Source organism: Microvirga sp. TS319 (assembly GCF_041276405.1).
In the GTDB taxonomy this organism is placed as follows: Bacteria; Pseudomonadota; Alphaproteobacteria; order Rhizobiales; family Beijerinckiaceae; genus Microvirga.
Window position 1 is genome coordinate 1674252 of the sequence record NZ_JBGGGT010000002.1, and the last position, 456624, is coordinate 2130875.

Consider the following 456624-nt stretch of genomic DNA (forward strand, 5'->3'; position numbering starts at 1 on the left):
CCTCCGGGCTGAAGGATTTCGATGTCCTCCTGTCCGAGGCCACCGAGCGGGCGCCCATCGGCGAACTGGTCGATATCGACGATGTCGGCCTCACGGCCGCGTATCTGACGACACCGTTCGCCAGGCGGCTGACGGGGACGACCACCTATGTCGACGGAGGACTGAGCATCATGGCGTGAGGCGAGCCTCGCACGTGGGTGCCCGATCGAAGGGAGGTCACAATGACTTTCGGTTTCGTCCCTCTAGCCAAGCGTATCGGCATCGCTGCATTCGCGGCCGTTTTGGCAGGTACCGCATGGGCCCAAGTGCCAAGTCGCGCGCCAAGTCAGGCGCCAAGTCGGGCGCCAAGTCAGGACGCTGCACTGTCTGCTCCGGTCAAGCAACGTCAGCCGTCACAGTCCTCCATTCAGGAGCAGAACGACCGGCAGCAGACGAAAACCGACAAAGGCGGATCGGAAGCCGACAGGAAGGTACGCGAGACGGATCGCCGGCTGAACCGCACCCTGCGCAGTGTCTGCATCGGCTGCTAGCAGCCGTCACATCGGGAGAGAGTCTTGCGTTCAGTGGATTCGCGCGACGCGATGAACAGCCGGGAAAGGTCCCCCTCTCTCGAAGCGAGCTATGTGGAGAAGGCGCTCGGGCTCGTGCTGCTCCTGGTGCTGGCCGTCGGCTGCATCTACATCCTGACGCCGTTCCTCAACGCCATCTTGCTCGCCGTCACGCTGTGCGTGTCCACCTGGTCGCCGTTCCGGAAGATGGAGGCATGGCTGGGCGGACGTCCGACCGCCGCTGCCCTTGTCATGACTCTGATGACCGCCGGTCTGCTCGTGCTCCCGCTGCTCGCTCTGGGCGCGAACCTCGCGGACGACGTCACCCGGCTCGCCGTAGCTGTCCGATCCGCCATAGACCAGGGGCTGCCGCCGCCCGGCTGGCTCGGCCGCATCCCGCTGGTCGGGCAGGAGGCGGAGCAGGTGTGGCTTCAGGCGGTCCGGCAGGGCAAAGGGCTTGCGCCGGTCGTCGCGCCCTATCTGGCGCCGTTGCGGGAATGGGCCCTGCGCCAGGGAGCCTCGCTTCTCTCCGGCACGCTCCAGGTGGGGTTCGGCATCGTGCTGGCCTTCTTCCTCTATCGGGACGGTGTCTATGTGGAGCGCCGTCTCGAATGGGCGATGGCGCGGCTGGGCGGCTGGCGCGCTCGCCGTGTGCTGACGGCGGCGGGCGCCACCATCAAGAGCGTGGTCAACGGGGTTCTCGGCACCGCGCTGGTGCAGGGCATCCTGCTCGGTTTCAGCTTCTGGCTCGCGGGCGTCCCCGGCGCGATCGTACTCGGCGCCGTGGGCATTGTGCTGACTCTGCTGCCGATGGGGCTCGTGCTGCTCTGGCTGCCCGCTGCCCTGTGGCTGATGTCCGACGGCCATACCGGAGGGGCCGTGTTCGTGATGGCTTGGAACGGCCTTTTCGTCGGCAGTCTCGACAACGTCCTGCGTCCATACCTGATCAGCCGAGGCATCCGGATGCCGATGGTGCTGATCTTTCTCGGCGTGCTCGGCGGTCTGCTGACCTTCGGGATCATCGGCGTCTTCGTCGGCCCCGTACTGCTCGCGGTCGCGCACACGCTGTTCCAGGACTGGGGGCGTGCCAGCGAGACCGCGCCCGGTTCAGCCTGATCGTCCAAAGGGGAGGGAGCCTCGATGAAAACGATCACTCTTCAGGACGGCGTCGCGATGGTCCCTGCCGGAGCCGCGGCCCGGGCCAAGCTCGTAACCTCTCCTGAACCGTCGAAACCAACAATCGCGAGGGCCGCGTCCGACGCCACGCCCTTCGTGGGAGACGCCCTATGACCCCATCGATAAACCCTGCGGCACCTCATCATCTGCCCATCTTCCTCGCCGGACCCGACGGGACCGACGTCTTCATGACGGTCATGGCGGTGTTCATGGTGCTCGCCGTGCTGGCCGTTGGTCTCCTCTTCCTGCGGCTGCATACCCTGCCTGAGCGCATGGCCCACAAATCCAAGAAGATCCAGTTCGAGGTCGTGGCCGTGCTGGGCCTGCTGGCCCTGTTCACCCACATGCACATCTTCTGGGTTGCCGGCTTGCTGCTCGCATTGATCGACGTTCCTGACTTCGGATGGCCGCTGCGCAGGATGGCGGGTTCGCTCGAGAAGATCGCCGGCATCCCGCCGGGCGAGGGCGCGAACGACGTGCCGGAGGACGGTACTCCTGCCGTGCCGCCGGGCGAGGGCACGGTGGAGGCGCCGACGACCGTCACTCCTTATCGCCTGCCGAAGGAGCAGTCCCATGCTTGAACTCCTTCTCTGCTCGCTGCTGACGATCCTGCCGGACTATCTCTACCGCCGCTATGCCCAGGGCAGGCGGCTCGGCAAGGAGATCACGCTCTACTCGGTGTGGTTCGAGTTGCGCTGGGGCATCATCACGTGCCTGATGCTCACGGTCGGGCTGATCACGGTGATCTTCTATTTTCATCCCTCGACGAGCAACGTCACGGCGTACTTCCGGACCGTCCCGATCCTGCCGGAGACCAACGGGCGCGTGGCCGAGGTCAATCTCGGCGTCAGCGGAGAGGTCAAGCAGGGACAGCCGATCTTCCGGCTCGACAGTGCCAAGCAGGATGCGGCGGTGGAGACCGCCCGCCGCAAGATCGCTCAGGTGGACGCGGAGCTGGTCGCTGCGCGGACCGATGTCGCGGCGGCCGAAGGCAGGATCCAGGAGGCCAGGAGTGCCTACCAGCAGGCGGTGGACGAGCTGGCGATCAAGCAGGAGATCTATCGCCGCAATCCGGGCGCCGTCGCCACGCGGGAGATCGACAAGCTGCAGGTCGCCGTGCAAGGGCGCCAAGGCGGCATCGACGCCGCCGTCGCCGCGAAGGAACAGGCTGAGACGCGGATCTCCACCCTGCTGCCGGCCGAGAGGGCCAGCGCCGAAGCCGAACTGGCCCAGGCACAGGTGGAGTTGGACAAGACCGTCATTCGGGCCGGTGTGGACGGACGCGTGGAGCAGTTCACGCTGCGGGTGGGCGACATCGTCAACCCATTCATGCGCCCGGCCGGCGTCCTGATTCCGGAAGGGGCCGGGCGGCAGGCCGTGGTAGCCGGTTTCGGGCAGATCGAGGCGCAGGTGATGAAGCCCGGGATGATCGCCGAGATCACGTGCGTCTCGAAGCCCTGGACGGTGATCCCGATGGTGGTGACGAGCGTGCAGGACTACATTGCCGCCGGCCAGATCCGCAGCGGCGAGCAACTGCTCGACCCGCAGCAGGTGGTCCGGCCGGGAACCATCCTGGCGTTCCTCGAGCCCTTGTACGCGGGTGGGCTCGACGGCGTCACGCCCGGCAGTTCCTGCGTCGCCAATGCCTATACCAGCAACCACGACCTGATCGCCTCGGGAGAGGTCGGTTCCTTCCAAGGGCTGGTGCTGCATGGCGTGGATGCGGTCGGGCTCGTGCACGCCATGATCCTGCGGATCCAGGCGCTCGTTCTGCCGATTCAGACCCTCGTGTTCAGCGGACACTGACGTTTGCAGCAAGGAGAGGTTTCCGTGGCCAGCATGCATTTTGAGCTGATCTCGCCAGAGCGGGTCGTATTCGCGGGCGAGGTGCGGGCGGTCATGTTGCCGGCCACTGAAGGCGACATGACCATCATGCCGGGCCACGAGTCGGTCATGGTGATGCTCAATCCGGGTGTGGTCGCGGTGACCGACTCCCAAGGTCATGGCCGCAGCGCATTCGTGCGGGGCGGGTTCGTCGAGATCACCGGCTCCCGCGTGTCGGTCCTCGCCGAGCAGGCGCTGCCGCCGGAGGAGCTGACGCGCGAACGCCTCGACGAGGAGATCGTGCGCTTGGAAACCATGCGCGAGGCCATGCGGGATGATCGCTCCCGCTGGGAGGCGGATTTTGCCATCGGCCGCCTGGAGCAGGTGAAGACGACCCTTTCATTCTGAAGCGCAAAAAGGAGGACGATCCATGACCATCATGTCAAAGACATCGGGAGCATCGGAGAGGTTGCGCAGCGGTATCGGGACAGCTTTGCCCGATGGCGACGGTCGGGCTCTGACGAATGCTTCGGAAGCCTGGTTCGCCGCCACCGCCGAATGCCAGCGCGAGATGTTCGGCTTCATGTCCATGAGGCTTGAAAAGGACGGCGAGGCGGTTCGGGAGATGATGGGCTGCAAGACCATGGCGGATGCCGCGGCCGTCCACTCGCACTGGGCGGAGGAAACCCTTCGCGACTACAACGCTGAGATCACCAAGCTGATGACGATCTACACCAATTCCGTCAACGGCGGAGCGAGCCTGAAGAGATGACGGCCAGCTTGGCTGAAGCCGCCGGCTGACGGATCCTGCCCGCACCATCGCACTCTCCCTGCAGGCCGCCGCCCGCACTTTGGCCGCGTCGCGAGCGCATCGTGCGAAAAAGTGGCTCCGGTTTTTCGCACGAACGATGCGCTCATCTCAGAAGGGAGCATCGGATCGAGCTCAAAAGTGCAAGTCCACTTCCCGCGTCCGATGCTCTCGTCGTGCTTCACCTCAGGCTGAGAAGGACAACCATGGAGGTTCATTCCGGTGTTAACCTGTGTTAACTTTTCGGTGAACTCCGCCGGCGAAGCGGGCACACGTCATGTGGGGCATCCTTGTGGAATGCGGTGCCATGCATGACGCGAACTCCATTGGGCTGCGCGGGCGTGGATTCGCGCGCTCGCCCGGCATCCGGGGCTGGGTGATCCTGACCGCGTCGGCGACGGCGGCGCTGTCGTTTCTCGCCGTTGCCGGCGTCCTGCTCTGGCACGCCCTCCACGAACGTCACGACATGATTCACCGTGGTCTGGCGGCCTCCGTGGCGACCGCCAGCGCGCTCGACCGCGAGACGGAAGCGCTCGGCAATCTCCTGCGCGGGCTTTCGCGCTCGCCCCTGCTCGACGTGGATGACCTCGAACCCTTCTATCGCCAGCTCGTGGCCACGCCCCACCCTCCGGGCTCCCGATTCATTCTCTGGACGGCCCAGCGGCAATTTCTCAACACCAGCATTCCGTTCGGCGAAACCCTGCCTGCCATTCCGGGGGCACCGAACCGCGCCGAACGCCTCGCACTGCTGCGGCAGGACGGGTTGATCCTGTCGGAGCGGCTTCGCAGCCCGCTCGATGGCCGATGGATCGTGGCCGTGAGCCTGCGGCTCGACGGCCGGGCGAACGAACCGGAGAGGATTCTCACGCTCGCCGTGCCGGAAGACCATCTCTACGGGACCCTGCGGGCTGTCGGAAGGGCGGAGGGCTGGAGGACGATCATCCTGGACCTCGGGTTCCAGGAGCTGACCGACCTTGACAGCGATACGCCGCACGGGCCCGTGAGCCTGTCGCGGGACATGCTGGACCGGTTGTCGGGGCCGGAGCGCAGCGGCCACTTCAACGCCGAAGACCCATCCGGCGAATGGGTCATCGCCTTCAGCCGATCTTCGCGGTCCGGATACACGGTCGTCTCGCTCGCGCCGGACGCTCTCGTGGACGCGCCGGTGCGCCGGTCCGCCTACCGCATCGGCCTTGCCGGGGGCGTCCTGCTTCTCGTCGGTGGCGCCTCGGCCTCGCTGCTGATGCGCACAGGCGGTCCGGTCGACAGCCTCCGGCGCGACGCGGCGGCGAGCCGGCGCCAGCTCGCGGCGGCCAACGCCCGCATGAGCGACCTTCTCGAGAGCATCAGCGACTGCTACTTCACCCTGGACCGGGACTACCGCATCATGGCTATCAACACCGCCGCGAGACGGTGGTGGGGGCTGGGGGCTGGGACCATCGCCGGGCGCTCCTATTTCGACACCGTCGGGCGCGATCCGTCCATCGATGCCGTTCTGGCGCAGGCGATCGGGGAACGGCGCGAGTTCCGGGGCGCGTTGGCCTCGATCGACCATCCCGGGCGCTTCATCGGATATCGCGTCTATCCCTCGCCGGAAGGCGCTACCGTGTTCTTCAGCGATGTCACCGAGCGCTATCAGGCGCACCGCGCGGTGGTGCAGGAGCGCGAGTTCCTCCAGGCGTCGCTCGATGCGCTCTCGGCCCATATCGCCATCCTCGACAAGGCCGGGACCGTGATCGCCGTCAATGAGGCCTGGCATCGCTTTGCCCGGACCAACGGCTATCGCGGGCCTTCGCACGGGATTGGCCGCAATTACCTCGACGTCTGTGCCGCAGCCCGGCACGAGGGCAGGGTGGAGGAGCGGATTTTTCGCGGCATGAACGCTCTCGTCGACGGCGACCTTTGCGACTTCCAGATCCTCTGTCCGTGCCCGTCACCCGACCGGCCGCGCTGGTTCCGGATGCACGCCACCCGGTTCCTGGCGGGAGCGGAGGTTCGCATCGTGGTGGCGCACGAGGACCTCACCGACATCATCGCCGCACGGGAGGAGGTCGGAGAGCTTTCGGAGCGGCTTCTGGCCCTGCAGGATGAGGAGCGGCAGCGCATCGCGGCGGAGCTGCACGATTCCACCGCGCAGCATCTGGTCGCCATGGGCTTGAGCCTGATGCAGGTCGAGGCGATGGGGTTGCCGCCCGCCGGACGGCATATCCTTAACGAGATCGACCGCTCGCTCGAGGAGGCCCTGAAGGAACTGCGCCTCTTCACCTATCTGCTTCATCCGCCCGGGCTCGAGGCGGACGGATTGACCGAGACCATCCGGGGCTTTGCCGAAGGGTTCGCCGAACGGTCGGGCCTGTCCGTCACGACCCGGGTCGTCGAGAGCACGGGCCTGCTGCCTTCCGGTCTCCAGCGCGCCCTGTTCCGCATCGTCCAGGAGGGGCTTGCCAACGTGCATCGCCATGCCGGCGCCTCAAGGGCGAGGATCGTCCTGCGCCTGACGCCGGGTGCGGTGATCCTGTGCATCGGGGACGACGGGCGCGGCATGCGGCCCCGGCGCGGGGCGGCATCCGCTCAGCGCACATCCCTGGGTGTCGGCATCCCGGGGATGCGCATCCGACTCGGCCAGTTCGGCGGAAGCCTCAGGATCCGCAGCGGGCGGCGCGGGACCGTCGTCCGAGCGGCGGTTCCGCGGGAAACCGATGGCGCGCCGTCGGCGGCAGGCGAGGCGGTCAGGGTTTCTTGAGGCGGTTCTCAGGGTTTGCCCCAGCTTCTGAGGCCGAGCTTTTGGGCTATAAGGAAGGATCGCGGCGGAGGGACCTGGGAGCATGATACGCATCCTGATCGCCGATGACCACGACGTCGTCCGCTCAGGTCTCCACACGATCCTGAGCGGTCAGCCGGGATGGGACGTCGTCGCGGAGGCCGAGGATGGTCGCCGGGCGGTGCAGCTCGCGGCTGAGATCCAGCCCGACGTCGCCATTCTCGATTACCAGCTTCCATCCCTGAACGGCGTCGACGCCACCCGCGAGATCCGGGCCGTTGCCCCGCAGACCGAGGTGCTGATCTTCACCATGCACGAGAGCGAGCCGCTCCTGCGGGAATTGCTGGAGGCTGGGGCGCGCGGCTACCTGCTCAAGTCGGATGCCCGCAAGTTCCTGATCGCCGCGGTGGAATCGCTCTCGCACCACAAGCCCTTCTTCACCGGTCGGGTCTCCGAGACGCTGTTGAACGCTTACCTGGCGAAGGGACATGTTCCCGACGGTGCCCTGACGGCGCGGGAGCGCAGCGTGGTCCAGCTCATCGCGGAGGGCCGCAGCAACAAGGAGGTGGCCCAGATCCTCGGGCTCAATCCCAAGACGGTGGAAAGCCATCGGGCCTCGGCTATGCGCAAGGTCAACGCCACTTCCACCGCGACCCTGGTGCGCTACGCCATCCGCAACAGGCTCGTCGAGCCGTAACGGACTGACCCTTCGAAACCGCCGAGGGTTTATTCCCACCGATTTCAGGGTTTATCCCAATTGTCCGAGGGCGTCGGCCAAGGGAAGCTTCAGGGGAACGACACGGTGCGGACGGCATCGGCAGGGCAATGATCCCTTCGATCGCCTCACTCGCGCGTCGTGCGAAAAAGTGGACCCGGTTTTTCGCGAGAACGATGCGCTGTTCTATCGTCGGAGCATCGAAATTGATCCCAAAAGTGGATTCCACTTTTTGGATCCGATGCTCCAGCCGGGCGCTGGAGAGAGCTTTGATGACGACAGCCCACCGGACACCTGGATCGTATCTGTTCGCGACGACCCTGCTTTGTCTCGCCGCAGGAGCGCCGGTCCGGGCGGCATCCATCTCCGAACTTCAGGGCGCGTGGGTCATTACCTCGGCGCAGTGCTCCGACATCTTTGCGCAGAGGAGCGGGCGCTTTTCCTTCAAGCCGAACCATCGGAACGCCGATACCAGCTTCATCATCAGCGGCAACCGCATCCGGGGGGCGCGGGCGAACTGTACGCTGGGTTCGGAGCGGCCGACCGCCGACGGCTTGCGCGCGGTCCTCGACTGTTCGAGCCGGATGATGGTCGGTGCGCTCCCGGTCACGTTTCGCGTTCCCGACCCGAATACGATCGTCAAGGTCGATCCGGACTTCCCTGAGATCGAGACCACCTTCACCCGCTGCAGGTGATCGTCGCGAGGGGAGGCCGCAAGGCTCGCCAACCGATAGCGCATTCCCGGGCGGTAACGGGCGTCCTGGAGCAGCATTTCCGGAGTGACGCGACATGAGGTTCTTGAAAGGAATTCGCATTCTCGCGGTGGCGGCGATCGCCACGGGATCGGCGGCACTTCAGGCCGTGGCCCAGACCGATGCCCTGCCGTCCTGGAACGAGGGGCCGGCGAAGGCCGCGATCACGGATTTCATCCAGCGGGTGACGCTGCAGGGAGGTCCCGACTTCGTCCCGGTCTCGGAGAGGATCGCAACCTTCGACAACGACGGCACACTCTGGACGGAGCAGCCCATGTACGTCGAGGCTGAATTCGTTCTCGCCCGCGCGGAGGAGATGGCGCGATCCAACCCGGACCTGGCCGACCGTCAGCCGTTCAAGGCGATCCTGGGCAAAGGCAGAGCCGACTTGGTCACGCTCCCGGAGCAGGACATCGCCGATCTCGCGATCGCCACCCATAGCGGGATGACGACGTCGGCATTCGAGAGGACCGTCCTGGACTGGCTCGCGACGGCCCGGCATTCCCGCTTCGACAGGCCCTACACATCACTGGTCTACCAGCCGATGGTCGAACTGCTGGCCTATCTGAGGACCAACGGGTTCAAGACCTTCATCGTCTCCGGCGGCGGGGTCGAGTTCATGCGGCCCTGGACCGAAAAGGCCTACGGCATCCCGCCCGAGCAGGTGGTCGGGTCGAGCGGCAAGACCGTCTATCGCCTGGAAGGCGACACCCCCGTCATCGACAAGCTGCCGACGGTGGAGTTCGTGGATGACGGCCCGGGAAAACCCGTGGGGATCAACCGCTTCATCGGCCGCCGCCCGGTCTTCGCCGCCGGGAACTCCGACGGCGATCTTCAGATGCTGCAATGGACGACCCTGAACTCGGGGCCGCGCTTTGCCCTGATCGTTCACCACACGGATGGCGAGCGCGAATACGCCTACGACCGCCAATCGCGCGTGGGCCGGCTCGACAAGGCGCTCGACGATGCGCCCCGGCGCGGCTGGCTCGTCGTCGACATGAAGAACGACTGGAAGACGATCTTCAAACCATGACCGAGGAGGAGCGGACCATGAGCGGCCATCATCGCGAACCGGACGACAGGAGGGATGCCGGCGGGTCCGGCGTCAATCGGCGCGACCTGCTGCTGTCGGGCACGGCGACCGTGCTCGCCACCATCGCCAGCTCCTCCGCGCAGGCGCAGGCCCAGCAGCCGCAAGCGACGCCCGCTCCCGCGGCCGGACAGAAGCCCAACATCCTCATGATCATGGGCGACGATATCGGCTGGTTCAATCCGAGCATCTATCACCGCGGCATCATGGGATATCGGACGCCCAGCATCGACCGCATCGGCAGTGAGGGCGCGCTGTTCACCGACTGGTACGGCGAGCAGAGCTGCACGGCAGGGCGCGCGGCCTTCATCACCGGGCAGTCGCCGATCCGCACCGGACTGACCAAGGTCGGGCTGCCGGGAGCGGATGTCGGTCTTCAGGCGCAGGATCCGAGCGTGGCCGAACTGCTCAAGCCCATGGGATACATGTGCGGGCAGTTCGGCAAGAATCATCTCGGCGACAAGGATGAGTTTCTGCCGACCAATCACGGCTTTGACGAGTTCTTCGGCAATCTCTATCATCTCAATGCCGAGGAGGAGCCGGAAAATCCCGATTATCCCAAGGATCCCAATTTCCGCAGACGGTTCGGCCCGCGCGGCGTCATCCGGTCATCCGCCGACGGCCGGATCGAGGATACCGGGCCGCTCACCCGCAAGCGGATGGAGACCATCGACGACGAGACCTGCGCTGCCGCTCTGGATTTCATCGACCGCCAGCAACGCGCCGGGAAGCCGTGGTTCTGCTACTTCAATTCGACGCGCATGCACGTCAACACCCATCTCAAGCCTGAATCCGACGGCAAAACCGGCACGGGCCTGTACCCTGACGGCATGGTCGAGCACGACAACCATGTCGGCCAATTGCTGAAGAAACTCGACGATCTCGGCGTCGTACAGAACACCATCGTGGTCTATACCACCGACAACGGCGCCGAGGTGATGACCTGGCCGGATGGCGGCTCGACGCCCTTCCGGGGCGAGAAGGCGACCAACTGGGAGGGCGGCTTCCGCGTGCCGATGCTGATCCGCTGGCCCGGCGTGATCAGGCCCGGCACCGTCTACAACGAGATGTTCTCGCACTACGACCTGATCCCGACTTTCTGCGCGGCCGGCGGCGAGCCGGACGTCGTGGCCAAATGCCTGACGGGCCATCAGGCGGGCACCAAGACCTTCAAGGTCCATCTCGACGGCTACAACCTGATGCCGTTCTTCACCGGGAGCGTGAAGGATTCCCCACGCCGGGAGTTCCTCTATTGGAACGACGACGGCGAACTGGTCTCGATCCGCGTCGGGGACTGGAAAGTCGTCTTCAAACCACAGGAGAACAAGGGAATTGGCGTGTGGCGGCGCGAATTCACGAATCTGCGGACCCCGATGCTCTACAATCTGCGGGCCGATCCCTTCGAGCGCGGCGACGAGTCATTCGAATACGACAAATGGTTCTTCGATCGCGCCTTTGTGGTCGTGCCGGCTCAGGCCGTGGTGGCGCAGTGGCTTTCGAGCTTCAAGGACTTCCCGATCCGGCAGAAGCCCGCGAGCTTCAACCTCGACGAGGTGATGCAGAAGATGAGCCCGAAGAACTGACCGCACTTCTGACGGGGCGGCCGATGCCCTTGCCGCCGCCCCGCCCTCCGATACGGATGAGGGTTTCATGTTTCAAGGACGCTCGTGAGTACGTGAATCAAGGCCTGCGCGAGGGGGATGTCGACTGTTGTCCGCAGGGCACGGTCGACCCGTTCACGATCGCGAGGGATCGCCTCCTTCTCGGCGGACGCAGCGGAAGCCGATATGGCTCGTCGAGGTGTCGATGGGGTGCGGATGCCGGGCGGCCGGGCGATAGCGGCGGCAGTAATTCGGGGCGCACAGGTGCGAGCCTCCCTTCACGACCTTGCGGGGAATCTTGATCGCGGGCTCGCCCGGATCGTAGCTGCTCTCCGCCCTTCCGCTACGAGGGTTCTCCGGGATGCAGCAGGCCTTCTGCGCATCCTCGGGATGCCTCGGGCTGTACCAGTCGCCCGTCCACTCCCAGACGTTGCCGATCATGTCGTACAGGCCGTAGCCGTTGGGCGGGAACGATCCGACCGGCGAGGTGCGCTCGTAGCCGTCGAGCATCGTGTTCTGGAACGGGAACTGCCCCTGCCAGGTATTGGCCATCTGCTCCCCGCCGGGTGTGAGCTCGTCGCCCCAGGCGAACTCCTTGGCCTCGAGGCCGCCCCGGGCGGCGAATTCCCATTCGGCCTCTGTCGCCAAGTCCTTGCCGGCCCAGCGGGCGTAGGCGAGGGCGTCGGTATAGCTGACATGGACCACGGGATGGTCCTCCAGTCCCTTGAGGTTGCTGGTAGGGCCGTAAGGCCGCTTCCAGTTGACCCCGAAGGCGAAGGTCCACCACTGGCTCCAGTCCCGCAGGTCGACGGGGTGACCGGGCGGGGTGAACAGCAGGGATCCGGCCCGCAACATTTCCTTTTTCGCGCCTGGATAGTCCCTGGCATCGGGCACCATCTCGGCCGTCGTGACGTGGCCCGTTGCCTGGACAAAGGCCTTGAACTGGCGGTTGGTGACGGGGGTCGCATCCATCCAGAACCCGTCCACGCTCACGCGGTGGACGGGCGCCTCCTCGGGGTAGTGGTCGTTCGATCCCATGGCGAACGTGCCGCCCGGAATGCGGACCATGTCGTCGTCAGTCGATGGCTTCGTGGAATTGGCTGCATGTTTCATGGGATCGATATGGGGTTGAGGGGTGGTAAGGCAGAAGGCTTGCGGGGCGCTGGCGTGCGCCGCCGCAGATCGGCTCTGAGCCTTTTGAAATCGGCGGCAAGGGCCCTGCCTTCGATCTTAGACCAATGTGCGGCAGGAGGGCGCCGGCGAAACAGGAAGGCTTCGAGGTTCTCGACGGCGGTTTTCGTATCGGTCCATTCCATGGCGGGGAGGCGTGATCGCCAGGTGAGATAGGCCTGGTAGGTGCGGTCAGCCTCACCCGATCTCGCCGCCTTGAGCAATGCCCTGAAGGCGGCGCCCTCGGACCTGGAGGCACAGTCTCGCTCCGCACGCCACCGGCTGAGCGCGCCGGGGCCGAGGCGCCATGCGAGCCACCCCAGGAGGCAGGCCGGAACGAGCACGGCGAGCGCTTCTCCGAGATCCCTCCAGGTGAACCGCCACGGGCCGAACGGGCGGGCCGGTGACGCGGGCGTCGGGACCGCTGAAACCGTGACGGCGCGACCGGCTGCGCTCTCCTCCCTCGGCACGGAGTTGCGAAGATCCCACCACGGCTGCGTCACGGCGGGTAGCGCATACGAGCCGGGACGCTCGAACACGTAGGTCAGCGTGTCCGCCCGTCGCCCCGTCAGGTTCCCGCGAGCGATCCTGTCCTCGGACAGGGGAGGCTCCGCATACACCCTCACGCCGTCCGGCGCCGACAGCGGGACCGCCTGCATCGCCAGGGCCGGGACGTCGGCCGCTTCCCGGCGGATGATCCGCGTCATCGCATCGCCGGCCTTGAGGGCCGTCCCGTCCGGCCCGGACCAGGTCTCGCTCAGTGACACGGATGTCGAGGCGATCACGGGCGTCGATGGATCGACGCCCTGCGGCACCCGGACGCTGACCGGAGTCGGGGTGCCCTCGGCCGTTCCGACGGGAGCGCCACGCGGGTCGAGAAATGTGACCCGGGCGGGCGGGAGGGTGAAGACGCCGCCCCGTCGGGGATAAACGGCGAACTCGAAGCGCTGTCCGACGTAATCGCGACCGTCGATGCGCTCGCGCATGGTGGTCCCCTGACTCTCGAACCGGAATGTCTGGAATCCCGGTGCATCGGGAACGTAAACCCGCGGCGGCCGTGGCATCGTGCCTGGAAAGAGCACGTCGACAGAGAGGGCGATCCTCTCGCCGATCACGGCACCCTCGGTGGGGTTCGCGGTTTGCCGGATGACGGCGTCCTGCTCAGGCTGAGGCTGGGCCGAGGACGCAGCCGGCGCGAGAAGCAGGAGCGGGATGAGAAGCGCAAGGGGGCTCTTGGCGTTCCTGCTCATGGCGCTCCTGCTCATGGCGCTCCTCTTGCCGATGATGAGTCCTGGTTCTGAAGCTGGTAGGCGAATTTCGCCCGCAGGAAATCTGCGGGTCTCGTCTGGACTCCGCGCAGCCAGAGCGCCCGCACCGCTTCATCGGACATGGGAGCCCCTCCTGTCACCGGTGCGTCCTTGCCGTCTCCGCCTTTCGGCTTGTTCGGGTCGAAGACGACCTCGTCGGGCTTGGAATCGGTGTTGCCCGTATCGCCTCCCGTCGTCTTCATCCGTTCGGCGCGAAGCCTCGCCAGAGTCCGGTTGGCTTGTGCCTCCGCCCAGCCGGGCTCGCGTTCGAGCGCACGATCGTAACGCTTCACCGCGCTGTCGTATTGTCCGAGCATCACGAGGGCATTGCCGTGATCATAGGCGGCCTCGGCGGTATCGAGGCCGGACAGGGTCTGAGCCGCTTCCTTGAACGCGCCCGCCCGGAACAGGGCCACGCCACGCCGCATGGGGTCGGCGAACGCATCGGCGGCCTCCTGATATCGGCCCTCGTGCATGGCCCAGGCGCCGCGCTGGTCCGGCGTGAGCAGGAGGTTGCGCCAGCCGGAGAGGGGCCCGAGAATCCCGAGGCCGATCACGACCGCGCCTGCGATGCTCGCGTATGTGTGCCGGGCTAGCGCATCGTGCGAAAAAGTGGACCCGGTTTTTGGCCAGAACGATGCGCTCTTTCCAAGAAGGGAGCATCGAATCGATCCCAAAAGTGGATTCCAGTTTTGGGTCCGATGCTCTAGGAGCCAGGACATCCATTCGACCACGTTGCGGATCGTGCGCGCCATGGCCTCAGCTCCCCAGGACCCAGCCGCGCCGGAACCAGGCGAGGGCGAGGAAAGCGAGCAGGGGCGTCATCCAGTAGCCCGCCTCGTGCCATCGCTCGCCCTCGCCGGCGACGTCGCCGTTGGCGGTCGCTCGGTCGAGGCGGCGGGCGATGGCGTCGGCGTCGGAGCGGTCGGGCGTCATTCCCTGGAGCAAGGCATCGAGAGTGGATGCGGCCGAAGCGAGATCGTCCGCGGCATCGAGGCGGGCGGGAGGCAGCGCTGCCCAGAGCGTTGCCTCGACCGGCAGCTTGCCGGAGCTCTTCATGAGGGCCGCCTGATCGGGCGATACGGCATCCGCCATGACGAGAACCGATCCTCCCTTGCCGCCGTCCCGGAGAACGGCGGAAGCCAGACGAGCCGCCTCGGCGAGGCTGTCACCCTCCCGGGGCATGATCTCGGGCGAAAGGGCCTGGGCCATCGCGATCACCACGTCCTTGTCCGGTGTCGGCGGCAGGACAAGGTGAACCGATCCGGCATAGGCGACAAGCCCCGTCGAGGCGCCTTCGCGCGCCGTCACGAGGTCCGAGAGCTTCTGCACGGCCCGCGCAAGGCGGCTCGGTGGCAGATCCTCGGTCTTCATCGAGGGCGTCACCTTGAGGACGATCATCACGGGCGGGCGAGCGTCGGCGAAGGGTGAGGGCTCCCGTTTCCAGGTCGGCCCCGCAAGCGCCAGCGCGCCGAGGATCCACGCCGCGAGCAGGAGGTCGTGGGGAGAGAGGCGAGACTTCCTGTCCGCGCCGACGGTCAGGGCCCGCAGGATGGCAGGATCGATCACCGTCGCCCATCGTGAGGTGGCGGCGGCCCCCTTGCGAAGATGCCACCAGAGGAAGGCGGCAGGAACGAGCAGCCCCAGCCACCACGGCCGCAGGAAATGGAACGAGGCCAGCGCGGAACTCACGGGGCCGCCTCCCGCCGTCCGGCGAGGGGAGCCGGACGGCGGTTCCGGATCAGGATGGCGAGGGCCGCTCCCATGCTCACCAGCAGGGCGGCGGCGAGCGGAATCCAATAGAGATCGGTCTTCGGCCGGAAGGAGACGGTCTCGATGCGCCGGGTCTCGACCTCGTCCAGGCGCCGGTAGATCCCGGCAAGCTGCTGCCGGTCGAGGGCGCGGTAGAAGCCCCCGCCCGTCTTCTCCGCCACCTCCTTGAGCGCGGCCTCGTCGAGTTTGTCCTCGCCTGCGGCGGTGGGGTCTCCGATGGCGATGGTGTGGATGACGATGCCGCGATCCCTGGCGACGCCCGCCGCTTCGCCGGGCGGTACCTTGCTGGCCGTATCGTTGCCGTCGGTCAGGGCAATGATCGTCTTCGTCTTCACGGTCGACTTGTCGAAGAGCGAGATGCCAAGGCCGATTGCGTCCCCGAAGGCCGTGCGGGGACCGGCCATGCCGACGGCCGTCTCCTGTACGAGCCGGCGGGCAAGAGTGAGGTCGGTGGTGAACGGCACGAGGGTGAACGGCGCATCGCCGAAGACCACCAAGCCGATCCGGTCACCCCGGCGCCGCGAGACGAAGTCGTCGAGCACCTGCTTGAGGGCCGTGATCCGATCCACCCTTCGTCCCTGCGCATCCACGAAATCCTTCGTGTCCATGGAGGCCGAGAGATCCACGAGCAGGAGCATGTCGCGGGTCGGGACATCGCGGTGCAGGGGCGGCTCGATCCATTGCGGACGCATGGTGCTCGCGAGCATGAGGATCCAGCAGACGATGAGAACCGCCATACGTCCGGCGCCTCGCCGGGCAGGGGCGGTGCCGCCTCCCGACACCTGTCCGGTGAGTGCCGCCAGGGTGCCGAAGAAGGGGACCCTCACGGCCGCTCGGCGCTCCGTATAGGGAGGAGCGAACCTGAAGACGAGCCAGGGCAGGGGAAGCAGCAGAGCCGGCCAGAGATAGGCGAAGGTCAGCACGTCAGCCCTCCCGCGCCCGATGGTTCCGGAGCCATCGCCGCGCATCCGCACTGGCGGTCGCTACGTCTTCCGCCGTCATGGTCGCCCCTTGCGCGTAGACGAGGTTGGGAAGAAGGCGGGCGGGGCCCGACGTGAAGGCCGTCGTGCCGCCCGTCCGGTCCAGGAGGGCCAGGAAGGCTGCTCCGCTGAGGGAGGCGACCTGCTCGCGGCCATAGGCGACGATGGCGGCTCGCTTGAGGAGCGGCAGGATCGCGGCGGCGTCCGGTGCGGCATCGAGTTCCCGGAGAGCTTCGCGGCGATAGGCATTGGCGCGATGGCGGCGCCAAGCCCGAACCGACGCCACGGGAACGGCCAGGAGTATCCCTGCGAGGATGATCCAGACGCCCGGGGCAAAGGGCCACAAGGATACAGGGGGTGGGAGAACGATGTCGCGAAGATTGGCGAGGTCGGCCGGATCGCTGCTCATGACCGTGCTTCTCTTCTGGCTTCTCTTCGTGCTTCTCTTGGCGCATGCTCGCGAACGGAAGCGGTCATCCGCCGCCCCAGCAGGTCACGGAGCTGGTCGACCGGATCAAGATCCGCCCGGATCGGCAGGACCGGGATCGACCGTTGACGGGAGAAGCGCTCGATCGTCCGCCGGCGCTTCTCGAATGCCTGGGTGAACCGGCCTCGGAGGGCGCTGGACAACGTGTCGACCTCGATTTTCCGATCTCCCTCGGTGACGAAAGCGGAGCCGACCGGCGGAAGATCGGCTTCGAGAGGATCATAGACGAAGACGCCTAGGACATCGTTGTGGGCCGTGAGCGCCGTCACACGCTCCACGGTCTCCTCGTCGCTTCCGGCGGCATCCGTGATCAGGCACAAGAGGCCGTCATGCTTTAAAAGCGGCTGCGCCCGGCGGAGTGCCTCGTTGAGAGCCTCCGGTCGGGTCCTTTCCCCGATCCTGCCGGGCAGATCCTGACTGGCCTTGGCGACGGCATCGATGACGTTCATGGCTCCTGCGTCCCGGGCTCGCGGCTTGATCGTCGCCGTTTCGGTATCGCCGAACACGATGGCGCCGATGCGATCGCCTAGCGACGTCACGCGCCAGGCCGAAGCGGCGGCGACTTCGGCGGCGGCCACCGATTTCGTGGCCCGACGACTGCCGAAGAACATCGACAGACGCTGATCGACCAGCAGGAGAACGGTCCTGTCTCGTTCCTCCGTGTAGACGCGCACGAATGGATCGCGCAGGCGGGCGGTGGCGTTCCAGTCGATCGTGCGGGTGTCGTCGCCGGGATAGTATGGACGCAGCTCCTCGAAGTTCAGCCCGCGGCCGCGAAGCCGCGATGCATGGCGCCCCGCAAGAACGCTGTGGACGGGCTGGCGGGGCAGGAAGCTGAAGCCTCGCGCCTTGTTCCGCAGCCGGATCAGTTCATCGACCGTTACGGAAATTCGGCCCTGGAGAGCCGGGGGATGGTGGAGTGATCCGCCTGATGCCATCCGCACCTCCATCCTTTCGGGGTCAGGCGGCAACCGCCACCTGCCGGACGATCTCGTCGATCACGTCGTCGGGCTTCACCCCGTCGGCCGTCGCTTCGTAGCTCAGGGACACCCGGTGGCGGAGGCAGTCGTGCGCGACGGCCTGCACGTCCTCAGGCACGACGTAGTCCCGTCCCTGAAGCCACGCGTAGGCCCTCGACGCCCGATCGAGCGCCAGCGAGCCACGCGGGCTGGCGCCGATGGCGATCCACTGCTTGAGGTTGTCGCCGTACTCGGCCGGGCGCCGGGTGGCCGCAATCAGTCCCACCATGTAGGTCTCGATCGCCGCGGCGGAGGTGATGCGGTCGATCTCGCGCCTTGCATCGAAGATCGCCTGCTGCGGAATCTTGGGAGAGGTGGCAGGGGATGCAGGTTCCGCGCTTTCCTCACGAACGAGGCGGAGCACCTTCACCTCGTCGGCATCGCTCGGATAATCGATGCGGACATGCATGAGGAAGCGGTCCATCTGGGCCTCGGGGAGGGGATAGGTCCCCTCCTGCTCGATGGGGTTTTCGGTCGCCAGCACCATGAACAGATCGGGCAGCCTGTAGCGCTTGCCCGCGACCGTCACCTGCCGCTCCTCCATGGCCTCGAGCAGGGCGGACTGGACCTTGGCCGGGGCGCGGTTGATCTCGTCGGCCAGGACGAGGTTGCCGAAGACGGGGCCTTGGCGGAACTCGAATGTGCCGTTGCCCTGGCCGTCGCTGCGGTAGATCTCGCCGCCGGTCACGTCGGAGGGCAGGAGATCGGGCGTGAACTGGATCCGGCTGAAATCCGCCTCGAGGTTGCGTGCGAGGCTCTTGATGGCGCGTGTCTTGGCCAAGCCCGGCAAGCCTTCGATCAGGACGTTGCCGTTCGCGAGGAGCGCGATGACCAGCCGCTCGACGACTCGCGCCTGACCGATGATCGCCTGGTTCACGCGCGATTGCAGGTCGAGGATGGCGTCGCGGGCAGACGCAGCCCGGTCTCCCGCTTCGTCTATGTCCAGGATTCGCGTTGCATCACCCACGTTCCATCATCCATGTTCCATCATCCACTTGGCCCACCTTGCTCGCCATTGCGATTCCGCTCGGTCATCGGCTCAGTTCGCCGCCTCGATACCGCTCGGTTTTCAGCTTCCGTCGAGGCCTCCGTTCCCGGGCCGTAGATGAGAGCGCCTCGGAAGCCTCGGGGAATGTGCGTCAGGAAAGAGCGACGGCTGCGGTCGGTATCACCAGCTTCGTCACCAATTTCTTGGCGGTCTTTTTCCCTCGGTGATTGAACCGTTGTCCGGCACGAGCCCGATCGACCTCTTTCAGAGCTTAGGAAGGCTGCCGAGGAGGGGTATTGGGGAAACACATGAGAGGCGGGCAGAAAAATACCGAGCGCCTGGGAACGGCTTGACCGTATCCTGGCGCACCGTGCGAATAGGTGGACCCGGCTTTTCGCAGCAAGCGATGCGCCGCTCTATCGTGGGCGCGTCGCATTGATTCCAAGGGGCGCATTGATCCCAAGAGTGGAATCCACTTTTACGTCCGAGGCTCTGGAGGGTTCGGTCGAGGCGACGATGCGAATGCGTGGGAGAGGGGCGGGGCCGCATGCGCGCCGCTGACCGCGCCCCCAGGACACGCCGCCAGTTTTTCTCAGCGGCCGTCTCGAACTGTCAGCCCGATGGCTCAATCGGTCAAGCACGTTGGGAAGGAGCGATCATACTGCTTTCGTTGCGTCGGTTGGGCCTTTCCGACGTCGGTGGAGTTTGCCTGGCAGAACACTGTCCACGGGCAATGGATGCCGCGGCTCTTAGAGCATCGAACGCAAATGTGGGCGCCGGCTTTGCGTGAGAAGATGCTCGAGATCATCGACTGACTGCATCGGATTAGGGTTCGATGTCACGTCCGAGGCTATAAGCCCGGCGGTTGCAGTTTTCGATCCGGACATCACCAAAACGAAGGATAACTTCGATGATCTCCGTTCCTCTCGCACGCATCCGACACGCCGGCATCGCGGCACCGGCCATTCTCCTGGCGGGAGCGATCCTGGCACAGACGTCGGAAAGGTCCTTGGGAGGATCGAAGCCTGATCAATCCACGATCCAGGATGGTCGAAATCAGGCGGGGACGCGAGCGGGCGGAGACAAGAGCGCGGGGGATGCCGACAAGAAGTTCCGAGAACTCGACCGCCGGATGAGCCGCACGATGCGCAGCGTTTGCGGCAGATGCTAGAGCATCGTGCGGAACAGTGGATCCGGGTTTCGTGACACGGATTCGGATTTGGGCTCGATGCCACGTCCGATGCCGTAGAGCTTGAGGCTTTGCAGGCAACCGGATCCTCTTTTCGCCGGGGCCTCGGCTCTTAACGGTACGTGAGTGGCGCAAACTATCGGAAGGCCGCGCGATCGACGTGCGGACTGGGGATCGCGCAAGAGTGCCGTTTCGCCGTTCGTCTCCTTGAAGGGAGCGAGGACAAAGCATTCAACTTGAGCATGTTCGAGGAGGATAGCGAATGACAACCGCATCAAAGAGGTCGTCGATGTCGGACACGATGCGCAGCGCCGCCGAGCTGGCTATGCCGATGGGTGACGGTCAGGCTGTAGCGAGGGCGGTGCAAACGTGGCTTTCCGCTACGAGCCAGTACCATCGCGAGATGATGGAATTCATGTCCAGGCGTCTTGAGAAGGACGGCGTAGCCATGCGGGATATTCTTGGTTGCCGGAACTTCGCGGATGCAGTGACGCTTCATTCACACTGGATGGAGGAAACGCTACGCGACTACAACGCCGAGATGTCCAAATTGATGACCATCTACAGCCATTCCGTGAACGGTGGAGAGCAGGGCAGTGGGCGATAGCGATCGGTCATGAATCGGGCACTCCTTCGACTACTCCCATGATTGACGCCGTGCCGCCTGCACGGTCAAAAGGGCTGCGCTGCCGCCCTGCGCGGGAGTATCAATTGAGGCGACGGTCGGAAATCGCTTCCTTGAAATGGACCAGTTTGTGGAGCTTGTGGCGATCCACCCCAAGTTCTCCGGCCCATTCGCTCAAGGCGGAGCTGTAAAGCTGGGCGAGAAACCGCGTCGGGTTTTCTGCTCCGCCCCTCAGCCTTACGAGTTCATTCAGGGCTTGTTTCAGCATTGCACGATCAACGGGCATTGTCGCAACTCCCTAGAGCATAGGACCCAAAAGTGGACCCACTTTTGGAATCCAATCCGATGCTCCCTTCTTGGATCGACGCAGCGTGCGGTCTCGATGGGCACGTCCATGAAAAACGGTTCTACCTTTTCGCACGATGCGCCAGAACATGGACAATCTGCGGACCGACGCTCGAGCTGTCAAAAGCGCAAAAGGCTTAAACGGCGTTCATCGGCCCGTGGTCGCAGCGGCTCGTCTCACGTTGCCGTGAGCCGTTCGGCAGGGCTGTGGAGTCCGGAGCGTCCGCCTAAAATATCCACATGCCTGTCCCAAGTGATCAAGCAAAGGAGGCTCAGGCCGATCATAATGTCCCGTTCACTGCGGCTTGTTCGGCTGGTGTCGTGTGCCTGCCGATACGGGAGGGTAAGATGAATCGATTTCTCGTAGCTCTCGGTGCCATTGTTGCGGGAGCCTTGCTCGTGCCAGGAGAAGCTGCGGCGCAGCGAGGCGGCGGCTCTCACGGAGGCGGCGGCTTTGGCGGAGGCGGCGGCGGCGGACGCATCGGCGGCGGCGGCTTTGGTGGAGGCGGCGGCGGCGGACGCATCGGCGGCGTCTTCGGAGGTGGATTCGGCGCAAGCCGCGTGGGCGGTTTCGGCGACTCGAGTTTTTTCTTTCCTCAGGGCGGGGGACGCTCCTTCGGCGGAAATTCGCTTCGCACGGGCAGTATCGGCTACGGGCCGCGCGTCGGCGTGGAAGGCGGCGGCGTGATTCGGCAGGGCTTCGTCCCTGGAACATTCCGCTCTCAGGCCGGGTTCGCACCGGGAGCCATTGAGGGGCCGAGGGGAAACTTCCGGCCCGGCATCGGCACCTATCCGGGCCGCCCCGGCTATTATCCGCGTTATGGCTGGAACTATCCGCGATATGGATGGCGCTACCGGAACGGCTATGGCTACTATGGCTGGGGCTATCCCTATTACGGCCTGGCGGTCGGGGCCTTGGGCTATCCGTATGACGCCGATTACGACTACTACGACTATAACGACAATCCGTATTACAATGTAACCTACGGCAACGATTGCCGCTGGGTGCTTCGTCGCGTCGTCGGTCCCAATGGCGGTATCGTAACCGGGCGCGTCTGGGCCTGCGATGTCTATTGAAACGTCGCGATGTCGGCGGGATGATTGAGAGACGTGCGCCAGCGCGGGCGAGGATTCAATTCTCGCCTGCGCTGGATTTCCCTGCCAATCATCGCGCGTGCGGATCCGTTGTTCGGCGGGTCGCCTAGCGCATCGTGCGGAAAACCGGGTCCGGTTTTCCGCTCAAACGATGCGCTCCTCCAGGAGGAAGTATCGGATTCAATCCCAAAAGTGGCCTCCACTTTTGAGTCCGATGCTCTAGCGGAAGCGACGGTAGGCTACACGTGTGCCGCCAACGAAGCGCGCGCCGCCAACGCGCGGGCCAACGAAGCGTGCGCCGCCAAAGCGCGGGCCATAAAAGCCGCGATAGGCACCATAGTAGCGAGGTCCCCAGAAGGCGCGCCGTGGATAGAAGCGCGGGCCGAAATAGGCCCTGCGCGGGAAGACGTAGCCGGGCGAATAATAGACAGGCGGCCGGTAATAGTACGCGGGGGCGTAATAATTGTACCCCGGCCAGGGCCCATAATAGCCGTAGCCGTAACCCGGATAGCCCCATCCGTAAGCAGGAGTCGTCGCAGCGGCTGTGAGCAGACCCCCGAGGATCGCTCCGCCGACCAGACCTGCGGCCACACCGCCTCCGCCCCAGCCCCAGCCGCCGCGCCAGCCTCCCCAACCGCCGCGCCAGCCTCCGCCCCAGCCTCCGTGCCAGCCTCCGCCCCAACCACCACCTCTCCAGCGTTGTGCATTCGCCGTTTCGATGCTGCCGGTCACCATGAGGATGGCGACGGCGACCGTTGCAAGTTTGCGCATGTCAGCCTCCCTGACGCATCGTGCGGTACCGGAGGTCCGCGTCAGCGGAACATGGCTCCGGCGCATCGCACCAGGTTACCTCACTCAGGCACTCACGCTTGATGAAATGGGACAGGTCCTTGACAATTTGGGCCACTCTCCCGGCTCTGCAGCCATTCCTGACACGGGAGCCGAAGCAGCCTAGAGCATCAGGCGAAAAGTGGACCCGGTTCTCTGCTCAAACGATGCGCTCTTTCTAGGAAGGGGGCATCGATCCCAAAAGTGGATTCCACTTTTCGCGTCCGATGCTCTAGGCATTCACGCTGGCGCGGCGTGCCCGCAGAGCGACGGTCTCCATCTGAACCATGGTGCGGTCGGGCTGGATGGACAGGGTCATCGACGCTTCATCGGCCATCCTGATCGCGACATCGGCAAGCCGCTGAAAACTTTTCAGGCTCTGATCGAGATTGTCGAAGGCAAGGGAACTCTGGATGGCGAGAAACTCGTCCGTCGAGCGGCAGCAGACGAGTGCGTTGAAACTGTCGAGGTTTCGCGTCAATCGTCTCTGATGGAAGCGGAGCCATTCGCGGGAGAGCTCTTCGAAGGCCCCGGCGAGAACAGTGCCGGTTTCGGCGACCGCCCGTAGCCCCCGAACCGATTCTTCCATCTTCCGCTGGGCTTCTCCGTCGCTACCGGAGCCGCCGTTCGTGAGCTGGCGGGATGAGTGCCGGGCCAGTTCCGGCATCGCGCGGGCACTGGTCTCCACCGTCTCCTGCAGAGTGCGTGCAATGGTTTGCAGGCTTTCGATGCTGGCGCGGAGCGCACCGGCGATGTCGTTCGTCATCCGTTGCGCGGTCTCGTTCGGCTCAAGAGTCAGCTTCGCCTCTTCCCTCATCGGCTTCCATCCTCTCTCAACGAATTCGTGATTGCTGTCCTGGAGGTCCCTCGTCGGCCGTCATCCAAAGTCGCTTGCAAGGTCGCTTGCAAAGGTCGCTTGGGCAAGCGGGATGAAGCTGGAAGTGCTCGTGCCTTAGGCTCACCGGCCCAGCCTGGGTCAGAATTGTCCTGACAGGGCGAACGAGCCCGCCGCACGTGCGCGACGGGGTCCCGGCATGTGAAACATGAACGAACTATTCCGCCACCTTAGATCTGCAGAGGATGCGTCGCTTGACCGATACGGACAATCTCTTGACAGTTCGGGCCGCCGAGACGGGCAATAGGTCACAATGGCCTGGATGGGCGGGAGTTGGCGCATGACCTCTTAGAGAAGGGCGCTTTCCTTCCGGCCTGACAGATGGAAGGCTGCGTAGACGGCAACGACCGTCATCGTCAGAAGGATCGTCGAAAGGGCCGATGCGGTGCCGTATTCGCCGTCCATGACCGAGAGATAAATTCGCACCGGCATGGTGATGGTGCTGCCCACATAGAGCACCAGCGAGGACGACAGCTCGTTCATGGCCGTGACGAAGCTCATGAGAGCCCCGGCCATGATGCCTGGCAGGATCAGCGGTACCGTCACCTTCAGGAAGGCCTTGCCCGGGGAATAGCCGAGGCTCACGGCCGCATCCTCGAGGTTGGGACCGACCTGCTTCAAGGCGGCCGCGACCGAGCGCGCCGAGTAGGGAAGGCGCCGGACGAAGACCGCCATGATGATGATGAGACCCGTTCCGGTCAAAGCGAGCGGTGGCTCGTTGAAGCGGGTGATGAAGGCGATGCCCATGACGATGCCGGGCACCACGTAAGGCACCATCAGAAGGGCGTCGAGCGCGCCCGTCGCGATTCCGGGACGTCGGGAAATGAGGTAGCCGATCAGGGTTCCCGTAATGACGATGGCCACCACGGCGACGGAGGAGAAGATCAGGGTATTCCAGATCGGATCCGAGACCGTCGAGATGACGCGCTCGTAGCTCTGCAGGCTCACGCCGGGCTGAAACACCGGCCCGCTCGTGCGGCGGAACGAGAACAGCACCACGATGATGGCCGGGAGCGCGCCGATGATCACGATGGCGTAGGCGAGGGCATGAAGGCCCGCCGCCTTGAGGCCCCGGATATGCTTGCGTTCCGGCTTCTTGATCAGATTGCTGTGATAGACGTTCTTGCGAAGAACCCAGCGTTGCCCGAAGACGACGATCATCGAGAGAACGATCAGCGCGATGCTCAGCGCCGAGGCCATTCCCGGATTGCCGCCCACTTCGCTGCCGTAGAGATTGAAGGCCTCCGTGGCCAGCACGTTGAAATCGCGCCCGATTATGCGCGGGGTGCCGAAATCGGCGATGGAAAGAACGAAGGTGAGAAGCGCGCTCGCCGAGATCGCCGGCAGAATCAGCGGAAGCGTGATCGTGAAGAGGCGCTTGAACGGGGACACGCCGAGGCTCTCCGCCGCTTCTTCGACGGAGCGGTTGATCGATGCGAGCGCGCCTGAAGTGATCAGGAAGACATGCGGGAAGAACTTGAAGGCGAAGACGAGGATCACTCCCGCCGCGCCGTAGAGAGGCGGAATGGAAATGCCGATTTCCGCGAGCCCCTTGCGCACCACGCCGCTTGCGCCGAACAGCACGATCCATGCATAGGCGCCGATGAAGGGAGGCGAGACCAGGGCCACCACGGCAAGCGTTTGAATGAGGGCGCGGCCGTAGATGTGAAAGCGCGTCGTCACGAAGGCGAGGGTGACGCCGAGAACGAGGGCGCCCGCCATGCCGCCGAAGCCGGCGAGCAGGGTGTTTCCGATGGCGCGCTGATAGGCTTTGACGGTCGCGATCTCGACATAATGGACGAACGAGAAGGCCCCCGTATCGTTGTCGATCAGGCTGGCGCGAAGGACCGACGACAAGGGCCAGATCAGCAGCGCGATGAGGATCACCCAGGCTGCGATCAGCACGAAGGTCCAGATGTCGAAGCGAACGCGCCGTTTCATCATGGCCGTCCCGCCTCGATCACGTCGCCATTGGGGCGGAAGAGGGCGATCTTCGAAAACGGAAGCCGGATCTCGACGGAACGCCCTTCCATCGCGATGAAGTCGTGTGCCGGATCGGCCACCTGGGCCACGATCTCGCCGGCCTCGGTCTTGAGGGTATAATGAGCCTCGCGGCCGAGGAAGGTGACCTTCATCACCTCGCCCTTCAGGGTGATCGTCTCGCCCGGCGCTGCCTCGAGAGACAACAGCACGTTCTCCGGCCGGATGGCGACTTCGACCGTGCCCGCCTCCCCGGAAGGATAGGCGATCGACTGGCCGCCGACGGTCAGGCGTCCGTCCTCGAGGCGCCCCGGAAGGAAATTCATGGTGCCGACGAAGGAGGCCGCGAACCGGCGCAGGGGCTTGCGGTAGATCTCGAACGGGGTTCCGATCTGCTCGACATGACCCTTGTTCATCACGCAGATGCGGTCGGAGACGGCAAGAGCCTCCTCCTGGTCGTGCGTGACGTAGATCGTCGTGATGCCCAGGCGCCGCTGGATGTCGCGGATATCTTCCCGCAGCTCGATACGCAGTTTCGCATCGAGGTTCGAGAGCGGCTCGTCCATGAGCAGAAGGGTCGGGCGGATCGCCATCGCACGGGCGAGGCCGATGCGCTGCTGCTGCCCGCCCGACATCTCCGCCGGAAGGCGGTTCTGATAGCCGTCGAGGCGCACCATCTTGAGGCTTTCGGCCACCCGCGCCTCGATCTCGCTTTTGGGAAGCGAGCGGGCCTTGAGACCGAAGGCGACGTTGTCCGCAACCGAAAGGTGTGGAAAGACCGCGTAATCCTGGAACACCATGCCGATGTCGCGCTTGTGCGCGGGCTTGTGGTCGATCCGCTCTCCGTTGACGACGATGTCGCCCCGATCCTGATGCTGAAAGCCCGCAATGGTGCGCAGAAGTGTGGTCTTGCCGCAGCCGCTGGGACCCAGAAGCGTGAAGAATTCCCCCGATGCGATGTCGAGATCGATGCTTTCCAGGACCCGAACGTCCTTGTAGCTCTTGGCCAGCCCCTGGATCTTCAAATCGGCCACACCCGGCTCCCTTGTTGGTTTATCCACGCCCCGGAAAGCTCTGACTTTACAAAAGTTACCGCCTTCAGCAACATGCCTTTACCTGGCTAACGAATTCCCCGGGAGGATTTTATGTTGAAAGTCGGACTGACCGCGGGCGTGCTGCTCGCGTCTCTCACAGCTGCGGCCATGGCCCAGGACAAGACCGTCGTGGTCTATACCGCTCATAAGGCATCCATCGTCGATGCACTAGTGCCGAAGTTCGAGAAGGAAACCGGCATCAAGGTCGATGTGGTGAAGGCCGGATCAGGCGACATCATCAAGCGCGTCAAGGCCGAATCCACATCCGCGAAGGCGGACGTGATCTGGAGCATCGGCGGCGAGCAGCTGGAGGACAACAAGGACCTGCTGGCGGTCTACAAGCCGAAGGAGGACGATGCCATTCTGACGACCTACAAGGTCAGCCCTGAATGGATTCCCTATACGGGTATTCTGCTCGTCATGGCGGTCAACAACAAGGAGTTGAAGCCTGCCGACTATCCCAAGACCTGGGCGGAACTCGGCGATCCCAAGTGGAAGGGCAAGATTTCCTCCGCCCGCGCCGACACGTCCGGCTCCAGCTTCCAGCAGCTCGCGACCGTGCTGATCGGTCATGGCGACAAGGGCTGGGACGTCTACAACAAGATTCTCGCCAACACGAATCTGTCGGATTCCTCTGGCGCCGTTCCGCGCTACGTCAACGACGGCGAGGCGCTCGTGGGCCTGACCCTCGAGGACAACGCCCTCGATTACGTGAAGGGCGGCGGCAATGTCGCGATCGTCTATCCTGAAGACGGATCGTCGACGGTGGCCGACGGCGTCGCTCTGGTGAAGGGCGCGCCGCACGCGGATAACGGCAAGGTGTTCATCGATTGGCTTCTCTCGAAGCCCGTGCAGGAGCAGCTCGTCTCCGAAATCGGGCGTCGCTCGGTCCGCAAGGACGTGACCGGCTCCGGTCTCAAGCCCATCGGCGAAATCAAGCTCGTTGACTACGACATCAAGAAGGTGGCACAGAGCCGCAACGATTGGGTCGCCAAGTGGAAGTCGGCTCTTCAGAATCGTTGAGCCGCCACCGCTTGAGGTCATGAAGCCGACATGCTGATCGAAGCATTTTCCGAGGCGAAGAATCCTGCTGCGCCTCATGCCAACGAGGACCAGATCGTCATCCTGCCGGGTCGCGCCTATGCGGTCATCGACGGGGTCACGGATCGCCTCGGCACCCGCTACCAGGGAATGCTCTCCGGTCAGTATGCGGCCGTGACCGTCAAGCGCGCGCTCGAACACATGCTGAGCGCGCCCGAAGCGCGCATGGACGGCATTGCCGTCGTCCATGCGCTGACGGCGGAAATCGCCGCCGCCTACAAGGCGTTCGGGACGGCCGAAAAGGTCCTTACGGACTGGAACCTGCGTCTCTCGGCGGCACTGGCCCTCGTGCTCGTTCAGGCCGAGACGGTGGATGTGATCCTCGTCGGCGACAGCGGCGTGCGCATCAACGGCGAACACATTCTGCGGATGGAGAAGGATCTCGACCTGATCACGTCCATCCTGCGGCGGCAGGCCTGGCCCGTGATCGGACAGAAGACCTCCGATCCCGAAAAGCAGGAACTGGTCTCCCGCCGCGTCACCTGGCACGGCACGCGCCAGCCTCTCGACGCCGTCGCCGATACCCTCGATGCCGACGATATGGCTCTCATCGAGAGCCGCGCCATCGCGGCCAACCGCGAGGCGCTCCCGCATGTGGCCCTGGCCGATATCGAGAACCTGGTGCGGGGCGGTATCGTCAACGCGCAAGGCGGCTATCAGAACAACGGCTCCCTGCAGCTCGGCTACCCCTGCATCGATGGATTCGAAGTGCCGCAGCACATGATCAGGATCGAGCGGTTTCCGCGCTCTGAGGTCAGGACGGTCGAGATCTATTCGGACGGCTACTTCAAGCCTGGCGACGGGTTCGGTGTGGCGGCATGGGAAAAGGCGTTCGACGAGGCCGAGCGGGAGGATCCCGCGAAGGTGCTCCTCTACTCTTCGCCGAAGGGATCCACGTCATCCCATTGGGCCGACGACAGGACTTATCTCGCAGTCAAATTCTGAAATCCGGCGGACCTTTCGCTGGTGAAAAAAGCCGGAATTCGCGCCAGACGTTGTCATTTCGGATCGCGGCAGGCTTGTTCACACCCATCGGCGGGCCGGTATCTTCCGCCATCATATTGAAATAGTTTGTTGATCTTGATGTCTTCTCGAAGTGTGGCAAACTTTGGGTTGGCTCGTCCTGGATTTCGCCTTATTTCGACGCGAAGTCTCGGCATCGTCGAAAAGTTCATTTCTGTCATTTGTCATTAGGGTGATCGTGGCTCAATCGGTATGGTCGGGAACCAGAAAACTCTCTTCTCTGGCGATCCTCGCAGGACTTTTGTCCGCAGCGGTATCGATCCCGCCCGCCATCGCGTTCGATTTCTTCGGCCTTTTCGGCGGGAGCGATGAGCCGCCGCCGCCGAACGCGGAAACGCTGCCCTACAATCTCGATTTTTCGGTTGTCGGCGGCGACAAGGACCTGGTCCAGATCCTCAAGGATGCATCCACCCTTCAGAGCCTGCGGAGCGATCCTCCTCCGGATGCCGAGGCGCTGGTGCGTCGGGCGGAGGCCGATCTTCCCCGGCTGAACGATGCGCTCTGGGGCGCGGGTTATTACAATGCCCGCATCACGGTGAGCGTTGCAGGCGCGCCTCTTTCACTCCGGGCCACCCGTCCCGAGGCCGCCATCCGGTCAGCCATGGCCTATCGGTCGCGGGCGCTCGTGCCGGTTCAGGTCACGGTAGACCCGGGGCCGCAATTCGTTCTCCGGAATGTCGCCGTTCTCGATGCAAGGACGGGCCGGCCGTTCCCGCCGGGCGAGTTGCCGCCCCGCATCGTCAGGATCCATTCAGGCGATCCGGCGCGCGCGGCGGACATCGTGGCGACCCAGGCGCGGATCGTCGATTTCTTCCGAGCGCAGTCGCGGCCCTTCGCCAAGGTGACGGGGCAGAATCCCGTCGTCTATCACCCGGCGCAGGTCATGGATGTCAGCCTGACGGTCGATCCCGGGCCGCGCGCTGGCATCGGCGAAGTCGCCGTGAGGGGTGCGGAAAACGTGGACCCCGCGGTGGTGCGCTCGTTCATCTATACCGAGCCGGGCGACCCCTATTCGCCGGCCGCCATCGCCTCGATGCGCAAGTCGATCCTCAACATCGAGGCGCTGTCGTCGGTGCGGGTGCGCGAGGGGCAGGCGCTCGATGCCTACGGCAATCTGCCCCTCTTCGTCGACATCACGGAACGCCCGCCCCGCGTCGTCGGCGCGTCGGTGCAGTATTCGACGACGGATGGCCCCGCGGTTCGCGCCTATTGGGCGCATCGCAATCTCTTCGGGGGAGCCGAACGCTTGCGGCTGGAGGGCAGCCTCTTCTACCTCACGGAGAACGGCGGCCGTCCGGATAACGACGATGACGGTTTCGATTGGAGCGATCTCGGAGGGCGGTTCAAGGCGAGCTTCCTGAAGCCCGGCCTGTGGGGAACGCGCAACGATTTTCTGGCCGAAGCGCTTGCGGAGCGTGATCGAACGGAGGGCTACACGAGCCGCCTCGTGAACGGAACGGCGGGGATCCGCCATCGCTTCAGCGAAACCTTCTCCATCCAGGGCGGCATCGAATACGAGAAGGGGCAGGCCTCCGACATTCTCGGCGAGGTGGACTACACCCTCGTGGGCCTGCCGCTGTCCGTCTCCTACGATTCCACGGACAATACCCTCGATCCAACCCGGGGCATGAGGCTCATCGCGTCGGTGACGCCCTATCCGGGTTTCCTCGGTTCGTCGGTTCCCATGACGATCGCGAAGGGAACGGCCTCGGCCTATTGGTCTCTCGATGAGGAATCCCGCTACGTGCTCGCGGGCCGTCTCGGCCTCGGCACGATCATCGGCGCGAATCTCGAGGACATTCCGGCGAACAGGCGCTTCTACGCAGGCGGCGGCGGCTCCGTGCGCGGCTTCGCCTATCGCAGTCTCAGCCCGATCGTCCTGGGCGACCCCATCGGCGGGCGCAGCCTGCTCGAAGGGTCCCTGGAAGCGCGCATCAAGGTCACCGATACGATCGGGATCGTGCCCTTCGTCGATGCCGGGACCGCCTTCGCATCGAGCTACCCGGATTTCGACGACACGATCCGCGTCTCCGCCGGCCTGGGGCTGCGCTATTATACCGGCATCGGACCGATCCGCCTCGATGTCGCGATGCCCATTCGCCGCGAAAAATGGGACGACAGCTCCCTTGCCATCTATGTCGGGATTGGACAGGCGTTCTGATGATCAAGCTGCGACGCCATCTCACCCTCTTCGCCGCCGCCGTGGTCATCGCGCTCGCCGCCGTGTGGTTCGCCGTCGACTCCCCGAGCCGGGCCCAGACAGATCAGAGCGTTCTGGCGAACCTGATTTCGCGCGTTCTCTCGACGCCGACCACGCGGGTCACGATCGGCCAGATCGAAGGGGCGCTGTCATCGAATGCCGTGATCCGGGATGTGAGGATCGCGGATCGCGACGGCGTCTGGCTTTCGCTCGATCGCGCGCGCCTGGTCTGGACCCGGACCGCGCTGCTGCGCGGGCGTCTGGAGGTGAACGAGCTCGAGATCGATCACCTGCAAGTCCTGCGCAAGCCCGAGACGACGGAGGAGGAGAAGGTCGCCGTCTCCGACGAGCCGATCCTCCCCGAATTGCCCGTAAAGGTGATCGTCGAAGGATTCACTCTGCAGGAGCTTACGCTCGGCGAGCCGGTGCTCGGCACCGCCGCGCGGCTCTCCGCCAAAGGTTCGGCCAATCTCGGCGATCCGAGCGAAGGACTGAAGCTCGATTTCGCGGCGCAGCGTCTGGATGCCGCGGGCAGCCTTTCGATCGCGCTCAATTATGTCCCGCAAACCAACCGGCTTGCCTTGGACCTGAAGCACCAGGAGCCGGAGGGCGGCATCGCAGCCCGCCTGCTCGATCTGCCGGGCCTTCCGCCGGTCGATCTCAAGCTCGCGGGCGACGGCCCCTTGAGCAATTTCGCGGCGCGGCTCGATTTTTCAGCCGGTCCGACCATCGGTGCCGCAGGCACGACGACGGTCCGGCGCGCCGGGACAGCCTACGACGTCGATGCCGATCTTGCCGCGCAGGTCGCGGGGCTGCTCCCCGCGCCGGTCGCTCCCGTCTTCTCGGGAACGACGCAGCTCGTCGGCAACGTGACGATCGGGGACGACGGCAGCCTGAAGCTCCAGCCGTTGCGCGTCACCTCGAACGTGGCGAGCTTCGACATGGCAGGAACCGTCAGCGGGGCGCGGGCTCTCGACCTGACCCTGCAGGCCCGGGCCGTGCCCAATGACGGATCGGCCACCCGTGCGGGCGATGCGGAGATCCGCCGTCTCGTCTTCGACGGACGTGTGCAGGGAACGATGACGGCGCCGCGCATCAACGGTTCGCTCGATGCCGCGGGAATCCGCCTGCCGCAGGGCGCGCTCGATACCCTCGCGGCGCGCATCGCCATGAACCCGGTGAACGATGCGGCCATTCCCGATCGGTTCACGTTCTCCGTCGATGCCAGAGCCGACGGCATCCAACCGGCCGACCGTGCGGTCGCCCGCGCCCTCGGGCGGACCCTGTCGCTGAACGCCAACGGCACGCTCGACCGGGACGGAATCGCCATCGTCGACACGGCGCGCCTCGAAACCGCCACCGCGCAAGCCGATTTCAGCGGCCGGGTCGGCCCGACGGTTCTGGATGGAAACCTGAACGCCACGATTCCCGCGCTCGCATCCTTCTCGGGTGTCGCCGGCCGGACTCTTCGTGGCTCGGCGGCCCTCGACGCGAAGCTCTCAGGAAACCCGAGGCGGTCCGACATCGCCGCAACGATCGACGCCAGCCTGCGGGAGCTCTCCACGGGAACACCGCCCCTGGATGGCCTTCTCGGCCGGTCGGTAGGGGCGAAAGGCGTCATGCGCCGGGTGCCCGGTGGGTTTGCGTTCGAGAATTTCCGGATCGACGGAGCGCATCTTGATGCGCGCGTGGACGGGCGGGCCACGCAGAGCACGGCCGATCTGGGCCTCGACATTTCCATCGACCAGCTCCGGCATCTCGATCCGCGCGTGAGCGCCGGGCGAGCCAATCTTACGGCTCGTCTTTCGGGCTCCCTGGAAAAGCCCGACGTCACGGCGGATGCGACGCTCTCCGACGTGCGTGCGCTCGACCGGCCCGTCCCACGCCTCGCGCTCCGGCTCGACGCCAAGGACGTGACGGGCGCGCTCGATGCCGCTCTCACATTCGACGGGCAGGTCGGCGCCAAGGCTGCGACGGGAAGCGCGCATGTGGCGCGACCAGGTGAGGGCGGCTGGCTTCTCGACCGGCTCGACGCACGGATCGGCTCCGTCGCTCTGAACGGAAATCTCCGGATAGGCCCCGACGAGCTGGCCGAGGGCCGGGTGTCGGTTTCGGGCGGCGATCTCGACGATCTCAGCCCGCTCGTCCTGACGAAGCTCGACGGATCGCTGAACGCCGATATCGCGCTCAGCGCCGTAAACGGACGCCAGGATGTTTCGATCACGGCGAAGGGATCGCGCGTCGCGGTTTCGAACGTGGCGGTGCAGGGCTTCGATGCCCGGCTGTCCGTTGCCGATCTCTATGCACGCCCCGTCATCGACGGCATCGTCCAGGCCGACGCGCTGACGGCCGCCGGCCAAACTTTCCGGACGATCCGCATTTCGGCCGTGGGATCGCCAGCCGCATCGAACATCACGGCATCGGCCGTGGGACAGGGCTTCGACCTGAACGCGCAGGCCCGCGTGGTGCCGGGCGACGCGACGCGGATCGAACTGGCGAGCTTCGCGGCCAGGCGCGGCGGCAGACGTCTTGCTCTCGCGCAGCCCGCCGTCATTGAGCTTCGGGGCGGCGATGCCACCATCGCCGGGCTCGTGATCGCCACCGACCAGGGCCGCGTCGGCGTCTCGGGCAAGGTCGGGAGCCGGCTCGATCTCTCGGTCGATATCCGCAACCTTCCGCTCCAGGTCGCGGAGATCGCCGTACCCGGTCTCGGCCTCGCAGGCACCGTGAACGGGAGTGCGGCGGTCACGGGCGATCCCGGCAATCCGTCCGGCTCCTACGACGTGCGGGTCGCCGGGCTCGCAACGCCCGATACGCGCCAGGCGGGCCTCCCCCCGCTGGCTGTGACGGCGCGGGGCCGGATCGCGGATCAACGGGCGACGATCGACGCGACTGTGGCCGCAGGACGTTTCGGAACGCTGCAGGTCTCGGGAAGCGCGCCGCTCGACACCACGGACGAGCTCGCCCTGAAAATTGCGGGCCGAACGGATCTCGCGCTGGCGAACAGCTTCCTGTCGGCCCGCGGCCAGCGCCTGACCGGCGGCGCCGCACTCGATCTTTCCGTCGCGGGCGCCATGACCGAGCCACGCATTCAAGGGGCGGTGACCCTGGCAGGCGGAACCTTCGTCGATTCGCTTCAGGGGATCCAGCTGAACGACATCAACGGGCGGCTTGCCGCGCGTGGCGATGTTCTTGCCATCGAGAGCCTGAACGCCCGCACGCGAAACGACGGATCGCTGAGCGCCAGCGGACGGGTGACCCTCGATCCGGCGGCAGGTCTGCCAGCCGATATCCGCATCACCGGCAGCCGCGCCCAGCTCGTATCGAACCCGCTTGTGGATGCCACAGCCGATCTCGCTCTCACTGTTTCGGGGCCCCTCATGAGCGCCCCGCGTCTCGGCGGACGGGTCGACATCATCTCGATGAACGTCTCCGTTCCCGACCGCCTCCCCACCACCTTGAGACCGCTGCCGGGCACCCGGCACGTTCAGCCGACGCCCACGGCCGCCGCGCGGCTTGCCCTCGAGCGCAGGCGGCAGAGCGCCGCCCGGGGAAGCCCGTTCACTGCGGAACTCGATCTCGTCGTCACGGCACAGAACCGCATCTTCGTGCGGGGCCGGGGGATCAATGCTGAACTCGGCGGCGATCTGCGGCTCGAGGGAACATCCCGCGATCCGGTCGCCATCGGGGCCTTCGATCTCCGGCGCGGGCGCCTCGATCTCATCGGCCGGCGTCTCGATTTCGTGCACGGAAGGCTGGACTTCACCGGCGATCTCACGCCCTCGCTCGACTTCGTGGCGGAAACGCAGGCGGGCGATGTAACGGCACGCATCGCCGTGACGGGACCGGCCTCACAGCCCGCATTCGGATTCAGCTCGAGCCCGGATCTGCCGCAGGACGAGGTTCTGTCCCGGATCCTGTTCCAGCGCCCCTCCGGCGGCCTTTCGGCCGGGCAGGCGCTGCAGCTCGCACAGACCGTGGCACAGCTCTCCGGCGGTACGGGAACGGATGCGTTCGAGAGCCTGCGGCGTTCTCTCGGCGTCGACAGCCTCGATATCTCCGTTGATGCGAGCGGCGGCCCGGCGGTCGGCGTCTCCCGCTACATCAGCGACAATGTCCGCGTCGGCGTCAAGGCAGGGGCCCGGCCCGAGGAGAGCGGCGTCACCGTCGATGTGGATCTGACGCGGCGTCTGAAGGCGCAAGGCGCGGTTGACGCCGACGGGGGAACCTCCGTCGGCCTCGGCTTCGAGCTCGAATATTGAGGCGTCAGCGCTGGGGCATCGGACATGAAAAGTGGGGACCGGTTTCGCGCGAATGGGCGGGCCATCGTCCCGATACGCGCGTGGTCATTCCCGTTGTCCTTTGCCCGGTCTTGAGCCGGGCATCCACGTCCTTCTCGTGTAATGGTGCGTGAAGACGCGGATTCCTGCACCGCGTGCGGCCATGACGACGAAGGCCTTGGCGGGCCGCGGACGGTCCCTCCGGGCCGCAGGAACGATGCGCTCCTTCCAAGAAGGGAGCATCGGATTCAAGCCCAAAAGTGGATTCCACTTTTCGCCTCCGATGCCCGAGCGAAGCGGGAGGCCCGCTGACGGGCCTCTCGACCGGCTGCCTCATGGACCGGCGCGGTTCAGGTGTCGCGCGGCAGAGCGATATAGACCCGCTCGATGAAGTGGTAGAACTCGGTCATATAGGTTCTCAGGAACTCGGCGGTCGACTCGTTCGTGATGTTTCCGTCGTCGTCGATCAGCCCGGGCTTGAACTGGATATAGGCTTCCGGCGCATTCATCTGAGGCGAGTTGCAGAAGCCGAGTACGCTGCGCAGGTGCTGCTGCGCTATGGCCGTTCCGATCGATCCCGGGGATGTGCCGATCACGGCCGAGGGTTTGCGGGTAAAGGCGTTCTGGCCATAGGGGCGGCTCGCCCAATCAATGGCGTTCTTCAGACCTCCCGGGATCGAGCGGTTATATTCCGGCGTCACGAAGAGTACGGCATCGACGGCCGCAATGGATTCCTTGAAGGCGCGTGCGACCGGAGGGTAGTCGGAATCGTAGTCGTAACTGTAGAGCGGCAGGTCTCTGATGGCGATTTCGGTAAAGGTGAGCTGCTCGGGCGCGATGCGTGTCAGGGCGTGTGCGAGCTTCCGGTTGATCGATTCCTTCGCCAGGCTGCCGATCAGGTAGCCGACCTTGAACGTCGTCATGGAATCCTCCTCGAATGACCGGCGGCAGCCGGAGTTCCTGTAACCGAAAAGGCTAGTGCGCCCGGACATAAAATGAAGGTGGGAACAAGGGCGTCGGATCGTCCGTTTTCCGCTGTATGAAGCCCCGGCGCGAGATTTTGAACCGACCTGTCGTGCTCCTCGTGGAGGACGAGCTGCTCGTGCGCCTGACGCAGGTGGAGATTTTGCGGGAGGCCGAGTTCTGGGTCGTTGAGGCCCAGGATGCGGACGAGGCTTTCGATCTCTTGAAAAAGCGCCCGGATATCAACGTGGTGCTCACCGACGTGAACATGCCAGGCTCCATCGACGGGTTCGAATTCGCTCGTCTCGTCCGCCAGGGATGGCCGGATGTGGGCATTCTCGTCATCTCCGGCAAAGTTGCGCCCAAGCCCGGCGATCTGCCGGAGGGCACACATTTCCTGCAAAAACCGATGCGTTCCGATGCATTCGTCGAGGCCGTGAAGCAAACGATGCTGTGGCGGACCCAGGAGGCGTGACGGCGGAGCCTGGCCGGTCCGGGCTCGCCCTTCCTGCCGGCGCGAGAAGGAAGGTCCGTCCATGACCAGGCACCGCGTTGCTTTCGGAAGCCGTCAGGTCCCTCTCCCGCGCTCGAAAGGCCTCAGGATCGCCCTCGGCACCGCGCTGCTCCTCGGAGGTCTCGTCGGATTTCTGCCTGTGCTCGGGTTCTGGATGATCCCACTGGGACTTATCATTTTGTCGATCGATATCGCCGTGGCGCGCAGGCTGCGCCGCCGCTCCGTCGTATGGTGGGGGCGGCGGCGCGGTGTGCGGCGGGAGCGGTCTTAAGCACGTTGCGCGCAACGGAGCCGGGGGCGTGTCGAGCCTCGCGCCATGGCATGGGCTATGCGCTATTCGGGAAGGCGTCCTTCCGGCGTGTACTGATCGACGGCGTGCGGCAGATCCCGCGACAGACGTGCGAGAAGCTCCTCACGGGAGAGTCCGGTCTGCTGGGTCAGCGTGTTCAGGACGTCGGGCCCAATGACCTGTTCGAGGCTCTGTGGGGCGATTTCCTTGTTCGGGCCCGGTCCGACCCAGGAATCGGCTGCTTCGCCATGGCCGCTCTCGCGGAATCGGTCGACGAGCTCGCCGAGTCCGCCCTTCAGGAGGCCGCCTGCATCTGCGTCGGTCGCACCACCGAGGCTGCCGAGCAAGCCGCCGAGACCGCCGAGGCCACCGAGGCCGCCAGTCTGCTGATCCGGACCTTGGCCCGGCGCGCCGGGCTGCTGCCCTCCGCGCAGCATCTCGGCGATTTTGTCCCGGTTCTGGTAGCCGGCGATCGCGAGAAGCCCCAGAAGGGCTGTCATGGAAGGGAAACCGCGGCTGTTCATGTCATTCCTCCTCAATGGTCGAGTCGACAGGAACATGCGAGGAGCCAAAGGGTTCCGGTTCTGATACGAAAGGGCACCGCCTGCAGGGATCCTTCCGCCATTAGGCGTGCGATGCAGGACATCAAGCTCGCCTTTTGTCGCAGACATTCACGCGGTCGAAATGCGGCAAGCATATTTAAATGCGCGAAGGCTGCCCCAAATATTCCGGCATGCCAGACACGATCAAAACCCTTTCTGAGAATCCATCTTCGCCGATCTCGGGTGCGGCCCTGAGCGCGGCTGTCCGTCTCCATCTCGGTAAGCAGCTTCGCGCGCTCTACGGCGATCCCGCCGAGGACAAGCTGCCGCGCGATTTGGCCAAGCTCGCCGAGCGCGTTGCGCAGGTCATCCGCGCGCATACCGAGCCCGTCGATCAGGCATTCATCGACGGCGTCATGGAGGCGCTGCCGAACCTGCGCGCCTTCGCCCTTTCACTCACGGGCAAGCTCGATCAGGCCGAGGATCTGGTGCAGGATACGGTCCTGAAAGCGCTCACGAAGCAGGAAACCTTCGAGAGCGGCACGAACCTTCAGGCCTGGCTCTTCACCATTCTCCGCAACGGCTTCTACTCGACCCATCGGAAGACCAGCCGCGAGGTCGAGGACGGTGACGGCGCCCATGCCGCGAGCATGGTGGCCATTCCCGACCAGGAGGACAAACTCGCGCTCCAGGATCTCACGACCGCTTTGGGCAAGCTTCCGCAGGAACAGCGCGAGGCGATCATTCTGATCGGCGCAGAGGGCATGTCCTACGAGGATGCGGCGGAAGCCCTCGGCGTGAAGGTCGGTACCATCAAGAGCCGCGTGAACCGCGCCCGTAATCGCCTTGCCGAGCTGATGGGCGTGGCCGGTGACCGGCTGCAGCATCACAATCACGCCGCCGAGGCCTGATCATCGCACCATGATGAAAGGCCCCGCGCTGCCCTGAAGGGCAGCGCGGGGCCTTTTGTTTTGTGTGCCTAAAATATCAGCGAGCCGGTTTCCGAACTTTTCCTCGGGCTTCATGGTTGAGCTGACAGCTGGTGGGTGCTCGCGAACGCTTCTCTGCCAAGGAGGGGAGCATGGAACACAGGCCTCTGTCTGAAATCGGCCACGTGGCCGATCTGAAGCCCTCGCAAACGCCTGTTCTCTCCAAAAGGGAGCGGCTGGACCGCTGGGCCGAACTGCTCGAACGGGACCCCGACCGCGTCCTCAGGACGCTCGACGAGATCGAGTGGAAGCCGAGAGCGGTCCGCCGGGCCATGCGCGCCGACAATTCCGCCCTGGCGGTGGCCTTCGATGATCCGGTGCTGCGCACGGCGGGTCTCCTGAGCGACAGGTTCGGCGATGCCGTGAACTTCTTCCAGATCTCTGAGCATGATGCACATATCGTGCTCTGCTCATGCCATGGAGGCGAGTCCATGCGGGCTGAAGAAGCGGCCCGGCGGGTGCGCGGCATCCGGTCGCCGAGCCTCTGGTCGCTTTATTTCGGCTGGCTTCGATAATCGGTCGGGCCCCGGCGCGGCTTCAATCCTTGTATGGATCGAACTCGCCGGGGCCTGCCATGGCCACGGCGAACGGGCGCAGGGTGTGCTCGATGGCGATGGTCTCGCCGTGATAGGCGAGCACCTCTTCGAGCCTGCGATAGACCATCGGACTTTCATCCACGTCGCCGCCTCTGAGAAGCACGCCCTTGTCGCGCAGCCAGGCATCCATCTCCTCTCGGGTGAAGCGGGGAGGGCGGATCCACTGGCCTTGCCGGTTCTTCCTGCCCTTTGCATCCATGCGCCCGAAAAGGCGGCCGGCACCATGGACGGTGGAATAGAGGCTGTCTGCACTCTGCTCGTTCTCGACGCCGTGCAGGATGACGGCATTGTCGCCCATGGACCCTCCCACGAAACCGCGCTGTCCCGGAAAAGCAGGCGTCGCCCCTTTTCTCACGACCCAGTAGTCGCGCCCGCCGTGGTTCTCGCGCCAGACGAAGTTGTGGTGATTGTGGACCCTGTCGGTCACGCTGCCGCCGACGATCCGGCGGACGCGCTCCACCACCCATTCGCGGCCCGCATAGGCGTAGAGCCCGCCGAGGGTGACGCCGGCGAGATAGCTGCGTCCGATGTCGCTGTCCTGATGAACGAGAGCGGGATCCACCTCCATGCCGTCCTTCGCGCCCGCGAGGGCGAGATGCTTCGTCGTGATCTTGTGCCCTAGGCCCCGCGAGCCGAAATGCACGCCGATCCAGACGAAGCCCGCCTCGTCCTCGAACAGGTCCACGTAATGATTGCCGGAGCCGACGGTGCCGAGTTGCAGAGACGCCATCGTCTTGAGGTCGCGAACGCCCGCTTCGTCCCAGAGGGGGGACTCGAACAGCTCGTGATCGACCGCGACGGCGTTCTTCTGGCCCAGTCCGAAGCTGATCGTTTTGCCGATGTCGCGCAGGATCGTCCCGGCCCGTCCCGCGATGTCCCGATAGCGGGTGTCGAGGCGCACCGCCATGTTGCCGCAGGCGATGTCGAAGCCGACGCCGCTGATGGAGATGTGCTCCTCATAGGCCACGACGCCGCCGATCGGATGGGCATAGCCGAGGTGCCCGTCCGCGCAGAGCACGCCCTTGGCCGCGCTTCCTGCCGCCATGCAGCGGTGCAACTGCTTGATCGTTCTCTCGTCGTGTTCGCCGTAGATGCGGGTTTCCATGAAGCGCCTCAGGTGGTCTCGTGATCAAACCCCATGAAGGAGAGCCTGTTCCTCGGGGGAAGGGCGGCCGGCGCGCGGAGGTTCGAAGTTGCCAGCGCATCGTGCGGTAACGTGGATCCGGTTTTCGGCAAGAACGATGCGTTGATCTAAGAAGGGAGCATCGGATGCAATCCCAAAAGTGGACTCCGCTTTTCGCGTCCGAGCTCTGTGAAGCTTAAATATTGGCTTCGTTATAAGAATGCAAATTCGGTGTAAATTTCACATTGAAAGTTATTAAGCTGAATTGCTGCGTAAATTTGCATAAAGATAAGAATATAAAGCTATATAAAATTCAAATCTAACCCCTATGGATTATAATATTTGCGCGCTCCCTATGCTCTAAAAACTCCCCCATTTACGTGAGGACGGGCATGGCAGATACGATTACGGTTGCACGGACAGGCAATCAGGATATCGATGGTATTCTTTCGGGGTCGGGGTGGAGCAGCCCGAACCTCACATACAGTTTCCCGCAAAAGGCATTATATTACGGCACCCATTACGGATCGGGCGAGCCCCAGGGGAACTTCGGGCCCCTGAATGCAAGCCAGAGTCAGGCGGCGCGCGACGTCTTCGCGATGATCGCCTCGTTCACCAACCTGAGCTTTGCCGAGGTCGCAGAGACCTCCAAGAGCCACGCGACGGTGCGGCTCGCCAACTCGGACCTGCCGTCCACGGCCTGGTCCTACTTCCCGGATCAGGATGACGAGGGAGGGGATGTATGGTTCGGTCGAACCGACGGATGGTTCGGCGATCCCGTCCCGGGAGGATACGGCTATTACGGCTTCATCCACGAGATCATGCATTCCATCGGCTTGAAGCACGGGAACGAGGCCAGCGGCTTCGGAGCCATGACGCCTGCACAGGACTCCATGGAATTCTCGGCCATGACTTACAGGTCCTACGTGGGCGCGACCGGGCAATACGTGGAGAACGAGGAGTGGGGCTACGCTCAGACGCCGATGATGTACGACATCGCCGCCCTGCAATACATGTACGGCGCCAACTTCACCACGCGGGCCGGCAACACGGTCTATCGCTGGGATCCGTCGACCGGGCGGGAATTCGTCAACGGTGTCGGCCAGGAGGTTCCAGGCGGCAATCGTATCTTCATGACGCTCTGGGACGGAGGCGGACAGGACACTTACGACTTCTCGAACTATGCCACGAATCTTGACGTCGACCTGCGCCCGGGGCAGTGGACGCGCCTCTCAACGGAGCAGATCGCCGAGCTCGGCGTTGGGCACGAGGCACGCGGCAACATCGCCAATGCGTTGATGTATCAAGGCGATCTCCGTTCCCTGATCGAGAATGCCATCGGCGGTTCAGGCAACGACACGATCACGGGCAACAGCATCGCGAATATCCTGAAAGGTGGCGCGGGAGCCGACCGCCTCGACGGGCGCGAGGGCAACGATGTCCTCTACGGCGGATCGGGCAAGGATGTCTTCGTCTTCGACACGAAGCCGAGCGGCACTTCCAACCTCGACCGGATCGCCGACTTCTCCGTCACGGACGATACGGTCTCCCTTGAGAATGCCGTGTTCACGAAGCTGAAGGCCGGCAAGCTGCCATCGACCGCCTTCTGGATCGGGAGCAAGGCTCACGATTCCTCCGACCGCATCGTCTATGATTCCACGAAGGGCGACCTCTATTACGATCCGGACGGGACGGGAAAGACCGCCTCCATCGAGTTCGCCCAAGTCTCCAAGGGCCTGAAGATGACGGCAAACGACTTCCTCGTCGCCTAGACCATCGGACGTGAAAAGTGGATTTGCACTTTTGGGATTGAATCCGATGCTCCCTCCTAAGGGAGCGCATCGTTCTGGCGCAAAACCGGCTCCCGGTTTTGCGTTCGATGCTCGAGAGGCGGATCACCGTCGGTTCCCAGCGAGGCGATGATCCGCGTTCTATCCCGCCAGGCGATCCGAGAAATTCTTCGCCAGGTTTTCGAGGCGGGGAAACGGCATCCGGCCGATCACCATGTAATCGTGGCCCGCCTGGGTCCAGAAAACGATGTTGAACCCTTCTCTCTGCTCCGTGCGCGGCGGGGCGTCTTCGTCATCGCTTCTGACCATGCACAGAGCGACCGGCCCGGTCGCGGGATCGAGATAGGCGAGCTGGCCGAGGGGTTTTCCGTCATATTCGAACAGCTGGGCGCGTTTGAAGGACAGGCCGGGCACATCGGCTCGGCGCGCGGACAGATTGAGCGCGAGTTTGGCTCTCAAGCTGTCGATCTCGCGCTGTCTCATCGCATCGTCATCGGGGATGTTGGCGAGGGTGTCGGACGAGTAGAGCGTGAGGTACTCGGCGACCGCCTGGCGCCAGTCGTCATCATCCTGTGTGCGGGATGAGCCTGCGACGAGATCCCGCAAGGAGGCACCTGGGCCGAGGAGGCTGTTCGTTGCGAAACCCGCGAGAAAAAGCAGGATCGCTGCGGCTACGGCGGCAACCGCCCTCCAGCTCCGGGACCGGCCCTGCGGGGCGGCCGCGGGGACCACGGCGGGGAGCAAGGAACTCAGGCGCTCTTCGGGGGCCTGGGCGAGGAGGCTTTCGAATGCTTGCCTGAATGGGCGGTTTCCTCCCGAAAGCACGAGGAGGCGGCGCTGGAGCTCGGGATCGGCCGCGATTCTCTTGGCAAGGGCCGATTGCTCGTCGGAGGCGAGTTCGCCATCGAGATAGGCGACGAGCTGCTCATCCGTCACAAGATCCTGGGGCGCCGTCATGATGTCCGAGCCTCCGTGCCGAGTCTGCCGAGGGTCAGGCGCGCCGCCGCGAGGCGGCTCATGATCGTCCCGATGGGAACGGCGAGAACTTCCGCCGCCTCCCGATAGGCCATGCCTTCGCCGTAAACGAGAAAGACCGCCTCGCGCTGGCCGTCCGGAAGGGAGAGCACCTCGCGCAGGACCTGATGGGCGAGCACGCTGGCTTCGACCTGTTCCGAACCGTCGAAGGCGAGGGCTGCTTCCGCATCGACGGTGCCCGAGCCCTCGCGGATGCGCCGCGAGCGGACCTCGTTCAGCCAGATGGAATGCATGATGGAAAACAGCCAGCGTTGAAGATTCGTCCCGGCCGAAAACTGCTCCGCCCGCTCGAGGGCCCGCAGACAGGTCGACTGAACCAAGTCTTCGGCGGTGTCGCGGCGGCCGCTCAGAACCAGTCCATAGCGCCACAGCCGCGTCAAATATCGGGGCAAGTCCGCTCTGATCTCATCCTGCCCGGTCCTGAACATCACCTGCGCAAATGCTCTGTATCGCGGCTTCGATGGCGATATCAGAGATAGGGTTCCCCCGCAGTCGAAGGCAAGGTGCCGCGCCTGAAACAGCTCGCTCATCCCCTCTGTTCCCGCGCTTCGCCGGTAGGCATGTCCGAAAGCTCGGCGGAGCGGGCGAGGCCGTCGACGGACCAGTCTCCAGCGCCGAACGCGACGAGAGCAAGAAAGCCTCCGGCCATGGCGACGTCCTTGTAGAACTGGATGAGCTCGCCCGGGTCCGACAAACGCCCATGGAAGAGGAGGGCGGTCAGAACGCAGAAACCCGCGAGGGCGAAGGCTGCGACCCTGGTGAGAAAGCCGAAGGCGACGAGCAGCCCGCCTCCCAGCTCCGTCAGGATCACGAGCGGGAGCAGGATTCCGGGCACTCCGTGGTGATCCATGTACTGGAGGGTACCGGAATAGTTGAACAGCTTGCCCCAGCCCTCGACGACGAAGATGAGGGCCAGGAGAAGCCGCGCCAGGAGCGCGACAGGAGCTTGGAGCGCGAAGGGAGCTTGGAGCGTCATGAGCATCGCCTCCTCAATGAGGACAGAGCAGAGGGCGGGTGAGGCAGGGCAGGCCCGCCGCACACAGGCGCTTCACAGCTTCGGGGTGGCCCCGATGGCTTTGGCGAGATCCCGGTATTCCTCGCATCCGGTGCCGCAGAGCGTCTTGATAGTCTGCAGTTGCTCCTTGGCGAGATCGATCTTGCCCTGGGTCACATAGGCCTCGCCGAGATATTCCCTAACCTGCGCGTAGTGGGGATCGAGGGCCACCGATTGCAGATAGTAGCGGATGCCTTCGTCCGTCCGCCCGAGTTTGCGCGTCGCATAGCCCCGGTAGTTGAGGGCCCGTGGCGTATTGGGATTGTCCAGGAGATCGAGCATGTCGATCGCCTCGCCGTAGCGCTTCGCCTTGGCCAGGGCGTAGGCGTATTCGGTCAGGTTGCCGTCAGGCACGACCCCGCTTTGGGCCCGCACGCACCTGTTCGTCTTCTGAACCCAAACCTGTCCCCGGGGGCAGACGGGCATGGGAGGATTGCTCGTGTTGCGCTCGCTCCCTCCGCGGTTGGCGCTCCCGCCAGTTCCTCCGCTGGAGCCGCCGCTTCCGCTCCCGACGCCTCCGCCGCCTCCGCCGCCGAGGGCGACGGCCGGGCCGGTCGCGAGGGCTGCACCCAGACACAGGGCAGCTGCCGTTGCGGCAAGTCTTGCGAGGGACAGTGGCGTGCTCGGGCCGAACATGGCGTCCTCCTTGGTTGCTGCCCGGAGAACACACGGTTCGAGGGTTTTATTCGGGGGACCCTTCGATGGGGGGCAGCCCGCCCGGTGTCGCTCGATTTGACTTCACGCCGGGTTTGGAGGACACCAGCGCCTTTGCGGGGCTATTCCCACCCGTGTTTGTCCGCAAAGGCATGCCATCGATGGACGGTTCCGTCGCCCAGCAGAGTGTATCCATGCGTCGCCTCTCGCCCGCGCAGCTCGCCAGCTTCGTGGAGCGCAGCCATGCCCGGCTCTGCGCTGTCCTCGTCCTGCTGTCGCTGGCCTGTTTCCTGCCGGGCTTCACGACCCTCCAGCCGATGGACCGGGACGAGCCCCGCTATGCTCAGGCATCGAAGCAGATGCTGGAATCCCATGACTTCGTCGATGTCCGCTTCCAGGACGAGGCGCGGTACAAGAAGCCGGTGGGCATCTACTGGATGCAGAGCGCCAGCGTCGCCATCGGCGATGCGCTCGGCATCCCCGAGGCGCACACCACGATTGCGCTCTATCGCGTGCCGTCCCTGTTCGGGGCCATCGCGACCGTTCTCCTGACCTATTGGGCGGCTCTGGCCTTCTTCGGGAGGCGAGGGGCGTTCCTGACGGCTGCCCTGATGGCGACCTGCGTCATCCTCATGGTCGAGGCGCGGCTCGCCAAGACCGATGCCATGCTGACCGCCTGTTCGGTGGCGGTCATGGGCGGCCTCGCGCGGGCCTATCTGAGTCGGGGGGCCGGGGTCCTTCCGCGCCGCGCCCTGCTCATCTTCTGGACCGGATTTGCTCTCGGCATCCTCGTCAAGGGGCCTTTGGTCCTGATGTTCGCCGGCCTTACGGGCGCCGTCCTCTCCTACCGGGAGCGCTCGACACGCTGGCTGCTCACCTTACGGCCCTGGCTGGGTCTGGCCTTCACCCTGGCCGTGGTTCTGCCCTGGTTCGTCGCAATCGCGGTCAAGAGCGGCGGCGCCTTCTATTCGGAAGCCGTGGGCCACGACATGCTGGGCAAGGTCGGCACGGCCCAGAAATACCACTGGGCTCCTCCGGGCTTCTATCTGGTGGCATTCTTCGCCACCTTCTGGCCGGGAGCGATCCTGGCGGCCATCGCCGCGCCGTTCGCCTGGATTCATCGTCGTGAAGAGCCGGTCGCTTTCGCCCTGGCCTGGATCGTCCCCTCGTGGCTGGTCTTCGAGGCGGTTCCCACCAAGCTGCCGCATTATACGATGCCGCTTCTTCCGGCCGTGGCCATCCTCATCGTGATGGCGATCGCCCGCCATTTCGTGGGGCCGCACCGGCCTTTCGCCAAGCTCGCGACGGTGCTCATTCCCTTCATCCCCGTGGGCCTGACCATCGGCCTGTCGGCGGCGAACTGGTCCTTCGACGGCACGCTGCCGTATCGGGCGCTCCCGGCCATGGCGGCGGCCTCCGCCATCGCGATCTGCGCCTGGTGGCTCTTCATCAGGAACCGTATGGTGGACAGCCTCTGGGCCGGCTTCCTCTCGTCCGTGTGCCTCGCGATCGGCGTGTTCGGGTTCGCCCAGCTCGATCTGCGATCCCTGAAGGTCTCGGACAAGCTCGCGCAGACCATGCGGGACTTTCCGTCCGCCAAGGCCAGCGTCGGCACTCTCGGCTATCGCGAGCCGAGCCTTGTTTTCCTGGTCGGAACCGATCTCGATATGCTCGACAGTGCCCCCGAAGCCTCCGCCTTCCTGAAGAAGAGCGGCTGCGCGATGGTGTTCGTCGATCAGCGCTTCGAGGCCGATTTCCAGGCCGCGAACGAGCGGAACGGGCTGGTGCCTGCGCTCTCGACCCGCGTCTCAGGTTTTAATATCAACAGTGGGAAGCGCGTCGATATCGGCGTCTATTCCGTCGACGCCGGCTGTCCCTGACGTCCTATCCCAAGAGGGGGCTCACAAGCCCTTGATCGATGAGTGATTTAAACCCGGCTCCGCGCCTCAGCGTCGTGGTGCCCGTCAAGAACGAGGCCTTGAACATCCTCCCCCTCGTGGAGGAGATCGAGCGCGCCTGCTCGGCCCTTGCACCCTTCGAGGTGATCTATGTGGATGACGGCTCGACGGACGGTACCGTCGAGCAGATGCGCTCGGCCCGCGCCACCAGGCCCTGGCTGCGCCTGGTCCGCCATGAGGCGAGCTGCGGGCAGAGTGCTGCCGTCAGAACGGGCGTCCATGCGGCGCGCGCGCCCATCATCGCCACCCTCGACGGCGATGGACAGAACGATCCGGCCTTCATTCCGCAACTCGTCGCTGCTCTGGACGACCCGACCGTCGGCCTCGTCGCGGGGCAGCGGCTCGGGCGGAAAGGAGCCGCCAAGCGCTGGCAGTCGCGCATCGCGAACGGCGTGCGCGGGCGCGTCCTGAAGGACGGAACGCGTGATACCGGCTGCGGTCTCAAGGCCTTCCGCCGCGAGGTCTATCTGCATCTTCCCTATTTCGACGCCCTGCACCGCTTCATGCCGGCCCTGGTCAAGCGGGAGGGCTACCGGATCGCGCATGTGGACGTGGTCGACCGGCCCCGGCATGCGGGGCAGTCCAATTATGGCCTCTTCGACCGGCTCTGGGTCGGAATCCTCGATCTCGCGGGCGTGTGGTGGCTAATCCGCCGCCGCCGCCGCGTGCCCGTTTCCCAGGAAATCCACTGATGCTGATGCGCCTGTCCCACGATATCGGATTGTATTTCTACGATATCGTCATCACCCGGTTCGATCTCTGGGCCGCCTTCGGCGTGCTGGCGCAGTTCGTGTTCGGCGCCCGCTTCATCGTCCAATGGATCGCCAGCGAGAAGGCGGAAAAGAGCGTCATTCCCATGGCCTTCTGGTTCCTGTCCATCGGGGGCGGGCTGATGACGCTCGTCTACGGGTTCGCCCGGCGTGACATCGTCATCATCTCCGGGCAGGCCCTGTCGATCCTCATTTATGTCCGCAACCTCATGCTGATCGCCAAGGAGGCGCGCAGGAAGGCCAAGACGTCGGAGCTCGCGGCATAGAGCTGGTTCCGCTTGCGCGGAACCAGCTCTCAATCTTGCTCGGCCGGATTCATTGACGGCGAACCGGATCCACTTCGCCGAAAGCGGCTCTAATCCGTTTCCCGCAGGCGCGCGAAGCCCGCATCCAGATCGCGCTTCAGATCGTCGAGATCCTCGAGGCCGATATGGAAGCGCAGGGCATGACCGCCCGGCTCCCATTTCGTCGCGGTGCGATAGGTCGCGCAGTTGAACGGGATCACCAGGCTCTCGAACCCGCCCCAGGAATACCCCATCCCGAAGAGCGCCAGCCCGTCGAGCATGGCGGCGAGCGCCTTGTCGGAGCAGGGCTTGAGGATAACGGAGAACAGTCCGGACGAACCCTTGAAGTCCCGCTTCCAGATCTCGTGACCCTTGTAGGTTTCGAGTGCCGGATGAAGCACCCGGTCCACCTCGGGGCGCTGGGCGAGCCATCGGGCCATCTCCAGCGCCTGCTTCTCGTGCTCGCGCAGGCGCAGCGCCATGGTGCGAAGACCGCGAAGCCCGAGGAAGACGTCCTCCGGGCCCGGGCACATGGCAAAGGCGTCATAGGCCGCGCGCAGATCCTTGAAGCAGCGCTCGTTGGCGGAAACCAGGCCGAGCAGGAGGTCCGATCCGCCGCTGAGATATTTGGTGCCCGCCTCGACGGCGATGTCGACGCCCCGCTCATGGGGCGGAAAGAGCAGGGGAGTCGCCCAGGTGTTGTCCATGACCACCACGGCTCCGTGCCGGTGCGCGACTTCGGCGATCGCGGGAATGTCCTGCATCTCGAGGGACTGGGACCCAGGCGCTTCCGTAAAGACAGCCGCCGTGTTCGGACGCATGAGGGAAGCGATCCCGGCTCCGATCGAGGGGTCGTAATAGGTGGTTTCCACACCAAATTTCTCGAGCATCCCATGGCAGAACTGCCGCGTGGGAAGGTAGACCGAATCCGTGACCAGCAGATGGTCGCCGGCCTTGAGGCAGGACATGAGGGCGACCGTGACCGCCGCGAGGCCCGAGGGGGCCAGGACGGTGCCCGCCGCTCCCGTGAGCTCCGTCCAGGCGGTTTCGAGCGCTTCCGTGGTTGGTGTCCCCTTCGTTCCATAGGAATAGCGCCCCCGGCGATGCAGGAGATCGTCCGTCGTGGGGTAGAGGACGGTCGAGCCGCGATAGATCGGCGTGTTCACGAAGCCATGCTGCTCGAACGGCTCTCGACCTGCATGAACGAGGAGGGTGCGTTCCGCGAGATGGGCGGGTTTGGGGGGAAGTTTTGTCATCGGCTCAAGGACTTGCTGAAGGGGACCTGATCAGAAGCCGAGGGCGCTCCTACGTCAACCCTCCGACTAAAAACCATTCCATCAAGACTTGACCGGTGATCAATCATGGAATGTGATGGATCCGATGCCGCAATCGACCGATGCGGCGTGGAACGGTCTGACCGTGGCTCGGCTGGGGGAACAAGAACAGGCGAGCCGAATGGAACTAGTGGGAGAATAAACCAACATGAAAAAGGCTCTCGTATCGATTGCCTTCGGCCTTACGGCAAGCCTGATCGCGACCGGCGCTTCCGCGCAGGCGACCCTGAACAGCGTGAAGCAGAAGGGTTTCCTGACCTGCGGCTCGAACACCGGTCTCGCCGGCTTCGGCCTGCCGGACGCCCAGGGCAACTGGACCGGTCTCGACGTCGACCTCTGCCGCGCCATGGCCGCCGCGATCTTCGACGATCCGACCAAGGTTCGCTACATCCCGCTCGCCGCCAAGGACCGCTTCACCGCGCTCCAGTCGGGCGAAGTGGACGTGCTGTCCCGCAACTCGACGATGACCATGTCGCGCGACACGCAGCTCGGCCTCGACTTCCCGGCCATCAACTACTTCGACGGCCAGGGCTTCATGGTCCGCAAGAAGCTCGGCGTTTCCTCCGCGAAGGAACTCAACGGCGCCTCCATCTGCACGCAGCAGGGCACCACGACCGAACTCAACCTCGCCGACTACTTCCGGGCCAACAACATGAAGTACGAAGTCGTGGCCTTCGCGACCTCGGACGAGACCTTCAAGGCCTATGACGCCGGCCGCTGCGACGCGTTCACCACGGACGCCTCGGGCCTCTATGCCGAGCGTCTGCGCGCATCCGCTCCGGACGATCACATCGTTCTGCCCGAGATCATTTCCAAGGAGCCCCTCGGCCCGGCCGTCCGCCACGGCGACAACCAGTGGGGCGACCTCGTCCGCTGGACCCATAACGCCATGCTGGACGCCGAGGAACTCGGCGTGACCAAGGCCAATGTCGACCAGATGAAGGGCTCCGACAACCCGGAGATCAAGCGTCTGCTCGGCACCGAAGGCAAGTACGGCGAGGGCATCGGCCTGACCAACGACTGGGCCTACCGGATCATCAAGCACGTGGGCAACTACGGCGAGATCTTCGAGAAGAACGTGGGTGAAGGCTCCAAGCTGAAGATCAAGCGCGGCCAGAACGCCCTCTGGACGAAGGGCGGCCTGCAATACGGCATGCCGATCCGCTAACCGGATCTCTCAAGGTCGGAGTGCCCGGATTCCCCGGGCACTCCTCAATAACAATAAACTGCCGGTCGTTCATGGCAGCGACAATTGCATGAACACGGGGGAGGACGGCCTAACAAAGTCAGCCGTCAGAGGATTGAGTTCAGTGCAGACCGTTGTCAGCCAGACATCGCCACCCAAAAAATCGTTTCTTTACGATCCGAAGGTCCGTGGGGTTTTCTACCAGGTCCTCCTGGTCGCCGTCGTCGGCTACCTGTTCTATGTGGCCGCCACCAACGCTATCGAGAACCTGCAGCGGGCCAAGATCGCGTCCGGCTTCGGCTTCCTCGAAAATACGGCCGGATTCGACATCAGCCAGTCGCTGATCCCGTTCAGCGCGGCCGGCTCGACCTATGGCGACGCATTCCTCGTAGGCCTGCTCAACACGCTGATCGTTTCCGCCATCGGAATCTTCTTCACGACCATTCTCGGCTTCCTCATCGGAATTGCCCGCCTGTCCACGAACTGGATGGTCGCGAAGGTCGCCATGGTCTATGTCGAAGCGCTGCGCAACGTCCCACTCCTGGTGCAGCTGCTGTTCTGGTACATCGCGGTTCTCGGGCCGCTGCCACAGCCGCGTAATTCGCTGGAAATGGGCGCCGGCTTCTTCCTCAACTCGCGCGGTTTCTTCATGCCCCGGCCCGTCTATGCGGCGGACGCATGGGCCATTCCGGCCGTGCTGGCGATCGGCCTCGTGGGCGCCTTCGTCTATCGCCGCTGGGCGAAGACCCAGCAGGAAAAGACGGGGCGGCAGTCTCCCGTCGGTCTCGTGACGCTCGGCCTCGTTGTCGGCCTGCCCGTCGTGACCTGGATCGTTCTGACCCTCGCAGGCGCCAACCCGATCGGCTTCGATCTGCCGAAGAAGGGCACCTTCAACCTGACCGGCGGCATGCAGATCCTGCCGGAATTCGTCGCCCTGCTGCTCGGCCTCACCACCTATACGGCGGCCTTCATCGCCGAGGTCGTGCGCGCGGGAATTCTCGCCGTGTCGAAGGGGCAGACCGAGGCGGCAAGCTCGCTCGGCCTCAAGTCGGGCCAGACTCTTCGTCTCGTGGTCATTCCACAGGCGATGCGCGTCATTATCCCGCCGCTGACGAGCCAGTACCTCAACCTGACGAAGAACTCGTCGCTGGCCGTCGCAATCGGATATCCCGATCTCGTGCAGGTGTTCATGGGCACCGTTCTCAATCAGACGGGTCAGGCCATCGAAGTCGTCGTTATCACCATGGGCGTGTATCTCACGATCAGTCTCGTGACCTCGGCCGTGATGAACATCTACAACCGCCGTGTGGCAATCGTCGAACGATAGGAATTCCGATGAGCACCACCGTCGATATGCCTCGTTTCGTCCGCGCCAAGCAGGAGGAGGCTCTGCCTCCGCCGAATCTGACGCGCGGCCCCATCGCCTGGGCCCGGGAGAACCTCTTCTCGGGCCCCTTCAACACCGTGCTGACCCTGGTGGTCCTTTATCTGCTCTATGTCAGCATCCCGCCCCTCGTGCGCTTCCTGTTCGTGGATGCCGTGTGGAGCGGGACCGACCGCGCTGCCTGCCGGGCCGACATGGGTGGAAACGAAGCCGGCGCCTGCTGGGCCTTCATCCGCGAGAAGCTCGGCTACTTCACCTATGGCTCTTATCCGATTTCGCAGCGCTGGAGGGTCGATATCTTCTTCGCCCTCCTGGGATTGGGCGTGGGCTGGCTTTTGTGGCTGAGAGCGCCGCGCCGGGACCTGGGAGCCATTTATTTCTTCTGGCTGTTCCCGATCTTCTCCTACATCCTGCTGACGGGCGGCAACGCCAACTTCAGCAGCCGCTTCTGGATCGGGTTCCTGATTTTCGGCGCCCTGCTGATCGCGCTCTTCGCGTTCGTCGCCGCGATTCTCAAGACGTCCTTGCGTCCGGCCCTGATCATCGGAGGCGGCATCGTCGCCGTCGTCGGCATCACCCTTGGTCTGATGTCGATCGATTTCGGCCTGTCTCCCGTGCCGACCGCCCTCTGGGGCGGCATCCTCGTGACGCTCTTGGTGGCCACGGTGGGCATCGTCTGCTCGCTGCCTTTCGGCATTCTCCTGGCTCTCGGGCGCCGCTCGAAGCTGCCGATCGTGCGGATGGCTTCGGTCGTTTTCATCGAGTTCGTCCGCGGCGTGCCGTTGATCACGGTGCTCATCATGGCCAACACGATGCTGCCGCTCTTCCTGCCAGGTGACATCACGGTCGACCGTCTGCTGCGTCCCCTCATCGGTACGGCGCTCTTCTCCTCCGCCTACATGGCCGAGGTCGTGCGCGGCGGCCTCCAGGCCATGCCGAAGGGGCAATATGAAGGTGCGATGTCGCTCGGCCTGAACTACCCGCAGATGATGGTCCTCATCATCCTGCCGCAGGCCCTGCGCATCGTGATCCCGGGGATCGTGAACACCTTCATCGGATTGTTCAAGGACACCTCCCTGGTGTCGATCGTGGGCATCTTCGACGTGGTCAAGACGATCGAGGCCTCGCGCATCGATCCAAACTGGGCAGCGCCCAATATCGGCCTGACGGGCTATGCCTTCGCGGCTCTGTTCTATTTCATCTTCTGCTTCGGCATGTCGCGCTACTCGCTTGGAGTCGAGCGGCGCCTCGCGGCAGGTCAGAAACGGTAATCATTCATGGCAACGACAGTGACATCCCAAACAGCTCAGACCGCCGCTCTCGACCCGCAGGCCGAATCCGCCGTGCAGATGATCGACGTGCACAAGTGGTATGGTGAATTCCACGTGCTGCGCGACATCAACCTCGACGTGCGCCGGCGCGAGCGCATCGTGATCTGCGGTCCGTCGGGGTCCGGCAAGTCCACGATGATCCGCTGCATCAATCGCCTGGAGGAGCACCAGAAGGGCCGCATCATCGTCGACGGAACCGAGTTGACGAACGACCTCAAGCGCATCGACGAGGTGCGGCGCGACGTCGGCATGGTGTTCCAGCACTTCAACCTCTTCCCGCATCTCACGATCCTCGAGAACTGCACGCTCGCGCCGATCTGGGTGAAGAAGATGCCCAAGAAGGAGGCGGAAGAGGTCGCGATGCACTACCTGAAGCGGGTGAAGATCCCGGAACAGGCGAACAAGTATCCCGGACAGCTGTCGGGCGGTCAGCAGCAGCGCGTGGCGATTGCGCGCTCGCTCTGCATGAGCCCGAAGATCATGCTGTTCGACGAGCCGACCTCCGCTCTGGATCCCGAAATGGTGAAGGAGGTGCTCGACACCATGGTGGGGCTCGCCGAGGAGGGCATGACCATGCTCTGCGTCACCCACGAGATGGGCTTTGCCCGGCAGGTGGCCGACCGGGTGATCTTCATGGATTACGGACAGATCGTGGAAATGAACACGCCCGACGAGTTCTTCAAGAATCCGCAGCACGAGCGCACCAAGCTCTTCCTGTCCCAGATCCTGCACTGAGCCATTCTGCTAGAGCAGCGGACGCGGGAAGTGGAATCCACTTTTGGGTCCGATGCTCCCTTCTTAGAGCAGCGCATTGTTCATTGCGGAATACCGGGTCCACCTTTCCGCACGATGCTCTAGGTGCAAAAGAGATAGGCCCCGGAACCACCCGGGGCCTTTTTGTTGAGATGCGGCTTTGAAGATCGCCTTGGAAGAGAGGGGAATGCCCGGGCCGCTCACCCTCTCTTCGCAGGCCCCGTTTCGACCGGCAGGTCCTCCCGCGATCCCCATTCGGACCAGGATCCGTCATAGATCGCCTTTGCGGGATGCCCCAGGGTCTCGAAGGCGACCGAAAGAACGGCCGCCGAAACGCCCGAGCCGCAGCTTGCGATGATGGGGCGGTCGAGATCGAGGCCCGCCTCCCGGATCGCCCGCATGAGACTGGCCTTGTCCTTGAGGCGTCCGTTCTCCACGATATCGCCCCACGGAAGATTGAGGCTGCCGGGAATGTGTCCCGACCGGAGGCCGGCCCTCGGCTCCGGTGCCTCACCCCTGAACCGGTCGGCAGCGCGTGCATCGATCACCTGCGCGGAGTTCGAACGAACCGCATCGTGAACGACGGCGGCGTTCGCGACGGCGGCCGCATTGAAGGAGGGCGTGAAGGTTCGATGGGCGCGGGGCTGCTCCGGCCCGGTTTCGATCGGCCGGCCCTCCGCCTTCCAGGCGGGAAATCCTCCTTCGAGAATAAAGACCCGGGGAGCGCCGAAGATCTGGAACATCCATCGCACGCGCGGAGCGGAGTAGAGGCCGATGCCATCGTAGACGACGATGGTCATGTCCTGACTGATGCCCAGCTTTCCCACGGCTTTCGCAAAATCCTGGGGCGAGGGGAGCATATGCGGCAGGGACGAGGCGGTGTCCTTGACCGTGTCGATGTCGAAGCGCACCGCGCCTGGAATGTGGCCCGCCAGGAATTCTGCCTGCGGATCGCGATTCTGCGCCGGCAGATACCAGGAACCGTCGACGATCACGACATTCGGATCGTCGAGATGCTCCTGCAGGCGCTCGGGTGAAACGAAGGGAGGGGACATGGGAATGCTCCTGGCGGTGTCCTGTCGATGAAATAGCGCTTCAGTCCACAAGGGACAGGCGAACGCGGCGGTTCTGCTTGCCCTTCTTCTCGATGTCGGTGACGAGGGCCCGGCCGATCTCGCCGGTGCGGCGCACATGCGTGCCGCCGCAGGGCTGAAGATCGATTCCCTCGATCTCCACGAGGCGCACCCGGCCCGATCCGCGCGGGGGTTTCACCGACATGGTCTTCACGAGACCGGGATTCGCATCGAGCTCCTCGTCCGTGATCCAGCGCTCCGTGACGGGCGCATCACGCGCGATCAATGCGTTCAGACGGTCGGTCAGCTCGGCCTTGTCGAGACCCGCATCGGGAATGTCGAAATCGAGGCGTCCGTCGCCGTCGCCGACCGCGCCGCCGGTGACCGGATAAGGCAGAACGACGCTCAGGACGTGCAGCGCGGTATGGACGCGCATGCGCTTGAAGCGACGCTCCCAATCGAGTTCGATCTCGACGTTCTCTCCCTGGGAAAAGCTCGAGGCGGCCTCCGGGCCCACCAGATGAACGACCTGCGAGCGGTCGGAGCCGTAAACCGTGTTGGTCACGGTGACCGAATCGCCGTTCCGACGCCGGATGAAGCCGACATCGCCCGGCTGGCCGCCGCCTTGAGCATAGAACACGGTCCGGTCGAGGATGACGCCACCCTCGGGCGTCACATCGAGAACGGTCGCCGTGCAGGAACGGGCATAGGCATCGTCGCGAAACAGGAGAGTGGTGGCGGTCATGGTCAATCCGGGAGACGAGGATGCGGGAGCGTTCCCGCGCAGGGATCCCGATGCTGCTGGAAACCAGAGGGTCGGGTCAAGCCGTCGACGGATCGGGCTTTCGGTGTTGCGCGGACATTTGAGCACCTGAGCGTTTCCGTCCCTGAGCCCGCAAACGATGGTGCGGGTGCATGATTCCAGCGCGGGTGTGGATAAGTCTGCGAAGTCGTTTCATCGTCGAGGACAAAAAAATCCGGACGAACGACCGCTCCCACCGGATCACGGACGAAAATTGCGCCGTCTTTCGTGAGGACCATCGGAATTTCGCTCCGCAATTTGTGAATCGGGGCTGTCATTCCATCGAGCGATGGCCTTGGGTTCGAACCTGCGGGCCCTTTCGAACCTGCGAGGTGCCGTGGATGTGCGATGAGACTTGCGATGAGACTTGGTCGCATCCGGGAAATGGAATCGTCACGGTCCCATTGAGGGCAGGGGCACGATGCGACGGGATCGGTGGCTCGGCAACGGAATGTGCGGACAAGGGCAATCGCCACGCTTGCCGGCATGCGTGCCTGCAGAGGCCAAAGGCCAGCTTACAGGGAGAAAACCGAGTTCTTCGTGATTGGGGAGAGAAATTGGCTCCGGCGGTAGGATTCGAACCTACGACCAACGGATTAACAGTCCGCTGCGCTACCGCTGCGCCACGCCGGAATAAGCCATACCTTCGAGAGGCGGTGCCTCTCTATCGCCAGGGCTGCCGGAGCAGCTCTCGTCGGCGACGGTGCGTGGCATATAACACGGGTTTGGCGCGTTGCAAGCCCCTTTCGTCGGCGATCTCGCAAAACGGGCTGTTGCTCTTTGGGAGGGCACTTGCTATGAGGCTTCCGCCGCAGTCGCGGTACGCCCCGGATGGCCTCGTGGCGGAGTGGTTACGCAGAGGACTGCAAATCCTTGCACCCCGGTTCGATTCCGGGCGAGGCCTCCAAGTCGAATTTCTGAAGGCAATCCCTATGGTCGATTTCTCGCAAGCGCGCCGAATGATGGTTGATAGCCAGCTGCGCACTTTCGATGTGAACGACATCTCGCTGCTCGATGCCATGGGCAGCGTTCCGCGTGAGACGTTCGTTCTCCCCGGCCGTGAGGGGCTTGCCTATATCGACCAGGACATCCTGATCGATGAAGGTGCCGCCCGCCGGTACATGCTCTCCCCGATGAACTTGGGCCGCATGATTCAGGCTCTGAGCGTCGTGGCCGGAGACAAGGCCTTGGATGTGGCCTGTGGTCGCGGTTATGCCTCCGCCGTCCTCGCCGAGCTCGGCGCCCAGGTGACGGCGCTGGAATCGGATGAGGCTCTCGTCGTCGAGGCGAGGAACAGCCTTGCGGCTGCCGGCTTCGATGGCGTCGAGGTGGTGATGGGCGCTCTCGATCGGGGGCACCCGAAGAATGCTCCCTATAACGTTATTCTGATCAATGGTGCGGTCGATCTGCGTCCGGACGGGCTTCTGGAGCAGTTGGCTGATGGCGGCCGCCTGGTTTGCGTGAAGGGCCGCGGCCGCGCGGCGCGCGTGACGCTTTATGTGCGCACGGGCAATGTGTTCGGTGAGCGGACCCTGTTCGACGCGGCGGCTCCCGTGCTCGCGCCCTTCGTGCAAGAGCCCGGTTTCACGTTCTAGCGCATCGTGTGGCCCTTCGGGCCCGCTCAGGCGAAGCGCTCCTCAAGTCTATATTCTTGAGTATCTTTTCAGGCAAAACCGGTTCCCACTTTCGTGCTCGATGCTCTCGGAGGGAGTATCGGGGTCAGCCCCCCAAAGTGGATGCCACTTTTGGGTCCGTTGCCCTGGTCCCGGTCTCTAAATCCTTAATATCCTTTAAATCCTTCGAGAAAGGTGTCGCTTTTTTGCGCCACCTCGCTGCTAAAATGCCGTTGCGAGCTGTGCGTTATTGCCGACTCGGCCGTGATGGGTATTGTTGCGCTTTAAATCGTGCGAGGCTTGTGAATCGGTTTCGCTCGTGAGTTTTTTGGTATCTTGGGTCGTTAGGCAGGTCAGCGTGAACGGGAAGCAATCCAGCAGGCAGAATCGCATCCTCCTCGGGGCCATGACCTCCGTGTTCGTTTTGGCGGCTGCGAGCAACGTTTCGGCCGAGACGCTGGAAAGCGCTCTGGCCAAGTCCTATGGCAACAACCCCAACTTGAACGCTCAGCGCGCCAGCGTGCGTGCGACGGATGAAAACGTCGCCCAGGCGAAGTCCGGCTATCGCCCGACGATCACCGGCACGGCCGATATCGCGCGCACTTATTCCAACTATGACAGCCGCACCCCGTCGACGATCTTGGGCGGCGGGGAGCAAACCACGATCCTCACCCCTCGCGGCTTCGGGATCGAGGTCAACCAGACGGTCTTCGACGGCTTCCGGACGGACAATTCCGTGCGCCGGGCCGAATCCGGCGTCCTCGCGGCCCGCGAAGACCTGACCACGACGGAGCAATCCACTCTGGTCAATGCCGCTACGGCCTACATGGACGTGCTGCGGGACACGGCGATTCTCGACCTTCAGCGCAACAACGTCGAGGTCATCGACGAACAGCTCCGCCAGACCCGGGACCGGTTCAATGTCGGCGAGGTGACCCGGACCGACGTGGCCCAGGCGGAATCACGTCTGGCGGCCGCCCGCTCGCAGGAAGCCCAGGCCGAGGCCAATCTGCGGGCGAGCATCGCGCGCTATCGGCAGTTCGTGGGCGTCGAGCCGCGGCAGCTGGCGCCCGGGCGGCCCCTCGACAAGCTCACTCCCGGTTCGCTGGATAGGGCGCTCAAGGTCGCTTTCGGCGAGCATCCGGCCATCAAGGCGGCCCAGCACCAGGTCGACGCGGCCGAACTCCAGGTCAAGATCGCGGAAGGCGCCCTGGCTCCGCAGCTCGGCGTCACGGCCTCCGTCTCCCAGCGCTACGACACCCGGATCGGCAACGACGAGAACCTCATCGCCTCCGCCGGGGCTCGCCTGACGGTTCCCATCTATGAAGGCGGTCAGGCCTATTCCGCCACGCGGCAGGCCAAGGAGCAGGCCGGTCAGGCTCAGCTCCAGGCCGACTGGGTCCGCGATCAGGTGCGCGCCGCCGTCGTCTCGAACTGGGGCGCTCTCGAAGCGGCTCGCGCGCAGATCCAGGCGGCCCAGGCTCAGATCGATGCCGCCGAAACCGCTCTGAGCGGTGTCCGCGAGGAAGCCCGGGTCGGCCAGCGCACCACCCTCGACGTGCTGAACGCCCAGCAGGAGCTTCTCACGGCGCGCGTGAACCTGATTCAGGCGCAGCGCGATCGCGTCGTGGCCTCCTATCAGCTCGTCAGCGCGATGGGTCGCCTCAATTCCCGCGCCCTGGGCCTCGCCGTGAATCACTACAGCCCCAAGGTTCACTACGATCAGGTCAAAGATCTCTGGATCGGTACGACGACGCCTGACGGTCGTTGATAAGTATCGGGGCTGGAACGGTTTGGTTCCGGCCCCGCTTGTTTTCTGCGGGTTTGCGTAAAATACTCATAATATTCTCGATAAAGAGATTCTAAGAACTCTATTTTACTGGGTGGGGCGATGGGTTCGATGAACCTGAAGGCTAACGAGCCGTCGATGGATGATATTTTAGCATCCATCCGCCGGATTATTTCAGAGGATCCCGAGCCTAGCGCAAGCGAGTCCGACCCGACGCCGTTGCAAACCGTTCTCGACATCGCCGAACGCCACGTATCATCCGGCTTTTATTCCGGCACCTTACCTGAGCCTGCCGGGGAAGAATGGCCTCTTGCCCAGGAGGGGCCGTTCCGGAGCGAGCCCTCCTACGCCCGCGCAAGGGACAGTGAAGAGGCCGCGAAGCCCGTTCGATCCGTGCCCTCCGAAAGGGCGGCTGCTCAGGCCTTCTCGCAGCCTTGCGAGCGGAATCCGGGCGAGGCCCTGATGTCCCGCGCGGCCGAAACATCGGTCTCCGAGGCTTTCGCCCAACTGGCGGCGGCGCGTGCGGCAAGCCGGTCGCCGACGATCGAGGAGCTGATGAAGGAAATGCTCCGCCCCATGCTCAGGGCGTGGCTCGATGAAAACCTTCCTGACCTCGTCGAACGCCTCGTCCAGGCCGAAATCAAGCGCCTGACGCGAGGCTAAGCTTGAAGTTTTCGTCCATCGGTTGACTTCCCTCGATCCGTCCGGTTTGTAGCCGTCTTGCTTGCGCGTTTGGCGCGCCAACAGGCCGGTACCACATCATGATGGACAAGACGTTCGACCCCGCTTCCGTCGAAGCACGCATCGCCACCCGTTGGGAGGAGGCCGAGGCCTTCAAGGCCGGACGGCCCGATCGTAAGGGCGCCGACCCTTATTCCATCGTCATTCCGCCGCCGAACGTAACCGGCTCGCTCCATATGGGGCATGCCCTCAACAACACGATTCAGGACATCCTCTGCCGCTTCGAGCGCATGCGCGGGCGCGACGTGCTCTGGCAGCCGGGCACCGACCATGCGGGCATTGCCACCCAGATGGTGGTCGAGCGCCGGCTGATGGAAAAGCAGATCCACCGCCGCGAACTCGGCCGTGAGGAATTCATCAAGCGCGTGTGGGAGTGGAAAGAGGAGTCCGGCGGTACCATCGTGCGCCAGCTCAAGCGCCTGGGCGCCTCCTGCGACTGGTCCCGCGAGCGCTTCACCATGGACGAGGGCCTGTCAAAGGCCGTCCTCAAGGTGTTCGTGGATCTCTACGGCCAGGGGCTGATCTACAAGGACAAGCGCCTCGTGAACTGGGACCCCAAGTTCCAGACCGCGATCTCCGACCTGGAGGTGATGCAGGTCGAGGTGAAGGGCAATCTCTGGCATATCCGCTACGCCATCGAGGGAATGCCCGACCGCTCGATCACCGTCGCGACCACGCGGCCCGAGACGATGCTCGGCGACGTCGCGGTCGCCGTGCACCCGGAGGACGAGCGCTACAAGGACCTGATCGGCAAGTTCGCCGTCCTGCCCCTGGTCGGCCGCCGCATTCCGATCGTCGCGGACGAGTATTCGGATCCCGAGAAGGGCACGGGCGCGGTGAAGATCACGCCCGCGCACGACTTCAACGATTTCGAGGTCGGCAAGCGCCACAAGCTGCCGCTGATCAACATCTTCGGCACGGAGGCGCAGCTCGCGCTCTCCGGCAACGAGAGCTTCCTTGAGGGCCTCACCGAGACGGACGACCTGAAGGCGGTTCTCGCCCTCGACGGCCTCGACCGCTTCGAGGCTCGCAAGCGCATCGTCGCCATGCTCGAGGAGCGCGAGATCCTCGTGCAGATCGAGCCGCACACCCATACGGTGCCGCATGGCGACCGCTCGAACGTGGTCATCGAGCCCTATCTGACCGACCAGTGGTACGTGAACGTGAAGCCGCTGGCCGACCGCGCGCTCGACGCCGTGCGCAAGGGCAAGACCAAGTTCGTGCCCGAGAACTGGGAGAAGACCTACTTCCAGTGGCTGGAGAACATCGAGCCGTGGTGCATCTCGCGCCAGCTCTGGTGGGGCCATCAGATCCCGGCCTGGTATGACGACGAGGGCAACGTCTTCGTGGCGCATTCGGAAGAGGACGCGAAGGCTCAAGCCCGCGCCAAGCATGGCCACGACGTGGCGCTCAAGCGCGACGAGGACGTGCTCGACACCTGGTTCTCCTCCGCGCTCTGGCCGTTCTCGACGCTCGGCTGGCCGGACGAGACGCCGGAGCTGAAGCGCTACTACCCGACCAATACCCTGGTCACGGGCTTCGACATCATCTTCTTCTGGGTCGCCCGGATGATGATGATGGGTCTGCACTTCATGGAGGAAGTGCCGTTCGACACGGTCTATATCCACGCCCTCGTCCGCGACGAGAAGGGCGCGAAGATGTCGAAGTCGAAGGGCAACGTCATCGACCCGCTCGACGTGATCGAGCAATACGGCGCGGATGCACTGCGCATGACCCTGTCGGCCATGGCGGCGCAGGGACGCGACATCAAGCTGTCCGTGCAGCGTGTCGAAGGCTACCGCAACTTCGCGACCAAGATCTGGAACGCGGCGCGCTTTGCCGAGATGAACGAGTGCAAGCGGGTCGACGGTTTCGATCCCAAGGCGGTCGGGGAGACGCTCAACAAATGGGCGCTCAGCGAATGCGCGAAGGCCATCAACGAGGTCGCCGCCGGCATCCAGGCCTACCGCTTCAACGAGGCGGCGCTCGCGGCCTATCGCTTCGTGTGGAACGTGTTCTGCGACTGGACGCTGGAACTCGCCAAGCCCGTGCTGCAGGGTGCCGATTCTCCGGCCAAGACGGAGACCCGCGCCACGATCGCGTTCATTCTCGATGAGATCTGCAAGCTGCTTCATCCCTTCATGCCCTTCCTCACGGAAGAGCTGTGGGACGTGAAGGGGCAGGAGGGGCCGAAGCGTGAGACGGTCCTGGCGCTGGCGCCGTGGTCGAACCTCGATCATCTCATCGACGGCCAGGCCGAGGCCGAGATCGGCTGGGTGGTTGACCTCGTCAACGAGATCCGCTCCGCCCGTTCCGAGACGAACGTGCCCGCCGGCGCGCAGATCCCGCTTGCGCTCGTCGCGTCCTCCGCCGACGTGAAGGCCCGGGCGGACCGCTGGGGCGATATCGTGAAGCGTCTCGCGCGCCTCTCCGAGATCTCCTTCGTCGACGCGGCGCCGAAGAGCTCGATCCAGCTCCTCATCCGCGGTGAAGTGGCGGCGCTTCCGCTGGAGGGCGTGATCGACCTCGATGCCGAGCGCGCGCGTCTCGCCAAGGAGATCCAGAAGCTCGACGTCGATATCGGCAAGATCGACGCGAAGCTCGGGAATGCCGACTTCATCAAGCGCGCCCCCGAAGAGGTGGTCGACGAGCAGCGCGAGCGCCGCGAGGACGCTCTCGCCCGCAAGACCAAGATGGAAGAGGCGCTCGGGCGTCTGAAGGACGCCTAGAGCATCGGACGCAAAAGTGGGAACCGGTTTTGCGTGAAAAGATGCTCAAAACATAGACTTAATGCATCGGACGTGAGTTCGACTTCGCGTCCGATGCTGTAGAGCATCGTGCGGACCCGGCGGGCCGCGCTAGAGCATCGTGCGGAAAAGTGGATCCGGTATTCGCTGACGCGGCCCCTTGGGTCCGCTCAAACAATGCGGTGCTCCGTCGGAGGAGCATCGTCCCCGTCATGCCCGGCCTTGAGCCGGGCATCCACGTCTTGATGGCTCATCGGCTCCGAAGACGTGGATGGCCGTAAACCAAGTGCGGGCATGACGTGAGAGCCGACACGACGGGAGCGGCATCGGACGTCGAATCGAACTCACGTCCGATGCTTTGACATTTTGATTGTGAGCATCTTTTCACGCAAAACCGGTTCCCACCTCCCGCGTTCAATGCTCTGATGGACGAGGCCTCCCAGTGCCTCGTCACACCACGAAATCCGCCAGCAGCTTTATGTTGAGCACGACGATCACGGCCGCGACCAGGCCGGCGACGGCCGTGAGCCAGCGGGGCGTCACGAGGTCGCCCATCTTGGAGCGCGAGGCCGTCAGGGTGACCAGCGGGATGACCGCGAAGGGGAGCTGAAGGCTGAGGATCACCTGGCTCAGGATCAGGAGTTTCGCCGTTCCGCCCTCGCCATACGCGATGGTGACGGCGGCGGCCGGAATGATGGCGATGCCGCGCGTGATGAGGCGGCGCATCCATGGCGCGATCCTGAAGTTGATGAAACCCTCCATGACGATCTGACCGGCCATCGTGGCCGTGACGGTGGAGTTCAGACCGCAGCAAAGCAGCGACAGGCCGAACAGCATGGGGGCAATGGCGGTCCCGAGAATGCCGTAGAGCAGGGTATGGGCCTCGCCGATTTCGGCGATTTCGGTGCGGCCCGTGTGGTGGAAGGCGGCCGCCGCGAGGATCAGGAGAGACGCGTTGATCGTGAGCGCGAACATGAGCGCCACGGTCGAATCGAGCGTCGCGAAGCGCAGCGCCTCGCGCTTCTCGGGCAGAGACTCGCCATAGGCGCGCGTCTGCACGATGCCCGAATGGAGATAGAGGTTGTGCGGCATCACCGTCGCGCCGAGGATTCCGAGTGCGAGGTAGAGCATGTCCGGATCGGTGACGATCTGGGTCGTGGGAGCGAAACCGGCGACGACTGCGCCCCAATGAGGATCGGCCATGACGATCTGGATGCCGAAGCACACGGCGATCACTCCGAGCAGGGTGATGATGAAGGCTTCGACCCAGCGGAAGCCGAGGTTCTGCAGATAGAGAATGAGAAATACGTCGAGCGCCGTGATGACGACGCCGATCTCCAAAGGAATCCCGAACAGGAGGTTGAGGCCGATGGCCGTACCGATCACCTCTGCGAGATCGGTGGCGCAGATGGCGAGCTCCGCCAGAACCCACAATCCCCAGGCGACGGGCTTCGAATAGGCGTCGCGGCAGGCCTGGGCGAGGTCGCGTCCCGTGGCGACCGCCAGCCGGGCGCACAGCGACTGCAGGATGATCGCCATGACGTTCGAGATCAGGGCCACCGACAGCAGAGCATAGCCGTATTTCGAGCCGCCCGCGATGGAGGTGGCCCAGTTGCCAGGGTCCATGTAGCCCACGGCCACGAGGTAGCCCGGCCCGAAGAACGCCATGGCTCGCCGCCAGGGGGACCCTGAGCGGACCTTAATCGAACGGTTCACTTCAGGCATCGACGGCAGGTTGCCTTCCTGACGCCAGGCTGCCTTGCGGACGAGGGAGATGGGGGGAGATTGATCCATGGCCTATTCTGCAGTTGCAAGTCATTTGCAAGTAAAGGGTAGACCGGGCTCTCCCACCGCGCAAGAGGGCATTCACAGGGGAATTCGAGGGTGGGCAAGAGCTCATTGGAATGAGACCGAACCTGCGCCAGACCGACGACACACGGAAGCGCCGGTTCCGGGCCGCGGGATGACGCAGCGGCAGCTGTTCGAAGATGACAAGCCGCCTAGGTTTTGCTCCAGTGCATCATGTGGATAAAGGGGCCGGTTTTTCGCCCAAACGATGGGCCCTTAAGTCTATGATCTTGAGCGTCTTTTCGCGCAAAACGGGTTCCCGCTTCCCGCGTTCGACGCTTGAGGAAGGCGGCATCGGACCCAATCCCAAAAGTGGATTCCCCTTTTGGGTCCGATGCTCTAGCTGTTGATCGACCGAACCTGAATTCGGACCGGAAAGGATGACCATGCTCGAGAGTGTCCTCATTGCCAATCGCGGCGAGATCGCCTGCCGGATCATCCGCACGGCGCAGCGCTTGGGGATGCGCACCATCGCGGTCTATTCGGAGGCGGACGCGAACGCCCTGTTCGTGCAGATGGCGGACGAGGCCTACCCGATCGGCCCCGCGCCCGCCCGCGAGAGCTATCTGCGGATCGACAGGATCATCGAAGTCGCCAAGCAGGCCGGGGCGGCCTCCATTCATCCCGGCTACGGTTTTCTGTCCGAGCGCGCCGAATTCGCCGAGGCCTGCGCGGCCAACGGCATCGTCTTCGTCGGGCCGCCTGCTTCGGCCATCAGGGCGATGGGCCTGAAGGATGCCGCCAAGGCGCTCGTGCAGCAGGCGGGCGTGCCGGTCGTGCCGGGCTATCACGGTTCGAAGCAGGATCCCGATTTCCTGCGCCAGAAAGCCTACGAGATCGGTTATCCGGTTCTCATCAAGGCCGTCGCGGGCGGTGGCGGCAAGGGCATGAGGCGCGTCGACAAGGCCGCCGATTTCGATGCCGCCTTGGAGAGCGCGCAGCGCGAAGCCGCGAGCGCCTTCGGCGACCCGCGCGTGCTGGTCGAAAAATATATCCTGTCGCCGCGCCATATCGAGATGCAGGTGTTCGCCGATGCGCACAGCAACGTGGTGCATCTCTTCGAGCGCGATTGCTCGCTCCAGCGTCGGCATCAGAAGGTGATCGAGGAAGCGCCCGCTCCCGGCATGACGCCTCAGATGCGCCACGCCATGGGCCAGGCGGCGGTCGAGGCCGCGCGCGCCGTGGGCTATGTGGGCGCAGGCACGGTGGAATTCATCGCCGACGGACGCGAGGGCCTTCGCCCCGACCGCTTTTATTTCATGGAAATGAACACGCGCCTGCAGGTGGAGCATCCGGTGACGGAGGCGATCACCGGGCTCGATCTCGTCGAGCTGCAGTTCCGCGTGGCGTCCGGCGAGCCGCTGCCCTTCGCGCAAGGTGACCTTTCCGTCGACGGTCATGCCGTGGAGGCCCGCCTTTACGCGGAGGATCCGGAAAAGGAGTTCCTGCCGTCGACGGGCAAACTCTGGGCTCTGGAATTTCCAGACGGCGAGGGCATTCGTATCGACACGGGTGTCGAGGCGGGTGCCGAGGTGACGCCCTATTACGATCCGATGATCGCGAAGGTGATCGCCCATGGCGCCACGCGCGATGAGGCACTGTCGAAGCTCGCTGACGCGCTCGGGCAGACGATCGTCGCCGGACCGAAGACCAACACGGCGTTTCTGAAGAAGCTCTGCGAGGCTCAACAATTCAGGGCAGGGCACTTCGACACCGGATTCATCGAACGGAATCTGGAAGAACTCGGCGCGCAACCGCGACCCGTTGACGAGGTCGCCGCTTCTTTCGGCGCCGCGGCCTTGATTTCACGAGAGATAGACCGATTGCGGATGTCCGAGCATCTGACGAACGATGAGCCGTCGTCGCCCTGGTCGCAGCCCGACGGATTCCAGCTTCTCGGAACGCGCAGCGTCGGCATGGTGCTGCGCGTGGACGGCGAGCGCGTGGAGGCGCGCGAAGTGTTCAGCGCCGACCATTCGGGCGTCAGCACGGTCGCCGTGGGTCAGAGCGATCCCTGGGCCGACGAGCAGATCGACCGTGAGGTCGATACGCCTCACGGTGTCTACATTTTCCGAGACGGACGCCAGACGCTCGTGCAGCCTTACGATCCCTTCGACGTCGACCTCGATCACATGGACGAGGGCGGCTCCGTGAAGGCGCCGATGCACGGGAAGCTCGTGGCCGTGTTCGTGCAGCCGGGCGAGAAGGTCGAGAAGGGGCAGCGCCTTGCGGTCGTCGAGGCGATGAAGATGGAGCACGTGCTCGTGGCGCCCTCCGACGGCGAGGTGGCGGAGATCGCCGCCGAGCCCGGCGCGCAGGTTGCCGAAGGTGCCCGTCTCATCGTGCTGAAGGCAGAGGAGAAATAGGCAGAAGGGGCTCGTCTCATTGTCCTGAAGGCAGAAGAGGAATAGGAGTGCGGCGGAACGCCTGATAGGCGTATCCCCATCCGCATGGTTCAACGCTGACATGGCTCTTCACCTCATCAAACTCTGCGTAGGCTGCGAGTCCATCACCGATCTCGAGGAATGGATCGAGGAGAACCGCGCCCATCATCGGCGGCTCGGACGCGACTACGAACAGACGCACACCACCCGCATGATGCCCAAGCGCGTGGAAGAGCTTCTCGACGGCGGTTCCCTCTACTGGGTCATCAAGGGCCAGGTCGCTGCGCGCCAGACGCTCCTGGATGTGCGCGCTTTCACCGACGCCGATGGCATCGGCCGCTGCCGGCTCGTCCTGGATTCCAAGGTCGTCGCCGTGGAGCCGCGTCCCTATAGGCCGTTCCAGGGATGGCGTTATCTGGCCGCGAAGGATGCGCCGCGCGATATCGACGTCAAGGCGGGCGATCTTGCCAAGATGCCGGAGGACATGCGACGGGAATTGGCCGAACTCGGTCTGCTTTAACCTATGTGAATCCGGAGAGTGTCATGAGGCTGCCGACTCTTCTCGCATCGTCACTGCTCATGACGGCGGGACCCGCACTCGCCAAGGAGTGCCGCATCCCGGATCCGAAGCCGGGACAGGTCCTTCAGATTCCGCCCGAATGCAAGAATGTGGTGGAACCCAGGCCGAAGGCGGAAGCGCTGCGGAGCGAGCCGGGCGCCATCGATTTCGGGAACGGAACGACGGTGCGCATCGGAGGCAGCGTGCGCGTGGAAACAGGCTGGCGCCGTTAGACTTTTTTGCTGAGGAACATCTTGGAACTCCGCTGGCTGGATTCGCATTGGCCTTACAGTTCAGTAGAGTGGAGGTTCCGATGCTCCTGTCCGCATCCGAAGGCCGGCACTGGCGTTATGAAGTCTGTGAGCACGAGGACGGATATCTCGTCCAGATGCGCGATCTGACAACGGGGGAGCTGGACGACGATTTCTCCACGATCTTCCGCACTCTCCCGGTTGCATTCGCCTATGCCGAGATGTCGGCCGCGTACGAACGCTACGCTGCCTGCGAGCTCGAGCAGGTCGAGGACAAGGAGATCGAAATCGACGTGGAGATCACGGAGCGCCATTTCATCGACCTGAGCGACCGTCTGCACGATTCGGGCATCAACGGTGTCGTTATTCAGGCCTGGGAGCGGGAGAGCCAGCGCGGATCGGTCCGCCTCCTCCACTGAATCGTCATACGGACATTCCGGTTCTGTCGAGGCCGGTTCCACGAAAGTGGGGCCGGCTTTGTCGTGAAAGAAGCCCTCGACGATTTACAAGTGCCTCGTCCCAGCCCACATCATGAGGTGGGAATGGACACATGATGCTGCTTTTTGGAATTGCGGCGGCCGCCCTCGTGTGGTGGCTGCTCAAGGTTTTCGCCCGCTCGGAGACGGTTGCCGTGGCCAAGGCCGTGAAGGTCGTCGGAGGGATCGCGGCCCTCGGCGCGGCGGTGGCCATCGGGGCCAAGGGACAGATCGCCACAGCCCTCCTGGTGGGTGGCCTCGGCGCCTGGATGCTTGGCTGGAGCGGATTGCCGCTCCCCGGTCCCTTGGGCCGTTTTCAGAAGGCCGCCGGCCGGTATTCGCGGATCCGGTCCGCCATGATCGAGATGGAGATCGACCATGCGACGGGGGGAGTAGAGGGCAGCGTCCTGGCCGGCGCCTTCGCCGGGCGGCGGCTGTCGAGCCTGGGACCTGAGAACCTGCGCCGCCTCTACGACGAGTGCGGCGCTCTGGATCCCGACGGGATTTCGCTCCTAGAGGCTTATCTTGATCGCCGGTTTGCCGGCTGGCGTGAAGACGCTCAGGGAGATCGAGACACGCGGACGCGCACCCATGCGCATTCGGGCGTAATGACGGAAGATGAGGCCTATCAGATCCTGGGGCTTAAGCCGGGAGCGAGCCTCGACGAGATCAGACATGCGCATCGCACGCTGATTAAGAAGCTCCATCCTGACCAGGGAGGGACGGCGTATCTCGCCGCTCGCGTGAATCAGGCGAGAGAAGTCCTGTTGAGCCGACATCGCTGATACTCCACGCGCGATCCGGATTTTGATGAGTGCGACGGAGCAGACACAACGCACCGTCGCCTATTGATTAAAACGGCGAGAGATTAAAACTTTGTCAGCCGCGGGAGGCGAAGCAGTTCAGGCCGCCTTTCTTGAGCGCCTTGCAGGCCTTCTCGGCATCGCCCGATTCCTTGAAGCCGGAGAAGCGGGCGCGGTAGAGCGTGCCGCCGTTCGAGACTACTTTCTCGGTGTAGGGAGAGACCCTGCCGAGGACATTGCCGAACCGGCCGCGGGCGGAGTCCAGGATGTCCTTAGCCTTGCCCTCGTCGTCGGTCGCGCCGAGCTGGATCACCCAGCCGCTGACGGTCTTCTTGGGCTCGGGAAGCTCGACCTTCAGGGAGGCGACCTTCGTCAGCTCGGGCTGGGCCGAAGGCGCGGGCTTGGTCGCGATCTTGGCCTGAAGGGCTGCCTTCTGGGCATCCGAGATCTTCGGGGGCTGCGCCGGAAGCGCCGCATAGGCCTGGGCGTTCAGCGGCAACGGCTCGGAGCCCTTCTGCCAGCGGATGGACGATGGGGTGGTGGTGGAACTCGCGCCGGTCGCGGAGGCCACCACCGGACGCAGGGTGTTCAGGTCGAGCGGCTTGCGCTCCGGAACGGGGACCGGCGCGGGAGCCTCGGGGGCGACCATGGCCTGCGGCGCTGCCGAGGCGACCTGGACGGGAGCAGGGACGGGTGCCGCCTCGGCCACCTGGGTCTGAGCGCCGCGCTCGACCACGGGCGGCGCCACGCGGCTGCCGGCATAGGCGCGGGGCAGGTAACTCTCGATGAGGCCCGCCATCTTCTGGTCGCGCGAGCCGGCCGAGCGGCCGCCGAGAACCACGGCCACGAGGCTGCGGCTGTCCGTGTTGACCGATGTCAGCAGGTTGAAGCCGGAGAGGCGGGTATAGCCGGTCTTGATGCCGTCGACGCCGTTGAACTGGCCCAGAAGCCTGTTGTGGCCCCGGATCGTGCGCTTGCCGAACTGGAATGATCGGGTGTCGAAATAGGCGAAATATTTCGGAAAGCGGTCCTGAATCGCGCGGCCGAGGATCGAGAGGTCGCGCGCCGTCGTGATGTTCGGCGGCGTGTTCGGCAGGCCATGCGGATTGTAGAATTCCGACGAGTTCATGCCGAGTTCCTTGGCCTTGCGCGTCATCATGCGTGCGAAGGCCTCTTCGGAGCCGGCGATGTTCTCGGCCACCACGACGGAGACGTCGTTGGCGGACAGGGTCACCATGGCCTTGATCGCGTCGTCCACCTCGATCGTCGAGCCCGGGCGCAGGCCGAGCTTGGTCGGGGGCTGGCTCGCCGCGTATTCCGAGACGGTGAGGGGGGTATTCAGGGCCATGCGGCCGCGTTCGAGCTGCTCGAACAGCAGGTACAGGCTCATCACCTTGGTGATGGAGGCGGGGATGCGGGGCGCGTCGATGTTCTCGCCCTGGAGGATCTTGCCGGTCTTTGCATCCACGACGATGGACGCGGAAGGAGGAGCGTAGCCGCCTCCCGAGGAAACCTTGCGGCGCGCGGCTTCAGCAGGAGTGGACAGGGCTATGGCGACCGAGGTGACAATACCAATAAACGTCCATGCAGTTCGGCGTCGTACCCAAACCGAAGTCATACTGAAAATCCCTGTTGAGTTGGGTTTTTTGCCTCCGCGACCGGTTCTCCAAACGGAGAATGTTGCCGGCGCAACACATTGTCCGACCGTACGAGAGTGAGGTTACGAGGCCGTTAACAGGGATTGCTCCGGTTGAATAGTTTTTGTGCGATGCACAAAAAACTTGACGAATTTTGTGCGGTGCACATAATGGGGCCCGCTACTGTTCGTCGGCATGTGCCGGCACCAAACGCCTTACAGTCGAGGTTAACTATGATTCAGCCTTTCGCAAACTTGCAGAAGTTTGGCCAGGAGAACCTGGAAGCTGCCTACAAGGCCGCAGGTGCCTTCTCCAGCAATGCCCAGGCGATCGTCAACGAAACCGCCGAGTTCGCCCGCAAATCCTTCGAATACAATTCCGAGACATTCGAGAAGCTGACTGGCGTCCAGAACGTCGAGAAGGCCATCGAGGTGCAGGCCGCCTATGTGAAGGATGCCTGCGATAGCCTTATCGGCCAGTCGACCCGGATGGGCGCCCTCTATACGGCGCTGGCGACCGAGACCTTCAAGCCCTTCGAGGGCCTTCTGTCCAAGGCCGTCAAGGCTTGAGACCAGGTCCGATCCGTCTCATCGGTCCCGAACGGAGCGCCCGGCCACCATGCCGGGCGCTTTGCGTTTGAGGGTCGCGGAACGAGGGACTCCGGGCGGCTTCACGGGAGAGCGGGAAGATGTCGCGCTTTCAAAAGCCGGTTCACGTCTCCATCTGGTTGATCTAGCGAACCGAATGGAGCGACTATACATTTGGCTCGAGGCGCTGCGGCCCGGCGGAGACGCGGGGTGCGCGGGAGCCGAGGGCGATAACAAGGGGTCGGTCGAAATATCATGCTGCGGTTAGCTCAGGACAGTCTGATCCGGACGAAGCGGTTGCCACTCTCCGCTGCCGGCGGGTCACAGCCCCCTGGCGGCGACGATGATGGTCGCTCGAACACGGCCATCATCACAAAAGCTAAACCGCGGACGAAACGGCCGAACCTTTACCGCGTTCTTCTTTTGAACGACGATTACACCCCGATGGAGTTCGTGGTGCATGTGCTGGAGCGTTTCTTCAATAAGAACCGCGAAGATGCGACCCGGATCATGCTGCACGTGCATCAGAACGGCGTCGGGGAGTGTGGAGTTTTTACCTACGAGGTTGCGGAGACGAAGGTGACCCAGGTGATGGATTTCGCCCGTAAGCACCAGCACCCTCTGCAATGCGTCATGGAAAAGAATTAGCCGAGACCCGTCTCATAAAGGACAAGCCGTTGCCGAGCTTTTCTCGCAGTCTGGAACAAGCCCTTCACCGAGCTCTCGCTCTCGCGGGTGAGCGCCGACACGAATATGCAACTCTCGAACATCTTCTCCTTGCACTGATCGACGACCAGGATGCGGCCGCCGTCATGCGGGCCTGCAATGTCGATCTCGAAGTCCTCCGCCGGAACCTGGTCGATTACGTCGACAGCGAACTCGCCAATCTGGTGGCCGACGGCCGCCAGGACTCCAAGCCAACGGCCGGTTTCCAACGTGTGATCCAGCGGGCGGTGATCCATGTCCAGTCCTCGGGCCGTGACGAGGTGACCGGCGCGAACGTGCTCGTCGCGATCTTCGCCGAGCGCGAGAGCCACGCTGCCTATTTCCTGCAAGAGCAGGACATGACCCGTTACGATGCCGTGAACTACATCAGCCACGGCATCGCCAAGCGCCCTGGCCTCGCGGAAAGCCGCTCGCCGCGCGGCGCGGAGGAGGAATCCTCCAGCGAGCGCCCCACCCAGGACGAATCCGATGCGCGCGGGAAGAAGAAGGGCGACGCCCTCGATTCTTACTGCGTCAACCTGAACAAGAAAGCGAAGGAAGGAAAGATCGACCCGCTCATCGGCCGCGAGGCCGAGGTGCAGCGCACGATCCAGGTTCTCTGCCGCCGCCAGAAGAACAACCCGCTCCTCGTCGGTGATCCCGGCGTCGGCAAGACCGCCATCGCGGAGGGCCTTGCCCGCAAGATCGTGCAGGGCGAGGTGCCCGAGGTTCTCAAGGGCGCGACGGTCTTTGCCCTCGACATGGGCACACTGCTGGCCGGCACCCGCTATCGGGGCGATTTTGAAGAGCGCCTGAAGCAGGTGATGAAGGAGATCGAGCAGCACCCGAACGCGATCATGTTCATCGACGAGATCCATACTGTGATCGGCGCGGGGGCCACCTCCGGCGGCGCGATGGACGCCTCGAACCTGCTCAAGCCCGCGCTTGCCCAAGGGACCCTGCGGTGCATCGGCTCGACGACCTACAAGGAATACCGCCAGTATTTCGAGAAGGACCGCGCCCTCGTCCGGCGCTTCCAGAAGATCGACGTGAACGAGCCGTCGCTGCCGGATGCCATCGAGATCGTGAAGGGCCTGAAGCCGTATTTCGAGGACTTCCACAAGCTCAAATACACCAACGAAGCCATCAAGGCGGCGGTGGAACTGTCGGCCCGCTACATCAACGACCGCAAGCTGCCGGACAAAGCGATCGACGTGATCGACGAGACCGGCGCGTCCCAGATGCTCCTGCCCGAAGGCCGCCGCAAGAAGACCATCGGCATCAAGGAGATCGAGGCCACCATCGCCACCATGGCCCGCATCCCGCCCAAGACCGTGTCGAAGGACGACGCGGAGGTGCTGGAGCACCTCCAGGAGACCCTGAAGCGCGTGGTCTACGGCCAGGACAAGGCCATCGAGGCGCTGTCCTCCGCCATCAAGCTGGCCCGTGCGGGCCTGCGCGACGCGGAGAAGCCCATCGGCTCCTATCTCTTCGCCGGCCCTACGGGCGTCGGCAAGACGGAGGTGGCCAAGCAGCTCGCGGCCTCGCTCGGCGTCGAGCTCCTGCGTTTCGACATGTCGGAATACATGGAGCGGCACACGGTCAGCCGCCTGATCGGCGCGCCTCCCGGCTATGTGGGCTTCGACCAGGGCGGTCTCCTGACCGACGGCGTCGACCAGCATCCGCACTGCGTGCTCCTCCTCGACGAGATCGAGAAGGCGCATCCCGATCTGTTCAACATCCTGCTCCAGGTCATGGACCACGGAAAGCTGACGGATCACAACGGCAAGCAGGTCGATTTCCGCAACGTGATCATCATCATGACCACGAATGCGGGCGCCGCCGACATGGCCCGCCCGGCCTATGGCTTCACCCGCACCAAGCGCGAGGGTGAGGACACGGAGGCGATCAACAAGCTCTTCACGCCGGAATTCCGCAACCGTCTCGACGCGGTCATATCCTTCGGGCATTTGCCGAAGGAGGTGGTGCAGAAGGTGGTCGAGAAGTTCGTCATGCAGCTCGATGCCCAGCTTGCCGAACGCAACGTGTCCATCGAACTCACGGACGAGGCTCGCGACTGGCTGGTCGAGCACGGCTACGACGAGGCCATGGGCGCCCGCCCGATGGGGCGTCTGATCCAGTCCACCATCAAGACCCCCCTCGCCGACGAGGTGCTGTTCGGGCGCCTGAAGAGCGGCGGCGCGGTCAAGGTCGTGGTCAGGACGGACGAGATCGGCCTGCAGAGCCTCGGCTTCGAGTATGTCGAAGGCCCGGTCAAGCCGAAGCCAGAAAAGGATGTGACGAATGCCGGGAAAAAGAAGCCCCGCGCCAAGTCGTCCTCCAAGACGAAAAAGTCCGTGAAGCCAAAAGGATCCGGTGGTAATGGGGGCGGAGGTATCCGCACCGTTCCCAAGGTTCCGTTGGTTAGAGCATGACGAATGAGCTGAATGAGGCCCCGATCGAGGCCACCCGGATCATCGAGCCGCCGCCGAAGCCGTCCTGGCGCGAAAAGCGCGAGCGGCGCCGGCGCCGGCGGGTGTGGTTCGAGGAAATCCTCGGATGGGTCCTGGTCCCGGCGATCATCGTCGGCTGCTACTGGTCCCTGAAGGCGGGACTGGCCGCGATGGGGTCCTCTCCCGAGGCCCTCATGGAGGGTTTTAGGACGCTCACGGACGCTCTCTGACAAGAGGGTTGGGACGACGCTTTTGATGAAGCCGCATCGACGCCCTCGGGTGCCGGTGCGGCTTTCGTCTTTCAGGTGCGGAGTCCGGCCTTGGAAGCCGGGTCCACTTTTTCGCACGAGCGATGCGCTCGTTCCGAGGAGGAAGCATCGACTTGATCCTAAAAGTGCAAATTCACTTTTGGGTCCGATACTCTGGCAAGACACTTACCTAAGGTAATGGCAACGTGACGAAGCTGATCGGTCTCTCGGGAAGTCTGCGCCAGGCCTCATACAACGCGGCATTGCTGCGAAGCGCATCGGGATTGATGCCGGAAGGAGCCGACCTGGTTGTCGAAACCATCCGGGGGATCCCGCTTTACGACGGGGACGTGGAGGCTGCCGAAGGAATACCTGAGCGTGTGGCCGTCTTGAAGGACGCCATCGCGGCTGCGGACGGGTTGCTCCTGGTCACGCCGGAATACAACAATTCCATTCCCGGCGTTTTCAAGAACGCCATCGATTGGCTTTCGCGGCCGGCCGCCGACATCCCGCGTGTGTTCGGCGGCAAGCCGGTTGCCGTCATCGGGGCTTCTCCCGGTGGCTTCGGCACGGTGCTGTCCCAGAATGCATGGCTCCCCGTCCTACGGACCTTGGGTGCGGACCTTTGGTCGGGCGGCCGCCTGATGGTGTCCAGGGCCCAGAGCGTCTTCAACCAGGATGGAACCCTTGCAGACCAGAGGATCGAGGAGCAGCTTCGGACATACCTCCAGGGGTTCGTTGCCTATGCCGATACCATGCGCAAGAGGTCGTCCGCCCCCTGATCCTACAGCATCGGACGTGTAATCGAACCCGGATCCGATGGACTCTTTCCGGGAAGGAAGCATCGGATCGATCCCGAAAGTGCAAATCCGCTTTTCACGTCCGAGCCTCTAATCTTCGTCGCGATGCCTGAAGGGCATGGCTTCCGCCAATTCGCCGGCCGCCTCGGACACGTAAACACGCTCTTGATCGAGATACGCCTGAACCGCCCTGCGCAGGGATGGCTCGGCAATGTCGTGGGCCGAGGATGTGATCACCGGCCGGTAGCCGCGCGCGAGTTTGTGCTCCCCCTGCGCTCCCGCCTCCACACGGTCGAGCTTCCGCGCGATGGCGAACTCGATGGCCTGGTAATAGCAGACCTCGAAATGCAGAAAGGGGTGGTCCTCGATGCAACCCCAGTTGCGCCCATAGAGACGCCTGTCGCCGATGAAGTTGATGGCGCCCGCAATATGGCGGCCGTTACGTCTGGCCATGACGAGCAGCACGCGGTCGGCCATGCGCTCGCCGATGAGAGAGAAAAAGCGTCGGTTGAGATAGGGGCGGCCCCATTTGCGCGAGCCGGTATCCATGTAGAAAGCGAAGAACGCGTCCCAGTGCGCCTGCGTGATCTCACGCCCGGTCAGCCACTCGATGGAGATGCCGCCCGCCAGGGCGTCGCGCCTCTCGCGCCTGATCGCCTTGCGCTTGCGGGAAGCGAGCGCCGCCAGGAAATCCTCGAAGCTGCCGTAGCCTTCATTGAACCAGTGGAACTGCTGGTCGTCCCGGCGCAGGAAGCCCTGCGCCGTCAGGGCGTCGAGATCCGCCTGCTGAAGAAATGTCGCGTGGATCGAGGAGGCTCCGATCTGTTCCCTCAGGGCTCGCAGCCCTGCAACGAGATGGGCGCGGACGGAATCGGCCTGCACGCCATCCGGAACGAGCAGGCGGGGTCCAGTCACCGGGGTAAAGGGCACGGCCACCTGGAGCTTTGGGTAGTAATGCCCGCCGGCGCGCTCATAGGCGTCTGCCCAGGAGTGATCGAACACGTATTCGCCCATAGAATGGGACTTCACGTAGCAGGGGGCCGCTCCCAGGAGCTCACCATCCTGAGCCTCGACCAGCACATGCACGGGCGCCCAGCCGGTCTTGGGCCCGACGCAACCGGACTCCTCGAGAGCCGACAGGAAGGCGTGGGAAACGAAGGGATTGAACGGATCATCGTCGCCCGAACCTGTCCGAAGCGCGCAGGCATCCCAAGCGGCGGGGGAAACCGCTTTCAGTCCTTGGGCGATTTTGACCTGGAACGTCACTGAATGGAAGGATCCCGCCGCTCGGACCTAGAGCAAGCATTCTGACGGGATCAGAATGCTTGCTCTATCTCTTGATGAAGCATCGTTCTTCGCGAAGAACCGGTTCCCACTTCTTCGCACGCTGCTCTAGAGCTAATCACTCGACGGGTTCCTTGCAATATCGGTCCACCCGTCCTTCTTCCTTCGAAGATCGCGGCGATGGATCCCTGCCTGCGCCGGAAAGCCACGCGAGGCGGGAAGGCCGGTCAGGGAATGAAACCCTCGAACACCATCTGGTCCGCATGCTTCTCGGCTTTCGCGCGATCCTCGGGATTGCGTACGGTCCAGGTCATGACGGGGATATGGCCCAGGAGCCTGCTGAGGTAGGCGGAGGCGCAGGGCAGGTCCCTCACCCTCCAGGACAGGAAGTGCGGCTGGGTCTCCTCGAAATGCAGCAGGTTCGCCATCCGGTGCTTCTTCTCCGGGGGGAGGAAACTGTCTGCCTCCGACGCGTATTCCAGCTCGCCGATGAAGCCTCGCGTGATGTGCGGGGCGTTCTGGCGAAGATAGGCCAGGATGTCCGGATCGAAGGACTTCACGACGAACGGGCCGCTGTAATCGGCCAGGATCTCGATCACGCGCTTCGTCAGGCGCATATCGCCGTTGAACTTGCTCTTCACCTCGATCACGAGCGGAGTGCGCCCGGCGATCCTGGCAAGGTAGTCCTTGAAGGAGGGAATCTTGTCTCCGCCGAGAGTGCCGGAAATTTCGATCCCGGCGAGGGCGGAGAGATTGCGTTCGGCGACAAGCCCCGTCTCGCCGGTGACGCGGTCGAGGTCGAAGTCGTGAAAGACGATGACGTCGTTGTCGGCGGTCAGCTGAACGTCGAGCTCGATCGGAAAACCGCGCGCGATGGCCGCTTCCGCGGCCGAGATCGTATTTTCGACGATGCCGTTCGCTTTGTCATGGAGGCCGCGATGGGCGATGGGCTTCGCGACAAGCCACTCAGGCGTATTCATTTGACTTCAAACATTCCTTCGACTTCGACGCAGGCATCGAGCGGCAGTTCTGCGACCCCGATGGTGGAGCGGGCATGACGACCCGCATCGCCGAGCACCTCGACCATGAGGTCGGAGGCGCCGTTCATGACCGGCGCGAGGGCGGCAAAGGTGGGAACGGCGTTGATGAAGCCGCCGAGGCGAACGCAGCGCACCACGTTGTCGAGGTCGCCGACCGCGGCCTTCAGCTGCGCGAGCAGGTTGATGGCGCAAAGGCGCGCCGCCTGCTGACCGACCTCCGGAGAAATCTCCGCGCCGAGTTTGCCCTTGTGGGCGTCGGCAAGCTTGCCGTCCTGCCCGAGGCAGAGCTGCCCGGAGATGATGACCAGGTTGCCCGTGCGGACGAACGGCACGTAATTCGCTACCGGAGCGGCAGGAGTCGGCAGGGTGATGCCGAGGTCCTGAAGTTTCTTGTCGACTGCGCTCATGAGAGCCCTCTGCTGTAACAGTGTGGGGATTAGTGGCGGATGGCGCTAAAGGACGCAAGCCGGAACATTGCCCTGTCCTCAAGGTGCTCCTATTTTCGCGTAGCGTACCCTGCGAAAAAGGTGAGGCCGGTTTTTTCGGCACCCGACGATGCGCTGCTGGACAAGGCGAGCGTCGGACGGATTCCAAAAGGCGGAATCGACTTTCGGGGCCGATTTTTTGGCGAATTTTGGAGATGACATGCGTTCCCTTATGATGGCTGCCGGCCTTTCCTTCGCCATGGTTACTGTCGCCATGGCGGATGTTGAGAAACCACCTGTTCATCTCATACCGCACAGAGCCGTATACGACCTGTCTCTCCTGCGCTCCGAAGGATCCAAGGGAGTCGAGACGGCGAGGGGCCGGATCGCCATGGAGTTCGGCGGCGATGCCTGCGAGGGCTATACCCTGAAGTACCGCCAGGTCACCGTGCTCGACAGCGGCGAGGCGGGCTCGCGCACGCTCGACACCCAAACTGCGACCTACGAGTCCGGAGACGGCCTGTCGATGCGCTTCAAGAGTACCTCGACGGCGCAGGGGCTCGTTCGCGACGGCGTCGACGGCGACGCTCAGCTGCGGCCCGACGGCTCGCTCAACGTCCGGTTCAAGCAGCCGCGCCACGATACCTTCGCGGCCACGGGACAACCGATCTTTCCGACCGATCACATGAAGCGCCTGATCGAGACGGCGCGAAAGGGAGAGCATACCTATTCCGCGCGGGTCTATGACGGTTCGGACGACGGGAAGAAAGTTTATGAGACCCTGAGCGTCATCGGCAGCAAGATCGAGCCGGGAGCCGGGCAGAATGTGGAAGAGCCCGCCCGTCAGGAGGCCCTGGCCAAGGTGCCGCGCTGGCCGATGACGATCAGTTACTTCGAGGAGGGCAAGGGGGACCGGGAGCCGGCCTATACGATCTCGTTCGAGCTCTATGATAACGGGATCGCCCGCGCCCTGAAGATCAACTATGGCGAATTCGCCCTGAAGGGCGATCTCAAGAGCCTTGAGATCCCCCCCGTGACGAGCACCTGTCAGCGCTGAGGCTTGTTACGCAGGGCGATGCCCTTCTGAAGGGCAGCCGCCCCGAACTTGTCGCGGATCCGGTCGATGGCGGATTCCATCCGGGCCTGCCTGATCACGCTCTGATCCGCGAGATCGCCGCGATCCGCCTCGGCCGCGTCGCACAGATCGGCCGCGCCGATCCCGATGAGACGATAGGCGGTGCCGTCGCAGGCCGCCTTGAGGAGCTGCCGCGCGGGCTCGAAGAGACGCGCGGCGAGCTGCGTCGGAGCCATGCCCGAGCGCGTGCGGGTGATAAGGCGGAAATCCTTGTCCTTCAGCTTCAGGGTGACGCTGCGTCCGGCAAGACCCGCCGCTTTCAGGCGCCGTGACACCTTTTCCGACAGACGCCAGAGAACGGGCTCCAGGTCGTCGAAGGACCGGAGGTCGGTTTCGAACGTGGTCTCCGCCGAGATGCTCTTGGTCTCCCGGTCCGGAGTCACGCGCCGCGCATCCTCGCCCCAGGCCAGCCGCGACAGGCGCTGCGCATCCCGGCCCAGAGCCTCGAACAGGGCTTTCAGGGACACATCGCGCAGATGGCCGATCTGCGTGACGCCGACCTTCGCGAGCCGGGCCTGGGCCGAGGCTCCGATGCCGGGAATCATGCCGACGGGCTTGTCCGCGAGAAAGGCCGGAGCCTCCTCCCGCCCGATGATCGAGAAACCGCGGGGCTTCTGGAAGTCGGAGGCGATCTTGGCGAGGAACTTGTTGTAGGACAGTCCCACGGAGATCGTGATCCCAATCTCCTTCTCGACCTTGTGAGCGAAGCGGGCCAGAGTCAGGGCAGGGCTCCCGTGGTGAAGACGCTCCGTCCCCGTCAGGTCGAGAAAGGCTTCGTCGATGGAAACCGGCTCGACGAGGGGCGTCAGCTCGAGCATCAGCGCCCGGACCTCATGCCCCGCCTTCCGGTATTTCTCGCCGTTGGGCGAGATCACCGCTGCGTGCGGGCAGAGCTTGAGGGCCTGGAACATGGGCATGGCCGAGCGCACCCCGTAGGTGCGCGCCACATAGCAGGCGGTCGACACGACCCCGCGCTTGCCGCCCCCGATGATCACCGGCTTGTCGGCGAGGCTCGGGTCGTCGCGTTTCTCCACCGCCGCGAAGAACGCGTCGCAATCCACGTGGGCGATGGAGAGCAGGTCGCGTTCCCGATGGCGGAGCAGGCGCGGAGACCCGCAGGCGGAGCACCGCTCCGCCAGGGGCGAGGCTGCGAGGCTGAGGCAATCGCGGCAGAGCGGAACGCTGGTCATGGGTCAGGGACGGTCAGGGCAAAGGCACCTGGGGAAGGGCGGTTACTCGAACTCGGAAGGAGAGAGGGTCCAATGCGCCGCCATGATGTGCTCGGGCTTCGTATTCAATTCCTTGGCTAGGGCAACCAGCAGGGGCTCGTCGGAGGCCACGTAGTCCAGAATTCCGGTGAAAAAGCCGGGCTCCGAGGCCGCGGAGCGAATCGTGTCGGGCCTCAGCCCCGAAACGGCCAGAAAGCGGCTCATACGTTCCTCGTCGCTCGTGATGAACGCGAAAGCGCTCAAGGCGAGGTTCTCGGCTTCGTCTCTATTCATCCTTTTTAAGGGAGTGTTCATGCTGTCGGTTTGCACTTCATCAATAGGTGATGCTCTAACTATACCATCTCTCGAAGAAATGAGCCGGTGAAATGCTGCATCCGGCCTCAGGGACTGTGCCAATGAAGAAGACCGTGCTCATCGTTGAGGACAACGAACTCAACATGAAGCTCTTCAACGATCTCCTCGAGGCCCATGGCTATGCCACGCTGAAGACCAGCCATGGCATCGAAGCCATGGAACTGGCGCGTGCCCACAAGCCGGACCTGATCCTCATGGATATCCAGCTTCCCGAGGTATCGGGCCTCGAAGTCACGCGCTGGCTCAAGGCCGACGAGGAATTGAAGTCCATTCCAGTGATCGCGATCACAGCCTTTGCCATGAAGGGCGACGAGGAACGAATCCGCGAGGGGGGCTGCGAAGCCTATATGTCCAAACCGATTTCCGTCGCCAAGTTCATTGCGACTGTGAAAACATACCTAGAGGCCGAAGGAGCTTCTTCCTAACTGTCAAGCTGGTAGCCGGGCATTTTCGAGGAAAGCCGCCGATCCCGTTAACTTTTCTTGTAAAATGTAGCTTTTCAGGCACATAGACGCTTGCATCGGCTCTTGTTTCTAATATGTTCGAGCCAGTTTCCCGCTCAGGCGGAAGAAATGCCCTACGGATGCTCAGGTCCGCCGCATCTCCTGGGACTTCGTGGGCTCGGCCAGGCTGGAAGAGGATCGTTGCCTCCTCAACACCACTTCCAGCCGGCCACCCTCCATCCCTGGTCCTTACATAAGATCCATGCTGCGCCTCAGGGCGCTTTTTTATTGCCGGAATCGCCTGGCCCCGACCTGTCCCGGCTCCCCTCAAGGTCAGAGCATCGGACGTGAAAAGCGGACTCCACTTCTGGAATTGAATCCGATGCTCCCTCCTGGAGGAGCGCATCGTTCGAGTGGACCCGAAGGGCCGCGTCAGCGGAGACCGGATCCACTTTTCCGCACGATGCGCTAACTGTCTCCCGCAGCTATCCGCGTCCCGGCCGGACAGGGAGCGAATCAGCAGACTACAGCCTTCAGCTTGCAAGTTAAGCTTGGCCGTGACTATTCAGACGAATAGCGGATGCCCTACGGGAATATCCTGGAGCGCATCGTTTGAGAAAAAGGGGATCGATCATGGACCAGCGCCCACCTTCAATGCCTCCGAAATCGGCCCTCACGCGGTTTTCCGTGGAGCCCCTGTCGACCATGACCCGGCGGCTCGCGGACGTCGCCTCCGGACGTGCTCCGGCGGATCTGGTCATCACCGGCGCGCGGGTGCTGTCGACCTACAGCGAGCGCATTGCGCCTGACCGGGAGGTTTGGATTTCAGGCGGGCGCATCGCCGCGGTGAAGCCTGCCGGGGCTCATGCCCGGGTGAACGGCACGCCCGGACGGATCTACGACGCCCGTGGCGGCATCATCGCGCCAGGCCTCGTCGATCCGCACATCCATATCGAGAGCAGCATGGTCACGGCCTGCGCCTATGCGGAGGCGGCACTGCTCAACGGGACCACGACGATCTTCTGCGACAGCCACGAGATCGGCAACGTCATGGATGTCGCCGGCGTCGAGATGATGCTGGAGGACGCCCGTCACGCACCGCTCTCCATCTTCCTTACCGTGCCGAGCACGGTGCCCGCCACCTCGCCGGAACTCGAAACGGCGGGCGGAGACCTGACGCCTGAAAAGATCGCCGCGCTCTTCGACCGCTGGCCCGAAGCCGCGGCCCTGGGCGAGAAGATGGATTTCGTCCCCGTCACCATGGGGGACGAGCGGAGCCACGCGATCCTCGCGGCGGCGCTCGAGCGCGGGAAGCCGGTTTCCGGCCACATCTACGGGCGCGAGTTCGTGGCGGCCTATGCGGCGAGCGGCGTGACCGACACGCACGAGGCGATCGACCGCGACATCGCCGACGATCTGCTCGATGCGGGCATCTGGATCTTTTTGCGCGGCGGGCCCCCGACCACGCCGTGGCATTCCCTGCCGGAAGCGATCAAGACGATCACGGAACTCGGTGCCTCGCACAAGCGCATCTGCGTCTGCACGGACGACCGGGATGCGGACGATCTCATGCTGTTCGGCATGGATTGGGTGACGCGGGAGGCACGCCGGGCGGGCATGAGCCGCGAGCAGGCCTGGAGCATGGGGTCGCTTCATCCGGCCACCCGCTTCGGCATGGACGGCGAGATCGGCGGTCTCGGCGGCGGACGGCGGGCCGACCTGGTGCTGCTCGACGACGACCTGAACGTGCGCAATACCTGGTATGGGGGCGAACTCGTCGTCGAGGACAAGACGATCACTCCCGTGCTGGATCAGGCATTGTCCCATCGCTACCGCTATCCCGACGCGGCCTATCGGACGGTGCATATCCCGAGCGTTCCCAAGCTCGTCCCTGAGCTGCCGGAGCGGGACCGCACCGCGAACGTCATTCGCGTGGCACTGCCCGGCATCGTGCTCTTCCACGACAAGGTGAAGCTGAACAGGGCGGAGAGCTGGGATGACCTTCTCTCCAAGAACGATCTCACCTTCGTGACGGTCATCGAGCGGCACGGGCGGTCCGGCGGCAAGGGCGTTGCGCACGGGCTCTTGAAGGATTTCGGCCTGAAGAGCGGTGCGGTTGCGAGCAGCGTCGGGCACGATTCCCACAACATCATCGTGGCCGGCACCAACGAAGCCGACATGAGGGTGGCGCTCGATACGCTGATTGGGTCGCAGGGCGGCGTCTGCGTGGTCGACCGGGGCGAGGTCTCCGCGATGGTGCCGCTGCCGATCGCCGGGCTTCTGTCCGACAAGCGCGTTACCGAGGTGGCCGAGGAGACGCGCACCCTGAAGGCAGCCTGGGAAAAGGCGGGCTGCAAGATCCCGTATATGGGCTTCAACCTGATCCCGCTCTCGGTCATCCCCGAGATCCGCATCACCGACAAGGGCTTGGTGCTCGTGCCCCAGATGGAGCTGGTGCCGCTCTTCGACGAATAGCGCATCGTGCGAAAACGTGGCCCCGGTTTTTCGCAAGAACGATGCGCTCGCTCCAACAAGGGAGCATCGGATTGGATCCCAAAAGTGGATTCCACTTTTGGGTCCGATGCTCCGGCGCATCGTGCGAAAAAGTGGTCCCAGTTTTTCGCCAGAACGATGCGCTCTTTCCAAGACGGGAGCATCGGATTGGATCCCAAAAGTGCAAATCCACTTTTCACGTCCGATGCTGTAAGCCTATGGTCTTGAGCATCTTTTCACGCAAAACCGGTTCCCACTTTTGCGTCCGATGCTCTAGGCAGGCGATCGCTCTTCCGCCCGGGCGGCCGTTCGGGCGGAGGCCAGCTCCTGCGTCCGGGCGAGCAGATCCTCGACGTTCTTCCGGAACTGCTCGAAGGCGAAGCCCAGGGCGAAGACCTGCCCGAAGCTTCCATAGGGCAGGTCGTGCGAAAGCGCCTGAGTGCGCAGCGCCTCCGTCTCGCTGACGAAGGCGTGCAACGCCGTCTCGAAGCGGGATGCGTCGGGAGGCGCCGTGCGGGCCCGCAGGGCTTTGGCGATGCCGAGGAGGAGGGCGCAGGTTTCATCCCGAAGAGCCTTCAGCGACGGGCCGAGTGTCTGGAGAAGTGGCTCCGGCAAGGGGTTGGTCGAGGCGCGCCCGATCATCACGAAGTCGTGGCGAACGCGATAGAGCGTTCGGATCAGCGGTTCCGGATCGGCCGCGTCGGTGAGATGGCTCCTGCGCTCGCGCGCCGCCTCGTCGGCCGCCGCCTCAGCCTTTTTCAGGGCTGCGCGGATCTGCGGATGGATCGTCTGCAGGGCGGTTCGTCCTGTCGGTTCGGCCGTGAGTTCGCCGATATGGAGATCGATCAGATCGGCATTGAGGGAAACGACCTTCGCGGCCGCGTCCGTCATCAGCGTATGGGCTCGAGCAGGCAGGACGAACAGGGACACGACCACGCCCACGATGTTGCCGAGGGTGATCTCCGCCACACGGTCGATAGCCGCGGCAAGCGGGCCGATGGCTTGGCCAGAGGGCGGCAGGAGCATGATCAGCCCCGTCACGGGTGCCACGCGGAAGCTTGGTTTGACGGCTGCGAGCAGTGCCAGCGGAAACAGGCCCGCGATCATCGCGAGGCCCATGCCCGTCGACGAGCCGTGCGGAACCACGGCCGCGACGAGGCCGCCATAGACGGCGCCCGCAAGCGTTCCCATGAAGCGCTCGATGGCGGCCTTGAGCGAGCCGCCGACGCTGGCCTGCGTGATGACGACGGCGGTGATGGCCGCCCAATAGCCCTGCGGGAGGTTGAAGGCTTTCGTGATCGCGAAGGCGAGCGTACCGGCAATGGTCACGCGCAAGGCGAGTTTCATCTCCGCCTGACGGGCCCCAATTCTTCCGGCTGCCTTTTTGATCCACCCTGACGATGCCATGCCATTGTCCGAACGCAGAGCATCGAGAGTGGTTCACCGGGCGTGCTACGCCTCTGTCTCCAGAACCTGGAGAGGTGTGCCGCAATCCGCGCATGTGCCCAGTTCCGGGGATGCGATCATGTGCGTGGCTCCGCATCGCGGGCAGCCCTTCATGGCCATCCGGAGACTTCCCTGCATCTGGCTCGCGCTCTGCCGAAGGGCCTCGCTGACCTGAACCGCTTCTTCGAACATGGTCGCCTCCTTGAGGTGACACGATGTTACGCTTTCGCGGGCCCGCCAGCAAGGGGGCTGGCGCATCGTTGCGAGCGGAAAACCAGGTCCACTTTTCCGCACGAGGCGCTAGAGCATCGGACCCCAAAGTGGAATCCACTTTTGGGATTGAATCCGATGCTCCCTTCTTAGAGCAGCGCATCGTTCTTGCGAAAAACCGGGTCCACTTTTTCGCACGAGGCGCTAGATCGGCTCTATGAACCGAATTCGATGGGAACAGGACAGTGTCGCGGGCGTGCCTCTCAGCCGGCACATGGGCTTCGTGGGGGCCATCGAGGTCGGCAGCGTCGCCTATGACGGCAGCAACAGGCTCTGGGTCTGGTCGACGCCCCTCCAGGAAGATGTCTGGGGCTATGGGCCGAACGAGGATGCGGCAAAGACGGCGCTCGAGCTTTGGCTCGTCGCGTGGCTCAGGAATTTCCGAGCGTTCTTTCAACCGGAGGCATGACGGCGCTTTCGAGGGACGTCATGCCTCCGGACAGAAGCTAGATCCGCGTCGCGCGGCCCCGCCCAAGGAAATAATAAAGCAGCCCGGCGATGATTACGACGGCCAGGACAACCCACAGCCAAGTGCTCATGTCGCCATCGGCGACCGCACCCGTGGCGGCCGGCGATGGCGTCGCCGTTCCGGGGGAGCCCGAAGTTCCGTCGGGTGCATTCTGCGCCATGGCAACGATACTCGACGCGGCCAGCATCATTGTCGACAGCGACGTCCTGATGGTTCCGATCATCCGTCGTTCTCCGGATCAACAAGCAGACCCGCAGATCAACGTGGCCTGGAGCGGCCCGTTCCGAAAGGCAGTGCGAGCGGGGATCTGGAGCCGCCTTGCTGCGCTCTTCGCCACTATACTTTATTGCCTCTCTTGAGAGGTCGTGCCTGTGATACGTTATCATATCAATGACAGACGGGGGCGGCGCGATGAACCACGTGGTTCTTCTCGGTGACAGCGTGTTCGACAACGGTGGTTACCTGAAGCCTGGAGAACCAGACGTTCTGGCTCAGCTCCAGGCGAAACTTCCGGAGGGCTGGCGGACCACGATGAACGCGGTCGACGGCGCCATCACGACGAACGTGAAGCGCCAGCTCGCCCGTTTGCCCGAGGATGCCAGCCATCTGATCCTGAGCATCGGAAGCAGCGATGCGCTCGGCTGCAGCGCGATCCTCCGGGAGGGCGCCCGGTCCGTAGCGGAGGTCCTGACCCGGCTCGCGGATATGAGGGATGCGTTCGCCCAGGGCTACCGCAGAATGCTGGATCTGGTGATGAGCTATCGTCTGCCGACGGCGCTCTGCACGATCCACGACGGACGCTTTCCCGAGCAGGAGAGCCGACGCCACGTGGTGGCTTCCCTGTCGGTCTTCAACGATATCATCACGCGCGAAGCCTTCAGCCGAGGGCTCTCCCTGATCGACCTGCGCCTGATCTGCAATCAGCATGACGACTATGCCGATCCGATCGAGCTGTCCGCCAAGGGAGGCGACAAGATCGCGCGAGCGATCGCGCGGGTCGTCGCGGGAGGCGCTGCCTCCCGCCGCTCGCAGGTCTATTCCGACTAACGGGCCGAAGACCGCCCGGAATCGACTATTCGCTTTTGATATCAGGCATAAAGCTGCAATCGGTATTCGCCTGCGATGCTTGGCAGTATTGTGGCGGAATTTCTGTTAAATGAACGCTGCATGAACGGGCGTAAGCTTAATTCGTGCGAGTATAGACGACCATGAAACCTTTTGTGGTGTTCGCGATTAGTAACGCACGAATGGTGCCAACCATTTTGTTATGAGGTTTGTCATGAAGAAGGTGATCCTGTTATCGAGCGCTGCTTTGCTGACCTTTGCCAGTATCGGCGCTGCGCAAGCCCAGAGGTTTTATCGCGGCGACGGCTGGCACGGCGGCTATTACCACCGTGGCGGCTGGGGCAACGGCGGCGCCGTTGCGGCCGGTCTGGTCGGAGGCGCGGTGCTCGGCGGCCTGATCGGTGCCGCGGCGAGCCCCGCTTACGGCTATCCCTATGGCTACGGCTATCCGGCCTATGGATACAACTATCCCGCTGCCTATGGTTACGGCTACAACTATCCGGCCTACGGCTATGGTTATGGCTATCCTACCACCTATGGCTACTACGGTGCTCCGGTCACCTCGCGGGTCGTATATGCGGCGCCGGCGTACCGGACTCGGGTCGTTTATCGTGAGCCCGCCTACCGCACGCGGGTCGTCTATGGCGCTCCGCGCTATCAGACGCGGTCCGCTTACTACGCGCCCCGTTATGGCACTCGCACGGTGTATCGGGCGAGCGCCCAGCCGACCCGCGTCGTGCGGTCCGTGCGCCGCGACGTCGTCTCCACCGGCTCCGTCGCTCCCCGCCAGCACGTGCGCCGCGTTCATTACCGCTAGCGCATAGAGCGAAAAAGCGGACTGAAAACCGCCTCCCTAGGGAGGCGGTTTTTTGGTTTGGCGCAAACCGGCGAACGGCTTCGCGCAAGAGTCGCTCCGATCCGTCCGTGACACGGGCGAGGGCGTCGGGCCGCGCCTGGATATCCGGCCGCAATTCGAAGCCGGGGCCGGGCCTCATGGTCATTGTGACTTCGCCCTTCTTCACCATCGGGAGTTGCGTCACCGGCTCCGTATATCGGCCGGTATGGAAGGCCCGCACGGTGCCCTGGATCAATGCGTTGTGGGCGTGATGGGAGACGCGGCGGAGGGGATCCTCGTGCCGAAAGGTGTCGAATTCGGCAAGCTCTCCAGCGACCTTCCTGGCCATCGGCAGTTCTGCGAGGTGCAGGAATACCCCTCCGTCACGCGCCATGCCCATGTGCCGTTTCTGGTTCTCTCTTCGTAGTAAGCTATGGGACGGGTTGTCGAAGGATGAGCCGGGGCGCTTCGCGAGTACGCCGCGCTGCCGTCCCGCGACGAGCAGCGCACGGTCTCCTGCAAGCTCGCGCAAGCCTCTCTCGACAAGATCAAGGGCTCGGGTATCATCGTCGACGAGCTGAACGGGCAGGAGACCAACCGCATGCGCGACGAGGCGAATTCCGTGTGGGAGAAGCACTCCTCCACCATCGGGTCCGGAGCGGTGATGATGATGCTGGGCGAGTTGGAGAGGTTGCCCAAGCCGTAGCCCATCTGGCCCACCATGTCGTCCGGGTCGCGACCGCGCAAGACGGCATGAACCGCCGAGATCTCTCCCGCAAGATCTCTTTCGTAAAATCTCTTCCGCTTGAGGCATTCCTCACGAACGAAGGTCCCGATCCATGCAGATTCTCATTCTCGGAGCGGCCGGCATGGTCGGCCGGAAACTCACCGAGCGGCTTGTCGAAGAAGGGCAGCTCAACGGCCAGGCGATTTCACGCCTCGTCCTGCACGATGTGGTGCCGGCCGACCGTCCACAGGCTCCGTTCGAGATCACCGTGGCGACCTCCGATGTCTCAGAGCCCGGCGAAGCCGACAGGCTCGTGGAGAGGCGTCCGGACGTCATCTTTCATCTCGCGGCCATCGTGTCCGGCGAGGCCGAGGCCGATCTGGAGAAGGGCTACCGGATCAATCTCGATGGAACGCGGTTCCTCTTCGATGCGATCCGCAAGATCGGGGACGGGTATCGTCCGCGCCTTGTCTTCACATCCTCCATCGCGGTGTTCGGCGCCCCGTTCCCGCAGGCGATCGGCGACGAGTTCTTTCTCACGCCCCTAACGAGCTATGGCACCCAGAAGGCGATCGGCGAATTACTGCTGTCCGATTATACGCGGCGCGGCTTCTTCGATGGCGTCGGCATCCGTCTCCCCACGATCTGCGTGCGGCCGGGCAAGCCCAACAAGGCCGCCTCGGGCTTCTTTTCGAGCATCATCCGCGAGCCACTCAGTGGGCAGGAGGCCGTTCTGCCCGTGCCTGACGATGTGCGCCACGCCCATGCCTCGCCACGGTCCGCAGTGGGGTTCCTCATGCATGCGGCCACCATCGACACGGCGAGGATCGGGCCCCGCCGCAATCTGACGATGCCGAGCGTTTCGGTGAGCGTCGCGGAGCAGATCGAGGCCTTGCGGCGCATCGCTGGTGACAGGGTCGCCACGCGAATCCGTCGCGAGCCCGATCCGGACGTCATGCGCATGGTAGCCGGATGGCCACGCCGCTTTGACGCCAGCAGGGCCGAGAGTCTTGGCTTCAAGGCCGAGGCCAGTTTCGACGACATCATCCGTCTGCATATCGAGGATGAGCTCGGCGGAAATTTCGTGAGATGACATGCGCGGCGCGTCGCCGGGATTCTGGAGCATCGGACGAGAAATGTGGAATCCGCTTTTGGGATCGGATCCGACGCTCCCGTCTTGGAAAGAGCGCATCGTTCCGGCGAAAAACCGGGGCCGCTTTTTCGCACGATGCGCTGGAGTTTTTCAGTGAAGCGGCACCGGTTCGCCGTCAAACCATGCGGCACGCAAAGCATTTCAACTTGGTCGATCCGATGCGAAAGGTGATTCTGACCCTCCGGGAGACGACGCGGGCAGCGCGAAGCAGCTGATTCCTGGAGTGACAACGCAAGACGTGCCGGTAGGTTAGGCGGACCTTTCACCGTATTGAGCAAGGTTATCGACGGCTTTTTGTGGCATTTGCCTTGTGGAAACGCGTTTCCGGCAACTTGGAACTTTGTCTCCAAGCACTATGCAGATAATGCTATTCCATATGCACATGGCCTCGAAAGGAGTTTCCAGTGGCAAAAGCAGCAACGAAGAAAGCCCCGGCCCGCAAGGCCGCAGGAACCAAGACCGCTAAGACCGCAGCCAAGACGACAGCCAAGAGCGTGGCGAAGGCTCCCGCCAAAGCTTCCGCCAAGGCGGCTGCGACCAAGGCAGCGGTGAAGAAGTCCGCCAAGACCGCAGCCCCGAAGGCGCCCGCGAAGGCTGCGGCCAAGACGGCCAAGAAGTCCGTGAAGGCGGCATCGTCGAATGGCATCCTCACGCTGCGCAACATCGCCGAGACCCTCTCCGAGATGCATGAGCTGCCGAAGCGTCAGGCGAACGAGATGCTCACCCAGGTGGTCGAGCTGATCGCCAAGAGCCTGAAGAAGGGCGACAAGATCCGCCTGACCGGCCTCGGCATTCTCCAGGTCCGCAAGCGCGCCGCCCGCATGGGCCGCAACCCGCAGACCGGCGAGCCCGTGAAGATCAAGGCTTCGAAGAAGATCGCCTTCCGCGCCGCCAAGGATCTGAAGGAATCGATCTGAGGCCATCCGTGCATCGGACGCAGAAACGGGCGCCGTTTTTGCGTGATGCGATGCTCAGGCTCGGGCACGAGAGCTGTTTCCATGCCAGTGGAAACAGCTCTTTTCTATGGCCCGGCCGCATTTTTGACAGCGAACCGGATCCATTTCGCCGAAAGATTTTCTGAGACCATTGGACGTGGGAATGATCTCACGTCCGCTTTTGGCCCCACGGCTCCGTTCTCCACATCGCTGCTCCTTGAGGACGCCGGACGTCGGCGTGCGTTGTCGCATGAGGAGCCATGTATGACGGGGCGCGTGCCCCAGCGGCGGCTCGGGCCGAATCGTCCTAAAGCCACCGCATTCCCGCGCATCGGACCATGACCTGCACCATAAGGCGGCGCGGTACCATGCTTGTCGCTCCCCGCGCGCTGCGGGCGACCACATCGTTCATCGCGGAAAACCGGGTCCACTTTTCGCTAGCGCGGCCCGCTGGGTTCGACGATGCGCTAGCGCGGAACTCAGGGACGCACAATGCGCCATGCCTCATTCGGGGCAGGGATTGCGCCCCACGGCTTCCCTTGCCTTGCCCTTGGCCGGAAACGAAAAAGACCGCTCCGGTGTGGAGCGGCCTTTTTGATTCTGCGCTTGTCCGCAGGAAGCTTATTTAATCTTGGCTTCCTTGAACTCCACGTGCTTCTTCGCGACCGGGTCGTACTTCTTGAACGACATCTTGTCGGTCATGGTGCGGGAGTTCTTCTTCGTGACGTAGAAATAGCCCGTGTCGGCGGTGGAGACGAGCTTCACTTTAATCGTAGCGGCTTTGGCCATGGGTTGGACCTTTCGTTCGGTATCAACGCGCTCGGTTGGCCCCGCGGCGTGGCCGAAACGCAAAGGCCGGGCGAACCCGGCCGGAAAATCGTGATGTTCCCATGCCCGATTATGCCGCTTCCGTCAAGGGTTACAGGGGTGGGAGGCGAGATTTCCCTCGGGAGAACGGACGTCTTTTCATCATGCTCTCGTCACGGCCGGACTTGCCTCTGCCATCCCGTTTGACGCGCTCCTGTCACGCCACACGGCCAGCGCATCGTGCGGACCCGGCGGGCCGCGCTCGCGCATCGTGCGAAAAAGAGGCCCGGTTTTTCGCCAGAACGATGCGCGATTTCCAAGACGGGAACATCGAATTGATCCCTAAAGTGGATTCCACTTTTGGGATCGATGCTCCTGGGCCCGGAAGGGCGGAGCGGGAGGTCTACAGCTCTTCCCGCACGAAATGGCCGCGCTTCTGAAAGAAGAAGGGCACGGGCAGCATGGGGCTGAAGCCGGCGGCGATGCGGCTTTCCAGCTCGCTCAGGAGCATGCCCGTCACGGCGTGAAGGTCGAGCTTCCGGGCCTCGGCCATCGTTACCCAGGCCAGCTCGACGAGTTCGGAATCGGGCCCGACCACGCCCTCGACCTCATGGGCGATGGCATCGCGGTCGACCGCGAAGAAGCGGGTATCGAAACGCTTCACGCGTTTGGGCGGCGTGATGGCGCGACCGATGAAATGCAGCGATTCCAGGTCTGGAAACACCCCGTGCTCCTGGAAGGCCTCCCAGGGCGTGCCGGCCGGGACCGAATCGGGGCTTCCGTAATCCCGGGTGCCGAGCAGCAGGCCGGTCTCCTCGAAGGTCTCGCGGATGGCGGCGAGCGCCAGGGCGCGGCTGCGCTGGAGGGACGGGCGGGTCACCCGGGTCATGAGGGCCTGCTCGGCGCGTGGATGCAGGGCGCCCGTCACCGTCATGGAGCGGTCGCCGGCCTCGATTCGCCCGCCGGGGAACACGAACTTGCCCGGCATGAAGGTGTGGCCCTCGTGGCGCTTGCCCATGAGCAGCTTGGGGCGCTTGCCTCTGCGGTCGATGATGATGAGGGTCGCGGCGTCGACAGGCCGAAGGACGGGGGCGTGCGCCCTACGCTCCCCGGCGACCTGCGTATCCATCCGGGTCAGTGCCTGCGCGTCCGTCACTCGCGTCCTCCCTGTCTGCTCGTCTTGCCTGGCGCGCCGCGCCGAAGCCGTGCATCCCTAACGCGTATTGCAGCCCCACGACAGCCCCTTTGACGGGCTGGAGCAGCAGCAGGGACAGGACGAGAGTCAGGGCGGGCCAGATCGCCAGATGGGCCCAAAGGGGCATCTCCATCTTGGTTTCCGTCATGAAGATTCCGTAGCCGACCAGGTGGCCCACGATGGTGATCACCACATAGGGCGGCAGATCGTCGGCCCGGTGATGATGGAACTCCGTGCCGCACGCGTCGCAGCGATCCACGACCTTCAGGAAGCGGCCGAAGAGACGGCCTCCGGCGCAGGCCGGGCAACGGCCGCGAAACCCGCGCCTCATGGCGGGCGTGAGGGTCACATCCTCGGCAGGCGCCGGGGCGGTGTGGATCGTCAGGGACATGTCTTCCATTTCCTGTCAGCCGCGGCCGCGGCGTTTCACTTTCACCTTTGTCGGAGAGCGGCGGCTCGAAGCGGCCGCCTTCGCGGTCTTCTTCGGCCCGCGCGGCGGGCGCTTGGCCCCCTTCCTGCCGCCCCCGACCTTGCCCGTGAAACGGCCTTTCGTGAGCAGCTCGAAGCGCAGGGCGCCGGCGACGGGAGCGGCCTCCACGAGCTTTACCTCGACCTTGTCGCCGAGGCGATAGGTCTCGCCCGTGTGCTCGCCCCGCATGGAATGGGTCTTCTCGTCGAAGCGATAGTAATCGTCGCCGATGGTCGCCGCCGGAACGAAACCGTCTGCGCCGGTCTCGCTCAGCTTGATGAAGAGCCCCGCCTTCGTCACTCCCGATATCTGTCCGTCGAATGTGGCCCCGATCCTGTCGGCAAGGAAGTGCGCGATCAGGCGGTCGATTGTCTCACGCTCCGCCGCCATGGCGCGCCGCTCCGCCGCCGAGATCTTGGCGCTGATCTCGATCAGCTCCGCGCGGGTCGCATCGGACGGCAGCCCGTCCTTGCCGAACTTGTGGCCGGTGATCAGCGCCCGGTGGACGATGAGATCGGCATAGCGGCGGATGGGGGAGGTGAAATGGGCGTAGCGCCTCAGGTTCAGGCCGAAATGCCCATAGTTTTCCGCCGAATACTCGGCCTGGGACTGCGAGCGCAGCACCACCTCGTTGATGAAGAGCTGGTGTTCGGAGCCCTCGACGCTGCGAAGGACGCGGTTGAAGAGTTCGGGCTTGAGCGCACCTTGCGTCGGCAGCTTCAGGCCGATGGACGCGAGCACTTCGCTCAAAGCGCGCATCTTCTCCAGCGAGGGCTCGTCGTGGACGCGGTAGATCAGGTCGGATTGCACCTTCTCCAGCGCCTCCGCGGCCGCCACGTTGGCGAGGATCATGAACTCCTCGATGAGCTTGTGGGCCTCCAGCCGCTCGGGCACGAACACGCGGTCGACGGTGCCGTCGGGCTTGAGCACGATCTTGCGCTCGGGCAGGTCGAGATAGAGCGGCTCGCGGATGTCGCGCGCCTTCTTGACCAGAGCATAGCCCGCCCAGAGAGGCCTGAGGATCGTATCGAGGATCGGCTTCGTCACCTCGTCGGGCCTGCCGTCGATGGCGGCCTGGGCCTGTTGGTAGGAGAGCTTTTCCGCCGAGCGCATCATGATGCGGTGGAAGGAATGACGGATCGTGCGCCCGTCGGGGCCTACGACCATGCGCACCGCGAGGGCGGGGCGGTCCTCGCGCGGGCGGAGCGAGCAGAGGTCGTTGGAGATCCTCTCCGGCAGCATGGGCACGACCCGGTCGGGGAAATAGACCGAGTTGCCGCGCTCCTGGGCTTCCCGGTCCATGGCGGAGCCCGGCCTCACATAGGCCGCCACGTCGGCGATGGCGACGGTGAGGACGTAGCCGCCCGCGTTGTTCGGGTCGGAGTCGGGAACCGCATGGACCGCATCGTCGTGGTCCTTGGCGTCCGGTGGATCGATCGTGACGAGCGGCAGGTCGCGCCAGTCTTCGCGGCCCGCGAGCGTGGCGGGCTTGGCCGCTTCCGCCTCGTCGAGGACCGCTTTCGGGAACTCGTTGGGGATGCCGTGGGCGTAGATCGCGATCAGGCTCACGGCCTTCTCGGATTTGACGGAGCCCAGCCGCTCCTTGACCTTCGCGTGGGGCAGGCCGAAGCGGCCGTGCTTCACGATGGAGGCCGCGATGAGGTCGCCGTCCTGCGCGCCGGCCTCGTCGCCGGGATTGACCTGCAATTCCTGCTCGCGCGATTTCTTCTCGACCGGAATCAGTCGGCCGCCGCCCTCGGGAAGAGAGCGGAAGATGCCGAGCACCTGCGCCTGCTTCTTGGCCAGGATCTTGGTGACGCGCCCCGCATAGCGGTGGATGTCGCCGGGCTTCAGCGGATCGACCCGCAGCAGCGCCCGGTCGCCGACTCCCGCCACCGGCATGCCGGGTTTCTGCTTGCGCGGGGGCATGATGAGGATGGTCGGAACAGCGCCGTGCTCCTCCTCGTCCCATTCGGTCGGCACGGCGATCAGCTCGCCGTCGCGGTCGCGCTTGACGATGTCGGCCATCACCATCGGCGGCAGCTGGCCCGCCTTGTGGACGCGCTTGCCCCGACGGTCGACGACGCCCTCGACCTCGAGGTCCTTGAGCATCTGCTTGAGCCAGATGCGGTCGCCGCCCTTGATGTTGAAGGCTTGCGCGATCTCGCGCTTGCCGACTTTGCCAGGAGTTTTGGCGATGAAGGCGACGAGATCCTCCCGGGATGGGAGAGCGGAGGAGGAAGAGATTTTTGAACGTTTGGCCAAGGGAAAACTCGTTGAGTTCGTCAGGTCTTGTCGCATGCGAGCTTGGCCGCCGCTAGAGCATCGGACCCGAAAGTGGATTTGCACTTTCGGGATCGATCCGATGCCCCCACCACAGAACAGCGCATCGTGCGAAAAACCGGGTCCATCTTTTCGCACGATGCGCCAGTCCGGGAAGCCCGCCTGTGAATGACGCGCGAGGGGCCTGATGGATCCAGCAGGGGCCCGGAGGCCCTACAAGCCAAAAAAAAGGCTCCGGAGTGGAGCCTGTGAGGGACCGGCCCGTGGGGGCAGAATGGGCCGGTGATGCCTATCAACGGCCGGCTTCAACGTTGGTTCCCAGTTTTTTCGAAAAATTTTCAAAAAAATTCCATAGAGGGACCGCTGGCGGATTAAGTATCTGAATTGGAATAAGAAATTCCTGTCTGTCATGACCATCCGCGTCCTGAGATCCGCCACGGGTCGGGACTGGAACGAGGGGGGGCCGTTCGGCATCGGCCCTATCGCTGCAAACGGATGAGCGGAGTGAGCGGTCGGGCCTTTCCAGGCCGGAGCCAGAGGGCCGGAAAGCCCTGGTAACGGAGAGGGCCATCCTCAACTTCGCTCACGGCGCGCTCCGTCTCGAAGGAATAGAGGTAACGGCGTAAGCGTGGCCGCCTCGACGGGGGGCGCACGATATCGGTGAGCCCTGACCAGTACGACTCACCTACGAAGTAGAGGCCGCCGCCGCGCTTGGGCTCGCTCCCTTCGACCCAATTCGGGATGAGAATATCGCATCCTTTCTGCCGTCGGCTTCGGGGGCGAGCGAAGCTGCCGGTACCATAATCAGAGGCAGACCAGGAGATCGGTGCAGTGGCGGGACGGGCCGGATCGAGAACGTGCAGGCTCCAGAAATTGACTCTCGTGCTCTGAGAGGGAGTTCGCGATCGGCTCCAACCGCTCGCGTGCAGTTGCAGGGACGCTGAGCAGCCACAGTCCCAAAAAGCAAAAACCCGGCGCATCCCCATGCCTCATGCGGGTGGTTCTGCGCCGGGAACGTATCGTTATAAAGTTTAGATATCCAGATCCGCCTCATCGGCGAAGGCCGCGCGTTCCTGGATGAAGGTGAAGCGGGCTTCGGGCTTGTTGCCCATCAGGCGCTCCACCGTGTCGCTGGCCTCCGGCCGGTCCTCGGCTTCCACAACGACCTTCAGAAGCAGGCGCTTCTTCGGGTCCATGGTGGTTTCCTTCAACTGGCCCGGCAGCATTTCGCCGAGGCCTTTGAAGCGGCTGATCTCGACCTTGCCCGAGCCCTTGAACACCGTCTTCATCAGCCGGTCGCGATCCGCCTCGTCCCGGGCATAGGCCGATTTTGCGCCATGGCTGAGACGATAGAGCGGCGGCACCGCCAGATAGAGGTGGCCGCCGTCGATGAGCTTGGGCATCTGCCGGTAGAAGAACGTGATGAGGAGCGTCGCGATATGCGCGCCGTCCACGTCCGCGTCGGTCATGATGATGACCTTCTCGTAGCGAAGGTCGGATTCGCGGTACTGCGAGCCGGTTCCGCAGCCGAGCGCCTGGACGAGGTCGGAGATCTGCTGGTTCTGATGCAGCTTGTCCCGGCCGGCCGAGGCCACGTTGAGGATTTTTCCGCGCAACGGGAGAATTGCCTGGGAAGCGCGGTCGCGGGCCTGCTTGGCGGAGCCGCCGGCCGAATCGCCCTCGACGAGGAAGAGTTCGGACCCTTTGGCGCCAGCATTGGAGCAATCCGCCAGTTTGCCGGGGAGGCGCAGCTTGCGGGTGGCGGTCTTGCGGGCGACCTCCTTCTCCTGGCGTCGGCGCAGGCGCTCCTCGGCCCGGTCGATCACCCAGTCGAGCAGCTTGTTGGCCTGCTGCGGGGAAGCGGCGAGCCAGTGGTCGAAGGTGTCACGGATCGCGTTCTCGACGATCCGGCCCGCCTCCACGGTCGCGAGCTTGTCCTTGGTCTGGCCCTGGAATTCGGGCTCGCGGATGAACACCGAGAGCATGGACGCGCAGGTCGCCATCACGTCGTCGGTGGTCACGGCCGCCATGCGCTTCTGCTGGCCCACGCGCTCCGCATGGTCGCGCAGGGCGCGCAGGAGGGCGATACGCAGGCCGTTCTCGTGCGTGCCGCCTTCGGGCGTGGGCACCGTGTTGCAGTAGGAGATCGAGAACCCGTCCTCGTTCGACATCCAGGCGACCGCCCATTCCAGGGAGCCATGGCTGCCTGGCCTGGTGATCTTGCCGGAGAAGATCTGGTCGGTGACGAGCTCCTTCCCGTCGATGTCGTGGAGCAGGTAGTCCTTCAGGCCGTTCGGGAACTTGAAGGTCGCCTCGGCGGGAACGTTCTCGCTGCCCTCGAGCAGGGACGGGGCGCATTTCCAGCGGATCTCGACGCCGCCGAAGAGATAGGCCTTCGAGCGGGCCATCTTGAACAGCCGCCGGGGCAGGAAATGAGCCTCCTTGCCGAAGATCTGCCAGTCGGGCTTGAAGCGAACCTTCGTGCCGCGCCGGTTGAGCACGCGGCCCACGGTCTCGAGCTTGCCCTGCGGCAGGCCTCGGGAAAAGACCTGCCGGTAGAGCTGCTGGCCGCGCGCGACCTCGACTTCGAGCGTCTCGGAGAGCGCGTTCACCACCGACACGCCGACGCCGTGCAGGCCTCCGGACGTCTCATAGACCTTCGAGTCGAACTTGCCGCCCGCGTGGAGGGTGGTCATGATGACTTCGAGAGCTGATTTCTTGGGGAATTTGGGGTGCGGGTCGACCGGAATGCCGCGCCCGTTATCGGTCACGGACAGCCAGCCGCCTTCCTCCACCTCGACCTCGATGAAGGTCGCGTGGCCCGCGACGGCCTCGTCCATCGAGTTGTCGATTACTTCGGCGAAGAGATGGTGAAGCGCCTTCTCGTCCGTGCCGCCGATATACATGCCCGGGCGGCGGCGGACGGGCTCCAGCCCCTCCAGAACCTCGATCGCGGATGCGTCGTAGCCGGCCTCGCCGGGAGTGCCTTGCGCGGGGATGCCCTGCGACGGCGGCGCGGCGCGGGAGGTTTTCACGGTAGCCGTTCTGGCTGCGGCTGGCGTCGCGCGCTTGGCGGCGGCGCCCCCGAAGAGATCGTCATTGTCCATTGGGACCTTGGTCCGTTTCGATGATTCGCGCTTGTTTACACTATTTCTCATTCCGTTTTTATACGAGAACAAAACGGAAACGAGAAGGCGGTATAGGGTCACAAGCCACAAAAACTGCGTCTTGGGAACCCGGGTTCGGGGACAGTATCGCGGCTGCCCCTAAAGGATGTCTTTCACCTGTCATCAGGAACTGTTTAGTTACCATTCACGTTGGCTGGATAAGCATGGGCTTAACGGAGAACGAGGGCGGCGATGCGCACGACGATCGGATCGGCACAGCAACTTCACCTGGACCGCGCGGCGCGCACTGCCGGAGAAGCCTTCGCCTTCGACGAGCCCGACGCCACGCCTGCCGCGAAGAGCGGTTCTCTCGGCCCGAGCCTGCTGTGGCTGTCGATCGCGGCGTTCGCCGTTCTGGGGCTGGGCTACGCCTTTAATTAGAGCATCGGACCCAAAAGTAGACTTGCACTTTTGGCATTGAATCCAATGTTGCCCTCTTGGAAAGAGCGCATCGTTCTCGCGAAAAACCGGTTCCCACTTTTTCGCACGATGCGCTAACCGTCGTCCCGCACGGTTTCCTCTCCGCCCCTGAACAGGCGCGTGAGCCAGCTCTCGAGAGGTTTGCCGAGAATCAGGACGAGCAGGGTCATCACCGTTCCGGCAAAGGTAATGAACCAGGCGCCGAGGCCCGCGGTCACGCCGAGGGCCGCCGCGATCCAGACCGTGGAGGCGGTGGTGAGGCCCTGAACGTCCGTGCCGTCCCGGGCCTTGATGATCGCTCCGGCGCCGAGGAAGCCGAGGCCCGTCAGGATCCCCTGAACGACACGGCTCACGGCGTCCTGCCCATAGTTCAGTCCCTCATAGACGGATCCTGAGAGAATCACGGTTGCGGAGCCCAGCGCCACGAGGCCGAGCGTCCGCATGCCGATGGGCTTGTTGCGGATGTCCCGGTTGATCCCCACGGCCATTCCCGCGATCGCCGCCACGCACAGGCGCAGCAGAATCTCGACCTTGTCGGAATGACCTACGAGGAGCCAGGACACCCACTCGTTCATCGCGTTCAACCGCCTTCTGCAACCTTCTTCGCCGGTGCTTTCTTGGCTGCGGGTTTTTTCGCCGCCGTCTTTACGGCCGTCTTCTTTACCGCCGTCTTCTTCACCGCGGTCTTGGCCGCTGCCTTCTTGGCGGGAGCCTTCTTCGCGACGGCGGCCTTCTTGGCAGGAGCCTTGCGGCCGCGGGCGGATTTCTTGGACGGGCCTGCCGCCCGGCGGACCTTCAGCAGCTCGATGGCCTCGTCCAGCGTCACCGCTTCCGCGGCCATCGTCCGCGGCAGGGTGGCGTTGGTCTCGCCGTCGGTGACGTAGGGACCGAAGCGCCCGGCCTTCACCACGATGGGCTTGCCCGATTCGGGGTCGTCACCCAGCGGACGGCCCGGATCGGCGGCGCGGCGGGCGTTGCCGCCACCGCTTTCCTTCGCGACGATCAGGTCGATGGCACGATTGGCGCCGATCTCCAGCACGTCGTCGCCGGGGCCCAGATTGGCATAGGTCTTCCCGTGCTGCACGTAAGGCCCGTAGCGGCCGATGCTCGCCAGGATCGGCTCGCCCGATTCCGGGTGCGTCGCCACGTGACGGGGCAGCGAGAGAAGCTTGAGCGCCTTTTCCAGATCCACCTGCGAGGGCGCAAGGCCCTTCGGTAGGGAGGATCGCTTGGGCTTCTCGCCCTCGCTCTCGCTCTCGCCGAGCTGCACGAAGGGGCCGAAGCGGCCGTCGCGCAGGGTCACCTGCTGTCCGGTCTCCGGATCCTCGCCCAGGACCTTCACGCCGGGCTGACCGCCGTTTTCGGACGAGCCTTCCCCGTCGCCGTCGATGCCGGAGGCGGCGAGCTGGCGGGTGTATTTGCATTCGGGGTAGTTCGAGCAGCCGATGAAGGCGCCGAACTTGCCGAGCTTGAGGGAGAGCTGGCCCGTGCCGCATGTCGGGCAGGTGCGCGGGTTCGATCCGTCGCCCTTGTCCGGGAAGATGTGGGGGCCGAGCAGCTCGTTGAGCGCGTCCAGCACCTCCGCGGTGCGCAGCTCCTTCGTCTCGCCGATGGCGGCCGAGAAGTCGCCCCAGAAGTCGCGCATCACCTGCTTCCAGTCGATCTCGTTGTTCGAGACTCGGTCGAGCTGCTCCTCCAGGTCCGCCGTGAAATCGTATTCCACGTAGCGGCGGAAGAAGCTCTCCAGGAAGGCGGTGACGATGCGGCCCTTGTCCTCGGGAACGAGGCGCTTCTTCTCGATCTTCACATATTCGCGGTCGCGCAGGGTCTGGAGCACGGCGGCATAGGTGGAGGGACGGCCGATGCCGAGTTCCTCCATGCGCTTCACGAGCGAGGCCTCCGAATAGCGCGGCGGCGGCTCGGTGAAGTGCTGGGTCGCGTTGATCCGGCGGCGCTCCAGCGGGTCGCTCGCCTTCATGGGCGGCAGGCGGCCCTCATCCTCGTCCGCCTCGTCGTCCTTGCTCTCGTTGTAGAGCGTGAGGAAGCCGTCGAACTTCACGACCTGACCCGTCGCGCGAAGGTCGAGCTTGCGCGGACCCACCTGCGCGGCGATGTCGGCGGTGGTGCGCTCGAGCTCGGCCGATTCCATCTGGCTCGCCACGGTGCGGGTCCAGATGAGGTCGTAGAGGCGGGCCTGTTCGGGCTCCAGGTACTTCGCCACGGCCTTCGGCAGGCGGCTCATGTCCGTCGGACGGATGGCCTCGTGCGCTTCCTGCGCGTTCTTGGCCTTGGTGGAGTATTTGCGCGGAGCGGCCGGCACGTAGCGGTCGCCGTATTCTTTGCCGATCACCTGCCGGGCGGCCTGCACGGCTTCGGGCGCCATGTCGACGCCGTCCGTACGCATATAGGTGATCAGGCCCACCGTCTCGCCCCCGATATCGACGCCCTCGTAGAGGCGCTGCGCGATGCGCATGGTCTGCGCCGGCGCGAGGCCGAGCTTGCGCGAGGCCTCCTGCTGCAGGGTCGAGGTGGTGAACGGCGGATAGGGATGGCGCTTGGCGGGCTTGGCCTCGACATTCGCGACCGAGAAGGTCGCCAGCTCCAGGTCCTTCCTGAAGGCCTCGGCGTCCTCGCCGTTGCCGATGTCGAGACGCTGGATCTTCTTGCCGTCGGCCCCGACGAGGCGCGCGTCGAACACCGCGCCGTCCTTCGTGGCGAGCGTCGCGATCAGCGACCAGTATTCGCGCGCCTTGAAGGTCTCGATCTCCAGTTCGCGGTCGCAGACGAGGCGGAGCGCCACCGACTGCACGCGTCCGGCCGAGCGCGCTCCGGGCAGCTTGCGCCAGAGGACGGGCGACAGGGTGAAGCCCACGAGATAGTCGAGGGCGCGGCGGGCCATGTAGGCGTCCACCAGCGCCTGATCGATCTCGCGCGGCTGACGGAGCGCCGTCTGCACGGCGTCCTTGGTGATGGCGTTGAAGGTCACGCGCTCGACCGGCAGGTCCTTGAGGGCGCGCTTCTCGCGCAGAGCTTCGACCACGTGCCAGGAAATCGCCTCGCCCTCGCGGTCCGGGTCGGTGGCGAGAATGAGCTTCTCGGCGCCCTTGATCGCCTTGGCGATTTCGGAGACCCGCTTCGAGCCCTTGTCCTCGAGCGTCCAGATCATGCGGAAATCGGCATCCGGGTCGACCGAACCGTCCTTGGCGGGCAGATCGCGGATATGCCCGAAGGAGGCCAGGACCTCGTAATCCTTGCCGAGATATTTGTTGATCGTCTTGGCCTTTGCAGGCGACTCGACGACGACGACTTTCATGGGCGACTTCCCGTAGATGGCCGCGAGCGGATGCTCAAACTTTTGGTGACCGGAGGCTGCGGTCGGTTCTGACCGTCAGAGGCGCGATAAGTGGTTGATGATTGAGGACAAGTCAAATCGGCCCTTTCCCCTCCACCGTTATTTGGTGAGGAAAGCCCGCTCCAGCAAGGGTTCGACCGCTTCCCCCAGCTCGTTGGCGCCGATGATCCGGGCCGGCCGCGCCAGCCGGGTGAGGGCAAAGGATTCCGCGATGGAGCGTGGAGCCGAGCGGGCGAGGGCCCCGGCGGCGGCGAGGGAAAAGAGACGGTCGGCGACGAATCTGGCCTTGGCCTCCGCGTCCGGCGATTGCAGGGCCAGGACGATGTCCCGGGCCGCCTCGGAGGCTCCCGGGAGGCCTCCGGCATCGGCCATGAGCCGCTCCAGAACGGAGGCTGCGAGTTCCGGGTCGCGCCCCTCGGCCCGCAGGAGGTCGAGGGCGATCACGTTGCCGGAGCCCTCCCAGATGGCGTTGACCGGGGCCTCCCGGTAGAGGCGGGGCAGGGGGCTTTCCTCTACGTAACCGTTGCCGCCCAGGCTCTCCATGGCCTCGTAGATGAGGCGTGGCGCGGCCTTGCAGATGCCGAACTTGGCGGCGGGCGTCACGAGGCGGGCATAGGCCGCCTCATGCCCGTCCCGGGCGGCGAGATCGAAGCTGTGGGCCGCGCGCAAGGCGAGCGCCGTCATGGCCTCGTTCTCCAGGGCAAGATCGGCGAGCACCATCCGCATGGCGGGCTGGTCGATGAGCTTCTTCTGGAAAACGGTGCGATGCCGGGCGTGGTGCATGGCAAGGGTCAGGCCCATGCGCACGAGCCCGGCGGACGCGACCGCGCAATCGAGGCGCGTGAGCTGCACCATGGAGATGATGGTGCGCACGCCCGCTCCCTCCTCGCCGATGCGCCAGCCGAACGCGTTCACGAACTCGACCTCGGAGGAGGCGTTGGAGCGGTTGCCGAGCTTGTCCTTCAGACGCTGAAGGCGAAGCCCGTTCAAGGACCCGTCGGGCCGGAAGCGGGGCAGGAGAAAGCAGGTGAGACCGCCCGGCGCCTGGGCCAGCACCAGAAAGGCGTCGCACATGGGCGCGGACATGAACCATTTGTGCCCGGTGATCGCGTATTCGTCGCCGGCGGTCGGAACGGCGCGGGTGGTGTTGGCGCGCACGTCCGTTCCGCCCTGCTTCTCGGTCATGCCCATTCCGAGGGTGACGGAACTCTTCTCCCAGAAGGGGATGAAGCGCGAATCGTAGTCCCGGGACCGGATCCGCGGCAGCCATTCCTTCAGCCGGGCCGGGGAGGCGGCGAGCGCCGCCGCCGCGGCATGGGTCATGGTGATCGGGCAGACATGGCCGCTTTCGACCCCCGCCACGGTGTAGATCCTGGCCGCACGGGCTGCATACGCGTGATCCGATCGCGGCTCGTCCCAGGTCGAGGAATGAAGCCCATCCGCCATGCTCGCCCGCATGAGCGCGTGATAGGCCGGGTGAAACTCCACCGCGTCGATCCGGTAGCCGCGCGCATCGTGCGTGCGCAGCTTCGGCGGGTTCTCGTTGGCGAGCCGTCCGAGGTCGAGCCGCTCGGCGCTGCCCCAGGCCTCGCCGAAGGCGATCAGCCCTTCGGCCTCGGGATCTACCCCGTTGCTCCCGAGAGCGTCCAGCAGAGGACGGTCGCCCGCGATCAGATTCACGTCGCCGAAGGGGGGAGTCTGGTTGAAGATCTCATGAGTGTCGGGAAGGTGCGGCACGGCAGCGGCCTCCGAATGCGCCCTTCTATTCTAGGGCGGCAGGGAAGGGCCGGTACCCGCCGCCCGAGCGCGAAGGGTCCATGCTTCGAATAATCGGGCCGCGCATAGGACTCCTTTCCGAAGCGTGCATTCCCACACAGACACCGATGAAACGTAATGCTATATCTTTGAAGAGTAGACCGGGAAGGCTCCATGCCTTAGGCGAACCAAGAGTTTCCCTTGTCTCGTGAGTGAATCCGGGAAGGAGTTGACAATGGCGGACCCTATCATTCTGACGATCGCCGAAGCCCTCGTGCGTATTGACCATGAGGCCCCGATCATCGTGTCGGATCAGGGCATCAATTTCCAGAAGATGACGCCGAACGACATCAGCACATTGGCCGCGAACGGAGCCATCGGCTTTTCGGCGTTGTCCCCTTTCAGCTGGGATTGGGAGATGGTCACTGCCCTCCTCAAGACGAGTATTTCCTTCAATCCGAATGGCGGTGGCGGCACGCTGAGCGAAACGGCCGCCTTCATCTCCGCCCTGACCCCGGGACAGATCATGACGCTGGGGGCAAGGGGCTTTAGGCTCCTCGATGCGGGATCGACCGGCACGATCGTCTTCTCCGTGGAGCAGCTCAGGGCATCGGCAAATCTCAATGTGATGAATGATGGGATCATGGATGGCGTTGCCGTGACCCTCCTGGACACGAGCGCCAATATCAACTCGCTTTCCCCGACTGAACTCGGCCGATTGAAGTCCCAGGGTGTGACCCTCATCGATGTCACCGACGGTACCTCGGGCGGCGAGATCAGCCTGACCTGGGAGAAGGTCCGGGAACTTGGCCAGGGCGTGCTTGACCCGTCCGTCAAGTTCGCGACGGCGGACAAGGTGTCGGTGACCGGCGCCGCCAGTCAACTCGCCCGTCTTTCAGACACCCAGCTCGATTACCTTTCCAAGATCGGCGTCGATTTTCTCCATGCCGACGACGGCCCGGTGACCCTTAACTTCTTTCAAGCCTCGGATCTGGCTCTTGCCGGTCCGCGTTATGCGCCGGAAGACAGCGTCACCGTTTCCGGTTCGATCGGGGACTTCTCGGCGGGTCAGCTTGCGGCGCTCGGTACCAAGGGCGTGGACAAGCTCGATGCTCCGGAGGAGGCCCCCAACGTCGTTCTCACCTTCGCGAAAGCCGCGGCCGTTGCAGGCTCGCGCATGATCTTCGCGGCCGACGACACCGTGACCGTCGCCGATAGCGGCGCGAATCTCGCCAAGCTCACGGCGACTCAGCTCGCAAGGCTCGCCACAAGCGGAGTCGACGTCCTGGACTCGACGACGAATGCGATCGCTCTCACCTCCGCTCAACTTGCTGCCCTCGGGTCCATCCGGATCGCGGCAGGAGATCATGTCACGGTCGGCTGGACGGGAACCGCCGGGAGCAACTCCGTCACCGGCAGCCGGTACGACGACACCATCAAGGGGCTTGCCGGCAACGACACCCTGAAAGGCGGGTCCGGCAACGACAAAATTTTTGGTGGGGCCGGTCGCGACGTCTTCGTGTTCGACAAAGCCGCGAGCACCCAATCCAACAAGGACCAGATCATGGATTGGAACAGGACCGACGACACGATCCAGCTGGAGAACGCCGTGTTCACGGCGCTCAAGACGACCGGCACGCTCGGCTCTGGCTTCTTCAGGCTCGGCGCTGTGGCCAAGGATGGCAATGACCATATCGGCTACAACAAGGCGACCGGCGACCTCTGGTACGACTCGAACGGCAACAAGGCCGGCGGCCAGGTGGTGTTTGCCAATATCGGCAAGGACAAGGTCATCACCTCCAGCGACTTCATCGTCAGCTGAGGCCGCGCCCGACTCCCGGCCTGAGCCCTGGCAGGGTGCTGCCGGGGCTTTGCCGTTCGACCGTGTCGGAAGCCTGCGCGGGCCATCGGCGCTGAAGCGCTGAGCCTGGGAAACGTCCTGCCGATGGTACCCTGCCGATGGTACGGAGAGTGGCTAGCGGATGCCGCTGTGCGCTTTCTGGGGCGTCGCGGATAGGATCCTCGCCTGCGCAGGGATGACACGAGAGGCGGTGAGACGGCGGAGGGTTCTGGCGCATGCCTCCGGGGTCCTTTGCGCTCGCGCCGTGGGCGGGACAATCGCGCGCAGGGGCCTGGGCAAAGACCCCTGAGGTCCAATGCCGGCTTGTCGCCTCCGCCGACTTCCCCTATAGCCCATCGCTTAACATGAGCGACACCCCCCGAACCGTTTTTCCTCACCGGCATCTCCTCGGAATCGAGGGGCTGTCTCCTTTGGACATACAGGCGCTTCTCGATTTGGCCGACGATCAGGTCGAGGTGAGCCGGCAGATCGAGAAGCGAAAAACGTCCCTTCGCGGGCGGACGCAGATCAATCTCTTCTTCGAGCCCTCGACCCGCACGCAATCGTCCTTCGAGATCGCTGGCAAGCGCCTGGGCGCCGACGTGCTCAACATGGCGGTGGCCTCTTCCTCGGTGAAGAAGGGCGAGACGCTGATCGACACCGCCGCGACCCTCAACGCCATGCGCCCCGACATCATCGTCGTGCGCCATCATGCGGCCGGCGCGGTCCATCTCCTGGCCCGGAAGGTCGATTGCGCGGTCGTGAACGCGGGCGACGGCGCGCACGAGCATCCGACCCAGGCGCTTCTCGATGCCCTGACCATCCGCCGCAACAAGGGACGGATCGAGGGCCTGACGGTTGCGATCTGCGGCGACATCCTGCATTCCCGCGTGGCGCGCTCCAACATGATCCTGCTCGCCGCCATGGGAGCGCAGGTGCGCCTCGTCGCGCCCACGAATCTCCTTCCGCCCGGCATCGAGCGACTCGGCTTCCCGACCTACACCGACATGTGCAAGGGTCTGGAAGGCGCCGATATCGTGATGATGCTGCGCCTTCAGCGGGAGCGCATGAACGGCTCCTTCGTGCCCTCCGTTAAGGAGTACTTCCGCTTCTACGGCCTCGACCAGGAAAAGCTCTCCTACGCCAAGCCGGACGCGCTCGTGATGCATCCCGGCCCCATGAACAGGGGCGTTGAGATTTCCTCCGACGTGGCGGACGGCACGCAGTCGCTGATCCGCGAACAGGTCGAGATGGGCGTGGCCGTCCGCATGGCGGTGCTCGAGGCTCTCGCGAGCCATTTGCCGAACGGGTGAGACGCGCGATGAGCCTGAAACCACTTCTCTTCAAGAACGCACGCCTCGTCGATCCCGATACCGGGCGCGAGGAGGCGGGCGGCCTCCTGGTCCGCGACGGCGTCATCCGGGATCTCGGGCCGCAACTCGCCCAGGCCGCCGATGCAGATGTGATCGATTGCGGCGGTCAGGTGCTGAGCCCCGGGCTCATCGACATGCGAGCCTTCATTGGCGAGCCGGGCGGGCCCTATCGGGAAACGCTGAAAAGCGCCGGCGAGGCGGCCGCCGCCGGCGGCGTGACGACCGTCGTGTCCATGCCGGATACGAGCCCCGTGCTCGACGACCCGGCGGTGATCGACTTCATCGTGCGCCGGGCGCGCGATACGTCCGTCGTGAACATCCTGCCGGCCGCGGCCCTCACCAAGGGCCTCATGGGCGAGGAGATGGCTGAGATCGGGCGGCTCAAGGAGGCGGGGGCGATCGCCTTCACCGATGGCGCGCGCTCCGTCACCAACGCGCAGGTGATGCGCCGTGCGCTCACCTATGCCCGCGATTTCGACGCGCTGATCGTTCACCACGTGGAGGATCCGGATCTCGTCGGGCAGGGGGTGATGAACGAGGGTGAGTTCTCGTCCCGCCTCGGCCTGCCGGGCATTCCCCGCGAGGCAGAGACCATCATGCTGGAGCGCGACATGCGCCTCGTGCGCCTCACCGGGGCGCGCTACCATGCCGCCATGATCTCGACCGCCGATTCGGCGGAGATCGTCCGGGCCGCGAAGGCGAGGGGCTTGCCGGTGACCTGCGGCGTCTCCATCAATCATCTCTCGCTCAACGAGAACGACATCGGGGATTACCGCACCTTCCTGAAGCTCTCGCCGCCCCTGAGGCACGAGGACGACCGGCAGGCGATGATCGAGGCCTTGGCCGACGGGACTGTCGACGTGATCGTCTCGGACCACAATCCACAGGATGTGGAGAACAAGCGCCTGCCCTTCGCCGAGGCCGCCAACGGGGCCGTCGGGCTCGAAACGCTGCTCTCCGCGGCGCTCCGTCTCGTTCATTCGGACCGCATTTCACTCCCAAAGCTCTTGCGCGCGATGACCACGAAACCCGCGGAAATCCTAGGGTTGCCGGCCGGACGGCTGAAGATCGGCGCTCCCGCCGACCTCATCCTGTTCGATCCGGAGGCGCCCTACGTGCTCGACAAGCGCGATCTGAAATCCCTGTCTAAGAACTCGCCTTTTGACGAGGCCCGTCTGGAAGGGCAGGTGACGATCACGATGGTTGCGGGCAGGATCGCGTTCGACCGCCGCCCAACGTGACGAGACGCGAATGTCCGACGAAGTGAACATGCTGTACCTGCTCGGAGCCCTGGTCTTCGGCTATCTCCTGGGCTCCATCCCGTTCGGGGTGATTTTTACCCGCATGGCGGGACTGGGCGACATCCGCAAGGTCGGGTCGGGCAATATCGGCGCGACCAACGTCCTGCGCACCGGCCGGAAGGGTCTTGCCGTCGCGACCCTTTTGGGCGACGCCCTGAAGGGTACCGCCGCCGTGCTGATCGCAGCCCGATGGGGCGAGCACGCGGCCAGCGTGGCCGCGCTCGGTGCCTTTCTGGGCCATCTCTTTCCGGTCTGGCTCGGCTTCAAGGGTGGCAAAGGCGTCGCCACGTTCATCGGCGTGTTGATCGGCCTGAACTGGATCGCCGCGCTGATCTTCGCGGCGATCTGGCTGGGCGTGGCCTTCGCGTCGCGCTATTCGTCCCTCTCGGCCCTCGTCGCGAGTGCCGCGACCCCGGTCGCCCTGTGGCTTCTGGGCCAGCCCGCGCTCGCCGGCATGGTGGTGATCCTCGTGGCGCTTCTGTGGTGGAAGCACAGCGAGAACATCACCCGGCTCGTTGCCGGGACGGAAGGCAAGATCGGCCAGAAGGGCTGAAAACCGTGGAGCTGACGGACGAACAGCGCCTCGACTGGCTCCGGCTGATCCGGTCGGAGAATGTGGGGCCGCGAACGTTCCGCGCCCTGATCAACAAATTCGGCGGCGCATCCGCAGCGCTCGAGGCCCTGCCCGATCTCGCGCGGCGCGGCGGGCGGCCTTCCCTGAAGGTGACGAGCCGGGCGGAGGCCGAGAAGGAAATGGCCGCCGCCGCACGCCTTGGCGTGCGCTTCGTCGCCATGGGCGAGCCGAACTTCCCGAAGACCCTGCAGGCCATCGATACCGCGCCGCCGCTGATCGGCGTGCGCGGCTCCATGGACGTGCTCGCGCGGCCATCCGTCGGCATGGTCGGGTCCCGCAATGCCTCCGCCTCGGGGCTCACCTTCACCGAGCGCCTGTCCCGACAGCTGGGCGAGGCCGGTTACGTGGTCGTCTCGGGCCTTGCGCGTGGCGTCGATACGCGGGCGCATCGGGCCACGCTTCAGACCGGCACGGTGGCGGTGCTCGCCGGCGGGCAGGACAAGGTCTATCCGTCCGAGAACGAGCCGCTCCTGCGCGCCATCGTCGAGCAGGGCGGGGCTGTGGTTTCCGAAATGCCGATGGGGTGGGAGCCGCGCGGGCGCGATTTTCCGCGCCGCAACCGAATCATCTCCGGCCTCTCCTACGGGGTCGTAGTCGTCGAGGCGGCGCGCCGCTCCGGCTCTCTGATCACCGCCCGTTTCGCCCTGGAGCAGGGACGGGAGGTCTTCGCCGTGCCGGGATCTCCCCTTGACCCTCGCGCCGAGGGAACGAACGACCTCATCCGGGACGGGGCTACCCTCTGCGCCTCCGTCGAGCACGTCACGAGCGTGCTCGAACCGCTGATCGCCTCAGGGCCCCGCACGGAGCCCGGCGCGGAAGAGCCGCATCACGCCCTGGATACCGAGGAATTGTGGGACGAGCTCGATCTGCCGGACATTCCCCGGGCGCCGAAAGGCTCCGTCTCGCCTGCCCCCGGCATCGACGAGAGCGGGATGGATGCCGCCCTCGGTCTCATCGCGCTCCTCGGCCCTTCGCCGATCGCCGTCGACGATCTGGTGCGTCAGTCCGGGCTTCCGATACGGACCGTTCAGATGACCCTGCTCGAACTCGAAATCGCGGGACGGCTGGAGCGCCATGGCGGCAACGCAGTCTCGCTGACCCCATGACGGTTGCCCCTGGTCCCTGAGCTACCGTTTCCGGGCATCGGCCTGGATGGCCCGCGCCGCTTCGAGCCTTGCCATGTCCAGGAGGTAGGCCAGCAGATCGAGACGTTCCCTCCGCGCGAGATAGGACAGCTCCGCGGTGAATTCCGCGATATACCGCGCCGTCTCGGCTGCGCCTTTGGCATCCCGGCCGGCGACTGAGATGCCGCCCGCGAACTCATCGTCCTGGGGCAAGGGGGCGGGAAGGCCGGAGATTGGAGGTTTGGTCATCTGGATGCGACTGTGCTTCTGTTTTACAGGAGCCCATTATCAATGCAACTGTAAATGAAACAAGTGATCATTATGTAATCATAAGTTGTATTTCTCGCTGTGAGGACCAACCGAGACGAGAAATCAACAGGGCAAGACCTACAGTGGCAACAGTGCTTGCGAAAGTCCGAGGAGCCGTCCGCTCCGCCCTGGGCGCCGGCCTTGCCCAACAAGGTCCGAAACCAGGGCATCGAACGCACAAGGATGGGGCGTTACCACCCCATCCTGCGGGCCCGGCTTTCACGAGCGTGGCCCTTCGGCCCTCCTCGCAACGATGCGCTCGTCGAGAAGGGAGCATGGCATCGATCCCGAAAGCGCACATCCATGTCCCGCGTCCGATGCTCCCTTCTTAGAGCAGCGCATCGTTCATTGCGGACCCGAAGGGCCGCGTCAGCGAATACCGGGTCCACTTTTCCGCACGATGCGCTAGACCGTACGGTCTAAGCCATAGGGCATAAGGAAATAAACGTTGCGATAGGAGTTTAATACTCGAAGAGGCACTTCGGAGGAGCCGTGATGGGTCTGGACCAGCAAATTGAACATGTTGCTCGCGCATTTTTTAGCGTCGAGAATGATGAGCAAACCTGGGATAGGGCGCCGGAAGACATCAAGGAGGGGTTCCGCAGCCTTGCAACCGACGCGATCGTGATGGTCTCCGTCAGCCGTGAGAGCAGCATCAATCCGTCATCTATGGAATGCACGTGTGCCCGCGAGATGGTCTCTGCCTGACATCAACCCGTGCATAGATTAAAGCCCTGCTGGCTCCGGCCGGCGGGGTGTTTCTGGTTCTCGGAACGATCGGGAAACGACGCGGGAGCGTTTGTTGGGACGACCGGTCTCAACAGTGGCATGCACGTTACGAAGCGTTCTCTTCCGGAAAAATCAGAGGTCACGAAAGGCCCCGTCCTCAACCCAGGATCCCGATCAAAATCGGCATGGAAATCATGGCGATGAGGGTCTGCAGGGTCAGGATCTCGGCCATGAGCGGCGCGTTCCCGCCCATCTGGCGCGCCAGCACGTAACCGGCCGCGGCGGTCGGAACGGAGGCCGCGATGATCGTGACGAGCAGGTCGTTGCCGCCGATCCCCGCATAATGGGCGAAGAGCACCGCGATGAGCGGCATGAGAAGCAGTTTGCAGGCCGATGCTAGGGCATGCGGAAGGCCAGGCTTGGCAAGGCGGCGAAGGTCGAGCCCGGCTCCGACGATCAGCAGGCCCGCCGCCAGCGAGGCCCGCCCCATCAGGTCGATATAGGAGACGATGGGCTTCGGCAGCGGCGGAGCGAGGAGGTTGAGCGAAAGGCCAAGGGCGCAGGACCAGATGAAAGGGTTCGTGGCGAACGAGCGAAGGATGGCCTTGGGACTCTGCCGCGGCCGGCCGGCGAAGCGGATGAACACGTAGAAGGCGAGAAGATTCAAGAGCGGCACCATGGCCGCGATGGCGACCGCGATCAGGGCGATCCCGCGCTCTCCGAACAGGCTTCCCGCAACGGCGATCGCCACGAACGTGTTCCACCGCGTCGCCCCTTGGAACACCGAGGTGAAGCTCGGACCGTCGAGGGACGCATAGCGCTCGAGTACGGGCCTCAGGGCCAGCATGAGGCCCGCCATGAACAGGATGGCGCCGACGAGGGCTCCCCCGACGCCGAGCACCGGGACGGATGCCAGATCCGCCCGGGCAAGCGTATCGACGATGAGGGCGGGAAAAAAGATCACGTAGGTCGCGCGCTCCAGGCCGGACCATTGCTGGTCGTTCACGAAACCCGTGATGCGGCAGAGCCAGCCGGTTGCGATGATCAGGAAGGTCGGGATAAGGCTGGCGAAAACGGCGGACATGGGAGCGCTTGGGAGGCCGGGCCGGACTGGCTCGACAGCTGGACGGTATCAGGCGCTTAAAGCGAATTCCCAAGCTCGACAAGTGCGGGATCTGCCCTCATTGGTCAGGACCGACCCACGCCCCATTTCCTTTTCTTCCTGTCCCTCGCGAGGCCCGCATGATCCAGGTGACGAACAGCATCGCGCTCGATGAAGCCGAGATTCAGGAGAGCTTCATCCGCGCCTCGGGCCCGGGCGGGCAGAACGTCAACAAGGTGGAAACCGCCGTCCAGCTGCGCTTCGACGTGCGCGGCTCGCCGTCCTTGCCGGAGGATGTGAAGGCGCGCCTGGAGCGGATCGCCGGAAAAAGGCTGACGAATGAGGGCGTGTTGATCATCACGGCGCAGCGCTTCCGCATGCAGGAGCGCAACCGCGAGGACGCGGTGAACCGTCTGGTCGAGCTGATCCGCCAGGCGACGGAGCGTCCGAAGCCGAGACGGCCCACGCGTCCAACCCTTGCGTCCAAGAAACGCAGGCTCGAGGCCAAGGGGCGGCGCTCCGAAATCAAGAAGGGGCGCACGTCCAAGCCCGGCTACGACTAGGGCATCGGACGTGAAAAGTGGAATCCACTTTTGGGATTGGATCCGATGCTCCCGTCTTGGAAAGAGCGCATCGTTGTGAGCGGACCCGAAGGGCCGCGTCAGCGAATACCGGGTCCACTTTTCGCTAGCGCGGCCCGCTGGGTCCGCACGATGCGCTTAGATCAGGATTCGGCCGGCGGATAGACGTGCCGGCGGCCCCGGAAATCCGCCACCGTCTGGCATCCGTCCCTCTCGGCGACGGTGTCGGGGGCGATCGCGGCCTTCCCGTAGCCTCCCGGAATGTCGAGGACGTAGGTCGGCTGGCACAGCCCCGAGATGCGCCCGCGCAGACCGGCCACGAGCGCGCGCCCCTCGTCGAGAGACAGGCGGAAATGGCCCGTTCCGGGAGCGAGGTCGGGATGGTGCAGGTAATAGGGCTTGATGCGCGTCTCCACGAAGGCGCGCATGAGTGCGGCGAGCGTGTCCGGATCGTCGTTGACGCCCTTGAGCAGCACCGACTGGCTGAGCATGACGATGCCCGCTTCCACGAGCCGCCCGCAGGCGGCGCGCGCAGCGGGCGCGAGTTCGCGCGGATGATTGGCATGAACCGCCACGTACACGGTCTTGCCGCACGCCTTCAGGGCCGCGATCAGTGCCTCGTCGATCCGCTCCGGCTCGACCACCGGGACGCGGGTGTGCAGGCGGACGATCTTCACGTGCTCGATCGCGGAAAGGCGCTGCATCAGCTCGGCCAGGCGCCGGGCCGAGAGCACCATCGGGTCGCCTCCGGTGAGGATCACCTCCCAGATCTCCGGATGCCCGGCAATATAGGCGAAGGCTTTGTCCAAGGCCTCCGGGGCGAGGGTGCCGAGGCCCTGCGGCCCCACCATCTCGCGCCGGAAGCAGAAGCGGCAGTACACCGGGCACACATGCACGGCCTTCAGGAGCACGCGGTCGGGATAACGGTGCACGATGCCCTCGACCGGGGAGTGAGCGAGATCGCCGATGGGGTCCTCGCGCTCCTCCGGTGCCGTCGCGAGCTCGGCGGTATCGGGAACGAACTGACGCGCGATCGGGTCGTTCGGATCGGCCTTGTCGATCAGGTCGGCCATGGCGGAACTGATCGCGACGGCGTAGCGATCCGCCACGCGGGCGATCCCGGGCACCTGCTCGGGGGCGATCAATCCGGCCTTTGCCAGTTCGGCCGGGGTGCGAAGGGTGCTCAATGGTCTGTCTCCGGCACGGGAACCCACATCACCTGATCGATTCGCGAAGCCCCGGTGGCGAGCATGACGAGGCGGTCGAAGCCGAGCGCGATCCCGCTGGCTTCCGGCATCCCGCTCAGGGCCGCTAGGAAATCGTCGTCCAGGGGGTAGCTTTCTCCATAGACCCGCATCTTCTCCCGCATCTCCGCCTCGAACCGGCGCCGCTGCTCGTCCGGGTCGGTCAATTCACCGAAGGCGTTCGCCAGCTCGACGCCGCAGGCGTAAAGCTCGAACCGCTCGGCCACCCGCGGGTCGCGGGCCGTCGGCCGGGCGAGCGCCGCCTCGGCCACCGGGTATTCGTCGAGGATCGTGGCGCGGCCGAGGCCGAGATGCGGCTCGATCCGCTCCACGATGACGCGGCTGAAGAGGTCGGACCAGGTGTCGTCCTCCGCCACGCGTATGCCGGCTTCGCGGAGGCGCGCGGCCAGATGGTCCCGGTCCGTCGCGCCGCTCCGGTCGATGGTGGCGAGGAGGTCGATTCCGGCAAAGCGCCGGAAGGCCTCGGCTACGCTCAAGCGCTCCGGCTCCTGGAAGGGATCGGTCTGTCTGCCCCTGTAGGCGAGGGTGCGGGTGCCCGCCGTTTCGGCGGCGAGCGCCAGCAGGGCCGCGCAATCCGCCATGAGGGTCTCGTAGCCTTCCCCCGCCCGGTACCATTCGAGCATGGTGAATTCCGGATGGTGGAGGGGGCCCCGCTCCCGGTTGCGGTAGACATGAGCGAAGCACGAAATCCGCGTCTCGCCCGCGGCCAGCAGCTTTTTGCAGGCGAATTCCGGAGAGGTGTGGAGGTAGAGGGGCGTTCTCGTCCCGCCATGCCCGACGGCCTGCGTGGCGAAGGCGTGGAGATGCGCCTCGTTGCCGGGGGAAACCTGAAGCGCGGCCGTGTCCACCTCCACGAAGTCGCGGGCTCCGAAGAAGCCGCGGAACGCCGCCTGAATCCGGTTCCGCCCCAGGAGGAAAGGGCGGCGATCCGCATGGACATGGGGTGTCCACCAGGGGGAGGGGGCAGGCGTGGCGTTGTCCATCGGGAAAGACTTCCTCACACGTCAGGCTGGCGATTTTCGCCGAGATAGGCTAGTTGCGGCAGCGAAACCGAATTTCGGCGTCGCCGGGACTGGGCTGCTGGCCTCGCGACGCGCCTCCTATCTGTCACAAGGAACGCTTCCCGTGAAGGTCATCGCCTCTACGCTCCGCAAAGGCAATGTCGTCGACATCGACGGCAGGCTCTATGTCGTGCTCACCGCCCAGAACATCCACCCCGGCAAGGGCACGCCCGTCACCCAGCTCGACATGCGCCGCATCTCCGACGGCGTGAAGGTCTCCGAGCGCTACCGCACCACCGAGCAGGTCGAGCGCGCCTTCGTGGAGGATCGCGAGCACACCTATCTCTACGAGGACGGCGAAGGCTTCCACTTCATGAACCCGGAGACCTTCGAGCAGGTCGCGGTTCCTGATGACATCATCGGCGATCTGAAGCCTTACCTTCAGGAAGGCATGGCCGTGATGCTCTCGACCCACAACGGCGTGCCGATCGCCATCGAGCTGCCCGCCCGCATCACCCTCGAGATCGTCGAGACCGAGCCGGTGGTGAAGGGCCAGACGGCCTCCTCGTCCTACAAGCCCGCCATCCTGTCCAACGGCGTGCGCACCCTGGTGCCGCCGCACATCACGGCCGGCACCCGCGTCGTGATCATGACGGAAGACGGCTCCTACGTGGAGCGCGCGAAGGACTAAGGTTCCTTCCGCCATCCCCGTCATGCCCGCCTTGGGCGGGGCATGACGGGGACGCCGCCAATACACCTTGCGGGGCAGGGCATTTCGGTCGAGTTTCACCGGAGTCCCTGCCTTTTCCTTGTTCGGAGCCTGAATCCCATGGCCGGCGGTCTCTTCGCACCCATCAATTCCCTCGTGGCCGATGTCGGCAGCCCCCCGATTCCGGAGGCGCAGAGCTGGACGCGTCGCTACGACGGGTCCTACGGGCCTCTGATCAATCTCTCCCAGGCGGTTCCCGGAAATGCGCCGCACGCGAGCTTCCTGGAGCGTCTCGCCTCGGTCGCGGGCGAGCCCGCGACCTCGCAATATGGACCGATCAACGGGGATCCGGGCCTGAGGCAGGCCTATGCGGAGGAGCTGTCGCGCCTCTACGAGGGGCGCATCGAGGCAGCCGACACGGCCATCACGGCAGGCTGCAACATGGCCTTCTTCGTCGCCATGATGCTGCTCGCCCGGCGGGGCGACGCGGTGCTTCTGCCGACGCCCTGGTACTTCAATCACCAGATGAGCCTGGACATGCTCGGGGTCGAGCCGCGCCCGCTGCCGTGCCGGCCGGAGAACGGCTTCGTTCCGCTCCTGGAGGATGCCGAGGCGCTCATCGACGAGAAGGTCCGCGCCGTCGTTCTCGTCACGCCGAACAACCCGACCGGGGCCGTTTATCCGGCTCACGTCGTCGAGAGCTTTGCGGAGCTGTGCGCCAGACGCGGCATTTATCTCGTGATCGACGAGACTTACCGTGACTTCCTGCCTCAGGGCATGAACCGCGCGCATGGGCTCTTCACCGGCGAGGCTTGGCGCCGGAACGTGATCCAGCTCTATTCCTTCTCGAAATCCTATGCGATTCCGGGGCACCGCATGGGGGCGATCACGGCGGATGCCGCACTCGTCGAGCAGATCGCCAAGATTCTCGACTGCATCCAGATCTGCGCGCCTCGGGCGGCTCAGGCCGTCTTGCCCTGGGCGATCGACGGATTGCGCGCCTGGCGCGAGGAAAACCGGGCCGAGATCAACCGGCGTGCACAGGTTTTTCGGGAGGCGCTGGCGCCGCTTCCGGAGTGGCGCATCGAATCGGTGGGCGCCTATTTCGCCTATCTGCGGCATCCTTTCGAGGGCGCGAAGGCCCAGGCCGTGGCGGAGAAACTGGCGACCGAGCGGGGCGTTTTATGCCTTCCCGGCAGCTATTTCGGTCCCGGTCAGGACGGACATCTGCGCATCGCGGTCGCCAATGTGGGCGCCCATGTTCTGGCCACTCTCACGGACCGCCTGAAGGGCCTGGCTCTCTGACGCTCCGGGAAGGGGCGGCCACAATCTGCGTCGCAACCCTTGGCAGATCCAGTCGCCGGTTGTTACTCTAAACGGAACACCGGCGTTCCGCTGGAATGCCCAGGGATTTGATGTTGACCGTGAAAGCCGATGCGACGACCGAGGAGAGAGATCGACGCGCGGCCCCATCTGCCGGGGCCGGAAGCGCCTCGGCATGGACATCCGGGCATTCGGCGACATGGATCCGGCGGGATGTGAGAAGGCGTCCGCCCCGAAGCTATGCTGCGCTCGATCTCGGCACCAACAATTGCCGCCTCCTCATTGCGGAGCCCGCGCATTTCGGGTTCCGCGTCACGGACGCTTTCTCGCGAATCGTCCGGCTCGGCGAGGGGCTCGGCCTCGGCAACGCCCTGAGCCAGGATGCCATCGAGCGGACCATCGAGGCGCTTCGCGTGTGCCGCGACAAGATGGTCGCCAAGGAGGTGATCCGCGCGCGGCTGGTGGCCACGGAGGCCTGCCGCTTCGCCGAGAACGGTCTCTCGTTCATCGAGCGCGTCCGCAAAGACCTGGAGCTCGATCTCGAGATCGTCGACCGCAAGACGGAGGCCTATCTGGCCGTGACGGGCTGCGCGGCGCTGGTCGATCCGAAGGCGCAATCGGCGATCATCTTCGATATCGGCGGCGGATCGACGGAAATCGCGTGGCTCGACGGCCAGGCGCCGCATGCCTTCGCCGATCCCTGCAAGCGCATCCGCGCGTGGGATTCCCTGCCGGTCGGCGTCGTGACCCTCGCCGAGCGTCATGGCGGGGTTGACGTGACGCCCGAGAGCTTCGAGGGAATGGTCGAGGAGGTCTCCGAGCTCCTCATGGATTTCGCCCTCGTGGCGGCCGAGGCGGGACGGGCCAGGAACTTCCATCTCCTCGGCACGTCGGGAACCGTGACCACCGTAGGGGGGATTCACCTGGGTCTCGCCCGTTATGACCGGCGCAAGGTCGATGGGATGTGGATGCGCAACCGCGAGATCTCGACAGTGATGAACCGCCTGCTGCATTCCAATTTTCAGCAGCGGGCCGACAATCCATGCATCGGCCGGGAGAGGGCCGATCTGGTCCTGGCCGGCTGCGCCATTCTCGAGGCGATCCGCCGGGCCTTCCCTTCGGATCGCCTGCGCATCGCGGACCGGGGCTTACGCGAAGGAATTCTGATGAAGATGATGAGAGAGGACAGCGTATGGCGGGAGGGAGGCCGACGGTGAGCACCAAGTCCGGCTCGGGTGTCCGCAACCTGAAGCAGCGCGTGAAGACGGCGAACAAGCGCTCCCTCTCCTCGCAGAAATGGCTCGAGCGCCAGCTCAACGATCCCTATGTCGCCCGCGCGAAGCGCGAGGGCTACCGCTCGCGCGCGGCCTTCAAGCTTTTGGAGATCGACGAGAAATATCACATTCTCAAGCCTGGCCAGCGCGTCGTGGATCTTGGCGCTGCGCCCGGCGGCTGGTCCCAGATCGCGGCCAAGACGGCGGGGCCGAAAGGCAAGGTCGTCGGCATCGACCTTCTGCCCATCGACCCCATGGCGGGGGTGGAGTTCATCCAGCTCGACTTCCTGGACGAGAGCGCCCCGGGCAAGCTCATCGAGCTGCTGGGCGGCCCCGCCGACGTCGTGATGTCCGACATGGCCGCCAACACCACCGGCCACAAGAAGACCGACCATCTGCGCATCATCGGGCTCGCGGAGGCCGCGATCTACTTCGCCCGTGAGATTCTGGCTCCCGGGGGCGCGTTTCTCGCCAAGGTGTTCCAGGGCGGCACGGAAAACCAGCTCCTGACGGATCTCAAGCGCGACTTCGCCGTGGTTCGCCACGTGAAGCCTGCGGCCAGCCGGGCGGATTCGGCGGAACTCTATGTGCTGGCGACCGGTTTTCGGGGTGCGACGGAACGGACCTCATAAGGGCCACGCGCAGGGCGTGGCCGTTGCTCCATGGAAAGACCACGCCCATGACCACGCACAAGATCGGCATCATCGGCCTCGGCAAGATCGCGCAGGACCAGCACCTGCCGGCCATCCGGGCCAATCCGAATTTCGAGCTTCTGGCGGTTTCGAGCACGCGTGGGCTGACCGATCATGACGCCCAATATACCTTCCGGGACTACCGCGACCTTCTGGGCCTCAAGGACGTGGAGGCGGTTTCGATCTGCACCCCGCCGCAGGTGCGCCACCAGATCGCTCGCGAGGCGCTCCTGGCCGGCAAGAGCGTGCTCCTGGAAAAGCCGCCCGCCGCCACTCTGAGCGAGCTGGAGGACCTGCGGCATCTGGGCGAGAAGCAGGGCAAGACCGTCTTCACCACCTGGCACGCCCAATACAACAAGGCGGTTGGGGAGGCCAAGAAGGCGCTCGCCGGCTGGTCCATCAAGCGCCTCCAGGTCACCTGGAAGGAAGACGTGCGCCATTGGCATCCGGGCCAGCAATGGATCTGGGAGGCTGGCGGCTTCGGCGTGTTCGATCCCGGCATCAACGCCCTCTCCATCGTGACCCGCATCATGCCCGAGCCGGTCTTCATCAAAACGGCCGATCTGGAATTCCCGGCCAACAAGGACGCGCCGATCGCCGCCACGCTGCAGCTTCAGACGGGCCACGCGGACGGCGACCTCCAGGCGGTCTTCGATTGGCGTCAGACCGGTCCGCAGACCTGGGACATCGAAGTCGAAACGGAAGCGGGCTTTGCCCTCAAGCTCTCGCATGGCGGCAGCTGCCTGGAAATCGACGGCCGGCTCGTGGTGCAGGAGGAGCCTGCCGAGTACCAGGGCATCTATCGGCGCTTCGATGCGCTTCTCACCCTCGGCCGCTCCGAGGTCGACGACGCCCCATTCCGCCTGGTGGCGGACGCTTTCATGATCGGCAGACGCGTGCAGGTCGAAGCGTTCGAGGATTAATGAGGCCTGCCGCGGAACCGATTCAGCTGTTCAGGCATGATTGTAACGAGCGCAGCCCGATCGGGCAGGAAGCGTCCGCTTGATCGCGACGCGATGGGCTCCTGCCGGATCGGGCGCGCACGAGCGTGCGGGAGGTTTGATCATGCAACGGCACTTGATTTTCTCTGCGATTCTGGCCGGTACCGCCGGATGTGTCATGGCTTATTCGGCCCCGGCTTCTGCCCTGACGATGAAGGAGTGCAGCGCCAAGTATAAGGCCGCCCAGACGGCCGGAACCCTCGGAGCGATGAAGTGGAACGATTTCCGCAAGGCGCAGTGCGGAGAGACGGCGGCGCCGGCGACAACCGGGGCTGTTACCCCTCCGCCCCAGGCAAAGCCGTCCACGGCGCAACCCACCGCTCCGGCAGTGCGCGGCAATGTGGTCTTCCCGACGTCGGTTTCATCAAAATACTCGACTGAATCGGCCGGGAAAGCCCGGATGCATACCTGCCTCGATCAATATAAGGCCAATCAGGCCTCCGGTGGGACAAGCAATGGCGGCTTGAAGTGGATCGAGAAGGGCGGCGGCTACTATTCGCAATGCAACACCCATCTGAAAGGCTAGAGCATCGGACGTGAAAAGTGGATCCCACTCTTGGGATCGATCCGATGCTCCCTTCTTAGATCAGCGCATCATTTGAGCGGACCCGAAGGGCCACTTTTTGCTGGCGCGGCCCGCTGGGTCCGCACGATGCGCTGAGGGGCGTTGTTCGATCGCTCGTCATTCCGGACGCCGCTGCGCAGCTCCGGAACGACGAGCGAGGTCTCAAGCCAGATGCTTCTTCAGGAACTCAACCGTCCGGCTCCAGGCGAGACCGGCGGCTTCCTTGTCGTAGCGGGCCGCGTTGGTGTCGTTGTTGAAGGCGTGGTTGGCGCCCTCGTAGACATAGATCTCGTAGGTCTTGCCCGCCTGCTTGAGCGCCGCTTCGTAGGCCGGGATGCCTGCGTTGATGCGCTCGTCGAGGCCGCCGTAGTGGAGCATGAGGGCGGCCCGGATCTTCGGCACGTCCTCGGCCTTCGGCTGCCCGCCATAATAGGCGACGCCCGCGTTCAGATCGGGTTCGTTGACGGCGAGCGTGTTGACCGCCCCGCCGCCCCAGCAGAAGCCGACGGCCCCGACCTTGCCGTTCCCGTCGGGAAGGCCCTTCAGATAGGCGACGGCCGCCTTGCCGCAGGCGATCACGTCCGGCGCCTTGAGCTGGCCGATCATCTCCCGGCCCTTGTCCTCGTCCTCGGGCGTGCCGCCCATCGGGGAGAGATAGTCGAGGCCGAGCGCGATGAAGCCCTCGGCCGCGATGCGGCGGGTCACGTCCTTGATATGCGGGTTGAGGCCGCGGTTCTCATGGATGACGAGGACCGTCGGTAGCTTCCCGCTGTCGTCCTTCGGCTTCACGAGATAGCCCTTGAGCCCCTGAGGGCCGGGAATGTCGACCATGGCGGCCGCGATCCGCGGATCGTTTTCCTGGGCCGTCTGCGCCATGGCGTAGTCGTTCTGCAGGAACGGCAGCAGGGCCGTTGCCGCGGCGGAGCTGCCGGCGAGCGCCGCCAGCCTGTCGAGGAAGGAGCGGCGGTTCATGCCGCCATGGGTGAAGTCGTCGTAAAGGTCGATGATGCGCTGATCCATGAAGGCCTCCTGGAGAGGCCCTCTGGTCTCCCCGGGAAGGATGGTAGCGTTGAACCCTAGCGGCGTTCCACCTCCTCACCGAGATTTGTAGTGCCGTCGCCGAGGCCCGTGGCCGCGGGCTTCCGTTCGACGGCGCGGTGACCCGACATTTCCGCGCCCGCCGTGGGTTCGAGGCGGGCGAAGGCGAAGCCCGCGACGGCGGAGACCGCCGCCACGGCCCAGAAGGCTGGGCCGAAATCCTCCGCCGCGATGGCCGCCCTGCCGTGCATGTGGGCCACGGCCTCGACCACGAAGGCGCCGAAGGCGACGCCCATGCTCAGCGCCACCTGCTGGGCCGCGCTCGACAGGCTCGTCGCATAGCTCATGTCGCGCTTCGACACTTCCGCGAAGGCGATGGCGTTCAGGCTCGTGAACTGGAGCGAGCGGAAACAGCCGCCGACCAGCAGGATGATCATGATCAGCCAATGGGGCGTCGAGGGCGTGAAGAACCCGTTGAAAGCCACGAAGGCCGCCCCGATGAACGCGTTGATCGTCAGGACGCGGTGGAAGCCGAAACGCTCGAGGATGCGCTTGGCCATGGTCTTCATGAACAATGCGCCCACGGCCGCCACGAAGGTGAGCGATCCCGACGCGACGGGGCTCAGGCCGAACCCGACCTGGAGCATCAGCGGAAGAAGGAAGGGAATCGCCCCGATGCCGACCCGGAACAGCGATCCGCCCACGATGCTGATGCGGAAGGTCGGCACTTTGAGAAGATCGAGCCGCAGAACCGGATGCGGCGTCCGCTTCGCGTGCCGGACGTAGAGCGCGACACACAGGATACCGCCGACCACGCAGCCGAGCGACACCTCCTCGGGGATGAGATGGCGTCCGCCGGAAGCCAGCCCCAGCATCAGAAGGGCAAGGCCGCTGCCGGAGAGCAGGAAGCCCACGACGTCGAGGGGCGGCGTGTCCTCCTCGCGGATGTTCGGCACGAACATCGTGCCGAGGATGATGCCGATGATGCCGATCGGGATGTTGATGAAGAAGATCCACCGCCAGTGGAAATAGGTGGTGATGAAGCCCCCGAGAGGCGGGCCGACCACCGGGCCGATGAGGGCCGGGATGGTCAGAAGCGCCATGGCCTGCACCACCTCGTTGCGGGGTACGCTGCGCAGGATCACGAGGCGCCCGACCGGCACCATCATCGCCCCGCCCATGCCCTGCACGAAGCGGGCGATGACGAAGCCTTCGAGCGAGTGGGCGCCGGCGCTGGCGAGCGAGCCTGCCATGAACACGCCGATGGCGGCTGTGAAAATGGTCCGCGCGCCGTACTTGTCGGCCATCCAGCCGGAAATCGGGATGAAGATGGCAAGGCTCACCAGGTAGGAGGTGAGGGCGAGCTTCAGGGCGATCGGATCGGTGCCCAGGTCCAGGGCGATCATCGGGAGTGAGGTGGAAATCACCGTGGAGTCCATGTTTTCCATGAACAGGGCGGTGGCGATGATCAGGGGGAGAAGACGGACCTTGCGCAGCATGACCGGAGGGACTTAGCGCCCTTAGGAAATCTTGGAAAGCCGTTTCCTGCACGGCAGATCTTCTGAGAATGCGTCCCTCGCCCCTTTGCGAAAGCGAAACACCGTGCTACGGACCCTTGCCAACTCGTCAAAGCGTTTTCGCTTCATCCGCCCTGCATTTTTTAGGAGTTGGCCATGGCCTCAATCGTCACGGATAAGATCATCGAAGGACTGACCTTCGACGACGTGTTGCTGCGGCCCGGTCGCTCCGAGGTGCTCCCCGGCGACGTGAACGTCGCGACGAGACTCACCCGCACGATCCATCTCAATATGCCGATCATCGCGTCCGCCATGGACACGGTGACGGAAGCCCGCATGGCCATCGCCATGGCCCAGAACGGCGGTCTCGGCGTGATCCACCGGAACCTCGAGCCCGAGATCCAGGCCGAGCAGGTGCGGCTCGTGAAACGTTACGAATCCGGCATGGTGATGAACCCCATCACCATTCACCCCGACGAGACCCTGGCCGAGGCGCTGGCCATGATGAAGCATCACGGCATTTCCGGCATTCCCGTGGTCGAGCGCGGCCCCAACGGCACGAAGGGCAAGCTCGTCGGCATCCTGACGAACCGCGACGTGCGCTTTGCCAACAATCCCGGCCAGCCCGTTTCCGAGCTGATGACCAAGGACCGGCTCATCACCGTCCGCGAAGGCGTCAGCCAGGACGAGGCGCGCCGCCTCCTGCACCAGTTCCGCATCGAGAAGCTGCTGGTGGTGGACGACCATTACCGCTGCATCGGCCTCATCACCGTGAAGGACATCGAGAAGCAGGTAGCCTATCCGAACGCCGCCAAGGACGAGCAGGGCCGTCTTCTGGTCGCCGCCGCCACCACCACGGGCGAGCAGGGCTTCGAGCGCGCCGAGCGCCTGATCGACGCGGGCTGCGACGTGGTCGTGGTCGATACCGCCCACGGCCATTCCGTGAAGGTCCTCGAAAGCGTCACCCGCGTGAAGAAGCTCTCCAATGCGGTTCAGGTCGTGGCCGGCAATGTGGCGACCCGGGAAGGCGCCCAGGCGCTGATCGACGCGGGCGCCGATGCGATCAAGGTCGGCATCGGCCCGGGATCCATCTGCACCACCCGTATCGTGGCGGGCGTCGGCGTGCCGCAGCTCACGGCGATCATGGAGGCGGTCGAGGCCGCTCACGGGGCAGATATTCCGGTCATCGCCGACGGCGGTATCAAGTTCTCGGGCGATCTCGCCAAGGCCCTGGCAGCGGGTGCCTCCTGCGCCATGGTCGGCTCGCTGCTCGCGGGCACGGACGAGACGCCCGGGGAGGTGTTCCTCTATCAGGGGCGCTCCTACAAGTCCTATCGCGGCATGGGCTCGGTCGGCGCCATGGCGCGCGGCTCGGCGGACCGCTACTTCCAGGCGGAGGTGCGTGACACCCTCAAGCTCGTGCCTGAAGGCGTCGAGGGGCAGGTGGCCTATAAGGGGCCGGTCTCGGGCGTGCTCCATCAGCTCACCGGCGGCCTTCGCGCCTCCATGGGCTATGTGGGCGCGGCGACCCTGCCCGAATTCCGCGAGAAGGCGCAGTTCATCCGCATCTCCAGCGCCGGCCTGCGCGAAAGCCACGTCCATGACGTGACGATCACCCGGGAGAGCCCTAACTACCCGACTCGCAGTTAAGGGTCACCCGAGTCCTCGCCCATGAGCATCACCGCCGTCCTCCTGCCCGTCTTCGTCCAGGTCGGGCTCACCTTCGTGCTGCTTCTCCGGTTGGGGAGTTCACGCGTCGCGTCTCTCCGGACAGGAGCTGTGAAGACGGCGGACATCGCCCTGGGCGAGCGGAACTGGCCCAAGCGCGTCCTGCAGATCCAGAATGCATATCACAACCAGTTCGAGCTGCCGGTGCTGTTCTACGCCCTGGTGATCCTCGGGCTGGTCACCCGCAAGGCGGACATGCTCTTCGTGGTCATGTCCTGGATGTTCGTGGCGAGCCGCCTCGTCCACGCCTTCATCCACACGACGTCCAACACGGTACTGTGGCGCTTTCAGGCCTTTGTGGTCGGCGTAATGATCCTGGCCGCCATGTGGATCGTCTTCGGCCTCAGGGTCTTCTTCGCGGAGGCGGGCCTTTGAAAAAGGCGGGACAGGCGATTACGTCCGTCCCGCACTTGCTGTCTCAGTAGCGCTTGCCGCTTTCAAGCTGGGTCTTCGCATCCGTCAGCTTGCGCGGCGGCGGGATCAGATCGACGGCCGGAGCCGTGGCACAGGCGGCGATCGCCAGCGTCAGGCCGAGGGCCACGAGGCGAGGAAGAAACGACATTTCGGAATGCTCAAGGCGAATCGTGCGGAATGCACGCAGCCCTTGAATCCATTTCTGAGCGTGTTGGAATATAGGAAATAACATGTCGCTTTCGCGGCCAAGCTTAAGTGTGCTTTTTCGATGACACCTGCAGCCCGCATCTCCGCCGCCGTCGAGGTCCTCGACGATATCGAGTCCCGCCGGCGTCCTGCGGCGGAGGCCCTCAAGGATTGGGGCCTCTCCCATCGTTTCGCCGGGTCGAAGGACCGGGCCGCAATCGCGAGCCTCGTCTACGACGCCCTGCGCCGCAAAGCGTCGGCTGCCTGGATCATGGGCGAGAACGCGCCGCGCGCGGTGATGCTCGGCATGCTCCGCCTCCAGCGTGGCATGGATGCCGAGGCCATAGCGGCCCTTTGCTCGGGCGAGCGCTTCGCCCCCGAGCCGCTGTCGGACGGCGAGCGCGCGAAGCTCGCGGCCGCGAGCCTCGAAGGCGCGAGCCTCAAAGGTGCTCCTGCCCATGTGGCGGGCGACTTTCCCGAATGGATCGCCCCCTCGCTCGAAGGTCTCCTCGGGAACGATCTGGTTCCGGAGATGCAGGCGCTGGCCACCCGCGCGCCCCTGGACCTGCGCGCCAACACCCTCAAGGTTTCCTCCCGCGAGGAGGCGCACGACGCCCTGCCGCATCTCGGCGCGGTCGAGACCCCGCTCTCGCCCTTGGGCCTGCGGATCGCGCCAAGCGAGGACGGACGCGGCCCCGCCGTGCAGGCGGAGCCCGAATTCATCAAGGGGTGGTACGAGATCCAGGACGAGGGGTCGCAGCTGGCGGCCCTGTTGTCGGCCGTGAAGCCTGGCGAGCAGGTGGTCGATCTGTGCGCCGGGGGCGGCGGCAAGACGCTGGCCCTCGCCGCCATGATGGAGAACCACGGGCAGATCTACGCCACGGACGGCGATACGCGCCGTCTGGCTCCCATCCACGACCGGCTGAGCCGGGCAGGAGTGCGCAATGTCCAGGTGCGCACGCCGAGGGGCGGCGCGGACCCCGTATCCGATCTCGACGGTCGGATCGATTGCGTGCTGGTGGACGCGCCCTGCACGGGCGTGGGCACGTGGCGGCGCAATCCGGACGCCAAATGGCGCCTGCGCCCGGGCAGCCTGGATGTGAGGCGCAAAGAGCAGGCGACCGTTCTCGACCGCGCGGCCGCCCTGGTGAAGCCGGGAGGACGGATCGTCTACATCACCTGCTCGATCCTGCCCGAGGAGAACGACGAGGCACTCGAAGGCCTGCTGCAGCGCGATCCCGGTTTCGAGACGGTGAAGGCCGAGGCTCTCCTCGCCGCGGCGGGCTTGTCGAACCTCTCCCCCCATGTCCGCCTCACGAAGCACGGGATTCAGCTGACGCCCAGGACGACCGGAACCGACGGTTTCTTCGTGGCTGCGCTGAAGCGCCGCCCATAGTGGGAATGGGCCTGGTCGATGGCCGACAGAATTGAGCCCTTTCCTCGATATCCGACTGTCGGAGACATCGGCCTCGAGCCCGGGGCGGGTTCTACAGCGTCGGGCGTGAAGTCGAACTCACGTCCGACGCTGTCAGTCTATGGTCTTGAGCATCTTTTCGCGCAAAACCGGTGCCCACTTCTGCGTTCGAGGCTCTAAAATCCCATTGCCGGAGCGGAGCGCCGCGCTGGGGCCGCCGCGCCGGGGCCGGAACCTTGGTTTCCCTGGGCGGCATCGAGGGCGTTGATCGAGGCCGCGTGGCCGGCATAGGTCTTTCGCAGGAAGGCCTCGTCCCCGCTCAGATCGCTGCATCTCAGATGCCGCAGGGCCCGCTTGACCTCGGCGGTCTTGAGCAGGCGCCGCTTGTCGGCCTCTTCCCAATGGGAGCATCCGAGCTTGCGGGTAATGAATTCGCGCACCTCCGGGAGCGCGCCCTGACTGAGCGTCTCGATCGTCTGGATGGACAATCCCTCGGGCATTCCGGGGCCCGGAAGGAAAAGCCCAAGCGATGAGAAAAGCGTTATAAACGTGAAACGCCCCATGGCGGCCCCGTTAAAGGGCATGACACCGCGGCAGGGATGAGGGTAAAGCACCAGCACGATCCTCTGCCGAGATGTGCCCTCCTACCCGAAGTGAAGCAAATGGCTCAGACCCACGACAAGATTCTGATCATCGATTTTGGCTCTCAGGTAACCCAGCTCATAGCCCGCCGGGTTCGCGAGGACGGTGTCTATTCAGAGGTAGTTCCTTTTCAGAAAGCCGCCGAAGCGATCCGGACCATGAAGCCGAAAGGCGTGATCCTGTCCGGCGGTCCCGAATCCGTCACGACCGATGCTTCCCCGCGGGCTCCAGGCGAGCTGTTCGATACGGGGCTTCCCGTGTTCGGCATCTGCTACGGTCAGCAGACGATGGCGGCGCAGCTCGGCGGCGAGGTCGAGGGCGGACATCATTCGGAATTCGGCCGGGCCGAGATCGAGATCCTGTCCGAGAGCCCGCTCTTCCAGGGGGTGTGGCAGGTCGGCAAGAAATATCCCGTGTGGATGAGCCACGGCGACCGGGTCACCAAGCTGCCGGAAGGCTTCGAGGTTCTGGCGGCCTCCGAGAACGCGCCCTTCGCGGTCGTAGCCGATGAGGAGCACAAGTTCTATGGCGTCCAGTTCCACCCGGAGGTCGTGCACACGCCGCAGGGCGCGCAGCTGATCCGGAACTTCGTCCGCGACATCGCGGGCTGCAAGGGCGACTGGACCATGAAGGCCTTCCGGGAGGAGGCGATCGAGCGCATCCGCGCCCAGGTCGGCACCGGCCGGGTGATCTGCGGCCTGTCAGGCGGCGTCGATTCGGCCGTGGCGGCAGTGCTCATCCACGAGGCCATCGGGGACCAGCTCACCTGCGTCTTCGTCGATCACGGGTTGCTGCGCGCATCGGAAGCCGAGCAGGTGGTGAGCCTCTTCCGCGACCATTACAACATCCCGCTCGTGCACGTTCAGGCGCAGAACCTCTTCATCGACGCGCTCGAGGGCGTGTCGGACCCGGAAGTCAAGCGCAAGACCATCGGCAAGCTCTTCATCGACGTGTTCGACGAGGAGGCGAAGAAGATCGGCGGCGCCGATTTCCTGGCGCAGGGAACCCTCTATCCCGACGTAATCGAGAGCGTGTCCTTCACGGGCGGCCCCTCGGTCACCATCAAGAGCCACCACAATGTGGGCGGGCTGCCCGAGCGCATGAAAATGAAGCTCGTGGAGCCCCTGCGCGAGCTATTCAAGGACGAGGTGCGCGTGCTCGGCCGCGAGCTCGGCCTTCCCGACGCCTTCGTGGGCCGCCATCCGTTCCCGGGTCCGGGTCTCGCCATCCGCGTCCCCGGCGAGATCACCCGCGAGAAGCTCGACATCCTGCGCAAGGCCGATGCGATCTATCTGGAGGAGATCCGCAATGCGGGCCTCTACGACGAGATCTGGCAGGCCTTTGCCGTGCTGCTCCCGGTCAAGACCGTGGGCGTGATGGGCGATGCGCGCACCTACGACCATGTCTGCGCGCTGCGCGCCGTCACCTCGATCGACGGCATGACGGCCGATTTCTACCCCTTCAACATGGCGTTCCTGGGCCGCGTCGCCACCCGCATCATCAACGAGGTGAAGGGCATCAACCGCGTGACCTACGACATCACGTCGAAGCCGCCCGGCACGATCGAGTGGGAGTAACCCCATGGCGACAGGCGAGGCCGTCACGATCTACGGCATCAAGAACTGCGACACGATGAAGAAGGCGCGGGCCTGGCTCGACGCGAACGGCGTTGCCTACGCCTTCCATGACTACAAGGCGGAGGGCATCGACCGGGCGCGTCTCGAGGGCTGGGTCAGCCAGGTCGGCTGGGAGACGCTTCTCAATAGGGCCGGCACGACCTTCCGCAAGCTCCCCGATGCCGCCAAGGCCGATATGGACGGGCGCAAGGCGCTCGCGCTCATGCTCGACCAGCCCTCGATGATCAAGCGCCCCGTTCTCGAACGGGGCGGCCGCCTTCTCGTCGGGTTCAAGCCGGAGCTATACGAGACGGCGGTCGGGTAGGGCGGAAGTTCCGTCTCCGTCCTGACGCTCACGCCGTCATCCCGGGTTCCGCTGGAGCATCGGACGCAAAAGTGGGAACTGGTTTTGCGTGAAAAGATGCTCAAAAACAAAATGTTACAGCGCCGGACGTGAGTTCGATTTCGCGTCCGGCGCTGTATGTGAGGACGACCGCGGAGAGGAGGATGAGGGTGACGGAACGTTCCTCCCCGCCTCTGCAGGAATAACAATCGGTTGCTCCGTTACGAAAGAAAAAAGGCGGGCCGTTGGGCCCGCCTTTTTCGTTGCGTGAGGCGTCCTATTGGATCTTCGGCGGTTCGTCGAAGTTCAGGCTGGGCAGGCCGCCGTCGCCGCCTGGGGCACCGAGGCCCGGCACCAGGAGCTCGTCGAGCTTCTTCTGCACCGCGGCAGGATCGACGGCTGGGCCGGCGGACTTGTAGTGGGTGACTATCTGGGGGAAGGTCACCACCAGCGCCACCATGATGAGCTGGATGATCACGAAGGGCACGGCGCCCCAGTAGATCTGGCCCGTGGTCACCGGCTCCATGCGCTTGCCCGTCACGCGGTCGATATAGGGCACCTTCGGGGCTACCGAGCGCAGGAAGAACAGGGCGAAGCCGAAGGGCGGGTGCATGAACGAGGTCTGCATGTTCACCGCGAGGATCACACCGAACCAGATCAGGTCGATTCCCATCTTGTCCGCGGCTGGGCCGAGGAGCGGAATGATGATGAAGGCCAGCTCGAAATAATCGAGGAAGAACGCCAGGAAGAAGACCAGGACGTTGACCACGAGCAGGAAGCCGATCTGCCCGCCCGGGAGGGAGGTCAGCAGGTGCTCCACCCACAGGTGCCCGTTCACGCCGTAGAAGGTGAGCGAGAACACGCGCGCGCCGATCAGGATAAACAGCACGAAGGCGGAGAGCTTCGCCGTCGCTTCCGTCGCCTGGCGGACCAGGTTCCAGTTGAAGCGGTTCGGGTTGTTGTCGAGCTTGCGCTTGATCGCGGCCAGGATAACCGATCCGAGCGCGCCCATGGCGCCGCCTTCCGTCGGCGTCGCGAGGCCGATGAAGATCGTGCCGAGCACGAGGAAGATGAGCAGCAGCGGGGGCACCATGACGAAGGTGACCTGCTGCGCCATGTTGGACATCAGGCGAAGGCCCGTGAAGCGCTCGATCAGGCCCACGATCAGGGCGTAGATCGCGCCGGCCAGCACCATCTCCATGGCGAGCGCGAGATTCTCGTGGTTTTGGGTGTGGAGCACGTAGTAGACGCCCACGAGAAGGGCGACCAGAACCGCCGAGACGGCGATGCGCTTCGCGCCGAGCATCTTGTTCATGAGGGCGCAGATCAGCGCCACCACGGTCGCCACGCAGATCGTGAGGATCACGAAATCCGCGCCCGCCTTGGTGCCGGTTTGAGACAGCACGTAATAACCCACGAAGCCCGAGAAGACGACCAGGATGCCAAGCTGCCAGACGCCACGCGAGCCGTTCGGCTCCCGGTAGCCGATCGCCTCCGGCGGCAGGCCGGGAGCCGCTTTCGGGAAAAGGACCGACACCAACATGACGTAGCCGGCATAGAGCGCGGTCAGGATCAGGCCCGGAAGGAAGGCGCCCTCGTACATGTCGCCCACCGAGCGGCCGAGCTGGTCGGCCATGACGATGAGAACGAGGGAGGGCGGGATGATCTGGGCGAGCGTGCCCGAGGCCGCGATCACGCCCGACGCCAACCGTCGGTCGTAGCCGTAGCGCAGCATGATCGGCAGCGAGATCAGGCCCATCGAGATCACGGAAGCGGCCACGACGCCTGTCGTCGCCGCCAGCAGCGCGCCCACGAAGATGACCGCGTAGGCGAGGCCGCCGCGCACCGGGCCGAAGAGCTGGCCGATGGTGTCGAGAAGGTCTTCCGCCATGCCGGACCGTTCGAGGATGTAGCCCATGAACGTGAAGAACGGCACGGCGAGCAGCACCTCGTTCGACATGGTGCCGAAGACGCGGTCGGGCAGGGCCTGGAGGAGGGGCCAGGAGAGATTGATGGTTTCCGGGGCGAGGGGCGCAAGCTCCACCGCGATGAAGAAGAAGAGAAGGCCGTTCGCAGCGAGCGCGAAGGCGACCGGGTAGCCGAGCAGGAGGAACACCACCAGCGCCGCGAACATGATCGGCGCAAGGTTCTGGGCAATCAAAGCAGCCATGGACGAAAAACTCCGAAAATCAGTTCAGGGCGGGGTCAGCGGCTGCTGGTTCCCGGAGGTTCGTTCTCGGCCGCGATGCCGGAAAGCAGGCGCGCGGCCTCTGCTTCGGCGGACGCGCCGTGTCCGCCCGTATCGTGCACGTCCTCGAGCTTGCCCTGCATGATTGCGACCCGCTTGATGAGTTCGCTCATCCACTGGAAGAACATGGAAAGGAAGCCCAGCAGGATGAGGCCCTTGGCCGGCCATATCAGCAGACCGCCCGCGTTGGAGGAGACCTCGCCGGACGCGTAGGACTTTGCGAAATAGGGGATCGAGAGCCACAGCATCAGGCCGACGAAGGGCAGCAGGAAGAAGACATGGCCGATGATGTCGATCCAGTCGCGGCCGCGCTTCGACAGACGGCTGGAGAGGATGTCGATCCGGATGTGCTCGTTCGCGATCAGCGTCCAGGCGGCGCAGAGCATGAACACGGCGCCGAACAGGTACCATTGCAACTCCAGCCAGGCATTGGAGGAGACGCCGAAGACCCGGCGGATGATGGCATTGATGGCCGAAACCAGGATCGCAACGACGATGGCCCAGGCGGCGATTTTGCCAACGCGTACGTTGATCGCATCGATGACGCGAGAAAGCTGGATGAGCGCGGTCATCTTCTGCCTCCCCCTTCGATAAAACGGTTATGGTTGGAATCTTAAGGCGTAGCTAGCGGTTTTCGGGCCGCTACACTATTCCGCCTTAGTCTATGCTGAAGATTAAAGGGGTCAGTAACCGGGAAATTTTCGTGCTGCAAGATGCACGATATTAAAAGTTTAGGCGGCGCAGGCCCTTATCGACAGGTCGAAACTTGCCGTATAGGAATCTGAGCGTCCCGATACGACTATCTTCACCTTCGGACACGCCGGTCGCACGCCGGGGCAGGCCGGGGCGAGCTGGAGCATCGAACGCGGGAAGTGGGTACCGGTTTCGCGTGAAAAGATGCTTGAAACCATCGACCGACAGCCTCGGATGTGGGTTCGATTTCACATCCGATACCGTAGAGTTTCTTGATCCCTTGGAGGGCCACCGTGACGCTGCTTGTTCTGGGTCTGATCCTGTTCCTCGGCACCCATTCCTTCAGCATGGCGCGCCACCGTCGCGCCGCACTCATCGGGCGGATCGGCGAGGGGCCCTTCAAGGGGCTCTATTCGCTGCTGTCGCTTGCCGGAATCGTGCTCATCGCCATCGGCTACGGACATTATCGGGCCAACGGCTACATTCCGGTCTGGGACCCGCCGGTCTGGACGCGGCATCTGGCCCTTCCGCTCGTCCTGATTGCCTTCATCTGCGTGGCGGCGGCCTATCTTCCCGGGCACATCAAGCACCGTCTCAAGCATCCCATGCTGGCGGGCGTGAAGATCTGGGCCTTCGCGCATCTTCTCGCCAACGGCGATCTGGGCTCGATCCTGCTCTTCGGCTCCGTTCTGGCCTGGGCGGTGATGGCCCGCATCAGCGCCAAGCGCCGGGATGTTGCGGCCGAGCACGGCGGCACGGCCGCACCCGCTGGCTGGCGCAACGACATCCTGGCGGTCGTGATCGGCGCGGCGGTGTATGCGGCCTTCGTCCTCTGGCTCCATCAGCTCTTGATCGGCGTGCCCGTGCTGCCCCCCACGGGAGCGTGAAACCTCTCGCTCAGGAAACCTCTCGCCTTGCGCGGGGGTGTATGCTAGGCGACCCACTTCGATCGAAGGAGGCGGCCGTTCAGGCTGCATGGGGACAATGGCCACGAACCGGAACGACGAGTTCATTCGCGAAGTCGACGAGGAATACCGCCGCGACCAGATGGCGAAGATCTGGCAGCGCTACAGCGGTCTCATCATCGCCGCGGTCATCCTCATCGTGGGCGGCGTCGGAGGCTGGCGCTACTGGGAGCATGTGCAGGAGACTCGTGCGCAGGCCGCGTCCGCACGCTACGAGGACGCCGTGAAGCTCTCCGGCGAGAACAAGCCCCAGGAGGCCGAGGCTGCGCTGGAGGCGCTCGCGAAGGAAGGCGACACCGGCTACGGCCTGCTCGCCCAGTTCCGTCTGGCGGCCGAGCGCGGCCAGCAGAACGCCGAGCAGGGCGCCGCGGCCTACGACGCCCTGGCGAACGATTCCGCCGTTCCGGCCCTCTGGCGGGATCTGGCCCGTCTGCGCGCCGCATGGCTGCGCCTCGACACCGCCGATCCGGCCCAGCTCCGCAAGACCGTCGAACCCATGGCCGCGCCCGCGAGCGCGTGGCGCCATTCGGCCAGGGAACTCTTGGGTCTGTCCGGCCTTAAGGCAGGCGACATGGATTACGCCGGGCGCTGGTTCGACCAGATCGCCGCCGACCGCGAGACGCCTCCGGCCCTCCGGCAGCGGCTTGCCGTCTACACCGCTCTCGTGGCGGGCGGCCCCGTTCAAGTTACTCAGTAAAGGCGGAGCATCAGGGACATGACGCCTACCGTCGCCATAGTCGGGCGGCCGAATGTCGGCAAGTCGACTCTCTTCAACCGCCTCGTGGGCAAGAAGCTGGCCCTCGTCGACGACCGTCCGGGGGTGACCCGCGACAGGCGCGAAGGCGAGGCGCGGCTCGGCGACCTGGAATTCCGGGTCATCGATACCGCAGGCCTGGAGGAGGCGACGGAGGAGTCGCTCCTCGGCCGCATGCGCGCCCAGACCGAAGCCGCCATCGCGGATGCGGATGTCATCCTCTTCGTGGTCGACGCCCGCGCCGGCATCCTGCCCGCGGACGGTCCCTTCGCCGAGATGGTGCGCCGGTCGGGCAAGCCCGTGATCCTGATCGCCAACAAGGCGGAGGGCGGGTCCGGCATGGCGGGCGCCTACGATGCCTTCTCGCTCGGACTCGGCGAGCCGGTGCCGCTCTCCGCTGAGCATGGCGAGGGCATGGCCGATCTTTTCGAGGCCCTGATGCCTCACTTCCCGGTGCCCGGCGAAGACGAGGACGAGGAAGATCCCAACAAGCCGCTGCAGGTCGCCATCGTTGGTCGCCCCAACGCGGGCAAGTCGACGTTGATCAACCGCATGGTGGGCGAGGATCGCCTGCTCACGGGGCCCGAGGCCGGCATCACCCGCGATTCCATTTCCCTCGATTGGGAGTGGCGCGGAAAGTCCGTGAAGCTCTTCGACACGGCGGGCCTGCGCAAGCGCGCCCGCGTCGAGGACAAGCTCGAAAAACTCTCGGTCGCCGACGCCCTGCGGGCCGTACGCTTCGCCGAGGTTGTCGTGGTGCTGCTCGATGCCACGATCCCGTTCGAGAAGCAGGATCTCTCCATCGTCGATCTGGTGGAACAGGAGGGTCGTGCCCTCGTGATCGGCCTCAACAAATGGGACCTCGTGGCCGACAAGCCGGGTCTCCTCGCCGAGCTGAAGGAAAAGGCCGCCCGTCTGCTGCCGCAGGTGAAGGGTGCGCCCGTGGTGCCACTCTCCGGGCTCGCCGGCAGCGGCATCGATCCGCTCATGAAGGCGGTTTTCCAGGTCTACGAAACCTGGAACCGGCGCATCTCGACCGCGAAGCTCAACCAATGGCTTCAGGAGGCCATCGACGCCAACCCGCCGCCCGCCGTATCGGGGCGGCGCATCAAGATCCGCTACATGACGCAGGTGAAGGCGCGCCCGCCGCATTTCGCCATCTTCGGCAACCAGCTCGACGCCTTGCCGAAGAGCTACACGCGCTACCTCGTCAACAACATCCGCGAGGCCTTCGACCTGCCGGGTGTCCCGATCCGCGTATCGCTGCGTATGGGCCAGAACCCTTACGACAAGGACAAGCGGGGGTAAGGCTTCCGGGTGATGCCGCCTCCCGGATCGTCCCGCATCTCGTGTCATCCCCCGCGCGAGCGGGGATCCATTTCCACGACGGCCTCGGAAAGAGCACGGCGACTTCCGCTCGCTCCGGGATGACGGTGGAGAGGAACGTACCAGCGTGCCGTTCCCGCTCGGGCGGCGACCTCTCGAAGGAGGTGCCGCGCCTGGGCGACTTGTCTCTCCCGCGACCCATCGGAATACTGCCTGTCCTTTGTCTCGAATGTGAGTCGCGCACTCGTCTCGTCAGGGCTGCCAGGAGCGATGACCGATGGAGGAGGGGCTCTCGCATCGCGGGTTGTCGGAACTGATCGGAGCGATCTATGACTGCGCTCTCGATCCCGGCGGCTGGGAGACGACCCTCTCGGCGATCGCCGACACATTCGACTGCGCCGTCGTCTCGCTGACCCTCAACGATCTCCATCACAACCGATTCCTCCTCAACAAGGCAGTAGGGTGGAAGCCGGAGCTGCTGCGGCTCAAATCGGAGCGGCACGTGGGCGAGATCAACGCGCGCCTCACTGAGTGGCTGGCCCTGCAGCCATCCATCGACGAGCTGTTCGTGACCTCGGTTCACTTGAGTTCGGAATACATTCGGCAGTCGCTCTACGTGGAGGAATGCCTCAAGCCGCAGGGCATCGTGGACATCATGCACATGTTCCTGATGTACACGCACCGGCAGTTTTCGGAGATCGGTTTGGGCCGGCATGCGCGGCAGGGCATCATCACGGAGCGGGAGATCGAGCTCGGACGGCTGCTCTTGCCTCATCTGCGCAAGGCGGTGACGATCAGCGGCATTCTGGACATGCAGGTCATCGTGCGGGATCGCATGGCCGAAGCGCTCGATGCTCTGTTGTGCGGTGTCGTGCTGACCGATGAGCGCGGGAGAATTCTGCACGCCAACCGCTCGGCCGAACGGATGATGAGCGACGGCCACCCGATCAGAAGCGTGAGGAATGTCCTCTCGGCGAGTGCACCTGCGGCCAGCCGGGAATTGCGGAAAGCGATCATGCTCGCGGCGCGGGACAAGGCGCAGATCGGGCCAGCGAGCGCGATCCGCCTTCCTGATGCCAGCCTGTCGCCGCTCTACGCCTATGTGCTGCCTCTGACAGCAGGCAAAATCCGCACGCGACTGCATCCTCGGGCCGCGGCCGCCGTTTTCGTCGGCGGACCCGACGATCGGAGCCGGACCGACCTGTTGGCCAGGGCCTTCGATCTCACATCGGCGGAGATGCGGGTCCTGGAAAGCCTCGTGGCCGGGCACACGCTTGCCGAGACGGCCCGCCACCTCGGCGTCGCGCCGTCCACGGCAAAGACGCATCTGGACCATATTTTTGCGAAGACCGGCGTCTCCCGCCAGACGGAGCTGATCCGGCTCGCGATGCAAATGGCGTTGCCGGTGCAGGCGGGCGGGTCCGAAGCGGCGCCCCCGCGAGACATCAACCCCTCGGATTAAAGCATCCGAATGCCGCCGAACTCACCTCCGCTGCTTCAACAGTTCGATGCGCTTTTCTAGCGTAGGAGTATCATTCCCGTCATGCCCGGCGTGAGCCGGGCATCCACGTCGTTGTGGCGCAGTTGTTCCCGGGCGTGGATGGCCAGGACAAGCCCGGCCATGACGATGAATGGTTGCAGCATCGGACGTGCAATCGGACTCACATCCGATGCTGTCAGCCGATGGTCTCGCGTATCTCTTCACGCAAAACCGGTGCCCACTTTTCACGTCCGATGCTCTAGAAACCCAGATTGAAAGCGTTTGCGGCCATCAGGAGTCCCAGCGCAGCCAGCATCAGGCCGGATGCCTTGTTGATGACGTTCAGAACCGTGATGCTCAGCCGCGAACGCAGGACCGCGACGCCGCCGCTCACGATCAGCCACCATGTCACCGAGGCGGCGAACACGCCCGCGATCACGCTCGAAGCCGCCGTCGGCTCCGGTGCGGCGAGGGTCGGCAGCATGGTCATCAGAAGGGCCGGCATGAGAGGATTGAACAGGGCGCAGGCGACGGCGCTGCAATAGGAGGACAGAGCTCCGCACCCTTCGGCGATGGATCCCGCCAGCGATATGGTTCGCCGCAGGATGCGGGCGCTGAGCCACAGGAGAAGGCAGGCCGAAAGGGCCGAGAGCACCGTATGGCTGTGGTCCATCGCCTTCACGATGAGTGGCCCGAAACCCATCACCGCGCAAGTCGTGTAGACGACCAGAACGGTGGCTGCGCCGAGCCCGGTGGTGAAACCGGCCAGGGCGCCGAACTTGAGCGCCCGTTGAATGCACAGCAGGCTCATGGGCCCGACCGGGATGGTGATCGCCAACCCGATGATTGCTCCGGACAGGAAAGCCGACATGCCGCTCATGAGCGTGCCTCGCGCCGCCGTTCGTATCGGACGGCTCCGGCCTCAAGCGGCCTGGGCCCGTCTCAACAGGGAGGACAAGCGTAGCGAATCGCGCCGTGAGACGCGTCCCCCGTTTGGTGGAGACGCGTTTCCAGCCCGGTCGCGGCGTCTCTCAGGCGGCGGCCTTCATCTCGAACGTGGTGTCGTGGAACTGCGTGAGGGTCGAGCGGTGGCCGATGCTGAGGATGGTGGGCTTCCATGCAGCCTCCCGGAGCAGCGTATAGACCTGCCGCTCCGTGTCCTCGTCGAGGGCCGAGGTCGCCTCGTCGAGAAAGACCGTGCGGGGCTTCGCCAGCAGCACGCGGGCGAAGCCGAGGCGCTGCTGCTCGCCGCCGGAGAGACGCTGGCTCCATTGGTCGACCGTGTCGAGATGCGCCACGAGATGGCCGAGGCGCACCGCTTCGAGAACCCGCGCGATCTCCGCGTCGTCGGTCGAGGGCGCGGCCGGATAGAAGGCGGCCTGCCTCAGGGTTCCGAGCGGGATGTAGGGCTTCTGCGGCACGAAGAAGACGTCGCCCTCGGGGAAGGAGACCTGCCCGCTGGCATGGGGCCAGATGCCCGCCACGGCGCGCAGCAGCGTGCTCTTGCCCGCGCCCGACGGCCCTTTGATCAGCACGGCCTCGCCGGAGGCGGCCTCCATGGTCACGCCCGTGGTGATGACGCGCCGGTCGGGCAACGCGAGCGCGAGGTCGCGCACCACGAAGGTCTCGCCCTTGCGCTCCGTCGCGATGGCAGAGGGAACCGCCGCCTTCAGGACGTCGAGTTCGGCGCGGAAGCCCTTGAGGCGCTCGGTCGTCGCGCGCCATTGGGCGATCTGGCCGTAGCTCGTGATGAAGAAATTGAGGCAGGCCTGCACGGAGCCGCAGGCGGCCGCGATCTGCATCACCTGGGCGAAGCCGATCTGACCGTAGAAATAGCGCGGCGCCGCGAGCAGGAAGGGCAGGATGGTGCTGAACTGTCCGTGGGCATGGGCGAAGAGACCGATGGAGCGCTCGCGCCGCATGATGCCCCAAAAGTTCTGCACCACCTTGCTCCATCGGGCCCCGATGACGGCCGCCTCGCGCTCCTCGCCGCGATAGAACGCGATGGTCTCCGCATTCTCGCGCAGGCGCGCGAGGCTGTAGCGGAAGTCGCTTTCGAAGTTCTGGTTGGCGGTGTGGAGCTTGGCGAGCGGCTGGCCGATGAGATGCGTGAACCAGCTCGCCAGGAACGTGTAGCCGAACACCGCGAAGACCATGTATCCGGCGATGGAATAGCCCGCGATGGTGACGGTGCCGCTGAGCGACCAGAGAATGGCCGTGAAGGCCACGAGGCTGACCGCAACGTCCAGGAAGCCGACCACGAGATTGATCGTCTGCCCGGCGAAGAGGCCGAGATCCTCCACGATCCGCTGATCGGGGTTGACGCCATGCGCATCGCCGATCTGCAGGCGGTAATAGGCACGGTTGGCGAGCCAATCCTGCGTGTAGCGGCGCACCAGCCAGTCGCGCCAGCGCAGCTTCAGGCTCTCGGACACCCAATGGGAATAGACGAGGGTCGCGATGAAGCTGCCGGCGATCAGCGCGAAGACGCCGATCTGCTTAGCGAATTCCGCGATGTCGCGGTGCTCGATGGCCGCGTAGAAGCTCGCATACCAGTTGTTCTGCTGCACGCAGATCCAGACGGCCGTAAACTTGATGGCGAGGAGGAGCGCGAGCATGCGCCGCGCATAGGACTTCTCCTCCGAATGCCAGTAGGGCCGGGCGAGGATCCAGACGTCCCGAAGAAATGCGTTGCGAAGAGGGAAGGAGGCGAGGACAGCGGACAGCCGTCCCCGTTGCGCCGAAGGTGCCGGCGCGGCCGTTTGAATGAACATGGATAGGCCCCGCGCAACCCGCCACGCCGGAACTCTGACGGTCCTGTGCGCGACGCGTTACCCTTGAGATCCCGCCGGGGCGCCGCATTCCGCGTGTCGCCTCAAGCAGAAAAATGTGATGTGCTTTGAGTATTCGGTGTGAGAAGAAGGCGCTTCTCAAGCATTCGCCGGCGAGGCGAAGTCCTGATGGGGCGATGATTAGCGCTTCCAAAATGAACTTCTGCTGAAGAATCCAGTGCCGGCGCGCCGCACATGTGCGGCGGACAAGCAAAAAGGCAGCCCGAGGGGGCCGCCTTCAGTAAACGGCCAATATGTCGCAGGGGGCGCCAGCGCATCGTGCGAAAAAGTGGCTCCGGTTTTCCGCAAGAACGATGCGCTCATCCAAGACAGGAGCATCGTGCGAAAAAGTAGCCCCGGTTTTTCGCAAGAACGATGGGCTCACCCAAGACGGGAGCATAGGATCGATCCCGAAAGTGGATTCCTCTTCCCGCGTCCGATGCTCTAGGCGGGCAATTGCGGCGCGACGACCTTCCCGTCCTGCTTGAAGTCGTAGATCTTGCCCGTCTCGGTCCAGGAGGGTAGGGCGAGCTTCACGATGTGGGGCGCAAGGTCCTCGGGGGTCTTGAGGGTCAGCGGATCCTCGCCCGGCATGGCGGCGCGGCGCATCGAAGTGCGAAGCGCGCCCGGGCTCAGGAGCATGACCTTGACCGGGGTCGTCGCCGTTTCGGCGGCATAGGTGCGTACGAGGGCCTCAAGGGCGGCCTTGGACACCGAATAGACGCCCCAATAGGCCTTGCACGAATGGGCGGCGCCCGAGGTCAGGAAGATCGCGCGTCCGGCGTCGGACGCGCGCAGAAGCGGATCGAAGGAGCGGATCAGGCGGTAATTGGCCGTGACGTTGACGGTCATCACCTCGTCCCAGACCGGCTGGTCGACATGGGTGATCGGTGCCAGCTCGCCGAGCTGACCGGCATTGCCGAGGAGAATGTCGAGCTTGCCCCAGCGCTCGTAGATCGCGGCCCCGAGGCGGTCGAGGGCGTCGAGATCCTTCAGGTTCACCGGAACGAGGGTCGCGGACGACCCTCTCGCGCGGATCTCGTCGTCGAGGCTCTCGAGCGCGCCCTGCGTGCGGGCCAGGGCGATGATGTGCGCACCGGCCTCGGCCAGGGCCAGGGCGGCCGCACGGCCGATGCCGCGCGATGCGCCGGTGACGACCGCCACGCGATTGAGAAGGGGTTTGTCCATGAGACGTCCTCAGAGCATGTTTCGGCGAAGGAGATCCGGTTTGCCATCGGCACTATGGGTCGAACCAGGGCACGACGTGATTCCACGCAAGTGGGACAGGTCTAGCGCATCGTGCGGAAAAGTGGACCCGGTTTTCGCGAACGCGGCTCTCCGGGTCCGCTCGAACGATGCTCCGTTCTCGAGTGGGAGCATCGGATTCGAGCCCAAAAGTGCAAATCCACTTCCTGCGTCCGATGTCTAGTCGGCTTCGGCCAGCAGGGCGAGGCGGCGCGGCGTGGCGACGGAGAGGTCCGTCAGGGCCGTCGGATAATCGCCCGTGAAGCAATGGTCGGTGAATTGCGGCTGCGCCGGGTTGCGGCCCTTCTCGCCCATGGCCCGGTAGATGCCCTCGATGGACAGGAAGGCCAGCGAATCCGCCCCGATATATTCCCGCATCTGCTCGAGGTCGTGAGTCGCTGCGAGCAGCTTCTCCTTCTCCGGCGTGTCGATGCCGTAGAAATCGGGATGGGTGATCGGCGGGCTCGCGATGCGGAAATGCACTTCCTTCGCGCCCGCCTCGCGCATCATGCGCACGATCTTCACCGAGGTCGTGCCGCGCACGAGGCTGTCGTCGACCAGTACGATGCGCCGGCCTTCGATGGCGGCGCGGTTGGCGGAGTGCTTCATGCGAACGCCGAGCTCGCGCACCGACTGGGTCGGCTGAATGAAGGTGCGGCCCACGTAATGGTTGCGGATGATGCCGAGCTCATAGGGCAGGCCGCAGCTCTGGGCGAAGCCCAAAGCCGCCGGAACGCCGGAATCCGGCACCGGGATGACCACGTCCGCGTCGGCCGGGGATTCCGTGGCGAGTTCCCGGCCCATGCCCTTGCGAACCTCATAGACGCTGCGGCCGTTCACGATGGAATCGGGGCGGGCGAAATAGATGTATTCGAAGATGCAGGGGCGCGGCGGCACCTTCTCGGCGAACCGGAAGGATTCGATGCCCTCGTCCGAGATCACGACGCATTCGCCGTTCTCGACGTCGCGGATGAAGCGGGCTCCGATGATGTCGAGCGCGCAGGTCTCGGAGGCGAGGATGTAGCGGCCGTCGAGCTCACCGAGCACCAGCGGGCGGATGCCCATCGGATCGCGGGCGCCGATCAGCTTCTTGTTGGTGAGGGCCACGAGAGCATAGGCGCCTTCGATCTTCTGGATCGCCTCGACGAAGCGGTCCACGACCCGGTCCTTGCGGCTGCGGGCCACGAGGTGGACGATCACCTCCGTATCCGTGGTGGACTGGCAGATCGCGCCATCGCGGATCAGGTTGCGGCGAAGGGTCAGGCCGTTGGTGAGATTGCCGTTATGGGCGACGGCGAAGCCGCCCCCGTCGAGCTCGGCAAAGAGGGGCTGAACGTTGCGCAGGACCGTCTCGCCGGTGGTCGAGTAGCGCACGTGACCGATTGCGGAAACGCCCGCGAGCCGCTCGATGGTTCCCCGGTCGGAGAAGCTGTCACCGACGAGGCCGAGCTTGCGTTCGGAGTGGAAAACGTCGCCGTCGAAGGAGACGATGCCGGCCGCCTCCTGTCCGCGATGCTGGAGGGCGTGAAGCCCAAGAGCGGTGATCGCCGCCGCATCCGGATGGCCGTAGATGCCGAACACGCCGCATTCTTCACGCAGGGTATCGCCGTCGAGGTCGAGGTCCACCTTCTTAGGGGTGACCTGCCACGTCTCAGACCTGGAAGACATCATGCTTTCCTTGGGATCCGCGCCCTTAGCCGACGCGGCCTCTATCTAATCGTCCTGAGGCCAAAGGCCAATGGGTTTTCCTGTCGCTCTTCAAAGAGTGAACAGGAGGGGCTCACCCCCGGCGCTGTGGCGTCTGCGGGGCGGGCGAGGCCGGGGCGGGCGCCGCGCCGCGCTGCGGATCGGGCTCGGCCGGCTCCACGGGCTCGTTCTCCGGCGCGGCCGGCTTCTTGAGCTTCTGGATGAGGGCTTCCGCGTTCTCGGGCAGCATGGCGATGATGCTGTCGCGGGTATTTTCCATGGCTGGGCGGGTCTTCGAGGCGGTCGCCCATTCGGGCTCCTTGCCCTGGAGCAGCCAGCTCAGGAAAGCCCAGCCGATCACGCAGATCAGGAAGCCGCGAGCGGCTCCGAAGACGAGGCCGAGCGTGCGGTCGATGGCTCCGATGCGGGAATCGAGGATCATGTCCGAAATCTGGACCGTGATGATCGAGACGATGATCAGGGTGATCACGAAGATGCCGCCGATGGCCGCCACGAGGGCGACCGTATGGCTGCTGATATATTGCTGCGCGATGGGAAGGGCGGTGGGGTGCAGGTACCAGGCCGCGGCGGCGGCCACGACCCAGGCCACGATGGCCAGAACCTCGCGGGTGAAGCCGCGGACGGCCGCCAGGAGAGCCGAGATCAGGACAATTCCGATGACGACGAGGTCCAGAACAGAAAAGGGCATGAGCCGAGCCTACGCAGAAACAGGGACAAGGGCCGCATTCGCGGAACGAGGCCAGGCTGTATAGCCTTAAGAGATGCTTTCGTCACCCCTATGCTGCCCGTGTGCCCCCCGAAAGAGCCCGGACACAAAAAGACCCCGGCGAACGTCGCCGGGGCCAGGGGGAGAGGAGTGACTGTCAACTCTTGCGACACGCATATGTGCCCAAAAAGTTCTCGATCCAGACGTATAAGATTGCCGTGTGAGGTCAATTAGACCGGATGGCCTAATGCCCAGCTTGGGAGGTATCGTCACCTTGGTCGAAAGCCGCGCCGTGGGATCTCGGGCCGACAGCATCGAACGCAAAAGTGGGAACCGGTTTTGCGGGAAAAGATGCTCAAGATGGTAGAGTGACAGCATCGGATGTGGGTTCGATGTCACGTCCGATGCGCTGGAGGTCCCAGCGACGTACCTGGTTTCCCGTCACGGAGGCGAATATGACGGATGATGAGAAGGCGATCAGGGAGCTTGTCGCGGCATGGATGGCGGCGAGCCTGGAGGGCAATGTCGCCAAGGTCCTGTCCCTGATGACCGAGGACGTGATCTTCATGGTGCCGGGCCGGGACCCGTTCGGCAGGGAGGCCTTCGCCGCCGCCTCGCGGAGCATGGAAGGAATGCGCCTGGAGGGAACGAGCGACATTCTGGAATTGCAGGTGATGGGCGACTGGGCGTTCATGCGATGCCACATCGACATGACGATCACGCCTCCGAACGCCCGAGAGCCGGTGCGCCGGTCGGGGCACACGCTGACGCTTCTGCGCAAGGGGGCCGATGGCCGGTGGCGGCTCGCCCGCGACGCGAATCTCCTGGCGGCGCGCGGCTGACGGCGGCTGCTTCTCCCGCGCCGGAAGAGGTTTCAGGAGGCCCTGCGCCGACGCGCGGCGATTCCCGCGACCAGATCGGTGATGTGGCCGATCGACGAGGTGGCGAGCGGGAGCTTCTCCCGCTTGTTCTTGTCGAGGCGGGGCGCCGGGGAGACGGCGCCGGAAAAGCCGAGCTTGGCCGCTTCCTTCAGCCGGGCCTGCTCCTGGGCCACGGGCCGGATTGCGCCGGAGAGGCCCAGCTCGCCGAAATACACCGTGTCGGGCGGCAGCGGATTGCCGGACAGGGACGACACGAGGGCGGCGGCGGCCGCGAGATCCGCCGCCGGCTCGGTGATCCGCAGGCCACCCGCAACGTTCAGGTAGACGTCGTGCATGCCGAGCTTCAGGCCGCCGTGGGCCTCGAGCACCGCGAGCACCATGGACAGGCGGCTCTGGTCCCAGCCGACCACGGCCCGGCGCGGCGTCCCGAGGGAGGAGGGGGCGACGAGCGCCTGGATCTCGACGAGAAGCGGGCGCGTGCCTTCCATGCCGGCGAAGACGGCGGTACCGGCAGTCGCCATGTCGCGCCCGGCGAGAAAGAGTTCGGAGGGGTTGGGGACCTCGCGCAGGCCCTGATCGGACATTTCGAAGACGCCGATCTCGTCGGTGGGGCCGAAGCGGTTCTTCACCGCGCGCAGGATGCGGAAATGATGGCCCGTATCGCCCTCGAACGACACCACGGCGTCGACCATGTGCTCGACGACGCGGGGACCGGCGATCTGTCCGTCCTTGGTGACGTGGCCCACGAGAATGACGGAGGTGCCGGTCGTCTTCGCGAATCGGATGAGCGCCTGGGCCGAGCCCCGCACCTGGGTGACCGTGCCGGGGGCCGATTCGACCGTCTCGGTCCACATGGTCTGGATCGAGTCGATGATCGCGAGCGCGGGCGGGCGGCCCTGGCTCAAGGTGGCCACGATGTCCTCGACATTGGTCTCCGAGGCGAGTTCCACCGGCGACAGGCCGAGGCCGAGCCGTTCCGCGCGCAGGCGCACCTGCCCGACCGCTTCCTCGCCCGAGATATAGGCTACACGCTCGCCGCGGTTGGCGAGGGCGGCGGAAGCCTGCATGAGCAGCGTCGACTTGCCGATTCCCGGATCGCCGCCGAGCAGGATGATCGAGCCGTGCACGAAGCCGCCGCCGGTCACCCGGTCGAGCTCCGCGATTCCGGACGGCGTACGGGGAGCTTCCTTGGTTTCCCCGGAGAGACCTTCGAGCGGGAAGATGCGGCCCTTGGCGCGCGAGGGGCGCGTCGCGACGGGGCCCGACATGGGGCTCGCGGAGCCCGCTTCCTCGACGATGGTGTTCCATCCGCCGCAGGCTTCGCACTTGCCCTTCCAGCGGTTGTAGACCGCACCGCATTCCTGGCAGACGAAAGACGGGTGACGCTTGGCCATCAGCCCTGCGTCCCGCGATAGGTGCGAGCGTAGCGGCGGCCCAGATTGGTGAGGATCTCGTAGCCGATGGTGCCGGCGCGGCGGCCGACCTCGTCGATCGCGAGAGCCCCGCCGATCATGGTCACGGTGTCGCCGCGCCTGAGGTTGCTTTCCGGAATGTCGGTCACGTCCACTGTGATCAGATCCATGGAGACGTTGCCCGCGAAGGGGCATTGGCGCCCGGCTGCCAGAACCCGGCCCGCCAGCAGCTCCTCGCCGCTCGTCCCACGCGCGCTTGCCGAGCGTGGATAGCCGTCCGCATAACCGACCGAGAGCGTGGCGATTCGCCGCCGACCGAGCGCCAGCCACCGCGCGTTGTAGCCGACCGTGTCGTCGGCCTCGACCCAGCGCAGCTGCACGATGCGCGCCTGAAGCTCCACGACGGCGCTCATGGGATTGTGGAGATCGGGCGTCGGATTGCCGCCGTAGAGCGCATAGCCCGGACGCACGAGGTCGAAATGCGGCTTCTCCTTCAGGAAGATGCCGGACGAATTGGCGAGCGAGGCGCGCACCCCTGGCAGCGTCTCGCGCACGGCCCTGAAGGCGTCGATCTGGCGATTGTTGATCGGGTTGTCGCTCTCCTCCGCGCTGACGAAATGGCTCATGAGAAGCGCGGTCTCGAAATCCTTCAGTTCGGCGCGATCCTTCAGGGTCAGGCCCTGGGGGACCGTGAGGCCGAGGCGGTTCATGCCCGTGTCGACATGGATCGCGGCGGCGTATCGGCGCCCCTGCGACCGGCAGAAGGCGGCCCATTCCCCGATCTCCTCGAACGAGCCGAGAACCGGGCGCAGATCATGCTGCGCATAGGCCTGCGACGTGTCGGGAAACAGGCCGTTCAGCACGTAGACGGTCGAACCGGGCGCCGCGGCGCGGGCGCGGATCGCCTCGCTCACGTGCGCCACGAAGAATGTGCGGCAGCCTGCCTGCGCCAAGGCCGGCACGGCCTGCTCGATGCCGGTCCCGTACGCGTCGGCCTTGACCACGGCCGAAGCCTCCGCGCCGCCCGCCCGGTCGCGCAGGCTGCGCCAGTTCCGGCCGAGCGCCGCGAGGTCGATGTGAAGGAGGCCGCCGGCCCTGTCGTCGGGAATGCCCCCGGCGGTGGTCGTCTGTTCTGTCCTGGTCAATCGCCGATCCGATCGGGAAGTTTGTCTTCGTCTGCGAGGTTGGTGAAGCGGGTGATGTCGGCCTGGAAGGCCAGCTGCACGGTGCCCGTGGGGCCGTGACGCTGCTTGCCGATGATGACTTCGGCCTTGCCGTGGATCTGATCCATCTCCGCCTGCCACTTGAAATATTCTTCGGTGCCGGGTTTCGGCTCCTTGTTCTTTAGATAGTACTCTTCGCGGTAAACGAACATGACCACGTCGGCGTCCTGCTCGATCGAGCCCGATTCACGAAGGTCGGAGAGCTGCGGCCTCTTGTCGTCGCGCGATTCCACCTGGCGCGAGAGCTGGGACAGAGCGATGAGCGGAACGGCGAGTTCCTTGGCGAGCGCCTTCAGGCCGGTGGTGATCTCCGTCAGTTCCTGCACGCGGTTCTCGCCTTTCTTGGACGAGCCGGAGAGGAGCTGCAGGTAGTCCACGATGAGAAGGTCGAGACCGCGCTGGCGCTTGAGGCGCCGGGCGCGGGCGGTGAGCTGCGCGATGGAGATGCCGCCGGTCTGGTCGATATAGAAGGGGATCGACTGCATCTCGCGGGCGGCTTCGGTGATCTTGTAGAAATCGTCCTCGCGCATGTCGCCGCGGCGGATCTTGTAGGAGGGCACGCCCGCCTGCTCGGCGATGACGCGGGTGGCGAGCTGCTCCGCCGACATTTCGAGGGAGAAGAAGCCCACGATTCCGCCGTTCACGGTTTTCAGGGTTCCGTCCTGCTGCTTCTCCGCCTTGTAGGCCTTGGCGATGTTGAACGCGATGTTCGTCACCAGCGAGGTCTTACCCATGGCCGGGCGGCCCGCCAGGATGATGAGGTCGGAGGGCTGGAGGCCGCCGAGGGATTTGTCGAGATCGATGAGCCCGGTCGAGATGCCCGACAGGGCTCCCTCGCGCTTGTAGGCGGCCGCCGCCATGTCGATGGCGGCGGTCAGCGCGTCCGAGAAACGCTGGAAGCCACCGTCGGTGCGGCCCGTTTCGGCGATGGAGTAAAGGCGCCGCTCGGCCTCCTCGATCTGGTCTCGGGGCGAACTTTCGACGGGAGCGTCGAAAGCTGTGTTCACCAGGTCCTCGCCGATGTTGATGAGAGAGCGGCGGATCGCGAGGTCGTAGATCGTGCGGCCGTAATCCTCGGCGTTGATGACCGTGGTGGCCTCCGCCGCCAGGCGGGCGAGATATTGCGAGACGGTGACGCCGCCCAGATCCTGGTCGCCCAGGAAGGTCTTCATCGTGATTGGGGTCGCAACCTTGCCGGCCTTGATCAGGCTCGTGGCGACTTCGTAGATGCGCCGGTGCAGATCCTCGATGAAGTGCTCGGCCTCGAGAAAGTCCGAAACGCGATAATAGGCGTCGTTGTTGACCAGAATGGCGCCCAGCAGGGCCTGCTCGGCCTCGAGGTTGCTGGGAGGCGTGCGAAATTGCGGCTCGGCATTTTCTAAGCGGGCGATGAGGGCATTGGCGGTGGCCATCTGGCGCTCCGAAAACGGGGAAGGGGATTATTGGTCTTAGACCCGAATTCGTGTCTGAAAGGTTGCTCTTCGAACACATAGACGGGACTCGGGGCACCTGTCCTCACTGTCCTCAATACTCACATGGCTATTGTCTCGCGACTCATTCGGCTTGACTCTCCGGTGCAGGAAGAACCCGACGAAAAAGCGCTCCCCATCGAATCGATGGAAAGCGCCATTTTGGAACAAAACGAGAACTGGAGCAAGGCTTCCGCCAAGCTCCCGCCTTGCCTGTGGCCATGGACCGTTCCGGCGGATCGTCGCACCCTGACCCTCCTCCCGCGGGGGGAGGAGGCAAAAAAGGGGCCGCCGGTCGAACTCCTTAGAGCTCGACGTCGCCGGCTTCGGCGAGAGCCGCGCCGACCTCGAGGCCGAGGTCGTCGAGGTTGGTCTCTTCGCGGGTGGTGACCGCCTCGCCGCGAGCCTGGCGCTCGGCTTCCTCAGGGCTGCGGGCCACGTTGATCGTGACCGAAACCTCGACCTCCGGGTGCAGGGAGACCGGCACGTTGTGCAGGCCAAGGGTCTTGATCGGCGTGTTGAGGACGATCTGGTTGCGGTCGACCGTGAAGCCGTTCTCCGACATCACCTCGGCGAGGTCGCGGGTGGAGACCGAACCGTAGAGCACGCCCGTCTCGCCGGACTGGCGCAGGATGATGAAGCTCTGGCCGTTCAGCTTCTCGGCCACGACCTCGGCTTCCTTGCGGCGCTCGAGGTTGCGGGCCTCGAGCTGGGCGCGCTGCTGCTCGAAATGCTTCTTGTTGTTCTCCGTGGCGCGCAGAGCCTTGCCGCGCGGCAGGAGGAAGTTGCGGGCATAGCCCGAGCGAACCTTGACGGTCTCGCCCATCTGGCCAAGCTTTGCGACGCGCTCGAGAAGGATCACTTCCATCGGTTTTCTCCTTTAATGTTCGTGATCAGGTTGAAAGGGTCGGCGGTTGTTTCGGCCTGTTTCCGCCGAAGCGGCGCCGAAAGCCGAAGATCGTATCGGCGAGGCCGAAGAGAGACAGGGCCGTGACCATGACGCCCTGCGTGAGGAACAGCAGCGCATAGAGGCCTGCCAGAATGAAGCCGCGTCCCGGCTTACCCTGCGTCCGCTCGTGGATGACGGCGAGGCCCTGGAGGGTGAAGGCCATCAGGAGCGCGCCGAACAGCGCATAGCCGAGGGCGCCGACGAAGCCTTCGAACTGAATCAGGACGAAGGCCAGGACGGGGGCCCAGAGAATGGCGCGCGGCATCGACAGCCCGGGGACGGGCGACCAGGGGCGCGGCAGGCGTCCCGAGGCGGAGACCACCTTCGCGGCGAGCCAGAGATAGAGGCCCATGAAGAAGGTGAAGCCGAAGGCCGACAGGGCCGGCGTCATCGTCGCCAGCGCGTCCGTGAGAGCCTCGCGCCCGTCCTCGGTCCCCGGATCTGGGGCCTCGAAGAACATGCTGACGAAGGCTGAGGAGATCTGCCGCGACCGGGACTGGAAGGCCGTGTAATCGGCCCCCGAGGAGATGATTCCGGTCGCCACGATGGTGAGGGCCGCCGTGGCCGCCACCCAGCCGAGGAGCCGCCCGATCGGATACCATTCCATCGTCCCGTCGGCGGCGGGGCGTCCGAGCAGGGCCAGATAGGCGAGCCACCACGCCGGCAGGCCCGTGATGGCGATGAAGCCGAAGGCGCTGATGGGGGATGCGGTGAAAATCGCGATCGCCAGGCCGCCCACGAGGGTGGCGACGAGACCGGAGCGATGGTTCCAGCCGAGCGCGACGATCAGGATGGGAAGCGGCGCAAGCATGGCGAGCAGGACAGCCAGCATGGTCTCCTTGACCACCACCACTGTCAGAAGGGCCGAGACGAGGCCCGCGCCGATGCCTGTTGCGATAAAGTTCATGGTTCTCGCTGTCCCGCTGCTCACGGCAGGGTTAGGGGCTCATTGCCCCAACTGACCCGGCGGAATTCCACCGCTGGGTGAAACGTCGAAAAGGCGGGCCGTTCGGGAGAACGGCCCGCCGAAGGCGTAATTAGCGGATCACGTAGGGCAGCAGGCCCAGGAAGCGGGCGCGCTTGATCGCCTGGGCGAGCTCACGCTGCTTCTTGGCCGAGACGGCCGTGATGCGCGAAGGAACGATCTTGCCGCGCTCCGAGATGTAGCGGGACAGGAGCTTCGTGTCCTTGTAGTCGATCTTCGGCGCGTTCGGGCCCGAGAACGGGCAGGTCTTGCGACGACGGAAGAACGGACGACGGCCACCGCCGCCACCAGCACCAAATGCCATGATTAAGCCTCCTCGCCTTCGTTGCTTTCGAAGCCGCCGCCGTCGCGCTCACGACGCTCGCGGTCCTTGCGCTCGTCACGGTCGCGCTTCTGCATCATCACGGACGGCTCGGTCTCGAGCTCTTCGACCTTGATGGTCATGAAGCGAAGGATGTCTTCGTTGATGCGCATCTGACGTTCCATCTCGGCAACCGCGGCAGCGGGAGCGTTGAGGTTGAACATCGTGAAGTGCGCCTTGCGGTTCTTCTTGATGCGGTAGGCGAGGGACTTAACGCCCCACATCTCGGTCTTGTCGATGCTGCCGCCATTCTGCTCGATGACGCCCTTGTACTGGTCGACCATTGCTTCGACCTGCTGGGGTGTCACGTCCTGGCGAGCCATGAAAATATGCTCGTAGAGAGGCATAGTGGGCCTTTCTCAGGTTTGAGGATCTGGCCTTCGCACCACGTTTGGCGAAGTGTTCAGGCCGGTTTCGCGCGTCCGATCGGCGCCAAGCCCTTCGAGCCTGCAAGGCCCGAGCGGTTGTCGAAGGCGGAGACACGGGACGACGAGTCCGAAGGACCCTGTGCGGCAGGCCGCACCGTCCGTTCAGCCCCCGGCCGGAGCGAACGCGAAGCGCGGGCTATAGTCGATCTGCATGGGAAAGGCAATGGGGCGGCCGACTCGGCGATCCTGGCGGTCCAAATGGCTCTGGCCTCAGAGAGGGCTTGAACGCGGGCTCGGCGTTTGCCTAAAGGAATATCAACAGCGAGATCAATGGCACGATGGCCAATACCAGAGCGGTCCATAACGCCCTGTTCTTCAGGGCGAGAATCAGGGCCGGAAGGGTAAAGACGAGAAACAACAGGGTCGATAGGGCTCCGAACACATAGGCAATTCCTTCTCCCATCTGATACGCGTCGATAATGAGTGCTGTCCCGGCGACCCATAGCCAGAGCATGGTGCCGATCCCCGCCAGGATCATCACGGAAATACGCAGCATAAAGCACTTACTCGGCTATAAATGAAACAATGATACATTCGCATTGTGGCAATAGAGAAACAAGCGTTTTCTTGTAAGATGTAGTCAACGCGAAGTTCTCAGTTAAAAACAGGCCCATGAAAGCTCCTCCTCTTCGCCTCGGCGTCAATATCGATCATGTCGCAACCGTCCGGAATGCCCGCGGGGGCATCGATCCCGACCCGATCAGGGCCGCCCATATGGCCGTGCTGGCAGGCGCCGACGGCATTACGGCGCACCTGCGCGAGGACCGGCGGCATATCCGCGATCAGGACATGGAGCGCCTGAAGCGTCAGCTTTTCGTGCCGCTCAACTTCGAGATGGCGGCGACGCCCGAGATGATCGGGATCGCCACGCGCCTTCATCCCCATGCCTGCTGCCTCGTGCCCGAGAAACGAGAGGAGAGAACCACGGAAGGGGGGCTCGACATCATCGGCGGCGCTTCCCATCTGCGCCCGATGATCCAGGAATTGAAAGCTCAGGGCATCCGCGTCTCGCTCTTCGTCGAGCCGGAGACGGACGTGATGGACGCCGCCTGCGATCTGGGCGCTCCCGTGGTCGAACTCCATACCGGCACCTATTGCGAGGCCGTTGCCGAAGGGAACGAGGCGAAGGTCGCCCATGAGCTGGAGCGCCTGCGCCGGGCCGCCGCCCACGGGGCCGGCCTCGGGCTCGAAATCCACGCGGGCCACGGATTGGCCCTCGATTCGGTGCGCCCGGTCGCGGCGATCCCGCAGATCGTGGAGCTGAACATCGGTCATTCCCTCATCGGGGAGGCGATCTTCATGGGTCTCGACGAGGCTGTCCGCGCCATGCGCGCCGCCATGGACGAGGGCCGGGCACAGGTGCCCGCATGATTCTCGGAATCGGATCGGACCTCTGCGACATTCGCCGGATCGAACGCTCCATCGAACGTTTCGGGGACCGATTCACGCATCGTATCTACACGGAAGGCGAACGGGCGCGCAGCGACCGCCGCGCCGCACGCGGGCCGTCCTATGCCCGGCGCTTCGCCGCCAAGGAGGCCTGTGCCAAGGCCCTAGGGACCGGCCTCAGCCATGGCGTGTTCTGGCGCGACATGGAGGTCGTGAATCTGCCAGGCGGTCGCCCGACCCTGCGCCTGTCCGGCGGAGCCCTCGATCGCCTCAGGGCCATGACCCCGCAGGGCTACGAGCCGGTGATCCACGTCTCCTTGACGGACGATCCCCCTCTGGCTCAAGCCTTCGTGGTGATCGAAGCACGGCCTGTTGCCGGGACGGGCGCGTTGCGGCAGCACCCGCCATAGGCTAGAGCATGGGGGCGCGGGACGGGCAGCCATGCCGGCTCCGAAGCCATGCGGCTCCAAAACCCTCGAGAGCGGTTTGCACTTCCGGTTGAAGTGCAAACCGCTCTCGACTGCCGCAGCAGACAACGAAGGGCGGCTTTTTTGGCCGCGACATCCCTCGAGCATAGGTCGATTCAAGTGAGCGACAACGCCAAGCACAACCCGAGTAGAAGCGTGAAGAAAAAGGAAGAAGAGGGCCTCTGGGAGACGATCAAGGTCATCATCCAGGCTCTTCTGATCGCCGTGGTGGTCCGCACCGTCCTGTTCCAGCCCTTCAACATCCCGTCAGGCTCCCTGATCCCGACTTTGCTGATCGGCGATTATCTCTTCGTGTCCAAATACGCCTACGGCTATTCGAAGCACTCGATGCCCTTCAGCCCGCCCCTGTTCTCCGGCCGGATCTTCGGCTCGGATCCGAAGCGCGGCGATATCGTGGTGTTCAAGCTGCCCAAGGACAACTCGACCGACTACATCAAGCGCGTGGTCGGCCTTCCCGGCGACCGGATCCAGATGATCGGCGGCGTTCTGAACATCAACGGGCAGCCGGTGCATCGCGAGCGCGTGGAGGATTATCAGACGGTGGACGAGTACGGCCGACCCACCGCCGTCCCGCGCTACAAGGAAACCTTCCCGGAAGGCACCAGCCATTACATTATCGAATTGAAGGGCGACCGGGCCTATTGGGACAACACCGACATCTATACGGTGCAACCGGGCCATTACTTCATGATGGGCGACAACCGGGATAACTCGACCGACTCGCGCGACGAGGCGAATGTGGGCCAGGTTCCGGCCGAGAATCTCGTCGGCCGCGCGGAGATCATCTTCTTCTCCATCGACGAGGGCGCATCCCTGTGGCGGCCCTGGGAGTGGCCGCAGCACATCCGCTGGAATCGCCTTTTCGAGCGGATTCACTAAGCCGTGACCCGTCGCAAACCGAATCACGACGAGTTGCTGAAGAAGCTGGATTACCAGTTTCTGAAGCCTGAACTTCTCGACGAGGCGCTCACGCATGTGAGCGCCCCGAAGGCCGGCGGAAAGAGCTATCAGCGCCTCGAATTCCTCGGCGACCGCGTGCTCGGCCTCGCCGTCGCCGAGATGCTCTACGACATTTTCCCAACGGCTCCCGAAGGCGAGCTCTCGCGCCGTCTAGCGGAGCTGGTGCGCCGCGAAAGCTGTGCCGAGATCGCCATTGCCTGGGACGTGGGGCCCTACCTCAAGCTCGGCGCGGGCGAAGCGCATTCGGGCGAGCGGCGCAATCCGACCATCCTGGCGGATGTGTGCGAAGCGATCATCGGCGCCGTCTTCCTCGACAGCGGCTACGATGCCGCGAAGGGGCTCGTGGAGCGCAGCTTCAAGGGCCTGCTGGAAGCGCCCCGGCGCTCCCTCCGGGATCCCAAGAGCGCATTGCAGGAATGGGCGCAGGGACGGGGCCTGCCGCCGCCGACCTACACGGTGGCAGAGCAGACGGGCCCCGATCACGCGCCGAAGTTTCGTGTGATGGTCAGGGTCAAGGGCACCGACACCGAGTTCGGGCACGGTACATCGAAGCGCATCGCGGAACAGGCGGCGGCGCGGAGCCTTCTCCTCCGAGAGGGCGTCTGGACGGAGGAAGAGCATGGAACATCCTGAGCCAGTCACGACGAAAGCAGGTTTCGTCGCGCTTATCGGCGCCCCGAATGCGGGCAAGTCGACGCTTCTCAACGCGCTCGTGGGCTCCAAGGTCTCCATCGTGTCGCGCAAGGTGCAGACGACGCGCGCTCTGGTGCGGGGCATCGCCATGGAAGGCGACACGCAGATCGTCTTCGTGGACACGCCCGGCATCTTCAAGCCCAAGCGCCGCCTCGACCGGGCGATGGTCACTTCGGCCTGGGGCGGGGCAGGGGATGCGGACGTGGTCGCGCTCCTGCTCGACGTGCGCAGGGGGATCGACGAGGAGGCGGAAGCCATTCTCGCCAGGCTGCCCGAGCTGAAGCGTCCGAAGGTGCTGATCCTCAACAAGATCGACCTGATCGAGCGCTCGAAGCTGCTGGAGCTCGCCTCCCGGCTCAACGAGATGGTGCCGTTCGCCCATACCTTCATGATCTCGGCGCTGAACGGCGACGGCATCGACAGGCTCAGGAGCCAGCTTGCGGCCATGATGCCGGAAGGACCGTGGCTCTATCCGGAAGATCAGATCTCCGATGCGCCTCTGCGCATGCTCGCCGCCGAGATCACCCGCGAGAAGATCTACGAGCGTCTGCACGAGGAGCTGCCCTACCAGTCCACCGTGGAGACGGATCAGTGGCAGCAGCGGCCGGACGGCTCCGTGCGGATCGAGCAGACGGTGTTCGTGGAGCGCGACAGCCAGCGCAAGATCGTTCTCGGCAAGGGCGGCCAGACCATCAAGGCCATCGGACAGGCGGCGCGCAAGGAAATCGCCGAAATCGCGGAAGCCCCCGTGCACCTCTTCATCTTCGTCAAGGTGCGCGAGAACTGGAGCGACGATCCCGAGCGCTATCGCGAGATGGGACTGGAGTTCCCGAAAGGGTAAGCCGCAAAGGCATTCCGTTTTAGAAACAAGCCGCGAGGAGAATTCCCCTCGCGGCTTTCTGTTTTTACTGCTGGTTCTGGCCCTGCAGCAGCGGGGTGATGCGGCGCAGGGTGACGCGGCGGTTTTCCCGCTCGGGGCCCTGGGAGTTCACCTTCAGATACTGCTCGCCATAGCCCTGCGTGGTCAGATTCTCGGCCGGGATCTGGAAGCGCTGAGACAGGATCGTCGCGACCGTTTCCGCGCGGCGGTCCGAGAGGGTCAGGTTGTCCTCGTCCGACCCGACCGCATCCGTGTGGCCTTCGATCAGGAAGATTTCGTTCGGGTTGCGGGAGATGGCCTGGCGCAGGCCGTCGGCGATCACGCCGAGGGCGTCGATCTGATCCGGCGGCAGCTCCCAGGAGCCGAACTCGAAGTTGATCGTGTCGAGGTCGACGCGGCGCATGCGCTCGCGCAGCGGCTGGCTGCGACGGACTTCGTCGAGGGTATAGGCGCGATCGATGCGCTGGACCGGCGGAGCCGTGAAGGCTTCCACGATCTGGGACGGGGAGGCGCGTTCCGTCTCGACGATGTACTCGTCGCGCGGAATGCTGACCCGAGGCGGCGGAAGGCGAAGGACGTCCTCCTCGACGTAGCCGTAGCCCGGGCGCGCGCCGATGCCGCTGCGGCGGTTGTCGATCAGGATCACCTCGCGGCCTGCGGGCTCGCGCCTGATGCGGCGGACAAGGTTGCCGTATTCGTCGCGCACCGTGACGATTTCGGAACCGTCCGGGCGGCGAACGATCGTGGTTTCCTCTCCGGGACCGCGGCGCTCCACCCGCACTTCGTCCGCTCCGTAGATACGGCGGAAGCGCTCCGTCTCGTCGTGGCGGATGATGACGCTGTTGCCCTCGCGGATGATCGTGCGGTCGCCGGGCTCCTCGATGATGACCCGATCACCCTCCCGGCGCTCGCGGCGCTGGCGGCGCAGATCGTCGATGCGCACCCGCGACGGATCGAGGGGCTGAGCCTGCTGGGGAGACGCCTGCTGCGGCGCATTCGGTGCGGGCGGCAGCGTAGGTTGGGCTCGTGGTGCGGGGGCCGGTTGGGCCGGCGCCGTCGGGGCAGGCTGCGTGCGGGGCGCAGGTGCGGGTGCGGTCGGAGCCGGGGCAGTTTGAGCCGGCGTCGGTGCGGTGCGCGGCGGGGTCGTCGAAGGAGCGGGCTTGGTCCTGGACCGATCCTGATCCCTCCGCTGATCCGGGTTTCTGCGCTGATCCTGCTCCTGACGCTGCTCGTCCGCAGGGCGGGGAGCCGGAGTCGCGTCCCGGCGCTGCGGGGCTGGCGCCGTGGTCGAGGGTGACGCGGGGCGCTCGGAAGAATCGGGAGCCTGCGGGCGCTGGCGATCGCCGGGGCGCTGATCACGCTCCTGCGCGTCCGGGCGCTTCTGGCGTGCGGGTGCCTCGTTCCGCTCCTGGCTCTGGGTCTGGCTGCGCTCGGCCGGAGCCTGGCTCGGCTGGGCCGGTGCCGGCTTCTCGGCAGGCTGGCGCTGTTCCTGTTGCCGCGGCTGTTGCGAACGCTGTTCTTGGGGGCGCTGTTCTTGGGGGCGCTGTTCTTGGGGACGCTGTTCCTGGCTCCGGCGGGGCGTTGCGGGCGCCTCCTGATCAGGATTGGCGGCGCGGGGAGCTCGCGGGGTGTCGGGGGACTCGCTTCCCTGGGCGCCGCGCTGGGGACGCTGCGGGCGGCCGCCTTCCTCGTCCGCGCCCTGGCGCCTCTCGCGGCGCTGCTGGCCTGGAGGAGCCTGCTCGTCCTGTCCCTGCGGTTTCTGTCTTGCCCTGGGCGGCTGCTGCGGTTGGTCACCCGTATCGGCCTGGGCTACCGTGATGGGAGCGGAGTTTTGCGGCTGGAGCGCAGACGCGTTCGCCGACAGCATCATCAGCGGGATGGCAGTGCTCGCAAGGAACAGGTTGGTAAGCTTCATGATCCTCAATTCACTTTCGGGGTATGAGAGGCGTGAATGCTAAGCTGTCCATTTTGTTCCAATTTAGGCGTCGTGCAATCTTGCAAGGTATCTTAACATTTTAGTTCGATGCTCTTGGAAAATATGGAAAAAAGCTCCTTCGATGCTTACATCAGGGCTTCGTTCCGAGATCGTTCAGAAAGCAGCCGAATCCAATGCGATGGGCCGACGAAGGCGTCGTTCTCGGCGTCCGCAAACATGGCGAGACGAGCGTCATTCTCGAAGTGATGACGCGCGAGCACGGCCGTCATTCGGGCCTCGTCCATGGCGGGCGTTCCAAGGCGCTGCGGCCGGTGCTCCAGCCCGGCAATACCGTTCAGGCGACGTGGCGGGCGCGCCTCGACGAGCATCTCGGAAATTTCCAGGTCGAAGGCATCAAGCTCCGCGCGTCCCGCCTCATGGGCTCGTCTATGGCGCTCTACGGCCTCGCCGCCCTGGCCAATCTGCTGCGCTGCGTCCCGGAGCGCGATCCGCATTTTGCCCTCTACGAAACCCTGACCGTTCTCGTGGACCATCTGGACGATCCGGACCTTGCGCCCGCGCTCTTCGTGCGGTTCGAACTCGCCATGCTGGCGGAACTCGGCTTCGGGCTCGATCTCACGTCCTGCGCTGCTACGGGCACCGAACGGGATCTCGTCTATGTTTCGCCCAGGAGCGGCCGTGCCGTCAGCGCGGCGGCAGGGGAGCCCTACAAGGATCGTCTCCTGGCGCTCCCGGGCTTCCTGATCGGCCAGAGCAGGGCCAACCGGCCGAGCGAGAGCGAGATCAAGGCCGGATTTGCGCTGACGGACTTCTTCCTGCATCAGAACGTCTTCGATCCGCAGGGGCAGCGGGCCCCCGAGGAGCGGGCGCGTTTCGTCGCACTCGCGACAGCTGGGGACGAATAAGGTTTGTTTCTGTTATGTTCTCATTTCAGGTGATAAAAAAGCGATTCGCAGTTGAGGAATTCGAGTAATGGGTAAGCCGGTCAATCCACCCTCTGGCGGCGAGATCGAGAACATCAATCTCAAGGACGCCCTGGAAGAGCGCTACCTCGCCTATGCGCTGTCCACCATCATGCACCGGGCGCTGCCGGATGCGCGGGACGGGCTGAAGCCCGTTCATCGCCGCATCCTGCACGCCATGCGGCTCCTGAAGCTCGACCCAAAATCCGCGCCGAAGAAATGCGCCCGCATCGTCGGCGACGTGATGGGTCAGTACCACCCGCACGGCGACCAGTCGATCTACGACGCCCTCGTGCGCATGGCGCAGGATTTCGCCCAGCGCTATCCGCTGGCGGACGGGCAGGGCAATTTCGGCAATATCGACGGCGATGGCGCCGCCGCTATGCGCTATACCGAGGCCAAGCTGACGGAGGTGGCGCGCCTCCTCCTCGAAGGCATCGACGAGGATTCGGTCGATTTCCGCGAGACCTACGATCAGGCCAATGAAGAGCCTGTCGTGCTGCCCGCCGCCTTCCCGAACCTGCTCGCCAACGGCTCGCAGGGCATCGCGGTCGGCATGGCGACATCCATCCCGCCGCACAACGCGGCCGAGTTGTGCGATGCGGCCCTGCATCTCATCACGAAGCCCAACGCCACGTCCGAGCAGTTGATGCAGTTCGTGCAGGGACCGGACCTTCCGACCGGAGGCATCATCGTCGACAGCCCGGCCTCGATGGCCGAGACCTACAGCACGGGCCGCGGCTCGTTCCGCGTTCGCGCCCGCTGGCAGAAGGAGGATCTCGGCCGCGGCAACTGGCAGATCGTCGTCACCGAAATTCCCTATGCGGTGCCGAAATCCCGCCTGATCGAGAAGATCGCGGAGCTGCTCCAGGAGAAGAAGCTGCCGCTGCTCGCCGATATCCGAGACGAATCGGCGGAGGATATCCGTGTGGTGCTGGAGCCGCGGGCCAAGACCGTGGATCCGATCATCCTCATGGAATCGCTCTTCAAGCTGACCGAGCTCGAGAGCCGCGTTCCGATGAACGTGAACGTTCTCGCGGGCGGCAAGGTGCCGAAGGTGCTGAGCCTCGCCGAGTGCCTGCGCGAATGGCTCGACCATCGCCGCGAAGTGCTGATCCGCCGTTCGAAGTTCCGCCTCTCCGCCATCGACAGGCGCTTGGAGATCCTGGGCGGCCTGCTCATCGTCTACCTCGATCTCGACCGGGTGATCAAAATCATCCGCGAGGAGGACGAGCCGAAGGCGGAGCTGATGCGCGTCTTCAAGCTGACCGAGGTCCAGGCGAACGCCATCCTCGACACGCGCCTGCGCTCGCTCCGCAAGCTCGAGGAGATGGAGCTCAAGCGCGAGCAGAAGAACCTGCAGGACGAGAAGGCCAAGATCGAGGAGCTGCTCGACTCCGATAAGGTGCAGTGGAAGACCGTCGCCGGCGAGATCAAGGAGGTTCGCAAGACCTTCGGGCCCGACACGGCTCTCGGCAAGCGCCGCACGACTTTCGCCGACGCGCCCGACACATCGGATATCGATTTCGCCGAGGCCATGATCGAGCGCGAGCCGATCACCGTGATCGTCTCCGAGAAGGGCTGGGTCCGGGCTATGAAGGGTCACCAGGACGACGTCTCCTCGGTGCAGTTCAAGGGCGATGACAAACTCAAGACGGCCTTCTTCGCCGAGACTACGTCCAAGATCATCGTGGTTGCGAACAACGGACGCTTCTTCACGCTCGATGCGTCGAAGCTGCCCGGCGGCCGCGGCTTCGGCGATCCGATCCGCCTCATGGTAGATCTGGAGGAGGGCGCCGATTTCATCGCGGCCTTCCCCTACAAGGCGGGCTCGAAACTGCTCGTGGCGGGGTCCGACGGGCGCGGCTTCATCGTACCGGCCGACGACGTCACGGCGAATACGCGCAAGGGCAAGCAGGTTCTCAATCTCGATGCACCGGCCGTCATGGTGGTCTGCACCGAGGCCGAGGGCGATCACATCGCCATCATCGGCGAGAACCGGAAGCTCCTGATCTTCCCCGCGAAGCAGCTGCCGGAAATGAGCCGCGGCAAGGGCGTGCGCCTCCAGCGCTACAAGGACGGCGGCGTGTCCGACGCCAAGGTGTTCACCCTGAAGGAAGGCCTCACCTGGAAGGATACTTCAGGCCGCACCTGGACGGTGGCGAAGGAGGATCTGCGCGACTGGCTGGGCGATCGCACCGAGGCCGGACGCCTTCCGCCGAAAGGCTTCCCGAAATCCAACAAGTTCGGGGAATGACATGAAGGAAAGGCCCGCCGGAAGGCGGGCCTTTCCTTATGGGCCTGTCGCTTCCGGTGCGGCATGCTCCTTGCGGGGTACGATGCGATAAGTGCAGCGGCGGCCACCGTGGAGAAGATGCTCTTCCCGGCGAACGACCGCGCCGGGCCCGAGAACGGCCGAGAAGATGGCGAGTTCGGATCGGCAGAAGCCCTGGCAGGCCGCCGCCGCGATGCAGATCGGGCAATGGTTTTCGATCAGGAGGAAGCTGCCGTCCGCCTCCCGCGACCAGGACGCCATGTAGCCTTCCTGGCTGCGAAGGTCCGCCAAGGCCGCGACCCTTGCCAGCAGGCTGGCCCTGTCGGCCATCCGGGCACCATAGACCTCGAGGACGTCCCGCTCCCGTCGGGCGATCAGCCGGTCGAGGCCCTCCGGCCCAAAGACATCGGCGACGCCGCGAAGGATCTCGACCGTCAGGCCCGCGTGATTGTCGGGAAAGCGCCCGTGTCCCTTGTCCGTGAGCGACCAACGGCGCTTGGGTCTGCCGACCCCGAGCCTCTCGTCGTCATAGGCCACGAGCCCGGCGGCATGGAGGCGGTCGAGCTGCTGGCGCATGGCGACGGGGGTCGTTCCCAGTGTCTGAGCCAGCGCGGCAGCCGTCTGAGGCCCGTGGGCCTTCAGCGCATGGAGCAGGCGATCGGAAGGGCGATTGTCCATGCTCGTAGCTTAATGCGATCGTCGAATAAAACAAGCAATGACTTTCTAAATAGACTTGGCTAAAGAAAGTCTTCCCTTTTCGAATCGCCGGATGCCCGCGCCATGGACGAAGTCAGAGACGGTCGGCCGCCCGCCGCTCTTTTCCCGAACGCCCTGGTGCTCATGCTGACGCTCTGCCTGGGGGAAGGGATTTACGCGCTCAACAGCTTCCTCGTCTCCACGTCCCTGCCTTCGGCCGTGATCGAACTCGGCGGCGCCGCCCTCATCGGCTGGGCCTTCACGGTCTATCTGGTGGCCGCCATCGTCGGGGGCGCCTCGGCCGGTTTCCTCAAGGCCCGGCTGGGTGCCCGTCGACTGCTCATCTGGCCGGCCATCGTCTTTCTGGCAGGCACGCTCCTGGCGAGCGAAGCATCCTCCATGATCACGGTCCTCGTCGGCAGAACGCTGCAAGGGCTCGGAGAGGGGATCATCGCGGCAGCCTGCTACGTTCTCGTGGCGGAGTTCCTGCCGCCGCGGCTGGTGCCGCGGTTCTTCGGCCTGATCGCGGTGACATGGGCGGGATGCGCCTTCGGCGGCCCGCTCCTGGCCGGCTTCGTCACGGAGACCTGGTCGTGGCGTGCCGCTTTTCTCATGAACGTCCCTCTCATTCTGATCTTCATGGGGCTCGTCCTCGCGATCATTCCGCCAGGTCGGGGCGGTGCCGCAAAGGGAATGCCGCCGCTCGGACGTCTTGCCGCAATCGCGGCCGGCATCATGCTGATCGCCGTCGCGGGGCTACAGTCGCAATGGTGGCTGACGGCGGGACTCGTGGGCTTGGCCATCGCCATGCTGGCCGGCATCGTCCTTCTCGACAAGCGCAGCCGCTACCGTCTGTTTCCAAGCGACGCCTTCTCGCTGGCCTCGACGGTAGGGGCTGGGTTGTGGGTCGCGCTGCTGATGCCGGTAGCGCAGGCATCCACCTCTGTGTACCTGCCTTTGTCCCTTCAGCGGCTCTGGGACTATAGTCCGACCGAGGCGGGCTTCGTGTCCGCTCTCATGGCGCTGTCCTGGTCGGCGGCGGCATTCGCCGTGTCATTCGTGAGCCGCGCGCCTTGGCCCCGGCGGCTCGTCCGGTCGGGGCCGCTGCTTCTGGTTCTGGGGCTTGCGGGCGCGGCCCTCGCCCTTCTGTCCGAGCTGCCATGGGTTCTGATCGGAGCCCAGATCGCCATCGGTTGCGGATTCGGCATCAGCTGGGCGTTTCTCAGCCAAGCGATCATGACGTCCGCCCGTCCGGGAGAACAGGATCTCGCCTCCGGTCTGGTGCCTACGACGCAATCCGCCGGATACGCCATCGGGGCCGCGACAGCCGGGATCATCGCCCAGGCAGCCGGGTTCGACGGCGACCTCGCGCCGGAGATCCTTGCTCCCGCGATGGTTGCGGTCTTCTCGGCGAGCGCCGTCATGGCCGTCGGCGCATGGCTGGTGAGCCTCCGGGTCGCGGCCACTTCGACGGAAGGCACAGCCTGATCGGGCACGTGACGACGGTAAGCTCAACCCGCCGTTCCGCCCGTCGTCTCGGTCGGGTTCTGCATCTCGGGTGGCACCGGACCGCGCTCGCCCGCGCCGTTCTCCAACTTGGCGGCGATCTCCGCTACGTGGCGTCCCTGGAAGCGTGCGCCGCCCAGTTCGTTCTCGCTCGGCTGGCGTGATCCGTCGCCGCCCGCGAGCGTCGTCGCCCCGTAGGGAGTGCCGCCGGAGATTTCGTCCATCTTCGTTTGCCCGGGATAGGAATAGGGCAGGCCGACGATGATCATGCCGTGATGGAGCAGGGTGGTGTGAAACGACGTGATGGTCGTCTCCTGGCCGCCATGCTGGGTCGCCGTCGATGCGAACACGCTGCCGACCTTGCCGATCAGCGCGCCTTTCACCCACAGGCCGCCGGTCTGATCGAGGAAGTTGCGCATCTGCGCCGCCATGTTGCCGTAGCGGGTCGGTGTGCCGAAGATGATCGCGTCGTAATCGGCGAGTTCGTTCGGGTCCGCGATGGGGGCGTCCTGGTCGGTCTTCATGCCGGATGCGCGCGCGATCTCGCCCGGCACGAGTTCGGGAACGCGCTTGACGGTGACCTCGGTCCCAGCGACCGAGCGCGCGCCTTCCGCAATGGCCCGGGCCATCGTTTCGATATGCCCATAGGATGAGTAGTAGAGAACGAGAATCTTGGCCATCGCGTATCCCTTCGCATCCGAAAGTCACGCAGGAACGAGTGGCCGACGCGCGTTGTTCCGGACCGGGGGGCTAGGGATTCGATCGGAACACGGTCATCCCACCCGCACCCAGCCGTGGGCGCCGAGGCGCTCCTGGGGGGTGAAGCGGGCCTTGTAGCCCATCTTCTTCGAACCCTCGACCCAGTAGCCGAGATAGAGATACGGCAATCCCTTCGCCCTGGCGCGCCGGATGTGGTCGAGGATCATGAAGGTGCCGAGGCTGCGGTCCTGACGGTCCGGATCGTAGAAGGAATAGACCATCGACAGGCCGTCGCTCATCACGTCGGTGAGGGCGACCGCGATGAGGTCGCCCTCACCGCGCCCGGTGATGCCACTGTCGATTCCGCGGCGGCGGTATTCGATCAGCAGCGTGTCCACGTGGCTGTCCTCGACCATCATGGAATAGTCGAGCACCGACATGTCGGCCATGCCGCCATCGGCATGACGGGCATCGACGTAGCGGCGGAAGAGCGCATATTGCTCCGAACTCGGCCGGTTCGGGATCTCGTTGCCGATCAGGTCGGCGTTGTTCCTGAGCACGCGTTTCAGATTGCCCGAGGGCTCGAATTCGCCCGTGAGGACGCGGACGGACACGCAGGCTCTGCAGGTGTCGCAGGCCGGACGGTAGGCGATCGTCTGCGAGCGGCGGAAGCCTCCCTGAGTGAGGATCTCGTTCAGCTCGCGACCGCGCCGGCCCACGATATGCGTGAAGACTTTCCGTTCCTCCTTGCCCGGCAGGTAAGGGCAGACGGACGGGGAGGTCAGATAGAATTGCGGGGCGTCGCGGGAGTGACTCGTCAAGCCGGAAAGCCTTGTGGAGAAACCTTGAGCGCTCAATCAACGCTCCAAGGATAACATTGGTGCCCGCCCCGTCCAGGAAAAGAGAGCAGGTGTCGCAGCCCGCTATTCGCTGCGGACGATCATCATGCCCGTGAGCAGGTCGCGGATGAAGCGTCCGTCGTTGCGGATGAAGCCGACCAGCACGTCGCAGGCCCAGAGCAGGAAGGTCGAGATGGCGACGTAGAAGAAGAGCGCATGCACGGCGGCCGCGAGCATCGAGACCCGGCGGCCCGTGGACGGGTCGATCACGCGCAGGCCCATGCTGCGCATGCCGACGGTCGCCTGATTGGGGCCGCCGATGGTCACCGCGTTGTAGACGATGAAGATAAGCGCCGTGAGGGGCAGGGCGAAGAACAGGCCCCAGCCGAGCCCCAGGGTGATGAGGCCGAGAAAGAAGATGCCGATGGAAATCAGCACAACCCAGAGCGCGATGACGAGCAGGTCGATGAGATAGGCCCAGAACCGGCGCGCGATCACGCCGTCCGTCAGGCGGCTATCCGCCGGGAACGTGTTGTAGTCGATGGTCGGCGGGTAGGGCCGATTGACCATGTTGCTTCCTCAATAGGCGGTCTCGGACAGGCCGCGCGAGTCGATCCGTCGCGGTGCGAGGCCCTCCGCCTTGAGGGCCTCGAATACCTCCAATGTATGTTGTCTGTCGCGAGTTTCGATAGTGATGTCGATGGAAACGCCTTTGGCGGGCACGTCGAGGAAGAGGCGGCCGTGGGAGACTTCGAGGATGTTGGCGCCCAGGTTCCCGAGAAGGCTCGCCACACGTCCCAGGAGTCCGGGCCTGTCGTGGGACGTGATCCGGAAGGAGGCGATCCTGTCGTCCCGCTCCAGTTCGCGCACCATGACCGAGGCGAGGATACGGGCATCGATATTACCGCCGCAGAGCACCAGGCCGACCCGCTTGCCTTCGAAGCGCTCGGGCTCGGCCAGCATGGCGGCGAGCCCCGCCGCGCCCGCGCCCTCGGCCATGGTCCGCTGCAGGGTGGCATAGGCGTTCACTGCGCGCTCGATCAGCGGTTCCTCGACAAGGATGATGTCCGGGACGAGATCCCGCACGATCGGCAGCGGCAATTGGCCCACGGTCTTGACCGCGATGCCTTCCGCCAGCGTCGCGCCGCCGATGGGACGCTCCTCGCCGCGGATCGCATTCGTGAAGGACGGGTAGAGGGCCGCCTCGACGCCGATGATCTCGATGGAGGGCTTCAGGGCCTTCGCGGCGACGGCGATTCCCGAGATCAGGCCGCCGCCCCCGATGGGCACGACGATCTGGTCGAGATCGGGCGCATCGGCCAGCATTTCCATCGCGATGGTGCCCTGACCCGCCATGACCTTCGGATCGTCGTAGGGATGGACGAAGACGAGCCCCTCGGCCTCGGCGATCTCGCGCGCCTTGGCGGCGGACTCGTAGAGCGTCTCGCCGAACAGCACCACGCGCGCGCCGTAGGAGCGGGTATTCTCTGCCTTCACCAGGGGAGCGCTCTCCGGCATGACGATGACGGCCGGGATGCCGAAGCGCCGGGCGTGGTAGGCCACGGCCTGGGCATGGTTGCCCGCCGACATGGCGATGACGCCGCGGCGGCGCTCCTCGGGCGCCAGGCTCTCCAGCTTGTTGACCGCGCCGCGCTCCTTGAAGGAGCCGGTGGGCTGCATGTTCTCGTGCTTGACGCAGACATTCGCGCCCGTGATCTGGGAAAGGCGGGGCGCAGGCACCAGAGGCGTGCGCAGAACCTGGCCCCGAACGGTGTCGGCTGCGCGCTCCACGTCCTGCAGGGTGATGGCATAATCGGCCACGGCTTCCTCCGGTTTTCCCATGATATCATCCTTAGGCGGAATCTTCCTTAGACAGTTCTCGGCGTCGTGTCCTGAAAGCCCAGCAATCCGCCGGGCCGGAAGATCAGAAAGACGACGAGCGCCGCATAGAGAGCGATATCCCGTCCCTCGATCGGCAGATAAGCCGACCAGACGGTTTCGAACAATCCGATGACGAAACCGCCGAGCAGCGCCCCCGGCACCGAGCCGATGCCGCCGATCACCGCGCCGATCAGGGCCTTCAGGCCATACTGAAACCCGCCCGCAAAGCCCAGGCCCCCGTACTGCACGACGATCAGCATGCCCGAGAGGCCCGCCATGGCTCCCGCAAGGGCGAGCGTCTGCGTCAGGAGGCGCGAGCCGTCGACGCCCATGATCGCCGCCGCGCGGGCGTCGTCCGCGACGGCCCGCCACGCCCGTCCGAAGGCCGTCGCCTTCATCAGCCACAAGAGCCCGAGCGCGGCGATCAGCCCGGTCCCGGCCGTCATGACGCTGATGGGCGTGAGGCTGACCAGGAAGCTCCCCGCCCGGGCCAGGGGCCACGCATCGGCCCAGATGGGGGGCAGCCAGATCGTTACCGGGCTCTGGACGAGGCGCAGATATTCCATCAGGGCGAGCGAGAGGCCGACCGTCGCGATGAGGCTCGGTTGGGAGCTGGCCGTGGTGATGCGGCCGATTGTGAAATATCCGCCGACGGCGCTGTGCATCGCGCCCGCGAAGACGGCGCCCGCGAGACCCGCCGCGAGTCCCAGAAGCGGGGAGTTCAAGCCCGACACGATGACCAGGGCCGCTCCCGTGACGGTGGCGGCCGATCCCACGGCCGCGAGTTCCCCGAAGGCCAGGTTGACGCGCCCGCTCAGACCGAAGACCAGCGCGAAGGCCACGGACAGAAGGGCGTAGATCGCCGTACGCGGGAGGCTCACCAGAATCTGCTGCAGCCAATAGGCTAATCCGGCCGGAAGCTCGATCAACGCCGCGTCCGGCGGGCTGCCCGGATCCGCCGCGATGCCCTCGGGCGTTTCGAGATAATAGTGCTTGAGCATGTAGAGGCTCGCGCCCGAGATCGGGCCTTCCTCGGTGGCGAGCCCGGTCAGCTCGGACTTGTCGAGGGACAGGCCCTCGGCCGCGAAGGTGCAGACGACATAGCGGTCGAGCGGGGGATGGTCCGGCGATTCGGCCGAGTAGAGCACCGTCAGGCTTCGCGGTGCCGGGCCTTCCTGGATGCGCTGGACTGTGATCGACGCGCCTGGATTAAGGGCCGGCAGGGTGGACCGGCATATGCGCGCCTGATCCGCGTCGATGGACAGGCCGCAGGCACTCAGCAGGGCAAAGGGGACGATAAGGACCAGATTTCGGAACATGCCCTTGGTCCTGTGCAGCTCTGAATATTGCGTGGACACCAAAGGTTTCAGCTTCTTGCTTTGCTCAGATGCGCCAGTTTAGCTATGTTGTATCGAAGCCGCGAGCCGCACAGAGAGGGCCGATGAATCCGAAATGTGTAGCTTTCGTGCGGCTGATTGCAATCTCTTTTACGTTCTGGGTTTTTTCCGCTGAAGCCCGATCCCAGGAGGCATGGGTGGACCCCTGGCTTGAAAACTCCCAGGTTCCAGCGATCGCCGCCAAGGCACCTGGATTCAACCATGGGACGAGCCTCTGCTCAATTCACGCATACTTGCGGAAGCTGAATCCCAGAGGGGCCAACCTCAGAGCAGGCCCGGGACGGAATTTTCTCATCGTGGCGCGAATAGCCGGAGCCAACCCGGAAGATGACATGCAGCCAGAGTTTCAGGTGATCGGCGCGCGAAACGGCTGGCTAATGATCCACGATCCCCACTGGGCGGAGTATGGTGCCGACAATCCGCAGGTGCTTTACAAGGGATCCGCCTGGGTTGCCCCGGGTCTAATCGCATTCGACATGGAGGGCTACACGCTCTTTTCCAAGCCAAGGATCGGGGCAGCCGTCCTTCTCGCGCTCAAAGGTCCCGAGGAGGAATGGACCGGCGCCAACGTCAGAGTCGAGCAGGTGCATGGCTGCAGCGGAGGCTTCCTCGACATCACCGTCAGGAAGAAGGATGGAACGAGGAGCCGTGGGTGGTTCGCCGCCATCTGTGGCAATCAGGGGACTACATGCTCGTTCGGCAATGAGCCGCTTATGATCGAGGAACGCAGGGGAAAACTCATCAGCGCGACAGACCCGGAGTGACAGGTCTGTCGTACCGATTGTGAGAGCGCGGTCAGGCTTGAGCCTTCTTCAGCTTCTCGGCGACGCGGGGCGCGAAATAGGTGAGGACGCCGTCGGCGCCCGCGCGTTTGAAGGCCAGCAGGCTCTCCATCATGGCGCGCTCGCCGTCGATCCAGCCGTTTTTGGCTGCGCCCTGGATCATCGCATATTCGCCAGACACCTGGTACGCGAAGGTCGGGACGGCGAAGGTTTCCTTCACCCGGTGGACGATGTCGAGATAGGGCATGCCGGGCTTGACCATGATCATGTCGGCGCCTTCCTCGAGATCGAGGGCGACCTCGCGCATGGCTTCGTGCGTGTTGGCCGGATCCATCTGATAGGTGCGTTTGTCACCGATGAGCGTGGCGCTGGTCCCGATGGCGTCGCGGAACGGGCCGTAGAAGGCCGAGGCGTATTTCGCCGCATAGGCCATGATCTGCACGTCCTGGAACCCGGCCGCGTCGAGAGCCGCGCGGATCGCGCCCACGCGTCCGTCCATCATGTCGGAGGGCGCGATGACGTCGGAGCCCGCCTCGGCCTGGAGCACGGCCTGCCGGGCGAGCAGCGCCACCGACTCGTCGTTGAGAATGCGGTCACCGTCCATCACGCCGTCATGGCCGTGGCTGGTATAGGGGTCGAGGGCGACGTCCGTGATCACGCCGATCTCGGGCACGGCCCGCTTGATCTCGCGCACGGCGCGATTCACGAGGTTGCGGCTGTTCAGGGATTCCGAGCCCGTCGGATCGCGAAGCGCCGGGTCGGTATAGGGAAAGAGCGCGAGGGCCGGGATGTCGAGGGCGGCGGCGCGCTCCGCCTCCTTCACCACTTCACCGATGGTCAGGCGCTCGACGCCCGGCATGGACTCGACCGGTTGCCGACCGCTCTCGCCTTCGACGACGAAAAGGGGCCAGATCAGGTCGTTCGTCGTCAGTACGTTCTCGCGCACCAGCCGCCTGGACCACTCGGCCTTGCGATTGCGTCGCAGGCGGTGGGACAAATTCAAGGAGGAAGCAGCTTCCGGTGCGGCAGGGCGGGGGAACGGCGACAGTTTCGACATAATCCTCATCCAGAGCCGGCATCGCTGCGCCGGCGCATGCCGAGAGGGGTAGCACATTTAAATCGCTCTAAAAAAGGGCTCGGCGTCGCATTCGGAACATTCCTGAGGGAAAACAGACAGGGCTGCCATGCATTGACGGTAACCTTGGGCGCTGTTTAATCGCCAGGATGGGCATTCGGGCCGAAGCAGGGAAAGGCGCTCCATGGACGAGAACGCGGAAGTGACATGCGAAAAGCACGGTGCCGCCGGCATCATCACGCTCAATCGTCCCCGCGCCCTCAACGCCCTGACCCTGACCATGGTGCGCGAGATGCGCCGGGCCCTCGATGCCTGGGCCGCGGACCCGGAGGTCTCCCGCATCGTCGTCCAGGGCGCCGGCGAGAAGGCGTTCTGCGCGGGTGGCGACATCCGCCGCCTCACCGATCTTCTGCAGGCGGGCGAGCGCGACGAAGCGCTCGCGTTCTGGCGCGAGGAGTATCAGCTCAACATTCGGATCAAGCATTACCCGAAGCCATATGTCTCCCTCATCGACGGCATCGTCATGGGCGGCGGTGTCGGCGTGTCTCTGCACGGATCCCACCGCGTCGCGGGCGAGCGCTATCTCTTCGCGATGCCGGAAGTCGGCATCGGCTTCTTTCCCGACGTGGGCGCGACCTATGCCCTGCCGCGCCTTCCCGGCCGCACCGGCATGTATCTGGCGCTGACCGGCGAGCGGGTGAAGCAGGCCGACGCGGTGATGCTCGGCCTCGCCACCCATGCGGTCCCGAGCGCCGCGATGGAGTCCCTGCGCCAGGCCCTGATCGCAGGCGAGCCGGTGGACGAGGCGCTGGCAAAGGCCTCCTTCGATCCCGGACCCGCGCCGTTGAGTCCGGAGCGCGCGGTCATCGATTCCTGTTTCTCGGCCGGGAGCGTCGCCGGCGTGCTGGAGTGCCTCGACGAGGCAGTGGATCAGGGCAGCGAATTCGCGGCCAGGACGGCGGCGGGCATGCGCGCCAAGTCGCCGACCAGCATGAGCATCGCCTTCGAGCAGGTGCGCCGAGGCGCCTCCCTGTCCTTCGAGGACGCCATGAGGACCGAGTTCCGCATCGTCTCCCGAATCGGCGACGGCAGGGACTTCTTCGAGGGTGTCCGGGCGGTTCTGGTCGACAAGGACAATCAGCCCCGCTGGGATCCGGCCACCCTCGAGGGCGTGACGCGGGAAGCGGTCGAGCGCTACTTCGCGGGCCTGGGCGCCCACGAACTGGAGACCCGCTGATGCCCCGGAACGGCAACCACGGCGCAGCGCAGGAAGCCGCGCGGGACTATCTCTCGGACCGGATCGAGGAGCGTCCGGCAGCACCCGCCTCCATGCGCTGGGGCTTCGTCCTGACCTGGTTCATGCGGGTGCTCGCGATCATCTGGATCATGAAGGGGCTCAGCTCCTGGTCGGTGATCCTGGGGATCTGGACGCCCGCCGGTCAGTTCGAGGCCCGGTCGACGGGTTACCAGGCGATGATCATCTATTTCGCCCTGATCGACCTGATCGCGGCGGTCGGACTGTGGATGGCCGGCACCTGGGGCGGGATCATGTGGCTCCTGGCGGTCATGAGCCATCTGATCCTCGCGGCCTTCTTCCCGAGCATCGTCTCCAGCGGCATTCTCACGATCGTGTTCTTCCTCACGCTCGTGGCGGTCTATGTGGCGGTGTCCTGGCTCGCGGCCCAGGAGGAATAGGCGAGCTCCCGCGCGGCCGGGTTTCCCGGAGGCGCGCCTCACACAGAAGTGTATCCTCAAGAACACAGTTCGGAGATACATCGCAGGAGAGGCCGGTCGCGAGGGCTGAAGTCGGAGCCGAGGACAATTTTGCCATAAAACGGCCCCGAAGTTCTTCGTTTTCGATACCGTTCCTTAATTCTATCCCGGCAGTTTTTGCTGGGAGCGGGGTGCTCCGGACGATGGTCCTGACGCTTCCCGTCGCCGAGCCACACCTAACCGAGAAGAGCCTGCGCTCATGTTGTCCCGCCGTACCCTCCTGACAGGATCGCTTGCCCTTGTCCTTACGCCGGCCACTGTCGCCATGGCGCAGACCCAGGCCGAGTGGTCGCAGAATTACGAAGCCGTCTCGCGCACCCGCGTGCAGCGGACCTCGACTCCGATGCTCTCCCAGGAATCCCTGGCCGCAACCGAGCAGATGATCGAGTATTACCGGAACATCGCCGCCCGCGGCGGATGGCAGCCCGTCCAGGGCGTGCAGGGCCTGCGCGTCGGTTCCAAGAGCCCGGCCGTGGCCGCTCTGCGCCAGCGCCTCATCATCACGGGCGATCTCGATCAGTCGGCGGGCGAATCGCCGATCTACGATTCCTATGTGGAGGCCGGCGTGCGCCGCTTCCAGGCTCGGCACGGCATCAGCTCCACCGGCACCGTGACGGCCGCGACCGTGGCCGCGATGAACGTGCCTGTCGACATCCGCATCCGCCAGCTCGAGATCAACGTGGCGCGCCTGCGCAGCCTCGTGGCCGGTGGCCTGCCGAACCGCTACGTGGTCGCCAACATCCCGGCCGCGCTCGTCGAGACCGTGGAGGGAGGCATGGTCCATACCCGCCACGCCGCCGGCGTCGGCAAGAGCGACCGCCAGTCTCCGCTCCTGAACACCAAGGTGGTCGAGGTCAACTTCAACCCCTACTGGACCGTGCCCGCTTCGATCATCAAGAAGGATCTGATCCCGAAGATGCAGAAGGAGCCGAACTACCTGACGGACAACAAGATCCGCATCTTCAGCGGGGACCGGGAGATTCTCCCGTCCCAGGTCAACTGGTTCTCGGACGAGGCGACCCGCTACCGCTTCCGTCAGGACCCGGGCGGCGAACTCAACTCCATGGGCTTCGTGCGCATCAACATTCCGAACCAGCACGGCGTGTACATGCACGACACGCCCTCGAAGGGCATCTTCGGCGACGATTTCCGCTTCGTCTCCTCGGGCTGCATTCGTGTGCAGAACGTGCGCGACTATATCGAGTGGCTCCTGAAGGACACCCCCGGCTGGAGCCGCGAGCAGATCGACGCCACGTTCAAGTCGGGCGACCGGGTCGACGCGCGGCTGGCCCAGCCGGTGCCGATCCACTGGATCTACATGACGGCCTGGGCGACTCCGGACGGGCTCGTGCAGTTCCGCGACGACATCTACAACAAGGACGGTCTCGGCGCCTCCATCCCGGTGGCGAGCCGCACCCCGACCGAGCCGGACGAGGAAATGTTCCTCCAGAACTAAGGTCCGCGAATCCCGGAAAGACGACAGCCCGCCTCCCAGGCGGGCTGTTGCTTTTCATGAGCCGGGTCCACAAGTCCCTGGAGCGGCTTGGCGCGCTCGGGCTCCCCATGATAAAGGCCTGGGCCATCGGGAACTGAGCACCTTCAGGCGGGGCTCACAGCAAGGCGAGAACGACCATGAGCGCGAGCGAAGCAGCAAGAAATCACCTGTCCAACAGCTTTTTCTCGGCCAGCCTCGCCGACAGCGATCCCGAGATTGCCCGCGCCATCGGGCTCGAACTCGGCCGCCAGCGCGACGAGATCGAGCTGATCGCCTCGGAAAACATCGTCTCCCGCGCCGTCCTGGAGGCCCAGGGCTCGGTGATGACCAACAAATACGCGGAGGGCTATCCGGGCCGCCGCTATTACGGCGGCTGCCAGTTCGTCGACATGGCCGAGGAGCTCGCCATCGAGCGCGCCAAGCGCCTCTTCGACTGCAGGTTCGCCAACGTCCAGCCCAATTCCGGCTCCCAGGCCAACCAGGCCGTGTTCATGGCGCTCATGAAGCCGGGCGACACCTTCATGGGCCTGGACCTCGCCTGCGGCGGCCACCTGACCCACGGCTCGCCCGTGAACATGTCGGGCAAGTGGTTCAACGTGGTGAGCTACAAGGTCCGCGAGAGCGATCAGATCATCGACATGGACGAGGTCGCCCGCCTCGCCCGCGAGCACAAGCCGAAGGTGATCGTGGCCGGCGGCTCGGCCTATTCCCGGTTCTGGGACTTCGCCCGCTTCCGCGAGATCGCCGACGAGGTCGGGGCGTTCTTCATGGTGGACATCGCCCACTTCGCCGGTCTCGTGGCGGGCGGCGCGCATCCGTCGCCGTTCCCCCATGCCCATGTGGTCACGACCACCACGCACAAGACCCTGCGCGGTCCGCGCGGCGGCATGATCCTCACCAATGACGAGGACATCGCCAAGAAGGTGAATTCGGCGATCTTCCCCGGCCTCCAGGGCGGCCCGCTCATGCACGTGATCGCCGCCAAGGCCGTGGCCTTCGGCGAGGCCCTCCGCCCCGAGTTCAAGCTCTACGCCCACGCGGTGGTGGAGAACGCCAAGGTGCTCGCCGATGCCATGCTGGCCGGCGGCTACGCCATTGTGGCGGGCGGCACGGACAACCATTTGATGCTGGTGGACCTGCGCCCGAAGAAGCTCACCGGCAAGGCGGCCGAGGCGGCTCTGGGCCGCGCCCACATCACCTGCAACAAGAACGGCGTGCCCTTCGATCCCGAGAAGCCGATGGTGACCTCCGGCATCCGTCTCGGCACCCCCGCCGCGACCTCGCGTGGCTTCGGCGTGGCCGAGTTCCGGACGGTCGGCGAGCTGATCGTCGAGGCGCTCGACGGTCTTGCCAAGCACGGTGAGGAAGGCAACGCCCCGGTCGAAGAATCGGTGAAGGTCCGCGTGCACGAGCTGACCCGCCGCTTCCCGATCTACGCATAAAACCGGATCGACCATGCGCTGTCCCTATTGCGGGAGTCTCGACACCCAGGTGAAGGATTCCCGGCCGACGGACGACTCCTCCTCCATCCGCCGCCGCCGCGTCTGTCCGGATTGCGGCGGCCGGTTCACGACCTTCGAGCGCGTGCAGCTGCGCGAGCTGACGGTGGTGAAGCGCTCGGGGAGGCGCGTGCCCTTCGACCGGGACAAGCTCCAGCAATCGGTGGATGTGGCCCTGCGCAAGCGCTCCGTCGATCCCGAGCGCGTCGAGCGCATGATCAACGGCATCGTGCGCCAGCTCGAGAGCATGGGCGACGGCGAGGTGCCGAGCGAAACCGTGGGCGAGCTCGTCATGGAAGGCCTCAAGGCGCTCGATGACGTGGCCTATGTGCGCTTCGCCTCCGTCTACAAGAACTTCCGCGAGGCCAAGGATTTCGAAGAGATTCTCGGGAAACTGGCGGAAGAGCCGGAGGACGCTCCGCCTCTCCAGAAGAAGCCCGCGCAGTCCGAGTGATGAGTTCGTCCGGCGCACAGGATCGGGTTTTGGAACGACACCCATGGGACGAGCGCTTCATGCGCCTCGCCATCGCGCTCGGCGAGCGCAATCTCGGCCTCACCTGGCCCAACCCTTCCGTGGGCTCCGTCGTGGTGGACGAGAGCGGGGATGCCCCTGTCATCGTCGCTCAAGGAGCGACCCAGGCGGGCGGGCGTCCGCATGCGGAGCGGGTCGCGCTCGCGGCGGCCGGTGAGCGGGCGAGGGGGGCGACCCTCTACGTCTCCCTGGAGCCATGCTCCCACCACGGCAGGACGCCTCCCTGCGCCGATGCGGTCGTGGAGGCGGGCGTCACCCGCGTGATCTCGGCCGTCGAGGACCCGGATACCCGCGTCGCCGGGCTGGGCCACGCCCGGCTGCGCGCCGCCGGAATCGAGGTGGTGGCCGGCTGCCTGGAGCCTCTGGCGCGCCGCGCCCATCGCGGGCACATCGCCCGTGTCACGAGGGGACGGCCCGTCGTCACCGTGAAGCTCGCCCGCACGACCGAAGGCCTGGCGGGGTCGCGCAACGGACCGCGCCTGATGATCACGGGGGACATCGCGAACGCGAAGGTGCACCTGATGCGCGCCCATGCGGATGCCGTCATGGTCGGCGTCGGCACGATCCTGGCCGACGATCCGCTGCTCAACGTGCGCCTGCCCGGCCTCGAGAGCCGCGCGCCCGTCCGCATCGTGCTCGACTCGCATCTGCGCACGCCCCTGACGGCCCGCATCGTCGCGGGCGCCCGCGAGATCCCGACCTGGATCGTCACCACGCTTGCCGCGCCCGTTGGGGCGGAGCGCGCCCTCGTCGCGGGGGGCGTCGAGGTGCTGCGGGTCGCGGACGAGGGTGGGCAGGTGTCGCTTTCCGAGGCCCTGACCCTGCTCGGGACCCGCGGGCTGACCCGGCTGTTCTGCGAAGGCGGGCCGGGGCTTGCCGATGCGCTGGCCCGGGCCGATCTCATCGACGAGCTGATCCTGGTCACCGGCCGTTCCGCGCGCGGCGAGGGCGATGTCCCGGCCCTCGGGCTGGCACTGCAGGACCGCATGGACGCCCTCGACCTCTACGCCGACGAACAGGTCGGCTCCGATCTTTTCATGTTCTGGGAGAAGCCCTGATGTTTACGGGAATCGTGACCGATATCGGCGAGGTCGTGTCCGAGGAAGGGGCGCAGGGCACCCTGAAGCGCCTGCGGATCGATGCGTCCTACGACCCTGAGACCATTGTGCTCGGCGCCTCCATCGCCTGCGGAGGCCCCTGCCTGACGGTCGTGGCCGTCGGCGCGCGCGAGGGCGGCTGCTGGTTCGACGTGGATGCGGCGGCGGAGACGCTGGACCGCACCACCGTGGGCGAGTGGAAGGCGGGAACGCGGATCAACCTGGAGCGCTCTCTCAAGATCGGCGACGAACTCGGCGGTCATATCGTCACCGGCCACGTGGACGGCTTGGCCACCATCGTGGCCCGGGAGGCGATCACCGCCGGCGACGATCCCTGGGGGCCGACCGCGCGCTTCGTCATCCGGGCGCCGTCCGCTCTTGCGCCCTTCATCGCTGAGAAGGGCTCCGTATGCCTCGACGGCACGTCTCTGACCGTCAACTCGGTCGAAGGCGATCTCTTCTCGGTGCTCATCATCCCTCACACGCTCGCCGTGACCACCTGGGGCGAGCGCCAGGAGGGCGACAGGCTCAACCTGGAGGTCGACCTCATGGCCCGCTATGCGGCACGGCTTGCGGAGGCACGCCGGGCGGAGTAGGGGAACGTCCATCTCATTCGTGTTCACCCAAATCGATCGCCGCTGCCCGTTCGGCGCCGAACCTCTCCGACAAGGGGAGGATGAAGGACTCTCCCATGGTCTCGCATTCCGAAAAGCCGCAAGGCTCCCGTCCGCCGGTCCCCGGCGCCCGCATCCTGATCGTCGAAGCGCGGTTCTATGACGATATCGCCGACGAGCTGCTGCGCGGCGCGCAAGGCGCGGCCGAGGCGGCCCAGGCGAAAACGGAGGTGCTGACCCTCGACGGCGCGCTCGAGATCCCGGCGACGGTCGCCATCGCTCTCGATGCCGCCGAGAAGGCGGGCAAGCCCTACGATGCCGTCGTGGCGCTCGGCTGCGTGATCCGCGGCGAGACGGGGCATTACGACATCGTGGCGGGCGAGAGCGCCCGGGCCCTGATGGATCTGTCGGTCGCCCGCAAGATCCCGCTCGCCAACGGCATCCTGACCGTGGAGAATGACGACCAAGCCTGGACCCGGGCGAGCGTGAGCGAATTGAATAAGGGTGCGGGTGCCGTGGAAGCGGCGCTCGCCGTTCTGCGCATCAAGCAACAACTGGAGGCCTGATCATGACGAAGCCTGCAGAGCGCTCGGCCGCTCGCCTCGCTGCCGTCCAGGCCCTCTACCAGATGGATCTCTCCGGCAAGACCGTCACGGACGCGCTGGCCGAGTTCGAGGCTTTCTGGATCGGGCGCGAGGTGGAAGGCATCGAGTTCAAGCCGTCCGACATCGAATTCTTCCGCAACGTCATCTCCGGCGTGGTCCAGAACCAGCGCCCCATCGACGTGAAGATCGACAAGGCTCTTTCCGAGGGCTGGCCCCTGCGCCGCGTCGAAGCCGTGCTGCGCGCCATCCTGCGTGCCGGCGGCTACGAGCTCATGTTCCGCAAGGATGTTCCGGCCCGCGTCGTGATCACCGAATACGTGGACGTCACGCATGGCTTCTATGGCGAGGATGAGCCCGGCCTCGTGAACGCGGTGCTCGATACGCTCACCCGCGAAGTTCGCCCCGGCGAACTGGAAAAGAAGGCGGCCGGGCAGGGGAAACGCTGAGGCTCCGGATGGCGGCACCGTCAGGCCATGGCTCCCACGGGCGTCCCGGCGAGGACAGCCTGATCGCCCGTTTCTTCGCGCCGCTGGCGGGCGAGGGAGGCCTCGGGCTGAAGGACGACGCCGCATGCCTGTCCCCACGGCCGGGCCACGATCTCGTGCTGACGACGGACGCCCTGGTCGAGTCGGTCCATTTCCTGCCCGAGGATGCTCCCGCTTCCATCGCCCGGAAGGCGCTCGGCGTGAATGTGTCGGATCTTGCCGCCAAGGGGGCGGAACCAGTGGGGTTTCTCCTGAGCTTCGCCCTTCCCGGGGCCTGGACCGAGGAATGGCTTGCCGCTTTCGCCTCGGGTCTCGGGCAGGCATCGCGCGATTTCTCCTGCCCGCTCCTCGGCGGAGATACGGTCAAGGCGAATGGAGCGCTCACCCTCTCGGTCACGGCTCTCGGAGAGGTCCCCGCCGGAACGATGGTCCGTCGTACGAATGCCAGGGCCGGCGACCTGATCTGCGTCACCGGCACGATCGGCGATGCGGCGCTGGGACTAAAGCTCCGACGGGCTCCCGCCTGGGCCGGGAATCTATCGCCTGAGGAGAGGGCGCATCTGGCCGACCGCTACCTCCATCCGCAGCCGCGCCACCGGCTCGCGCGGGCGGTGCGGGACCATGCCCATGCCGCCATGGACGTGTCGGACGGACTTGCGGGCGATCTCGCCAAGATGATGCGGGCAAGCGGCGTTTCGGCGGTCGTCGAGGCGGAAAAGGTGCCGCTCTCGCCCGGTGTCCGGAAGGCCGTCGCGACCGATCCTGGGCTCTTCGACCTGGCCGTCACGGGCGGGGACGATTACGAGATTCTCTGCACGCTCCCGGAAAAGAATCTCGACAGTTTCGTGAAAGAGGCTGATAGCGTGGGCGTCATGGTGTCCGCCATAGGCCGAGTCGTCGATGGGCATGAAGCCGCGGTCTTTCGGATACAGGGTGCTGAAAGACGCTACGATGCAGGCTCATTCTCCCACTTCTGACGCGCTTGCGAAGCGCAATGCCGTCGTTCTCGCCATGGCGACGGCTCTGGGCGGTTCGAGCCCCGCGATCGTCGTCTCCCTCGGCGGCCTCGTCGGGCAGACGCTCGCCGACAACAAGGAACTCGCCACCCTTCCCGTGAGCCTGCTCAATCTGGGCCTGGCGCTCGGCACGATTCCCGCCGCCATGCTCATGCGGCGAGTCGGGCGGCGCATCGGCTACATCGTCGGAGCGGGCATCGGTCTCTTCGGCGGGTGCCTTGCGGCCTTCGGCATCGTCTCCACCAGCTTCCTGCTGTTCTGCCTGGGCACGACCGTCATCGGCATGTACGGCTCCTTCAACCAGAGCTATCGCTTCGCCGCGACCGATGCTGCCTCCGAATCCTTCAAGGCTCGGGCGATTTCCTGGGTCATGATGGGCGGCATCGCGGCCGGGTTCATCGGGCCTCAAACGGTCATCTGGCTCCAGGATGCCGCGCCGTCCGCGCCGTTCTCGGGGGCGTTCCTGGGGCAGGCGGCGCTCGCCCTCATGTCCATGGTGGTCGTCTCGTTCCTCAAGCCCGTGCCAGTGAGCGCGGCCCCGAAGGTGGGCGGCCGGCCGTTGAGCGAGATCGTGACGCAGCCCCGGTTCGTCGTCGCGGTCGTGGCGGGCCTCGTCTCCTATGCGCTCATGAGTTTCGTCATGACCGCCGCGCCCATGGCCATGGTGGGATGCGGGCATAGCGTCGGCGATGCGGCCTCCGGCATCCGCTGGCATATCCTGGCCATGTTCGGCCCGAGTTTCTTCACCGGGCGTCTCATCGCACGCTTCGGCAAGGGGCCGGTGACCGCGGCGGGGCTGTGCCTCATCGCCGTATCGGCCGTCATCGGCCTGTCCGGTATCGACCTGGCCCATTTCTGGGCCACGCTCATCCTCCTGGGTCTCGGCTGGAACTTCGGCTTCATCGGCGCGACCGCCATGGTGACCGATTGCTACCGGCCGGAGGAGCGCACGAAGGTCCAGGCGGCCAACGATTTCCTGGTCTTCGGCTCGGTCGCCGTCGCGTCCTTCTCGTCGGGGAAGCTCCTGAACGCGGGCGGCTGGGAGACCGTGAACTGGATGGTCTTCCCGCCCGTCGCCGTCGCGCTACTTCTGCTAGCTTGGCAGCAGAAGGCGTGGCGGGCCGTACCCGCATAAAGTCTAAACGGCTTCCTGTGGGTTGGACGGGAAGTATCGTTGCGAACGGCCTAGTTTTTTGCGACCAAATATGAAGTTCGCTGGGGGTGGAGGCCGTTCAAGGCCTGAAGTCAGGCCTTGAAGAGCGGCTTTCTGCTTTCCCATAACAAGGATGGCACGATGGCACTCACCCTTATTATTCTGGGCGGGCTTCTCTCGATTGCGTATGGCCTCTGGGCCATCAGCGACGTGATGAAGCGCGACGCCGGTTCTCAGCGCATGCAGGAAATCGCAGGCGCGGTTGCCGAAGGCGCAAAAGCCTATCTCCGCAGGCAATATTCGACGATCGCAATCGTGGGGGTGGTGCTGTTCGCCATCATCGCCTACTTCCTCGGCATCCGTGTCGCCATCGGCTTCGCCATCGGGGCGATCCTGTCCGGGGCGGCGGGCTTCATCGGCATGAACGTCGCCGTTCGCGCCAATGTCCGCACCGCACAGGCTGCAACGCACTCCCTTGGCGGCGGACTGGACGTGGCCTTCAAGGCGGGCGCGGTCACCGGCATGCTCGTGGCCGGACTCGCACTGCTGGGCGTGGCGCTTTACTTCGGCTATCTCACCCGGATCGACGGGCTGGCCCCCGACAGCCGCACCGTCATCGACAGCCTCGTGGCGCTGGGCTTCGGCGCTTCGCTGATCTCCATCTTCGCCCGTCTCGGCGGCGGCATCTTCACCAAGGGCGCGGATGTCGGCGGCGACCTCGTGGGCAAGGTGGAAGCGGGCATTCCCGAGGACGACCCGCGCAACCCGGCCACCATCGCCGACAACGTGGGCGACAATGTCGGCGACTGCGCCGGCATGGCCGCGGACCTGTTCGAGACCTACGCGGTGACCGTGGTCGCCACCATGGTGCTGGCGGCGATCTTCTTCGGCGGGCAGAGCATTCTCGACTCGATGCTCCTGTATCCGCTCGCCATCGGCGCGGCCTGCATCGTCACATCGATCATCGGCACATTCTTCGTGAAGCTCGGTCAGAACGAGTCGATCATGGGGGCCCTCTACAAGGGCCTTACCGCGACCGGCATCCTGTCCGCGATCGCGATCGCGCTCGTGACCTGGCAGATGATCGGCTTCGGCCCGATCGAGGGCACCGAGTTTACCGGCCAAGCCCTGTTCTGGTGCGCGATCATCGGTCTGTTGGTGACCGCCTTCATCGTCGTCATCACCGAATATTACACCGGCGTTGGCTTCCGTCCGGTGCGCTCGATCGCTCAGTCTTCGGTGACGGGGCACGGCACGAACGTGATCCAGGGCCTTGCGGTTTCTCTGGAATCCACCGCATTGCCGACCATCGTGATCATCGCGGGCATCATCGTGGCGTTCAAGCTCGCGGGCCTCTTCGGCATCGCGATCGCGGTCACGGCCATGCTGGCCCTCGCGGGCATGATCGTCGCCCTCGACGCCTTCGGGCCGGTGACGGACAATGCGGGCGGCATCGCGGAAATGGCGGGCCTGCCCAAGGAGGTGCGCAGGTCCACGGACGCTCTGGACGCCGTGGGCAACACCACCAAGGCCGTCACGAAGGGCTACGCGATCGGCTCGGCGGGCCTGGGCGCGCTCGTGCTCTTCGCGGCCTATACCTCGGACCTGACCTATTTCACGAAGAACGCGGAGCAGTATCCCTACTTCCAGGGCGTGGCACCGGACTTCTCGCTCACCAATCCCTATGTGGTGGTGGGCCTGTTGTTCGGCGGCCTCATTCCGTTCCTGTTCGGCGGCATCGCCATGACGGCGGTGGGCCGGGCGGCGGGTGCGGTGGTGGAGGAAGTGCGCCGTCAGTTCCGTGAGAGGCCGGGTATCATGGCGGGAACCGACCGGCCGGATTACGGCCGCGCGGTCGACATGCTCACCCGCGCCGCGATCAAGGAAATGATCGTGCCCTCGCTCCTGCCGGTGCTGGCGCCGATCGTGACCTATTTCGTGATCTACTGGGTGGCCGGGAAATCCCAGGCCTTCTCGGCGCTCGGGGCGATGCTGCTCGGCGTGATCGTGACGGGTCTCTTCGTCGCGATCTCCATGACGTCGGGCGGCGGCGCCTGGGACAACGCCAAGAAATCCTTCGAGGACGGCTTCACCGATGCCTCCGGCTCGACCCATCACAAGGGCTCGGAGGCTCACAAGGCCTCCGTGACCGGGGATACGGTCGGCGACCCCTACAAGGACACGGCGGGACCTGCCGTGAACCCGGCGATCAAGATCACCAACATCATCGCTCTCCTGCTGTTGGCGATCCTGGCGCACTCGTAAGGCCCGAAGGTCGGACTTTCATCAGACCCGCGGCGCAGGCCGCGGGTTTTTCGTCGGTGCCGACAAAGAAAAAGGCCGGGCGCTCGACCCGGCCTTCTGTTGGATAGGATTTCCCGTCTCAGCGCATCGTGCGAAAAAATGGCCACGGTTTTTCGCCAGAACGATGCGCTCATCTAAGGAAGGAGCATCGGATGCAATCCCAAAAGTGCAAATCCACTTTTCACGTCCGATGCTCTAGGTTCCGAACGGGTTGAAGCTGTTCGTGCCCTTGAGGATCTGGCCGAGGAAGCTCGTTTCTGCGCCGCCGGACGGGGTGGTGCGGCTGATGAAATCGAAGACCTTGCCGTCCTGAATGCCGTAGAGGCCAACACGCTCCACGCGCAGATTCCCGTCGAAATAGACGGCGGTGACCCGCTGGTCCACGACCGTCTCGCTCATGAACTGGAACGTACGGCGCGACTTCTGGCTGATATAGTACCAGCTCTTGTTGCCGACGGTGGACACGGTCGAGGGGGTGCCGAGGGTCTGGAGCACCTGGTCGGCGCTCATGCCCTTCTTCACCTGGTTCACGGCGTTCTCGTCGAGCTGATATCCGCGGGCAAATTCCTCACCCATCGTGCAGGCCGCAACCGAGGTGGCCAGGAAAGTCGCAGTAGCCAAGCGTACCAAAAGAGGATGATATCGACGCATTGTACGGTTCTTCCAGGAATGCGGCGCGGATGAGCTTGCGCCTATGGATCGTGATGGCGTAACCCGAGGTTTCGATTTTGACAAGCTTGGAAGGGAAAAGGCTGTGATCTTCAGTCTCTTCCGCAAGGATCCCCGGCGCACGGCCATCGCGGCTCTCTATGCGAGAATCGCCGATGCCTCCCGCGTTCCGGGGCTCTATGCGGCACTCGGCATCCCGGACAGTCTCGAGGGGCGCTTCGAATCCCTCTCGCTGCACATGATCCTCGCCCTGCGGGCCTTGAGGGGGCTTCCGCCTCCTGCCGACGACGTGGCGAAGGACCTCACGGATGCCTTTTTCCGGGACATGGACGCCTCCCTGCGAGAGATGGGTGTCGGCGACACGGTCGTGCCCAAACGCATGAAGAAGGTGGCCGCCGCCTTCTACGGCAGGGCTCAGGCCTATGATCCGGCCCTCAACGCCGGCAACGCGGCCGAGCTGGCCGAGGCCCTGGGACGGAATGCCCTCGGTGGCGATGCACCTGCCGCGGGGCTCGCGCGTTATGCCTTGGCAGCGGACGCGAGCCTTAAAGCCGTCACGCTGGAGATGTTACTCGAATCCGGTCCCGCCTTCCCGGCGCCCGAGGCCTTCTCAGAGGAGGGAAGCCGATGACCCCTGAAACCGTTGGTCCCTTGTCGCGCCTTGTGGACGTCATGAACATCCCGCCGCGCGGGCAGGAGATCCACGTGGAGGCGAGCGCCGAGGAGAGGGACGCCCTCGCCAAGGATTTCGGGATGCCGGGCATCCGGGCGCTCTCCGGCGACTTCAAGCTCGACAACACCGCCAAGGGCATCCACGTCACCGGGGTCGTCAAAGCGTCCATCACGCAGGTCTGCGTCGTCACCCTCGACCCTTTCGATTCGGATATCGAGGAGGAGGTCGAGGTGGATTTCGCGGAACCCTCCGGGATGCCGGCCGAGCCGCCGACCGATATCAACGAATACGAACCGCCGGATGAGATCATCAACGGCCAGATCGATCTGGGGGCGCTGACCGCCGAGTTCCTGGCGCTCGGCCTCGATCCCTACCCGCGTAAGCCCGGAGTGGATTTCGATTATCGCGACCCGGGCGACGCCAAGGATTCGCCCTTCGCGGCCCTTGGCAAGCTCAAGGCTGACGAGTAAGCGGAAGCGTTCCGGATCAATGACTTGCGGGGGCGTGGCTCCCGTGGCCACCTCTGTCGAGGCTCTACAGTATCGGACGTGACATCGAACCCGCATCCGATGCCCTAGTCGATAGTGTGAGCATCGAATTAATCCCAAAAGTGGAATCCCCTTTTGGATCCGATGCTCTAAGCCTCTGTTTTTGAGCATCTTTTCACGTAAGACCGGTTCCCACTTTTGCGTTCGATGATCTAGAATTCGGTTGCGATGCTGTCGCAAAAAGGTATTTTCCGCCCCCTGTCCAAGCCGAAAGAAAGAATAAGCGGTTATGTCGAAGCCAGTGCGTATTTCGCTCGATGCGATGGGGGGGGACCACGGCCCGTCGATCGTCATCCCTGGTGCGGCCCTGGCCCTCGAGCGTCATCCCGATATCCGCTTTCTCATGTTCGGCAACGAGGCACTGATCGCGCCGCTTCTGAATGCCCATCCCAGGCTCAAGGCTGCGACCGAGCTTCGCCATACCGAGATCTCCATCGGAATGGACGACAAGCCGAGCCAGGCGATCCGCATGGGGCGCGGCAAGTCCTCCATGTGGAAGGCCGTCCAGGCGGTTCGGGACGGAGAGGCGGACGCCGCCGTCTCCGCCGGCAACACCGGCGCCCTGATGGCCACGGCCAAGATCTGCCTGAAGACCATGGCCCATATCGAGCGTCCGGCGATCGCCGCCATGTGGCCGACCATGCGCGGCGAGAGCATCGTGCTTGACGTCGGCGCTACCATTGGGGCGGATGCGGGGCACCTGGTGGACATGGCCATCATGGGCGCCGCCATGGCGCGGATCGTGTTCGACCTGGAGCGGCCGACCGTGGGCCTGCTCAATGTCGGCACAGAGGAAATCAAGGGGATCGAGGCCGTCAAGGAAGCCGGCCGGATTCTCAGGGAGATGGACGCTCCCTATCTCGAGTATCGCGGCTTCGTGGAAGGCGACGATATCGGGAGGGGGACGGTGGACGTGGTCGTCACCGAGGGGTTTACGGGCAATATCGCCTTGAAGACCGCCGAGGGAACGGCCAAGCAGATCGGCCAGTATCTCCGCTCGGCCATGAGCCGCACTCTGATGGCCAAGATCGGTTATCTGTTTGCGAAACAGGCCTTTAACGCTCTCAGGGACAAGATGGACCCGCGCAAGGTCAATGGCGGTCTCTTTCTGGGCCTCGAGGGGGTGGTCGTGAAGAGTCACGGCGGCACGGACGATCTGGGCTTCGCCAGTGCCATCGACGTGGCCTACGACATGGCGCATTTTGAATTGATGAAGACCATCCGGGGCATGCTTGAGCATGGTCCGGTCGGGCACGAGGCCTGAGGAAAGTAGTATCTTGAAACGCATCCGTTCCGTTGTGCGCGGGGTCGGCTCCTACCTGCCCAAACGTAAGCTGACCAATCAGGACCTCGAGAAGATCGTGGACACCACGCACGACTGGATCGTGCAGCGCACGGGCATCGAGCAGCGCTATATCGCCGATGACAGCGAAACCACGTCGGTTCTCGGCATCAAGGCCGCCGAGGCGGCGCTCGCCGATGCAGGGCTCGACGCGCAGGATATCGACCTGATCGTCTGTGCAACCTCGACACCGGATCATACCTTCCCGTCCACGGCGACGATGATCCAGAACGGCCTTGGAATCACCCACGGCGCAGCTTTCGACCTGCAGGCGGTCTGCACCGGATTCGTTTACGCCGTCGCCACCGCCGACAAGTTCCTGCAATCGGGCTCGCACAAGCGCGCCCTCGTGATCGGCGCCGAGACCTTCTCGCGGATCCTCGACTGGACCGACAGGACCACCTGCGTGCTCTTCGGGGACGGCGCCGGCGCGCTTGTGCTGGAAGCGCAGGAGGGGGAGGGAGCGCCCGCCGACCGCGGGGTCCTGACCTCGCATCTGCGCTCGGACGGCCGCTACCGCGAGAAGCTCTATGTCGACGGAGGGCCGGGTTCCACCAAGACTACCGGAGTCCTGAAAATGGAAGGCCGCGAGGTGTTCAAGTTCGCCGTAGGCATGGTCGCCGACGTGGTGCAGGACGCCTTCAAGGCCAGCGGCACGACCCCCGAGGAACTGAAATGGTTCGTGCCGCATCAGGCGAACAGGCGCATCATCAGCGCGAGCGCCGAGAAGCTCGGGATCGCACCCGACAAAGTGGTGATCACCGTCGATCGGCACGGCAATACCTCGGCCGCCTCGATCCCGCTGGCCCTCGACGTGGCCCGCAAGGACGGACGGATCAAGGATGGCGACCTCGTCATGATCGAGGCGATCGGCGGCGGCTTCACATGGGGCAGCGCGCTCATACGGTGGTAGGAATATAGGCCACTCAGTCTATATGGGAATCCCTTGACGGCAAGTCTAAGGTTGACCATACGAAGCCATCTGCATAGCGTCTTAACTGATTGAAAGACCAAAGAACTCATTCTGGCCCGGGGAGCTCAATGGCTGGCAAAACTGTGACGAGAGCGGATCTGAGCGAGGCCGTCTACCAGAAGGTAGGCCTTTCGAGGACCGAATCGGCCGAACTGGTCGAGCGGGTCCTGGCAGAGATCTGTGACAGCCTGGCCGCCGGCGAAACCGTCAAGCTGTCCTCGTTCGGCTCGTTCGTCGTGCGCAGCAAGGGCGAACGCGTCGGCCGCAATCCAAAGACCGGCGTCGAAGTTCCCATCGATCCGCGCCGTGTCATGGTGTTCAAGCCTTCCAACGTCCTGAAAGCCTATATCAACGGCGAGACCGTCGAGGGCGAGGACTGAGGCCCAGATGGCCGGTGGTGCCATGGACAAGAGCCCGGACGCGTTCCGCACCATCAGCGAGGTGGCAGAGGATCTCGACGTTCCGCAGCATGTGCTGCGCTTCTGGGAAACCCGCTTCAGCCACATCAAACCCCTGAAGCGCGGCGGCGGCCGCCGCTACTACCGCCCCGACGACGTGGATCTCCTCAAGGGGATCCGACATCTCCTCTACGGCGAAGGCTATACGATCAGGGGCGTGCAGCGCATCCTCAAGGCGGAGGGCGTACGGTTCGTCCAGGCCATCGGCCGGGGCGAGGAGAGCGTGTCCCCGTCCGGCTCCGACCCAGGCGAGCCTGTCGGGAGCGACGACGAGGTCCTCGCCGAACCGTCCTACGGCGAATCCGAAGCCGTTCTGGCCGAAGCGGGCCTGCCTGAAGAATCGCTGCGCAGGCTACAGGCGGCCCTGGAAGAGCTGATCGAGTGCGATCGGGTGCTCCGTTCCCTCAAAACACCTGCTGAAACGATTGCATCCGAATAGGATCTCGCATCTCTCCAGGTTGAATTTTATCCTAGAGCATCGGACGTGAAAAGTGGACCCGCTTTTGGGATCCAATCCGATGCTCCACTCCTTGAATGGCGCATCGTGCGGACCCGAAGGGCCACGGTCGTGAAAACCGGGGCCACTTTTCACTGGCGCGACCCGCTGGGTCCGCACGATGCGCTAGAGGATCGGACGTGACGAATGAACTCCACCTTTGGGTCCGATGCACCCTTCCTGGAAAGAGCGCATCGTTCTTGCGAAAACCGGGGCCCCTCTTTCGCACGATGCGCTACGGGAAGACCGCGCAGCTGCGCCGCGAAGGTTTTTGAGGTCGATCTGAAAACACCTGCAGGGAACCGCTTGACAGGGAACAGGGCGGCCCTTAAAGCACCCACACACCGCTTCGGCGGTCCAATGCGCGGGCGTAGCTCAGTCGGTTAGAGTGCCGGCCTGTCACGCCGGAGGTCGCGGGTTCGAGCCCCGTCGCCCGCGCCACTTTCTCTCTCCCTACATCGATTTAGCTGCTTGAGGCAGCCGTCCACCCGGGGCGAGTGTCGGCGGTTCGATTGCCGCATGCGCGCGAAGCGTGGCACTTTTTTAGATCTTGTGCATTTCCCACAGAGTTCCCGGCTCTTCTGCCGCCTGCACGAGAGCCCGACGGGCGTGCTGTAGGGTTGTGTCGATGGTCTCGAGGATTTTTACCAGCTTCTCCAACTGGGTGGCGCAGGTCTCCGGGCGACCCGTGACCTTCGCGCTCAGTCTCTTGGTCATTTTCGTCTGGGCTGTGTCCGGCCCGCTCTTCGGCTTCTCGGATACGTGGCAGCTGGTGGTGAATACCGGCACCACGATCGTGACCTTCCTGATGGTGTTCCTGATCCAGAACACCCAGAACCGGGACGGAGCCGCGATCCAGGCCAAGCTCGACGAGTTGATCCGGGCCAGCGCGGCTCAGAACGTCTTCATCGGCATCGAGCACCTGACGCAAGAGGAGCTGGACGAGATTCGGGCCAAATGCGAGGCCAAAGCCAAGGCGGACAGCGCCGCAAATCGAGCGGAGGAGAAGGCCAACCGCAGGGCTGCCCATGCGGCCGAGCAGGCAACATCATAGTTTGGAATGGTTCTTTTTCGGGCAGCCCAAACACTTGTCAGGGCAGGGGAACTCGGTTAAGCCTCCGGCCACAAACCGCCGTTTGTCGCAGGACCTTCCTTCGGGCCTTTCTGTGGCTTAAATGCGTGGCATGCCGCCGGCCGACCCGGCCGTGCTTCGTTTCTTCTGGGTGTCGTATGACGAATCTCCTCGCCGACTACCTGCCTCTCGTGATCTTCATCGGCGTGTCGCTCCTGATCGGAGTGGCGCTGCTCGTGGCGCCGTTCATCGTCGCCTACAGTAAGCCCGATTCGGAGAAGCTTTCCGCTTACGAGTGCGGGTTCAATGCCTTCGATGACGCACGCATGAAATTCGACGTGCGCTTCTATCTGGTCGCTATTCTCTTCATCATTTTCGACCTGGAGGTAGCCTTCCTGTTCCCCTGGGCCATCGTGTTCGGGAACCTTGGCTGGTTCGGCTTTCTCTCGATGATGCTCTTCCTCGGCGTCCTGACCATCGGCTTCGTCTATGAGTGGAAGAAAGGGGCCCTGGAATGGGATTGATCTCCGACAACCAGTCCACCCTGGTGGCTCCCGCCCCCCGGGGTATCCTCGACCCGAACACCGGCAAGCCGGTGGGCTCGACAGATCCCTACTTCGTCTCCATCAACGACGAGCTGTCCGACAAGGGGTTTCTCGTCGCTTCGTCCGAGGAGCTCGTCAAGTGGGCGCGCACCGGTTCGCTCATGTGGATGACCTTCGGGTTGGCGTGCTGCGCCGTCGAGATGATGCAGATGTCCATGCCGCGCTACGACGTCGAGCGCTTCGGCTTCGCGCCGCGCGCCTCGCCGCGCCAGTCGGACGTGATGATCGTCGCCGGCACGCTCACCAACAAGATGGCGCCCGCGCTCCGCAAGGTCTATGACCAGATGCCCGAGCCGCGTTACGTCATCTCCATGGGCTCCTGCGCCAATGGCGGCGGCTACTATCACTATTCCTATTCGGTGGTTCGCGGCTGCGACCGCATCGTTCCGGTCGACATCTACGTGCCTGGCTGTCCTCCGACCGCGGAGGCGCTCCTCTATGGCGTGCTTCTTCTCCAGAAGAAGATCCGCCGCACCGGCACCATCGAGCGCTGAGCAAAGGTCATCTTCATGAGTGCTGAGCTCCAAGCCCTGAGCGATCACATCGCCTCGTCCCTCGGCGAGGCGATCGAGGATCGCGCGATCGCTTTCAACGAGTTGACGCTCGTTGCCCGTCTCGAGGAGATCGGGCGGGTCGTGACGTTCCTGCGGGACGACCCGCAGTGCCGTTTCGTCTGCTTCATCGATATCTGCGGCGCGGATTATCCGGCCCGCGAGAAGCGCTTCGACGTGGTCTATCATTTCCTGGCGCCCCACCATAACCGCCGCATCCGGGTGAAGGTGGAGACGGACGAGGTGACCCCGGTCCCCTCGATCATCGGGCTCTTCCCGGCCGCCAACTGGTTCGAGCGCGAGACCTACGATCTCTACGGCGTCCTGTTCTCGGGCCATCCGGACCTGCGCCGGCTTCTCACCGATTACGGCTTCGAGGGACATCCGCTCCGCAAGGACTTCCCGCTCACCGGCTATGTCGAGGTTCGCTACGACGACGGCCAGGGGCGCGTGGTCTATGAGCCGGTGAAGCTTAGCCAGGAATTCCGCAACTTCGACTTCCTCTCTCCCTGGGAGGGCACGGACTACGTGCTGCCCGGCGATGAGAAGGCCAAGGCTTAAAGGCGGAAAGGGCGACCCATGGGCGAGCATAATATCCGCAACTTCACGATCAACTTCGGTCCCCAGCACCCGGCCGCGCACGGCGTGCTCCGTCTCGTTCTGGAGCTCGACGGCGAGCTGGTCGAGCGCGTGGACCCGCATATCGGCCTGCTCCATCGCGGCACCGAGAAGCTGATCGAGTACAAGACCTACGTTCAGGCCAATCCCTATTTCGACCGGCTCGACTACGTCGCGCCGATGAACCAGGAACACGCCTTCTGCCTCGCGACGGAAAAACTCCTCGGGATCGAGGTTCCGCGTCGCGCGCAGCTGATCCGCGTCCTGTTCTCAGAGATCGGCCGTCTGCTGTCGCACCTCCTCAACGTGACCACGCAGGCGATGGACGTCGGCGCGCTCACGCCGCCTCTCTGGGGCTTCGAGGAGCGCGAGAAGCTCATGATCTTCTACGAGCGCATCTCCGGGTCGCGCATGCACGCCAACTACTTCCGGCCGGGCGGCGTGAACATGGACATCCAGCCCGAGCTGATCGACGATATCGAGGCCTTCTGCGATCCGTTCCTGAAGGTGCTGGACGACCTCGACATCCTCGTCATGGGCAGCCGGATCTTCAAGCAGCGCAACGTGGATATCGGCACGCTCACCCTCGACGATTGCTGGAAGTGGGGCTTCTCCGGTGTGCTTGTGCGCAGCTGCGGCGTGGCCTGGGACCTGCGCAAGTCGCAACCCTACGAGTGCTACGAGGAGATGGAGTTCGATATCCCCGTGGGTCTCAACGGCGACAATTACGACCGCCAGGTGATCCGCATGGAGGAGATGCGCCAGAGCGTGCGCATCATGCGTCAGTGCCTGGACAAGCTGCGCGCTCCGGACGGGCAGGGGCCGGTCAATACGCTCGACGGCAAGGTCGCCCCGCCCGCGCGCAAGGACATGAAGCGCTCCATGGAAGCGCTGATCCACCACTTCAAGCTCTACACGGAAGGCTTCCACGTCCCCGCCGGCGAGGTCTATGCGGCCGTGGAGGCTCCGAAGGGAGAGTTCGGCGTGTACCTGGTTTCGGACGGCACCAACAAGCCGTATCGCTGCCACGTGCGCGCTCCGGGCTTCGCCCACCTTCAGGGCATGGATTTCATGTGCCGCGGCCACATGCTGGCCGACGTCGCAGGCATTCTCGGTTCGATCGACATCGTGTTCGGTGAAGTGGACCGGTAAGAAACGATCCGGGCTCGCTGCCGGGCCCGGAACACGCTGTTTGAAGGCGTGATCGAAGAGTTCAAGTCGTGAATGGCCGGGCTCGCGCTCGGCCATGACGATGAGGAGAAGAGTCAAAATGGCCGTTCGTAAGCTCGCGCCTGAAGAAATGCAGCCTGAGAGCTTCGTGCTCTCGTCCGAGACGGAAGCTTTCGCCCAGCAGCAGATCGCCAAGTATCCGCCCGGTCGTGAGGCCTCGGCGGTGATCGCGCTTCTCGGGAAGGCGCAGGAGCAGGCCGGTGGCTGGCTGCCCCGGAAAGCCATCGAGGCCGTTGCCGCGCGCCTCGACATGCCGATCATCCGTGTGATGGAGGTGGTGACCTTCTACACGATGTTCAACCTTGAGCCGGTCGGAAAATACTTCATCCAGTTCTGCGGCACCACGCCCTGCGTGCTGCGCGGCGCGGGCGACATCAAGAAGGTGCTCGAGAAGCGCATCGGCGACCAGAACCATGTCACCGCCGACGGCAAATTCTCCTGGCTCGAGGTCGAGTGCCTGGGCGCCTGCTGCAACGCCCCGATGGTGCAGATCAACGACGATTATTACGAGGACCTGACGACGGAGAACTTCGAGAAGCTGCTCGACGACCTCGCCGCCGGCCGGCCCGTCAAGACGGGCTCCCAGATCGGGCGCGTGACCTCCGAGCCGTTCGAGGCCGTCAACACGTTGCAGGATCCTTCGCTGTACGACGGATCCCAGGTCGGCGCCTGGCGCAAGCGCTTCGAGGAGCAGGCCCAGCCCGCAGCGACCGGCGAGGCTGCTGCCGCGACCGCATCGATACCCCAGGACGCCAAGGCCGCGAAGCCTCCTGCGGGCCGCCCGATCGAGAGCGATGCGGCCGATACGCCGGCCAAGCGCGCGAAGGACGGCGAGGTTCCCGTGAAGCCGGTCGACCGGAAGGAGGCCGCCGATCCGTCGAAGGCCACAATGGGCGGCGCGCAAACGCAAAAGGGGGCGGAGCCCGCTCCTCAGAGCAGCAAGTCCTATGTGGCCTCGCCCGGCAAGGGCGCCGTGCCGACAAGCCCCACGACACCGAATGCCGGTACGCCTCCGGCCCAGTCCGAGGCGCGCCGCGACGGCAGCGAGAGCAAGCCGGGCGTGGTCGTCGACAAAGACAACAAGACGTCCTGAGGGGAGTGAGCTTAAGATGCTTCAGGATAAGGATCGCATTTTCACCAACCTCTACGGCTTCCATTCGCCGGGCCTCCAGGCTGCGAAGATGCGCGGCGCATGGGACGGAACGAAGTTCCTTCTGGAGAAGGGCCGCGACTGGATCATCGACGAGATGAAGGCATCGGGGCTGCGGGGCCGCGGCGGCGCGGGCTTCCCCACGGGCCTGAAATGGTCGTTCATGCCCAAGCAGTCGGACGGGCGTCCGCACTACCTCGTCGTCAATGCCGACGAGTCGGAGCCCGGGACCTGCAAGGACCGCGAGATCATGCGGAACGACCCGCATCTTCTCGTCGAGGGCTGCCTCATCGCTTCCTTCGCGATGGGCGCGCACGCGGCCTACATCTATATCCGCGGCGAGTACGTCGCTGAGCGTCACGCGCTCCAGCGCGCGGTGGACGAGGCCTATGAGGCCGGTCTCATCGGCAAGGACAACGTCCACGGCTACCCCTTCGACCTCTACGTCCACCACGGCGCAGGCGCCTACATCTGCGGCGAGGAGACGGCTCTCATCGAAAGCCTGGAAGGCAAGAAGGGCATGCCCCGCCTGAAGCCGCCGTTCCCGGCTAATATGGGCCTCTACGGCTGCCCGACGACGGTGAACAACGTGGAGTCGATCGCGGTCGCGGGCACGATCCTGCGGCGCGGCGCATCCTGGTTCTCGAGCATCGGCCGGCCGAACAACGTCGGCACCAAGCTCTTCTGCGTGTCGGGCCACGTGAACAAGCCCTGCAACGTGGAAGAGGCCATGGGCCTCACGTTCCGGGAGCTGATCGACCGCCATTGCGGCGGCATCCGCGGCGGCTGGGACAACCTGCTCGGCGTGATTCCGGGCGGTTCGTCCGTTCCGGTCGTTCCGGCCGAGCAGATCATCGACGCGCCGATGGATTTCGACACGCTGCGCAACCTGAAGTCCGGTCTCGGCACCGCGGCCGTGATCGTCATGGACAAGTCCACCGACATCGTTCGCGCCATCGCCCGGATCTCGTATTTCTACAAGCACGAGAGCTGCGGCCAGTGCACCCCGTGCCGCGAGGGCACCGGCTGGATGTGGCGCGTGCTCAACCGTATGGCCGAGGGCCGCGCCCAGAAGCGCGAAATCGACATGCTGCTCGAAGTCTCGACCCAGATCGAGGGCCATACCATCTGCGCGCTCGGCGACGCGGCTGCCTGGCCGGTCCAGGGTCTGATCCGGCACTTCCGTCACGAGATCGAGAAGCGGATCGACGACTACGCGGCGAACCCGCATTCAGAATCCGTCATGATCGCGGCGGAGTGAGAGTGAAGATGGCTAAAATCATCGTTGATGGCGTCGAGGTCGACGTCCCCGCCGAGTACACGCTGCTTCAGGCTGCCGAGGCTGCGGGAGCCGAGGTTCCGCGCTTCTGCTACCACGAACGGCTCTCGATCGCCGGCAATTGCCGCATGTGCCTCGTCGAGGTGAAGGGCGCGCCGAAGCCGGTGGCGTCCTGCGCCTGGGGCGTGCGCGACTGCCGCCCGGGCCCGAACGGCGAGCCGCCGGAAATCTCGACCAAGTCGCCGACCGTGAAGAAGGCGCGCGAGGGGGTGATGGAGTTCCTCCTGATCAACCACCCGCTCGACTGCCCGATCTGCGACCAGGGTGGACAGTGCGACCTGCAGGACCAGGCCATGGCCTACGGCGTCGACACCAGCCGCTTCCATGAGAACAAGCGCGCGGTGGCCGACAAGTATCTCGGCCCGCTCGTGCGGACCTCCATGAACCGCTGCATTCACTGCACCCGTTGCGTGCGCTTCACCGCCGAGGTGGCGGGCGTGCCCGACATGGGCGCCCTGTGGCGCGGCGAGGACATGGAGATCACGAGCTATCTCGAAAAGGCGCTCGGCTCCGAACTCCAGGCCAACATCGCGGATCTCTGTCCGGTGGGGGCTCTCACCCACAAGCCGGAATCCTTCCACTACCGTCCGTGGGAACTCACCAAGACCGATTCCATCGATGTGATGGATGCGGTTGGCTCGTCGATTCGCGTGGATTCCCGCGGCCGTGAGGTCATGCGCATCCTGCCCCGCGTGAACGAGGCGGTGAACGAGGAGTGGATCTCCGACAAGACCCGTCAGGTCGTCGACGGCCTGCGGCTGCAGCGCCTCGACCGTCCGTTCGTGCGCGAGAACGGCCGCCTTCGCCCGGCTTCCTGGCAGGAGGCCTTCGCGACCATCGCGGCCCGGGTGAAGGGCACGCACGCCAAGAAGATCGGCGCCATCGTCGGTGATCTGGCCGCCGTCGAGGAGATGTTCGCCCTGAAGCTGCTCATGGAGAGCCTCGGCGTGACGAACGTCGATGCCCGTCAGGACGGCACGGTGCTGTCGCCGGCCCATGGCCGGGGCTCCTACCTGTTCAACACGACGATTCCCGGCATCGAGAATGCCGACGCGATCCTGATCGTGGGCTCCAACCCGCGTTTCGAGGCTTCGCTCGTCAACGTGCGCATCCGCAAGCGCTGGCGCGCCGGACCTCCGCCGATCGCCCTGATCGGCGAGCATGCCGACCTGACCTATCCTTACGAGTACCTCGGCGCGGGTCCCGAGACCCTGGCCGAGCTGGCCTCCGGCCGCCACAGCTTCATCGAGAAGCTACGCGGGGCCGAGCGTCCGCTGATCATCGTGGGGCAGGGGGCGCTGGCGCGTCCGGACGGCCTTTCCGTCCTCTCCGCCGTCGCGAAGCTCGCCCAGGACGTGGGCGCCGTGAAGGATGGCTGGAACGGCTTCTCGGTTCTGCACACCGCAGCCTCGCGCGTCGGTGCGCTCGATCTCGGCCTCGTGCCGGGCGAGGGCGGCCTGACCGCCCGGCAGATGGCCGAAGGCGGCGTGGACGTGCTGTTCAACCTCGGCGCCGACGAGATCGAGATCGCTCCCGGCGCTTTCGTGATCTATCAGGGCACCCACGGCGACCGTGGCGCTCACCGCGCCGACGTCATCCTGCCGGCAGCGACCTACACGGAAAAATCCGGCACCTACGTCAACACCGAGGGCCGGGTGCAGATGGCCAATCGCGCGGCCTTCGCGCCGGGCGAGGCCCGCGAGGACTGGGCGATCCTGCGCGCCCTGTCGGACGTGCTGGGCCATCGCCTCCCATTCGACTCGCTGAATGTGCTGCGGGCCAAGCTCTATGTCGCTCATCCGCATTTCGCGGCCATCGATACCGTTCGTCCGGCCGACGGCGCTGCCGCCGTCCAGGCGCTTGCCGGCCTCGGCGGCACCCCCGCCCGAGAGGCTTTCGCGAGCGCGGTGACGGACTTCTATTTGACGAACCCGATCGCCCGCGCGTCCGGCGTCATGGCCGAGTGCTCGGCGCTCGCCCGCGAGCTGAAGCTCGAAGCGGCCGAGTAAGAGAGGAGAGAAAGAACCATGGAATTTGGAGATATCCTCCTCGCCGTCGCGATCATGCTGGGCAAGAGCGTGCTCATGCTGGTGGCGCTTCTCGTCTTCATCGCCTATGCGCTCTATGCCGACCGCAAGGTCTGGGCTGCGGTTCAGCTGCGGCGCGGTCCGAACGTGGTCGGCCCATGGGGCCTGCTCCAATCCTTCGCGGACCTTCTCAAGTTCGTGCTGAAGGAGCCGGTGATCCCGGCGCCCGCCAACAAGGGCATGTTCCTCCTGGCTCCGCTGGTGATGTGCACCCTCTCGCTCGCGGCCTGGGCGGTCATTCCGCTCAACGCGGGTTGGGCGATCGCCGACATCAACGTGGGCATTCTCTACATCTTCGCGATCTCGTCGCTTGGCGTCTACGGCGTCATCATGGGCGGGTGGGCCTCGAACTCGAAATACCCGTTCCTGGGCGCGCTCCGCTCGGCCGCCCAGATGGTGTCCTACGAGGTCTCCATCGGCTTCGTCATCGTGACCGTGCTGATGTGCGCCGGCACCCTGAACCTGTCGCAGATCGTCGAGTCGCAGAACACGCGGGCAGGCATCCTCGGCTGGTACTGGCTGCCGCTCTTCCCGATGTTCGTGGTGTTCTTCATCTCGGCCATGGCCGAGACCAACCGCCCGCCCTTCGACCTGCCCGAGGCCGAATCCGAGCTGGTGGCCGGCTACATGGTGGAATATTCCTCCACCCCGTACCTGCTGTTCATGCTCGGCGAATACGTGGCCATCATGACCATGTGCGCGCTCGGCACCATCCTGTTCCTCGGCGGCTGGCTGTCCCCGATCCCCTTCGCGCCCTTTACCTGGGTGCCGGGCGTGATCTGGTTCGTGCTCAAGGCGAGCTTCCTCTTCTTCCTCATCGCCATGGTGAAGGCCCTGGTGCCCCGCTACCGCTACGATCAGCTCATGCGCCTGGGCTGGAAGGTCTTCCTTCCGCTCTCGCTCGCCATGGTGGTCATCGTGGCGGCCGTGCTGATGATCACCGGCACTGCGCCGGGCATGCGCTAAGGAGATCGACATGAAGATCGGTCAGTTCTTCAACGCCCTTCTTCTGAAGGAGTTCGTGGCGGGCTTCATCCTGACGGCGAAGTACTTCGTCAAGCCGAAGGCCACGCTCAACTATCCCTTCGAGATGGGCCATCGCGGGCCGCGTTTCCGTGGCGAGCACGCGCTGCGCCGCTACCCCAACGGGGAAGAGCGTTGCATCGCCTGCAAGCTCTGCGAGGCGATCTGCCCCGCCCAGGCCATCACCATCGAGGCCGGCCCCCGCCGCAACGATGGCACCCGCCGGACGACGCGCTACGACATCGACATGGTGAAGTGCATCTATTGCGGCATGTGCCAGGAGGCCTGCCCGGTGGACGCCATCGTTGAGGGGCCCAATTTCGAGTTCTCCGTGGAAACCCGCGAGGAGCTTCTCTACGACAAGGCCAAGCTTCTCGCGAACGGGGAGCGTTGGGAGCGTGAAATCGCGAAGAACATCGCGAAGACCGCGCCCTATCGGTAAGTGGAGCATCGTCCGCGGCGTGGATCCCGGTCCACGGCGGACTATGCCTCGCAAAAATCACGAGCTGGTCCCGCGAAGCGGGCCGGCTCCGGAATTCCTGCCCGGCAAAGGGCAGGGGGCATGCATGTCCGGCGGGTTGTTCCCTCCGGATTCGGAATTTATAGACAGGCCATCGGATTCCCGTCGGGAGTTCCTGGCTACGTCGGAAGGGGCCGCACTCGAGGCGGCTTGTGTTTGAGCATGACGGTTACCGCCGCCTTCTTCTATCTGTTCGCGACCATTACGATCGCTTCCGGTTTCATGGTGATCGCCTCCCGCAATCCCGTGCAGTCGGTGCTCTTCCTCATCCTGGCCTTCGTCAATGCGGCGGGGCTGTTCGTGATGATGGGGGCCGAGTTCCTCGCGATGATCCTGGTGATCGTCTATGTGGGAGCGGTCGCGGTGCTCTTCCTCTTCGTCGTCATGATGCTCGACGTGGATTTTGCTGCGCTGCGCCAGGGCTTCCTGCAATACCTGCCCTTCGGAGCGCTGATCGGCATCGTGCTGCTGATCGAGCTCATCTTTGTCGTGAGCGCCTACGTGATCGATCCGGGCCTGATCCGCGCGCCCGCGGTTCCGATCCCGGCCGCCGACGTGATGACCAACACCGAGGCGCTGGGGCATGTGCTCTACACCCGCTACTTCTATTTCTTCCAGACCGCCGGTCTGATCCTGCTCGTGGCCATGATCGGCGCCATCGTGCTCACGCTTCGCGAGCGTGTCGGGGTGCGCCGCCAGAACATCTCGATGCAGAACGCCCGGACTCAGGAAACGGCCGTCCAGGTGCGGAAGGTCCCCTTCCGCCAGGGTATCTAAGGAGACACGCGATGGTTATCGGATTGGGCCATTATCTCACCGTCGCCGCCGTGCTCTTCACGCTCGGTGTGTTCGGAATCTTCATCAACCGGAAGAACGTCATCGTCATCCTGATGTCCATCGAGCTGATCCTGCTCTCGGTGAACATCAACATGGTGGCCTTCTCGACTCACCTGAACGACATCGTCGGCCAGGTCTTCGCCCTGCTGATCCTGACGGTCGCGGCGGCCGAGGCAGCCATCGGCCTTGCCATTCTGGTGGTCTTCTTCCGCAACCGCGGCTCGATCGCGGTTGAAGACGTCAATATGATGAAGGGCTAAGCCCGCACGGCAAAGTAGACGAACATGTATCACGCAATCGTTTTCCTGCCGCTCGTCGGCTTCCTCATCGCAGGCCTCCTCGGCCGCGTCATCGGCGCCCGGCCGTCCGAGATCATCACCACGGCGCTCCTCGCCGTGGCGGCGGTCCTCTCCTGGGTGTCCTTCATCCATGTGGGATTCGGCGACGAGCCGATGATCCGCGTCCAGATCGGCCAGTGGATGTCGGTCGGCGACCTCCAGGTCGACTGGGCATTCCGTATCGATACGCTCACCGCCATGATGCTGGTGGTGGTCAACACCGTGTCGGCGCTCGTGCACCTTTATTCCATCGGCTACATGCACGAGGATCCGCACCGTTCGCGCTTCTTCGCCTATCTGTCGCTCTTCACCTTCGCCATGCTCATGCTGGTGACGGCGGACAACCTGGTGCAGATGTTCTTCGGCTGGGAAGGCGTCGGCCTGGCGAGCTACCTGCTCATCGGCTTCTGGTACAAGAAGGACTCCGCCAACGCCGCCGCCATGAAGGCCTTCATCGTCAACCGTGTCGGCGATTTCGGCTTCCTGCTCGGCATCTTCACGGTCTTCGTGCTGTTCAACGGCGTCACCTTCGACTCCATCTTCCCGCGCGTGGCCGAGTTCGCCGAGGCCCGGTTCCACTTCCTCGGCATCGAGTGGCATGCCCTGACGATCGCCTGCCTGCTTCTCTTCATGGGCGCCATGGGCAAGTCGGCGCAGTTCCTGCTGCACACCTGGCTGCCGGACGCGATGGAAGGCCCGACCCCGGTCTCCGCGCTGATCCACGCCGCCACCATGGTGACCGCGGGCGTGTTCATGGTCGCGCGTCTGTCGCCGCTCTTCGAGTATGCCCCCAATGCCCTGACCGTCGTCACGGTTGTCGGCGGCATCACGGCCTTCTTCGCCGCGACGGTCGGCCTGGTGCAGAATGACATCAAGCGCGTGATCGCGTATTCGACCTGCTCGCAGCTCGGCTATATGTTCGTGGCGCTCGGCGTCGGCGCCTACGGCGCGGGTGTCTTCCACCTGTTCACGCATGCCTTCTTCAAGGCGCTCCTGTTCTTGGGCGCGGGCTCGGTCATTCATGCCATGCACCATGAGCAGGACATGCGGAACATGGGCGCGCTGCGCCGCTACATCCCGCTCACCACGGCCATGATGGCGATCGGCACGCTGGCGCTCACCGGCTTCCCGTTCACCGCCGGCTACTACTCCAAGGACGCGATCATCGAGGCTGCCTACGCCTCCCACAGCTCGGCAGGCTCCTTCGCCTTCCTGGCGACCGTCGTCGCTGCCCTGATGACCTCGTTCTACTCCTGGCGCCTGTTCTTCATGACCTTCGAGGGCAATGCGCGCTGGGCCGACCCGCACCATCATCATGCGCCTTCCGACCACGAGGGGGCCGAGCACGACGAGCGCGGCCGCGACGTGGAGGCCGCCACCCAGGCCGATCACGGGCACGGCCACCACGGGGTTCACATGCCCCATGAGAGCCCGCTCGTAATGCTGCTGCCGCTCATCGTGCTCGCCATCGGGGCGGTCGTTGCCGGCTTCGTGTTCCGCGACGCCTTCCTCGGCCACGGCTATCAGGAGTTCTGGAAGGGCGCTCTGTTCACCCGCCCCGACAACAACATCCTGGAAGAGATGCATCACATCCCGGGCTGGGTTCCGCTCCTGCCCACCGTGATGATGATCGTCGGTTTCCTGCTCGCCGTGTACATGTACATCGTCGACACCAAGAAGCCCGTGCAGATCGCAACGGATCATCCGATCCTGTACCGCTTCCTGCTCAACAAGTGGTATTTCGACGAGCTGTACGACGCCATCTTCGTGCGTCCCGCCATGGCCATCGGCCGCTTCTTCTGGCGGACGGGCGATCAGCGGATCATCGACGGGCTCGGGCCTGACGGCATCTCGGCCCGCGTGCTCGACGTGACGCGCGGCGCCGTGCGCCTCCAGTCCGGCTACGTCTATCACTACGCCTTCGCAATGCTGATCGGCGTTGCGGCTCTCGTGACCTTCTATCTCTTCAGGGGAGCCCACTAATGCTCGGCTTCGGCATCCTCTCCGGCCTTCTCATCCTGCCGCTGGTCGGTGCGGCGTTCATCCTCACGCTCCGCGGCGACAGCGAAGCGGCGCGCTCCAACGCCCGTTGGGCCGCTCTCGCCACGACGCTGGCAACCTTCATCCTGTCGCTCGTCGCGTGGGGCCGGTTCGACACGGCGACGGCCAGCTTCCAGCTGGTCGAGAGCCACGTCTGGCTGACGGACACGATCCGCTTCAAGCTCGGCGTGGACGGCTTCTCCATCCCGCTCATCCTGCTCACCACGTTCCTGATGCCGTTCTGCATCCTGGCTTCGTGGGACTCCATCGGGCATCGCGTGAAGGAATATTACGTCGCGTTCCTCGTCCTCGAGACGACGATGATCGGCGTGTTCTGCGCGCTCGACCTCGTGCTCTTCTACCTGTTCTTCGAGGCTGGCCTCATTCCGATGTTCCTCATCATCGGCATCTGGGGCGGCAAGCGCCGCATCTACGCGAGCTTCAAGTTCTTCCTCTATACGCTGCTCGGCTCGGTGCTGATGCTGCTCGCCATCATGGCCATGTACTGGCAGGCGGGTACCACGGACATCCCGACGCTGCTCGCGTTCAAGTTCCCCTACAACCTCCAGATCTGGCTGTGGCTCGCCTTCTTCGCGTCCTTCGCCGTGAAGATGCCGATGTGGCCGGTCCATACCTGGTTGCCCGACGCGCACGTGGAAGCGCCGACGGCGGGCTCGGTGATCCTGGCGGGCGTGCTCCTGAAGATGGGCGGATACGGCTTCATCCGTGTCTCGCTGCCCATGTTCCCGGATGCCTCCGTGTACTTCGCGCCGCTCGTCTTCGCCCTCTCGGTCATCGCCATCATCTACACCTCGCTCGTCGCCCTGATGCAGGAGGACATCAAGAAGCTCATCGCCTATTCCTCGGTGGCGCATATGGGCTTCGTGACCATGGGCCTGTTCAGCATGAACGAGCAGGGCATCCAGGGCGCGATGTTCACCATGATCTCCCACGGCCTGGTCTCCGGCGCGCTCTTCCTCTGCGTCGGCGTGATCTACGACCGGATGCATACCCGCGAGATCAAGGCCTATGGCGGCCTCGTGAACCGGATGCCCATGTATGCGGTGGTGTTCCTGATCCTCACCATGGCGAACGTGGCGCTTCCCGGCACCTCGGGCTTCATCGGCGAGTTCCTGACCCTCATGGGCACGTTCCGGTCCAACACCTGGGTGGCTTTCTTCGCCACGACGGGCGTGATCCTCTCGGCGGCCTACGCGCTCTGGCTCTATCGCCGCGTGGTCTACGGAGAGCTCGACAAGCCCGCGCTCCAGACCATCACGGATCTGAACCGCCGCGAGATCATCACCTTCGTGCCGCTGGTGCTGCTGATCATCTATTACGGTGTGCAGCCCGGCCCGATCCTCGACACCTTCGCCGTGCCGACGGATGCGCTCATGCAGAGCGTCCAGGCAGCGCTCTCCACCGTTAAAACGGCGGCTCTCTCCGCACACTGAGGTCATGATGAACCCCGTCCTCACCCTTCCCGCTTTCGGCCCCGTGCTGCCGGAGATCATCCTGGCAGCGGGCGCTCTCGTCCTGGTCCTGTTCGGCGCCATTCGCGGCGAGCGCTCCGGCGAGGGCATGAACCTCATCGCCCTCGCGCTACTGGCGGTCACGTTCGTGGCCGTCCTGATGCTGCCCGGCGAGCGCGTCGAAACCATGTACGGTTCCTTCGTGATCGACAGCTTCGCCAAGTTCATGAAGGCCCTGACGCTCATCGCCTCCGCAGGCGGCGTGATCCTTTCGATGGATTACATGCGCCGCGAGGGCATCAGCCGGTTCGAGTACCCGATCCTGATCGTGCTCTCGACGCTCGGCATGCTGATGGTGATCTCGGCCAACGACTTGATCGCGCTCTATCTCGGCCTTGAGCTGCTGAGCCTTTCGTCCTACGTGATCGCGGCCTTCGATCGCGACAACGTCCGCTCGACGGAAGCCGGCCTGAAGTATTTCGTGCTGGGCTCCCTGTCCTCCGGCATGCTGCTCTATGGCGCATCGCTGGTTTACGGCTTCACCGGAAACGTGTCCTTCCCGGCCATCGCGGGGATCCTCCAGGGTCAGGTGGGCATCGGCGCCATCGTGGGCATCGTGTTCATCGCGGCCGGTATCGCTTTCAAGATCTCGGCCGTGCCGTTCCACATGTGGACCCCCGACGTATACGAGGGCTCGCCGACGCCGGTGACCGCCTTCTTCTCCGCCGCCCCCAAGATGGCCGGCATGGCCATGGCCATTCGCGTCTTCATCGATGCGTTCCCGAACATCGTCGGCCAGTGGCAGCAGATCATCGTGTTCATTGCCATCGCGTCCATGGCGCTGGGCTCCTTCGCGGCGATCGGCCAGCGGAACCTCAAGCGCCTGATGGCCTATTCCTCCATCGGCAACGTCGGCTACGCGTTGATCGGCCTGGCGGCCGGTACGGTCGAGGGCGTCCAGGGCGTCGCCGTCTATATGGCGATCTATCTCGCCATGACGCTCGGCGCCTTCGCGGTCATCCTGGGGATGCGTCGCGGCAACGTGATGTACGAGAACGTCGAAGACCTGTCGGGCCTCGCCCGCACCCATCCGGTCCTCGCCTTCTGTCTCGCGATGATCATGTTCTCTCTCGCGGGCATTCCGCCGCTGGCCGGGTTCTTCGCCAAGTTCGCGGTGTTCACCGCCGCGATCAACGCCAACCTCGTCGCGCTCGCCATCATCGGCGTCGTGACCAGCGTGGTGGGCGCGTACTATTACCTGCGCATCGTGAAGGTGATGTATTTCGACGAGCCGGGGGCAGCGTACGATTCCATGCCGGCGGGCGTAAGGCTGGTCCTCGGCCTGTCCAGCGTCTTCGTCGTGCTCTTCGGCATCGTTCCGGCTCCGCTGGTCGCGGCAGCCGGCACGGCCGCGCGCTCCCTGTTCTGATGGTGGATCTGTCGCACGCAGCCGAGGCCGCCGGTTACCGGCTCATCTCGATCGAGGCGACGGACTCGACCAATGACGATGCGCTCCAGGCGGCGCGCTCCGGCGATCCGGGGCCGCTCTGGATCGTTTCGGCGGAGCAGCGCGCGGGCAGGGGGCGGCACGGCCGCCAATGGTCATCCCCCCAGGGCAATCTCTACGCCAGCCTCCTGCTGATCGATCCTTGCGAGCCGCAGCACGCCCCACAGCTCGGCTTCGTCGCGGGCCTTGCCCTGCACGAGGCCGTCGAGGCGGTCACGGGGGTCGGCGCTCCGCGCCTCTCCCTCAAGTGGCCGAACGATCTTCTGCTCGACGGGGCCAAGGTGTCGGGCCTTCTCCTCGAGGGGCACAGGCTTGCGGGCAATGGCCCGCTTGCGATCGTTATCGGCTTCGGCGTGAACGTGGCTTTCGCCCCGACCGGCACGCCGTACCCGGCCCTGGCCCTGCAGACCGCGAGGCTTGGCCTGACGCGTGCCGACATGTTCCGGGCACTCTCCGCTTCCTTCGCGCAAACCTTCGCCGCATGGCGCAATGCAGCGCGCCTGAACGCCGCCGATCCCTTCGGGCCGATCCGTCGGCTGTGGCTGGAGCGGGCGGCCGGGATCGGGCGGGAGGTGACGCTTCGCCTTCCCGCCGGAGAGAAGCGCGGTGTCTTCGAAGGGCTCGACCGGTTCGGACGCCTGCAGCTGAAAACCGTCTCAGGCGCAGAGCTCATCGATGCCGGCGATCTTTATTTTCCTCATTTGCTGCACGATATAGCCAGACCTTAGCGCTGGCATGACAAGGTCTTGATCAAGAATGGCATCCTCCCAGGACGAATTGGTTTTTCTGCCTCTCGGCGGACTCGGCGAAATCGGCATGAATGCCGCCCTTTACGGCTTCGGCTCCGAGGCGAACCGGCAATGGATCCTCGTCGATTGCGGCATGGGATTCGGCGGCGAGGAACAGCTGCCGGGGATCGACCTCGTCTATCCGGACCTGCGCTTCATCGAAGAGGAGCGGCACAACCTTCTCGGGATCTTCATCACCCATGCGCATGAAGACCATATCGGTGCCCTCGTGGAGATGTGGCCGCGCCTGCGCGCGCCCGTCTATGCCACGAAATTCGCCATCGGGCTTCTCGAGACCCGCCGGCTGTCCGAGGCCGATGCGCCGAAGGTCGACCTCAATGAGATCGCTCCCGGGCAGCGCCTGAATCTCGGTCCCTTCGACATCGAGTACGTGCCGGTGGCGCATTCGATTCCCGAATCCAATGCTCTCGCGATCCGTACTCCTCAGGGGTTGGTGGTCCATACGGGCGACTGGAAGCTCGATCCGACTCCCTATCTCGGGAGCCTCACGTCCGAGGAAGCCTTCCGCAAGCTGGGCGAGGAGGGCGTTCTCGCCCTCGTGTGCGATTCCACCAATGTGGTGCGGGAGGGCGAGAGCCCGAGCGAGGCGGATGTGGCGAGAAATCTCGCCACGCTCATCAAGGATGCGCCGCATCGTGTCGCCGTCACCACCTTCGCGTCGAACGTCGCCCGAATCCGCTCGGTAGCGGAAGCGGCAAGGGAGTGCGATCGCGAGGTCGTCGTGGTCGGCCGGGCCATGGACCGCGTGGTGGAGGTCGCGAAGGAGTGCGGCTATCTCGACAACCTGCCTGAATTCCGCTCCGCCGAGAATTTCGGCTACATGCCGCGGGACAAGGTCGTCGCCATCCTCACGGGTTCGCAGGGCGAACCCCGTGCGGCTCTTGCCCGCATCGCATCCGGCGAGCATCCCGACATTTCGCTCACGGCCGGGGACAGGGTGATCTTCTCGTCCCGCGCCATTCCCGGCAACGAGAAGGGTATCGGCTCCATCATCAACAGCCTCATTGAGCAGGGCGTCGAGGTCGTGACGGACCGCACGGAGCTGGTGCACGTCTCCGGCCATCCCCGCAGGGGCGAGCTGGCGAAGATGTACGAGTGGACGAAGCCGCGCATCGCGGTTCCGGCCCATGGCGAGCCGCTTCATCTTGCCGAACATGCCAAATTCGCGCGCCAGCAGGGCGTGCCGGAGGTAGTGCGGGCGAAGAACGGCACTCTCGTGCGCCTCGCGCCCGGCAAGGCCGAGATCATCGATACCGTACCCGCCGGACGCGTCTACAAGGATGGCAACATTGTCATCCCGGCAGGCGAGCGGGCGATCCCGGAGCGCCGGAAGCTCGCGTTCGCGGGCATCGTGACGGTCGCCATCGCGCTCGACGACCGCGGCGAAATCGCCGGCGATCCGGTGGTGGACGTGATGGGGCTGCCCGAGAAGAACCGGCAGGGCCGCGATCTGACCGACATCGTCGCCGATGCGGTGGCGGATCTCCTCGATAGCCTGTCCAAGGCCAAGCGCCGCGATCCCGAAGCCGTCGAGAACGCCGTCCATCGGGCCGTGCGCGCCGCGGTCAATCAGGAATGGGGCAAGAAGCCCGCCTGCCATGTGCTCGTCATCGAAGTATAAGAGGGCACGTTCTTATCCTTGAGGGAGACATCATGCTGGGCCGGTTGAACCACGTCGCCATTGCCGTCCGCGATATCGCGGCGGCATCGCGGCTCTACCGCGACACGCTGGGGGCGCAGGTGTCGGAGCCCGACGCCCTGGAGGAGCATGGCGTCACGGTTGTCTTCGTGTCTCTGCCGAACACCAAGATCGAGCTTCTGGAGCCCCTTGGTGGTGACTCCCCCATTGGCCGATTCCTGGAGAGAAATCCGGATGGCGGTATCCACCACATCTGCTACGAGGTGGAGGATATCCTAGCCGCGAGGGACCAGCTTGTGAATTCCGGGGCCAGGGTGCTGGGTTCAGGCGAGCCGAAGATCGGAGCTCACGGAAAGCCGGTGCTTTTCCTGCATCCCAAGGATTTCAACGGAACCCTCATCGAACTCGAACAAGCCTGAGGACAAGCTGTTGACAAGATTGATCAAGGCCCTTGCCTCCACCCTCTGGTCCACCCTGGCCGTCGTGCTCGTCGTCACGGGCGTCGCCGTTGCCATCGTGGTCGCCGGTTTCGATCTGCGCCTGAGCGGGGGCATCGCGCTCTACTTCGTGATCTGGTGGATCCTGCTCTTCGCGATCCTCCCCTTCGGCGTGCGCAGCCAGGCCGAGAGCGGGGATATCGTGGCCGGTACGGAGCCGGGTGCCCCGACCGCCCATGGGCTCCAGGAGAAGGCAATCTGGACGAGCCTGGTGTCGGCCGTCGTCCTGATCTTTGCAGCGGCGGTCTTTCCGCTCGCGGGGCTCTGAGGGTTTCCTTCGAAGTTCGTCCTACGGATTCGTTGCCATGGCCGCAGGAGGCCATGGCCGTTTCCCATCGTGGCTGCAGCCCCACGGTCCGGCATCCTGTGCAGGCGAGTACCCATATCCGTGATCGGGTGGGGAGAGGCACCCCGCGCCTTGCAGCCTCTTCCGGCCTCGTTGGCGGAGATGGATCCCGGGTTCTCGCTCCGCTCGCCCCGCGAGCATCGGCCCCGGGGCCGGCATGAGACAGGGCACGGCCGGGAGAACGTGCGAGAACGGGGCGATAAAAGAAAAAAGCAAGGCTTTCGCCTTGCTCAACTGCCTTTTGGCGTTGTTCTGACCCCTGGCTTTTTAGCACCAGCGCCTGAACCGGCGCTTGGGGATCGCGTTCCTCCCGAAACTCGGACCGCAGCCTCTGCCTATTTGAAGGTCTGAGACGTTGCGATTGTTTTATAGTTGGCTTCCCTAACGGTGTCACTATTTTTGGGCATGCCCTGATGCATTTTACGGCACTTATTGTATTGATCTTTGGTCTAATCCATTGCGTCGCAGGCCACTGGGATGGATGGCACCTTGTCTTTTCGCCGTAGCCTGTGTTGTGTGCTGAAACCGAGTCGTGACTCACCGTTCCATTCTTGATCGAGACTGAAGGCGTCCTATGCGTTTGAGCCGCTATTTCCTCCCCATTCTCCGCGAGACGCCGAAAGAGGCGGAGATCGTCTCCCACCGCCTGATGCTGCGCGCCGGCATGATCCGCCAGGAGGCCGCGGGCATCTATGCCTGGCTGCCGCTCGGCCTGAAAGTGCTCAACAAGATCAATGCCATCGTCCGCGAGGAGCAGAACCGCTCCGGCGCCATCGAGCTGCTGATGCCGACCATCCAGTCGGCCGATCTCTGGCGGGAATCGGGCCGCTACGATGCCTATGGCAAGGAGATGCTGCGCATCCAGGACCGGCACGAGCGCGACATGCTCTTCGGACCCACCAACGAGGAGATGATCACGGAGATTTTCCGGGGCTATGTGCGCTCCTACAAGGACCTGCCCCTGAACCTCTACCATATCCAGTGGAAGTTCCGTGACGAGGTGCGCCCGCGCTTCGGCGTGATGCGGTCCCGCGAGTTCCTGATGAAGGACGCCTATTCCTTCGACCTGGACCAGCAGGGCGCGGTCCATTCCTACAACAAGATGTTCGTGGCCTATCTTCGCACCTTCGCCCGCATGGGCCTCAAGGCGATCCCGATGCGCGCCGACACCGGTCCCATCGGCGGCAACCTGAGCCACGAGTTCATCATTCTCGCCGCCACCGGCGAGAGCGAGGTGTTCTGCCACGCCGATTACCTGGATTACGAGACCCCGTCGGCGGACACGAATTTCGACGACGTCGCCGGTCTGCAGAGCACCGTCGACAAGTGGACGTCGCTCTATGCGGCGACGTCGGAAATGCACGACGCCACGGCCTTCGACGCCGTTCCGGCCGACAGGAAGATGTCGGCCCGCGGTATCGAGGTCGGCCATATCTTCTATTTCGGAACCAAGTATTCCGAGCCGATGGGCGCGAAGGTCATGGGACCCGACGGGCAGGAGAAGCCGGTCCATATGGGCTCCTATGGCATCGGCCCGAGCCGTCTGATCGCCGCCATCATCGAGGCGAGCCACGACGAAAACGGCATCATCTGGCCCGAGGCCGTGGCTCCGTTCGACGTGGCGATCCTCAACCTGAAAGTAGGGGATTCCGGCACCGACGCGGCGAGCGAGCGCCTTTACCGCGAGCTTTCCGCAGCCGGCCGCGACGTGCTCTATGACGATCGCGACGAGCGTCCCGGCGGCAAATTCGCCACCGCCGATCTCATCGGCGTTCCGTGGCAGGTGCTGATCGGGCCGAAGAGCCTCGCCGAAGGCAAGGTGGAGCTGAAGAATCGTGCGACCGGCGAGCGTGCGCTTTTGTCGGTCGACGAGGTGGTCACCCGGCTGACGGCGCATAAATAAGCCCACATGGCCAAGGAAGCACCGACCGGAACCAAGCCTTTCTCGCTCTTCGAGTGGATGCTCGCCGGGCGCTACCTGCGCACGCGACGGCGGGAAGGGTTCGTTTCGGTCATCGCCGGCTTCTCGTTCCTAGGGATCATGCTGGGCGTCGCGACGCTCATCGTGGTGCTCTCGGTCATGAACGGTTTTCGCAAGGAGCTGCTCGACAAGATCGTGGGCATCAACGGCCATATCTTCGTGGCGCCCATCGAGAGACCGCTCACCGATTACCCGGAGGTCGCCGCCCGCATCGCCGCCGTGCCGGGTGTGAAGCGGGCGATCCCGCTGGTCGAGGGCCAGGCCTTTGGCTCCTCGCAATACAACGGCAGCGGCGTCCTGGTGCGCGGCATTCGCGGCAACGATCTGCGCCAGATCGAGCACATCGCGGACAATATCCGCCAGGGGTCGCTGGACAAGTTTGACGAGGGCGAGGGCGTCGTCATCGGTCGCCGCCTGGCCGAAGCCCTGTCGATTCAGGCCGGAGATACGCTCACCCTGATCACGCCGCGGGGCGCCGCGACGCCATTCGGCACGGCGCCGCGGGTGAAGGGATATCCGGTCAAGGCCGTGTTCGAGATTGGCATGTCGGAGTTCGATTCCACCTTCGTCTTCATGCCGCTCACCGAGGCGCAGAACTATTTCAACCGCCAGGGCGACGTGCAGCTGATCGAAGTCTATCTCAACGACGCCGACAAGGTGGATCAGGCTCGCGTCGCCATCGAGGAGGCGGCGGGCAGGCCGATTCTGATGACCGATTGGCGGCAGCGCAACCGCACCTTCTTCGGGGCCCTGGAGGTGGAGCGGAACGTGATGTTCCTCATCCTCACGCTCATCGTTCTGGTGGCTGCGCTCAACATCATCTCCGGTCTCATCATGCTCGTGAAGGACAAGTCCAGCGACATCGCGATCCTGCGCACCATGGGGGCGACGCGCGGAGCGGTGATGCGCATCTTCCTGATCACGGGCGCGTCCATCGGTATCGTCGGCACCCTCGCGGGGTTCGGGCTCGGGCTGCTCCTCGCGCTCAATGTCGAGCACATCCGCGATTTCATCTCCCGGCTGACGAACACCAACCTGTTTCCGGCGGAGCTCTATTTCCTCAGCCGATTGCCGGCTGACGTGAATCCTACCGAGGTCGCGACCATTCTCATCATGGCGATGGTCCTGTCGCTGCTGGCGACCCTCTATCCCTCCTGGCGGGCTGCGAAGCTCGATCCCGTCGAAGCGTTGCGTTACGGTTAGATATGGCGTCCGGACAAACCCAGCCAGCTCTCCACCTTTCACATGTCGAGCGCCGCTATCCGCAAGGGGACACGTTCCTCGAGGTGCTGCGCGGCACCGAACTCGCGATCTGGCCGGGCGAAATCGTGGCCCTCATCGCGCCTTCCGGGACGGGAAAATCGACGCTGCTCCACGTCGCGGGCCTTCTCGAAAAGCCCGACGGGGGCGAGGTCTTCGTCGGCGGCAAGCCGACATCGCATATGAGCGACAAGGAGCGCACCCGCGTGCGCCGGGAGGAGCTGGGCTTCGTCTACCAGTTCCACCACCTGCTGCCGGAATTGTCGGCGATCGAGAACGTGGTCATCCCGCAGCTCATCCGTGGCCTGCCGAAGGCTGAAGCCGAGGATCGCGCGACCCAGCTCCTGACCTTCCTGGGGCTAGGCAAGCGCCTCAAGCACCGCCCCGGCGAACTCTCCGGCGGCGAGCAGCAGCGGGTCGCCATCGCCCGCGCGGTCGCCAATGCACCGCGCCTGCTGCTGGCGGACGAGCCGACCGGCAATCTCGACCCGCACACCGCGGACCGCGTCTTCCAGACGCTGGTCGCCATCGTGCGCGCCTCGCGCCTCGCGGCGCTGATCGCTACGCACAACTTGGAGCTCGCGGCCCGCATGGACCGCCGCGTGACGATCCGTGACGGGCTGATCGTGCAATTGCCGTAGAAGACGGCTCGGGCGCATCCGTGGAGACCTGCAGGGCGGGGAAATACGGCCCTTCTGTCAGCCTACCGGCGCAAGGATGACCGGAGAAGGGCTATCGTGTTGTCTCGTCGCCGGTGCAGGACGGAAGCCGGCTTTCGGACGTGAGAACCCCGACTTTAGCGGCCGGTATCGGCCGTGGACGATCCCCGCTCATAGTCGGGGAGTTGCGGCGATGGGATGATCTTATACCGCATAGGCCGACTGGCTCGACACGTTTCATCGGTCGTCCGAGTTCATCGAGGCCCTCCGGCTTCTGCTCGCTCCGCTGATGCCTCCCGCATGACCTAGAGCATCGTGCGAAGAAGTGGGAACCGGTTCTTCGCGAAAAACGATGCTTCGCCAAAGAGAAAGAGCAAGCATTCTGATCCCGTCAGAATGCAATTTGCTCTAGAGCATCGGACGTGAAAAGTGGAATCCACATTTGGGATCCAATCCGATGCTCCACTCCTTAGATGAGCGCATCGTTTGAGCGGACCCGAAGGGCCGCGCCAGCGAATACCGGATCCACTTTTCGCTAGAGCATCGAACGTGAAAAGTGGGAACCGGTTTTGCGTGGAAAGATGCTCAAGACCATAGACTTACAGCGTCGGACATGAGTTCGATTTCACGCCCGACGCTGTAGCGCGGCCCGCTGGGTCCGCACGATGCGCTAGCTCGTGATGCGCGGCATCCGCGACCTGGTCCGCCCTGTGCGTTCGACGAGGGCCTTCTGGTCCTTCGGGCTCCCGGGACGCGCAGGGCCGGTGGATGATCGACCGTCACGACCCCAAGCCGCAGATCGTCGATCGAGACAATTCGTCGGAGCCGATCGAACGCTGCGGGATGGTCCAGGGGCTGTTCGGACAGCCCGGGGAGTGAGCGATCCTCACTCTGTCAACACGGGTCCCGTGAGGGCCGTCGCAAGTGGCAACTCCTGATCGTGTCCGCCGATCCGGCCCCGTCGCCCCGCGAAGGCCCTTCTTCCGCCGCTTTAAAGCTCCGTTGACTCTAATCGCAGCGCCGTGTCCTCGCTGACTTTACAGGGAACATTCAACGAACATAAATGAACACATAGAGAACAGGAGATCGGACATGCTTCGCATCATCATCGAAACCGCCGCTGAAATCACCTCTCTCATCGTGTTCGGATCCGCCGTGGCAATCTGGGCCCTGGTCCTGGCACCGATCGCCTGATACCCGGAATTAACACTCATACACAGGGTTTAACAGGAGCGCCTCCCGTTGAGCGTTCGCGAGAAACACTAGTGGATCTTCCACTGTCAAGCCTCGCGGACGCTACGAGAATCGGGCAGTGTGAAGTCCATATTCTCGTAATAAAATTCCGGTTAGGCGTTCAAAGTGGCACGCATTCTCCAGGACGTGGGGTTCGTCCATCTGCACGTGCACTCCTCGTATTCGCTGCTCGAGGGGGCCCTGAAAGTCGCGCAGCTGCAGAAGCTCGCGGCTGCCGACAAGCAACCGGCCCTGGCGCTTACCGACACCAACAATCTGTTCGGCGCGCTCGAATTCTCGGAGAAGATGGCCGGGTCGGGTATTCAGCCCATCGCCGGCGTTCAGCTTTCCGTCTGCTTCGAGGAGCCCGATCCGGTCGCCCGGGTCATGCCTCAACCCGCCAATATCGTGGTGCTCGCGCAGATGGAGGAGGGCTACCGCAACCTCATGCGGCTCGTGAGCCATGCCTATTTCGGCGTGCCGCTCGGCGAGACGCCGCGTGTCGCGGCTCCTGTTCTCACGACCCACAGCGAAGGCCTCATCGCCCTGACCGGCGGCTTTTCCGGGCCGCTCGACTGCGCTTTGCGCAACGGCGGCCGCCAGGAGCTGGCGCAGGCGCGCCTCGACATGCTCAAGAGCGCCTTCGGCCATCAGCTTTACGTGGAGATCCAGCGCCACGGCCTCGACGAGGAGCGGATGGTGGAGGGCGAGCTGATCGCGCTCGCCGATCGCAACGGCCTTCCCATCGTGGCCACCAACGAGCCGTTCTTCTCCTCGCCGAAGGATTACGAGGCGCACGACGCGCTGCTGGCCATCGCCGAGGGCCAGATCGTTTCCAACGGCAATCGCCGACGCCTTTCGCCCGAGCATTGCTTCAGGACGCGTCAGCAGATGATGGAGCTGTTCTCCGATCTGCCCGATGCGCTCGGCGCGACCGTCGAGATCGCCATGCGCTGTTCGACGCGCGTGCGGACCCGCAAGCCCATCCTGCCGAATTTCGGCACCGGCGCCGACGCGGCGACGCTCGACGAGGGCGAGGAGCTTCAGCGCCAGGCGGAGGAAGGGCTCGCCAGGAGGCTTGCCGCGCATGGTCCCGCGCCGGGCCTGACCGAGCAGGATTACCAGGACCGGCTCGCGTTCGAGATCGGCATCATCCGCAAGATGAAGTTCCCCGGCTACTTCCTCATCGTGGCGGACTTCATCAAATGGGCGAAGCAGCACGACATTCCCGTCGGTCCGGGCCGCGGCTCGGGTGCGGGATCTCTCGTCGCATACGCACTCACGATCACCGATCTCGATCCATTGCGGTTCACGTTGCTCTTCGAGCGCTTCCTCAATCCGGAACGCGTGTCGATGCCCGACTTCGACATCGACTTCTGCGTGGAAGGCCGCGAGCGCGTGATCGAATACGTGCAGAAGCGCTATGGCGAGGAGCAGGTCGCCCAGATCATCACGTTCGGTACGCTGCTGGCGCGCGGCGTGATGCGCGACGTGGGCCGCGTGCTCGAAATGCCTTACGGCCAGGTCGACAAGCTCACCAAGCTGGTTCCGCAGAACCCGGCCAATCCGGTGACCCTGGCGCAGGCGATCGAAGGCGAGCCGAAACTGCAGGCCGCCATCGACGAGGAGCCGGTCGTCAAGCGCATGCTCGACATTGCGCAGAAACTCGAGGGACTGCACCGTCACGCATCGACCCACGCCGCAGGCGTCGTGATCGGCGACCGTCCGCTGCAGGAACTGGTGCCGCTCTACCGAGACCCGAAGACCGGCATGCGCGTGACCCAATTCAACATGAAATGGGTCGAGCAGGCGGGTCTGGTGAAGTTCGACTTCCTCGGCCTGAAGACGCTCACCGTGCTGCGCACGGCGGTCGACCTCATCAAGCGGAAGGACATTCACATCGATCTGTCCGCGCTGCCGCTCGACGACCGCAAGACCTACGAGATGCTCCGGCGCGGCGAAACGGTCGGCGTGTTCCAGGTGGAATCGGTCGGCATGCGCAAGGCGCTCGTCGAAATGGAGACCGACCGTTTCGAGGATATCATCGCGCTCGTGGCGCTCTACCGCCCGGGTCCGATGGCGAACATCCCGGTCTATTGCGCGCGCAAGCTCGGAAAGGACGAGCACAACAAGAAGGATTGGTACCCCCACGACAAGCTGGAGCCGATCCTGCGCGAGACCTTCGGCATCATCGTCTACCAGGAGCAGGTGATGGAGGTCGCGAAGGTCCTCGCCGGCTACTCGCTCGGCGACGCCGACCTTCTGCGCCGCGCCATGGGCAAGAAGATCAAGGCGGAAATGGATGCGCAGCGCGAGCGCTTCGTCGCCGGCTCCGCCAAGGACGGCCTCGACAAGGCGAAAGCCAACGAGATCTTCGATCTGCTCGCGAAATTCGCCGATTACGGCTTCAACAAGAGCCACGCGGCGGCCTATGCCCTCGTGGCATTCCAGACCGCCTATCTCAAGGCGAATTTCCCGGTCGAATTCCTGGCGGCGTCGATGACGCTCGATCTCGACAACACGGACAAGCTCTCGGAATTCCGCCGCGAGGCCCAGCGCCTCGGCTTCAAGGTGATCCCGCCCACCATCAACCGCTCGGGCGTGGTGTTCGACGTGGTCTATGATGCGGAGGGTCAGGGCTCCATCCTCTACGCGCTGGCTGCCGTGAAGGGCGTGGGTCGCCAGGCCATCGAGGCGGTGGTGGAGGCGAGAGGCGACGAGTCCTTCAAGGATCTCGCGGATTTCGCGCGCCGCATCAATCCCAAGGCGCTCAACAAGCGCACGCTCGAAAACCTCATCGCGGCCGGCGCTTTCGACGAGCTGGAGCCGGACCGGGCGAAAGCCTGCGCCTCCATCGACGCCATGATGAGCCTCGCCCAGCAATCCTATGAGGCGGCCAATGGCGGCATGATCGACATGTTCGGCGGCATGGCCTCGGCGGACGTGCAGCTTCGTATCCCTCCTTATGAGCCCTGGCCCTCCGCCGAGCGGCTGCAGCGCGAATACGATGCCGTCGGCTTCTTCCTCTCGGGCCATCCGCTCGATGAATACGGCGATCTGCTCCAGAAGCTGCGGGTGCAGAGCTGGGCCGATTTCTGCCGCTCCGTGAAGGCGGGCAACTCCGTCGGCAAGGTCGCGGCGACCATTCTCGACCGGCAGGAGCGGCGCACGAAAACCGGCAACAAGATGGGCATCCTGACCCTCTCGGATCAGACCGGGCAATTCGAGGCCATCATCTTCTCGGAAGGGCTCATGCGTCTGCGGGATGTGCTGGAGCCCGGGACCGCCGTCGTCCTGATGCTCCAGGCGGGCGTCGAGGGCGAGGAGGTGAGGGCGCGGATCGGCATGGCCGAACCTCTGGAGGAGGCCATCGCCAAGCACCAGAAGGGCATGCGGATCTTCCTGCGCGACGAGCGCCCCATTTCCAGCGTCTACGAACGCCTGAAGGTGAGAGGCGAGGGGGAGGTGTCCCTCGTGCTGATCCTCGACGACGGCGACCGGGAGGTCGAAGTGAAGCTCCCCGGCAAGTACATGGCCACGCCCCAGATCGCCGGTGCTCTCCGGGCCGTGCCCGGGGTGGTCGAGGTGCAGATGAGCTAGAGCATCGGACGCAAAAGTGGGAACCGGTTTTGCGTGAAAAGATGCTCAACATCATAGGCTTAGAGCATCGTGCGGACCCAGCGGGCCGCGCTAGCGAAAAGTGGACCCGGTTTTGCGTGAACGGGCAGGTCATCGTCCCGACACGCTCCTGTCATTTCCGTCGCTCTTGTCGTCATGCGCGGCCCTGAGCCGGGCATCCACGTCTTCATGACGCGGCGTTTCCCAGACGTGAATAGCCGGGGCACGCCGAGCCATGACGAAGGCGGTGCGCGCTCTGCGACGGCTCCGCCAGACAGGGCCTCAAGACGTTAAACTGGGGGCCCCGACGACAGCATCGGACGTGGGTTCGAACTCACGTCCGATTCTCTTGAACGGGGATATCCGGCGGAGCCGAGTGTCGGGCGCTCCGCCGCTCGATCCCTCGCAGACGCAGCGCGGTGACGAGCGCGACGGCGAGCATGATCGCGACGAGGCCCGCGACGGCGTTCCAGCCACCGCCTGCCCAGAACCAGCCTCCCACCGTGCCCATCACGCTGGAACCGACATAATACGCGAGCAGGTAGAGGGACGAGGCGTGGCCCTTGGACCCGACGGCGAGGCGCCCGACCCAGCCGCTCGCGACCGAGTGGGTGATGAAGAAGCCGATCGTGCTGGCGATCACCCCGGCGATCACGCCCACGAGCGACGACGTAAGCGTCAGGGCGGTTCCAACCGCCATGGTGGCGATGCCGGCGAGCAGGATGGGGGAGCGCCCGAGGCGGTCCGCCAGATTGCCGGCGAGCGTCGAGGCGATCGCCCCGAGGAGATAAACCAGGAAGATCGCGCCGATCTGCGCGGGCGTGAGGTCGAAGGGCGCGGAACTCAGGCGGAACGTCAGGTAGTTGAACATGGTGACGTTGATTCCGAGCGCGAGAAAGCCCGTCAGGAAGAGCAGCGGCAGGCCGGGCGTCCGCAGGTGCTTCAACCATGCCTCCCGGTGGTGAGCCATCATTCCTCCGGTGGTGCGCGGGAAGAAATTCCGCGATGGCGGCAGGAGCGCAAAGAAGCCCAGGGAGGCCAAGAGCCCCAGTACCCCGATCCCGCCGGATGCGACGCGCCAGGAGAAATACTCTGTGACCACTCCGGCGCTGATCCGGCCGAGCATGGCGCCGAAGGCGGTTCCTCCCACATAGAGACCCATCGCGGTGCCGAGAGCCTTTGGGTGGATCTCCTCGGCGAGATAGGCCATCGCGACCGCCGGCACTCCTCCGAGCACGAGGCCTTCGAGAGCACGGAGAATCAGCAGCATGTGCCAGTCAGGGGCGATAGCGCTTCCGACATGGAGGATCGCCGCGCCGCACATCGATCCGAACATCAGCGCACGGCGGCTCACGGTTTCCGAAATGGCTCCGGCGCACAGGATCGCGAAGGCGAGGCAGCCGGTCGTGAGCGAAAGCGCGAGGGAGCCCGCCGAGGGACTGACACGGAATTCCTCCACCAGGTGGGGCAGGAGCGGCTGCACGGCATAGATCAGCGAGAAGGTCGCGAAGCCCGCCAGGAAGAGAGCCAGGCTGATCCGCCGGTAGGCCGGCGTCCCACGCTCGGTCCATCGCGGGGCGCGAGGGGCGGCGATGTCGGTGTGATCATCCAGCCGTGCGCGCGGATTTCGGTTCGATCGGGGCAGAGGCATGCGGGACAGAAGCTTGGCGGTGATCATCCGGGTGCTCAAAGAGGCTGACGTCAGGCTTCAGCGCGCCTGTTCCGACTCCTAGCCCTTCCCAAGCCATGCCACATCAGCAATTTACTTCGATCAGCTATAGCGAAATTATATAGGCGCCATGGATATCGCACAGCTTCGGACTTTCATCCACGTGGCCGCACTCGGCAGCCTCAGCAAGGCGGCGGGGCGGCTTCGGATCGCTCAGCCGGCTCTCAGCCGCCAGATCCGGATGCTGGAACAGGAGCTTGGCGTCCGCCTGTTCGACCGGCACGGGAGGGGCATGGTCATCACCGAGCGGGGGCGGGAGGCTCTCAAGCATGCGACCCGGGTGATGGCAGAGCTGGACGGGCTCAGGGCCAGTGTCGCCGGTTCGGAGGCTTCGCTGGCCGGCCACGTGGCCATCGGCATGTCGCCGACGGTCGCCGACGTGATTTCGGTGCCGTTCGTCACGGCCTTTCGCGCCCGGTATCCGGGCGTCATGGTGCAGCTGGTCAGCGCCTATTCGGGATATCTCCTGGATTGGCTGTACCGGGGCGAAATCGATCTGGCGGTTCTCTACGATCCCAAAGTGACCCGCTCTCTCCGGTCGGAGACGCTGATGCAGGAGAGCCTCTTCCTGATCGGGCCTCCCGATATCGCCACCCCGAGCGGGCGCGCTCTGGCTTTCGCGGAGGCTGCGCGCATGCCTCTGCTGCTGCCGAGCGCTCGGCATGGCTTGCGCAACATCCTGGAACGCTTCGCTCAGGAAGCCGGCGTCTCCCTCAACGTGACGGTGGAAATGGACAGCTATGCGGGGCTCAAGGATCTCGTGCGGCTGGGATACGGCTGTACGGTCCTGCCTCTCGCCCCGATCTACGAGGATGTGACGGCGGGCCGTCTCGTCGCCCTGCCGATCCGCGATCCGTCGCCGACCCGGCAGCTGGTGCTCTCCTATCCGTCGGACAGATCCGCATCGCGGGCGGCTGGACTCGCCGGCGAATCGCTCAAGGCCATCATGGCGGATCATGTCAGCCGCGGGATCTGGAGAGGAGAAATGCCGGAAAGCGGTCGATAGAGCCTCGGACGCGGGAAGTGGATTCGCATTTTTGGAGTCCGATGCTCGAGGCGGCCGGAATCGCGGGGAGGGCCCTCCATGGCCCCTCTCCCAGGCGCCGGGCCGCATTGCGCGGGGCCTTTCCGTCCGTCACGCTACCCATCGGGCGGACGACTCTTTCAACTTGCATTTCGAGCCGGTTGCCCCTATATGCGCCCGCATCCCACACGCGGAAATCGCCTCGTGAGCCCATGAGGTATCCCGGTGGCCGGAAGGTCCGGCCCACTGTTCCGCGGAGGCTTAACCGGAGAATAACTATGGCGCTTCCCGATTTCTCGATGCGTCAGCTGCTGGAAGCTGGCGCTCACTTTGGCCACCAGGCCCACCGCTGGAACCCGAAGATGGGTCAATACATCTTCGGCACCCGCAACAACATCCACATCATCGACCTCGCTCAGTCGGTCCCGATGATGCACCGCGCTCTCCAGGCCGTCAGCGACACGGTCGCCAAGGGCGGTCGCGTGCTCTTCGTCGGCACGAAGCGTCAGGCTGCCGACGCGGTCGCCGATGCTGCCAAGCGTTCTGCTCAGTACTACGTGAACTCCCGCTGGCTCGGCGGCATGCTCACCAACTGGAAGACGATTTCCGGCTCGATCCAGCGCCTGCGCAAGGTCGACGAGATCCTCGCCGGCGGCGGCCAGGGCCTCACGAAGAAAGAGCGCCTCATGCTCGCTCGTGAGAAGGAAAAGCTCGAGCGCGCTCTCGGCGGCATCAAGGACATGGGCGGCACGCCCGACCTGATCTTCGTCATCGACACCAACAAGGAGCAGCTGGCGATCAAGGAGGCGAACCGCCTCGGCATCCCGGTGGCCGCCATCGTCGACACGAACTGCGATCCTGACGGCATCGCTTTCCCGGTCCCGGCTAACGACGATGCCGGTCGCGCGATCTCGCTGTACTGCGATCTCGTCGCCCGCGCGGCTCTCGACGGCATCTCCCGCGGCGCCGGCGCCATGGGCATCGATATCGGCGAGTCCGAGAACCCGATGGCCGAAGAGCTCCCGGCGAACGACACCGCCGCCTACGAAGGCGAGCAGTTCGAGCGTCTGGCCGCTCCCCGCGGCGCTCCGGACGATCTGACCAAGCTCAACGGCGTTGGCCCGCAGCTCGAGAAGAAGCTGAACGAAGCCGGCATCTTCCACTACTGGCAGTTCGCCGCCATGCAGGCCGGCGACATCGCTCAGCTCGACAAGGACCTGAAGCTGAACGGCCGTCTCGAGCGCGATGGCTGGATCGACCAGGCCCGCTCGATGATCGAAGCCGCTGCGGCGTAAGTCTCTCGGCGCCGCCTTGCCATCGGCGGCGCTTGAACGAATGCTCGAGCCCGGCGTTCCATGAGCGCCGGGCTCCCTCTATGCAAGAACCCGTGAAAGGATAAGCCATGGCGAATATCACCGCTGCGATGGTGAAGGAGCTGCGCGAGACGACCAGCGCCGGCATGATGGACTGCAAGGCTGCTCTCGCCGAGACCAACGGCGACATGGAAGCCGCCATCGATTGGCTCCGCAAGAAGGGTCTCTCCAAGGCCGCCAAGAAGGCCGGCCGCGTCGCCGCCGAAGGCCTCGTCGCCGTCGAGTCGTCCGGCCACACCGCGACCATTCTCGAGGTCAACTCGGAGACGGACTTCGTCGCCCGCAACGACCAGTTCCAGGCCTTCGTCCGCGAAGCCGCCAAGATCGGCCTGAACGGCAACGGCACCATCGAGACCCTCGAGGCCGCGACCTTCCCGGGCTCCAGCGTCACGGTGAAGGACCGCCTGCAGGAGCTCATCGCCACCATCGGCGAGAACATGACCCTGCGTCGGACCGCCAAGCTCGAAGTCTCGAAGGGCGTGATCGCGTCCTACGTGCACAATGCCGTGTCCGAAGGTCTCGGCAAGATCGGCGTGCTGGTTGCGCTCGAATCCGAGGGCGACGTCGAGGCTCTGAGCACGCTCGGCCGTCAGATCGCCATGCACGTGGCGGCGACCAACCCGGTCGCGCTTGACGCTTCGGGTGTCGACCAGACCACCATCGACCGCGAGACCGCGATCCTGCGCGACAAGAATGCCGGCAAGCCCGACAACGTCATGCAGAAGATCGTCGAGAGCGGCCTGAAGAGCTACTTCAAGGAAGTGACGCTTCTCGAGCAGCCTTTCGTGCACGATCCGTCGAAGACCGTGACCCAGGTTCTCAAGGAAGCCGAGTCCAAGGCCGGCAAGCCGGTCGCCCTGAAGGCCTTCGTCCGCTACGCTCTCGGCGAGGGCATCGAGAAGGAAGAGGCCCCGGATTTCGCGGCGGAAGTCGCGGCCCAGGCCGGTCTCAAGGCCTAAGGTTACGAAACTCAAAAACGGCGGCTTCTCAGCCGCCGTTTTCATGAGAGGATCTGTCAACCGATAGGAGAGTCCGACAGTGGCACAATTCCGGCGCATTCTGGTGAAGCTTTCGGGAGAGGCTTTGATGGCTCCCGACGGATATTGGCTCGATACGCAAGTCCTTTCGAGCCTTGCCCAGGATCTCGCCAACGCCACCAGGGCGGGCTTCGAGATCGCCGTCGTGATCGGCGGCGGCAACATCATCCGGGGCGCCCGCATGAGCGCCGCCGGCTGGATTGATCGCCCCACGGCCGATTCCATGGGCATGCTCGGAACGGTCATGAACTCGCTGGCCGTCGAGACGGCCCTGAACGCCGCCGGGGTGCCGGCCCGCACGATGTCGGCGGTGTCCATGCCCACGATCTGCGAGACCTACGCGCGCCAGCCCGCGCTGCATCACCTGGACAAAGGCCAGGTGATCGTTCTCGCGGGCGGCACCGGCAACCCGTTCTTCACGACCGACACGGCGGCCGTGCTCCGCGCAGCCGAGCTGAAATGCGATGCGGTGCTCAAGGCGACCCAAGTGGACGGCGTTTACTCCGCCGACCCCAAGAAGGATCCCGAGGCGGTCCGGTTCGATCGGCTTACCCATGACGAGGCTATCGCCAAGGACCTGAAGGTGATGGACACTGCGGCCTTCGCGCTCGCTCGGGAAAGCAGGCTCTCGATCATCGTCGGCTCGGTCCATGCTCCGAGCTCCGTGACCGACCTTCTCCTCGGAAAGGTGCCCTCGACCGCCGTCGTCCCCTGAGCCGGGCGCATGCTGGACGCGTTCCGTGCAGAGGCGGCGCTGGCTTTCACCGGCGCCGTCCCCCGGTCCGCAGACGCGGACCTCCGAATTACCCGCCGAAACGATGCGGGGCTTGAAGTGAGGGCAACGGGCCGGTCCCAAAGTGGCATCCACTTTCCCCGCCCGATGCTCCAGGGGGCCTTGATGCGGGACCCCGGGCAGCGTAAGCCCGTTCATAGACAGTTCGCGTAAGGAAAAGATCTCATGGCTACGACCTTTGACCTCGCCGATGTGAAGCGCCGCATGCAGGGCGCCATCAACGCTTTCAAGAATGACCTGGGCAGCCTTCGCACGGGCCGCGCCTCGCCCAGCCTTCTCGATCCGATTCAGATCGATGCCTACGGCGCGATGATGCCGATCTCGCAGGTCGCCACGGTGAACGTGCCGGAGCCGCGCCTGCTGAGCGTGCAGGTATGGGACCGCGGCATGGTCTCGGCCGTGGAGAAGGCGATTCGTGAATCGGACCTCGGACTTAACCCTCAGACCGAGGGCCAGGTGATCCGCCTGCGGATCCCCGAGATGAACGAGCAGCGCCGCAAGGAAATGGTGAAGGTTGCGCATAAATACGCCGAAGAGGCGCGCATCGCGGTTCGCCACGTCCGCCGCGACGGCCTCGATCTGCTCAAGAAGCTCGAGAAGGACTCGGCCATCAGCGAGGACGACGCCAAGCGGGACGGCGAGCAGGTGCAGAAGGCCACCGACCAGTTCGTGGCCGAAATCGAGCAGGTCCTGGTGGCAAAGGAAAAGGAAATCATGCAAGTCTAAGCCATTGACTTGCATTGGAACCTTATCATGAGCGGCGAAGCCAAGCGGTCGGCTCCCATCCTTGCCCCCGACAGGGAAGGCGAGGGGCTGCCGGCCCATGTTGCCATCATCATGGATGGAAACGGCCGCTGGGCCGCTCAGAGAGGCCTGCCTCGTTTCGAGGGGCATAGGAAAGGCATCGAGGCGATCCGCCGGGCTGTCCGCACGGCGACCGATCTCGGTATCCGCCACCTCACCGTCTACAGCTTTTCAGCCGAGAACTGGCGCCGACCCCAGGAGGAGGTCTCCTTCCTCATGGGGCTGCTCAAACGCTTCGTGCGCCATGACCTCGCGGAACTCCACTCCAACAATGTGCGGGTCCGCATCATCGGCGAGCGGGAGGGGCTCACCTCCGATATCAGCCTGCTGCTGGACGAGGCCGAGCAGCTGACCCGGGGCAATACGGGCCTGAATCTCGTGATCGCGTTCAATTACGGTGGCCGCCAGGAGATCGTCAGCGCCGTCCGAGCTCTGGCCCGGAAGGTGCAGGAGGGCGTACTCGATCCCGATGCCATCGATATGCGCATGCTCGGAGCATTCCTCGATACCCGCGACATCCCGGATCCGGATCTCGTCATCCGCACCTCGGGCGAGCAACGGGTGTCGAACTTCCTGACGTGGCAGACGGCCTATTCCGAGTTCGTTTTTCTTCCGGTCTTCTGGCCCGATTTCGACGAGGCCGCGTTCAGGGCCGCACTCGACGAATATCGCCGGCGCGACCGGCGGTTCGGCGGACTGAGCGCCAAGGCCTTCTGACGATGGCCAGCATAGAAGGTCCAGCCTTGGCTCCGAAGGCCCCATCCAGCGAACTCAGAACCCGAGTGCTCTCCGCGATTGTCATGGTCGCGCTGGCCCTCGGCGCCGCCTATTGGGGCGGATGGCCCTTCGCCCTGTTCTGGCTCGCCGCCGGCATCGCGATCATGATCGAATGGACCGACATGACCAAGGTGGAGCCGCGGCGGAGCGTGCAGGCGGTTCTCGGCTTGGGGTTGGTGGCTCTGACGCTGCTGCTCCTCTCCGGCGGGAGCGTCGCGGCCGGAGGCGCGGTGGCGCTGGTCACGCTCGTCATCGGGGTTCTTCTCGCGAAGGGCCGGGAGGGCAGGCTCTGGGCTGCGTCCGGTTTCGTCTATGCGGCGGTCATCGTGCTCGTACCCCCGCTGGTGCGGGCCTATCCGGAGATCGGTCTGCTCGGACTGGTCTGGATGTTCGGGGTGGTGTGGGCGACCGATATTGCGGCCTATTTCACGGGGCGTACCCTGGGAGGGCCCAAGCTCTGCCCAGCCATCAGCCCGAAGAAAACCTGGTCGGGGTTCCTGGGCGGACTTTTTGCCGCAATCCTGGTCGGCTTCCTGGTCGTGTCCGTGGGCAAGCGCTTCGGCCTGGAGCACACCTTCGGCGCCTGGAGCACGATCGCGTTGTCGTCGGTCGCATCCGTCGCCAGCCAGATCGGGGACCTGGGAGAATCCGCACTCAAGCGCCATTGCGACATCAAAGATTCGAGCCATCTTATTCCTGGGCATGGCGGTGTGATGGACCGCCTCGACGGCTTCTGGGCCGTGTGCCTCATCGTCGGACTCGTCCTTCTCGCCGCGCACGGAGCTGCTTAGTCCTTTTATGGCACGTTCTCTTACGATCCTCGGAGCCACCGGCTCGATCGGCCGTTCCACGGCGGAAGTGGTTCTGGCGCATCGGGACGAGTTCCATGTCGAGGCTGTCGTCGGCGGATCCAATGTGCAGGCGCTCGCCGACAAAGCGAAGAGCCTCGGGGCCAGATTTGCGGCCCTGGCCGACGAAGGTGCCAATGCGGAGCTCAAGGACGCCCTTGCCGGAACGGGGATCGGGTGCGGTGCGGGCCGTTCCGCCGTGCTCGAAGCGGTCGACCGGCCTAGCGACATCGTGCTCGCGGCCATCAGCGGCACGGCCGGCCTGGAGCCCACCCATGCGGCTCTCAAGCCGGGACGGCGGATCGCGCTCGCCAACAAGGAAAGCCTTGTCTGCGCAGGTACCGCCTTCATGGCCGACGCGCGGCGCCGCGGCGTCGAGGTCGTGCCTGTGGATTCCGAGCACAACGCCCTCGACCATGCCCTGACGGCAGGCCACAACCGGAATGTGGAAAAGGCTGTGATCACCGCGAGCGGCGGCCCGTTCCGCACCTGGCCGCGGGAGCGGATCGCAGCGGCCGGCGCCCGGGAGGCTTCGGCCCATCCGATCTGGTCCATGGGCTCCAAGATCAATATCGACTCGGCCACCCTCATGAACAAAGGGCTGGAGCTGATCGAGGCTCACCACCTGTTCGGCCTCGAAGCCGAGCGGCTCGACGTGCTCGTTCATCCGGAGGCCATCATTCACGGCCTCGTGCAATGGACCGACGGGGCATTGACAGCCGGTCTGGCGCTTCCCGACATGAAGGTGCCCATCGCGAACGCCATGCGCGGGGCGGAGCGGATTCCCATGAACCTGCCCCGTCTCGATCTCGCCGCGATTGGCCGCTTAACCTTCGAGCGGGCGGACGAGCTGCGGTTCCCGTGCCTCGCTCTGGCCAGGGCCGCGCTCAAGGCCGGCGGGGCGGCCCCCACGATCCTGAACGCGGCCAACGAGATCGCGGTCGAGGCGTATATGGCGGGCCATATAGGATTTTACGCAATATCGGAGATCGTTGAGGAGGTTTGCTCAAGCTTCTCCGGAACCGGGAATGCTCCTGCGACGGTCGCGGAGGCTCTCGCCGTCGACGGCGAGGCCCGCGACAGGGCGAGGCGGCTCGTCCCCGGTAAGCGGCTATGAGGCGCCCTGCCCGGGCGCGGAAGGAACGAAAATGGAATGGCTTTCGACAATTGGCGGAGCGACCGGGTCTCTGGCTCTGACGCTGTTCGCCTTCCTGGTGGTGCTGACGGTCGTCGTCTTCATCCATGAATATGGCCACTACTGGGTCGGGCGCCGGTGCGGAATCGGCGTGACGGCCTTCTCCATCGGGTTCGGGCGCGAGCTCATCGGGTGGACCGACCGGAACGGCACTCGTTGGAAGATCTCGGCGATTCCCTTAGGGGGCTACGTGAAATTCGTCGGCGACATGAACGCCGCGAGCGTGCCGGACACGGATGCGGCCCGGCAGATGTCGCCCGAGCAGCGGGCGATCAGTTTTCCCCATCAGAATGTCGCCAAGCGGGCCGCGACCGTCGCGGCCGGGCCGATCGCCAACTTCATCCTGGCGATCGCCATTTTCGCAGGCTTCAACTACTTCAGCGGGCGCATGGTCCTGGAGCCGGTGATCGAGCGGGTGATCCCCGGGAGCGCTGCCGAGGCGGCGGGCTTCGAGCCCCATGACGTGATCCGCTCCATCGACGGGACGCGGATCGAGACCTTCGCCGACATGCAGATGATCGTCAGCTCGAGTTCCGGAGAGGCCCTGACATTCCAGGTCGATCGCGGCGGCCGGACGGTCGAACTCACGGCCGTTCCCAAGGTCGAGGAGAGGGATACGCCTTTCGGCAAGCAGCGGATCGGCCTTCTCGGGGTCCAGGCTCCGCAGGACCGCTCGGCGATCAAGCGAATCTCCTATTCCCCTTGGGGAGCCCTGAAGGCGGGCGCCCTCGACACCTGGAATCAGGTCGATCGGACGGTCAATTTCCTGCGCCGCCTCGTGATCGGGCGGGAATCGCTCGATCAGCTCTCCGGACCGGTTGGGATCGCTCGAATCGCCGGGACCGCCTATGAAATTGGCGGGCTCTACAGCCTGGTGAACCTGATCGGATTCATGTCGGTTTCGATCGGGCTCATCAACCTTTTCCCCATTCCGTTGCTGGATGGTGGCCACCTGCTGTTCTACGCCATCGAAGCCGTCCGTGGCCGGCCCTTAAGCGAAAGGGCCCAGGAAATCGGCTTCAGGATCGGATTCGCCTTCGTGGCGATGATGATGCTCCTGGCCACCTGGAGCGACCTGACGCGCTCGTTCGGGTGAGGGCTTGTTCACCTTGCCACAAGTTTTGTGGGGAGGAGAACGTGACAAGGACGCCACGCCGGTTAAAAATCGCCGCTCTGTTTGTATGGGCCGTTTGCAATGACGGCGAAAGTTTGTACAAGCGGGGCAGCACCAATAGGGTTGGGACACCTGTCTCAAGCCAGCGGGCCAGTCTCGCGATGGACAAACTATAAAAGAAACGGGCCAGTTGATGATGTCGACGACCACGCCACGCCGGAAGAAGCCGGCCGCCACCGCAGTGATCGCCATGAGCGCACTGATGGCTGGCCTCACCGTTGCGGACAGCGCGCTCGCTCAGCGGGCGCAGCCGACGAGCCGCCGGGCTTCCGCCGCCCAGGGGCCGCTGATCAACCGCGTCGCCGTCGAAGGTAACAGCAAAGTCGACAAGGCTCTGCTCGAAGGGGTGTTGCAGACCCGCGCGCGCACGGCCGTGAACCAGGCCACGATCGACGCCGACGTCCAGAGCATTCTCGAGGTCTATCGCCGCCAGGGCCGTGGTCTCGCCCAGGTGACGCCCCGCATCGTGGATCTGCCGAATGGCCGGGTCGACGTGGTGTACACCATCGTCGAGGGCGACAAGACGGGCGTGAAGGACATTCGCTTCGTCGGCAACAACCAGATCTCGTCGAGCCGCCTGCGCGGCATCATGCAGACCTCCGAGACGAACATCCTGAGCTTCCTCAAGAGCTCCGACGTCTATGATCCGGATCGCCTCGCCAACGACCTGGAGTTGATCCGCCGCTATTATCTGAAGAACGGCTATGCGGATTTCCGTATCCTCTCCAGCGACGTGACGTTCGACCCCAATGCAGGGGGCTACGTCATCACCATCGCGGTCGAGGAGGGCGAGCAGTACCGGGTCGGCAACGTCAGCATCGATTCCCGCATTCCCGGCGTGAATTCCGAGGCTTTGCGCAGCGATCTCTCGATGTCCGCCGGCGATGTGTACAGTGCCGATGCGGTCGAGAAGTCGGTTCAGGCCATGACCCGCGCCGTCGGGCGCGAGGGCAACCCCTTCGTGCTGGTCCGCCCGGTCGGCACCCGCGATCCCGGAACGCGCACGGTCAATGTCGGCTATGTGGTCGAAGAAGGCCCGCATATCTACATCGAGCGCATCAATGTCCGCGGCAACACCCGTACCCGCGACTACGTGATCCGTCGCGAGTTCGACCTGGGCGAGGGCGATGCCTACAACCAGGTCATGATCGATCGCGCCGAGCGCCGCCTGAACAGCCTGGGCTACTTCAAGCAGGTGCGCATCTCCAACGAGCCGGGCTCCTCCGCCGACCGCGTCGTCGTGAACGTGGACGTGGAAGATCAGTCCACCGGCGCGTTCTCGATCTCGGGCGGTTATTCGACGTCCGACGGCTTCATCGGTGAAGTCTCGGTCAGCGAGTCGAACTTCCTCGGTCGCGGCCAGTTCGTCCGCGTCGCGGGCCAGCTCGGACAGCGCACGAACGGCATCGACTTCTCCTTCACGGAGCCGTATTTCCTCGGCTACCGGATGGCCGCCGGCATCGACCTGTTCTCGAAGTTCAGCGATCAGACCCGGTATTCCCGTTACGAGAACCGCATGACCGGCGGTCAGCTCCGCCTGACCCTCCCGTTCACGGAGGCCTTCTCGGTCACGGCCCGCTACTCGCTGTATCAACAGGAAGTGACGATCCCGAACGACGAGGACAAGCCGTATAACGACTGCTCGTTCCCGATCCCCGGCTTCACGCGCCCCGGCCTCGACTGCCAGTTCAACGGAGAGGCTTCGCTCGCGATCAAGGAATCGCAGGGTTCGACGATCACGTCGCTGGCCGGCCTGACCTTCAACTACAACACCCTCGATAACCCCCGCGATCCGCGCAACGGCTTCTACGGCGAGGTGAAGACGGACTTCGCCGGCCTCGGTGGCGACTCGCGCTACTTCCGTGTCACCGGCGATGCCCGCTACTATCGCGAGCTGTTCGAGGACGTCGTCGGTATCGCCCGCCTCCAGGGTGGTAACATCACGGGCTTCGGCGACAACAACACCAGCAGCATCGGCGCGAACGGCAGTCTTCGCATCGTCGACCAGTTCTTCATGGGACCGTCCCTGGTTCGCGGCTTCGCCACGAACGGCATCGGCCCGCGCGACATCTCGACCATCGATTCCGGTGCGAACGCCGTCGGCGGCACGACCTATTTCGGCGGCTCGCTCGAAGTTCAGTTCCCGATCTTCGGCCTGCCGAGGGAGCTGGGCCTGAAGGGCGCCGTGTTCGCGGATGCCGGTACGCTCTTCGGCTACGAAGGCCCCACGCAGTTCAATATCGGCGGCGTCTTCGCCCCCGATGGCGGCTTCACCTGCAACGGTCCGACCGAGCCGCAGAACTGCATCGTGGTTCTCGACAGCCACAAGATCCGCTCGTCGGTCGGCGCGTCGATCCTGTGGTCCTCGCCGCTCGGCCCGATCCGCTTCGATTACGCGTTCGCGCTCAGCAAGGAAGAGGGCATCGAGGGCGCCAACGGTGTCCGGCTCGGCGCCGACCGCACCCAGGCCTTCCGCTTCTCCGGCGGTACGCGCTTCTAACCGGGGAGGGCGCCTGATGGCGCCCTCACGTTTTCATGACAGAATCCAATTTTTTTCCGAGAAGCCAGACGCTTACCTTGCGTCAGGTTGCGGAGATGGCGCAGACGACGCTCCCCGACGGTGCCGACGGGGAGTTTTTGCTTAAGGGCGTCGCGCCGCTCGAGAGCGCCGGCCCGAACGATCTGGCTTATATGGACAACCCCGCCTATGGGGGAGCCTTGAGCGCGACCCAGGCTGCGGCCTGCCTCGTGACGCCCCGTTTCGCCGGGAAGGTCCCGCCGCGGACCGTCGCGCTCGTGACGCCGATGGCGTACCGGGTCTTTGCAGCGGTCATGGGCAGGATGTTCCCTTCGGCCATGCGGCCGGAAACGTCCTTCGCGGCGACGGGTGTCTCGCCGGGCTCGTTCGTGCATCCCTCGGCGCGTCTCGAATATGGCGTCACTGTCGATCCGGGAGCCGTCATCGGTCCCCACGCGGAAATCGGCGCGGGAACCATCGTCGGCGCGCACGCGGTGATCGGTCCGCATGTGAAGATCGGCCGCGACTGCTCCTTGGGCCCCCATGTCAGCGTCTCCAACGCCTTCCTCGGAAACCGGGTCATCCTCCATCCCGGCGTCCGGGTCGGCCAGGACGGCTTCGGTTTCGCCATGGGACCGCAGGGGCACCTCAAGGTGCCGCAGATCGGCCGCGTCATCATCCAGGACGACGTGGAGATCGGCGCCAACAGCACCGTCGACCGCGGCGCGAGCCGCGATACCGTGATCGGCGAGGGCACCAAGATCGACAATCTCGTCCAGATCGGCCATAACGTGGTGATCGGCCGCCATTGCGTCATCGTCGCCCAGGTCGGTATTGCCGGCTCCACGACGCTGGAGGATTATGTCGTTCTTGGCGGTCAGGTCGCCGTGAAAGGGCATGTGAGACTCGGCATGGGTGCGCAGATCGCCGCCACCTCCGCAGTCAATGGCGACGTACCTGCCGGCGCGCGTTGGGGCGGTATTCCCGCCCGGCCGGTTCGCGAGTGGTTTCGCGAGATGACAGCCCTGAAAAGACTTGCATCCAAGGGCGATTCCGACAAAGACGACGGCGCATCGTCCTAACATATCGATACGGCCAGGCCTATCCGGAGTATTCAGTCATGTCCGAAGCGCCCACCACGCTTCAAACCGCCGATATTCTCGAGATCCTCGAGCTGCTGCCGCACCGCTATCCGTTCCTGCTGGTCGACAAGATCATCGATATCGACGGCGACAATTCCTGCATCGGCATCAAGAACGTCACCTTCAATGAGCCACAATTCACGGGCCATTTCCCGTCGCGTCCGATTTTCCCGGGCGTGTTCCTCATCGAGGCAATGGCTCAGACAGCGGGCGCGATCTGCGTGAAGGCCAAGATGGCCGAGCAGGCGAAGCCGAAGCAGGTGTTCTTCATGACGATCGACAAGGTGAAATTCCGCAGGCCCGTGGAGCCCGGCGACCGGGTTGAGTTTCACATGAGAAAGCTCAACAACCGCCGCAACATGTGGTGGTACAAGGGCGAGGCTAAGGTTGACGGGGTGCTCGTCTGCGAGGCCGAGGTCAGCGCCATGCTGGTGAGCGAGTAATGGAGACTGAGATCCATCCCACCGCCGTCGTCGAGGACGGCGCGACGATCGGGGCTGGCGTGAAGATCGGCCCCCTCTGCACCGTGGGGCCGGAAGTCGAGCTGGGCGACGGCTGCCAGCTGATGAGCCATGTGGCGCTCGCGGGCAAAACCAAGGTCGGCCCCCGCACACGCATCTTTCCGTTCGCGTCCATCGGCCACATTCCTCAGGATCTGAAGTATCGGGGCGAGTCATCGACGCTCGAGATCGGCGCCGATTGCATGATCCGCGAAGGCGTGACCATGAATCCGGGCACCGAAGGCGGCGGGCTGCGCACGATCATCGGCGACCGCTGCGCTTTTCTGGCCAACTCGCATGTGGGGCATGACACGAAGGTCGGCAACGACTGCATTCTCTCCAACAACGTGATGCTGGCGGGCCATGTCACGGTCGGCGACTTCGTGATCTTCGGCGGCGGTTCCGCCGTGATCCAGTTCACCCGCGTCGGATCCCACGCTTTCGTGGGCGGCATGTCGGGCCTGGAGAACGACCTCATTCCCTATGGAATGGCCATGGGCAACCGGGCGCATCTGGCCGGTCTCAACATCATCGGCCTTCGCCGCCGCGGCTTCACCCGCGAGCAGATCCATGACATTCGCCGCGCCTATCGGCTGCTGTTCGCCGATGAAGGCACATTGGCCGAGCGGGTCGAGGATGTGGCCGGCGAGTTCGACAACCATCCCTTCGTGCACGAGATCCTCGACTTCATCCGAGACCGTGGGGATCGGGCGATCTGCACGCCGCGGGATCCGGTCGGATCCGCCGGTTGAGGCTGCGCATGCAGCCCGAGAGCACGACAATCGCAACGGCGAGGCCGGGAGGAACCGGCTCTCACGAACCGGCTCGCGCATCGAGCGGGCCGGTTGCGGTTCTGGCGGGAGGCGGACGCCTTCCGCTTCAGCTCGTCGACCATCTGGAGAAGACCGGCCAGGATTATCGCGTTCTCGCCTTCCGGGGCTTCGCGGCGGCCGAGCTGCGCGGCAAGGCGCATGCGAATGTGGACCTTCTCGATCTCAAGACCATCCTGAAAACCCTCGATGGGTGGAAGCCCCGCGCCGTCTCCCTCGCCGGAGCGGTACGCCGTCCCGGCTTCTCCGCCTTGCTCGGCGCCTATTCGGCCATGCGCAACATGCAGGAGGTCAAGGAGGTCATCACCCGGGGCGACGACCAGGTGCTGCGCGGAGCCGTGATGCTCATCGAGGAGCGCGGTCATCGGGTGATCGGCGCCCATGAACTTGCTCCCGATCTCGTCGCGTCCCGCTCTCTCAGGGGGGGGCAGGAGCCGAACGAGGACGACCGGCGGGCCATCGCTGTGGGTCTCGATCTCCTGGCCTCGCTGTCGGCCTTCGACATCGGGCAGGGAGCCGTGATCGCCCGCAATCACGTGCTCGCCATCGAAGGCCCGGAGGGCACGGACCGGATGCTCACCCGGGTTGCGCATCTGCGGCAGTCGTGGTTCGGGCTGCGCCGCCGCAAGGAGGGCGGAGTGCTCATCAAGGCCGCCAAGCGCGGTCAGGATCTGCGTGTCGACATGCCCACCATCGGCCCCCGGACCGTTGCCGAAGCCGCGAAGGCGGGCCTCTCCGGCATCGCGATCGGCGCCGGCTCCACATTCGTGCTGGAACAGGATGAAACGCTGCGTCTCGCGGACCGTCTCGGCCTCTTCCTCGTCACGGTCGCGCTGCCCTGGATGGAGGCCGGACATGAGTGAGCCGCCCGTCCCAGCGCATCGTGCGGACCCAGCGGACGGGGCTCGCGAAAAGTGGACCCGGTTTTCACGAAACTGGCCCTTCGGGTCCGCTCGAACGACGCGCTCGTCTAAGAAGAGAGCGTCGGATTCAATCCCACAAGTGGATTCCACTTTTGGGGCCGATGCTCCAACGATCTGGATCGTCGCCGGCGAGGAATCCGGCGACCAGCTCGGCGCGAAACTGATGCGCGCCCTGAAGGCGAGGCTAGGAGCGGAGGCCCTGCGCTTCGGCGGCGTCGGCGGGCATGCCATGGCGGCGGAGGGCCTGAAAAGCCTGTTTCCGCTCCAGGACATCGCTGTCATGGGCATCGTTGCCGTCATCGGGCGATTGCCGACGGTGCTCAACCGCATCCGCATGACGGCGGACGCGGCCGTGGCCGCGGATCCCGATCTCCTCGTGATCATCGACAGTCCCGATTTCACCCATCGCGTGGCCCGGGCCGTACGCAGGCGCGCGCCGCATATCCCGGTCGTCGATTACGTGAGCCCCTCCGTCTGGGCCTGGCGTCCGGGCCGGGCGGCGAAGATGCGCGCCTATGTCGATCACGTCCTGGCGCTGCTGCCCTTCGAGCCCGAGGCGCACAAGCGTCTCGGCGGACCTCCGACCACCTATGTGGGACACCCGCTCATCGAGCGCCTCGCGGAGGTCAGGCCGGCTTCCGGCGAGCGCGGCTCGGATCCGGATGCTCCTCTGAAGCTCCTGGTGCTCCCCGGCAGCCGGCGCTCGGAGGTCAGCCGTCTGATGGAGCCCTTCGGCGAAGCGCTGGCGCTCCTGAAGGCCCAGGCGCCTCGGACCTTCGAGATCACGATTCCCGCAGTCTCGCACCTTGCCGACGAGATCAAGGCGCGCGCGGAAACATGGGGCGTGAAGCCCAGGATCGTGCTCGGCGAAGCCGCGAAGTGGGAGGCCTTCCGTCAAGCCGATCTGGCGCTCGCCGCCTCGGGCACCGTGACCCTGGAACTCGGGCTCTCGGGCGTGCCGATGGTCGTGGCCTATCGCGTCTCGAAGATCGAGGAAGTGCTGAAATACCTCATCAAGGCGCCATCCATCGTGCTGACCAATCTGGTGCTCGGCGAGAACGTCATTCCCGAACTCATCCAGTGGGATTGCACGCCCGAGAAGCTCAGGGACGCCGTGCTGCCTCTCATGAGCGACAGCGTCGAACGGCGGCGGCAGGTCGCGGCCTTCGAAAAGCTCGACGAGCTGATGCAGATCGGCGTTGAAGCGCCGAGCGAGCGAGCGGCACGGATCGTGGGTGAGGTGCTCGCAGCGCGTCGCTGATCGATTGCGCGCGTCATGCCCGGCCTTGTACCGGGCATGACGGCTTCTATGGAGCGTTAGAGCATCGAACGCAAAAGTGGGGACCGGTTTTGCGTCCGATGCTCTAGCCGTTCATCGTCCCGGCGACATGAACCCGGAGTTTCAAGCCTGCCGGACGATGGTGCCGATTACATTGACGATGAGGCGCGCGGCGGTCAGGGCCGACACGCCGTCGATATCAGCGGGAGGATAGAGCTCGACAATGTCGAATCCCGCGATCCTGGCCCGCCTGCCGAGACCTGCGATCATGTCGATCACCTGCGTGTAGGTGAGCCCGCCGGGTGCGCGTGCCGCTACGCCCGGCATGATGCTGGGATCGAGCCCGTCGCAGTCGAGGGTGACGACGACTCGCGCTCCTTCCGGAATGTGCCGGAGAGCGGCATCGATGCCCTGTGCGTGTACCTCGCGGGCGGTCACGATGCAGCTGCCATAGCGCTGCGCCGCTTCGATTTCCGTGAGGCGCGCGCTCCCGACGCTCCGGATGCCGACCTGCACGATGCCGGCGACGTGCGGCATCTCGCTCGCCCGGCGCATGGGGTTGGAATAGCCGTAGCGTTCGCCATGCAGCTCGTCGCGCCAGTCGATATGGGCGTCAATCTGGAGGATCCAGATCGGCCCATGATCCGCAAAGCCGGCGAAGAACGGGATGGGCACGGAATCGTCGCCACCGAGGAGGATCGGTACGGCCGGCACTGCAAGGACCTCGCGTGTCTTCGCCTCGATCCGGGCCCGGTTGCCGACATTGTCGTGCATGACGGTTGGGATATCGCCAGCGTCGATACAGCAGATGGGCTTTCCGTTGAAGAGCGGGCCGCCGAGATCGAAATCCCAGTGATCGAGGAGCGCGGCATCGTCCTGGCTCGCGGCGCGGATAGCGTCCGCAGCCAAGGCATGGCCGCTACTGTCACTTTCGGGATAGGTGCTGCCGTGACCGGCCCCGAAAATCACCGCACGAGGCACGTGGCCATCGGCGAGGCGCTTGGGAAGGCCGAGAAACGGAGGTGAGGCGGTCATCTCTTGACGGTCCTGATGATGTTTCGCCGAGGGTCCAGGTTCGGGACGCAGGATGAGGCCTCATGCGGCGGAGGTGAATCCTACTCCCGACCGAGCGCTGCCGCAAAAAAGGGGCCTTTCGGCCCCTTTTTCTTGTTCCGCTATCCGTGTTCTTAGCCGCGCTGGGCGACGGTGACGTACTGGCGCTCGGTCGGGCCGGTATAGAGCTGGCGCGGGCGGCCGATGCGCTGGGACGGGTCCTCGATCATCTCGCTCCACTGGGCGATCCAGCCGACCGTGCGGGCGACCGCGAAGAGCACCGTGAACATGGAGGTGGGGAAGCCCATCGCCTTCAGGGTGATGCCGGAATAGAAGTCGATGTTCGGGTAGAGCTTCTTCTCGATGAAGTACTCGTCCTTGAGCGCGATCTGCTCCAGCTCCATGGCGACGTCGAGGAGCGGGTCGTCCTTGATGCCGAGCTCGCTGAGCACCTCGTGGGTGGTCTTCTGCATGATCTTGGCGCGCGGGTCGTAGTTCTTGTAGACCCGGTGGCCGAAGCCCATGAGGCGGAAGGGATCGTTCTTGTCCTTCGCGCGGGCGATGAACTCGGGGATGCGGTCCGGCGTGCCGATCTCCTCCAGCATCTTCAGGGCGGCTTCGTTGGCGCCGCCATGGGCGGGGCCCCACAGGCAGGCGATGCCGGCCGCGATGCACGCGAAGGGGTTCGCGCCCGACGAACCGGCCAGACGCACCGTCGAGGTCGAGGCGTTCTGCTCGTGATCGGCGTGCAGGATGAAGATGCGGTCGAGCGCGCGCGCCAGAACCGGGTTCACCTTGTACTCCTCGGCCGGGACCGCAAAGCACATGCGCAGGAAGTTGGACGTGTAGTCCAGGTCGTTCTGCGGATACACGAAGGGCTGGCCGATGGAGTACTTGTAGGCCATGGCGGCCAGCGTCGGCATCTTGGCGATCATGCGCATGGACGCGATCATGCGCTGCTGCGGATCGGAGATGTCGGTCGAGTCGTGATAGAAGGCCGACAGGGCGCCGACGCTGGCCACCATGATGGCCATCGGGTGGGCGTCGCGGCGGAAGCCGGTGAAGAACCGGTTCATCTGGTCATGCACCATGGTGTGGCGCGTGACGCGGTAATCGAAATCGGCCTTCTGAGCGGCGGTCGGCAGCTCTCCGTAAAGGAGCAGGTAGCAGGTCTCGAGGAAGTCGCCGTGCTCGGCCAGCTGATCGATGGGGTAGCCGCGGTACAGGAGAACGCCCTTGTCTCCATCGATATAGGTGATCTTCGACTCGGTAGCCGCGGTCGACGTGAAGCCGGGATCGTAGGTGAACATCCCCGTCTGCGCGTAAAGCTTCGCGATATCGATGACGCTCGGGCCGATCGTGCCCTCTTTCACCGCTAGTTCCACGGCCTTGTTGTCGACATTGAGTGTTGTGTTGGAACTCATGGGTCTTCGACCTTTCAGCAGGAGGCCGGGCATAACCTAGAGCAACCAAGTGTTCCGGGGAGGCCCCGGATTCGGGCTGCCGCACCGAGGTCAGCCGGTCGGTGGGAGAATGGTCCCCTCGGTAGCTTATCCGTTGGTGAGGGGCAAGCACGTCTATTGGTGGTATGCGCCTGCTATGCAGCAGGCGCACCGCTCATTTGGTCCTGAAGGCGCAACAGGGTTTCCTCGCGGCCGAGAACCGCCATGACGTCGAAGAGGCCGGGCGAAGTGGCGCGGCCGGTGAGCGCTGCGCGCAGGGGTTGCGCCACCTGGCCGAGCTTCGCGCCGATGGATTCCGCATGCTCGCGCACGACGGCTTCCACGCTCTGGGCGTTCCAGTCCGACACGGCCTGCAGCTTCTCGACGATTCCGGCAAGGCGCGCACGGCCGTCCGCGAGCAGGGTTGCTGCCTTCTCGTCCGCCTTCAGGGGACGCTGGGCATAGAGATAATAGGCGCTGTCCAGGAGCTCGACGAGGGTCTTGGCGCGTTCCTTCAGGCCCGGCATGGCGGCCAGGAGCTTCTGCCGCAGATCCGGGTCGAAGGTGGGGCCGAGGCCGCGCTCGGGACCGATCTCGGGCAGGATGGCTTCGATGGCCTGGACGAGGTCCTCGTCCGGCGACAGGCGCATGTAATGGCCGTTGAGATTCTCGAGCTTCACGAAGTCGAAGCGCGCGGGCGAGCGACCGATATTCTTGAGATCGAAAGCCTGGACCATCTCGTCGGTGGAGAAGATCTCCTGGTCGCCGTGGCTCCAGCCGAGGCGCACGAGGTAGTTGCGCAGCGCCGCCGGCAGGTAGCCGAGGCTCCGGTAGGCCTCGACGCCGAGCGCGCCGTGGCGCTTCGACAGCTTGGCGCCGTCTGGCCCGTGAATGAGCGGGACATGCGCCATCTTCGGCACATCCCAGCCCATCGCCTGATAGATCTGCGTCTGGCGGGCCGCATTCGTGAGATGGTCGTCGCCGCGGATCACATGGGTCACGCCCATGTCGTGATCGTCCACCACCACGGCGAGCATATAGGTCGGCGTTCCGTCCGAGCGCAGCAGCACCAGGTCGTCGAGGTCCTTGTTCTGCCAGACCACGCGGCCCTGCACCTCGTCCTCGACCACGGTCTCGCCCTCGGCGGGAGCCTTGAGGCGGATGACGGGCTTCACACCTTCGGGAGCCTCGGACGGGTCGCGGTCGCGCCAACGCCCATCGTAGCGGGAGGGGCGGCCTTCCCGGCGGGCGGTCTCGCGCATCTCCTCGAGTTCTTGCTGGGTGGCGTAGCAGTAATAGGCGCGGCCCTGAGCGAGCAGCGTCTCGGCGACCTCGCGATGCCGGGCCGCGCGGGAAAACTGATAGACCACGTCGCCGTCCCAATCGAGGCCGAGCCATTTCAGGCCGTCCAGGATCGCCTCGATGGCCGCCTCCGTCGAGCGTTCCCGGTCCGTGTCCTCGATCCGCAGCAGCATCTTGCCCCCGTTACGCTTGGCATAGAGCCAATTGAACAGGGCCGTGCGTCCCCCGCCGATATGCAGGAAGCCGGTGGGCGAGGGAGCGAAGCGGGTGACAACGGTCATCGCGGGGAACCTTCGTTGAAACTCTAAAATGATTGCGCGGCTTTAGCGGCAAGCTCGCCTTCGTTCGGCTCATCCACAGGGCGGCTTGGGCCGTAGCGTGGGCTCGTCTACCATGCAACCGAGCTCGCGTTAAGCCATAGCCATGACGGTAGACAACAAAGGAGAGCCCGGCCGGATCCCGCGCAGCCCAGCGCGGGCCATGGCGCTGCCGCGCCCGTCCGGCCTCGTCCTGGATTGGAGCGCTCTCGACGGAAGGGAATGGCTCCGGCGGTGCCTCGCGGACGAGGTCGCGCAGCGCCGGCTCTTTCCCTGGCTCGCGGTGTGCTTCGGCCTGGGGGTGCTCCTGTTCTTCCAGGCGGAGGCGCCTTCGCTCTGGGCCCCGCTCGGCGCTTTCGCCCTGAGCGCGGCCGCGGCCGTGCGGCTGCGCGAGAAGCTGCCGGCCCTCGTTCTCAGCATCGGTCTCGCGGCCGCATTCGCGGGATTTTCGGCCGGGATCGTCCGCACGCGCAGCGTTGCGGCGCCGGTTCTGACGCGCATGACGATTGCGCCGGTCTCGGGTTTCGTCGAGGCCGTCGAGGATCGTGACCACGGTCAGCGCGTCCTCCTGCGGGTGGTCTCGCTGCAAGGCGTGCCCGATACTGAGCGGCCGCAGCGCGTGCGCGTTTCCGTCCGCAGGAGCGTTGCGCTGTCCGCCGGCCAGTTCGTCACGGGCAATGCGCGTCTGCTCCCGCCGCCGCAGCCCGCCCGGCCCGGCGGATACGACTTCGCGCGCGACGCCTATTACAAGGGGATCGGCGCGGTCGGCTCGTTTACGGGCCGCGTGGGGCAGGCCGAACCGCCGACCGCGCCCGACTGGTCCCTGTGGCTTGCCGCCCATGTGGACGCGGCGCGCAACACGCTCACCCATCGCATCGCGTCGGTTATCGGCGGCCCTGCGGGCGGCGTCGGCGCGGCGCTCGTCACCGGAAAGCGCGGCCTCATCGGCACGCCCACGAACGACGTGCTGCGCGCAGCCGGCATCTACCACATCGTCTCCATCTCTGGTCTTCACATGGTGCTTGCGGCGGGAACGTTCTTCTGGATCGTGCGCGCGCTTCTCGCGCTCGGTCCTGGGCTCGCTCTGCTCTGGCCGGTGAAGAAGATCGCCGCCGTCGCGGCGATGATCGGGGCCACGGCCTATTGCGTCTTTTCGGGTTCGGACGTGGCCACTGAGCGCTCGCTCATCATGACGCTCGTGATGTTCGGGGCCGTGCTGGCGGATCGCCCCGCGTTGAGCATGCGCAACCTCTCGATCGCGGCACTCATCGTGCTCGCACGCGAGCCCGAGGCGCTGCTGGGACCGAGCTTTCAAATGTCCTTCGGTGCGGTGGCCGCGATGATGACGCTCGTGCCGCTGCTGCAACGGGAAAAAGCAGAGAGCAGGCCCGCGACGCTCATCGACAGAGGATTGTCCTGGGCCGGGCGCTCGGCCCTCTCTCTCGTCACGACGACCCTCGTCGCGACCTTCGCGACGGCGCCGTTCTCGGCCTACCATTTCCAGAGCCTCAATCCCTACGGCCTGATCGGCAATGCGCTCGCCCTGCCGCTCGTGTCCCTCGTTGTCATGCCGGCCGCCGTTCTCGGCGTCCTGGCCTATCCCTTCGGTCTCGACGGACCGGTCTGGGCCGTGATGGGATTCGCCGTCGCGCAGGTGCTCGACGTCTCGGCCTGGGTCGGCGCTTTCAGCGGATCGACGCTCGTCGTGCCCGCGCTTGGCATTGGCGGATTGGCGCTGTTGAGCGCGGGCCTCCTCGCGCTGACGATTCCGGCCTCGAACCTGAGATGGCTTGCGCTCGTTCCCGTCGGCGCGGGATTGGCTTTCGCCGCGACGCCGCCGCGCTACGACATCTATGTCGACCGCGATGGGTCGGGGGCTGCGATCCGCGATCCGGGCGGGCGGCTCGCGCTGGTCGGCAAGCCGTCCGGTTTCGTCGCCGAGCAATGGCTGCGCGCCGATGGCGACGGACGGAATGCCGAGGACGTCTCGCTCAAGGAGGCCGCGCGGTGCGACAGGCTGGGCTGCGTCGTGGAAACCTCGGCGCATCGCAGCGTCGCCTTCGTGCAGGAGGCGGCTGCGTTCGAGGAAGATTGCCGCCGCGCCGCCATCGTCCTCACGCGCCTCGATGCGCCGGACCATTGCGGGGCGGCCGTCGTGATCGATCGCAGGGTTCTCGCAGAGCGCGGCGCGACGGCGATCAGGCTCGGCACCGACGCCGTGGAAATTCACTCGGTGAGGAAGGGCAGGGAGGTCCGGCCTTGGGCGGCCGCGGCGGAGGCCCGTTCCTCCGCTGCTCGGGAGGCGCCGCGCACGGCGCGACCGGCCCCCGAGCAGGAGTGGGCGGACGAGGATATCAGTAGCGCCGGACCAGACTGACGAGCTTGCCCTGGATCTTCACCCGGTCTGGACCGAGCACCCGGGTCTCATAGGCCTGATTGGCGGCCTCGAGCGCGATGGAGGAGCCGCGGCGGCGGAAGCGCTTGAGGGTCGCCTCCTCGTCGTCGATGAGCGCCACGATGATGTCGCCCGTATTGGCCGTGTCCTGCCTGCGGATCACCACGAGGTCCCCATCGAGAATGCCGGCTTCCACCATCGAGTCGCCGCGCACCTCCAGGGCGAAGTGATCGCCCTGGGAGAGGAAGTCGCCCGAGAGGGTGATGGAGTGGCTGCGGTTCTGGATCGCGGAGATCGGCGTACCGGCCGCGATCCGGCCCATGACGGGGATCGACGCGGTGTCGCGAAACCGCTCTTCGGCCACGGGCTGGGGCGCGGGCTTCTTCTCCGCGAGGCCGCCCTCGACCACGCTTGGGGTGAAGCGGCGCTGACCGGCGGCGGCGCCGACGGATTCGGGCAGGCGGATCACCTCGAGGGCGCGGGCGCGGTTCGGCAGGCGGCGGATGAAGCCGCGCTCCTCCAGCGCCGTGATGAGGCGGTGAATGCCGGATTTCGACTTGAGGTCGAGGGCATCCTTCATCTCGTCGAAGGACGGCGGAACCCCGGTTTCACGCAGCCGCTCATGGATGAAGCGGAGCAATTCGTGCTGCTTGCGCGTGAGCATGACAGACCCTTACTGCTCCCGAGTGGAGCGATTCTGGAAAACAAAGCGAGAACAAGGTAGCTGTTCCCGCTGTGTTCCGCAAGCCCGTGTCCGAAGTGCCGTTTCGCCGAGGCGGAGTACCGGGTTCGACGCGGCAACCAGGCCGGCGCGGTTCGACTGCCTGAGGCACGTGTGTCGAGCATGATGTTCGTCGAAATGGACGGGCCGCCTAGGCTCGAAGGTCGGCCGCCGAAAACGTGCAATCAAACAGAATATTGCATCGATGCAAAGACAGTCTGCGGATTGTGCATCGTTGCCAGCACGGGTTGATCATCAGGCTACGGCGAGTGTGAGGCCAGGGGAGCCGTGACGGACTCCGTGGATGTGACAAATCCCAGGCGTTTTAGCCCATTCCTGAGTCTGTCCAATTGATCGGATCAGCGGAAACCGGATCCGGCGCGTAGGTGAGCGAGAATAGCGTTGTCCGCGTATGTCAACGTGATCGATGCAACCTATGGTTCCAACCGCGCTCCGAGTTGGGCCCAACGGCAACGTCAGCTTGTGCCACAAATGTGATACATCGTTGCAAGATCCCTTCCCTCTGCTATATTACGATATGTTAATACATGTCTCTGGCGCGTACGTAGGGGAAAGCCATGACGAAGCCGATTGCCGGTCGCAAACTCGAGCCGCTCATCCAGGGAGCATCATCATCCGTTTCGGACCTGTTGGCGTTGAGCGACGGTTCCTTCTTCGCGGTCCAGGTGCAATCCGGCAAGAGCGCGTCCGGACAGTCCGTCAAGCAGATCCTCGGGCAGATCGTCGACGCCGACGGCACTGCGCGGCCTGGCCACAAACCCTTCATCATCGCCGAGGAGAAAGCCCGTTCCGCAGCCTTCGCGGGGGCCGCTCAGCACGCCGACGGACGCATCGTGGCCACGTGGACCACGAGCGAGAAAGGGCATGTGCCGACTTTGAAGGCGCGCGCTTTGGATACTCACGGGATGGACTTCAGCCCGGTCATCCAGTTGGGTGAGGTTGATATTTCATCGCAGCCCACGGTCGAGCGCGCCTCTGCGGCCTTCGCGGATATCTATGCCGCTGCAAATTCCATCAGTTGGGTTGAAGAGGCTCCCATTGCGGGAAAGGTCTCGTCCGGATCACATCACGAGGACAGTGTGCGGGTCAGCCACGGCGAACCTAAGCTCGACCATGAAGGTCGCCTCCAAGCGCACATGGCGGCTTCGGATAAGGCGCAGGCCAGTGTTCCCTCGGAATTTGCAACGAGCGATGCCTCCGGCTCTGAGGGTGTCTTCAACCCCCAGTCGATCAGCAGCATCAGACTGAACGGCACCAATACTCAGGACAGAGGGTTCATTAACGAGATCGTCTACAACAATCAGCAAAATGTGAAGCTGGGCGACCTGAGCGTCTCGGGCCGGCTCGCGGGTCCAGCATCCTTTGCGGTTACGGGCACGCAGGCGCAGAATTTCGAGATCCGCTACGACCAAGCCGCAGACAAATGGTCTCTCTGGACCAAGACTGCAGCGTTCTTCGACTACGAGGCGCGGGTGGGCCAGCCGATCAATGTCACCATCGCCGCGGACGATGGAGATGGGCCTGTCCAGACGACGTTCACGTTCCGTCTGAGCAATGTCAGAGAGAATCCGCACACCCTGTCGATCAATAATAAGCAGGTTACAGAAAACCCACAACAAAATCAGATCATTGGTCGCTTGTCCGCAACCAATCCTGAGGGAACGACTTTATGGTGGTCGTTGGATCCCTCGTCAGCCAACGAAGGAGTCGAGCTGGGCCAGGATAGCCTCGGCTGGTTCCTGTTTGTCGCTAACCCGGGCAAGTTCGACTATGAAGCCCAGGTTCGCCATCCCGTGACGGTCTGGGCGAATGCGGCGTCGAGCGATAACAGCGGTGACGTGCATACCCCGCTCACGTTCGACATCGATGTGTTGAACGCGAACGAAGCTCCGCACATCGTCGGTCAAAACCAGAGCATCTCCGCCGAGACCGCAGTTCCCGTAAGGCCCTTCTCAACGTTCGTCTTGTCGGATCCAGATGTCGGCTCGCCCGGGTTCGACAGTTTCACGGTCAGTGTCAAGCTAGATACATGGAGCAAGGGTGTCCTCATCCCTGCGGCGGGAACGAAGGGGACCTATGACGCGTCACGCGGTGAATTCACCGTGACCGGGACACTCGCCGAGGTCACGGCAAGCATCCAACAACTGACTTTCGATCCTCGGGAGCGCTTGCTCGACGGAGTCAACGTAACGGAGACGACGACGTTCACCATCACCATGGTGGACGGTGGAGGTCTTCGCGCTCCTGAGACACCCGATGTTCAAGTGACGGCATCCCAATCGAACTATGCGCCCCAGGATATCGTGCTGACGAGCAGAGTACCGGGTCAGGATCCCTCGATTCCCGAGAACACGCAGAACAATGGTACGAACTACTTCGGGACTTTGAGCGCGACGGACCCGAACGCACCGGACAACGGTTCTCTGACATTTGCCATTACCGGAAATCCTCACAACTATTTTACGCTTGACGGCAACAAGCTCCGGCTGGCGGATAACACCGCACTGAACTACGAGGCGGATGATCTGCTGCTCCATAGGGACGGAGCGCTGCGCTGGTACGAAGTCACCGTCACCGCAACGGATCAGCATGGCAAGCCCTCCGCGCCGCAGATCGTGAACGTCTATGTCAGCAATGTGAACGAAGCCCCGACCACTCCGGCAGTCGCGAACCCACCTGGTGTCCTACTGGAGAATTCTCCCGGCGAAACCCCTGTCGTCAGGGTGTCCTCCGAGGATGTCGATCAAGGGGATACTGTCAGATACCGCTTTGTAGGAGGAGGACTAACAGATCCGAGCGGAAAATTCAAAATCGACCAAGTCACTGGTGAGATCAAGCTGGCACCAAATCCCAATATCAATTTCGAGGCGACTGCAGCAGAGGATCCATGGCTTCAACCTGCCGATGCTGCTCATGGCGGAAATCGGTATTATATTCTGCGGGTCGAAGCGTATGACAGGGCTGGGGCTTCCTCTCAAAGCACTGTTGAAATTCAGATCGGCAACGTCAACGAGGCGCCGAACGCACCAACGTGGAGCAATGGCTCGACGACTCTGCCGGCAGTTCAGGAAAACACGACTTTCTCAGCCCGGATTGGAGCCACCGATCCCGATGGCACGACGAACTTCACATACGAGTTCGACCAAGGCAGCGCCGCCAGTGCCAACGGCCGCTTCGCGATCGATCAGGGCACAGGCGTCGTCACCCTGGCACCGGGGCAAACTCTCGACTACGAATCCGCCACCAATGGCCAGTACAAGATTTACGTCCGGGTCAAGGATGGCAGTCTTTACAGTACTGTTCGGGAACTGACCATCAACGTCTCGGACGTGAACGAGGCTCCGACCGGAGTGGTCTTCAACGTCAACGTCATGAACGAGAATGCCGCGCCCAACTCGATCGTGGCTTCCGTCGACAGGGTTCTCGATCCCGACATCACGCCTGCGAACAGGGACTTCCGCTTCGCCCTGGTCACCGATGCGACCGGCAACACCGTCTATACCGGCACCGCCTTCCGCATCGATCCATTGACAGGGCAGATCAAAGTCGGCCCCGGCGGTCTTCCGGATGTTTCCACACCGCAGGACGTCAGGGTCTATGTGAAGATCACGGATCACGGAGGCAATGGCTTCTCCGTGGTGAGGGTCATGGATGTCACGGTCAATCCGTCGAATGTGAACTCGCCTCCCGGAACTCCGGCCGTCGTCAACGATTTCGTCGCTCCGCTGACCGAGAACAGTGGTGCGGTCGATACGGTCGCCACCGTGTTTTCGGGCGACGACAATGTCGGCGGCTCCCATGTGGAGTATGAGATCGCCACCAATCCAGGTGGCCTGTTCTCGATCAATCAACTGACCGGTGTCATCTCGTTCCGGGGTGGCGCTAACTACGAGGCGACCAATATCGGTCTTCTCACCGAGTTCCCCGGCACCGCGCAGGAGCGGAAATATTTCGAGGTGGTGGTCCAGGCCAGGGAGGTCGGGAACACGAACGGTCAGGTATCCGGTCAGAAGACGATCCAGGTCTATCTCAACGACGTGAACGAGGCGCCGACCGGCGTTTCGTTCGGCCCGGCGAATGTCGTCCGCGTCAACGGCAGGGCTGGCGACGATGTCACGACCGCGACGGCGCAGGATCCGGATACCGTCCATCCCGAATTCCAGGTCAACAAGTTCCGATTCAGCGATGCTCAGGACGGGTCGGACGGCTTGATCAGTGCGGATGGTCTGTTCAAGATCAACGCCAATTCGGGCCTGATCGAACTGAACCGCGATGCGACGGTTACCGACGCAGGCAATCATACTCTGAAGGTCGAGGCCTATGACGGGAACCTGGTGAGCCCGGTCGTCGATTACGTTGTTCGTGTCATTGGTGCGGACGAAAACCCACCGCCGGCGAACATTGCCTTCACGGACAACACCGTTCGCGAGAATTTGGCGCGAGGCAACATCATCGGCCGGTTCATTGCAACAGACACGGATGCGCTGACCTGGACCCTGGTCGACGATGCGGGAGGGCGCGTCGAGTTGGGCAGCAATGGCACGCTGCTTGTCAAGAACCAGACGAAGATCGACAGCGAACTCGCCCCCACTTTCGATGTCGTGGTCGATGTTTCCGACGGTACCAACACCGTGCGGTTTACGAAGACGCTTACGATTTTGAATCTGCAGAAGGAGACGGTGAACGGGCTGTCGACCAGTATCCCGGGGATCGGCATCGACGATTATCTCAGGGGAGGAGCCGGCGACGACACGCTGAACGGCAGTATCGGTAACGACACCCTGAGTGGAGGCGGTGGATCCGACCGCCTGAACGGAGGCGCAGGTGACGATGCATTCCGATTTGATGCGGCTATCACGAATCTGAACACGGACAAGATTGTCCAGTTCGACCTGAAGGATCCAGGAAATCCGGCCGTGAATGGTGACCGCATTGAATTGGCCCAGAGCCGTTTCACAGGGATCACGGCGGCTGACGTGGATAGTGGCATCTTGAAGGCCAGCGTCTTCCATGCAGGGACGCTCGCAACGGCGCAGGCGAACCACCGCATCGTCTACAATCAGGCGACAGGGGAGATCTGGTACGACCGGGATGGTTTCGGGGTAGGAGTGGCGGCCAACCTGATCGCCACGATCATCAGCACGACCAAGCCGGCTCTCACAAACGAGTACTTCCATCTCATCTAGCGCACGATGTGTCGAGGGCGGGCTTTACGGTTCGCTTTCATATGATATATAACATCGTATCATATGCCTGAGCCAAGTGCGGGGGCATTCAAGAATCAGATCCGAAAGGAATTCGTCATGGGCATCAATCTCGTTCTCGTCGCTGTGGCTAACAGCCCGTACCATAATTCAATTATCGATGCTGGTACGACCGCTCTCATCGATGAAAACATCCCAAACCAAACAAAAATCGCTGAAATCCAAGGTTTCGACGCGTTGCCGCCATCGGGAAGCTATCGCGTTTCGATCGTTGAGGATTATCTCGGACGCTTTACCGTCATTCAGGAGAATGACCGCTGGTATCTCGTTGGCGTCTCCCCTCAAGGTGTAAATAACTTCGACTTCGAAGATCCTGACTACGCGGGCGAATTTCCGGGCATTACATTCCAATTCCGCGATTCGACCGATACGAACGACACGGGAACTGTCTATCAACAGCTGGCCGTCGGTGTCCGGCTGAACGATATCGCTAACGAAACGCCGGCCAACCAGGCGCCGCCGAACCCGGCGACGGCCGTGAACGTCAACGAGGGCACGGCTGACGATCAGCTCGTGGCGACGCTGGCGCTCAAGGACGCTGACGACCAGACCATCGGCTACACCTTCCAGAACGCGCTCGCCGGCTCGAACGGGCTGATCAGCGCCGACGGCAAGTTCAAGATCGTCGGCAACCTGATCAAGACCAACGCCGAGGTGGCGGACGTGCAGGATGACACGCCGCTGACCTACGTGGTGGTGGCCAACGACGGCACGGGCGGCGCCAACGCGACCGCGACCGGTGACGTGGTGATCACCATCAAGAACGTTGCTCAGCCGCCGGCCAACCAGGCGCCGCCGAACCCGGCGACGGCCGTGAACGTCAACGAGGGCACGGCTGACGATCAGCTCGTGGCGACGCTGGCGCTCAAGGACGCTGACGACCAGACCATCGGCTACACCTTCCAGAACGCGCTCGCCGGCTCGAACGGGCTGATCAGCGCCGACGGCAAGTTCAAGATCGTCGGCAACCTGATCAAGACCAACGCCGAGGTGGCGGACGTGCAGGATGACACGCCGCTGACCTACGTGGTGGTGGCCAACGACGGCACGGGCGGCGCCAACGCGACCGCGACCGGTGACGTGGTGATCACCATCAAGAACGTTGCCCAGCCGCCGACCGGCCAGACGCTCGGTCTTGACGTGGTAGGGGACACCACCTTCCACGGCACGGATTCGGGTCCGAGCGTGTCTGCCTTCGGCGGTCTCGCGATCACCGGAAACGGCACGCTCACCCTCAAGATCGAGTTCAACAAGCTCGAAGGCGTTCTCGAAGGGATCGGCAACGCGCAGGTCGAGATCCAGGCCGGGCGCATCATCTACACCTTCACCGGCACGAAGGAGGCCCTCGAGGCCATTCTCGACAACGTGAAGTTCAACCCGTTCAACCGGGCGATGGCTTCCGACACGCCGGTGCCCACCGACTTCCTGATCACCCTGGACGACGGCGATCCGGACACCAACAATGCGGTCACCAACAACCAGATCGTCGTGGAGACCGAAATCCTCGGCAACCACGCGCCGGACGTGAGCGTTTCGGATGGCACCGGCGTGACCAGGATCGTCGATACCGGGCCGGATGTGCGTCCGCTGACGGGACTCAACCTTTTCGACGACGAGCATGATGCCCTGACGCTGAAGGTGAAGTTCCTCAAGGATCACGGCGACCTCGTGGTCCCTGAGGGGATCCAATGGACGAAGGCCGACGTCACAGACAACAACGGCAAGCATTACTGGGTCTACACCTTCACCGGTCTGGCTGCCGCCCTCGAAGTGATGATGGACGTGATCAAGTTCGACTCGGCCCCGGTACCGGCGGAAACCGCCCCCGGCACGGTACGGGTGACCGATTTCGAGATCACGGTCGATGACGGGGCCTTGGGCCGCGTGCAGCCGATCCAGCATGTCGAGGTCCACTCGGTGGCCAGCAAGGTGGGCCTCGCCAACGTCGTGGCGCCGCGCGAACTGGCGGCCGTGGGCGCCAAGGTCGGCGATCTCACGCCGAAGGATGCCCATGACAACGCCTTCTCGTACCAGATCGTGCTTGCCAACGGCACGCTCGCGGGTACCGACGGCCGGTTCAAGATCGGCGCCGACGGCAAGTCCATCGAGGTCGCCAACGGCTACCTCCTGGATTACGAGCAGGCGCGGAGCCATAAGCTCAAGCTCAAGGTTACGGTCGCCGACGGGGACAACGACCCGACCAACAACCTCTCGTTCCTGCAGGATGTCACCATCAACGTGGCGAATTGGGCTGCCGAGAGAACGAACGGTTCCGGCGCCAACGACTATTTCGTCGGCGGCACGGGCAAGGACACGCTCTATGGCGGCGCCGGCAACGACAAGCTCAACGGCGGCGCGGGCAATGACATCCTGAAGGGCGGAGCCGGCAAGGATATCTTCATCTTCAACACCAAGCCGACCACGAGCAATATCGACAAGATCGTGGACTTCTCGGCTCCCAACGACTCGTTCTGGCTCGAGAACAAGATCTTCTCCAAACTCGGCAGCGGGACCATGGCGAAGCCCGGCAAGCTGAAGAAGGACTTCTTCGTCAAGGGGGACCATGCCCTGGATCGTAACGATTACATCATCTACGACAGCAAGAAGGGTGTTCTCTACTACGACAAGGACGGCTCCGGCTCCGCCAAGGCGGTCGCATTCGCCACGGTCGGCAAGAACCTCAACATCACGGAAAAGGACTTCTTCGTGATCTAAAAGCCCTTTTCCGGCGAAGCGGCCCCGGTTCACCGTCGAACGCGGTGCGCACAGGGAAAAGAGCCGACGCCGCAATAGGTGAAACACAGCTCTATAGCGTCGGACGTGACATCGAACTCACGTCCGGCGCTTTACCATTTTGATCGTGAGCATCGTTCATGCGGCCCGAAGGGATCGTCCGTGGGCTGCCAAGGCCCTCGCCGTCATGGCCGGACTCGGTGCGGCCATCCACGCCTTCGGAACGTCGCGTCATAAAGACGTGTATGCCCGGCTGATACTACTCACAAACTGACTGCTGTTCCGACAAGAGGACAATGATGTCTTCGCGCTCTGAGATGACTGCTGCTTTGAAGGCAATCTTATTGCCCCAGCTAAAACAAATTGGATTTACAGCATCGGACGTGAAATCGAACGCACATCCGATGCTGTAAGTCACCGTTTTCGAGCATCTTTTCACGCAAAACCGGTCCCCACTTTTGCGTCCGATGCTCTAGTGGAGCATTCCCTAATTTGCGCCGAGAGCACAATGGGGTGGTCGAATTGATCACATTCCAGTCTGACCGACATGGTAGCGCGCTAATGGCAGAATTAGCGAAGTGCCACATGGCAGGGATCAATCACCCCACCCTGGGCCATATCCCAGCATCACAAGTTACAGCTCAGACCCGGCATCCCCTTTATCGCAAGCGTATAGGAGCTCCAGCATCTGGTCAGGAAGGCCTATGGTTTGATGTCTGTGATCAAGGAACGGAAGCAGCGGCTCAAGCAATATGGAGCTATCTCGCTGACGGCAATATCTGGAGCGATCTCTCACCAGACGGCAGTGAAGCGCCTTATCGATAATCGCATCAAATCAGTCTCATCTGACTTTTGAGACTTCGGTGCAGGTCCTGTGAGCAACCGGACCAGCCATCAGGAACTCCGAAGCCACTGCGGATCCAGTGTAAACTTTCGCCCATCACCAACTTCTTACCCATCTGCGGCCTTGGCCGTGTGCTGACGGCTCAGGGCCGGGCATGACGAGAATGATGCTTCCATTGTCGTACCGGATTGGACCTAACGGGCCCGGAGACGCTACCGGCTCTTTCAGCAGAACCGCTCGAGCCGGATGACCCGGCACGGCTCTCCCGCCTGGGCGGGCGGCGCGTGGGGCGGGCGGACGAGCAGGGCCTGCGAGCGCTCCAGGATGCTCAGCACGGACGAATCCTGGATCATGTGCGGCGTCGCCACCGGCAGCAGCATGCGTCCCGGGCCCTGGGACAGGGCGATCTCGAATTCCTCGCCGGCCAGGGAGGCGCGCATGTAGTCCTGCCTCGGGCCGTTGGCGGGCAGGTCCGCGCCGAGAACGGCGTCTTCCGCCGGATCCGCGTCCGGCTGGGCATCGCCGAGCAGGGCGCGAATGGCCGGAATGAGGAAGAGGACCGTGCAGACGAGGGTGGAAACCGGGTTGCCGGGAAGTCCCAGCAGAAGCATCTCCCCGAGCTTGCCGTGCATCAGAGGCTTGCCCGGGCGAAGGGCCACGCGCCAGAAGCCGAGCTCCATTCCCTGGCGCTGCAGCGCCTTCTGGACGAGATCGTGCTCGCCCACGGATGCGCCTCCGAGCGTCACGAGAATGTCGGCGCCCGCGTCGCGCGCCGCCTGGATCCGCTCTTCCAGGGATTCGAGCGTGTCGCGCGCGATGCCGAGATCGATGGCCTCCGCGCCCGCCTTCTCGGCCATCAGAGCCGTGGCGGGCAGGCTCGACGCGGTGATCTGGTCGGGACCGGCCGTCTCGCCGGCGCGCACCAGTTCGTCGCCGGTGGCCAGGATGGCGACGCGGGGCTTACGCCGCACGGGAAGGCTGGCGTGTCCCATGGCGGCCGCCAGGGCGATATGGCGGGAATCGAGGCGAAGCCCTGCCTGAAGGAGCACGTCGCCCGCCGCGAAATCGAGGCCGGCTCTGCGGATATGCTGGCCCGGACGTGGGGCTTCCTTCACAATCACCCGGTTGCCCGCCGTTTCAGTGTCCTCCTGGATCACGACGGTGTCCGCGCCGTCGGGGAGGGGCGCGCCGGTGAAGATGCGCACGGCTTGCTGCGGCGCGAGCGTGCCGGAAAAGCGCCGCCCTGCGGCACTCGTGCCGATCACCTGAAGGGGCGCGGGAACCTGCGCCGCGTCGGCGCTGCGCACGGCGTAACCGTCCATGGCGGAGGCCGGGAAGGGCGGCTGGTCGCGACGGGCGCTCACATCCTCCGCCAATGCGCGGCCCGCGCAGGCGGACAGCGGCACATGCTCGATGGAAACCGGCCGCTCGACGCTTGCCAGCACGCGGGACAGGGCATCCTCGACCGAGATCAGGCTCATGGCGCCTCGAACACTCCCGAGCGTCCGCCGCTCTTCATGCGAAGCCGCACGTTGTCGATGCGCATGCCTTTGTCGGCGGCTTTGACCATGTCGTAGATCGTAAGGCATGCAACCGAGACGGCGGTGAGCGCCTCCATCTCGACGCCCGTCTGACCCGAGACCTTCACCTCCGCCGTCACGCGCACGCCGGGAAGCGCATCGTCCAAGGCGCATTCCACCTTCACCTTGGAGATGAGGAGCGGATGGCAGAGCGGGATCAGTTCGTGGGTGCGCTTCGAGGCCATGATGCCGGCAAGCCGCGCGGTCCCGAGCACGTCACCCTTCTTGGCGTCGCCCTGGCGGATCAGCGCGAGGGTGTCGGGCCGCATTACCACGCATCCTTCCGCGATCGCGGTGCGGCTGGTGACGTCCTTTTCGGACACGTCCACCATGTTGGCCTCGCCGCTCGCGTCGAGGTGCGTGAGCGTCGTCATGCGGCCTCTCCGAACAGCAGGCGCTTCGTGGCCGCCGCCACGTCCGCCTGACGCATCAGGCTCTCGCCCACGAGGAAGGTACGGATCTTCACCCTCGTGAGGCGCTCGATGTCCTGAAGCGTGAAGATTCCGCTCTCGCCGACGACGATGCGGTCCTCCGGGATGAGCGGGGCCAGTTCCTCGCTCACGGCGAGCGAGACCTCGAAGGTGCGAAGATTGCGATTGTTGATGCCGATCAGCTTCGTGCCGAGCGGGATCGCGCGTTCGAGCTCCGCCCGGTCATGCACTTCGACGAGCACGTCCATGCCGAGCGCGTGCGCGGTGTCGATCAGCGCGCGGGCCTCCTCGTCCGAGACGCTCGCCATGATGACCAGAATGCAATCCGCCCCCCAGGCGCGGGCTTCGTAGACCTGATAGGGCTCGAAGAGAAAGTCCTTGCGCAGCGCCGGCAGCCCCGAGGCCTCGCGGGCCTGGTTCAGGTATTCGGGCCTGCCCTGGAAGGAGGGCTCGTCGGTCAGGACCGAAAGGCAGGTCGCGCCGCCTTCCGCATAAGCCCTGGCGAGGCTCGGCGGGTCGAAATCCGGGCGGATCAGCCCCTTCGACGGGCTCGCCTTCTTCACTTCGGCGATCAGGGCGGGGCGGCCTTCCGAAAGATGCCGCTCGATGGCCTTCGCGAAACCTCGCGCGGGAGCGGCATCCAACGCGAGCCGCTTCATCTCCTCCAGGGAAACGGCGGCTTTTGCCGCCGAGATTTCCTGGCGCTTATAGGCTTCGATCCTGCTCAGAACATCGGTCATCGCAGCACCTCACGCATTCGAGACTTTGACAAGGCGTTCCAGCGTGCCCTTGGCGGCGCCGCTGTCAACGGCCTGCGTGGCGCGCTCCAGGCCCTCCCGGAGGTTCGCCGCGGCATCCGCGATCACGAGGGCGGCGGCGGCATTGAGCAGCGCCACGTCGCGATAGGCGTTGCGCGCACCGTCGAGCACGGCGCGCAGGGCCTTCGCGTTGTGCTCGGGATCACCGCCCTTCAGGTCTTCCAGTTTCGACGTCGGCAATCCGACCTCGTCGGGAGTCACCGTGAAGCGGCGGATGGCGCCGTTTTCGAGCGCGGTCACGAAGGTCGGGCCGGTGGTGGTCATCTCGTCGAGGCCGTCGGAGCCGTGCACCGTCCAGACGCGCCGGGAGCCGAGCTCCTTGAGAACCTGGGTGAGCGGCTCGAGCCATACTTCCGAGAACACGCCGAGAAGCTGGTTCCTGGCGCCGGCCGGATTCGCGAGCGGCCCGAGCAGGTTGAAGATCGTGCGGGTGCCGAGTTCCACGCGCACGGGCGCCACATGGCGCATCGCGGCATGATGGGTCTGGGCGAACATGAAGCACAGGCCGGCCTCGTTCACGCAGCGCTCCAGACCCTTCGGGTCGAGTCCGAGCTTCACCCCGAGCGAGGACAGCACGTCCGCAGTGCCGGATTTGGACGACGCCGCGCGGTTTCCGTGCTTGGCGACCGGGACGCCGCAGGCGGCGACGATGATCGACGCGAGGGTCGAGATGTTGTAGCTGCCGGAATGGTCGCCGCCCGTGCCGACGATGTCGACGGCGTTGTCCGGCGCCTTCACCGGCAGCATGCGGCCGCGCATGGCGGTCACCGCGCCGACGATCTCGTCGAGGGACTCGCCGCGAACCCGCAGCGCCATGAGGAATGCCCCGCCTTGCGCCGGCGTCACTTCGCCGGAGAGCAGGTCGTCAAACGCCCATCGCGCCTCGTCCCGGGTCAGAGCGGCGCCGGTTGCGACTTTAGCGAGATAGGATTTGAAGGATTCCATCGGTTCATTGCCTTGGGGTTAAGCGGCGGGTTCGAGCAGGACTTTCGCGTTCAAGCAGGACTTTCGGGCTCAAGCAGGGCTTGCGTCGGTCCGGCGCTGCTTGTCGTTCCAGGCTGCCGCCAGGTCGAAGAAATTGCGCATGATCGTCACCCCGTGCTCGGACAGGATGCTCTCGGGGTGGAACTGCACGCCGTGGATCGGGAGCGAGCGGTGCGACAGTCCCATGACGAGGCCGTCCGCCGTCTCGGCCGTGACGGCCAGCGCCTCCGGGCAGGTCTCCCGGTCCACGATCAGCGAGTGATAGCGGGTCGCCCTGAAGGGGCCGTTGATGCCGCGGAACACCGTTTCTCCCCGGTGCTCCACCTCGGAGACCTTGCCGTGCATGGGCAGGGGGGCGCGGCTCACCGTGCCGCCGAACCCCTGGCCGATGGTCTGCAGGCCGAGGCAGACGCCGAAGGTGGGGATCTCGGGAGAGGCGCGCTTCACGAGATCGAGGCAGATGCCGGCTTCGTTCGGCGTGCACGGCCCTGGGGAGAGCACGATGGCGTCCGGCCGCGAGGCCAGCACCGCGTCGGTCGTGATGGCATCGTTGCGCACGACCTCGACGGAGGTCGCGAGAGGGCCGAGCAGATGCACCAGGTTCCAGGTGAAGCTGTCGTAATTGTCGATGACGAGAACGCGGGTCATGGCGCACCGACGTTCGCGTATGCGGCGGGCCCGGTCAAGGGAAGCATTGGGGCTGTGGCGGTCACTGGCCGATCCTCGCCTGACTCGCGAAGCGCACGGCCTCTTCGGCGGCCCGGAACAGGGCCTTGGCCTTGTTGATGCATTCCTGCTGTTCGGAGGCCGGATCGGAATCGTAGACGATGCCGGCCCCGGCCTGGACGGCCATGCGCCCGTCCTTCACCACGGCGGTGCGCAGCACGATGCAGGTATCCATCTCGCCGTTGGCGCCGAAATAGCCGATGCATCCGGCGTAGGGGCCGCGCTTGTCCTTCTCCAGCTCGTCGATGATCTGCATGGCGCGCACCTTCGGGGCGCCGGAGACCGTGCCGGCCGGAAAGCCCGCCACGAGGGCGTCGAGGGCGTCGAACGAGGGGTCGAGGCGGCCCTCGACGTTCGACACGATGTGCATCACCTGGCTGTAATATTCGAGGAAGAAGGAATCCGTGACCTGCACGGTGCCCATCTCGGCCACCCGGCCCACGTCGTTGCGGCCGAGATCGAGGAGCATGAGGTGCTCGGCCCGCTCCTTCTGGTCGGCGAGCAGGCTTTCCGCGTGGGCGCGGTCCTCGGCGGCGGTCTTGCCGCGCGGGCGCGTGCCGGCGATCGGCCGGATCGTCACTTTGCCGTCGCGCATGCGAACCAGGATCTCCGGCGAGGAGCAGACGATCTGGAAATCCTCGAAGTCGAGATAGCACAGGAACGGGGCCGGATTGACCCGGCGCAGCGAACGATAGAGCGCGAAGGCGGGGAGGGGGAACGCCGCCTCGAAGCGCTGCGACAGCACCACCTGGAAGATGTCGCCCGCGCGGATATAGTCCTTTGCCCGGGCGACCATGCCCTCGAACTCGCCCGACGTCGTATTCGAGACCGGAGGGTCGAAGTGGATGGCGGTCGGGTCGCTGCGGTCCTCGATGGGAAGCGGCTGTTCGAGGGCGTGCGTCACCGCATCGAGCCGCGCGAGGGCCGCCTCGTAGGCGGCTTTCGCCGGGATGCCGGTTTGCGGGCGCACGGGCGTGATGAGCGAGATCTCGTCCTTCACCGCATCGAACACCACCATCACGGTGGGACGGATGAGGATCGCGTCCGGCACTTCGAGCACGTCCGCATTCGCTTCTGGCAGGCGCTCCATCTGGCGCACCATGTCGTAGCCCAGATAGCCGAAGAGGCCCGCCGCCATGGGCGGGAGGTCGTCGGAAAGCGGCAGGGCGCTTTCCCTGATGAGCGCCCGCAGGCTGTCCAGGGCAGGGCGCTCGTCGGTCACGAACCGCCTGTCACGGGCGAGCGCATTGCGGTCGATGGCGGCGACGCCGTTCTGGCATCGCCACACGAGATCCGGATCGAGACCGATCATCGAGAAGCGGCCCCGGGTGGCGCCGCCCTCCACGGATTCCAGCAGAAAGGCGGAGCCTTGCCGGTGGTGCCGCAGCTTGATGAAGGCGGCGACGGGAGTGAGAAGGTCGCCGACGAGGGTGGCGCGCAGGATGCCCGCTTCGCCCTCCCCGTAGGCCTCCGCAAACGTCTCGAAATCGGGCGCGATGCTCATGGCTCAGAATTCGCCGCTTCCGGTCGCCTGCTGCAGGGCGCGCTGGTTGACGGTGACGCCGAGATCCTGGCGGGCCTGGGCGATGTACTGGTTGATCAGGTCGTCGCTCATGCCGTTGCGCAGCTGGGTTTCGACATTCTGCGCTTCCTGGGTCGTGGTGATCATGGGCGGCACGGTGGCTGCCGTGACCTTGTAGACGACGCGTGAATCGGCCCCGTTCGCCGCGTTGCCGGCCTTGCCGACGGGGGTCGCGAAGATGCGGTTCACGGCATCGGCCGAGAGATCGTCCTTCGCGGCGTTACGGGCGAGATCGGTCGCGGTCTTCGCGTCCGCGCCCACGTCCTGGGCCACGGTCTCGATGGCCTCACCCTTGTCGAGACGCTCGGTGAGCTGAGTGGCCTTCTCGGCCAGGCGCTGGCTCACCTGGTCCTCGCGCCATTGCGCGGCGACCTGATCGCGCACCTCGTCGAGGGTCTTCTCGCGGGACGGGTCAATTCCCGTCACGTCGTACCAGACATAGCCGGAGGCGACGCGCAGGGGCTCGTTGTCGACGCCGATATCCGACGCGAAGGCCGCCTTGGCGAGGGCGTCGCGGTCAGGCGCGTTCACCGGGTTCCCGGCCTTGTCGAGGCCCTGCGCGTCCATGGCGGGCACCTGGACGAGGGTCAGGCCCTTTTCCTTGGCGATGTCGGCGAGCGGCTTGGCGCCGGCGCGCAGATCCTCGATCTCGTCATGGATCCGCTCGATCTGGTCCTGGGCGCGCTCGCGGGCGATCTCTCCGCGGATTTCAGCCGCGACCTCCTCGAAGGGACGGACGGATTCGGGCTGGATCTGGGTCACGCGGAGGATCACCGGACCGAAGCGGCCCTGGACCGGGTCGCTCACGCCGCCCTCGGGCAGGCTGAAGGCGGCATCGGCCACCGCGGGGTCGAGCATCTCGGCCTTCGAGAAGGTGCCGAGGTCGAGGCCGGAGGCGGAAACCCCGCGCTCCGCGGCGACGGCGGCGAAATCCGTCCCTTCCTTGATCTTGGCGGACGCCGCCTGCGCGTCGTCCATGGACGTGAAGGGGATCTGCTGGATCGTGCGGCGTTCCGGCTGGCCGTATTTCGCCTTCTGCTGGTCGTAGAACTGGCGGGCATCGGCGTCCGAAACGTCATTGGGCTTGGCGATCGCGGCGGCGTCGAGCGCCATGGCGTTGACGGCGCGGTATTCCGGGGCGCGGTAGCCGGCCTTGTGCTCCTCGTAGAAGCTCTTGAGCTGCTCGTCGGTAGGAGCCGGGATGTCCCCCGCCATCCCGGCATTCAGCACGAGATAGGCAGCGGTCCGCCGCTCGGCGGCGAAACGGTGCAGGGCTTCCTTCGCGGCGGCCGGAACGGTCACGTCGCCGGCCAGCGCGTCCGCAAGCTGAGCGCGGGCCATGGCGGACCGCTGCTCCTGAACGAATCCGGGCTCCGAGAGGCCGGCATTGCGCAGCGCCTGATCGAACAGGGCGCGGTTGAACTGGCCGTCGGGTCCCTTGAAGGCGGGATTGTCGACGATGGAGCGGGCCACGAGCTCGTCCGAGACGGACAGGCCCAGGCGCTTGGCTTCCTCGGCCATGACGGCTTCGGTGACGAGGGAGTTGAGCACCTGCTGGTCGAGGCCGAACAGGCGCGCCTGCTCGGGGCTGATCACGGTGCGGAACTGCCGGCTCAGTTGCTGAAGCTGGTTCGTGTAGGCGTTGCGCACCTGGTTCACCGTGATGGGCGTCTTGCCCACCTCGGCGACCGTCGATTCCGGCCTCGTACGGAAGATGTCGCCGATTCCCCAGATCGCGAAGCTGATGATCAGCCCCACGAAGAAGACGGTGGCGATGGTTTTGCCGACCAGGGTCTGCCCAGCCTTGCGCATGTTCCGAAGCATCGTGAACCCGTTCTCAAAAAACTTAATTAAGAGGCCGATAGCCCATCAAAGGCCCGGGGAAAAGGGCAAGTCCAGTTGAAAGAGGCCTTAAGGCTCTGCTACTGCCAACTTATCAAGCGTGACAGGAGTTCTGGAATGAGCGTCGATAGGCCGCGCCCGCTGGTGGCGGGCAACTGGAAGATGAACGGTCTCATGAGGTCCTCGGCCAAGGTCCTGGGCGAGGTCCATGCCGGATACACACCCGGCCTGAGGGCCAAGGTCGATCTCGTCGTCTGCCCGCCCGCAACGCTCGTGTCGGCCTTCGCCCACATGTCGGTCGGGACCCGGGTCGCGATCGGCGGCCAGGACTGCCACGCCAAGGAATCCGGAGCCTTCACGGGCGATCTTTCGGCCGAGATGCTGGCCGATGCCGGGGCCGCCTTCGTGATCGTCGGGCATTCGGAGCGCCGGCAGTACCACCGCGAAAAGGATGCCGATGTCTGCGCCAAGGCCGCCGCGGCCCACCGGGCAGGACTGACAGCCATCGTGTGCGTCGGCGAGACCCGCGAAGAGCGCGAGGCGGGCAAGGCCCTCTCGGTCGTCTGCGAGCAGCTGCGCGGCTCGATCCCTGCCGATTCCAACAGTCACAATCTCGTGGTGGCCTATGAACCCGTCTGGGCCATCGGCACGGGCCTGACCCCGACCGCCGCCGACGTGGCCGAAGTCCACGCCGCGATCCGCGAGGAGCTCAAGCGCCTCGTGGGCAAGGCGGATTACGGCCGGGTGCGGATTCTCTACGGCGGCTCCGTGAAGCCTTCGAACGCGGCCGAGCTCATGGGGGTCGAGAACGTCGACGGCGCTCTCGTGGGCGGCGCGAGCCTCGTGGCGGCCGATTTCCTCGGGATTGCCGCCGCCTATCTGGGCTGACGTCACGCCCGACACCATCCCGGGGTCGCGAAGCGGAGCCCGGGATCCATAACCGCTCGCGATATAAGGGGAGGTGAGGGGGGTGCCCCTCCTCTGCTTAGTCGCGGCGATGGGTCCCGGCCCGCACGGGAAGACGTCGGGGCCTTGGTTTTCCCGGGCGCTTCAACAACAAAAGCGCCCTTGCGGGTCTTTGATCCTGCGCCCACCTATGCTACAGGCCGCCGCAACGAACGGATTGCGAGCGGCTGACGCATTTCAAGCGCAGCCGCTTGAGGTTTTTGGAACGATGCAAACAGTTCTCATTATTATCCACCTGGTCATTGTGCTCGCCCTGATCGGCGTGGTTCTCCTGCAGCGCTCCGAAGGCGGCGGCATGGGGCTCGGCGGTGGCGGAGGCGGCGGCGTGTCCGGTTTCATGACCGGCCGCGGCCAGGCCAACGCCCTGACCCGCGCGACCGCGATTCTCGCCGCTCTGTTCTTCGTGACGAGCATTGCGTTGACCGTCATGGCGACGACCAGTCGGGGACCGCGTTCGATTCTCGACGGGGCCGCTCCGGCTCCCGCCGGCCAGACGGCGCCCGCGGCGCCGCAGGGAGGCAGCGTGCTCGAGCAGCTGCAACGTCTCCAGGGCGAGCAGCAGCCGGCAAATCCGGCTCCTGCGCCCAATGCTCCGGCGCCGGCGCCCGCAGCGCCTCAGCAGTAAGCCAAGCAGCAGGGCCGGAACTCCGGCCCTCTTCTTTTGTGGATGGTTTCGGGGCGGCAGGATTCGCGCATTGCGAATCGGCGCTCCTTATTGATGGATAGGGGTCCATGACGCGGTACGTATTTATCACCGGCGGCGTGGTGTCTTCGCTCGGCAAGGGTCTGGCTTCGGCTGCCCTGGGAGCGCTTCTCCAAGCACGCGGCTACAAGGTCAGGCTTCGCAAGCTCGACCCATATCTCAACGTCGATCCGGGGACGATGAGTCCCTATCAGCACGGCGAGGTCTTCGTGACCGACGACGGCGCCGAGACGGATCTCGATCTGGGCCATTACGAGCGCTTCACGGGCGTTCCGGCATCCAAGGCCGACAACATCACCACGGGCCGGATCTATCTCGACATCATCACCAAGGAGCGGCGCGGCGACTATCTCGGCGCCACGATCCAGGTGATTCCGCACGTCACTAACGCTATCAAGGACTTCGTGCTCACCGGCAACGAGGGCTTCGACTTCGTGCTGGTGGAGATCGGCGGAACGGTCGGCGACATCGAGGGCCTGCCGTTCTTCGAGGCGATCCGCCAGCTCGGCAACGACCTGGAGCGCGGTCAGGCGATCTACGTCCACCTGACCCTGCTGCCGTTCATTCCTTCGGCCGGAGAGCTGAAGACGAAGCCGACGCAGCACTCGGTCGCGGAGCTCCGCTCCATCGGCATCCAGCCCGACATCCTGCTCTGCCGCACGGATCGCGAGATTCCCAAGGACGAGCGCCGCAAGCTCGCTCTCTTCTGCAACGTGCGCGAGACGGCGGTGATCGAGGCGCGCGACGCCCGTTCCATCTACGACGTGCCGCTCGCGTATCACGAGGCGGGGCTCGACAGCGAAGTGCTGGCCGCTTTCGGCCTGGACAGCTCCAAGAGCCCGGACCTGGGCCGCTGGACGAAGATCTCCGAGCGCGTTCACAATCCCGAGGGGGAGGTGAACATCGCCGTCGTCGGCAAGTATACGGGCCTCAAGGACGCCTATAAATCGCTCATCGAGTCCCTGCATCACGGCGGCATCGCCAATCAGGTGAAGGTGAACCTGCACTGGATCGAGAGCGAGATCTTCGAGAACGAGGATCCGGCTCCGTTCCTCGAAGGCATTCACGGCATCATGGTGCCGGGCGGCTTCGGCCAGCGCGGCGCGGAGGGCAAGATCCGGGCGGCCCGGTTCGCCCGCGAGCGCAAGGTGCCGTATTTCGGCATCTGCTTCGGCATGCAGATGGCGGTGATCGAGGCGGCTCGCTCGCTCGCCGGAATCAAGGAGGCCAATTCCACCGAATTCGGCCCGACGCCGGAGCCCGTGGTCGGCATTCTCACCGAGTGGCTGCGCGGCAACGAACTCGAAAAGCGCGTGGCGGGCGGCGATCTCGGCGGCACCATGCGGCTGGGCGCCTTCCAGGCTAAGCTTGCTCCCGGCAGCAAGGTGGCCGAGATCTACGGCGGCACGGAGATCTCCGAGCGCCATCGCCACCGCTACGAGGTCAACATGTCCTATCGCGAGCGGCTGGAAGCCAAGGGCCTGCGCTTCTCCGGCGTGTCGCCCGACGGCGTCCTGCCCGAGATTGTGGAATATGAGGATCATCCCTGGTTCATCGGTGTCCAGTACCACCCGGAGCTGAAGTCGCGCCCCTTCGAGCCGCATCCGCTCTTCAAGAGCTTCATTCACGCGGCCGTGGAGCAGAGCCGACTCGTCTGATCATCGAGACGAGGATCCCGCCCCATTGAGGGACAATCGGTCCTGGCTGAACACTGGTTTCAGCCAAGACACGCCTGTCAAAGCTGCTCCCGTGAGGGGAGGCGGGTCCGTACGATGCTTTCCCGCACCGTGCGAAAAAGTGGCCCCGGTTTTTCGCCCGAACGATGCGCTCTTTCCAAGGAGGGAGCATCGGATTCGATCCCGAAAGTGCAAATCCACTTTTCACGTCCGATGCTCTAGATCACGATGAAGTCGTGATGGAAGACCGACGCCTTGTTGGCGAGGGTTGCAATCTTAATCGCGGCGATCTTGCCCGTGCCGTCGGCGTCGTAATACACGCTACCAGTCGACTTGTCGTAGATGATGCGGTCGTTCGCATCCTTGGCCGTCTTGCCCAGGACGAAGGCCGTGCTCGACAGGGGCCCCATGGGCAACGCCTTGAAGATCGCCTTCTTGAGCTGGAACGTATCGTAACGCGACGAGAAGTCGGTGATCGCGTCGGGATACAGCTTGTTCGGCGCGCTTTCGAAGAGGAAAACGTCGGCGCCGCTGCCGCCGGTCAGAGTGTCCTTGCCTGCGCCTCCGGAGAGAGTGTCGTTCCCGCCGCCGCCGACGAGAACGTCGTTTCCTCCTCCGCCCCCGAGACGGTCTTTGCCGCTGCCGCCGACGAACGTGTTGGCGGCAGACGAGCCTCCTGTTACTTCCGTCGAGCGGTTGCCGATCGTGACGGTCAGCTCCTTGTCATGGCTCAGGCCGCCCGCATCCGTGGCGCGGACCTTGATCCGAAAGGAACCCTGCTGTTCGAAATCGAGGAGCAAGCCATTCTTCACGACGATGGTGCCGTCGCCTCTCAGGGCAAAACGGCCGCCGGCATCATCGAGCAGGGAATAGGTGATTTCATCCCAGGCGTTCGGATCCTCCACCTGCAACGTTCCCACGGCGGTGCCCGTGCCCGACAGCTCGAGAACGGTTCCTCCCGACAGGGCGATATCGGTCGGACCGCTATTCGTGTAGGTGCCGCTGCTGTCGGTCACCGTCTCGATACCGTGCCGGAAGAGCAGGCCGCGTTCACGAACCGTGAAGGCACCTCCCATGAGGATCACCCTGTCGGCCCCACCGGCCGCTCCATCCAACAGGGACGCGATGGATTTCTCGTTGAGAGTGACGGCTGTTCCGGCCGCATCCGTCAGCTCGATGCCGACATTCATGAACGTCTTGTTGCTCAGGTCGAAGGCATTGCCTGAGAGCCGAAGCACATTCGTGCCGGCGCCTCCGTCGATCACGGCGAATTCCGCCAGCCGCCCCGCATTCGCGACAAGAGTGTCATTCCCCGCCGAACCGCGAACGACCTCGAAGCCCGCCAGGGCGGACGGGATCGTGAGATCGAGCACTCCCGCCGCAATCATCGCGAGGGTGTCGATTCCGCGGCCGCCATCGAGCCGGTCGGCCGCATTGAATGTACCCTGGGCGATAGAGAGCGTCTCGCTCGAATCCGTTCCCGTGGCCATGTCGTCCCCGGGGGTCAGCGCCTGCCCGTCCGCAGGCATGAAACGGCGGACGTACACGTCCGGCGGGGTGCTGTTCTCCGTCGGGTGGTACGATTGGTACGCAACGAGCCAGCTCCCATCGGGAAGGCTCGTCACATGCGGCTGGGCCTGATCGGCAATCGTTCCGATCGTCACCAATGTCTCACCGCCGAGGGGCGCACCATCCGCCCCGAAGCGCTGCTGATAGATGCCGTAGCCCGATCCGTCCTGTGTTTCGGATTCCCAGGAGACGACCCAGCCCCCGTCGGCAAGTGCGGCGACGCTTGAATTCCTCTGGTCTCCCGCGATCGTCGCATTGACCTTGGTCATTGCGCCGACCGGATCCCCGTCCGCGTCATAGCGCTGCTGATAGATCCCGCGCCCCCAGCCGTCCTTGCCGTTCGAGACATCCCAGGTGACGACCCATCCGCCGTCGATAAGGGCGGCGACGCTGGGGATCGCCGCAAATCGGTTGGTGCCGACGGCGGAATAAACCACGGCTTCGTCCCCATCGGGGTTCCCGTTCTTGTCGAATCGCTGCTGCCGGACATCGCCATTTTCCCAAGTGACCACCCAGCCTCCGTCCGCGAGCGTCGTCACGCTCGGCGCCTCATCGAAATTGACCGCGAGTGTATTGACTTGTGTCTCCGGACCGGTCGGTGTGCCATCCTGGGCATAGCGTTGCTGATAGATCTCCCCATTCGTGCCGTCGGCCCGGGGGCCCTGCCAGGTGACGACCCATCCGCCGCCGGAACCGTCCGGATCGAGCGGCAGCGCGGTGACGCTCGCAGCCCTCTGGTCGCCTGTCACCGTCGTATTGATCAATCGATCCTGCGGATGGTTCGCATCGTCCAGAAACTGCGGCTGCCCCTCGGCATCAAAACGCTGCTGATAGATTCCCCAGCCCGAACCGTCCTGGGCTCGGGATTCCCAGGTCACGACCCAGCCGCCATCGGGTAGAGCCGTCACAACGGCTACTCTTTGAGTATCAACGGTGATCACGTTGACCCTGCTCTCACCCCCGGCCGGTGCGCCTTGCGGGTCGTAGCGCTGTTGGTAGATGTCGACGTTACTCTCCCAGGTGACGACCCAGCCGCCGTTGGCGAGCACGGTCACGTCGGGGTCGGTCTGTGTCCCGGGCGTCGTCGTGTTGATCCGGACTTCGGGGCCGGCATTGATCACGGAGATCGTCATGGCATACTCTACATCTCGTCGAGAATGACGATAACTGTATATCATTCACTCTCGCCTGCAAGCGATTGCGCTCTAGATACGTTGCTCATGACCCGCCGGATCGACCATCTCGTCATCGCCGTTCACGATCTCGACAAAGCCGCCGAGTTCTACCGGCGTCTCGGCTTCCAGGTCGGCTCCCGCAATCGGCATTCGTGGGGCACGGAGAACCGGATCGTCCAGTTCCCCGGAACCTTCCTCGAGCTGATCACGGTCGGCGAGGGGGCTCGGATCCCGCCTCACGAGCAGGACCGCTTCAGCTTCGGGGCCTTCGTCCGGGATTATCTGAACGACCGCGAAGGCCTGGCCATGCTGGTGCTGGACAGCCCGGACGCCAAGGCGGACGCCGAGGCCTTCGCGAAAAAGGGCATCGGCGCCTTCGAGCCCTTCCATTTCGAGCGCAAGGGCAGGCGGCCCGACGGAACGGAGACGGTCGTGGCCTTTTCCCTGGCTTTCGCGGCCGACAAGGCAGCCCCGAAGGCAGGCTTCTTCGTTTGCCAGCAGCATTTCCCGGAGAACTTCTGGAACCCGGCCTTTCAAGCCCACGAGAACGGAGCCACAGGACTCGCGACGGTCGCCCTGGCGGCGCCGGATCCCGATCGCTGCAAGAGGTTCCTGACGGATTTCACAGGCGCTGTTCCCACGAGCCCGGCCCTGCACGATCTGTCGTTCCGTCTCGCGGATTCTCACCTGGACGTGATGACGCCTGACGACGCCGCGGAAAGTTACGTGTCCGTCGAAGCGGAAATGCACCAGCCCTGCTTCGTGGCCTTCACGGTGCGGGTGGAGAACCTCGCAGCCCTCTCCAAGCGCCTGGAGGCCGCGGAAGTGCCTTATCAGCACGTCGGCAGCAGGCTCGTCGTGCCGGCGAGCGCCGCCTTCGGGGTCGCCATCGCGTTCGAGGCAACACAATAAATTAACCATGGTCCCATTACGATCGTGTCAATGAATCGTAGGGGCTATCCGTGACGTCCACTCTGGCGGGTTTATTCGACTTCCTGGTCTTCTTCCTCATCGCCGTCGCGCTCGTCGTTCTGTATCTGGGCGTCTATACCCTGGCGACGATGCACAACGAGTTCGCGCTGATCCGCCAGAACGTAATCTCGGCCTCGACCGCCCTCGGCTTCAGCCTCGTCGGCTTCGCCCTGCCGCTGGGCAGCGCCATCGTCCACGCGCAGGGTATCGTCGATCTGCTGGTCTGGGGCCTGGTCGCCCTGGCGGTTCAGATCGTCGTGTACTGGCTGGTGCGCATCCTGATGCCGAATCTCTCCCAGCGCATCGCCGGAGGCGAGATGGCCGCGGCCCTGTTCCTCGGCGCATCCTCCCTGTCGGCGGGCATCATCAACGCGGCGTCGATGACCTTCTGAGACCTCCATCGTCATCACCGCTTCCCGTCCGGCCCGAAACGGAGTAGGGGGACGGGATCATGACCGATACCCAACAGACTCCCGCCGTCGTCGAGGCCGGTTCAGTCCGCTTCGGCAATCACCTGCCGCTCAGCATCATCGCCGGGCCCTGCGCCATGGAGAGCCGCGACCACGCGCTCGAGATGGCGGCGGCGCTCAAGGAGATCACGGGCAAGCTCGGCTTAGGCCTCGTCTACAAGTCGTCCTTCGACAAGGCGAACCGCACCTCGATTGCGAGTGCGCGCGGCATCGGGCTCGACAAGGCGCTTTCCATCTTCGCCGAGGTGAAGGAGCGGTTCGGCCTTCCGGTCATCACCGACGTGCACGAGAACGAGCAATGCGCTCTTGTCGGCGAAGTGGTCGATATCCTCCAGATTCCCGCCTTCCTGTGCCGGCAGACCGATCTTCTGGTCGCCGCCGCCCGGACGGGCCGGGTCGTGAACGTGAAGAAGGGCCAGTTCCTGGCGCCCTGGGACATGGCGAATGTCGCCGCGAAGGTGAGGGCGGCCGGAAACCCGAACGTCATGCTCACCGAGCGCGGCGCCTCCTTCGGCTACAACACCCTCGTGTCAGACATGCGCTCGTTGCCGATCATGGCCGAGACCGGCGCGCCGGTGATCTTCGATGCCACCCATTCGGTGCAGCAGCCCGGCGGCAAGGGCGCGACCTCGGGCGGGCAGCGCGAGTTCGTGCCGGTGCTGGCCCGCGCCGCGGTCGCCGTGGGCGTGGCGGGCGTCTTCATCGAGACGCACCAGGACCCGGACAAGGCGCCCTCCGACGGGCCCAACATGGTCCCTCTGAAGGAGCTGGAGGGCCTGCTCGCCGGCCTGAAGGCCTTCGACGCGCTGGCTAAGGGCAGGGTGGCCTGAAGAACACTTTCGCTCCAGACCGTCCTCGTCATCCCCGCGAAGACTGGCAGGACGGCGGTGGTGCCGGGACCGTGACGACGCGCGCATGACGTCCGGGGAGGGCAGGTCTGCATTCCTGCATCTCCCCGTATGGCGAAGCCGTGATATGGAGCGAAGCTCTCCTCTCGCGGCCTTCTCCTTCAGAGCGTCATGTCCTCGCGTAATCTCATCCTGATCCTGGCCGTCAGCGGCTTTGCCAGCACCTTCTCGTCCCGTGCGGTCGAGCCCATGGTCGGGGTGATCGCTCGCGACCTGAACTCGCCGGCGCAGACCATCGCGCTTCTCTCCGCCGCCTTCGCGCTGCCCTATGCCTTCATTCAGCCCGTCCTGGGGCCGATCGGGGATGCGCTCGGCAAGGAGCGCGTGATGAAGGTGGCCCTGTCGCTTCTCTTCTTGGCGCTAGCCGGGTCGTTCTTCGCGCCCAATGCCCCGACGCTCTTCGGCTTGCGGATCCTGGCCGGCGCGGCGGCGGGAGGGGCGGTGCCGCTCTCCATCGCGCTCATCGGCGACCGGGTGGAGATGGCGCAACGTCAGGTGGCGCTCAGCCGCTATCTCGTGGCGATCATCATCGGCCAGCTCGCAGGGTCGTCGCTTGCGGGATTGCTGGCCGAGTGGATTGGCTGGCGCGGGGTGTTCGGCCTGTCCACCGTCATGATGGCCTGCGCCCTGACCGCGACGATCGTGGGCTTTCGCGGCGCCGCGGCAGGCGGCAAATTCGATCCGCGCGCGGCGGTGCTGCGCTACCGGGACATCCTGTCCAATCCGCGCGCGCTGTTTCTCTTCGGCTCCGTCTTCGTCGAAGCCATCGCGCTCTTCGGCATCTTCCCCTACATCGCCCCTTTGCTCGAGGAGCGGGGCGGGGGCGGCGCGGCGCAGGCGGGTTTCGCCATCGGGGGCTTCGCCATCGGCGGCCTCGTCTATTCCGCGCTCGTGACCTGGATGCTGAACAATCTCGGCATCGGCCGGATTCTCCTGGGCGGAGGTCTGTGTGCGGCGGCGGCTCTCGTGGCCCTGGGCTTTGGCGGGGACTGGACGTTCGACTTCGCCGCCCTGCTGCTCATGGGTCTCGGCTTCTACATGCTCCACAACACGTTTCAGGCCCAGGTCACGGAGGTCGCGCCCCAGGCCCGCGCTTCCGCGGTCGCGCTCCATGCCTTCTCGTTCTTCTGCGGGCAGGCGCTCGGGGTCGTGGTGATGGGATTCGGCCTGCGCCATGTCGGCCTCGCCGCCTCCACCACCACGGCCGCTCTGGTCATCCTGGGCGTTGGCCTGACAGCCTCCATGGTGTTGAGGCGGCCGGCTCCTTAGAGCATCGAACGCAAAAGTGGGAACCGGTTTTGCGTGAAAAGATGCTCAAGACCATAGACTTGAGCATCGCATCATTGTTGCGAAAAACCGGGTCCACCCGTTCGCACGATGCGCTAGCGGGCCCTGTAGGGCGCGACGCCCTGGTCGGGCAGCCAGAGGTTCTTCGGCAGTTCGCCCGTCTGCCAGAACACGTCGATCGGAATGCCGCCGCGGGGATACCAATAGCCGCCGATCCTCAGGAATCGGGGCTCAAGGAGCCCGGCGAGGCGCTTGCCGATAGCCACCGTGCAATCCTCGTGAAAGGCGCCGTGGTTGCGGAAGCTGTGCATGTAGAGCTTCAGGGACTTCGACTCGACGAGCCATGGGCCCGGCACGTAGTCGATCACGAGAATTGCGAAATCGGGCTGGCCCGTCACCGGGCACAGGGACGTGAATTCCGGCACCGTGAACCGGGCGAGATAATCCGTGTCCGGGTGCGGGTTGGGCACCCGGTCGAGCGTGGCGGCCTCGGGGGACAGGGGCGTCGCGGTCGTCTGACCGAGCTGGAGGTGGGTCTCCGTCATCGTATTTCACCTTGGATCAGGAGGTCATGGGCTGCTCTCGTCCTTGCCCGCTTCGGCGTTTCGGTCAATAAGCCATTCCATGACGTGAGGCCGCATCGGCCGCTCTTCAGCCTCAGGAGTCTGCTTCATGACCGCGATCATCGACGTTTTCGCCCGCCAGATCCTCGACAGCCGTGGCAATCCCACCGTCGAAGTGGATGTCACCCTCGAAGACGGCTCCATGGGCCGTGCGGCCGTTCCCTCCGGCGCGTCGACGGGCGCTCACGAGGCGGTCGAGCTTCGTGACGGCGACAAGTCCAAGTATCTCGGCAAGGGCGTGCTGAAGGCCGTCGATGCCGTGAACAACGAGATTCTCGACGCCATCGGCGGCATGGACGCCGAGGAGCAGGTGGCCATCGACGAGACCATGATCGAGCTCGACGGCACTCCGAACAAGAGCCGCCTGGGCGCCAACGCGATTCTCGGCGTCTCGCTCGCCGTGGCGAAGGCCGCGGCCGAGGCCTCGACGCTGCCGCTCTACCGCTATGTCGGCGGCACCCAGGCCCGTGTGCTGCCGGTGCCGATGATGAACATCATCAATGGCGGCGCGCATGCGGACAACCCCATCGACTTCCAGGAGTTCATGATCCTGCCGGTCGGCGCTCCGACCCTGTCGGAAGCGGTGCGCATGGGCGCCGAGGTGTTCCACACCCTCAAGAAGGCCCTGAAGGACGCCGGTCACAACACCAATGTGGGCGACGAGGGCGGCTTCGCCCCGAACCTGCCCTCCGCCGAGGCCGCGCTCGACTTCATCATGAAGTCCATCGAGCAGGCGGGCTACAAGCCCGGCCAGGACATGGTGATCGGCCTCGACTGCGCCGCCACCGAATTCTTCAAGGACGGCGCCTATCGCTACGAGGGCACGGGCCAGACCCTCTCGCCGCAGCAGCAGGCCGAGTACCTGGCGAAGCTCGTCGCGGCCTATCCCATCGCCACCATCGAGGACGGCATGTCCGAGGACGATTGGGAGGGCTGGAAGGCCGTGACCGATCTCATCGGCTCCAAGTGCCAGCTCGTCGGCGACGATCTCTTCGTCACCAACGTGAACCGCCTCTCGCAGGGCATCAAGCAGGGCGTCGCCAACTCGCTTCTCGTGAAGGTGAACCAGATCGGCTCGCTCACCGAGACCCTCGACGCGGTCGACATGGCCCAGCGCGCCGGCTACACCGCCGTCATGTCCCACCGCTCCGGCGAGACGGAAGACTCCACCATCGCGGATCTCGCGGTCGCGACCAATTGCGGGCAGATCAAGACCGGCTCGCTCGCCCGCTCCGACCGGCTGGCCAAGTACAACCAGCTCATCCGCATCGAGGAGGAGCTGGGCTCCCAGGCCAGGTATGCAGGCCGCGCCGCGCTGAAGGCGTTTTCGTAACAAGATCGCTGTTCATGTGTTGAGGAAGGGCTGCCGAAAGGCGGCCCTTTTTCGTTGTCCGGGCCGCTGATGGACCCGGTTCCGTGATGGAGATTTCGGCTCCTACAGCATCCAACATTTTGGTTTGAGCATCTTTCACGCTCTACCGGTTCCCGCTTTTGCGCTCGATGCTCTAAACGGCTCCTTAACCATGTGCGGGTACAAACCATCACCATGGTGATCCGCAGACGATTGAGACGGTTTTTGATTCCGCTGGTGCTCTACAGCATCTCGGCGGCGGTCGCGGCTTACTTCGTTCACCACGCTCACAGCGGCGCGCGCGGCATCGAGGCTCAGCAGAAATACGAAGCCCAGATGGCGGAGCTGAACAAGGAGCTCGACGACCTCAAGGACGAGCGGACTCACTGGGAGCGTCGCATCGCATTGCTCCGGAGCGATCAGATCGATCGTGACCTTCTCGAGGAGCGGGCACGCGTAATGTTAGGACGTGTCCATAAGAACGATCTCGTCATCATCACCGGGCCTTAACCGCGACTAGCCCCAAAGAATGAATTAACTGAATTTCTGTTAATCGAAAATTCACTTTGGTAATCAGCGAGTTGCGCGATTCATTGTGCAGCGCAAAACGTCATTTGGGCCTCTCGATTTCCGGTTTCCGCTGCGCTACAACTTTCGTCGAGGAAACCCTTCGGAGGAACCGATGGCTGTTGCTGCCCGCAAGGCGGGCCGTGCCGGTGCAGGCGCGGCTAACAAGTCCACTTCCAGCAAAGGCTCCGTGCGCGGAGCTGCCCCCAATACCCCACAATTCGACAAGGATCAGGATCTCGCAGCCTATAACGATATGCTGCTGATCCGCCGCTTCGAAGAGAAGTCCGGCCAGATGTACGGCATGGGCCTCATCGGCGGTTTCTGTCACCTCTATATCGGCCAGGAGGCCGTGGTCGTCGGCATGCAGATGGCGACGAAAAAGGGTGACCAGGTGATCACCGGTTACCGTGACCACGGTCACATGCTTGCCTGCGGCATGGACGCGAAGGGCGTCATGGCCGAACTGACCGGACGCCGCGGCGGCCTGTCGAAGGGCAAGGGCGGCTCCATGCACATGTTCTCCAAGGAGGAGAACTTCTACGGCGGGCATGGCATCGTCGGCGCGCAGGTGTCGCTGGGCACCGGCATCGCCTTCGCCAATCGCTATCGCGAGAACGGCAATGTCTGCCTGACCTATTTCGGCGACGGCGCGGCGAACCAGGGCCAGGTCTACGAGAGCTTCAACATGGCGCAGCTCTGGAAGCTGCCCGTGGTCTACGTGATCGAGAACAATCGCTACGCGATGGGCACCGCCGTGAACCGCGCTTCGGCCCAGACGGATTTCTCGAAGCGCGGCGTGTCCTTCGGCATTCCGGGCGAGCAGGTGGACGGCATGGACGTCCGGGCGGTCTACGCCGCCGGCCAGCGCGCGGTCGAATATGCCCGCTCCGGCAAGGGGCCGTATATTCTCGAGATGCAGACCTACCGCTACCGCGGTCACTCGATGTCCGACCCGGCGAAGTACCGCACGAAGGACGAGGTGACCCGCATGCGCGAGGAGCACGATCCCATCGAGCAGGTGCGCCGCCGTCTGCTGGAGAGCTGGAAGCTGTCGGAAGACGAGCTGAAGGCCTTCGACAGCAAGGTGCGCGAGATCGTCAACGAGGCCGCCGAGTTCGCCACGCACGATCCCGAGCCCGATCCGGCCGAACTCTACACGGATATCCTCCTCTGAGCATGGTCCTGAAGGCTACGCTCCACTGACTCATGGCGGCGCGCCTCAGCGCCGCTCCGAAACTTTCGCCGCAGCGACAATCAACACGAGTCTTTCATGGCGACCGATATTCTCATGCCTGCCCTCTCGCCCACCATGGAGCAGGGCAAACTGGCCAAGTGGCTGAAAAAAGAAGGCGACAAGGTCAAGCCCGGCGACGTACTGGCCGAGATCGAGACCGACAAGGCAACCATGGAGGTCGAGGCGATCGACGAGGGCGTCCTCGCCAAGATCCTGGTTTCCGACGGCACCGACAACGTCGCCGTGAACACCCCCATCGCGATCCTGGCAGGCGAGGGCGAGGACGTGTCCTCGGTTTCGCCGAAGGGTCCGTCGGCTCCTCAGCCGGCCGCGCAGCCTGCTCCGGTTCCGGACATGCAGGCGGAAGGCCTGGCGGACCGTCCGGCCCCCACCGAGCGTCCGCAGCAGACGGATCTCTCGACGCCGGCCGCTCCCTCGGTGATCACGAACCGCACCGGTTACGACGCCATGGCCGAGATTCCGGAAGGCACCGAGATGGTCTCCATGACCGTCCGCGAAGCGCTTCGCGACGCCATGGCCGAAGAGATGCGCAGGGACGAGAACGTCTTCGTCATGGGCGAAGAGGTGGCCGAGTACCAGGGCGCCTACAAGGTCACGCAAGGCCTGCTCCAGGAGTTCAGCGCAAGGCGGGTGATCGACACGCCCATCACCGAGCACGGCTTTGCCGGCGTCGGCGTCGGCGCGGCCTTCACGGGCCTGCGCCCCATCGTCGAATTCATGACTTTCAACTTCGCCATGCAGGCGATCGACCAGATCATCAACTCGGCGGCCAAGACCCTCTACATGTCCGGCGGCCAGCTCGGCGCGCCCATCGTATTCCGCGGTCCGAACGGCGCGGCCGCCCGCGTGGCGGCGCAGCACAGCCAGGACTTCTCGGCGTGGTATTCCGCCATTCCGGGCCTCAAGGTCGTCGCGCCCTATACGGCCTCCGACGCGAAAGGCCTGCTCAAGAGCGCCATCCGCGATCCGAACCCGGTGATCTTCCTGGAGAACGAGATTCTCTACGGACAATCGTTCCCGGTTCCGAAACTCGACGACTTCACGATTCCCATCGGCAAGGCGCGGATCCATCGCGAGGGCAAGGACGTCACGATCGTCTCCTTCTCGATGGGCATGACCTATGCGCTCAAGGCCGCGCAGGAGCTGGAGAAGGAAGGCATCGAGGCCGAGGTGATCGACCTGCGGACGATCCGTCCCATGGATACCGACACCATCGTGGCTTCCGTCATGAAGACCGGGCGTTGCGTCACGGTGGAGGAAGGCTACCCGCAATCCGGCGTCGGCGCGGAGATCGCCGCACGCATCATGGAGAACGCGTTCGATTATCTCGACGCGCCCGTGATCCGCGTGACGGGCAAGGACGTGCCCATGCCTTATGCAGCGAACCTCGAGAAGCTGGCGCTCCCGTCCGTCGCCGAGGTGGTCCAGGCGGTGAAGGCCGTCTGCTACAGGTGAGACCATGAAAGAGCGGAAATTCGAAGCTCTCAACGTGCCGCCTGATGCGCTCGAGAAGGGCGGCGTCGAAATCCTGAGGGCTTCGGTGGTCGACGGGGCGGTCAGCATCGCGCTGCGCCGCGCCTTCGACGATCCGTTCACCTGGGGCGTGCTCCTGGTGGATCTCGCCCGCCACGCCGCGCGCGTCTACGCCATGGAAACCGACTTCTCGGAAGAGGAGGCCCTGGCGGAGATCGTTTCAGGCATTCAAGCCGAGCTGGACAACCCGACCGATCCCGGCTCGTCGCAAGCCGTCAACTGATTCAAGATCAGGATCCAAACGCCATGCCCATCAATATCCTGATGCCCGCTCTCTCTCCCACCATGGAAAAGGGCAACCTTGCCAAGTGGCTGAAGAAAGAGGGCGACACGGTGAAATCCGGCGACGTGATCGCCGAGATCGAAACCGACAAGGCCACCATGGAAGTGGAGGCGGTGGACGAAGGCGTCCTCGCCAAGATCGTCGTGCCGGAAGGAACGGCCGACGTCCCGGTCAATCAGGTGATCGCCCTGATCGCCAGCGAGGGTGAGGACCCGAAAAGCGTCACGGCTCCTGCCGGTGGCGGCGCTCCGGCGCCCGCGAAGGCCGAGGCTCCGCCGGCGCCGGCTCCGACTGCTCCCGCCACGGCTCCTGCGCCGCAGGCCAACACGGTTCCGGGCGATCAGGCCGCTCACAGGGAATACGCCCGCGTCGATCAGGCTCCCGCCGGACCCGCGCAGGGCGCGAAGCCGAACGGGGCAGGGCAGCAGGCCGGCGGCGGCCGCGTCTTCGCCTCGCCGCTCGCCAAGCGGATCGCCCGCGAAGGCGGCATCGACATCGCCGCGATCCAGGGCTCCGGCCCGCATGGCCGCATCGTCGAGAAGGACGTGCGCGCGGCCCTTCAGGGCGGTGGTGCGAAGCCTGCTGCCGCTCCTGCGGCAGCCGCCGCTCCGGCCGCCGCGAAGCCCGCGCAGGCTCCGGTTCTGGCGCCGAGCATGGGGGCCGATCAGGTCAAGGCGATGTTCGAGGCCGGCACCTACGAGGAAGTGCCCCTCGACGGCATGCGCAAGACCATCGCCAAGCGTCTCGTCGAATCGAAGCAGACCGTTCCGCATTTCTACCTTTCGCTCGATTGCGAGCTCGACGCGCTCATGGCTCTGCGCGAGCAGATCAATGCCGCGGCGGGCAAGGACAAGGACGGCAAGCCCGCCTACAAGCTCTCGGTGAACGACTTCGTCATCAAGGCGCTCGCCATCGCGCTCCAGCGCGTGCCTGCCGCGAATTCGGTCTGGGCCGAGGACCGCATTCTGAAGATGAAGCATTCGGACGTGGGCGTCGCCGTCGCCATCGAGGGTGGCCTGTTCACGCCCGTGGTGCGCAAAGCCGAGCAGAAGACGCTCACCGCCATCTCTGCCGAGGTGAAGGACATGGCGGGCCGCGCCCGCAACCGTCGCCTGAAGCCGGAGGAATATACCGGCGGCTCGACGGCGGTGTCGAACCTCGGCATGTACGGCATCAAGGACTTCCAGGCCGTCATCAACCCGCCGCATGGCACGATCCTCGCCGTCGGCGCGGGCGAGCAGCGGGTCGTGGTGAAGAACGGCGCTCCCGCCGTCGTGCAGGCCATGACTGTGACGCTGTCCTGCGATCACCGCGTGGTCGATGGCGCACTCGGCGCGGAACTCCTCGCGGCCTTCAAGCAACTCATCGAGAACCCGATGGGGATGCTGGTCTAGCACCGAACGGCATGGCCGGCCCCGTGCCGGCCATCCACGCCTTCCTTCAATGAGACCCGGCGCGAATAGACGTCGATGCCCCGGGGCAAGCCCGGGCATGACGGGGGAATTCCATGGCAAACCAATACGACATCATCGTCATCGGCGGCGGGCCGGGGGGCTACGTGGCGGCGATCCGCGCCGCGCAGCTCGGGTTCAAGACCGCCGTCGTGGAACGCGAGCACCTGGGCGGCATCTGCCTCAACTGGGGCTGCATTCCCACCAAGGCGCTCCTGCGTTCGGCGGAAATCTATCACTACATGGAGCACGCCAAGGATTACGGGCTCTCCGCGCAGGGCATCGGCTTCGATCCGGCCGCGATCGTGCAGCGCTCGCGCGGCGTGTCGGGGCGCCTCAATGGCGGCGTGGGCATGCTGCTCAAGAAGAACAAGGTCGACGTGATCTGGGGTGAGGCCTCGATCTCGAAGCCCGGCGAAGTTGTGGTGACCGCTTCCAAGAAGCCGGCCATGCAGCCGCAGCATCCGACCCCGAAGGGCGTGCTGGAACCCGGCACCTATTCGGCCAAGCACATCATCATCGCCACCGGCGCCCGTCCGCGCGCGCTGCCGGGCATCGAGCCGGACGGCAAGCTGATCTGGACCTATTTCGAGGCGATGGTTCCGCCCTCCATGCCGAAGTCGCTGCTGGTCATGGGTTCGGGCGCCATCGGCATCGAGTTCGCCTCGTTCTACCGCACCATGGGGGTCGAGGTGACGGTGGTCGAGGTGCTGCCGCAGATCATGCCCGTCGAGGACGCGGAGATCGCAGCGCTGGCCCGCAAGCGCTTCGAGAAGCAGGGCATGAAGATCTTCACCGGCGCGAAGGTCGCGAAGGTGGAGAAAGGCGCGAATTCGGTGACCGCCACCATCGACGACGGCAAGGGCGGTACGCAGACGATCACCGCCGAGCGGATGATCTCGGCGGTCGGCGTCGTCGGCAACATCGAGAATCTCGGCCTCGAGAAGATCGGCGTTACGATCGAACGCGGCGTCATCGTGACCGACGGCCTCGGCCGGACGAACGTGCCCGGCATCTATGCCATCGGCGACGTGGCGGGCGCGCCCATGCTGGCGCACAAGGCCGAGCACGAAGGCGTGATCTGCGTCGAAACCATCAAGGGCCTGCATACGCACCCGATGGACAAGGGCAAGATCCCCGGCTGCACCTATTGCAATCCGCAGGTAGCGTCCGTGGGCCTCACCGAGGCCAAGGCGAAGGAGCAGGGCTACGACATCCGCGTCGGCCGCTTCCCGTTCGTGGGTAACGGCAAGGCCATCGCGCTCGGCGAGCCGGACGGCATGGTGAAGACGATCTTCGACAAGAAGACCGGCCAACTGCTCGGCGCCCACATGGTGGGCGCGGAGGTGACCGAAATGATCCAGGGATTCGTGATCGCCATGAATCTGGAAACGACGGAAGAGGAGCTGATCCACGCGGTCTTCCCGCATCCGACGATTTCGGAGACCATGCACGAGGCCGTCCTCGACGCCTACGGGCGAGCCATCCACATCTGACCGAGAGGGCGGAGCAGGGCTCCGCCCTTCTTCTTTCGACGCGGACAGCCTGCCGCAACCAGCCTTCATGGTAGATGCGATCTGTCGGCACGTAGCGGCAGCTCCGATCGGCGGTCACCCGGCGCGACAAGGCCGGATTATGACTTGGGCCCGATGCAATGGCGGTCCTGAGCGAGCGACGCAGGCGGACGGCGCGCAAAAGCGGTTTCCACTTTTGCTTTCGACGATCTAGTGATCTCCAAGTCTCCAGATCCCGTCAACCTTGGGATCCACGAACGATACCATCTGCTCAAACAGAATCCTGAATATCGCCTCGGTCTAGTTCGAGAGCCCCATGAGCCTGCGCGCCTCGATGCTCTCGGCAATCCGTTGCCCAAGGTATCGGGCGCCATCCTGGGTCAAATGCCCACCGTCGAACGAGATCAACTTTCCGTCCTTCGTAAACGGATGACATTTGGTGCGATGTCCACAAAGGAGCTCTGAAACGTCAACGAAGTCCTGCCCCAGCGTTTTCAACATCGACGCGTTGACCTTGATATGACTGGATCGCATGGTCGTCTGAAGCTCGATGCGCTGCTTCTCTGACAGTAACATCAACTGTCTCAAGTTGATCATGCCCAAGTCCTTGCGCCCAAAGACGAGCACCTTCTTGCCGAAATCTCTTTCGAGATTTCGCTTGCTTTCCGGCAGCAGGCTCGTTTGCCAAGCCTGCCAGCTCGAAACCAGCCAAATCGCATCGGCTTGCTGCATCAAGGTATGGAGCTTGTCGTTGGCATACCAGTTCTGCTTTGCGCAGAATGCGCGATCCTTGGGATGGACTTTGGCAAGGAGATCCATCTCCAAGTAAAGATTGCCGCAACTTCCGCTCACTCCGTAGGTCGAGATCTGAATCCCGTTACCGAGACCGGATTCATAGAGGGCGTTGATGAGATCCGCGGAAAAACTGTCCCCGATCACGAGAATCTTGCGCCCGCCTTGCGGATCGAAGTCTTTCAGGGCGCGTTCGTTGAACCGCTGCCAGACGTAGTCGGCATGGCGGTCCGTAGGCATTGTCAGCGATTGGTCCTCAAGGGAATAGCGCGCCGGAAATCCGTCGGATGCGTGGCCGGCCCAGCCGAACAGGGCCAGGAGAACGCTGCCGGTGACCGAGAAGGCGAGGATCTGCCGTCTGCCCACTCTCGTCCTGTCCCGGAACGGACGCTCCACATAGCGCCAGCTCAGGCAGGCCAGGACGCCGGCAAGGCCGGCCAACAGCAGCAGCACACCCTTCTCGATATCCGGCCTCCAGTAACGCGCCAGCGCCAACAGGGGCTGGTGCCACAGATAGAAGCTGTAACTGACGAGACCTATTCCGACCGGCAGTTTCCAGCCGAGCGCCCGACCGATGAATGTCTCGGGAGACGCGCACAGGATGATCAGCCCCGCGCCGACGGTCGGCAAAAGCGCGTATATACCCGGAAAAGGGGTTCTTTCATCGAAGGCGAAGACCGCCCATGCGATCATGCCGAGGCCAATCAGGCTTGCAGTCTCGTTGATCGATCTCGTCACCGTGGCGGATGACGCCCAGGCGATCTCGCGGTTGAAGCCATACAATGCGATCAGGGCTCCGATCAGCATCTCCCAGCCACGCGTCGGAAGCAGATAGAAGGTCTTGACGGGATTGCTCGTCGAGCCGGACTGCGCGGCCACGAAGCTCGCGAGGCAGAGCGAGGCGAGGGCGATCCCGACCCACTTTTTGCCCCTTCTCAGAAAAGCGAGCAGGATCAGCGGAAAGAGCAGGTAATATTGCTCCTCGACTGCCAGGCTCCAGGTATGCAGCAGCGGTTTCAACTCCGCGTTCGTGTCGAAATACCCGCTTTCCTTCCAGAACAGGATGTTGGACGAGAAGAAGGACACGAAAGCGACGCTCTGGGCGAAGTCCTTCATCGGGTCCGGGAGCAGCAATTGCCACGCGACCGGGATCGTCGCGACGATCACGAGGAACAGCGCGGGCAGGATCCTTCTGGCTCGCCGCTCGTAGAACCGCAGGAAGCTGAAGTGACCGGCGGCCTTCTCACTCAGGATCAGAGATGTAATAAGATAACCGCTGATGACGAAGAAGACGTCGACGCCGACGAAGCCGCCGGCGAAACTCTCGACACCGGCGTGAAACAAGACAACAGAGAGAACCGCGACGGCCCGCAGGCCATCGATCTCACGCCTGTACTGCACCGTTGGCATTCGGGAAATCCTGGCTGTCAGCGCATAAGGAACCGGGGAATTGATGTCCGAGGCCCCATGGCAACAGCCGCGCTTCCTCAGCGCAAGCAGATCTATCGTATGCTATACCATGGGGTGATGGGTTCGCGGCGAGGGCTTCGTGTTCGACACGCCTCTGGGACGCGACAACGTGGATGTCATGACCGACTTCACCCCCGGGACCGATTGGATTCGTCCGAGCCGTACCGTCTTCGGGGATATCGGCAAAAACGGAATCCTGAGCGCCGACAATTTCTGGTCGGGCACCAAGGCTCGTGCCGAAGGCGACAGGATCATCTTCAACAAGAGCGCCGGGACGCCGTATTACGACCCCGATGGTGACGGACCTCAGCAGCAGATCAAGTTCGCCACCGTCGGCGAGATCGACTTGAGCGCGGCCGCGTTCCTCATCATATGACGGCCGCTCCCAGAGGAGCCAGAATCGCGCTTTGCGGTGCAGGGCTTCGCCGCGGCCTCCTTATCCGTTCAGAAAGACGCGAGCGCATCGTTTGGGCGGACCCGGAGGGCCGCGTCTGCGAAAACCGGGTCCACTTTTCCGCACGATGCGCTAGTGTCCAAGGACGAGGGAGAGCGACCATGGAGATCAAGCGCAGCGGTTCACAGCCTTCCGGTCGAGGGCCTGTGGAATGGTTCACCGGCATGGTCCGCATCGACCCGCTGTTTCCCGCAAGCGCTCCGGCGCGGGCCGCGGGCAACGCGGTCACGTTCGAGCCCGGCGCCCGGACCGCCTGGCATACCCATCCGCTCGGCCAGGTGCTGATCGTCACCGCCGGCTGCGGCCGGGTTCAGCGCGAGGGCGGCCCGGTCGAGGAAATCCGTCCCGGCGATGTGGTCTGGTTCGAACCCGGCGAGAAGCATTGGCACGGCGCGGCTCCGACAACGGCCATGACCCACATCGCCATTCAGGAAATGCTCGATGGCAAGGCGGTCGATTGGATGGAGCACGTCACCGACGAGCAATACGGATCCTGACCGCCTGCCCGTTTGGGCGGACTTCGGGCCCGGATGCCAAGTCTGGATGCATTGCGGCCTCAGAGGCAGATCGCCGGGACTAACCCGGGAGTGGCGGGAGTGAAAGGAGCCGCCTGCCCAACGGCGCCGCTCCCATGCGACCCGGGGCGGTTTGCTGCGTTATCGGGCTGGAGGTCGCAATGCCTGCAGCTTGGCGAATCCGCCCGACACGGGCCGGTCGAGGCGGTCCGCCGAAGTCCAGGCGGGCCTGCGATCCGTTCCAGGTTCGGGGTCAAACGCCATGAGGACCATTCCTGCCACTGCCGAACGCGCGGCTCTTCCGGCCCGCAGCCGCAAGCCCTGGTACAAGGTGCTCTACATCCAGGTTCTGATTGCCATCTTCCTCGGCATCCTCCTTGGCTGGCTCGCGCCGGACATCGCCAAGAGCGACTGGATCAAGGCGCTCGGCGACGGCTTCATCAAGCTCATCAAGATGGTCATCACGCCCATCATCTTCTGCACCGTCGTGTCGGGCATCTCCCATATCCAGGACGCCAGGAAGGTGGGGCGCGTCGGCATCAAGGCGCTGGTCTATTTCGAGGTGGTATCCACCTTTGCGCTCATCATCGGCCTGCTCATTGGCAATCTCGTGCGGCCCGGGGCAGGCTTTTCGGGAACGCCGGACCCGAACGCCGTCGCGACCTACACCAAACAGGCCGCCGAGCAGCATCCCGTGGACTTCCTCCTGCACATCATCCCCGACAGCGTGGTGGGTGCCTTCGCGCAGGGCGAGATCCTGCAGGTCCTGCTGTTTGCCATACTCCTCGGCTTTGCGCTGCTCGCCCTGGGCGAGCGGGCCGACAAGCTTCGCAGCTTCATCGACGACACGGCCCACGCCGTGTTCGGGGTCATCGCCATCATCATGAAGGCTGCTCCGATCGGTGCGTTCGGCGCCATGGCCTATACGATCGGCCGCTACGGTCCCACGGCGCTGGGAAATCTCTTCGGGCTGATCCTCACCTTTTACGCGACGGCCGCCCTGTTCGTCTTCGTCGTGCTCGGCATCATCGCGCGGGTCGTGGGCTTCTCGATCTTCAAATTCGTCGGATATATCAAGGACGAGCTTCTGATCGTGCTCGGCACCAGTTCGTCCGAAAGCGCGCTGCCGCAGCTCATGGAGAAGCTGGAGCGGCTCGGCTGCTCCAAATCCGTCGTCGGTCTCGTCGTGCCCACCGGGTATTCCTTCAACCTCGACGGCACGAACATCTACATGACGCTCGCGACCCTGTTCATCGCACAGGCGCTCAAATTCGACCTCACCCTCGGACAGCAACTCACCATTCTCGTGGTGGCGCTTCTGACGTCGAAGGGAGCGAGCGGCGTCACGGGTGCGGGTTTCATCACGCTCGCAGCCACGCTTACCGTCGTGAACCCGGCCCTCGTGCCCGGCATGGCGGTTCTGCTCGGCATCGACAAGTTCATGAGCGAGGTGAGGGCACTCACCAACATCACCGGCAACGGCGTCGCCACGATCGTCGTGGCCTGGTGGGAAGGCGAGCTCGACCGCGAGAAGCTCAGGGCCGGTCTCGACCGCCAGATCGATCCGTCCGACATCGAGACGGCGGTGCGGACCGATTAGAGCATCGAACGCAAAGGTGGGAACCGGTTTTGCGGGAAAAGATGCTCAAACACAGAGACTGACTGCATCGGATCCGGGTTCGATTCCACACCCGATGCTCGGGTGCCGGGAGCGCCAGCGGATATCGATCCCCGCCTAAGCGGGGATGACGCGAGAGGCGGGATGGCCTGAGCTTAAACGGCCGTCCCGTGCAGGTCGTACTCGTCCGAGCTCTCGATCTTCACGTTGACGATCTCGCCCGGCTTCAGCGGGGTCTTGGACGCCACGTAGACGACGCCGTCGATCTCGGGCGCGTCGTACTTGGTGCGACCGGTGGCGACGGTGGCGCCCTGTTCGTCGATGATGACCGGCAGGGTCTTGCCGACGCGTCCCTTCAGAAGCTCGGCGCTGACCGTCTGCTGAGTCTGCATGAACCGGTGCCAGCGCTCTTCCTTGACCTCGTCGGGCACTGCGCCCGCGATGTCGTTGGCAGGGGCGCCCTGGACGGGTTCGTACTGGAAGCATCCGGCGCGATCGATCTTGGCCTCCTGAAGCCACTGCATCAGGAAATTCACGTCTTCTTCGGTCTCGCCCGGGAAGCCGACGATGAAGGTCGACCGGATGGCGAGATCCGGGCAGATCTCACGCCACTTCCTGATGCGATCCAGGGTCTTTTCCTGGTTGCCGGGACGGCGCATGGCCTTGAGCACGCTCGGCGAGGCGTGCTGGAAGGGAATGTCGAGATAGGGAAGGATCTTGCCCTCCGCCATGAGCGGGATGATCTCGTCCACATGCGGGTAGGGATAGACGTAGTGCATGCGCACCCACATGCCGAGCTCGCCCAGCTCCTTGCCGAGTTCGTAGAAGCGCGTGCGGACCTCGCGATCCTTCCAGAGGCTCGGTTGGTACTTGATGTCGAGGCCGTAGGCGCTGGTGTCCTGCGAGATGACCAGCAGCTCCTTCACGCCGGCCCTGGCGAGCTTTTCGGCCTCGCGCAGCACGTCCCCGATGGGGCGGCTGACCAGATCGCCGCGCAGCTTCGGGATGATGCAGAAGGTGCAGCGGTTGTTGCAGCCCTCGGAAATCTTCAAATAGGCATAGTGGCGCGGCGTGAGCTTCACCCCCTGAGGGGGTACCAGGTCGACGAAGGGGTCGTGCGCGGGAGGGGCGGCCTCGTGAACGGCGGAAACGACCGATTCGTAGGCCTGCGGACCCGTGATCGCGAGCACGTTCGGAAAATGCTCGCGGATCTGCTCGGGCTCGGCGCCCATGCAGCCGGTCACGATGACCTTGCCGTTCTCGGCCATGGCCTCGCCGATCGCCTCGAGGGACTCGGCCTTGGCGCTGTCGAGGAAGCCGCAGGTATTGACGATGACCACGTCCGCCCCGTCATGCTCCTTGGTCAGCTGATAACCTTGAGCGCGAAGCTGGGTGATGATGCGCTCGGAATCGACCAGGGCCTTCGGGCAGCCCAGGGACACGAACGAGACTTTGGGTGCGGGAGCATTCATCCGCGAAATTCCACTCTTAGAGACTGTAAGGACATCGGGAAGGCGGCCGTAGCGGGGCTTTCCGTGCGAAATCATGGCGAGGGAGCCCTGAGCGGGCGCACGGCGCAGGCCGTCCGGCGCGCAGCGAGCCCGGTATCTCGGCGCTCCGAGGGAACCTTCTCAAGTTGACGTCACGCTCCGCGCAGGCGCTCCGGGCGAGGGAGCGCGCGACTGAGGCGCGGGAATGCCTTACAACAGAGGGCCCGCCTTTACAACACCGGACAGACTTGCTGTTCTCAGGGCCGAAGAGGCGTAAGCTCTTGAACGGCCTAGGTTGTTCTGCGGCCGGCGCCGTGCCGGGGCGGATCCGTCCTTGATGCGGGTCAACGCTTCCGCCGCCTGATCGTTTAAGATCCGAAGCCGGGGAGCATATTGCCCCGGGCCCGCCGGACCCCGACACGAGGAGGAGCCATTGCGGATCGCAGTCTTCAGCACGAAGCGTTACGACCAGCGCTTTCTGGAGGCGGCCTGTGCGGGCACCGGACACGGCCTGACCTTTTTCGAGGCGCGGCTCTCCGTTCAGACCTGCGAACTCGTGGCGGACGCGGATGCGGTCTGCGCCTTCGTCAACGACGACGTGGGCGCCGACGTGCTGGCGGCTCTCGGTGCCAGGGGCATTCGCCTCGTCGTCTTGCGCTCGGCAGGCTTCAATAACGTGGATCTCGAGGCGGCCAAGCGTCTGGGAATCGCGATCGCCCGGGTGCCGGCCTATTCGCCCCACGCGGTCGCCGAGTACACGCTCGCCCTGATCCTCGCGCTCAACCGCATGACCCACCGCGCCTATAATCGGGTGCGGGAGGGCAACTTTGCCCTGGAAGGGCTCCTCGGCTTCGATCTCGCGGGCAAGACGGTCGGGGTCGTGGGAACCGGCAAGATCGGCGAGGTGATGTGCCGCATCCTGATCGGGCTCGGATGCCGCGTGATCGCCTTCGATCCCCAGCCGAACCCGACCTGTCTCGGCATGGGCGTGACCTATGTGCCGGTCGAGGACCTGTTCTCGGCGTCCGACATCATCACCCTGCATTGCCCGCTCACGCCCGCGACGCGCCATCTGGTCAATGAAGAGGCGCTGCGGCGCATGAAGCCGGGCGTGATGCTGATCAACACGAGCCGCGGGGCCGTCGTCGATACGCAGGCCGTCCTGCAAGGGCTGAAGGACGGGGTGATCGGCTATCTCGGTCTCGACGTCTACGAGGAGGAGGCCGACCTGTTCTTCGAGGACCTCTCGGCGCGCTTCATCGACGACGACGTGTTCGCCAGGCTGCTCACCTTCCCGAACGTGCTCATGACAGGGCACCAAGCCTTCTTCACCAAGGAGGCGCTGACGAACATCGCTGAAACGACCATCGCCAATGTCACGGCGTTCGAGCGGACCGGCAGGGCCGCCTATGAGGTCTCCACCGAAAGGATCGCGCGGTAGGGCATCGAGCGCAAAAGTGGGACCCGGTTTTGCGTGAAAAGATGCTCAGGCAAGGACAGCATCGAGCGCAAAAGTGGGACCCGGTTTTGCGTGAAAAGATGCTCAGGCAAGGACAGCATCGAGCGCAAAAGTGGGACCCGGTTCTACGTGAAATGGTGCCCAAAACCAAACTGTTGAAGCCGTCGGACGTGAGTTCGATTTCACGTCCGATGCTTTAAGGAGCCTTCGATACGGCTCCCAGCAGCGTCATGACATGGCCTTCGCCCCATGTCGGCAGCACGAGGCGGGCATAGCCGGCCGCCGGGGAGCGAAAATATGTCGGGCTCTTCTGCGAGACCGCCATGAGGCACTGCTCCGTGAACTCCTCCAGGGGAGGCTTCTGCGGCATCTCGTCGGAGAACCGTCCTGCGAGTGCGGTGCCGTAATCCCCGACAATCGCCTCGCCCGCCGTCTCGAACCGGAACCTGTCGGGGTTCTCGAAAGCGGTCAGGAGAAGGAGGTTGGGCGAAAGGTCCGGCAGGCGGGACAGGTCCACATCGTCCGAGAACGGCATGGAATTCTCGCCCCGGATGAGATCCTTCCAATAATCCAGCACCTTCGCGAGGTCGGATTCGAGAGTTCCGGGCAGCGCGGAAGACAGAGCCGATGACATGTCCGATCTCACCTTGACGTTCGAGGATCCCACGAGAGGCAAAGCGCCGACCCAGGATGTAGCGCCTCGTTCGCAAAAGTGGACCCGGTTTCTCGCAGGAACGATGCGCGCTCTCGAAGGGGCATCCGATTCACTCCCAAAAGTGGAGGCCACTCCCTGCGTCCGATGCTAGGTTTCCCGCCTCATGCGGGTAGGGCTCCCGTCGCGCGCCCTATAACAATGCGGCGGGGACGAGCACATGGAGGTTGCGGGCGTGCCGGATATCGTAACGATCACCCTGAATCCGGCGCTCGATGTATCGACGAGCGCGGACGCGGTGGCGCCGACGGACAAGGTCCGCTGCGGCGCCGTCCGGCACGATCCTGGCGGGGGCGGGATCAACGTGGCGCGGGTCGTTCAGACCCTCGGCGGGCGCGCCCTGGCCGTGTTCCCGGCCGGAGGCCCGACCGGTGCGATGATCGAAGACCTCCTCGATGGAATGGACATCCCGGCGCGGAAAATTCCCATCGGCGGCGTCACGCGGGAGAGCTTCACGATCGACGAGCGCAAAAGCGGCCTCCAATATCGTTTCGTCATGCCGGGACCGGAGCTAAGCCCGAAGGAACGTCGGGCCTGCCTCGACGAGATCGCCCGTGCCGCCGAGGGCGCCCGGATGGCTGTCCTGAGCGGGAGCCTTCCTCCCGGGGTGTCGCCGGATTTCGTGCAGGAGACTGCCGATCTCGCCACGCGGGTCGGCGCGCGCTTCGTGCTCGACACCTCCGGAGAGGCCCTGCGTCATGTGAGATCCGGCGCATATCTGATCAAGCCCAGCCTTCGCGAGCTGCGGGAGTGGCTCGGGCGGGAGCTGAGAAGCGAGGCGGAGCAGGTCGACGGAGCCTACGGGCTGATCGCCCGAGGCGTTTCCGAGGTCATGCTCGTCTCGCTGGGCGCAGAGGGGGCGCTTCTGGTGACCTCGCAGGGATACGAGAGGTTGCCCGCCATCGACGTTCCCGTGTGTTCGGCGGTGGGGGCCGGGGACAGCATGGTGGCTGCCGTCTGCTTCGGGCTCGTCCAGGGTCTCGACCTGCGCAGCGCCGTGCGCCTCGGCATGGCGGCGGGGGCCGCGACGCTCATGACTCCCGGAACGGGACTGTGCCGACGGGAGGACGTCGAGCGCCTCTACGCGCAGCAAACCGCGTCGGCTACCATCGCTCCACTGAAGGCCATCCCTCGTTCCTGACCACCGCCACAGGCGTCTCACGCTTCGAGAAGCCATGGAGAAGCATCAGTGTCCGCCATCGAACCCTATCTGCCTCACACGCGGATTGCCTATCTTTCCATGGAGATCGCCCTCCGGAGCGAGATGCATACCTATTCCGGCGGGCTCGGCGTTCTCGCGGGCGACGCCGTCCGGTCGGCCGCCGATCTCAGCCTCCCGATGGTTTTCGTCACGCTTGCCAGCCGCCAGGGTTATCTGGGGCAAGAGATCGACGCGAAGGGCTGGCAGATCGACCATGCCGACGCCTGGGAACCCGAGGATTGGGCGACGCCTCTCCCGGACGTCATGGCCGCCACCATCGAGGGCCGCGATGTCTGGGTCCGTCCGTGGCTCTATGAATGGACATCGTCGCGCGGGCACAAGGTGCCCGTGATCCTGCTCGACACTCATAGCGACCGGAACGATCTGCCGGATCGCGGGATCACGCACAGGCTCTATGGCGGCGATGAGACGTACCGGCTCAAGCAGGAAATCATTCTCGGTATCGGGGGCGAGCAGGCCCTGAGGTCACTGGGTTTCGCAATCGATATCTATCATCTCAACGAAGGTCATGCCGCCCTTCTGCCGCTCGCGCTGCTGAAACGAGAAGCCCAGACCGCCACCACGGGGGATCATGACGTCGAAGCGGTGAGGAGACGCTGCGTCTTCACCACGCACACACCCGTCGAGGTGGGGCACGATCGCTTCGATTACGAGAACGTCACCCGCATTCTCGGAGACTTCATCGATGCGGATCCGTTGAAGGCACTCGCCGGAGAGGACCGGCTCAACATGACACGGCTCGCTTTGAATCTGAGCGACTACGTGAACGGCGTCTCGGCTCGTCATGCGGAGACGACACGGAGCATGTTTCCCGGATATCGCATTCATGCGGTCACGAACGGCGTTCATCCGGGGCAATGGACGCATCCGGCCTTCGCGCGCCTGTTTTGCCGGATCTCCCCGGACTGGGACGTGCAGCCGGAAACGCTCGCGGGCGCGGTTCACCTGTCCGACGATGACGTCTGGAGCGCTCATCTGGACGCCAAGGACGAGCTGATCGCCCTGGTTCGGGAGCGGACGGGACGTCACTTCGGTCACGATCTCCCGATCATCGGTTTCGCGCGCCGCATGACGGGATACAAGCGGGCCGGCATGCTGTTCAGCCAGTGGGACCGGCTAACGGACATCTTTCGGCGCCATCCGTTCCAGATCGTCATGTCCGGCAAGGCCCATCCCCATGATGAGGGAGGCAGGGAGCTGATCCACGATATCGTGCGCCGGGCGCATCACGCCGAAATTCCGGTCGCCTTCATACCCGGCTACGATCTGGACATTGCAAAACGCATCGTGGCGGGCAGCGATATCTGGCTGAACACGCCCCAGCCTCCGCTCGAGGCTTCGGGGACAAGCGGCATGAAGGCGGCGTTCAACGGCGTGCTCAATGTCAGCACGCTCGACGGGTGGTGGCCGGAAGGCTGCGACGAGGGCGTGACCGGATGGGGAATCGGGCCGGAAGGGGATTACGCCGAACATGCGCAGGTCCTGTACGAGAAGCTCGAGAGATCCATCCTGCCGCTCTACGCGGAGGATCGCCCTGGCTGGATCCGCATGATGAGACAGGCGATTGCCGGGATCGGGCCGGTGTTCAACACGCAACGCATGATGGAGACCTATGCCCGGGAGGCCTATCGGCTGCGTTAGAGCATCGGACGCGGGAAGTGGAATCCACTTTTGGGTTCGGATCCGATGCTCCCTTCTTGGAAAGAGCGCATCGTGCGGGCCCGGTTCATCGACGACGATCCCGAGCGTGCAATCGACGCCGAGGCAGGGTATCGTCTCAACCAGCATCGCTTCGCCGAAGGGAAATACGTTTCCATCCGGGACGAGGATAGGGAACTTCACGCCTTCAACAGAGTCGAAGCGCGGACTTTGAACGCGACCGAGAAAGTTGGAGGAGCACTGGTCATGTGGCGCTCGTGCATTGCTGTCGTCGCTGTCGTCCTGAGTGTCCAGTTCGCATCGGCCCAAGAGGGGCGCATTCAGCGCGGGCGCACATTCGTGCAGGCGAATTGCGCCATGTGCCATGCGGTCGGGCGCGCCGGCGAAAGCCCCCTCCAGGAGGCGCCGACGTTTCGCTCTCTCGGTCAGCGCTACCCGATCGAGGATCTGGCCGAAGCCCTGGCCGAGGGCATCATCACGGGCCATCCCTCCATGCCAGAATTTCAGCTCGATGCGGCTCAGGTCAACGATGTTATGGCCTATCTGGAATCGATTCAGGAGTAGTGGGCACGCTCCTGTTCGGAGTCCTGCACACGATGGTGATGCTTTTGCTGATCGTTACCGCGGTCGCGGCGCTCGCCTTCTGGCCGGAGAGGCGGCCGTTCAGGGGACGGCGGGGCCGCTGACGTGCGCAACGCGAAAAGGCGCAGCCGGATGCGACCGCGCCCTCGTCGAACCGGGAAGGGAAGCCTCCCTGCTACAGCCCCCAGCGCAGCACGAGCGGATCGAGGCGGCGGGCGATCTCGATGAGGCCCTTGCGGGTTTCGGGATGAAGCGGCTGGAGCGGATGGCGCACGAAGTCCGACCGGATCACGCCGCCTTCCTTCATCAGCGCCTTGGCGGCGGAGAGGCCGCACTGGCGGTTCTCGTAGTTGATCAGAGGCAGCCAGCGCTCATAGGCCACGAGGGCTCCCTCGCGGTTGCCGGCAAAGTAAGGATCGATGATCTGGCGGATGCCGTCGGGAAAGCCCCCGCCCGTCATCGCGCCGGTCGCGCCCGCATCGAGGTCGGCCATCAGGGTGATCGCCTCCTCGCCGTCCCAGGGGCCTTCGATGGCGTCGCCGCCGAGCGCGATGAGCTCGCGCAGCTTGCCGGCGGTGCCGGCGACCTCGATCTTGAAATAGGACACCTGGGCGATCTCGCGCGCCATCCGGGCCAGGAAGGCCGGCGACAGGGCGGTTCCGGCCATGGGTGCGTCCTGGATCATGATCGGAATGCTGATCGCATCCGACACCCGGCGGAAGAACTCGTAGATGCCGGCTTCCGCGACGCGCAGCGTCGCCCCGAAGAAGGGCGGCATGATCATCACCATCGCGGCGCCAGCCTCCTGCGCCCGCTTCGAGCGCTCGGCGCAGATATCGGTCGAAAAATGGCTCGTCGTGACGATGACGGGCACACGGCCCGCCACATGGTCGAGCACCGTGCGCATGACGGTCTCGCGCTCGGAATCGGTAAGCAGGAACTGCTCCGAGAAATTGGCCAGGATGCAGAGACCATCCGAGCCCGCATCGATCATGAAATCGATGGCCCGTTTCTGCCCCTCGAGATCGACCTGGCCGTTATCGGCGAAGATGGTCGGGACGACCGGATACACGCCACGATAGGGACGGATTGAAGACCTGCCGAGCGAAGACATTTTCTCTCCCTGCTGAACTGCTTGATTAAGTTAGCGATTAATGGTTGTCGCGCGGAACGGGCGCTCCGGTTTTTCCGACCAGGAAATCGAGGTCGGCCCCTTGGTCCGCCTGCATGACGTGATCGACATACATCTTCACATAGCCGCGGGAAGCATGGGCCGCCGGGGGCGTCCAGGCCGCGCGCCGGCGCTCCAGTTCCGCCGCCTCCACATGAAGATGCAGGCTGCGCGCCGCGACGTCGAGCGTGATCAGATCCCCGTTCTGCACCAGCGCCAGCGGACCGCCGGCGGCCGCTTCCGGGGCCACGTGCAGAACCACCGTGCCGTACGCCGTGCCCGACATGCGCGCATCCGAGATCCGGATCATGTCGCGCACGCCCTTCCTGAGCAGCTTCTGCGGCAGCGGCATGTTGCCGACCTCGGCCATCCCGGGATAGCCCTTCGGGCCGCAGTTCTTCAGCACCATGACGCAGCTCTCGTCGATGTCGAGGCTGTCGTCGTCGATCCGCTCGTGCAGCTCCTCGATGGTCTCGAAGACCACGGCCCGGCCGGTATGCTGCATCAGCCCGGGCGAGGCCGCGGACGGCTTGATGACGGCGCCATCGGGCGCAAGATTGCCGCGCAGGATCGCGATGCCGGCATCCGGCTTGAACGGCTGCTCGAACGGGGTGATCACCTCCCGGTTCCAGCAGGGCGCGTCCTTGACGTTGTCCCAGAGCGGCTTGCCGTTGACGGTCGGCGCCTCCTTGTGCAGCAGACCGCGCTCGCCGAGGCTCCGCAGCACCACCGGCAGGCCGCCCGCGTAGTAGAAATCCTCCATCAGGAAGCGGCCCGACGGCATCAGGTCGACGAGGCAGTGGATGTCGCGGCCGAGCCGGTCGAAATCGTCCAGCGTCAGGTCGATCCCGGCCCGTCCGGCGATCGCCAGCAGATGCACGACGGCGTTGGTCGAGCCGCCGATGGCGGCCAGGGTGCGGATGGCGTTCTCGAAGGCCGGGCGGGTCAGGATCTGCGAGAGAACCAGATCCTCCTGCACCATTTCGACGATGCGCCGGCCCGCCCGGCGGGCGAGGTGGTTGCGGCGGGCATCGGCGGCCGGAATGGCGGCATTCTCCGGCAGGCCGACCCCGAGCGCCTCGACCATCGCGGCCATGGTCGAGCCGGTGCCCATGGTCATGCAATGCCCGGCCGAGCGGTTCATGCCGCCTTCGGCCTCGTGGAACTCCTGGAGGCTGACTTCGCCGGCGCGCAGCTGCTCGCTCATCGAGATGATGTTGGTGCCCGAGCCGATATAGGTGCCGCGATAGACGCCGCGCAGCTGCGGCCCGCCCGAGACGCCGATGGTCGGCAGGTCGGCGGAGGCCGCGCCCATCAGCAGGGCCGGGGTGGTCTTGTCGCAGCCCATGAGCAGGACCACGCCGTCGAGCGGGTGGGCCCGCAGGGCCTCTTCCACGTCCATCGCGGCGAGGTTGCGAAACAGCATGGCGGTCGGCCGCATGGTGACCTCGCCGAGCGACGAGACCGGAAACTCGAGCGGGAAGCCGCCGGCATCCAGCACCCCGTATCGCACGTGCTCGGCCAGCGTGCGGAAATGGGCGTTGCACGGCGTCAGTTCGGACCAGGTGTTGCAGATCCCGATCACCGGGCGGCCTTCGAACTGATCCTGCGGGAACCCGCTGTTCTTCAGGAACGAGCGATAATAGAAGCCCATCTTGTCCTGGCGGCCGAACCAGGCCTGGCTGCGCAGCTGGCGTTTTTCGTCGTCGTTCATGTCGTGTCGCCTTAACAAATCGCGGCAGCGGCCCAGGGAAAATGATGAAATACGACTATCGTCGGATGGCTGGCACTGTCACTGCATATAATATGATAAATACGCGGCTGTTAAGGCTGCTAAAGTCTAAAATCATACAAAGCAGTGGGAGAAACGCATGAAGGCTCGTCATCTTCTGACGACAATCGGCATGGCTACGCTGATGTTGTCGTCGGGTGTCGCTTACGCCCAGAGCAAAATGACCGTGGGCTTTTCTCAGGTTGGATCGGAATCCGGCTGGCGGGCCGCGGAGACGAAGGTCTCCAAGTCCGAGGCCGACAAGCGCGGCGTCGACCTGCGCATTTCCGATGCCCAGCAGAAGCAAGAAAATCAGATCCGCGCCGTCCGTTCCTTTATCGCTCAAGGAGTCGATGCCATCCTTCTGGCTCCGGTCGTCGCCACCGGCTGGGACGCCGTTCTCAAGGAGGCCAAGGAGGCGAAGATCCCGGTAGTTCTGCTCGACCGCTCCATCGAGACCAAGGACGATTCCCTCTATCTCACGGCCGTGACCTCCGACACCGTCTATGAGGGAAAAGTAGCCGGCGAGTGGCTCGCCAAGGAAACCGGCGGAAAGTGCAACGTCGTCGAACTGCAGGGCACCGTCGGTTCCAGCCCGGCGATCAACCGCAAGAAGGGCTTCGACGAGGTCGTGGCCGCCAATCCCGGCATGAAGATCATCCGCACCCAGTCCGGCGACTTCACCCGCACGAAGGGCAAGGAAGTCATGGAAAGCTTCATCAAGGCCGAAGGCGGCGGGAAGAACATCTGCGCCGTCTATGCTCATAACGACGACATGGCCATCGGGGCGATCCAGGCCATCAAGGAGGCTGGCCTGAAGCCGGGCAAGGACATCAAGGTCGTCTCTATCGATGGCGTGCCGGACATCTTCAAGGCGATGGGCGACGGCGAGGCGAACGTGACGGTTGAGCTCACCCCCAACATGGCGGGCCCGGCGCTCGATGCTCTGATCGCGTACAAGAAGGATGGCACCGCGCCGAAGAAATGGATTCAGACCGAATCCAAGGTCTTCACGCCCGAGACGGCCAAGGCCGAGTACGAGAAGCGCAAGGATCTGTACTGAGCTTTCGACCACGGTGGCGGCAGGCGCGACGGCGCCTGTTGCCTCACAGGTTTCGCCGGAGACGGCGACGTCGCGGTGAGCGGGCAAGGCGGCATGCAGGCAATGAACGATCGGCCCGGTCTCCTTGAGATCAGCGGCCTCACAAAGGGATTTCCCGGGGTTCAGGCTCTCGATCGCGTGGATTTCACGCTGCGTGCGGGCGAGATCCACGGCCTTCTAGGCGAGAACGGCGCCGGCAAGTCGACCCTGATCAAGGTACTGACCGGGGTCTTCAGGCGCGATGCGGGAAGCATCCGCCTCGATGGCCGCGACATCGACGCGAGGGACCCCGCGGATGCCCTCTCGCTCGGGATCGGAACCGTCTACCAGGAGGTCAATCTCCTCCCTAATCTCTCCGTGGCGGAAAACCTCTTCATCGGTCGGCAGCCGCATCGTTTCGGCCTCGTCAGGACCGGCGAGATGCGCCGGCGCTCGGCCGAACTCCTCTCGACCTACGGCCTCGACATCAACGTGGCCGACCCGTTGGGCAGCTTTTCCGTCGCCGTTCAGCAGATCGTCGCGATCGCCCGTGCCGTCGATCTCTCCGCCAAGGTGCTGATCCTGGACGAGCCGACCGCCAGCCTCGACGCCCAGGAGGTCGGAACGCTCTTCGGTATTCTCCGCGACCTGAAGGCGCGCGGCATCGGGATCGTCTTCGTGACCCACTTTCTCGACCAGGTCTATGCTGTGTGCGACCGGATCACCGTTCTCCGCAACGGGCGGCTTGTCGGCTCCCGTCACATGGCGGAACTGCCGCGCATCGAGCTCGTCTCGATGATGCTGGGCCGCGAACTCGCGGCGGAAGCCCTCCACCGCAACCAGCGGTCCTCCGTCACCGGCGCTCCCCTCGTGGCGTTCGAGAATTACGGCCGACGCCGCCTCCTCGAACCGTTCGATCTGGCCGTTCGCTCGGGCGAGGTCGTCGGGCTCGCGGGCCTCCTCGGATCGGGCCGTACCGAAACGGCGAAGCTCGTTTTCGGAATCGAGAGGGCGGACAGCGGACAGGCTTATGTCGACGGCAAGCCCGTGCGAATCGCATCGGCCCGGGATGCGTCCCGGCTACGCTTCGGCTTCACCCCAGAGGACCGCAAGACGGAGGGCATCGTCGCGGAACTGTCGATCCGGGAGAACATCATCCTGGCCCTTCAGGCACAGCGTGGCTGGTTGCATAAGCTTCCCAGGCGCAAGCAGGATGAGATCGCAAACCGCTTCATCAGGCTGCTCGACATCCGCACTTCCGATGCGGAGAAGCCGATCGGCCTTCTCTCGGGCGGCAACCAGCAGAAGGCGCTGCTGGCGCGCTGGCTTGCGACCGAGCCGCGCTTTCTCATCCTCGACGAGCCGACCCGCGGCATCGATGTGGGCGCCCATGCCGAGATCATCCGCCTGATCGAACGCCTTTGCGAGGATGGCCTTGCCCTGCTCGTCATCTCGTCCGAGCTGGAGGAGATCGCGTCCTACAGTGACCGCGTCGTCGTGCTCCGCGACCGGAAACACGTGCGCGAGCTTTCGGGCGGCGATGTGAATGCCGATACCATCATGACGACGATCGCGAGCCACCAATGAGCAGCGTCATGCAGGCCGTCGCCCCTCGATCGCTTCCCAAGGGCTTGCCGCAGATCGCGGCGCTCGCGGTCGTTCTTCTCGTCAATTGGCTGGTGTTCCGCGACTTCTTCGCCCTTCGCCTCCAGGACGGGCGCCTCTTCGGCAGCCTGATCGACGTGCTCAACCGCGGTGCCCCGGTCGCGATCTTGGCGCTCGGGATGACCCTCGTCATTGCGACCCGCGGCATCGATCTCTCGGTCGGCGCGGTGATGGCCATTGCCGGAGCCATGGCCGCCACCCTGACGGCGCAGGGCTACCCGCTTCCCATGGCGCTGGCGGCGGCCGTCGGCATCGGGTTGGCTTGCGGCCTCTGGAACGGAATCCTCGTGGCGGTTCTCGAAATCCAGCCCTTCGTCGCGACCCTCATTCTCATGGTGGCGGGGCGCGGCTTCGCGCAGCTCATCACCGAAGGGAAGATCATCACCTTCGTCAGTGAAGGCTTCGCCGCGATCGGCAGCGGCTCCTTCCTGATGCTGCCGATGCCTGTCGTCATCGCGCTCGCGATGCTGCTCGTCACCCATCTCGTCGTCCGCTGGACTGCTTTGGGCCTGTTCATCGAAGCCATCGGCGCGAATCTGCGCTCGAGCGCCTATGCGGGCATCGGCACGAAGGCCGTCATCATCGCGGTCTATATGTGGTGCGGCCTGTGCGCGGCCATCGCGGGCCTCATCGTCACGGCGGACATCCGCGGCGCGGATGCCAACAATGCGGGTCTCTGGCTGGAGCTCGACGCCATCCTGGCGGTGGTCATCGGCGGAACGTCGCTCTTCGGCGGTCGGTTCAGCCTGGGCCTGTCGGTCGTGGGGGCGCTCATCATTCAGGCCATGAACACGGGCATTCTACTCAGCGGCTATCCGCCGGAATACAACCTGATCGTGAAGGCCTTCGTCGTGCTGGCGGTTCTGCTGGCGCAGTCGCCCGTCCTTGCGGCCTTCCGGGCAATCTGGAGAAGGGGTAAGGCATGATGCGCCGTCACCTGCCGGTTCTGATCACTTTGGCGGTGTTCGTCGCAGGCTACCTGATCTGCCTCGCGCAGTTCCCGAGCTTCGCCTCGACCCGCGTCATCGGCAATCTGCTCACCGACAACGCCTTCCTGGGCATCGTCGCGGTCGGAATGACCTTCGTCATTCTCTCGGGCGGGATCGACCTCTCGGTCGGCTCCGTCATCGCGTTCACGGGCGTCTTCCTCGCTGTGGCGATCGAGCGTTACGGCATCAACCCCTATCTGGCCTTCGGTCTGATCCTCGGGATCGCGGCTCTGTTCGGCGCCGGCATGGGCGTGCTGATCCATGCTTTCCAGCTTCCGGCCTTCATCGTCACGCTGGCCGGGATGTTCCTGGCGCGCGGCATGTGCTTCGTGCTTACGACGGATTCCATTCCGATCGATGCCCCGGCCTATGGCCAGATCACGGATATCGCGTTTCATCTTCCGGGAGGAGGGCGCCTGACCTTCATCCCGATGGCCATGCTCCTGGTCTTCGCAGCCGGCATCGTGCTGGCGCATTTCACGCGCTTCGGGGCGAATGTCTACGCTCTCGGCGGCAACCGGACGTCGGCACAGCTGATGGGTGTTCCGGTGGGGAAGACCACGGTCAGGATCTATATGCTGTCGAGTTTTCTGGCGGCCTTGGCGGGAATTGTCTTTTCTTTCTACACCTCTGCGGGCTATTCCCTCGCAGCAACCGGGGTCGAGCTCGACACGATCGCGGCCGTCGTCATCGGCGGCACGCTTCTGACGGGAGGCTCCGGGACAATCATCGGCACGCTGGTCGGGGTGCTCATCCAGGGATTGATCCAAACCTACATCACCTTCGAGGGAACCTTGAGTTCCTGGTGGACGAAGATCGCGATCGGGGCCCTCCTGTTCGCCTTCATCGTCCTTCAGCGGGGGCTGTCGGCGGCATCCATCCGGGCAAGGTAGGGGTAAGGCAGCTCATGGTTTTGGCAAACGATCTGCAGAAGCCCGCGAGAACGCGATCCGCCCACGATCTCGTGGCGCACGGCATCGGCCAGAACATCATGAGAGGGCGTTTTCCCGTCGGCAGCATCCTGCCGGGCGACGCCGAGCTGATGGAGCTGTTCGGCGTCTCGCGGACGGCCCTCCGCGAGGCCCTGAAGACCCTTGCGGCGAAAGGGCTCATCGAGTCCAAGACCAAGGTCGGCACGAAGGTCCTGGACCGGAACAACTGGAACATGTTCGATGCCGATATCCTCGAATGGCACCTCGAACTCGGGGTCGACGCGAAGTTTCTCGGGTGGCTTTTCGAGATCCGCCAGACGCTCGAGCCCTTCGCCTGCGCCACCGCGGCGCTGCGACGGAGCCTCAAGCAACTCGAGCACATGCGCAGCGCCCTTCAGGCGATGTATGGCTGCGCGACCAACCGGCAGGGCTTCACCAAGGCCGATCTCGCCTTTCATCAGGCCATCCTGGAGGCCTCCGGCAACCCGTTCCTGCAATCCATCGGCTCCGTCATCGGCGCGGCGCTTGCGACGTCCTTCACGATCAGCTCGCCCGTATCGAGCGATGACAGCTTCCGGAAGGTCATGGAGCAGCATCAGTCCGTCTTCGATGCGATCGAGCGGCAGGCCCCCCTGGCAGCCAGCCAGGCCATGTCCGCCCTGATCATGCAGGCTGCCGAGCGCATCCGGATCAAGCACGGACAAGACGCTCTCACGTGCATCGAAACCCACGCCTTTTCAAGCGATTAGACGAACTCCATCCCCCAGGGCCGGGCCGGACGCGATCAGCTCCAGGCCCTTCTCTATGGAAAATTGTATTATAGTATTATTGGGCGATTGAGCGCGTGACTTTCACGGGCAAATCGCCTGATATGCGATCCTCAAGGGCTCCTGCAGAAGAGCCCGCTCAGGATGCCGGCGCTTGGACGATCCTCTCCGGATGAGGGCGGCCCAGGCCGCCTAGGCCCGCCGTATCGGAACTCTAGATATGAGCCGGCACAACCATGGACCGCCCGGCTCGGCCATAGGATCATAAGGGAGAACGACCTTGAGGACTTTCACGACTGCAATCGCAGCGTTGGCGATCGGAGCTGCGGGCCTTCTCAACCCGGCTCTGGCGCAGGATAAGGGCACCGTGGGCGTGGCCATGCCGACGAAATCGTCCGCGCGCTGGATTGACGACGGCAACAACATGGTCAAGGCGCTGAAGGAGAAGGGCTACAATGTCGACCTTCAATACGCCGAAGACGACATTCCGAACCAGCTCGCCCAGATCGAGAACATGATCACCAAAGGCGCCAAGGCGCTGGTGATCGCCTCCATCGACGGCACCACCCTGTCGGACGCTCTGCAGCAGGCCGCCGACAAGGGGATCAAGGTCATCGCCTATGATCGCCTCATCCGCAATTCGAAGAATGTCGACTACTATACGACGTTCGACAACTTCCAGGTCGGCGTTCTGCAGGGCGGCTACATCGAGAAGGCTCTGGGCCTCAAGGACGGGAAAGGTCCGTTCAACATCGAGCTCTTCGGCGGCTCGCCCGACGACAACAACGCCTACTTCTTCTACAACGGCGCTATGTCGGTGCTCGAGCCCTACATCAAGAGCGGCAAGCTCAAGGTGCAGAGCGGTCAGATGGGCATGGACAAGGTCTCGACCCTGCGCTGGGACGGCGCCGTCGCCCAGGCGCGCATGGATAACCTGCTCTCCGCCTACTACACCGACAAGCGCGTGGATGCGGTGCTCTCACCTTATGACGGCCTGAGCATCGGCATCATCTCCTCGCTGAAGGGCGTCGGCTACGGTTCCGCCCAGCAACCCATGCCGATCATCACCGGCCAGGATGCCGAAGTGCCTTCGGTGAAGTCGATCCTCGCGAAGGAGCAGACCCAGACGGTCTTCAAGGATACCCGCGAGCTCGCCAAGGTCACGGCCAACATGGTCGATGCCGTTCTGTCGGGCAAGCAGCCGGACGTGAACGACACCAAGACCTACGAGAACGGCGTGAAGGTCGTTCCGGCCTACCTGCTGAAGCCGGTCAGCGTCGATGCCTCGAACTGGAAGGAAGTTCTGGTCGGCAGCGGTTACTACAAGGAAGACCAGTTCAAGTAAGGCTTGAACGGGTGAGGGACCCTGCGCCGTTGCGCAGGGTCCTTGCTCATTTCTGAAAGGCTCCGCGCCTTGTCCTCGAGTTGCCTGAGGTGTGAGCGATGAACGCGATCCTTGAGATGCGGGGGATCACCAAGACGTTTCCGGGCGTGAAGGCGCTGGACGACGTCAACATCACGGTGAAATCCGGCGAGATCCATGCGCTGGTCGGCGAGAACGGTGCCGGAAAGTCGACGCTGATGAAGGTCCTGAGCGGCGTCTATCCGCACGGCTCCTATTCCGGGCAGATCGTCTACGAGGGGCAGGAGCGTCGTTTCAAAGGCATCGCCGACAGCGAAGAGCTCGGCATCATCATCATCCACCAGGAGCTGGCCCTCGTGCCGCTTCTGTCGATTGCGGAAAACATCTTTCTCGGCAACGAGCAGGCGACATACGGGGTCATCGACTGGTCGGCGGTTTTCGCCCGCACGAAGGAGCTGCTCAAGGTCGTGGGCCTCGACGAGGCGCCCGATACCCTGGTGACCAATATCGGCGTCGGCAAGCAGCAGCTCGTGGAAATCGCCAAGGCCCTTTCCAAAAGGGTCAAGCTGCTCATCCTGGACGAGCCTACGGCGAGCTTGAACGAGAAGGACAGCGACGCGCTCTTGAACCTGCTCCTGCAGTTCAAGGCGCAGGGCATTTCCTCGATCCTGATCTCGCACAAACTCAACGAGATATCGAAGGTCGCCGATTCCATCACCGTGCTCCGTGACGGCGGCACGGTCGAAACCCTGGATTGCAAGGCGGAGGCGATCAGCGAGGACCGGATCATCCGCGGCATGGTCGGGCGGACCATGGCCGACCGCTACCCGAAGCGGCAGGCGGATGTCGGAGAGACGATCTTCCAGGTCGAGAACTGGTCGGCCTACCATCCCCTTCATTCGAACGTGCAGGTGGTCAAGAACGTCAACCTGAGCATCCGGCGCGGCGAGATCGTCGGCATCGCAGGCCTGATGGGCGCGGGCCGGACGGAATTCGCCATGAGCCTCTTCGGCCGCAGCTACGGTCAGAACGTGTCCGGCCGGGTTCTCTTACGCGGCAAGGAGATCGATGTCGGCACGGTCGAGAAAGCCGTTGCGAACGGGATCGCCTACGCCACGGAGGACCGGAAAACCTACGGCCTCGTTCTCGAAGAGGATATCCGCAAGAACATCACATTGGCGAATCTCGAAGGGGTATCGAGCAGGCTCGTCATCGACGACATCAGGGAGCTTGCCGTCGCCAACGACTACCGGGCGAGGATGCGGATCCGCTCCGCCAACGTCTTCCAGGAAGCGGTGAACCTGTCGGGCGGCAACCAGCAGAAGGTCGTCCTGAGCAAGTGGCTCTTCTCCGACCCGGAGATCCTCATCCTGGACGAACCGACCCGTGGAATCGACGTGGGCGCCAAGTATGAGATCTATACGATCATCAACGGGCTGGCCGAGGCCGGCAAGGGCGTCCTGCTGATCTCGTCCGAGATGCCGGAGCTGCTCGGCATGTGCGATCGGATCTACGTGATGAACGAGGGGGCGATCATCGCGGAGCTCGATGTCGCCGAGGCCTCACAGGAAAAAATCATGCATGCTATCGTCAAGTCGGGGAGGCGCTGAGATGGATACGAGAACCGCCGACGAGCTTCACGTGTCCCAGCCGACGTCTTGGCTGGACTTCGTCAAATCCCACTTCCGAGACTACGGAATGCTGCTGTCGCTCCTGGCGATCATGCTGTTCTTCCAGGTCGTGACCGATGGCACCCTGTTGCGCCCGCTCAATCTCACGAACCTGGTTCTGCAGAACAGCTACATCGTCATCATGGCGCTCGGCATGCTGCTCGTCATCGTGGCAGGCCATATCGACCTCTCGGTCGGCTCCATCGTCGGATTCGTCGGCGGCCTGGCCGCGATCATGATGGTCCGGTGGGGCATCGATCCCGTCACGACGACGATCGCATGCCTTGCCGTCGGCGGCCTGATCGGCGCGGCCCAGGGCTACTGGGTGGCCTATTTCAAGGTACCGTCCTTCATCGTGACCCTTGCGGGCATGCTCGTTTTCAAAGGGCTGACGCTGGCCCTTCTCGGCGGCATGTCGGTCGGACCGTTTCCGGTCGTGTTCCAGCGTCTCAGTTCCGGCTTCATTCCCGACGTCTTCGGCGGGGAGGGGTTCAACTACACCGCCCTGTTCCTCGGCGTGGCAAGCGTCGCGGCCTTGGTTTACTTCAGCGCCCGCAGCCGTGCGAACCAGCTCAAACACAATGTGGGGACTGCGCCCTTCGGCCTTTTCGTCTTCAAGAACGCTCTCCTGGCGGTCCTCGTCGTCGCGTTTTGCTATCTGCTGGCGACCTACCGGGGCCTGCCCAACGTTCTCGTCATCATGGCGGTGCTGATCGCGCTCTATGCCTTCGTGACCAACCGCACGACGATCGGCCGGCGCATCTACGCTCTGGGCGGCAACGAGAAGGCGGCTAAACTCTCGGGCATCAAGACCGAGCGGCTGACGTTTCTCACTTTCGTGAACATGGGGGTGCTCGCGGGGCTCGCGGGCCTCATCTTCGCCGCGCGTCTCAACACGGCGACCCCGAAGGCCGGTCTCGGCTTCGAGCTCGATGTCATCGCGGCCGTTTTCATCGGCGGCGCATCGGCGACGGGCGGCGTCGGAAAGGTCACCGGGGCCGTCATCGGCGCCTTCGTCATGGGCGTCATGAACAACGGCATGTCGATTCTCGGAATCGGGATCGACTATCAGCAGGTCATCAAGGGCCTGGTGCTGCTCGCAGCCGTGTCCCTCGACGTCTACAATCGGAAGAAGTAACACAAGGCCACGCTCCATAGCGGGACATATTAGGCTTAGACCGGGCGGCCTTGCCGTCTTGCCTTTCAGGAGGGAAGGGCGCATCTGGGCCTGCACAGGGAACGGAGAATGCAAATGACGAAGAATTACATTGCGGGCGAATGGGTTGGGGCGTCCGAGGCCTCCCCGAACCTCAACCCGTCCAACACCCAGGACGTGATCGGCGAGTTCGCCCGCGCCTCGGCCGCCGAGGCGCAGGCCGCCATCGATGCCGCCTACGAGGCGTTCCCGGCCTGGGCGCATTCCTCCATCCAGACCCGCCACGACCTCCTCAAGGCGGTCGGCGACGAGATCCTGGCCCGCAAGGACGAGCTCGGCCGCCTGCTCTCGCGCGAGGAGGGCAAGACCCTGCCCGAGGGCATCGGCGAGGTCGCCCGCGCCGGCCAGATCTTCCAGTTCTTCGCCGGCGAAACCTTGCGCATGGCCGGCGACAAGCTGGCCTCCGTGCGCCCGGCCGTCGACGTCGAGATCACCCGCGAGCCGGTCGGCGTGGTCGGCCTGATCACGCCCTGGAACTTCCCGATCGCGATCCCGGCCTGGAAGATCGCGCCGGCGCTCGCCTACGGCAACACCGTGGTGTTCAAGCCGGCCGAGCTGGTGCCGGCCTCCGCCCATGCGCTCGCCGAGATCATCATCCGGGCCGGCGTGCCGGCGGGCGTGTTCAACCTGGTGATGGGCAAGGGCTCGGTGGTCGGCGAGGCCATGCTGCAGAGCCCGAAGGTGGCCGCGATCTCGTTCACCGGCTCGGTGCCGACCGGCCGCCGGGTCGCCCAGACCTGCATCACGGCCGACCCGATGAAGAAGGTCCAGCTCGAGATGGGCGGCAAGAACCCGATGGTGGTGCTCGACGATGCCGACCTGACGGTGGCGGTCGAGTGCGCCGTCAACTCGGCCTTCTTCTCGACCGGGCAGCGCTGCACCGCGTCCTCGCGCCTGATCGTGACGGAGGGCATTCACGACCGCTTCGTGGCCGCGATGCAGGCGCGCATGCAGGGGCTGGTGATCGACGATGCCCTGAAAAGCGGCACCCAGATCGGCCCGGTGGTCGACCAGAGCCAGCTCGACCAGGACCTGAAATACATCAGGATCGGCCAGGACGAAGGCGCCCGGCTGGTGGCCGGCGGCGAGCTGTTGAAGCGCGAGGCGCCCGGGTTCTATCTTTCGCCGGCGCTGTTCACGGAGGTGGACAACCGCATGCGGGTGGCGCGCGAGGAGATCTTCGGGCCGGTCGCGACGGTGATCCGGGCCAAAGACTATGACGAGGCGCTGGCGATTGCCAACGACACGCCGTTCGGGCTGTCGTCGGGCATCTGCACCACGAGCCTGAAGCATGCCGGCCACTTCAAGCGCCATGCCGAGGCCGGCATGGTGATGGTCAACCTGCCGACCGCGGGCGTCGACTATCACGTGCCGTTCGGCGGCCGCAAAGGTTCGTCCTATGGGCCGCGCGAGCAGGGCCGCTACGCGCAGGAGTTCTACACCACGGTCAAGACCGCTTACACCTTCGACGGCAACGGACCTTACGTGCCCAAGACCAAGGGCAGCGAATAAACCCGACTCAGGGCGTTGCAGCATCCGTGTACTGCAACGCCCTGGCCGATGCACATCCAGACGAGAGTTCCATGACCCAGACGATTTACGGCTCCCTGAAGGACAAGACGATCCTGATCACCGGGGGCGCCAGCGGTATCGGCGAGAGCATTGCGCGGTCCTTTCATGCGCAGGGCAGCAAGGTCGCCATCCTCGATTACAATGCGCAAGCCGGTGAGGGATTGGCGAGGGAACTCGGCGAGCGGGTGCATTTCGAGCACAACGACGTCCGCGATGTCCCGGCCCTGCAGGCCGCCATCCGCCGCGCGAGCGAGGCACTCGGCGCCATCACGATTCTGGTCAACAACGCGGCGAGGGACGATCGGCACACGGTCGATCAGGTCACCCCGGACTACTGGCGGGAGCGGTTCGCCACGAACCTCGACCATCAGTTCTTCGCGGCCCAGGCGGTGCTTCCGGACATGGAAAAGGCCGGTGAGGGATCGATCATCAATATGGGCTCGACGAGCTACATGGTAAGCGATGATTCCTTCGTGGCCTACAAGACGGCGAAGTCCGCCGTGGTCGGCCTGACCCGCGCCCTGGCCCGGGAGTTGGGGCCCAAGAACATCCGCGTGAACTGCATCGTGCCCGGTTGGATCATGACCCAGCGTCAGATCGACCTCTGGCTCACTCCGGAAGGAGAAAAGGAGTTGCTGAAGCGGCAATGCGTCAAGCGTAAGCTGGTGCCTCAGGACATCGCGAATTTCGCCCTTTTCCTCGGCTCCGACGATTCGAGCGCAATGTCGGCCCAGACCTATCTCGTGGACGGCGGCTGGGTCTGAGAACGCTGTCGCGCCATTCTCCAGTGACCGAAAGCCGGCCTTCAGGCCGGCTTTTCGTTTGGGACAGCGCGCGACATCCTTGGGAACTGAGGATACGGCCGTTGGCTCGGGAGCCGAGGCAGTGTCGCAAGTTTCCCGCAAGCATGGAATCCCATGCTGGTTCCCGGCAGAGCAGATTCGGCTCGCGGGGGGACTTCAGATGGCGACCTTGTTGACCTGTGCGGTGATTGCATCGATGGCGGGGCTCATCGTTCCCCCGACCTTCAAGATCATGAGCATGGATCGCAATGGAAGGATGGAACTGCGCGGCGGTAGGACCGCCTTTGCGCCAGAATAACCGGACCCGGTCCGGACATCTTTCTGTCCGTCCTGCTCGCGCAGGCGAGGTCGCGGATTGCTGCAGCATCGGACCAAAAAGTGGATTTGCACTTTTGGGATCCATCCGATGCGTTCTCCTCGGATGAGAGCATCGCTTGCTGCGAAAAACCGGGCCCACTTTTTCGCACGATGCGCTAGTGCGGTCCGCTGGGTCCGCACGATGCTCTAGGCAGCGCTTCAGTCGGAATCGAGGCTGATGCCGTCTCTGGTCCAATTCCAGACCGTGTAAAGCGCGCCGTTGCGATCGAGAACATAGACGTTGTGGTGCGCCGACGCACCGGCGCGATAGGCCGAGGTCACGGCGAACCTGAGCGCAGTGGTCCGAAAATGGAAGGCACCGAGGTCGCGGCCCTGGTGCAGGACAGACCAACGTCGGTCGCGGTATGCAACGCAATACGCTTCGTGGGGCATTCAGGCTCCTCCGAAGTGGTTTAGTCGTCGAACGATGTGGGTTTGCTAAACGCCGTGAACGATCGGCGCAACCCTAGGATCGCGTTTATTTAGCCGCAGGAGGTTAAGGAACTGTGGATCTACGGCAGGTCCGACCCTGCACGTATATCGAGTTCAAACACGAACGACGTTGAGCGCGAGGCTCAGGAGGCCGAGGCCTACTGCCAGCACGAAAAGATCGCAAATCTTTGCGAGAGCATCGGTGCCGGGATGTGAATTTCTATCGTTCATGGCAAAATATTAACCAAATTTCGATGCGCCGAGCAATAGTGCTTAAGGTCAACGATCTCTTTCCGGGAGGCGGGCGGCCTTATGCCGCCGGGTCCTGGCAGACATCGACCCATTCGGCTCCGACGAGGGCCGCCATGCGTTCGGGTCCGATTCGGACCGCCGTATGGATGGATCCGGCAGCGGGAACCACTTCGTCAAAAGCCTTGAGGGAAATATCGCAATAGATCTGCAATGACGTTGCGAGGCCGAACGGGCATACGCCTCCGACCGGGTGGCCCGTCAGCGACTGCACCTGTTCGGCATCCAGCATCGTTGCCTTGCCTCCGAACGCCGCCTTCACTTTCCTGTTGTCGAGACGGGTATCGCCGCGGGTCACCACCAGGAAGTTGCGGTCACCCACACGGAGAGACAGGGTTTTCGCAATCCGCCCCGGCACCACCCCATGGGCCTCCGCTGCCTGCGTCACAGTGGCCGTGCTCGTTTCCATCTCAATAATCTCGATGTCCGGTGCTTTTGCCGAGAAAAATGCGCGGACGGATTCAAGACTCATTGCTCGCGACTCCCGAGAGGATGAAGGGACACGGCAGGGATACACAACGTGTCGCGGCAAAGAAAGGCGCTTGACGTCGCAAGCGACACAATATTACGATTGTGTCGGTTTCGGCGTGTCTGATCATCCCGGCTACTGGAAGACGAGCCAGGTGATCAGCATGAGAGGCGCGATGATACCGAGCACGAACGGCACGATGTGGTGGGCCATGGCGATCATCCTTCGATGATCGAATCTTGCATGACGGAAGCTTCCGGTCGGTGAGCTGCCGCACATGGACATGCGGACGCACTTGCTGCCGTATCGGCTTGCCCGAACTCGCACTCCCGGTGCCATGTCTTGCGCTCACGGATGGAGCGCACCAGCGCATCGTGTGAAAAAGTGGATCCGGTTTTTCGCGAGAACGATGCGCTCCTCTAGAAGAGAGCATCGGATTCGATTCCAAAAGTGGATTCCACTTTTGGGTCCGATGCTCTACTTTCACCCGGGTCGGTCAGCGTGCCGTCTCAGCAAGAACCCTTGGAATGCCGCTTCTGTCTCCTGAACAATGCCGGGCTGCGCGTGGTCTCCTCGACTGGACCCAGGAAGAGCTGGCGGAACGTGCCAATGTCTCGCGCAGCACGATCCGCGATTTCGAGAATGGGCGTCATTGCCTGCATCCCGTGACCGCAGCCCAGGTCGCCGCTGCCTTCGAAGACGGCGGAGCCCAATTGATCCCGTCCGGGGAAGCCGGTCCAGGCGTGAGGCTCCGGAAACCGACGGGTTAACGCCGGGCGTGCTGGCAACTTCGCCTCATCGCGTCAGTTCTCCTCTGGAGAGACCAGATTTCCCGTATCGTCCGCAGGTGGAATGTCGGCGCTGCCTTCCGTGCGGTCGCGGTAGAGCGCGGCACGGACGAGGAGCATCAAGGTCACCGGGGTGGTCAGGGTGACGAACACGGCAATGAGGATTTCATGAAGAACGGGGCGGGCCTCAAGCACACTGAAGAAGAGGGCCGATCCAGCCAGGATGCTGGCCATGCCGACGGTGGTGCCGAGCGTCGGTGCGTGAACGCGCGCATAGAAGCTGCCGAGCCGAAGGAGACCGATCGACCCGATGAGGGTGACGCCTGCCCCCAGCAGCACAAAAAATGCCGTCAACAGCGCGGCCCAGGCCGGCAGTTCGCCCGCTCCGCTCATTCGATGACCTCGCCGCGCATGAGGAACTTCGCGAGCGCGACGGTCGCCACGAAGCCGAGGAGCCCCATGATGAGGGCCGCCTCGAAGTAGAACGTGTTGCCGACCCTGATGCCGAAGGTCAGAACCAGCAGAAGCGCGTTCACATAGAGCGTATCGAGCCCCAGGATGCGATCCTGCGCCCGCGGACCTACGAGGAGGCGATAGGTTGCGCAGCACATGGCGAGACCGAGCATCACCTGTGCCGCGAGGATGGACCATGAGAAAATGAGATTGCTCATTCGAAGATCTCCATCAGCAGGCGCTCGTAGCGGTACTTGATCGTTTCGATCCATACGGTCTCATCGATCAGATCCAGCACATGAAGCAACAGGGTGCCTTTGGCGGCGTCGTAACTCACCCAGATCGTACCGGGCGTCGATGTGATGATGATGGACAGAACCGCGAGCCCGTGGCGGCTGCGCATGTCGAGCGGGATCGTCATGAAGCCGGCATTCGCTCCGGGCTCCCGAGACCGGACGATGATCCGTCCGACGGCGATGTTCGAACGCAGAATGTCGAACAACACCAAGCCCAGGAGCCGCAGGGCTGCAAAGGGGCGGCGGACCCGAGGCTTGTCCGGCCTCAGCGCCGCCATGGCCCACGAGCCTAAAACGGCGAGCACGCTGCCAAGGATCACATGCCCGGCCGACAGGGATTGGTTCAGGAGAAGCCACAGGGCAAGGAGCGCCGCTGAGAGTAGCGGGAAGGGCAGGAACCAGCTCATGGAGTGTTCGCCTCGCGGGCATGTTCCGTCTTCGGCCGGGACAGCACGCCGCTGACGTAGCTCTGTGGCTCGCGCAGCGCCTGAGTGGTCGCGTCAAGGTAGCGCATGACCGGGCCACCCGCGATCGTGAGGCCGAGGCAGAGGGCCAGAAGGCAAAGCACCGGTGCGATCTCGATGACCCGAACTCTGGGGACGCTGTCGTCCAGACGTGCCCAGAAGGTGCTGATGCCGGTTCGCGTCATCGCGATCAGCGTCGCAAGCCCTGAGACGATCAGCAACCCGATCAGCACCCAGGTCTGCGTGCCGATGGCGCCCTCGGTTCCCAACATCGCAGCCATGATGGCGAATTTCGCAATGAATCCGGACAGGGGCGGGAGACCCGCCAGGAGCAGGGCGCAGGCGATGAAGCTGCCGCCGAGGAGAGCGATGGTCGCCGGAATGGCGACGCCTACTTCCTCTTCGAAGAGGTCGTCTTCGCCGTAGGCCTCCATCGTCACGGCCAGCACGTCGGCGCCGGGATCGCGCATGCGCTCGACAAGCTCCACGAGCAGGAAGAAGGCGGCGATCGCCAGCGTGGAGCTGACAAGGTAGAACAGCGCCGGACCGACGACCGCGCTGTTTCCCGTGCCGATGGCTGCGACGAGGGTGCCGGACGAGATGAGGACGCTGTACCCGGCAAGCCGCGACATGGATTGCGAGGCCAGGACGCCCACCGTACCGAACACGATCGTCAGCATGCCGGCCAGGAGCAGCCACATGCCGCCGAAGCCCGCCAGCGACCCGGCATCAGCCCCGAACATCAGCATCCAAAGGCGCAGAACCACATAGATCCCGAGCTTGCTCATGATCGCGAAGACTGCCGCCGCGGGCGCGGAGGCGGCCGCATAGGTGGTCGGAAGCCAGAAACACAGCGGCCACACGCCGGCCTTCATCAGGAAGGCCGTGCCGAGGATTGCGGCGGCAGTCGCCATGAGCGCGGCGTCCCCGGGGGAGAGGTGGGGAATGCGTGAAGCCAGATCCGCCATGTTGAGGGTGCCGGTCACGCCGTATGCGAGGCTCGCCCCGATCAGGAACAGGAACGAAGCGGTCAGATTAATGGCGACATAGGCCAGGCCGGCCCTGACGCGAAGCAAACCGGCTCCGTGGAGGACAAGCCCGTAGGAGGCGGCCAGCAGCACCTCGAAGAACACGAAGAGATTGAACAGGTCGCCGGTCAGGAAGGCCCCGTTGAGACCCATGAGCTGGATCTGAAAAATCGTGTGGAATCTCGGTCCCGCACGATGCCACCGCGCGAGCGAGTAGAGCAGGGATGCGAAACCGAGCACGCTCGTCAGAACGAGCATCAGCGCGGACAGGCGGTCCAGCACGAGCACGATTCCGAAGGGCGCGGGCCAGTTGCCGAGCCGGTACACCATGACGGACGAGGCGTCCGCGGCAGCCGGCGCGGTATCGGCCATCCGCAGCAGGGCGATCGAGATGGTCAGCAGCCCGAGTGTCGTCGCGATTCCGAGCGTGCCCTTGAGGAGACGGTGGCGCTCGTCGAGAAGGAGCATCACGGCGCCGGATACGAGCGGCAGCAGGATCGGCAGGATGATGAGATGATCGAGCCAGGTCATCCTTGCGCGTCCTCCCGGCCGTCGACGTGATCGGTTCCCGTGAGGCCGCGCGATGCCAGCAGGACGACCAGGAAGAGGGCGGTCATCGCGAAGCCGATGACGATGGCCGTAAGGACCAGCGCCTGCGGAAGCGGGTCCGCGTAGAGCGCCGGGTCGGTCGCCTGCGCATTCTCGAGGACCGGCGCCGCGCCGGTCTTGAGCCGTCCCATGGCGAAGATGAACAGATTGACCGCATAGGAGAGCAGGGACAGTCCGATAATGACTTGGAACGTGCGCGGGCGCAGCAGGAGCCAGACGCCCGAAGCGGTCAGGATGCCGACTGCCGCCGCGAAGATGAGTTCCATCATGCTTCGTCCCTCACGGTCGAAGGTTGCGGGGACGGCAGCGGCGCACGGGCCGTGCGGGGGCTGCGGACGGATTGGTGAGCCAGCGCGATCAGAATGAGCACGGTGGCGCCGACCACGACGGCGAAGACGCCGAGGTCGAACAGGAGCGCGGTCGCTGCAGGCACCTTTCCGAGGAGGGGAAGCTCCAGGTATTCGAAATGGGAGGTGAGGAAGGGACGTCCGAAAATCCACGCCCCTGCGCCGGTGAATACGGTGCAGAGGAGCCCCAGCCCCATCCAGCTGATCGGCAGAATGCGCAGCCTTGCCTCGACCCAGCGGGTTCCGCCCGCCATGTACTGAAGCACGAGGGCAATCGAGAGCGCGACGCCCGCCGCGAAGCCGCCGCCCGGGAGGTCGTGGCCGCGCAGGAACAGATAGATCGCGAACACGCCGATCACCGGGAAGAGCCACTGCATGATCACGGACGGGATCGCAAGATAATCCGAGAGCGTATCGCCGACGGTCCGGTCCGGGCTCGCGTCGTCATAGGCGTCCTGCATCTGCTGTTGCTCGGGTGCATCGACACTCTCCGGGGCCGGGCGGAACCTCCGAAGCAGTGAGAAGACCGTGATCGCCACCACGGCCAGAACCACGATCTCGCCGAAGGTATCGAAGCCGCGGAAATCGACCAGGATGACATTGACCACGTTGCGGCCGCCGCCCTCTGCGTAGGCGTTCTCGATGAAGTAGCGTGAAATGGTGTCGGGCAGAGGCTGCGTGAGCAGCGCATATACGATCAGCGACATGCCGGTGCCCGCCGCGATGGCCAGGGCCAGATCGCGTCCCCGTCGCAGTCTCGCGCGAAAGCCGACGAAGAGGCCCTCATCGGCCATCTCGAAGCGTTTCGGCATCCAGCGCAGGCCCAGCAGCAGCAGCACGGTGGTCACGATCTCGACCAGGAGCTGGGTGATGGCAAGGTCGGGCGCCGAAAACCACACGAAGGTGATGCAGGTGACCAGCCCGGCGGCTCCCATGAGAACCATGGCGGCGAGCCGGTGGTATTTGGCCTGATGGGCCGCACCGACGGCACAGAGGCAGCCGACGATCCACAGCAGAAGAAAGGCGGGATCGAACTCCGTGCTGACCCGGGAGCCCGCTCGCAGACCATGCTGATAGAGCGGCCAGAGCGCTGCCAGAACCGCGAAGGCCACCAGCAGGCGCAATTGCGGCTGGAGGCGGTTCGTGCCCATCAGCCGCTCCAGAGCGCGCGCCCAGCGCCAGGAAAGCGCGACGAGAATGCGCTCGAAGATGCGCTGGCCCTTGAGGCGCCGCATGAGCGGAGGTCCGTCGATGCCTTTCGCGAGATAGCCCTGCAAAAGCCAGTAGAGAAGAATGCCCACGGCGAGAGCGATGACGCTCATGAGGAGAGGCTCGTTGAAGCCGTGCCACACCGCGAGGCTGTAATACGGCATGTCCGGCCCCAGGACCGCGCGGACCGCCGCGGTGAGGAAGGGCTTGATGGTCAGCGCCGGCAGGATTCCCACGAGCAGGCAAAGCAGGACGAGAAGCTCGATGGGAAACCGCATCCAGTGCGGAGGCTCGTGCGGCGTGCGTGGCAGATCGGTCGCCGGCTTGCCGAAGAACACGCCATGGATGAATCGGAGGGAATAGGCCACGCTGAAGGCGCTGGCGAGCATGGCGAAGTAGGGCAGGGAGTGGTCGAGAAGCGAATCGACGTGATAGGCCGCGGCCTCGGCGAAGAACATCTCCTTCGAGAGAAAGCCGTTGAGCAGGGGCACACCGGCCATGGCGGCCGCCGCGACCATCGCCAGGGTGGCAGTGATCGGCATGAAGCGGAACAATCCGTTCAACTGCCGGATATCGCGGGTGCCGGCCTCGTGATCGATGATGCCGGCGGCCATGAAGAGCGACGCCTTGAAGGTCGCGTGGTTGATGGTGTGAAAGATCGCCGCGACCGCCGCCAGCGGACTGCCGAGCCCGAGCAGAAGCGTGATCAGGCCGAGATGGCTGATGGTGGAATAGGCAAGAAGGCCTTTCAGGTCCTGCTGGAAGATCGCCGCGTAAGCCCCGAGCAGAAGCGTGGAGAGGCCCGCCGTGACCACGATGTAGAACCAGGCGTCCGTCCCCGAAAGAACAGGCCAGAGCAGGGTGAGGAGGAACACGCCCGCCTTCACCATGGTGGCGGAATGCAGATAGGCCGAAACAGGAGTCGGCGCGGCCATGGCATGCGGCAGCCAGAAATGGAACGGGAACTGCGCGCTCTTGGTGAGAGCCCCCAGCAGGATCAGAATCAAAGCGGGCAGATAGAGGTCGCTGCCGCGAATTCGGGCGCCGGACGCAAGGACCCGATCCAGATCGTAGCTGCCGACGATATGGCCGATCAGGAGGACGCCGACGAGAAGGCACAGGCCGCCTGTGGCCGTGACCGTCAGAGCCATGCGCGCCCCTTCGCGTGCGCTTGCGTTATGATGCCAGTAGCCGATGAGCAGGAAGGAGAAGAGGCTGGTCATCTCCCAGAAAAAGACCAGCTGGATCAGATTCCCGGAGAGCACGATGCCCAGCATCGCGCCCATGAAGGCGAGAAGGAAGGCGAAAAAGCGCGGCACCGGATCGGCCGGAGACATATAGTAGCGCGCATAGAGCACGACCAGAAAGCCGATCCCCGTCACCAGCATGGCGAAGAGCCAGGTGAAGCCGGTCATCCTCAACGTAAAATCCAGCCCCAGCGTCGGCAGCCACTCCACGCTCAGGCGCAGCACGCCGCCATGGCTGACGGCGGGATACTGGGCGGCTGTGAGGACCGTTCCGCAGAATGCAATGGTTCCGGCCAGGAAGGCCGCGCCATTCCTGGCGTCCTGACGCAGGAACGCAGCGACGAGACTCCCGATGAACGGAAGGATGACGACGGCCAGGAGGGGCGTGTCAATGGGCATAAGGTGAGCGATCTCCTTCCGGGTGGGGAGCGCGGGCGGAACTCCGAGATGGGGTGTTATGTCGCCCAATATGGTTGACGTCCCAGGCCGGAAGCAAGGCCATTACCAGATAAATTTGGCGTTATGGCAGAGCGGGAGAGCTTTTGGGGCCTTCATCTGCCAGATGTGATGTGAACGGCGTCCGGTGTATCGTTGCGTGCGGCTTTCCGTATCGATCAGGGGGATCGGCGGTGCGTTGCAGCGACTCACGGTTCCGGCCGTCGGCCGCCCGTTCCAAAGAAGGCCCGGGGGAGGAGTGCCGTCACTCCGCCGCCGCCACGCTGTTCAAGCCGCCCAGCCGCTGCAATGTCGCCGCATCCAGTTCCCGGGTCACGGGTATGCCGTTCTTGTATTGAAACGCTTCGATGGCTTGCCGTGTGCTCGGCCCAATGATGCCGTCTGCAGCGAGCAGACCGTATCCGAGCTTGGTGAGGGCCTTCTGGGCCGTCGAGACCAAGGCCTGATCCGGCTGATGAGACGTCGTCGATCCGGTCTCTGCAATGCTCGTCTGCTCGACCGTGGGCGACGTATTGCCGGCCGCACTCTGCCCAGCGGCGCCCGCCTGAACGCTGTCGCGGCGCTGCGTCAACTCCTCGATCTCCTTTCGCAATGCCGCGGTCTGCGATTGGAGAGACGCCAGGTCGGACTTCGCGGCCTCGGCCGTCTCGCGCTCGTGGAGCATCTGCATCTGGCTCCGGGCGAGTGTCGAGACCTGCTGCCTCAACTCGCGTTCGATACGGTCGGAGCGCTGACCGGAGAGGAACCACATGCCCCAGCCCGTCGCGGCTCCGATCGCGAGCGCCAGGATGAGGACATGGCTGAATATCCGCTGATCGGCCATGTGTCTTGCCGTCATCATTTCTCCTCGTGCTTGGTCGCGACAACACAAGGCCTTTGCTAAACCCCGCCAATGTGGCCCGAACGTGGCTGGGCAAACATTCCCGGCAAGCTGCCGACACACATTTCCGCAGACAGGATACGAGCGCCGGATCGCCGGAAGAGCACTGCGAATGCCCAAGGTTTCAGAGAGTACGGTCATGCTTTGACCATGATTTCAGCTAGGTTATTTCCAAACCGCTCGAGCCAATCTGAAACGGAATGTTGAAGGAACGATCGTGCCGCTGAAGCAGAAAGGACATAGAATCTATCTGAATCGCTCAGTTGTCGCTCTGCTGATCCTTGCAGGGATTACGGGTTGGAGCGTGTCTCTCTACTCCACGTGGAATCTTGCAGGGCTGGATGAGCAGCTCCGCATGCAGACGGCTGCATTGCAGGACTACCAAGCTCAATATTCGGCGCAACGCCAGAAGACCGAAGAGAGTGTCAAGGAACTCGCAAATCTCCGGCAGGAGCTTTCGAATGCCCAGTCGCAGATCCAGACGCTCACCACGCAATCCGAGCAAGCCGCCGCTGACATGGCGAAGGCACGGGAGCAGCTGGCCGCTGCGCAGCAGGGGGGAGCTTTTCCAGGCGTCGGAATGTCGCCGGAAATTCTGAGCATCAAGCCGCGCCCCACGAAAGAAGATGTCGTCGCCGCTCAGCAAGCCTTGTCACAGCTCCGTTTCGGAACGATCAAGGCCGACGGTGCGATGGGTCCCTCGACACGTGAAGCCATCGAGAAGTTTCAGCGCGCGGCTGGGCTTCCCGTTACGGGCGAACTCCATGCCCAGACGCTCGTGACGCTCATGAGATCGGCGAAGGTCATGGCGGCAGCACAAAGCGACGTTCCTTGAACGATCTCTTCGGGAGGCTGCGGCGTTGAGACCGGGTTCGTCCGGTGGGTCTAGGCGAATCGCGGATTTCACATCGTGTTCACAACCTGTTGAACGGGCGGCAAGCCGCTATGGAACTTGCCGGAATCGGACTGCACGTCGTCTTCCGGAATTTCATCACGTAAAAATTTACCAATGAGTAACCTCGCCTTGGAAGTTTGCGGGCTCCTGCAACACCAAGGCGAGTATCTCGTAGATGAAAATCACAAGCACGGCCCTTGCTATCGTCGTCCTTTCAAGCTCCTGCGCATTCGCGCAGAGCCCCCGCATGCTCGGATCGAACGAACGCTGGAGTGCTTGGAAGACGCGAGAAGGCAATATTTCCTCGTGTTACGCCTTTTCCGACGCGGCATCGAAGAAACCAGAGCAGCTCGATCATGGGCGAGTGACGTTGTTCGTTCGCTGGCTCGATCGCGGTGCGGTTCGGACGGAAGCCAGTCTGCAGACAGGCTACGATTTCGCGCCGACGGCGATCCATGTCGACGTGGATGGCAAGAGGTTCACGATGATCCCCCGCGGCAAGTACGCCTGGATGCGTCGCACGGAACGCGAATCCGAATTCGTCCGCGCGCTAGAGAAGGGGCGCATGGCCATCATCGAAGCCACATCGAGGCGCGGCAACAAGACTGTGTACAGTTTTCCGCTGAAGGGTTTTACCGCCATGATGCGTAAGGCCCGGCAGGGTTGCCGCTAGAGCATCGGACCCAAAAGTGGAATCCACTTTTGGGGTTCCATCCGATGCTCTAGAGCCTTTTCCATGAACTTCGGTTCACGGAAAAGGCATTTGTTGTTTGAGAAAGACGCCTTTTCTTCGCAAAACCGGCATCCACTTTTGCGGAAAAGGCTCTAGCGCATCGAACCCATTGCCGATGATCAGGAGACGCGCAGCCATTGGCGCGGACCAGCGCCCTCGTTCGCCTGCCCGGACAGGGCCCGGCAGAGATCGTTCATCGAAGCGAGGTTGTGAATAGGCCTGAATTCGTCGACATGCGGCAGCATCGCGCGGATGCCGGAGGCTCGCGCCTCGAAACCGTCGAAACGAAGGAGCGGATTGAGCCAGATCAGCCGGCGGCTGGAGCGCATCAACCGGTCCATCTCGAAGGTCAGCTCTCGCGTCACGTTCCTCTCGAGGCCGTCCGTGAAGAGGAGAACGATTGCCCCTTGCCCGAGTACCCGGCGAGACCAGTGACGGTTGAAGTCGTGCAGGGCGTGAGCGATCCGCGTGCCGCCCTCCCAGTCCCGCGCGCGCTTCGCCGCGCGCGCGAGGGCTTCGTCGGGATCGCGGCTCGCCAGCTCCCGGCTGATATTGGTCAGGCGCGTTGCGAAGACGAAGGAGTGAACCCGCCGCCGCTTCTCTGCGATGGCATGCAGGAAATGCAAGAAAAGCCGGGAATACTCCGCCATCGAGCCTGATATGTCCACGAGCGCGACCACCGGCGCGTAGCGCACGGCGGGGGAGCGGTAAGCGAGATCGATCCCCGCGCCTGCACCCCGCAGCGACCGCCGGAACGTTTTGCGCGGATCGATCCGCCGTCCCCTGGAATCCGGCAGGAAACGGCGCGTCACCATCTCCTCCTCCGGCAGGGACATCTCGGCAATGAGACGCTTGGCGGCCGCGACCTCGGCGGCCGACATCTGCGCGAAGTCTTTCGTCTTGAGAATTTCGCGTTCCGAGACGGTGAGACGGGCCGTGAACTCGGCCTTCTCGACCGGCTCAGGCTGTTCGTGCCGTGGTGTCGCCAGGGCTTCGGCGACCCGCAATGCGCCGGCCTGCGGCTTCTTCTCCTCCGGTCCCCCGGGAGAGATCGGCGACATCTGGGCGATGAGTTTCTCGATCAGCGCACGCCGCCGCCAGAAGATCCTGAAAGCCTGGTCGAAGAGGATGCTGTGTTCGTGCCGCTTCACGAAGACGGCGTGAAGGGTCCAGTAGAAATCCTCGCGGGTTCCGATCCGTGCCGCCTCGACGGCGGCGATCGCATCGAGAACCGTGCCGGGACCGACCGGCAGACCTGCGCTCCGCAGAGCGCGTGCGAAATAGGCGATGTTATCCCCAAGACGACCATCGCCCCGCTCGGGGGTGTCGGTCACTCCGGTTCCTCCAGCGCATTCCTGACGCGGTCGAGCATCTCCTTCGCCCGGCTGCCCTGCATTTTCTGAATGTCGTCCTGATATTTGAGCAGAACCCCGAGCGTGTCCGACACGAGGGTCGGGTCGAGCGCCACCGCATCGAGCTCCACGAGCGCAGAGGCCCAGTCGAGCGTTTCGGCGACGCCCGGCGCCTTGAACAGCTCCTCGTTTCGGATCGCCTGCACGAAGGCCACGATCTCCCGAGAGAGCCGCCCGGGAGAATGCGGCACGCGGCTCCTGACGATGGCGAGCTCGCGTTCGGCATTCGGGTAATCGACCCAGTGATACAGGCAGCGCCGCTTCAGCGCATCGTGGACCTCACGGGTACGGTTCGAGGTGATGATGACGATCGGCGGATGTTCCGCCTTGATGGTGCCGAGTTCCGGGATGGTCACCTGGAAGTCGGACAGCACTTCGAGGAGGAAGGCCTCGAAGGCTTCGTCGGTGCGGTCGAGCTCGTCGATCAGGAGAACCGGCGCGCCGGCCGTATCGGGTTCGAGGGCCTGCAGGAGGGGCCGCTTCACGAGGTATCGTTCCGAGAACAGATCGCTTTCGAGTGTGTCGCGGTCGACGTTTCCGCCGGCTTCGGCGAGCCGGATGGCCATCATCTGACCCGCATAATTCCATTCGTAAACCGCCGAAGCGACGTCGAGCCCTTCGTAGCATTGCAGGCGAATGAGGCTTCGCCCGAGCGCAGAGGAGAGCACCTTCGCGATCTCCGTCTTGCCGACGCCGGCTTCTCCTTCCAGGAAGAGAGGGCGCCCGAGCTTCAGCGCGAGGAAGAGAACCGTCGCGAGCGGACGGTCGGCGACATAGCCGGTGCGTTCGAGAAGGGCCAGCGTCTCGTCGATGGAACCGGGTCGATCAGCCAAGGCGTCGATGCTCCTTTAGAAGGCATGCCCGGAAAGCCCAGGCATGCATGCCTGTTTGCCGTCCTCGCAGTCTTGCAGTTGGGGGAGTCCAGGGCAAGGGCGGCGGTTCGACTGGAGCATCGGACCTGAAAAGTGGAATCCACTTTTGGGATTGAATCCGATGCTCCTTCTATAGGGCATCGCATCGTTTGAGCGGACCCGAAGGGCCACGGTCGTGAAAACCGGGTCCACTTCTTCGCACGATGCTCTAGCCGCGGGTGGTCGCAATCCCTACAGCTTGGCGGGCCATGACGCCGACGAGATGAGCGCGATAGGCGGCATCCGCATGAATGTCGCTGTTCATCTCGCCCTCCGGCACGGAGATGCGGTCAAGGGTTTCGACCGCGAAATTCCGGTTCAGGGCCTCCTCCATGTCCGGCACCCTGAAGACGCCGTTGGAGCCCGCTCCCGTCACGGCGACCCTGACTCCATCCTCGTGCTGGGCCACGAAGACGCCGACAAGGGCGTAGCGTGAAGCCGGATTGCGGAATTTCGCATAGCCGGCCCGTGACGGAATGGGGAACGAGATCGACGTGATGATCTCGCCTTCATTGAGAGCCGTGGTGAAGATGCCCTGGAAGTAGTCGTCCGCCGGAATGGTCCGTTTTCCCGTGACGATCGTGGCATTCAGGGCGAGGCACGCGGCTGGATAATCGGCGGACGGGTCATTGTTGGCGACCGAGCCGCCGATGGTGCCGCGGTTGCGCACATGCGGATCGCCGATCAGCTCCGCCAGCTCGGCGAGGGCCGGGATGGCTGCGCGGACATCGGTGGCGTTCGCGACTTCCGCGTGCTTCATCATGGCGCCGATCTTGATCGCGTCACCGGCCCGCTCGATCCCGCGCAGCTCGGCGATCTGGCCGAGATCGATCAGATCGGCCGGAGCCGCGAGGCGCAGCTTCATGGTCGGCAACAGCGTATGCCCGCCGGCGAGGAACTTGGCTTCCTCGAATTGGCTCGCGAGGTCCGTGGCCTCTCGGACGCTCGTCGGGCGGTGGTATTCGAAAGCGTACATCCCTGTCCTCCCTTATTCCGCCGCCATGGGCATGCGAGCCTTCCGGGCCGCCCGCCAGACGGCCTGAGGCGTGGCAGGCATGGCGATGTCCTCATGCCCGAGAGCATCCGTGATCGCGTTGATGACGGCGGGCGGAGCCGCGATTGCGCCCGCCTCGCCGCAGCCCTTGAGTCCGAGCGGATTCGAAGGGCAGGGCGTCACCGTCATGCCGACCTGGAACGACGGCAGGTCGATGGCGCGCGGCATGCAATAGTCGTTGAAGCTGGCGGTCACGAGTTGTCCGCTCGGATCGTAGACGGCCCCTTCCAGCAGCGCCTGTCCGACGCCCTGAGCAATGCCGCCGTGAACCTGGCCCTCGACGATCATCGGATTGATGATCACGCCGAAATCATCCACCGCGGTCCAGCGTTCGATTTTTGTGACGCCCGTGTCGGGGTCGATCTCGACCTCGCAGATGTGAACGCCGGCCGGGAAGGTGAAGTTGGTGGGATCGTAGAAGGCTCCCTCCTTCAGGCCGGGCTCGAGATCCTGGCCGGAGAACTTGTGGGCGATATAGGCCTGAAGGGCCACCTCGCCGAAACCGAGCGCCCGGTCCGTGCCGGCGACGCCGAACTTGCCGTCCTTGAACTCGATGTCTCCCTCGGAGGCTTCGAGAACATGCGCTGCCACCTTCTTGCCCTTGGCGATGACCTTGTCGAGAGCCTTCGCGATGGCCGACATGCCGACCGCGCCGGAACGCGAGCCGTAGGTTCCCATGCCGAACTGCACCTTGTCGGTATCGCCATGGACGATGCTGACCTGGTCGATGGGAACGCCGAGCCGGTCCGAAACGAGCTGAGCGAAGGTGGTCTCATGGCCCTGGCCGTGGCTGTGCGAACCCGTGAGGACCTCGACGGAACCGGTCGGATTGACCCGCACCTCGGCGGATTCCCACAGGCCCACGCCTGCGCCGAGGGATCCCACCGCCTGGGAGGGCGCGATGCCGCAGGCTTCGATATAGCTCGAGAATCCGATCCCCCGCAGCTTGCCGCGCCGGGCGCTCTCCTGCTTCCTCGCCTGGAAGTTCGCGTAATCGGCGAGCTCGAGCGCCTTGTCGAGCGAGGCGGCGTAATCGCCGGTGTCGTAGTTCATGATGACCGGAGTCTGGTGCGGAAACTGCGTGATGTAGTTCCTGCGCCGGAACTCCGCCGGATCCTGGCCGAGTTCGCGTGCGGTCTTCTCGATGAGCCGCTCGACCACGAAGGTCGCTTCGGGCCGTCCGGCTCCGCGATAGGCGTCGACGGGGGCCGTGTTCGTGTAGACCGCGTCCACCTCGCAATAGATCGCCGGAATGTCGTACTGGCCCGACAGGAGAGGGGCGTAGAGGTAAGTCGGCACGGAGGAGGAGAAGGTGGACAGATAGGCGCCGAGATTGGCGGTGGTATGGACCCGAAGGCCCAGGATCCTGCCGTTCTCGTCGGTTGCCATCTCCGCATGGGTGACATGGTCGCGACCGTGGGCGTCGGCGAGAAATGCCTCACTCCGGTCGGACGTCCATTTGACCGGGCGCTTGACCTTCTTGGCCGCCCAGACGCACACCGTCTCCTCGGCGTAGATGAAGATCTTGGAGCCGAATCCTCCGCCGACATCGGGCGCGATGACGCGCAGCTTGTGCTCGGGCGCGACGCCGATGAAGGCCGACAGCACGAGGCGCGCCACATGGGGGTTCTGGCTCGTCGTATAGAGCGTGTAACTGTCCGTGCCGGGATCGTATTCGCCGAGGGCCGCCCGGGGCTCCATGGCGTTCGGCACCAGCCGGTTGTTGACGAGATCGATCTTCGTCACGTGCCTGGCCCGCGCGAACGCGGCCTCGGTCTCGTCCCGGTTGCCGAGATGCCAGTTGAACACGGTGTTGTCGGGCGAGACCTCATGCACCTGGACCGGCGCTTTGACGGCACCGGCGGTGTCGACCACGGCCGGGAGAACCTCGTAATCGACCACGATGGCTTCGGCGGCGTCCTTGGCCTGGGCAAGGGTCTCGGCGATTACCACCGCCACGTGATCGCCCACGTAGCGCACCTTCCCTTGTGCGAGCGCCGGATGCGGCCCCGCCTTCATCGGGGACCCATCCTTGGAATGGATCATCCAGCCGCAGATGAGGCCGCCGATCTTGTCGGCGGCGAGATCCTCGCCGGTGAACACGGCCACGACGCCCGGCATGATCTTGGCCGGGCCGGTATCGATCGAGCGGATGGCCGCATGGGCATGCGGCGAGCGCAGGAAGTAGGCGTAGGTCTGGCCGGGGCGGTTGAAGTCATCGACATATCGCCCCTGGCCCGTGACGAAACGCTGATCCTCTTTCCGGCGGACGGGGGCGCCGATCCCTGTTGCGGTCATGAAATCCTCCCTTGTCTTCCTTAAGCTCTCAGCGGGGGCGAGAGCAAAGCGGCACCTCGGAGATGGTCCCGGGAAAGGCTTCTGCTCCGAGAGCCGCCTGTACATTGCCCTGTTCGCGAGAGCATCGTGCCTTGAACAGGCGTATCGCGTCGCCTTACTCCGCCGCCTGCGCGAGCGGAGCCTGGGCCATGGCCTGCGCGCCGGCGGCGACGGCCTTGACGATGTTGTGATAGCCCGTGCACCGGCACAGATTACCTTCGAGCTCGGCCCGGATGGTCTGCTCGTCGAGAGCGTTCCCCTTGCGGTTCACGATATCGATGGCCGACATGATCATGCCCGGCGTGCAGTAGCCGCACTGGAGGCCGTGATGTTCGCGGAAGGCCGCCTGCATGGGGTGCAGCTCGCCGCCCTGGGCGATGCCCTCGATGGTGGTCACGACGCTTGCGTCCGCCTGGAGAGCAAGGACCGTGCAGGCCTTCACGGCCTGGCCGTTCAAATGAACGACGCAGGCGCCGCACTGACTGGTATCGCAACCCACATGGGTTCCGGTCAGGCGGAGATTGTCGCGGAGAAACTGAACGAGCAGGGTACGGGGATCGACATCTGCGGTGACGGATTGTCCGTTCACCGTCAGCGAGACGGTGGTCATGCGTGAAATCCTCCTCAGGCGCCGGCGACCCGGCCAACCTTAAGGCGGTCTCAGGTACCGACAGGTTTTCTTGTTGGACGACCGCGCGGACGCGATCCATCAGGCGCGAGTGTGAACCTCCCCCGTGGAGCGGTCAAGTACTGGAATATCGTGCCGAACGACGCCCATGATCGCTTACGCAGCGGACTCCGTGGGAGACAGGATCCTGGCGAAATTTCCGAAGAACTCGTCGGCGTATTTCTTGGCGACGCCGTTGATCAGGCGTCCGCCGAGCTGGGCGATCTTGCCGCCCACATTGGCCTCCACGTCGTAGATCAGCTTCGTGCCTTCCTCGACGTCCTCGAGGCGCACCTTCGCGCCGCCCTTGGCCCATCCGGCGACGCCGCCCTGTCCCTCGCCGCCGATCGTATAGCCGTTGGGCGGGTCGAGATCGGAGAGGGTGACGCCGCCCTTGAACGTCGCCTTCACGGGTCCCACCGAGACTTTGGCGGTCGCCTGGAATTCGGTGTCGCTGATCTTCTCCAGGTCCTGGCAACCGGGTATCGAGGCCTTCAGGATCTCCGGGTCGTTGAGAGCGGCCCAGACCGTCGCCCGATCGGCGGGAAGCGTCACTTCCCCTTGCATTATCATCGCCATATCGTTTCCTCCCCTATCAAGCGGCCTTGATGCTCTCTTCTAAGATGAGCGCATCGTTTGAGCGGAAAACCGGATCCACTTTTCCGCACGATGCGCCAGAGTATGGGCAATCCCGGCAGGCTCGTCACCTGCCAACCGCTGCCGTCATGCGCACTCTATGGGGCAGTGCCGGGACCCTCAGGGGTTGGGTTCTCCTCGGAAGCCTTGGCCTTTGTCAGCGCCTCGACAACGGCATCGAAGGTAAGGAGGATGGAGGCATGCCGGGCTTTCAGGGTCCGCGCCGGCTCGAGCAGAGCCAGATCCGCCCATTTTCCGCCAGGGGCCGGCCCGCCCGTCTTCAGCATCCGGTGCATCTCCTCCCGAACGATCCGGAGTTCCTCGGCCGTCGAGCCGATCACGTAACGTCCCATGATCGACGAGGAGGCCTGACCGAGAGCGCAGGCCTTGACCTCGTGCGCGAAGGCCGTGACGACATCTCCTTCGAGTTTCAGATGAACGGTCACCGTCGAGCCGCACAATTTCGAGTGGGCCTTCGCACTGGCATCCGCGTCCGGCAGCGTGCCGAGCAGCGGAATGTCGGCCGCGAATTCCAGGATTCTCCGACTGTAGATATCGTCCAGCATCCTGCCCGCGAGCCATCCGACGATGCGTCTTCGAAACGGATCAGACGCCGCATCACGGTGCCTGTCAATGCCCCGGTCCGTCGCCCGCGGGAACGGGCCTCGCATACCGGTTGCGGTCGAGGCCGCCATAGTGGCAGTATTGGTCACCGAGCGTTGCTCGGAAATGCTCGTTTCGCCGGGAAACCATCATGCTCTCGACCGATACGGATATCCTCAAGGCAGCGGAGGCGTGGAAACGCGAGGGCAGGGGCGTCGCCGTCGCGACCGTCGTCGAGACGTGGGGCTCGGCGCCGCGCCCTGTCGGCAGTCATCTGGTGATCGATGCCGACACGAATTTTCTCGGATCCGTGTCCGGAGGCTGCGTGGAGGGCGCGGTCATCACCGAGGCGCTCGACGTCATCGCCGACGGGAAGCCGCGCATGCTCGAATTCGGAGTGGCCGACGAGACCGCCTGGCACGTCGGGCTCTCGTGCGGGGGGCGGATCAGGGTCTATGTGGAGCGCGTGGATTAGGATGCCCGACCTCTCTTCGTTCGCTCCTTTCGCCATCGCCTGTCCGAGGAGATGAAGGAAACCGCATGCGGCTGAGCCTCCTGGCTGATCTCAATACGGAGCGCGCGGCGCGGCGTGCCGCCATCCTCGTGACCGATGTCGCTTCCGGCGAGCAACGGCTCGTGCGTGAGGCGCAGGTCGCAGGCGACCCGCTCGCACAGGAGTTGCGGGAGAGGATTCGCGCAGGAAAGAGCGGTCTTGTCGAACAGGGAGACCGGCAGTTCTTCCTGACCGTGCAGACGCCGCCGGTGCGGATGGTCGTGATCGGCGCCGTCCATATCAGCCAGGCGCTGGCTCCCATGGCCAGGGGCGTCGATTTCGACGTCACCATCATCGACCCGCGCACGGCCTTCGCGACGCCCGAGCGATTTCCGGATGTGCCGGTCCGGGCCGAGTGGCCCGACACCATTCTGCCGGAGATCGGCATCGACCGGTACACGGCGGTCGTGGCGCTCACCCACGATCCGAAGATCGACGATCCCGCGCTCGCGGCGGCCCTGCGGTCGGAGTGCTTCTATATCGGCGCCCTCGGCTCGCGCAAAACCCACGAGCGCCGCGTTCAGCGCCTGACCGCTTCCGGCTTCACCGAGACGGACCTTGCCCGCATCCATGCGCCGATCGGCCTCGATATCGGGGCCGTATCGCCCGCCGAGATCGCCGTCTCGGTTCTGGCGGAGATCGTCGCGACCTTGCGTAAAGAGCGGAGGCGCTCGGCGTGAAATTCGGTCCTGTTTCCGTCGATGAGGCCATCGGGGCACTTGCCGCCCATAGCGTGCGGACAGGCACGATGGTCGTGAGAAAAGGAACCGTCATCTCGGAAAACATCGCGCTGCAGCTCAAGCAGGCAGGCGTCGAGACGATCATCGCCGCCCGGTTCGAGCCGGACGACATTGCAGAGGACCAGGCGGCGCTACGGCTCGCCCACGCCCTCGCGGGCGACAACATCGTCATCGAAGCCCCCTTCACGGGGCGCTCCAATCTCTATGCCGGCATTTCGGGGCTTCTCCTCGTTGATGCCAAGGCCATCGATGGCCTCAATGCGGTCGACGAGGCCATGACAGCCGCCACCCTGCCTGCCTACAAACCCGTCGTCGCAGGCGAGATGGTCGGCACGGTCAAGATCATTCCCTATGCGATACCGGAGCTTCTGCTGCGGGACGGGATCGCGCGGGCAGGCGAGGGTGCTCTGCGCGTCGCGCCTTACGCCCGTCGCTCGATCGGGGTGGTATCCACGCTCCTGCCCGGACTCAAGCCGAGCGTCGTCGACAAGACCCTTGCGGCGCTGTCAAGGCGACTGGAACCCGCCGAAGCGAGGATCGTGTCAGATCGCCGCGTTCGTCACGAGGCGGCTCCCTTGGCGGAAGAGCTGGCGGATCAGGCCCGAGGCGACGCGCAACTGATCGTCGTCTTCGGCGCTTCCGCCATAGCCGACCGCCGGGACGTCATTCCATCCGCTATCGAGAGGGCCGGCGGACGGGTCGAGCATTTCGGCATGCCAGTCGATCCAGGCAACCTGCTTCTCGTCGGATCAATCGCGGGCAAGCCTGTGATCGGAGCCCCAGGTTGCGCCCGATCTCCGAAGGAGAACGGGTTCGACTGGATCCTGCAGCGCCTTCTGGCGAACGTGCCCGTGACACGGGCCGACATCATGTCTCTCGGGGTCGGCGGACTTCTCATGGAGATCGTGTCCCGGCCGCAGCCGCGCCAAGGCGGCGAAAGCGAGGGAGAGGAATGAGCCGGGGACCGGGCGAGACCGCGGCCATCCTCCTGGCGGCCGGGCGCGGCACGCGTTTCGGCGCCGAGCCGAAGCTGCTGGCGCAGCTCGGCGGCAAGGCCCTGGTCCGCCATGCGGCCGAGGCCGCCGTCAGGTCCGCGGCCCATCCGGTCGTCGTGGTGACGGGACACCGAGCCGCAGAGGTTCAATCGGCACTCTCGGGGCTTCCCGTTCACATCGTTCACAATGCCCTGTTCGCTCAAGGCCTCTCGACATCGTTGAAGGCCGGTTTCTCCGCGCTTCCGCCATCGGCCTGCGCCGCGATCGTCCTCCTCGGCGACATGCCGTTCGTGACCGCCTGCCTCATCGATGCGCTCGTGACCGGCTGGCGCGACAAGGGGGAGCCGGCGGCTCTGGTTCCGACATGGAACGGGCAGCGTGGAAATCCGGTCGTGATTTCACGAAAGCTCCAGGCTGCGATCGAGGGACTTTCGGGAGATGTCGGGGCGGGCCTCATCCTTCGCGGAAGACGCGACGTGCTGGAATGGCCGACCCAGGATCCCGCCGTCATGCAGGACATCGACACGCAGGAGGAATTCGCCGGACACCGGTCGGGGGCCGGGTAAGGCGCGACAGCTATTCCCGCTCGGGACTCTCAGCCTTGGGCGCTCGGATTCGGACGCGGCCGTGGACGACCTCGTCCAGCTCGCCAGTGACGGGAGTCTCAGTTCCCGCCGTGGACCTCGCCGTCAGTTCTCCCTGCCACCCTTCCGTACGCCACGAGGCCTGCTGCTCGTCGAGATCCAGCACGCCTTCCTGATCCAGTATGCTGACGACCCGGTCGACGTCGTCGCTTTTCACGATGACCAGCGAGCCGCCCCGCAGCACACCCTCGGCATAGGCATGGGCATCGGCTCGGGAAAGGCCCTCGTCCTCGAGGAACGAAGCGAGATTGTGCGGGGTCGACCAGATGGCGATGGCATCCCGGGAGATACCGGCCTGCTCCAGATGGTTCGCGGCGGCCGTCGCATGCGGCTCGCTATGGAAGAGGGCGGTGACGGTCTTCGTCATTCGGATCTCCTGCAAGGCTGCGCGGTATCGATCTCGCTTGTGAAAAGGCAAGCCGGTCACACCCGACCGCGCGCTTTCGTGCGCCCGGCGCGTCGACCGGAGATTCAAAGGAACGATCGAAACCTTCGCAAGGTATCATCCGGGGTCACGATTGACCATTAGGTCGCACGACACGGGAGCCCGAAAGGCAATGGCCGGCGGAACCTCGCATGACCTGCTTTCAGAGGGACCGCCCAGCCGGGGGGCCGGCCTAAAACGCCGTTTTCGTCAGGATGAGAATGGCTCCGACAAGGACCAGGGCAAAAGCGGGCCAATGGGTCTTAAAGCTGAACGGTCGTGCGCTCTGCCGAGGTTCCAGGCTCGCCTTCGGTGAGCTTCCAAGCCTCGCATCGCTCAGGCGTCCTCCCCAGAGAGCCAGAGCCGCTCCGTAGACCACGCCGCAGATGATGAGCAGGGCGCCGATCCAGATAAGGAGAATGCGGGAATCCATGAAGCTCTCCCTGACTGCAGGACGGTCGACCTTATCATAAATCTCGCGGTTCTGGGAGCAACGACGGGCAGGCGATAGCTTGGCAGGACGGCGATTTCATCAACGACAGCCGCTCCGTTTGCGAGTATGATCACGCGACAGGTTGCGGTTGCGTGTGACCCGTCTCGATGAAGCATCATGACCGTAATCTGGGCTGCCAAGGTTCAGCTTCGGAGGTGCGCCATGGCTCAGTTTCACATCGTCGCCGGCGCAAGCGAGACCCCGGCCCATCCGGTCATACGAAAGATCACGCCTGCAGACCTGAAGGATGCGTTGTCGAGAGGTTTCGACGACTTCCTGGCCATGCCGTCCCATCTGGTGTTTCTCGGGCTGATCTATCCGATCTTCGGCGCGTGCCTCGCGGCGCTCACCTTTACGTCCAATGCTCTGCCGCTGCTCTATCCGCTGGCGACGGGCTTCGCCCTCGTGGGGCCGTTCGCGGGCATCGGCCTTTACGAAATCAGCCGGCGGCGTGAGCTGGGCCTTGCCACGTCATGGAGGGATGCATTCGCGGTCCTGAACTCCCCCGCCATCCCGTCGATCATCGGAATGGGCGTCATTCTGCTGGTGATCTTCCTTGTGTGGTTGACCAGTGCGCGAATGCTGTACCAGTCCCTGTTCGGCTACGCGGCACCCACGTCATATCCGGATTTCATCCATCAGGTCCTCACGACCCCCGAAGGCATGAGCCTGATCGTCTGGGGCAACCTTCTGGGCTTCGTCTTCGCCATCGTGGTGCTGAGCATCAGCGTCATTTCCTTTCCGCTGCTGGTCGACCGAGACGTCGGCGTGGCTGTGGCGATCTACACCTCCGTCAAGGCGGTCGTCGAGAATCCCCTCACGATGGCGCTCTGGGGCCTGATCATCGCGACGGCGCTGCTCGTCGGCTCCATTCCACTGTTCGTCGGGCTCGCCATCGTGATGCCGGTGCTCGGACATGCGACTTGGCATCTTTACAGGCACGTGGTGGAGCCGCTTCCGGCCGAGAAGACCTATCCGGCGGACAGGGCGGTCCTGCGGTCTTTCGACGGAACCTGACCCAGGCTCAGCCGGAAAGCGTTCAACGTCAGTGTCCGACGGTAAAGAACGTGAGCCGTGACAGGAGCGTGTGGTCCGACTCGAACACCATGATGGCCACGAACACCAGGAGCGCGCTCATTGGCACCAGGATGACGTAGACCAGCGCCAGGCGTTCCCAGGCCATGTGCATGAACACGGCGACGATGAGCCCTGCCTTCAGCAGCATGAACAGGATGATGAGCGAATATCGGAGACCGCCTTCGAGCTGGAAGTAGTCGACCAGATACGAGCCGGTGCTCAAGATGAACAGCCAAGCCCACACGACGAGGTAGAGCTTGATCGGATGCTGCTGCCCCTGCGCGTGAGCAGATGCCGCTGCCGTTGCCTGTGCCATGGAACACCCCTCACCAAAGATAGAAGAATGCGAAGATGAAGACCCAGACCAGGTCCACGAAGTGCCAGTAGAGCCCCATGATCTCGACGGCCTCGTAATTGCCCTTGCGGCTGGTGAAGAATCCGCGCCGGCGCTCGTCGAAATCGCCGCGCCAGACTTTTCGGGCGATGGCGAGCAGGAAGATGACGCCGAAGGTCACATGGGTGCCGTGGAATCCGGTGATCATGAAGAAGGTCGAGCCGAACTGAGCCGCCCCCCAGGGATTGCCCCATGGGCGCACGCCTTCGTGGATCAGCTTGGTCCACTCGAAGGCCTGCATGCTGACGAAAGTGGCGCCGAGCAGCGCCGTCACCAGCATCAGGGCGGCGGTTTTCCTGCGGTCGCGCCGATAGCCGAAATTGACCGCCATCGCCATGGTTCCGCTGCTGCTGATCAGGACGAAGGTCATGATGGCGATCAGGAGGAGCGGGAGGGACCTGCCTCCGATGGTCAGGGCAAACACTTCGCTCGGGTTCGGCCACGGGACGGCAGTCGACATCCGCGCGGTCATGTAGGCGATCAGAAAGCTGCTGAAGATGAAGGTGTCGCTGAGCAGGAAGATCCACATCATCGCCTTGCCCCACGGCACATTCTTGAAGGCCTGCCGGTCGGAGGCGAAATCGTCGGCGATGCTGCGCAACCCGGAATTATCGTCGCGGGCGGCCTGAAGGTTTGAAAAGGCTTGCTCGGTCATGCCAGGAAATCCCTTCAGCTCAGTACCTGTCGGCAAATCACGAGGAATGTCCCCGCCCAACCGGTCAGGATGCTCAACAGGACGAGCCAGACCGCAAGCAGGAAGTGCCAGTAGGTGGCGCAAAGTTCCACGCTGAGCCGCAGATGGTTGCCGGGCGTGCCCCGCCATGCCTTCGAAGCGGTCCCTCCCAGGGCGACAAGACCGCCGAGAACGTGCAGCCCGTGAAGCCCCGTCAGCACGTAGAAAAACGCATTGGCTGAATTGGACGCCAGGAAGTACCCGTCCGCCGTCAGCTGGCGCCAGGCCAGTATCTGCCCGGACACGAAAGCCAGCGCGGTCACGCCCGCCGCGAGAAGGCCGATCTTGAGCCTGTCCTCATCACCGTCACGAGCCGCGTTGCGCGCGCCCTGCAATGCGATGCTGCTGAGAACGAGCATCGCCGTGTTCAACCAGAGCACCTTCGGAAGCGGGACGTCGCGCCAGTCCGGGAATTGCATCCGCATCGCGTAGGCGCTGATGAAGAGCGCGAACAGTGAGCCGACGACCGCCAGGAAGACACCGAGCCCGACCTTCTCAGCCGACTGCGAGGGCTCCGACACAGCCACTTCGAGGACGCCCTGTTCCAGCCACGGCTTCGACATCACCCCCTGGCGCAGAAGCCACCATGTTCCAATCGTGAAGAGCGCCGTCAGAAAAAGCAGGATGCTACCCATGCGCGACTCCCGACGGGACCTGAGCGTTGGGCTGATTTTGCGGGATGAAGTCCTCGGCCGCGCCCGGAACGCTGTAATCGTAGGCCCAACGATAGACCACCGGCAGCGTCTTGCCCCAATTGCCGTGCGGAGGGGGCGTTTCCGGGGTCTGCCATTCAAGGGTGGTCGCCCGCCAGGGATTGCCGCCGGACGGCCGTCCGTGCCGGAGGCTCCAGAACAGGTTGAAGACGAAGAGCAGCTGGGTCGCGCCCACGATCAGCGCCGCGATGGTGATGAAGGCATTGAGCGTGTGGGCGGAGGGGGGAACGAAGCTCATCTCGCCGATCTCGTAATAGCGGCGCGGCACCCCCATGAGGCCCAGATAATGCATGGGAAAGAAGATCGCGTAGGCGCCCAGGAACGTGACCCAGAAATGAATTTTGCCGAGTGTGTCGTTCAACATCCGGCCGGTCACCTTCGGGTACCAGTGATAGATCGCGCCGAAGATCACCAGGATCGGAGCGACGCCCATCACCATGTGGAAATGCGCCACCACGAACATCGTGTCGGAGAGGGGAACGTCCACCACCACGTTGCCGAGGAAAAGCCCCGTGAGACCCCCGTTCAGGAAGGTGACGATGAAGGCGAGCGCGAACAGCATCGGGACGGTGAGGTGGATGTTGCCGCGCCAGAGGGTCAGGATCCAGTTATAGACCTTGATGGCCGTCGGGATCGCGATGATGAGCGTCGTCGTGGCGAAGAAGAACCCGAAATACGGGTTCATCCCGCTCACATACATGTGGTGCGCCCAGACCACGAAGCTCAGCGCGCCGATAGCGAGTAGCGCCCAGACCATCATGCGGTAGCCGAAGATGTTGCGTCGCGCATGGGTGCTGATCAGATCGGACACGATGCCGAAGGCCGGCAGGGCGACGATGTAGACTTCGGGATGGCCGAAGAACCAGAAGAGATGCTGGAACAGCAGGGGGCTTCCGCCGCTGCGATCCAGAGGCTGGCCCATCTCGACGATCGACGGCATGAAGAAGCTCGTGCCGAGCGCCCTGTCGAACAGCATCATCACGGAGCCGACGAACAGGGCCGGAAAGGCGAGCAGCGCCATGAAGCTCGCGGTGAAGATGGCCCAGACGGTCAGGGGCATCCGCATCAGGGTCATGCCGCGCGCCCGCGCCTGCAGCACCGTCACCACATAGTTCAAGCCGCCCATCGTGAAGCCGATGATGAAGACCATCAGGGAAACCAGCATCAGAATGATGCCCCAGTCCTGCCCCCCGGGCGTGCCCGACAGGATCGCCTGCGGGGGATACAGGGTCCATCCGGCGCCGGTCGGGCCGCCCGGCGCGAAGAAGCTCGCGATCAGGATCAGCACGGCCAGGAGATAGACCCAGAAGCTCAGCATGTTGACATAGGGAAAGACCATGTCGCGCGCGCCGACCATCAGAGGGATCAGGTAGTTGCCGAAACCGCCGAGGAAGAGCGCCGTCAGCACATAGACCACCATCATCATCCCGTGCATGGTGATGAACTGGTAATAGGCGTTGGCATCGATGAACGAAAAGACGCCGGGAAACCCGAGCTGCAGGCGCATCAGCCACGACAGCACGAGGGCGATCAGGCCCACCGAGAGGGCCGTGAAGGAATATTGGATGGCAATGACCTTCGCGTCCTGGCTGAAGACGTATTTCGTCACCCAGCTATGGGGGTGATAGAGCTCGACATCTTCGACATCTGGAGCGGGGACCGCTCCGATGGAACCTAGCGGGACATCAACCATCAGGACGCACTCCCTGGCCGTTTCCTTCGCCCCCTTATCAGCCGGCAGCCGGTACCCTGTTCATTGGGCTTCCGGTGCGACCCGCGCAAAATCGCGCGGCTCCTGACCTTGCAGCCATGCCTGGTAGTCACTCTGCTCCTGCACGACGACGGTTCCGCGCATCTGCGGATGCCCGACGCCGCAGAGTTCCGCGCACAGGATCTCGAAAGTACCGGTCCGGGTCGGCGTGAACCAGATATAGGAGACCTGGCCCGGCACCAGGTCCATCTTCGCCCGCATCTCGGGCACGTAGAAATCGTGAATCACGTCGACGGAGCGCAGCAGCGCCTTGACGGGCTTGCCCACCGGCAGATGCAGCTCGCCGCCCTCGATCACGACATCGTCCTGTCCCACTGGATCATCGCGGCTGATCCCGAGAGGGTTGTCGGGGCTGATCAGGCGCGCGTCGGATGCGCCGAGCTTGCCGTCGGGCCCGGGCAGCCTGAAGCTCCATTGCCATTGCTGCCCGACGACCTCCACGTCCGTCGCATCCTGCGGGACCGTGATGAACTGTCTCCAGACGAACAGGCCCGGCGTCAGCATGGCTGCGACGCCCACTGCCGTGACGATGGTCAGCCACAGCTCCAGCCGTCTGCTCTCCGGCTCATAATGAGCCTGTCTTCCCGGCTGATAGCGAAACCGGTAGACGCAATAGGCCATGAACAGGACGACGGCGACGAAGACAGCCCCGGCGATCCAGAAGGTCATGATGATCGTGGTATCGATATAGGCCCAGTTCGACGCAATGGGCGTCCACCACCAGGGGCTCAGGAGATGGAACACCACCGAGCCGACGGCGACCAGAACCAGTATGAGCGCTACAGCCATCCCCGTTCATCCTTACCTGTAAGAGGCTGTCGGTATGAAACAGAAGGCGACACGTTCTTCGCTAAAGCACTCGCTCCAACGAAGCTGAAAACTGCTCTAGACGAACCAGGGGAGAGCGCACATAACGCCGCGTTCTCCGAAAGAACCTTCACCTTTTTTAGGCCGTGAAGGTTTCCTGTTAAGTTCGTTCGAAAATTATACCCAACGCCTGCTTTGGTCAATGATCGGACAGGAGGTGCGTCTTGAAGGCCGCGGCGGCCTATCCCGGTCGAGCGATCTCGATCCTCGCGGGTTCATCGTGAGCGGTCGGGAAGCCGTCTGATCCGGAGGCGAGCGCCCGCAGGCTTGGAATCGCCTCGCTCCTCATCCCGGGAGGTGGCTTTTGCCTTCGGAGGAGGCCTTCCGATGGAGCATCACCTCGGCGGCCGCGCGATCAGAAGCCGTCGTCGGGCCCATCCGCGCAGCGGTAGCCGACGAAGCACTGAGCCGTGTCGTCGCTCGGCACATAGGCAGGCTGCGGATATTGATCGACCTGGCAGTAGCGGGCATCCCGGACGAAGCGGCCATAAGTGTATTGGCCCGTGCTCAGGACGACGGCGCCACGGGAGTCCACCAATGCGCGGTCGGCCTCGCACGGTCGGCCCGTGGTCAACGGGCCGGCCTGCGCCAACGCCCCTGTCGCCGCGAAGGTCAACGCAAGAACAACGGTCGATCTGATCATAACGGCCTCTCCATTGCTACTCGTTGCTGGCCCGCACGAACCGGGGCATGGCTTCGAGCGACTGCTTGGTCGCGTTCGACAGCACGATCTGGCCATCCTTAAGCGTGAACTGGCTGACGGGCACCGCCGTCAGGTGCTCCCCGAGATCGATGAAGCCGCCGGTGCCGACGATGGCGTAGGTGGCCACCTTATCGGGCGCGACGATCAGATCCGCGATATGGCCGACCCGCTCTCCCTTGTCGTTGTAGATCTCGTGCCCGAGGATCTGATCCTTCACGCTGAAGCCGCTGTAGAGCGTCCGGACGTCCACGACGGCGATGCCTACGGTCGACGAGCCGGCGACAGGGCCTGGTCCGGCGCTGCCGGTCGTTGCCGGAATGCCGGCGCTCGTCGGCGTCGACACGAGCCCGTTCTGATCCGCCGCCGTGAGCCGCTCCTCGACCCGCTCCACCTTCGGCGGCTTCCAGGTGCCGTTCAGAATCGAGGGTGAACTCTCTTTGGGCCAGTAAAGCCGCAGCATCAGGTTCATGTCGCCTGCCGGAGCCGGCAGCCAGTTGGCCTCCTTCGCGGCTCCAGGCGACTCGTTCTGGAGATAAAGATCGACGGATCCGTCCGGGTTCGTCGTGAGCCGGTCGCGCTGGCTCAGGGTGTAGCGATTGAGGGGATTGGCGACGAAGAAGTAATTGCCGTCATACATCGTCAGCGACCAGAAGCCGTCGACCGGAGGCAATTGTCCCTTGTCGAAATGGATGACGTATTTCCCGGTACCGCTCAGTTTCCGGCCCGCCGAGTCCACGCCGGTCGTGGGATAGACCGCATCCTGGGGCAGGTTGGCGCCAAGCCCGACGGCCGTGACGGTCGCGCGCTTGAGATAGTCCGTTCCATAGCGCCCGAGCGTCGTGGCGACGACCCAGCCGTTTTCGAGCGTGCCGACGGCGGGTATGCCCGCGGTGATCTGCTCCCAGCCGGCCCGGTGGGCGCGCTCGACACCCTTGGCCATCTCGGGATCGAGCTGGCCGATATCGAACGGGTGCCCGGGCACGATGCCGAGCTTCGCCATGCGGGCGAGCATCGGGGCGTCCCCCGGCGAGGGCGGGTTGTCCTTCATCAGCTGGGCCAGCAGGTTGAAATAGGGGCCGGGCTCCAATCGGTTGACTTGCTTGCGCACGGCCGTCTTCATGTCGATCCCGGGATCCACCTTGCCGACCGGCGGCGTGTAGGGCTTGCCGTAGGCGCTGAGCGGCACGAGCCCGATCTGGTCCTGGATGGCCCAGACTGCCTTGTAGTCCTCCGGCGTGCCTGATGAGTAGATCCGGCCGATGAACCAGACCATGTCGGTCGGGGACCTGATCTCCTGGACCCCGTCCGGCAATGCGCCCTTCCAGCCTGGGCCGGTGATGGCATAGGTCTGGGGTCCGGTGCCGGTGGTGCGCTTGCCCGGGCTGGCAATGATGTTGGTCCAGGCCGAGAGCATGGGAAACAGGTAATAGCGCCCGTTCATCTCGGGCAGAGAGAGCACATAGGGCTCCTGGGCGACATCGATGAACCCGGAGGTATAGAGCGTGTCGGCGTTGGGCGCGGTCACGTCACGAAAAGCCGAGGTCGGATATTCGCGCAGGCTGACCAGCTGGCCCATCGGAGCGTGGCTCCCGCTGGGCTGGGCGACATTGGTGATGATGCGCCGGGTCATCTCCATGGTGATCAGCGGATAGCCGTAGACGTAGGCGTCCTTAGCGATGGCGAAGGCTTCCTGCTCCTTGAGGCTCATGGCCGAGAGGGCTCGACCTGCCTCGACGGGCTGCGCTCGGCCAAGCGTTGCGCCGAGGGAGGTGAGGGCGGTTGCCATCAGGGCCACCATGGCGATCCGCGGGAGACGTGAGTTGGTCATGGGGCAGATTCTCCTGTGCCGTCCGTGACAGCGGTGGGCCCCATTTTGCGCCTCCGGAGCGGTCGTCGCTTGATTAAACTGGACAATCGCTTGGCATCTCCGGACAGGGGAGTTCGGGAACATCCCGTGACCTTCCCGGTTGAGAGAGCCTCTGGATCTGTTGTGTCTGCGTCGGTCCTCAGTTCCGGATACGGAAAGTGAGGAAATGCATGGGCGCCCCCCTGCAGGTCCGGACGGCGCTTTGCGCCGTTGCCCTGGCGCTGCTTGCGATCACCGTCGGGCCTGACGGTGCCGTCTCGCGAGCTAGCGCCCAGGAGAGCAGCGCCAAGGGGAGCCGCGCATCCTGTGTGGATCCTTCGGCCTATACCCGCTCCGTCGTGAGCATCAGTCGGTATTTCGACAAGGCGAGGCGGGACGGATCCGCGGAGATCATCGGAGAGAGGGCCACGGCCTGGTTCTATACCTCACCCCGTATCCTCGTCACCGCCGCTCACTTTGCAAACACTCTGCCTGTACAAGGCTGGCAAGATGTCGAGTTGCGGCAGACGGCCCGCGAAGGAGAACCCGGGGTGATGGTCCTCACGCCATTGCGCGTGGTGGCCCGGGGGAGACTTGCCGGGGGAATGGCGGAGGACGTGGCGATCCTGGAGCTGCGCGACCCATTCCCGCATGCACAGGTGCTCGAAGTCGAGACGGAGGTGCCCCCGAAGAACGCGATGGTCCTGGTGCTGGGCTATCCCGGCGGGAGAATGCAGACCGCGCACGGTTTCCTGCGCGACGCGGCCACCCCGGCCAGCCGATATGCCGGCCTGGCCATGATCGAAATCCAGGGGTCCGATCGGCTCCTGCTCAACGTCGGCACCTCGGGATCGCCGGTGCTCGATTGCGTCGGGGGCAGGGTGATCGGAGTGCTCAACGCTCTGCTGACACTGTCGCCGCTCCCAGTCCCGCCCTCGGACAACCCGGCAATTCCAACCCCGAAGGGCAGTCCGACCAACACGGCCGTTCCCGCCGCGACGCTGACGGCGGTCTGGAACCGCACCCTCTAGCGCATTGGATGCGGGACGTGGGAACCGGTTTTGCGTGAAAAGATGGCATCAACACGCAGCGATATTGGCCCCACCCGGCTCAGACGTGATCGCTCGAAGGTGGCGTTGGACGCTTGGACTCGGCTGCGTTCAGAACCGCGCGCTGATGCCGATCAGCGGACCGTGCTGAAGCATGTCAAACTCGTAGCGCTGCCGTCCCTCACCCTGAGTATAGTCCACGGAGAGGGCCCTGTACCCGATCACGCCCGAGAACGTGATGCCTTGGTACGTGCCGAGATCGACCCCGTAGGCGCCAATGACCTGCCACGAGAACTGGCTCCCGACCCCGAACCCGCCGACGTCGCCTCGCAGGAGGAGTTCGTGTCCGGGCGCCATCGTATAACGCAGCCGCGCCCCGATGAACGGATCGACCCAGTCGACGGACCCGGAGCGGGCGAATGCCCGCGTCCCCTCGATTTGAAGCCCTCCGATATCGAGCCCAGGCGTGACGGCCAGGGAGAGGTCGGCCTCCTGATGCCAGTACCGGGCCCCTCCGAGCAGGTCGAAGGCCAGCGGACCGGAGCGAGCGACCTCGTAGGCCGCCCCGGCTTCGGCGATCGCCATCTCGATGTCGAGGCCGAGGGACGTGCCGAGAGACCCGGTCACTCCTGGTGCCAGGGCGCGGGTGCGGACATTGCCGCGCTCTGCGCCGATCTTGGTCCACACCACGTTGGTGAAGAGGGCGATCGGGCCGTTGCGGGCCTCGAAGTCGCCCATCAGGGCCACGAGCGTGTCGCTCTTCTCAAGGATGTCGATGAAACTTGCATTCACCTTGACCGAGCGCCCGCGCACGGTCTGAGTGCCGTTCAGCGAAGTCAGCCAGCCATAGGGCGTGAAACGGAAGCTCCACGAGGGCGGCATCGGCAGCGCCTCAACCACGGGTTGGGGCGCCGGAATATCGGCCGCACCTGCGACCCCTCCCGTTCCGGCGATGACACAGAGCGACAGGGTGAAGTGGCGGAACAAGCGCGCTAGAGCATCGGACCCAAAAGTGGAATCCACTTTTGGGATCACTTCGATACTCCCACTAAAGACCAGCGCATCGCTTGCCGCGAAAAACCGGGTCCACTTTTTCGCATGATGCGCTAGAGGCATGCCCGCCGTCAGGGGGTGAATGATCGGTCTCACCTGGACCTCCTCGCAATCCCTTTTCGGGCAATCAGATCATACGCAGCTCCGGGCTGCCAGAGCATCGGACGGACCCAAAAGGGCAAATCCACTTTTGGGTCCGTCCGATGCTCCCTTTGAGAGGGTGCATCGTTTCCGGCGAACAGCGAGGTCCGCACGATGCTCCCTTCTTGGAGAGAGCGCATCGTTCTTGCGAAAGACCGGGTCCACTTTTTCGTACAATGCGCCAGGAGGGCATTTCCAGATCGCCATCGGACGTGCCGCCCGCGTGAAGCCCTATCGGTCACCCTGGAACAGCCCCAAGTGGTCCTGAGTTGAGGGGGACCTCCTGAATCCGTCGCGTCAGCGTCGCCTCGTCGTTCCGCAGTAGGACGTCGGCTTGACAGATTGCGGCCGCCGGGAGGCTGTCGGCTCTTGAAAGCACCCGGCGGCGATGTCCTCGTGGCGGGCTCGCACGAGGACAGCAATCAGGACCGATGAACGATGGTCATTCGCGCGCGATGGCGTGGAAGAAGCTGCCTGTGACACATCCGCTGCGGTGGCCGGCAGGTCCCAGATGATTTCCCTCGGCATCGGTGATGGTGGCAAAGGCCGCATCGGAAGAGGTGTCGCCGTACGTGACCGAGGCATAATGAAACTCGTGCCCGACAAGGCGGCTTCCTGCGGGGCCGAGCACTCCGTCGTGGATCAGATGCGCGACCCGATAGCCGAGATGCATCTTGCGCTTGGCATAGCTCGTCTCGACGGGCAGAAGCCCCGCCATGGAATGAACGTGGCCGCTCCCGTCCTCGAGCGTCCTGCCCAGGACCATATATCCTCCGCATTCGCCATGAACGGGACGATCCGTGGAGAAGCAGCGCAGACCTTGAAGGAACCGGCCCGCCCCAGCGATGCGGCCCGCGTGAAGCTCCGGGTAGCCTCCCGGCAGCCAGCATATGTCGCAATCCGGCGGCGGAGGTTCGTCCGCGAGGGGCGAGAAGGTGACGATCTCCGCTCCCGCCGCTCGCCAGCCTGCGAGCACATGGGGGTAGATGAACGAGAATGCCTGATCGGACGCGAGGGCGATGCGCTGCCCCGGTGGCGGCAGAGCTAGCGCTAGAGCATCGGACCCAAAAGTGGACCCACTTTTGGGATCCAATCCGATGCTCCACTCCTTAAAGGGCGCATCGTTCGAAGCGAAAAACCGGGGCCACTTTTTCGCACGATGCGCCAGGGCGTCCGCGCCGATGCGGGTCGGGCCGCTCAGGGCGAGGAGACGGTCGATGTCGACGGCGTTTTCCACCGCATCGGCAAGGCGCTCCAACCGCGGGCCGAGTTCTGCGGTCTCTCCGGCCTGAACGAGACCGAGATGGCGCTCGGGCAGGGTCAGCGTGTCGGTCCTCATGAGCGCGCCGAGCACCGGCAGGCCGATGCGCGCCATGCCGTCCTCCACGAGCCTGCGGTGGCGGTCGCTCGCGACCCTGTTCAGCACCACGCCGGCGACCGTGATCCTCGGATCGAAACGGGCGCAGCCGAGGGCGACGGCGGCGGCCGATTGCGCATGCCCCGAAACGTCGAGCACGAGAACCACCGGCCAGCCGAACAGAGCGGCGATGTCGGCGCTGGCTCCGGTGCGGCCGATGTCCTGGCGCACGCCGTCGAAAAGGCCCATCGATCCTTCAGCCACGATGAGATCCGCGGCCTCTGCGGACGCGGCGGCAAGCGCCGTCAGCAGGCGCGTGCTCATGGCGAAGCTGTCGAGGTTGTAGCTCGGTGCGCCGGTGGCTTCCGCATGGAATGCCGGATCGATGTAGTCCGGCCCGCATTTCACACCGCGAACCCGCATGCCACGGCGTGCAAGCGCCCTTTGCAGTCCGAGCGTGATCGTCGTCTTGCCCGATCCTGAGCGGGGCGCCGCGATGAGAATGCCGGGAGCGGAGGTCACCGAGCCGCCTCGTTGCCGAATTCCAGGAGATGATCGGCAATGGCGGCGCGGAAGGCCGCAATTGCCCCGATGGCGATGATCGCGGGAGAGCGGATCATGCCTTTCTCGGCGAGATCGGGCAGGTTTTCGAGTCTTGCCTCGACCACGCTTTCCCGGGCCGTCGTCGCGTCGTGGACGGTGAGCGTCGGCGTGTCGCCGGAAAGCCCTCCTTCCATCAGGGCGCCGACGATCGACGAAATGCTCGAAACCGCCATGTAGAGAACGATAGGAACGCCCGTGCGGGCCAGGGAGGCCCAGTCGATGTCCTCGCCGGGGGCCGGATGGCCCGTCGCGAGAATGACCGCATGGTTGGATTGGCGGAACGTTGCCGGCACTCCATGGACCGCCAGCGATGCGAGGCCGCTCGACACTCCTGGAACGATGCGGAACGAGATACCGGCCTCGGCAAGCGCCAGCGCCTCCTCACCGCCTCGTCCGAAGATGAAGGGATCGCCACCCTTCAGCCGCAGCACCCGGCGGCCCTCGCGGGCAAGCTGGATCAGCCGTTCGCAGATGTCCCGCTGAACCGCCGAGGGCCTGCCTCCACGCTTGCCCGCGAATTCGAGCACGGCGTCTGCGCGGGCGAACGACAGGATGTCCGGTCCGACCAGCGCGTCGTAGACGATCACATCCGCCGTCGCCAGGGCGTTGAGGGCATGGATCGTCAGCAGCCCCGGATCGCCCGGACCCGCCCCGACGAGCCAGACGGTGCCCGGGGTCAACGAGGGTGTGACGCGGCTCAGGCGTGCCAGGCGCGTTTCCGCGTTCTCGCCTGATCCAGGATCGAAGGGCGGAATGTGCTTCATCAAGTATCCTTGCGCAGGCTGGGACGGAAGCGTCGGTCGTAATCCGTCGAATAGAGTGCGCTGTCGCGGAAATCCGTCGCTTCGAGTGTACGGCCTACCAGGATCAGGGCCGTTCGCTCCAGCTTTTCCGCCCGGACCATGGGAGCGATGGTTCCCAGGGTGCCTTTCAGGACCCGCTCGTCGGGCCAGGACGCGCGCCAGACCACCGCGGCGGGACAATCGGAGCCGTATGCCGGGAGCAGATCCTCGACCACCTTCTCGATCACGTGGATCGAGAGGTGAATCGCGAGCGTCGCCCTCGTCTGGGCGAATAGCGTGAGACTCTCCGTCTCCGGCATGGAGGACGCCCGGCCCGAGGTGCGAGTGAGAACCACCGATTGGCCGATTTCAGGCACGGTCAGCTCTCGTCCGAGCACGGCCGCCGCCGCCGCGAAGGCCGGGACGCCGGGTGTAATCGTGTAGGGAATGCCGAGCCCGTCGAGACGGCGGATCTGCTCGCCCATGGCGCTCCAGATGGACAGGTCGCCCGAATGCAGGCGCGCGACGTCCTCGCCGCGCTCGTGCGCTCGCGCATATTCCGCTGCGATGGCTTCGAGATCCAGGGGCGCCGTGTCGACGAGGCGTGCACCGGGCGGGCACCAGGACAGGATCTCCGGCGGCACGATGGAGCCGGCATAGAGGCAGACGGGGCAGCTTTCGACGAGAGTGCGCCCGCGGACGGTGATCAGGTCGGCGGCTCCCGGACCTGCTCCGATGAAGTGAACGGTCATGAACGTATCTCCCCTCGTGCGAGGGCGCAGGTGACGGAGGCCGAGGCGATGCGCTCCAGGATGAGTTCCGATCGCGGTCCTCCCGCCGCGAGCGCGGCGGCCTCCGCGACCGATCCGACCCCGTGGGCCGCCATGGAGCGCGCCGAGTGTGTGCTCCCGCGGGGCGCCGCGGCGACCAGGGCCTGTTCTGCAACACAGATAGGCGTGACGGCAAGACGGCGGGCCGCCTCCGTGAACGCCGAAAGGGCAGCGAGCGGCTCGACCGTCGCGATCCGATCCAGCGCCTCCCGGGCCATCGCGGCGCGGGCGAGCGCCTGTTCCACCAGCGCGACGATCTCCTCGGCGGCGGCGCCCCGCCTGAAACCCACACCGGCCACGATCATGGCTTCGTCCCCACCCATTGCGTGACGGGCATGGCCGCTCGCCAGCCATGCATGCCGCCGATGCGGTCCAGGCGCGAGAGCGCCAGACGCCGCATGAGACCTCCGTGACGGGCATGAAGGGTGCCGAGCAATGTTTCGGTCTCAAGGGTCACCGCGTTGACGACCAGGCGCCCGCCGGGCCTGAGCGCCGTCCAGGCCATATCGAAGATTCCGGGTTCGGATGCGCCGCCGCCGATGAAGACCGCGTCAGGAGAGGGCAGGCCGGAGAGCGCCTCGGGAGCGCGGCCGAGCCTGATCTCCAGGGTTGTGGCGCCAAGTTCCGCCGCGTTGCGACGCGCCCGTTCGGCTCGGTCCTCACGCTCCTCGATTCCGATGCAGCGGTTTCGCGGATGGCGCAGGCACCATTCGATGCCGACAGAACCCGCACCCGCGCCGATATCCCACAGCAATTCGCCCGCTTTCGGTGCGAGCGCCGCAAGCGTCAGCGCGCGGATTTCCGCCTTCGTGAGCTGACCGTCATTCTCGAACCACGTGTCGGGAAGGCCCGGCGCCAGGGGAACGATGCGGGCATCGTCCGCGGCTACGACCTCGATGGCGACGGAATTGAGCGGGGCGATGTCCGCGATGGAGAAGTCGGCTGCGGTCGCGGATCGGATGCGCTCGCGCGCGCCCCCCATGGCTTCGAGCACGGTGACCTTCGAGGAGCCTAATCCTCTTGCCTGCAGAAGGTCCGCGAGTTTGCCCGGCGTGGCGCCGTCCCACGACAGGGCGATGATGCGAGCGCCCGGCTGAAGAGCGGGCACGATCCGTTCGAGGGCCCTTCCGTGAAGACTCACGCAGTCGCACTCGGGCAGGGACCACCCCAGGCGTGCGGCCGCGAGGCTGAAGGCGGAGGGCTGCGGAAAGCTGATGATCTCCTCGGCCGGGACCTGGCGGGCAAGCTCGGCGCCGATGCCGTAGTGGAAGGGGTCACCCGTCGCGAGCACGCATGTGGGCTCGCCCCGTCTTTCCAGAACCAACCTGTATCCGTCAGAAAAGGGGCTCGGCCACGCGAGCGTACGCGCGGAAAGAGGGGCGGCCAAGTCGAGGTGGCGCGCGCCACCGATCACGAGCTTTGCCCCGTCGAGAGCCGCGAGGGCCGCCGCCGACAGGCCCGCGCGCCCATCTTCGCCGATGCCGATGATGGTCAGCCAGGGGCGGCACGGTGGAGCGCTCGACTGACGGACGGTCGACTCGGGCGCGGAATTCGGAGAAAAGGGGCTCATGCGCATTCTCGTTCTAGGCGGCACCACGGAAGCCTCCGCGCTCGCGGCGCGGCTCGCGAACCGGGCCGGCTTCAACCCTCTCCTGTCTCTCGCAGGCCGTACCCGCGACCCGCATCCCCTGCCGATCCCGACACGCATCGGCGGCTTCGGCGGTGTGGAGGGGCTGACCCGCTTCCTGCGGGACGAGCCTGTCGAAGCAGTGGTCGATGCGACGCATCCTTTCGCCGCCATCATCTCCCGCAATGCCGCTGAAGCCTGCGCGAGGGCCGGGGTGCCGCTTCTCGCCCTTCGCCGTCCGCCCTGGACACGGCAGGAGGGCGACCGCTGGATCGGCGTGCCGTCCATGGAAGCGGCGGTCGCGGCGCTCGGAGAGACACCGCGCCGTGTCTTTCTCACGATCGGCCGGATGGAGCTTCCTCACTTTGCGGCTGCACCCCTGCACACTTACCTGGTCCGGACCATCGAGCCCGTCGGCGATGCGCTTCCGGTTCCGAATGTCGTCGCCATTCGCGACCGCGCGCCCTTCGACGAGGCTGCCGAGCATGCGCTCATGGAGCGCGAGCGGGTCGACGTGCTGGTGACGAAGAATTCGGGCGGCGCCGCGACCTATCCGAAGATCGCGGCTGCGCGGACTCTGGGCTTGCCGGTCATCGTCGTGGCGCGGCCCCGAGTGCCTGCGGGCGTCGAGGAGGTTGCGACGGCAAACGCGGCTCTCGACTGGCTCGAACGGCGTCACGCGCGCACTCCGTAATAGCGCGGTGTGTACACGTAGGGCGTATCGCCGTCGCTCTTCTCGATCCGCCGTGTCGTGCTGGCGCCGATGATCACCACGGTGGACATGTCGGCAAGCGAGGCCTCCACCTCGCTAAGCGCCAGGATTCTGATGCGTTCGTCGGGACGCGCGACCGCGCGGGCGAGTATGATCGGCGTGTCGGGGGCTCGCGCTTCGGCAACGATCTTCAGCGCCGCGCCGAGCTGCCAGGGCCGTGCGGACGAAATCGGGTTGTAGAGCGCCACGACGAAATCGGCTTCGACGGCCGCTCTCAAACGCTTTTCGACGACCTCCCAGGGCTTGAGATTGTCGGAGAGCGACATGGCGCAGAAATCGCCGCCCAGCGGTGCGCCTACCCGGGCAGCGGCGGCGAGCATGGCCGTGATGCCGGGCTCGACGTGGATATCGAGGCCGCGCCACGCGGGATCGCCCGTCTCGATCGCTTCGAACACCGCCGCCGCCATCGCGAACACGCCGGGATCTCCGCCGGACACCACGGCGACCCGGGCACCATTGGCGGCAAGATCGAGGGCGAAGCGCGCACGGTCGAGTTCGACGCGGTTGTCCGAGACATGGCGGCGCTGACCGGGCTGTTCCGGCACGCGGCCGACATAGGGGCCATAGCCAACGAGATCCGTCGCCGAGGCGAGGGCCTCGCTGGCTGCCGGCGTCAGCCAGCGCGGATCGCCCGGGCCGAGGCCGACGATGGTAATCCGGCCCGTCATACGCGCCTCCCTTGTCCGGGCACGAGGACGAGCGAGAAATAGGGAGCTTCGACCGTCTCCGGCAGATCGGCGAGTTGAACGATCCGTTCCTCGGCCATCGTGGCGCGCTCCACATAGATCGCGCGGTCCAGAAGTCCCGCGGCGGCAAGCGCCCGGCGGACCTTCGGCAGGTTGCGTCCCAGCTTCATCACCACGGCGGCGTCCGTACCGGAGAGGCGTCGCGTCAACTCGGCTTCCGACAGTGTTCCGGGCGCCACGGTGAGCACATCGTCGCCCCAGGTGATCGGCGTGCCGGCCCGGGTCCAGGCACCCGACATGCCGGAGATAGCGGGCACGACTTCGGTCGGCACCTTGTCCTTGAGACGCCACCAGAGATGCATGAAGGAGCCGTAGAAGAAGGGGTCGCCCTCGCACAACAGGGCGACCGTGCGGCCTGCCTCGATCTCCGCGAGGAGCATTTCCGCCGAGGCCTCGTAGAAGGGTTTGAGTGCGGCGGCATAATCGGGATGATCGGCCGGGATCTCCGTCGTCACCGGATACACGAGAGCGATCTCCCGCTCCGGGTCCGCACCGACGACGGCGTCCGCGATGGTGCGCGCATTGCCCCGTTTTCCGCGCTTGCAGAAATGGGCGAGCCGGTCGGCCGTCTCGAGCACCTTGCGGGCGCGCACCGTCATATAGTCCGGATGGCCGGGACCGAGCCCGAGGCCGAAGAAGCGAATGGCGGTCTGGTTCATGCCTGCCTCACTCGACGGGATGGGCAAGGGCATTGACCGCCGCGGCCGCCATCGCGCTGCCGCCGCGCCGCCCATGGACGACGAGGTACGGGACCCGGCCATCGCGGGCCAGGGCGTCCTTGGACTCCGCCGCCCCAATGAAGCCGACCGGAATGCCGATCACCGCAGCGGGCTTCGGCGTACCCGCATCGAGCATTTCGAGGAGGCGGAACAGGGCGGTGGGCGCGTTGCCGACGACCACGACGGAGCCCTCGATGTGCTCTCGCCACAACTCCATGGCGGCCGCCGAGCGGGTGTTGCCGAGGTCTGTTGCCATCGCGGGCACGCGGGGATCGTCGAGAGTGCAGATGACCACGTTGCCCGCGGGCAACCGGGAACGGGTGATGCCGTTCGCCACCATCTTGGCATCGCACAGGATCGGCGCACCGCGCTTGAGGGCCTCCTCCGCTTTCTCGGCAAAGTCGGACGAAAGACCGACATCGGCAGGCAGGTCCGTCATGCCGCAGGCGTGGATCATGCGCACGACGACGCGCTCGGCCGTGCCGGAAAAACGGGACAGGTCCGCCTCGCTGCGGATGATCGCGAAGGAGCGGCGATAGATCTCCGCTCCCTCGCGGATATAGTCGCGGGCGTTGCTCATCGCGCATTCTCGGCGAGAGCGTGGCGCAGGTCGTCCAGGGTTCTGAAGGGCAATAAGCGCGTCATGAGATCGTCGATGGAAAGGTGGAGGCAGGCGGCATCCTGCGTGGAGCCGTTCGGAATGACGTCATAGCGGCCATCGCTGCGGCCCGCCAGCGTGAGGTCGGCCCGGCCCGGATGGGCGCAGCCCTTTCGGCAGCCCGAGACGTGAAGGGACGCCCCTTGCGCCAGAAGGTGACCGCAGGCGCTTGCGATCCGCAAGGCGTCGGCTGGGGCAGGCGTCGAGGCGCTGGCGCAGTCGGGCTTGCCCGGGCAGGCGAGCAGGGAGAGGCGAGGATCTCCCGCGTCGGTGACGAAGCCCGAGCGGCGGGCCTCATCGAGGATGGCATCGAGGCAGGTGACCGCGACGCCAGGAAGCAGAATTCCGCGCGTGAACGACAGGCGGATTTCCCCCGTGCCGAAACGCTCGCTCCATGCGGCGGCCTGCTCGAGCTGCGCGCTTCCACAACGCCCGAAGGGAAGGGCGAGAAGAACGGCCTTGCCGCCATGGGCATGGAGGATGCCGGCCCGTGGTGACGAAGGACGGGCGCGAGGAGGAGACGCGGGTCCGAGCGCTGCGGCACCGGCGAGCTCGCGCGCAAGGCTCCGCTCGAGATGGCGCAGCCGCCGGGCTTTGGTCCGCCCTGCCTTTATCATCCCGGCATATCCGGACAGGATCGCCGCGACCGCCTCCGGCACCCGCGACACGTCCGTCGTGCCGATCCACTCGGGACCCTCGGGCGACGCGACGCCGACGGCGGCATCGCCATCATCCTGAGCCAGCAGGTGGAGATCGGCCCCGATGGCATCGAGCGGCATGGATCCGCCGCCATCGACGGCGATGAAGACCTTGGCGGGAAGACCGTCGATGCCGCGGACCGTGTCCTCGACGACTTGGGCCAGGGCCAGGGTGTCGAAGCAATCGTCCGGATCGATGCCCGCAAGCGGAGAGGTCGCGGTGGGGTGGCTCGGGCCGTTTCCCTCGGGTTCGACGAGGCCTTCCCGATCGAGGCGCGCGCGCAGCTTTGGGTAGGTCTCGTCCCGCACCCCGCGAATCTGCAGGTTGCCGCGTCCCGTGATATCGAGATGGCCGTTGCCGAATCTTCGTGCGGCATCGGCGACGAGGCGCGCCTGATCGGCCCGCAGCCTGCCGCCGAGACAATGAAGGCGCACGAGCAGACCGTCGCCGGTCGCCATCGGGCGGCGCACGCCCGGGCACCAGCCCCTGCGCGTGACGGTGCTCGCGGCTGTCATTCCGTCCCCTCCTGCCGGGCATCGTCGAACAGCACTGCCACGGAATTGAGGCGGCTGTGCCACAATCCCCGCCGTCTCGCCTGCGCGAGGCGATCCCGGATGGCCTGCGCGGCGGCCGGGTTTGCGGCCGCCATCCGCTTGCGAAGCTCTTCATCGGCCAGAAGCGCCGTGAACAGGAGATCGAACGCCCCGGATGACACCGCGCCCGTAGTGGCCGCGAGGGCAAAGAGCGCATCGACTCCCTGTGCGATCTCGGCAACCCCGCGCCAGCCGTGGCGGAGCTGGCCCTCGATCCAGCGCGGATGCGTCAGGCGACCGCGCACGAGCCGATCCACGTCCTCATGGAGAATGCGGGCCTTCGGGTTCTGTGGCCGGCTTGTGTCGAGGCTGTAGAGCGCCGGGGATGCGCCGAGCGCGTCGGCGGCAGCGGCAAAGCCACCGATGGCATCGGCGGCGGAATCGCCGTCCAGGATGTCGCGTTCGGCCACGTCGCTTACATGCACGAAGGCTTCCGCCTGCCGGACCCTGGCCGGAAAGCTCTCATCCGCGCCCAGTGCCCCCGAAGCCCCGAAGGCATGAGAGGTGCCCTCGAGATAGGTGCGGCCGAGATCGCTCCTGCCGTTCCATTCTCCATCCAAGGCGCGGGCCGATACACCCGCGCCGTAGGTGCCCGGCGCCGATCCGAACACGCGCGAAAGCGTCTCGCCGCGCCGACGGGCGGCCGCGAGTTCGTTCCAGTCGTCATCCTCGTCGAGCGCGGCCACGGCGCGCGCTGCCTGATCGAGGAGACCGATCTGGTCGGGGAACGTGTCCCTGAATGCACCCGAGACGCGAACCGTGACGTCCGCGCGAGGCCGGTCGAGCAGCGGGTGCGGCACGATCTCGAAGCCCGTCACGCGGGTGGATGCATGGTCCCAGACCGGGCGAACGCCCATGAGAGCGAGCGCATGAGCGATATCCTCTCCGCCGGAGCGAAGCGTCGGCGAGGCCCACAGGTCCATCACGATCCGGCGCGGCCAATCGCCTTCCTCCTGCAGATGGCGCCGCACGACTTCCGCCGCCGCGCGCCAGCCGAGCTCGGTGGCCGCCCGCGTCGGAATGGCGCGCGGATCGAGCGTCGTGAGATTGCGGCCGGTGGGCAGAACGTCCGTATGGCCGCGCGAGGGCGAGCCTGCGGGACCCGGAACGGCAAAGCGCCCATCGAGCGCCCTGAGCAATCCCTCGCGCTCGCCGGCGCTGCAGCTCTCGAAGCCGAGGGGAGCCTGCCCGAAGACGTGCAGGCCGTCGCGGATCGTCACCTCTCCGAGATCGCACAGATGCGCGTCGAGGCGGGTCAGAGCCTCGTCCATGGGCATGGCGTCGTCGACCCCGCAGATTGCGGCAAGACCGCCGGCTTTCGCCCGCTCCAGGATCTCCCGAGCAACGAGATCGGCGCGCCCCGGATGAAGGACCTGAGCGGAGGAAAACTCCTCCACCAGCTCACGGAGAGCCGCCGCTTCCCCCTGCAGTCCGCTGTCGGTGGTCTGCGGCGTGAGGTGCCCGATGGTGACAGCGCCGATCCGGCGCTTTGCGGGAGCCGCCTCGCCGGGATCGTCGACGATGAAGGGATAGATCACGGGGAGTGGGCCGATGGCGAGGCGCGGCCAGCAGGTGGAGGACAGCGCCACCGCCTTGCCGGGCAGCCATTCGGTGGTTCCGTGGGTGCCCAGATGCACGAGGGCGTGGATGTCTTCGAGAATCCTCAGGCCGCAATAGAAGGCGAGATAGCCGTGGCTCGGCGGGCAGTCGGGATCATGATAGAAGCCCTTGCGGTCCTGTCCGTGCCCCCGGTCCGGTTGAAGAGCGACGAGCACGTTGCCGGCGCGGATGGCGCGAAAGCGGAAAGCCTCGCCGTCCAAGGCCGGATCGTTCTCCGGGACGCCCCACCGTTCATCGATCGCGGTTCTCAGCTCTTCGGGCACGCCGCCGAGCCAGGCGCGGTAGGCGGCGAGCGGAACCGCGAAGGAGGCTTCGCCATCGGTCAGCCGCGGCATGAGATCGGCGGCGGTGAAATCTCTGTGGGCGTCGTACCCCGCATCGCGCAGCCAATCGAGGATCGCGCAGGCGCTCGCCGGCGTATCGAGCCCGACAGCAAATCCGGCACGGCCGCCGCGCGCCGGATAATCGGACAGAACGAGCGCCAGCCGCCGCTCGGTGCGTGGTGCATGGCCGAGCCGGATCCAGGCGGACGCCATGGCCGCCACCATGTCGATACCGGCTGCGTCCGGCGCCTGGACACGATGGGAAAAGCTCAGGGCCGGATCGGCGGGCTCCTCGGCCTTGAACGAGATCGGCCCGGCCGCGATGCGCCCGTCGAATTCGGGCAGGGCGATCTGCATGGCGAGATCCGCGGCGGAGAGACCGCGCGGGGACGCCTCCCAGGCGTCTTTCGGGCTGCCGACGGGAATCGCCTGGAGGATGGGACAATCCGCTTCGTCGAGCACGAAACCGGCATCGTCGCGCGCCGAGAATGCCGTGGTCGTGACGATCACATCCGGCCGGCGGAGCCGGATCGCACGGCGCACGACGGCGACGGCCTCCGGATCCTTCAGGCTCGAGACCGCGAGCACGAGCGGATCGACACCGCGCTCGCACAGCGCCGCGGACAGGGCCTCGATGGCCTGCATGTCGCCTGAAAGAAGCACTGAGCGGTAAACGAGCACATGCGCGAGCGGGCGTTCGGGCGAGCAGCGGGCGAGCAGCGTTTCCGGCTCGACCATTCCCTCATCGGGCGTCCAGGCGAAGGCCCGGGGAGAGGAGCGCGGCGGCTCCGCCGCTTTGTCCGCGCTGCCGATCTCGGCGCCGATCCGCGCCAGTAATCGACTCATGTTGTCGATACCGCCGGCCTGGAAGTAGGCTTCCAGGGCGTCGCAGAGGGCAGGGGAAACGGTGGAATAGGCCGCAAGCCGGGGATCGGGACGGTCGTCCCCCGGTAGCACGGCCAGCTTCACGCCGTCTGCGCGGCAGGTTTCCGACAGACGCTCCAGCCCATAGCGCCAGTAATCGCGTCCTCCGAGGCAGCGCACGAGGACGAAGCGCGATCTCCTGGCGGTTTTATCGACGTAGAGATCGATCGACAGAGGGTGGCGGAGGCGGCGGAGCGAAGCCAGACGAAGCGACGGTCGGTCCGGCCTGCGCCGGTGGGCAGCCGCCAGCGCGCCGAGGTCGCTGTCCGCGAAGGACAGGACCACGATATCCCCGGGAGGCTGCTGGAGGTCGATGGCCTCCGAGCCTTCGTCGAGGGATACGGTCGTGACCGGAAGAAGGTGCATCTCACCCGTTGCGCAGAGCGGACTCGACGGCCTTCACGTCGAAGCCCTTGAGGCCGATCACCACCATGCGCCCGTCCCGCGATTCGCCGGGCTTCCAGGCACGATCGAAGTGATGGGCGATCCGCTGACCGACGCCTTGGACGACGAGGCGCATCGGCTTGCCGTCGACCGGCACGAAGCCCTTGATGCGCAGCACGCCCGCCGCCTCCGCCGCGCGCTCCACGCGGGCGACGAGCGCTTCCGGGCTGGCGACAGGAGCGACCGGGATCGCGACGCTCTCGAAATCGTCGTGATCGTGATCGTCGGCCGTCTCGTGATGGGAGGGGCGTGCCTCCAGATCGGCTTCGGCGGCAGCGCCCAGGCCGAGCAGCACGGCCGGATCGATCCTGCCATGCGCCGTCTCGATCACCTTCACGGCGCGCGGCAGATGTTCGTTGATCTCGGCGAGAACCTTCGCCTTGTCGCCGGATGCCATCTGGTCGGTCTTGTTGAGGAGGATGAGATCGGCGCAGAGCAGCTGGTCCTCGAAGACCTCTTCCAGCGGGTTCTCGTGATCGACGGAGCTGTCGGAGGCACGCTGGGCTTCCAGCCCCTGCGGATCCTCCGCGAACGCGCCGGAGGCGACGGCCGGGCCGTCCACCACGGCGATCACGCCGTCGACCGTGACGCGCGAGCGGATGTCCGGCCAGTTGAACGCCCGCACCAGCGGCTTCGGCAGGGCAAGGCCCGAGGTTTCGATGAGAATGTGCTCCGGCGGGTTCGGCCGGTTGAGAAGGGTGTTCAGGGCGGGCACGAAATCGTCCGCCACCGTGCAGCAGAGGCAGCCGTTCGGCAGTTCCACGATGTCCTCCTGCGTGCAGCCCTCAATGCCGCAGCCTTCGATGAAGGAGCCGTCGAAGCCGAGATCGCCGAACTCGTTGACGAGAACGGCGAGGCGACGACCGCCGGCATTCTCCAGAAGGTGACGCACCAGAGTGGTTTTTCCGGCGCCGAGAAAACCCGTCACGATGGTGCAGGGGATCTTGGTGAGATCGCTCATGGAGGCGAACCTTTCAGCAGCTTCGATCAAGCCGCGCTGTTGGTCTTGAGAGGGGGAATGCGGGCCACGACGCCCTTCCGGAACTCCACCGGCCGCTCGCGCCAGGGCACGAGACCGTCGGAGGTTGCCGCATAGCGGCGCAACCCGTCGAGGATGGCCTCGACCGAGGTTTCGGAACTGAGATCACCGTAGACATAGGTCCAGCGCCCGGGTCCCGACACGGCGACCGTGCAGGGGCGTTTGCAGACGGAGAGGCACTCGACCGCTTCGATCCGCACCTTCGGGGCGTCCGGCCGTGCGAGTGCTTCCGTCAGCGCCTTGTGAAGGAGCGCGCCGGGCCTGAGCGCCTTGTCGTCCGGGCCGCCGGCCTCCCGGCAGGTGACGCAGACGTGCAGGCAGATCTCTTCGGAATCGGGAGCCATGGACTTCGGCTACGCCGCGCCGGGCAGGGCAATAAAGCGAGACTTGGGCAGAACGCGTACAGGCATGTATCTCTCCGTCGGGAGACCTGAAGGCCGGTTGAGCTTCCACGGACGGAACCGAACGATCGCGAATCGTTCGACTACGGTCACCGTCGGCACACCCCGTCCGATAGACCCGAGAGAAGCTGTTGACGACGGCAGGTCTCCTGGCTCACGGGTCGATGCGTTGCGCAGCCGCCTTCCCGGGACCTCTTCCCAGTGGCATGTGGAGCGCAGGCTCGCCGTTTACAGTTGCGGGGGCAGCCGCGGTGTCTCACCGCATTCCCTTTTCACCCCGTTGCCGGGGCACCGTCGTCACCATGCTTACCGGGGCGGAGGTCATCTTTCAAGCCTTCGTCCGAGGATGGGCCGGCCTTGAATTCCTCACCCGTGCTCGTCATGGTGCGGGCTTCTCGTATGGATGCAGGACCCGATGACCCCGGATGAAGAGGCGCGCCATCGCGCCAAAATGATCAAGCGCAAGGAAGTCCAGGACCGCGAGGTCGCCTCGAAGACGATCGAGAAAGGGCTTCTCATCGTCAATACCGGACCCGGCAAGGGCAAGTCGACGGCGGCCTTCGGCCTTATGCTGCGGGCCTTGGGGCGGGGCTTCAACGTCGGCGTCGTCCAGTTCATCAAGGGAGCCTGGGAAACCGGCGAGCGTCTCGCCCTGGATCGGTTCCCCGACCAGATCGAGTGGCATACCATGGGTGAGGGATTTACCTGGGAGACCCAGGACCGCGCCCGCGACGTGGCCGCCGCCGAGCGGGCCTGGAACAAGGCGCAGGAGCTGATGGCCCGCGAGGACATCGGCCTTCTGGTCCTCGACGAACTCAATATCGCCCTGCGCTACGACTACCTGCCCCTTGCCGATGTCGTCGAAGCGCTGCGGCTGCGAAGGGCGGATCTCCACATCGTCGTGACCGGGCGCAATGCCAAGCCGGAATTGATCGAAGCGGCCGATCTCGTGACGGAGATGACCCTGGTGAAGCACCATTTCGCGGCAGGCGTCAAAGCACAGGAAGGCATCGAGTACTGATGCGCGCACTCATGGTGCAGGGGACGGGCTCGAATGTGGGCAAGTCGCTCCTCGTCGCGGGCCTGTGCCGTGTCTTCGCGCGGCGCGGCCTCAAGGTCCGCCCGTTCAAGCCGCAGAACATGTCGAACAACGCGGCCGTTACCGCAGACGGCGGCGAGATCGGCCGCGCCCAGGCACTCCAGGCGCGGGCTGCGGGCGTGCCCCCGAGCGTTCACATGAATCCCGTTCTGCTCAAGCCCCAGAGCGAGATCGGCTCGCAGGTGGTGGTGCAGGGGCGTCGCGTCGGAACCGCCAAGGCCCGGGAGTATCAGTCCTGGAAGCCGCGCCTGATGGCCGCCGTGCTCGACAGCTTCGCCCGTCTCGGCGAAGAGGCGGATCTCGTCCTGGTCGAGGGCGCTGGTTCCGCATCGGAGGTCAATCTGCGCGCCGGCGATATCGCCAATATGGGCTTTGCCCGCGCCGCCGGAGTGCCGGTCGTGGTCGTCGGCGATATTGATCGGGGCGGGGTCATTGCGAGCCTTGTCGGCACGAGGGCGGTGCTCGACGAGGCGGATGCCGCTATGGTGCGCGGCTTCATCGTCAACCGTTTCCGGGGAGACCCGGCACTGTTCGATGACGGAATGCGCTTCATCGCGGAGCGCACCGGCTGGTCCGCGCTCGGGCTCGTTCCGCATTTTCCCGATGCCGCGCGCCTTCCGGCGGAGGATGGCCTCGGCCTTCGTCGGGCCGGAGCCGGGCCGGGCGAAGGCTCCGTTCTGATCGCCGTGCCGGTGACGCCGAGGATCTCCAATTTCGATGATCTCGATCCCCTGCGCGAAGAGCCGGGCGTCCAGGTCGCCCTGATCGAGGCCGGTGAACCCCTTCCGGCGCAGGCGGCGCTCGTCCTCCTGCCCGGCTCCAAGACCACCATCGACGATCTGCTGTTCATCCGCGCCCAGGGATGGGACATCGACATCAAGGCCCATCTCCGCCGGGGCGGACGGGTCCTCGGCCTGTGCGGCGGCTATCAGATGCTGGGACGGCGGATCGACGATCCGTTCGGGATCGAGGGAGAGGCAGGCCGTTCCGTGGAGGGGCTGGGGCTTCTCGACGTGGCGAGCACGCTCACGGAAACGAAACGCCTTGAGGCCGTCACGGGAGCGACGATCCCGGACGGGATTCCGTTGTCGGGATATGAGATGCATGTGGGCGAGACGTCGCGGCAGGGCGTATCGGTGCAGGCCTTCGCTCGGCTGGAGGATGGTCGCCTCGACGGCGCCGTCTCGGCGGACGGGCGGGTGACGGGAACCTACGTCCACGGATTGTTCGCCGACGACCGTCAAAGAGCCCATTGGCTGCGGCTTCTCGGAGCCGAGCCGAGCGATCTCGCCTACGAGGCGCTCGTGGACGACATCCTCGACCGCTTCGCCGACCATCTCGAGAAACACCTGGATTGCGAACGGCTTCTGGAACTCAGCGTGCGCTAAGCCAAATCGCTACCAGAATGGCCAGGGCCAGGCCGAAGAGCAGGATGCAGGCCGTTCGATAAAGGACGAGGGCCCGGTCGATGTCCTGCGCCGTCGCTTCGGCACGTCCGTCGCCCATCCACCGGTCTTGGACGCGCACATTCCCATAGATGCGCGGTCCGGCAAGCCGCAGGCCGAGAGCGCCCGCCATCGCGGCCTCGGGCCATCCGGCATTGGGGGACCGGTGATGGCGAGCGTCCCGAAACAGGGCGCGCAGAGCTCCACGCGGCGAGGCGTTCCGGTTCAGGGCGGCGGCGATGACGATGAGAAGGGCGGTCAGGCGCGAGGCCGGCAGGTTCACCAGGTCGTCGAAGCGGGCGGCTGCCCAGCCGAAGGCCTCGTGTCGGGGCGTGCGGTGCCCGATCATGCTGTCGGCCGTGTTCGCGGCCTTGTAGAGAACGGCGCCGGTCGGGCCGCCGATGCCGAGCCAGAAAGCGGGGGCAACGATGCCGTCGGAAAAGTTCTCGGCAAGGCTCTCGATGGCGGCGCGCGAGACCCCGGCCTCGTCCAGGCTTTGCGGGTTTCGCCCGACGATCATCGAGACGGCCGCGCGCCCGCCTTCGATCCCGTGCTCCCGCAATCCTGTCGAGACGGCCGCCACATGCTCATGAAGGCTGCGCTGCGCCAGAAGGCTGCTGGCCAGAACCGCAAGAGCGCAGAGGCCGATCGGGCCCGTCGCTGCGAGCGCGAATTGCACGGACCAAGCCGTAAGGCCGGTTACGGCGAGGAGCAGCAGAAGAGCGAGGAGGCCTGCGGCGCGGCGTCGCCAGGGGCTCCATGTTTCGCGGTTGAATGAGCGGTCGAGCGCCTTGATCAGCCTCCCGATCCAGGTGACGGGGTGCCCGATCCGCGTATAAAGACGGCCGGGATAGCCGAATGCGGCCTCCACCGCGAGGGCGAGGACCAGAACCAGGAAGCTATCGGACCATGACATGGGTTGAATCGAATGGTTGAGACACGGATCCTGCACGGCGGAAATCTTGGAGAAGCCCAAAGGCTCTTTCCCGATGCGCCCGAGCCGTGGGTGGACCTGTCGACGGGAATCAACCCCATAGCGTATCCCCTGCCTGCCTTGCCAGCGTCCTCGTTCGAGCGGCTGCCTTCGCCTGACGCTCACGCGGATCTGGAAGCGGCCGCCGCCGAGGCCTATGGAGCGACGGACACGGCGGCACTCGTGGCCGCTCCGGGCACGCAGATCCTCATCAGTCTCCTGCCGCACCTGCGGTCGCGCTCGAAGGTTGCCGTCCTGGGCCCGACCTATGCCGAGCACGCGCATGCCTGGCGCGGAGCGGGGCATGAGGTGGAGGAAATCGTCTCGCCCGATGACGGGCAGGAGGCGGATGTTCTCGTCGTCGTCAATCCCAACAACCCCGACGGCCGGGTCCTTCCGCGGCGGACGCTGGTCGATCTGGCGGCACGGCTTCATCGACGCGGCGGCTGGCTCGTGGTGGACGAAGCCTTCGCCGATTTCGATTCCGGTGAAACGCTCGTGCCGTCTCTCCCCGACGGGACCATCGTTCTGCGCTCGTTCGGCAAGACTTACGGCCTTGCCGGTGTACGATTGGGATTTGCCGTCGCGCAGCCTGCCATGGCCGGCCTCCTGCGGGAAGCGCTCGGGCCCTGGGCGGTGACCGGGCCTGCGATCGAGGTGGGGAGATTGGCTTTGCGGGACAATCGATGGCGGCTTGCCGCCGCCGCGACCCGGGCGAGGGATGCCGGTCGCCTCGACACGCTCCTGCGGGAGGCGCTCGGAACGGCCTCTCTGGGAACGACGCTCTATCGGATGGTCGAGAGCCCTGCCGCGGCAAGCCTGTTCACCCATCTCGGAGAGCGTGGAATCTGGATCCGGCGTTTCAGGGACAATCCGAATCGCCTGCGCTTCGGCCTGCCGGGCTCCGACGAGGACTGGTTGCGCCTGGAAGCGGCCTTTGCCAGTTTCGCCGGACGGAGCACGAGCGCCGCGCCTCCCCGTCGCGAAGAGGGCCTCGCATGAGAAAGATTTACGTCATCGGCCTCGGGTCGGGAAATCCCGATCACATGACCATTCAGGCCATCAAGGCGCTCAACGAGGTCGACGTTTTCTTCATGGTCGACAAGGGAGCGGCTGCCGGCGAACTCGTCGATGTGCGCGAGGAGATCTGCCGGCGCTTCATTGAGGATCCCGATTACCGCATCGTGCGCGCCCGAAATCCCGCGCGCGATGCCCGATCGGCGGATTACCGGCACGGCGTCGAGGAATGGCACCGGGCGAGGGCCGCCGTGTTCGAGGGCCTCATCCGCGACGAACTGGGGCCCGACGAATGCGGCGCATTCCTCGTCTGGGGCGATCCCGCGCTCTACGACAGCACGATCAGAATCCTCCAGCACGTCCTGGCGCAGGGCGAAGTGAGCTTCGAATACGACGTGATACCGGGCATCAGCAGCGTTCAGGCGCTGGCAGCCGCCCATAAGATCCCTTTGAACAATATCGGCGAGGCGGTTCACATCACGACGGGACGCAAGCTCGCCGAAGGCCGCACGGGCGATGCCGACAGCATCGTGGTCATGCTCGACGGCGAGAACAGCTTCAAGTCGGCCCCGGCCAGGGACACGCATATCTACTGGGGGGCTTATGTCGGGATGCCGGATGAGACGATCATCGCAGGCCCCGTGGAAGAGGTTGCAGACCGGATCGAGGAGGTCCGTCGGAGCCTTCGGGAGAAGAAGGGCTGGATCATGGACATCTATCTCCTGAAGAGGGGCGGTGCATGAGTGCCCCGAAGTCGGATATTCCGAGGCGACATGGCGCCTGACGACGCGACATGGCGGCACGACGTCGATGCCCTGGTGTTCCGGCCACGTGGGCACAAGGGCGGCTGCTTCATCCACCGGCTGGCATTCCGCTCCTTGAGCGGGGAGGGCGGCCGGGATATCTGCGAGGCCTATTTCCGGACGAATCGGGAAGTCTTCGAACGGGCCGCGCAGGTCAAGATGAGCCGGGCCAACATGCCGGCGGAGCAGAATTTCCACCTGACGAGCCGCGATATCCGGAGGGCCTTCGCGATGGTTGACGCCCCATGAGGGAGAGCTCGGTCCGCTTTCGCGCCCTTGTGGTTTGATGAAAGAGGGTTATAGCTAAGATGCCGGTCCCTTTTTTGGGATAGCAAGGGAATACGGTGCGGGCGTCCTTCGCCCCATGCCGTGGCTGCCCCCGCAACTGTAGGCGGAGAGCGGTCCTCGCTGCGCCACTGGGACAACCCCGGGAAGGCAAGAGGAAGCGCGCTGATCCGTGAGCCAGGAGACCTGCCGGCGTCGATAAACCTCTCGAAGTCCTCGGGTGGAGGACAAAGGACAGCCCATGAGCACTCAGCAGACCACGTTTCCGATTCAGTCGTCGGCCACCGCTACGTCCCGGCTCGCGCAGATCGGCCTTGCCGCATTCCTCGGTCTCTTCGTCGTCGGGATCGCCGGATTCTCGCAGATCGAGGCCATCCACAATGCGGCGCACGACGTTCGCCACTCGCTCGCGTTCCCTTGCCACTAGGGGCGTGAGCGATGGCAATCTTCCGTAACATCGTCTTCATCGCGGCCCTTGCAGGTCTTGCGGCGGGCCTCGCGATGACGGCCATGCAATATGCCGGCATCGTTCCCCTGATCCTGAAAGCGGAGACCTTCGAGGGCGCCGTGCCTGCCCACGATCATGCCGCCGCGCCGAACGCGGCGGCTGTGCCTCACACGCATGATCACGGCGACGAGGGTTGGGCGCCGGAGGACGGCTTCGAGCGCTCCGCCTATACGGCTCTCGCCAATGTCGTGACGGCCATCGGCTTCGCGCTTCTGCTCGTGGCCGCCTCGGAATTGAGGGGCGGGTTGACCGGCTGGCGCCAGGGAATCTTCTGGGGTCTGGCGGGATTTGCGGTGTTCACGCTCGCGCCCGGCCTCGGGCTTCCGCCCGAACTCCCGGCCATGCCCGCTGCGGAACTCGGTCAGCGTCAGGTCTGGTGGGTTGCAACGGTTCTGGCGACCGGCATCGGGCTCGCCATTCTCGCCTTCAGGCAATCCCTGCCGCTTGCCGTGCTGGCCGTCGCGCTCATCGTGGCTCCGCATCTCGTGGGCGCGCCTCAACCCGAGAGCTTCGAGACTCCCGTCCCGCATGCATTGGCGCATGATTTCATCGTCATGGCGTCGGTGACCAGCCTCGTTTTCTGGGTCGTTCTCGGCGGGGTTGCCGGTTTCGCGCGTTCGCGGGTTCAACGAATTGCATGAAGTTGCGGGCGCTCCGGCGCCCGCAATCGCTCTCCAGACTTCGCACAGCGCCTCGCACAGCGCCTCTGGAACATCGCATCGTTCCTGCGAAAAACCGGCTCCAGTTTTTCGCACGATCCGCTCCAGCATCGGACACGGGAAGTGGAGCGGCGCCCTTCCTGCCATGGGGAGGGGAGGGACCGATCATGCGAGGATATCCACCGGAAGGCGCGCCAGCGTGTCGGCGACCTGACGTTTCGCCGGGGCGGCAAGCGGCAGGATGGGCCGTGGCGGCTCGGTGCGGCAGATCCCTAAGAGGTCGGCGAGCGCATAGACCACGCGAAGGCTCGAATACTGCCTGAACAATTCCCAAAGCGGTTCAAGCATGCCGTCGAGCCGATGTGCCTCGGCGGCATCGCCCTGTTGGGCGGCCCTGACGATCTTCAGGCATACACCCGGCAACAGGCCGCCGAGGACGCTGTACCACGTGTCGGCACCGGCGATCATGGTCTCTGCCGCCGTCCAATCCGCACTGCACCCGATCGAGAAGCCTTTCGGGACGGTTCCGCGCTGTCCGGCAAGGTGCTTCGCCGTCTCATCCGCGCCGACGCCGGGGTTCTTGATCGCAACGATTCCGGGCACCCCAGCGAGGCGGCCGACGAGTTCCGAAGTAAACTTGAAATGCGTCGTGCCCGGATTGTCATAGATCACGATCGGCAGTCCGCTGCCGTACGCCACAGCCGAGAAATGCTCGAACACCTCGTCGTCGGTGAGCGGCGTATATGACGCCGCCGAGAGCAGGCCCGCCGCCGCACCGATGTCCTTGGCGTCCCGGGCGAGCGCAACCGCCTCGTCGGTGCGCAATGCGCCGATCCCGGCAATGACCGGAACCCGGCCGGAGGATTCGGCGAGCGCTGCGTCAATGGCTCGGCGTCTCTCGTCGCGGGTCAGGTACATGTAGATGCCTGTGCTGCCGAGCAGGCCGATGGAATCGACGTCGGCGGCAACGAGGCGGCCCACCAGCCTTCGCAGCGCGGCGGTGTCAATGCGGCCGGTATCGTCGGCAGGGGTGATCGGGAAGGCGGACAGGCCGCTGGGAAACCTCATGATGCAACGTCCATGGTTCTGACGGATAGGAAGGGATAGCCGTCGGTCGGCATATTCTCGGTTGCTTCACACACCGCATTGGTATTGGGATCGCGATCGTCGTGACATACATTCCCTGGCAGGCCCCGGATGGCGGTCATCCACATCACGCGTTGCCCTCGAGGCCCGGCCAGTAATGGCCGTCGGGAGTAGGACGCCGACCGAAGATGGCCTGGCCGACGCGCACGACGGTTGCCCCTTCCTGGATCGCTTCCTCATAGTCGCCGGACATGCCCATGGACAATTCCGTCAGCGCGCCGTTGCGCCTGACGGCCTCGTCGCGCAGCCGGCGCAACAGGGCAAAGCATGGCCGCACCTTCGCCATGTCGGAGCTGAACAGCGCAAGGGTCATCAATCCACGCGGCTTCAGCCGCGGGAACCTGCCCAGGGAGTCGACGAACGGCAGGAGCGCATCCGGGTGGAGGCCGAACTTGGTCTCTTCTCCGGAGGTGTTGACCTGCACATAAACGTCGAGGAAGCGGTCCTCGCGCTCCAACCGTTCGTTGAGGAGATCGGCCAGCCGCAGGCTGTCGAGCGCGTGGAACTCACGGGCGAATCGGGCCAGGGACTTGACCTTGTTCGTCTGGAGATGTCCGACGATGCTCCAGTCGATGGCGAGATCGCCCAAGGCCTCGCGCTTCGAAACAGCCTCCTGGATCTTGTTCTCGCCGAACGAGGACATGCCGGCTTCGAAGGCGAACCGCAGGATATGGGCCGGTACCGTCTTCGTGATCGGAAGGAGTCGCACGGAGGCGCGCTCCCGTCCGGCACGAGCGCAGGCGCATGCGATGCGCTTCTCGACCGATGCCAGGTTGGCGCGGAAGGAGGAGAGCGGGTCGGAGCCGAAGCGTTCGATATCTTCGGGCGAAAGCGTCGCGTTGTCGTGTGTCACGATGCCTCCATCGTTTGCCGCAGGGGTGAATGGCACGCGCGGTAAAGCCGAGATCATCGCGGATGCGCGGTGCATTCTGGCAGTCTGTTTAAGATTGCATGACATTGCTGCTCATGGACCCACGGAGCCCTCTAGGAATTCCCTTCGAATAGCCGCAGACTGGACCATACAGAACGTCCAGTTTGCAGCAAAATAGATGGTCCAGTCGAGAAAAAGCAGCGGATACCCCCAGGCCATCGGAGCGCGGCAGATCTACGAAGCGCTTCGCGACCAGATCCTCGGCGGGGTGTTCGGTGCGGATGGGCCGTTGCCGTCGTCGCGCGCCCTCGCGCTCGAGCTGGGCGTCTCCAGGACGACGGTCACAGCCGCCCATGAACAACTGCTGGCCGAAGGTTTCATAACGGTCCGCCAGGGGAGGCGGCCCCGTGTCGCGTCGGCTGTGGTCGACAGGGACGTATGCGGCAAACCATCGAAGCGCGTGCGGCCGATCCGTCTTTCTGCCTATGGAGAGCGTATTCGCACCGCGCCGCCATGGGGCAGGACAGAGGCCGGCAAGCTGGTCGCCGACTTCCGCTACGGCGATCTCGCGCCATCGGATTTCCCGACGGCCATCTGGAAACGCGCGATCAACGCGGCCATGGCACAGCGACCGGAGCGCCTGACCTATGGCGATCCTCAGGGGTCGCGACGGCTGCGCATGGCCTTGCAGGGGTATCTCTGGCGATCCCGGACGCTGCGCTGCGATCCGGAGCAGATCATCATCGTCAACGGCTCGCAGCAGGGGCTGGACCTTTGCGCCCGCCTGTTCCTCGACCCAGGCGACCGCTTCGTGATCGAGAATCCATGCTATGCCATGGCTCGGCAGATCTTCGCTGCGACTGGTGCCTCACCGGTCCCGATTGCCGTCGATGACGATGGGCTGAGGACGGATCTGCTGGCCGGCACCGGCGCGCGGCTGGCCTATGTGACGCCCTCGCATCAGTTCCCGCTCGGAGGCGTGATGCCGATCTCGCGCCGCAACCGGCTGATTGAATGGGCGCGGCAGCACGACGCCTATGTGATCGAGGACGATTACGACAGCGAGTACCGCTACGACATCAATCCAGTTCCGCCGCTGCACGGATTGGAGGGCAGTGACAATGTCATCTACCTTGGGACCATCTCCAAGACACTCTCGCCGACCCTGCGGATCGGCTATCTGGTCGTCCCTCACGGCTTGCAGGATGCCTTCGCACGAGCAAAGCAATTGACCGACAGACATTCGCCCCCCGCCGAGCAGGAGGCATTGGCATCGCTCATCGAAGGCGGTGTCTATGAAAGCCATGTGCGCCGCATGCGCCGCCTCAATGGCGAACGGCGCCGGACGCTCCTCACTATGCTGAACGTGACGTTCGGGGGCAGAATCGCCGTCGAGGGAGCGAATGCCGGGCTGCACATCGTCGTGCGGTTCATGGACGTGCCGCAACACCTCGAGCCCGCCCTCATCGAGACGGCGCGTCGCGTCGGAGTTGGCGTGCATTCCATCACGCCGCTCTACGATTCGGGTGCGGACGCTGTCCGCATCGATCACGCCAGCCTCATGCTGGGATATTCCGCCCTGGACACACGGCAGATCGAGAGAGGCGTCCATCTGCTGGCCGAGGCCATCGGGCGGGTGCGGGCGCTCGCTTGAACGGCGCGCCTCTTGCCCGCGTGCAACATCTCAACGAAGTTTCCGTCGCGAGAAGATGTTACACTTAACGCATTCTCAAGAGCGATTTTACAGAGAGTTTCTCGGACTACCGGGATGAGAAAAGAGATATTCTCTGCTGGCTTGCTGATCTACCGAGAGCCTTTCGCTTGAGGAAACATTAACTTCGGGAAGACGATCTTCCTTGCCCCGCAGCAGAGGTCGGCTCCCGAGAGCAAGGCATTTCAGCGGGGCATCCGAGCCTGAACGGGCGGAAAACCGTATAACTCTTGTGGTTCCTGAACGATGACAATGATTCAGCAGGAAATGCGCGATCGCATTCTCAAGGCCGCCGAGGCGAAGTTCGACGCTCAGATCGAATTTCTATCCGATCTCGTTCGGCATCAATCCCTCCGAGGGCAGGAAACCGCCGTCCAGGAGCTCGTCGAGGCTGCACTTCTCGCACGCAGCTACGAGGTCAGTCGTCTGCCGATCGATCCTGCGCTGATCGGCACGCACCCCGCATTCTCTCCAGCGACCATGGACTTGAGCGGCTCGTGGAACCTGATCGGAACCCGCAACCCGCACGAAGTCGAAGGCCGCTCGCTGATCCTCAACGCCCATGTCGACGTCGTCCCCGCGGGCGACCCGGCCCGCTGGCAATACCCGCCCTTCGAACCGATCCGGAACGGGGACTGGCTCTATGGGCGCGGTTCGGGTGATATGAAGGCCGGTCTGTCAGCCGCGATTTTCGCGCTCGACGCCATCGATGCGGCGGGCCTCGAACTCGCGGCACCGGTCCAGATTCACTCGGTCATCGAGGAGGAAATCACCGGGAACGGGGCTGCCATGGCGCTGGCCGACGGCCGTCTGGCCGATCTGGTTCTGATCCCTGAACCGACCGATGAGAAGCTCGTCCGGGCCAATTCCGGCGTCATCAAGTTCGGTATCACCGTATATGGAACCCCGGCGCACCCGCGCGAGGTCAGCAGCGGCGTCAGCGCAATCGAGGCAGCGATCCGGCTGATGGGCCTTCTGAAGAAGCTGGAGGCACGATGGAACGCCGAGCAGGCCGAACGCGCATTCTTCAAGGACGTTGAAAACCCCGCTGCCCTCACCATCGGGACGATCTCCGGCGGCGAATGGATCGCATCGGTTCCATCCAGCTGCAGGTTCGAAGGGCGCATCGGCTTTTATCCGGGTGACGATCCGCAAGCGCGTGCAAGAGAATTCGAAGACTTCATTGCCAGCGAGATTGCGGACGATCCTCTCCTGTCCCGTGGCCCGGCCCCGACTGTCGAATGGGTTGGCGTCATGCACGCGGGTTACGTTCTCGCACCCGGATCGGATGCCGAGGCGATGTTGGCCGATGCCCATCGGCTCGCCCACCCGTCGCGAAGGGAGCCGCTCGAGTCCTACGTGATGGCCTGTTACCTGGACGCCGCCGTCTACTCGGTCCACGCGGGAATACCGTCTCTCGTTTACGGGCCGGTGACCGAGAATATTCACGCGGTCGACGAGCGCGTATCCCTGTCGTCTCTTTTGCGGACGACGAAGACCATCGCCTTGTTCGCGGCCTCCTGGTGCGGTGTCCGTATGAAGGTCGGTACGATTGGCGAAGCCGGGCAATGATCCTACGCAGAACGAACCGACGAGAGGACGGCATGCCTATCTGCTGGGCTCGGCCACGTTCCCGGTCGCTTTCCGTTCAGCGTGCGGGTCCCACCGAGCCCGTCCGGTTTAAGCGTATTGTTTTCGACGCCCTGAGGCAAAGTTCCGCGAACTGGGCTCACACTCCCGTTTGTCAGTCGGGTTCATAAGCGCTAGAGCATCGGACGCGGGAAGTGGATTTGCACGTTTGGGTTTGCATCCGACGCGCCCTTCTTGGACAGAGCGCATCGTCTGCTGCGAAAAACCGGGTCCACTTTTCGCTGGCGCGGCCCCCCGGGTCCGCACGATGCGCTAGGTCCCGGCTTTCGGAAGAGCCCGATATGACAATCTCGAATGAAAACGACCTCGACTGCCTGAAGGAGGTCGGGCGTATCGTCGCCAACACCCTTGAGGCGATGGGACAAGCCCTCGAGCCGGGCATGACCACCTCGGACCTCGACCAGATCGGGCGAAAGCTCCTGGAATCGGCCGGGGCGCGACCGGCTCCGGAACTGGCCTACGCCTTTCCCGGGGCGACCTGCATCAGCGTGAACGAAGAGATCGCCCACGGCATCCCGGGGACCAGGCGGATCGAGCGGGGCGATCTGGTCAACATCGACGTTTCAGCCGAGAAGAACGGCTTCTTTGCGGATACGGGAGCCTCCTTCGCGGTTCCTCCCGTCACCCGTGCGATCGAACGTCTTTGCCGGGACGGTCGGCGGGCCATGTGGACGGGCCTGCGGCAGGTTGGGGCCGGCAAACCGATTGCCGGCATCGGTCAAGCCATCGGGAGCTTCGCGCAGAAGAACGGTTACACCCTGGTCAGAAATCTTGCCAGTCACGGCGTCGGCTTGTCGCTCCATGAGGAGCCGACGGAGATCGCAACATGGCCCGACCGCTCCGAACGTCGCATCATGAGCGATGGCCTGGTGTTTACCGTCGAACCCTTCCTGTCCTTGGGCGCGGAGTGGGCCGAGGATGGCGATGATCCATGGACTCTCTATAGCAGCCCCAAGGCCCCAACCGTTCAGTACGAACATACCGTTGTCGCAACCCGAAGCGGACCTTTGATCGTGACAATGGCCGGTTGAGACCATCCAGGCCGGGGTCAGACATTTCCCTGTTCCGTACACGGACTTGCACGCCTCCCGGTGGGCCCGCCGATGCTCCGTCGGGCCGCGCAGCCGTTCAATCACGCGGGCTCCATTTCCGGGTTGTTCGCCAGCTTGAGGAAGACCACGAAGTATGTCGCTTTCGGTGCTGATCGGTTTCTTGATCCTGACGGGCGCGGCTGCGTATGCGCAAACACTGACGGGCTTCGCCTTCGGCCTTATCACCATGGGCGGGGTCGGCCTCACGGGGCTTCTGTCTCTGCCCGATGCGGCAATGATCGTGAGCATGCTGACCCTTGTGAATGCCACACAGATGCTTCTGAAGGGCTGGCGCGATGTGGCGTGGTCTCAGTTCCGCCTCGTCATGATGGCGAGCGTTCCGATGCTCTTTGTCGGCTACTGGTTGCTGGAATGGCTGGCTGGGAGCCATGTCGATCTTCTGCGCCTCGTCCTCGGTCTGGTGATCGTCGTCTCGAGCCTGCAACTGGCACGAAAGCCCGAGCCGCTTCCGGAGCGATCCGGCAAGGGATCATTCCTGTTTTTCGGCGGAATTGCTGGTCTGATGGGCGGGATGTTCTCAACCGCCGGTCCGCCGCTCGTCTATCATTTCTACCGTCAGCCGATGCCGCTAGTGAAGGTGCGCGAAACCCTGGTGACGGTTTTCGCCCTGAACGCGGTGTTCCGCATCGGTCTTGTGGCGGTCTCCGGCAATATTCCATCGAATTCGACCCTGTCCGGGCTCGTGGCCATTCCGGCCGTGATGGGCGCAACTTACGCTGCTCGCCGCTGGCCGCCGCCATTGTCGCCTGCCACGATGCGACGCATCGTGTTCCTCCTCCTGTTCCTCTCAGGCATTTCTCTCATTGCACCGGCCGTCATTCATCTTTGGGGAGGTCATTCATGACAGGCTGGAACGGTTGCTACAGCATCGGGTGTGAAACCGAACCCATATCCGATGCTGTAAGTCTCTGTTTTTGAGCATCTTTTCACGCAAAACCGGGTTCCACCTTTGCGTGCGATGCCGTATAGGCCAAGTTTGACTCATCCCAGCGCTCGGCCGATCTCGTCAGGATATGGGCAAGGCCGTTCCGGGCAGGGATCTAGGGCTCCGGTCGACGGGCAAGACACGGATCCAGAACGACAAAGTTCGCGGCCATTTTGCGATAGCTTCCGGTCAGGATCACGATCTCGCCGACCTTCAGGTCGTTCGTGCTGTACGTCACGCAGAGGACCTTCGCGTCCGGCTCAGTGCAGATTCCCATATAGGCGAGCACCCCGTCGAAGTGCACAAGGCTGAGAGCCCCGACCGCACTGAAGTCGATCCGGTCCAATCCGGGCGGGGTTGGCACGTCTCGGATCACATCTTTGATCTCGGAGCAGCGGGCGGGGCTCCCGGGGATCGTCTCGGCAGGGGCGAACGGGCCCTCATCCAGTCTGCCTTGCCCCAATGCGGCTTGAATCGGCGTAGTGATTGCCGTCAGCGTGAGAAGAACGGAAAAGCCTGTTTGAAGCATATGTCTCATCTGCTGTCCTTATCGCACAAGGCAACGGATTGTTCGAGCGGCCTGGTTCGGCGCGTCGACGGATGCTCGGCATGCCGGATGGGCTGTCCAGCACCGTCAGGATCTGATGTCCGGCCTTCACACGGGCCGGAATGGGATCGTTCTTGTTCGCCAGCATCGGAGTCTCACGAACGGGGAATTGCCCCCTCATCGAGCTGTGTCTTCTGATCGACAGCAACCGGGCCGATGTGGCAGGTGATGGCCCGGACCTCGCCCGATGCTTCGGCAACGTCAAGCCCGATATCAGGGGAGCCGAAGGAAGGCGGCGTAGCCGAGCCGCCTTCGGTTTCGTTAAATTTGCCATTCCTTAACCATGTCCGGTCGAAGATGGCCGTTGCCGAAAGGCTGGCGGGGACGGCGCGGATGGACCGCCTCCTCGCCTTTCTTGTTTCCACCGCATCTGACCGAAGGAGCAATGCGTGAACGGGGCTCTCAGACAGCGCATTGGCGAAAGGGTCAGCGCCCTCAAGATTTCCTGGCGACGGGCATCCTTGGAGGCGGGACTCGAGGCGGGCTTCATCCAGGATATCATCACCGGACGCTCCAGCGATCCGGGGGAGGAATCCCTTGCAAACCTCGCAGCCGTGCTCAAATGCACTCCAGCCTATCTTCTGGGGCACAGCGATGAACTCACAGGAGGGGCGGGACCTGCTCACGGCATAGTGGATCCCTTGGCCCCGGAGGCCAGCCAGCGCCCTGATGCTGTCATGGCTCTCAGGATTGTCGATGAGTTGCTCACCGGAGGGCATGTCGATGCTGCCCGCCTTGCCGTCAGGCGAGCCCTCAAGTCGATAGCGGTCTCATAGAGATGTTTCCACCGAGGTGGAACCAGCTCCTATCTTTGGGCTGCTGCATTCTTTGATGGCGAACCGGTTCCACTTCGCCGAAAAATGCTCCAGGCACCTGCGAAGGGTTAGCGGGACTCCTCAGCCGAGCGTGACTTTGGTCAATGGTCCCATTGCTGGGCCTTTGCGATCAGGAAATCGCGGAAGGCGTGGAGACGGGCGACAGAGCGCATCTCTTCCGGATACACCAGGTAAGTCTCGAGCGACGGCATCTCGATGTCGCGTAAGACCTGCCTGGTCCCGGGTTTGCTGTTCATCGCGTAGTCCGGGGCCATTCCGATTCCGGCACCATTCTCGATAGCATTCCGTAGGGCCAGGCTGTCATTGACCACCAGATGGCTCGGGCGGGGGTTCTTCGGGGGCCGCCCGAGCGTTGTCAGGTGGTGCAAATCCAGAATAAATCCCGGCTGGTCTCCGCCCAGGCTGACGATGCGGTGGTGGTCAAGATCCTCCACGCGTACGGGCTCCCCGAAACGCTCCAAGTAAGCGGCAGATGCGTACGCATGATACTGGATTGTAAACAGGCGCCGTTGGATCAGATCCGGCTGCGTCGGACGGCGCAGCCGAATCGCGAGATCCGCCTCGCGCATGGCAAGATCCAGTTCGCCATTCGTCAGGATCAGCTCAATCCGAACCTCGGGATAGAGATCAAGGAATTCCTTGATCCGTCGGGCAAGCCAGATCCCGCCAATGCCGACGGTGGCCGAAACCTTGAGATCTCCCGCCGGATGCTCGTTGGTCTCGGTCAGGCGCTGGCGAGTCATCTCCAGGCAAAGGCGCATCTCTTGAGAGGCCTTGAAGAGCACATCTCCATGCTCCGTCAGAATGAGGCCACGGGGGTGCCGATGGAACAGTGGAACTTTCAATTCCTGTTCCAGCGCATTGATCTGACGACTGACGGAGGATTGGTTGACGCCGAGCTTTTCGCCGGCTCGGGTGAAGTTTCCGGACTCCGCAACCTCACAGAAGAGCCTGATCTTGTCCCAGTCCAATCCGCGTCCCCCTCATTCAGCCTCGCTTAAGTGCCAGCCTTCGCGGAATGTAGCTTGAATGGATGCCGGTGTGTAGCCAAGGCAGCCCCATCACACAGCCCCGTATGGCCCATCACAGGGTTCAGGCCATGCTCGAGCGGTCACCGGAATGCTGCTGGATTTGTTCGTAGCGCATCGTGCGAAAAAGTGGACCCGGTTTTTCGCCAGAACGATGCGCTGTTCCATAATGGGAGCATCACTCTTGTCCTCGTCATGCCCGGCCCTGAGCCGGGCATGCGCGTCGGCGGGCCGAGCGACTATGCTGCATTGCAGCAACCCATTCGGCTCCTCGACGTTGTCTCCGTCTGGGTCAACTGGAGAGGGTTTATGCACAATCTGGAGGCGGAAGCCGATCTGAACAACGGCCGTCGTGTGGGTCCCGTGGAAAACCATGGTGTCCGGCAAGGTTCGAGGCGCGCACAGGACGGCGCCATGCGCTACGCTGCTCCGGTGCGTGAAGAGGTTCCTCGACCTGCTCGGGACGGCCGTTCCAAGGCGCACCGGTGGCTTGCTCCGGCTCTTGCGGGCACGGTCGCTGCCTTGGGAGCGGCTGCCGTGTACAACCGCCAGCAGACCCGCGCCGCTGAGCGACATGACCCGCCGATCGGCCGTTTCCTCGATGTGGATGGAGTGCGCCTGCACTATCTTGAGCGCGGCCAAGGCGATCCCGTGGTGCTGATCCATGGCAATGGCACCATGATCCAGGATTTCACCGTCAGCGGCCTGGTCGACCGGCTGGCCGACCGCTACCGCGTGATCGTATTCGACCGTCCCGGATACGGTTACAGCTCGCGGCCCCGCCAGCTCTGGACGCCCCATGCTCATGCCCGGTTGTTCGAGCAGGCACTGGCGCAACTCGGGATCGCGCAGGCGCTTGTGTACGGGCATTCCTGGGGCACCCTCGTGGCGGTGGCGCTCGCGTTGACGGCGCCGTCGCTCGTGCGCGGCCTCGTGCTGGGCTCGGGCTACTACTACCCGACCTTGCGGGCGGATACGTTCCTGCTCTCGCCGCCAGCCATACCTCTGATCGGCGATGCCATGCGCTACACCATTTCTCCCATCGTGGCGCGGGCGATCCTGCCGGGCATGATCAAACGGGTGTTCCAGCCGGCTCCGGTGCCTGAGCGCTTCGAGAGAGAGTTCCCGGAACCGCTGATGCTGCGGCCGCTGCAACTCCGCGCGGCCGCGGAGGACGCCGCCCTTATGACACCCTCCGTCATGGAGCTGAGGCGGCACTACCGTGAGCTGGCAGGGCCGGTCACCATCATCACCGGAGCCGATGACCAGATTGTTGATGTGGATCGCCAGTCCGCGCGCCTGCATCGGGAACTGCCGCACAGTGAATTCGTCGTTCTTCCAGGCCTGGGGCACATGATCCACCACCTTGCTCCAGACGTGGTCGTTCGAGAGATCGACCAGTTGGCGCAACATTCCTAGACCCGAACAGGCTTGGCCCGTCCGCTGTCCGCCTGTTCGTGATTTTCGGAGAGTGAGTTCCTTACAGCTCAGATGGTGCCAGCCGGTGGCGCTTCGGAAGTGCTGCGGGTTCCTCCGTTTACGATACCGCCTTCGGAGCGTTCCTTCGAGGCTCCGGCAATTCTGCCGTACGGAGAAGCGCATCGAGGCGCGATCAACATCTGCACCAAAAGCCAGATTGGGAAATCACTCCCAGCCTCGGCGTCCAGGGCTTGGTGCATGGTCGTTACAGCCATGATGGAGATCCGACCCATGGGGAGGCGAGGGAGGCGACTGCCCGGCATGGCCACCCGTTTGCAAAAGTATGGTGACACGAGGACTGGAAGTTTAGCTTTCAAAGGTATACATCGGGGGGGTCAGGTTTACCTGACTATGATCGTAGAGGCAGAGTGGAATAGGCGTTTAGGACGCGGGTTCGATTCCCGCCGCCTCCACCACAAGCACATCAGCCGTCCAGCTTGGCAGGATCGTTCAAGCGCGTGGCTTCCGGATATGGCAGGCCCGTATCTCGATGTGTTTGTGACGGGGGCGACATGGGTTCGACTGGGCGCGATAAAGGCTAGGCTGCGATTAGGCTGAGCTACGGCCTTGATAGTGCAAATTCACAAATGCCAACGACAACGTTGACATGGGTGCGGTGCGCCTCGCGGCGTAACCATCCGGGGCTCGGGAAAGCCTAGCAACAGAAACGGCACCTTCGGGTGCCGTTCCCATTTTCGAGCCTTCACGGGCTTTCAGGGCGATCCTGACATCACAGAAGAGAAACGAAGGTCATATGTCGGAAATTCAAGTGGACGGCTACATCCGGGTTCCCAAAGGCACGATGGTTTATCCGACGGGCGATGGAGTCGAGGCTGAGGCCGTGCGGGATCAGGTTGTGAAGGTCACCAACATCTTCGATGTGGATGTCAAAAGCGACAACTTCTACCTGCTGCTTCCCGACGACATGCGGCTTCGATATTTCGAGTCCAGTGGCAGCAAGCGTCCTATCGATCAGGACATCCTGGAGTTCACCGACCGTTTGACCAAAGGCGATTATCGAGCGGTGGAGTGGTCGAGCAAGTGGGCCCTGATCGCCGATGTTCAACCTGCCGAACCTCCTGCCCGCGCCAAGGCGGTGAAGAAGACCGAGAAACCAGCCAAGAAACCGCTGACCAAACAAGAACAGATGGTGATTGGTTCCGTGTGGCGCTTCGTCCAGGATGCCGAGCTTCTCTACAAGGTGCGCAACCCGGCCTATGCCTCCACCCGCGAGGACCTCATGAGCAGCCTCCGGGAACTACCATCCCATGAGCGGGTGCAGGCTGTCGACGCCCGCCTGAACGAGCTCGGCGTCAAGGATCATCTCGATGAAGCCTGGGGGCCGGTGACGGCAGGCGAGACCTTCACGGTCCGTGGCCGGCTCACCGCGGGCCTGGGGGGCGGGCAGGATGTGCCGATGCTGTTTAGAGGCGAGAAGTTTACGCTGCCCTATGCCAGCCTTGAGCCCTACATCGAGCTGGTGAGTGGACGTTAGCGCATCGGGCAAAAGGTGGTCCCGGTTTTTTGCAGGAACGATGCGCTCTTTCCGGGAAAGGGAGCATCGGCGGGCGAGGGGGCAGCCTGCCGTTACGGTTGGTGGCAGCATGAACGCGGCGAGACGCCGATCTTCGGATATTCTTTGATCGTCGATTTCAAGCTGCCTGAGGCCGCGAGGACTGTCTCTCCGCCTCGAGAAGCTGCTCCGCCTTGCGCGTGAATTCGGGCCCGGCCAGGCCCGGGGCAATCGGGTCGAGATAAGACACCGAGATTGTCCCGGCACGTTTGTAGGACTGGCCGGGTCCCCAGAAATGGCCCGAATTCAGGGCAACGGGAAGAACCGGTCTGCCGAGCCTTGCATAAAGCAACTCCACTCCGCGCTTGAACTCGATCGGCTCGGAGACCGATTTTCGGGTTCCTTCGGGGAAGATGAGCACGGAGCGGCCCTGCGCCAGCGCCGCCTGGCTCTCTTCGACCATCTTCCGTACCGCTTTCGAGCCGCCCTCGCGGTCGATCAGGATCATCGGCGATTTGCGCAGGAACCAGGAGAAAACGGGAATCGTCAGCAACTCCTGCTTCGCAACAATGGCCACATCCGGAAACAGGATGAGGAACGCGAGCGTCTCCCAGGTCGACTGGTGATTGGCGATGATCAGGCAGGGACCTTCAGGAATTTTGTGCTGACCCCGCTCGGCATAGGTCAGGCCAACGAGCCACTTCAGGCTGACGAGGACACCGCGCGCCCACAGCCGGGATGCCAGCCGAACGCCACGCTCCGGAGAGCCGCACAGCCAGAGGATCGCCAGAAGGGGTATGAACAGGCCGGTCCAAAGGGCCAGCACAAGATCAAACAGAATTGAGCGGATACGCTGCATGCTGGGTTGCTTCCTTACGGCATCGGACGTGACATCGAACCCACATCCATTGCATTAAGTTTATGTTTTAAGTTTATGTTTTCGAGCATCTTTTTCCGCAAAGCCGACACCCACTCTTGCGTTCGATGCTCTCAATTGAATCAGCCGTCAAGGAGTGACGATCTCCGCACACCCGATCCGGCGTCGACAGCCTGGATCTGCGAGGCTCCGGCAACGCGCCGGCCCCGCTTGCACGGCTCCTCATCCTGTCGCTGCACTCAACTCATTGCTCCCGGGCATTGCCTGTATCGGTGCACGGGAGCTCGAACTCCTTGCGAAAGCGCGGCCGCTCGCTCGGTTCGTCGAAGTTTGGGAGGGTGTCTGAACGTGCGTCCGGCATGCCAAGGCGCTACGGCCCGATTGTCCGACCAAATGTCGATCGCCGTTATCTGATGCGTCCTTGTGGCGGATACAAGGCATTCTGCCAAAAAGAACATCGCCGCCTTCGCAAGGAGTTTGGCCTTGCCAATGACTTGATTGTCATCCATCTTGGAAGGGTCAACCGACGTGTTCGGCCTGCTCTCCTTTGCTCGTGATCGAGCGCCGAGCCCGCTTTCCGTTCCTATCGATTGCTACTCTCCAGTCCGCTCAGGCGGGCTCGCGTGTCGTTGCTTTGCATTCGACAACCTCAAACACAAAAGGCTGCTCGGACCGTGATCCGATGCGGCGACAGGAAACCTATGTCCACTTCAACTCAGTCTCAGCCCTCGAAGCAAAAGCCTTCGCCATCAAAGGACACTCGGCTGATCAAGGCAGCCGCTCAACCGCAACCGCCCGGCCTGTCGCTCGAGGAAATCCGCCATATCATCGCGGTGATCGGGTAGAGTATCGAACGCAAAAGTAGGAACAGGTTTTGCGTGAGAAGGTACCCGAGACCATAACCAGATGGATCGGGTGGCTCCCGGAAAGTGGAGTCCACTGCAGGGGGCTGTGCTCCATGGCCAAGCTTCGATACCGCCTGTCCATACGCCAAGCGGCGCACTGAGTATCGCGCGCCGCTCCGCAAGGCCTGTGTCCGATGCTAAGGTTTGGGTCCTGGGCATCTTCTCAAGCAGGAGCGGTTCCCGCTCCTGCCATCGATGTTCCCAGAACCCAACTAGACGTTAGTCTCTCCCACCGGCGGGCGGGATGCGGCGGCGGGAGCTGCTGCGGGTCGACGCGGTCCGGAAAAACGCGGCTTGGGCTTGGGAGCGGCGATCAACCCTTCCCGAATAGCCTGCTTACGGGCCAGTTTGCGACTGCGCCGCACGGCTTCCGCCTTCTCGCGTGTCTTGCGCTCCGAGGGCTTCTCGTAAGACTTTCGTGCTTTCATCTCGCGAAAGATCCCTTCGCGCTGCATCTTCTTCTTGAGCACTCTGAGCGCCTGATCGACATTGTTGTCGCGTACCAAAACCTGCAAAGGATGTCCTTTCTATTCGTGGAACTCATGCCACGGCAGCATGTGTCTGATGGAAATTGATTGAATGGTCCAGAGGCTTACGTGCCCCGGATCTCGCTCTCGCGAACCGCTCGTTCGATCGCGCCCGATTTGATCCGGTACGAAACCTCCCCGGTCTGATCGGCCGGCATGAGCCGCACGACTTCGTAAACACTGGCGGAACTGGTCTGGCCATCGGAAAATCCGGGCTGCTTCAATCGGACCAGTTGCCGGACTTTGAACTTATGAGACATCGGCGGATCTTCTCGCTGTTGGCGCATCGAAACGATATACCGCTTTTGCGATATCGCTGGATGTAAGCCGCTACTTCCGCGCTTTGCGGGCCGCGTAACGAGCGTCACGGGCAGCCTTGCGCTCGGCCTCGAGCTTGACATCGTTCGCTGCCTTCTCGTCGGCTGCGCGCGCTTCCTGCTCAGCTTGATCGGCTGCAAGAGCTTCGCGCTCTGCGGCAAGGCGGGCGTTCTCGGCAACGCGCTGGGCCTCCCGCTCGGCCAAGCGGGCATCCCGCGCGGCGCTCACGGCGGCCCGGGCGGCGCGCCTTTCCGCAACGGCCGGATCGTCGGGGCCCGGCCGCTGATTGAACCTGGCGGCCATCGCCTGCTTTGCGTCCTTGGCGGCACTCAGCCGGTCTCTGAAATCTTTCTGCTTCATTCCACTCATGGGTCTCAATAAACTTAGATTGGTTAGTTTGGCTGGCTATCGGATACGTCTGATGCTGGTGATCGTGCCTTCCGGCAGCGATCCTTGTTCTTGCTGAGCCCGCGCGATTGCGCCAACGGCCCGGGTGTCGCCGGCCTTCGCAGGATCGTCGATCCACAGATAGGCTCTGCGGGCATCGTCATAGTCCACTACGAACATGACAGATTTCGCAGGAGGGGCCTTTCGAAAAGTGTTCATCGCTTCCTCACTTGTTTGACCATCAAATGATGGAGCTTCGCAAAGAAAAAGCCGCTCCACCCGGGAGCGGCGTCGGACAGGGGCTTATGATGGACGCCTCATCATTCCTAGGCCTTCCGGGTGTTGCTGGCGGCGGTCTTGACGGAGCGGCGATCCTCGGCCGTGTCGAACAAGACCTTCTGGCCTTCGGCCAGGCTGCGCATGCCATTGTCCGGCCGGACAAAGCCGAAGCCCTTCATATCGTTATAAAATGTCACAGCGCCCATGATCCTGAGACTAACCTTTCGCGGCTGATGCAGATGCACGCGAGTTGAAGGCACGCCAAGCGTGACCTCAACTCGGCCCGTCGATGGTTTGGAGAGAGTCTGAACGTGCGCCTGGCAAAGCCACCAGCGAAACGGCCCGATTGTCCGGCCAAAATCGATAATAGTCATATAGGGAACAATCAGATTTTTACAAGAGGGCCCCTTGAAAGGGGCTGAGGATCGGGGAGGCGCCGTCAAGTTTTACTTTTACAGGCCGCCCGCAAATTTTCGGACGGAACCCTGGGTCCGGTCGACCTCATCGGAAATAACTATGATCGAAGGAGGGGATTTCTGTGCATCAGGCCCGTTCACGCCGAACGGGTGAGCACGTATTCTTCCTGGTCGGAGTATGTGGCCGGATGACCACATCATGCGTACCGGCCTGGGTTCTGGAAGAGGCGGCGTCTCTCGGTCGGCCGCGCCATCCGGGCTTTCGAGGCCGCGAAGCGCCTGAACCCCCAAATGACCCCTTGGAGAGCGCATGAAAGTCGCATTCTGAAGGCTTTCTGAGGTTCATTTGAGAACCAGAGGATTGACCGATGTCCTATGAAAAAGCTCTGCAGGTTGCAGAGCGAACGCTTGTCGACGGAGCGACATTGGCTGAGCTCAAGCAGGCATCGAAGGATCTGCGTGCCCTCACGCCCGATAGTGCGCTGGCGGATCTGGTCGATGCCAAGATCAGGTCTATCGAGAACCAGCAAGGCTGTTCGCGTTCTTAGAGATCGGACGCAAAATCGTGGGGGCGGTTTCGCGTTCGATGCCCTACCAAATATTCTCAAACGCATCCGGCCCTATCAAGAGGCTCATGAAATGACAGCCGACATGACGTAAGGGGACGGCATGTTCAGCTCCGACCTCCGGTCGATCTATCGGGCCTACCTTGATTGCCTCAATGCACAGGATTGGCCACGCCTTGGCGAGTTCGTGCATGACGAGGTCAGTCATAACGATCGCCCGTTCGGCATCGCAGGGTATCGGGCCATGCTCAAGAATGATTTCCTGCAAATACCCGATCTCCGGTTCGAGGCTGAACTGCTTGTTTGCGAGCCGCCCTTCATCGCCGCCCGCCTCACGTTCGATTGTTCGCCGAAGGGCAGTTTCCTCGGCCTGGCGGTCAATGGCCGCCGCGTGTCGTTCGCTGAAAACGTCTTCTACGAGTTCAGGACGGGTCGGATCAAAGGGGTCTGGTCGGTGATCGACAAGTCCGCAATCGAAGCGCAGATTTCATAGTTCGCCGTGTCCGAAGTTGCGCAGTTCATGCCGCTGGTTGCCCTTCCCAACGCGAACGCTCCTGAGGTTCGTGAATTCGCGCCTGCTAGAGCAAATTGCATTCTGACGGGATCAGAATGCTTGCTCTTTCTCTTCGGCGAAGCATCGTTTTTCACGCAGAACCGGTTCCCACTTCTTCGCACGATGCTCTAGAGCCTCGAACGCAGAAGTGGGGACCGGTTCTGCGTGAAAAGATGCTAAAAAACAGAGACTTACGGCATCGGATTGGGTTCGATGTCACGTCCGATGCTCTACCGCCACATGCCTCGCATCTTCGCGCCGAGATCAACCCGAACATTTCTCGTTGTGGTGGAGGCGGCGGTCGGATCCGGTACAGCTACGGGCCACGACACGCGCTCGAAGAGTTTCAGGAGCGCACTGGGAATGAAGCGGGTTCGGGCGGCATAGACATGACGATCCCCCGTTGCGGCCTGCTGATGCGTGAAGAAGCGCTGCGGCACCAATAGATGCAGATGGTCCTTTGCCCGGGTCATGGCCACGTACAGCAATCGGCGCTCCTCCTCGATTTCGGCCGTGGTCCCGGTGCCGAGATCCGACGGAATGCAGCCGTCGACCACGTTCAGCACGAACACCGACCTCCACTCCTGCCCCTTGGCGGAATGGATCGTCGACAGGATCAGATAATCTTCATCGCGCAGAGGCACGCCAGCCTGATCGCTCGTCGCATCCGGCGGGTCGAGCGTGAGTTCGGTGAGAAAACGCTCGCGGGAGGGATAGCCGGCCGCGATCTGGTCCAGCTGGATGAGGTCGGCCTTGCGGGTGGTCCCATCCTCATGGATGCGGTCGAGGTGCGGCTCATACCAGGCTCGCGCCTGCTCGAGTTCTGCCGGCCAACCCGCTGCTCCCGCGCGAAGCTGCGTGATCGTGTCGACGAAGGTGCGCCACGCGTCTCCAGCCCGGGGAGGGGCAGGGGCCTCCATGAGCGCTTGGATTGGATCGGCAGCGTCATGCATGCGATCGAGCACCTTCTGGGCCGACGCCGGGCCGACGCCGGGCAGGAGTTGCATCAGGCGAAAGCCGGCAACCTTGTCACGCGGATTCTGGACGAAGCGCAGCACCGCCAGCAGGTCCTTGACGTGAGCGGCGTCGAGGAACTTGAGGCCGCCGAACTTCACGAACGGGATGTTGCGGCGGGTCAGCTCCACCTCGAGCGGACCGCTGTGATGGGAGGTCCGAAACAGCACGGCCTGCTGCTTGAGGCTGATGCCGGTCTCGCGATTCCCCAGCACCTGCTCGACCACGTAGCGGGCCTGATCGGCCTCATCGCGCACGGCGACGAGCTGTGGCCGCTCGGCGGACATGCGGTCGGTCCAGAGGTTCTTGGTAAAGCGCTCGGAGGCGAGTTCGATCACGGCATTGGCGGCGGCCAGGATCGGCTGGTTCGAGCGGTAGTTGCGGTCCAGCGTAACGATCTCGGCCGGCGGGCTGAACTGCGTGGGAAAATCCAGGATATTGCGGACGGTCGCGGCCCGAAAGGAATAGATCGATTGGGCATCGTCCCCGACGACCGTGAGGCCCTGACCACCCGGCTTGAGGGCGAGCAGGATCGAGGACTGGAGCCGGTTGGTGTCCTGGTACTCATCGACGAGGACATGATCGAAGCGGCCGCCGAGTTCGGCTGCGATCGAGGGCTCGGCCACCATCTGGGCCCAGTAGAGCAGGAGGTCATCGTAGTCGAGCACGTTCTGACGCTGCTTGGCCTCGACATAGGCGGCGAACAGCTGGCGCAGCTCGGCGGCCCATCCGGCGCACCACGGATAAGAGACCCGCAGCACGTCCTCGATCGCCGCCTCGGCATTCACGCAACGGGAATAGATTGCGAGGCAGGTTCCTTTCGCGGGAAATCGGCTCTCCGTCGCGGAGAGCCCAAGCTCGTGCCTGACAAGGTTCATCAGGTCGGCCGAGTCTTCACGATCATGGATCGAAAAGGCAGGATCAAGACCGATCTCGGGCGCGTAGTCGCGCAGGAGCCTGGCGCCGATGCCGTGGAACGTCCCGGCCCAGGTGAGGGCATCGGTCATCGCGCCTGCGCTCTGGCCCAGGATCTGTCCGACGATCCGCTCGACCCGGCGGGCCATCTCGGCCGCAGCCCGGCGGGAGAAGGTCAGAAGAAGGATGCGGCGCGGATCGGCGCCGTTGACGATCAGATGGGCCACGCGGTGTGCGAGGGTATTGGTCTTGCCCGATCCGGCCCCGGCAATGACCAGCAGCGGCGCGGCCGAATTGGAGCCGTTGGCGAAGACGCCATGCTCCACCGCCTGACGCTGTCGTGGATTGAGTTGGTCGAGATAGGCGGGGTTCACGGACACGAGCGAATCATTCCTTTGCGCCACTATAAATCCCGTTTCCCGTTTTGTTCGCAATGGCCCCGCTCGTCGCGCCCGAGGGCTGCGTGTGACCGCCGGGCGGTCGTCGTCAACGAAAGTTTCGCGCCGCCACCTTGATGACGGTCTCCCGTTCCAGGTCTGTCTCGTCCGCTCCTGGCCGTTTCATGGCTTCACGTGGCGAGCCGCGAGCCCAATCACGTGTGCCGATCCTTGCCTCATCCCCGCGCCCGCTTCGCAGCCGCAGCTCGCCATCGCGATCGGCGACCGACCGCAGGAGATCCGACAGGTCGATGAAGTGCTCGGCGATGAGATGCGTGACGTCTCCCTCCCGCTGAAATCGGCCTCGGCAGCCGATCATGCCCGAAGACAGGATCAGCCGCCGGTGCTTCTCGAACACGGCAGACCAGATCACGATGTTCGCCACATCGGTCTCATCCTCGATGGTCATGAAGGTCACGCCCTTGGCTGAGCCCGGCTTCTGGCGCACCAGCACGAGGCCCGCCACCGTGACCCGCTGGCCATCCCTGACGTGCTGGAGATCGGCGCAGGAGCGGATGCGCCGTTCCGTCAATTCCTGGCGCAGGAAGGCGAGGGGGTGCCGGCGCAGGGTCAAGCCCTTCGAGCGGTAGTCTTCCACGACCTCGCGGCCCTCCGTCATGGGCACGAGGTCGACGACGGGCTCTGCCGTCTCGGATCGGATGAGCCGATCCCGCTCGTCGGCCGCGGCAAACAGCGGCATGACTTCGTCGGACAGGCCCTTGATGGTCCAGAGCGCGTCGCGACGGTTCACCACGATGGAGCCGTAGGCATCGGCCTCGGCCAACCGCTCGAGCGCGGAGACCGGAATGCCGGCTCGCCGCCACAGGTCCTCGATGGATGAGTAGAGGCGCTCCGCCCGGGCGAGCGGGATCAGGGCGCCATCGGCGTTCGCCAGGCCATGTACCATCCGGAGCCCGAGCCGGACAGCGAAACGCTTCGGGTTTCTGGTCGGCTCAAGGGTGCAGTCCCAGCGGGAATGGTTGATGTCGACGGAGCGAACCTCGATCCCATGCCTTTGGGCGTCCCGCACCAGCTGGGCGGGCGCATAGAAGCCCATCGGCTGCGCGTTCAGGATGGCGCAGCAGAACACGTCAGGATGGTGGCACTTCATCCACGACGAGGCGTAGGCGATCTTGGCGAAGGAAGCCGCATGGCTTTCCGGAAAGCCGTAGGAGCCGAAGCCTTCGAGCTGCTTGAAGGTGCGTTCGGCGAAGTCCGTGTCGTAGCCGCGATCGGTCATGCCCGTGATCAGCTTCTCGCGGAACTTGGAGACGCCGGCCGTCATCTTGAAGGTTGCCATCGCACGCCGGAGCTGGTCGGCTTCCGAGGGCGTGAAGCCGGCGCATTCGATGGCCACCCGCATGGCCTGTTCCTGGAAGAGCGGCACGCCGAGCGTCTTCTCCAGCACGCGCCTGAGTTCCGGGCGCGGGTATTCGACCTCCTCGCGCTTTTCGCGTCGGCGCAGATAGGGATGCACCATGTCGCCCTGGATCGGGCCCGGCCGGACGATCGCCACCTGGATGACGATGTCGTAGAAGGTTTCGGGTTTCATGCGCGGCAGCATCGCCATCTGAGCGCGGCTCTCGATCTGGAACGTGCCCACCGTGTCGGCCTTCCGGATCATGGCGTAGGTCGGTCCATCATCGGGCGGGATCGTCGCAAGGTCACGGCTCTCGCCCTTGTGCTCGCGCAGAAGATCGAAAGCGCGGCGCATGCAGCCCAACATGCCCAGTCCCAACACGTCGACCTTCATGAACGTGAGGGTGTCGATGTCGTTCTTGTCCCACTCGATCACCTGCCGGTTCTCCATCGCGGCCGGCTCGATCGGGACGAGCTCATCGAGGCGATCCTGGGTCAGCACGAAACCTCCCGGGTGCTGCGACAGATGGCGCGGCGCGCCGATGAGTTCGCTGGCGAGTTCCAGCGTCATGCGCAGGCGCGGATCGTCGAGGTTGAGGTTGAGCTCCTTTGCTTCCTTGTCCGACACGCCGTCATTGCCCCAGCCCCAGACGAGGCCGGCCAATCCCGCCGTCACATCCTCGGGCACGCCGAGCGCCTTGCCGACTTCGCGCACCGCGCCCCTTGCGCGGTAGCAGGAGACGACAGCGGTGAGCGCCGCGCGATGGCGGCCATAGGTGTCATAGATCCACTGGATGACCTCCTCGCGGCGCTCATGCTCGAAGTCGACATCGATATCCGGGGGCTCCCGCCGCTCCTGGGACACGAAACGCTCGAAGAGCAGGTCATGCTCGGTCGGGTTGATGGAGGTGATGCCAAGCACGAAGCAGACGGCCGAGTTCGCGGCCGAGCCACGGCCCTGGCACAGGATGCCGCGTGACCTGGCGAAGGACACGATGGCGTGGACCGTGAGAAAGTAAGGGGCGTAGCCCAGCTCCTCGATCAGGCGCAGCTCGCGGTCGCAGGTAGCGGCGACCACGTCCGGAATTCCGTCCGGGTAGCGAAGCCGCGCGCCTTCCCGGGTCAGCCGTTCCAGCTTCTCCTGCGCCGTCTCGCCGGAATCCGTCTCGGAGGGATACTGGTAGCGCAGCTCGTCGAGCGAGAAGGTGCAGCGCTCGAGGATCTCGCGGACCCGCCGGAACGCTTGCCCGTGGCGCTCGAACAGGCGCTCCATCTCGATGGGATCCTTGAGGTGGCGGTCGGCATGACGCTCGAGGCGATAGCCCGCCTCGTCGATGGTGCAGCCCTGCCGGATGCAGGAGACCACGTCCTGCAGGCGCCGGCGCGAAGGGTGGTGGTAGAGAATATCGCCCATGGCGATGGTCGGCACCCGGGCGACTTGCGCCGCCTGTTCGATGGCATGGAGGCGCAGGTGCTCGTTGGGAGCAAAACGCCGGATCAGGGCCATGTGGGCGCGGTTGCCGAAAGTGCTTTTGAGACGGGCGAGGCTGGTCCCGAGCATGTCGTCGGCACGATCGCCCAGCAGGACGGCGAGCAGTCCCTCGTTCCAGGTGGCCACATCGTCCCACGTGAGATGACACTGCCCCTTGCCGCCGCGGCTCTTGCCGAGGCTGAGCAGCCGGCACAGGCGCGAATAGGCGGCCCGATCCATGGGATAGACGAGGAGCGATGTGCCATCGTTAAGATCGAGACGACAACCGACGATCAGCCGCACGCCCGTGTCCCGCGAGGCCTCGTAGGCACGCACGATGCCTGCGAGGGAGTTGCGGTCGGTGATGCCGAGCGCCGATATGCCGAGGAGCTTCGCCTGCTCGAACAGCTCCTGTGGGCTGGACGCACCGCGCAGAAACGAGAAGTGGGTCGTGACCTGAAGCTCGGCGTAGATGGGGCCGGCAGAATGCCTGGTCATGCGAAGAACCCGTGCATCCACCAGCGTCCGCCCTCGGCGGTGGGCGCATCGCGGAAGATCCAGAAGCGTCCGCCCTGTTCGGTCTCGACCCGGTAATAGTCGCGAGCGGCGGAACCCTTGTCGCCGTTCCACCATTCCGGCGTGATGCGCTCGGGCCCGTCGGCCTTGGCGACCGTGTGCTTCACCTTGCGCCAAATGAAGAAGCGCGGCGGATGATCCGGGAGCAGGGCGGTTGCCACCACGGGCTCGGGCGGGTCGAGCAGGCGCGTGGGCCGTGGCAGGCTCTCGGGCCAGACCGAACCAGTCGCCGGCGCGAGCGCCGGGATCTTGCGCGCCATGCGTTCGGGGACGAAGCTTTGAACGGGCGAGAGCCGATAGACCTTCTTCATGCCGATCCGGGTGCCGAGCCGGTCGACGAGCTGGCCCATATCCGCCTCGCCGGCATCCTCCTCCCCAAGGCCACGAGCATGGATTTGCGTCTCGGCCAGCGGCTCGACCTTGCTCGCGACAAGCGCGATCTCCTCGATGCCGAAGCCGGGATCGACGGTTTGCAGGCGCTCGTCGAAGAGTTTCGCGAGATGCGCCGCATCCCGGTTGGCCTTCGCGGTTCCAATCCGCAGGCACACGCTCTTCTGATCGATGCGCTGGCAGAGAAGATCGAGGCGGCGCACGCCTTCGCCGCGACGCTCCAGTTGCCGGCACAGGTCTTTCGACAGGCGCAGCACGACGCCCTTGAGGTCCTCGAGCCGGCCGATCGGCTCCGCGAAGGCACGAGCCGCCGTCGGCGTTTCCTTGGGAACGAGCGGTGTGATCGGCTCGAAGACGTGGCCCGTGGCCTGATCGAGCCGCAGCGCCACATCCCGTCCGAAGCGACGGATCAGAGGTGCGCGCGGCATGGCGGCGAGCTGGCCGATCCACTCGATGCCGAGCCGATGCAAGGCGTTGAGCTTATCGACAGGGATCCTCAGGGCGCGAATCGACAGGGTTGCCACCGCCTCCACGGCGCGGCCTGCCGGCACGATGCCGCCGGCTCCGTAGCGGGCCACAGCCCACGCCGCTCCCGGCGCATCGGCCACGGCCGCTTTGGCCGCGATACCATGCCGCGTCAGGCGGCCTGTGAGGTCCGCGAGCAATGCCTCCTCGCCGCCGAAGAGATGCGCCGCGCCCGCAATGTCGATCCAGAGCCCGTCCGGCGGGTCGGGCGCCACCACAGGCGAGTAGTTGATCGCCCAGCGGGCGAGTTCCCGTAAGGATGCTTCGTCCTCGTCGGGCGTGGCTTCGACCGCATGCAGGTTCGGCACCAGAGCCTGCGCCTGGGCGAGCGGCATGCCGACATGCAGGCCGGCCTCCTGGGCGGCCGCACAGGCCGAGCGGATCAGGCGGCGCGATCCAACCGTGTGCACGGTCACGAGCGGCTCATGACGCGGCGGCCTGCCGGTCCGCCGCCTGATCCGATCGGTCGGCCAGGTCGACAGGTAGAGCGAGACGACCCTTCGCATCGCAAGCCTCCAGAATCCAGGTACGGGGTTCAGCGCTACGGCAGCGCACGAGTTCGACTTGCCAGCGTTCCCGTCCGAGACCAGGAGCCGGCATCAGTTCAGACGGGGCAGGAGCGATGCGCCAGCGGGTCACGGCGGCGGTCGGCAGGTGAACCAGATCCTTCTCGGCGACAGTCCACCAGCGCCGAATGACCAGGGCGGTCACGCCCGTGGCTTCAGCCGCCAGTTGCAGGCGGCGCGAGGCGGTCAGCCCCATATGCGTGACCTCGCCCACCACGGCTCCCAATCCTTTCTCGCGCAGCCCCTCCTCGATGAGCGGCAGGATTTCCCGCTCGCGTTCGGCTTCGGCATAGATCACGCGATCGGGGTGAAGACCTGCGCGCAGGAGACCGGGAGCGAACAGGTCCCGGCGCGTCAGACACCAGAGCACCGGCCCCTTGAGACGGGCCGCGATCCCCGCGGTAAACAGGGTCGTGCAGCCTGCGAACTCGGAAGCAGGTCCCGCTTCGATCATCTCGTGCAGAGCGCCTCGCGCGAGGCCGCCGCCGGGGAGATGGCGGTCGATCTCAGGAGGGCCGAAGGGCAGGGGCCTGGTTCTGCTGAAGTTGCCTTCATGCCGGGCAATCCGGAGCCGTAAATCGGCAAGCCTGTCCTGTTGCCCGGCATGCATGACCCCGTGCCCGTTCGCTTTCGTGTTGAGGATGTTCCTATTATGTTCTCGTTACGTCATGAGTCAAATGCACGCACCGGTCGTTGTGAATTTTGGGGAGAAGGATGTTACGAGAAGCGGTTAACGGGCCCGAGAACAGGCAAGGAGCGGTATGGTCTACCGCGATAACAGGAGCGGGGCACGGATGCTACTCTCGTGGATGAAACTGGCCCTGGAGACGAACAGGCTCGCTCTGGAGTCTCAGATCGTCATTTGGACCCGGCTGGCCCAGATCGCTCGCGGTCAGGGCACGCCTGCCGAATCCGCCCTGATGGTGACGGAGAAGATCGCTGCCTTTGCCGAGGCGACGGCAACGGTGGCGACGGGCGGGTCGGCCCACAAGGTCGTCAAGGGATACCGCAAGCGTGTGCGGGCGAATGTCAGGCGCCTGAGGCGCTGACATCTCATTCCGTCCCTATGCGGATCTACGAGGTCCGAGAGAGAATCCAGGCGGCAATTCAGGCCGCATCAACGCCTCCATCTCCTGCGGCTGTCGGGCCTGAGCGTGCTTTCCCACTTGCATCGTGCGAAAACGTGGACTCGGCTTTTCGCTGAAACGATGCGCTCTTGCCAAGAAGGGAGCATCGAACGCGGGAAGCGGGCACCGGTTCTGCGTGAAAAGATGTTCGAGACCATAGACTGACGGCATCGGATGTGGGTTCGATGTCACGTCCGATGCTGCAAAGGCGGAGTCCGGCTGGTGCCAACGCCGAAGCGTAAGCGGGGCGAGGCTTGCATGTCGACGGCGATTGCCATTCTCGGTGGCGTTGGGCTGTTCCTGCTGGGCATGACCGTCATGACCGACGGCCTGAAGGCGCTGGCGGGATCTTCCCTCCGCACCGTCCTCGGTAAGGCGGCGGCAACGCCGCTCTCGGGAGCCTTCTGGGGCGCGGTGGTGACGCTGCTCGTGCAGTCGTCGAGCGCCGTGACGATGACAACGATCGGCCTCGTCAGCGCGGAGCTTCTGACCTTTCCGCAGGGGCTCGGCCTCGTGTTCGGCGCCAACGTCGGCACGACGGGCACGGGCTGGCTCGTGGCGCTGATCGGCGTACGCGTCTCATTGTCGGCCTATGCGCTGCCCATGATTTTCATTGGCGCGTTGGCCAGATTGCTGGGCGGCAGGCGGATCGCGGCGGCGGGCGGCGCGCTCGCGGGCTTCGCGCTGGTGCTCTATGGGCTGACAACCCTCCAGCTGGGCATGGGAGGCCTTGCGGACAGTCTGCATCCGTCTGACCTGCCCGCGACTCTCGGCGTGCCGGGGGTCGGCTGGGTCGCGGGGACGGTCGGCCTCATAACGCTGATCGTCGTCGGTCTGGCGATGACCGCGGTCATGCAGTCTTCGACGGCCGCCATCGCGGTCACCATTTCTGCTTTCTACGCCGGGGCGGTGAGCCTGGAGCAAGGCGCTGCGCTGATCATCGGCCAGAACATCGGGACGGCGACGAGTTCCGCATTGGCGGCCATCGGGGCCGGAACGACGGCCAAGCGCCTTGCTCTCGCCTATGTGCTGTTCAAGGTCATAGCGGCGCTCATCGCAGTCGTCGCCTTTCCGTTCACGGCGGCACTGATGAGAGCGTTCACCGCGTCGGTCGACGGAATGACGCTCCTTGCCGCCTATCACACCGCCTATAACGTCGTGGGGGTCGCGATTCTCCTTCCGGCGACACAGTGGTTCACTCGTATTGTGGAACGGCTCTTGCCCTCCACTCAAACGGCACTTCAGCGCGCGCTCGATCCGAGTGCGCTCGCCAGCCCGGTGGTGGCGGTCGAGACCGCCCGGCGTGTCGTCGCCAACGTCCTCGCAACAACCGCCGCCTCGGTTTCCGCTGCGCTTTCGGGCGGAGCCGGTCCCGGCGCGCAGGACAGAGCGGCTGCCGTCGCAGTGCTCGAGGAGGTGCGGGATTTCCTGTCCGAATTGAAGGACCCGCCCGAAACGGAGGCCGAGCGGCTCCGCATGATGAGTACGCTGCACGCACTCGATCACGCTTCGCGCCTCGTAGACGTCGTGGCAAACGGCGGGTTTCCGGGACAGCCGACCGGAGCTTCCCACGACTTTCGCGCAGGCGAGCTGTGCGCACAGGCCATGCGCGCGGCACTGGCGGTTGGTGGCTCGATCATCTCAGAATCCGCCCTCAGCGCGCAAGCTGCCCCCATCGGCTGGAGCGTTTCGCCCGAACTCGCCGCCGCGCTCGCTGAAGCGGAGGCTGCTGCGACGGAACTCGACTTTCTTCAGCGAAATCATCGTGCTGCAACCCTCTCCTCCGTCGCGCCGGGAAGGCTGACCGTCGCGGATGCCTTCACGCGGATCGATGCCACTCGGCGGCTCGGCCGGACCGCGCATCATGCCTGGCGTTCGGCGGCGCATCTCCTCGGCGTCGGCGCGGATGGCGGTCTGAGCCGGTAGCCCAACGAGAGAGCACTCAGAGCGGAAGAAACGAGGATTGCACGTGGGCGATGTTCCATGCCTGGCCGGTGCCGCTGTTCTTGCATCACGGATCGTCATGTCGAGACGCATCCATCCGCCGCCTGCCACGCAGCATCAGCGTCTTCGGGACTACGGTCGGCCGATGACCTCGGCACCCCTCCGCTCGATGTAAGCGGTAGAACGGGTTGGATGAGCTTCATGCCAATGCGTCGCGAGGAACGATAAGCAAGCCGCCTCGCATCGATCGACTCAGCTCGTGCACCTGTCGGCCAAGCAAGCTTCTCATGCGGCTTGCTAGCGCATCGTGCGAAAAAGTGGACCCGGTTTTTCGCGAGAACAATGCGCTCTCTCCAAGAAGGGAGCATCGGATTGGATGCCAAAAGTGGGTCCACTTCCTGCGTCCGATGCTCTATTAGGCCCCGCTCTCCTCCGGAAGGAACATTACCGGACCACTAGTCCCGCGAACGGCTCGACCCACGCCACCTGATCGATCACCGCCTGCACCCCAGGCACGTTCTCGGCCACGACCTTGGCGGCATGGCGCATGCGTTCATCGAAGATTGCGCCCGTTAGGGTCACCACGCCATTCTCGACATGCACCCGGATGAACCTGCCGCCCCAGCTCTGTTTGTCGAGCTCCGCCAGCACGGCTTTGCGGATCTGATCATCGGCAATAGTGGCAGGGGAGGCCGTGGGCAGGGCTCGCGCGAGCGCCCGCAACACGTCGGAGCGGGCCACGATCCCGACCACCTTGCCGTTGTCGAGCACCGGCAGCCGCTTGATCTGGTGGCGGCTCATCGCCGTGACGACCTCTTCGAGCGGCGCATCCCGGCGTGTCGTCACGGGATCCGTCGACATCACCTGCTCGACCCTGCGGCCGTGGGTCCGCACGTATTCATCGGCCAGCTTGCCCGGACCGACGAGGAATTCGAGCCATGAGGACCGCTTACGCTCGGTGCCGAGCTCCCCTCTGCGCAGAAGGTCGCCTTCGCTGATCATCCCGGCCAGGGTGCCGTCCCGCGTCGTAACGGGAAGGCCGCTGATCCGCTCCGCCAGCATGAGCTGCGCCGCTTCGGCGATGGTGGCGGACGGCTCGACGCTGATCACCGGTGTGGTCATGACATCTGCGACAATCACGAGATCCTCCTGACGATGTGGTCACGAGCAGAAAGAAAGCGGGCGTGGGTCAAAGGGCGCACCAGAGCTCCGCCGTTTGCGCGACTGCCGATATCGAGCCGTCGCAGGATCGCGCCCGGTCCCGCGGGGTGGGGTCGACATCGTTGTGGCTGAGCATGGGAGAGCCCTTCCTCCGATCCAGCCAGTTTACTCCCACTTCACCGATCCCGCAGCTCCCCAGCCGCAGGTCACGACAGCAGACCGGCATGGGCGGAAGGCCGAGCGCTCCAGCGTCTGCCAAACAGAGACAGCCGTCCGATGCCGGACCAGGATCTGCGATGCGGTGCGCTGTCGGATTTTCGCCATCATGCGGCGGTTAATTGGTAGGGAAAGCCTCCGAATATCTGACGGGAGCCCTATCGAAGGTGGCTTTGCTCTCTTTCTGCCGAACTGAAAACGCGAGCCACTCACCGCACGATCAGGCGCCAAACAAGGCAGTATCTGCATTTTCGAACGCGGCGTCAGGGTTTCTCCATACGATTTCGGCGCTTTCTCTCAACTGTCCCGCAATCCGCGGCCGACATCCACGTTGCACACCGGACAGGGGCCGCACCGCTTCCAGAGGAGTCCGGTCGATGGCTGAACTGGTGGTCGTCGGGTTCGACAGCCCGACCGATGCGGACCGCGTCCTGACCGAGCTGACGCGCCTGCAGAAGGAATACCTGATCGATCTCGAGGATGCGGTGGTCGCGATCCGCAGCCCGGATGGCACGGTGCGCATCAAGCAGAGCGTCAACCTGGTGAGCCTGGGCGCGGCCTCGGGCGGCCTGCGCGGCGCCCTGTGGGGCAGCCTGATCGGTCTGTTGTTTCTCAATCCGCTCGCCGGCTTTGCCATCGGCGGGGCGGTCGGGGTCGGCTCGGGCGCGCTGAGCGGGAGCCTGATCGATTACGGCATCAACGACGACTTCATCAAGGGGATCGGCGCGACGCTCAAGCCCGAGACCTCGGCGCTGTTTCTGCTGATCCGCAAGTCGCAGCCCGAGAAGGTGCTCGCCGAGCTGGCGGGGTTCAAGGGCCATGTGATCCGCTCGTCGCTGTCGCCCGAGCAGGAAGCCAAGCTCCAGGCGGCGCTGGCTCGGGCGCACCCGCCGAGCCCGAGCGAGGGTGTCGAGTCTGCGGGCGGGATGGCGGCGTCACCGGCGTAAGGGGCCAAGCGGCACAGGAGAGCGCGATGCTGTCACGACGGTTGTTTCTGACGTGGATCCTGGGCACGGCGGCGGCCACGACGGTCGGGGTTGCGACCGAGGCCGCGGCCCAGCCCAGCCGCGAACCGGGCCGGCCGAGCCGGCCCGGCCCCGGTCGTCCTGGTCCCAGTCGTCCTGGCCGGCGGCCGCCGCCGCCGCGGCGGCGCCCTGAGCGCCGGCCGCGGCCGCGTTCGGGCTTTGTCTGGGTGCCGGGACGCTGGGTCTGGAGCGCCCGGCGCGGGCGCTGGGTCTGGCGGGACGGCTATTGGCGCCGGCGGCGGCGCTGGTAGCGGCCTGCGCGCAGGAGGAGGCGCCGATGCGGCTGGGCCGCAGGTTCCAGCGAGCGGTGTAAAACCTTGCGGAGAGGTTGGATGATGCGGACCTTCGATCGCGCCCGTGATCGCATTCCGGCACACCCGCCAGGAGCCCGAGTGGCCACAAGCTCGCGGGCGCCGGGGGAGAACGGAGGACGCCATGGCTGCCCGGGACGCCGTTTCGCTGAGCAGGACCAGAAACACGCAGACACCCCCCGGTTGGGTTCGCCTGATGTTGGGGCTCGTCATGGTGCTGGCAGGAGTTGCGATCCTGGCCGACGTCGCCTTTGCCTCCCTCGTCAGCTCGGCCTTCATCGGGGCGACTGCCGTCGTCGTAGGCCTCTGCGAGATTGTTCATGCCGTCTGGACGAGGAGAGAGGGTGCTGTGCCGTGGCAGATCCTGCTAGGTCTTCTGTATGTGGCTGTCGGTATCGTGCTCGTCGCTGATATCGGTTCGGGCGACATGATCGCAGCCTCGGGTATCGCGCGATCTGCCCGTTCGAGCGAACTGCTGCTCACCTATGGGCTTGGTCTGCTGCTCCTAGCGTCAGGCATTGTCAGGATCCTGTTGGGAGTGCGTCGCTGGCGGGCGGGCGGCTGGATGCTGCTGCTGGCGGGCACGTTCGGCGTCGTAGCAGGCCTCATCGTCCTGACTGAGTTCCCGAAGACCGGGTTCTGGATCTTCGGGTTGCTGCTCGGGATCGATCTCATCGTGCATGGCGCGGCGTGGCTGGGTTTCGCGTTTCTTGGGAGCGGCCGGCCGCGACATGCCGGATCCGGTGTAGCGCGATGAATTCGGGCCAGACGCCGCCAGCTCAAGAATGCACGACCTACAGCATCGGACGAGAAAAGTGGGCCCACTTTTGGGATCCAATGCGATACTCCAAGCCTTCAATGGCGCATCGTTTGAGCGGACCCAGCGGGCCGCGTCAGCGAGTACCGGGTCCACTTTTCGCTAGCGCGGCCCGCTGGGTCCGCACGATGCGCTAGCAGCGATCAGGCCGAACGTTGGAAGCTGAATATGGAAGGCGAAGATTCACGGTATGCCGGATTTTGAATCATGATCATACATAAATGGTCGAGAAAAGCGGGCCGATGCAGCCGTGGACTCTTGCAATTCGGTAAATCTTGATGGAAAATTTTGCCCATCAATGCCGTTCATGTTTTGTTTTTCGCGTTTGAGAGCGCATCTGGCTCCCCATACGTGTGGCGAGTCTCCGAGAGAGAATCTGCGGAGGAGCGCATGGAGACGGCTCAGGTTCCTGTCGACCTTCTGCACTGGGTGCTCGCGATACTATCGATCGTCGCACTACTGGTCTTTCTTGTTCCATTGCGCTGGCGCGCCCCGGAAGCGGGGCCGATGGCGATGTTCGTGTCTGGCATCGTGGCGCTGCTTGCTTTTCGAACGCCGTGGAACACATTGGCGGTTGCAAGCGCGAAGGGCGTATGGGATGCCATCTTCATCCTGTACGTGATCTGGCCGGCGCTGCTCCTCTATCAGATCACCAAGCAGGCTGGCGCCTACGACGCGCTGCGGAAAGGCATCTCCGGATTCAGCCGCAACGATCTGTTCATCATTCTGGCGCTGTGTTGGGTTTTCGCGTCATTCCTGCAGGGCATTGTCGGCTTCGGCGCCCCCGTCGCCGTCGTCGTTCCGCTGCTGATCACGGTTGGCGTGAAGCCGGTCTATGCCGTGGCCATGGGGGTTCTCGCGCACGCTTGGGCGAGGTTCTTCGGCACCCTTGGGGTTGGATGGCTGGCGCTGCTGCGAGTCTCCAATGTGAAAGACGTCGTCAGGGCTGCCTACGAGTCGTCACTGCTGATCCTCATACCCACCTATCTGGCCGGCTTCCTTGTCGTGTGGCTTTATGGCAGAGGACCGGCGGTACGCCATGCTTGGCCCCTCGTGCTGATCCTCGGCACGATTCTCGGCGTCGGACAGCTCCTCGTTGCACTCTTCAGCCCCGAGCTATCGACCTTCCTGGCAGGAGCCGTAGCGCTTTTGGCGCTCTATCCATTGTCGCGTTGGAAACGCTACGGCGATCCGGTCAAGGGCATCCCCAACCGGCCGGCCATGGTGAAAACACAAGAGGGCGAACAGGGCGAGACAGCACCGGTCATGGGCCTTGCGATGTCGTTCCTTCCCTATATCGTACTGACGGCCGTGACCCTCAGCATCTTGCTGATTCCGCCAGTCAACGCATTGATGCGGCAGCTTCAGGTCGGGCTGCCGTTCCCCGCCGTTGGAACCGGCTTTGGCGTCCAGAATGCCGCGATCGAACGCTACGCGCCTATTACGGTCTTTACGCATCCCGGAATGATGGTGCTGATCACCTCGGTGATCGTCTGGATTGTGTACCGGACGGGCGGTTACTATCGCGCCTGGGCGGAACGCCACCAGCCGGAAAGCATCTGGTCTGCGCTGCTCGTCGATGCGGTGCCCGCCTCGGTCCCGGTGATCGCATTTCTTGTGACGAGCCGTATCCTGGACCATAGCGGCCAGATTTTGACTCTCGCCTACGGCATCGCCGCTGTCTCGCCGCCATTGGTCTATGCCGGCGTCGCGAGCGTCATCGGCGCTCTAGGCGCTTTCATGACATCCAGCAGCACTGCCTCCTGCGTGCTATTCGGTGGCGTGCAGAGCAGTGTGGCTCAGCTCCACGGAATGCCCAGGGAGACCATCATTGCCGCGCAAGCCGCCGGCAGTGCCTATGGCAATGCAATCGCGCCTGCCAACATCGTTCTGGGCACGAGCATCGCCGGCGCAAGCGGCCAGGAAGGAGCAGTCCTGCGTATCACCATGCCCTGGACCGTTATCGTCGCCGTTTTAACAGGCGTGGCCACGATCGCATTGGTTGTTTTTTCTCGATAAGCGGACAGCGCCATGGACAGAAAGCTAAAGGCGGAGACTCTCGCGCTGCTGCTGTTGTTCGCAGCATTTCCGATCATCAGCTTTGGCACGATCGGCGACAGAAACCTGGTGTGGTGGATTGGTCTCCTAAGCCTTGTCGCGGGCGGTGTGCTGCCTGTGTGGACACGCTACATGGACCACTCCGGTGACACGATCAGGGACGTCGGCCTGGAGTTCGACGATCGGACGTCGTAGCTCCCGCAGGGGCCCGCGTCATCGTTGCGTGCCGGCCGGAAAAGTCGATGCGTTCCGCAGCGATTTACCACGGTCCTTAGAGACAGGAGGCGGTGATGAGTCATCCCAATGGTCCCCGCACAGGCCGTCCCCCTACATATGCGCCGCACGGAGTGGTCACGACGCCGCATTATCTCGCCAGCGCCGCGGGGCTGAACATGTTGCAGCAAGGCGGCACGGCGGTTGATGCCGCCATTGCCGCCAATACCGTGCTGTGCGTCGTCTATCCCCACATGTCGGGACTGGGCGGCGATGGATTCTGGCTGATCGCTGAGCCGGGCAACGGCCGTGTGCACGGCGTCAATGCCAGCGGACCGGCCGCGCGCGCCGCAACGCCCGACTACTACCTTCCCCGCAGCAAGGACAACGAGATCCCCACCCGCGGCGCGCTCAGCGTGCTGACCGTTCCGGGCGCAATCGACGGCTGGCGGCTGGCGCATGACCGGTTCGGTCGCTTGCCTTGGGAGAGGCTCTTCGAAGCTGCCATCGACTATGCGCGCGGGGGCATGGCCGTCACCCGCTCGCTGGCCGACTGGCTGGTCCATGACGAGCCGATCCTCAGCTCCTATCCCGAGACGGCGGCCATCTTTCTGCCTGGCAGGCGCGCTCCGCGCGACGGTGACAAGCTGGTGCAGGCAGACCTTGCCCGCTCTCTCGAGCTGGTCGCCAGTCAGGGCGCTCGCAAGGGATTCTACGAAGGGGAGATCGCCCGGCGCATCTGCGCATCGTTGCAACCCCAGGGCTCACCCCTCGCAGCCGAAGACTTTGCCGCCTTCCAGGCCGAGTGGGTCGAGCCGATCGCGGGGACCTACCGTGACTATGACGTGTATCAACTCCCGCCCAGCACGCAGGGTTTCACTGCACTCCAAATCCTCAAGCTCATCGAAGGATTCGACGTTTCCAGATGGGGCGAAGGCACGGCCGACTACTACCACCACATCGTCGAGGCCGTTAAGCTTGCCTTCGCCGATCGTGAGGAATGGCTCACCGATCCACGCTTCGTGAACATCCCCGTGCAGCGGATGATCAGCAAGGAGTATGTCGACGAGCGTCGCGGTCTGATTGATTCCGAGCGCGCGCTCGATATCGGGCAGGTACCGGCAGGCATCGCCTACGAGCATCCACACGAACGGCGGGCGCCCGAGGGCGATACGTGCTATTTCTGCGCCGCAGACCGGGATGGAATGGTCGTGTCGCTGATCCAGTCCATCTACCACGACTTCGGCAGCGCCATGGTCGGCGGCGATACCGGCATCATCCTGCAGAATCGCGGCTCCTTCTTCTCGCTCGACGAGAAGCACCCCAATCACCTGCAACCGGGCAAACGTACCTTCCACACGCTCATCCCGGCACTGCTCATGCGCAACGGCCAGCCCTATCTCGCCTACGGATCAATGGGCGGCGAAGGGCAGCCGCAGTCGCAGGCGGCGATAGTCACCCGTATCATCGACTTCGGCTATGACGTGCAGCAGGCGCTCGAAGCGCCGCGCTGGCTGATGGGCCGGACCTGGGGCACCAAGACGCGCAACCTGACTCTTGAGGGTCGCGTCCCCGACGAAGTCGCGCGCGAACTCAAACGGCGGGGCCAACCCGTCCAGATGGTCACCGACTGGAATGATAATCTCGGGCACGCATCCGCGATCCGCGTCGATCGCGAACAGGGCTTTTTCGAAGGCGGTGCCGATCCGCGCGGCGACGGTGCCGCGCTCGGCTACTGAGACGCCAGCAAGACGATACGGGAGCAGAAGGGAGCGCACCATGGAATACGTTTATGTCGGACGCACTGAACTCGTTGGCCTTCAGCCATGACATCCAGCAGGCGCTCGAGGCGCCGCGCTGGCTCATCCGGGTGACACCGTGAACGACATCGCGCTCACGCTGTCGATCATTGGCCTGGCGCTAGTGCTGTTCGCCTGGAACCCGGTGCCTGCGGTCATCGTCGCCATCGGGGCCTCCCTGGCGCTCTACGTCACCGGTGTCCTCACCATGCCCGAGGCTCTGACCGGCTTCGGTGACCCTGTGGTGATCCTGATCGCCGCGCTGCTTGCCATCGCGGTGGCCGTCGAGACGGCCGGGGTCGGCGCCTGGGCGGGCCAGCTTCTCTTGCGTCTCAGCGGCGCCAGCAAAACCACGCTTATTGTCGCACTCATGGTCGTCGCAGCAATCTTCAGCGGGCTGATCGGCATGAACGGTGCCGTCGCCGCCATGCTGCCGGTGACCGTCATCATCACGGTCCGGACGGGGATCGCGCCGTCGCAGCTGATGATCCCTCTCGCTCTGGCGTGCCTGAAGGGTGCTAAGCTCACTCTGCTCGGCTCCCCGGTCAACGTCATCGCCGCCACTCAAGCCGAAGAGATGGGCGTCGGCCACATCGGTTTCTTTGCGTGGTCCGTGCTCGGCATCCCGCAGCTCATCGGATCGATCATCATCGTCCTCTGGCTCGGCAAGCGGCTGCTGCCCGAGCGGCGGAGCGAGGCGCTCCCGGCCGACTTCAGCGGTCACGCCCACAAGCTTGTGCAGCACTACAATCTCGAACACGGGCTGCATCAGCTGGGGGTGCCGGCCAGCTCGCCCCTCGCGGGTACGTCGCGCAAGGCCATCGACCTCAACCCGTACCCCGGTGTGCGCGCCGTCGCCTTCCTCAGTCGCGAGGATGGGCGACCGCTCGAGCGCGATCGCCTCGAGGCAGGCGATCTGATCCTCGTCCGCGGCGACGGCCACGAGGTCGACCGGCTGGCCGCCAACCTGCAGCTGGAGGTACGCGAGCACGGCGATAAGGCGGCCTTGGGCGACGTACTCCTCTCGCGGCACTCCGGTTTGGCCGAGGTCGTCATCCCCGAGCGGTCGGCATTGATCGGGAGTACGGTCTTCCCAGGCATGACCAGTGAGGACCATGAGGTGATGGTGCTGGCGGTGCAGCGCGGCGGAGCCGAGCTGGTCCGCCCGCAGCTCACTCTCCGCGCGGGCGACCACATGCTGCTGCAGGGCAGTTGGCCGGCCCTGGAGCGCTACCTGTCCAGCGCCCACCTGCTTGTCATCGACTCGCCCGACGAGGTCCGTGTGCAGGCAGTGGCGCTCGGCCGGGGCGCGAAGCGCGTCTTCGCGATCTTGGCGCTGCTGGTCGTGCTTCTGGTCTTCAATATCATGCCTGCGCCGATCGCGTGCCTCGTCTGCGCCTGTCTCGTAGTGATCACGGGCGTCGTGCGCGTGCCGCAGATCTATCGCGGTCTCGACTGGAACACCGTCCTGCTGATCGGCGCCATGATCGCGCCCGCTCGCGCGATGGAGAAGAGCGGCGCCGCCGAGATGATCGGTAACCACATCGTCAGCCTGCTCGGCGACTTCGGCCCGACCGCTGTGCTCGTCGGCATTTTCCTTGCCGCAACCCTGATCACGCAATTCATCTCCAACACCTCGACGGCCCTGGTGATGATGCCGATCGCGTTCGCGGCGGCGAAGGACATGAACGTGTCGGCCCTGCCGATGGTCATGAGCGTGGCGATGGGGGCCAGCGCGTCCTTCCTGACCCCGTTTGCCAACGGCGTAAGTCTGATGGTCTATGGACCGGGCGGCTACAAGTTTGATGACTTCTGGCGCCTCGGCTTGGTCGTGTTGATCTGGACCCTCATCGTGACGGTCATCGTCACCCCGTTCTATTGGCCGTACCACTGAGCGAACACACGCGGGTGCCAGTACACCCTTCCTCCCACGAGAAACGCACCCGCGGCGTCCTCGACATCATCCGCGGGATCGTTCGAGAGCCCATGCGCCTTCCGCTTGCGGCGGCGGACCATTATGGGGTGTTCGGCGATGTGGGCGAGGCCTGTCCATGGCTAGAGCATCGGACGTGAAATCGAACTCACGTCCGATGCTCTAAGCCTATGTTTTTGAGCATCTTTTCACGCAAAACCGGTTCCCACTTTTGCGTCCGGTGCTCTAGCGCATCGTGCGAAAAAGTGGACCCGGTTTTTCGCAAGAACGATGCGCTCTTTCCAGCAAGGGAGCATCGGATCGATCCCAAAAGTGGATTCCACTTTTCACGTCCGATGCTCTAGCCTTCTGTCCGCCTCATTGGGTGCTCATACTCGATCGCATGCCGAGATCCCGATGGTCGATATCCTGCGATGGGCGTATGCGGGATCCCAACCCGGGGCAGCCCTGAAGCTATGCGACTGGGGGTTCCATGAATCCAGCCCTTCGCGATGAAATCCTCGCCATCCTTGCCGGCGCGAACGACATGAACATCGCAACGGTCCGCAGCGACGGCTACCCGCACGCAACGACGGTCAGCTATGCCAATGATGGCCTGATCCTCTATTTCGGCTGCGCGGGGGTCTCCCAGAAGGCCCGGAACCTGGCCCGCAATGACAAGGTCTCGCTCACGATCAATCTGCCCTATACCGATTGGGGCGAGATCCGTGGCGTATCGATGGGGGGCCGGGCGGCCCGCATCAGCGAGCCGCGGGAGATCGAGCAGGCGGCACAGTTCCTGGCGCGGAAGTTTCCAAGAGGGGTGGCCGAGTATGCATCCGATGGAATGCCGGGCATTGCCTTCTTTCGCGTCATGCCCGAGGTGATCTCGGTCCTCGACTACCGCAAAGGCTTTGGGCACACCGACTTGGTGCGGGATCATGGCGATCCTTAGCGCATCGTGCGGACCTGGCGGGCCGCGCTAGCGAAAAGTGGACCCGGTTTTCCGCGCTGAACGATGCGCTCTTCTAGGAGTGGAGCATCGGATTGGATCCCAAAAGTGGATCCACTTTTCTCGTCCGATGCTCTAGGAACGATGGTGCAATGCGGATCACGAGGCTCATGTATCAGCATGACGATGTGCTTCAGCATTCAGCAGGATCTCAAACAAGCCTTCGGGGATAATGCCTTGGAGGAGAGGGCTTTGCCGGAGCTGACCGGCACCGGGGCATTAACCTTCTGAAAGGCGTGAGCAACCCACTCATGACTTTTGGGCCCTGTGCGTTCTGGCCGCACACCCATTCGGATTCCGCAGCTGAGGCAGGCGCAAGTGCGCATCTTCCTGATCGCACGGTTCCTTTTGCCTCAAGCCGGCAAGCTGCTGCACTTCAAAAGTGTTGAGGCTCCCTGTTTTTGAGAGTCCCTCCCCCATAGGGGGTAGAAACAAATCAGAGAGCCAATGATTTCCTGTGCCACATGCGGGTTTAAGCAAAAAGGCAAGTCGTGCAGATCGTTTTTAAGAATATTTAGAGACGATCTAGCTGATTCGGGAATGACATCCTATAAAAATTTAATATTAGGACAAGAATAGCACTCATCGAGCGCCGATCTGTTGAAAATTGTTTGTGCCTCGGTGGGCGCAATGGCCAAGTATTCAAGGTCATTATTTAAGCCTCCTGCGATATGAGGCGATAATCAGGTTCGGTGTTTCGTCGCATCCACTCACGTCAAGGTGCTGGAGCATGGTTGGATTACCTTACTCATTGTCCTCCGAACTCGGCGCGGCTCTCAGGCGCAGCCGCGGCGCTCTGATCGGCATCGGAGTGTTCAGCGTCCTGACCAACATCCTGACCCTGACGGGCTCATTCTACATGCTGCAGGTCTATGACCGGGTCATTCCGAGCCGCAGCATTCCCACTCTCCTCGGCCTCAGCATCCTGGCGGCCATGCTCTACGTTGGACAAGGGCTGCTGGATTTCGTCCGCAGCCGCGTCCTGTTGCGTGTCGGTCGGGCGCTCGACGAGGACTTGAGCCAACGAGTCTTCTCGATCGTCACTTGCCTGCCGCTGCTGGGTAAGTCGAGCAATGACGGGCTGCAGCCCTTGCGCGATCTCGATCAGGTGAGGGGTTTCTTTGCAAGCAGCGGACCGCTCGCCTTCTTCGATCTGCCCTGGCTGCCGGTTTATCTGTCGATCTGTTTTATCTTTCATCCGTTGATCGGCGCGGCGGCTCTGTCGGGTGCCATTCTTATGGCCTTCGTGACGGCTCTGGCGGACGCGCTGACCCGAAGGCCCATGCAGGCCGCGGCCCTGCACGGCGCTGGACGCCTCAGTCTCGCGGAGGCGAGCCGTCGCAACGCCGAAGTGCTGACCGCCATGGGCATGACCGGCCATCTCGGCACGCTCTGGGGCGAGCTCAATCGAAAGCACCTCGACGCGCATGAGCGTGCCAGCGACGTCTCAGGCGGGCTCGGCGGGTTCACCCGGGTGTTCCGCATGGCCCTGCAATCCGGAGTGTTGGGGCTTGGAGCTTACCTCGTGATTCAGGGGAAGGCGACCGGAGGCATCATCATCGCAAGCTCCATCCTCACGGCTCGCGCGCTTTCTCCGGTGGAACTCGCCATCGCAAACTGGAAAGGGTTCGTCGCCGCCCGCCAGAGCTGGAGGCGCTTGAAGGACTTGCTTGCCGCAGTCCCGCTTAAGGAGCGAAATCTCCCGCTGCGGAAGCCGAGCTCGACCCTTGCTGTCGAGGCGGCCGTCATCGTTCCGCCCGGCGATCAGAAGATCGTGGTGAAGGGCCTATCGTTCCGGCTTGAGAAGGGCTGCGCACTCGGCATCATCGGCCCGAGCGGCTCGGGCAAATCCTGTTTGGCGCGCGCGCTCGTCGGCGTGTGGAAGCCGGTCCGAGGAAGCGTCCGGCTCGATGCGGCCACGCTCGACCAATGGTCACCGGAGGCGCTCGGCCGGCATGTCGGCTACCTGCCTCAGGACATCGAGCTGTTCGACGGCACCGTGGGTCAGAATATCGCGCGCTTCGACCCGGAGGCCGACCCGGAAGCCATCATCTCGGCAGCCGAGACTGCGGGCGTTCACGACATGATCGTGCAGTTGCAGAACGGATATGACACGCGGATCGGCGACGGCGGGACGGCGCTTTCGGCGGGGCAGCGCCAGCGCGTGGCACTGGCGCGGGCTCTCTATGGCAATCCCTTCCTGATCGTGCTCGACGAGCCGAACTCGAATCTCGATGCGGAAGGCGAAGCGGCGCTGTCCGATGCCATCAAGAGCGTGCGGGATCGGGGCGGCATCGCAATCGTGATCGCCCACCGATCGAGTGTCCTTGCCGCCGTGGATTTCGTGCTCGTCATGAGGGATGGCGAGGGCCAGCTCTTCGGTCCCCGGGACGAAGTGCTGCGCAAGGTCGTCCGGCCGGTTCCTCCCAAGCAATTGCCTGCCGCAGCCGCAGGAGCCGCGTGATGCAACAGCGATCATCCTCCCCGACGAGCCACGCCATGCGCCGGTACCTGCTCCTGGGCACCGCGACCGCCTGCATGCTGGTCTTCGGCGTCGGCGGATGGGCAGCGACGACGGAGCTGGCGGGAGCCGTGATCGCCCCGAGCGTTCTCGTGGTGGATTCCAATGTGAAGAAAGTTCAGCACCCGACAGGGGGCGTCGTGGATGTTCTTCGCGTTCGAGATGGCGATCGCGTCCAGGCAGGAGATCTGCTGGTGAGATTGGACGAGACCGTGACGCAGGCCAACCTCGCCGTCGTCCAGAAAGACTTGACCGAACTCTCAGCGCGTCGAGCCAGGGAGGAGGCGGAGCGCGACGGAGAGGAAGCAATCGTCTTTCCGGCGGATCTTCTCGCACAACGCAGTGATCCCGAGGTCGCCTTGGTCATCACCGGCGAGGAACGCCTGTTCGCCATGAGACGGGCCGCCCGGGAAGGTCAGAAGTCACAGCTCAAGGAGCGCATCGGCCAGCTTAAGGAAGAGATGCAGGGCCTCAGCGAGCAGATTAGCGCCAAGGACTCCGAGATCCAATTGATTGGGCAGGAGCTCAAGGGTGTACGCGAGCTTTGGCAGAAGAACCTCGTTCCGCTCACGCGGGTGACGGCACTCGAGCGTGATGGTGCGCGCCTGGGCGGCGAGCGCGGAGCGCTCGTCGCGGCCCTCGCGCAGGCGAAGGGCAAGATCAGCGAGACCGAGCTGCAGATCTTGCAGGTCGACCAGGATCTGCGGGCCGAGGTTGGCAGGGACCTGGCCGAGGTCAGGGCGAAGATCTCGGAGCTGGTCGAGAAGCGGGTTGCGGCCCAGGATCAGCTCAAACGCGTCGACATCCGTTCGCCACAGGACGGGATCGTGCATCAGCTCTCGATTCATACGGTAGGGGGCGTCGTTACCGCGGGGGAGCCGATCATGCTCATCGTGCCCGAGGGCGATGCACTGACAGTCGAAGCGAAGATTGCCCCTCAGGACATTGATCAGGTCCGGATCGGGCATAAGGCGGTGTTGCGTTTTACCGCCTTCAGCCGACGCACCACACCGGAACTGAACGGTGAGGTGAGCCGGATCTCCGCTGATATCAGCCAGGACGAGAAGACTGGTACCAGCTTCTATACGGTCCGGATCGCACTGCCTCAGTCCGAGATCGACCGCCTGAAGGGCTTGAGGCTTGTGCCCGGCATGCCGGTCGAGAGCTTCATCCAGACAGGCGAGCGAACAGTGGTGTCGTATCTCACCAAGCCCTTAAGAGATCAATTGATGAAGGCTTGGCGGGAAAACTAATCCAGCAGAGCAAAGGAGATGCTCAATGGCCTATCGATACAGCTATGACTCATACGGCTCGACGTCGGAGACATCGGGCGGGTCGACGAACGGGACGGACATCACCTCCGGCACGAACGGTTCCGACACCTCTGGCGACACGATCTCCTGGAGTCATCACGGTGGCTCTGACGGCGGCTCGGGCTCGGAAGGCTCCGATGGCACCGGCACGGACAGCGGGGGATTGGAGTCGCTGTTCGCGACAATTCCGCAGCTCGCGGATCTCAAGGAGGTGATTTCCGCCGTCGAGAACTTCGAACCATCGAACAATGGCTCAGAAGGCACGGACACGTCGGGCGGCACCGAAACCTCGGGCGGAACGGACACTACCGAGACAACGGGCGGTACTGAAACCACCGGCACATCGGAAGCTGACAATGGTTCGAATACCGGTGGAACGGAAACGACCGGCGGAACCGAGATGACCGGCGGGACTGAAACGACGGGCGGAACCGAAACGACGGGCGGAACCGAAACGACCGGCGGGACCGAAACGACCGGTGGAACCGAAACGACCGGCGGGACCGAAACGACAGGCGGGACCGAAACGACCGGTGGAACCGAAACAACAGGCGGGACCGAAACGACCGGTGGAACCGAAACGACCGGTGGAACGGAGACGACTGGCGGGACCGAAACGACGGGTGGAACCGAAACGACGGGTGGAACCGAGACGACGGGTGGAACCGAGACGACGGGCAATGAAGACACCGGAGGCACCGACGGTTCCTCCGGCACCTCCAGTGCCGACGTTTACGCCGCGCTGCTGCTCCCATCGAACAACTCGGGCGTCGATGGGGCCGTTGCCGTAAGCTTCGACGAGGGGACCGGAAAAGTCACGGTAGCCGTGGAGGCCCATGGATTGACGCCCGACGAAGTCCATCTGCAGCACATCCACGGTTTCGCAGACGATACGCCGTCCGAGCTGCCGACCATCGCGCAGGATGCGGATGTCGATGGTTTCGTCGAGGACCCGGAGGCTGAGACCGCAGTCGGTCCGGTCATCCTGGCGGCGACTCAGTCGGGCGAAGTGACGTCCGCAGAAGACGGGACCGACTTCCCGACCGCCGACGCAAACGGGGATCTGAGCTTCGTGCAGGCCTACAACTTCGATCTCAACAATCCTGAGGAAGCCGCGATATTCCAGGAGCTGCAGGATTCAGTTGCCGGCCGTGCGTTTGAGATCCACGGGCTCGACGTGCAGGAGGGCCACGGCGCCGGCACGCCCAACGAGGTGAACGGCACAGGAGGCTATATCCCGGAAGTTCCAGTCGCGGGAGGTATCCTTCAGCATATCGACGATCATAGCGGCACCAGCCAGGACAGCCTGCTCATGGCATGAGCGCATGGCATGAGGTCGGACATCACAGCCGGAGAGGGCCGCAAGGCCCTCTCCGATTGCGCTATTCGGATTCCGCTGCCCCGTGCTTACTTCGTCTCTATTGCCTACACCGCGATGGCATGACTTTCCGGACATCCCGCATTTCGGCGCGCAGGTGCATGCTCGCCGTCGCCGGATCGTAGGCGTTGAGGATGCTGGCGCCGTTCCTGAGCACCGCTTCGACGACGACTGACTTGACCTGCGCCAGGTCCTCGATGGTGTCGACGCCCTTCAGGCCCGGATGATCCAGCTGGATGTTGGTGACGAGATAGACACCGCATGCAAGACAAGCCGAGGCCCTCGCGCAACATCGGTCAATCAAAGTCCCTCGTACGCCGTCGCAATGGGATATCCGGTATGCCTATGATGGCCATTGGGCCAATACGATCTCGCTGCTGACTGTCTCAACCTGATAGCTATAGCGCTTCGAGTAAAGCGTCAGAAGCGAATCGTGGCCCTCGTCGGAGGAGCTGCAGACACCGTCTGTGACGATCACGACGCGCAACCCGAGATCTACGGCACCCAGTACAGTCGCAAGAACACACATGTCGGTTTCAGACCCAGTGATCAGGAGAGTGTCAATACCTCGCGCCCTGACGAGATCGCGCAGCTTGTGGCCGGCAAAGGCCGAGTAGACCGGCTTATCCAGAACGAGGGCAGGAGGCACGAGCCGTTGCAGTGGTGGCATGAGCTCCAACAGGCGAGGGTCGAGATATTCGCAAGTCACCTCACGCCAGTGCTCATAATAGGCGCGCCAGGTGCCCGGCATGTCATCAGGATGGTACGGCGGAATGAAACGTGTGAAGACCGTGCGTTCCGGGGCAGCCTCGGCAATCCGGGCGACGGTCGGCAGGACACGTTCCATCCATGGGGTTGGCCATGGTCCATCTGCGGAGAAAAGACGCTGCATGTCGATGCATAAGTGGAGGGTAGCGGGCCCGAGGGGGAGCATGGGTACCAACAGTGTGGAGGGCGACGCTTGACAACCGAACCGGTCTCAGCCCGGTTCCATGCTTCGAGCCGAATTCAAACGGTGAAGCCACCGACCTGGATGTCGGTCACATTGTGGCTCACCTGAGATCCGGATGCGAGGGCGGGCGATCGTCTCAAAGCGGACATTCGGAAACGACAAGAAACCATCAGTCTCTGACCCTGCTTATGCAAGCAACTCCACCAAGCCTGACTTTGGCGAACCGTTTGTACAATTTCGGCTTCCTAAGCCGGGGAGTTCCCGGTGTGGACAAGGGGGCAAGACATAAGTTTGCGCAAAGATGCGGCCCATCCGCGTTGTTCACAACCGAGACCCGTTCTGGACCTTCCCTGATGAGCTCTCCATCGGACTCTACAGTCGATGAAGGAATATACGGATCCGGGGTGCGCGGGACTTGATTGCTTTGCCCATGCCGGGGGCGGTGCATTCGAAGAGCGCCTCGACTCTGCCGCTGCAAAGCCACTCGGAATTCACGACAGAGCTTGGTAGGATCCCGCCAATGGCTCACCAGAATGATATGGGCGACCAACCTCTTCGACAGGACGAACCGTGGAATCCGTGCCGATGAGCATTATCCGGTAGCTCGGGCTTAGCCGGAAGGGGGCGGATTGGTCAGACCGCACATGCCGCTGCCCGCCTGAGAAAAAAGGCTTTCTCACGTTCATTGCGGGTGAACGCAGCAGCCTGTTCGAAGTGGATCTTGGCTGCGGCGAGCCGACCTGCCCGGAACAGAAAGTCGCCCTTCGCCGCCGGCAATGGAGCATAACTGCGCAAGGCCCCAGCCTGATCGATCTCATTGAGGAGCGCCAAGCCGACCTCAGGTCCGAAGGCCATGCTGTAGGCTATGGCCCGGTTGAGGTCGATCACCGGCGAGGGCATGATCTCCCGCAGGTTGTCATAGAGCCCCGCGATTGTCTTCCAGTCCGTCTCCTCCGCCGTGCGCGCAGTCGCATGGCAGGCAGCGAGCGCCGCTTGCAGAGCGTAGGGAGCGGAGGCGCCGTTCAGGGTTTTAGCCCGTTCCAGAGCGGCCAAGCCCCGACGGATCAGAAGCTGATCCCAGCGACCGCGGTTCTGTTCGGTCAGGGGGACCGGCGTGCCGTCCTGTGCCGTGCGGGTCGCGAGGCGCGAGGCCTGGAGTTCCATCAGGGCAAGAAGACCGAAGACCTCCGGCTCGTCCGGCATGAGGCCTGCCAGGATGCGGCCCAGGCGGAGGGCCTCGGCGCACAGGAGCGGACGGACCAAGTCCTCACCAGCCGTCGCCGCATAGCCCTCGTTGAAGATCAGGTAGATGACCTCCAGCACCGAGGCGAGGCGCTCCTTCCGCTCGTTGCCGCGAGGCACCTCGAACCTCAACCCAGCTTGCGCCAGCGTCGTCTTCGCCCGGACGATGCGTTGTGCGATAGCAGCTTCGTTCGACAGGAAGGCGCGGGCGATCTCGGCGGTGGTCAGCCCGCCGATCACGCGCAGAGTCAGGGCTGTACGGCTCTGCGCGGGCAAACTCGGGTGACAGGCGGTGAATATCAGGCTGAGGTAATCGTCGCCGACATCATCGTCCATGGCCGCCTCGATGTCTTCGACATCGGTATTGTGGTGATCCGCCACTTCATGAGCGAGTTCCGCGTGCTTGCGCGCAAGCATCTGGTTGCGGCGAATCCCGTCGATCGCCCGGCGCTTGGCTGCGGCCATCAGCCAGGCACCGGGGTTTTTCGGGATCCCGGCTTTGGGCCATTCCGACAGGGCAGTCACCAGGGCATCCTGTGCGAGTTCTTCGGCGTGCCCCAGGTCCTGCACCATGCGGGCCAGGCCCGCGATGAGCCTGGCCTGTTCGATCCGGAAGACCGTCTCGATCACCTGATGGGTTTCGGGCGCTGCCATGCCCTCCGCTTAGCGGAGGAGTGATGGGCAACGCAAGTCGGGGCCGGATATGGAGCCTCAGCGGCCGGCGATCCTGTCGCGAAGCCGGTCTTCCTGCTCGGCGAGTTCCGGCGTGAGGGCCTCGCCGAAGTCGGCGGCCTCGAACACCGGGCGGATCTCGATCTCGCTTGGGCCCGGCATCGGATTGGGGCAACGCTTCACCCACTCGACCGCCTCGGCCATGTCCCTGACTTCCCAGAGCCAGAACCCGGCGACGAGTTCGCGGGTCTCGGCGAAGGGCCCGTCCATGACGGTGCGACTTGGACCGTCGAAGGCAACGCGCTTGCCCTGAGCCGAGGGCTTGAGTCCCTCACCGGCCAGCATGATGCCGGCGTTGACCAACTCCTCGTTGTACTTGCCCATGGCGTCCAGGAGCTCGCTCGCAGGCATGGCGCCCGCCTCGCTATCCGTGGTCGCCTTCACCAGAACCATCACACGCATCGTCTTGTCTCCTTCAGTGCGCAGGGGGCCCTCACCGGCCTCCCAGCCTATACGACGAACGAGGGCCGCCGCGGTCGACAACCCACCGAAAATTTTTTCGGATGTGCCTTTTGCCGCGAGGGCGGCGGATGCCGCGGTCCAGCAGGCTGCTCCAGCCTCGTTAGGGGAATCCGATGAGACGCTTTGTTGAAGGCGCGGATCGCAGCCAGACCACCCTGGTCCCCGAAAGCCTGGACGACTGGATCGGTGAGGACAACCCGGTCCGTGTCATTGACGCCTTTGTCGACGCGCTCGATTTGAGACTTCTGGGCTTTGACGGGATGGTGCGCGATGGGACAGCGACGAGATCCTGGCCTGCGACCAGGCGGGAGTGACCGTCACCTTGCCCAAGCCCATGACCTCCCCAAGCCCATGACCTCCTGCTCGAAGGCGGATGGTCCGTTCGGCAAGCAGGACTTCGTCTCTCTGCCCGACGAGGACGCCTACCGCTGCCCGGAGACTTCATGCGCTTCGGCATGATGACCGAGGACGATCCATTGCGACGCGCGCCGTGCTTGGCTCTACTCGAGCACTTGGCATTCGACTCGGAGCAGGTGGCTCGTAGAATAGAGATTCCGATGTTTCCATCAAAAATTGTTGAACGGTCACAGGGGTAAGGTTCACGCTAAGAACGCTGACCTAAGAGCACGGACGTTGACTTTAGAAATAAGAATGACTTCTTAGTACCTATTAATTTCCGCTCCCGCAAACATTGAAGGGGTCCATTTGGATCCTTATCAATAACTTGGTGCAGAGTTATATCGATTGTGCCGTTGCACGATTCTTTTCATTTCTACGCGGGCCAAGTCGATGACCGACAGGATCGGGCCTGCGTTCTAGAGCGCGCATATGGGCTCAGAGCAATCAATCACATTCTCCGCTCCCGTCCTGGCAGGGTGGTCCGTCCGAACGTTGCCTCCCGGCCATATTCACTTGGGAGTCTCGAAAGAGATCGTTCCCACACTGCGCGCGTTCGGCCTCGATCCCGATACGGTGATCCGCGACGCGGGTCTCAATCCGCGCCTCTTTGGGGACGGCGCCAATGTCGTTCCGTTCGCCGCCCTGGCCCGGTTATATACCTTGTGCGTGGCGCGCACGAACTGTCCCCATTTCGGGCTGCTGGTCGGCCAGCGTGCCACCATCCTGTCCATGGACCTGATCGGGCGGCTGATGCAGCATTCGGAGACGGTGGGCGCGGCCCTCGATGGACTCGTGTCCAACCTCAGCGTTCAGGATAGGGTCGTGGCTGTCTCGCTGGCAGTCCACGACGACACGGCCCTGCTGACCTTTGCGACTTATCAGCCTGAAAGCGCGAGCGCGGAGCAGATTACCGAAGCGGCCGTGGCGGTTTCGATCAATGCGCTGCGCAGCCTGTGCGGCCCCGGCTGGCATCCGACGGAAGTGTTCCTGCCGCATAGGGCACCGCTCGAGACAGAACCCTACCGGCGCCATTTCCGGGCTCCGGTCCGGTTCGACCAGGAGACTGCCACTCTCGTGTTCCCGACCCACGATTTGAAGCGCAAGGTGGCGGGAGCCGATCCTTTGCTGCACGTGATGCTGGAGGAGCGGCTCCGGCAGATGCGGGCCGATGCGGGCTCCAGGTTCTCGGACGATATCCGAAGGTTGCTGCGTATGCGAATGACAAGCCAGCGTTGCTCGGCCGAAGACATTGCCGGCCTGTTGGCAATGCACCGTCGCACCCTGACCCGCCGCCTGAAGGACACCGGCACGGGCTATCGGTCCATCACGAACGAGATCCGGTTCGGGATTGCCCGGCAGCTGCTGGAGGACACTGCCGTACCGCTCGGGCAGATCGCGGCGGCGCTCGGCTATTCGGAAGCCAGCGCGTTCACCCGCGCCTTCCGGCGCTGGTCGGGCCAGACGCCCACCGCTTGGCGCGCGAGAGCATCGGATATGAAAAGCGGACTCCACTTTCGGGAATGAGCCCGACGCTCCCGCCGGAAGGAGCGCATCGCTTGAGCGGACCCGCCGGGACCGCACGATGCGCGAAAGGCGGCCGAATGCGATAGCGCACGCGCCTCGTCGCGCGGCTCAGACCACGCCGATGGGCGACCGGGTCAGCGTCGGCCGACGCGATTGACCGGACCGCCGCGGTTCATCGGGGTGCCGGGGCGAATGCCGACGCCGGCGGCACCGACTCCGGGTGTCACGACGGCACGCCGGGCCACGGGCGCGACCGGACGCGCGGCGCAGCCTTTCGGCACGCCAACCGTCTTGCAGTAGACGATTGCCGCCGCGGGCTCCGGGACCATCGAGAGGACGGTGAGGGCCGCGAGCGCGAGGCCGGCGCGGTACAGGGATTTCATGGGCAGCATAACGATCCTCCATCCTTGTGATTTCCACCGACGTCGGACGCGTGCCGTGCAGGCGCAGGAACCTAATATGGGAGCTCCGAAGAATCGGCGTCATCCTCGTCCTCCATCTCCGTGCGGCGGTTTTCCATCGCATGCCGGAGCCCTTCGATCGCATACGCCGTCACGACTCGCAGCCGGGTCTTCTGCGCGGGGGTGAGGCTCTGGTAAAGCGGCTGCCAGGCATCGGCGAGCTTCTTGAGTCCTGCCGCACGTTCCGTCAGGACGTCGGCGCGCTGGCGGTAGAGCTGCACCGGGTCGACGTCTTGCTCTTGGTCCATGTGCTCCCCGAGCGCCGCCAACCTGCGATAGCGGGTCTCGGCCCTGGCGCGGATCGCATCTTCCACGGCGGGCCAGAGCTTTTCCTGCTCTGGGGTGAGTTGCAGTGCGGCCTTGATCGCGCCGACCCGAATGTCGGTCAGCATCTTGAAGTCGGCCTGGCTCAGCCCTTCGTCGTCGGGTGATGCGTCTGAGCCGGAGGTGGCTTGCTGTGCGTGAGCCACGGGCGCGCCAATGATGAACAAGGCCGCCGCGACGCCGATTATTCCCTTCCGCATCTCGATCTCCTGCCGGTTTCGATAAGCGTCAATCTACGCAAATGAATCACGGCCCACTTGACGGTTTGAGACTTCTCGTTGGCAGTTTCGGACACGGACGAGTCCGTGACCTGGATTCAACCGCCGGTAGGGCCGATGCGATATAAGCGGCCTCGGAAGCCCTGGGTCACGAAACGCCAAGCGATTGTCTCAAGCGGACAAGCAGGCGGCCCGAACTCGGGTCAGGATGGGCGTATCCGGCACACCGCTCAAATGGAGGAGTGTCGTGCCTCGCTTCTACTTTCATGTCAGAGGGGCTCGCCATGAATTGAGCCGCGACGAGCTTGGGCTCGACTTTCCTGACGTGGAGACGGCCTATCGTGAGGCGTTCGATGCGGCCCGGGACGTCAAGGCTGTGTTGGCGGCCCATGGCCGGCATCCGCGCGGCTACATCATCGAGGTCGTGAACGCTGCAGACGAGCTGGTGTTCAGAATCCCATTCTCGGCAACCTGCGACGATCGGACACCTCGCCCCACAAAGCCCATTCTCCAATGACGCCGCTCGATTGCGTCGCCCGCCCCTGCAACGGGCACGCCACTTTCGTCGACATCCCTGCACGAACTCATAGGAGCGAAACCTCCCCATCATTCCTGCCCGGATCAACCCTTGAACGAACAGGCGGCGCCGCTGTCCGAAACTGTCAAGAGATCGTCTCCGACGGTCAAGCCTGATCTGCCGACCAAGCTAGAGTGGATGGAAGCGCAAGGGGAGTTCACGATCCGGCCGTCAGGACAGCCCCATTCGGCTGGCAGCACCCTTGCACCCCACGGCTGTTCGAGGAGGCATGGATGCGGAGACTGAAGAAAACCGGCGGAAGGATCTGGCTGACTTGCCTGAGCGCCGCGATGATGGCGATGATGGCATCGCAAGGCAGCGCGCAGACGACGTCCGCGCCGCGGCCCGTGGGCCGGGTTTCCATCGAGCAGGCACAACTCGCCTTCATCGGCAGCGCGGCCCTCGGCGGCGGAACTCTTTCTTATCGCGGGCGGTCCTACCGCTTCGGGATCAACGGCCTCGGCATCGGCGGCATCGGCGCCTCGAAGATCCAGGCGACCGGCGAGGTCTACCAGCTCGCCCGCGTCTCGGACCTGGAGGGTGTCTACGGGCAAGTCCGTCTTGGCTGGGCTCTGGCGAACCAGGGAGACGGCCGTCTCTGGCTTCAGAACGACAAGGGCGTCATCCTGCGGCTGCGCACGAAGCGCGAGGGCCTGATGCTGGCAGCCGGGGCGGACGCCGTCCGGATCCAGTTCCGCTGAGGCGCTGGAGCATCGGACGCGGGAAGTAGATTCCACTTTCGGGATTGCATCCGATGCTCCCTTCTTAGATCGCGTTAGATCGCGCATCGTTTGAGCGGACCCGGAGGGCCGCGTCAGCGAAAGCCGGGTCCACTTTTCGCTAGCACGGCCCGCTGGGTCCGCACGATGGGCTGGACCATCGAACGCGGGAAGTGGGAACCGGGCTTGCGTGAAGAGACGCTCAAGACCATAGACCTCCAGCATTGGACGTGGATTCGATTTCACGTTCGATGCTGGAGGCATTGTTGCCATGACGCTATAGGAAGTCTGCGATCATGTGGCCGGTCGGCGGACGAGGGCAGGCAGTGCCGTCAGTCTGGCGCCCCCGGTCTTCAACACTCCTGGCCCTTATAGGTTTGATCGGGCCATATCCGTTTTGCACTGAGGTTTGTCGTGGCAATGCATTTCCCTCGCCGCTTCCGCGCATGGCGCTCCCTGCCGCATTGGCGGAGCCGTTTGGTGTTCTGGAGCGGTGGCGCATTGGTCGGGCTCATCGCGGCCCTGTTCGCCATGCTGGCAGACGAGGCGCAGGCGGGGTTCCGACAGGCGGTCGCGGCCTCGCCTTACTGGCCGCTCCTGCTCACTCCCGCCGGCTTCGCCCTTTCCGTCGCTCTGGCCCGGCGTTTCTTTCCGGGCTCGCAGGGCAGCGGCATTCCGCAGACCATCGCTGCCCGGCACCTCACGGACGATGCGGCTCGGCAGCGGCTCGTCTCCGTCCGCATCGCCTTCGGCAAGGTGCTCCTCACCCTGTTCGGCCTCGCCTGCGGGGCATCGGTCGGGCGCGAAGGGCCGACGGTTCAGGTCGGGGCCTCCATTCTCCATGCGGCTGGCCGAGCGTCGGGCCGGCACTACCAGGGGGTGATCCTGGCCGGCAGCGCCGCCGGCGTGGCGGCCGCCTTCAACACGCCACTGGCCGGGATCGTGTTCGCGATCGAAGAGATGAGCCGCTCGTTCGAGCAGAAGACCAGCGGTCTCGTCCTGACCACCGTGATCATCGCCGGTATGGCGTCCCTGGCCCTGCTCGGAAACTACACCTATTTCGGCCACAGCAGCGCGACGATCACCTCGTTCAAGGAGTGGCTGGCGGTTCCCCTCTGCGGTTTCGGCGGTGGGCTGCTGGGCGGCGTGTTCAGCCGCATCGTGGTCGCGGCCGCCCGCGGCAAGGGACGCTTCCAATCTCTCGCCAAGGGCTATCCGGTGGCGTTTGCCGCCTCCTGCGGGTTGGTCATCGCGCTTTTGGGCCTTTTCTCCGGCAACACCATCTACGGCACGGGTTATCATGAGGCGCGGCAGTTGCTGGCAGGAGCCTCCGATGTTCCGGCCAGCTTCGGGCTTCTCAAGATGGCCGCGACGATCCTGTCCTCGATCAGCGGCATTCCGGGCGGGATCTTTGCACCCTCGCTCGCGGTCGGGGCCGGCATCGGGGCGAACCTCTCGGCTCTGCTGCCCGGCGTGCCGGTGGGCACGCTGGTGCTGCTTGGCATGGTCGGCTATTTCGCCGGTGTGGTGCAGGCTCCGATCACCTCTTTCGTGATCGTGATGGAGATGACCGACAATCACGCCATGGCGATCCCGCTGATGGCAACGGCGCTCCTTGGCTACGGCGCGTCGCGCTTCATCGGTACCGAGCCGATCTATCACGCGCTCTCCCAGGGCTTCCTGCCCGATCGTACGAAGGTGGGGCCGCCGTCTGCGGAATCAGGACGGACAAACCTTTAACATCCGCCGGCTCATGCCGAGGAATCGCGCGACCTCATCCACGCGAGCCCGCCCGTGCGGCAGCAATATCGCGGTCCGTCAGACGGCGGCAGATTCGAACCAGGGCCGTCATCCAGAATTCCATCTGGTGCCGGTCTCCATGCCGCGAAAGACCGGCATAGTTGACGCGAATTCCCCACAGCTCTGCAGCGGCGCATCACGCGCTGGGAGCATGAGAATGTGCTGGAGGCGGTGCAGCGCAGGCTCGAGCTGAACCCGGGAGCGATGCGCCAGTGGCGGGAGGTGGTCGAGCATCCGTTCGGCACGATCGAGCTGCGGATGGGCGCCACCCACTTCCTGCCGAAGCGGCCGCCGAAGGTGAGGGGCGAAATGGCCCTGCACGTGCCGGCCTACAATCTCACCCGGGTGCTGAACATCCTGGGGATCCAGCCGCTGATGGCCGCCCTCGGGACATAGGGCAGGGGCTTTGCTCGTGTCATCACGCCCGTCGCCCGCCGGAACCTCGCTCAGATGCGATTGGAGCCTTAATCCGGCGAGGATCAGCCAACTCGCACTCACCGATCATGTTGAAGGGCTTTGGAGCGTGACGAGCCGCTACCCGACTTCTGTCAAAGCGCTTTGACACAACCAAGACCCGAAGGCGACCTTCATCCGCCGATATTAGATTTCGCATCGGACTAGCGGGCAGCGGACCAATGGCGTAGGACTCCTTCCTTGCAATCTTAGCAGAGGACTCTTTATTTCCGGAACACGGAGCCATCCCATGGACGAGACCTTCACCGCGAGCCTCGCCTCCGCCCTCTCGGGGGATTGGCCCACCGGCACGGGCGAGATGGCCGAGCGCATCCGGACCCACGGCTGGGCGGCAACGCCGCTCGGACCGCTGGAGACGTGGCCGCAGAGCCTCAAGAGCGCGGTCGACCTGATCCTCCCGAACGGCTTCCCCATGATCATCCTCTGGGGGCCCCAGCTCATCCAGGTCTACAACGATGGCTATGCCCGGATCATGGGCCTCAAGCATCCGGCCGGACTGGGCCAGCCCACCCGCGACTGCTGGCCCGAGGTCTGGCACATCAACGAGCCGATCTACGAGCGTGTCCGGCTCGGCGAGACGGTCGCCTTCGACGACGCCCTTTATCCATTGGCCCGCAGCGGCGTTCTGGAAGACGTCTGGTTCACGCTATCGTACAGCCCGCTGCGGGATGAACACGGCGCCATTGCCGGCGTGCTCGTCACCCTGCTCGAGACCACGGCCCGGCACGTAGCCCAGCGCCAGCGCGATGAAGCAGCGGGGGCGCTGCACACGAGCGAGGAGCGGCTGCGGCGAGTGCTGGAGACCGATGCCGTGGGCGTGCTGTTCTTCAACAACGAGGGCACGCTCATCGACGCAAATGAGGTGTTCCTCAAGATGACCGGCTGGTCGCGGGAGGAGGTCGAAAGCGGCCGTCTCGACTGGCGTCGGATGACCCCGCCCGAGTGGATCGCTGCCAGCGAGGCGCAGATGGAGGGGCTGGCTGCGACGGGGCGCATCGGTCCGTATGAGAAGGAGTACCTGTGCAAGGATGGTAGCCGCTCCTGGATGCTGTTCGCCGGCCGAGACCTGGGCGACGGCACCATCGTCGAGTTCGCCGTCGATATCAGCACCCGCAAGCAGGCGGAGGAGGCCGAGTGGCGGCTTGCCGCGATCATCGAGTCGTCGGACGATGCCATCATCAGCAAGAATCTCGACGGAATCATCACAAGCTGGAACCGGGGTGCGGAACGATTGTTCGGCTACCGGGCCGAGGAGGTGATCGGACAGCCGATCACCATCCTGATCCCCGAGGACCGCCAGGACGAGGAGCCCGGAATTCTCGAGCGCATCCGCCGCGGGGAGCGCGTCGATCACTACGAGACCGTTCGCCGCCGCAAGGACGGCAGTCTGGTCGAGATCTCGCTGACGATCTCCCCCGTTCGGAACCAGCAGGGCCGGATCATCGGTGCCTCGAAGATCGCCCGCGACATCACCGAGCGAAGGCGGCTGGAGGAGCAACTGCTTCTGGTCAACCGCGAGCTCCATCACCGGGTCAAGAACGCCTTGGCGACGGTTCAGGCGGTGATCGCCTCGACGGCGCGGCGTGCTCAGACCATTACCGAGTTCCAGCAGGCTGTAACGGAACGCATCACCTCGCTGGCGAAAACCCACACGCTGCTGATCGAAAAGGAGCGGGGCGGAGCCTCGATCCGGGACATCCTAAACGCCGAGCTGGTGCCTTACGACGACGGCACCGGGCATCGGGTGAGGCTCGGCGGGCCGGACGTTAGGCTGCGGGCCGAGTTTGCGGTGGCGTTCGGGATGGGCATCCATGAGCTGACCACCAATGCGGCCAAGTACGGTGCGTTCTCGCTGCCCAGCGGCCGCGTTGAGGTGACCTGGAGCCTCGAGGAGCGGACCGGCGGGCGCAGGCTGACCTTGGACTGGCAGGAGCAGGGCGGACCATCCGTCGACGAGCCGACGCGGCAGGGCTTTGGCACGGTGCTGTTGCAGCGGGCCCTCGGCCAGCAGTTGGGCGGCGAGGTCGAGACGACCTTTGCGCCAGAGGGGCTTCACGTCCGGATCACCGCAACGCTGCCGCCATAGTCGAAGCCAATAGCTATCTGCGATACCGGACATGCCTTCGGGACCGTCTTCGCAAGGGCCGACGGAAATGACGGGATCGGGCACTCCTGAGTTCAAGGCTCCAGCCAGGCTAGGCAATGACTGACTATACCTCGGCCCCATTCCGGACTTTTCAACATGATCGTTCCGAAACGGACCTTCGCCATTCTGGTAGGCTGTGAATGTGCATTATGTGAGATGTGAACCAAAGTGTTGCACTTTTCACGGCGGACGCAGCCATCTATATCAATAGCTCCCCAATCCATATGCTTATGCCGGATACTGGAGCGGATCCTTTCCTGCTCTTGGGCCAACCCGTGACCACTTTGGACTGCTGATGCTCCAACAGCCACGCCGCAGGCGAATGTTCATTCCTCTTGCGACCCTGCTCGGTGGGCTGACGGCGTCGGTGCTCGTGGCGGCGAGCCTGTGGACCATCGTCGACGCACGCGATCGCCTCAGCTTCGAGCGCCGGGTGGATCAGGCCCAGGATGCGATCCGGGACCGTCTCGATACTTACGTTACTCTGCTGCGAGCGGGCGTGGGTCTGTTCAACGCCAACCATCTCGACGTTGACAGGGAAGCGTTCCAGGCCTTTGCGGCTGGGCTGCGCCTGAGCAATGATTACCCGGGCATCCAGGGCATCGGGTACACCGCTCGCGTGAAGCCTGATGAGCACGAGGCCTTTGTTGCGGCACAACGCCAGCAGGGCAGTCCGTCGTTCAGGATCTGGCCCGATCATCCCCGCCCGGAGTTCCATGGCATCATCTACCTGGAGCCCCAGGATCGCCGCAACGAGGCAGCCCTCGGCTACGACATGTTCTCCGAGCCGGTTCGCAGGGAAGCCATGGAGCGCGCCCGGGACACGGGTCAGCCGGCCGCAAGCGGAAGGGTCGAGCTGGTCCAGGAGATCGATGAGGCGAAGCAGGCCGGGTTCCTGATCTATGTGCCGGTGTATCGCGGAGGCGCCACGCCCAAGACGTCGTCGGAGCGACAGGACGGGCTGACCGGGTTCGTCTACAGCCCCTTCCGGGCGGACGACCTCTTCACGGCGCTCCTCCACGGCGGGCGCAATCCCGGATTGGAACTGCGGGTCTACGACGGGCCGCCGACTCCCCAGAACCTTCTGCACCGGTCGGGCTCACGCCAAGCCGATGATGGTCAAGGCGAACGGTCTGCCCGTTACACCGACACCCGCACGCTCGACGTCGCGGGTCGCCCGTGGACGATCGCGTACCTCAGCAGTCCGCAACTGGAACAGAGCTCGACCCGGACCCTCATTCCGCTCTATTTCGCGGGCGGCTTGATCGCGACCTTCGTGGTTTCCGGCGTGCTCCAGGCTCAGATCAAGGCGCGCTTGGCCGCTGACCAGAAGAGCCGGGAGGCTCAGCACGAGCTGGAGGTGCGGCGCCGGGCGCAAGAGGAGTTGCGGGAGAGCGAGGAGAGGCTTCTTCTCGCCCTGGAAGCCGGCAGACTCGGCAGTTGGGAGCTGGATATCGGCTCCAAGCGCCGCCTGCTATCGCCCCGCTCGGCCGAGATTTTCGGGGTGCCCGCCGACGAACTTCTCGAGCGCGAGGCGTGGCAGGCCGTGATTCATCCTGAGGACAGCGGCCGGGTCAATGCAGTGTTTCGGGAGGCGCTGGAGGGCAGGGCGCTCTATCGGGCGGAGTTCCGGGTTCTGGGAAAGGATGGCCGGGAACGCTGGGTCAGCTCACAGGCAGTCGTGCATCGTGACAGGTCCGGCACCCCACAACGAGTGGTCGGCATTCATCAGGACATTACCGATCGCAAGCGCTGGGAGGAGCATCAGGTGCTTCTGATCAACGAGCTGAATCACCGGGTGAAGAACACGCTCGCGACGGTGCAGTCGATTGCCTCCCAGACGCTGCGCAATGCCGGCACCATGGAGGACGCACGTTTCGCCTTGGAGGCACGCCTCTTCGCCCTGTCCCGGGCTCACGACGTGCTCACCCGTGAGAACTGGGAGAGCGCGAACCTGCGGGACATCGTCCGCGAGGCGATGGCGCCCTACCGCCACGAGCAGGAGAATCGAGTGAATATGCAAGGGCCGCATGTCAGGGTCGCCCCGCGCATGGCGCTGGCCATCGCCATGGCGTTGCAGGAACTGGCGACCAATGCGGTCAAGTACGGAGCCCTCTCCAACGCCACCGGGACAGTCCACATCACGTGGAAGGTCACTGGGAATGGCTCCCCGCGCCTACACTTGGTCTGGCGGGAGGAGGGCGGGCCGCCGGTTCAGGCGCCCCGTCGCCGTGGCTTCGGCACGCGCCTGATCGAGCGCAGCTTGGCGAGCGAGTTGAATGGCACGGCTGAGATCACGTTCACTCCGACAGGGGTTGTCTGCACGGTCGATGCTCCCCTCGTAACGGCAGCGGACATTTGACGAAAACCCTTGTCGTTGAAACGGGAGCAGGGGTGCTTGGATAGATCGCCTGAACTGCAACGCTCGTACGCTCACCAACGCGAGCGGCTCTACCCATCAGTGCTCGATTGCACGGAGCGCCCATGTCTGCCGTTCTTACACGCCATCATGTCAAGGTCATCGGCCGCGGGAAGAAGCCTATGCTCCTCGCCCATGGCTATGGCTGCGACCAGAACGTGTGGCGGTTCATCACCCCTGCCTTCGAGGACCGCTACAAGATCATTCTCTTCGATCATGTCGGCCACGGGCAGTCCGATGCGGCTGCCTTCGATTCCGTCAGGTACGGCTCGTTGAACGGATATTCCGAAGACGTGCCGGCGATCTGCCGCGAGCTGGACCTGAAGAATGTGATCTTCGTGGGCCATTCGGTCAGCGCCATGATTGGGGCTCTGGCCGCCATCCACGAGCCGGAACGGTTTGACCGACTGGTCCGGCCAGTATGTGCAGGTGTTGCTCTCCGACACCGGCACCGGGATGGACAAGGCCACCATGGAGAGGGTGTTTGAGCCGTTCTTCACCACCAAGGAGGCGGGCAAGGGCACGGGCCTCGGCTTGAGCCAGGTCTACGGCTTTGTCCGGCAGTCCAATGGCCATGTGAGGATCTACAGCGAGCTGGGCGAGGGCACGACGATCAAGATTGACCTGCCTCGCCTGACCGGTGCGGAGGACAGACCGGTCGAGATGCCCGTCAACAGGCCTAAGATGGTGCGGGGCTCCGGGGAGACCATTCTGGTCGTGGAGGACGGGTCGGCCTTGCGGGCGTATGCGGTCGAGGCGCTGCGCGACCTCGGGTATCGTGTGCTTGAGGCTGCTGACGGGAAGGAAGCACTGGCTGCCGTGGATCAGCATCCTGAGATCGCGTTGCTGTTCACCGATGTCGTTCTGACCGGCGGGGTGAACGGACGTGTGCTCGCGGACGAAGTCACTCGACGCAAGCCTGGTCTCCCGGTTCTCTACACGACCGGCTACACGGCCAATGCCATTGTCCACCATGGCCGACTCGACCCGGGGACGAACCTGATCGGAAAGCCCTTCACCTATGCCGAACTAGCCACCAAAGTGCGCCGGATGCTCGATGAGGGCTCCTCCCTGTCGATCCAACGAGAGGTACAGACGATTCCGCGGCCATGGCCGTCCGGGAACGGCCGGCTCGAGCATCGTGCGGACCCAGCGGGCCGCGCGAGCGAAAAGTGGATCCGGTATTCACTGACGCGGCCCTTCGGGTCCGCCCGAACGATGCTCTCATTCAAGGAGGAAGCATCGGACACGGGAAGTGCAAATCCACTTCCCGTGTCCGATGCTGTAGGCCGATCGATTGCTGCGGATCACTCCGCCGCATCCAGCTTCGATCGCGCGACGGCGGAAGCCAGGGCCTGCGCCAATTCCTCCTCGGCGTAGGGCTTGACCAAGAGAACCGCGCTCGCCAGATCCGGCTCGGTCGATACGGACTCGTCCCCGGTCGCGAAGACGATGCCCAGGCCAGGCCGGATCCTCATGGCGCGCCGCGCCAGTTCGGCGCCGGAGAGATCGGGAAGGCCGACATCGGCAACCAGGAGGTTGATGGACCTGGCTTCGAGGAGCGTGAGGGCCGATGCCGCATCCTCGGCCTCCAGAACCGTATGGCCGAGTCCTGCCAGCATCTCGGCCGTGCTGCTCCGGATCAGCTCGTCGTCCTCGACCAGCAGGACCGTCCAATGCGCGACGTTCGAGACCTTCATCGCTGCCGCCTCTGTGTGGGCGGCAGGCGCAGATGCGGCGCGGTTGCGCTGCTGCTGGTTGGCCAGGACATGCCGGATCTTGCGGGCGAGATCCTCCCGCGAATACGGCTTCGGCAGGAGTTCCACGCCGGGATCGAGGCGGCCGCCGTGCACGATCGCGTTCTCGGTGTACCCTGAGGTGAACAGCACCGCGATGTGCGGCAGGCGCAGCCGTGCCTTGCGGGCCAGCTCCGGGCTGCGCAACGGTCCCGGCATGACCACGTCCGTGAACAGGAGATCGATGTCGAGCCCGCTCTCGATCACGTTCAGGGCGCTTGTCGCGTCGCGCGCCTTGAGCACGCGGTAGCCGAGATCCGACAGGAGCGCGACGGCGGTCTCGCGGACCTCGTCGTCGTCTTCCACCACGAGAATGGTCTCGGTTCCGCCCTGGACCGGCACGGTGCGAAGATCGGTGAGCACATCCTCCTGGCCATGCACCCTTGGCAGATAGATCTTCACGGTCGTGCCCTGGCCGACCTCGCTGTAGAGCTTGATGTGCCCGCCGGACTGCTTGACGAAGCCGTAGACCATCGACAGGCCCAGGCCGGTGCCTTTTCCTTCCGGCTTGGTGCTGAAGAAGGGATCGAACACCCGGTCCAGGATTTCGGGCGCAATGCCGCTGCCGGTATCGGTCACCGCCAGCAGCACGTACTGGCCGGCCCCCACGTCGTGCTGCAGGGCATAGCGATCGTCGAGCAGGGCGTTGCCGGCCTCGATGGTCAGGCGTCCGCGGCCGCCCATGGCGTCCCGGGCATTGATCGCCAGGTTCAGGATGGCATTCTCGATCTGCCCCGGATCGACCTGGGTGTTCCACAATCCCCCTGAGACCACCGTCTCGATGTCGATCTCCTCGCCCAGCGCCCGGCGCAGCATGTCGTCCATGCCCTTGATGAAGCGACCGACATTGACGACCTTGGGCTCCAGCGGCTGGCGCCGGCCGAAGGCCAGGAGTTGGGCGGCGAGCTTGGAGCCGCGCGACACGCCGGCGAGCGCGTTCTGGACCCGCGCTTCGGCGCGGGCGTTGCCTGCGAGATCCTTGGTCAGGAGCTGCAGATTGCCGCTGATCACCTGGAGCAGGTTGTTGAAGTCGTGCGCCACGCCGCCGGTGAGCTGGCCCAGCGCCTCCATCTTCTGTGAGTTGCGCAGCAGGGATTCGACCTTTTCCCGTTCGGCGATGGCATCCGTCACGCGCTGTTCCAGGGTGGCGTTGAACGCCTCGAGCGCCGCCCTGGCCCGCAGCTCCTCCTCAATGTTACGTGCCTCGATCACAGTCCCGATGGGCCGCCCCGCTTCGTCCCGGATGGGGCTGGCGGTGAAGGCCACAGGGTAGAAGCTCCCATCCTTGTGGACGAAAACCTCTTCGCCTTGCTCCTGGTTGTTTTTGGGGAGAGCTCGGTCGATGGGGCAGTCACACTGGGGATAGGGCGTGCCGTCGGGACGGGTGTGATGGATGACGTCGTGAAGAGGGCGTCTGCGAGTTTCAGCGAATGTGTAACCGGTCAGGTCCTCGGCTGCCTTGTTCATGTAGACGCATTGCTGGCGGTCATCCATCATGAACACCGCCATCTGGGTGTTGTTCAGGATCGCGTCGAGCCGGCGCGAGGTTTCGGCAAGCTGCTCCTCAATACGTTTGCGCTCAGTGATGTCAACCACGGTGCCGATAAAGCGCCACGGCTTACCGTCATCATCGTACAGGCACTCGCCACGCGCATCGATCCAGCGGATGGTGCCATCCGGCTGAAGCAGGCGGTACTCCTGCGCGTACTTGCTGCCGGTTGCGATCGTCTGGTTGACCGCCTCCCCGATCCGCCCCCGATCGTCGGGGTGGATCCCCCCGAAGTACTCGGCAATCGGAGCACCTATCTCACCCTTGTCAGGATCGACCGAAAACATCGCCGCGAAGCGTGCGTCCGAGTAGAAGGTGTCGGTCTGGATATGCCAGTCGTAGATGCCCACCATGCCCGCCGCATTCAGCGCATAGGACAGGCGCTCCTCGGTTTTCGCAAGCGCCCGCTCGGCGAGGATACGTTCGGTGGTCTCCACCACGACGGCGAGCACGCCCGCCGGTCGACCGCTCTCGTCCAGAACTGGGCTGTAATCCAGGTTCATCCAGACCTGTTCGGGAGCACCCTTGCGGTAGAGCGTGAGTTCCTGGTCCCGGTACGACAGGGTGCCACCGCCGAGGCCGACCTTCATCACGTTGTCGTTGAAGTCGGCGACCTCGGGCCAGCCCTCACGCACTTTCGAGCCGAACAGGAGCGGGTGACGACCGCCTGCAAAGCCCGAATAGGCATCATTGTAGATCATGACACCGTCGGATCCCCAGAGCAGTACAATGGGCACCGGCGAGCGTAGGAGGATCCCGACCGTGGTCTTCAGGCTCTGCGGCCAAGCCGAGATCGGCCCGAGCGACGTGCGCGACCAATCATAGCTTCGGGTGAGCTGGCCCATCTCGCTGTCGCCTAGAAAGCCGAGATCGGTCGCGGCCAGCATTTCGCTGGAGGGGATGGTTCGCATCGACGACATGGAGGCGGGTACTCGATGACCAAATTCGGCGCATAACTATGGTTCAGCCTCGGCCTTGACAAGAGCTTGGCAACACCTCCGGTCGCGCCAGGAATTGCGCAGGGTTGAGTTATCTCAGGAGGGGCACAGGACGGGGGACGCGCCTTCAATGCGTCTCATTCACCTTCCTGGCCATCCAAACTGGTTCCCCAGCCTTACGGCAAATACCTGATCCTCGACCACGGCTGCCCGGTGGCGCTGCGCCTTGAAACTCTATTCGGGGGCCTTGATCAACAGGCGCCTAGTTGCCTAGGCGACATGCTCCTGCTCCACCTTCCGAGAAGGGGCCGAGGTCATGCATTTCAAGGCTGTTCAGGCCCTTGATGCTAACCAACCCAGGAGGGCCGCGTTGAGATCACCCGACATGATCCTCAGTTTTTCTTGGCTAGCCTTGCGATCTCGCTCACCAGATCAGGCTCGATCAACCGCGCTCTGCCAAAGCTGCCAGCATGCCATCAGCAACGGCGAGCGCTGCACCTTTGCTTCCTTTGTCGGCCTGCCGTAGTGACATTCTTTGCCACAGCCTTATATGAGTGCTCCTGTTCTCCCGCTGCTTCCGTCTATGCCCCCCCGATCCACCCTGAACGTTTCCCTGACCCCTGAGCTCCTGCGCCTCATCGGCGAAGATGTGGCTTCTGGCCAATACCAGAGTGCCAGCGAGGTCGTGCGCGCAGCCCTGCGGGGCTTCTACGGCGGTCGGCCCAGACCTCAGCACTCCGGCACGACCGATTCGGCCCTGACCGGGAGTGCGCAGCAGGTGGAGGCCCTCATCGCCCAGGCGGCGGCAGGGATGGCCCAGACCGACTTGGCGGGCCGCATCGTGCGCGTGAACGACCAATACTGTGCCATCCTGGGCCGTTGCCGCGATGAGCTGCTCCAGTGCCGCATGCAGGACCTCACCCACCCGGACGACCTTCCGCACAACATGGACCTGTTCCATCGCGCCCTGGAAACGGGTGAAGCATTCGAGATCGAGAAACGCTATCTGCGTCCCGACGGCTCGGTGGTTTGGGTGCGCAATGCCGTCAGTCCCATTCGCGATGGCTCCGGCGAGGTCGCCAGCATCCTGGCCGTGTCCGTTGACGTCACCGGCTACAGGAATGCCCAGGAGGAGCTGCGTGAGAGCGAGGCCCTCAAGGGCTCCATCCTCGACGCGGCTCTCGACTGCATTGTCTCCATCGATGAGGAAGGCCGGGTCATCGAATGGAACTCTGCCGCGGAGCGGACCTTCGGCTTTACCCGCAAGGCGGTCCTTGGCCGGGACTTGGCCGACCTGATCATTCCGCCGGAGTACCGGGAGAGGCACCGTCGGGGCATGGCGCATTACCTTGCCACGGGCGAGGGGCCTGTGCTGAACCGGCGCATCGAGCTGGAGGCCCTCCGTGCTGATAGTTCCGCATTCCCGGTCGAGCTGGCGATCAGCCCAATCAGCAGTGGGAATAAACCCCGGTTTACGGCCTACCTGCGCGACATCACCCTCCGCAAGCGGGCGGAAGCGGCCCAGCGGGAGAGTGAGCAGCGCCTGCGCTCAACCTATGAGCATGCCTTCACCAGCATTGCCGAGGTGGATACCAGCGGGCGCTTTCTGCGCGTGAACGAGCAGTTGAGCACTATTACCGGCTATAGCCGGAACGAGTTGCTGGAGCGCACCTTCACCGACATCACCCATCCCGAGGACAGGGAGCCTGATCGCGATCAGTTCCGCCGGCAGATGGCAGGCGAGATCGACGCCTACACGCTGGAGAAGCGCTATGTCCACAAGGATGGACACTACATCTGGATCGAGCTGTCCGCCTCCCGGGTGGACGATGTGAATGGCCAGCCACTCTATGGCATCCGTGTGGCACGCGATATCACCGAACGCAAGCGCGCCGAGGAGCACCAGCGGCTCCTGATCAACGAGCTGAATCACCGGGTGAAGAACACCCTCGCGACCGTGCAGTCGATCATCTTCCAGACCTTGCGTAATGCGCCGTCCCCGGAGGAGGCGCAAACCGCTCTTTCCAGCCGGTTGATCGCTCTTTCAAGGGCGCATGACGTGCTAACCCGGGAGAACTGGGAGGCGGCGAGCCTGCACCAGATCGTGTCGGAGGCCATGGAGCCGTTTCGGGCCCATAGCCAGTGCCGGATCAAGTTTGCCGGGCCTCAGCTCCGCCTGCCGCCCTCGATGGCGCTGGCGGTTGCCATGGCGCTCCAGGAGCTGGCGACGAATGCGGTGAAGTATGGGGCGCTCTCCAACGAGGCCGGGACGGTGGAGATCCACTGGAGCTTGGATACGACGAACAGTCCGGCTCAGCTCCATCTGCGCTGGCAGGAGAGTGGTGGGCCGCTTGTGCGTCCTCCGGCCCGTAGGGGCTTTGGCACACGGCTGATCGAGCGGAGTCTTGCCGGGGATCTCCATGGCGAGGCAAAGATTGAATTTGCCTCAACCGGGCTGGTTTGCTCGATCAAAGCGCCAGTGCCTGACGTGATCTCAAAAGGGAATAATTCTGCTGGATTTTGAGGAAGGCTCGTCCAGTTCCTGGGGCTGCGCCGACAGAGACGAGGCAGGGTCTATGAACAGGCTTTTGGAGAAATTCCACCTGTGAACCCGGAGTGTCTCGTAATGGCACGCAGCGGACTAAAATCCAACGTCAGCTCACGTAACATGAGCGGAAGTTCAGAAGGAAAAAGAAGGCTCGTCGAGGTTCGACCATCGAGGAGCCTAGGCTTCTCCGCCTATGAGGGCTAGCTCCTGAGCAAAGAGACAGCACTTTGCAAAATGGATGAGGACCGCGACTTGCGCGGACGCAGACCTCAGCCGCGTTTCCAGCTCCTGTCGCTTACCTGACGCAGGCGTCCTTCTGTTTCGCTTCCAACGCGAGACCGCTTGCCTCTGTTTTCAGGACTCGAACAAAAACACCTAGGGAAGGCTCGATTCGGAATGAGAAATGGTCGAGCCCAGCTCTGCATGTGGACTTCGCTGCGCTCCGCAGTTTGTGCCAGATCAAACGCAAAAAGAACATGGGCTGGAATGTGGCGTAAGCCCGCCAATGGAGCGGATTCGCTTCTATTTACAATAAAGCTAGAGGGCAAAGTGGCGGAGGGGGTGTCCGTAGAACTATCGTCCGAGCGTGTTCATTAATGTTCGCCATTGCTAGCTTTAATCCTTTATATAGAGCGCTTTAGCCGCAAACACGGTTGAGCGCGTTCATTGTAGTTCACCTCAAGCCATGATAAAAGATAGGACCGAAACTAGGACCAATTGGCGAAGGGGCGGCAATGGCGAGGCAACTGCACAAGCTGACCGCGCGGACGGTCGAAGCGCTGACAAAGCCGGGGCGGCATAGCGACGGAGGCGGTCTCTACTTGAAGGTGCGCCCGAATGGCTCTCGGGCATGGGTGTTTTTCTACAAGTTCGGTGGCCGACAGAAGGAAATGGGTCTTGGTCCATTCCTGCCAACCAAACCCGAGCGGGGCCGAACCTATAACTACGTCACGCTGGCTGATGCACGTGCCAAGGCGGCTTCTGCTCGTGAAGCCCTCGCTGCTGGTCGCGATCCGATGTCCATGCGGGAACCGGAGGAAATTCCGACATTCGGGAAATTCGCAGACGATCTGGTTGATGAAATCCAGGATGGCTTCCGTAATGAGAAGCATAGGGCACAGTGGAAAACCACACTAGGCGACACGTACTGCCGAGCGATGCGCAAAAAGCCGATCAACGAAGTTTGCACTGACGATGTTTTGGAGGTTCTGAAGCCACTCTGGCAAACAAGGCAGGAGACTGCCTCTCGTATCCGTGGGCGCATCGAGCGTGTTCTTGATGCCGCCAAAGCTAAGGGACACAGGGCAGGGGAAAACCCGGCGCGCTGGCGCGGCCATCTCGACACTCTGCTGGCAAAACGCCAGAAGCTCCAGCGCGGCCATCATTCTGCTATGCCATACGATAAAGTGCAGGCGTTCATGTCCGATCTCGCAAGTCGTAACGCAGTTGCAGCTCTGGGCCTTCGCTTCTTAATCCTAACTGCAGCGCGCTCTGGCGAGGTGCTCTATGCCAGATGGGACGAATTTGATCTTGATGCTGCTCTATGGACAGTACCCGCCGAGCGGATGAAGGCAGGAAGGGCGCATCGTGTTCCGCTCTCTGAAGAAGCGCTCGCCATAGTGAGAACGTTAGCAGAGAACCGCGTCTCCGATTACGTGTTTCCGGGGCACAAGCGCGAACGCCCGTTAAGCAATATGGCCTTCGCCATGCTTCTGCGCCGTATGAAGCTCGGACAATTCACAGCTCACGGCTTTCGCTCTGCTTTTAGAGACTGGGCCGCCGAGGAAACCCACTATCCTCGCGAGATTGCCGAAGCGGCTCTGGCCCACGTCGTTGGGGACGCAACTGAGCGCGCTTACCGGCGTGGCGATGCACTAGAGAAGAGGCGTTCGCTTATGCGGGATTGGGCCGCGTATATCGTGTCCAAGTCCACCGATAGCGTTACAAAATTCGCGGATCATGTTCACGCTTAGACTGCCACGAACTCCCTCGAAACCGTGCATTTTCAGGCGAGTGGTGAAAACAACCATTCGGTCCCTAGCGTGGCTCAGCTTCCTCCAAGACGAAAGGCTGAGCAAATGGAAAACAAGTTTCTTCTGAGCGTCGATGAAGTCATGGCCGCCACTGGCCTCGGCAGAACAACAATCTTCTCACTGTTCAAGTCGGGAAAGCTCAAGGCGGTCAAGATCGGCGCGCGGACATTCGTGCGACCTGAAGACCTCCGCACCTTCATTGATGCTGCGGCCGAGCGCTCCGCTGCTTGAGCCTTAAGAGAGCAAGTCGAAAGAATGACGAAATTCCCCCCGATCCGCACCATCACCAACAATATCGAGCGTGTGACCTTCGCACTTTGCTGTACCAATGAAATCCAGCCGGAAGGTTCGATGCTAACGGCTATAGCAATAGCAACATCGAACTGCCCAATCTTCGCTATGACCGACGATGATGGTCCGATCTCAATCGCCATTTGCAGCCTTCCGTTGCCGGGACTTGCGCGCCGCCTACGGTTCATCTGGACCGTGCCGGGATATCGCGGCAAAGGGCATAGTCTCGCGCTTGCCCGTCACGTGGCCCGAAGTGCTCCGCATGTGGGCGTCGCGGTAAGGAGCAAGGCCGAGCGGCGACTTGCCAAAAGGGCAGGCTTCACGCATTGGCGGCGTGTGCCCGGCGAAAAGGGGCATTGGGCAGGCGCGACAACAATCGAAGCATTTGAACTGAAGTTCGCGCATCCGGAGCCCACGCCAGCCCTGATTGCAGATGCGCTACGCGCCTTCTCGGCGGCGCAGCTCCAGGTATGGCGTGGATAGTAGAGGTCGCGTTTAAACGGCTGATGCCGAGTACACCATGACAACAAAAAGCCCCGTTGAGGGACGGGGCTCTCTGAAACTTCAACCGTGGAGGCAGTCGAAGCTATGATTTATCTGGAATGTTGTGATCATTGCAACAAACACTGCCTCCGTCAAGACATGAGGCAGCATGTACGTCGTCTATTTCTACAAGACTGGCGAAAAGGTCATTCGCACTATCTCGGACATCGGCGCTATCCCGACGCTCGCCGAACCGCATAAAGGCGCGCTGGGTTGCTGGAACTGTGGTGCCCCGGCGTCCTGGTCGTTCGAGACCCAGGATAAGATCGATATCGAGTGTAGCGACTGTGGCTCGCAGATGATCGTTGCGCAGGGGTGTGTAAGAACGATCTCGCAGACACCAGAGGGCACGTTGGTCGCACGTCGCTCACAGATTGTCCCGGACCATTATCAGAACTGTGAAGTGCTACCGAATGGCGACTTGGTGCTCCTCCCAAGTTCTGGAGATCCCGATTTCCACCCAGCTACGCACGATCCAATTGGTTGTACGCCTATGGAGCTATTGCGAGAAACGGCAGCGCTGCGCTCTAAGACGAGGGCGCGGACATGAGGCCGTACACATTTGAAGATTGGAGGTTGGGAAAGCCGCTTCCGAGATCATGGGACGCTGCCGACGCGGTTGACGACGGCTGGAGCAAGGACGATCTCGACAACTTCATGCGCGCCACGGTGCGGCCTTGGTCGCCGGACCTGGAGCAGACGCCTCCTCCTACGTCGAAGGAGGAGCCATTAGAGCGGTCCCTGCCGTCTGCCAGTCACCCCGGTCCCATCGCGGGCCCTGTAAGCGACAGTTCACTCCTCACCCACCAGCCTAAGCCAGTGATCCAGTATGTTGACTGCGAGTTGCCTCGCATCGTGAACATGGCTTGCGAGGAGGCGGTGAAAGCTGATGCCCAGCTATACGCCCGTGGTACATCGCTAGTCCGCCCTGTCACCATCTACGGCACGACCACCAGCCGAGGCGTGAAGCGAGCGGAAGGCGCGACGGTCCTCGTTCCGGTCGAAAAGCCCGCCTTGGTCGAGGTCCTGACGAGCTTGATTGACTGGCAGCGGTTTGACGGCCGTAAGACCGATTGGAAGCCTGTTGCTTGCCCGCCGGTCGTCGCAGATACGATCCTCGCCCGCCGTGGCGATTGGCCGTTCCACCAGTTGAATGCGGTTGTCTCCGCGCCAACGATGCGGCCTGACGGTACGATCCTGAATGTGCCGGGCTTCGATTACGAAACAGGAATCCTATTCGCCTCTGAGCTGACATGGCCGCAAGTGCCGGATCGCCCTACGATGGAAGAGGCGTCAGATGCCCTCGGGCATCTCGAGGATCTGGTCGAGGACTTTCCGTTCGTAGACGCGTCAGATCGCGCAGCGGCCCTTGCGATGATCCTTACCGCTCTCGCCCGTCCTTGCCTGCCGTCCGCCCCGATGTTCTGTGTGAATGCTCCGACGCCCGGGACGGGGAAGAGCAAGCTGGTTGATATCGCCGCGATCCTCGCGACCGGCCAAACGGCCTCCGTCCTATCTGCGCCCCGTGAGGAGGCCGAGATGCAGAAGCAACTCGGGGCCACCCTGATGGCAGGAGATGCCTTCATTACCCTCGATAATATCGAGTATCCGCTTCGCTCAGAATTCCTCTGTCAGGTGCTCACGCAAGGCTCTGTAGCGGTGCGGGTGCTGGGGGAGAGCCGCACGTTGAAACTACCAACCTGTGCGACGTTCTGCGCAACGGGCAACAGCTTGCGCATTGCCGGGGATCTGACCCGGCGCGTGGTGATGATCAACCTGGACGCGGGCATGGAGCGGCCTGAGGAGCGCGTGTTCGACGTGGATGTCCTTGAGACGGCGAGGAGGCAGCGCGTTCGCCTCGTGACGGCGGCTCTGACCATCCTTCGCGCCTTCGTGGCGCACAGAGCCCCCAAGATCGTTCCGGCCTTGGGCTCGTTTGAAGGCTGGTCAAACCTCGTACGCTCGGCTCTGATGTGGCTGGGCAAGGCCGATCCTCTCGGCAATACCGAGAAGGTGCGTGAGAACGATCCGGAGCGAGAGAGGACAGCCTCAATCCTCTCCGCCCTGCCTGCTGGCAAGGATTGGACCGCCGCCGAGATCGGAAAGAAGATCCAGCAGAGGCCCGGACTGGACGCAGAGGACGCAGAGGTCCGAGAGCATGAGGCGCTTGCTGAAGCGCTCGGGGAGTTCATGGAACGCAACGGGCAGTTCAATGCGGTCCGGTTCGGTCACTTTCTCAGAAAGCACATGGGGCGGATCATCGACGGCAAGCGGATCGTGAGCCGAGGGAAAGACCGTAACAAAATTGCTATGTGGGCTGTTGAAGACATCTAAGAGGTAAGTATGCCTCAAGCTGGAATCTTCTATATTGCATCTAGGCTATCATTCCCGGCGGATCCTTGAATGCAGTATGACGCTATTACCCTGGATACGAACATCTTTGTCGCCGATGGGCTGAGGCTGGAAAGCGGTATCCTCGCGCAGATGTCACAGTTCAAGTCACGCTCGGAAAAGATCATCCTCTCTGAGGTAGTTCTGCGTGAGGTGACGCAAAAGCTGCAGGAGCGCGCTGGTGAAGCGAGGAGGGATCTCAAGAAAGCTCTCCGAGCGGCCTCAACAAGTGGAATAATCGACAGCGGCAAAGCCGATGATCTTCAGAAGCTTTATGATTTGGCCCTGCCGGAAGGCGATGCCGCTGAGGCGAGGATCAAGCAGTTCCAGCAGGCAACCGGTTTTGAGACCATAACATCTAGAGATGTGGAGGTGTCTGACCTGGTAGATATGTATTTCGGACTTAAGCCTCCATTCGAAAAGTCCGAAGCGAAGAAGGCAGAGTTCCCCGACGCTATTGCTCTGATCTCTATCAACGAATGGGCTAAGGCGCATGGCTTGAAAGTTTTGGCCATCTCGCTTGATGAGGGATGGAAGCGGTACGCTGAAGGATCCGAGTTCCTTGATGTTGAAGGTGATCTCTCTAGAGCTTTAGCGACCTTCCAGGAGCATACTGAGCGAGCTCAGAAATTCCTTGAGGAACTGCTACAGGCCCTGGCTAGAAACGAACAGCCGGAGATGATGGGCCAGATTGTAGATGAGCTTGCTGACGATGTGGGCGCATTAAGTCCCTATCCCGAGGCCGTTACCCCGTTTGAATGTGATATCGACCAAGTAGACTTGGCTTTCACAGATTTCACCTTCAACTCGGATGAGGTGATACTCGTGAACGTCGGCAGAGAGGAGATTGTTGCGAAGGTTGGGATTGAGGTCGAGGCAAGAGCTGAGGCAAGCTATTCGCTTTCGATCCGGGACTCGATCGACAATGATTATGTCTCCATCGGAGGCGGGTCGGTCGACGTTCCAGTAAAATTCAAGGCTTCTGCTCTTCTCACCCTCATAGGGCCATTTGGTGAGAGGCCCGAGGAAGTTGAGATTGACCGGATCGAGCTGGTAGATGCGCCGAGGTATATCAACCTAGGAGTAATCGACATCTTTGAGGCGGAATATGAAGAGTGATAATTCCGATTGCGGAGGTGCACGCCCTGAAGACAATTGTGACGCTGGTTAGGCCTCGCCGAAGCCACACTTCGGGGCTGGGTATGACGCCCACGGAGCACTTGTTCCAATCTGCGGGTGATGCGGGTGATTGCGGGTGTTGTTGTCTACTAAGCGCGAAAATTCGTATAGGGGGTTCTATAAGAGGGTATAAGAGCGAATATTCATGGGAAGCCGGAAACATCACCCGCACCCCCCGCATCACCCGCAACCGCTCTGGGTCTAGGCACCCTTCATTTTATATCGGGCTCATCAGTCTCAGGTTTCGGTTGCCATTGCGCTTTGACCTTCAGGCGGCAGTAATCCATCACGAGACAGTGAAATAAGATTGCGGCAATTGCAGACCCGCTGAAGCTAAGCGCCTCCCTGGTTGATACCCATTCTCCGTCATTTATGCTGCCCCAGCTCTTGGGCATCCATGAAAGGCCAGTATAGAAACCGCTATAGGCGAACACGCCGTAGCCGATGAACGCTGCGGCGACGACCGCGTAGTCGCGTTTACGCGGATAAAGTCCCCTGAGCCCTTCGGGCGGGGCAATCTCATTGCACATAACAAGGAGCCTTTGCGGATTGCTCCAGGATATCCATAGGGCCCAGACGGCAGCGATGACCGGAACGGCGTAAACCAAACCCAGCACGATGGCAGCGATCTTAGGTGACATGCGCACTCTCTCAGTCAGCGGCGGAGGGAGCGTATGCTATGCCCGAGAAGCCATCAAGGCGTGGCCCAATGTCAGTGAGTGGTGGCCTCAACCTTTCGCGTGGGAAACCAGAGGGCAACGTAGTAAAACGTAGGCTGGCCCAACTGGATGACCCCGAAACAGGCGCGTTTCGTAGATGAATACCTTGTGGATCTGAACGGCGCTCAGGCCGTGATCCGCGCCGGGTACTCTCCAAAGAACCCTGATGTGCAGGCGGCTCAGCTCTTTGCGCGGCCAGAGATCGTCGCCGCAATCCAAGACGCGATGAGCAAGCGCGCGGACAGGCTGGAGATCACCTCTGAACGCGTCCTGGAAGAGATCGCAGCCATGGCGTTCTACGACCCAGCTGATCTCATGGTCGATGTCGAACCAGAAGAGGGGGAGGAGAATAGCCCACTCGTCGTTAATGGCCGCACGGTCCTCGGTCTGCGCGGTCCTCATGACATTCAGCGCCTGCCGGAAAACGTTCGCCGCGCAATCGTCGGCTGGGGCTATGACCGCAACCAGAACTTCACGGTGAAGCTGGCGGACAAATCGAAGGCGCTCGATCAGCTCGCGCGTCACCTGTCCCTCTACAACGACAAGCTGGCAATTGACGGGCTCGATAGTTTGGCTGAGCGCCTGGCGCGAGCGTCCAAACGGGGAGAGCGGGAACCTGCCCCTGTCTCGCCCGCGTCTATACCGGACTCTACACCGCATCCGCTGCATGAGCGCCTGCGTCGTGTCACGGCGCACGAAAGCCGTGTGCCCGCACCCAAAGGCGATTGGGAGCCCCCGAAGGCGCAGAGGCCTAACCCGGAGCAACCCAAGCCCCCTCAGTATCAACCCATCCTGCCGGTCTCGTGGCTAACACAGAGCGGTCAGGTCGATGTTGAGTACGACCCAAGCGCTGGCTTCCCCGACTACACCCGAAAGCACAAGTGAAAGGCTCTCCAATGGCAACAGTCTCTCAGCATGCGGCCGCCATCGTGGCCCTGGCACAACAGGCGGATGGCCTCGTCAGCCAGTTCCGCCAGTTAATGGCTAACATCGAAGCCGAGGAAGCTGCTCTCGTAAAAGAGGCACGGATGGGCGGAGTTGATATGGCGTCCGACGCTATCGCCGGACGTCGCAGGCTCGGCCACTACGCCCACTTGCTGGCTGGGTATCCTGCCGGGGCAGCGCTTCCGCGAGAACATTCAAAAACTGTGACTGAACTTGCGACCTACGTTTGGTCGGAATTCCTTTGAGGTGCAGCCGTGACCGATACCAAAGCAACTTACACGCCCGCTAGCTCTGCCCACATCAGCGGGCAGCTTTCCGCTCTTGCGTCCGTTCTGAGGGGCCTTGAGCATGAGGCGGCAACGCTCTCACTTTCAGCCGTCAGCGGCGACCAAGAGGCTGCACGGCGGCTGGCGGAGATCCGCGCGAAACTCGATGGCGCTCGGGCTGATCGTGTCGTCTTGGAAACTGCCCGCAAGCAAGCGCTCCAAGCTGAAGCAGATGCCTTTGTCGCTGCGGCGACTAATGGCAAAGCCCGGCGCTTGGCTGAAGCACGGGAGAACGCCGAACGCCTGCTTGTCACTGCCAGTACGGCCGATGCCTTGATTTCGGATCTGAAGGCAGTCCTTGCGGATCTGAACAGGACCGAAGCGGACGTGTGGACCTCGTTGCGTCTTGCCCATGTGATGCCTCCCGGTGAACTCATTGGCCGCAAGGGAATCTCCAGGCACGTTGTGGACACCCTCAAGGCCTTTGCGGACGGGCGGGACAACTTCCGCAACGACAAACGTACGACCTCAGAGGTTGCCGAAATCGGCTGGAATTTCCTGCTTGAAGACGAAGAGGAGGCCGCGTGATGCCTGAGTTTGATGCGGCCTCCGTTCTCTTCCCCAACGACACTCCGTCGAAGCCAATCGAGGTGCCGGACGGTCCGGTACAGGTCCATCGGGCCGAGCAGCGGCTTGCGACCGATCCCGCCCGCGACAATGCAGGAGACACTGCCAGTCAGCTTTTCAGCACGGAAGGAAAGCCTTTCGAGGGCGGCGCTGTGACGGACTTCTTTGACGGGTTTGCCCTTTCCGCTGCCGGAGACGGCGACACGGATAGAGCCAGCGCATTGCAATCTGCCAGTGAGGCCCTGGTGTCCGACTTCAAATCTGCTGGAACTGACAGCGCCGATCTGGCGGAAGCGTTTGCCATCGTTAAGGAACGGCAAGCCGACACGATGGCCGGTCCCGTCTCGGCTGAAAAGCTGCAAGAGGATTTCGCCTCAGCCATGGCATCACTTGAAACAGATGGCGTCACTATCGCCGATATCGACCTTGCCCGGCGTTTCGTGGCCGATCTCGAAAGAAAGGCACCTGGCACCATGGCTAGCCTTGAGGCAACGGGGGCAGGCAACGACCCCCGACTGATCCGCAAGGCGATTTCTGAGGCGAAGCGCAGAGGCTATCGATGACCGCATGGTTGTGCACCTTCGCGTCCTTCGCTCTCATCATCGTCGTGATCCTAGGATTGCTGCCATGACCGATCATCTCGTCAGCGTTCCGTGCCCGTGCTGCAAGCAGCCGGTGAACGCTCCATCGCTGGATATTGTGATCGACCATTACGGGTTGCGACCATTAGAGGGGCGCGTTCTCTCCGCGATCTGGCGCGGCAAGGGCATGCCCGTCATGGCGGAAAGAGTTTTCGACATAATGTATGCGGATGCCCCGGACGGCGGCCCAGAACCGTCGCGTATGTATGCGGCCTTCAAGGTCTCCCTGTGCCACGTTCGGCAGAAGCTCAAGGGGTCCGGTATCTCTATCGAGAGCGTGGGATACCGTAGAGGCTTCCGCCTTCAGATTTCCACGAAAGGTTAGCCCATGGCCGGTCCTGACATCCAGATCGTTCTAGCCCGCGCCTGCCATATCCGAACCATCGCCCGACGCATGCGCAAGGCGGATCGTGAGGAGGTGTTTGCGGCCTCGGGTAAATCACCTGCCGGGGCCCTGATCTATTCCCTGCGCAAGTCGGCACATGCCTGGACGGCGTTAGTAGACGGCAGGCCCGAAGTTATGTTTGGCGTCGGGGATATCTCGGTCATCGGCGGCGTCGGTGCGCCCTGGCTTCTCGGGACGGATGCCGTCGAAACTCACTATGTCGCCTTCCTGCGCCGGTCGGTCGATTTCAGAGATCAACTATTCCGACGCTATCCAATCATGAGGAATTTCGTGGATGACCGGAACAAGGCGTCCAAGCGGTGGCTGCAATGGCTCGGCGCTCGGATGACTGATCCAGTCGAAATGGGCGGGCATCCATTCCGCCTCTTTGAATTGAGGTCTGCCAATGTGTGAACTGACTGCTATCCTGACGCTCGGCTCTACCCTCTTAGGAGCAGCCGGCCAAATTCAGCAGGCCAACGCGACCGCTGCAGCAAGCAAGTACAACGCCCAGGTCGCCGAGATGAACTCCCAGATTGCGGAGAACCGCGCCAAGTCCACCATCGAGGCGGGCGCTCGGGACGAGCAAATGAAGCGCCAACAGGTTCAGCAGGTCCTGGGCCAACAACAGGCAGGCATGGCAGCCAATGGCGTAGATCTGACGTTTGGTTCTCCGCTCGATACCATTACGGACACGGCAGTCCTTGGCGAGCTGGACGCCCTGACGATCCGCACGAACACCTACCGCGAGGCATACAATGCCCGCGTCGATGCGGCCAACCAGCGGGCGGGCGCGGAACTCTATCGCGGACAGGCAAAGTCGGCCCAGTCAGGCGGATACATTGGTGCGTTCGGAACGATCCTAGGCGGGGCTGGCAAGGCTTACGGACAATACAAGAAACCCGGCTCCGCTCCGTATGGATCTGGCGGCGTCGGCACATACTATTGAGGATAAAAACTTGGTCACAGTCCCTACCTATCAGCGGAACGTCTCGCTTCGTCTACAGGCCAGGGGATTGACGTGCGAGCCTCGCCGGAAGCCTTTGGCGCGGATGTCGGATGCGCTACTCCTCAGACGGCATCCATGGCTTCAGCGGGCTCCTTGAATAAAATACCTTAACCGTCCCTTTGCAGTTGTCGCAGGCGTAAGTCGAGTATTCACCTCTTCCCCCTCTTGGTGTCGTGTCCTGCCCCTTGAACTGAAGGAACGACTTTTGTCGCCTACTGAAACAATTGGCGCATAGCCAATGAGGAGGCTCGCCGCTCTCCATTCCTGGCTTGAGCATATAAGCGAATGATCCACGGTCGATAGGCTTTAGCTCGTAGCGCTGCTTCTCACTTTCCCAGTCTTTAAGCTGCATAACCTCTTGTTCAAGGTCGCGGATTCGCTGCAGGGCCACCGTTTGCGCGTCTTGTGCTGCCGCAAGTGCCTCGCGGGCTTCGAAGATCCGTTCCTGGAGGTCGAGCTTAACTTCATTGATGGCCGCCAGCGTGTTGGCGGCATTTAGGCCCTTCACGATGTCCGTCGCCGCCTTGAGGCTGCTAAGGCCTGCGGTGATCTCTGCAAGCATACTGTTCCCCATATGAATTATCAGCGCGTTCAGCGTAGGACACTTTTCTAAGCCTGTCTCCCTCGTCCTCCTGAGTAGCAGAAGTATGAAGCGGCCTATTTCAAGCATCCGCACCGGCACTGAGCATGCGCCATAGCGCTAATGTGCGTTACGACAGAACATTCCGTAGGTGTGGTGTTGTTAAGATTGCAGTACCATTGTTAAAAGCTCAACATGTTGCGATTAACGCTTCTCATGTTGCGTTTTTACTGTCTATTAAGAGAGTGTATATTTGCTATTATTCTAGGGTATTGGCGGTTTTATCAGAAATACGCGAGGCAAGACATGAAAGTGCTTGATATTGTCCCTCTGGGGCGCTCTCTTGATCGGGAAGCAATGAAGGCGAAGGCTGCAATCGAGGCCATTCCAGAAGACATCAGCGTCGATGATGAGTTTTGGATGATCCAAGCGGCGAGCACCGCTGCTGCCGACATTGCCCAGCGGATCGCTGCTATGTCGCCCAGGAACAAGCGGGAGGCCGCCGTTCACGCGAGAGCGGCAGCTTGGCTCGAAGGCACGTACTGGGGGTGAGCAATGAACACGAACACTACATTTCTTCTAATGGCACAGTATAACGGCAAGGCTGTGATTTCTGTGGAAGAAGTCTGTCGCGACTATTTCAGCCACCTGACGCCGGTCCAGTTCGTCCGCAAGGCGACTGAGGGGAAAATCGACCTGCCCGTCATCATGATCGAGGGGAGCCAGAAGGCCGCGCGAGGTGTCTACCTCGCCGACCTCGCGGCCTGGATCGATAAGCGGCGAGAGGCGGCAAAGAAAGAAAACGACCAGCTCCAGGGGCGGCGTTAAGGCTCGTTCGCTGCGCCGCCGTTGGCCTCCCCACCTGACCCGTCGATTTGTCTAGTGAGGTCGCCGGTGGAGCCTCTCTGAACAGGTTGTGGCTGACAACCTGTGTTACTTTGCAACTTGCGCGTTCGCGAAGTGTTTGAGCGGGCAGTAGAATCTTGTTACGTCTTTGATATTGTCCAGCTGTCGCGGACGTGCAGATCGAGGCCCATCGGTACGTATTCGACACTCGGGCGCTGCCGGTTTAGCCCTCATGTGTATGCCCGTACGTGCAACGGATGGGGATCATCGGGGATCGAAAGACCGGCAGAAATCCAAGAACAACAAAATGGGGGGCGGCCGCATAGGTCTCGGACGAGACCCGGCTGAATAATGAATGCGCTTTGACTTGATCCGGCTAATGCTTCTCGTGCGGCAGCAAGGCCACTTTTGGGAAGCTCGGAATCCGGACGGGAGCCTGCCGACGCGCGAAGAATGGCTCCGCATGGTTTTTTCTCGACGCATCGATTTTGATCATCGTGGAGCGAGATACTCCTTCGTTCCTGCTCAGCCGAGCCTCGCGGCAGCTGTATCTGGCATGGTCACTGGCAAAGTCGGTCGCCAACGGGTCGTGAAAGAAAACGAGCCACCAGACCAAGGTCTCGAAGAGACCGAGCGGGAGCAATGGAAGGCTGTAGAGATTGTGGTTGACCCCCGAGCCCACGACGATGGTCAGAAGGCTGCGCTTGCTTTCGACAAGGACGTGGGACAACCGCTCGCCCTCATGCGAGCCTTGGCCGACGCATTAAACAGCCGCCTCCCGCCAGCGCCTTATGTGATCGAGGCAAATGGTATCGTTGACCCAAACACGTTCTGGCATTTCGTTCAGGAAAACGAAGGGGAGATTACTTCAGTAACATTCGAGCTCGTTGCACCGAATATGTTCGGCATTCGGAACGATCTCGATAGAGAAATGAGGGAATTGAGAGAGAATGAAAAGGCGAGGAAGGCTAAATTTACCTTGCAGAATGAGGACGGTCTTCATCTAACGACCGATCGCGTTAGAGAAACAGCCAACTACACCGCTGAAGGCGGCGGCAACATTGCCGCTCGGACCAAAAAGGGGAAACGTTTTAATTCTAAGAACAAGACAAAATCCGCCATAATTTCGGATGCGGAAATGGACGGCGAAGATCAACCCTCACGCTTCAGACGTATTATTCAGGCAATATTTGACTGATGAGCACAAGCATCGCATATTGCATTCTGATCTGCTTTGCCGCGATAATAGTGGTTCTTTCTATCGGTGCGCCGAACGTGCTAGCCGATAGCAATAGCTTCCTCAGCAGCTTCGTAGGTGCAGAACTGCTTAATATCCTCGGAGTGATCGTTGCGATCACTCTGGCATCCGCAGCACAGATGCACCTCGCCCTCAATGGCATTGAGGAGCGCTTTAATAGGCGCAACTCCTTTGTTGCTACACGCGCCGGGATTAGGGCTGGCTCCTATACGCTTATTATTTTGTTCGCTGCTGCGTTTCTTCTTGTTGTTGCCAAGCCCCACGTTGCAACAACGGCATGGTCCCAATCGCTCGTGAATGGAGCGGCGATATTTATAGTCCTTTGGAATGTTTTGGTCCTGGTGGCGCTCACACAAGGTGTTTTCGCGCTTGGGCCAACATTGAAAGACGAAGGCGGCCCTCACGAAGGCTAACTTGGCAGAGATCCGGCCTCCGCTCCGCATCGACCCTGCACAAAGGTCCTAGGCCGAATGCCTTCTAGGCCTAGCCTTCGAATCGGGAAATCCCATTCAACTGCCCGGCAGTGACCGGCAAGAAGGTCCCTAGTCTCAGCTTTCTCAAGTGCAACTATGTAGCCCTGACGGATGTTGTGAAGGTCACAACAGATCCCATTCACTAGGACCTAAACTAGGACCAAAACGCCGACACGAGAACATCTGTCTTTAAATTCAATTACTTCCGTGCGAGCCGTGGCGGAGGGGGGGGGATTCGAACCCACGGTGGGCTTGCACCCACGGCGGTTTTCAAGACCGCTGCCTTAAACCACTCGGCCACCCCTCCGGCTATGGGTCAACGAAGGCTGGACCCAACCGTTCTCTAAGGCGCTAGACCCGTTGCCGTCAACGTCATTGGGACAACGAAATTCATGGGCAGAGCATCGGACGCGGGAAGTGGCTTCGCACTTTTGGGATTCCCTCGGATGTATCCTTCTTGCGAAAGGCCGGGTCGCCTTGTCGCTGGCGGGGCCCTTCGGGTCCGCACGATGCGCTCGCCGGGCCCCCTCCGGACGTGAGCGGACCGGCCGCATGCACAGTCATGAGCGCGCCCCAGAATATGGCAAAATTAAGTCATTCGGATGCTCCGGAGCGATTTGGGCGAGCTCACCTCATCGAAGTTCCGACCGTATTCGAAGTTTAGAATCCGGCAATCTTCTTTCCGTTACCATGCGGCAATGAGGTTCTTGCCGGCTGTTCTATGCCGATCGCAGGCTTTGCGCGGCCGGCAATGTTGTTAACAATCCGGCAGCTTTGCGATTGACAAGCGGGGCCATTTAACTTCCTTTTAAGGCGACAAAAGCACTTTGGTTGGCTTTCGAGCAGAGTCGGGCGCCGCCATGCGCAGTGCGAAAAGGGGATGCGGAACAACATGCATTGTGATCGCGCTGAAGCGAAAGGCGGCTTGACGGGCATTGTGGCCCTCGACTGCCAAGCTCTCATCCGTGTGGCAGGCGTTGCAGCCATTGCTCTGACCGTCGCCAACTGCTCCTCGAATGTCCGGGGCGGGATCGATCCGAAATATGGCGTTGCCCCGAGCCCGAAGGTCGTCGCGGACGGCCAGCCGGTCCCGAAGGGCGGCGGACGCAACATGGTCGGCAAGCCCTATACCATTGCCGGCCAGACCTATGTGCCGACCGAGACGCCCCGTCCGGCCGAGGGCCTCGCCTCCTGGTACGGCCCCAGCTTCCATGGCCGCATGACCGCCAACGGCGAGGTCTTCGACCGGGATTCCGTTGCCGCGGCCCATACCACGATGCCGCTTCCCAGCTATGCGCGCGTCACCAACCTTCAGAACGGTCATTCGATGATCGTGCGCGTCAACGACCGGGGTCCGTACCATGGCAACCGCGTCATCGACGTCTCGGAGCGGGCAGCGGATGCCCTCGGCTTCCGTCGGCAGGGGACCGCGCGGGTCCGTGTCGAATATGTCGGTCGCGCATCGACCAACGGGAGCGACGATCGGATTCTCCTCGCGAGCCTTCGCACGGACGGCCGGCCGGCCTCTCTGACGAATACCCCGCCGACCATGATCGCTCAGGCGACCCCGCGTCCCGCGTCTGCACCGCGTCAGGCCATCGGAATCGGCGGCGACGAGCCGGACGACGGTATCGATGCCGTGCCTGCCATGCCTCAACGGGTTGCGTTCTCCGCCCACGGCAATGTTCCGCTGCCGCCGGAGCGTCCCTTCGATCTGGGCACGATCCCGGGCGCGAGCGGCCCCCGTATAACCATGAGCTCCGCCGGCTCGACGGCCTTGCCGCCGTCACGTCCCGTGGTTGCGGGCCTGTATTATGCGTCTCCTGAAGTCCCGCGCGCTGGCTTCCAGAAGAGCAGCAGCTTCAGCAATCTGAATCAGTCGGCTTTCGTCCTTCGCTGAAAAATCAAGGGGGCGGACCAGCGCTTCCGTCCCGCCATTGCGGCCGTGCGACCGCGCACAGCTTATCCTGACGCAACGTTGATTTGCCATTGACGCGCTACAGATTCAGGCTCTCCTACCGGAAGAGTCTGGATCCCTTACAATGCGTCAAATACTGTCTGCCCGCTCCCTCGCGACCGCGTTTCTTGTTCTCGGTGCCCTGGCATTGACCGGGCTCGCGCCTGATGGGGCACAGGCACAGACATTCCAGTCCAACGCTCCCACGGCCATTCTGATGGATGCCGACAGTCACGGCGTTCTTTACGAGAAAAACGCCGATGAGCTGACGGCACCGGCCAGCATGGCAAAGACCATGACGGCGGAAATCGTCTTCAACGAGATCAAGAGCGGGCGCCTTTCCTTCGACAGCACCTTCACGATTTCCGAGAATGCGTGGCGCAAGGGCGGAGCGGGCTCCGGCGGTTCCTCGATGTTCGCCCAGGTCCACAGCACCATCCGCCTCGAAGATCTGCTGCGAGGGCTCGTGGTCCAGTCCGGGAACGACGCCGCGATCGCTCTCGCGGAGGGAATCGCCGGGACGGAGGAGAACTTCGCCAAGATGATGAACGAGCGCGCGCGCGTCATCGGCCTGACGCATTCGACATTCCGGAACGCGACCGGATACGGGCACCCGGACCAGAAGGTGACGGTGCGCGACCTCGCGAAGCTCGCCCTCCACATCATCGAGACTTATCCGGATCTCTACAAGCTCTTCGGAGAGCGGGAGTTCACCTGGAACAAGATCCGGCAGCTCAATCGGAACCCGTTGCTGGCCATGGATATCGGCGCGGACGGCCTGAAGACCGGCAATATCGACGAGTCCGGCTTCGGCCTGATCGGATCCGCCGTCCAGAACGGCCAACGCCTGATCGTGGTGGTCAACGGCCTGAAGACGGCCCGGGACAGGGCAAACGAATCTCGAAAGCTCCTGGACTGGGGCTTCAGGGCCTTCGAATCCCGGGAACTCTTCACGGAAGGGCAGGTCGTCGGCGAGGCTCAGGTGTTCGGCGGCAGCAAGCGTTCCCTGCCGCTTGTCTCCTTGAAGCCTATTCGTGTACTTGTGCCGCGGGGAGACAGCGAGCGGGTGACGGCTCGCATCCTCTATACCGGTCCTCTCAAGGCCCCCATCCAGAAGGGGGACGAGGTGGCCCGGCTTCAGGTCAACCGGGGTGAGATGCAGGCGCTCGAATTGCCGCTTTACGCCAATGAAGACATTCGGGAGGGCACCCTGAGCCAGCGCGCTCTGGATGGCCTGCTGGAATTCGGCACGGGCTGGGTGCGGCGCGCCTTTTCGAGCGTCATCGAAAGAATTTGATGGCGGGTCGGTTCATTACGTTCGAAGGCGGGGAGGGCGCAGGCAAGTCGACCCAGATCGCAAGGCTGAAGGAGCGCCTGGAGGCCCTCGGGCACCCGACGCTCGTCACCCGCGAGCCCGGCGGGTCGCCCCTGGGCGAGACCATCCGGACCTTCATTCTGGCCGGCCGCGCCAAGCCTTTGGGGCCCTTCGCGGAGGCCCTCATGTTCGCGGCCGCCCGGATCGACCACCTGGACCGGGTGATCGTCCCGGCGCTGCGGAACGGCACCCACGTCCTGTGCGACCGCTTTGCGGATTCCACTCGGGCCTACCAGGGCTCCTCCGGCGCAATCCCTGCGTCCCTGATCGACGACCTCGAGCGCGTGACCCTGGCCGGGACCAGGCCCGACCTGACCTTCATTCTCGACATGCCGGCGGAGGCCGGCCTCGCCCGCGCCGGAGAGCGCCGGGCGCGAAAAGGCGAGGGGGTGGATCGCTTCGAGGACGAGGATCTCTCGTTTCACCGGGCTCTGCGCCAGGCCTTCCTGGCCATTGCCAAGGCCGCCCCGCAGCGCTGCGCCGTCATCGATGCCGACCAAACGCCGGACGAGGTCGAGGCCGCGATCTGGGCGACTCTGCGGGAGCGGCTCCCGGCACTGACCGAACATGCCGAGAGGCCACTCGATGTCGCGTGACGCGCAAGGGGCCGTTGAGCCCGACCAGTTCGACGGGGCTCCGCACCCGCGGGACCAGTTCGCCTTTTTCGGCCACCGGGAAGGCGAGGGGGCCTTCATCGAGGGACTTCGCAGCGGCAGGCTCCACCATGCCTGGCTGATCGGCGGGCCGCAGGGGATCGGCAAGGCGACTCTCGCCTATCGCCTGGCCCGAACCGTCCTCGATCCGCGCCGGACGCAGGATCCGGCGCTCGACAGCCTGGACATGCCGCCGGACGCGGGCGTGGCGCGGCAGGTCTCCGCGCTCTCGCATCCGAACCTGTCCGTCCTCCGGCGGGCTCCCGCCACCGACAAGAAGGCCGCGTCGACGACCATTCCCGTTGATGCCGTCCGCAAGGCCCTGAACATGTTCGGCTCCACGGCCGCCGACGGAGGCTATCGGGTCTGCATCGTCGACAGCGCCGAGGATCTGACGATCTCCAGCGCCAACGCGCTCCTCAAGGTCATCGAGGAACCACCGCCGCGCTCCCTGTTCCTGATCGTCAGCCATGCGCCCCAGCGGGTCCTGCCGACCATCCGCTCCCGCTGCCGGCGTCTTCTTCTGCGCTCTCTCGACGCCGACCAGATCAAGGCCGCCATCCGCTCCCTGGGAGAGCCCTGGGCCGACATGCCGGGCGGGCTGATCGAACAGGCGCTGCCTTTCGGCGAAGGATCCGTGCGGCGGACCCTGGAACTGCTCGACGCGGACAAGGTTGCGTTCATCGAGCAGGTGACGAGGCATCTCGACGGCCTGCCACGGGTGGACACGAGGCAGATCCACGCCCTTGCCGAAGCGCTCGCGAGGCGGGACGCCGACGACAGCTATGAGCTTGCCCTGGAGACCATCGAGCGGTGGATTTCCGGCAAGCTGCGCGAACAGGCCGGCATCGGTCCCGCACGCCTTGCGCCTTTGGTGGAGGTGTGTGAGAAGATGACCCGGACGGCTCGCGAGATCGACGTGTTCAACCTCGACCGCCGGCCCTTCATCCTGACGCTGTTCGACGATCTTGCTCACGCGGTTCGGCGGGCAACCTGAGCGCGCGTCGGGACCGTCGACGAGATTTCAGGATTTTCAAGGTTCCGCCATGGCCGACAAGCAAAAGTTCTATATCACCACGGCTATCTCCTATCCGAATGGCGCCCCCCATATCGGCCATGCCTACGAGGTCGTCGCAACGGACGCGATCGCACGGTTCAAGCGCATCGACGGCTACGACGTGTTCTTCATGACCGGCACGGACGAGCACGGACTCAAGATTCAGCAGACGGCCGACCGGAACGGAACGACGCCGAAGGCCTTCGTGGACGAGATGGCGACGAAGTTCCGCGCGATGGCCGATCGCCTGGATTGCTCCTACGACCGTTTCATCCGCACCACGGATTCGGATCACCTGCCCTCCACGCAGGAACTGTGGCGGCGGATGCAGGAGAAGGGCGACATCTATCTCTCCAAGTATTCCGGCTGGTACTCGGTGCGCGACGAGGCCTATTACGACGAGAGCGACCTGACGAAGCAGCCCGACGGCAGCTGGCGCGCGCCCACGGGGGCTCCTGTCGAATGGATCGAGGAGGAAAGCTATTTCTTCCGTCTCTCCGCCTATCAGGACCGCCTGCTCGAGCATTATGCGGAAAAACCGGACTTCATCAGCCCGGAAACCCGCCGCAACGAGATCACGAGCTTCGTCCGCTCGGGCCTCCAGGATCTCTCGATCAGCCGCACCACCTTCAACTGGGGCCTGCCGGTGCCCGGCGATCCGAAACACGTGATGTATGTCTGGATCGACGCGCTCAACAATTACCTGACGGGCTGCGGCTTCCCGGATGAAAACGATCCGCGCTGGCATTACTGGCCCGCGGACGTTCACATCATCGGCAAGGACATCGTGCGCTTCCACACGGTCTACTGGCCGGCCTTCCTCATGTCGGCGGAACTGCCGCTGCCCAAGCGCGTGTTCGGCCACGGCTTCCTGCTCAACAAGGGCGAGAAGATGTCGAAGTCGGTCGGCAACGTGGTCGATCCGTTCGATCTCGCCGAGACCTATGGCGTCGACCAGATCCGCTATTTCTTCATGCGCGAAGTGCCTTTCGGACAGGATGGCAACTACTCGCACGAGGCGATCGTCAACCGCATCAACGCGGACCTGGCGAACGACCTCGGCAACCTGGCCCAGCGCTCGCTCTCGATGATCGCCAAGAACTGCGAAGGCGCGGTTCCCGGGCGCGGCGAACTCACGCAGGCCGACCAGGACATCCTCTGGCTCGCGGATGCGCTGCCCGAGAAGGCGAGGGCGGCCATGAAGGATTTTTCCGTCCACACCGCCTTGGCCGAAATCTGGGCCGTGGTCGCCGAAGCGAACCGCTATTTCGCATCCCAGGAGCCTTGGGTCCTGCGCAAGAGCGATCCGGAACGCATGGGCACCGTCCTGTACGTCACGGCGGAGGTTCTGAGGGCCGTCGCGATCCTGGCCCAGCCCTTCGTGCCGACCGCTGCGGCCAAGCTCCTGGATCTGCTGTCGGTCGCCCCCGAGGACAGGGTCCTTTCGGCAGTCGGGCCGGACCACCGCCTGTCGGCGGGAACGCCGCTCCCGCAACCGGCTCCGATTTTCCCGCGTTATGTGGAGGCGGAAGCATCCTGACGCTTCCGCTTTGACAGGCCCGGACGGGCCTTCAGCGGAAGTGGGACATGTACACCACCTTCATGTTTGCGACCGGGATCGAGAACAGCATCCCGACCATCAATAACGGCCGCACCCGCATCGACGAGATGGAGAAGTGCGGCCATTACGAAAACTGGCTCACCGATTTCGAGCTCCTGGCCGAGCTCGACATCCAGGTCCTGCGCTACGGCCCCCCGCTGCACAAGACCTTCCTGGGGCCCGGGCGTTACGACTGGTCCTTCGCCGACATGACCTTCGGCGAACTCGAGCGCCGCAACATCATTCCCATCGTCGATTTGTGCCATTTCGGCGTTCCGGACTGGATCGGAAATTTCCAGAACCCGGATTTTCCAATGTTGTTCGCCAGTTACGCCGAGGCCTTCGCGCAACGCTTTTACTGGGTGCAGCTCTATACCCCCATCAACGAAATGTTCATCTGCGCCACCTTCTCGGCGGCCTATGGCTGGTGGAACGAGCAGATGCGGAGCGACGAGGCCTTCGTCACGGCGCTCAAGCACATCGTGAAGGCGAACGTGCTCGCCATGGAGCGCATCCTCAAGGTGCGCCCGGACGTTCTCTTCATCCAGAGCGAATCCTCGGAATATTTCCATGCGGAGAACCCGGCAGCGATCAAGCCCGCCGAGATCATGAATGCCCGCCGTTTCCTCTCCCTCGACCTGAATTACGGCCGCCGCGTCGACTCGGAGATGTACGAGTTTCTCATGGACAACGGGATGACGCGGAAGGAATACCATTTCTTCCTCAATCGTTCGTCCCTGCGCCATCATTGCATCATGGGCAACGATTACTACCTCACCAACGAACACCGGGTGAGGGCGGACGGCTCCTCGACAGCCGCCGGAGACGTATTCGGCTACGACGAGATCACGCGTCAGTACTACGACCGCTATCGGCTGCCCGTGATGCACACAGAAACTAACCTGATGGAGGGGCCGACCGGCGAAGAGGCCGTCGACTGGCTGTGGAAGCAATGGGCCAACGTTCTCAGGGTGCGCAACAACGGCGTGCCGATCGTCGGCTTTACCTGGTATTCCCTGACCGATCAGGTGGATTGGGACGTGGCTCTGCGCGTGGAGAACAACCGGGTCACGCCCGTGGGCCTCTATGATCTGGACCGCAACATCAGACCTGTCGGTCGACGCTACAAGCAACTGATCAAGGATTGGTGCGACGTCCTGCCGGCCCAGAGCGTGTGCCTTACGGTTCCCGTGACATGGCCCCACGAGATGGAGGAACTCATCGTCCGCAGGCATCAGGATAGGCTCCGCAAGATGCGGAGCAAGGAAGCCCGCGAGGACGACGAGCCAGCCGCCACGACCCAGGAGGTTCGTCGCTAGACGAACCCGCCGATCCGATCTATGCAACCCGCATGGTTAACGGCCCGGAGGAGGGCGCCTTCACCGATGCTGGTCGACAGTCATTGCCATTTGGATTTTCCCGACCTTCAGACCCGCCTGCCCGCGGTTCTGGAAGCGGCCCGGGCCGCCGGCGTGGACCGGCTCGTGACGATCTCCACGCATGTGGCGCGCTACGAGATCTACCGGGCGCTGGCCGAGGCGCATGACAGCATCTTCTTCACGATCGGCACCCATCCGCACAATGCCGCCGAGGAGCCTGACGTGCCCGCAGGCCGCCTGGTGGAGCTTTCCGGTCATCCGCGCTGCATCGCCATCGGGGAAGCGGGCCTCGACTACCATTACGACACGAGTCCCCGCGACGTGCAGAGGACAGTGTTTCGCACCCATATCGAAGCCGCGCGCGAGACCGGTCTGCCACTGGTGATCCATGCGCGCAACGCCGACGAAGACATGATCGAGATCCTTTCGGACGAGATGAGGCGAGGGCGGTTCGGCGCGGTCCTGCATTGCTTCTCGTCGGGCGCGAAGCTGGCCCAGGTCGGCGTCGAACTCGGACTGTACGTTTCGTTTTCCGGCATTCTGACCTTCAAGAACTCCGAAGAGATCCGCCGGATTGCGGCTGGCGTTCCACGAGAGAGACTGCTCGTCGAGACGGATGCGCCCTATCTCGCTCCCGTGCCGTACAGAGGCAAGACCAATGAGCCCGCTTATGTGGCGCACACGGCGCAGGTTCTGGCGGAGGCCGTCGGCGTGTCCGCAGACGAGATCGCCAGGATCACGACGGACAATTTCTACCGCTTGTTTTCCAAGGCTGCCTTGGCCGACACGATCTCCGAGCTGGCGCAATGACCTTGAACTTGACCATCCTGGGATGCGGTTCCTCGGCCGGTGTGCCACGCGTGGGCGTCGGCTGGGGCGCATGCGACCCGGCGAACCCGAAGAATCGCCGCAGGCGCTGCTCCATCCTCGTCGAGCGGACGGAACCGGGCCACGCCTCGACCAGCGTCCTGGTCGACACCACGCCGGACCTCCGGGATCAGCTGCTCGGGGCCGATGTGAGGCGTCTCGACGCCGTTCTCTATACGCACGAGCACGCCGATCACATTCACGGTATCGACGATCTGCGTCCCTTGGCGCTCGTCATGCACAAGCGCATCCCGGTCTATGCCGACCGCATGACCGCCGAGCTGCTCCAGATGCGCTTCGGCTATTGCTTCAAGACGCCGGCCGGCAGCAGCTATCCGCCGATCCTGGAAATGCGCCCGTTGATCCCCGGCGTCACGACCGGGCTCCTGGGGCCGAGCGGTCCGGTGGAAGCCGTTCCGTTCCGGATGATCCACGGCGACATCGATGCCCTCGGTTTCAGGTTCGGCAGCGTGGCCTATGCGCCGGACGTGAGCCGGATGCCGGAGGAGAGCCTGGGCTATCTTGAGGACCTCGACGTCCTGATCATCGACGCCCTGCGCCATACGCCGCACCCGACGCATTTCTCGGTCTCCGAGGCGCTGGAGCTGATCAGGAAGGTCCGGCCCAGACGCGCCGTCCTGACGAACCTGCACACCGATCTCGATTACGAGACGCTGCGCCGGGAACTGCCGGCCGGCATCGTGCCGGCCTACGACGGCTTGCGGATCGAAGTGCCATAATGCGCGGAATTGAGGCCCCGCCGAGCGTCGTTTGGCGCGATACGGCGCTTGGGCATGGAACGCTGGAAGTGGGAACCGGTTTTCCGTGAAAAGATGCTCAGAAAAGAGACTTATAGCATCGGATGCGGGTTCGATTTCGCGTCCGACGCTGTAAGGCAGAGGTGAACGGCCTCACCTGCTGGCCTTGAACGGGGCGGTGGGGCAGGGCCATTGGCCGTGGTGTCGGCGACGTGCGCTCGTGCCACCTCGCCAACTCGCCCTATCGGCGCTACGCTTGCATTCCGGTCGAATGCCATAGGGGGCGACCATGCCCGCAGGCCTGCTGAACGCTCTTATACCCACGCGCCATCTGCTTCTCGGCGCATTGGTGTTCCCGTTGTGCGGAGCGTCGGCCGATGCGCAGTCCCAGTCGGCCTCGACGAGCCCATTTTCCGGCTATGCCGGATCGTGGTCCGGGGCCGGCACGATCGCATTGTCGAACGGGACCATCGAACGCCTTCGCTGCGAGGCCACGTACGCGGTGGCGGCCGCCGGCACCAACCTGCGGCAGAACCTGCAGTGCAGGAGCGATAGCTACACCTTCGAACTCAGGACCGACATCAACGCCCAAGGGGGGCGCGTCACCGGCTTGTGGATGGAAACCACGCGCAACATGCAAGGGAGCATCTCCGGCCGGATCTCGGCCGGCCGGATCGATGCGGTCGCCCAGGGGCCCGGCTTCACGGCCGGCATTGCCATGGCCCCGCAAGGCGCGCGGCAGGCCGTGAGCATCCGATCCCAGGGCACCGATCTGTCGCAGGTCTCGGTCACCATGAGCCGAGGGCGCTAGCGCATCGTGCGAAAAAGTGGACCCGGTTTTCGCAAGGACGATGCGCTCGCTCCAACAAGGGAGCATCGGATCTGTCCCAAAAGTGCAGGTCCACTTTTGGGTCCGATGCTCTAGGCGACATTCGATAGCCTTCCGGGGGCTGCGAAGGCGGGATCATGGAGACGACGGCGCGATATTCTCTCATCGGGCTCTTCACACTCTGCGTGATCGCGGCGGCATTCGCTTTCGCGTACTGGCTTCGCGCCGCCGGCGGGTTCGGCGAGCGGGATACCTATCGGATCGTCTTCGAGAGCCCCGTCACGGGAGTGCTGCCCGGCTCACAGGTTTTGTTCAACGGAATTACGGCCGGGGCGGTTACCGGGCTTCGGCTCAATCCAGACGATCCGCACCAGGTGATCGCTACGATCTCCCTCGATCCCAAAACGCCCGTCAGGGCAGATACTCAAGTCGGTCTCGCGTCTCAGGGGCTCATGAGCCCGCCGTCCATCGCTTTGCAGGGTGGTACGCCCACAGCGCCGCGCCCCACCGCCACGGACGGCGCGCCGGTGCTCAAGGCGGACCCTGCCGCGAGCCAGGACCTGAGCCAGTCGGCGCGGGAGGCCCTGCATCGCATCGACGCCCTCATCGCCGACAATGCGGAGCCGCTGCACGGCACGCTTGCCAATCTCCAGACGTTCTCGGAGGTGCTCGCGCGCAACTCGGACCGCATCGACCGGATCCTGGAGTCCCTGGAGCGCCTGGGCGGCGGAGGCCAGCCGAAGGCGCCTTCCGTGCTTTATGACCTGACCGCCCCGGTTGCCATCTCGCCACCGGACAAGGCTCCACGCGGGCAGCTCGTCGTTCCGGAGCCGACCGCGCTCGCCCTGTTCGAGACCCAGAAAATCCTCACGCGGCCGCAGACCGATGAAAGCGTTGCGCTGGACGCGCAGTGGGGCGACAGCCTGCCGAAGCTCCTGCAGGCGAAGATCATCCAGAGCTTCGAGAACGCGAATTATCCGCAGTCAGTATCTTACCCAACGGAAGGATTGACCGCCGACTATCAGCTGCTGATCGACATACGCGGCTTCCAGCTCGATCTGCTCCCGGAGCCGACCGCCGATGTGGAGTTCTCGGCCAAGATCCTGGCCACGGACGGACGGATCGTCGGCGCGCGCATTGTGCATGCCAGCGTTCCGGTCAAGGGGACCGATGCCCCGGCTGCGGCGGCGGGCCTGAACGACGCCTTCGGCAAGGCCGCATCCGACTTGGTGCTCTGGGTGACGAACCTCCTTGGATAAGCCAGCTTGACCGCAGGGCGATGTGTCCCGGCTCCAGCAATGCCTTTTAGTTCCATTTAGCTCCAGCCCTGGACAAGAATATTCATAGGGCCAACGACTTAGCTGTCGTGGACATGTCAAGCAGGAGGATGGAAGTGCCTTCGGCATGCTCGCCGTCAAGAACGGGCCTTCGGCCCGCCGCCTCTGGCGGTGCTGCGCATTCTTGACCGCTGCGCGTGCCTCCGGCCTTGAGGCTCGCATGGCCGATGACGGATCTCTCCGTCATCGGCCATGACGATCTCACACTCAACCCTTCGAACGGCTGCGCGTCTCCAGCAACTCCGTGACGGCAGCCTGGTGCCGGCTGCGCCATTCCTCCGCCTCGCCAAGAGCCTTTTCGTAGCGCCGCTCAAGCGCCGTGTTCTCTTTGCGAAGCTCCGTCAATTCCTCTTCCAGGCGGCTGATCTTGTTGCGCAGCGCCAGCTCGATCGTGGCCGCCCGGCCGGCGGAGCGGGCAGGGACCGTCTCGCCTTCCACCACGACAGCCTGATGCTGCCCATCCGTGCGGAGCTGCTCGATGGTGTCCTTGAAGTGCGTGTAGAGATATTGGCGGCTCACCCTCGCCTGCTCGGCCACCGTCTTGAAGGTGATCACCTCACCGCGGTGGCGCATTGCCGTGATGGTCTCCTCGACCAGGCGCCGCTTTCCCACACTGCGCTGTTCCGCTGCCGCAAGCAGCCCCCCGATACTTCCGATCGCTCCCACCGTACACCCCTTCCGTTTTGATCGTGCTGATGATCGTGGCGAGGTTCGCCATGCCGTCCTCAGTGCGCCCGATCCGCCTGCGGCCGATCTCGGCCATGCGCAGCTGCCCCTTCTGCTCGAAGTCGGTCACCTCCGCCTGCAGGCGTTTCAAGCCTGACGCCATTGAACGCTTCTCCCGCTCAAAAAAGGGTAACTGCTCCACATCCGCCCGGAAGTAGACGCAGGTGAAGCAGGCTCCATTGTGCTCGCACCATTCGCCAATCTGGCCGGGGAGGGAGCACAGACCGCCAGGAATATCCACCGCCAAGGCCGCATCCTTCCGGATCGCCAGTTCGGCGATCTTGTCGTCCACCTCGCCCTTGATGGTGACGAACTTGCCGCCGCCCTTCTCCAGAAGAGCCTTCTTGCGCAACTTGAGGCGGCGGTTGACATACACGAGGCTCATGTCAGCCGAGGCATGGCCCAGTTCCATCTGGATCAGGTGGATGTCGTAGCCGGCCAACGCCATTTCGGTGCCGTAGAAGTGCCGGAAGTCATGCCAGCCGAAGTCGTACAGCTTTCCCGTTGTGTCGCGGATGCCGTTGTCGATGCACCATCGACCGATGACCTCGCGGGTCCGGTTGCTGTCGAGAGCGACTTCCTTATCGCCGAGCCGGTGCGGGAACAGATACTCAGTGGCCCGGCCCCATTGCCGGCGACCTTCTGCGCGCTGCTCCTCGATTGCCTGGATGACCAAGGCATGGGCCGCGTCGTCCTTGTGCAGCGGCTTGGTGTTCCACTGCTTCACCTTCGACTGGTAGAATGTCAGCAGCATGAAGCGGTCATCGTCCGGATCGGGCTTCAGGCAACCGAAGCCAAGATGGTGAAGATCATGGCAGCGCATGCCGGTGTAGCGGACGATGATCAGCAGCCGCTTGCAGACCGGGGGCAGGGTGTCGAACCGGGCAAACATCTGCTCCACCACCTCCTCCGGAACCAACGCTTCTTCGAACTTGCGCTCGTAGTGGCGGCCCTTCGGATGGTAGCTGTGCACCCGGCGAATGTTGCGTGGATCGAAGGTCAGACGTGACCAGCCCAAAGCGGGCAGGTGGGCTGACGCCCATTTGAGCAGGTTGATCGGATCGGCGTACCAGTTCTGCCCGACGAAGTCCCTCTCCTTGCCCCAGGCCAGGAAGGTGTGATCGACAAACTCCTGCGTCACATGCTTTGGCTTCGGCGCAGAGTGCAGCTCATGCAAGCACTCGTCGAGTTGCGACAACCTTTTGACATAGCTCACCAGGGTCGTGGCAGAGAGTTCTTTGTACGCGATCTTGCTCAAAATATAGCGCCGCGCGGCATCGCGCAGCCAGAGAGAGCGAAGCTTGTAGAAGTGGAAGTAGGGCTCCGTCCGTTTGCTCTCCGGAACCTCGTCGGCCGGATACACATCTTCGAACAGGATGAGATCCCTGGTCTCGAGGGGCTTGGCCTTCTCCCGCAGGATCAGGAGCGTCCGCACCAGGGAGTTTGCTGGCGTGAAGTTGCGATAGACGTTCTTAGCCAACGTGCCCTCGCCGCCCCGGAGGCGCCATTCCCCGATGTACTCTCGTGTGCTGTATCCTTGAGACTGGAACCACTCCCGCATCACCTGCGCCAGCCGCGTGCTGCCGTTGCCGTCACCATCCTCAAGCGGATCCCCGAAGTCGATCAGGCACGGGCGCACATTCACTGTTGCGGGCCGTCGGGTTGGATCGGCCAGATCGGCACAGAACGGGATGAGGCGCACGGCCCGGGCGTACCAGTCGTAGTGCCGGCTCTGCGAGCGGGCCAGCCGCCATGTAAAATAAGCCTTGAGCTCAGTCCGATACGGTTCGGGAACCCTGGTGAAGTCGAAGCCGACGCCGCCCAGGAAGCGATCGTCCGAGCGCGGATCGGCGGCCAGCGCCAGAGCCTCCTGACGCAGTCTCTGCCGCGTCCGTGGCGGGAACTTGGGTGGCGTGTAGAGCGCTGAGACGCCGTCAATGCCGAAGCACTTTTCCAGGGTGTGATAGCCCCAGCGATCGCGCTTGAGGAGGAGGGGGCTGACGCTGGCAATGAAGGCCTGAAGGCCGCCGAGGTAAGCGTCCTGCGGCTCGTTCGTGACGACGATCTTCATAGCCATTTGACCTGCTCCTGCGTCAGCGTTCGACGCCGCAGATCGCTGAGCCGTCCCTCGAGTTCCTCATGGCTCCTGAGGCGCATCTTGCGGTACTCGGCGTTGAACAGGTGCTTGTAGATCGCGTTCGTGGTCTGCGGACTGGCATGGCCGAGCCGGTCGGCGACATCGAGCAGGCTGTAGCCTTGGGCGATGGCTTCGCTGGCATGGGAATGCCGGAACATGTGCCAAGTGAATGCAACGCCCGAGGCCTTCGCCAGCCGCCCCTGAATGTCGTAGACATTGCTCTCGGACAGCCCACGCCCGATCAACCCGCCGGCCAGATTGCAGAACACGTAGTCCGTTCCGGCCTCAAAAGCGGGCAGGTACTCGTCGCTGGCGATGTAGTCCTCGTACATCCGCATGAGGAAGTCCGGCACCGGGATCGGCCGCGGATGGCCGCTCTTGACCCTGGCACCATTTTCCAGAGCGCGCGGCGTGACCCAGATCAGGCTCTCATCGAGGCGGATATCCTCATGCAGCAAACCCCGCGCCTCGCCGATCCGCATGCCGGTTGTGTAAAGGACGACTACGAGGAACGCATCGCGCATCAACGCAGCCGCCTGGATAATCCGCACGACCTGCTCCGGCTTTAGACGGTGGTCGGCAGCCCGCTTGGCGGCAGCCGCCATAGCGTCGGCATCCGAGCGGCTCTCGGCCTTCCGGCGGGCCTTGCGGGCGGCCACATGCGCCAGAAACGGCTGATAAGCCTCGGGAGCATAGGCACGTGGCTTCGCGATCGTGTCGAAGAGCACCGTTGCATCCCGGAGCTTCAGAAAGGCGTAGAAGGCCTTGATGCCAAACAGGATCTGATTGTGCAGGCTGGCCGAGACCTCCACATGCTCTGGCCGCAGTGGAATGATCGTCATGGCGGTTCGGGCATCGAGCTTCCGGCCAGCCTTGGCGACGGCGGGAATGAAGCGGTCGAGATCCGTGGCCGTGATCTCGCGGAAGCTCTTGCCGAGGGCCGCGAGATAGTTGCCGAGCCTGACAGCGTGCCGGGCGTAATGGCTGACGGAGCGAGGCGCGTAGTGCCGGGCTTCGAGATAGATGACGAAGTCGCGGATCTCGGCGACAACCGCGTCGCCGTCATAGGCGGTCCAGGTGATCCGGCCACTGGGCAGAACGATGCGCTGGAGATGCATGAGCGCGCTCCAACCACGTTGTGGACAGCCTGAAGCTAATCCCGTCCACAACGAGCGGCAAATGCTCTAAGGTGGTACGTGGATTACGTCGTTGACATGAAGAAAGATCCTAGAGCTAATTCCATAATATATCTTATGCGAATTCGTGTTGTAGCTGCAATATAGAGATGACACCCCCTTGCAAAGTTCAAATGGCACTCTCCTGCTTTTCGGGGTTGCAGGAGGACGTGGCCGATGGCGGTGGTGTCGATGAGCGAACGGGAGCTTCGCCACGCTGACGTGCTGGCATCGGTTTGTGCAGGCCGCCTGACGATGACCGCGGCGGCTGGTCTCATGGGCATCACCCGGCGCCAGGCGCATCGGCTGGCCCGGCGGTTTGGCGCTCACGATGCGGCCGGAGCCAGCGGCGGACCCGCTACCTGCGCAAGCCGCGCGGTCTCAACATCCCGGTGAGCAACGCCATCGAGACGGCGCCAACCCGCAAGTCGGGACAGCAACTCGGCGGGCGTCATGAGCGCGTGATCGAGACGCCTATGCCCTGCCCGCTCCGGCCCGGCAGTCGATTGCCTTCGATCCGGGTACGGAGTTCGCCTCCTCCCGGCTGCTCAAGCAAAAGCTCGGCATAGGCAGACGCTTCTGCCAACGGCAAACAAAGCCTGATCGACGACAGAGCAACGGGAGCCAAGGTCACGGGCGACATCGCTGCGCCATATTTCCTTATGCTCGCCTGTGTGCGCCACAACAAAACCCTGATGTCGGCTCAGTCTCAAGCTGTCGATCTCGCCCCTGTCGCCTCGGTCGAGGGCGCGGCAGATTCCGGATCGCTCCTCCGCGATGAGCCGCCGCCAGTCCATATTGCGTCCGCCTCGCGTGCTGCCTTGAAGCCGGGATCCATCGTTCCCGTGCAGCAGGAGACACCTATGAGGATCAGCTGGATTCTAATCAGGTTGCTTGTCCTGACCTTCGCCGGATCCGGCCCCGGTTGGGCACAAGAGCAGACCGTCGAAACCCAGGTTGTGGACGCGATGAACCAGGTGTTCGGCAGCCATCCTGGGTTTCGCACCAACCACGCCAAGGGAATTGTGGTTGAGGGTCGCTTCAAAGGGTCTCCAGAAGCCGCCGCGCTGAGCCGCGCGGTTCTGTTCGACGGCCGCTCGATCCCAGTAACGGTACGGTTCTCAAATGCAGGCGGGCTCCCGACGATCCCGGATGGCTCGAATGGAGCCAATCCGCACGGCATGGCGCTCAAGTTCCATCTGCCGGACGGCAGCGAGACCGACATGGTGACCAACTCGTTCAAGGTCTTCCTGGTGCCCACTGCGGCCGACCTGCGCGACTTCTTTCTTGCCATCGCGGCCAGCCCGCCCGAGGCTCCCAAGCCGACGAGGCTCGACCGGTTCGTCGCCGCCCATCCCACGATACCGGCGGCTTTGGCCACCATCGCCACGCCGGACAGCTTCGCCCATGAGGAATATCGTGGTCTCAACGCCTTCGTGCTCGTCGACAAGGCGGGCGAGCGCCAGCCCGTGCGCTACGTGGTGACGCCGGAAGAGGTGGTGCATCTGAATGCGGCAGATGCAGCCAAACGACCGCCGGACTTTCTCATGACGGAGCTGCCGGAGCGCCTGAGCCGCGGGCCGGTCATCTTCCATCTCAAGGCGCAGCTTGCGGCGGCCGGCGATCCCACAAACGATCCCTCCCGGCCTTGGCCCGACGACCGCAAGGTCGTGGAGCTCGGCATCCTGACGGTCGACAAGGCCGTGCCGGACAGCGCGGAGGCCGAGAAGAAGCTGCTGTTCCTGCCGGGCCAGCTTACCGACGGGATCGAGGCTTCGGACGATCCGATGATCGCCGTGCGGGACGGCGCTTATGCCGTGTCGTTCTCGCGCCGCAACCCCTGACCATGCGCTCGCCGTCCGTGGGCGCGCGGTCGCTTGCGCTCCTGCAATGGGAGCGGAGACGGCACAATGACTTCGTATCGGTGTAAGCCTCCCTGCTGGAGGCGGGCCATTCTTCTCGGTCTCCTGCTGCCGGCGGCGTGCAATCCTCAGCAGCAGGCCGCCGCTCCGCCACCGCAGCCGGCGGTTGGCGTCCGACCCGCGGAGTTTCGCGGAGTGAACCAGTCCTTCCAGTTCGTCGGCCACGCCAAAGCCGTGAGCAAAGTCGATCTGCGCGCACGCGTCGAGGGCTTTCTCGAGCAGGTCGCTTTCCGCGAGGGCCAAACCGTCAAGGCCGGGGACCTTCTGTACCAGATCGAGAAGGTTCAGTTTCAAGCGCAGGTCGACCAGGCAAAAGCGAATCTGGCCTCGGCTGGAGCGGTCGTGACCAACGCCCAGCTTCAATATGAGCGGCAGCTGTCTCTCGCGCAGCGTCAATTCAGCCCCCAATCAACCGTCGATCAGGACAAGGCCAACCTCGACAGCGCCACGGCCAATGTCCTGCAGATGAAGGCTGCGCTCACACAGGCCGAGGAAAATCTCGGCTACACCGAGATCCGGTCGCCGATCGACGGCGTGATCGGCCGCACCGCCTACACGATGGGGAATCTCGTCAATCCAGCGAGCGGCGTCTTGGCGACGATCGTGAGTCAGGATCCGATCTATGTGCTCTTTCCGGTCAGTGTGCGCGACCTCGAACTCATTCGCGAAGCACGTCGCGAGGAAAACGGCAGCCTCGCCAAGATCGAGATCCTCATCCGCCTGTCGAGCGGTGCCGAGTACCCGCACCGCGGTGTCTGGAACCTGACCGATCCGCAAGTGGATCAGCAAACGGATACGCTCATCATGCGCGCGACGGTTCCCAACCCCGACGGGCAGTTGCTCGACGGGCAGTTCGTGACCGTGGAAATTCGCCGACGTCAGGAGGAGCCGCGCCTCGTCATCCCGCAGGCAGCCCTGCAGTTCGACCAGAGCGGCTATTATGCCCTGGTGGTCAACGATCAGCACAAGGTGGAGCGGCGGCCGGTCAAAACCGGTCCGAACCGGGATGCCGATGTCGTCGTCCTCGCAGGCCTTCAGGAAGGCGACAACGTGATCGTAGACGGGGTCCAGAAGGTCCAGCCCGGGCAGGTCGTGCAGGCGAACGTGCTGCCGCCGGAGGCCACGCGCCCATGATCTCGGATATCTTCATCGACCGGCCCCGCCTCGCCTTCGTGATCTCGATCGTCATTACCTTGGCGGGACTGATCGCCATGCGGTCAATCCCGGTCGCACAGTTTCCCGATATCGTGCCGCCGCAGGTTTCGCTCACCACTCTCTATCCCGGGGCCGATGCAGAGGTCGTGGAAACGACCGTCGCCCAGCCGATCGAACAGCAGATCAACGGCGTCGACAATGCCCTCTACTACCAGTCGACGAGCGGGGCCGACGGCAGCTACACACTGACCGTCACCTTCGCGCTCGGCACCGACGCCGATATCAATACGGTCAACGTCCAGAACCGGGCCCAGCTCGCGACGCCGCTCCTGCCGCAGGAAGTGCAACGCCAGGGATTGGTCATCCGCAAGAGATCGGCTGCGCTTTTGCAGGTCATCACCCTCTCGGCGCCCAAGGGCACGCATGATGCGCTGTTTCTCAACAATTACGCCACGATCAACGTCATCGATCCGCTGGCACGCATACCCGGCGTCGGCCAGGCCACCCTCTTCGGCCCCCTCGATTATTCGCTGCGCCTATGGCTCGATCCCGACCGTCTGACGGCCTTCAACCTGACGCCGGCCGATGTGATCGCCGCGATTCAGGGCCAGAACCTGCAGGCTGCGGTGGGCCGCATCGGCGCGGAACCCGCACCCGGCAACCAGCAACTGCAGCTCACCATCAAGACCAAGGGACGGCTGACCCGGACAGAGGACTTCGAGAACATTGTCCTGCGGGCGAACCCCAATGGCTCTCTCGTCCGGGTCAAGGATGTGGCCCGCACCGATCTCGGCGCCAAGACGCAGGACCGCCATACCCGGTTCAACGGCGCACCCTCGGCGGCAATCGGCATCTACCAGGCGCCGGGCGCCAATGCGGTCGAGGTGGCGCGGCGCGTGCGGGAGGTGATGGACGACCTCGGCAAGCGCTTTCCGGACGATGTCCGCAGCGATCTCTTCTGGGATGCGACCACCTTCGTCACCGCAACCGTCAACG

418 protein-coding genes, 4 tRNA genes, 1 other RNA gene, 3 pseudogenes and 2 riboswitches (2 of these 428 running past the window's edge) are annotated in these 456624 nt (G+C 64.2%); of the genes and pseudogenes, 263 read left to right on the top strand and 163 right to left on the bottom strand.

Annotated features, from left to right (window positions below; all coding sequences use genetic code 11):
* The 13 genes from fabI to AB8841_RS17335 all read left to right on the top strand — a co-directional run.
* Positions 1 to 179, top strand: partial view of an enoyl-ACP reductase FabI gene (gene fabI / locus AB8841_RS17275; protein WP_370439293.1) — the 3' end only. 628 nt of this gene lie to the left of the window's left edge; the window shows 179 of its 807 coding nt (coding positions 629-807); its start codon lies off the left edge, out of view; the stop codon is at positions 177 to 179.
* Between the two features lie 42 nt (positions 180 to 221).
* Positions 222 to 530 (top strand): hypothetical protein, encoded by a 309-nt coding sequence (locus AB8841_RS17280; RefSeq protein ID WP_370437058.1) that lies wholly within the window; start codon positions 222 to 224, stop codon positions 528 to 530.
* Between the two features lie 33 nt (positions 531 to 563).
* Positions 564 to 1664, top strand: a complete 1101-nt coding sequence (locus tag AB8841_RS17285) for an AI-2E family transporter (RefSeq protein WP_370439294.1) — start codon at positions 564 to 566, stop codon at positions 1662 to 1664.
* Positions 1665 to 1688: 24 nt separating this feature from the next.
* Positions 1689 to 1838, top strand: coding sequence for a hypothetical protein (locus AB8841_RS17290; protein WP_370437059.1), 150 nt, complete (start codon positions 1689 to 1691; stop codon positions 1836 to 1838).
* Positions 1835 to 2305 carry a hypothetical protein gene (locus AB8841_RS17295; protein ID WP_370437060.1) on the top strand — a complete coding sequence of 157 codons (471 nt, stop codon included), beginning with the start codon at positions 1835 to 1837 and terminating at the stop codon, positions 2303 to 2305. The genes AB8841_RS17290 and AB8841_RS17295 overlap by 4 nt, the downstream gene beginning before the upstream one ends.
* Complete coding sequence (locus AB8841_RS17300; protein WP_370437061.1) at positions 2298 to 3530, top strand: HlyD family secretion protein; 1233 nt, start codon at positions 2298 to 2300, stop codon at positions 3528 to 3530. Before AB8841_RS17295 ends, AB8841_RS17300 begins: the two co-directional genes overlap by 8 nt.
* A 33-nt stretch (positions 3531 to 3563) precedes the next feature.
* Entirely contained in the window at positions 3564 to 3956 is a 393-nt protein-coding gene (atpC, locus tag AB8841_RS17305; protein WP_370439295.1) for an ATP synthase F1 subunit epsilon, read from the top strand.
* Positions 3957 to 3978: 22 nt separating this feature from the next.
* A complete protein-coding gene (locus AB8841_RS17310; RefSeq protein WP_370437062.1) occupies positions 3979 to 4320 on the top strand; it encodes a phasin family protein in 342 nt (113 codons plus the stop codon).
* A 343-nt stretch (positions 4321 to 4663) separates the two neighbouring features.
* A complete protein-coding gene (locus AB8841_RS17315) occupies positions 4664 to 7099 on the top strand; it encodes a PAS domain-containing protein (protein WP_370437063.1) in 2436 nt (811 codons plus the stop codon).
* Between the two features lie 82 nt (positions 7100 to 7181).
* Entirely contained in the window at positions 7182 to 7814 is a 633-nt protein-coding gene (locus AB8841_RS17320) for a response regulator (RefSeq protein WP_370437064.1), read from the top strand.
* A 290-nt stretch (positions 7815 to 8104) separates the two neighbouring features.
* Entirely contained in the window at positions 8105 to 8527 is a 423-nt protein-coding gene (locus AB8841_RS17325) for a hypothetical protein (protein WP_370437065.1), read from the top strand.
* A gap of 94 nt (positions 8528 to 8621) precedes the next feature.
* On the top strand, positions 8622 to 9617 hold the full coding sequence (locus AB8841_RS17330; RefSeq protein WP_370437066.1) for an HAD family hydrolase: 996 nt from the start codon (positions 8622 to 8624) through the stop codon (positions 9615 to 9617).
* 17 nt (positions 9618 to 9634) lie between these two features.
* On the top strand, positions 9635 to 11257 hold the full coding sequence (locus AB8841_RS17335) for an arylsulfatase (RefSeq protein ID WP_370437067.1): 1623 nt from the start codon (positions 9635 to 9637) through the stop codon (positions 11255 to 11257).
* A 153-nt stretch (positions 11258 to 11410) separates the two neighbouring features.
* Here AB8841_RS17335 and AB8841_RS17340 read toward each other — a convergent pair whose 3' ends face one another.
* The 8 genes from AB8841_RS17340 to AB8841_RS17375 form a co-directional block, all read right to left on the bottom strand.
* Positions 11411 to 12388 carry a formylglycine-generating enzyme family protein gene (locus AB8841_RS17340; protein ID WP_370437068.1) on the bottom strand — a complete coding sequence of 326 codons (978 nt, stop codon included), beginning with the start codon at positions 12386 to 12388 and terminating at the stop codon, positions 11411 to 11413.
* Positions 12385 to 13695: a BatD family protein gene (locus AB8841_RS17345; protein WP_370437069.1), complete on the bottom strand. Its 1311-nt coding sequence runs from the start codon at positions 13693 to 13695 to the stop codon at positions 12385 to 12387. Before AB8841_RS17345 ends, AB8841_RS17340 begins: the two co-directional genes overlap by 4 nt.
* Positions 13696 to 13706: 11 nt before the next feature.
* Positions 13707 to 14309 (bottom strand): hypothetical protein, encoded by a 603-nt coding sequence (locus tag AB8841_RS17350; RefSeq protein WP_370437070.1) that lies wholly within the window; start codon positions 14307 to 14309, stop codon positions 13707 to 13709.
* Between the two features lie 202 nt (positions 14310 to 14511).
* Positions 14512 to 15444 carry a VWA domain-containing protein gene (locus AB8841_RS17355; protein WP_370437071.1) on the bottom strand — a complete coding sequence of 311 codons (933 nt, stop codon included), beginning with the start codon at positions 15442 to 15444 and terminating at the stop codon, positions 14512 to 14514.
* A complete protein-coding gene (locus AB8841_RS17360; protein WP_370437072.1) occupies positions 15441 to 16448 on the bottom strand; it encodes a VWA domain-containing protein in 1008 nt (335 codons plus the stop codon). Before AB8841_RS17360 ends, AB8841_RS17355 begins: the two co-directional genes overlap by 4 nt.
* Position 16449: 1 nt before the next feature.
* Positions 16450 to 16914, bottom strand: coding sequence for a DUF4381 domain-containing protein (locus AB8841_RS17365; RefSeq protein WP_370437073.1), 465 nt, complete (start codon positions 16912 to 16914; stop codon positions 16450 to 16452).
* Positions 16911 to 17930, bottom strand: a complete 1020-nt coding sequence (locus AB8841_RS17370) for a DUF58 domain-containing protein (RefSeq protein WP_370437074.1) — start codon at positions 17928 to 17930, stop codon at positions 16911 to 16913. Before AB8841_RS17370 ends, AB8841_RS17365 begins: the two co-directional genes overlap by 4 nt.
* Before the next feature lie 22 nt (positions 17931 to 17952).
* Positions 17953 to 18978: an AAA family ATPase gene (locus AB8841_RS17375; protein ID WP_370437075.1), complete on the bottom strand. Its 1026-nt coding sequence runs from the start codon at positions 18976 to 18978 to the stop codon at positions 17953 to 17955.
* 931 nt (positions 18979 to 19909) lie between these two features.
* Between AB8841_RS17375 and AB8841_RS17380 the strand changes: the two genes are divergently transcribed.
* Together AB8841_RS17380 and AB8841_RS17385 are read left to right on the top strand one after the other, a co-directional pair.
* Positions 19910 to 20170 carry a hypothetical protein gene (locus AB8841_RS17380; protein ID WP_370437076.1) on the top strand — a complete coding sequence of 87 codons (261 nt, stop codon included), beginning with the start codon at positions 19910 to 19912 and terminating at the stop codon, positions 20168 to 20170.
* A gap of 307 nt (positions 20171 to 20477) precedes the next feature.
* On the top strand, positions 20478 to 20795 hold the full coding sequence (locus AB8841_RS17385; RefSeq protein ID WP_370437077.1) for a phasin family protein: 318 nt from the start codon (positions 20478 to 20480) through the stop codon (positions 20793 to 20795).
* A gap of 100 nt (positions 20796 to 20895) precedes the next feature.
* Here the strand turns inward: AB8841_RS17385 and AB8841_RS17390 are convergent, their stop codons facing one another.
* The gene (locus AB8841_RS17390; protein WP_370437078.1) at positions 20896 to 21099 is read right to left on the bottom strand and encodes a hypothetical protein; all 204 of its coding nucleotides are present in this window, start codon (positions 21097 to 21099) and stop codon (positions 20896 to 20898) included.
* Between the two features lie 407 nt (positions 21100 to 21506).
* On the opposite strand from AB8841_RS17390, the gene AB8841_RS17395 reads away from it, so the two are divergent.
* Positions 21507 to 22235, top strand: coding sequence for a hypothetical protein (locus AB8841_RS17395; RefSeq protein WP_370437079.1), 729 nt, complete (start codon positions 21507 to 21509; stop codon positions 22233 to 22235).
* Between the two features lie 237 nt (positions 22236 to 22472).
* Here the strand turns inward: AB8841_RS17395 and AB8841_RS17400 are convergent, their stop codons facing one another.
* The 4 genes from AB8841_RS17400 to AB8841_RS17415 all read right to left on the bottom strand — a co-directional run bounded on the left by AB8841_RS17400 (position 22473) and on the right by AB8841_RS17415 (position 26990).
* The gene (locus AB8841_RS17400; protein ID WP_370437080.1) at positions 22473 to 23024 is read right to left on the bottom strand and encodes a hypothetical protein; all 552 of its coding nucleotides are present in this window, start codon (positions 23022 to 23024) and stop codon (positions 22473 to 22475) included.
* A 289-nt stretch (positions 23025 to 23313) separates the two neighbouring features.
* On the bottom strand, positions 23314 to 23898 hold the full coding sequence (locus AB8841_RS17405) for a phasin family protein (protein WP_370437081.1): 585 nt from the start codon (positions 23896 to 23898) through the stop codon (positions 23314 to 23316).
* Between the two features lie 366 nt (positions 23899 to 24264).
* Positions 24265 to 25920 (bottom strand): ABC transporter permease, encoded by a 1656-nt coding sequence (locus AB8841_RS17410; RefSeq protein WP_370437082.1) that lies wholly within the window; start codon positions 25918 to 25920, stop codon positions 24265 to 24267.
* Positions 25917 to 26990: an ABC transporter ATP-binding protein gene (locus tag AB8841_RS17415; protein ID WP_370437083.1), complete on the bottom strand. Its 1074-nt coding sequence runs from the start codon at positions 26988 to 26990 to the stop codon at positions 25917 to 25919. The genes AB8841_RS17410 and AB8841_RS17415 overlap by 4 nt, the downstream gene beginning before the upstream one ends.
* Before the next feature lie 111 nt (positions 26991 to 27101).
* On the opposite strand from AB8841_RS17415, the gene AB8841_RS17420 reads away from it, so the two are divergent.
* The 4 genes from AB8841_RS17420 to AB8841_RS17435 all read left to right on the top strand — a co-directional run bounded on the left by AB8841_RS17420 (position 27102) and on the right by AB8841_RS17435 (position 35636).
* Entirely contained in the window at positions 27102 to 28073 is a 972-nt protein-coding gene (locus tag AB8841_RS17420; RefSeq protein WP_370437084.1) for an extracellular solute-binding protein, read from the top strand.
* Positions 28074 to 28103: 30 nt separating this feature from the next.
* Complete coding sequence (locus AB8841_RS17425) at positions 28104 to 29096, top strand: hypothetical protein (protein ID WP_370437085.1); 993 nt, start codon at positions 28104 to 28106, stop codon at positions 29094 to 29096.
* Positions 29097 to 29352: 256 nt separating this feature from the next.
* On the top strand, positions 29353 to 31335 hold the full coding sequence (locus tag AB8841_RS17430; protein ID WP_370437086.1) for an autotransporter assembly complex family protein: 1983 nt from the start codon (positions 29353 to 29355) through the stop codon (positions 31333 to 31335).
* On the top strand, positions 31335 to 35636 hold the full coding sequence (locus tag AB8841_RS17435) for a translocation/assembly module TamB domain-containing protein (RefSeq protein WP_370437087.1): 4302 nt from the start codon (positions 31335 to 31337) through the stop codon (positions 35634 to 35636). The genes AB8841_RS17430 and AB8841_RS17435 overlap by 1 nt, the downstream gene beginning before the upstream one ends.
* A 368-nt stretch (positions 35637 to 36004) precedes the next feature.
* On the opposite strand, the gene AB8841_RS17440 is transcribed toward AB8841_RS17435, so the two are convergent.
* Entirely contained in the window at positions 36005 to 36577 is a 573-nt protein-coding gene (locus AB8841_RS17440) for an NADPH-dependent FMN reductase (RefSeq protein ID WP_370437088.1), read from the bottom strand.
* A 137-nt stretch (positions 36578 to 36714) separates the two neighbouring features.
* On the opposite strand from AB8841_RS17440, the gene AB8841_RS17445 reads away from it, so the two are divergent.
* Positions 36715 to 37092: a response regulator gene (locus AB8841_RS17445; protein ID WP_370437089.1), complete on the top strand. Its 378-nt coding sequence runs from the start codon at positions 36715 to 36717 to the stop codon at positions 37090 to 37092.
* A 61-nt stretch (positions 37093 to 37153) separates the two neighbouring features.
* A complete protein-coding gene (locus tag AB8841_RS17450; protein WP_370437090.1) occupies positions 37154 to 37402 on the top strand; it encodes a hypothetical protein in 249 nt (82 codons plus the stop codon).
* Between the two features lie 62 nt (positions 37403 to 37464).
* On the opposite strand, the gene AB8841_RS17455 is transcribed toward AB8841_RS17450, so the two are convergent.
* The gene (locus AB8841_RS17455) at positions 37465 to 37944 is read right to left on the bottom strand and encodes a YidB family protein (RefSeq protein ID WP_370437091.1); all 480 of its coding nucleotides are present in this window, start codon (positions 37942 to 37944) and stop codon (positions 37465 to 37467) included.
* Positions 37945 to 38123: 179 nt separating this feature from the next.
* Here AB8841_RS17455 and AB8841_RS17460 point away from each other — a divergent pair, with 179 nt between their 5' ends.
* Both AB8841_RS17460 and AB8841_RS17465 read left to right on the top strand, forming a co-directional pair.
* Entirely contained in the window at positions 38124 to 38873 is a 750-nt protein-coding gene (locus AB8841_RS17460; protein ID WP_370437092.1) for a sigma-70 family RNA polymerase sigma factor, read from the top strand.
* Between the two features lie 170 nt (positions 38874 to 39043).
* Entirely contained in the window at positions 39044 to 39466 is a 423-nt protein-coding gene (locus AB8841_RS17465; RefSeq protein ID WP_370437093.1) for a hypothetical protein, read from the top strand.
* Between the two features lie 22 nt (positions 39467 to 39488).
* On the opposite strand, the gene AB8841_RS17470 is transcribed toward AB8841_RS17465, so the two are convergent.
* Positions 39489 to 40652, bottom strand: coding sequence for an RtcB family protein (locus AB8841_RS17470; RefSeq protein ID WP_370437094.1), 1164 nt, complete (start codon positions 40650 to 40652; stop codon positions 39489 to 39491).
* 410 nt (positions 40653 to 41062) lie between these two features.
* On the opposite strand from AB8841_RS17470, the gene AB8841_RS17475 reads away from it, so the two are divergent.
* Positions 41063 to 42442: a M10 family metallopeptidase gene (locus tag AB8841_RS17475; RefSeq protein ID WP_370437095.1), complete on the top strand. Its 1380-nt coding sequence runs from the start codon at positions 41063 to 41065 to the stop codon at positions 42440 to 42442.
* 159 nt (positions 42443 to 42601) lie between these two features.
* Here AB8841_RS17475 and AB8841_RS17480 read toward each other — a convergent pair whose 3' ends face one another.
* From AB8841_RS17480 to AB8841_RS17495, 4 genes are all read right to left on the bottom strand, one after another.
* Positions 42602 to 43417: an anti-sigma factor gene (locus AB8841_RS17480; RefSeq protein WP_370437096.1), complete on the bottom strand. Its 816-nt coding sequence runs from the start codon at positions 43415 to 43417 to the stop codon at positions 42602 to 42604.
* On the bottom strand, positions 43414 to 44025 hold the full coding sequence (locus AB8841_RS17485) for a sigma-70 family RNA polymerase sigma factor (RefSeq protein WP_370437097.1): 612 nt from the start codon (positions 44023 to 44025) through the stop codon (positions 43414 to 43416). Before AB8841_RS17485 ends, AB8841_RS17480 begins: the two co-directional genes overlap by 4 nt.
* Entirely contained in the window at positions 44022 to 44471 is a 450-nt protein-coding gene (locus AB8841_RS17490; RefSeq protein ID WP_370437098.1) for a DoxX family protein, read from the bottom strand. The genes AB8841_RS17485 and AB8841_RS17490 overlap by 4 nt, the downstream gene beginning before the upstream one ends.
* Positions 44472 to 44543: 72 nt before the next feature.
* Entirely contained in the window at positions 44544 to 45185 is a 642-nt protein-coding gene (locus AB8841_RS17495; RefSeq protein ID WP_370437099.1) for a tetratricopeptide repeat protein, read from the bottom strand.
* 179 nt (positions 45186 to 45364) lie between these two features.
* Between AB8841_RS17495 and AB8841_RS17500 the strand changes: the two genes are divergently transcribed.
* The 3 genes from AB8841_RS17500 to AB8841_RS17510 are packed head-to-tail and all read left to right on the top strand — an operon-like array spanning position 45365 to position 48197.
* Entirely contained in the window at positions 45365 to 47083 is a 1719-nt protein-coding gene (locus tag AB8841_RS17500; protein ID WP_370437100.1) for an ArnT family glycosyltransferase, read from the top strand.
* Positions 47084 to 47121: 38 nt separating this feature from the next.
* On the top strand, positions 47122 to 47853 hold the full coding sequence (locus tag AB8841_RS17505; RefSeq protein WP_370437101.1) for a glycosyltransferase family 2 protein: 732 nt from the start codon (positions 47122 to 47124) through the stop codon (positions 47851 to 47853).
* Positions 47853 to 48197 (top strand): lipid-A-disaccharide synthase N-terminal domain-containing protein, encoded by a 345-nt coding sequence (locus AB8841_RS17510; RefSeq protein ID WP_370437102.1) that lies wholly within the window; start codon positions 47853 to 47855, stop codon positions 48195 to 48197. Before AB8841_RS17505 ends, AB8841_RS17510 begins: the two co-directional genes overlap by 1 nt.
* An 89-nt stretch (positions 48198 to 48286) precedes the next feature.
* Here AB8841_RS17510 and metC read toward each other — a convergent pair whose 3' ends face one another.
* Positions 48287 to 49471: a cystathionine beta-lyase gene (gene metC, locus AB8841_RS17515; protein WP_370437103.1), complete on the bottom strand. Its 1185-nt coding sequence runs from the start codon at positions 49469 to 49471 to the stop codon at positions 48287 to 48289.
* Positions 49472 to 49697: 226 nt separating this feature from the next.
* On the opposite strand from metC, the gene AB8841_RS17520 reads away from it, so the two are divergent.
* From AB8841_RS17520 to AB8841_RS17535, 4 genes are all read left to right on the top strand, one after another.
* Positions 49698 to 50717, top strand: a complete 1020-nt coding sequence (locus AB8841_RS17520; protein WP_370437104.1) for an amino acid ABC transporter substrate-binding protein — start codon at positions 49698 to 49700, stop codon at positions 50715 to 50717.
* A gap of 142 nt (positions 50718 to 50859) precedes the next feature.
* Positions 50860 to 52062, top strand: a complete 1203-nt coding sequence (locus AB8841_RS17525) for an amino acid ABC transporter permease (RefSeq protein WP_370437105.1) — start codon at positions 50860 to 50862, stop codon at positions 52060 to 52062.
* An 8-nt stretch (positions 52063 to 52070) separates the two neighbouring features.
* A complete protein-coding gene (locus tag AB8841_RS17530; protein WP_370437106.1) occupies positions 52071 to 53390 on the top strand; it encodes an amino acid ABC transporter permease in 1320 nt (439 codons plus the stop codon).
* A gap of 78 nt (positions 53391 to 53468) precedes the next feature.
* Positions 53469 to 54185 (top strand): amino acid ABC transporter ATP-binding protein, encoded by a 717-nt coding sequence (locus AB8841_RS17535; protein ID WP_370439296.1) that lies wholly within the window; start codon positions 53469 to 53471, stop codon positions 54183 to 54185.
* Between the two features lie 218 nt (positions 54186 to 54403).
* On the opposite strand, the gene sseA is transcribed toward AB8841_RS17535, so the two are convergent.
* From sseA to AB8841_RS17550, 3 genes are all read right to left on the bottom strand, one after another.
* On the bottom strand, positions 54404 to 55258 hold the full coding sequence (gene sseA, locus AB8841_RS17540) for a 3-mercaptopyruvate sulfurtransferase (protein ID WP_370437107.1): 855 nt from the start codon (positions 55256 to 55258) through the stop codon (positions 54404 to 54406).
* Positions 55259 to 55298: 40 nt separating this feature from the next.
* Complete coding sequence (locus AB8841_RS17545; protein WP_370437108.1) at positions 55299 to 56021, bottom strand: alanyl-tRNA editing protein; 723 nt, start codon at positions 56019 to 56021, stop codon at positions 55299 to 55301.
* A gap of 615 nt (positions 56022 to 56636) precedes the next feature.
* Positions 56637 to 56711 (bottom strand) — tRNA-Asn (locus tag AB8841_RS17550).
* Positions 56712 to 56911: 200 nt separating this feature from the next.
* Between AB8841_RS17550 and AB8841_RS17555 the strand changes: the two genes are divergently transcribed.
* The 5 genes from AB8841_RS17555 to AB8841_RS17575 all read left to right on the top strand — a co-directional run bounded on the left by AB8841_RS17555 (position 56912) and on the right by AB8841_RS17575 (position 62950).
* Positions 56912 to 56985 (top strand) — tRNA-Cys (locus AB8841_RS17555).
* Positions 56986 to 57010: 25 nt separating this feature from the next.
* Positions 57011 to 57673 carry a protein-L-isoaspartate O-methyltransferase gene (locus tag AB8841_RS17560; RefSeq protein WP_370437109.1) on the top strand — a complete coding sequence of 221 codons (663 nt, stop codon included), beginning with the start codon at positions 57011 to 57013 and terminating at the stop codon, positions 57671 to 57673.
* A 424-nt stretch (positions 57674 to 58097) separates the two neighbouring features.
* On the top strand, positions 58098 to 59462 hold the full coding sequence (locus AB8841_RS17565) for a TolC family outer membrane protein (RefSeq protein WP_370439297.1): 1365 nt from the start codon (positions 58098 to 58100) through the stop codon (positions 59460 to 59462).
* 156 nt (positions 59463 to 59618) lie between these two features.
* On the top strand, positions 59619 to 60143 hold the full coding sequence (locus AB8841_RS17570) for a PopZ family protein (RefSeq protein WP_370437110.1): 525 nt from the start codon (positions 59619 to 59621) through the stop codon (positions 60141 to 60143).
* Between the two features lie 98 nt (positions 60144 to 60241).
* Positions 60242 to 62950: a valine--tRNA ligase gene (locus AB8841_RS17575; RefSeq protein WP_370437111.1), complete on the top strand. Its 2709-nt coding sequence runs from the start codon at positions 60242 to 60244 to the stop codon at positions 62948 to 62950.
* Between the two features lie 468 nt (positions 62951 to 63418).
* Here AB8841_RS17575 and AB8841_RS17580 read toward each other — a convergent pair whose 3' ends face one another.
* A complete protein-coding gene (locus AB8841_RS17580) occupies positions 63419 to 64693 on the bottom strand; it encodes an Nramp family divalent metal transporter (protein WP_370439298.1) in 1275 nt (424 codons plus the stop codon).
* A gap of 509 nt (positions 64694 to 65202) precedes the next feature.
* Between AB8841_RS17580 and AB8841_RS17585 the strand changes: the two genes are divergently transcribed.
* The 5 genes from AB8841_RS17585 (at position 65203) to AB8841_RS17605 (ending at position 69271) form a co-directional block, all read left to right on the top strand.
* Positions 65203 to 67182, top strand: coding sequence for an acetyl-CoA carboxylase biotin carboxylase subunit (locus AB8841_RS17585; protein ID WP_370437112.1), 1980 nt, complete (start codon positions 65203 to 65205; stop codon positions 67180 to 67182).
* 100 nt (positions 67183 to 67282) lie between these two features.
* Positions 67283 to 67720: a DUF1489 family protein gene (locus AB8841_RS17590; protein ID WP_370437113.1), complete on the top strand. Its 438-nt coding sequence runs from the start codon at positions 67283 to 67285 to the stop codon at positions 67718 to 67720.
* 23 nt (positions 67721 to 67743) lie between these two features.
* Positions 67744 to 67992, top strand: coding sequence for a hypothetical protein (locus AB8841_RS17595; RefSeq protein WP_370437114.1), 249 nt, complete (start codon positions 67744 to 67746; stop codon positions 67990 to 67992).
* Between the two features lie 80 nt (positions 67993 to 68072).
* A complete protein-coding gene (locus AB8841_RS17600) occupies positions 68073 to 68429 on the top strand; it encodes a hypothetical protein (protein WP_370437115.1) in 357 nt (118 codons plus the stop codon).
* A 131-nt stretch (positions 68430 to 68560) separates the two neighbouring features.
* On the top strand, positions 68561 to 69271 hold the full coding sequence (locus tag AB8841_RS17605; protein ID WP_370437116.1) for a DnaJ domain-containing protein: 711 nt from the start codon (positions 68561 to 68563) through the stop codon (positions 69269 to 69271).
* Positions 69272 to 69365: 94 nt separating this feature from the next.
* On the opposite strand, the gene AB8841_RS17610 is transcribed toward AB8841_RS17605, so the two are convergent.
* Complete coding sequence (locus AB8841_RS17610; protein ID WP_370437117.1) at positions 69366 to 70907, bottom strand: SPOR domain-containing protein; 1542 nt, start codon at positions 70905 to 70907, stop codon at positions 69366 to 69368.
* A gap of 252 nt (positions 70908 to 71159) precedes the next feature.
* On the opposite strand from AB8841_RS17610, the gene AB8841_RS17615 reads away from it, so the two are divergent.
* The 5 genes from AB8841_RS17615 (at position 71160) to AB8841_RS17635 (ending at position 75701) form a co-directional block, all read left to right on the top strand.
* Positions 71160 to 71495: a phasin family protein gene (locus AB8841_RS17615; protein ID WP_370437118.1), complete on the top strand. Its 336-nt coding sequence runs from the start codon at positions 71160 to 71162 to the stop codon at positions 71493 to 71495.
* 273 nt (positions 71496 to 71768) lie between these two features.
* Positions 71769 to 72161, top strand: a complete 393-nt coding sequence (gene clpS, locus AB8841_RS17620) for an ATP-dependent Clp protease adapter ClpS (protein ID WP_370437119.1) — start codon at positions 71769 to 71771, stop codon at positions 72159 to 72161.
* Between the two features lie 29 nt (positions 72162 to 72190).
* Complete coding sequence (clpA, locus tag AB8841_RS17625; RefSeq protein WP_370437120.1) at positions 72191 to 74653, top strand: ATP-dependent Clp protease ATP-binding subunit ClpA; 2463 nt, start codon at positions 72191 to 72193, stop codon at positions 74651 to 74653.
* Positions 74650 to 74901 carry a hypothetical protein gene (locus AB8841_RS17630; RefSeq protein WP_370437121.1) on the top strand — a complete coding sequence of 84 codons (252 nt, stop codon included), beginning with the start codon at positions 74650 to 74652 and terminating at the stop codon, positions 74899 to 74901. The genes clpA and AB8841_RS17630 overlap by 4 nt, the downstream gene beginning before the upstream one ends.
* A 224-nt stretch (positions 74902 to 75125) precedes the next feature.
* Positions 75126 to 75701: an NADPH-dependent FMN reductase gene (locus AB8841_RS17635; protein ID WP_370437122.1), complete on the top strand. Its 576-nt coding sequence runs from the start codon at positions 75126 to 75128 to the stop codon at positions 75699 to 75701.
* 108 nt (positions 75702 to 75809) lie between these two features.
* On the opposite strand, the gene AB8841_RS17640 is transcribed toward AB8841_RS17635, so the two are convergent.
* From AB8841_RS17640 to AB8841_RS17650, 3 genes are all read right to left on the bottom strand, one after another.
* Complete coding sequence (locus tag AB8841_RS17640) at positions 75810 to 76985, bottom strand: GNAT family N-acetyltransferase (protein WP_370437123.1); 1176 nt, start codon at positions 76983 to 76985, stop codon at positions 75810 to 75812.
* A 245-nt stretch (positions 76986 to 77230) separates the two neighbouring features.
* The gene (locus AB8841_RS17645) at positions 77231 to 77983 is read right to left on the bottom strand and encodes a glycerophosphodiester phosphodiesterase family protein (RefSeq protein ID WP_370437124.1); all 753 of its coding nucleotides are present in this window, start codon (positions 77981 to 77983) and stop codon (positions 77231 to 77233) included.
* A complete protein-coding gene (locus AB8841_RS17650; protein ID WP_370437125.1) occupies positions 77980 to 78450 on the bottom strand; it encodes a RidA family protein in 471 nt (156 codons plus the stop codon). Before AB8841_RS17650 ends, AB8841_RS17645 begins: the two co-directional genes overlap by 4 nt.
* 238 nt (positions 78451 to 78688) lie before the next feature.
* Between AB8841_RS17650 and AB8841_RS17655 the strand changes: the two genes are divergently transcribed.
* On the top strand, positions 78689 to 79525 hold the full coding sequence (locus AB8841_RS17655; protein ID WP_370437126.1) for a cell envelope integrity EipB family protein: 837 nt from the start codon (positions 78689 to 78691) through the stop codon (positions 79523 to 79525).
* Here AB8841_RS17655 and AB8841_RS17660 read toward each other — a convergent pair.
* Complete coding sequence (locus tag AB8841_RS17660) at positions 79516 to 80793, bottom strand: DNA polymerase IV (RefSeq protein WP_370437127.1); 1278 nt, start codon at positions 80791 to 80793, stop codon at positions 79516 to 79518. The genes AB8841_RS17655 and AB8841_RS17660 overlap by 10 nt on opposite strands.
* Before the next feature lie 42 nt (positions 80794 to 80835).
* Positions 80836 to 81105: a DUF3572 domain-containing protein gene (locus AB8841_RS17665; RefSeq protein WP_370437128.1), complete on the bottom strand. Its 270-nt coding sequence runs from the start codon at positions 81103 to 81105 to the stop codon at positions 80836 to 80838.
* Positions 81106 to 81227: 122 nt separating this feature from the next.
* Between AB8841_RS17665 and AB8841_RS17670 the strand changes: the two genes are divergently transcribed.
* Together AB8841_RS17670 and AB8841_RS17675 are read left to right on the top strand one after the other, a co-directional pair.
* On the top strand, positions 81228 to 81611 hold the full coding sequence (locus AB8841_RS17670) for a response regulator (protein ID WP_370437129.1): 384 nt from the start codon (positions 81228 to 81230) through the stop codon (positions 81609 to 81611).
* 651 nt (positions 81612 to 82262) lie between these two features.
* A complete protein-coding gene (locus AB8841_RS17675; RefSeq protein ID WP_370437130.1) occupies positions 82263 to 84104 on the top strand; it encodes an adenine deaminase in 1842 nt (613 codons plus the stop codon).
* Positions 84105 to 84395: 291 nt separating this feature from the next.
* Here the strand turns inward: AB8841_RS17675 and AB8841_RS17680 are convergent, their stop codons facing one another.
* Positions 84396 to 85469, bottom strand: coding sequence for an FUSC family protein (locus AB8841_RS17680; protein WP_370437131.1), 1074 nt, complete (start codon positions 85467 to 85469; stop codon positions 84396 to 84398).
* A gap of 105 nt (positions 85470 to 85574) precedes the next feature.
* Complete coding sequence (locus AB8841_RS17685) at positions 85575 to 85760, bottom strand: hypothetical protein (RefSeq protein WP_370437132.1); 186 nt, start codon at positions 85758 to 85760, stop codon at positions 85575 to 85577.
* 235 nt (positions 85761 to 85995) lie between these two features.
* Between AB8841_RS17685 and AB8841_RS17690 the strand changes: the two genes are divergently transcribed.
* Positions 85996 to 86247, top strand: a complete 252-nt coding sequence (locus AB8841_RS17690; RefSeq protein ID WP_370437133.1) for a hypothetical protein — start codon at positions 85996 to 85998, stop codon at positions 86245 to 86247.
* A 37-nt stretch (positions 86248 to 86284) separates the two neighbouring features.
* Here the strand turns inward: AB8841_RS17690 and AB8841_RS17695 are convergent, their stop codons facing one another.
* On the bottom strand, positions 86285 to 86530 hold the full coding sequence (locus AB8841_RS17695) for a hypothetical protein (protein ID WP_370437134.1): 246 nt from the start codon (positions 86528 to 86530) through the stop codon (positions 86285 to 86287).
* A 188-nt stretch (positions 86531 to 86718) separates the two neighbouring features.
* Between AB8841_RS17695 and AB8841_RS17700 the strand changes: the two genes are divergently transcribed.
* The 5 genes from AB8841_RS17700 to AB8841_RS17720 all read left to right on the top strand — a co-directional run bounded on the left by AB8841_RS17700 (position 86719) and on the right by AB8841_RS17720 (position 91004).
* Complete coding sequence (locus tag AB8841_RS17700) at positions 86719 to 87354, top strand: SGNH/GDSL hydrolase family protein (RefSeq protein WP_370437135.1); 636 nt, start codon at positions 86719 to 86721, stop codon at positions 87352 to 87354.
* 232 nt (positions 87355 to 87586) lie between these two features.
* Positions 87587 to 88189 carry a hypothetical protein gene (locus AB8841_RS17705; RefSeq protein WP_370437136.1) on the top strand — a complete coding sequence of 201 codons (603 nt, stop codon included), beginning with the start codon at positions 87587 to 87589 and terminating at the stop codon, positions 88187 to 88189.
* Positions 88190 to 88241: 52 nt separating this feature from the next.
* On the top strand, positions 88242 to 88634 hold the full coding sequence (locus AB8841_RS17710; RefSeq protein ID WP_370437137.1) for a hypothetical protein: 393 nt from the start codon (positions 88242 to 88244) through the stop codon (positions 88632 to 88634).
* 412 nt (positions 88635 to 89046) lie between these two features.
* On the top strand, positions 89047 to 90027 hold the full coding sequence (gene denD, locus AB8841_RS17715) for a D-erythronate dehydrogenase (RefSeq protein ID WP_370437138.1): 981 nt from the start codon (positions 89047 to 89049) through the stop codon (positions 90025 to 90027).
* A 464-nt stretch (positions 90028 to 90491) separates the two neighbouring features.
* Positions 90492 to 91004: an HU family DNA-binding protein gene (locus AB8841_RS17720; protein WP_370437139.1), complete on the top strand. Its 513-nt coding sequence runs from the start codon at positions 90492 to 90494 to the stop codon at positions 91002 to 91004.
* A 639-nt stretch (positions 91005 to 91643) separates the two neighbouring features.
* Here the strand turns inward: AB8841_RS17720 and rpmG are convergent.
* The 5 genes from rpmG to parE form a co-directional block, all read right to left on the bottom strand.
* The gene (gene rpmG / locus AB8841_RS17725) at positions 91644 to 91811 is read right to left on the bottom strand and encodes a 50S ribosomal protein L33 (protein WP_091138407.1); all 168 of its coding nucleotides are present in this window, start codon (positions 91809 to 91811) and stop codon (positions 91644 to 91646) included.
* A 421-nt stretch (positions 91812 to 92232) separates the two neighbouring features.
* The gene (locus tag AB8841_RS17730; protein ID WP_370439299.1) at positions 92233 to 92958 is read right to left on the bottom strand and encodes an NUDIX hydrolase; all 726 of its coding nucleotides are present in this window, start codon (positions 92956 to 92958) and stop codon (positions 92233 to 92235) included.
* On the bottom strand, positions 92930 to 93415 hold the full coding sequence (locus AB8841_RS17735) for a DUF983 domain-containing protein (protein WP_370437140.1): 486 nt from the start codon (positions 93413 to 93415) through the stop codon (positions 92930 to 92932). Before AB8841_RS17735 ends, AB8841_RS17730 begins: the two co-directional genes overlap by 29 nt.
* A 15-nt stretch (positions 93416 to 93430) precedes the next feature.
* Positions 93431 to 95758 (bottom strand): ribonuclease R, encoded by a 2328-nt coding sequence (gene rnr, locus AB8841_RS17740; RefSeq protein ID WP_370437141.1) that lies wholly within the window; start codon positions 95756 to 95758, stop codon positions 93431 to 93433.
* 1049 nt (positions 95759 to 96807) lie between these two features.
* On the bottom strand, positions 96808 to 98883 hold the full coding sequence (parE, locus tag AB8841_RS17745) for a DNA topoisomerase IV subunit B (RefSeq protein WP_370437142.1): 2076 nt from the start codon (positions 98881 to 98883) through the stop codon (positions 96808 to 96810).
* Between the two features lie 252 nt (positions 98884 to 99135).
* On the opposite strand from parE, the gene AB8841_RS17750 reads away from it, so the two are divergent.
* Positions 99136 to 99324 carry a hypothetical protein gene (locus AB8841_RS17750; protein ID WP_370437143.1) on the top strand — a complete coding sequence of 63 codons (189 nt, stop codon included), beginning with the start codon at positions 99136 to 99138 and terminating at the stop codon, positions 99322 to 99324.
* 113 nt (positions 99325 to 99437) lie between these two features.
* Here the strand turns inward: AB8841_RS17750 and AB8841_RS17755 are convergent, their stop codons facing one another.
* The 3 genes from AB8841_RS17755 to AB8841_RS17765 form a co-directional block, all read right to left on the bottom strand.
* On the bottom strand, positions 99438 to 99938 hold the full coding sequence (locus AB8841_RS17755) for an MgtC/SapB family protein (RefSeq protein ID WP_370437144.1): 501 nt from the start codon (positions 99936 to 99938) through the stop codon (positions 99438 to 99440).
* 5 nt (positions 99939 to 99943) lie between these two features.
* Positions 99944 to 102676, bottom strand: a complete 2733-nt coding sequence (gene topA, locus AB8841_RS17760) for a type I DNA topoisomerase (protein ID WP_370437145.1) — start codon at positions 102674 to 102676, stop codon at positions 99944 to 99946.
* A gap of 138 nt (positions 102677 to 102814) precedes the next feature.
* Positions 102815 to 104452 carry an isovaleryl-CoA dehydrogenase gene (locus AB8841_RS17765; RefSeq protein WP_370437146.1) on the bottom strand — a complete coding sequence of 546 codons (1638 nt, stop codon included), beginning with the start codon at positions 104450 to 104452 and terminating at the stop codon, positions 102815 to 102817.
* A 253-nt stretch (positions 104453 to 104705) separates the two neighbouring features.
* On the opposite strand from AB8841_RS17765, the gene AB8841_RS17770 reads away from it, so the two are divergent.
* The 5 genes from AB8841_RS17770 to dprA all read left to right on the top strand — a co-directional run bounded on the left by AB8841_RS17770 (position 104706) and on the right by dprA (position 110724).
* Positions 104706 to 106292, top strand: coding sequence for a calcium-binding protein (locus tag AB8841_RS17770; RefSeq protein WP_370437147.1), 1587 nt, complete (start codon positions 104706 to 104708; stop codon positions 106290 to 106292).
* Positions 106293 to 106675: 383 nt separating this feature from the next.
* On the top strand, positions 106676 to 107623 hold the full coding sequence (locus AB8841_RS17775; RefSeq protein WP_370437148.1) for an aspartate carbamoyltransferase catalytic subunit: 948 nt from the start codon (positions 106676 to 106678) through the stop codon (positions 107621 to 107623).
* Between the two features lie 8 nt (positions 107624 to 107631).
* A complete protein-coding gene (locus AB8841_RS17780; RefSeq protein ID WP_370437149.1) occupies positions 107632 to 108924 on the top strand; it encodes a dihydroorotase in 1293 nt (430 codons plus the stop codon).
* Between the two features lie 10 nt (positions 108925 to 108934).
* Entirely contained in the window at positions 108935 to 109537 is a 603-nt protein-coding gene (plsY, locus tag AB8841_RS17785) for a glycerol-3-phosphate 1-O-acyltransferase PlsY (protein ID WP_370437150.1), read from the top strand.
* Between the two features lie 5 nt (positions 109538 to 109542).
* A complete protein-coding gene (gene dprA / locus AB8841_RS17790; RefSeq protein WP_370437151.1) occupies positions 109543 to 110724 on the top strand; it encodes a DNA-processing protein DprA in 1182 nt (393 codons plus the stop codon).
* Between the two features lie 21 nt (positions 110725 to 110745).
* Here dprA and AB8841_RS17795 read toward each other — a convergent pair whose 3' ends face one another.
* The gene (locus AB8841_RS17795) at positions 110746 to 110991 is read right to left on the bottom strand and encodes a hypothetical protein (RefSeq protein ID WP_370437152.1); all 246 of its coding nucleotides are present in this window, start codon (positions 110989 to 110991) and stop codon (positions 110746 to 110748) included.
* Between the two features lie 555 nt (positions 110992 to 111546).
* On the opposite strand from AB8841_RS17795, the gene AB8841_RS17800 reads away from it, so the two are divergent.
* The gene (locus AB8841_RS17800) at positions 111547 to 111759 is read left to right on the top strand and encodes a hypothetical protein (protein ID WP_370437153.1); all 213 of its coding nucleotides are present in this window, start codon (positions 111547 to 111549) and stop codon (positions 111757 to 111759) included.
* 178 nt (positions 111760 to 111937) lie between these two features.
* Here AB8841_RS17800 and AB8841_RS17805 read toward each other — a convergent pair whose 3' ends face one another.
* Entirely contained in the window at positions 111938 to 112864 is a 927-nt protein-coding gene (locus AB8841_RS17805; RefSeq protein WP_370437154.1) for an AEC family transporter, read from the bottom strand.
* 158 nt (positions 112865 to 113022) lie between these two features.
* Between AB8841_RS17805 and arfB the strand changes: the two genes are divergently transcribed.
* Positions 113023 to 113445 carry an alternative ribosome rescue aminoacyl-tRNA hydrolase ArfB gene (gene arfB / locus AB8841_RS17810; protein WP_370437155.1) on the top strand — a complete coding sequence of 141 codons (423 nt, stop codon included), beginning with the start codon at positions 113023 to 113025 and terminating at the stop codon, positions 113443 to 113445.
* 161 nt (positions 113446 to 113606) lie between these two features.
* Here the strand turns inward: arfB and AB8841_RS17815 are convergent, their stop codons facing one another.
* A complete protein-coding gene (locus tag AB8841_RS17815) occupies positions 113607 to 114650 on the bottom strand; it encodes a lysine-2,3-aminomutase-like protein (protein WP_370437156.1) in 1044 nt (347 codons plus the stop codon).
* Entirely contained in the window at positions 114647 to 115711 is a 1065-nt protein-coding gene (epmA, locus tag AB8841_RS17820) for an EF-P lysine aminoacylase EpmA (RefSeq protein WP_370437157.1), read from the bottom strand. Before epmA ends, AB8841_RS17815 begins: the two co-directional genes overlap by 4 nt.
* A 142-nt stretch (positions 115712 to 115853) precedes the next feature.
* Here epmA and efp point away from each other — a divergent pair, with 142 nt between their 5' ends.
* From efp to AB8841_RS17850, 6 genes are all read left to right on the top strand, one after another.
* Positions 115854 to 116420 (top strand): elongation factor P, encoded by a 567-nt coding sequence (gene efp / locus AB8841_RS17825; RefSeq protein ID WP_370437158.1) that lies wholly within the window; start codon positions 115854 to 115856, stop codon positions 116418 to 116420.
* 138 nt (positions 116421 to 116558) lie between these two features.
* Positions 116559 to 117743, top strand: coding sequence for an aminotransferase (locus tag AB8841_RS17830; protein ID WP_370437159.1), 1185 nt, complete (start codon positions 116559 to 116561; stop codon positions 117741 to 117743).
* A gap of 110 nt (positions 117744 to 117853) precedes the next feature.
* On the top strand, positions 117854 to 118978 hold the full coding sequence (locus AB8841_RS17835; RefSeq protein ID WP_370437160.1) for a Ppx/GppA phosphatase family protein: 1125 nt from the start codon (positions 117854 to 117856) through the stop codon (positions 118976 to 118978).
* Positions 118975 to 119667, top strand: coding sequence for an RlmE family RNA methyltransferase (locus AB8841_RS17840; protein WP_370437161.1), 693 nt, complete (start codon positions 118975 to 118977; stop codon positions 119665 to 119667). Before AB8841_RS17835 ends, AB8841_RS17840 begins: the two co-directional genes overlap by 4 nt.
* A gap of 47 nt (positions 119668 to 119714) precedes the next feature.
* Positions 119715 to 120650: a Gfo/Idh/MocA family protein gene (locus AB8841_RS17845; protein ID WP_370437162.1), complete on the top strand. Its 936-nt coding sequence runs from the start codon at positions 119715 to 119717 to the stop codon at positions 120648 to 120650.
* A 196-nt stretch (positions 120651 to 120846) separates the two neighbouring features.
* Positions 120847 to 121254, top strand: a complete 408-nt coding sequence (locus tag AB8841_RS17850) for a hypothetical protein (protein WP_370437163.1) — start codon at positions 120847 to 120849, stop codon at positions 121252 to 121254.
* Between the two features lie 201 nt (positions 121255 to 121455).
* Here the strand turns inward: AB8841_RS17850 and AB8841_RS17855 are convergent, their stop codons facing one another.
* Together AB8841_RS17855 and AB8841_RS17860 are read right to left on the bottom strand one after the other, a co-directional pair.
* Positions 121456 to 122313, bottom strand: coding sequence for a dienelactone hydrolase family protein (locus AB8841_RS17855; RefSeq protein ID WP_370437164.1), 858 nt, complete (start codon positions 122311 to 122313; stop codon positions 121456 to 121458).
* A gap of 56 nt (positions 122314 to 122369) precedes the next feature.
* Positions 122370 to 123827, bottom strand: a complete 1458-nt coding sequence (locus AB8841_RS17860) for an MDR family MFS transporter (protein WP_370439300.1) — start codon at positions 123825 to 123827, stop codon at positions 122370 to 122372.
* 177 nt (positions 123828 to 124004) lie between these two features.
* On the opposite strand from AB8841_RS17860, the gene guaB reads away from it, so the two are divergent.
* Together guaB and AB8841_RS17870 are read left to right on the top strand one after the other, a co-directional pair.
* A complete protein-coding gene (guaB, locus tag AB8841_RS17865) occupies positions 124005 to 125498 on the top strand; it encodes an IMP dehydrogenase (protein ID WP_370437165.1) in 1494 nt (497 codons plus the stop codon).
* Between the two features lie 21 nt (positions 125499 to 125519).
* Positions 125520 to 125951 carry an MAPEG family protein gene (locus AB8841_RS17870; protein WP_370437166.1) on the top strand — a complete coding sequence of 144 codons (432 nt, stop codon included), beginning with the start codon at positions 125520 to 125522 and terminating at the stop codon, positions 125949 to 125951.
* A 43-nt stretch (positions 125952 to 125994) separates the two neighbouring features.
* Here AB8841_RS17870 and AB8841_RS17875 read toward each other — a convergent pair whose 3' ends face one another.
* The gene (locus tag AB8841_RS17875) at positions 125995 to 126138 is read right to left on the bottom strand and encodes a hypothetical protein (protein ID WP_370437167.1); all 144 of its coding nucleotides are present in this window, start codon (positions 126136 to 126138) and stop codon (positions 125995 to 125997) included.
* Positions 126139 to 126258: 120 nt separating this feature from the next.
* On the opposite strand from AB8841_RS17875, the gene AB8841_RS17880 reads away from it, so the two are divergent.
* Complete coding sequence (locus AB8841_RS17880; RefSeq protein WP_370437168.1) at positions 126259 to 127572, top strand: RsmB/NOP family class I SAM-dependent RNA methyltransferase; 1314 nt, start codon at positions 126259 to 126261, stop codon at positions 127570 to 127572.
* A 194-nt stretch (positions 127573 to 127766) separates the two neighbouring features.
* On the opposite strand, the gene AB8841_RS17885 is transcribed toward AB8841_RS17880, so the two are convergent.
* Complete coding sequence (locus tag AB8841_RS17885) at positions 127767 to 128090, bottom strand: hypothetical protein (protein ID WP_370437169.1); 324 nt, start codon at positions 128088 to 128090, stop codon at positions 127767 to 127769.
* Positions 128091 to 128252: 162 nt separating this feature from the next.
* Here AB8841_RS17885 and guaA point away from each other — a divergent pair, with 162 nt between their 5' ends.
* Both guaA and AB8841_RS17895 read left to right on the top strand, forming a co-directional pair.
* A complete protein-coding gene (guaA, locus tag AB8841_RS17890; RefSeq protein ID WP_370437170.1) occupies positions 128253 to 129809 on the top strand; it encodes a glutamine-hydrolyzing GMP synthase in 1557 nt (518 codons plus the stop codon).
* A 4-nt stretch (positions 129810 to 129813) separates the two neighbouring features.
* Positions 129814 to 130173, top strand: a complete 360-nt coding sequence (locus AB8841_RS17895) for an ArsC family reductase (RefSeq protein ID WP_370437171.1) — start codon at positions 129814 to 129816, stop codon at positions 130171 to 130173.
* A 295-nt stretch (positions 130174 to 130468) separates the two neighbouring features.
* Here the strand turns inward: AB8841_RS17895 and AB8841_RS17900 are convergent, their stop codons facing one another.
* Together AB8841_RS17900 and AB8841_RS17905 are read right to left on the bottom strand one after the other, a co-directional pair.
* Positions 130469 to 132361, bottom strand: coding sequence for a TRAP transporter large permease subunit (locus tag AB8841_RS17900; protein ID WP_370437172.1), 1893 nt, complete (start codon positions 132359 to 132361; stop codon positions 130469 to 130471).
* Between the two features lie 35 nt (positions 132362 to 132396).
* Positions 132397 to 133011, bottom strand: coding sequence for a TRAP transporter small permease subunit (locus AB8841_RS17905; RefSeq protein WP_370437173.1), 615 nt, complete (start codon positions 133009 to 133011; stop codon positions 132397 to 132399).
* A 414-nt stretch (positions 133012 to 133425) separates the two neighbouring features.
* Between AB8841_RS17905 and AB8841_RS17910 the strand changes: the two genes are divergently transcribed.
* The 4 genes from AB8841_RS17910 to AB8841_RS17925 all read left to right on the top strand — a co-directional run bounded on the left by AB8841_RS17910 (position 133426) and on the right by AB8841_RS17925 (position 137639).
* A complete protein-coding gene (locus AB8841_RS17910) occupies positions 133426 to 134019 on the top strand; it encodes an NnrU family protein (protein WP_370437174.1) in 594 nt (197 codons plus the stop codon).
* A 97-nt stretch (positions 134020 to 134116) separates the two neighbouring features.
* The gene (locus AB8841_RS17915) at positions 134117 to 134794 is read left to right on the top strand and encodes a tetratricopeptide repeat protein (RefSeq protein WP_370437175.1); all 678 of its coding nucleotides are present in this window, start codon (positions 134117 to 134119) and stop codon (positions 134792 to 134794) included.
* Between the two features lie 18 nt (positions 134795 to 134812).
* Positions 134813 to 136159 (top strand): ribosome biogenesis GTPase Der, encoded by a 1347-nt coding sequence (der, locus tag AB8841_RS17920; RefSeq protein ID WP_370437176.1) that lies wholly within the window; start codon positions 134813 to 134815, stop codon positions 136157 to 136159.
* A gap of 295 nt (positions 136160 to 136454) precedes the next feature.
* On the top strand, positions 136455 to 137639 hold the full coding sequence (locus AB8841_RS17925; protein WP_370437177.1) for a LuxR C-terminal-related transcriptional regulator: 1185 nt from the start codon (positions 136455 to 136457) through the stop codon (positions 137637 to 137639).
* 56 nt (positions 137640 to 137695) lie between these two features.
* On the opposite strand, the gene AB8841_RS17930 is transcribed toward AB8841_RS17925, so the two are convergent.
* From AB8841_RS17930 to AB8841_RS17955, 6 genes are all read right to left on the bottom strand, one after another.
* On the bottom strand, positions 137696 to 137821 hold the full coding sequence (locus tag AB8841_RS17930; RefSeq protein ID WP_370437178.1) for a hypothetical protein: 126 nt from the start codon (positions 137819 to 137821) through the stop codon (positions 137696 to 137698).
* 95 nt (positions 137822 to 137916) lie between these two features.
* A complete protein-coding gene (locus AB8841_RS17935; RefSeq protein ID WP_370437179.1) occupies positions 137917 to 138537 on the bottom strand; it encodes a LysE family translocator in 621 nt (206 codons plus the stop codon).
* A gap of 151 nt (positions 138538 to 138688) precedes the next feature.
* Entirely contained in the window at positions 138689 to 140431 is a 1743-nt protein-coding gene (locus AB8841_RS17940; RefSeq protein WP_370437180.1) for an ABC transporter ATP-binding protein/permease, read from the bottom strand.
* A gap of 501 nt (positions 140432 to 140932) precedes the next feature.
* On the bottom strand, positions 140933 to 141676 hold the full coding sequence (locus AB8841_RS17945; protein WP_370437181.1) for an SDR family NAD(P)-dependent oxidoreductase: 744 nt from the start codon (positions 141674 to 141676) through the stop codon (positions 140933 to 140935).
* Between the two features lie 237 nt (positions 141677 to 141913).
* Positions 141914 to 143401: an amidophosphoribosyltransferase gene (gene purF / locus AB8841_RS17950; protein ID WP_370439301.1), complete on the bottom strand. Its 1488-nt coding sequence runs from the start codon at positions 143399 to 143401 to the stop codon at positions 141914 to 141916.
* A 112-nt stretch (positions 143402 to 143513) separates the two neighbouring features.
* A complete protein-coding gene (locus AB8841_RS17955) occupies positions 143514 to 144128 on the bottom strand; it encodes a CvpA family protein (protein ID WP_370437182.1) in 615 nt (204 codons plus the stop codon).
* 473 nt (positions 144129 to 144601) lie between these two features.
* Between AB8841_RS17955 and AB8841_RS17960 the strand changes: the two genes are divergently transcribed.
* Entirely contained in the window at positions 144602 to 144988 is a 387-nt protein-coding gene (locus AB8841_RS17960; RefSeq protein ID WP_370437183.1) for an SgcJ/EcaC family oxidoreductase, read from the top strand.
* Positions 144989 to 145020: 32 nt separating this feature from the next.
* Here AB8841_RS17960 and radA read toward each other — a convergent pair whose 3' ends face one another.
* From radA to AB8841_RS18000, 8 genes are all read right to left on the bottom strand, one after another.
* Positions 145021 to 146421, bottom strand: a complete 1401-nt coding sequence (gene radA / locus AB8841_RS17965) for a DNA repair protein RadA (RefSeq protein WP_370437184.1) — start codon at positions 146419 to 146421, stop codon at positions 145021 to 145023.
* Positions 146421 to 147584 (bottom strand): alanine racemase, encoded by a 1164-nt coding sequence (gene alr / locus AB8841_RS17970; RefSeq protein WP_370437185.1) that lies wholly within the window; start codon positions 147582 to 147584, stop codon positions 146421 to 146423. The genes radA and alr overlap by 1 nt, the downstream gene beginning before the upstream one ends.
* Entirely contained in the window at positions 147581 to 149074 is a 1494-nt protein-coding gene (locus AB8841_RS17975) for a replicative DNA helicase (protein WP_370437186.1), read from the bottom strand. The genes alr and AB8841_RS17975 overlap by 4 nt, the downstream gene beginning before the upstream one ends.
* 361 nt (positions 149075 to 149435) lie before the next feature.
* Positions 149436 to 149999, bottom strand: coding sequence for a 50S ribosomal protein L9 (gene rplI / locus AB8841_RS17980; protein WP_370437187.1), 564 nt, complete (start codon positions 149997 to 149999; stop codon positions 149436 to 149438).
* 25 nt (positions 150000 to 150024) lie between these two features.
* Positions 150025 to 150987, bottom strand: coding sequence for a DUF2232 domain-containing protein (locus AB8841_RS17985; RefSeq protein WP_370437188.1), 963 nt, complete (start codon positions 150985 to 150987; stop codon positions 150025 to 150027).
* A 130-nt stretch (positions 150988 to 151117) separates the two neighbouring features.
* Positions 151118 to 151369 carry a 30S ribosomal protein S18 gene (rpsR, locus tag AB8841_RS17990; protein WP_160883627.1) on the bottom strand — a complete coding sequence of 84 codons (252 nt, stop codon included), beginning with the start codon at positions 151367 to 151369 and terminating at the stop codon, positions 151118 to 151120.
* A gap of 2 nt (positions 151370 to 151371) precedes the next feature.
* Positions 151372 to 151773, bottom strand: coding sequence for a 30S ribosomal protein S6 (rpsF, locus tag AB8841_RS17995; protein ID WP_370437189.1), 402 nt, complete (start codon positions 151771 to 151773; stop codon positions 151372 to 151374).
* Positions 151774 to 152098: 325 nt separating this feature from the next.
* Positions 152099 to 152350 carry a hypothetical protein gene (locus AB8841_RS18000; RefSeq protein WP_370437190.1) on the bottom strand — a complete coding sequence of 84 codons (252 nt, stop codon included), beginning with the start codon at positions 152348 to 152350 and terminating at the stop codon, positions 152099 to 152101.
* Positions 152351 to 152466: 116 nt separating this feature from the next.
* Between AB8841_RS18000 and AB8841_RS18005 the strand changes: the two genes are divergently transcribed.
* The 5 genes from AB8841_RS18005 (at position 152467) to era (ending at position 156225) form a co-directional block, all read left to right on the top strand.
* Positions 152467 to 153225 (top strand): pyridoxine 5'-phosphate synthase, encoded by a 759-nt coding sequence (locus AB8841_RS18005; RefSeq protein ID WP_370437191.1) that lies wholly within the window; start codon positions 152467 to 152469, stop codon positions 153223 to 153225.
* Positions 153222 to 153653: a holo-ACP synthase gene (gene acpS / locus AB8841_RS18010; protein ID WP_370437192.1), complete on the top strand. Its 432-nt coding sequence runs from the start codon at positions 153222 to 153224 to the stop codon at positions 153651 to 153653. Before AB8841_RS18005 ends, acpS begins: the two co-directional genes overlap by 4 nt.
* A gap of 213 nt (positions 153654 to 153866) precedes the next feature.
* Positions 153867 to 154610 (top strand): signal peptidase I, encoded by a 744-nt coding sequence (gene lepB, locus AB8841_RS18015; protein ID WP_370437193.1) that lies wholly within the window; start codon positions 153867 to 153869, stop codon positions 154608 to 154610.
* Between the two features lie 3 nt (positions 154611 to 154613).
* A complete protein-coding gene (gene rnc / locus AB8841_RS18020) occupies positions 154614 to 155324 on the top strand; it encodes a ribonuclease III (RefSeq protein WP_370437194.1) in 711 nt (236 codons plus the stop codon).
* Positions 155311 to 156225: a GTPase Era gene (era, locus tag AB8841_RS18025; RefSeq protein ID WP_370437195.1), complete on the top strand. Its 915-nt coding sequence runs from the start codon at positions 155311 to 155313 to the stop codon at positions 156223 to 156225. The genes rnc and era overlap by 14 nt, the downstream gene beginning before the upstream one ends.
* Positions 156226 to 156289: 64 nt before the next feature.
* Here the strand turns inward: era and AB8841_RS18030 are convergent, their stop codons facing one another.
* Complete coding sequence (locus AB8841_RS18030; protein ID WP_370437196.1) at positions 156290 to 158179, bottom strand: OmpA family protein; 1890 nt, start codon at positions 158177 to 158179, stop codon at positions 156290 to 156292.
* 194 nt (positions 158180 to 158373) lie between these two features.
* Here AB8841_RS18030 and recO point away from each other — a divergent pair, with 194 nt between their 5' ends.
* Positions 158374 to 159105, top strand: coding sequence for a DNA repair protein RecO (gene recO / locus AB8841_RS18035; protein ID WP_370437197.1), 732 nt, complete (start codon positions 158374 to 158376; stop codon positions 159103 to 159105).
* Between the two features lie 67 nt (positions 159106 to 159172).
* Complete coding sequence (parC, locus tag AB8841_RS18040) at positions 159173 to 161419, top strand: DNA topoisomerase IV subunit A (protein WP_370437198.1); 2247 nt, start codon at positions 159173 to 159175, stop codon at positions 161417 to 161419.
* Positions 161420 to 161455: 36 nt separating this feature from the next.
* Here the strand turns inward: parC and AB8841_RS18045 are convergent, their stop codons facing one another.
* Positions 161456 to 162115 carry a helix-turn-helix transcriptional regulator gene (locus tag AB8841_RS18045; protein WP_370437199.1) on the bottom strand — a complete coding sequence of 220 codons (660 nt, stop codon included), beginning with the start codon at positions 162113 to 162115 and terminating at the stop codon, positions 161456 to 161458.
* Positions 162116 to 162217: 102 nt separating this feature from the next.
* Between AB8841_RS18045 and AB8841_RS18050 the strand changes: the two genes are divergently transcribed.
* The gene (locus AB8841_RS18050) at positions 162218 to 163621 is read left to right on the top strand and encodes an MFS transporter (RefSeq protein WP_370437200.1); all 1404 of its coding nucleotides are present in this window, start codon (positions 162218 to 162220) and stop codon (positions 163619 to 163621) included.
* Positions 163622 to 163644: 23 nt separating this feature from the next.
* Here AB8841_RS18050 and wrbA read toward each other — a convergent pair whose 3' ends face one another.
* The 5 genes from wrbA to AB8841_RS18075 form a co-directional block, all read right to left on the bottom strand.
* A complete protein-coding gene (gene wrbA / locus AB8841_RS18055) occupies positions 163645 to 164319 on the bottom strand; it encodes an NAD(P)H:quinone oxidoreductase (RefSeq protein WP_370437201.1) in 675 nt (224 codons plus the stop codon).
* Positions 164320 to 164412: 93 nt separating this feature from the next.
* On the bottom strand, positions 164413 to 165159 hold the full coding sequence (locus AB8841_RS18060; RefSeq protein ID WP_370437202.1) for an arginyltransferase: 747 nt from the start codon (positions 165157 to 165159) through the stop codon (positions 164413 to 164415).
* Between the two features lie 102 nt (positions 165160 to 165261).
* Positions 165262 to 165747, bottom strand: coding sequence for an RDD family protein (locus AB8841_RS18065; RefSeq protein ID WP_370437203.1), 486 nt, complete (start codon positions 165745 to 165747; stop codon positions 165262 to 165264).
* Between the two features lie 9 nt (positions 165748 to 165756).
* The gene (locus tag AB8841_RS18070; RefSeq protein WP_370437204.1) at positions 165757 to 167019 is read right to left on the bottom strand and encodes a threonine ammonia-lyase; all 1263 of its coding nucleotides are present in this window, start codon (positions 167017 to 167019) and stop codon (positions 165757 to 165759) included.
* A gap of 26 nt (positions 167020 to 167045) precedes the next feature.
* Positions 167046 to 168377 (bottom strand): branched-chain amino acid ABC transporter permease, encoded by a 1332-nt coding sequence (locus AB8841_RS18075; RefSeq protein WP_370437205.1) that lies wholly within the window; start codon positions 168375 to 168377, stop codon positions 167046 to 167048.
* A gap of 122 nt (positions 168378 to 168499) precedes the next feature.
* Between AB8841_RS18075 and AB8841_RS18080 the strand changes: the two genes are divergently transcribed.
* Positions 168500 to 169219, top strand: coding sequence for a hypothetical protein (locus AB8841_RS18080; protein ID WP_370437206.1), 720 nt, complete (start codon positions 168500 to 168502; stop codon positions 169217 to 169219).
* A 31-nt stretch (positions 169220 to 169250) separates the two neighbouring features.
* On the opposite strand, the gene hemB is transcribed toward AB8841_RS18080, so the two are convergent.
* The gene (gene hemB, locus AB8841_RS18085) at positions 169251 to 170294 is read right to left on the bottom strand and encodes a porphobilinogen synthase (protein WP_370437207.1); all 1044 of its coding nucleotides are present in this window, start codon (positions 170292 to 170294) and stop codon (positions 169251 to 169253) included.
* A 202-nt stretch (positions 170295 to 170496) separates the two neighbouring features.
* Here hemB and AB8841_RS18090 point away from each other — a divergent pair, with 202 nt between their 5' ends.
* From AB8841_RS18090 to AB8841_RS18145, 12 genes are all read left to right on the top strand, one after another.
* A complete protein-coding gene (locus AB8841_RS18090; protein WP_370437208.1) occupies positions 170497 to 171549 on the top strand; it encodes an enoyl-CoA hydratase/isomerase family protein in 1053 nt (350 codons plus the stop codon).
* Entirely contained in the window at positions 171549 to 172007 is a 459-nt protein-coding gene (locus AB8841_RS18095) for a DUF6163 family protein (protein ID WP_370437209.1), read from the top strand. The genes AB8841_RS18090 and AB8841_RS18095 overlap by 1 nt, the downstream gene beginning before the upstream one ends.
* Before the next feature lie 277 nt (positions 172008 to 172284).
* Entirely contained in the window at positions 172285 to 173541 is a 1257-nt protein-coding gene (locus tag AB8841_RS18100) for a murein L,D-transpeptidase (protein ID WP_370437210.1), read from the top strand.
* A gap of 176 nt (positions 173542 to 173717) precedes the next feature.
* Positions 173718 to 175022 carry a serine hydroxymethyltransferase gene (glyA, locus tag AB8841_RS18105; protein WP_370437211.1) on the top strand — a complete coding sequence of 435 codons (1305 nt, stop codon included), beginning with the start codon at positions 173718 to 173720 and terminating at the stop codon, positions 175020 to 175022.
* A 13-nt stretch (positions 175023 to 175035) separates the two neighbouring features.
* Complete coding sequence (nrdR, locus tag AB8841_RS18110) at positions 175036 to 175533, top strand: transcriptional regulator NrdR (RefSeq protein ID WP_370437212.1); 498 nt, start codon at positions 175036 to 175038, stop codon at positions 175531 to 175533.
* Complete coding sequence (ribD, locus tag AB8841_RS18115) at positions 175533 to 176669, top strand: bifunctional diaminohydroxyphosphoribosylaminopyrimidine deaminase/5-amino-6-(5-phosphoribosylamino)uracil reductase RibD (protein WP_370437213.1); 1137 nt, start codon at positions 175533 to 175535, stop codon at positions 176667 to 176669. The genes nrdR and ribD overlap by 1 nt, the downstream gene beginning before the upstream one ends.
* Positions 176669 to 177304, top strand: a complete 636-nt coding sequence (locus tag AB8841_RS18120) for a riboflavin synthase (RefSeq protein ID WP_370437214.1) — start codon at positions 176669 to 176671, stop codon at positions 177302 to 177304. The genes ribD and AB8841_RS18120 overlap by 1 nt, the downstream gene beginning before the upstream one ends.
* A 95-nt stretch (positions 177305 to 177399) precedes the next feature.
* Positions 177400 to 177888 carry a 6,7-dimethyl-8-ribityllumazine synthase gene (ribH, locus tag AB8841_RS18125; protein ID WP_370437215.1) on the top strand — a complete coding sequence of 163 codons (489 nt, stop codon included), beginning with the start codon at positions 177400 to 177402 and terminating at the stop codon, positions 177886 to 177888.
* Between the two features lie 2 nt (positions 177889 to 177890).
* Positions 177891 to 178373 (top strand): transcription antitermination factor NusB, encoded by a 483-nt coding sequence (gene nusB, locus AB8841_RS18130; protein WP_370437216.1) that lies wholly within the window; start codon positions 177891 to 177893, stop codon positions 178371 to 178373.
* 8 nt (positions 178374 to 178381) lie between these two features.
* Complete coding sequence (thiL, locus tag AB8841_RS18135; protein WP_370437217.1) at positions 178382 to 179389, top strand: thiamine-phosphate kinase; 1008 nt, start codon at positions 178382 to 178384, stop codon at positions 179387 to 179389.
* Positions 179364 to 180563 (top strand): MFS transporter, encoded by a 1200-nt coding sequence (locus AB8841_RS18140; RefSeq protein ID WP_370437218.1) that lies wholly within the window; start codon positions 179364 to 179366, stop codon positions 180561 to 180563. Before thiL ends, AB8841_RS18140 begins: the two co-directional genes overlap by 26 nt.
* 159 nt (positions 180564 to 180722) lie before the next feature.
* Positions 180723 to 182846 carry a sodium-translocating pyrophosphatase gene (locus tag AB8841_RS18145; protein WP_370437219.1) on the top strand — a complete coding sequence of 708 codons (2124 nt, stop codon included), beginning with the start codon at positions 180723 to 180725 and terminating at the stop codon, positions 182844 to 182846.
* A gap of 234 nt (positions 182847 to 183080) precedes the next feature.
* On the opposite strand, the gene AB8841_RS18150 is transcribed toward AB8841_RS18145, so the two are convergent.
* Entirely contained in the window at positions 183081 to 183536 is a 456-nt protein-coding gene (locus AB8841_RS18150) for an outer membrane protein assembly factor BamE (protein ID WP_370437220.1), read from the bottom strand.
* Positions 183537 to 183639: 103 nt separating this feature from the next.
* Here AB8841_RS18150 and AB8841_RS18155 point away from each other — a divergent pair, with 103 nt between their 5' ends.
* The 30 genes from AB8841_RS18155 (at position 183640) to dnaE (ending at position 216457) form a co-directional block, all read left to right on the top strand.
* Positions 183640 to 184185, top strand: a complete 546-nt coding sequence (locus AB8841_RS18155) for a ubiquinol-cytochrome C chaperone family protein (RefSeq protein ID WP_370437221.1) — start codon at positions 183640 to 183642, stop codon at positions 184183 to 184185.
* A complete protein-coding gene (locus AB8841_RS18160) occupies positions 184182 to 184697 on the top strand; it encodes a DUF177 domain-containing protein (protein WP_370437222.1) in 516 nt (171 codons plus the stop codon). Before AB8841_RS18155 ends, AB8841_RS18160 begins: the two co-directional genes overlap by 4 nt.
* A gap of 307 nt (positions 184698 to 185004) precedes the next feature.
* Positions 185005 to 186039: a phosphate acyltransferase PlsX gene (gene plsX / locus AB8841_RS18165; protein ID WP_370437223.1), complete on the top strand. Its 1035-nt coding sequence runs from the start codon at positions 185005 to 185007 to the stop codon at positions 186037 to 186039.
* Between the two features lie 13 nt (positions 186040 to 186052).
* The gene (locus tag AB8841_RS18170; RefSeq protein ID WP_370437224.1) at positions 186053 to 187030 is read left to right on the top strand and encodes a beta-ketoacyl-ACP synthase III; all 978 of its coding nucleotides are present in this window, start codon (positions 186053 to 186055) and stop codon (positions 187028 to 187030) included.
* A gap of 128 nt (positions 187031 to 187158) precedes the next feature.
* The gene (locus tag AB8841_RS18175; RefSeq protein ID WP_047187169.1) at positions 187159 to 187470 is read left to right on the top strand and encodes an integration host factor subunit alpha; all 312 of its coding nucleotides are present in this window, start codon (positions 187159 to 187161) and stop codon (positions 187468 to 187470) included.
* Between the two features lie 22 nt (positions 187471 to 187492).
* Positions 187493 to 187987 (top strand): MerR family transcriptional regulator, encoded by a 495-nt coding sequence (locus tag AB8841_RS18180; protein ID WP_370439302.1) that lies wholly within the window; start codon positions 187493 to 187495, stop codon positions 187985 to 187987.
* 421 nt (positions 187988 to 188408) lie between these two features.
* A tRNA-Asp gene (locus AB8841_RS18185) sits at positions 188409 to 188485 on the top strand.
* A gap of 187 nt (positions 188486 to 188672) precedes the next feature.
* Complete coding sequence (locus AB8841_RS18190) at positions 188673 to 189098, top strand: low affinity iron permease family protein (protein ID WP_370437225.1); 426 nt, start codon at positions 188673 to 188675, stop codon at positions 189096 to 189098.
* Positions 189099 to 189274: 176 nt separating this feature from the next.
* A complete protein-coding gene (locus AB8841_RS18195) occupies positions 189275 to 189640 on the top strand; it encodes an NADH-quinone oxidoreductase subunit A (RefSeq protein WP_370437226.1) in 366 nt (121 codons plus the stop codon).
* Positions 189631 to 190215 (top strand): NADH-quinone oxidoreductase subunit B family protein, encoded by a 585-nt coding sequence (locus AB8841_RS18200; protein WP_370437227.1) that lies wholly within the window; start codon positions 189631 to 189633, stop codon positions 190213 to 190215. Before AB8841_RS18195 ends, AB8841_RS18200 begins: the two co-directional genes overlap by 10 nt.
* A 15-nt stretch (positions 190216 to 190230) precedes the next feature.
* Positions 190231 to 190833 (top strand): NADH-quinone oxidoreductase subunit C, encoded by a 603-nt coding sequence (locus tag AB8841_RS18205; RefSeq protein ID WP_370437228.1) that lies wholly within the window; start codon positions 190231 to 190233, stop codon positions 190831 to 190833.
* Positions 190834 to 190851: 18 nt separating this feature from the next.
* On the top strand, positions 190852 to 192042 hold the full coding sequence (locus tag AB8841_RS18210) for an NADH-quinone oxidoreductase subunit D (protein ID WP_370437229.1): 1191 nt from the start codon (positions 190852 to 190854) through the stop codon (positions 192040 to 192042).
* Between the two features lie 118 nt (positions 192043 to 192160).
* On the top strand, positions 192161 to 193213 hold the full coding sequence (gene nuoE / locus AB8841_RS18215; protein WP_370437230.1) for an NADH-quinone oxidoreductase subunit NuoE: 1053 nt from the start codon (positions 192161 to 192163) through the stop codon (positions 193211 to 193213).
* A gap of 16 nt (positions 193214 to 193229) precedes the next feature.
* A complete protein-coding gene (gene nuoF / locus AB8841_RS18220) occupies positions 193230 to 194531 on the top strand; it encodes an NADH-quinone oxidoreductase subunit NuoF (protein WP_370437231.1) in 1302 nt (433 codons plus the stop codon).
* Positions 194532 to 194539: 8 nt separating this feature from the next.
* Positions 194540 to 196618, top strand: a complete 2079-nt coding sequence (nuoG, locus tag AB8841_RS18225; protein WP_370437232.1) for an NADH-quinone oxidoreductase subunit NuoG — start codon at positions 194540 to 194542, stop codon at positions 196616 to 196618.
* Between the two features lie 18 nt (positions 196619 to 196636).
* A complete protein-coding gene (nuoH, locus tag AB8841_RS18230) occupies positions 196637 to 197662 on the top strand; it encodes an NADH-quinone oxidoreductase subunit NuoH (protein WP_370437233.1) in 1026 nt (341 codons plus the stop codon).
* 10 nt (positions 197663 to 197672) lie between these two features.
* Positions 197673 to 198161 (top strand): NADH-quinone oxidoreductase subunit NuoI, encoded by a 489-nt coding sequence (gene nuoI, locus AB8841_RS18235; protein ID WP_370437234.1) that lies wholly within the window; start codon positions 197673 to 197675, stop codon positions 198159 to 198161.
* Positions 198162 to 198401: 240 nt separating this feature from the next.
* Positions 198402 to 199016, top strand: a complete 615-nt coding sequence (locus AB8841_RS18240) for an NADH-quinone oxidoreductase subunit J (RefSeq protein ID WP_370437235.1) — start codon at positions 198402 to 198404, stop codon at positions 199014 to 199016.
* Positions 199017 to 199027: 11 nt separating this feature from the next.
* Positions 199028 to 199336: an NADH-quinone oxidoreductase subunit NuoK gene (gene nuoK / locus AB8841_RS18245; RefSeq protein WP_047187180.1), complete on the top strand. Its 309-nt coding sequence runs from the start codon at positions 199028 to 199030 to the stop codon at positions 199334 to 199336.
* A gap of 24 nt (positions 199337 to 199360) precedes the next feature.
* Positions 199361 to 201397 (top strand): NADH-quinone oxidoreductase subunit L, encoded by a 2037-nt coding sequence (gene nuoL / locus AB8841_RS18250; RefSeq protein WP_370437236.1) that lies wholly within the window; start codon positions 199361 to 199363, stop codon positions 201395 to 201397.
* Positions 201397 to 202908, top strand: a complete 1512-nt coding sequence (locus AB8841_RS18255; protein WP_370437237.1) for an NADH-quinone oxidoreductase subunit M — start codon at positions 201397 to 201399, stop codon at positions 202906 to 202908. The genes nuoL and AB8841_RS18255 overlap by 1 nt, the downstream gene beginning before the upstream one ends.
* 7 nt (positions 202909 to 202915) lie before the next feature.
* Entirely contained in the window at positions 202916 to 204355 is a 1440-nt protein-coding gene (gene nuoN / locus AB8841_RS18260) for an NADH-quinone oxidoreductase subunit NuoN (protein ID WP_370439303.1), read from the top strand.
* Complete coding sequence (locus AB8841_RS18265) at positions 204355 to 205161, top strand: biotin--[acetyl-CoA-carboxylase] ligase (RefSeq protein ID WP_370437238.1); 807 nt, start codon at positions 204355 to 204357, stop codon at positions 205159 to 205161. Before nuoN ends, AB8841_RS18265 begins: the two co-directional genes overlap by 1 nt.
* Positions 205162 to 205189: 28 nt before the next feature.
* Positions 205190 to 206863: a ribonuclease J gene (locus tag AB8841_RS18270; RefSeq protein WP_370437239.1), complete on the top strand. Its 1674-nt coding sequence runs from the start codon at positions 205190 to 205192 to the stop codon at positions 206861 to 206863.
* Positions 206864 to 206895: 32 nt separating this feature from the next.
* Positions 206896 to 207300: a methylmalonyl-CoA epimerase gene (mce, locus tag AB8841_RS18275; protein ID WP_370437240.1), complete on the top strand. Its 405-nt coding sequence runs from the start codon at positions 206896 to 206898 to the stop codon at positions 207298 to 207300.
* A 10-nt stretch (positions 207301 to 207310) separates the two neighbouring features.
* A complete protein-coding gene (locus AB8841_RS18280; protein ID WP_370437241.1) occupies positions 207311 to 207646 on the top strand; it encodes a DUF1467 family protein in 336 nt (111 codons plus the stop codon).
* Between the two features lie 652 nt (positions 207647 to 208298).
* The gene (gene proS, locus AB8841_RS18285) at positions 208299 to 209627 is read left to right on the top strand and encodes a proline--tRNA ligase (RefSeq protein ID WP_370437242.1); all 1329 of its coding nucleotides are present in this window, start codon (positions 208299 to 208301) and stop codon (positions 209625 to 209627) included.
* Between the two features lie 6 nt (positions 209628 to 209633).
* Positions 209634 to 210908 (top strand): lipoprotein-releasing ABC transporter permease subunit, encoded by a 1275-nt coding sequence (locus AB8841_RS18290; protein WP_370437243.1) that lies wholly within the window; start codon positions 209634 to 209636, stop codon positions 210906 to 210908.
* A 2-nt stretch (positions 210909 to 210910) separates the two neighbouring features.
* Positions 210911 to 211606, top strand: a complete 696-nt coding sequence (locus AB8841_RS18295; RefSeq protein ID WP_370437244.1) for an ABC transporter ATP-binding protein — start codon at positions 210911 to 210913, stop codon at positions 211604 to 211606.
* Positions 211607 to 212983: 1377 nt separating this feature from the next.
* Complete coding sequence (gene dnaE / locus AB8841_RS18300) at positions 212984 to 216457, top strand: DNA polymerase III subunit alpha (RefSeq protein WP_370437245.1); 3474 nt, start codon at positions 212984 to 212986, stop codon at positions 216455 to 216457.
* 352 nt (positions 216458 to 216809) lie between these two features.
* On the opposite strand, the gene AB8841_RS18305 is transcribed toward dnaE, so the two are convergent.
* Positions 216810 to 218153, bottom strand: coding sequence for an MFS transporter (locus AB8841_RS18305; protein ID WP_370437246.1), 1344 nt, complete (start codon positions 218151 to 218153; stop codon positions 216810 to 216812).
* 121 nt (positions 218154 to 218274) lie between these two features.
* Between AB8841_RS18305 and AB8841_RS18310 the strand changes: the two genes are divergently transcribed.
* The 15 genes from AB8841_RS18310 (at position 218275) to lpxB (ending at position 234403) form a co-directional block, all read left to right on the top strand.
* Positions 218275 to 219210 carry a LysR substrate-binding domain-containing protein gene (locus AB8841_RS18310; protein ID WP_370437247.1) on the top strand — a complete coding sequence of 312 codons (936 nt, stop codon included), beginning with the start codon at positions 218275 to 218277 and terminating at the stop codon, positions 219208 to 219210.
* A 296-nt stretch (positions 219211 to 219506) separates the two neighbouring features.
* A complete protein-coding gene (locus AB8841_RS18315) occupies positions 219507 to 220523 on the top strand; it encodes a 30S ribosomal protein S2 (protein WP_370437248.1) in 1017 nt (338 codons plus the stop codon).
* A 107-nt stretch (positions 220524 to 220630) separates the two neighbouring features.
* Positions 220631 to 221560: a translation elongation factor Ts gene (gene tsf / locus AB8841_RS18320; RefSeq protein WP_370437249.1), complete on the top strand. Its 930-nt coding sequence runs from the start codon at positions 220631 to 220633 to the stop codon at positions 221558 to 221560.
* A gap of 79 nt (positions 221561 to 221639) precedes the next feature.
* Positions 221640 to 222353 carry a UMP kinase gene (gene pyrH / locus AB8841_RS18325; RefSeq protein WP_370437250.1) on the top strand — a complete coding sequence of 238 codons (714 nt, stop codon included), beginning with the start codon at positions 221640 to 221642 and terminating at the stop codon, positions 222351 to 222353.
* A 243-nt stretch (positions 222354 to 222596) separates the two neighbouring features.
* A complete protein-coding gene (gene frr / locus AB8841_RS18330; protein WP_370437251.1) occupies positions 222597 to 223157 on the top strand; it encodes a ribosome recycling factor in 561 nt (186 codons plus the stop codon).
* 27 nt (positions 223158 to 223184) lie between these two features.
* The gene (locus AB8841_RS18335) at positions 223185 to 223952 is read left to right on the top strand and encodes an isoprenyl transferase (RefSeq protein WP_370437252.1); all 768 of its coding nucleotides are present in this window, start codon (positions 223185 to 223187) and stop codon (positions 223950 to 223952) included.
* 26 nt (positions 223953 to 223978) lie between these two features.
* Positions 223979 to 224803, top strand: coding sequence for a phosphatidate cytidylyltransferase (locus tag AB8841_RS18340; protein WP_370437253.1), 825 nt, complete (start codon positions 223979 to 223981; stop codon positions 224801 to 224803).
* A 7-nt stretch (positions 224804 to 224810) separates the two neighbouring features.
* The gene (dxr, locus tag AB8841_RS18345) at positions 224811 to 225977 is read left to right on the top strand and encodes a 1-deoxy-D-xylulose-5-phosphate reductoisomerase (RefSeq protein WP_370437254.1); all 1167 of its coding nucleotides are present in this window, start codon (positions 224811 to 224813) and stop codon (positions 225975 to 225977) included.
* Positions 225978 to 226008: 31 nt separating this feature from the next.
* Entirely contained in the window at positions 226009 to 227151 is a 1143-nt protein-coding gene (gene rseP / locus AB8841_RS18350; protein WP_370437255.1) for an RIP metalloprotease RseP, read from the top strand.
* Between the two features lie 211 nt (positions 227152 to 227362).
* A complete protein-coding gene (gene bamA, locus AB8841_RS18355; protein WP_370437256.1) occupies positions 227363 to 229729 on the top strand; it encodes an outer membrane protein assembly factor BamA in 2367 nt (788 codons plus the stop codon).
* 35 nt (positions 229730 to 229764) lie between these two features.
* Positions 229765 to 230829 (top strand): UDP-3-O-(3-hydroxymyristoyl)glucosamine N-acyltransferase, encoded by a 1065-nt coding sequence (lpxD, locus tag AB8841_RS18360; protein ID WP_370437257.1) that lies wholly within the window; start codon positions 229765 to 229767, stop codon positions 230827 to 230829.
* Positions 230830 to 230867: 38 nt separating this feature from the next.
* Positions 230868 to 231332 (top strand): 3-hydroxyacyl-ACP dehydratase FabZ, encoded by a 465-nt coding sequence (gene fabZ, locus AB8841_RS18365; protein WP_370437258.1) that lies wholly within the window; start codon positions 230868 to 230870, stop codon positions 231330 to 231332.
* Positions 231332 to 232141, top strand: a complete 810-nt coding sequence (lpxA, locus tag AB8841_RS18370) for an acyl-ACP--UDP-N-acetylglucosamine O-acyltransferase (RefSeq protein ID WP_370437259.1) — start codon at positions 231332 to 231334, stop codon at positions 232139 to 232141. The genes fabZ and lpxA overlap by 1 nt, the downstream gene beginning before the upstream one ends.
* An 8-nt stretch (positions 232142 to 232149) precedes the next feature.
* Positions 232150 to 233082: an LpxI family protein gene (locus AB8841_RS18375; RefSeq protein ID WP_370437260.1), complete on the top strand. Its 933-nt coding sequence runs from the start codon at positions 232150 to 232152 to the stop codon at positions 233080 to 233082.
* A gap of 139 nt (positions 233083 to 233221) precedes the next feature.
* Positions 233222 to 234403 (top strand): lipid-A-disaccharide synthase, encoded by a 1182-nt coding sequence (gene lpxB / locus AB8841_RS18380; RefSeq protein ID WP_370437261.1) that lies wholly within the window; start codon positions 233222 to 233224, stop codon positions 234401 to 234403.
* A gap of 141 nt (positions 234404 to 234544) precedes the next feature.
* Here the strand turns inward: lpxB and AB8841_RS18385 are convergent, their stop codons facing one another.
* The 3 genes from AB8841_RS18385 to gltX all read right to left on the bottom strand — a co-directional run bounded on the left by AB8841_RS18385 (position 234545) and on the right by gltX (position 238499).
* On the bottom strand, positions 234545 to 235456 hold the full coding sequence (locus AB8841_RS18385) for an agmatinase (protein WP_370437262.1): 912 nt from the start codon (positions 235454 to 235456) through the stop codon (positions 234545 to 234547).
* 152 nt (positions 235457 to 235608) lie between these two features.
* Entirely contained in the window at positions 235609 to 236898 is a 1290-nt protein-coding gene (gene gltA, locus AB8841_RS18390; protein WP_370437263.1) for a citrate synthase, read from the bottom strand.
* A 173-nt stretch (positions 236899 to 237071) separates the two neighbouring features.
* Complete coding sequence (gene gltX, locus AB8841_RS18395) at positions 237072 to 238499, bottom strand: glutamate--tRNA ligase (protein WP_370437264.1); 1428 nt, start codon at positions 238497 to 238499, stop codon at positions 237072 to 237074.
* 142 nt (positions 238500 to 238641) lie between these two features.
* Between gltX and AB8841_RS18400 the strand changes: the two genes are divergently transcribed.
* Positions 238642 to 240912: a ComEC/Rec2 family competence protein gene (locus AB8841_RS18400; protein ID WP_370437265.1), complete on the top strand. Its 2271-nt coding sequence runs from the start codon at positions 238642 to 238644 to the stop codon at positions 240910 to 240912.
* On the opposite strand, the gene lexA is transcribed toward AB8841_RS18400, so the two are convergent.
* Together lexA and AB8841_RS18410 are read right to left on the bottom strand one after the other, a co-directional pair.
* Entirely contained in the window at positions 240890 to 241594 is a 705-nt protein-coding gene (gene lexA / locus AB8841_RS18405; protein ID WP_370437266.1) for a transcriptional repressor LexA, read from the bottom strand. The genes AB8841_RS18400 and lexA overlap by 23 nt on opposite strands.
* Positions 241595 to 242283: 689 nt before the next feature.
* Positions 242284 to 242538, bottom strand: a complete 255-nt coding sequence (locus AB8841_RS18410; RefSeq protein WP_370437267.1) for a hypothetical protein — start codon at positions 242536 to 242538, stop codon at positions 242284 to 242286.
* A 9-nt stretch (positions 242539 to 242547) separates the two neighbouring features.
* On the opposite strand from AB8841_RS18410, the gene AB8841_RS18415 reads away from it, so the two are divergent.
* From AB8841_RS18415 to AB8841_RS18425, 3 genes are all read left to right on the top strand, one after another.
* Complete coding sequence (locus AB8841_RS18415; RefSeq protein WP_370437268.1) at positions 242548 to 246858, top strand: cadherin domain-containing protein; 4311 nt, start codon at positions 242548 to 242550, stop codon at positions 246856 to 246858.
* Between the two features lie 117 nt (positions 246859 to 246975).
* A complete protein-coding gene (locus AB8841_RS18420) occupies positions 246976 to 249651 on the top strand; it encodes a hypothetical protein (protein ID WP_370437269.1) in 2676 nt (891 codons plus the stop codon).
* A 447-nt stretch (positions 249652 to 250098) separates the two neighbouring features.
* The gene (locus AB8841_RS18425; RefSeq protein WP_370439304.1) at positions 250099 to 250494 is read left to right on the top strand and encodes a DUF4304 domain-containing protein; all 396 of its coding nucleotides are present in this window, start codon (positions 250099 to 250101) and stop codon (positions 250492 to 250494) included.
* A 243-nt stretch (positions 250495 to 250737) separates the two neighbouring features.
* Here the strand turns inward: AB8841_RS18425 and glp are convergent, their stop codons facing one another.
* The 7 genes from glp to AB8841_RS18460 all read right to left on the bottom strand — a co-directional run bounded on the left by glp (position 250738) and on the right by AB8841_RS18460 (position 258446).
* Positions 250738 to 251994 carry a gephyrin-like molybdotransferase Glp gene (gene glp, locus AB8841_RS18430; protein WP_370437270.1) on the bottom strand — a complete coding sequence of 419 codons (1257 nt, stop codon included), beginning with the start codon at positions 251992 to 251994 and terminating at the stop codon, positions 250738 to 250740.
* The gene (gene moaC / locus AB8841_RS18435; protein ID WP_370437271.1) at positions 251991 to 252467 is read right to left on the bottom strand and encodes a cyclic pyranopterin monophosphate synthase MoaC; all 477 of its coding nucleotides are present in this window, start codon (positions 252465 to 252467) and stop codon (positions 251991 to 251993) included. The genes glp and moaC overlap by 4 nt, the downstream gene beginning before the upstream one ends.
* Complete coding sequence (trpC, locus tag AB8841_RS18440; protein WP_370437272.1) at positions 252464 to 253264, bottom strand: indole-3-glycerol phosphate synthase TrpC; 801 nt, start codon at positions 253262 to 253264, stop codon at positions 252464 to 252466. The genes moaC and trpC overlap by 4 nt, the downstream gene beginning before the upstream one ends.
* Positions 253265 to 253273: 9 nt before the next feature.
* Positions 253274 to 254287, bottom strand: coding sequence for an anthranilate phosphoribosyltransferase (gene trpD, locus AB8841_RS18445; RefSeq protein ID WP_370437273.1), 1014 nt, complete (start codon positions 254285 to 254287; stop codon positions 253274 to 253276).
* A 69-nt stretch (positions 254288 to 254356) separates the two neighbouring features.
* The gene (locus AB8841_RS18450) at positions 254357 to 254974 is read right to left on the bottom strand and encodes an aminodeoxychorismate/anthranilate synthase component II (protein ID WP_370437274.1); all 618 of its coding nucleotides are present in this window, start codon (positions 254972 to 254974) and stop codon (positions 254357 to 254359) included.
* Positions 254975 to 255035: 61 nt separating this feature from the next.
* The gene (gene trpE / locus AB8841_RS18455) at positions 255036 to 256556 is read right to left on the bottom strand and encodes an anthranilate synthase component I (protein ID WP_370437275.1); all 1521 of its coding nucleotides are present in this window, start codon (positions 256554 to 256556) and stop codon (positions 255036 to 255038) included.
* A 3-nt stretch (positions 256557 to 256559) separates the two neighbouring features.
* A complete protein-coding gene (locus AB8841_RS18460; protein WP_370437276.1) occupies positions 256560 to 258446 on the bottom strand; it encodes a peptidyl-prolyl cis-trans isomerase in 1887 nt (628 codons plus the stop codon).
* Positions 258447 to 258593: 147 nt separating this feature from the next.
* Between AB8841_RS18460 and tpiA the strand changes: the two genes are divergently transcribed.
* The 3 genes from tpiA to AB8841_RS18475 all read left to right on the top strand — a co-directional run bounded on the left by tpiA (position 258594) and on the right by AB8841_RS18475 (position 261803).
* Positions 258594 to 259364, top strand: a complete 771-nt coding sequence (gene tpiA / locus AB8841_RS18465; protein ID WP_370437277.1) for a triose-phosphate isomerase — start codon at positions 258594 to 258596, stop codon at positions 259362 to 259364.
* Between the two features lie 286 nt (positions 259365 to 259650).
* Positions 259651 to 260067, top strand: coding sequence for a preprotein translocase subunit SecG (gene secG / locus AB8841_RS18470; protein WP_370437278.1), 417 nt, complete (start codon positions 259651 to 259653; stop codon positions 260065 to 260067).
* A gap of 107 nt (positions 260068 to 260174) precedes the next feature.
* The gene (locus AB8841_RS18475; RefSeq protein ID WP_370437279.1) at positions 260175 to 261803 is read left to right on the top strand and encodes a CTP synthase; all 1629 of its coding nucleotides are present in this window, start codon (positions 260175 to 260177) and stop codon (positions 261801 to 261803) included.
* Positions 261804 to 262039: 236 nt separating this feature from the next.
* Here AB8841_RS18475 and AB8841_RS18480 read toward each other — a convergent pair whose 3' ends face one another.
* On the bottom strand, positions 262040 to 264523 hold the full coding sequence (locus AB8841_RS18480) for a hypothetical protein (protein ID WP_370437280.1): 2484 nt from the start codon (positions 264521 to 264523) through the stop codon (positions 262040 to 262042).
* Positions 264524 to 264610: 87 nt separating this feature from the next.
* On the opposite strand from AB8841_RS18480, the gene AB8841_RS18485 reads away from it, so the two are divergent.
* The 4 genes from AB8841_RS18485 to AB8841_RS18500 all read left to right on the top strand — a co-directional run bounded on the left by AB8841_RS18485 (position 264611) and on the right by AB8841_RS18500 (position 268184).
* The gene (locus tag AB8841_RS18485) at positions 264611 to 265477 is read left to right on the top strand and encodes a VOC family protein (RefSeq protein ID WP_370437281.1); all 867 of its coding nucleotides are present in this window, start codon (positions 264611 to 264613) and stop codon (positions 265475 to 265477) included.
* 50 nt (positions 265478 to 265527) lie between these two features.
* Positions 265528 to 265929 (top strand): DUF350 domain-containing protein, encoded by a 402-nt coding sequence (locus tag AB8841_RS18490; protein WP_370437282.1) that lies wholly within the window; start codon positions 265528 to 265530, stop codon positions 265927 to 265929.
* A 59-nt stretch (positions 265930 to 265988) separates the two neighbouring features.
* On the top strand, positions 265989 to 266837 hold the full coding sequence (kdsA, locus tag AB8841_RS18495) for a 3-deoxy-8-phosphooctulonate synthase (protein ID WP_370437283.1): 849 nt from the start codon (positions 265989 to 265991) through the stop codon (positions 266835 to 266837).
* Between the two features lie 189 nt (positions 266838 to 267026).
* The gene (locus AB8841_RS18500) at positions 267027 to 268184 is read left to right on the top strand and encodes an MFS transporter (RefSeq protein WP_370437284.1); all 1158 of its coding nucleotides are present in this window, start codon (positions 267027 to 267029) and stop codon (positions 268182 to 268184) included.
* Positions 268185 to 268297: 113 nt separating this feature from the next.
* On the opposite strand, the gene queF is transcribed toward AB8841_RS18500, so the two are convergent.
* Entirely contained in the window at positions 268298 to 268747 is a 450-nt protein-coding gene (gene queF, locus AB8841_RS18505; RefSeq protein ID WP_370437285.1) for a preQ(1) synthase, read from the bottom strand.
* A gap of 127 nt (positions 268748 to 268874) precedes the next feature.
* On the opposite strand from queF, the gene eno reads away from it, so the two are divergent.
* From eno to lpdA, 7 genes are all read left to right on the top strand, one after another.
* Entirely contained in the window at positions 268875 to 270158 is a 1284-nt protein-coding gene (gene eno, locus AB8841_RS18510) for a phosphopyruvate hydratase (RefSeq protein WP_370437286.1), read from the top strand.
* A 213-nt stretch (positions 270159 to 270371) separates the two neighbouring features.
* Positions 270372 to 270686, top strand: coding sequence for a septum formation initiator family protein (locus AB8841_RS18515; protein ID WP_370439305.1), 315 nt, complete (start codon positions 270372 to 270374; stop codon positions 270684 to 270686).
* 172 nt (positions 270687 to 270858) lie between these two features.
* A complete protein-coding gene (gene pdhA, locus AB8841_RS18520; protein WP_370437287.1) occupies positions 270859 to 271920 on the top strand; it encodes a pyruvate dehydrogenase (acetyl-transferring) E1 component subunit alpha in 1062 nt (353 codons plus the stop codon).
* A 96-nt stretch (positions 271921 to 272016) separates the two neighbouring features.
* Positions 272017 to 273456, top strand: a complete 1440-nt coding sequence (locus tag AB8841_RS18525; RefSeq protein ID WP_370437288.1) for a pyruvate dehydrogenase complex E1 component subunit beta — start codon at positions 272017 to 272019, stop codon at positions 273454 to 273456.
* A 4-nt stretch (positions 273457 to 273460) separates the two neighbouring features.
* Positions 273461 to 273757 carry a DUF5076 domain-containing protein gene (locus AB8841_RS18530; protein ID WP_370437289.1) on the top strand — a complete coding sequence of 99 codons (297 nt, stop codon included), beginning with the start codon at positions 273461 to 273463 and terminating at the stop codon, positions 273755 to 273757.
* Between the two features lie 23 nt (positions 273758 to 273780).
* A complete protein-coding gene (locus AB8841_RS18535; RefSeq protein ID WP_370437290.1) occupies positions 273781 to 275211 on the top strand; it encodes a pyruvate dehydrogenase complex dihydrolipoamide acetyltransferase in 1431 nt (476 codons plus the stop codon).
* Positions 275212 to 275324: 113 nt separating this feature from the next.
* Positions 275325 to 276764: a dihydrolipoyl dehydrogenase gene (gene lpdA, locus AB8841_RS18540; RefSeq protein WP_370437291.1), complete on the top strand. Its 1440-nt coding sequence runs from the start codon at positions 275325 to 275327 to the stop codon at positions 276762 to 276764.
* 318 nt (positions 276765 to 277082) lie between these two features.
* Here lpdA and AB8841_RS18545 read toward each other — a convergent pair whose 3' ends face one another.
* Positions 277083 to 278984 (bottom strand): acyltransferase family protein, encoded by a 1902-nt coding sequence (locus AB8841_RS18545; protein ID WP_370437292.1) that lies wholly within the window; start codon positions 278982 to 278984, stop codon positions 277083 to 277085.
* A 139-nt stretch (positions 278985 to 279123) separates the two neighbouring features.
* Between AB8841_RS18545 and AB8841_RS18550 the strand changes: the two genes are divergently transcribed.
* The 3 genes from AB8841_RS18550 to AB8841_RS18560 all read left to right on the top strand — a co-directional run bounded on the left by AB8841_RS18550 (position 279124) and on the right by AB8841_RS18560 (position 281613).
* The gene (locus AB8841_RS18550) at positions 279124 to 279420 is read left to right on the top strand and encodes a hypothetical protein (protein WP_370437293.1); all 297 of its coding nucleotides are present in this window, start codon (positions 279124 to 279126) and stop codon (positions 279418 to 279420) included.
* A gap of 179 nt (positions 279421 to 279599) precedes the next feature.
* Positions 279600 to 279995 (top strand): cupin domain-containing protein, encoded by a 396-nt coding sequence (locus AB8841_RS18555; protein WP_370437294.1) that lies wholly within the window; start codon positions 279600 to 279602, stop codon positions 279993 to 279995.
* A 280-nt stretch (positions 279996 to 280275) separates the two neighbouring features.
* The gene (locus AB8841_RS18560) at positions 280276 to 281613 is read left to right on the top strand and encodes a dicarboxylate/amino acid:cation symporter (RefSeq protein ID WP_370437295.1); all 1338 of its coding nucleotides are present in this window, start codon (positions 280276 to 280278) and stop codon (positions 281611 to 281613) included.
* 173 nt (positions 281614 to 281786) lie between these two features.
* Here AB8841_RS18560 and rimO read toward each other — a convergent pair whose 3' ends face one another.
* A complete protein-coding gene (gene rimO, locus AB8841_RS18565; protein WP_370437296.1) occupies positions 281787 to 283103 on the bottom strand; it encodes a 30S ribosomal protein S12 methylthiotransferase RimO in 1317 nt (438 codons plus the stop codon).
* Between the two features lie 451 nt (positions 283104 to 283554).
* Here rimO and AB8841_RS18570 point away from each other — a divergent pair, with 451 nt between their 5' ends.
* A complete protein-coding gene (locus tag AB8841_RS18570; protein WP_370437297.1) occupies positions 283555 to 284562 on the top strand; it encodes a 2-hydroxyacid dehydrogenase in 1008 nt (335 codons plus the stop codon).
* Between the two features lie 214 nt (positions 284563 to 284776).
* Here AB8841_RS18570 and AB8841_RS18575 read toward each other — a convergent pair whose 3' ends face one another.
* Positions 284777 to 285214 (bottom strand): hypothetical protein, encoded by a 438-nt coding sequence (locus AB8841_RS18575; RefSeq protein WP_370437298.1) that lies wholly within the window; start codon positions 285212 to 285214, stop codon positions 284777 to 284779.
* 253 nt (positions 285215 to 285467) lie between these two features.
* Between AB8841_RS18575 and AB8841_RS18580 the strand changes: the two genes are divergently transcribed.
* The 3 genes from AB8841_RS18580 to AB8841_RS18590 all read left to right on the top strand — a co-directional run bounded on the left by AB8841_RS18580 (position 285468) and on the right by AB8841_RS18590 (position 288737).
* On the top strand, positions 285468 to 286433 hold the full coding sequence (locus AB8841_RS18580; protein ID WP_370437299.1) for a 1-phosphofructokinase family hexose kinase: 966 nt from the start codon (positions 285468 to 285470) through the stop codon (positions 286431 to 286433).
* Positions 286434 to 286481: 48 nt separating this feature from the next.
* The gene (gene glgP / locus AB8841_RS18585; protein WP_370437300.1) at positions 286482 to 288155 is read left to right on the top strand and encodes an alpha-glucan family phosphorylase; all 1674 of its coding nucleotides are present in this window, start codon (positions 286482 to 286484) and stop codon (positions 288153 to 288155) included.
* A 264-nt stretch (positions 288156 to 288419) separates the two neighbouring features.
* Positions 288420 to 288737, top strand: a complete 318-nt coding sequence (locus tag AB8841_RS18590) for a cytochrome c (RefSeq protein ID WP_370439306.1) — start codon at positions 288420 to 288422, stop codon at positions 288735 to 288737.
* Between the two features lie 193 nt (positions 288738 to 288930).
* Here AB8841_RS18590 and AB8841_RS18595 read toward each other — a convergent pair whose 3' ends face one another.
* Together AB8841_RS18595 and AB8841_RS18600 are read right to left on the bottom strand one after the other, a co-directional pair.
* The gene (locus AB8841_RS18595; protein ID WP_370437301.1) at positions 288931 to 289869 is read right to left on the bottom strand and encodes a dihydrodipicolinate synthase family protein; all 939 of its coding nucleotides are present in this window, start codon (positions 289867 to 289869) and stop codon (positions 288931 to 288933) included.
* 37 nt (positions 289870 to 289906) lie between these two features.
* The gene (locus AB8841_RS18600; RefSeq protein WP_370437302.1) at positions 289907 to 291640 is read right to left on the bottom strand and encodes an IlvD/Edd family dehydratase; all 1734 of its coding nucleotides are present in this window, start codon (positions 291638 to 291640) and stop codon (positions 289907 to 289909) included.
* A 157-nt stretch (positions 291641 to 291797) separates the two neighbouring features.
* Between AB8841_RS18600 and ytfQ the strand changes: the two genes are divergently transcribed.
* The 10 genes from ytfQ (at position 291798) to AB8841_RS18650 (ending at position 303716) form a co-directional block, all read left to right on the top strand.
* Positions 291798 to 292760 (top strand): galactofuranose ABC transporter, galactofuranose-binding protein YtfQ, encoded by a 963-nt coding sequence (gene ytfQ, locus AB8841_RS18605; protein ID WP_370437303.1) that lies wholly within the window; start codon positions 291798 to 291800, stop codon positions 292758 to 292760.
* A gap of 102 nt (positions 292761 to 292862) precedes the next feature.
* A complete protein-coding gene (gene ytfR / locus AB8841_RS18610) occupies positions 292863 to 294365 on the top strand; it encodes a galactofuranose ABC transporter, ATP-binding protein YtfR (RefSeq protein ID WP_370437304.1) in 1503 nt (500 codons plus the stop codon).
* Between the two features lie 8 nt (positions 294366 to 294373).
* Positions 294374 to 295369, top strand: a complete 996-nt coding sequence (gene ytfT / locus AB8841_RS18615) for a galactofuranose ABC transporter, ATP-binding protein YtfT (protein WP_370439307.1) — start codon at positions 294374 to 294376, stop codon at positions 295367 to 295369.
* Positions 295369 to 296325 carry a galactofuranose ABC transporter, permease protein YjfF gene (gene yjfF / locus AB8841_RS18620; RefSeq protein WP_370439308.1) on the top strand — a complete coding sequence of 319 codons (957 nt, stop codon included), beginning with the start codon at positions 295369 to 295371 and terminating at the stop codon, positions 296323 to 296325. The genes ytfT and yjfF overlap by 1 nt, the downstream gene beginning before the upstream one ends.
* Positions 296326 to 296339: 14 nt before the next feature.
* A complete protein-coding gene (locus AB8841_RS18625) occupies positions 296340 to 297113 on the top strand; it encodes a FadR/GntR family transcriptional regulator (protein ID WP_370437305.1) in 774 nt (257 codons plus the stop codon).
* A 319-nt stretch (positions 297114 to 297432) separates the two neighbouring features.
* The gene (gene chvE, locus AB8841_RS18630; RefSeq protein ID WP_370439309.1) at positions 297433 to 298476 is read left to right on the top strand and encodes a multiple monosaccharide ABC transporter substrate-binding protein; all 1044 of its coding nucleotides are present in this window, start codon (positions 297433 to 297435) and stop codon (positions 298474 to 298476) included.
* A 98-nt stretch (positions 298477 to 298574) separates the two neighbouring features.
* Positions 298575 to 300104 (top strand): multiple monosaccharide ABC transporter ATP-binding protein, encoded by a 1530-nt coding sequence (gene mmsA / locus AB8841_RS18635; RefSeq protein ID WP_370437306.1) that lies wholly within the window; start codon positions 298575 to 298577, stop codon positions 300102 to 300104.
* A gap of 1 nt (position 300105) precedes the next feature.
* Positions 300106 to 301302 (top strand): multiple monosaccharide ABC transporter permease, encoded by a 1197-nt coding sequence (gene mmsB, locus AB8841_RS18640; RefSeq protein WP_370437307.1) that lies wholly within the window; start codon positions 300106 to 300108, stop codon positions 301300 to 301302.
* A 108-nt stretch (positions 301303 to 301410) separates the two neighbouring features.
* Complete coding sequence (locus AB8841_RS18645) at positions 301411 to 302892, top strand: aldehyde dehydrogenase family protein (protein WP_370437308.1); 1482 nt, start codon at positions 301411 to 301413, stop codon at positions 302890 to 302892.
* A gap of 71 nt (positions 302893 to 302963) precedes the next feature.
* Positions 302964 to 303716: an SDR family NAD(P)-dependent oxidoreductase gene (locus tag AB8841_RS18650; protein ID WP_370437309.1), complete on the top strand. Its 753-nt coding sequence runs from the start codon at positions 302964 to 302966 to the stop codon at positions 303714 to 303716.
* 555 nt (positions 303717 to 304271) lie between these two features.
* On the opposite strand, the gene AB8841_RS18655 is transcribed toward AB8841_RS18650, so the two are convergent.
* Positions 304272 to 304505 (bottom strand): hypothetical protein, encoded by a 234-nt coding sequence (locus tag AB8841_RS18655; protein ID WP_370437310.1) that lies wholly within the window; start codon positions 304503 to 304505, stop codon positions 304272 to 304274.
* A 349-nt stretch (positions 304506 to 304854) separates the two neighbouring features.
* Positions 304855 to 305325 (bottom strand): YbaK/EbsC family protein, encoded by a 471-nt coding sequence (locus AB8841_RS18660; protein ID WP_370437311.1) that lies wholly within the window; start codon positions 305323 to 305325, stop codon positions 304855 to 304857.
* A gap of 70 nt (positions 305326 to 305395) precedes the next feature.
* Between AB8841_RS18660 and AB8841_RS18665 the strand changes: the two genes are divergently transcribed.
* Together AB8841_RS18665 and AB8841_RS18670 are read left to right on the top strand one after the other, a co-directional pair.
* A complete protein-coding gene (locus AB8841_RS18665; protein ID WP_370437312.1) occupies positions 305396 to 305554 on the top strand; it encodes a hypothetical protein in 159 nt (52 codons plus the stop codon).
* Between the two features lie 295 nt (positions 305555 to 305849).
* Positions 305850 to 306092: a helix-turn-helix transcriptional regulator gene (locus AB8841_RS18670; protein WP_370437313.1), complete on the top strand. Its 243-nt coding sequence runs from the start codon at positions 305850 to 305852 to the stop codon at positions 306090 to 306092.
* 33 nt (positions 306093 to 306125) lie between these two features.
* Here AB8841_RS18670 and mnhG read toward each other — a convergent pair whose 3' ends face one another.
* The 7 genes from mnhG to AB8841_RS18705 form a co-directional block, all read right to left on the bottom strand.
* Complete coding sequence (gene mnhG / locus AB8841_RS18675) at positions 306126 to 306503, bottom strand: monovalent cation/H(+) antiporter subunit G (RefSeq protein WP_370437314.1); 378 nt, start codon at positions 306501 to 306503, stop codon at positions 306126 to 306128.
* Positions 306500 to 306781, bottom strand: a complete 282-nt coding sequence (locus AB8841_RS18680; protein WP_370437315.1) for a K+/H+ antiporter subunit F — start codon at positions 306779 to 306781, stop codon at positions 306500 to 306502. The genes mnhG and AB8841_RS18680 overlap by 4 nt, the downstream gene beginning before the upstream one ends.
* The gene (locus AB8841_RS18685; protein WP_370437316.1) at positions 306778 to 307266 is read right to left on the bottom strand and encodes a Na+/H+ antiporter subunit E; all 489 of its coding nucleotides are present in this window, start codon (positions 307264 to 307266) and stop codon (positions 306778 to 306780) included. The genes AB8841_RS18680 and AB8841_RS18685 overlap by 4 nt, the downstream gene beginning before the upstream one ends.
* Positions 307263 to 308882, bottom strand: a complete 1620-nt coding sequence (locus AB8841_RS18690; RefSeq protein ID WP_370437317.1) for a monovalent cation/H+ antiporter subunit D — start codon at positions 308880 to 308882, stop codon at positions 307263 to 307265. Before AB8841_RS18690 ends, AB8841_RS18685 begins: the two co-directional genes overlap by 4 nt.
* On the bottom strand, positions 308879 to 309226 hold the full coding sequence (locus AB8841_RS18695; RefSeq protein WP_370439310.1) for a Na+/H+ antiporter subunit C: 348 nt from the start codon (positions 309224 to 309226) through the stop codon (positions 308879 to 308881). Before AB8841_RS18695 ends, AB8841_RS18690 begins: the two co-directional genes overlap by 4 nt.
* On the bottom strand, positions 309226 to 312162 hold the full coding sequence (locus AB8841_RS18700; RefSeq protein WP_370437318.1) for a monovalent cation/H+ antiporter subunit A: 2937 nt from the start codon (positions 312160 to 312162) through the stop codon (positions 309226 to 309228). Before AB8841_RS18700 ends, AB8841_RS18695 begins: the two co-directional genes overlap by 1 nt.
* 301 nt (positions 312163 to 312463) lie before the next feature.
* On the bottom strand, positions 312464 to 313060 hold the full coding sequence (locus AB8841_RS18705; protein ID WP_370437319.1) for a peptidoglycan-binding protein: 597 nt from the start codon (positions 313058 to 313060) through the stop codon (positions 312464 to 312466).
* 394 nt (positions 313061 to 313454) lie between these two features.
* Here AB8841_RS18705 and AB8841_RS18710 point away from each other — a divergent pair, with 394 nt between their 5' ends.
* Together AB8841_RS18710 and AB8841_RS18715 are read left to right on the top strand one after the other, a co-directional pair.
* A complete protein-coding gene (locus tag AB8841_RS18710) occupies positions 313455 to 313934 on the top strand; it encodes a peptidoglycan-binding protein (protein WP_370437320.1) in 480 nt (159 codons plus the stop codon).
* A 307-nt stretch (positions 313935 to 314241) separates the two neighbouring features.
* Positions 314242 to 314667 (top strand): hypothetical protein, encoded by a 426-nt coding sequence (locus AB8841_RS18715; protein ID WP_370437321.1) that lies wholly within the window; start codon positions 314242 to 314244, stop codon positions 314665 to 314667.
* Positions 314668 to 314846: 179 nt separating this feature from the next.
* On the opposite strand, the gene AB8841_RS18720 is transcribed toward AB8841_RS18715, so the two are convergent.
* The 7 genes from AB8841_RS18720 to AB8841_RS18750 form a co-directional block, all read right to left on the bottom strand.
* Positions 314847 to 316061 (bottom strand): VWA domain-containing protein, encoded by a 1215-nt coding sequence (locus tag AB8841_RS18720; RefSeq protein ID WP_370437322.1) that lies wholly within the window; start codon positions 316059 to 316061, stop codon positions 314847 to 314849.
* On the bottom strand, positions 316058 to 316972 hold the full coding sequence (locus AB8841_RS18725) for an AAA family ATPase (RefSeq protein WP_370437323.1): 915 nt from the start codon (positions 316970 to 316972) through the stop codon (positions 316058 to 316060). Before AB8841_RS18725 ends, AB8841_RS18720 begins: the two co-directional genes overlap by 4 nt.
* A 247-nt stretch (positions 316973 to 317219) precedes the next feature.
* Complete coding sequence (locus AB8841_RS18730; RefSeq protein WP_370437324.1) at positions 317220 to 318026, bottom strand: xanthine dehydrogenase family protein subunit M; 807 nt, start codon at positions 318024 to 318026, stop codon at positions 317220 to 317222.
* Between the two features lie 12 nt (positions 318027 to 318038).
* Positions 318039 to 320402 carry a xanthine dehydrogenase family protein molybdopterin-binding subunit gene (locus AB8841_RS18735; protein ID WP_370437325.1) on the bottom strand — a complete coding sequence of 788 codons (2364 nt, stop codon included), beginning with the start codon at positions 320400 to 320402 and terminating at the stop codon, positions 318039 to 318041.
* Between the two features lie 154 nt (positions 320403 to 320556).
* Complete coding sequence (locus AB8841_RS18740) at positions 320557 to 321051, bottom strand: (2Fe-2S)-binding protein (RefSeq protein ID WP_370437326.1); 495 nt, start codon at positions 321049 to 321051, stop codon at positions 320557 to 320559.
* Positions 321052 to 321225: 174 nt separating this feature from the next.
* Entirely contained in the window at positions 321226 to 321687 is a 462-nt protein-coding gene (locus AB8841_RS18745) for a carbon monoxide dehydrogenase subunit G (protein WP_370437327.1), read from the bottom strand.
* 155 nt (positions 321688 to 321842) lie between these two features.
* The gene (locus AB8841_RS18750; RefSeq protein ID WP_370439311.1) at positions 321843 to 322310 is read right to left on the bottom strand and encodes an iron-sulfur cluster assembly scaffold protein; all 468 of its coding nucleotides are present in this window, start codon (positions 322308 to 322310) and stop codon (positions 321843 to 321845) included.
* Between the two features lie 188 nt (positions 322311 to 322498).
* On the opposite strand from AB8841_RS18750, the gene AB8841_RS18755 reads away from it, so the two are divergent.
* The 4 genes from AB8841_RS18755 to AB8841_RS18770 all read left to right on the top strand — a co-directional run bounded on the left by AB8841_RS18755 (position 322499) and on the right by AB8841_RS18770 (position 325201).
* Complete coding sequence (locus AB8841_RS18755; protein ID WP_370437328.1) at positions 322499 to 322822, top strand: XdhC family protein; 324 nt, start codon at positions 322499 to 322501, stop codon at positions 322820 to 322822.
* A gap of 65 nt (positions 322823 to 322887) precedes the next feature.
* Positions 322888 to 323580, top strand: a complete 693-nt coding sequence (locus AB8841_RS18760; RefSeq protein ID WP_370437329.1) for an XdhC family protein — start codon at positions 322888 to 322890, stop codon at positions 323578 to 323580.
* Complete coding sequence (locus tag AB8841_RS18765; protein ID WP_370437330.1) at positions 323577 to 324596, top strand: molybdopterin-binding protein; 1020 nt, start codon at positions 323577 to 323579, stop codon at positions 324594 to 324596. The genes AB8841_RS18760 and AB8841_RS18765 overlap by 4 nt, the downstream gene beginning before the upstream one ends.
* Complete coding sequence (locus AB8841_RS18770; protein WP_370437331.1) at positions 324593 to 325201, top strand: NTP transferase domain-containing protein; 609 nt, start codon at positions 324593 to 324595, stop codon at positions 325199 to 325201. The genes AB8841_RS18765 and AB8841_RS18770 overlap by 4 nt, the downstream gene beginning before the upstream one ends.
* A 10-nt stretch (positions 325202 to 325211) precedes the next feature.
* Here AB8841_RS18770 and AB8841_RS18775 read toward each other — a convergent pair whose 3' ends face one another.
* A complete protein-coding gene (locus AB8841_RS18775; RefSeq protein WP_370437332.1) occupies positions 325212 to 325646 on the bottom strand; it encodes a hypothetical protein in 435 nt (144 codons plus the stop codon).
* Between the two features lie 250 nt (positions 325647 to 325896).
* On the bottom strand, positions 325897 to 326136 hold the full coding sequence (locus tag AB8841_RS18780) for a hypothetical protein (protein WP_370437333.1): 240 nt from the start codon (positions 326134 to 326136) through the stop codon (positions 325897 to 325899).
* A 222-nt stretch (positions 326137 to 326358) separates the two neighbouring features.
* Here AB8841_RS18780 and AB8841_RS18785 point away from each other — a divergent pair, with 222 nt between their 5' ends.
* Positions 326359 to 327213 (top strand): DUF2189 domain-containing protein, encoded by an 855-nt coding sequence (locus AB8841_RS18785; RefSeq protein ID WP_370437334.1) that lies wholly within the window; start codon positions 326359 to 326361, stop codon positions 327211 to 327213.
* A gap of 28 nt (positions 327214 to 327241) precedes the next feature.
* Here AB8841_RS18785 and AB8841_RS18790 read toward each other — a convergent pair whose 3' ends face one another.
* The 8 genes and pseudogenes from AB8841_RS18790 to AB8841_RS18825 all read right to left on the bottom strand — a co-directional run.
* Positions 327242 to 327589: a cytochrome C oxidase subunit IV family protein gene (locus AB8841_RS18790; RefSeq protein ID WP_370437335.1), complete on the bottom strand. Its 348-nt coding sequence runs from the start codon at positions 327587 to 327589 to the stop codon at positions 327242 to 327244.
* 10 nt (positions 327590 to 327599) lie between these two features.
* Complete coding sequence (locus tag AB8841_RS18795; protein ID WP_370437336.1) at positions 327600 to 328322, bottom strand: heme-copper oxidase subunit III family protein; 723 nt, start codon at positions 328320 to 328322, stop codon at positions 327600 to 327602.
* Between the two features lie 14 nt (positions 328323 to 328336).
* Entirely contained in the window at positions 328337 to 329035 is a 699-nt protein-coding gene (locus AB8841_RS18800; RefSeq protein ID WP_370437337.1) for a cytochrome c oxidase subunit 3, read from the bottom strand.
* Entirely contained in the window at positions 329028 to 330806 is a 1779-nt protein-coding gene (gene ctaD / locus AB8841_RS18805) for a cytochrome c oxidase subunit I (RefSeq protein ID WP_370437338.1), read from the bottom strand. Before ctaD ends, AB8841_RS18800 begins: the two co-directional genes overlap by 8 nt.
* Positions 330807 to 330866: 60 nt before the next feature.
* The gene (locus AB8841_RS18810) at positions 330867 to 331673 is read right to left on the bottom strand and encodes a cytochrome c oxidase subunit II (RefSeq protein ID WP_370437339.1); all 807 of its coding nucleotides are present in this window, start codon (positions 331671 to 331673) and stop codon (positions 330867 to 330869) included.
* A 433-nt stretch (positions 331674 to 332106) separates the two neighbouring features.
* Positions 332107 to 332394, bottom strand: coding sequence for a hypothetical protein (locus tag AB8841_RS18815; RefSeq protein ID WP_370437340.1), 288 nt, complete (start codon positions 332392 to 332394; stop codon positions 332107 to 332109).
* 16 nt (positions 332395 to 332410) lie between these two features.
* A complete protein-coding gene (locus AB8841_RS18820; RefSeq protein WP_370439312.1) occupies positions 332411 to 332845 on the bottom strand; it encodes a PRC-barrel domain-containing protein in 435 nt (144 codons plus the stop codon).
* Positions 332834 to 334252, bottom strand: a pseudogene (locus tag AB8841_RS18825) (DUF1254 domain-containing protein); the annotation flags it as partial. The pseudogene AB8841_RS18825 and the gene AB8841_RS18820, both read right to left, overlap by 12 nt.
* Before the next feature lie 239 nt (positions 334253 to 334491).
* On the opposite strand from AB8841_RS18825, the gene AB8841_RS18830 reads away from it, so the two are divergent.
* On the top strand, positions 334492 to 335331 hold the full coding sequence (locus AB8841_RS18830; protein WP_370437341.1) for a serine protease: 840 nt from the start codon (positions 334492 to 334494) through the stop codon (positions 335329 to 335331).
* A 129-nt stretch (positions 335332 to 335460) separates the two neighbouring features.
* Here the strand turns inward: AB8841_RS18830 and AB8841_RS18835 are convergent, their stop codons facing one another.
* From AB8841_RS18835 to cbiE, 6 genes are all read right to left on the bottom strand, one after another.
* Positions 335461 to 336498, bottom strand: coding sequence for a hypothetical protein (locus AB8841_RS18835; protein WP_370437342.1), 1038 nt, complete (start codon positions 336496 to 336498; stop codon positions 335461 to 335463).
* Between the two features lie 487 nt (positions 336499 to 336985).
* On the bottom strand, positions 336986 to 338422 hold the full coding sequence (locus tag AB8841_RS18840; RefSeq protein WP_370437343.1) for a cobyrinate a,c-diamide synthase: 1437 nt from the start codon (positions 338420 to 338422) through the stop codon (positions 336986 to 336988).
* Complete coding sequence (gene cobA, locus AB8841_RS18845) at positions 338419 to 339267, bottom strand: uroporphyrinogen-III C-methyltransferase (protein WP_370437344.1); 849 nt, start codon at positions 339265 to 339267, stop codon at positions 338419 to 338421. The genes AB8841_RS18840 and cobA overlap by 4 nt, the downstream gene beginning before the upstream one ends.
* Positions 339267 to 340037: a precorrin-4 C(11)-methyltransferase gene (cobM, locus tag AB8841_RS18850; protein ID WP_370437345.1), complete on the bottom strand. Its 771-nt coding sequence runs from the start codon at positions 340035 to 340037 to the stop codon at positions 339267 to 339269. The genes cobA and cobM overlap by 1 nt, the downstream gene beginning before the upstream one ends.
* On the bottom strand, positions 340034 to 340420 hold the full coding sequence (locus AB8841_RS18855; RefSeq protein ID WP_370437346.1) for a cobalamin biosynthesis protein: 387 nt from the start codon (positions 340418 to 340420) through the stop codon (positions 340034 to 340036). Before AB8841_RS18855 ends, cobM begins: the two co-directional genes overlap by 4 nt.
* Entirely contained in the window at positions 340417 to 341685 is a 1269-nt protein-coding gene (gene cbiE, locus AB8841_RS18860) for a precorrin-6y C5,15-methyltransferase (decarboxylating) subunit CbiE (protein WP_370437347.1), read from the bottom strand. Before cbiE ends, AB8841_RS18855 begins: the two co-directional genes overlap by 4 nt.
* Here cbiE and AB8841_RS18865 point away from each other — a divergent pair.
* Positions 341684 to 342436 carry a cobalt-precorrin-6A reductase gene (locus AB8841_RS18865; RefSeq protein ID WP_370437348.1) on the top strand — a complete coding sequence of 251 codons (753 nt, stop codon included), beginning with the start codon at positions 341684 to 341686 and terminating at the stop codon, positions 342434 to 342436. The two genes, cbiE and AB8841_RS18865, sit on opposite strands and share 2 nt — an antisense overlap.
* On the opposite strand, the gene cobJ is transcribed toward AB8841_RS18865, so the two are convergent.
* From cobJ to AB8841_RS18900, 7 genes are read right to left on the bottom strand one after another with little or no spacing between them, the layout of a single operon-like run.
* Positions 342418 to 343182, bottom strand: coding sequence for a precorrin-3B C(17)-methyltransferase (cobJ, locus tag AB8841_RS18870; protein ID WP_370437349.1), 765 nt, complete (start codon positions 343180 to 343182; stop codon positions 342418 to 342420). The genes AB8841_RS18865 and cobJ overlap by 19 nt on opposite strands.
* Positions 343179 to 343919, bottom strand: a complete 741-nt coding sequence (locus AB8841_RS18875; RefSeq protein ID WP_370437350.1) for a precorrin-2 C(20)-methyltransferase — start codon at positions 343917 to 343919, stop codon at positions 343179 to 343181. The genes cobJ and AB8841_RS18875 overlap by 4 nt, the downstream gene beginning before the upstream one ends.
* A 7-nt stretch (positions 343920 to 343926) precedes the next feature.
* Positions 343927 to 344559, bottom strand: coding sequence for a precorrin-8X methylmutase (locus tag AB8841_RS18880; RefSeq protein WP_370437351.1), 633 nt, complete (start codon positions 344557 to 344559; stop codon positions 343927 to 343929).
* A complete protein-coding gene (gene cobG / locus AB8841_RS18885; protein ID WP_370437352.1) occupies positions 344556 to 345851 on the bottom strand; it encodes a precorrin-3B synthase in 1296 nt (431 codons plus the stop codon). The genes AB8841_RS18880 and cobG overlap by 4 nt, the downstream gene beginning before the upstream one ends.
* Positions 345848 to 349162, bottom strand: coding sequence for a cobaltochelatase subunit CobN (cobN, locus tag AB8841_RS18890; protein ID WP_370437353.1), 3315 nt, complete (start codon positions 349160 to 349162; stop codon positions 345848 to 345850). Before cobN ends, cobG begins: the two co-directional genes overlap by 4 nt.
* Position 349163: 1 nt before the next feature.
* A complete protein-coding gene (gene cobW, locus AB8841_RS18895; protein ID WP_370437354.1) occupies positions 349164 to 350201 on the bottom strand; it encodes a cobalamin biosynthesis protein CobW in 1038 nt (345 codons plus the stop codon).
* A gap of 26 nt (positions 350202 to 350227) precedes the next feature.
* Entirely contained in the window at positions 350228 to 350623 is a 396-nt protein-coding gene (locus AB8841_RS18900; protein WP_370437355.1) for a DUF1636 family protein, read from the bottom strand.
* 178 nt (positions 350624 to 350801) lie between these two features.
* Positions 350802 to 350991, bottom strand: a riboswitch (cobalamin riboswitch).
* Between the two features lie 104 nt (positions 350992 to 351095).
* Here AB8841_RS18900 and cobO point away from each other — a divergent pair.
* Together cobO and AB8841_RS18910 are read left to right on the top strand one after the other, a co-directional pair.
* Entirely contained in the window at positions 351096 to 351701 is a 606-nt protein-coding gene (gene cobO, locus AB8841_RS18905; protein ID WP_370437356.1) for a cob(I)yrinic acid a,c-diamide adenosyltransferase, read from the top strand.
* Between the two features lie 11 nt (positions 351702 to 351712).
* Entirely contained in the window at positions 351713 to 353167 is a 1455-nt protein-coding gene (locus AB8841_RS18910; protein ID WP_370439313.1) for a cobyric acid synthase, read from the top strand.
* Here AB8841_RS18910 and cbiB read toward each other — a convergent pair.
* On the bottom strand, positions 353154 to 354140 hold the full coding sequence (gene cbiB, locus AB8841_RS18915) for an adenosylcobinamide-phosphate synthase CbiB (RefSeq protein WP_370437357.1): 987 nt from the start codon (positions 354138 to 354140) through the stop codon (positions 353154 to 353156). The two genes, AB8841_RS18910 and cbiB, sit on opposite strands and share 14 nt — an antisense overlap.
* A 12-nt stretch (positions 354141 to 354152) precedes the next feature.
* On the opposite strand from cbiB, the gene cobD reads away from it, so the two are divergent.
* From cobD to AB8841_RS18940, 5 genes are all read left to right on the top strand, one after another.
* A complete protein-coding gene (gene cobD / locus AB8841_RS18920) occupies positions 354153 to 355199 on the top strand; it encodes a threonine-phosphate decarboxylase CobD (RefSeq protein ID WP_370437358.1) in 1047 nt (348 codons plus the stop codon).
* Positions 355196 to 355957 carry a precorrin-6A synthase (deacetylating) gene (gene cobF, locus AB8841_RS18925; RefSeq protein WP_370437359.1) on the top strand — a complete coding sequence of 254 codons (762 nt, stop codon included), beginning with the start codon at positions 355196 to 355198 and terminating at the stop codon, positions 355955 to 355957. The genes cobD and cobF overlap by 4 nt, the downstream gene beginning before the upstream one ends.
* Before the next feature lie 30 nt (positions 355958 to 355987).
* Positions 355988 to 356266 (top strand): hypothetical protein, encoded by a 279-nt coding sequence (locus AB8841_RS18930; protein WP_370437360.1) that lies wholly within the window; start codon positions 355988 to 355990, stop codon positions 356264 to 356266.
* Positions 356267 to 356312: 46 nt separating this feature from the next.
* Positions 356313 to 356511, top strand: a riboswitch (cobalamin riboswitch).
* Between the two features lie 32 nt (positions 356512 to 356543).
* On the top strand, positions 356544 to 356729 hold the full coding sequence (locus AB8841_RS18935) for a CbtB domain-containing protein (RefSeq protein ID WP_370437361.1): 186 nt from the start codon (positions 356544 to 356546) through the stop codon (positions 356727 to 356729).
* A gap of 11 nt (positions 356730 to 356740) precedes the next feature.
* Positions 356741 to 357451, top strand: a complete 711-nt coding sequence (locus AB8841_RS18940) for a CbtA family protein (protein WP_370437362.1) — start codon at positions 356741 to 356743, stop codon at positions 357449 to 357451.
* Between the two features lie 183 nt (positions 357452 to 357634).
* Here AB8841_RS18940 and AB8841_RS18945 read toward each other — a convergent pair whose 3' ends face one another.
* Positions 357635 to 358537, bottom strand: coding sequence for a dihydrodipicolinate synthase family protein (locus AB8841_RS18945; protein WP_370437363.1), 903 nt, complete (start codon positions 358535 to 358537; stop codon positions 357635 to 357637).
* Positions 358538 to 358682: 145 nt separating this feature from the next.
* Positions 358683 to 359468, bottom strand: coding sequence for a YggS family pyridoxal phosphate-dependent enzyme (locus AB8841_RS18950; protein WP_370437364.1), 786 nt, complete (start codon positions 359466 to 359468; stop codon positions 358683 to 358685).
* A gap of 196 nt (positions 359469 to 359664) precedes the next feature.
* On the opposite strand from AB8841_RS18950, the gene AB8841_RS18955 reads away from it, so the two are divergent.
* The 4 genes from AB8841_RS18955 (at position 359665) to AB8841_RS18970 (ending at position 364803) form a co-directional block, all read left to right on the top strand.
* Entirely contained in the window at positions 359665 to 361140 is a 1476-nt protein-coding gene (locus tag AB8841_RS18955) for a PLP-dependent aminotransferase family protein (protein ID WP_370437365.1), read from the top strand.
* A gap of 303 nt (positions 361141 to 361443) precedes the next feature.
* A complete protein-coding gene (locus AB8841_RS18960) occupies positions 361444 to 362769 on the top strand; it encodes an ArgE/DapE family deacylase (RefSeq protein WP_370437366.1) in 1326 nt (441 codons plus the stop codon).
* A 359-nt stretch (positions 362770 to 363128) separates the two neighbouring features.
* Positions 363129 to 363878, top strand: coding sequence for a type I methionyl aminopeptidase (gene map, locus AB8841_RS18965; protein ID WP_370437367.1), 750 nt, complete (start codon positions 363129 to 363131; stop codon positions 363876 to 363878).
* Positions 363879 to 364032: 154 nt separating this feature from the next.
* A complete protein-coding gene (locus AB8841_RS18970) occupies positions 364033 to 364803 on the top strand; it encodes a TSUP family transporter (RefSeq protein ID WP_370437368.1) in 771 nt (256 codons plus the stop codon).
* Between the two features lie 196 nt (positions 364804 to 364999).
* Here the strand turns inward: AB8841_RS18970 and AB8841_RS18975 are convergent, their stop codons facing one another.
* Positions 365000 to 365422: a hypothetical protein gene (locus AB8841_RS18975; RefSeq protein WP_370437369.1), complete on the bottom strand. Its 423-nt coding sequence runs from the start codon at positions 365420 to 365422 to the stop codon at positions 365000 to 365002.
* A 458-nt stretch (positions 365423 to 365880) separates the two neighbouring features.
* Here AB8841_RS18975 and AB8841_RS18980 point away from each other — a divergent pair, with 458 nt between their 5' ends.
* Positions 365881 to 366267 (top strand): hypothetical protein, encoded by a 387-nt coding sequence (locus AB8841_RS18980; RefSeq protein ID WP_370437370.1) that lies wholly within the window; start codon positions 365881 to 365883, stop codon positions 366265 to 366267.
* Between the two features lie 140 nt (positions 366268 to 366407).
* Here the strand turns inward: AB8841_RS18980 and AB8841_RS18985 are convergent, their stop codons facing one another.
* On the bottom strand, positions 366408 to 367298 hold the full coding sequence (locus AB8841_RS18985) for a LysR family transcriptional regulator (RefSeq protein WP_370437371.1): 891 nt from the start codon (positions 367296 to 367298) through the stop codon (positions 366408 to 366410).
* Between the two features lie 471 nt (positions 367299 to 367769).
* Here AB8841_RS18985 and AB8841_RS18990 point away from each other — a divergent pair, with 471 nt between their 5' ends.
* The 3 genes from AB8841_RS18990 (at position 367770) to AB8841_RS19000 (ending at position 370329) form a co-directional block, all read left to right on the top strand.
* Positions 367770 to 368774, top strand: a complete 1005-nt coding sequence (locus tag AB8841_RS18990; RefSeq protein ID WP_370439314.1) for an alpha/beta fold hydrolase — start codon at positions 367770 to 367772, stop codon at positions 368772 to 368774.
* Between the two features lie 355 nt (positions 368775 to 369129).
* Positions 369130 to 369511: a transfer-messenger RNA gene (ssrA, locus tag AB8841_RS18995) on the top strand.
* A 92-nt stretch (positions 369512 to 369603) separates the two neighbouring features.
* Positions 369604 to 370329 carry a hypothetical protein gene (locus AB8841_RS19000; protein WP_370437372.1) on the top strand — a complete coding sequence of 242 codons (726 nt, stop codon included), beginning with the start codon at positions 369604 to 369606 and terminating at the stop codon, positions 370327 to 370329.
* Between the two features lie 157 nt (positions 370330 to 370486).
* Here the strand turns inward: AB8841_RS19000 and AB8841_RS19005 are convergent, their stop codons facing one another.
* From AB8841_RS19005 to AB8841_RS19030, 6 genes are all read right to left on the bottom strand, one after another.
* A complete protein-coding gene (locus tag AB8841_RS19005) occupies positions 370487 to 371206 on the bottom strand; it encodes a lysophospholipid acyltransferase family protein (RefSeq protein ID WP_370437373.1) in 720 nt (239 codons plus the stop codon).
* A 1135-nt stretch (positions 371207 to 372341) separates the two neighbouring features.
* The gene (gene rpsU / locus AB8841_RS19010) at positions 372342 to 372644 is read right to left on the bottom strand and encodes a 30S ribosomal protein S21 (RefSeq protein ID WP_370437374.1); all 303 of its coding nucleotides are present in this window, start codon (positions 372642 to 372644) and stop codon (positions 372342 to 372344) included.
* Positions 372645 to 372721: 77 nt separating this feature from the next.
* Entirely contained in the window at positions 372722 to 372916 is a 195-nt protein-coding gene (locus tag AB8841_RS19015; protein ID WP_370437375.1) for a hypothetical protein, read from the bottom strand.
* A gap of 70 nt (positions 372917 to 372986) precedes the next feature.
* A complete protein-coding gene (locus tag AB8841_RS19020) occupies positions 372987 to 373343 on the bottom strand; it encodes a DUF6481 family protein (RefSeq protein WP_370437376.1) in 357 nt (118 codons plus the stop codon).
* Between the two features lie 36 nt (positions 373344 to 373379).
* Positions 373380 to 373541 (bottom strand): hypothetical protein, encoded by a 162-nt coding sequence (locus AB8841_RS19025; RefSeq protein WP_370437377.1) that lies wholly within the window; start codon positions 373539 to 373541, stop codon positions 373380 to 373382.
* A 146-nt stretch (positions 373542 to 373687) separates the two neighbouring features.
* Complete coding sequence (locus AB8841_RS19030; protein ID WP_370439315.1) at positions 373688 to 373846, bottom strand: cold-shock protein; 159 nt, start codon at positions 373844 to 373846, stop codon at positions 373688 to 373690.
* A 578-nt stretch (positions 373847 to 374424) separates the two neighbouring features.
* On the opposite strand from AB8841_RS19030, the gene AB8841_RS19035 reads away from it, so the two are divergent.
* On the top strand, positions 374425 to 374604 hold the full coding sequence (locus tag AB8841_RS19035; protein ID WP_370437378.1) for a hypothetical protein: 180 nt from the start codon (positions 374425 to 374427) through the stop codon (positions 374602 to 374604).
* Positions 374605 to 374725: 121 nt separating this feature from the next.
* Positions 374726 to 375115, top strand: a complete 390-nt coding sequence (locus tag AB8841_RS19040) for an ester cyclase (protein WP_370437379.1) — start codon at positions 374726 to 374728, stop codon at positions 375113 to 375115.
* 290 nt (positions 375116 to 375405) lie between these two features.
* Here AB8841_RS19040 and AB8841_RS19045 read toward each other — a convergent pair whose 3' ends face one another.
* The 4 genes from AB8841_RS19045 to AB8841_RS19060 form a co-directional block, all read right to left on the bottom strand.
* Positions 375406 to 377478, bottom strand: coding sequence for an ATP-dependent helicase (locus AB8841_RS19045; RefSeq protein ID WP_370439316.1), 2073 nt, complete (start codon positions 377476 to 377478; stop codon positions 375406 to 375408).
* 112 nt (positions 377479 to 377590) lie between these two features.
* A complete protein-coding gene (locus AB8841_RS19050) occupies positions 377591 to 380869 on the bottom strand; it encodes an error-prone DNA polymerase (RefSeq protein WP_370437380.1) in 3279 nt (1092 codons plus the stop codon).
* Positions 380866 to 382368: a DUF6504 family protein gene (locus AB8841_RS19055; protein ID WP_370437381.1), complete on the bottom strand. Its 1503-nt coding sequence runs from the start codon at positions 382366 to 382368 to the stop codon at positions 380866 to 380868. The genes AB8841_RS19050 and AB8841_RS19055 overlap by 4 nt, the downstream gene beginning before the upstream one ends.
* A complete protein-coding gene (locus AB8841_RS19060; RefSeq protein WP_370437382.1) occupies positions 382286 to 383038 on the bottom strand; it encodes an ImuA family protein in 753 nt (250 codons plus the stop codon). The genes AB8841_RS19055 and AB8841_RS19060 overlap by 83 nt, the downstream gene beginning before the upstream one ends.
* Positions 383039 to 383237: 199 nt before the next feature.
* On the opposite strand from AB8841_RS19060, the gene AB8841_RS19065 reads away from it, so the two are divergent.
* Positions 383238 to 383477, top strand: a complete 240-nt coding sequence (locus AB8841_RS19065; RefSeq protein WP_370437383.1) for a hypothetical protein — start codon at positions 383238 to 383240, stop codon at positions 383475 to 383477.
* 336 nt (positions 383478 to 383813) lie between these two features.
* A complete protein-coding gene (locus tag AB8841_RS19070; RefSeq protein ID WP_370437384.1) occupies positions 383814 to 385481 on the top strand; it encodes a Na/Pi cotransporter family protein in 1668 nt (555 codons plus the stop codon).
* Between the two features lie 462 nt (positions 385482 to 385943).
* Here AB8841_RS19070 and AB8841_RS19075 read toward each other — a convergent pair whose 3' ends face one another.
* Positions 385944 to 386639 (bottom strand): CBS domain-containing protein, encoded by a 696-nt coding sequence (locus tag AB8841_RS19075; protein WP_370437385.1) that lies wholly within the window; start codon positions 386637 to 386639, stop codon positions 385944 to 385946.
* Between the two features lie 614 nt (positions 386640 to 387253).
* On the opposite strand from AB8841_RS19075, the gene AB8841_RS19080 reads away from it, so the two are divergent.
* The 11 genes from AB8841_RS19080 (at position 387254) to AB8841_RS19130 (ending at position 401178) form a co-directional block, all read left to right on the top strand.
* Entirely contained in the window at positions 387254 to 387823 is a 570-nt protein-coding gene (locus tag AB8841_RS19080; RefSeq protein WP_370434377.1) for a DUF1269 domain-containing protein, read from the top strand.
* 26 nt (positions 387824 to 387849) lie between these two features.
* Positions 387850 to 388152: a hypothetical protein gene (locus AB8841_RS19085; RefSeq protein ID WP_370434378.1), complete on the top strand. Its 303-nt coding sequence runs from the start codon at positions 387850 to 387852 to the stop codon at positions 388150 to 388152.
* A 184-nt stretch (positions 388153 to 388336) separates the two neighbouring features.
* The gene (locus AB8841_RS19090; RefSeq protein WP_370437386.1) at positions 388337 to 388969 is read left to right on the top strand and encodes an HdeD family acid-resistance protein; all 633 of its coding nucleotides are present in this window, start codon (positions 388337 to 388339) and stop codon (positions 388967 to 388969) included.
* A 450-nt stretch (positions 388970 to 389419) separates the two neighbouring features.
* Positions 389420 to 391048: an L-lactate permease gene (locus AB8841_RS19095; protein WP_370437387.1), complete on the top strand. Its 1629-nt coding sequence runs from the start codon at positions 389420 to 389422 to the stop codon at positions 391046 to 391048.
* Positions 391049 to 391060: 12 nt separating this feature from the next.
* The gene (locus tag AB8841_RS19100) at positions 391061 to 391282 is read left to right on the top strand and encodes an EmrB/QacA subfamily drug resistance transporter (protein WP_370437388.1); all 222 of its coding nucleotides are present in this window, start codon (positions 391061 to 391063) and stop codon (positions 391280 to 391282) included.
* 95 nt (positions 391283 to 391377) lie between these two features.
* Positions 391378 to 393039, top strand: coding sequence for a gamma-glutamyltransferase (gene ggt, locus AB8841_RS19105; protein ID WP_370437389.1), 1662 nt, complete (start codon positions 391378 to 391380; stop codon positions 393037 to 393039).
* Between the two features lie 139 nt (positions 393040 to 393178).
* Positions 393179 to 394993 (top strand): SLC13 family permease, encoded by a 1815-nt coding sequence (locus AB8841_RS19110; protein WP_370437390.1) that lies wholly within the window; start codon positions 393179 to 393181, stop codon positions 394991 to 394993.
* Positions 394994 to 395504: 511 nt separating this feature from the next.
* Positions 395505 to 395966, top strand: a complete 462-nt coding sequence (locus AB8841_RS19115; RefSeq protein ID WP_370437391.1) for a pyridoxamine 5'-phosphate oxidase family protein — start codon at positions 395505 to 395507, stop codon at positions 395964 to 395966.
* Positions 395967 to 396753: 787 nt separating this feature from the next.
* Positions 396754 to 398487, top strand: a complete 1734-nt coding sequence (locus AB8841_RS19120) for a type I secretion system permease/ATPase (RefSeq protein ID WP_370437392.1) — start codon at positions 396754 to 396756, stop codon at positions 398485 to 398487.
* Positions 398488 to 398522: 35 nt separating this feature from the next.
* A complete protein-coding gene (locus AB8841_RS19125) occupies positions 398523 to 399797 on the top strand; it encodes an HlyD family type I secretion periplasmic adaptor subunit (RefSeq protein ID WP_370439317.1) in 1275 nt (424 codons plus the stop codon).
* Between the two features lie 25 nt (positions 399798 to 399822).
* Complete coding sequence (locus AB8841_RS19130) at positions 399823 to 401178, top strand: hypothetical protein (RefSeq protein WP_370437393.1); 1356 nt, start codon at positions 399823 to 399825, stop codon at positions 401176 to 401178.
* Positions 401179 to 401275: 97 nt separating this feature from the next.
* Here the strand turns inward: AB8841_RS19130 and AB8841_RS19135 are convergent, their stop codons facing one another.
* The 4 genes from AB8841_RS19135 to AB8841_RS19150 form a co-directional block, all read right to left on the bottom strand.
* A complete protein-coding gene (locus AB8841_RS19135; protein WP_370437394.1) occupies positions 401276 to 401539 on the bottom strand; it encodes a hypothetical protein in 264 nt (87 codons plus the stop codon).
* A 39-nt stretch (positions 401540 to 401578) separates the two neighbouring features.
* Positions 401579 to 402169: a cysteine hydrolase family protein gene (locus tag AB8841_RS19140; protein WP_370437395.1), complete on the bottom strand. Its 591-nt coding sequence runs from the start codon at positions 402167 to 402169 to the stop codon at positions 401579 to 401581.
* A gap of 651 nt (positions 402170 to 402820) precedes the next feature.
* A complete protein-coding gene (locus tag AB8841_RS19145; RefSeq protein ID WP_370437396.1) occupies positions 402821 to 404083 on the bottom strand; it encodes an RNA polymerase sigma factor in 1263 nt (420 codons plus the stop codon).
* Between the two features lie 57 nt (positions 404084 to 404140).
* Positions 404141 to 404563 (bottom strand): YciI family protein, encoded by a 423-nt coding sequence (locus AB8841_RS19150; protein WP_370437397.1) that lies wholly within the window; start codon positions 404561 to 404563, stop codon positions 404141 to 404143.
* A gap of 173 nt (positions 404564 to 404736) precedes the next feature.
* Between AB8841_RS19150 and AB8841_RS19155 the strand changes: the two are divergent.
* Together AB8841_RS19155 and AB8841_RS19160 are read left to right on the top strand one after the other, a co-directional pair.
* Positions 404737 to 404889: pseudogene (locus AB8841_RS19155) on the top strand (IS5/IS1182 family transposase); the annotation flags it as partial.
* Between the two features lie 646 nt (positions 404890 to 405535).
* The gene (locus AB8841_RS19160) at positions 405536 to 406546 is read left to right on the top strand and encodes an AraC family transcriptional regulator (RefSeq protein WP_370437398.1); all 1011 of its coding nucleotides are present in this window, start codon (positions 405536 to 405538) and stop codon (positions 406544 to 406546) included.
* Between the two features lie 134 nt (positions 406547 to 406680).
* Here AB8841_RS19160 and AB8841_RS19165 read toward each other — a convergent pair whose 3' ends face one another.
* Both AB8841_RS19165 and AB8841_RS19170 read right to left on the bottom strand, forming a co-directional pair.
* Positions 406681 to 406938 (bottom strand): hypothetical protein, encoded by a 258-nt coding sequence (locus tag AB8841_RS19165; protein ID WP_370437399.1) that lies wholly within the window; start codon positions 406936 to 406938, stop codon positions 406681 to 406683.
* A gap of 62 nt (positions 406939 to 407000) precedes the next feature.
* Positions 407001 to 407531 carry a Spy/CpxP family protein refolding chaperone gene (locus tag AB8841_RS19170; protein ID WP_370437400.1) on the bottom strand — a complete coding sequence of 177 codons (531 nt, stop codon included), beginning with the start codon at positions 407529 to 407531 and terminating at the stop codon, positions 407001 to 407003.
* 265 nt (positions 407532 to 407796) lie between these two features.
* Here AB8841_RS19170 and AB8841_RS19175 point away from each other — a divergent pair, with 265 nt between their 5' ends.
* The 8 genes and pseudogenes from AB8841_RS19175 to AB8841_RS19210 all read left to right on the top strand — a co-directional run bounded on the left by AB8841_RS19175 (position 407797) and on the right by AB8841_RS19210 (position 417064).
* Positions 407797 to 408066 carry a hypothetical protein gene (locus AB8841_RS19175; RefSeq protein WP_370437401.1) on the top strand — a complete coding sequence of 90 codons (270 nt, stop codon included), beginning with the start codon at positions 407797 to 407799 and terminating at the stop codon, positions 408064 to 408066.
* Between the two features lie 293 nt (positions 408067 to 408359).
* Positions 408360 to 408827, top strand: a complete 468-nt coding sequence (locus AB8841_RS19180) for a hypothetical protein (RefSeq protein WP_370437402.1) — start codon at positions 408360 to 408362, stop codon at positions 408825 to 408827.
* Between the two features lie 438 nt (positions 408828 to 409265).
* Positions 409266 to 410585, top strand: a complete 1320-nt coding sequence (locus AB8841_RS19185) for a chloride channel protein (RefSeq protein ID WP_370439318.1) — start codon at positions 409266 to 409268, stop codon at positions 410583 to 410585.
* Between the two features lie 180 nt (positions 410586 to 410765).
* Positions 410766 to 411041 (top strand): annotated as a pseudogene (locus AB8841_RS19190) (IS5/IS1182 family transposase); the annotation flags it as partial.
* A gap of 307 nt (positions 411042 to 411348) precedes the next feature.
* A complete protein-coding gene (locus AB8841_RS19195; protein WP_370437403.1) occupies positions 411349 to 413205 on the top strand; it encodes a PAS domain S-box protein in 1857 nt (618 codons plus the stop codon).
* A gap of 382 nt (positions 413206 to 413587) precedes the next feature.
* The gene (locus AB8841_RS19200) at positions 413588 to 415627 is read left to right on the top strand and encodes a CHASE domain-containing protein (protein WP_370437404.1); all 2040 of its coding nucleotides are present in this window, start codon (positions 413588 to 413590) and stop codon (positions 415625 to 415627) included.
* Positions 415628 to 415749: 122 nt separating this feature from the next.
* On the top strand, positions 415750 to 416172 hold the full coding sequence (locus AB8841_RS19205) for an alpha/beta fold hydrolase (protein WP_370437405.1): 423 nt from the start codon (positions 415750 to 415752) through the stop codon (positions 416170 to 416172).
* Positions 416084 to 417064, top strand: coding sequence for an ATP-binding protein (locus AB8841_RS19210; protein ID WP_370437406.1), 981 nt, complete (start codon positions 416084 to 416086; stop codon positions 417062 to 417064). The genes AB8841_RS19205 and AB8841_RS19210 overlap by 89 nt, the downstream gene beginning before the upstream one ends.
* Here the strand turns inward: AB8841_RS19210 and AB8841_RS19215 are convergent.
* Positions 416992 to 419949, bottom strand: a complete 2958-nt coding sequence (locus tag AB8841_RS19215) for a PAS domain S-box protein (RefSeq protein WP_370437407.1) — start codon at positions 419947 to 419949, stop codon at positions 416992 to 416994. The genes AB8841_RS19210 and AB8841_RS19215 overlap by 73 nt on opposite strands.
* Before the next feature lie 601 nt (positions 419950 to 420550).
* Between AB8841_RS19215 and AB8841_RS19220 the strand changes: the two genes are divergently transcribed.
* From AB8841_RS19220 to AB8841_RS19250, 7 genes are all read left to right on the top strand, one after another.
* Positions 420551 to 422491, top strand: a complete 1941-nt coding sequence (locus AB8841_RS19220; protein ID WP_370437408.1) for a PAS domain S-box protein — start codon at positions 420551 to 420553, stop codon at positions 422489 to 422491.
* A gap of 758 nt (positions 422492 to 423249) precedes the next feature.
* Positions 423250 to 424488, top strand: coding sequence for a tyrosine-type recombinase/integrase (locus AB8841_RS19225; RefSeq protein ID WP_370437409.1), 1239 nt, complete (start codon positions 423250 to 423252; stop codon positions 424486 to 424488).
* 69 nt (positions 424489 to 424557) lie between these two features.
* Positions 424558 to 424779: a helix-turn-helix domain-containing protein gene (locus tag AB8841_RS19230; protein ID WP_370437410.1), complete on the top strand. Its 222-nt coding sequence runs from the start codon at positions 424558 to 424560 to the stop codon at positions 424777 to 424779.
* Between the two features lie 24 nt (positions 424780 to 424803).
* On the top strand, positions 424804 to 425322 hold the full coding sequence (locus tag AB8841_RS19235; protein WP_370437411.1) for a GNAT family N-acetyltransferase: 519 nt from the start codon (positions 424804 to 424806) through the stop codon (positions 425320 to 425322).
* Positions 425323 to 425491: 169 nt separating this feature from the next.
* Positions 425492 to 425932: a hypothetical protein gene (locus tag AB8841_RS19240; protein WP_370437412.1), complete on the top strand. Its 441-nt coding sequence runs from the start codon at positions 425492 to 425494 to the stop codon at positions 425930 to 425932.
* 329 nt (positions 425933 to 426261) lie between these two features.
* Positions 426262 to 427716 carry a hypothetical protein gene (locus AB8841_RS19245; protein WP_370437413.1) on the top strand — a complete coding sequence of 485 codons (1455 nt, stop codon included), beginning with the start codon at positions 426262 to 426264 and terminating at the stop codon, positions 427714 to 427716.
* A 69-nt stretch (positions 427717 to 427785) separates the two neighbouring features.
* Positions 427786 to 428892, top strand: coding sequence for a PIN domain-containing protein (locus tag AB8841_RS19250; protein WP_370437414.1), 1107 nt, complete (start codon positions 427786 to 427788; stop codon positions 428890 to 428892).
* 272 nt (positions 428893 to 429164) lie between these two features.
* Here AB8841_RS19250 and AB8841_RS19255 read toward each other — a convergent pair whose 3' ends face one another.
* Entirely contained in the window at positions 429165 to 429593 is a 429-nt protein-coding gene (locus AB8841_RS19255) for a hypothetical protein (protein WP_370437415.1), read from the bottom strand.
* A gap of 147 nt (positions 429594 to 429740) precedes the next feature.
* Here AB8841_RS19255 and AB8841_RS19260 point away from each other — a divergent pair, with 147 nt between their 5' ends.
* The 7 genes from AB8841_RS19260 to AB8841_RS19290 all read left to right on the top strand — a co-directional run bounded on the left by AB8841_RS19260 (position 429741) and on the right by AB8841_RS19290 (position 433484).
* Positions 429741 to 430556 (top strand): terminase small subunit, encoded by an 816-nt coding sequence (locus AB8841_RS19260; protein ID WP_370437416.1) that lies wholly within the window; start codon positions 429741 to 429743, stop codon positions 430554 to 430556.
* 11 nt (positions 430557 to 430567) lie between these two features.
* Positions 430568 to 430861, top strand: a complete 294-nt coding sequence (locus tag AB8841_RS19265) for a hypothetical protein (RefSeq protein WP_370437417.1) — start codon at positions 430568 to 430570, stop codon at positions 430859 to 430861.
* Between the two features lie 9 nt (positions 430862 to 430870).
* Positions 430871 to 431470: a hypothetical protein gene (locus AB8841_RS19270; RefSeq protein ID WP_370437418.1), complete on the top strand. Its 600-nt coding sequence runs from the start codon at positions 430871 to 430873 to the stop codon at positions 431468 to 431470.
* Positions 431470 to 432072 carry a hypothetical protein gene (locus AB8841_RS19275; protein ID WP_370437419.1) on the top strand — a complete coding sequence of 201 codons (603 nt, stop codon included), beginning with the start codon at positions 431470 to 431472 and terminating at the stop codon, positions 432070 to 432072. The genes AB8841_RS19270 and AB8841_RS19275 overlap by 1 nt, the downstream gene beginning before the upstream one ends.
* 64 nt (positions 432073 to 432136) lie before the next feature.
* Complete coding sequence (locus AB8841_RS19280; protein WP_370437420.1) at positions 432137 to 432475, top strand: hypothetical protein; 339 nt, start codon at positions 432137 to 432139, stop codon at positions 432473 to 432475.
* A gap of 3 nt (positions 432476 to 432478) precedes the next feature.
* On the top strand, positions 432479 to 432949 hold the full coding sequence (locus AB8841_RS19285; RefSeq protein WP_370437421.1) for a hypothetical protein: 471 nt from the start codon (positions 432479 to 432481) through the stop codon (positions 432947 to 432949).
* The gene (locus AB8841_RS19290; protein ID WP_370437422.1) at positions 432942 to 433484 is read left to right on the top strand and encodes a hypothetical protein; all 543 of its coding nucleotides are present in this window, start codon (positions 432942 to 432944) and stop codon (positions 433482 to 433484) included. Before AB8841_RS19285 ends, AB8841_RS19290 begins: the two co-directional genes overlap by 8 nt.
* Before the next feature lie 115 nt (positions 433485 to 433599).
* Here AB8841_RS19290 and AB8841_RS19295 read toward each other — a convergent pair whose 3' ends face one another.
* Positions 433600 to 434106, bottom strand: coding sequence for a hypothetical protein (locus AB8841_RS19295; protein ID WP_370437423.1), 507 nt, complete (start codon positions 434104 to 434106; stop codon positions 433600 to 433602).
* A 324-nt stretch (positions 434107 to 434430) separates the two neighbouring features.
* On the opposite strand from AB8841_RS19295, the gene AB8841_RS19300 reads away from it, so the two are divergent.
* The 4 genes from AB8841_RS19300 to AB8841_RS19315 all read left to right on the top strand — a co-directional run bounded on the left by AB8841_RS19300 (position 434431) and on the right by AB8841_RS19315 (position 436641).
* On the top strand, positions 434431 to 434676 hold the full coding sequence (locus AB8841_RS19300; protein WP_370437424.1) for a hypothetical protein: 246 nt from the start codon (positions 434431 to 434433) through the stop codon (positions 434674 to 434676).
* Between the two features lie 3 nt (positions 434677 to 434679).
* Positions 434680 to 434952: a pyocin activator PrtN family protein gene (locus AB8841_RS19305; protein WP_370437425.1), complete on the top strand. Its 273-nt coding sequence runs from the start codon at positions 434680 to 434682 to the stop codon at positions 434950 to 434952.
* A 373-nt stretch (positions 434953 to 435325) separates the two neighbouring features.
* Positions 435326 to 436168, top strand: coding sequence for a hypothetical protein (locus AB8841_RS19310; protein ID WP_370437426.1), 843 nt, complete (start codon positions 435326 to 435328; stop codon positions 436166 to 436168).
* Entirely contained in the window at positions 436168 to 436641 is a 474-nt protein-coding gene (locus AB8841_RS19315) for a hypothetical protein (RefSeq protein ID WP_370437427.1), read from the top strand. Before AB8841_RS19310 ends, AB8841_RS19315 begins: the two co-directional genes overlap by 1 nt.
* Positions 436642 to 436918: 277 nt before the next feature.
* Here AB8841_RS19315 and AB8841_RS19320 read toward each other — a convergent pair.
* Positions 436919 to 437008 (bottom strand) — tRNA-Ser (locus tag AB8841_RS19320).
* Between the two features lie 618 nt (positions 437009 to 437626).
* Between AB8841_RS19320 and AB8841_RS19325 the strand changes: the two genes are divergently transcribed.
* From AB8841_RS19325 to AB8841_RS19370, 10 genes are all read left to right on the top strand, one after another.
* Positions 437627 to 438601, top strand: a complete 975-nt coding sequence (locus AB8841_RS19325; RefSeq protein ID WP_370437428.1) for a septal ring lytic transglycosylase RlpA family protein — start codon at positions 437627 to 437629, stop codon at positions 438599 to 438601.
* Positions 438602 to 438743: 142 nt separating this feature from the next.
* Positions 438744 to 439955, top strand: coding sequence for a D-alanyl-D-alanine carboxypeptidase family protein (locus AB8841_RS19330; RefSeq protein WP_370437429.1), 1212 nt, complete (start codon positions 438744 to 438746; stop codon positions 439953 to 439955).
* The gene (gene tmk, locus AB8841_RS19335) at positions 439955 to 440629 is read left to right on the top strand and encodes a dTMP kinase (protein WP_370437430.1); all 675 of its coding nucleotides are present in this window, start codon (positions 439955 to 439957) and stop codon (positions 440627 to 440629) included. Before AB8841_RS19330 ends, tmk begins: the two co-directional genes overlap by 1 nt.
* Positions 440619 to 441683, top strand: a complete 1065-nt coding sequence (locus AB8841_RS19340) for a DNA polymerase III subunit delta' (protein ID WP_370437431.1) — start codon at positions 440619 to 440621, stop codon at positions 441681 to 441683. The genes tmk and AB8841_RS19340 overlap by 11 nt, the downstream gene beginning before the upstream one ends.
* Before the next feature lie 49 nt (positions 441684 to 441732).
* Positions 441733 to 443283 carry a methionine--tRNA ligase gene (gene metG / locus AB8841_RS19345; protein ID WP_370437432.1) on the top strand — a complete coding sequence of 517 codons (1551 nt, stop codon included), beginning with the start codon at positions 441733 to 441735 and terminating at the stop codon, positions 443281 to 443283.
* A gap of 47 nt (positions 443284 to 443330) precedes the next feature.
* Positions 443331 to 444662, top strand: coding sequence for a family 1 glycosylhydrolase (locus AB8841_RS19350; RefSeq protein WP_370437433.1), 1332 nt, complete (start codon positions 443331 to 443333; stop codon positions 444660 to 444662).
* A gap of 66 nt (positions 444663 to 444728) precedes the next feature.
* Positions 444729 to 445532, top strand: coding sequence for a TatD family hydrolase (locus tag AB8841_RS19355; RefSeq protein WP_370437434.1), 804 nt, complete (start codon positions 444729 to 444731; stop codon positions 445530 to 445532).
* Positions 445529 to 446329 carry an MBL fold metallo-hydrolase gene (locus AB8841_RS19360; protein WP_370437435.1) on the top strand — a complete coding sequence of 267 codons (801 nt, stop codon included), beginning with the start codon at positions 445529 to 445531 and terminating at the stop codon, positions 446327 to 446329. Before AB8841_RS19355 ends, AB8841_RS19360 begins: the two co-directional genes overlap by 4 nt.
* A 307-nt stretch (positions 446330 to 446636) precedes the next feature.
* Positions 446637 to 447158, top strand: coding sequence for a hypothetical protein (locus AB8841_RS19365; RefSeq protein ID WP_370437436.1), 522 nt, complete (start codon positions 446637 to 446639; stop codon positions 447156 to 447158).
* Positions 447159 to 447313: 155 nt separating this feature from the next.
* Positions 447314 to 448435, top strand: a complete 1122-nt coding sequence (locus AB8841_RS19370) for an ABC-type transport auxiliary lipoprotein family protein (protein ID WP_370437437.1) — start codon at positions 447314 to 447316, stop codon at positions 448433 to 448435.
* A gap of 285 nt (positions 448436 to 448720) precedes the next feature.
* On the opposite strand, the gene AB8841_RS19375 is transcribed toward AB8841_RS19370, so the two are convergent.
* The 3 genes from AB8841_RS19375 to AB8841_RS19385 are packed head-to-tail and all read right to left on the bottom strand — an operon-like array spanning position 448721 to position 452494.
* Positions 448721 to 449179: a DUF6262 family protein gene (locus AB8841_RS19375; RefSeq protein ID WP_370437438.1), complete on the bottom strand. Its 459-nt coding sequence runs from the start codon at positions 449177 to 449179 to the stop codon at positions 448721 to 448723.
* Positions 449070 to 451316 (bottom strand): tyrosine-type recombinase/integrase, encoded by a 2247-nt coding sequence (locus AB8841_RS19380; RefSeq protein WP_370437439.1) that lies wholly within the window; start codon positions 451314 to 451316, stop codon positions 449070 to 449072. Before AB8841_RS19380 ends, AB8841_RS19375 begins: the two co-directional genes overlap by 110 nt.
* On the bottom strand, positions 451307 to 452494 hold the full coding sequence (locus AB8841_RS19385; protein ID WP_370437440.1) for a tyrosine-type recombinase/integrase: 1188 nt from the start codon (positions 452492 to 452494) through the stop codon (positions 451307 to 451309). The genes AB8841_RS19380 and AB8841_RS19385 overlap by 10 nt, the downstream gene beginning before the upstream one ends.
* Before the next feature lie 920 nt (positions 452495 to 453414).
* Between AB8841_RS19385 and AB8841_RS19390 the strand changes: the two genes are divergently transcribed.
* From AB8841_RS19390 to AB8841_RS19400, 3 genes are all read left to right on the top strand, one after another.
* The gene (locus AB8841_RS19390; protein WP_370437441.1) at positions 453415 to 454395 is read left to right on the top strand and encodes a catalase family peroxidase; all 981 of its coding nucleotides are present in this window, start codon (positions 453415 to 453417) and stop codon (positions 454393 to 454395) included.
* Positions 454396 to 454461: 66 nt separating this feature from the next.
* Entirely contained in the window at positions 454462 to 455607 is a 1146-nt protein-coding gene (locus AB8841_RS19395) for an efflux RND transporter periplasmic adaptor subunit (RefSeq protein ID WP_370437442.1), read from the top strand.
* Positions 455604 to 456624 carry the 5' end (the start) of an efflux RND transporter permease subunit gene (locus AB8841_RS19400; protein ID WP_370437443.1) on the top strand. The gene runs 2144 nt beyond the window's last position, so only the first 1021 of its 3165 coding nucleotides appear in the window; it begins with the start codon at positions 455604 to 455606; its stop codon lies off the right edge, out of view. Before AB8841_RS19395 ends, AB8841_RS19400 begins: the two co-directional genes overlap by 4 nt.

Coding starts and splice junctions, on each gene's coding strand:
- AB8841_RS17280 (WP_370437058.1), top strand. CDS start 222: ATGACTTTCGGTTTCGTCCCTCTAGCCAAGCGTATCGGCATCGCTGCA.
- AB8841_RS17290 (WP_370437059.1), top strand. CDS start 1,689: ATGAAAACGATCACTCTTCAGGACGGCGTCGCGATGGTCCCTGCCGGA.
- AB8841_RS17295 (WP_370437060.1), top strand. CDS start 1,835: ATGACCCCATCGATAAACCCTGCGGCACCTCATCATCTGCCCATCTTC.
- AB8841_RS17300 (WP_370437061.1), top strand. CDS start 2,298: ATGCTTGAACTCCTTCTCTGCTCGCTGCTGACGATCCTGCCGGACTAT.
- atpC (WP_370439295.1), top strand. CDS start 3,564: ATGCATTTTGAGCTGATCTCGCCAGAGCGGGTCGTATTCGCGGGCGAG.
- AB8841_RS17310 (WP_370437062.1), top strand. CDS start 3,979: ATGACCATCATGTCAAAGACATCGGGAGCATCGGAGAGGTTGCGCAGC.
- AB8841_RS17315 (WP_370437063.1), top strand. CDS start 4,664: ATGCATGACGCGAACTCCATTGGGCTGCGCGGGCGTGGATTCGCGCGC.
- AB8841_RS17320 (WP_370437064.1), top strand. CDS start 7,182: ATGATACGCATCCTGATCGCCGATGACCACGACGTCGTCCGCTCAGGT.
- AB8841_RS17325 (WP_370437065.1), top strand. CDS start 8,105: ATGACGACAGCCCACCGGACACCTGGATCGTATCTGTTCGCGACGACC.
- AB8841_RS17330 (WP_370437066.1), top strand. CDS start 8,622: ATGAGGTTCTTGAAAGGAATTCGCATTCTCGCGGTGGCGGCGATCGCC.
- AB8841_RS17335 (WP_370437067.1), top strand. CDS start 9,635: ATGAGCGGCCATCATCGCGAACCGGACGACAGGAGGGATGCCGGCGGG.
- AB8841_RS17340 (WP_370437068.1), bottom strand. CDS start 12,388: ATGAAACATGCAGCCAATTCCACGAAGCCATCGACTGACGACGACATG.
- AB8841_RS17345 (WP_370437069.1), bottom strand. CDS start 13,695: ATGAGCAGGAACGCCAAGAGCCCCCTTGCGCTTCTCATCCCGCTCCTG.
- AB8841_RS17365 (WP_370437073.1), bottom strand. CDS start 16,914: ATGAGCAGCGATCCGGCCGACCTCGCCAATCTTCGCGACATCGTTCTC.
- AB8841_RS17370 (WP_370437074.1), bottom strand. CDS start 17,930: ATGGCATCAGGCGGATCACTCCACCATCCCCCGGCTCTCCAGGGCCGA.
- AB8841_RS17380 (WP_370437076.1), top strand. CDS start 19,910: ATGATCTCCGTTCCTCTCGCACGCATCCGACACGCCGGCATCGCGGCA.
- AB8841_RS17385 (WP_370437077.1), top strand. CDS start 20,478: ATGTCGGACACGATGCGCAGCGCCGCCGAGCTGGCTATGCCGATGGGT.
- AB8841_RS17390 (WP_370437078.1), bottom strand. CDS start 21,099: ATGCCCGTTGATCGTGCAATGCTGAAACAAGCCCTGAATGAACTCGTA.
- AB8841_RS17395 (WP_370437079.1), top strand. CDS start 21,507: ATGAATCGATTTCTCGTAGCTCTCGGTGCCATTGTTGCGGGAGCCTTG.
- AB8841_RS17400 (WP_370437080.1), bottom strand. CDS start 23,024: ATGCGCAAACTTGCAACGGTCGCCGTCGCCATCCTCATGGTGACCGGC.
- AB8841_RS17405 (WP_370437081.1), bottom strand. CDS start 23,898: ATGAGGGAAGAGGCGAAGCTGACTCTTGAGCCGAACGAGACCGCGCAA.
- AB8841_RS17410 (WP_370437082.1), bottom strand. CDS start 25,920: ATGATGAAACGGCGCGTTCGCTTCGACATCTGGACCTTCGTGCTGATC.
- AB8841_RS17420 (WP_370437084.1), top strand. CDS start 27,102: ATGTTGAAAGTCGGACTGACCGCGGGCGTGCTGCTCGCGTCTCTCACA.
- AB8841_RS17425 (WP_370437085.1), top strand. CDS start 28,104: ATGCTGATCGAAGCATTTTCCGAGGCGAAGAATCCTGCTGCGCCTCAT.
- AB8841_RS17435 (WP_370437087.1), top strand. CDS start 31,335: ATGATCAAGCTGCGACGCCATCTCACCCTCTTCGCCGCCGCCGTGGTC.
- AB8841_RS17440 (WP_370437088.1), bottom strand. CDS start 36,577: ATGACGACGTTCAAGGTCGGCTACCTGATCGGCAGCCTGGCGAAGGAA.
- AB8841_RS17450 (WP_370437090.1), top strand. CDS start 37,154: ATGACCAGGCACCGCGTTGCTTTCGGAAGCCGTCAGGTCCCTCTCCCG.
- AB8841_RS17455 (WP_370437091.1), bottom strand. CDS start 37,944: ATGAACAGCCGCGGTTTCCCTTCCATGACAGCCCTTCTGGGGCTTCTC.
- AB8841_RS17460 (WP_370437092.1), top strand. CDS start 38,124: ATGCGCGAAGGCTGCCCCAAATATTCCGGCATGCCAGACACGATCAAA.
- AB8841_RS17465 (WP_370437093.1), top strand. CDS start 39,044: ATGGAACACAGGCCTCTGTCTGAAATCGGCCACGTGGCCGATCTGAAG.
- AB8841_RS17470 (WP_370437094.1), bottom strand. CDS start 40,652: ATGGAAACCCGCATCTACGGCGAACACGACGAGAGAACGATCAAGCAG.
- AB8841_RS17475 (WP_370437095.1), top strand. CDS start 41,063: ATGGCAGATACGATTACGGTTGCACGGACAGGCAATCAGGATATCGAT.
- AB8841_RS17480 (WP_370437096.1), bottom strand. CDS start 43,417: ATGACGGCGCCCCAGGATCTTGTGACGGATGAGCAGCTCGTCGCCTAT.
- AB8841_RS17485 (WP_370437097.1), bottom strand. CDS start 44,025: ATGAGCGAGCTGTTTCAGGCGCGGCACCTTGCCTTCGACTGCGGGGGA.
- AB8841_RS17490 (WP_370437098.1), bottom strand. CDS start 44,471: ATGACGCTCCAAGCTCCCTTCGCGCTCCAAGCTCCTGTCGCGCTCCTG.
- AB8841_RS17495 (WP_370437099.1), bottom strand. CDS start 45,185: ATGTTCGGCCCGAGCACGCCACTGTCCCTCGCAAGACTTGCCGCAACG.
- AB8841_RS17500 (WP_370437100.1), top strand. CDS start 45,365: ATGGACGGTTCCGTCGCCCAGCAGAGTGTATCCATGCGTCGCCTCTCG.
- AB8841_RS17505 (WP_370437101.1), top strand. CDS start 47,122: ATGAGTGATTTAAACCCGGCTCCGCGCCTCAGCGTCGTGGTGCCCGTC.
- AB8841_RS17510 (WP_370437102.1), top strand. CDS start 47,853: ATGCTGATGCGCCTGTCCCACGATATCGGATTGTATTTCTACGATATC.
- metC (WP_370437103.1), bottom strand. CDS start 49,471: ATGACAAAACTTCCCCCCAAACCCGCCCATCTCGCGGAACGCACCCTC.
- AB8841_RS17520 (WP_370437104.1), top strand. CDS start 49,698: ATGAAAAAGGCTCTCGTATCGATTGCCTTCGGCCTTACGGCAAGCCTG.
- AB8841_RS17530 (WP_370437106.1), top strand. CDS start 52,071: ATGAGCACCACCGTCGATATGCCTCGTTTCGTCCGCGCCAAGCAGGAG.
- AB8841_RS17535 (WP_370439296.1), top strand. CDS start 53,469: ATGATCGACGTGCACAAGTGGTATGGTGAATTCCACGTGCTGCGCGAC.
- sseA (WP_370437107.1), bottom strand. CDS start 55,258: ATGTCCCCTCCCTTCGTTTCACCCGAGCGCCTGCAGGAGCATCTCGAC.
- AB8841_RS17545 (WP_370437108.1), bottom strand. CDS start 56,021: ATGACCGCCACCACTCTCCTGTTTCGCGACGATGCCTATGCCCGTTCC.
- AB8841_RS17560 (WP_370437109.1), top strand. CDS start 57,011: ATGGTCGATTTCTCGCAAGCGCGCCGAATGATGGTTGATAGCCAGCTG.
- AB8841_RS17565 (WP_370439297.1), top strand. CDS start 58,098: ATGACCTCCGTGTTCGTTTTGGCGGCTGCGAGCAACGTTTCGGCCGAG.
- AB8841_RS17570 (WP_370437110.1), top strand. CDS start 59,619: ATGGATGATATTTTAGCATCCATCCGCCGGATTATTTCAGAGGATCCC.
- AB8841_RS17575 (WP_370437111.1), top strand. CDS start 60,242: ATGATGGACAAGACGTTCGACCCCGCTTCCGTCGAAGCACGCATCGCC.
- AB8841_RS17580 (WP_370439298.1), bottom strand. CDS start 64,693: ATGCCTGAAGTGAACCGTTCGATTAAGGTCCGCTCAGGGTCCCCCTGG.
- AB8841_RS17585 (WP_370437112.1), top strand. CDS start 65,203: ATGCTCGAGAGTGTCCTCATTGCCAATCGCGGCGAGATCGCCTGCCGG.
- AB8841_RS17590 (WP_370437113.1), top strand. CDS start 67,283: ATGGCTCTTCACCTCATCAAACTCTGCGTAGGCTGCGAGTCCATCACC.
- AB8841_RS17595 (WP_370437114.1), top strand. CDS start 67,744: ATGAGGCTGCCGACTCTTCTCGCATCGTCACTGCTCATGACGGCGGGA.
- AB8841_RS17600 (WP_370437115.1), top strand. CDS start 68,073: ATGCTCCTGTCCGCATCCGAAGGCCGGCACTGGCGTTATGAAGTCTGT.
- AB8841_RS17605 (WP_370437116.1), top strand. CDS start 68,561: ATGATGCTGCTTTTTGGAATTGCGGCGGCCGCCCTCGTGTGGTGGCTG.
- AB8841_RS17610 (WP_370437117.1), bottom strand. CDS start 70,907: ATGACTTCGGTTTGGGTACGACGCCGAACTGCATGGACGTTTATTGGT.
- AB8841_RS17615 (WP_370437118.1), top strand. CDS start 71,160: ATGATTCAGCCTTTCGCAAACTTGCAGAAGTTTGGCCAGGAGAACCTG.
- clpS (WP_370437119.1), top strand. CDS start 71,769: ATGCTGCGGTTAGCTCAGGACAGTCTGATCCGGACGAAGCGGTTGCCA.
- AB8841_RS17630 (WP_370437121.1), top strand. CDS start 74,650: ATGACGAATGAGCTGAATGAGGCCCCGATCGAGGCCACCCGGATCATC.
- AB8841_RS17645 (WP_370437124.1), bottom strand. CDS start 77,983: ATGAATACGCCTGAGTGGCTTGTCGCGAAGCCCATCGCCCATCGCGGC.
- AB8841_RS17650 (WP_370437125.1), bottom strand. CDS start 78,450: ATGAGCGCAGTCGACAAGAAACTTCAGGACCTCGGCATCACCCTGCCG.
- AB8841_RS17655 (WP_370437126.1), top strand. CDS start 78,689: ATGCGTTCCCTTATGATGGCTGCCGGCCTTTCCTTCGCCATGGTTACT.
- AB8841_RS17660 (WP_370437127.1), bottom strand. CDS start 80,793: ATGACCAGCGTTCCGCTCTGCCGCGATTGCCTCAGCCTCGCAGCCTCG.
- AB8841_RS17665 (WP_370437128.1), bottom strand. CDS start 81,105: ATGAATAGAGACGAAGCCGAGAACCTCGCCTTGAGCGCTTTCGCGTTC.
- AB8841_RS17670 (WP_370437129.1), top strand. CDS start 81,228: ATGAAGAAGACCGTGCTCATCGTTGAGGACAACGAACTCAACATGAAG.
- AB8841_RS17675 (WP_370437130.1), top strand. CDS start 82,263: ATGGACCAGCGCCCACCTTCAATGCCTCCGAAATCGGCCCTCACGCGG.
- AB8841_RS17680 (WP_370437131.1), bottom strand. CDS start 85,469: ATGAAACTCGCCTTGCGCGTGACCATTGCCGGTACGCTCGCCTTCGCG.
- AB8841_RS17685 (WP_370437132.1), bottom strand. CDS start 85,760: ATGTTCGAAGAAGCGGTTCAGGTCAGCGAGGCCCTTCGGCAGAGCGCG.
- AB8841_RS17690 (WP_370437133.1), top strand. CDS start 85,996: ATGAACCGAATTCGATGGGAACAGGACAGTGTCGCGGGCGTGCCTCTC.
- AB8841_RS17695 (WP_370437134.1), bottom strand. CDS start 86,530: ATGATCGGAACCATCAGGACGTCGCTGTCGACAATGATGCTGGCCGCG.
- AB8841_RS17700 (WP_370437135.1), top strand. CDS start 86,719: ATGAACCACGTGGTTCTTCTCGGTGACAGCGTGTTCGACAACGGTGGT.
- AB8841_RS17705 (WP_370437136.1), top strand. CDS start 87,587: ATGAAGAAGGTGATCCTGTTATCGAGCGCTGCTTTGCTGACCTTTGCC.
- denD (WP_370437138.1), top strand. CDS start 89,047: ATGCAGATTCTCATTCTCGGAGCGGCCGGCATGGTCGGCCGGAAACTC.
- rpmG (WP_091138407.1), bottom strand. CDS start 91,811: ATGGCCAAAGCCGCTACGATTAAAGTGAAGCTCGTCTCCACCGCCGAC.
- AB8841_RS17730 (WP_370439299.1), bottom strand. CDS start 92,958: ATGGATACGCAGGTCGCCGGGGAGCGTAGGGCGCACGCCCCCGTCCTT.
- AB8841_RS17735 (WP_370437140.1), bottom strand. CDS start 93,415: ATGTCCCTGACGATCCACACCGCCCCGGCGCCTGCCGAGGATGTGACC.
- parE (WP_370437142.1), bottom strand. CDS start 98,883: ATGGACAATGACGATCTCTTCGGGGGCGCCGCCGCCAAGCGCGCGACG.
- AB8841_RS17750 (WP_370437143.1), top strand. CDS start 99,136: ATGCGCACGACGATCGGATCGGCACAGCAACTTCACCTGGACCGCGCG.
- AB8841_RS17755 (WP_370437144.1), bottom strand. CDS start 99,938: ATGAACGAGTGGGTGTCCTGGCTCCTCGTAGGTCATTCCGACAAGGTC.
- topA (WP_370437145.1), bottom strand. CDS start 102,676: ATGAAAGTCGTCGTCGTCGAGTCGCCTGCAAAGGCCAAGACGATCAAC.
- AB8841_RS17770 (WP_370437147.1), top strand. CDS start 104,706: ATGGCGGACCCTATCATTCTGACGATCGCCGAAGCCCTCGTGCGTATT.
- AB8841_RS17775 (WP_370437148.1), top strand. CDS start 106,676: ATGAGCGACACCCCCCGAACCGTTTTTCCTCACCGGCATCTCCTCGGA.
- AB8841_RS17780 (WP_370437149.1), top strand. CDS start 107,632: ATGAGCCTGAAACCACTTCTCTTCAAGAACGCACGCCTCGTCGATCCC.
- plsY (WP_370437150.1), top strand. CDS start 108,935: ATGTCCGACGAAGTGAACATGCTGTACCTGCTCGGAGCCCTGGTCTTC.
- AB8841_RS17795 (WP_370437152.1), bottom strand. CDS start 110,991: ATGACCAAACCTCCAATCTCCGGCCTTCCCGCCCCCTTGCCCCAGGAC.
- AB8841_RS17800 (WP_370437153.1), top strand. CDS start 111,547: ATGGGTCTGGACCAGCAAATTGAACATGTTGCTCGCGCATTTTTTAGC.
- AB8841_RS17805 (WP_370437154.1), bottom strand. CDS start 112,864: ATGTCCGCCGTTTTCGCCAGCCTTATCCCGACCTTCCTGATCATCGCA.
- arfB (WP_370437155.1), top strand. CDS start 113,023: ATGATCCAGGTGACGAACAGCATCGCGCTCGATGAAGCCGAGATTCAG.
- epmA (WP_370437157.1), bottom strand. CDS start 115,711: ATGGACAACGCCACGCCTGCCCCCTCCCCCTGGTGGACACCCCATGTC.
- AB8841_RS17830 (WP_370437159.1), top strand. CDS start 116,559: ATGGCCGGCGGTCTCTTCGCACCCATCAATTCCCTCGTGGCCGATGTC.
- AB8841_RS17835 (WP_370437160.1), top strand. CDS start 117,854: ATGTTGACCGTGAAAGCCGATGCGACGACCGAGGAGAGAGATCGACGC.
- AB8841_RS17845 (WP_370437162.1), top strand. CDS start 119,715: ATGACCACGCACAAGATCGGCATCATCGGCCTCGGCAAGATCGCGCAG.
- AB8841_RS17850 (WP_370437163.1), top strand. CDS start 120,847: ATGGCTTATTCGGCCCCGGCTTCTGCCCTGACGATGAAGGAGTGCAGC.
- AB8841_RS17855 (WP_370437164.1), bottom strand. CDS start 122,313: ATGGATCAGCGCATCATCGACCTTTACGACGACTTCACCCATGGCGGC.
- guaB (WP_370437165.1), top strand. CDS start 124,005: ATGGCCTCAATCGTCACGGATAAGATCATCGAAGGACTGACCTTCGAC.
- AB8841_RS17870 (WP_370437166.1), top strand. CDS start 125,520: ATGAGCATCACCGCCGTCCTCCTGCCCGTCTTCGTCCAGGTCGGGCTC.
- AB8841_RS17875 (WP_370437167.1), bottom strand. CDS start 126,138: ATGTCGTTTCTTCCTCGCCTCGTGGCCCTCGGCCTGACGCTGGCGATC.
- AB8841_RS17880 (WP_370437168.1), top strand. CDS start 126,259: ATGACACCTGCAGCCCGCATCTCCGCCGCCGTCGAGGTCCTCGACGAT.
- AB8841_RS17885 (WP_370437169.1), bottom strand. CDS start 128,090: ATGCCCGAGGGATTGTCCATCCAGACGATCGAGACGCTCAGTCAGGGC.
- guaA (WP_370437170.1), top strand. CDS start 128,253: ATGGCTCAGACCCACGACAAGATTCTGATCATCGATTTTGGCTCTCAG.
- AB8841_RS17895 (WP_370437171.1), top strand. CDS start 129,814: ATGGCGACAGGCGAGGCCGTCACGATCTACGGCATCAAGAACTGCGAC.
- AB8841_RS17900 (WP_370437172.1), bottom strand. CDS start 132,361: ATGGCTGCTTTGATTGCCCAGAACCTTGCGCCGATCATGTTCGCGGCG.
- AB8841_RS17905 (WP_370437173.1), bottom strand. CDS start 133,011: ATGACCGCGCTCATCCAGCTTTCTCGCGTCATCGATGCGATCAACGTA.
- AB8841_RS17915 (WP_370437175.1), top strand. CDS start 134,117: ATGGCCACGAACCGGAACGACGAGTTCATTCGCGAAGTCGACGAGGAA.
- der (WP_370437176.1), top strand. CDS start 134,813: ATGACGCCTACCGTCGCCATAGTCGGGCGGCCGAATGTCGGCAAGTCG.
- AB8841_RS17925 (WP_370437177.1), top strand. CDS start 136,455: ATGGAGGAGGGGCTCTCGCATCGCGGGTTGTCGGAACTGATCGGAGCG.
- AB8841_RS17930 (WP_370437178.1), bottom strand. CDS start 137,821: ATGCTGCAACCATTCATCGTCATGGCCGGGCTTGTCCTGGCCATCCAC.
- AB8841_RS17935 (WP_370437179.1), bottom strand. CDS start 138,537: ATGAGCGGCATGTCGGCTTTCCTGTCCGGAGCAATCATCGGGTTGGCG.
- AB8841_RS17940 (WP_370437180.1), bottom strand. CDS start 140,431: ATGTTCATTCAAACGGCCGCGCCGGCACCTTCGGCGCAACGGGGACGG.
- AB8841_RS17945 (WP_370437181.1), bottom strand. CDS start 141,676: ATGGACAAACCCCTTCTCAATCGCGTGGCGGTCGTCACCGGCGCATCG.
- purF (WP_370439301.1), bottom strand. CDS start 143,401: ATGTCTTCCAGGTCTGAGACGTGGCAGGTCACCCCTAAGAAGGTGGAC.
- AB8841_RS17955 (WP_370437182.1), bottom strand. CDS start 144,128: ATGCCCTTTTCTGTTCTGGACCTCGTCGTCATCGGAATTGTCCTGATC.
- AB8841_RS17960 (WP_370437183.1), top strand. CDS start 144,602: ATGACGGATGATGAGAAGGCGATCAGGGAGCTTGTCGCGGCATGGATG.
- radA (WP_370437184.1), bottom strand. CDS start 146,421: ATGGCCAAGCGTCACCCGTCTTTCGTCTGCCAGGAATGCGGTGCGGTC.
- AB8841_RS17975 (WP_370437186.1), bottom strand. CDS start 149,074: ATGGCCACCGCCAATGCCCTCATCGCCCGCTTAGAAAATGCCGAGCCG.
- rplI (WP_370437187.1), bottom strand. CDS start 149,999: ATGGAAGTGATCCTTCTCGAGCGCGTCGCAAAGCTTGGCCAGATGGGC.
- AB8841_RS17985 (WP_370437188.1), bottom strand. CDS start 150,987: ATGAACTTTATCGCAACAGGCATCGGCGCGGGCCTCGTCTCGGCCCTT.
- rpsR (WP_160883627.1), bottom strand. CDS start 151,369: ATGGCATTTGGTGCTGGTGGCGGCGGTGGCCGTCGTCCGTTCTTCCGT.
- rpsF (WP_370437189.1), bottom strand. CDS start 151,773: ATGCCTCTCTACGAGCATATTTTCATGGCTCGCCAGGACGTGACACCC.
- AB8841_RS18000 (WP_370437190.1), bottom strand. CDS start 152,350: ATGCTGCGTATTTCCGTGATGATCCTGGCGGGGATCGGCACCATGCTC.
- AB8841_RS18005 (WP_370437191.1), top strand. CDS start 152,467: ATGAAAGCTCCTCCTCTTCGCCTCGGCGTCAATATCGATCATGTCGCA.
- acpS (WP_370437192.1), top strand. CDS start 153,222: ATGATTCTCGGAATCGGATCGGACCTCTGCGACATTCGCCGGATCGAA.
- era (WP_370437195.1), top strand. CDS start 155,311: ATGGAACATCCTGAGCCAGTCACGACGAAAGCAGGTTTCGTCGCGCTT.
- AB8841_RS18030 (WP_370437196.1), bottom strand. CDS start 158,179: ATGAAGCTTACCAACCTGTTCCTTGCGAGCACTGCCATCCCGCTGATG.
- recO (WP_370437197.1), top strand. CDS start 158,374: ATGCGATGGGCCGACGAAGGCGTCGTTCTCGGCGTCCGCAAACATGGC.
- parC (WP_370437198.1), top strand. CDS start 159,173: ATGGGTAAGCCGGTCAATCCACCCTCTGGCGGCGAGATCGAGAACATC.
- AB8841_RS18045 (WP_370437199.1), bottom strand. CDS start 162,115: ATGGACAATCGCCCTTCCGATCGCCTGCTCCATGCGCTGAAGGCCCAC.
- AB8841_RS18050 (WP_370437200.1), top strand. CDS start 162,218: ATGGACGAAGTCAGAGACGGTCGGCCGCCCGCCGCTCTTTTCCCGAAC.
- wrbA (WP_370437201.1), bottom strand. CDS start 164,319: ATGGCCAAGATTCTCGTTCTCTACTACTCATCCTATGGGCATATCGAA.
- AB8841_RS18065 (WP_370437203.1), bottom strand. CDS start 165,747: ATGGTCAATCGGCCCTACCCGCCGACCATCGACTACAACACGTTCCCG.
- AB8841_RS18070 (WP_370437204.1), bottom strand. CDS start 167,019: ATGGGAAAACCGGAGGAAGCCGTGGCCGATTATGCCATCACCCTGCAG.
- AB8841_RS18075 (WP_370437205.1), bottom strand. CDS start 168,377: ATGTTCCGAAATCTGGTCCTTATCGTCCCCTTTGCCCTGCTGAGTGCC.
- AB8841_RS18080 (WP_370437206.1), top strand. CDS start 168,500: ATGAATCCGAAATGTGTAGCTTTCGTGCGGCTGATTGCAATCTCTTTT.
- hemB (WP_370437207.1), bottom strand. CDS start 170,294: ATGTCGAAACTGTCGCCGTTCCCCCGCCCTGCCGCACCGGAAGCTGCT.
- AB8841_RS18090 (WP_370437208.1), top strand. CDS start 170,497: ATGGACGAGAACGCGGAAGTGACATGCGAAAAGCACGGTGCCGCCGGC.
- AB8841_RS18095 (WP_370437209.1), top strand. CDS start 171,549: ATGCCCCGGAACGGCAACCACGGCGCAGCGCAGGAAGCCGCGCGGGAC.
- AB8841_RS18100 (WP_370437210.1), top strand. CDS start 172,285: ATGTTGTCCCGCCGTACCCTCCTGACAGGATCGCTTGCCCTTGTCCTT.
- glyA (WP_370437211.1), top strand. CDS start 173,718: ATGAGCGCGAGCGAAGCAGCAAGAAATCACCTGTCCAACAGCTTTTTC.
- nrdR (WP_370437212.1), top strand. CDS start 175,036: ATGCGCTGTCCCTATTGCGGGAGTCTCGACACCCAGGTGAAGGATTCC.
- ribD (WP_370437213.1), top strand. CDS start 175,533: ATGAGTTCGTCCGGCGCACAGGATCGGGTTTTGGAACGACACCCATGG.
- AB8841_RS18120 (WP_370437214.1), top strand. CDS start 176,669: ATGTTTACGGGAATCGTGACCGATATCGGCGAGGTCGTGTCCGAGGAA.
- ribH (WP_370437215.1), top strand. CDS start 177,400: ATGGTCTCGCATTCCGAAAAGCCGCAAGGCTCCCGTCCGCCGGTCCCC.
- nusB (WP_370437216.1), top strand. CDS start 177,891: ATGACGAAGCCTGCAGAGCGCTCGGCCGCTCGCCTCGCTGCCGTCCAG.
- thiL (WP_370437217.1), top strand. CDS start 178,382: ATGGCGGCACCGTCAGGCCATGGCTCCCACGGGCGTCCCGGCGAGGAC.
- AB8841_RS18140 (WP_370437218.1), top strand. CDS start 179,364: ATGCAGGCTCATTCTCCCACTTCTGACGCGCTTGCGAAGCGCAATGCC.
- AB8841_RS18145 (WP_370437219.1), top strand. CDS start 180,723: ATGGCACTCACCCTTATTATTCTGGGCGGGCTTCTCTCGATTGCGTAT.
- AB8841_RS18150 (WP_370437220.1), bottom strand. CDS start 183,536: ATGCGTCGATATCATCCTCTTTTGGTACGCTTGGCTACTGCGACTTTC.
- AB8841_RS18160 (WP_370437222.1), top strand. CDS start 184,182: ATGACCCCTGAAACCGTTGGTCCCTTGTCGCGCCTTGTGGACGTCATG.
- plsX (WP_370437223.1), top strand. CDS start 185,005: ATGTCGAAGCCAGTGCGTATTTCGCTCGATGCGATGGGGGGGGACCAC.
- AB8841_RS18175 (WP_047187169.1), top strand. CDS start 187,159: ATGGCTGGCAAAACTGTGACGAGAGCGGATCTGAGCGAGGCCGTCTAC.
- AB8841_RS18180 (WP_370439302.1), top strand. CDS start 187,493: ATGGACAAGAGCCCGGACGCGTTCCGCACCATCAGCGAGGTGGCAGAG.
- AB8841_RS18190 (WP_370437225.1), top strand. CDS start 188,673: ATGGTCTCGAGGATTTTTACCAGCTTCTCCAACTGGGTGGCGCAGGTC.
- AB8841_RS18195 (WP_370437226.1), top strand. CDS start 189,275: ATGACGAATCTCCTCGCCGACTACCTGCCTCTCGTGATCTTCATCGGC.
- AB8841_RS18200 (WP_370437227.1), top strand. CDS start 189,631: ATGGGATTGATCTCCGACAACCAGTCCACCCTGGTGGCTCCCGCCCCC.
- AB8841_RS18205 (WP_370437228.1), top strand. CDS start 190,231: ATGAGTGCTGAGCTCCAAGCCCTGAGCGATCACATCGCCTCGTCCCTC.
- AB8841_RS18210 (WP_370437229.1), top strand. CDS start 190,852: ATGGGCGAGCATAATATCCGCAACTTCACGATCAACTTCGGTCCCCAG.
- nuoE (WP_370437230.1), top strand. CDS start 192,161: ATGGCCGTTCGTAAGCTCGCGCCTGAAGAAATGCAGCCTGAGAGCTTC.
- nuoF (WP_370437231.1), top strand. CDS start 193,230: ATGCTTCAGGATAAGGATCGCATTTTCACCAACCTCTACGGCTTCCAT.
- nuoG (WP_370437232.1), top strand. CDS start 194,540: ATGGCTAAAATCATCGTTGATGGCGTCGAGGTCGACGTCCCCGCCGAG.
- nuoH (WP_370437233.1), top strand. CDS start 196,637: ATGGAATTTGGAGATATCCTCCTCGCCGTCGCGATCATGCTGGGCAAG.
- nuoI (WP_370437234.1), top strand. CDS start 197,673: ATGAAGATCGGTCAGTTCTTCAACGCCCTTCTTCTGAAGGAGTTCGTG.
- AB8841_RS18240 (WP_370437235.1), top strand. CDS start 198,402: ATGACGGTTACCGCCGCCTTCTTCTATCTGTTCGCGACCATTACGATC.
- nuoK (WP_047187180.1), top strand. CDS start 199,028: ATGGTTATCGGATTGGGCCATTATCTCACCGTCGCCGCCGTGCTCTTC.
- nuoL (WP_370437236.1), top strand. CDS start 199,361: ATGTATCACGCAATCGTTTTCCTGCCGCTCGTCGGCTTCCTCATCGCA.
- AB8841_RS18255 (WP_370437237.1), top strand. CDS start 201,397: ATGCTCGGCTTCGGCATCCTCTCCGGCCTTCTCATCCTGCCGCTGGTC.
- nuoN (WP_370439303.1), top strand. CDS start 202,916: ATGAACCCCGTCCTCACCCTTCCCGCTTTCGGCCCCGTGCTGCCGGAG.
- AB8841_RS18265 (WP_370437238.1), top strand. CDS start 204,355: ATGGTGGATCTGTCGCACGCAGCCGAGGCCGCCGGTTACCGGCTCATC.
- AB8841_RS18270 (WP_370437239.1), top strand. CDS start 205,190: ATGGCATCCTCCCAGGACGAATTGGTTTTTCTGCCTCTCGGCGGACTC.
- mce (WP_370437240.1), top strand. CDS start 206,896: ATGCTGGGCCGGTTGAACCACGTCGCCATTGCCGTCCGCGATATCGCG.
- proS (WP_370437242.1), top strand. CDS start 208,299: ATGCGTTTGAGCCGCTATTTCCTCCCCATTCTCCGCGAGACGCCGAAA.
- AB8841_RS18290 (WP_370437243.1), top strand. CDS start 209,634: ATGGCCAAGGAAGCACCGACCGGAACCAAGCCTTTCTCGCTCTTCGAG.
- AB8841_RS18295 (WP_370437244.1), top strand. CDS start 210,911: ATGGCGTCCGGACAAACCCAGCCAGCTCTCCACCTTTCACATGTCGAG.
- AB8841_RS18305 (WP_370437246.1), bottom strand. CDS start 218,153: ATGATCACCGCCAAGCTTCTGTCCCGCATGCCTCTGCCCCGATCGAAC.
- AB8841_RS18310 (WP_370437247.1), top strand. CDS start 218,275: ATGGATATCGCACAGCTTCGGACTTTCATCCACGTGGCCGCACTCGGC.
- AB8841_RS18315 (WP_370437248.1), top strand. CDS start 219,507: ATGGCGCTTCCCGATTTCTCGATGCGTCAGCTGCTGGAAGCTGGCGCT.
- tsf (WP_370437249.1), top strand. CDS start 220,631: ATGGCGAATATCACCGCTGCGATGGTGAAGGAGCTGCGCGAGACGACC.
- frr (WP_370437251.1), top strand. CDS start 222,597: ATGGCTACGACCTTTGACCTCGCCGATGTGAAGCGCCGCATGCAGGGC.
- AB8841_RS18335 (WP_370437252.1), top strand. CDS start 223,185: ATGAGCGGCGAAGCCAAGCGGTCGGCTCCCATCCTTGCCCCCGACAGG.
- dxr (WP_370437254.1), top strand. CDS start 224,811: ATGGCACGTTCTCTTACGATCCTCGGAGCCACCGGCTCGATCGGCCGT.
- rseP (WP_370437255.1), top strand. CDS start 226,009: ATGGAATGGCTTTCGACAATTGGCGGAGCGACCGGGTCTCTGGCTCTG.
- bamA (WP_370437256.1), top strand. CDS start 227,363: ATGATGTCGACGACCACGCCACGCCGGAAGAAGCCGGCCGCCACCGCA.
- lpxD (WP_370437257.1), top strand. CDS start 229,765: ATGACAGAATCCAATTTTTTTCCGAGAAGCCAGACGCTTACCTTGCGT.
- fabZ (WP_370437258.1), top strand. CDS start 230,868: ATGTCCGAAGCGCCCACCACGCTTCAAACCGCCGATATTCTCGAGATC.
- lpxA (WP_370437259.1), top strand. CDS start 231,332: ATGGAGACTGAGATCCATCCCACCGCCGTCGTCGAGGACGGCGCGACG.
- AB8841_RS18375 (WP_370437260.1), top strand. CDS start 232,150: ATGCAGCCCGAGAGCACGACAATCGCAACGGCGAGGCCGGGAGGAACC.
- AB8841_RS18385 (WP_370437262.1), bottom strand. CDS start 235,456: ATGACCGCCTCACCTCCGTTTCTCGGCCTTCCCAAGCGCCTCGCCGAT.
- gltA (WP_370437263.1), bottom strand. CDS start 236,898: ATGAGTTCCAACACAACACTCAATGTCGACAACAAGGCCGTGGAACTA.
- gltX (WP_370437264.1), bottom strand. CDS start 238,499: ATGACCGTTGTCACCCGCTTCGCTCCCTCGCCCACCGGCTTCCTGCAT.
- AB8841_RS18400 (WP_370437265.1), top strand. CDS start 238,642: ATGACGGTAGACAACAAAGGAGAGCCCGGCCGGATCCCGCGCAGCCCA.
- lexA (WP_370437266.1), bottom strand. CDS start 241,594: ATGCTCACGCGCAAGCAGCACGAATTGCTCCGCTTCATCCATGAGCGG.
- AB8841_RS18410 (WP_370437267.1), bottom strand. CDS start 242,538: ATGCCCTTTCTCGCTCGTGGTCCACGTGGCCACGATGCGTCCGTCGGC.
- AB8841_RS18420 (WP_370437269.1), top strand. CDS start 246,976: ATGGGCATCAATCTCGTTCTCGTCGCTGTGGCTAACAGCCCGTACCAT.
- glp (WP_370437270.1), bottom strand. CDS start 251,994: ATGAGCCTGATCTCGGTCGAGGATGCCCTGTCCCGCGTGCTGGCAAGC.
- moaC (WP_370437271.1), bottom strand. CDS start 252,467: ATGACGACGCTCACGCACCTCGACGCGAGCGGCGAGGCCAACATGGTG.
- trpC (WP_370437272.1), bottom strand. CDS start 253,264: ATGACCGATGTTCTGAGCAGGATCGAAGCCTATAAGCGCCAGGAAATC.
- trpD (WP_370437273.1), bottom strand. CDS start 254,287: ATGGAATCCTTCAAATCCTATCTCGCTAAAGTCGCAACCGGCGCCGCT.
- AB8841_RS18450 (WP_370437274.1), bottom strand. CDS start 254,974: ATGACCCGCGTTCTCGTCATCGACAATTACGACAGCTTCACCTGGAAC.
- trpE (WP_370437275.1), bottom strand. CDS start 256,556: ATGAGCATCGCGCCCGATTTCGAGACGTTTGCGGAGGCCTACGGGGAG.
- AB8841_RS18460 (WP_370437276.1), bottom strand. CDS start 258,446: ATGCGCAAGGCTGGGCAGACCCTGGTCGGCAAAACCATCGCCACCGTC.
- tpiA (WP_370437277.1), top strand. CDS start 258,594: ATGAGCGTCGATAGGCCGCGCCCGCTGGTGGCGGGCAACTGGAAGATG.
- secG (WP_370437278.1), top strand. CDS start 259,651: ATGCAAACAGTTCTCATTATTATCCACCTGGTCATTGTGCTCGCCCTG.
- AB8841_RS18475 (WP_370437279.1), top strand. CDS start 260,175: ATGACGCGGTACGTATTTATCACCGGCGGCGTGGTGTCTTCGCTCGGC.
- AB8841_RS18480 (WP_370437280.1), bottom strand. CDS start 264,523: ATGACGATCTCCGTGATCAATGCCGGCCCCGAAGTCCGGATCAACACG.
- AB8841_RS18485 (WP_370437281.1), top strand. CDS start 264,611: ATGACCCGCCGGATCGACCATCTCGTCATCGCCGTTCACGATCTCGAC.
- kdsA (WP_370437283.1), top strand. CDS start 265,989: ATGACCGATACCCAACAGACTCCCGCCGTCGTCGAGGCCGGTTCAGTC.
- AB8841_RS18500 (WP_370437284.1), top strand. CDS start 267,027: ATGTCCTCGCGTAATCTCATCCTGATCCTGGCCGTCAGCGGCTTTGCC.
- queF (WP_370437285.1), bottom strand. CDS start 268,747: ATGACGGAGACCCACCTCCAGCTCGGTCAGACGACCGCGACGCCCCTG.
- eno (WP_370437286.1), top strand. CDS start 268,875: ATGACCGCGATCATCGACGTTTTCGCCCGCCAGATCCTCGACAGCCGT.
- AB8841_RS18515 (WP_370439305.1), top strand. CDS start 270,372: ATGGTGATCCGCAGACGATTGAGACGGTTTTTGATTCCGCTGGTGCTC.
- pdhA (WP_370437287.1), top strand. CDS start 270,859: ATGGCTGTTGCTGCCCGCAAGGCGGGCCGTGCCGGTGCAGGCGCGGCT.
- AB8841_RS18525 (WP_370437288.1), top strand. CDS start 272,017: ATGGCGACCGATATTCTCATGCCTGCCCTCTCGCCCACCATGGAGCAG.
- AB8841_RS18530 (WP_370437289.1), top strand. CDS start 273,461: ATGAAAGAGCGGAAATTCGAAGCTCTCAACGTGCCGCCTGATGCGCTC.
- AB8841_RS18535 (WP_370437290.1), top strand. CDS start 273,781: ATGCCCATCAATATCCTGATGCCCGCTCTCTCTCCCACCATGGAAAAG.
- lpdA (WP_370437291.1), top strand. CDS start 275,325: ATGGCAAACCAATACGACATCATCGTCATCGGCGGCGGGCCGGGGGGC.
- AB8841_RS18545 (WP_370437292.1), bottom strand. CDS start 278,984: ATGCCAACGGTGCAGTACAGGCGTGAGATCGATGGCCTGCGGGCCGTC.
- AB8841_RS18555 (WP_370437294.1), top strand. CDS start 279,600: ATGGAGATCAAGCGCAGCGGTTCACAGCCTTCCGGTCGAGGGCCTGTG.
- AB8841_RS18560 (WP_370437295.1), top strand. CDS start 280,276: ATGAGGACCATTCCTGCCACTGCCGAACGCGCGGCTCTTCCGGCCCGC.
- rimO (WP_370437296.1), bottom strand. CDS start 283,103: ATGAATGCTCCCGCACCCAAAGTCTCGTTCGTGTCCCTGGGCTGCCCG.
- AB8841_RS18575 (WP_370437298.1), bottom strand. CDS start 285,214: ATGTCATCGGCTCTGTCTTCCGCGCTGCCCGGAACTCTCGAATCCGAC.
- AB8841_RS18590 (WP_370439306.1), top strand. CDS start 288,420: ATGTGGCGCTCGTGCATTGCTGTCGTCGCTGTCGTCCTGAGTGTCCAG.
- AB8841_RS18595 (WP_370437301.1), bottom strand. CDS start 289,869: ATGTCTTCGCTCGGCAGGTCTTCAATCCGTCCCTATCGTGGCGTGTAT.
- AB8841_RS18600 (WP_370437302.1), bottom strand. CDS start 291,640: ATGAACGACGACGAAAAACGCCAGCTGCGCAGCCAGGCCTGGTTCGGC.
- ytfQ (WP_370437303.1), top strand. CDS start 291,798: ATGAAGGCTCGTCATCTTCTGACGACAATCGGCATGGCTACGCTGATG.
- ytfR (WP_370437304.1), top strand. CDS start 292,863: ATGAACGATCGGCCCGGTCTCCTTGAGATCAGCGGCCTCACAAAGGGA.
- ytfT (WP_370439307.1), top strand. CDS start 294,374: ATGCAGGCCGTCGCCCCTCGATCGCTTCCCAAGGGCTTGCCGCAGATC.
- yjfF (WP_370439308.1), top strand. CDS start 295,369: ATGCGCCGTCACCTGCCGGTTCTGATCACTTTGGCGGTGTTCGTCGCA.
- AB8841_RS18625 (WP_370437305.1), top strand. CDS start 296,340: ATGGTTTTGGCAAACGATCTGCAGAAGCCCGCGAGAACGCGATCCGCC.
- mmsA (WP_370437306.1), top strand. CDS start 298,575: ATGAACGCGATCCTTGAGATGCGGGGGATCACCAAGACGTTTCCGGGC.
- mmsB (WP_370437307.1), top strand. CDS start 300,106: ATGGATACGAGAACCGCCGACGAGCTTCACGTGTCCCAGCCGACGTCT.
- AB8841_RS18645 (WP_370437308.1), top strand. CDS start 301,411: ATGCAAATGACGAAGAATTACATTGCGGGCGAATGGGTTGGGGCGTCC.
- AB8841_RS18650 (WP_370437309.1), top strand. CDS start 302,964: ATGACCCAGACGATTTACGGCTCCCTGAAGGACAAGACGATCCTGATC.
- AB8841_RS18655 (WP_370437310.1), bottom strand. CDS start 304,505: ATGCCCCACGAAGCGTATTGCGTTGCATACCGCGACCGACGTTGGTCT.
- AB8841_RS18660 (WP_370437311.1), bottom strand. CDS start 305,325: ATGAGTCTTGAATCCGTCCGCGCATTTTTCTCGGCAAAAGCACCGGAC.
- AB8841_RS18670 (WP_370437313.1), top strand. CDS start 305,850: ATGCCGCTTCTGTCTCCTGAACAATGCCGGGCTGCGCGTGGTCTCCTC.
- mnhG (WP_370437314.1), bottom strand. CDS start 306,503: ATGAGCGGAGCGGGCGAACTGCCGGCCTGGGCCGCGCTGTTGACGGCA.
- AB8841_RS18680 (WP_370437315.1), bottom strand. CDS start 306,781: ATGAGCAATCTCATTTTCTCATGGTCCATCCTCGCGGCACAGGTGATG.
- AB8841_RS18685 (WP_370437316.1), bottom strand. CDS start 307,266: ATGAGCTGGTTCCTGCCCTTCCCGCTACTCTCAGCGGCGCTCCTTGCC.
- AB8841_RS18690 (WP_370437317.1), bottom strand. CDS start 308,882: ATGACCTGGCTCGATCATCTCATCATCCTGCCGATCCTGCTGCCGCTC.
- AB8841_RS18695 (WP_370439310.1), bottom strand. CDS start 309,226: ATGGAACTCATCTTCGCGGCGGCAGTCGGCATCCTGACCGCTTCGGGC.
- AB8841_RS18700 (WP_370437318.1), bottom strand. CDS start 312,162: ATGCCCATTGACACGCCCCTCCTGGCCGTCGTCATCCTTCCGTTCATC.
- AB8841_RS18705 (WP_370437319.1), bottom strand. CDS start 313,060: ATGATGACGGCAAGACACATGGCCGATCAGCGGATATTCAGCCATGTC.
- AB8841_RS18710 (WP_370437320.1), top strand. CDS start 313,455: ATGCAGACGGCTGCATTGCAGGACTACCAAGCTCAATATTCGGCGCAA.
- AB8841_RS18715 (WP_370437321.1), top strand. CDS start 314,242: ATGCTCGGATCGAACGAACGCTGGAGTGCTTGGAAGACGCGAGAAGGC.
- AB8841_RS18730 (WP_370437324.1), bottom strand. CDS start 318,026: ATGTACGCTTTCGAATACCACCGCCCGACGAGCGTCCGAGAGGCCACG.
- AB8841_RS18735 (WP_370437325.1), bottom strand. CDS start 320,402: ATGACCGCAACAGGGATCGGCGCCCCCGTCCGCCGGAAAGAGGATCAG.
- AB8841_RS18740 (WP_370437326.1), bottom strand. CDS start 321,051: ATGACCACCGTCTCGCTGACGGTGAACGGACAATCCGTCACCGCAGAT.
- AB8841_RS18745 (WP_370437327.1), bottom strand. CDS start 321,687: ATGGCGATGATAATGCAAGGGGAAGTGACGCTTCCCGCCGATCGGGCG.
- AB8841_RS18750 (WP_370439311.1), bottom strand. CDS start 322,310: ATGCTGGACGATATCTACAGTCGGAGAATCCTGGAATTCGCGGCCGAC.
- AB8841_RS18755 (WP_370437328.1), top strand. CDS start 322,499: ATGCTCTCGACCGATACGGATATCCTCAAGGCAGCGGAGGCGTGGAAA.
- AB8841_RS18760 (WP_370437329.1), top strand. CDS start 322,888: ATGCGGCTGAGCCTCCTGGCTGATCTCAATACGGAGCGCGCGGCGCGG.
- AB8841_RS18770 (WP_370437331.1), top strand. CDS start 324,593: ATGAGCCGGGGACCGGGCGAGACCGCGGCCATCCTCCTGGCGGCCGGG.
- AB8841_RS18775 (WP_370437332.1), bottom strand. CDS start 325,646: ATGACGAAGACCGTCACCGCCCTCTTCCATAGCGAGCCGCATGCGACG.
- AB8841_RS18780 (WP_370437333.1), bottom strand. CDS start 326,136: ATGGATTCCCGCATTCTCCTTATCTGGATCGGCGCCCTGCTCATCATC.
- AB8841_RS18785 (WP_370437334.1), top strand. CDS start 326,359: ATGGCTCAGTTTCACATCGTCGCCGGCGCAAGCGAGACCCCGGCCCAT.
- AB8841_RS18790 (WP_370437335.1), bottom strand. CDS start 327,589: ATGGCACAGGCAACGGCAGCGGCATCTGCTCACGCGCAGGGGCAGCAG.
- AB8841_RS18795 (WP_370437336.1), bottom strand. CDS start 328,322: ATGACCGAGCAAGCCTTTTCAAACCTTCAGGCCGCCCGCGACGATAAT.
- AB8841_RS18800 (WP_370437337.1), bottom strand. CDS start 329,035: ATGGGTAGCATCCTGCTTTTTCTGACGGCGCTCTTCACGATTGGAACA.
- ctaD (WP_370437338.1), bottom strand. CDS start 330,806: ATGGTTGATGTCCCGCTAGGTTCCATCGGAGCGGTCCCCGCTCCAGAT.
- AB8841_RS18810 (WP_370437339.1), bottom strand. CDS start 331,673: ATGGCTGTAGCGCTCATACTGGTTCTGGTCGCCGTCGGCTCGGTGGTG.
- AB8841_RS18815 (WP_370437340.1), bottom strand. CDS start 332,394: ATGATCAGATCGACCGTTGTTCTTGCGTTGACCTTCGCGGCGACAGGG.
- AB8841_RS18830 (WP_370437341.1), top strand. CDS start 334,492: ATGGGCGCCCCCCTGCAGGTCCGGACGGCGCTTTGCGCCGTTGCCCTG.
- cobA (WP_370437344.1), bottom strand. CDS start 339,267: ATGAAGCACATTCCGCCCTTCGATCCTGGATCAGGCGAGAACGCGGAA.
- cobM (WP_370437345.1), bottom strand. CDS start 340,037: ATGACCGTTCACTTCATCGGAGCAGGTCCGGGAGCCGCCGACCTGATC.
- AB8841_RS18855 (WP_370437346.1), bottom strand. CDS start 340,420: ATGATCGTGGCCGGTGTGGGTTTCAGGCGGGGCGCCGCCGCCGAGGAG.
- AB8841_RS18865 (WP_370437348.1), top strand. CDS start 341,684: ATGCGCATTCTCGTTCTAGGCGGCACCACGGAAGCCTCCGCGCTCGCG.
- cbiE (WP_370437347.1), bottom strand. CDS start 341,685: ATGAGCCCCTTTTCTCCGAATTCCGCGCCCGAGTCGACCGTCCGTCAG.
- cobJ (WP_370437349.1), bottom strand. CDS start 343,182: ATGACGGGCCGGATTACCATCGTCGGCCTCGGCCCGGGCGATCCGCGC.
- AB8841_RS18875 (WP_370437350.1), bottom strand. CDS start 343,919: ATGAACCAGACCGCCATTCGCTTCTTCGGCCTCGGGCTCGGTCCCGGC.
- AB8841_RS18880 (WP_370437351.1), bottom strand. CDS start 344,559: ATGAGCAACGCCCGCGACTATATCCGCGAGGGAGCGGAGATCTATCGC.
- cobG (WP_370437352.1), bottom strand. CDS start 345,851: ATGACAGCCGCGAGCACCGTCACGCGCAGGGGCTGGTGCCCGGGCGTG.
- cobN (WP_370437353.1), bottom strand. CDS start 349,162: ATGCACCTTCTTCCGGTCACGACCGTATCCCTCGACGAAGGCTCGGAG.
- cobW (WP_370437354.1), bottom strand. CDS start 350,201: ATGAGCGATCTCACCAAGATCCCCTGCACCATCGTGACGGGTTTTCTC.
- AB8841_RS18900 (WP_370437355.1), bottom strand. CDS start 350,623: ATGGCTCCCGATTCCGAAGAGATCTGCCTGCACGTCTGCGTCACCTGC.
- cobO (WP_370437356.1), top strand. CDS start 351,096: ATGACCCCGGATGAAGAGGCGCGCCATCGCGCCAAAATGATCAAGCGC.
- AB8841_RS18910 (WP_370439313.1), top strand. CDS start 351,713: ATGGTGCAGGGGACGGGCTCGAATGTGGGCAAGTCGCTCCTCGTCGCG.
- cbiB (WP_370437357.1), bottom strand. CDS start 354,140: ATGTCATGGTCCGATAGCTTCCTGGTTCTGGTCCTCGCCCTCGCGGTG.
- cobD (WP_370437358.1), top strand. CDS start 354,153: ATGGTTGAGACACGGATCCTGCACGGCGGAAATCTTGGAGAAGCCCAA.
- cobF (WP_370437359.1), top strand. CDS start 355,196: ATGAGAAAGATTTACGTCATCGGCCTCGGGTCGGGAAATCCCGATCAC.
- AB8841_RS18930 (WP_370437360.1), top strand. CDS start 355,988: ATGGCGCCTGACGACGCGACATGGCGGCACGACGTCGATGCCCTGGTG.
- AB8841_RS18935 (WP_370437361.1), top strand. CDS start 356,544: ATGAGCACTCAGCAGACCACGTTTCCGATTCAGTCGTCGGCCACCGCT.
- AB8841_RS18940 (WP_370437362.1), top strand. CDS start 356,741: ATGGCAATCTTCCGTAACATCGTCTTCATCGCGGCCCTTGCAGGTCTT.
- AB8841_RS18945 (WP_370437363.1), bottom strand. CDS start 358,537: ATGAGGTTTCCCAGCGGCCTGTCCGCCTTCCCGATCACCCCTGCCGAC.
- AB8841_RS18955 (WP_370437365.1), top strand. CDS start 359,665: ATGGTCCAGTCGAGAAAAAGCAGCGGATACCCCCAGGCCATCGGAGCG.
- AB8841_RS18960 (WP_370437366.1), top strand. CDS start 361,444: ATGACAATGATTCAGCAGGAAATGCGCGATCGCATTCTCAAGGCCGCC.
- map (WP_370437367.1), top strand. CDS start 363,129: ATGACAATCTCGAATGAAAACGACCTCGACTGCCTGAAGGAGGTCGGG.
- AB8841_RS18970 (WP_370437368.1), top strand. CDS start 364,033: ATGTCGCTTTCGGTGCTGATCGGTTTCTTGATCCTGACGGGCGCGGCT.
- AB8841_RS18975 (WP_370437369.1), bottom strand. CDS start 365,422: ATGAGACATATGCTTCAAACAGGCTTTTCCGTTCTTCTCACGCTGACG.
- AB8841_RS18990 (WP_370439314.1), top strand. CDS start 367,770: ATGCGCTACGCTGCTCCGGTGCGTGAAGAGGTTCCTCGACCTGCTCGG.
- AB8841_RS19005 (WP_370437373.1), bottom strand. CDS start 371,206: ATGCAGCGTATCCGCTCAATTCTGTTTGATCTTGTGCTGGCCCTTTGG.
- AB8841_RS19015 (WP_370437375.1), bottom strand. CDS start 372,916: ATGTCTCATAAGTTCAAAGTCCGGCAACTGGTCCGATTGAAGCAGCCC.
- AB8841_RS19020 (WP_370437376.1), bottom strand. CDS start 373,343: ATGAGTGGAATGAAGCAGAAAGATTTCAGAGACCGGCTGAGTGCCGCC.
- AB8841_RS19025 (WP_370437377.1), bottom strand. CDS start 373,541: ATGTTCGTAGTGGACTATGACGATGCCCGCAGAGCCTATCTGTGGATC.
- AB8841_RS19030 (WP_370439315.1), bottom strand. CDS start 373,846: ATGGGCGCTGTGACATTTTATAACGATATGAAGGGCTTCGGCTTTGTC.
- AB8841_RS19035 (WP_370437378.1), top strand. CDS start 374,425: ATGTCCTATGAAAAAGCTCTGCAGGTTGCAGAGCGAACGCTTGTCGAC.
- AB8841_RS19040 (WP_370437379.1), top strand. CDS start 374,726: ATGTTCAGCTCCGACCTCCGGTCGATCTATCGGGCCTACCTTGATTGC.
- AB8841_RS19050 (WP_370437380.1), bottom strand. CDS start 380,869: ATGACCAGGCATTCTGCCGGCCCCATCTACGCCGAGCTTCAGGTCACG.
- AB8841_RS19055 (WP_370437381.1), bottom strand. CDS start 382,368: ATGCGAAGGGTCGTCTCGCTCTACCTGTCGACCTGGCCGACCGATCGG.
- AB8841_RS19060 (WP_370437382.1), bottom strand. CDS start 383,038: ATGCATGCCGGGCAACAGGACAGGCTTGCCGATTTACGGCTCCGGATT.
- AB8841_RS19065 (WP_370437383.1), top strand. CDS start 383,238: ATGAAACTGGCCCTGGAGACGAACAGGCTCGCTCTGGAGTCTCAGATC.
- AB8841_RS19070 (WP_370437384.1), top strand. CDS start 383,814: ATGTCGACGGCGATTGCCATTCTCGGTGGCGTTGGGCTGTTCCTGCTG.
- AB8841_RS19080 (WP_370434377.1), top strand. CDS start 387,254: ATGGCTGAACTGGTGGTCGTCGGGTTCGACAGCCCGACCGATGCGGAC.
- AB8841_RS19085 (WP_370434378.1), top strand. CDS start 387,850: ATGCTGTCACGACGGTTGTTTCTGACGTGGATCCTGGGCACGGCGGCG.
- AB8841_RS19090 (WP_370437386.1), top strand. CDS start 388,337: ATGGCTGCCCGGGACGCCGTTTCGCTGAGCAGGACCAGAAACACGCAG.
- AB8841_RS19095 (WP_370437387.1), top strand. CDS start 389,420: ATGGAGACGGCTCAGGTTCCTGTCGACCTTCTGCACTGGGTGCTCGCG.
- AB8841_RS19100 (WP_370437388.1), top strand. CDS start 391,061: ATGGACAGAAAGCTAAAGGCGGAGACTCTCGCGCTGCTGCTGTTGTTC.
- ggt (WP_370437389.1), top strand. CDS start 391,378: ATGAGTCATCCCAATGGTCCCCGCACAGGCCGTCCCCCTACATATGCG.
- AB8841_RS19115 (WP_370437391.1), top strand. CDS start 395,505: ATGAATCCAGCCCTTCGCGATGAAATCCTCGCCATCCTTGCCGGCGCG.
- AB8841_RS19120 (WP_370437392.1), top strand. CDS start 396,754: ATGGTTGGATTACCTTACTCATTGTCCTCCGAACTCGGCGCGGCTCTC.
- AB8841_RS19125 (WP_370439317.1), top strand. CDS start 398,523: ATGCGCCGGTACCTGCTCCTGGGCACCGCGACCGCCTGCATGCTGGTC.
- AB8841_RS19130 (WP_370437393.1), top strand. CDS start 399,823: ATGGCCTATCGATACAGCTATGACTCATACGGCTCGACGTCGGAGACA.
- AB8841_RS19140 (WP_370437395.1), bottom strand. CDS start 402,169: ATGCTCCCCCTCGGGCCCGCTACCCTCCACTTATGCATCGACATGCAG.
- AB8841_RS19145 (WP_370437396.1), bottom strand. CDS start 404,083: ATGGCAGCGCCCGAAACCCATCAGGTGATCGAGACGGTCTTCCGGATC.
- AB8841_RS19150 (WP_370437397.1), bottom strand. CDS start 404,563: ATGCGTGTGATGGTTCTGGTGAAGGCGACCACGGATAGCGAGGCGGGC.
- AB8841_RS19165 (WP_370437399.1), bottom strand. CDS start 406,938: ATGCTGCCCATGAAATCCCTGTACCGCGCCGGCCTCGCGCTCGCGGCC.
- AB8841_RS19170 (WP_370437400.1), bottom strand. CDS start 407,531: ATGCGGAAGGGAATAATCGGCGTCGCGGCGGCCTTGTTCATCATTGGC.
- AB8841_RS19180 (WP_370437402.1), top strand. CDS start 408,360: ATGCGGAGACTGAAGAAAACCGGCGGAAGGATCTGGCTGACTTGCCTG.
- AB8841_RS19185 (WP_370439318.1), top strand. CDS start 409,266: ATGCATTTCCCTCGCCGCTTCCGCGCATGGCGCTCCCTGCCGCATTGG.
- AB8841_RS19195 (WP_370437403.1), top strand. CDS start 411,349: ATGGACGAGACCTTCACCGCGAGCCTCGCCTCCGCCCTCTCGGGGGAT.
- AB8841_RS19200 (WP_370437404.1), top strand. CDS start 413,588: ATGTTCATTCCTCTTGCGACCCTGCTCGGTGGGCTGACGGCGTCGGTG.
- AB8841_RS19205 (WP_370437405.1), top strand. CDS start 415,750: ATGTCTGCCGTTCTTACACGCCATCATGTCAAGGTCATCGGCCGCGGG.
- AB8841_RS19215 (WP_370437407.1), bottom strand. CDS start 419,949: ATGTCGTCGATGCGAACCATCCCCTCCAGCGAAATGCTGGCCGCGACC.
- AB8841_RS19220 (WP_370437408.1), top strand. CDS start 420,551: ATGCCCCCCCGATCCACCCTGAACGTTTCCCTGACCCCTGAGCTCCTG.
- AB8841_RS19225 (WP_370437409.1), top strand. CDS start 423,250: ATGGCGAGGCAACTGCACAAGCTGACCGCGCGGACGGTCGAAGCGCTG.
- AB8841_RS19235 (WP_370437411.1), top strand. CDS start 424,804: ATGACGAAATTCCCCCCGATCCGCACCATCACCAACAATATCGAGCGT.
- AB8841_RS19240 (WP_370437412.1), top strand. CDS start 425,492: ATGTACGTCGTCTATTTCTACAAGACTGGCGAAAAGGTCATTCGCACT.
- AB8841_RS19250 (WP_370437414.1), top strand. CDS start 427,786: ATGCAGTATGACGCTATTACCCTGGATACGAACATCTTTGTCGCCGAT.
- AB8841_RS19255 (WP_370437415.1), bottom strand. CDS start 429,593: ATGTCACCTAAGATCGCTGCCATCGTGCTGGGTTTGGTTTACGCCGTT.
- AB8841_RS19260 (WP_370437416.1), top strand. CDS start 429,741: ATGACCCCGAAACAGGCGCGTTTCGTAGATGAATACCTTGTGGATCTG.
- AB8841_RS19265 (WP_370437417.1), top strand. CDS start 430,568: ATGGCAACAGTCTCTCAGCATGCGGCCGCCATCGTGGCCCTGGCACAA.
- AB8841_RS19275 (WP_370437419.1), top strand. CDS start 431,470: ATGCCTGAGTTTGATGCGGCCTCCGTTCTCTTCCCCAACGACACTCCG.
- AB8841_RS19280 (WP_370437420.1), top strand. CDS start 432,137: ATGACCGATCATCTCGTCAGCGTTCCGTGCCCGTGCTGCAAGCAGCCG.
- AB8841_RS19285 (WP_370437421.1), top strand. CDS start 432,479: ATGGCCGGTCCTGACATCCAGATCGTTCTAGCCCGCGCCTGCCATATC.
- AB8841_RS19290 (WP_370437422.1), top strand. CDS start 432,942: ATGTGTGAACTGACTGCTATCCTGACGCTCGGCTCTACCCTCTTAGGA.
- AB8841_RS19295 (WP_370437423.1), bottom strand. CDS start 434,106: ATGCTTGCAGAGATCACCGCAGGCCTTAGCAGCCTCAAGGCGGCGACG.
- AB8841_RS19300 (WP_370437424.1), top strand. CDS start 434,431: ATGAAAGTGCTTGATATTGTCCCTCTGGGGCGCTCTCTTGATCGGGAA.
- AB8841_RS19305 (WP_370437425.1), top strand. CDS start 434,680: ATGAACACGAACACTACATTTCTTCTAATGGCACAGTATAACGGCAAG.
- AB8841_RS19310 (WP_370437426.1), top strand. CDS start 435,326: ATGCGCTTTGACTTGATCCGGCTAATGCTTCTCGTGCGGCAGCAAGGC.
- AB8841_RS19315 (WP_370437427.1), top strand. CDS start 436,168: ATGAGCACAAGCATCGCATATTGCATTCTGATCTGCTTTGCCGCGATA.
- AB8841_RS19330 (WP_370437429.1), top strand. CDS start 438,744: ATGCGTCAAATACTGTCTGCCCGCTCCCTCGCGACCGCGTTTCTTGTT.
- tmk (WP_370437430.1), top strand. CDS start 439,955: ATGGCGGGTCGGTTCATTACGTTCGAAGGCGGGGAGGGCGCAGGCAAG.
- AB8841_RS19340 (WP_370437431.1), top strand. CDS start 440,619: ATGTCGCGTGACGCGCAAGGGGCCGTTGAGCCCGACCAGTTCGACGGG.
- metG (WP_370437432.1), top strand. CDS start 441,733: ATGGCCGACAAGCAAAAGTTCTATATCACCACGGCTATCTCCTATCCG.
- AB8841_RS19350 (WP_370437433.1), top strand. CDS start 443,331: ATGTACACCACCTTCATGTTTGCGACCGGGATCGAGAACAGCATCCCG.
- AB8841_RS19355 (WP_370437434.1), top strand. CDS start 444,729: ATGCTGGTCGACAGTCATTGCCATTTGGATTTTCCCGACCTTCAGACC.
- AB8841_RS19360 (WP_370437435.1), top strand. CDS start 445,529: ATGACCTTGAACTTGACCATCCTGGGATGCGGTTCCTCGGCCGGTGTG.
- AB8841_RS19365 (WP_370437436.1), top strand. CDS start 446,637: ATGCCCGCAGGCCTGCTGAACGCTCTTATACCCACGCGCCATCTGCTT.
- AB8841_RS19370 (WP_370437437.1), top strand. CDS start 447,314: ATGGAGACGACGGCGCGATATTCTCTCATCGGGCTCTTCACACTCTGC.
- AB8841_RS19380 (WP_370437439.1), bottom strand. CDS start 451,316: ATGGCTATGAAGATCGTCGTCACGAACGAGCCGCAGGACGCTTACCTC.
- AB8841_RS19385 (WP_370437440.1), bottom strand. CDS start 452,494: ATGCATCTCCAGCGCATCGTTCTGCCCAGTGGCCGGATCACCTGGACC.
- AB8841_RS19390 (WP_370437441.1), top strand. CDS start 453,415: ATGAGGATCAGCTGGATTCTAATCAGGTTGCTTGTCCTGACCTTCGCC.
- AB8841_RS19395 (WP_370437442.1), top strand. CDS start 454,462: ATGACTTCGTATCGGTGTAAGCCTCCCTGCTGGAGGCGGGCCATTCTT.